The organism is Enterococcus sp. AZ197, from assembly GCF_050556405.1.
Lineage (GTDB): Bacteria > Bacillota > Bacilli > Lactobacillales > Enterococcaceae > Enterococcus > Enterococcus faecalis.
The window spans coordinates 892,501-1,353,873 of sequence record NZ_CP187873.1; the positions used below are offsets into that span (position 1 = coordinate 892,501).

The 461,373-nt window shown below is 37.5% G+C and carries 431 protein-coding genes, 3 tRNA genes, 2 other RNA genes, 2 pseudogenes, 4 riboswitches and 2 other annotated features (1 of these 444 only partly in view); of the genes and pseudogenes, 352 read left to right on the forward strand and 86 right to left on the reverse strand.

Annotated elements, in window-relative coordinates:
- Together IGK82_RS04425 and IGK82_RS04430 are read right to left on the reverse strand one after the other, a co-directional pair.
- Positions 1-91: the beginning of an ABC transporter ATP-binding protein gene (locus tag IGK82_RS04425; protein ID WP_002360638.1), read on the reverse strand. It extends 689 nt beyond the left edge of the window; only the first 91 of its 780 coding nucleotides appear in the window; it begins with the start codon at positions 89-91; the stop codon falls past the left edge of the window.
- Positions 92-179: 88 nt separating this feature from the next.
- Complete coding sequence (locus tag IGK82_RS04430) at positions 180-1,952, reverse strand: ABC transporter permease subunit (RefSeq protein WP_002384764.1); 1,773 nt, start codon at positions 1,950-1,952, stop codon at positions 180-182.
- Between the two features lie 41 nt (positions 1,953-1,993).
- Positions 1,994-2,161: riboswitch (M-box (ykoK) riboswitch) on the reverse strand.
- A 314-nt stretch (positions 2,162-2,475) separates the two neighbouring features.
- Between IGK82_RS04430 and IGK82_RS04435 the strand changes: the two genes are divergently transcribed.
- The 3 genes from IGK82_RS04435 (at position 2,476) to IGK82_RS04445 (ending at position 5,283) form a co-directional block, all read left to right on the forward strand.
- Entirely contained in the window at positions 2,476-2,991 is a 516-nt protein-coding gene (locus tag IGK82_RS04435; RefSeq protein WP_016622692.1) for an AAA family ATPase, read from the forward strand.
- Between the two features lie 268 nt (positions 2,992-3,259).
- Positions 3,260-4,858: an Nramp family divalent metal transporter gene (locus tag IGK82_RS04440; protein WP_430605155.1), complete on the forward strand. Its 1,599-nt coding sequence runs from the start codon at positions 3,260-3,262 to the stop codon at positions 4,856-4,858.
- Positions 4,858-5,283 (forward strand): universal stress protein, encoded by a 426-nt coding sequence (locus IGK82_RS04445; protein ID WP_002358161.1) that lies wholly within the window; start codon positions 4,858-4,860, stop codon positions 5,281-5,283. Before IGK82_RS04440 ends, IGK82_RS04445 begins: the two co-directional genes overlap by 1 nt.
- Before the next feature lie 54 nt (positions 5,284-5,337).
- Here the strand turns inward: IGK82_RS04445 and IGK82_RS04450 are convergent, their stop codons facing one another.
- Positions 5,338-7,008, reverse strand: a complete 1,671-nt coding sequence (locus IGK82_RS04450; protein WP_002358159.1) for a PucR family transcriptional regulator — start codon at positions 7,006-7,008, stop codon at positions 5,338-5,340.
- Positions 7,009-7,388: 380 nt separating this feature from the next.
- Between IGK82_RS04450 and IGK82_RS04455 the strand changes: the two genes are divergently transcribed.
- From IGK82_RS04455 to IGK82_RS04475, 5 genes are all read left to right on the forward strand, one after another.
- Positions 7,389-9,050, forward strand: coding sequence for a peptide ABC transporter substrate-binding protein (locus tag IGK82_RS04455; RefSeq protein ID WP_010815948.1), 1,662 nt, complete (start codon positions 7,389-7,391; stop codon positions 9,048-9,050).
- Positions 9,051-10,301: an amidohydrolase family protein gene (locus IGK82_RS04460; protein ID WP_430605156.1), complete on the forward strand. Its 1,251-nt coding sequence runs from the start codon at positions 9,051-9,053 to the stop codon at positions 10,299-10,301. It begins immediately after the preceding gene.
- Complete coding sequence (locus IGK82_RS04465) at positions 10,298-11,515, forward strand: amidohydrolase (RefSeq protein ID WP_016622693.1); 1,218 nt, start codon at positions 10,298-10,300, stop codon at positions 11,513-11,515. The genes IGK82_RS04460 and IGK82_RS04465 overlap by 4 nt, the downstream gene beginning before the upstream one ends.
- A 234-nt stretch (positions 11,516-11,749) precedes the next feature.
- Positions 11,750-12,229 carry a GAF domain-containing protein gene (locus IGK82_RS04470; RefSeq protein ID WP_002365470.1) on the forward strand — a complete coding sequence of 160 codons (480 nt, stop codon included), beginning with the start codon at positions 11,750-11,752 and terminating at the stop codon, positions 12,227-12,229.
- Positions 12,230-12,295: 66 nt separating this feature from the next.
- Complete coding sequence (locus IGK82_RS04475) at positions 12,296-12,727, forward strand: VOC family protein (RefSeq protein ID WP_002399473.1); 432 nt, start codon at positions 12,296-12,298, stop codon at positions 12,725-12,727.
- A 45-nt stretch (positions 12,728-12,772) separates the two neighbouring features.
- Here IGK82_RS04475 and IGK82_RS04480 read toward each other — a convergent pair whose 3' ends face one another.
- The 3 genes from IGK82_RS04480 to galM form a co-directional block, all read right to left on the reverse strand.
- Positions 12,773-13,411 carry a sugar O-acetyltransferase gene (locus IGK82_RS04480; RefSeq protein WP_002379300.1) on the reverse strand — a complete coding sequence of 213 codons (639 nt, stop codon included), beginning with the start codon at positions 13,409-13,411 and terminating at the stop codon, positions 12,773-12,775.
- A 120-nt stretch (positions 13,412-13,531) separates the two neighbouring features.
- On the reverse strand, positions 13,532-13,678 hold the full coding sequence (locus IGK82_RS04485) for a hypothetical protein (RefSeq protein ID WP_002384758.1): 147 nt from the start codon (positions 13,676-13,678) through the stop codon (positions 13,532-13,534).
- A gap of 130 nt (positions 13,679-13,808) precedes the next feature.
- A complete protein-coding gene (gene galM, locus IGK82_RS04490; protein ID WP_016622695.1) occupies positions 13,809-14,813 on the reverse strand; it encodes a galactose-1-epimerase in 1,005 nt (334 codons plus the stop codon).
- A gap of 252 nt (positions 14,814-15,065) precedes the next feature.
- Here galM and IGK82_RS04495 point away from each other — a divergent pair, with 252 nt between their 5' ends.
- From IGK82_RS04495 to IGK82_RS04585, 19 genes are all read left to right on the forward strand, one after another.
- Entirely contained in the window at positions 15,066-16,229 is a 1,164-nt protein-coding gene (locus IGK82_RS04495) for a galactokinase (protein WP_002382071.1), read from the forward strand.
- A gap of 15 nt (positions 16,230-16,244) precedes the next feature.
- Positions 16,245-17,234: a UDP-glucose 4-epimerase GalE gene (gene galE, locus IGK82_RS04500; protein WP_002363665.1), complete on the forward strand. Its 990-nt coding sequence runs from the start codon at positions 16,245-16,247 to the stop codon at positions 17,232-17,234.
- 14 nt (positions 17,235-17,248) lie between these two features.
- Positions 17,249-18,739, forward strand: coding sequence for a UDP-glucose--hexose-1-phosphate uridylyltransferase (gene galT / locus IGK82_RS04505; protein WP_002411158.1), 1,491 nt, complete (start codon positions 17,249-17,251; stop codon positions 18,737-18,739).
- A gap of 6 nt (positions 18,740-18,745) precedes the next feature.
- Positions 18,746-19,750, forward strand: a complete 1,005-nt coding sequence (locus IGK82_RS04510; RefSeq protein ID WP_002419835.1) for a LacI family DNA-binding transcriptional regulator — start codon at positions 18,746-18,748, stop codon at positions 19,748-19,750.
- Positions 19,751-19,759: 9 nt separating this feature from the next.
- Entirely contained in the window at positions 19,760-20,326 is a 567-nt protein-coding gene (locus IGK82_RS04515) for a kinase (RefSeq protein ID WP_016622137.1), read from the forward strand.
- A gap of 27 nt (positions 20,327-20,353) precedes the next feature.
- Complete coding sequence (locus tag IGK82_RS04520; RefSeq protein ID WP_016622136.1) at positions 20,354-20,653, forward strand: hypothetical protein; 300 nt, start codon at positions 20,354-20,356, stop codon at positions 20,651-20,653.
- Between the two features lie 66 nt (positions 20,654-20,719).
- A complete protein-coding gene (locus IGK82_RS04525) occupies positions 20,720-21,232 on the forward strand; it encodes a GNAT family N-acetyltransferase (protein ID WP_002386019.1) in 513 nt (170 codons plus the stop codon).
- Between the two features lie 30 nt (positions 21,233-21,262).
- Positions 21,263-22,021: an aminoglycoside adenylyltransferase domain-containing protein gene (locus tag IGK82_RS04530; protein ID WP_002386017.1), complete on the forward strand. Its 759-nt coding sequence runs from the start codon at positions 21,263-21,265 to the stop codon at positions 22,019-22,021.
- Between the two features lie 23 nt (positions 22,022-22,044).
- Positions 22,045-22,485: a GNAT family N-acetyltransferase gene (locus tag IGK82_RS04535; protein ID WP_002378167.1), complete on the forward strand. Its 441-nt coding sequence runs from the start codon at positions 22,045-22,047 to the stop codon at positions 22,483-22,485.
- Between the two features lie 192 nt (positions 22,486-22,677).
- On the forward strand, positions 22,678-23,832 hold the full coding sequence (gene emeA / locus IGK82_RS04540) for a multidrug efflux MFS transporter EmeA (RefSeq protein ID WP_010709290.1): 1,155 nt from the start codon (positions 22,678-22,680) through the stop codon (positions 23,830-23,832).
- A gap of 145 nt (positions 23,833-23,977) precedes the next feature.
- Positions 23,978-25,300 (forward strand): Y-family DNA polymerase, encoded by a 1,323-nt coding sequence (locus IGK82_RS04545; protein WP_002382081.1) that lies wholly within the window; start codon positions 23,978-23,980, stop codon positions 25,298-25,300.
- Positions 25,301-25,304: 4 nt separating this feature from the next.
- Positions 25,305-25,694: a hypothetical protein gene (locus tag IGK82_RS04550; protein WP_002407077.1), complete on the forward strand. Its 390-nt coding sequence runs from the start codon at positions 25,305-25,307 to the stop codon at positions 25,692-25,694.
- Between the two features lie 71 nt (positions 25,695-25,765).
- A complete protein-coding gene (locus IGK82_RS04555; RefSeq protein WP_002363671.1) occupies positions 25,766-25,963 on the forward strand; it encodes a hypothetical protein in 198 nt (65 codons plus the stop codon).
- 17 nt (positions 25,964-25,980) lie between these two features.
- Positions 25,981-26,286, forward strand: coding sequence for a hypothetical protein (locus tag IGK82_RS04560; protein WP_002358136.1), 306 nt, complete (start codon positions 25,981-25,983; stop codon positions 26,284-26,286).
- Positions 26,287-26,338: 52 nt separating this feature from the next.
- On the forward strand, positions 26,339-26,770 hold the full coding sequence (locus tag IGK82_RS04565; RefSeq protein WP_010706572.1) for a universal stress protein: 432 nt from the start codon (positions 26,339-26,341) through the stop codon (positions 26,768-26,770).
- Positions 26,771-26,840: 70 nt separating this feature from the next.
- Positions 26,841-27,083 (forward strand): hypothetical protein, encoded by a 243-nt coding sequence (locus tag IGK82_RS04570; protein WP_010709291.1) that lies wholly within the window; start codon positions 26,841-26,843, stop codon positions 27,081-27,083.
- Positions 27,084-27,452: 369 nt separating this feature from the next.
- A complete protein-coding gene (locus tag IGK82_RS04575; RefSeq protein WP_002396414.1) occupies positions 27,453-27,899 on the forward strand; it encodes a GNAT family N-acetyltransferase in 447 nt (148 codons plus the stop codon).
- Positions 27,900-28,038: 139 nt separating this feature from the next.
- Complete coding sequence (locus IGK82_RS04580; RefSeq protein WP_002410340.1) at positions 28,039-28,752, forward strand: DsbA family oxidoreductase; 714 nt, start codon at positions 28,039-28,041, stop codon at positions 28,750-28,752.
- A gap of 70 nt (positions 28,753-28,822) precedes the next feature.
- Positions 28,823-29,218 (forward strand): DUF805 domain-containing protein, encoded by a 396-nt coding sequence (locus IGK82_RS04585; protein WP_002358131.1) that lies wholly within the window; start codon positions 28,823-28,825, stop codon positions 29,216-29,218.
- A 185-nt stretch (positions 29,219-29,403) separates the two neighbouring features.
- On the opposite strand, the gene IGK82_RS04590 is transcribed toward IGK82_RS04585, so the two are convergent.
- Positions 29,404-30,825 carry a helix-turn-helix domain-containing protein gene (locus IGK82_RS04590; RefSeq protein ID WP_016622134.1) on the reverse strand — a complete coding sequence of 474 codons (1,422 nt, stop codon included), beginning with the start codon at positions 30,823-30,825 and terminating at the stop codon, positions 29,404-29,406.
- A gap of 174 nt (positions 30,826-30,999) precedes the next feature.
- Here IGK82_RS04590 and ebpA point away from each other — a divergent pair, with 174 nt between their 5' ends.
- The 4 genes from ebpA to srtC all read left to right on the forward strand — a co-directional run bounded on the left by ebpA (position 31,000) and on the right by srtC (position 38,726).
- The gene (gene ebpA / locus IGK82_RS04595; RefSeq protein ID WP_430605169.1) at positions 31,000-34,464 is read left to right on the forward strand and encodes an endocarditis and biofilm-associated pilus tip protein EbpA; all 3,465 of its coding nucleotides are present in this window, start codon (positions 31,000-31,002) and stop codon (positions 34,462-34,464) included.
- Positions 34,465-34,467: 3 nt separating this feature from the next.
- Positions 34,468-35,898 (forward strand): endocarditis and biofilm-associated pilus minor subunit EbpB, encoded by a 1,431-nt coding sequence (gene ebpB / locus IGK82_RS04600; RefSeq protein WP_250652922.1) that lies wholly within the window; start codon positions 34,468-34,470, stop codon positions 35,896-35,898.
- Complete coding sequence (gene ebpC / locus IGK82_RS04605) at positions 35,895-37,778, forward strand: endocarditis and biofilm-associated pilus major subunit EbpC (protein ID WP_016622131.1); 1,884 nt, start codon at positions 35,895-35,897, stop codon at positions 37,776-37,778. The genes ebpB and ebpC overlap by 4 nt, the downstream gene beginning before the upstream one ends.
- Before the next feature lie 93 nt (positions 37,779-37,871).
- Positions 37,872-38,726, forward strand: a complete 855-nt coding sequence (gene srtC, locus IGK82_RS04610) for an Ebp pilus assembly class C sortase (protein ID WP_002369656.1) — start codon at positions 37,872-37,874, stop codon at positions 38,724-38,726.
- A gap of 67 nt (positions 38,727-38,793) precedes the next feature.
- Here srtC and IGK82_RS04615 read toward each other — a convergent pair whose 3' ends face one another.
- Entirely contained in the window at positions 38,794-39,087 is a 294-nt protein-coding gene (locus tag IGK82_RS04615) for a hypothetical protein (protein ID WP_002358125.1), read from the reverse strand.
- Between the two features lie 195 nt (positions 39,088-39,282).
- Between IGK82_RS04615 and IGK82_RS04620 the strand changes: the two genes are divergently transcribed.
- The 3 genes from IGK82_RS04620 to IGK82_RS04630 all read left to right on the forward strand — a co-directional run bounded on the left by IGK82_RS04620 (position 39,283) and on the right by IGK82_RS04630 (position 40,527).
- Entirely contained in the window at positions 39,283-39,486 is a 204-nt protein-coding gene (locus IGK82_RS04620; RefSeq protein ID WP_002381996.1) for a DUF378 domain-containing protein, read from the forward strand.
- A gap of 358 nt (positions 39,487-39,844) precedes the next feature.
- On the forward strand, positions 39,845-40,357 hold the full coding sequence (gene entV, locus IGK82_RS04625; protein ID WP_002358120.1) for an enterococcin EntV: 513 nt from the start codon (positions 39,845-39,847) through the stop codon (positions 40,355-40,357).
- A complete protein-coding gene (locus IGK82_RS04630) occupies positions 40,342-40,527 on the forward strand; it encodes a hypothetical protein (RefSeq protein WP_002384733.1) in 186 nt (61 codons plus the stop codon). The genes entV and IGK82_RS04630 overlap by 16 nt, the downstream gene beginning before the upstream one ends.
- 134 nt (positions 40,528-40,661) lie before the next feature.
- Here the strand turns inward: IGK82_RS04630 and ssrA are convergent.
- Both ssrA and IGK82_RS04640 read right to left on the reverse strand, forming a co-directional pair.
- Positions 40,662-41,028: a transfer-messenger RNA gene (gene ssrA / locus IGK82_RS04635) on the reverse strand.
- Positions 41,029-41,166: 138 nt separating this feature from the next.
- Complete coding sequence (locus tag IGK82_RS04640) at positions 41,167-41,472, reverse strand: DUF898 family protein (RefSeq protein WP_002360604.1); 306 nt, start codon at positions 41,470-41,472, stop codon at positions 41,167-41,169.
- Between the two features lie 333 nt (positions 41,473-41,805).
- Between IGK82_RS04640 and ace the strand changes: the two genes are divergently transcribed.
- The 3 genes from ace (at position 41,806) to IGK82_RS04655 (ending at position 46,354) form a co-directional block, all read left to right on the forward strand.
- On the forward strand, positions 41,806-43,830 hold the full coding sequence (gene ace, locus IGK82_RS04645; protein ID WP_123836432.1) for a collagen-binding MSCRAMM adhesin Ace: 2,025 nt from the start codon (positions 41,806-41,808) through the stop codon (positions 43,828-43,830).
- A 124-nt stretch (positions 43,831-43,954) separates the two neighbouring features.
- Complete coding sequence (locus tag IGK82_RS04650) at positions 43,955-45,550, forward strand: ATP-binding cassette domain-containing protein (protein WP_010709326.1); 1,596 nt, start codon at positions 43,955-43,957, stop codon at positions 45,548-45,550.
- Between the two features lie 69 nt (positions 45,551-45,619).
- Positions 45,620-46,354: a class I SAM-dependent methyltransferase gene (locus tag IGK82_RS04655; protein ID WP_010709327.1), complete on the forward strand. Its 735-nt coding sequence runs from the start codon at positions 45,620-45,622 to the stop codon at positions 46,352-46,354.
- Here the strand turns inward: IGK82_RS04655 and IGK82_RS04660 are convergent.
- The 4 genes from IGK82_RS04660 to IGK82_RS04675 form a co-directional block, all read right to left on the reverse strand.
- Positions 46,351-46,752: a YxeA family protein gene (locus tag IGK82_RS04660; protein ID WP_002358048.1), complete on the reverse strand. Its 402-nt coding sequence runs from the start codon at positions 46,750-46,752 to the stop codon at positions 46,351-46,353. The two genes, IGK82_RS04655 and IGK82_RS04660, sit on opposite strands and share 4 nt — an antisense overlap.
- 109 nt (positions 46,753-46,861) lie before the next feature.
- A complete protein-coding gene (locus IGK82_RS04665) occupies positions 46,862-48,214 on the reverse strand; it encodes an amino acid permease (RefSeq protein ID WP_002382100.1) in 1,353 nt (450 codons plus the stop codon).
- A gap of 171 nt (positions 48,215-48,385) precedes the next feature.
- Positions 48,386-48,571, reverse strand: a complete 186-nt coding sequence (locus tag IGK82_RS04670) for a hypothetical protein (RefSeq protein WP_002358046.1) — start codon at positions 48,569-48,571, stop codon at positions 48,386-48,388.
- Positions 48,572-49,056: 485 nt separating this feature from the next.
- Positions 49,057-49,344 carry a hypothetical protein gene (locus tag IGK82_RS04675; RefSeq protein ID WP_002386008.1) on the reverse strand — a complete coding sequence of 96 codons (288 nt, stop codon included), beginning with the start codon at positions 49,342-49,344 and terminating at the stop codon, positions 49,057-49,059.
- A gap of 369 nt (positions 49,345-49,713) precedes the next feature.
- Here IGK82_RS04675 and IGK82_RS04680 point away from each other — a divergent pair, with 369 nt between their 5' ends.
- The 9 genes from IGK82_RS04680 (at position 49,714) to pheT (ending at position 65,139) form a co-directional block, all read left to right on the forward strand.
- Positions 49,714-50,475: a (Fe-S)-binding protein gene (locus IGK82_RS04680; RefSeq protein WP_002360596.1), complete on the forward strand. Its 762-nt coding sequence runs from the start codon at positions 49,714-49,716 to the stop codon at positions 50,473-50,475.
- 12 nt (positions 50,476-50,487) lie between these two features.
- Positions 50,488-51,960, forward strand: a complete 1,473-nt coding sequence (locus IGK82_RS04685; RefSeq protein ID WP_010709328.1) for a LutB/LldF family L-lactate oxidation iron-sulfur protein — start codon at positions 50,488-50,490, stop codon at positions 51,958-51,960.
- Complete coding sequence (locus IGK82_RS04690; protein WP_002361597.1) at positions 51,953-52,672, forward strand: LutC/YkgG family protein; 720 nt, start codon at positions 51,953-51,955, stop codon at positions 52,670-52,672. Before IGK82_RS04685 ends, IGK82_RS04690 begins: the two co-directional genes overlap by 8 nt.
- Before the next feature lie 220 nt (positions 52,673-52,892).
- The gene (gene lepB, locus IGK82_RS04695; protein ID WP_002358039.1) at positions 52,893-53,441 is read left to right on the forward strand and encodes a signal peptidase I; all 549 of its coding nucleotides are present in this window, start codon (positions 52,893-52,895) and stop codon (positions 53,439-53,441) included.
- A 110-nt stretch (positions 53,442-53,551) separates the two neighbouring features.
- Positions 53,552-57,142, forward strand: a complete 3,591-nt coding sequence (locus tag IGK82_RS04700) for a PD-(D/E)XK nuclease family protein (protein WP_010709329.1) — start codon at positions 53,552-53,554, stop codon at positions 57,140-57,142.
- Complete coding sequence (gene addA, locus IGK82_RS04705; RefSeq protein WP_010709330.1) at positions 57,135-60,929, forward strand: helicase-exonuclease AddAB subunit AddA; 3,795 nt, start codon at positions 57,135-57,137, stop codon at positions 60,927-60,929. Before IGK82_RS04700 ends, addA begins: the two co-directional genes overlap by 8 nt.
- Before the next feature lie 69 nt (positions 60,930-60,998).
- The gene (locus IGK82_RS04710) at positions 60,999-61,343 is read left to right on the forward strand and encodes a winged helix-turn-helix transcriptional regulator (protein ID WP_002358035.1); all 345 of its coding nucleotides are present in this window, start codon (positions 60,999-61,001) and stop codon (positions 61,341-61,343) included.
- A 43-nt stretch (positions 61,344-61,386) separates the two neighbouring features.
- Positions 61,387-61,605: a binding site (T-box leader), on the forward strand.
- 56 nt (positions 61,606-61,661) lie between these two features.
- Positions 61,662-62,708: a phenylalanine--tRNA ligase subunit alpha gene (pheS, locus tag IGK82_RS04715; RefSeq protein WP_002360588.1), complete on the forward strand. Its 1,047-nt coding sequence runs from the start codon at positions 61,662-61,664 to the stop codon at positions 62,706-62,708.
- A gap of 7 nt (positions 62,709-62,715) precedes the next feature.
- Positions 62,716-65,139 (forward strand): phenylalanine--tRNA ligase subunit beta, encoded by a 2,424-nt coding sequence (pheT, locus tag IGK82_RS04720; RefSeq protein ID WP_430605157.1) that lies wholly within the window; start codon positions 62,716-62,718, stop codon positions 65,137-65,139.
- 195 nt (positions 65,140-65,334) lie between these two features.
- Here pheT and IGK82_RS04725 read toward each other — a convergent pair whose 3' ends face one another.
- The 4 genes from IGK82_RS04725 to IGK82_RS04740 are packed head-to-tail and all read right to left on the reverse strand — an operon-like array spanning position 65,335 to position 68,364.
- Positions 65,335-66,000 carry an amino acid ABC transporter permease gene (locus tag IGK82_RS04725; protein ID WP_002384721.1) on the reverse strand — a complete coding sequence of 222 codons (666 nt, stop codon included), beginning with the start codon at positions 65,998-66,000 and terminating at the stop codon, positions 65,335-65,337.
- Positions 66,001-66,011: 11 nt separating this feature from the next.
- Positions 66,012-66,725, reverse strand: a complete 714-nt coding sequence (locus IGK82_RS04730; RefSeq protein ID WP_002366455.1) for an amino acid ABC transporter permease — start codon at positions 66,723-66,725, stop codon at positions 66,012-66,014.
- Positions 66,726-66,770: 45 nt separating this feature from the next.
- Positions 66,771-67,598 carry a transporter substrate-binding domain-containing protein gene (locus IGK82_RS04735; RefSeq protein ID WP_002360586.1) on the reverse strand — a complete coding sequence of 276 codons (828 nt, stop codon included), beginning with the start codon at positions 67,596-67,598 and terminating at the stop codon, positions 66,771-66,773.
- A gap of 34 nt (positions 67,599-67,632) precedes the next feature.
- Positions 67,633-68,364, reverse strand: a complete 732-nt coding sequence (locus IGK82_RS04740; protein ID WP_002360585.1) for an amino acid ABC transporter ATP-binding protein — start codon at positions 68,362-68,364, stop codon at positions 67,633-67,635.
- Positions 68,365-68,628: 264 nt separating this feature from the next.
- On the opposite strand from IGK82_RS04740, the gene racE reads away from it, so the two are divergent.
- Genes racE through IGK82_RS04755 form a run of 3 tightly spaced genes read left to right on the forward strand, consistent with a single transcriptional unit; the run spans position 68,629 to position 71,329 of the window.
- On the forward strand, positions 68,629-69,456 hold the full coding sequence (racE, locus tag IGK82_RS04745; RefSeq protein WP_002358027.1) for a glutamate racemase: 828 nt from the start codon (positions 68,629-68,631) through the stop codon (positions 69,454-69,456).
- On the forward strand, positions 69,449-70,804 hold the full coding sequence (gene rph / locus IGK82_RS04750; protein WP_002358026.1) for a ribonuclease PH: 1,356 nt from the start codon (positions 69,449-69,451) through the stop codon (positions 70,802-70,804). The genes racE and rph overlap by 8 nt, the downstream gene beginning before the upstream one ends.
- A 12-nt stretch (positions 70,805-70,816) precedes the next feature.
- On the forward strand, positions 70,817-71,329 hold the full coding sequence (locus IGK82_RS04755; protein WP_002386618.1) for a metallophosphoesterase: 513 nt from the start codon (positions 70,817-70,819) through the stop codon (positions 71,327-71,329).
- Positions 71,330-71,422: 93 nt separating this feature from the next.
- On the opposite strand, the gene IGK82_RS04760 is transcribed toward IGK82_RS04755, so the two are convergent.
- Positions 71,423-72,187: a DeoR/GlpR family DNA-binding transcription regulator gene (locus IGK82_RS04760; protein ID WP_016622270.1), complete on the reverse strand. Its 765-nt coding sequence runs from the start codon at positions 72,185-72,187 to the stop codon at positions 71,423-71,425.
- A 193-nt stretch (positions 72,188-72,380) separates the two neighbouring features.
- On the opposite strand from IGK82_RS04760, the gene ulaG reads away from it, so the two are divergent.
- The 10 genes from ulaG to IGK82_RS04810 all read left to right on the forward strand — a co-directional run bounded on the left by ulaG (position 72,381) and on the right by IGK82_RS04810 (position 80,688).
- Complete coding sequence (ulaG, locus tag IGK82_RS04765) at positions 72,381-73,448, forward strand: L-ascorbate 6-phosphate lactonase (protein ID WP_002360582.1); 1,068 nt, start codon at positions 72,381-72,383, stop codon at positions 73,446-73,448.
- Between the two features lie 17 nt (positions 73,449-73,465).
- Entirely contained in the window at positions 73,466-73,924 is a 459-nt protein-coding gene (locus tag IGK82_RS04770) for a PTS sugar transporter subunit IIA (protein ID WP_002365501.1), read from the forward strand.
- 12 nt (positions 73,925-73,936) lie between these two features.
- Complete coding sequence (locus IGK82_RS04775) at positions 73,937-75,424, forward strand: PTS ascorbate transporter subunit IIC (RefSeq protein WP_430605158.1); 1,488 nt, start codon at positions 73,937-73,939, stop codon at positions 75,422-75,424.
- A gap of 14 nt (positions 75,425-75,438) precedes the next feature.
- The gene (locus IGK82_RS04780) at positions 75,439-75,738 is read left to right on the forward strand and encodes a PTS sugar transporter subunit IIB (protein WP_002358018.1); all 300 of its coding nucleotides are present in this window, start codon (positions 75,439-75,441) and stop codon (positions 75,736-75,738) included.
- Between the two features lie 13 nt (positions 75,739-75,751).
- On the forward strand, positions 75,752-76,390 hold the full coding sequence (locus IGK82_RS04785; RefSeq protein ID WP_002381985.1) for a 3-keto-L-gulonate-6-phosphate decarboxylase UlaD: 639 nt from the start codon (positions 75,752-75,754) through the stop codon (positions 76,388-76,390).
- A gap of 4 nt (positions 76,391-76,394) precedes the next feature.
- Complete coding sequence (locus IGK82_RS04790; RefSeq protein ID WP_002358016.1) at positions 76,395-77,255, forward strand: L-ribulose-5-phosphate 3-epimerase; 861 nt, start codon at positions 76,395-76,397, stop codon at positions 77,253-77,255.
- Complete coding sequence (locus IGK82_RS04795) at positions 77,245-77,955, forward strand: L-ribulose-5-phosphate 4-epimerase (protein ID WP_002358015.1); 711 nt, start codon at positions 77,245-77,247, stop codon at positions 77,953-77,955. Before IGK82_RS04790 ends, IGK82_RS04795 begins: the two co-directional genes overlap by 11 nt.
- Before the next feature lie 256 nt (positions 77,956-78,211).
- On the forward strand, positions 78,212-78,700 hold the full coding sequence (gene cbpB, locus IGK82_RS04800) for a cyclic-di-AMP-binding protein CbpB (protein WP_002358013.1): 489 nt from the start codon (positions 78,212-78,214) through the stop codon (positions 78,698-78,700).
- 80 nt (positions 78,701-78,780) lie between these two features.
- Complete coding sequence (gene dapD, locus IGK82_RS04805) at positions 78,781-79,482, forward strand: 2,3,4,5-tetrahydropyridine-2,6-dicarboxylate N-acetyltransferase (RefSeq protein ID WP_002358012.1); 702 nt, start codon at positions 78,781-78,783, stop codon at positions 79,480-79,482.
- Between the two features lie 36 nt (positions 79,483-79,518).
- Positions 79,519-80,688 (forward strand): N-acetyldiaminopimelate deacetylase, encoded by a 1,170-nt coding sequence (locus IGK82_RS04810; RefSeq protein WP_002394176.1) that lies wholly within the window; start codon positions 79,519-79,521, stop codon positions 80,686-80,688.
- 44 nt (positions 80,689-80,732) lie between these two features.
- Here IGK82_RS04810 and IGK82_RS04815 read toward each other — a convergent pair whose 3' ends face one another.
- A complete protein-coding gene (locus IGK82_RS04815) occupies positions 80,733-81,653 on the reverse strand; it encodes a mechanosensitive ion channel family protein (RefSeq protein WP_002382128.1) in 921 nt (306 codons plus the stop codon).
- Positions 81,654-81,822: 169 nt separating this feature from the next.
- Between IGK82_RS04815 and IGK82_RS04820 the strand changes: the two genes are divergently transcribed.
- Positions 81,823-82,185, forward strand: coding sequence for a hypothetical protein (locus tag IGK82_RS04820; protein ID WP_002358008.1), 363 nt, complete (start codon positions 81,823-81,825; stop codon positions 82,183-82,185).
- A gap of 28 nt (positions 82,186-82,213) precedes the next feature.
- A complete protein-coding gene (locus IGK82_RS04825) occupies positions 82,214-83,086 on the forward strand; it encodes an aldo/keto reductase (protein WP_002384710.1) in 873 nt (290 codons plus the stop codon).
- Positions 83,087-83,136: 50 nt separating this feature from the next.
- Here the strand turns inward: IGK82_RS04825 and IGK82_RS04830 are convergent, their stop codons facing one another.
- Together IGK82_RS04830 and gloA are read right to left on the reverse strand one after the other, a co-directional pair.
- Positions 83,137-83,859 carry a gamma-glutamyl-gamma-aminobutyrate hydrolase family protein gene (locus tag IGK82_RS04830; RefSeq protein ID WP_002358005.1) on the reverse strand — a complete coding sequence of 241 codons (723 nt, stop codon included), beginning with the start codon at positions 83,857-83,859 and terminating at the stop codon, positions 83,137-83,139.
- A 142-nt stretch (positions 83,860-84,001) separates the two neighbouring features.
- Positions 84,002-84,376: a lactoylglutathione lyase gene (gloA, locus tag IGK82_RS04835; RefSeq protein ID WP_002358003.1), complete on the reverse strand. Its 375-nt coding sequence runs from the start codon at positions 84,374-84,376 to the stop codon at positions 84,002-84,004.
- A 148-nt stretch (positions 84,377-84,524) separates the two neighbouring features.
- Here gloA and IGK82_RS04840 point away from each other — a divergent pair, with 148 nt between their 5' ends.
- Positions 84,525-84,971: an NUDIX hydrolase gene (locus IGK82_RS04840; RefSeq protein ID WP_002363716.1), complete on the forward strand. Its 447-nt coding sequence runs from the start codon at positions 84,525-84,527 to the stop codon at positions 84,969-84,971.
- 63 nt (positions 84,972-85,034) lie between these two features.
- Here the strand turns inward: IGK82_RS04840 and yidA are convergent, their stop codons facing one another.
- Genes yidA through IGK82_RS04855 form a run of 3 tightly spaced genes read right to left on the reverse strand, consistent with a single transcriptional unit; the run spans position 85,035 to position 88,048 of the window.
- Positions 85,035-85,847, reverse strand: a complete 813-nt coding sequence (gene yidA, locus IGK82_RS04845) for a sugar-phosphatase (protein WP_002360571.1) — start codon at positions 85,845-85,847, stop codon at positions 85,035-85,037.
- Between the two features lie 18 nt (positions 85,848-85,865).
- Complete coding sequence (locus tag IGK82_RS04850) at positions 85,866-87,236, reverse strand: dNTPase (protein WP_002407097.1); 1,371 nt, start codon at positions 87,234-87,236, stop codon at positions 85,866-85,868.
- The gene (locus IGK82_RS04855) at positions 87,233-88,048 is read right to left on the reverse strand and encodes a lipoate--protein ligase family protein (RefSeq protein ID WP_002404441.1); all 816 of its coding nucleotides are present in this window, start codon (positions 88,046-88,048) and stop codon (positions 87,233-87,235) included. The genes IGK82_RS04850 and IGK82_RS04855 overlap by 4 nt, the downstream gene beginning before the upstream one ends.
- A 331-nt stretch (positions 88,049-88,379) precedes the next feature.
- Between IGK82_RS04855 and IGK82_RS04860 the strand changes: the two genes are divergently transcribed.
- The 3 genes from IGK82_RS04860 (at position 88,380) to IGK82_RS04870 (ending at position 91,429) form a co-directional block, all read left to right on the forward strand.
- On the forward strand, positions 88,380-88,817 hold the full coding sequence (locus tag IGK82_RS04860) for a DUF1934 domain-containing protein (protein ID WP_002382132.1): 438 nt from the start codon (positions 88,380-88,382) through the stop codon (positions 88,815-88,817).
- 76 nt (positions 88,818-88,893) lie between these two features.
- Positions 88,894-89,511, forward strand: a complete 618-nt coding sequence (gene rpoE / locus IGK82_RS04865; RefSeq protein WP_002357996.1) for a DNA-directed RNA polymerase subunit delta — start codon at positions 88,894-88,896, stop codon at positions 89,509-89,511.
- Positions 89,512-89,818: 307 nt separating this feature from the next.
- Positions 89,819-91,429 carry a CTP synthase gene (locus IGK82_RS04870; RefSeq protein WP_002357995.1) on the forward strand — a complete coding sequence of 537 codons (1,611 nt, stop codon included), beginning with the start codon at positions 89,819-89,821 and terminating at the stop codon, positions 91,427-91,429.
- Positions 91,430-91,512: 83 nt separating this feature from the next.
- On the opposite strand, the gene IGK82_RS04875 is transcribed toward IGK82_RS04870, so the two are convergent.
- Positions 91,513-93,849, reverse strand: a complete 2,337-nt coding sequence (locus IGK82_RS04875) for a PBP1A family penicillin-binding protein (RefSeq protein ID WP_002360569.1) — start codon at positions 93,847-93,849, stop codon at positions 91,513-91,515.
- A gap of 41 nt (positions 93,850-93,890) precedes the next feature.
- A complete protein-coding gene (gene recU / locus IGK82_RS04880; RefSeq protein ID WP_002388848.1) occupies positions 93,891-94,508 on the reverse strand; it encodes a Holliday junction resolvase RecU in 618 nt (205 codons plus the stop codon).
- Positions 94,509-94,570: 62 nt separating this feature from the next.
- On the opposite strand from recU, the gene IGK82_RS04885 reads away from it, so the two are divergent.
- From IGK82_RS04885 to IGK82_RS04960, 16 genes and pseudogenes are all read left to right on the forward strand, one after another.
- Positions 94,571-95,113 (forward strand): DUF1273 domain-containing protein, encoded by a 543-nt coding sequence (locus IGK82_RS04885; protein WP_002360568.1) that lies wholly within the window; start codon positions 94,571-94,573, stop codon positions 95,111-95,113.
- A 93-nt stretch (positions 95,114-95,206) separates the two neighbouring features.
- The gene (gene gpsB, locus IGK82_RS04890) at positions 95,207-95,617 is read left to right on the forward strand and encodes a cell division regulator GpsB (protein WP_002363721.1); all 411 of its coding nucleotides are present in this window, start codon (positions 95,207-95,209) and stop codon (positions 95,615-95,617) included.
- A 107-nt stretch (positions 95,618-95,724) separates the two neighbouring features.
- Positions 95,725-96,093, forward strand: an RNA gene (gene rnpB, locus IGK82_RS04895) — RNase P RNA component class B.
- A 237-nt stretch (positions 96,094-96,330) separates the two neighbouring features.
- Positions 96,331-97,494, forward strand: a complete 1,164-nt coding sequence (locus IGK82_RS04900; protein WP_002357989.1) for a THUMP domain-containing class I SAM-dependent RNA methyltransferase — start codon at positions 96,331-96,333, stop codon at positions 97,492-97,494.
- 18 nt (positions 97,495-97,512) lie between these two features.
- Positions 97,513-99,009, forward strand: a complete 1,497-nt coding sequence (locus tag IGK82_RS04905) for a carboxypeptidase M32 (RefSeq protein WP_002357988.1) — start codon at positions 97,513-97,515, stop codon at positions 99,007-99,009.
- A gap of 32 nt (positions 99,010-99,041) precedes the next feature.
- Positions 99,042-99,758, forward strand: coding sequence for a DnaD domain protein (locus IGK82_RS04910; RefSeq protein ID WP_002357986.1), 717 nt, complete (start codon positions 99,042-99,044; stop codon positions 99,756-99,758).
- 14 nt (positions 99,759-99,772) lie between these two features.
- The gene (nth, locus tag IGK82_RS04915) at positions 99,773-100,420 is read left to right on the forward strand and encodes an endonuclease III (protein WP_002407099.1); all 648 of its coding nucleotides are present in this window, start codon (positions 99,773-99,775) and stop codon (positions 100,418-100,420) included.
- Positions 100,421-100,593: 173 nt separating this feature from the next.
- On the forward strand, positions 100,594-101,358 hold the full coding sequence (locus tag IGK82_RS04920; RefSeq protein ID WP_002357984.1) for a GntR family transcriptional regulator, LSA1692 subfamily: 765 nt from the start codon (positions 100,594-100,596) through the stop codon (positions 101,356-101,358).
- Entirely contained in the window at positions 101,355-102,653 is a 1,299-nt protein-coding gene (locus IGK82_RS04925; RefSeq protein WP_010709336.1) for a Sapep family Mn(2+)-dependent dipeptidase, read from the forward strand. The genes IGK82_RS04920 and IGK82_RS04925 overlap by 4 nt, the downstream gene beginning before the upstream one ends.
- A gap of 169 nt (positions 102,654-102,822) precedes the next feature.
- A complete protein-coding gene (locus IGK82_RS04930) occupies positions 102,823-103,776 on the forward strand; it encodes a N(4)-(beta-N-acetylglucosaminyl)-L-asparaginase (protein ID WP_002380170.1) in 954 nt (317 codons plus the stop codon).
- Between the two features lie 19 nt (positions 103,777-103,795).
- Entirely contained in the window at positions 103,796-104,125 is a 330-nt protein-coding gene (locus IGK82_RS04935) for a PTS sugar transporter subunit IIB (protein WP_002357981.1), read from the forward strand.
- 18 nt (positions 104,126-104,143) lie between these two features.
- A complete protein-coding gene (celB, locus tag IGK82_RS04940) occupies positions 104,144-105,499 on the forward strand; it encodes a PTS cellobiose transporter subunit IIC (protein ID WP_016622269.1) in 1,356 nt (451 codons plus the stop codon).
- A gap of 17 nt (positions 105,500-105,516) precedes the next feature.
- A pseudogene (locus IGK82_RS04945) lies at positions 105,517-106,035 on the forward strand (GrdB-related putative oxidoreductase).
- A 36-nt stretch (positions 106,036-106,071) separates the two neighbouring features.
- Complete coding sequence (locus IGK82_RS04950) at positions 106,072-108,534, forward strand: helicase C-terminal domain-containing protein (protein ID WP_002386632.1); 2,463 nt, start codon at positions 106,072-106,074, stop codon at positions 108,532-108,534.
- Positions 108,531-109,496, forward strand: a complete 966-nt coding sequence (locus IGK82_RS04955; RefSeq protein WP_002357976.1) for an asparaginase — start codon at positions 108,531-108,533, stop codon at positions 109,494-109,496. Before IGK82_RS04950 ends, IGK82_RS04955 begins: the two co-directional genes overlap by 4 nt.
- A gap of 21 nt (positions 109,497-109,517) precedes the next feature.
- A complete protein-coding gene (locus IGK82_RS04960) occupies positions 109,518-110,201 on the forward strand; it encodes an HD domain-containing protein (protein WP_002403307.1) in 684 nt (227 codons plus the stop codon).
- Between the two features lie 16 nt (positions 110,202-110,217).
- Here the strand turns inward: IGK82_RS04960 and IGK82_RS04965 are convergent, their stop codons facing one another.
- Positions 110,218-110,712: a YajQ family cyclic di-GMP-binding protein gene (locus tag IGK82_RS04965; protein WP_002357974.1), complete on the reverse strand. Its 495-nt coding sequence runs from the start codon at positions 110,710-110,712 to the stop codon at positions 110,218-110,220.
- A gap of 234 nt (positions 110,713-110,946) precedes the next feature.
- Between IGK82_RS04965 and IGK82_RS04970 the strand changes: the two genes are divergently transcribed.
- From IGK82_RS04970 to IGK82_RS05030, 13 genes are all read left to right on the forward strand, one after another.
- Positions 110,947-111,903, forward strand: a complete 957-nt coding sequence (locus IGK82_RS04970) for a YitT family protein (RefSeq protein WP_002381974.1) — start codon at positions 110,947-110,949, stop codon at positions 111,901-111,903.
- 202 nt (positions 111,904-112,105) lie between these two features.
- Positions 112,106-112,975 carry a class II fructose-bisphosphate aldolase gene (locus IGK82_RS04975; RefSeq protein ID WP_002357972.1) on the forward strand — a complete coding sequence of 290 codons (870 nt, stop codon included), beginning with the start codon at positions 112,106-112,108 and terminating at the stop codon, positions 112,973-112,975.
- Positions 112,976-113,148: 173 nt separating this feature from the next.
- Positions 113,149-114,441, forward strand: coding sequence for a UDP-N-acetylglucosamine 1-carboxyvinyltransferase (locus IGK82_RS04980; protein WP_002357969.1), 1,293 nt, complete (start codon positions 113,149-113,151; stop codon positions 114,439-114,441).
- Positions 114,438-115,730 (forward strand): transcription termination factor Rho, encoded by a 1,293-nt coding sequence (gene rho / locus IGK82_RS04985; protein WP_002357968.1) that lies wholly within the window; start codon positions 114,438-114,440, stop codon positions 115,728-115,730. The genes IGK82_RS04980 and rho overlap by 4 nt, the downstream gene beginning before the upstream one ends.
- A gap of 99 nt (positions 115,731-115,829) precedes the next feature.
- Positions 115,830-116,099 carry a type B 50S ribosomal protein L31 gene (locus tag IGK82_RS04990; RefSeq protein WP_002357967.1) on the forward strand — a complete coding sequence of 90 codons (270 nt, stop codon included), beginning with the start codon at positions 115,830-115,832 and terminating at the stop codon, positions 116,097-116,099.
- A gap of 316 nt (positions 116,100-116,415) precedes the next feature.
- Positions 116,416-117,528, forward strand: a complete 1,113-nt coding sequence (tagB, locus tag IGK82_RS04995) for a teichoic acid biosynthesis protein TagB (protein ID WP_002378198.1) — start codon at positions 116,416-116,418, stop codon at positions 117,526-117,528.
- Entirely contained in the window at positions 117,518-118,264 is a 747-nt protein-coding gene (locus IGK82_RS05000; RefSeq protein ID WP_002360559.1) for a WecB/TagA/CpsF family glycosyltransferase, read from the forward strand. Before tagB ends, IGK82_RS05000 begins: the two co-directional genes overlap by 11 nt.
- Complete coding sequence (locus tag IGK82_RS05005; RefSeq protein WP_002360557.1) at positions 118,265-118,858, forward strand: hypothetical protein; 594 nt, start codon at positions 118,265-118,267, stop codon at positions 118,856-118,858.
- A gap of 52 nt (positions 118,859-118,910) precedes the next feature.
- Entirely contained in the window at positions 118,911-119,321 is a 411-nt protein-coding gene (gene tagD, locus IGK82_RS05010) for a glycerol-3-phosphate cytidylyltransferase (RefSeq protein ID WP_002384695.1), read from the forward strand.
- A gap of 138 nt (positions 119,322-119,459) precedes the next feature.
- Positions 119,460-120,524 (forward strand): DUF916 and DUF3324 domain-containing protein, encoded by a 1,065-nt coding sequence (locus tag IGK82_RS05015; RefSeq protein WP_016622268.1) that lies wholly within the window; start codon positions 119,460-119,462, stop codon positions 120,522-120,524.
- On the forward strand, positions 120,517-120,729 hold the full coding sequence (locus IGK82_RS05020; RefSeq protein WP_002357965.1) for a hypothetical protein: 213 nt from the start codon (positions 120,517-120,519) through the stop codon (positions 120,727-120,729). The genes IGK82_RS05015 and IGK82_RS05020 overlap by 8 nt, the downstream gene beginning before the upstream one ends.
- 226 nt (positions 120,730-120,955) lie before the next feature.
- Positions 120,956-121,834 carry a fructokinase ScrK gene (gene scrK / locus IGK82_RS05025; RefSeq protein ID WP_002363736.1) on the forward strand — a complete coding sequence of 293 codons (879 nt, stop codon included), beginning with the start codon at positions 120,956-120,958 and terminating at the stop codon, positions 121,832-121,834.
- 90 nt (positions 121,835-121,924) lie between these two features.
- Entirely contained in the window at positions 121,925-122,173 is a 249-nt protein-coding gene (locus IGK82_RS05030; protein ID WP_002357962.1) for a YtxH domain-containing protein, read from the forward strand.
- A gap of 57 nt (positions 122,174-122,230) precedes the next feature.
- On the opposite strand, the gene nfsA is transcribed toward IGK82_RS05030, so the two are convergent.
- Both nfsA and IGK82_RS05040 read right to left on the reverse strand, forming a co-directional pair.
- Positions 122,231-122,965, reverse strand: a complete 735-nt coding sequence (nfsA, locus tag IGK82_RS05035) for an oxygen-insensitive NADPH nitroreductase (protein WP_002363738.1) — start codon at positions 122,963-122,965, stop codon at positions 122,231-122,233.
- Positions 122,966-123,048: 83 nt separating this feature from the next.
- Positions 123,049-123,507 (reverse strand): S-ribosylhomocysteine lyase, encoded by a 459-nt coding sequence (locus IGK82_RS05040; RefSeq protein WP_002357960.1) that lies wholly within the window; start codon positions 123,505-123,507, stop codon positions 123,049-123,051.
- Positions 123,508-123,713: 206 nt separating this feature from the next.
- Here IGK82_RS05040 and IGK82_RS05045 point away from each other — a divergent pair, with 206 nt between their 5' ends.
- From IGK82_RS05045 to IGK82_RS05125, 17 genes are all read left to right on the forward strand, one after another.
- Positions 123,714-124,781: an aspartate-semialdehyde dehydrogenase gene (locus IGK82_RS05045; RefSeq protein ID WP_002397179.1), complete on the forward strand. Its 1,068-nt coding sequence runs from the start codon at positions 123,714-123,716 to the stop codon at positions 124,779-124,781.
- A 33-nt stretch (positions 124,782-124,814) separates the two neighbouring features.
- A complete protein-coding gene (gene dapA, locus IGK82_RS05050) occupies positions 124,815-125,687 on the forward strand; it encodes a 4-hydroxy-tetrahydrodipicolinate synthase (protein WP_010709346.1) in 873 nt (290 codons plus the stop codon).
- Positions 125,688-125,717: 30 nt separating this feature from the next.
- Positions 125,718-127,406 (forward strand): ribonuclease J, encoded by a 1,689-nt coding sequence (locus IGK82_RS05055; RefSeq protein ID WP_002375145.1) that lies wholly within the window; start codon positions 125,718-125,720, stop codon positions 127,404-127,406.
- A 124-nt stretch (positions 127,407-127,530) separates the two neighbouring features.
- Positions 127,531-128,913, forward strand: a complete 1,383-nt coding sequence (locus IGK82_RS05060) for a bifunctional metallophosphatase/5'-nucleotidase (protein ID WP_010709347.1) — start codon at positions 127,531-127,533, stop codon at positions 128,911-128,913.
- Positions 128,914-128,947: 34 nt separating this feature from the next.
- Entirely contained in the window at positions 128,948-129,583 is a 636-nt protein-coding gene (locus IGK82_RS05065; RefSeq protein WP_002369593.1) for a YutD family protein, read from the forward strand.
- 5 nt (positions 129,584-129,588) lie between these two features.
- The gene (locus IGK82_RS05070) at positions 129,589-130,359 is read left to right on the forward strand and encodes a TIGR01457 family HAD-type hydrolase (protein WP_002409402.1); all 771 of its coding nucleotides are present in this window, start codon (positions 129,589-129,591) and stop codon (positions 130,357-130,359) included.
- On the forward strand, positions 130,347-131,000 hold the full coding sequence (locus IGK82_RS05075; RefSeq protein WP_002381967.1) for a TIGR01906 family membrane protein: 654 nt from the start codon (positions 130,347-130,349) through the stop codon (positions 130,998-131,000). Before IGK82_RS05070 ends, IGK82_RS05075 begins: the two co-directional genes overlap by 13 nt.
- A 126-nt stretch (positions 131,001-131,126) precedes the next feature.
- Positions 131,127-131,696: a DUF1836 domain-containing protein gene (locus IGK82_RS05080; RefSeq protein WP_002357951.1), complete on the forward strand. Its 570-nt coding sequence runs from the start codon at positions 131,127-131,129 to the stop codon at positions 131,694-131,696.
- Positions 131,689-132,549 (forward strand): DegV family protein, encoded by an 861-nt coding sequence (locus tag IGK82_RS05085; RefSeq protein WP_002357950.1) that lies wholly within the window; start codon positions 131,689-131,691, stop codon positions 132,547-132,549. Before IGK82_RS05080 ends, IGK82_RS05085 begins: the two co-directional genes overlap by 8 nt.
- A gap of 117 nt (positions 132,550-132,666) precedes the next feature.
- Positions 132,667-133,368, forward strand: a complete 702-nt coding sequence (locus IGK82_RS05090; RefSeq protein WP_016622267.1) for an MIP/aquaporin family protein — start codon at positions 132,667-132,669, stop codon at positions 133,366-133,368.
- A gap of 173 nt (positions 133,369-133,541) precedes the next feature.
- Complete coding sequence (gene yycF, locus IGK82_RS05095) at positions 133,542-134,246, forward strand: response regulator YycF (protein ID WP_002357947.1); 705 nt, start codon at positions 133,542-133,544, stop codon at positions 134,244-134,246.
- Positions 134,247-134,252: 6 nt separating this feature from the next.
- The gene (walK, locus tag IGK82_RS05100) at positions 134,253-136,082 is read left to right on the forward strand and encodes a cell wall metabolism sensor histidine kinase WalK (RefSeq protein WP_002357946.1); all 1,830 of its coding nucleotides are present in this window, start codon (positions 134,253-134,255) and stop codon (positions 136,080-136,082) included.
- Positions 136,079-137,389 carry a YycH family regulatory protein gene (locus tag IGK82_RS05105; RefSeq protein WP_002385989.1) on the forward strand — a complete coding sequence of 437 codons (1,311 nt, stop codon included), beginning with the start codon at positions 136,079-136,081 and terminating at the stop codon, positions 137,387-137,389. The genes walK and IGK82_RS05105 overlap by 4 nt, the downstream gene beginning before the upstream one ends.
- Complete coding sequence (locus IGK82_RS05110; protein WP_002365516.1) at positions 137,389-138,243, forward strand: two-component system regulatory protein YycI; 855 nt, start codon at positions 137,389-137,391, stop codon at positions 138,241-138,243. Before IGK82_RS05105 ends, IGK82_RS05110 begins: the two co-directional genes overlap by 1 nt.
- Positions 138,244-138,299: 56 nt before the next feature.
- Positions 138,300-139,106, forward strand: a complete 807-nt coding sequence (locus IGK82_RS05115) for an MBL fold metallo-hydrolase (protein ID WP_002357943.1) — start codon at positions 138,300-138,302, stop codon at positions 139,104-139,106.
- 210 nt (positions 139,107-139,316) lie between these two features.
- The gene (locus tag IGK82_RS05120; RefSeq protein WP_002357942.1) at positions 139,317-140,231 is read left to right on the forward strand and encodes a permease; all 915 of its coding nucleotides are present in this window, start codon (positions 139,317-139,319) and stop codon (positions 140,229-140,231) included.
- A gap of 18 nt (positions 140,232-140,249) precedes the next feature.
- Positions 140,250-141,116, forward strand: coding sequence for a TIGR03943 family putative permease subunit (locus IGK82_RS05125; RefSeq protein ID WP_002357940.1), 867 nt, complete (start codon positions 140,250-140,252; stop codon positions 141,114-141,116).
- 52 nt (positions 141,117-141,168) lie between these two features.
- Here the strand turns inward: IGK82_RS05125 and IGK82_RS05130 are convergent, their stop codons facing one another.
- The gene (locus IGK82_RS05130; RefSeq protein WP_016622266.1) at positions 141,169-141,669 is read right to left on the reverse strand and encodes a threonine/serine exporter family protein; all 501 of its coding nucleotides are present in this window, start codon (positions 141,667-141,669) and stop codon (positions 141,169-141,171) included.
- Positions 141,670-141,674: 5 nt separating this feature from the next.
- Positions 141,675-142,427 (reverse strand): threonine/serine exporter family protein, encoded by a 753-nt coding sequence (locus tag IGK82_RS05135; protein WP_016622265.1) that lies wholly within the window; start codon positions 142,425-142,427, stop codon positions 141,675-141,677.
- Between the two features lie 435 nt (positions 142,428-142,862).
- Between IGK82_RS05135 and ireB the strand changes: the two genes are divergently transcribed.
- From ireB to IGK82_RS05155, 4 genes are all read left to right on the forward strand, one after another.
- Positions 142,863-143,132, forward strand: a complete 270-nt coding sequence (gene ireB / locus IGK82_RS05140) for a regulatory phosphoprotein IreB (protein ID WP_002357937.1) — start codon at positions 142,863-142,865, stop codon at positions 143,130-143,132.
- Positions 143,129-143,551, forward strand: coding sequence for a Holliday junction resolvase RuvX (gene ruvX / locus IGK82_RS05145; protein ID WP_002357936.1), 423 nt, complete (start codon positions 143,129-143,131; stop codon positions 143,549-143,551). The genes ireB and ruvX overlap by 4 nt, the downstream gene beginning before the upstream one ends.
- Before the next feature lie 37 nt (positions 143,552-143,588).
- Positions 143,589-143,894: a DUF1292 domain-containing protein gene (locus IGK82_RS05150; protein ID WP_002357933.1), complete on the forward strand. Its 306-nt coding sequence runs from the start codon at positions 143,589-143,591 to the stop codon at positions 143,892-143,894.
- A gap of 500 nt (positions 143,895-144,394) precedes the next feature.
- Entirely contained in the window at positions 144,395-145,243 is an 849-nt protein-coding gene (locus IGK82_RS05155; protein ID WP_002385984.1) for a helix-turn-helix domain-containing protein, read from the forward strand.
- A 71-nt stretch (positions 145,244-145,314) separates the two neighbouring features.
- On the opposite strand, the gene IGK82_RS05160 is transcribed toward IGK82_RS05155, so the two are convergent.
- A complete protein-coding gene (locus tag IGK82_RS05160; protein WP_016622264.1) occupies positions 145,315-146,484 on the reverse strand; it encodes an NAD(P)-dependent malic enzyme in 1,170 nt (389 codons plus the stop codon).
- Positions 146,485-146,515: 31 nt separating this feature from the next.
- Positions 146,516-147,841, reverse strand: a complete 1,326-nt coding sequence (locus IGK82_RS05165) for a 2-hydroxycarboxylate transporter family protein (protein WP_002357930.1) — start codon at positions 147,839-147,841, stop codon at positions 146,516-146,518.
- 147 nt (positions 147,842-147,988) lie between these two features.
- On the opposite strand from IGK82_RS05165, the gene IGK82_RS05170 reads away from it, so the two are divergent.
- The 3 genes from IGK82_RS05170 to IGK82_RS05180 all read left to right on the forward strand — a co-directional run bounded on the left by IGK82_RS05170 (position 147,989) and on the right by IGK82_RS05180 (position 151,741).
- On the forward strand, positions 147,989-149,539 hold the full coding sequence (locus IGK82_RS05170; protein ID WP_002378211.1) for a Spo0B domain-containing protein: 1,551 nt from the start codon (positions 147,989-147,991) through the stop codon (positions 149,537-149,539).
- Complete coding sequence (locus IGK82_RS05175) at positions 149,520-150,212, forward strand: response regulator (RefSeq protein WP_002378212.1); 693 nt, start codon at positions 149,520-149,522, stop codon at positions 150,210-150,212. The genes IGK82_RS05170 and IGK82_RS05175 overlap by 20 nt, the downstream gene beginning before the upstream one ends.
- A 185-nt stretch (positions 150,213-150,397) precedes the next feature.
- Positions 150,398-151,741, forward strand: a complete 1,344-nt coding sequence (locus IGK82_RS05180; RefSeq protein WP_010818344.1) for an NADH peroxidase — start codon at positions 150,398-150,400, stop codon at positions 151,739-151,741.
- Between the two features lie 52 nt (positions 151,742-151,793).
- On the opposite strand, the gene IGK82_RS05185 is transcribed toward IGK82_RS05180, so the two are convergent.
- Positions 151,794-152,705 carry an LCP family protein gene (locus IGK82_RS05185; RefSeq protein ID WP_002397190.1) on the reverse strand — a complete coding sequence of 304 codons (912 nt, stop codon included), beginning with the start codon at positions 152,703-152,705 and terminating at the stop codon, positions 151,794-151,796.
- Between the two features lie 277 nt (positions 152,706-152,982).
- Here IGK82_RS05185 and alsS point away from each other — a divergent pair, with 277 nt between their 5' ends.
- The 3 genes from alsS (at position 152,983) to IGK82_RS05200 (ending at position 156,591) form a co-directional block, all read left to right on the forward strand.
- Complete coding sequence (alsS, locus tag IGK82_RS05190) at positions 152,983-154,635, forward strand: acetolactate synthase AlsS (protein WP_002357923.1); 1,653 nt, start codon at positions 152,983-152,985, stop codon at positions 154,633-154,635.
- 11 nt (positions 154,636-154,646) lie between these two features.
- Entirely contained in the window at positions 154,647-155,351 is a 705-nt protein-coding gene (gene budA / locus IGK82_RS05195) for an acetolactate decarboxylase (protein WP_430605159.1), read from the forward strand.
- Positions 155,352-155,508: 157 nt separating this feature from the next.
- Positions 155,509-156,591, forward strand: coding sequence for a PA2928 family protein (locus IGK82_RS05200; RefSeq protein WP_002357921.1), 1,083 nt, complete (start codon positions 155,509-155,511; stop codon positions 156,589-156,591).
- Between the two features lie 113 nt (positions 156,592-156,704).
- Here IGK82_RS05200 and IGK82_RS05205 read toward each other — a convergent pair whose 3' ends face one another.
- The gene (locus tag IGK82_RS05205) at positions 156,705-157,466 is read right to left on the reverse strand and encodes a WxL domain-containing protein (protein ID WP_002357920.1); all 762 of its coding nucleotides are present in this window, start codon (positions 157,464-157,466) and stop codon (positions 156,705-156,707) included.
- 230 nt (positions 157,467-157,696) lie between these two features.
- Here IGK82_RS05205 and IGK82_RS05210 point away from each other — a divergent pair, with 230 nt between their 5' ends.
- The 23 genes from IGK82_RS05210 to IGK82_RS05320 all read left to right on the forward strand — a co-directional run bounded on the left by IGK82_RS05210 (position 157,697) and on the right by IGK82_RS05320 (position 185,396).
- Positions 157,697-158,077 carry a hypothetical protein gene (locus tag IGK82_RS05210; RefSeq protein WP_002392180.1) on the forward strand — a complete coding sequence of 127 codons (381 nt, stop codon included), beginning with the start codon at positions 157,697-157,699 and terminating at the stop codon, positions 158,075-158,077.
- Positions 158,078-158,284: 207 nt separating this feature from the next.
- Complete coding sequence (locus tag IGK82_RS05215) at positions 158,285-159,121, forward strand: ABC transporter permease (protein WP_002382189.1); 837 nt, start codon at positions 158,285-158,287, stop codon at positions 159,119-159,121.
- Positions 159,114-159,893, forward strand: a complete 780-nt coding sequence (locus IGK82_RS05220; protein WP_002357916.1) for an ABC transporter permease — start codon at positions 159,114-159,116, stop codon at positions 159,891-159,893. The genes IGK82_RS05215 and IGK82_RS05220 overlap by 8 nt, the downstream gene beginning before the upstream one ends.
- 38 nt (positions 159,894-159,931) lie before the next feature.
- Positions 159,932-160,972, forward strand: coding sequence for an ABC transporter ATP-binding protein (locus tag IGK82_RS05225; RefSeq protein ID WP_002413403.1), 1,041 nt, complete (start codon positions 159,932-159,934; stop codon positions 160,970-160,972).
- 26 nt (positions 160,973-160,998) lie between these two features.
- The gene (locus IGK82_RS05230; RefSeq protein WP_010819336.1) at positions 160,999-162,063 is read left to right on the forward strand and encodes an ABC transporter substrate-binding protein; all 1,065 of its coding nucleotides are present in this window, start codon (positions 160,999-161,001) and stop codon (positions 162,061-162,063) included.
- The gene (locus IGK82_RS05235) at positions 162,039-163,823 is read left to right on the forward strand and encodes an adenine deaminase (RefSeq protein ID WP_002384673.1); all 1,785 of its coding nucleotides are present in this window, start codon (positions 162,039-162,041) and stop codon (positions 163,821-163,823) included. The genes IGK82_RS05230 and IGK82_RS05235 overlap by 25 nt, the downstream gene beginning before the upstream one ends.
- Positions 163,807-165,135: an amidohydrolase gene (locus IGK82_RS05240; RefSeq protein ID WP_016622263.1), complete on the forward strand. Its 1,329-nt coding sequence runs from the start codon at positions 163,807-163,809 to the stop codon at positions 165,133-165,135. The genes IGK82_RS05235 and IGK82_RS05240 overlap by 17 nt, the downstream gene beginning before the upstream one ends.
- A 184-nt stretch (positions 165,136-165,319) precedes the next feature.
- Positions 165,320-166,210, forward strand: a complete 891-nt coding sequence (locus tag IGK82_RS05245) for a helix-turn-helix domain-containing protein (RefSeq protein ID WP_002385979.1) — start codon at positions 165,320-165,322, stop codon at positions 166,208-166,210.
- A gap of 219 nt (positions 166,211-166,429) precedes the next feature.
- Complete coding sequence (locus tag IGK82_RS05250) at positions 166,430-167,365, forward strand: FAD:protein FMN transferase (RefSeq protein ID WP_010710168.1); 936 nt, start codon at positions 166,430-166,432, stop codon at positions 167,363-167,365.
- 26 nt (positions 167,366-167,391) lie between these two features.
- Positions 167,392-168,000: an NADPH-dependent FMN reductase gene (locus IGK82_RS05255; protein WP_002357907.1), complete on the forward strand. Its 609-nt coding sequence runs from the start codon at positions 167,392-167,394 to the stop codon at positions 167,998-168,000.
- A gap of 18 nt (positions 168,001-168,018) precedes the next feature.
- Positions 168,019-169,275, forward strand: a complete 1,257-nt coding sequence (locus IGK82_RS05260) for an NADPH-dependent oxidoreductase (RefSeq protein ID WP_002360528.1) — start codon at positions 168,019-168,021, stop codon at positions 169,273-169,275.
- 411 nt (positions 169,276-169,686) lie between these two features.
- Positions 169,687-171,177 carry a helix-turn-helix domain-containing protein gene (locus tag IGK82_RS05265; RefSeq protein ID WP_002380194.1) on the forward strand — a complete coding sequence of 497 codons (1,491 nt, stop codon included), beginning with the start codon at positions 169,687-169,689 and terminating at the stop codon, positions 171,175-171,177.
- Positions 171,128-171,802 (forward strand): AP2 domain-containing protein, encoded by a 675-nt coding sequence (locus tag IGK82_RS05270; RefSeq protein ID WP_029660011.1) that lies wholly within the window; start codon positions 171,128-171,130, stop codon positions 171,800-171,802. Before IGK82_RS05265 ends, IGK82_RS05270 begins: the two co-directional genes overlap by 50 nt.
- A 257-nt stretch (positions 171,803-172,059) precedes the next feature.
- Entirely contained in the window at positions 172,060-172,950 is an 891-nt protein-coding gene (locus IGK82_RS05275) for a metallophosphoesterase (protein ID WP_002384670.1), read from the forward strand.
- A 291-nt stretch (positions 172,951-173,241) separates the two neighbouring features.
- Complete coding sequence (locus IGK82_RS05280) at positions 173,242-174,153, forward strand: ABC transporter permease (protein WP_002382199.1); 912 nt, start codon at positions 173,242-173,244, stop codon at positions 174,151-174,153.
- A gap of 14 nt (positions 174,154-174,167) precedes the next feature.
- On the forward strand, positions 174,168-175,049 hold the full coding sequence (locus IGK82_RS05285; RefSeq protein WP_002357901.1) for a carbohydrate ABC transporter permease: 882 nt from the start codon (positions 174,168-174,170) through the stop codon (positions 175,047-175,049).
- Positions 175,050-175,066: 17 nt separating this feature from the next.
- Positions 175,067-176,662, forward strand: coding sequence for an ABC transporter substrate-binding protein (locus tag IGK82_RS05290; RefSeq protein ID WP_010709358.1), 1,596 nt, complete (start codon positions 175,067-175,069; stop codon positions 176,660-176,662).
- Positions 176,663-176,718: 56 nt separating this feature from the next.
- Positions 176,719-177,312, forward strand: coding sequence for a DUF624 domain-containing protein (locus IGK82_RS05295; protein WP_002357898.1), 594 nt, complete (start codon positions 176,719-176,721; stop codon positions 177,310-177,312).
- Positions 177,305-178,222, forward strand: coding sequence for an acetylxylan esterase (locus IGK82_RS05300; protein ID WP_016622261.1), 918 nt, complete (start codon positions 177,305-177,307; stop codon positions 178,220-178,222). Before IGK82_RS05295 ends, IGK82_RS05300 begins: the two co-directional genes overlap by 8 nt.
- Positions 178,203-178,967, forward strand: coding sequence for an endonuclease/exonuclease/phosphatase family protein (locus tag IGK82_RS05305; RefSeq protein WP_016622260.1), 765 nt, complete (start codon positions 178,203-178,205; stop codon positions 178,965-178,967). Before IGK82_RS05300 ends, IGK82_RS05305 begins: the two co-directional genes overlap by 20 nt.
- Positions 178,968-178,971: 4 nt before the next feature.
- Entirely contained in the window at positions 178,972-181,122 is a 2,151-nt protein-coding gene (locus tag IGK82_RS05310; protein ID WP_002391620.1) for a glycoside hydrolase family 3 N-terminal domain-containing protein, read from the forward strand.
- 17 nt (positions 181,123-181,139) lie between these two features.
- The gene (locus IGK82_RS05315; protein WP_016622259.1) at positions 181,140-184,415 is read left to right on the forward strand and encodes a GH36-type glycosyl hydrolase domain-containing protein; all 3,276 of its coding nucleotides are present in this window, start codon (positions 181,140-181,142) and stop codon (positions 184,413-184,415) included.
- A 15-nt stretch (positions 184,416-184,430) separates the two neighbouring features.
- Positions 184,431-185,396: a LacI family DNA-binding transcriptional regulator gene (locus tag IGK82_RS05320; protein ID WP_002363772.1), complete on the forward strand. Its 966-nt coding sequence runs from the start codon at positions 184,431-184,433 to the stop codon at positions 185,394-185,396.
- Positions 185,397-185,428: 32 nt separating this feature from the next.
- On the opposite strand, the gene IGK82_RS05325 is transcribed toward IGK82_RS05320, so the two are convergent.
- Together IGK82_RS05325 and IGK82_RS05330 are read right to left on the reverse strand one after the other, a co-directional pair.
- Complete coding sequence (locus tag IGK82_RS05325; RefSeq protein WP_002384665.1) at positions 185,429-185,959, reverse strand: DUF5067 domain-containing protein; 531 nt, start codon at positions 185,957-185,959, stop codon at positions 185,429-185,431.
- Positions 185,960-186,229: 270 nt separating this feature from the next.
- Positions 186,230-186,943, reverse strand: a complete 714-nt coding sequence (locus IGK82_RS05330) for a GntR family transcriptional regulator (protein ID WP_002363775.1) — start codon at positions 186,941-186,943, stop codon at positions 186,230-186,232.
- A 242-nt stretch (positions 186,944-187,185) separates the two neighbouring features.
- On the opposite strand from IGK82_RS05330, the gene IGK82_RS05335 reads away from it, so the two are divergent.
- From IGK82_RS05335 to IGK82_RS05345, 3 genes are all read left to right on the forward strand, one after another.
- On the forward strand, positions 187,186-188,619 hold the full coding sequence (locus tag IGK82_RS05335) for a glycoside hydrolase family 1 protein (RefSeq protein ID WP_002357890.1): 1,434 nt from the start codon (positions 187,186-187,188) through the stop codon (positions 188,617-188,619).
- A gap of 24 nt (positions 188,620-188,643) precedes the next feature.
- Positions 188,644-189,693, forward strand: coding sequence for an oxidoreductase (locus tag IGK82_RS05340; protein WP_002391621.1), 1,050 nt, complete (start codon positions 188,644-188,646; stop codon positions 189,691-189,693).
- 473 nt (positions 189,694-190,166) lie between these two features.
- Entirely contained in the window at positions 190,167-190,625 is a 459-nt protein-coding gene (locus IGK82_RS05345) for a DUF441 domain-containing protein (protein WP_002357887.1), read from the forward strand.
- Positions 190,626-190,663: 38 nt separating this feature from the next.
- On the opposite strand, the gene IGK82_RS05350 is transcribed toward IGK82_RS05345, so the two are convergent.
- The 3 genes from IGK82_RS05350 to efbA all read right to left on the reverse strand — a co-directional run bounded on the left by IGK82_RS05350 (position 190,664) and on the right by efbA (position 193,210).
- Positions 190,664-191,005 carry an iron-sulfur cluster biosynthesis family protein gene (locus IGK82_RS05350; protein ID WP_002391631.1) on the reverse strand — a complete coding sequence of 114 codons (342 nt, stop codon included), beginning with the start codon at positions 191,003-191,005 and terminating at the stop codon, positions 190,664-190,666.
- 73 nt (positions 191,006-191,078) lie between these two features.
- Positions 191,079-191,342, reverse strand: a complete 264-nt coding sequence (locus tag IGK82_RS05355; protein ID WP_002381957.1) for a hypothetical protein — start codon at positions 191,340-191,342, stop codon at positions 191,079-191,081.
- Positions 191,343-191,497: 155 nt separating this feature from the next.
- Positions 191,498-193,210, reverse strand: a complete 1,713-nt coding sequence (efbA, locus tag IGK82_RS05360) for a fibronectin-binding protein EfbA (RefSeq protein ID WP_002391630.1) — start codon at positions 193,208-193,210, stop codon at positions 191,498-191,500.
- A gap of 219 nt (positions 193,211-193,429) precedes the next feature.
- Here efbA and IGK82_RS05365 point away from each other — a divergent pair, with 219 nt between their 5' ends.
- The gene (locus IGK82_RS05365) at positions 193,430-194,089 is read left to right on the forward strand and encodes a hypothetical protein (RefSeq protein ID WP_002386659.1); all 660 of its coding nucleotides are present in this window, start codon (positions 193,430-193,432) and stop codon (positions 194,087-194,089) included.
- A 433-nt stretch (positions 194,090-194,522) separates the two neighbouring features.
- On the opposite strand, the pseudogene IGK82_RS05370 reads toward IGK82_RS05365, so the two are convergent.
- Positions 194,523-194,901 (reverse strand): annotated as a pseudogene (locus IGK82_RS05370) (hypothetical protein).
- Positions 194,902-194,989: 88 nt separating this feature from the next.
- Between IGK82_RS05370 and trpX the strand changes: the two are divergent.
- From trpX to IGK82_RS05385, 3 genes are read left to right on the forward strand one after another with little or no spacing between them, the layout of a single operon-like run.
- The gene (trpX, locus tag IGK82_RS05375) at positions 194,990-195,979 is read left to right on the forward strand and encodes a tryptophan ABC transporter substrate-binding protein (RefSeq protein WP_080005624.1); all 990 of its coding nucleotides are present in this window, start codon (positions 194,990-194,992) and stop codon (positions 195,977-195,979) included.
- A 24-nt stretch (positions 195,980-196,003) separates the two neighbouring features.
- Complete coding sequence (locus IGK82_RS05380) at positions 196,004-196,891, forward strand: ABC transporter permease (RefSeq protein WP_002408120.1); 888 nt, start codon at positions 196,004-196,006, stop codon at positions 196,889-196,891.
- Entirely contained in the window at positions 196,888-197,655 is a 768-nt protein-coding gene (locus IGK82_RS05385) for an ABC transporter ATP-binding protein (protein ID WP_002357878.1), read from the forward strand. The genes IGK82_RS05380 and IGK82_RS05385 overlap by 4 nt, the downstream gene beginning before the upstream one ends.
- A 30-nt stretch (positions 197,656-197,685) precedes the next feature.
- Here the strand turns inward: IGK82_RS05385 and IGK82_RS05390 are convergent, their stop codons facing one another.
- Together IGK82_RS05390 and IGK82_RS05395 are read right to left on the reverse strand one after the other, a co-directional pair.
- Positions 197,686-198,147 carry a threonine/serine exporter family protein gene (locus IGK82_RS05390; protein ID WP_002357877.1) on the reverse strand — a complete coding sequence of 154 codons (462 nt, stop codon included), beginning with the start codon at positions 198,145-198,147 and terminating at the stop codon, positions 197,686-197,688.
- 11 nt (positions 198,148-198,158) lie between these two features.
- Positions 198,159-198,935 (reverse strand): threonine/serine exporter family protein, encoded by a 777-nt coding sequence (locus tag IGK82_RS05395; RefSeq protein WP_002378231.1) that lies wholly within the window; start codon positions 198,933-198,935, stop codon positions 198,159-198,161.
- A gap of 231 nt (positions 198,936-199,166) precedes the next feature.
- Between IGK82_RS05395 and IGK82_RS05400 the strand changes: the two genes are divergently transcribed.
- On the forward strand, positions 199,167-199,373 hold the full coding sequence (locus IGK82_RS05400; protein WP_002357875.1) for a hypothetical protein: 207 nt from the start codon (positions 199,167-199,169) through the stop codon (positions 199,371-199,373).
- Between the two features lie 17 nt (positions 199,374-199,390).
- On the opposite strand, the gene IGK82_RS05405 is transcribed toward IGK82_RS05400, so the two are convergent.
- On the reverse strand, positions 199,391-200,170 hold the full coding sequence (locus tag IGK82_RS05405; RefSeq protein ID WP_002363786.1) for a Cof-type HAD-IIB family hydrolase: 780 nt from the start codon (positions 200,168-200,170) through the stop codon (positions 199,391-199,393).
- A gap of 214 nt (positions 200,171-200,384) precedes the next feature.
- On the opposite strand from IGK82_RS05405, the gene IGK82_RS05410 reads away from it, so the two are divergent.
- On the forward strand, positions 200,385-201,104 hold the full coding sequence (locus IGK82_RS05410) for a response regulator transcription factor (protein ID WP_010709366.1): 720 nt from the start codon (positions 200,385-200,387) through the stop codon (positions 201,102-201,104).
- Positions 201,104-202,573, forward strand: a complete 1,470-nt coding sequence (locus IGK82_RS05415) for a sensor histidine kinase (RefSeq protein WP_002357872.1) — start codon at positions 201,104-201,106, stop codon at positions 202,571-202,573. The genes IGK82_RS05410 and IGK82_RS05415 overlap by 1 nt, the downstream gene beginning before the upstream one ends.
- A 37-nt stretch (positions 202,574-202,610) precedes the next feature.
- Here the strand turns inward: IGK82_RS05415 and IGK82_RS05420 are convergent, their stop codons facing one another.
- From IGK82_RS05420 to IGK82_RS05430, 3 genes are all read right to left on the reverse strand, one after another.
- Positions 202,611-203,162, reverse strand: a complete 552-nt coding sequence (locus IGK82_RS05420) for a hypothetical protein (RefSeq protein WP_002357871.1) — start codon at positions 203,160-203,162, stop codon at positions 202,611-202,613.
- Positions 203,163-203,176: 14 nt separating this feature from the next.
- The gene (locus IGK82_RS05425) at positions 203,177-203,878 is read right to left on the reverse strand and encodes a hypothetical protein (RefSeq protein ID WP_002357870.1); all 702 of its coding nucleotides are present in this window, start codon (positions 203,876-203,878) and stop codon (positions 203,177-203,179) included.
- Between the two features lie 105 nt (positions 203,879-203,983).
- On the reverse strand, positions 203,984-206,092 hold the full coding sequence (locus tag IGK82_RS05430; protein ID WP_002357869.1) for an LTA synthase family protein: 2,109 nt from the start codon (positions 206,090-206,092) through the stop codon (positions 203,984-203,986).
- Between the two features lie 257 nt (positions 206,093-206,349).
- Here IGK82_RS05430 and IGK82_RS05435 point away from each other — a divergent pair, with 257 nt between their 5' ends.
- Complete coding sequence (locus IGK82_RS05435) at positions 206,350-207,522, forward strand: class I SAM-dependent rRNA methyltransferase (protein WP_010710445.1); 1,173 nt, start codon at positions 206,350-206,352, stop codon at positions 207,520-207,522.
- Positions 207,523-207,588: 66 nt separating this feature from the next.
- On the opposite strand, the gene rnhC is transcribed toward IGK82_RS05435, so the two are convergent.
- On the reverse strand, positions 207,589-208,506 hold the full coding sequence (rnhC, locus tag IGK82_RS05440) for a ribonuclease HIII (protein ID WP_002393198.1): 918 nt from the start codon (positions 208,504-208,506) through the stop codon (positions 207,589-207,591).
- Positions 208,507-208,724: 218 nt separating this feature from the next.
- Between rnhC and IGK82_RS05445 the strand changes: the two genes are divergently transcribed.
- From IGK82_RS05445 to rbfA, 8 genes are all read left to right on the forward strand, one after another.
- Positions 208,725-211,145 carry a cation-translocating P-type ATPase gene (locus tag IGK82_RS05445; RefSeq protein ID WP_002393199.1) on the forward strand — a complete coding sequence of 807 codons (2,421 nt, stop codon included), beginning with the start codon at positions 208,725-208,727 and terminating at the stop codon, positions 211,143-211,145.
- 141 nt (positions 211,146-211,286) lie between these two features.
- Positions 211,287-213,173, forward strand: coding sequence for an Ig-like domain-containing protein (locus IGK82_RS05450; RefSeq protein WP_002365545.1), 1,887 nt, complete (start codon positions 211,287-211,289; stop codon positions 213,171-213,173).
- Positions 213,174-213,378: 205 nt separating this feature from the next.
- Positions 213,379-213,852: a ribosome maturation factor RimP gene (rimP, locus tag IGK82_RS05455; RefSeq protein WP_002357863.1), complete on the forward strand. Its 474-nt coding sequence runs from the start codon at positions 213,379-213,381 to the stop codon at positions 213,850-213,852.
- 143 nt (positions 213,853-213,995) lie between these two features.
- Positions 213,996-215,195 carry a transcription termination factor NusA gene (nusA, locus tag IGK82_RS05460; protein WP_430605160.1) on the forward strand — a complete coding sequence of 400 codons (1,200 nt, stop codon included), beginning with the start codon at positions 213,996-213,998 and terminating at the stop codon, positions 215,193-215,195.
- A 19-nt stretch (positions 215,196-215,214) separates the two neighbouring features.
- Entirely contained in the window at positions 215,215-215,514 is a 300-nt protein-coding gene (gene rnpM, locus IGK82_RS05465) for an RNase P modulator RnpM (RefSeq protein ID WP_002363794.1), read from the forward strand.
- Complete coding sequence (locus IGK82_RS05470) at positions 215,504-215,809, forward strand: YlxQ-related RNA-binding protein (protein ID WP_002357860.1); 306 nt, start codon at positions 215,504-215,506, stop codon at positions 215,807-215,809. Before rnpM ends, IGK82_RS05470 begins: the two co-directional genes overlap by 11 nt.
- A gap of 12 nt (positions 215,810-215,821) precedes the next feature.
- Positions 215,822-218,218, forward strand: coding sequence for a translation initiation factor IF-2 (gene infB / locus IGK82_RS05475; RefSeq protein WP_002357859.1), 2,397 nt, complete (start codon positions 215,822-215,824; stop codon positions 218,216-218,218).
- A 24-nt stretch (positions 218,219-218,242) separates the two neighbouring features.
- On the forward strand, positions 218,243-218,593 hold the full coding sequence (rbfA, locus tag IGK82_RS05480) for a 30S ribosome-binding factor RbfA (protein ID WP_002360497.1): 351 nt from the start codon (positions 218,243-218,245) through the stop codon (positions 218,591-218,593).
- 372 nt (positions 218,594-218,965) lie between these two features.
- Here rbfA and IGK82_RS05485 read toward each other — a convergent pair whose 3' ends face one another.
- Positions 218,966-219,451 (reverse strand): toxin, encoded by a 486-nt coding sequence (locus tag IGK82_RS05485; RefSeq protein ID WP_002382232.1) that lies wholly within the window; start codon positions 219,449-219,451, stop codon positions 218,966-218,968.
- A gap of 34 nt (positions 219,452-219,485) precedes the next feature.
- Positions 219,486-219,968 (reverse strand): helix-turn-helix domain-containing protein, encoded by a 483-nt coding sequence (locus IGK82_RS05490; RefSeq protein WP_002360496.1) that lies wholly within the window; start codon positions 219,966-219,968, stop codon positions 219,486-219,488.
- 168 nt (positions 219,969-220,136) lie between these two features.
- Here IGK82_RS05490 and IGK82_RS05495 point away from each other — a divergent pair, with 168 nt between their 5' ends.
- The 23 genes from IGK82_RS05495 (at position 220,137) to IGK82_RS05605 (ending at position 239,788) form a co-directional block, all read left to right on the forward strand.
- Positions 220,137-220,319, forward strand: a complete 183-nt coding sequence (locus IGK82_RS05495) for a hypothetical protein (protein WP_002371822.1) — start codon at positions 220,137-220,139, stop codon at positions 220,317-220,319.
- Between the two features lie 45 nt (positions 220,320-220,364).
- Positions 220,365-221,120, forward strand: coding sequence for a DnaD domain protein (locus IGK82_RS05500; RefSeq protein ID WP_002393201.1), 756 nt, complete (start codon positions 220,365-220,367; stop codon positions 221,118-221,120).
- Between the two features lie 18 nt (positions 221,121-221,138).
- Positions 221,139-221,981, forward strand: a complete 843-nt coding sequence (locus tag IGK82_RS05505; RefSeq protein ID WP_002365547.1) for an ATP-binding protein — start codon at positions 221,139-221,141, stop codon at positions 221,979-221,981.
- A gap of 66 nt (positions 221,982-222,047) precedes the next feature.
- Positions 222,048-222,440 (forward strand): hypothetical protein, encoded by a 393-nt coding sequence (locus IGK82_RS05510; RefSeq protein ID WP_002363798.1) that lies wholly within the window; start codon positions 222,048-222,050, stop codon positions 222,438-222,440.
- Positions 222,441-222,459: 19 nt separating this feature from the next.
- Positions 222,460-222,867, forward strand: coding sequence for a RinA family phage transcriptional activator (locus tag IGK82_RS05515; protein WP_002360491.1), 408 nt, complete (start codon positions 222,460-222,462; stop codon positions 222,865-222,867).
- A gap of 220 nt (positions 222,868-223,087) precedes the next feature.
- Positions 223,088-223,504, forward strand: a complete 417-nt coding sequence (locus tag IGK82_RS05520) for a hypothetical protein (protein WP_002382237.1) — start codon at positions 223,088-223,090, stop codon at positions 223,502-223,504.
- A gap of 12 nt (positions 223,505-223,516) precedes the next feature.
- A complete protein-coding gene (locus IGK82_RS05525; protein WP_002397214.1) occupies positions 223,517-224,029 on the forward strand; it encodes a phage major tail protein, TP901-1 family in 513 nt (170 codons plus the stop codon).
- 32 nt (positions 224,030-224,061) lie between these two features.
- Complete coding sequence (locus IGK82_RS05530; RefSeq protein ID WP_002357848.1) at positions 224,062-224,421, forward strand: tail assembly chaperone; 360 nt, start codon at positions 224,062-224,064, stop codon at positions 224,419-224,421.
- A 17-nt stretch (positions 224,422-224,438) separates the two neighbouring features.
- Entirely contained in the window at positions 224,439-224,807 is a 369-nt protein-coding gene (locus IGK82_RS05535) for a hypothetical protein (RefSeq protein ID WP_002365551.1), read from the forward strand.
- Complete coding sequence (locus IGK82_RS05540) at positions 224,797-227,730, forward strand: phage tail protein (protein ID WP_010709374.1); 2,934 nt, start codon at positions 224,797-224,799, stop codon at positions 227,728-227,730. Before IGK82_RS05535 ends, IGK82_RS05540 begins: the two co-directional genes overlap by 11 nt.
- Position 227,731: 1 nt before the next feature.
- The gene (locus IGK82_RS05545; protein WP_002365553.1) at positions 227,732-228,658 is read left to right on the forward strand and encodes a distal tail protein Dit; all 927 of its coding nucleotides are present in this window, start codon (positions 227,732-227,734) and stop codon (positions 228,656-228,658) included.
- A 12-nt stretch (positions 228,659-228,670) separates the two neighbouring features.
- The gene (locus IGK82_RS05550) at positions 228,671-230,128 is read left to right on the forward strand and encodes a phage tail protein (protein ID WP_016622257.1); all 1,458 of its coding nucleotides are present in this window, start codon (positions 228,671-228,673) and stop codon (positions 230,126-230,128) included.
- Between the two features lie 32 nt (positions 230,129-230,160).
- Positions 230,161-231,930, forward strand: coding sequence for a hypothetical protein (locus IGK82_RS05555; RefSeq protein WP_010709376.1), 1,770 nt, complete (start codon positions 230,161-230,163; stop codon positions 231,928-231,930).
- A gap of 23 nt (positions 231,931-231,953) precedes the next feature.
- Positions 231,954-232,349 carry a phage holin family protein gene (locus tag IGK82_RS05560; RefSeq protein WP_002357842.1) on the forward strand — a complete coding sequence of 132 codons (396 nt, stop codon included), beginning with the start codon at positions 231,954-231,956 and terminating at the stop codon, positions 232,347-232,349.
- A gap of 144 nt (positions 232,350-232,493) precedes the next feature.
- Positions 232,494-233,591 (forward strand): SH3 domain-containing protein, encoded by a 1,098-nt coding sequence (locus IGK82_RS05565; RefSeq protein WP_016622256.1) that lies wholly within the window; start codon positions 232,494-232,496, stop codon positions 233,589-233,591.
- A gap of 153 nt (positions 233,592-233,744) precedes the next feature.
- The gene (gene truB / locus IGK82_RS05570; RefSeq protein WP_002407034.1) at positions 233,745-234,665 is read left to right on the forward strand and encodes a tRNA pseudouridine(55) synthase TruB; all 921 of its coding nucleotides are present in this window, start codon (positions 233,745-233,747) and stop codon (positions 234,663-234,665) included.
- A gap of 25 nt (positions 234,666-234,690) precedes the next feature.
- Positions 234,691-235,641, forward strand: coding sequence for a riboflavin biosynthesis protein RibF (gene ribF / locus IGK82_RS05575; protein WP_002363808.1), 951 nt, complete (start codon positions 234,691-234,693; stop codon positions 235,639-235,641).
- Positions 235,641-236,237 (forward strand): GNAT family N-acetyltransferase, encoded by a 597-nt coding sequence (locus IGK82_RS05580; RefSeq protein WP_002394392.1) that lies wholly within the window; start codon positions 235,641-235,643, stop codon positions 236,235-236,237. Before ribF ends, IGK82_RS05580 begins: the two co-directional genes overlap by 1 nt.
- A gap of 149 nt (positions 236,238-236,386) precedes the next feature.
- Positions 236,387-236,710 (forward strand): PadR family transcriptional regulator, encoded by a 324-nt coding sequence (locus IGK82_RS05585; protein ID WP_002357837.1) that lies wholly within the window; start codon positions 236,387-236,389, stop codon positions 236,708-236,710.
- A gap of 3 nt (positions 236,711-236,713) precedes the next feature.
- Complete coding sequence (locus IGK82_RS05590) at positions 236,714-237,055, forward strand: DUF1048 domain-containing protein (protein ID WP_002361700.1); 342 nt, start codon at positions 236,714-236,716, stop codon at positions 237,053-237,055.
- A gap of 24 nt (positions 237,056-237,079) precedes the next feature.
- A complete protein-coding gene (locus IGK82_RS05595) occupies positions 237,080-237,340 on the forward strand; it encodes a DUF2087 domain-containing protein (RefSeq protein ID WP_002360471.1) in 261 nt (86 codons plus the stop codon).
- 158 nt (positions 237,341-237,498) lie between these two features.
- A complete protein-coding gene (locus IGK82_RS05600; RefSeq protein ID WP_002377695.1) occupies positions 237,499-238,674 on the forward strand; it encodes an FtsW/RodA/SpoVE family cell cycle protein in 1,176 nt (391 codons plus the stop codon).
- Positions 238,640-239,788, forward strand: coding sequence for an FtsW/RodA/SpoVE family cell cycle protein (locus IGK82_RS05605; protein WP_002363815.1), 1,149 nt, complete (start codon positions 238,640-238,642; stop codon positions 239,786-239,788). The genes IGK82_RS05600 and IGK82_RS05605 overlap by 35 nt, the downstream gene beginning before the upstream one ends.
- 61 nt (positions 239,789-239,849) lie before the next feature.
- Here IGK82_RS05605 and IGK82_RS05610 read toward each other — a convergent pair whose 3' ends face one another.
- Together IGK82_RS05610 and IGK82_RS05615 are read right to left on the reverse strand one after the other, a co-directional pair.
- Positions 239,850-240,737 carry a LysR family transcriptional regulator gene (locus IGK82_RS05610; RefSeq protein ID WP_002357832.1) on the reverse strand — a complete coding sequence of 296 codons (888 nt, stop codon included), beginning with the start codon at positions 240,735-240,737 and terminating at the stop codon, positions 239,850-239,852.
- 23 nt (positions 240,738-240,760) lie between these two features.
- Positions 240,761-241,657 carry a LysR family transcriptional regulator gene (locus tag IGK82_RS05615; RefSeq protein WP_267579543.1) on the reverse strand — a complete coding sequence of 299 codons (897 nt, stop codon included), beginning with the start codon at positions 241,655-241,657 and terminating at the stop codon, positions 240,761-240,763.
- Between the two features lie 252 nt (positions 241,658-241,909).
- Positions 241,910-242,080: riboswitch (M-box (ykoK) riboswitch) on the forward strand.
- A 113-nt stretch (positions 242,081-242,193) separates the two neighbouring features.
- Here IGK82_RS05615 and mgtA (IGK82_RS05620) point away from each other — a divergent pair.
- The 12 genes from mgtA (IGK82_RS05620) (at position 242,194) to IGK82_RS05675 (ending at position 256,826) form a co-directional block, all read left to right on the forward strand.
- Positions 242,194-244,854: a magnesium-translocating P-type ATPase gene (gene mgtA / locus IGK82_RS05620; RefSeq protein ID WP_002384633.1), complete on the forward strand. Its 2,661-nt coding sequence runs from the start codon at positions 242,194-242,196 to the stop codon at positions 244,852-244,854.
- A 243-nt stretch (positions 244,855-245,097) separates the two neighbouring features.
- Positions 245,098-246,246, forward strand: coding sequence for a radical SAM family heme chaperone HemW (hemW, locus tag IGK82_RS05625; protein ID WP_002360468.1), 1,149 nt, complete (start codon positions 245,098-245,100; stop codon positions 246,244-246,246).
- A gap of 225 nt (positions 246,247-246,471) precedes the next feature.
- Positions 246,472-247,515, forward strand: coding sequence for a heat-inducible transcriptional repressor HrcA (gene hrcA / locus IGK82_RS05630; protein ID WP_002357828.1), 1,044 nt, complete (start codon positions 246,472-246,474; stop codon positions 247,513-247,515).
- 54 nt (positions 247,516-247,569) lie between these two features.
- Positions 247,570-248,109: a nucleotide exchange factor GrpE gene (gene grpE, locus IGK82_RS05635; RefSeq protein ID WP_002357827.1), complete on the forward strand. Its 540-nt coding sequence runs from the start codon at positions 247,570-247,572 to the stop codon at positions 248,107-248,109.
- 59 nt (positions 248,110-248,168) lie between these two features.
- A complete protein-coding gene (dnaK, locus tag IGK82_RS05640) occupies positions 248,169-249,998 on the forward strand; it encodes a molecular chaperone DnaK (RefSeq protein WP_002357825.1) in 1,830 nt (609 codons plus the stop codon).
- Positions 249,999-250,112: 114 nt separating this feature from the next.
- A complete protein-coding gene (locus tag IGK82_RS05645; protein WP_002357824.1) occupies positions 250,113-250,235 on the forward strand; it encodes a hypothetical protein in 123 nt (40 codons plus the stop codon).
- A 54-nt stretch (positions 250,236-250,289) separates the two neighbouring features.
- Entirely contained in the window at positions 250,290-251,459 is a 1,170-nt protein-coding gene (dnaJ, locus tag IGK82_RS05650) for a molecular chaperone DnaJ (RefSeq protein ID WP_002357822.1), read from the forward strand.
- Between the two features lie 238 nt (positions 251,460-251,697).
- Positions 251,698-252,432: a metallophosphoesterase family protein gene (locus tag IGK82_RS05655; RefSeq protein ID WP_002361705.1), complete on the forward strand. Its 735-nt coding sequence runs from the start codon at positions 251,698-251,700 to the stop codon at positions 252,430-252,432.
- A 97-nt stretch (positions 252,433-252,529) separates the two neighbouring features.
- Positions 252,530-254,722 carry a Tex family protein gene (locus tag IGK82_RS05660; RefSeq protein WP_002360465.1) on the forward strand — a complete coding sequence of 731 codons (2,193 nt, stop codon included), beginning with the start codon at positions 252,530-252,532 and terminating at the stop codon, positions 254,720-254,722.
- Positions 254,723-254,748: 26 nt separating this feature from the next.
- A complete protein-coding gene (locus IGK82_RS05665) occupies positions 254,749-255,210 on the forward strand; it encodes a SprT family protein (protein WP_002365561.1) in 462 nt (153 codons plus the stop codon).
- Positions 255,211-255,278: 68 nt separating this feature from the next.
- Positions 255,279-255,362, forward strand: a tRNA-Leu gene (locus tag IGK82_RS05670).
- A gap of 246 nt (positions 255,363-255,608) precedes the next feature.
- Positions 255,609-256,826 carry a pyridoxal phosphate-dependent aminotransferase gene (locus IGK82_RS05675; protein WP_002357817.1) on the forward strand — a complete coding sequence of 406 codons (1,218 nt, stop codon included), beginning with the start codon at positions 255,609-255,611 and terminating at the stop codon, positions 256,824-256,826.
- A gap of 65 nt (positions 256,827-256,891) precedes the next feature.
- On the opposite strand, the gene IGK82_RS05680 is transcribed toward IGK82_RS05675, so the two are convergent.
- Positions 256,892-257,068, reverse strand: coding sequence for a hypothetical protein (locus IGK82_RS05680; protein ID WP_002357816.1), 177 nt, complete (start codon positions 257,066-257,068; stop codon positions 256,892-256,894).
- Between the two features lie 177 nt (positions 257,069-257,245).
- Between IGK82_RS05680 and IGK82_RS05685 the strand changes: the two genes are divergently transcribed.
- Together IGK82_RS05685 and nagA are read left to right on the forward strand one after the other, a co-directional pair.
- The gene (locus tag IGK82_RS05685; RefSeq protein WP_002381942.1) at positions 257,246-258,073 is read left to right on the forward strand and encodes a helix-turn-helix domain-containing protein; all 828 of its coding nucleotides are present in this window, start codon (positions 257,246-257,248) and stop codon (positions 258,071-258,073) included.
- A 100-nt stretch (positions 258,074-258,173) separates the two neighbouring features.
- Positions 258,174-259,322 (forward strand): N-acetylglucosamine-6-phosphate deacetylase, encoded by a 1,149-nt coding sequence (nagA, locus tag IGK82_RS05690; protein ID WP_002357814.1) that lies wholly within the window; start codon positions 258,174-258,176, stop codon positions 259,320-259,322.
- Positions 259,323-259,364: 42 nt separating this feature from the next.
- Here nagA and IGK82_RS05695 read toward each other — a convergent pair whose 3' ends face one another.
- Both IGK82_RS05695 and IGK82_RS05700 read right to left on the reverse strand, forming a co-directional pair.
- The gene (locus tag IGK82_RS05695) at positions 259,365-259,751 is read right to left on the reverse strand and encodes a hypothetical protein (protein WP_002357813.1); all 387 of its coding nucleotides are present in this window, start codon (positions 259,749-259,751) and stop codon (positions 259,365-259,367) included.
- A gap of 13 nt (positions 259,752-259,764) precedes the next feature.
- On the reverse strand, positions 259,765-260,424 hold the full coding sequence (locus tag IGK82_RS05700) for a DNA/RNA non-specific endonuclease (RefSeq protein WP_002357812.1): 660 nt from the start codon (positions 260,422-260,424) through the stop codon (positions 259,765-259,767).
- A 160-nt stretch (positions 260,425-260,584) separates the two neighbouring features.
- On the opposite strand from IGK82_RS05700, the gene IGK82_RS05705 reads away from it, so the two are divergent.
- The 8 genes from IGK82_RS05705 to IGK82_RS05740 all read left to right on the forward strand — a co-directional run bounded on the left by IGK82_RS05705 (position 260,585) and on the right by IGK82_RS05740 (position 267,107).
- Entirely contained in the window at positions 260,585-261,286 is a 702-nt protein-coding gene (locus IGK82_RS05705; protein ID WP_002360463.1) for an ABC transporter ATP-binding protein, read from the forward strand.
- Between the two features lie 9 nt (positions 261,287-261,295).
- Complete coding sequence (locus IGK82_RS05710) at positions 261,296-263,932, forward strand: FtsX-like permease family protein (RefSeq protein ID WP_430605161.1); 2,637 nt, start codon at positions 261,296-261,298, stop codon at positions 263,930-263,932.
- A gap of 183 nt (positions 263,933-264,115) precedes the next feature.
- The gene (locus tag IGK82_RS05715; RefSeq protein WP_002357809.1) at positions 264,116-264,649 is read left to right on the forward strand and encodes a hypothetical protein; all 534 of its coding nucleotides are present in this window, start codon (positions 264,116-264,118) and stop codon (positions 264,647-264,649) included.
- A 16-nt stretch (positions 264,650-264,665) separates the two neighbouring features.
- Positions 264,666-266,135, forward strand: coding sequence for a flotillin family protein (locus IGK82_RS05720; RefSeq protein WP_002357808.1), 1,470 nt, complete (start codon positions 264,666-264,668; stop codon positions 266,133-266,135).
- A gap of 146 nt (positions 266,136-266,281) precedes the next feature.
- Positions 266,282-266,515, forward strand: a complete 234-nt coding sequence (locus tag IGK82_RS05725) for a DUF2969 domain-containing protein (RefSeq protein WP_002357806.1) — start codon at positions 266,282-266,284, stop codon at positions 266,513-266,515.
- 96 nt (positions 266,516-266,611) lie between these two features.
- Positions 266,612-266,692, forward strand: a tRNA-Tyr gene (locus IGK82_RS05730).
- 9 nt (positions 266,693-266,701) lie between these two features.
- A tRNA-Gln gene (locus tag IGK82_RS05735) sits at positions 266,702-266,773 on the forward strand.
- A gap of 154 nt (positions 266,774-266,927) precedes the next feature.
- Complete coding sequence (locus tag IGK82_RS05740; RefSeq protein WP_002357804.1) at positions 266,928-267,107, forward strand: hypothetical protein; 180 nt, start codon at positions 266,928-266,930, stop codon at positions 267,105-267,107.
- Between the two features lie 55 nt (positions 267,108-267,162).
- Here the strand turns inward: IGK82_RS05740 and IGK82_RS05745 are convergent, their stop codons facing one another.
- Positions 267,163-267,774 carry a TetR/AcrR family transcriptional regulator gene (locus IGK82_RS05745; RefSeq protein ID WP_002357803.1) on the reverse strand — a complete coding sequence of 204 codons (612 nt, stop codon included), beginning with the start codon at positions 267,772-267,774 and terminating at the stop codon, positions 267,163-267,165.
- A 175-nt stretch (positions 267,775-267,949) separates the two neighbouring features.
- Between IGK82_RS05745 and IGK82_RS05750 the strand changes: the two genes are divergently transcribed.
- The 4 genes from IGK82_RS05750 to trxB all read left to right on the forward strand — a co-directional run bounded on the left by IGK82_RS05750 (position 267,950) and on the right by trxB (position 275,444).
- On the forward strand, positions 267,950-272,197 hold the full coding sequence (locus IGK82_RS05750) for a 2-hydroxyacyl-CoA dehydratase (protein WP_010710032.1): 4,248 nt from the start codon (positions 267,950-267,952) through the stop codon (positions 272,195-272,197).
- 206 nt (positions 272,198-272,403) lie between these two features.
- Positions 272,404-273,111 carry a GntR family transcriptional regulator gene (locus tag IGK82_RS05755; RefSeq protein ID WP_002357800.1) on the forward strand — a complete coding sequence of 236 codons (708 nt, stop codon included), beginning with the start codon at positions 272,404-272,406 and terminating at the stop codon, positions 273,109-273,111.
- An 818-nt stretch (positions 273,112-273,929) separates the two neighbouring features.
- Positions 273,930-274,361 carry a cupin domain-containing protein gene (locus tag IGK82_RS05760; protein ID WP_002379393.1) on the forward strand — a complete coding sequence of 144 codons (432 nt, stop codon included), beginning with the start codon at positions 273,930-273,932 and terminating at the stop codon, positions 274,359-274,361.
- A gap of 168 nt (positions 274,362-274,529) precedes the next feature.
- Positions 274,530-275,444 (forward strand): thioredoxin-disulfide reductase, encoded by a 915-nt coding sequence (gene trxB / locus IGK82_RS05765; RefSeq protein WP_002357780.1) that lies wholly within the window; start codon positions 274,530-274,532, stop codon positions 275,442-275,444.
- A gap of 42 nt (positions 275,445-275,486) precedes the next feature.
- Here the strand turns inward: trxB and IGK82_RS05770 are convergent, their stop codons facing one another.
- The 3 genes from IGK82_RS05770 to IGK82_RS05780 all read right to left on the reverse strand — a co-directional run bounded on the left by IGK82_RS05770 (position 275,487) and on the right by IGK82_RS05780 (position 279,103).
- Positions 275,487-275,948: a hypothetical protein gene (locus IGK82_RS05770; protein WP_002355960.1), complete on the reverse strand. Its 462-nt coding sequence runs from the start codon at positions 275,946-275,948 to the stop codon at positions 275,487-275,489.
- A gap of 196 nt (positions 275,949-276,144) precedes the next feature.
- Positions 276,145-276,645 (reverse strand): plasmid sex pheromone cAM373 precursor, encoded by a 501-nt coding sequence (gene camE / locus IGK82_RS05775; protein ID WP_002358931.1) that lies wholly within the window; start codon positions 276,643-276,645, stop codon positions 276,145-276,147.
- 118 nt (positions 276,646-276,763) lie between these two features.
- Positions 276,764-279,103, reverse strand: coding sequence for an ATP-binding cassette domain-containing protein (locus IGK82_RS05780; protein WP_002371231.1), 2,340 nt, complete (start codon positions 279,101-279,103; stop codon positions 276,764-276,766).
- A 124-nt stretch (positions 279,104-279,227) separates the two neighbouring features.
- Between IGK82_RS05780 and IGK82_RS05785 the strand changes: the two genes are divergently transcribed.
- A complete protein-coding gene (locus IGK82_RS05785) occupies positions 279,228-279,737 on the forward strand; it encodes a MarR family winged helix-turn-helix transcriptional regulator (RefSeq protein ID WP_002365578.1) in 510 nt (169 codons plus the stop codon).
- 37 nt (positions 279,738-279,774) lie between these two features.
- On the opposite strand, the gene IGK82_RS05790 is transcribed toward IGK82_RS05785, so the two are convergent.
- The 3 genes from IGK82_RS05790 to IGK82_RS05800 form a co-directional block, all read right to left on the reverse strand.
- Positions 279,775-280,638: a sugar ABC transporter permease gene (locus IGK82_RS05790; protein ID WP_002360454.1), complete on the reverse strand. Its 864-nt coding sequence runs from the start codon at positions 280,636-280,638 to the stop codon at positions 279,775-279,777.
- A gap of 3 nt (positions 280,639-280,641) precedes the next feature.
- Positions 280,642-281,985 carry a carbohydrate ABC transporter permease gene (locus IGK82_RS05795; RefSeq protein WP_002357775.1) on the reverse strand — a complete coding sequence of 448 codons (1,344 nt, stop codon included), beginning with the start codon at positions 281,983-281,985 and terminating at the stop codon, positions 280,642-280,644.
- 85 nt (positions 281,986-282,070) lie between these two features.
- The gene (locus tag IGK82_RS05800) at positions 282,071-283,321 is read right to left on the reverse strand and encodes an extracellular solute-binding protein (protein ID WP_002382263.1); all 1,251 of its coding nucleotides are present in this window, start codon (positions 283,319-283,321) and stop codon (positions 282,071-282,073) included.
- Positions 283,322-283,580: 259 nt separating this feature from the next.
- Here IGK82_RS05800 and IGK82_RS05805 point away from each other — a divergent pair, with 259 nt between their 5' ends.
- From IGK82_RS05805 to lpdA, 9 genes are all read left to right on the forward strand, one after another.
- Entirely contained in the window at positions 283,581-285,347 is a 1,767-nt protein-coding gene (locus IGK82_RS05805) for a glycoside hydrolase family 13 protein (RefSeq protein WP_002379398.1), read from the forward strand.
- Positions 285,348-285,374: 27 nt separating this feature from the next.
- Entirely contained in the window at positions 285,375-287,000 is a 1,626-nt protein-coding gene (locus IGK82_RS05810; protein WP_016622253.1) for a glycoside hydrolase family 13 protein, read from the forward strand.
- A 1-nt stretch (position 287,001) separates the two neighbouring features.
- Positions 287,002-288,615, forward strand: coding sequence for a glycoside hydrolase family 13 protein (locus IGK82_RS05815; protein WP_010709384.1), 1,614 nt, complete (start codon positions 287,002-287,004; stop codon positions 288,613-288,615).
- A gap of 170 nt (positions 288,616-288,785) precedes the next feature.
- Positions 288,786-289,367 (forward strand): TMEM175 family protein, encoded by a 582-nt coding sequence (locus IGK82_RS05820; RefSeq protein ID WP_002392546.1) that lies wholly within the window; start codon positions 288,786-288,788, stop codon positions 289,365-289,367.
- A gap of 81 nt (positions 289,368-289,448) precedes the next feature.
- A riboswitch (M-box (ykoK) riboswitch) is annotated at positions 289,449-289,616 on the forward strand.
- 223 nt (positions 289,617-289,839) lie between these two features.
- On the forward strand, positions 289,840-292,452 hold the full coding sequence (gene mgtA / locus IGK82_RS05825; RefSeq protein WP_002413922.1) for a magnesium-translocating P-type ATPase: 2,613 nt from the start codon (positions 289,840-289,842) through the stop codon (positions 292,450-292,452).
- Between the two features lie 598 nt (positions 292,453-293,050).
- Positions 293,051-294,166 (forward strand): pyruvate dehydrogenase (acetyl-transferring) E1 component subunit alpha, encoded by a 1,116-nt coding sequence (gene pdhA, locus IGK82_RS05830; RefSeq protein ID WP_002357768.1) that lies wholly within the window; start codon positions 293,051-293,053, stop codon positions 294,164-294,166.
- Between the two features lie 2 nt (positions 294,167-294,168).
- On the forward strand, positions 294,169-295,146 hold the full coding sequence (locus IGK82_RS05835) for an alpha-ketoacid dehydrogenase subunit beta (RefSeq protein WP_002357767.1): 978 nt from the start codon (positions 294,169-294,171) through the stop codon (positions 295,144-295,146).
- A 142-nt stretch (positions 295,147-295,288) separates the two neighbouring features.
- Entirely contained in the window at positions 295,289-296,908 is a 1,620-nt protein-coding gene (locus tag IGK82_RS05840) for a dihydrolipoyllysine-residue acetyltransferase (RefSeq protein WP_002357766.1), read from the forward strand.
- Between the two features lie 7 nt (positions 296,909-296,915).
- Complete coding sequence (gene lpdA, locus IGK82_RS05845; RefSeq protein WP_002357765.1) at positions 296,916-298,322, forward strand: dihydrolipoyl dehydrogenase; 1,407 nt, start codon at positions 296,916-296,918, stop codon at positions 298,320-298,322.
- A 113-nt stretch (positions 298,323-298,435) separates the two neighbouring features.
- On the opposite strand, the gene IGK82_RS05850 is transcribed toward lpdA, so the two are convergent.
- Positions 298,436-299,422: a PocR ligand-binding domain-containing protein gene (locus tag IGK82_RS05850; RefSeq protein WP_002382271.1), complete on the reverse strand. Its 987-nt coding sequence runs from the start codon at positions 299,420-299,422 to the stop codon at positions 298,436-298,438.
- 160 nt (positions 299,423-299,582) lie between these two features.
- Between IGK82_RS05850 and IGK82_RS05855 the strand changes: the two genes are divergently transcribed.
- The 5 genes from IGK82_RS05855 to IGK82_RS05875 all read left to right on the forward strand — a co-directional run bounded on the left by IGK82_RS05855 (position 299,583) and on the right by IGK82_RS05875 (position 303,638).
- A complete protein-coding gene (locus tag IGK82_RS05855) occupies positions 299,583-300,722 on the forward strand; it encodes a glycerol dehydrogenase (RefSeq protein WP_002363858.1) in 1,140 nt (379 codons plus the stop codon).
- Between the two features lie 12 nt (positions 300,723-300,734).
- Positions 300,735-301,133 (forward strand): dihydroxyacetone kinase phosphoryl donor subunit DhaM, encoded by a 399-nt coding sequence (gene dhaM, locus IGK82_RS05860; RefSeq protein WP_002357762.1) that lies wholly within the window; start codon positions 300,735-300,737, stop codon positions 301,131-301,133.
- Positions 301,134-302,117, forward strand: a complete 984-nt coding sequence (dhaK, locus tag IGK82_RS05865) for a dihydroxyacetone kinase subunit DhaK (protein ID WP_002357760.1) — start codon at positions 301,134-301,136, stop codon at positions 302,115-302,117.
- Positions 302,118-302,129: 12 nt separating this feature from the next.
- Positions 302,130-302,732 (forward strand): dihydroxyacetone kinase subunit DhaL, encoded by a 603-nt coding sequence (gene dhaL, locus IGK82_RS05870; RefSeq protein ID WP_002360441.1) that lies wholly within the window; start codon positions 302,130-302,132, stop codon positions 302,730-302,732.
- Between the two features lie 123 nt (positions 302,733-302,855).
- The gene (locus IGK82_RS05875) at positions 302,856-303,638 is read left to right on the forward strand and encodes a hypothetical protein (protein ID WP_002394413.1); all 783 of its coding nucleotides are present in this window, start codon (positions 302,856-302,858) and stop codon (positions 303,636-303,638) included.
- Between the two features lie 72 nt (positions 303,639-303,710).
- Here the strand turns inward: IGK82_RS05875 and IGK82_RS05880 are convergent, their stop codons facing one another.
- Positions 303,711-304,862 carry a hydroxymethylglutaryl-CoA synthase gene (locus tag IGK82_RS05880; protein WP_002357756.1) on the reverse strand — a complete coding sequence of 384 codons (1,152 nt, stop codon included), beginning with the start codon at positions 304,860-304,862 and terminating at the stop codon, positions 303,711-303,713.
- A gap of 185 nt (positions 304,863-305,047) precedes the next feature.
- Here IGK82_RS05880 and IGK82_RS05885 point away from each other — a divergent pair, with 185 nt between their 5' ends.
- Positions 305,048-307,459 carry a hydroxymethylglutaryl-CoA reductase, degradative gene (locus tag IGK82_RS05885; RefSeq protein WP_430605162.1) on the forward strand — a complete coding sequence of 804 codons (2,412 nt, stop codon included), beginning with the start codon at positions 305,048-305,050 and terminating at the stop codon, positions 307,457-307,459.
- A gap of 18 nt (positions 307,460-307,477) precedes the next feature.
- Here IGK82_RS05885 and IGK82_RS05890 read toward each other — a convergent pair whose 3' ends face one another.
- The 5 genes from IGK82_RS05890 to IGK82_RS05910 all read right to left on the reverse strand — a co-directional run bounded on the left by IGK82_RS05890 (position 307,478) and on the right by IGK82_RS05910 (position 312,215).
- Positions 307,478-308,530, reverse strand: a complete 1,053-nt coding sequence (locus tag IGK82_RS05890; RefSeq protein ID WP_002357754.1) for an AI-2E family transporter — start codon at positions 308,528-308,530, stop codon at positions 307,478-307,480.
- Positions 308,531-308,546: 16 nt separating this feature from the next.
- The gene (locus IGK82_RS05895) at positions 308,547-309,752 is read right to left on the reverse strand and encodes a YdcF family protein (RefSeq protein ID WP_002382277.1); all 1,206 of its coding nucleotides are present in this window, start codon (positions 309,750-309,752) and stop codon (positions 308,547-308,549) included.
- 156 nt (positions 309,753-309,908) lie between these two features.
- Positions 309,909-310,109 (reverse strand): cold-shock protein, encoded by a 201-nt coding sequence (locus IGK82_RS05900; protein ID WP_002357750.1) that lies wholly within the window; start codon positions 310,107-310,109, stop codon positions 309,909-309,911.
- 297 nt (positions 310,110-310,406) lie between these two features.
- Complete coding sequence (locus tag IGK82_RS05905) at positions 310,407-311,528, reverse strand: hypothetical protein (protein ID WP_002357749.1); 1,122 nt, start codon at positions 311,526-311,528, stop codon at positions 310,407-310,409.
- 336 nt (positions 311,529-311,864) lie between these two features.
- Positions 311,865-312,215, reverse strand: a complete 351-nt coding sequence (locus IGK82_RS05910; RefSeq protein ID WP_002379404.1) for a helix-turn-helix domain-containing protein — start codon at positions 312,213-312,215, stop codon at positions 311,865-311,867.
- Between the two features lie 191 nt (positions 312,216-312,406).
- Here IGK82_RS05910 and IGK82_RS05915 point away from each other — a divergent pair, with 191 nt between their 5' ends.
- The 5 genes from IGK82_RS05915 (at position 312,407) to IGK82_RS05935 (ending at position 317,467) form a co-directional block, all read left to right on the forward strand.
- Complete coding sequence (locus IGK82_RS05915) at positions 312,407-313,840, forward strand: MFS transporter (RefSeq protein ID WP_002357746.1); 1,434 nt, start codon at positions 312,407-312,409, stop codon at positions 313,838-313,840.
- A 204-nt stretch (positions 313,841-314,044) separates the two neighbouring features.
- A complete protein-coding gene (locus IGK82_RS05920) occupies positions 314,045-314,719 on the forward strand; it encodes a metal-dependent hydrolase (protein WP_430605164.1) in 675 nt (224 codons plus the stop codon).
- 9 nt (positions 314,720-314,728) lie between these two features.
- Positions 314,729-316,048 (forward strand): DRTGG domain-containing protein, encoded by a 1,320-nt coding sequence (locus IGK82_RS05925; RefSeq protein WP_002357743.1) that lies wholly within the window; start codon positions 314,729-314,731, stop codon positions 316,046-316,048.
- A 13-nt stretch (positions 316,049-316,061) separates the two neighbouring features.
- Positions 316,062-317,015, forward strand: a complete 954-nt coding sequence (locus tag IGK82_RS05930) for a DHH family phosphoesterase (RefSeq protein ID WP_002389219.1) — start codon at positions 316,062-316,064, stop codon at positions 317,013-317,015.
- A gap of 113 nt (positions 317,016-317,128) precedes the next feature.
- Positions 317,129-317,467, forward strand: a complete 339-nt coding sequence (locus tag IGK82_RS05935; RefSeq protein WP_002357741.1) for a zinc ribbon domain-containing protein YjdM — start codon at positions 317,129-317,131, stop codon at positions 317,465-317,467.
- Positions 317,468-317,527: 60 nt separating this feature from the next.
- Here the strand turns inward: IGK82_RS05935 and IGK82_RS05940 are convergent, their stop codons facing one another.
- A complete protein-coding gene (locus tag IGK82_RS05940; protein WP_002382283.1) occupies positions 317,528-317,926 on the reverse strand; it encodes a hypothetical protein in 399 nt (132 codons plus the stop codon).
- Positions 317,927-317,981: 55 nt separating this feature from the next.
- Here IGK82_RS05940 and IGK82_RS05945 point away from each other — a divergent pair, with 55 nt between their 5' ends.
- From IGK82_RS05945 to IGK82_RS06105, 33 genes are all read left to right on the forward strand, one after another.
- Positions 317,982-319,163 (forward strand): VanZ family protein, encoded by a 1,182-nt coding sequence (locus IGK82_RS05945; protein WP_025194184.1) that lies wholly within the window; start codon positions 317,982-317,984, stop codon positions 319,161-319,163.
- 53 nt (positions 319,164-319,216) lie between these two features.
- The gene (locus IGK82_RS05950; RefSeq protein ID WP_016622251.1) at positions 319,217-320,575 is read left to right on the forward strand and encodes a DEAD/DEAH box helicase; all 1,359 of its coding nucleotides are present in this window, start codon (positions 319,217-319,219) and stop codon (positions 320,573-320,575) included.
- Positions 320,576-321,121: 546 nt separating this feature from the next.
- Positions 321,122-321,805: a helix-turn-helix domain-containing protein gene (locus tag IGK82_RS05955; protein WP_002381934.1), complete on the forward strand. Its 684-nt coding sequence runs from the start codon at positions 321,122-321,124 to the stop codon at positions 321,803-321,805.
- A 345-nt stretch (positions 321,806-322,150) separates the two neighbouring features.
- The gene (alaS, locus tag IGK82_RS05960; RefSeq protein ID WP_002363875.1) at positions 322,151-324,793 is read left to right on the forward strand and encodes an alanine--tRNA ligase; all 2,643 of its coding nucleotides are present in this window, start codon (positions 322,151-322,153) and stop codon (positions 324,791-324,793) included.
- A gap of 202 nt (positions 324,794-324,995) precedes the next feature.
- On the forward strand, positions 324,996-325,712 hold the full coding sequence (locus IGK82_RS05965) for a tRNA (adenine(22)-N(1))-methyltransferase (RefSeq protein WP_002357733.1): 717 nt from the start codon (positions 324,996-324,998) through the stop codon (positions 325,710-325,712).
- Positions 325,696-326,814 (forward strand): Nif3-like dinuclear metal center hexameric protein, encoded by a 1,119-nt coding sequence (locus IGK82_RS05970; RefSeq protein WP_002357732.1) that lies wholly within the window; start codon positions 325,696-325,698, stop codon positions 326,812-326,814. The genes IGK82_RS05965 and IGK82_RS05970 overlap by 17 nt, the downstream gene beginning before the upstream one ends.
- Positions 326,815-326,843: 29 nt before the next feature.
- Complete coding sequence (gene pepT / locus IGK82_RS05975) at positions 326,844-328,073, forward strand: peptidase T (RefSeq protein WP_002360428.1); 1,230 nt, start codon at positions 326,844-326,846, stop codon at positions 328,071-328,073.
- 145 nt (positions 328,074-328,218) lie between these two features.
- Complete coding sequence (locus IGK82_RS05980) at positions 328,219-328,485, forward strand: DUF1294 domain-containing protein (RefSeq protein ID WP_002360427.1); 267 nt, start codon at positions 328,219-328,221, stop codon at positions 328,483-328,485.
- 19 nt (positions 328,486-328,504) lie between these two features.
- Positions 328,505-329,533 (forward strand): lysylphosphatidylglycerol synthase transmembrane domain-containing protein, encoded by a 1,029-nt coding sequence (locus IGK82_RS05985; protein ID WP_002360426.1) that lies wholly within the window; start codon positions 328,505-328,507, stop codon positions 329,531-329,533.
- Positions 329,534-329,673: 140 nt separating this feature from the next.
- On the forward strand, positions 329,674-330,249 hold the full coding sequence (gene mobA, locus IGK82_RS05990) for a molybdenum cofactor guanylyltransferase (RefSeq protein WP_002357726.1): 576 nt from the start codon (positions 329,674-329,676) through the stop codon (positions 330,247-330,249).
- Between the two features lie 15 nt (positions 330,250-330,264).
- Positions 330,265-331,089: a formate/nitrite transporter family protein gene (locus IGK82_RS05995; protein ID WP_002360424.1), complete on the forward strand. Its 825-nt coding sequence runs from the start codon at positions 330,265-330,267 to the stop codon at positions 331,087-331,089.
- A complete protein-coding gene (locus IGK82_RS06000; RefSeq protein ID WP_002357724.1) occupies positions 331,079-331,660 on the forward strand; it encodes a hypothetical protein in 582 nt (193 codons plus the stop codon). The genes IGK82_RS05995 and IGK82_RS06000 overlap by 11 nt, the downstream gene beginning before the upstream one ends.
- Complete coding sequence (locus IGK82_RS06005) at positions 331,648-332,136, forward strand: NAD(P)H-dependent oxidoreductase subunit E (RefSeq protein WP_002357722.1); 489 nt, start codon at positions 331,648-331,650, stop codon at positions 332,134-332,136. The genes IGK82_RS06000 and IGK82_RS06005 overlap by 13 nt, the downstream gene beginning before the upstream one ends.
- 11 nt (positions 332,137-332,147) lie before the next feature.
- Positions 332,148-333,446, forward strand: coding sequence for a complex I 51 kDa subunit family protein (locus IGK82_RS06010; protein ID WP_010709392.1), 1,299 nt, complete (start codon positions 332,148-332,150; stop codon positions 333,444-333,446).
- Positions 333,447-333,448: 2 nt separating this feature from the next.
- Positions 333,449-336,169: a formate dehydrogenase subunit alpha gene (gene fdhF, locus IGK82_RS06015; protein ID WP_010709393.1), complete on the forward strand. Its 2,721-nt coding sequence runs from the start codon at positions 333,449-333,451 to the stop codon at positions 336,167-336,169.
- Between the two features lie 17 nt (positions 336,170-336,186).
- Entirely contained in the window at positions 336,187-337,389 is a 1,203-nt protein-coding gene (locus IGK82_RS06020) for a molybdopterin molybdotransferase MoeA (protein WP_002384572.1), read from the forward strand.
- 262 nt (positions 337,390-337,651) lie between these two features.
- Positions 337,652-338,161, forward strand: coding sequence for a cyclic pyranopterin monophosphate synthase MoaC (gene moaC, locus IGK82_RS06025; RefSeq protein ID WP_002369470.1), 510 nt, complete (start codon positions 337,652-337,654; stop codon positions 338,159-338,161).
- Entirely contained in the window at positions 338,158-339,132 is a 975-nt protein-coding gene (gene moaA / locus IGK82_RS06030; protein WP_080113704.1) for a GTP 3',8-cyclase MoaA, read from the forward strand. The genes moaC and moaA overlap by 4 nt, the downstream gene beginning before the upstream one ends.
- 2 nt (positions 339,133-339,134) lie before the next feature.
- Positions 339,135-339,569 carry an MOSC domain-containing protein gene (locus tag IGK82_RS06035; RefSeq protein WP_002357714.1) on the forward strand — a complete coding sequence of 145 codons (435 nt, stop codon included), beginning with the start codon at positions 339,135-339,137 and terminating at the stop codon, positions 339,567-339,569.
- Positions 339,562-340,044: a MogA/MoaB family molybdenum cofactor biosynthesis protein gene (locus tag IGK82_RS06040; protein ID WP_002361756.1), complete on the forward strand. Its 483-nt coding sequence runs from the start codon at positions 339,562-339,564 to the stop codon at positions 340,042-340,044. The genes IGK82_RS06035 and IGK82_RS06040 overlap by 8 nt, the downstream gene beginning before the upstream one ends.
- A gap of 3 nt (positions 340,045-340,047) precedes the next feature.
- Positions 340,048-341,019, forward strand: a complete 972-nt coding sequence (locus tag IGK82_RS06045) for a molybdopterin-binding protein (protein WP_002379413.1) — start codon at positions 340,048-340,050, stop codon at positions 341,017-341,019.
- 18 nt (positions 341,020-341,037) lie between these two features.
- Positions 341,038-341,838 (forward strand): molybdate ABC transporter substrate-binding protein, encoded by an 801-nt coding sequence (modA, locus tag IGK82_RS06050; protein ID WP_002360416.1) that lies wholly within the window; start codon positions 341,038-341,040, stop codon positions 341,836-341,838.
- Positions 341,839-341,846: 8 nt separating this feature from the next.
- Positions 341,847-342,518, forward strand: a complete 672-nt coding sequence (modB, locus tag IGK82_RS06055; RefSeq protein ID WP_010709396.1) for a molybdate ABC transporter permease subunit — start codon at positions 341,847-341,849, stop codon at positions 342,516-342,518.
- Positions 342,515-343,519: an ATP-binding cassette domain-containing protein gene (locus tag IGK82_RS06060; protein WP_016622248.1), complete on the forward strand. Its 1,005-nt coding sequence runs from the start codon at positions 342,515-342,517 to the stop codon at positions 343,517-343,519. The genes modB and IGK82_RS06060 overlap by 4 nt, the downstream gene beginning before the upstream one ends.
- 121 nt (positions 343,520-343,640) lie before the next feature.
- Positions 343,641-345,743: a heavy metal translocating P-type ATPase gene (locus tag IGK82_RS06065; RefSeq protein WP_430605165.1), complete on the forward strand. Its 2,103-nt coding sequence runs from the start codon at positions 343,641-343,643 to the stop codon at positions 345,741-345,743.
- A 268-nt stretch (positions 345,744-346,011) separates the two neighbouring features.
- Positions 346,012-346,455: a cell division protein ZapA gene (gene zapA / locus IGK82_RS06070; RefSeq protein WP_002357706.1), complete on the forward strand. Its 444-nt coding sequence runs from the start codon at positions 346,012-346,014 to the stop codon at positions 346,453-346,455.
- Positions 346,456-346,474: 19 nt separating this feature from the next.
- Positions 346,475-347,023 (forward strand): CvpA family protein, encoded by a 549-nt coding sequence (locus IGK82_RS06075; RefSeq protein ID WP_002357705.1) that lies wholly within the window; start codon positions 346,475-346,477, stop codon positions 347,021-347,023.
- 110 nt (positions 347,024-347,133) lie between these two features.
- Positions 347,134-349,500, forward strand: a complete 2,367-nt coding sequence (locus IGK82_RS06080; RefSeq protein ID WP_002369462.1) for an endonuclease MutS2 — start codon at positions 347,134-347,136, stop codon at positions 349,498-349,500.
- 97 nt (positions 349,501-349,597) lie between these two features.
- A complete protein-coding gene (trxA, locus tag IGK82_RS06085; protein WP_002357703.1) occupies positions 349,598-349,912 on the forward strand; it encodes a thioredoxin in 315 nt (104 codons plus the stop codon).
- Between the two features lie 164 nt (positions 349,913-350,076).
- The gene (uvrC, locus tag IGK82_RS06090) at positions 350,077-351,873 is read left to right on the forward strand and encodes an excinuclease ABC subunit UvrC (RefSeq protein ID WP_002357701.1); all 1,797 of its coding nucleotides are present in this window, start codon (positions 350,077-350,079) and stop codon (positions 351,871-351,873) included.
- A 659-nt stretch (positions 351,874-352,532) separates the two neighbouring features.
- The gene (locus IGK82_RS06095) at positions 352,533-352,790 is read left to right on the forward strand and encodes a DUF3884 family protein (protein ID WP_010709398.1); all 258 of its coding nucleotides are present in this window, start codon (positions 352,533-352,535) and stop codon (positions 352,788-352,790) included.
- A 104-nt stretch (positions 352,791-352,894) separates the two neighbouring features.
- Positions 352,895-353,794, forward strand: coding sequence for an ABC transporter ATP-binding protein (locus IGK82_RS06100; RefSeq protein ID WP_010709399.1), 900 nt, complete (start codon positions 352,895-352,897; stop codon positions 353,792-353,794).
- Entirely contained in the window at positions 353,787-355,049 is a 1,263-nt protein-coding gene (locus IGK82_RS06105) for an ABC transporter permease (protein ID WP_002357698.1), read from the forward strand. Before IGK82_RS06100 ends, IGK82_RS06105 begins: the two co-directional genes overlap by 8 nt.
- Positions 355,050-355,084: 35 nt before the next feature.
- On the opposite strand, the gene IGK82_RS06110 is transcribed toward IGK82_RS06105, so the two are convergent.
- Positions 355,085-356,083, reverse strand: coding sequence for a LacI family DNA-binding transcriptional regulator (locus IGK82_RS06110; protein WP_002363900.1), 999 nt, complete (start codon positions 356,081-356,083; stop codon positions 355,085-355,087).
- Positions 356,084-356,224: 141 nt separating this feature from the next.
- Here IGK82_RS06110 and IGK82_RS06115 point away from each other — a divergent pair, with 141 nt between their 5' ends.
- The gene (locus tag IGK82_RS06115) at positions 356,225-357,619 is read left to right on the forward strand and encodes a 6-phospho-beta-glucosidase (RefSeq protein WP_002357694.1); all 1,395 of its coding nucleotides are present in this window, start codon (positions 356,225-356,227) and stop codon (positions 357,617-357,619) included.
- A gap of 25 nt (positions 357,620-357,644) precedes the next feature.
- Here IGK82_RS06115 and IGK82_RS06120 read toward each other — a convergent pair whose 3' ends face one another.
- Positions 357,645-358,151 (reverse strand): hypothetical protein, encoded by a 507-nt coding sequence (locus IGK82_RS06120; protein ID WP_002357693.1) that lies wholly within the window; start codon positions 358,149-358,151, stop codon positions 357,645-357,647.
- A 245-nt stretch (positions 358,152-358,396) separates the two neighbouring features.
- On the opposite strand from IGK82_RS06120, the gene abc-f reads away from it, so the two are divergent.
- Positions 358,397-359,863 carry a ribosomal protection-like ABC-F family protein gene (gene abc-f, locus IGK82_RS06125; RefSeq protein ID WP_025191731.1) on the forward strand — a complete coding sequence of 489 codons (1,467 nt, stop codon included), beginning with the start codon at positions 358,397-358,399 and terminating at the stop codon, positions 359,861-359,863.
- Between the two features lie 40 nt (positions 359,864-359,903).
- Here abc-f and IGK82_RS06130 read toward each other — a convergent pair whose 3' ends face one another.
- Positions 359,904-361,190, reverse strand: a complete 1,287-nt coding sequence (locus tag IGK82_RS06130; protein WP_002361770.1) for an NAD(P)/FAD-dependent oxidoreductase — start codon at positions 361,188-361,190, stop codon at positions 359,904-359,906.
- Between the two features lie 137 nt (positions 361,191-361,327).
- Between IGK82_RS06130 and gdhA the strand changes: the two genes are divergently transcribed.
- Entirely contained in the window at positions 361,328-362,674 is a 1,347-nt protein-coding gene (gene gdhA, locus IGK82_RS06135; protein WP_010709402.1) for an NADP-specific glutamate dehydrogenase, read from the forward strand.
- Between the two features lie 181 nt (positions 362,675-362,855).
- Complete coding sequence (locus IGK82_RS06140) at positions 362,856-364,205, forward strand: glucose-6-phosphate isomerase (protein WP_010709403.1); 1,350 nt, start codon at positions 362,856-362,858, stop codon at positions 364,203-364,205.
- 65 nt (positions 364,206-364,270) lie between these two features.
- Here IGK82_RS06140 and IGK82_RS06145 read toward each other — a convergent pair whose 3' ends face one another.
- Positions 364,271-364,450, reverse strand: a complete 180-nt coding sequence (locus tag IGK82_RS06145) for a hypothetical protein (protein ID WP_002357684.1) — start codon at positions 364,448-364,450, stop codon at positions 364,271-364,273.
- Positions 364,451-364,508: 58 nt separating this feature from the next.
- Complete coding sequence (gene nrdI, locus IGK82_RS06150) at positions 364,509-364,952, reverse strand: class Ib ribonucleoside-diphosphate reductase assembly flavoprotein NrdI (RefSeq protein WP_002389303.1); 444 nt, start codon at positions 364,950-364,952, stop codon at positions 364,509-364,511.
- Positions 364,953-365,160: 208 nt separating this feature from the next.
- Positions 365,161-365,208 (forward strand) — a sequence feature (sodium ion sensor (DUF1646 type); this cis-regulatory element may regulate processes involved in with the transportation of sodium ions).
- A 116-nt stretch (positions 365,209-365,324) separates the two neighbouring features.
- On the opposite strand from nrdI, the gene IGK82_RS06155 reads away from it, so the two are divergent.
- From IGK82_RS06155 to IGK82_RS06210, 12 genes are all read left to right on the forward strand, one after another.
- A complete protein-coding gene (locus IGK82_RS06155) occupies positions 365,325-365,648 on the forward strand; it encodes a V-type ATPase subunit F (protein WP_002404376.1) in 324 nt (107 codons plus the stop codon).
- Positions 365,638-367,617 (forward strand): V-type ATP synthase subunit I, encoded by a 1,980-nt coding sequence (locus IGK82_RS06160; protein WP_002363904.1) that lies wholly within the window; start codon positions 365,638-365,640, stop codon positions 367,615-367,617. The genes IGK82_RS06155 and IGK82_RS06160 overlap by 11 nt, the downstream gene beginning before the upstream one ends.
- 27 nt (positions 367,618-367,644) lie before the next feature.
- A complete protein-coding gene (locus IGK82_RS06165) occupies positions 367,645-368,118 on the forward strand; it encodes a V-type ATP synthase subunit K (protein WP_002363905.1) in 474 nt (157 codons plus the stop codon).
- A 16-nt stretch (positions 368,119-368,134) separates the two neighbouring features.
- On the forward strand, positions 368,135-368,716 hold the full coding sequence (locus tag IGK82_RS06170) for a V-type ATP synthase subunit E (RefSeq protein ID WP_002394430.1): 582 nt from the start codon (positions 368,135-368,137) through the stop codon (positions 368,714-368,716).
- 16 nt (positions 368,717-368,732) lie between these two features.
- A complete protein-coding gene (locus IGK82_RS06175; RefSeq protein WP_002363908.1) occupies positions 368,733-369,734 on the forward strand; it encodes a V-type ATPase subunit in 1,002 nt (333 codons plus the stop codon).
- Entirely contained in the window at positions 369,724-370,035 is a 312-nt protein-coding gene (locus tag IGK82_RS06180) for a V-type ATP synthase subunit F (protein WP_002357676.1), read from the forward strand. Before IGK82_RS06175 ends, IGK82_RS06180 begins: the two co-directional genes overlap by 11 nt.
- Positions 370,036-370,052: 17 nt before the next feature.
- On the forward strand, positions 370,053-371,834 hold the full coding sequence (locus IGK82_RS06185) for a V-type ATP synthase subunit A (RefSeq protein WP_002371187.1): 1,782 nt from the start codon (positions 370,053-370,055) through the stop codon (positions 371,832-371,834).
- Positions 371,827-373,203: a V-type ATP synthase subunit B gene (locus IGK82_RS06190; protein ID WP_002394432.1), complete on the forward strand. Its 1,377-nt coding sequence runs from the start codon at positions 371,827-371,829 to the stop codon at positions 373,201-373,203. Before IGK82_RS06185 ends, IGK82_RS06190 begins: the two co-directional genes overlap by 8 nt.
- A 4-nt stretch (positions 373,204-373,207) precedes the next feature.
- A complete protein-coding gene (locus IGK82_RS06195) occupies positions 373,208-373,843 on the forward strand; it encodes a V-type ATP synthase subunit D (RefSeq protein ID WP_002357673.1) in 636 nt (211 codons plus the stop codon).
- Between the two features lie 74 nt (positions 373,844-373,917).
- On the forward strand, positions 373,918-374,307 hold the full coding sequence (locus IGK82_RS06200) for a hypothetical protein (protein ID WP_002357671.1): 390 nt from the start codon (positions 373,918-373,920) through the stop codon (positions 374,305-374,307).
- Between the two features lie 138 nt (positions 374,308-374,445).
- A complete protein-coding gene (locus IGK82_RS06205; RefSeq protein WP_002394433.1) occupies positions 374,446-374,955 on the forward strand; it encodes an RNA polymerase sigma factor in 510 nt (169 codons plus the stop codon).
- The gene (locus IGK82_RS06210) at positions 374,956-376,053 is read left to right on the forward strand and encodes a hypothetical protein (protein WP_002357669.1); all 1,098 of its coding nucleotides are present in this window, start codon (positions 374,956-374,958) and stop codon (positions 376,051-376,053) included. It begins immediately after the preceding gene.
- Positions 376,054-376,163: 110 nt separating this feature from the next.
- Here IGK82_RS06210 and IGK82_RS06215 read toward each other — a convergent pair whose 3' ends face one another.
- Positions 376,164-377,051, reverse strand: coding sequence for a serine hydrolase (locus IGK82_RS06215; RefSeq protein ID WP_002357668.1), 888 nt, complete (start codon positions 377,049-377,051; stop codon positions 376,164-376,166).
- A gap of 154 nt (positions 377,052-377,205) precedes the next feature.
- Positions 377,206-379,086 (reverse strand): fructose-bisphosphatase class III, encoded by a 1,881-nt coding sequence (locus IGK82_RS06220; protein ID WP_002394434.1) that lies wholly within the window; start codon positions 379,084-379,086, stop codon positions 377,206-377,208.
- A gap of 197 nt (positions 379,087-379,283) precedes the next feature.
- Between IGK82_RS06220 and lysA the strand changes: the two genes are divergently transcribed.
- Positions 379,284-380,594 (forward strand): diaminopimelate decarboxylase, encoded by a 1,311-nt coding sequence (lysA, locus tag IGK82_RS06225; protein WP_002360386.1) that lies wholly within the window; start codon positions 379,284-379,286, stop codon positions 380,592-380,594.
- A 146-nt stretch (positions 380,595-380,740) separates the two neighbouring features.
- The gene (locus tag IGK82_RS06230) at positions 380,741-381,733 is read left to right on the forward strand and encodes an alpha/beta hydrolase (protein WP_002388090.1); all 993 of its coding nucleotides are present in this window, start codon (positions 380,741-380,743) and stop codon (positions 381,731-381,733) included.
- 15 nt (positions 381,734-381,748) lie between these two features.
- On the opposite strand, the gene IGK82_RS06235 is transcribed toward IGK82_RS06230, so the two are convergent.
- Positions 381,749-382,282 (reverse strand): hypothetical protein, encoded by a 534-nt coding sequence (locus IGK82_RS06235; RefSeq protein WP_002360384.1) that lies wholly within the window; start codon positions 382,280-382,282, stop codon positions 381,749-381,751.
- A gap of 286 nt (positions 382,283-382,568) precedes the next feature.
- Between IGK82_RS06235 and IGK82_RS06240 the strand changes: the two genes are divergently transcribed.
- A complete protein-coding gene (locus IGK82_RS06240) occupies positions 382,569-383,423 on the forward strand; it encodes a hypothetical protein (RefSeq protein WP_016622275.1) in 855 nt (284 codons plus the stop codon).
- 212 nt (positions 383,424-383,635) lie between these two features.
- A complete protein-coding gene (locus IGK82_RS06245; RefSeq protein WP_010709407.1) occupies positions 383,636-384,175 on the forward strand; it encodes a GNAT family N-acetyltransferase in 540 nt (179 codons plus the stop codon).
- A gap of 97 nt (positions 384,176-384,272) precedes the next feature.
- Here IGK82_RS06245 and IGK82_RS06250 read toward each other — a convergent pair whose 3' ends face one another.
- Entirely contained in the window at positions 384,273-384,617 is a 345-nt protein-coding gene (locus IGK82_RS06250) for a metal-sulfur cluster assembly factor (protein WP_002357660.1), read from the reverse strand.
- A 275-nt stretch (positions 384,618-384,892) separates the two neighbouring features.
- On the opposite strand from IGK82_RS06250, the gene IGK82_RS06255 reads away from it, so the two are divergent.
- From IGK82_RS06255 to IGK82_RS06340, 18 genes are all read left to right on the forward strand, one after another.
- A complete protein-coding gene (locus tag IGK82_RS06255) occupies positions 384,893-385,957 on the forward strand; it encodes a dipeptide epimerase (RefSeq protein ID WP_002360381.1) in 1,065 nt (354 codons plus the stop codon).
- A gap of 16 nt (positions 385,958-385,973) precedes the next feature.
- Complete coding sequence (locus IGK82_RS06260; protein WP_010709408.1) at positions 385,974-387,350, forward strand: transglutaminase-like domain-containing protein; 1,377 nt, start codon at positions 385,974-385,976, stop codon at positions 387,348-387,350.
- A gap of 17 nt (positions 387,351-387,367) precedes the next feature.
- On the forward strand, positions 387,368-389,020 hold the full coding sequence (locus IGK82_RS06265) for a peptide ABC transporter substrate-binding protein (protein ID WP_010709409.1): 1,653 nt from the start codon (positions 387,368-387,370) through the stop codon (positions 389,018-389,020).
- A gap of 762 nt (positions 389,021-389,782) precedes the next feature.
- Positions 389,783-390,616: a PRD domain-containing protein gene (locus IGK82_RS06270; RefSeq protein ID WP_002357655.1), complete on the forward strand. Its 834-nt coding sequence runs from the start codon at positions 389,783-389,785 to the stop codon at positions 390,614-390,616.
- Positions 390,617-390,652: 36 nt separating this feature from the next.
- The gene (gene nagE / locus IGK82_RS06275) at positions 390,653-392,650 is read left to right on the forward strand and encodes an N-acetylglucosamine-specific PTS transporter subunit IIBC (RefSeq protein WP_002404382.1); all 1,998 of its coding nucleotides are present in this window, start codon (positions 390,653-390,655) and stop codon (positions 392,648-392,650) included.
- 240 nt (positions 392,651-392,890) lie between these two features.
- Positions 392,891-394,372 (forward strand): BglG family transcription antiterminator, encoded by a 1,482-nt coding sequence (locus tag IGK82_RS06280; protein ID WP_002389096.1) that lies wholly within the window; start codon positions 392,891-392,893, stop codon positions 394,370-394,372.
- Complete coding sequence (locus IGK82_RS06285; protein WP_010709411.1) at positions 394,362-394,814, forward strand: PTS sugar transporter subunit IIA; 453 nt, start codon at positions 394,362-394,364, stop codon at positions 394,812-394,814. The genes IGK82_RS06280 and IGK82_RS06285 overlap by 11 nt, the downstream gene beginning before the upstream one ends.
- Positions 394,814-395,131: a PTS fructose transporter subunit IIB gene (locus IGK82_RS06290; protein WP_002357651.1), complete on the forward strand. Its 318-nt coding sequence runs from the start codon at positions 394,814-394,816 to the stop codon at positions 395,129-395,131. Before IGK82_RS06285 ends, IGK82_RS06290 begins: the two co-directional genes overlap by 1 nt.
- A gap of 19 nt (positions 395,132-395,150) precedes the next feature.
- Positions 395,151-395,600 (forward strand): PTS sugar transporter subunit IIA, encoded by a 450-nt coding sequence (locus IGK82_RS06295; protein ID WP_002365638.1) that lies wholly within the window; start codon positions 395,151-395,153, stop codon positions 395,598-395,600.
- Between the two features lie 109 nt (positions 395,601-395,709).
- Entirely contained in the window at positions 395,710-396,810 is a 1,101-nt protein-coding gene (locus IGK82_RS06300; protein ID WP_010709413.1) for a PTS fructose transporter subunit IIC, read from the forward strand.
- A 137-nt stretch (positions 396,811-396,947) separates the two neighbouring features.
- The gene (gene alsE, locus IGK82_RS06305; RefSeq protein WP_002396372.1) at positions 396,948-397,637 is read left to right on the forward strand and encodes a D-allulose 6-phosphate 3-epimerase; all 690 of its coding nucleotides are present in this window, start codon (positions 396,948-396,950) and stop codon (positions 397,635-397,637) included.
- A gap of 290 nt (positions 397,638-397,927) precedes the next feature.
- Positions 397,928-398,545 (forward strand): lysozyme family protein, encoded by a 618-nt coding sequence (locus tag IGK82_RS06310; protein WP_002380274.1) that lies wholly within the window; start codon positions 397,928-397,930, stop codon positions 398,543-398,545.
- 128 nt (positions 398,546-398,673) lie between these two features.
- Positions 398,674-401,010, forward strand: a complete 2,337-nt coding sequence (locus IGK82_RS06315; protein ID WP_002357645.1) for a cation-translocating P-type ATPase — start codon at positions 398,674-398,676, stop codon at positions 401,008-401,010.
- Between the two features lie 316 nt (positions 401,011-401,326).
- Positions 401,327-403,213 carry a DNA primase gene (gene dnaG / locus IGK82_RS06320; RefSeq protein ID WP_010709414.1) on the forward strand — a complete coding sequence of 629 codons (1,887 nt, stop codon included), beginning with the start codon at positions 401,327-401,329 and terminating at the stop codon, positions 403,211-403,213.
- Between the two features lie 108 nt (positions 403,214-403,321).
- Entirely contained in the window at positions 403,322-404,428 is a 1,107-nt protein-coding gene (rpoD, locus tag IGK82_RS06325; protein ID WP_002360364.1) for an RNA polymerase sigma factor RpoD, read from the forward strand.
- Between the two features lie 151 nt (positions 404,429-404,579).
- Entirely contained in the window at positions 404,580-406,643 is a 2,064-nt protein-coding gene (locus IGK82_RS06330) for a cell division site-positioning protein MapZ family protein (protein WP_010709415.1), read from the forward strand.
- 73 nt (positions 406,644-406,716) lie between these two features.
- Positions 406,717-407,598: a CvfB family protein gene (locus tag IGK82_RS06335; protein WP_002361792.1), complete on the forward strand. Its 882-nt coding sequence runs from the start codon at positions 406,717-406,719 to the stop codon at positions 407,596-407,598.
- Positions 407,599-407,713: 115 nt separating this feature from the next.
- Complete coding sequence (locus IGK82_RS06340) at positions 407,714-408,163, forward strand: Fur family transcriptional regulator (protein WP_002357640.1); 450 nt, start codon at positions 407,714-407,716, stop codon at positions 408,161-408,163.
- 50 nt (positions 408,164-408,213) lie between these two features.
- On the opposite strand, the gene gap is transcribed toward IGK82_RS06340, so the two are convergent.
- Entirely contained in the window at positions 408,214-409,224 is a 1,011-nt protein-coding gene (gap, locus tag IGK82_RS06345) for a type I glyceraldehyde-3-phosphate dehydrogenase (protein WP_016622414.1), read from the reverse strand.
- Positions 409,225-409,511: 287 nt separating this feature from the next.
- Here gap and obgE point away from each other — a divergent pair, with 287 nt between their 5' ends.
- The 5 genes from obgE to IGK82_RS06370 all read left to right on the forward strand — a co-directional run bounded on the left by obgE (position 409,512) and on the right by IGK82_RS06370 (position 413,875).
- Positions 409,512-410,828, forward strand: coding sequence for a GTPase ObgE (gene obgE, locus IGK82_RS06350; RefSeq protein WP_002384537.1), 1,317 nt, complete (start codon positions 409,512-409,514; stop codon positions 410,826-410,828).
- A 138-nt stretch (positions 410,829-410,966) separates the two neighbouring features.
- On the forward strand, positions 410,967-411,269 hold the full coding sequence (locus IGK82_RS06355; protein ID WP_002363933.1) for a hypothetical protein: 303 nt from the start codon (positions 410,967-410,969) through the stop codon (positions 411,267-411,269).
- 26 nt (positions 411,270-411,295) lie between these two features.
- The gene (locus tag IGK82_RS06360; RefSeq protein WP_002363934.1) at positions 411,296-412,594 is read left to right on the forward strand and encodes a PTS sugar transporter subunit IIC; all 1,299 of its coding nucleotides are present in this window, start codon (positions 411,296-411,298) and stop codon (positions 412,592-412,594) included.
- Positions 412,595-412,812: 218 nt separating this feature from the next.
- Entirely contained in the window at positions 412,813-413,358 is a 546-nt protein-coding gene (locus IGK82_RS06365) for a TetR/AcrR family transcriptional regulator (protein ID WP_002380280.1), read from the forward strand.
- Between the two features lie 142 nt (positions 413,359-413,500).
- Positions 413,501-413,875, forward strand: a complete 375-nt coding sequence (locus IGK82_RS06370; RefSeq protein WP_002357632.1) for a YxeA family protein — start codon at positions 413,501-413,503, stop codon at positions 413,873-413,875.
- 43 nt (positions 413,876-413,918) lie between these two features.
- Here the strand turns inward: IGK82_RS06370 and IGK82_RS06375 are convergent, their stop codons facing one another.
- The gene (locus IGK82_RS06375) at positions 413,919-414,668 is read right to left on the reverse strand and encodes a peptidylprolyl isomerase (RefSeq protein ID WP_002374887.1); all 750 of its coding nucleotides are present in this window, start codon (positions 414,666-414,668) and stop codon (positions 413,919-413,921) included.
- Between the two features lie 181 nt (positions 414,669-414,849).
- Between IGK82_RS06375 and IGK82_RS06380 the strand changes: the two genes are divergently transcribed.
- From IGK82_RS06380 to IGK82_RS06415, 8 genes are all read left to right on the forward strand, one after another.
- Positions 414,850-415,941: a DUF871 domain-containing protein gene (locus tag IGK82_RS06380; protein ID WP_002357630.1), complete on the forward strand. Its 1,092-nt coding sequence runs from the start codon at positions 414,850-414,852 to the stop codon at positions 415,939-415,941.
- Between the two features lie 194 nt (positions 415,942-416,135).
- A complete protein-coding gene (locus IGK82_RS06385; protein WP_002357629.1) occupies positions 416,136-417,065 on the forward strand; it encodes an alpha/beta hydrolase in 930 nt (309 codons plus the stop codon).
- Between the two features lie 169 nt (positions 417,066-417,234).
- Positions 417,235-418,125: a site-specific tyrosine recombinase XerD gene (gene xerD, locus IGK82_RS06390; RefSeq protein ID WP_002360354.1), complete on the forward strand. Its 891-nt coding sequence runs from the start codon at positions 417,235-417,237 to the stop codon at positions 418,123-418,125.
- A gap of 64 nt (positions 418,126-418,189) precedes the next feature.
- A complete protein-coding gene (locus IGK82_RS06395; protein WP_002390627.1) occupies positions 418,190-418,984 on the forward strand; it encodes a segregation/condensation protein A in 795 nt (264 codons plus the stop codon).
- On the forward strand, positions 418,981-419,586 hold the full coding sequence (gene scpB, locus IGK82_RS06400; RefSeq protein WP_002357625.1) for an SMC-Scp complex subunit ScpB: 606 nt from the start codon (positions 418,981-418,983) through the stop codon (positions 419,584-419,586). The genes IGK82_RS06395 and scpB overlap by 4 nt, the downstream gene beginning before the upstream one ends.
- A gap of 3 nt (positions 419,587-419,589) precedes the next feature.
- The gene (locus IGK82_RS06405; protein WP_002357624.1) at positions 419,590-420,306 is read left to right on the forward strand and encodes a pseudouridine synthase; all 717 of its coding nucleotides are present in this window, start codon (positions 419,590-419,592) and stop codon (positions 420,304-420,306) included.
- A gap of 153 nt (positions 420,307-420,459) precedes the next feature.
- Positions 420,460-420,579, forward strand: a riboswitch (FMN riboswitch).
- A gap of 71 nt (positions 420,580-420,650) precedes the next feature.
- Positions 420,651-421,316 (forward strand): ECF transporter S component, encoded by a 666-nt coding sequence (locus IGK82_RS06410; protein ID WP_002382314.1) that lies wholly within the window; start codon positions 420,651-420,653, stop codon positions 421,314-421,316.
- 255 nt (positions 421,317-421,571) lie between these two features.
- On the forward strand, positions 421,572-422,903 hold the full coding sequence (locus IGK82_RS06415) for a zinc ribbon domain-containing protein (RefSeq protein WP_016622413.1): 1,332 nt from the start codon (positions 421,572-421,574) through the stop codon (positions 422,901-422,903).
- A gap of 22 nt (positions 422,904-422,925) precedes the next feature.
- On the opposite strand, the gene IGK82_RS06420 is transcribed toward IGK82_RS06415, so the two are convergent.
- Positions 422,926-423,144: a ferredoxin gene (locus IGK82_RS06420; protein ID WP_002357617.1), complete on the reverse strand. Its 219-nt coding sequence runs from the start codon at positions 423,142-423,144 to the stop codon at positions 422,926-422,928.
- Between the two features lie 35 nt (positions 423,145-423,179).
- Between IGK82_RS06420 and IGK82_RS06425 the strand changes: the two genes are divergently transcribed.
- From IGK82_RS06425 to IGK82_RS06470, 10 genes are all read left to right on the forward strand, one after another.
- Positions 423,180-424,214 (forward strand): helix-turn-helix domain-containing protein, encoded by a 1,035-nt coding sequence (locus IGK82_RS06425; protein ID WP_016622412.1) that lies wholly within the window; start codon positions 423,180-423,182, stop codon positions 424,212-424,214.
- Positions 424,215-425,657 (forward strand): RecQ family ATP-dependent DNA helicase, encoded by a 1,443-nt coding sequence (locus tag IGK82_RS06430; RefSeq protein ID WP_016618860.1) that lies wholly within the window; start codon positions 424,215-424,217, stop codon positions 425,655-425,657.
- A 75-nt stretch (positions 425,658-425,732) separates the two neighbouring features.
- Positions 425,733-426,356: a LysM peptidoglycan-binding domain-containing protein gene (locus tag IGK82_RS06435; RefSeq protein ID WP_002371160.1), complete on the forward strand. Its 624-nt coding sequence runs from the start codon at positions 425,733-425,735 to the stop codon at positions 426,354-426,356.
- 235 nt (positions 426,357-426,591) lie between these two features.
- Complete coding sequence (cmk, locus tag IGK82_RS06440) at positions 426,592-427,272, forward strand: (d)CMP kinase (protein WP_002357612.1); 681 nt, start codon at positions 426,592-426,594, stop codon at positions 427,270-427,272.
- A gap of 113 nt (positions 427,273-427,385) precedes the next feature.
- On the forward strand, positions 427,386-428,597 hold the full coding sequence (gene rpsA / locus IGK82_RS06445) for a 30S ribosomal protein S1 (RefSeq protein ID WP_002360341.1): 1,212 nt from the start codon (positions 427,386-427,388) through the stop codon (positions 428,595-428,597).
- Between the two features lie 173 nt (positions 428,598-428,770).
- Positions 428,771-430,081, forward strand: a complete 1,311-nt coding sequence (gene der / locus IGK82_RS06450) for a ribosome biogenesis GTPase Der (RefSeq protein ID WP_002357608.1) — start codon at positions 428,771-428,773, stop codon at positions 430,079-430,081.
- Between the two features lie 247 nt (positions 430,082-430,328).
- A complete protein-coding gene (locus tag IGK82_RS06455) occupies positions 430,329-430,604 on the forward strand; it encodes an HU family DNA-binding protein (RefSeq protein WP_002357604.1) in 276 nt (91 codons plus the stop codon).
- A 306-nt stretch (positions 430,605-430,910) separates the two neighbouring features.
- Positions 430,911-431,951, forward strand: a complete 1,041-nt coding sequence (locus IGK82_RS06460; RefSeq protein ID WP_010709420.1) for a hypothetical protein — start codon at positions 430,911-430,913, stop codon at positions 431,949-431,951.
- A 9-nt stretch (positions 431,952-431,960) separates the two neighbouring features.
- Entirely contained in the window at positions 431,961-433,217 is a 1,257-nt protein-coding gene (locus IGK82_RS06465) for a tetratricopeptide repeat protein (protein ID WP_002361801.1), read from the forward strand.
- A 9-nt stretch (positions 433,218-433,226) separates the two neighbouring features.
- Complete coding sequence (locus tag IGK82_RS06470) at positions 433,227-433,766, forward strand: ReoY family proteolytic degradation factor (RefSeq protein ID WP_002361802.1); 540 nt, start codon at positions 433,227-433,229, stop codon at positions 433,764-433,766.
- Between the two features lie 37 nt (positions 433,767-433,803).
- Here IGK82_RS06470 and IGK82_RS06475 read toward each other — a convergent pair whose 3' ends face one another.
- The gene (locus tag IGK82_RS06475) at positions 433,804-434,688 is read right to left on the reverse strand and encodes a YitT family protein (protein WP_002357595.1); all 885 of its coding nucleotides are present in this window, start codon (positions 434,686-434,688) and stop codon (positions 433,804-433,806) included.
- Between the two features lie 123 nt (positions 434,689-434,811).
- On the opposite strand from IGK82_RS06475, the gene IGK82_RS06480 reads away from it, so the two are divergent.
- The 23 genes from IGK82_RS06480 to queG all read left to right on the forward strand — a co-directional run bounded on the left by IGK82_RS06480 (position 434,812) and on the right by queG (position 456,843).
- Positions 434,812-435,162: a nucleotide pyrophosphohydrolase gene (locus tag IGK82_RS06480; RefSeq protein ID WP_002363944.1), complete on the forward strand. Its 351-nt coding sequence runs from the start codon at positions 434,812-434,814 to the stop codon at positions 435,160-435,162.
- Positions 435,155-435,934: a 4-hydroxy-tetrahydrodipicolinate reductase gene (gene dapB / locus IGK82_RS06485; RefSeq protein ID WP_002357591.1), complete on the forward strand. Its 780-nt coding sequence runs from the start codon at positions 435,155-435,157 to the stop codon at positions 435,932-435,934. Before IGK82_RS06480 ends, dapB begins: the two co-directional genes overlap by 8 nt.
- Positions 435,931-437,151, forward strand: coding sequence for a CCA tRNA nucleotidyltransferase (locus IGK82_RS06490; protein WP_002365655.1), 1,221 nt, complete (start codon positions 435,931-435,933; stop codon positions 437,149-437,151). Before dapB ends, IGK82_RS06490 begins: the two co-directional genes overlap by 4 nt.
- The gene (locus tag IGK82_RS06495) at positions 437,151-437,525 is read left to right on the forward strand and encodes a thioesterase family protein (RefSeq protein WP_002357588.1); all 375 of its coding nucleotides are present in this window, start codon (positions 437,151-437,153) and stop codon (positions 437,523-437,525) included. The genes IGK82_RS06490 and IGK82_RS06495 overlap by 1 nt, the downstream gene beginning before the upstream one ends.
- An 89-nt stretch (positions 437,526-437,614) precedes the next feature.
- The gene (locus IGK82_RS06500; protein WP_002357586.1) at positions 437,615-438,070 is read left to right on the forward strand and encodes a hypothetical protein; all 456 of its coding nucleotides are present in this window, start codon (positions 437,615-437,617) and stop codon (positions 438,068-438,070) included.
- A 488-nt stretch (positions 438,071-438,558) separates the two neighbouring features.
- Complete coding sequence (gene aroE, locus IGK82_RS06505; protein ID WP_002363947.1) at positions 438,559-439,425, forward strand: shikimate dehydrogenase; 867 nt, start codon at positions 438,559-438,561, stop codon at positions 439,423-439,425.
- 36 nt (positions 439,426-439,461) lie between these two features.
- Positions 439,462-440,487 (forward strand): 3-deoxy-7-phosphoheptulonate synthase, encoded by a 1,026-nt coding sequence (gene aroF, locus IGK82_RS06510; RefSeq protein WP_002363948.1) that lies wholly within the window; start codon positions 439,462-439,464, stop codon positions 440,485-440,487.
- 22 nt (positions 440,488-440,509) lie between these two features.
- Complete coding sequence (gene aroB / locus IGK82_RS06515) at positions 440,510-441,586, forward strand: 3-dehydroquinate synthase (RefSeq protein WP_002382321.1); 1,077 nt, start codon at positions 440,510-440,512, stop codon at positions 441,584-441,586.
- 1 nt (position 441,587) lies between these two features.
- Positions 441,588-442,754, forward strand: a complete 1,167-nt coding sequence (gene aroC / locus IGK82_RS06520) for a chorismate synthase (RefSeq protein ID WP_002357582.1) — start codon at positions 441,588-441,590, stop codon at positions 442,752-442,754.
- Positions 442,755-442,787: 33 nt separating this feature from the next.
- On the forward strand, positions 442,788-443,882 hold the full coding sequence (locus IGK82_RS06525) for a prephenate dehydrogenase (protein WP_430605166.1): 1,095 nt from the start codon (positions 442,788-442,790) through the stop codon (positions 443,880-443,882).
- Positions 443,883-443,888: 6 nt separating this feature from the next.
- Positions 443,889-445,175, forward strand: a complete 1,287-nt coding sequence (gene aroA, locus IGK82_RS06530) for a 3-phosphoshikimate 1-carboxyvinyltransferase (RefSeq protein ID WP_002379447.1) — start codon at positions 443,889-443,891, stop codon at positions 445,173-445,175.
- A gap of 19 nt (positions 445,176-445,194) precedes the next feature.
- A complete protein-coding gene (locus IGK82_RS06535) occupies positions 445,195-445,701 on the forward strand; it encodes a shikimate kinase (protein ID WP_002357579.1) in 507 nt (168 codons plus the stop codon).
- A 7-nt stretch (positions 445,702-445,708) separates the two neighbouring features.
- Positions 445,709-446,557: a prephenate dehydratase gene (gene pheA / locus IGK82_RS06540; protein WP_010708183.1), complete on the forward strand. Its 849-nt coding sequence runs from the start codon at positions 445,709-445,711 to the stop codon at positions 446,555-446,557.
- Positions 446,558-446,700: 143 nt separating this feature from the next.
- Positions 446,701-447,873 carry an LCP family protein gene (locus tag IGK82_RS06545; RefSeq protein ID WP_002365661.1) on the forward strand — a complete coding sequence of 391 codons (1,173 nt, stop codon included), beginning with the start codon at positions 446,701-446,703 and terminating at the stop codon, positions 447,871-447,873.
- 75 nt (positions 447,874-447,948) lie between these two features.
- A complete protein-coding gene (locus IGK82_RS06550) occupies positions 447,949-448,797 on the forward strand; it encodes a DegV family protein (RefSeq protein WP_002382324.1) in 849 nt (282 codons plus the stop codon).
- Between the two features lie 193 nt (positions 448,798-448,990).
- Positions 448,991-449,185, forward strand: coding sequence for a hypothetical protein (locus IGK82_RS06555; protein ID WP_002357574.1), 195 nt, complete (start codon positions 448,991-448,993; stop codon positions 449,183-449,185).
- A gap of 11 nt (positions 449,186-449,196) precedes the next feature.
- A complete protein-coding gene (locus IGK82_RS06560; protein WP_002369392.1) occupies positions 449,197-449,673 on the forward strand; it encodes a hypothetical protein in 477 nt (158 codons plus the stop codon).
- Between the two features lie 77 nt (positions 449,674-449,750).
- Complete coding sequence (locus tag IGK82_RS06565; RefSeq protein ID WP_002357572.1) at positions 449,751-450,083, forward strand: ACP phosphodiesterase; 333 nt, start codon at positions 449,751-449,753, stop codon at positions 450,081-450,083.
- A gap of 35 nt (positions 450,084-450,118) precedes the next feature.
- Positions 450,119-452,173, forward strand: a complete 2,055-nt coding sequence (locus IGK82_RS06570; protein WP_002371149.1) for a cation:proton antiporter — start codon at positions 450,119-450,121, stop codon at positions 452,171-452,173.
- 110 nt (positions 452,174-452,283) lie between these two features.
- Positions 452,284-454,173 carry an ABC-F family ATP-binding cassette domain-containing protein gene (locus tag IGK82_RS06575; RefSeq protein WP_002365663.1) on the forward strand — a complete coding sequence of 630 codons (1,890 nt, stop codon included), beginning with the start codon at positions 452,284-452,286 and terminating at the stop codon, positions 454,171-454,173.
- A 17-nt stretch (positions 454,174-454,190) separates the two neighbouring features.
- On the forward strand, positions 454,191-455,138 hold the full coding sequence (locus IGK82_RS06580; RefSeq protein ID WP_002357569.1) for a thymidylate synthase: 948 nt from the start codon (positions 454,191-454,193) through the stop codon (positions 455,136-455,138).
- Positions 455,139-455,155: 17 nt separating this feature from the next.
- Positions 455,156-455,650, forward strand: a complete 495-nt coding sequence (dfr, locus tag IGK82_RS06585) for a trimethoprim-sensitive dihydrofolate reductase (protein WP_002357568.1) — start codon at positions 455,156-455,158, stop codon at positions 455,648-455,650.
- Positions 455,651-455,673: 23 nt separating this feature from the next.
- A complete protein-coding gene (queG, locus tag IGK82_RS06590; protein ID WP_002394454.1) occupies positions 455,674-456,843 on the forward strand; it encodes a tRNA epoxyqueuosine(34) reductase QueG in 1,170 nt (389 codons plus the stop codon).
- Positions 456,844-456,856: 13 nt separating this feature from the next.
- Here the strand turns inward: queG and lexA are convergent, their stop codons facing one another.
- Positions 456,857-457,477, reverse strand: a complete 621-nt coding sequence (lexA, locus tag IGK82_RS06595) for a transcriptional repressor LexA (RefSeq protein ID WP_002357566.1) — start codon at positions 457,475-457,477, stop codon at positions 456,857-456,859.
- A 150-nt stretch (positions 457,478-457,627) separates the two neighbouring features.
- Between lexA and IGK82_RS06600 the strand changes: the two genes are divergently transcribed.
- Positions 457,628-457,870 carry a DUF896 family protein gene (locus IGK82_RS06600; RefSeq protein WP_002382327.1) on the forward strand — a complete coding sequence of 81 codons (243 nt, stop codon included), beginning with the start codon at positions 457,628-457,630 and terminating at the stop codon, positions 457,868-457,870.
- A gap of 71 nt (positions 457,871-457,941) precedes the next feature.
- The gene (gene tkt / locus IGK82_RS06605; RefSeq protein ID WP_010708181.1) at positions 457,942-459,936 is read left to right on the forward strand and encodes a transketolase; all 1,995 of its coding nucleotides are present in this window, start codon (positions 457,942-457,944) and stop codon (positions 459,934-459,936) included.
- A gap of 50 nt (positions 459,937-459,986) precedes the next feature.
- On the opposite strand, the gene IGK82_RS06610 is transcribed toward tkt, so the two are convergent.
- Positions 459,987-461,177, reverse strand: coding sequence for an MFS transporter (locus IGK82_RS06610; protein WP_002357563.1), 1,191 nt, complete (start codon positions 461,175-461,177; stop codon positions 459,987-459,989).
- Positions 461,178-461,373 lie beyond the last annotated feature (196 nt).

Sequence of the window (461,373 nt, forward strand, 5' to 3'; positions counted from 1 at the left end):
TATTTTCAAGGACTTTTAAATGTTCTGAATGTCCTTCAATTTCAAATTCTTTATATACTGATTTTATGCTTAATAATTCTTTATTTTCCATCGTCTTATTAGATAGGTAAAGGGAAATCACCTATCGTTCTCCTCTCTAGTTTATCTTAAAAATTTAGTCGAGTTGAGTCGTCCAGCTATTAATAGTGAAATTTTTGTTTTGCTGCTCGATATAAAGGTTGCCAAACAAAGGCAATACATAAACCAACAACGAAACACATCGCTAAGGTTCCTAAGGCAGATTTATCTTTTACGCCATCGTTTGCCGCAATATATTGTCCTAGGCCAGTAACATCTATTGATTTTTTGCCCCATTGAATGCTTTCTGCTGCGATATCAGCGTTCCAAGCAGCACCAGCAGCGTTAATAATTGCTGTAATGAGGTAAGGTAAAATAGAAGGGATCAAAAATTTTGTCCACCATTGCCATTTAGATAATTTAAAAAGTTTGGTTACGTCACGAATATCATCAGGGATGGCTAAGTAGCCAGCAATTACATTAAAGAAAAAATACCATTGGCAACCAACCATGATGAGTGGTAAAATCCACCATTCTAATTTGTTGAAGCCCATACTAATAATCAACACAATGAATGGAGTATAAACATTTGACGGAATGGAGCCTAAAATTTGTCCAATCGGTTGAACGATACTTAAGCGCCGATTATCATTCGCAACCCAGATTGCTAAGGGAGTAAAGATAATGCCAGCAACGACCATAGCCAAGGTAACCCGTAGCGTAGTATAAAGGGTTAATCTAGGAATCATGCTGAAATCTTGATGGGGCAAGAAATGATAGAGCTTAATAGAACAATAAACCCCAATAATGGTTAAGCTGACATACCATAATGTTTTGAAGAAATGGCGTAATTTTGCTAGTAATCGATAGAGATAGTCTAGCTTGAAAAAGTACCAAACTTTTGGTAAATCGTAAATCCAAAAATGACTGAATTTCACAAAAGCTTTTGAAAAGTATTTCGTTAAAGTTGCTTTTTTTAATAAATGATAAATGATGGATTTAGGTGGCGTCGTACTTTCGACATCTGTTTCATATTTAAAATAATAAGTGGCTCGAACTAAAGGTTGAAAAACTAAAAAGTTTAAAATCACCACATTGATTAATAAGGCAAAAACAGCCCATAAACAGGATTTAAAGTCGGCTCGATTTAATGCTACTTGGATATAAGAACCAATTCCTGGTAAATAAAGGTTGGTTTCTTTAGGAAAGGCAACAGAAGCTTGCTCGCTGGCCACCAAGGCAAACCAAGCCGCAGTTTGAGAAATAATAACGTTCCAAAGTAAGCCAGGAATTGAGTAAACAAATTCAAGCCGCCAAAATTTTTCCCAAGCATTGTACTTGAACTGATCGGTCACATTGACTAGATCTGAAGGAATAACTTCCATTATTTGATAAAGAGTCAACATGATGTTCCAAGCTTGACCTGTGAAGATGGCAAAAATAGCAACCGCTTCTGCGCCCATCACATTTCCTGGAAATAAACCAAGTAACCAAGCAGTTGTAAAGGTCAAAAAACCTAGCAATGGAACAGATTCAAGGAAATTAACTAATGGTAAAATGACTCTTCGTGCCGTTTTATATTTTACGGCTAAAATACCAAAAACAAAGGAAAACAGGAAGGACCAAGCCATCCCCACAATCATTCGAAACATGGTTCGAATTGAAAAGTAAAAAAGATTTGATGGAGATAAGAAATCATCTGTTTTACTTGGTGTTGCGAGGAATTCTTCTGAGGGAAGGGTGTGGAGAGGGCGATTCATTTTTAGCCAAGAGAAGACGATGATAAAAATGAAAATGCCTAAAATGATGAGCAAGGTAAGATTCCCGATACTTTTAGCAAGTAGGGTATTTTTCTTAGATGATGCAGTGACAGCTTTCAATTTAAAAACCTCCAATTAATCATATTAAAGAGGTCGCCGAATAAAAGAAGATTATAGGGTAATCACAATAATTGAGCTTTGGCTTTCTGAGACGTAAGAAAAAAATTCTAGTTATCTTAGGAAAGCCTTAATTCGACAATCCCTGCTTTACTCGTTACTGTCTCTCGACATTTCCGAGCGATAACCTGTGTTCTTCAGAGTAACCTCACCTAATATGATTCTATTTGATTTACATGCTTATCATACTCGTGACTAAAAATAAAACAATTTCTAGCTGGTTATACCTGAATTACTGTTTGTTGTTATTCTATTCAATGATTCTTAAAAAGATTGCCCACATTCTGTTTTTTTAGGGAGAAATTATCAGATGAGTATGTTATATAACCCGAGGTTAATAGCGTAGGATGTTGTATTTTTAGTTTGTCTCGTTTACTGTTAAAGATGTAAGTAGTAACTATAAGTGAATGGCTAAAAAAATTAAAAGTAATCTAGCACCTAAATTAAACAACAAAGAAATTTGTTCAGAAGAAAGGAAATTATGATGATTATTTGGTTAAACAGTGCGTTTGGAGCCGGAAAAACGACCATTGCACATGAGTTACAACAAAAACTTCCCAATGCAATCATTTATGATCCAGAAATTATTGGTAGTGCATTGATGGAGTTAGTTCCCGAAGAAATGAAAGAAAATGATTTTCAAGAGTATCAGGAATGGCGTTGCTGGAATGCTCATTTATTAAAACGAATGTCCAAAGAGTCTGGACGGCCGATTATTGTTCCAATGACCCTTTATAAAAATGAATATGAAGAAGAGCTGATTGGATATCTGAGACGAGCAGGCATTGACGTTTATCATTTTTTGTTAGCGGTCGAGAAAGAAGAAATTTTACAGAGATTATTGAAAAGAAATGATGGAACTTTTGAATGGGGAAAAAATAAGTTGCCCGAAGTACTTGAAGGTTTTCGTCAGATTCAGTTTACCGAGATTTTTAGAAATCATTCAGCTGACACGACAGAAATTGTAGCATCCATTCTTAATAGAATAACCGAATAAAAATAAAATAAGGGACCTAAGCCGAAATGACTTAGGTCCTTTATTTTCTACTTCTTAAGATAATCAACTACCAGCTACCCTGATTTCTTCAAACTTTAAGATCGCACATTTACGACAATCTATTTTTACACTGTCAAAATTTTCTTTCAAGTCTTGCATTTTGTTATTTTTAGCAGTATATTTTAGGTGTACCTAAAATATATTAGAGGTTAACCTTCTAACGGGAAGGGCCTTTTAAAATTATTGCAAAACGAAAGAAGGAATTGAATTGAAAAATTCAGAAGAACATGAACCAAAGCAAAGACATCATTTGATTGAATATGCAAATGGTCCTTCGCTTGAAGAAATTAATGGCACCATCGACGTGCCTAAAAATATGAGTTTTTGGAAAACGTTATTTGCTTACTCAGGTCCAGGGGCATTGGTAGCAGTGGGGTATATGGATCCAGGAAACTGGTCTACTTCAATTACTGGGGGACAAAATTTTCAATATTTATTGATGTCGATTATTTTAATTTCCAGTTTGATTGCAATGTTGCTCCAATATATGGCTGCTAAATTAGGCATTGTTTCACAGATGGATTTAGCACAAGCGATTCGTGCTAGAACTAGTAAGACGTTAGGTATTGTATTATGGATTTTAACAGAGTTAGCAATTATGGCTACAGATATCGCTGAAGTTATCGGGGGCGCAATTGCCTTATATTTATTATTTCATATTCCTTTAGGTCTGGCTGTCTTCATTACGGTATTTGATGTTTTACTTTTGTTGTTATTGACAAAAATTGGTTTTAGAAAAATTGAAGCTATTGTTGTTGCTTTAATTGTTGTTATTTTTGTGATTTTTGCTTATCAAGTGGCATTGTCAAATCCAGTATGGGGAGATGTAATTAAAGGGCTGGTTCCTAGCGCAGAAGCTTTTTCTACATCACATGCGGTGAATGGGCAAACGCCACTGACAGGTGCATTGGGGATTATTGGTGCAACAGTGATGCCTCATAATTTGTATTTACATTCTTCTGTTGTGCAAAGTCGTAAAATTGATCGTAAAGATAAAACCGATATTCAACGCGCTTTACGCTTTTCAACTTGGGATTCTAATATTCAATTAACGATGGCATTTTTTGTTAACTCTTTATTATTGATTATGGGTGTGGCCGTTTTTAAATCCGGCAGTGTCAAAGATCCTTCATTCTTTGGTTTGTTTGATGCTTTATCAAATCCAGCGGTTATGAGTAATTCTATTTTAGCGCATATTGCAGGTTCTGGAATTTTATCAATTTTATTTGCGGTAGCCTTATTGGCATCAGGACAAAATTCAACAATTACAGGAACGTTAACTGGTCAAATCATTATGGAAGGGTTTATTCATATGCGCGTACCAATTTGGTTACGTCGGATGGTCACACGTTTGTTATCTGTTATTCCTGTCTTAATTTGTGTTTTAATGACCAGCGGAAAAAGTACAGTGGAGGAGCATATTGCGATTAATAATTTAATGAACAATTCACAAGTTTTTCTAGCATTTGCTTTGCCATTTTCGATGTTGCCTTTACTGATGTTTACAGATAGCCGTGTTGAAATGGGTGAACATTTTAAAAACTCGTGGTTAATTAAATTGTTAGGCTGGGTTTCTGTCATTGGCTTAATTTACCTCAATATGAAAGGCTTACCTGATCAAATTGAAGGATTTTTCGGTGATAATTCGACAGCGAGTCAAATTACGTTAGCCGATAATATTGCCTATGTCATCATAGCACTCGTCATCCTCTTGTTAGTTTGGACGGTTGTGGAATTATATAAAGGCGATAAACGATACGCACAGCAGCTTGCAGCTATGGAGCAACAAGTAGAGGAGGTTAAATAATGAAATTTTCAAAAATTATGGTTGGTGTTGAAGAGTCGCCAGATGCGTTAAAAGCATTTCATTATGCTATCCAAAAAGCAAAAGAAGAACAAGCTGAATTGGTTATTGTTTCGATTTTAGAAGAGAAAGAGATTAATGTTTACCAATCGTTAGATAAAAATTATTGGCAAGAACAGTTGGCGAAATTAGAGAAACAAACGGAAAAATATCAACAAGAAGCGTTAGCGAATGGCATCGATAAAGTAAGTGTAATTGTCAATGAAGGAAATCCAGGGGAATTAATTATTAATAAGCTTATTCCTTTGAATAAACCAGATTTGTTAATTATTGGCTCCAAGTCAACTAGCAAATTAAAAAGCTTTTTTGGTAGCCAAGCAGCTTATATGGCTCGATATGCCCCAATTTCTGTAATGATTATTCGCTAACAAAATTGAAACAGTTAAAAAAGCCGCCACGATTTACTATTCGTGGTGGCCTTTTTATAGTAATTTTTGTTTATATAAATAAACAGCCAAACTTAGTTGTAGCGAACTATCAGGAAATTCTAAAGTTAAGTGAAGAATCTCTTCTATTTTTTTTAAGCGGTAAATAATTGTATTACGATGTACATACATATTTGTGGCAGTCAACGAAATATTTTTATTCGACTGAAAGTAGGTATTGATGGTTTCTAGTAGGGAACTTTCATGTTTTTGATCTTCTTTTTCTAATGGTTCAATCAATCGTTGATATATTTTTTGTTTGGCTTGTTTGGTCAGGGTTTCGATCATTAAACGATAAAAAAAGAGGTCGTCATAATTCAAAATAGTTCGTTGTTGTAATTCTTGACTTGCTTGTGCTAAGTGGAATGTTTCTTGTGCTAATTTATAAGAATCACACAGATTGGTGATTTTTTTGACAGTTGGCCCAATCGCTAATTTAAATGATAATTTTGGATTCAGTTTCATTAGTTGCTCTAGTAAATTCTTGGCAAGATGAGTGGTTTGTGCAAGGTAGGTGGCTTCCTCTTGCGCTGGATTTTCTAGTAATAAAATAAAGCCAGTTTGTGTAGGAAAGGCAGTAATTTTTTGTCGATATCCTTCTAAAATATGATTCAATTGATGGCCAATGCTATTCATTTGAATAGTCGGATTAAACAGTTGTTCCAATTGTTCAATGGCTACAAGCAAGAGACTAAATGTATCTTTTTCATTTAATTGCAGATAATTACTAAATTCTTGCCAAGCTTGAGGATTGGTATTTTTCTCTTGGATAAGGTCTTGAAACAGCGCCCCGATCTTTTGCCTCGTTGTTAAATTTTCCGAAGATTCTAATTGAAGTTGTGGTAAAAGGTAGTGAGCACAGACCTCCACAGATAATAAATCAATCGTCTGTAATTTTTTGGTAGTTTGCCAAATCACTAAGTAAGATAAGCTGAGATTTTTCTTTTTGATGGGTAAAATTCGCAAAGATAACTGATGGTTCGCTAAGGAAAATTCAACAGTCAATGGTTCTTTATAAAATAATAGGAGCTCATTGTTCTGGGCTTTTAAAGCTGTCTCAAACTGTTTTTTGAGAGTCGCGTTATTTAAAATACTGGTGATTCTTGTTGGCGCATCAGGTAAATCAAAATGATTCATAATCTGAAAACGCTCGTCTAAAAGCATTACAGGCGCTTGAATCGCGGCACTTAATACTTCCAGTAATTGGGTACTTTTTCCGCCAGCTTTGATAATTGTATAAAATTTATTATGCATATGAACAGAATGTTGGCTAATCGTTTCGTCAGGTTGATTGACTCGGCGATTGACCAATGAAATAATTTGAGAAAAGTTGTAATTATAAGGGATTGAGAGAATTGGTAATCCGACGTCATTCGCTAATTGGATCATCTCTTGTGGAACTTCATTGAAATAACGTTGGACTTTAAAACCTAGAGCAGCGCAGTTCATATTTGCTAGTTCTTGAATAAGACGTTTTTGCAAGCAAGGCTGATCTTTGAAAATATAGCCGGTAGTTAATAAAATTTCTCCTGGCGTTAACCAGTCAAAAGCATCAGGATTTTCTAAAATATTAGCTTGTAGAATTGGCGCATCTAAATTGGTCTCGTGCGTCAATAAGGTTAAACCAGGTAGTTCTTCTGCATGGAGTAGATCATTGACCGTCATCATTAGCAAGGCCTCCTTTTGTATGAATTATCTAAAAATTAAGTGTATTTATTGTAAGATGTTACAAAACTATTTTAGGGAAAATAAGGTATCCTTATACTAATAGAAAAAAGTTCCAAGTCATCACGTGATTGGTAGTCACAAGTGACCAAATAAGAACAATCAGCGCTTACAACCTATAGAAACGCATCGTTTAAAGATATAGCAATAGTATACTTAATTTTTAATGCTTTTACTATTGTTTCAGCTACTTTAAATTTCTCAAGTATTTCTATAATCTGTAAGTTTTTTGAGACTCTTATCAGATATGCTTCTTTTTCTATATTTTATCAGAAAATTCTGGTAACTTTGAAGGTTATAGTTTGTAAAATGGAGGGATCGGTATGAAAAAATTAAAAATGTTAGGATGCGTCGGTTTGCTTTTAGCTTTAACGGCTTGTCAGGCGGGAACGGGAAACTCGGCTGATAGTAACAAAGCAGCGGAACAAAAAATTGCAATTAGTTCTGAAGCGGCTATTTCGACAATGGAACCACACACAGCGGGGGATACGACCTCGACTTTAGTCATGAATCAAGTTTATGAAGGACTCTATGTTTTAGGTAAAGAAGATGAATTAGAGTTGGGGGTCGCTGCCGAAGAACCAGCGATTTCTGAAGATGAAACCGTTTATACATTTAAGATTAGAGAAGATGCCAAATGGTCGAATGATGATCCAGTAACAGCAAACGACTTTGTTTATGCATGGCAACAAGTTGCTTCCCCTAAATCAGGATCGATTCATCAAGCTTTATTTTTTGATGTCATTAAAAATGCTAAGGAAATTGCTTTAGAAGGCGCAGATGTGAATACTCTTGGGGTTAAGGCGCTAGATGATAAAACGTTAGAAATAACTTTAGAACGGCCCACCCCTTATTTGAAATCTTTGCTTTCGTTTCCTGTTTTGTTTCCGCAAAATGAAAAATATATCAAAGAACAAGGGGATAAATATGCCACTGATGCAGAACATTTGATTTATAATGGTCCTTTTAAATTGAAAGAATGGGATAATGCCTCTTCCGATGACTGGACCTACGAAAAAAATGATACGTATTGGGATGCTGAAAAAGTTAAATTAACAGAAGCGAAAGTTTCAGTAATTAAGAGCCCAACGACAGCGGTGAATTTGTTTGACTCGAATGAATTGGATGTAGTGAATAAGCTAAGTGGTGAATTTATTCCTGGTTATGTTGATAATCCAGACTTTCTTTCAATTCCTCAATTCGTCACATACTTTTTAAAAATGAACAGCGTTCGTGATGGAAAAGAAAATCCGGCTTTAGCGAACAACAATATTCGTAAAGCGTTGGCACAAGCTTTTGATAAAGAAAGTTTTGTAAAAGAAGTCTTGCAAGATCAATCAACGGCTACAGATCAAGTAATTCCTCCGGGACAAACGATTGCGCCAGATGGAACAGATTTCACAAAACTAGCTGCTAAGAAAAATAACTACTTAACCTACGATACAGCGAAAGCAAAAGAATTCTGGGAAAAAGGGAAAAAAGAAATTGGGCTGGATAAAATCAAATTAGAATTTTTAACAGATGATACAGACAGCGCCAAAAAAGCTGCTGAGTTTTTCCAATTTCAATTGGAAGAAAATCTAGATGGATTAGAAGTGAATGTTACTCAAGTTCCTTTTACTATTCGTGTTGATCGTGATCAAACGAGAGACTATGATTTAGAATTATCTGGTTGGGGAACCGATTATCGTGATCCATTAACAGTTATGCGCATCTTTACTTCGGATAGTACCTTGGGCGGCGTAACGTTCAAGAGTGATACGTATGATCAATTAATTCAAGAAACTAGAACAACACATGCGGCTGATCAAGAGGCTCGTTTAAATGACTTTGCTCAAGCACAAGATATTTTGGTGAATCAGGAAACGGTTTTAGCACCAATCTACAATCGAAGCATTTCTGTATTAGCTAATCAAAAAATCAAGGATCTGTATTGGCATTCATTTGGACCTACGTACAGTTTAAAATGGGCTTATGTTAACTAATTGAATGAAGGTAGGAAGGGGTTTGTCATGCTTTTAAAAAACTGTAAATTAGAAACAGGATTTTCTACTGTGAATCAGCGAATTGTTGCGACAGAAACAGCTAGCTATGATATTCGAATTGAAAACGAGGTCTGTACCGCGGTCGCACCGCAGTTAAGGCCTTTAGAGAACGAAACAGTTATCGATGTGAATCAGCAACTCGTTTTACCTGCTCTAAGAGAAATGCATATTCATATTGATAAAACGTATTTTGGGGGACTTTGGAAGGCCTGTCGTCCACTAACGAAAGGAATTTTAACACGTATTGAAGAAGAAACTTGGCTGTTACCTGAACAATTACCAACTAGTTTAGAACGTGCTTGCCAAGTTATTGAGCAGTATATTCAACAAGGCCATTATCATATTCGCAGTCATTGTAATGTAGATCCATCTATTGGAACGAAACATATTGAAATCACTAAAGAAGCATTTAGTCGATATGAACAATACATTACTCATGAAATTGTGGCTTTTCCTCAACACGGATTACTCCGCTCACAAGTCGAACCTTTGATGCGCGAAGCCTTACGCATGGGGGCAACTCATGTCGGCGGCGTTGATCCAGCCCTTGTGGATCGTCATGTGGATCATTCAATCGCAAAAATATTTGAATTAGCTACCACATTTAATAAAAAAATTGATGTTCATTTACACGCCCGTGATACTTTGGGACTTTATGAATTTAATAAATTTGTTGATTATACAGAACAAGCAAAGATGTTTGGCAAAGTCACTTTAAGTCATGCTTTAGCTTTGGGGAGCTTAGAAGAAGCAGCAATTAGAGATGTTGCGCAAAAATTCATCGAAACAGGTATTGATTTGACTTCGACTGTACCGATTGGAATGCCCACCATGCCGATTCCAACCTTGGTTGAACAAGGTGTTAAGATCTCCGTGGCTCATGACAGTTTGACGGATCATTGGTCGCCTTTTGGCAGTGGCAATACAATAGAAAAATTAAATACAGCCGCTCAAAGATTTAAAATTAGCGATGAGTATCGCTTGAATCGTTTATGGGGCTTAGCGAGTAATTTTGTAACGCCTCTTGATCCTAACGGGCAGCAAGTTTGGCCTAACGTCGGCGATTCTGCAGATTTCCTACTATTTAATGCTGAGAGCACTGCTCACGTGATTGCACGCCAACAGCCAATCCAACAACTGATACTAAAAGGACAACTGGTTGAAGCCGTTCAAAAGGGGGAAAAAGAATGACAGCATCCATTGTTTATTTGAATAATGTTCGTTTAGAAACTGGTTTTGCTAAAGACCACCACGAATTAACGTATACTAAAACCGCACGCTATACTTTAGCGATTCAAGAAGGCAAAATCCAAGCGATTATTCCGCAAAATCAAGTCACTGAAAAGCAACAAGGCACTGATTTAAACGGACAACTGGCTATTCCCGCTTTTCAAGAGAGCCATAATCACTTAGATAAAACCTACCTTTCATTAGGCTGGCGTGCTAGCCAACCTGTTAAAAATTTAAAAGAGCGTTTAGCAGACGAAGCCAGTGAACTTAAATTGTTAGCTCCGTCAACAGAACAACGAGCGACGGCCATGATTGAAAAATTGATTGGTTATGGAGCCTCTTATATTCGGACACATGTCAACATTGATCCTTATGTAGAACTAGAAAACTTCTGGGGCGTCAAAAGAGCCTTAGAAAAATATGCGCATGTGATTGATTATGATATTGTTGTCTTTCCACAGCATGGATTATTAAAAAATCCCCAAACGGTTTTACTCATGAGAGAAGCCCTAAAAAATGGTGGAACAATGGTTGGCGGTTTAGATCCTGCAGGCATTGATTATGCAATTGAAGAATCTTTAGAAACCATTTTCGATCTGGCAGAAGAATTTCAAGTAGGAATCGATATTCACTTGCATGATACGGGGGAAGTGGGTGTTTATACAATTGATAGATTTTTAGACATTTTGGAAGAACGAAAATTTACTCAGCGAACCGCTATCAGTCACGCCTTTGCGCTGCTAGATGTACGACCAGCAGAAAAAGAAAAACTATACCAACGCTTGGCAACGCATCAAACGGCGATTATGTCTACAATTCCCTATGATCCTCGTTATTTATTGCCACCAATTGATGTGTTACGCCAAACTGGTGTATCGGTTCATTTAGGTAGTGATGGCTTTTTTGACTCTTGGAGTTCTAATGTTTCAGGTGATTTATTTGAAAAATTACGTAATTTTTGTGAAATGACAGGAAAGATTACAGAAGAGCAACTTACTCAAGCTTACGTCCATGGCTGCGGCAAAGAAGCACCTTTTTCATTTGAAGAAGAACGTCTTTGGTTTACAGAAGGCGACGAAGCAAACTTTATCTTTACAGAAGCAGCTTCTACAGCAGAAGTGATTGCTAGAAAACCGCAGAAACGCAAGATTATGTTGAAAGGACAATGGGTTTAACTTGCTTTAAAATTAGGTAGAAATAGAATGCTAAAAAGCCAAACAGAGGAAACAGGGTTCAGCTCTGAGCAACGCATAGTGTCAGTCCTGCGGTTACTCGTCACAGTTTAATCCTTATAAAGTGCTTCTGCTCACAACGTGGATCAGCGTTTCAAGTTTGTTTGTCTCACTTTAACATAGCACTTTTGCGTGTCTTCCTTTATAATAAGACAAAATGAAGGAGATGAACCAAGCATGACTGAACAAACGAGAGAAAACAAAAAAGCAGCCTACGAATTGTGCTTACAACAATTGAGCGGTTTGTTAGAAATAGAAACGGATGCTATTGCAAATTTAGCAAACTCGTCTGCGTTACTTGCGCAAACGTTACCAGACACTGTTTTTGCTGGGTATTATTTATATAAAAATGAAGAATTAGTTTTGGGTCCTTTTCAAGGGAAAGTCTCTTGTACCAGAATTAAAATGGGCAAAGGTGTTTGTGGTGAGTCCGCGGAAAAACAAGCTACATTGATTGTTGATAACGTGAAGACACACGCCAATTATATTTCTTGTGACTCAGCTGCGATGTCTGAAATCGTTGTACCGATGGTAAAAAATCATCAATTGGTCGGTGTTTTAGATATTGATAGTGGTGTAACAAATAGCTATGATGCGGTTGACCAACTGTATTTGGAAAAATTTGTTACCTTGTTACTAGAAAAATCAGATTTTTAAGCAGACTATTTTTGCTTTCTGACAAATCATGAGAAAATAAAGTATAAAATTTGATCATGAAAGAAGGTGAGTCATTTGTTAGAGCTGTATATAAATTTTAAAGGTGAAGCAAAAGAAGCAATTGCGTTCTATGAAGATGTTTTTGATACAAAATGTCAAAATTTAATGACTTTTGGCGAAGCACCTGAGGATCCTGAGCATCCTATAAACGACGAGATAAAGGATTTAGTGATGAACGCAAGTATCATTATTGAAGGAACCTATGTAATGATTTCAGATGTTCCTGATATGTTTGGTTTTGAAGTTACGGAAGGAAATAACCTTTCGCTCGTGGTTAGCACAGATGATGATGAAAAAATTGATCGCTTATTTAAACGATTATCTGAAGGTGGCACTGTTACAATGCCATTATCTGAAACTTTTTGGTCCAAAAAGTATGGTTCCCTAAAAGATCAGTTTGGCATCCATTGGATGTTTAATTATTATGAAGAAAATTAAAATAAAAAATCCCCAATCCGTTATTTTCATTGGATTGGGGATTTTTTATTCATGAAAGAATTGCTTCTTAGCGATTTGATACTGCCGTTGCTTTTCTGTCCAAAATTGCTGATCGTTTTCATCAATTTTGCGAATGACTTTTGCTGGATTACCTCCAACAATCGTGTTGGCAGGAACGTCTTTTGTAACCACAGCACCAGCAGCGACAATAGCATTTTTTCCAATTGTAACGCCAGGTAAAATGGTGGCACTTCCGCCAATCCACACGTTATCTTCAACAATAATTGGCGTCCCGAATTCTAATTCTGCAGTTCGAATCGTTGGATCAATTGGATGGCCGGCAGTATAAAAACTAGCACGAGGGCCAACCATGACATTATCACCGAAGATGATTTTGTTTACATCTAAAAAAATGCAATCCATATTTGCATAAAAATTTTCTCCTACCTCAATATGGCGACCGTAATCTACATGGAGGGGTGGGGTGATATATAACTCATTGCCAGTTTTTCCTAATAATTCTTTTTCTAGGGCCACAATTTCTTTCACATTATCGATAGGAAGTTGATTGATTTTTTGAGCTAACACCTTGCCTTTTGTTGATTTGTTTTCGGGTAAAATGGTAGGGGCGTAATATAATTCACCTTTTAACATTTGCATATAATCAAAGTCATTTTGTTTCATGTAAGCGCTCCTTTAGGCTTTTTCTCTATTGTATCAAATCAATACAATAAGTCGAGGAATATGTAAAATAAAAAAGGATAGATAGCAAAATAGCCTTGCTTATCTATCCTTTACCTAAGGTTATCCAATTTTTTTAACTCTCCCGCCAATTTTATCTGCTAATTTTTGTGCTTCTTTTTCAGAGTGGTAAACTAAACAACCTGATTTATCTCGCGTACGTTTACCATCTGCAGTTAAATAGCCATGAAAAAATTTGATTGCATACATAGACATCACCGCCTTTCTAATTGAAAATAGTGTAAATGGAGCGATTAAAAATGTCAAATAATAGAAGTGCTCTTAACCATTCTTATCTTTTTTAGTTCGAAGATAAGCTTGGTTAAGAGCACCATTTCACTTAATAAATTAGTTTGAAACGGGTCGTTGAGTGAAATTCCTGTTCAGGTGAGAGGGTGATAGAACCGAACAACGGAAATCTTTCAGCACCAGGACAGACTTGGGTTTCAAATGTGAGCGCTCCGTGATTGACTAATTTTTGCCCTTGAATATCGGGACCGTTATCAGCAAAATTTGCTGAAAAAATAACAACTGAAGGTTGATCAGTGAACATCTCTAAGGTGATATCTTTAGTAGGACTTTTTAAGATAACATCTGGGTTAATTAAATCATGATTGGTTAAGATGAAAGGGTGATCGAAGCCGTTCATCTTTTGAATTTGTTCATCGGTACTTGAAAAAACCTCAGCTAATTTTTTAGGTTTTTGTAAATCAAAAGCTGTCTGGTCGACGGAAGCTAATTCTCCAAGCGGTAAAACTCTTTCATCAAGCGGGACAAACTTTTGGGCATTTATTTGTAACTCATGCGCATCAATGGGGATTGCAGGATTTCCAGTTAAATTAAAGTAGACATGATTGGTTGGATTAAAAAGTGTTTGTTCATCTGTAGTTGCCTGATACTCAATTTGCCATTCATTTTCTTCAGTCAATGTATACGTGACTGAAACAGTGAGATTTCCAGGAAAACCATTTTCACCAGCAGGACTCTCTAGCCAAAATTTCACAGAAGGATTCGCTTGTGCCTCTTGGATTTCGCTGTGCCATTTTTTACTTTCAAACCCAGGTGTGCCACCGTGAAGTGTTGTTTGAGTAGGAGTATTAATCATCGTTTGATACTTTTTACCCGCTAGTTCAAAGGAGCCATCGGCAATTCGGCCAGCTGTTCGACCAATTGTTGCACCAAAATATAAGTCTTTAGACAAATATTCATCTGCTGAGGGAAAGCCTAGCACGAGTGATCGGGATTCATTTTTTGTAAGAGGAACGTCGAGCGCAACAATTCGCGCACCAAAATCTGTTGCTTTTAAAGTCACACCATTTTTATTCGTCAGTGTGTAAAGAAGCATTCCTTGTCCAAATGATTCAGTTGAAATAGTCAAAATAATCAATCCTTCCTTTAAGTAAATATTTAGTAAATTTAATTTTGTTTTTTAGATTATTTAAATAGTCGAAAAGAAACACTAAGAAAATAAATCTTTATTTAATTGTATTGTACACGTTTTCAACCGAAATGACAATTAAGGAAATGTTAAGTAAATATTTGCAAAAGTTTAGTAAATATTATACAATTTGTTTACTAGTGAAAGGAGCGATTAGTGATGGAAGAACTGTTAATGAATCGATTTGTAGAAATATTTGGTGAGAAAGGGACAGCCTGTTATTTTGCCCCTGGAAGAATTAATTTGATTGGTGAACATACAGATTACAATGGCGGTCATGTTTTCCCAGCGGCTATTACGTTAGGGACATTTGGTGTGGCAAGAAAAAGAGACGACCAAAAAATTCGGATGTTTTCTGATAATTTTAAAGAGGTTGGTCTCATCGAATTTTCATTAGAAGATTTAACCTATTCAGATTCGGATGATTGGGCAAATTATCCGAAAGGCGTTTTAAATTACTTGATTGAAAGCGGACACAATATTGATTCTGGCTTAGATGTACTCTTCTACGGTACGATTCCTAATGGTGCTGGCTTGTCTTCTTCTGCTTCTATTGAACTTTTAATGGGAACGATCTGTAATGATTTATATGCTTTACACTGTCCAATGCTTGAATTGGTGCAAATCGGTAAAAAAGTGGAGAATGAATTTATTGGCGTTAATTCAGGAATTATGGACCAATTTGCCGTAGGGATGGGAGAAAAAGATCAAGCTATTCTACTAGATACCAATAATATGCACTATGAAATGGTTCCCGCCAAATTAGGTGAGTATACGATTGTCATTATGAATACTAACAAACGCCGTGAATTAGCAGATTCAAAATATAATGAACGCCGTGCAGAATGCGAAGAAGCCGTTCGTTTGCTTCAAAAAGAGTTATCTATTGAATTTTTAGGTGAATTAGACAGCGAGACATTTGAACAATATCAAGCATTGATTGGAGATCCAACGTTGATTAAACGAGCGCGTCATGCCGTCACAGAAAATGAACGAACTTTATTGGCAAAACAAGCGCTAACTGAAGGGGATTTGGAAGAATTTGGCTTATTATTAAATGCCTCACATCGTTCGCTAAAAGAAGATTACGAAGTAACTGGCATTGAGTTGGATACCTTAGTGGCTTGTGCGCAAGAACAACCAGGCGTTTTGGGCGCACGGATGACTGGTGCAGGGTTTGGCGGTTGTAGTATTGCTTTGGTACCAAAGCAAAATATAGATGCATTTATTGAAGCTGTTGGCCAGAGTTATCAAGATAAAATTGGCTATGCTGCTGATTTTTATCCTGCATCAATTGATGATGGTGCCAGAAAGTTATTTTAGAAAGGAAGGCTTTAAATGTCTATTTTAGTATTAGGTGGCGCAGGCTACATCGGCTCACATGCCGTCGATCAATTAATTTCAAAAGGCTATGCCGTTGTTGTTGTTGATAATTTATTAACGGGGCATCCTTCAGCAGTTCATGAACAAGCGACTTTCTATGAAGGCGATATTCGTGATAAAGCTTTTTTACGTAGCGTCTTTGAAAAAGAATCAATTGAAGGTGTGTTGCACTTTGCGGCCAATTCTTTAGTAGGAGAATCCGTGGAGAAACCGTTAATGTATTTCAATAACAATGTTCACGGCACTCAAATTGCCTTGGAAGTCATGCAAGAATTCGGAGTGAAACATATTGTTTTTTCTTCCACAGCGGCCACTTATGGCGAACCAAAAGCAATGCCTATTACAGAAGAAACCCCAACGAATCCTAAAAATCCGTATGGGGAAAGTAAATTAATGATGGAAAAAATCATGAAATGGTGCGACAACGCTTATGGAATGAAATATGTTGCTTTGCGTTATTTTAATGTTGCAGGAGCAAAAAAAGATGCCTCAATTGGTGAGGATCACACGCCAGAAACGCATATTGTGCCAATTATTTTACAAGTGGCATTGGGCCAACGAGCAGAGCTAAGCATTTTTGGGGATGATTATGATACACCAGATGGCACGTGCATTCGAGATTATGTTTACATTGAAGACTTGATTGCAGCACATATTTTGGCTTTAGAATACTTGAAAAATGGCGGCGAAAGTGACGTCTTTAACCTGGGTAGCAACAACGGCTATTCTGTTAAAGAAATGTTAGATGCTGCTCGCGAAGTGACAGGTCAAGAAATTCCTGCGACAATCGCGCCACGCCGAGCAGGGGATCCTAGTACGTTAATTGCTTCTAGTGAAAAAGCCAAACGAGTTTTAGGCTGGCAACCAGAAGTAACTGAGGTCAAGGATATTATCGCCACCGCTTGGCAATGGCATGTGAAACATCCTCAAGGCTATAATGAATAGGAGAACATCAGATGATGAAAGAAAGTAGTAAATGGATTGCTGCATTTGTAGAGATAATCATAGAAAATGGCGATTGGACGGAAACAGACCGTTATTATTTGACGAATCGGATTGCCAAACTAGTTGGCTGTGATTTTTTTGAACAACCAGAAGCGGTTGCTTGTGAGCAAGAACCGTTGCGTGTGGTGGAACATCTTTTAAACATTGCACAAGCCAATCACCAAATCGATGACTCAATTACGGAAGCAGAACAACTAGAAGCGGAGTTAATGGATTTTATTACGCCGACCCCAACCATCATTAATCAGAAGTTTATGGATTATTATCAAGAGTCTCCACGAAAAGCAACGGATTATTTTTATCAGTTATGTAAAACGAATAACTACATTAAAACGAAAGCAATCGCCAAAAACATTATTTTCCCAATGGACTCACCCTATGGTAAACTAGAAATTACCATTAACTTATCGAAGCCAGAAAAGGATGCTCGAAAAATTTTGGCTGAAAAGAAAATGAGTCAAAAAAAATATCCAGCGTGTATGTTATGTATGGAGAATGAAGGCTATTATGGCCGTGTAAATTATCCAGCACGTACAAACCATCGGATTATCCGACTAAATTTAGAGGACGAAGCTTGGGGCTTTCAATATTCGCCATATGCTTACTATAATGAGCATGCGATTTTCTTGGACCAACAACATCGAGAAATGAAAATCGAGAAAAAAACGTTCCAGCGGCTCCTTAAAATTACGGAGTTATTCCCTGAATATTTTGTGGGCTCTAATGCAGATTTGCCAATTGTTGGTGGTTCTATTTTATCTCATGATCATTACCAAGCAGGACGTCATACATTTCCAATGGATTTAGCACCAATGGAAAAAAGATTTTCTTTGAAAAAATATCCTGAGATAACTGCTGGTATTTTAAAATGGCCGATGTCTGTGATTCGTCTTCAAAGTGATCGTCAAGAGGAACTAGTTGAGGCGGCCGAATTAATTTTGACCAAATGGCGCAATTATTCTGATGAACGTGTCTCAGTTCGGGCCTATTCAGAAGATGGCACACCGCATCATACGATTACGCCAATTGCCCGACGCAAAGGGTCATTATTTGAATTGGATTTAGTTTTACGAGATAATAATGTTTCGGAGGAATTTCCAGATGGCATTTTTCATCCACATCCAGAAGTACAACATATTAAGCAAGAAAATATTGGCTTAATTGAAGTAATGGGACTAGCTATTTTGCCACCAAGGCTGGCACAAGAATTAAGAGAAGTCGAAAAGTATTTATTAAAGCAACCCAATCAAATTGCTGAAAGTCATCGAGCTTGGGCGGATGAACTCAGTCAGCAAACCATCACTGAAGCCAATGTCAAAGAAGTGATCCAACAAGGAATTGGGACAATTTTTGTTCAAATTTTAACAGATGCCGGCGTCTTTAAACGTGATGAAGAAGGCCGTCGTGCTTTTGAACGATTTATTCAATGTATTGAAAATGATTAATTTGAGGTGAGGAACATCGTAACCATTAAAGATATAGCAGAGCAAGTCGGTGTTTCTTCAGCGACAGTTTCGAGAGTTTTGAACTATGATGAAACATTATCAGTTAGTGATGAAACGAAGAAGAAAATATTTGAAACAGCAGAAACGTTAAATTATAAAAAGCGAGCCAGAAAAAAACAAGCAGGCAAAAAGAAAATTCGGTTTGTCCAATGGTTCAGCGATCCAGAAGAACTGGATGATATTTACTATTTATCGATTCGTTTAGGTGTTGAAAAGCGGGCAGAGGAATTGGGTTTTCTTTTAGTCAAAGAATCTCTGACAAACCTGTCTCAAAAAAGATTTGATGGGACAATTGCCCTAGGAAAATTTGATGAAAAGCAAGTGGCGGCCTTAGCCGCCTTAGGCGCACCTCTTCTATTTGTAGACTTTGATGCAATGGCTTTTGGCCAAAACTCCATTGTTGTTGATTTTACTGGAAGTGTTAAAACAATTGTGCAAGAATTTTTGGCGCAAGGGCATCAGAAAATTGGTATGCTTTCTGGGCAAGAATATACGAAAGAGTCCCACGTGGCATTGGTTGATCCACGTTTTGTCGCTTTTAAAGAAACCTTAAAAGATCTGGACCTTTATCATCAAGAATGGGTTGTCGAAGCAGCTTTTTCTGTTGAAGAAGGCTATCAAGCGATGAAAGACTTTATTGAAAAAGCGGACACTCGTCCAACCGCTTTTTTCGCTGCAAGTGATACGTTGGCAATTGGTGCGATGCGGGCGTTACAAGAAGCAGCAATTCGTGTGCCAGAAGATATTTCTATCATTGGTTTTAATGATATTAGTGTCGCAAAATATGTTTCACCCACATTAACAACAGTCAAAGTTCATACTGAATGGATGGGTGAGCTAGCCGTTGAGACAATGAAAGAGTTATGCTTGAATACCCCACCAGTTCCTAGAAAAATTATTGTCGGAACGGAATTCATTCAGCGAGATTCAACGAAACATTCATCAAAATAACAGCAAAACTTGGAGAGTTTTTTCCAAGTTTTTTGCTCTTTTCTGCTGGTTTTCAACAATCAAGAAAATGGAGGGAAACAGATGCAACCGAAATTAATTATTTTACGTGGTAATTCTGGTAGTGGTAAAACAACGATAGCTAAAGCGCTTCATCAGTGTCTTAAAGAACAATCGTTATTGATTTCTCAAGATGTGGTGCGCAGAGAAATGCTTCGTGTTAAAGATGAAACAGGTAATCTAAGTATTGCTTTGTTAAAACAGTTGGTAGCTTTTGGGTATCAAGAATGCCAGTATGTGATTGTTGAAGGGATTTTTCAAAAAGCCATTTATCATTCCTTTTTTCAGGAAATGAATCATCTCTTTGAAGGAAACGTTCAGGTTTATTATTTTGATATTTCTTTTGAAGAAACGCTGAAAAGACATAGCCAGAGAAACAAGAATCAAGAATTTGGTGTCGTGGAAATGAAACGTTGGTGGCTACCAGAAGATTATTTAGGGTTTCCGGGAGAACAGCGGTTATCTGAACAACTGTCTGAAAAGCAGATTATCAGGCAAATTTTAGCAGATATTCAGTAGTAAGTGCTGCGCTTTTTAGAGAAATGGATGTTGTGGTATGATAAAAAAGAAGGAGTGATTTCAATGGATTACCAAGAACGATTAAAAAATTTACCACCTGAAGTCATGACAGCTTTTTCAGAATCATTTATTTTTTTAATCAGTAACGATAAAGTTCAACATTTTCCTGCACGAGACTTAACGCAAGCTGAAATGATTCAACGAGTGAAAGAGAAATTAGGTGAAGCGGTGACGTGGTCCTTATGGCAAGGGTTCGTTATTGCTGTTAATTCAGAAGAAACATGTGTTGCTGTTTTGCCCAAATATCATCAACTCGATGGTTTTTGAAAATGAATAAGGGAGCGAAGAATTATTCGCTTCGTTGTATAAAATGAAAACGCTTTTCGGGAGGAAATGCTGATGTCTGAGCTAGTGGTTATTAGAGAAATGCAAGAGAAAGATATCTTAGCGCTGGATACTCAATTTGTCCAACAAGGTTGGCCAAGTCGCCAAGAGATTTTAATGAACTATTTAGAAGAACAATTAGTCAAGCAACGAACGGTTTTTGTAGCGGAGAAAAAGGCAACGCTGTTAGGTTATGTGACGTTACTGCCATTAGCTAAGGAAGGACCTTTTAAAAATTTATATCCTGAAATAGCTGATTTCAATGTATTCTTGCCATTTCAAAAACAAGGAGTGGGGCGGTTATTATTAAATCGTGCAGAAAATGTTGCCAAAAGTTATGCAGATACTGTTTCCTTGGGAGTAGGCCTGCATCCTGGTTATGGTGCAGCGCAAAGATTATATATCAAACAAGGATATGTGCCAGATGGTTCAGGAGTTTGGTTTCAAAATAAGCAGCTGAAACCAAACGATCGGTGTGTTAATGATGATGCGTTAGTTCTTTATTTATCGAAAAAACTATAGCAATTGTCAATCAATAATGGAGGAATAATCGTGGTTCATCAATTATTAGCTCAAATGGAAAATGGATATATGAAAATAATAAAAGAAAATTTAGTTGGAATATATCTTCATGGTTCTTATGCTTTTGGAACCTATTGTCATTCAGTAAGTGATTTGGATGTACTGATTGTGGTTTATGAAAAGCTTACTATTGATGAGAAGAAACAATTATTAGATTATACAATTAATATTTTAGATAAGTGGGCACCAAAAAAAGGGATAGAATTCCATGTGCTACAATTAAAAGATACAATAAATTTGAGTTATCCGATTCCCTTCGATTTACATTTTTCTCCGATACATCGTTCCAGATATCTGACTAATAAAAATAAATATATTGAAGATATGATGGGATACGATGAGGATCTAGTGGCACATCTTATGATTACAAAATTATATGGAAAAGTACTCGTAGGAAAACCGATTGATTCCGTTTTTGGCTGGATAGATCAAAAGAAATATTTTGAAAGCATTGTAGCTGATGTGAAAGAGGCAAAAAAAGAAATTGTTCAACAACCTATGTACGTTATTTTAAATCTGTGTAGAGTAATGGCGTTTAAGCAAGAGAATAAAATTTTATCAAAAAGGGCTGGCGGGGAATGGGGCCTAGTACATTTTCCTACTAATTATCATTCGCTGATACAACTAGCTTTAAAAGAGTATCGAGGCGAAACAGTTTTGTTAGAGCAATACAATGATTCAGAATTAAATGATTTTGCGGATATTACGCTTTCGTTATTATTTAAGTAAGAATGTAAAGGAGGGTGTTACCCTTGATTAGAAAAATGAAGCCAACAGATGCAGCGGCGTTAACTATCATTAATAAAGAACAATTGGGCTATGAAGTTCCCGTTGACGTGACCTGTAAACAGATTGAGAAATTACTACTAGCCAGTGACAGAGAGTTTTTATATGTTTATGAAGAAACGAAGACAGGCAAGATTTTAGGCTATGTGCATGCGCAACTGTATGAAACAATTTATTCCCAAACGTTATTGAACGTTCTGGGGTTAGCAGTGGCAAAAGAAGCAGAAGGCCGTGGAATTGGCAAACAATTAATGACGAAACTAGAAACGGAAGCTAAAAAGTATAACTTGTCTGCGATTCGCTTAAATTCAGGGGAACAGCGTACAGCAGCACATCAATTTTATGAACACATTGGCTATGTTTCTGATAAAAAACAAAAGCGATTCATTAAATACTTGGATACTTAAGTTATGTCTTTAAAAAATAACAATTTCCTTTAAAAAAATAAGTAAAAACTAGTGAAATTTTCAGCGAATTAGTGTAAAATGTATCTCAATGACTCAACGAGTGTTTCAGCCGAAACACTGTCAAAGAAAGTACATACAAAGAAACAGAAATAGCCATTTTTGATGGCTGTTTTTTTATGGAGGAGGCAAATTATGACGAAAAAAAATAGTATGATGTACTTAGCAATTTCTAACTTATTTCTTGTTTTTCTAGGCGTAGGCCTAGTCATTCCCGTAATTCCCCAATTAAAAGAAGAAATGCATTTTTCTGGTACCACAATGGGAATGATGATTTCTATTTTTGCGATTGCCCAATTAATCACATCGCCAATCGCAGGTGTCCTTTCGGATAAAATTGGTCGGAAAAAAATGATTGCGACGGGCATGTTGGTTTTTTCAATTTCTGAGTTATTATTTGGTTTAGCCCAAGCGAAAAGCGGTTTTTATATTTCTCGTGGTTTAGGTGGGATTGCCGCCGCGTTATTAATGCCGTCAGTGACAGCCTTTGTGGCAGATATGACCACGATTTCTGAACGTCCGAAAGCGATGGGGCTTGTGTCAGCTGCAATTAGTGGTGGTTTTATTATCGGACCAGGAGTTGGTGGTTTTATTGCTTATTTAGGTATTCGCGCTCCATTTTTTGCGGCCGCATTTTTAGCGTTTATTGGTTTTATTTTGACATTAACTGTTTTGAAGGAGCCAGAGAAACGAATTTTAGCCGCTGTTGAAGCGAAAAAAGGTTCATTTATGGATATTTTAAGAAATCCAATGTTTACCTCATTATTTGTGATTATCTTAATTTCCTCTTTTGGCCTGCAAGCGTTCGAATCTATTTATAGTATTATGGCGACTATTAATTTTGGCTTTACCACAAGTGAAATAGCAATCGTGATTACGGTTAGTGGTATTTTAGCGTTGATTTGTCAGTTGTTTTTCTTTGATGCAATCGTCCAAAAAATAGGTGAAATGGGTTTAATCCAATTAACCTTTTTTGCAAGTGCCATTTTTATTGCCGTGATTGCCTTTACAAAAAATAATTTAGTTGTTGTATTTTCAACGTTTATTGTCTTTTTAGCGTTTGACTTGTTTAGACCAGCAGTAACTACTTATTTATCCAAACATGCTGGAGATCAACAAGGAACCATCAACGGATTAAATTCGACATTTACAAGTTTTGGTAATATTTTAGGACCAATGGCAGCAGGAGCTTTATTTGATATCAATCACTTTTTCCCTTATTATGTTTCAGCAGCAATTCTGTTAGGAACGGGCTTTTTATCGTTATTTTTAAATCGAAATAAGATGTAAAAGAAAAAATAAGTATTTGGAATATAAAAATTCCGAATACTTATTTTTTTTGATCACCGACCGTTCTTGAAAAAAACAAAAAAATAAACAGTGTTCGCTTGATTAATCGAACGTTTGTTCGTATAATGGTTTTGCAAGTGAGGTGATGTTTGTGAAATTTGATTATGAAAAAGAACCTAGTCGCGATATTCTTTGTATTGATTGCAAAAGTTTTTACGCTAGTGTAGAATGCGCAGAACGTGGGTTAGATCCGTTGAAAACGATGTTAGTAGTGATGAGTAATGCCGAAAATGCGGGGGGATTAGTTTTATCAGCATCGCCAATGGCAAAAAAAGTTTTAGGTGTTTCAAATGTTACGCGTAAAAATCAAGTGCCCGCTCATCCTGATTTATATGTGGTTCCGCCACGAATGAATTTGTACATGAAAAAAAATCAAGAAATTAATAATTTATATAAAAAGTTTGTCGCAGATGAAGATCACTCTGTGTTTAGTGTAGATGAATCATTTCTTGATGTAACGGCTTCTTTAAGTTATTTTCATTGTGAAACTGCCTATAAAATGGCTCGGATTATCCAAAGAGTCGTTTATAATCATGTGGGTATTTATGTGACCGTTGGGATAGGGGACAATCCGTTACTGGCTAAATTGGCGTTGGACAATGGCGCCAAACATTCGCCAGATTTTATTGCAGAATGGCGGTATGATCGTGTACCAGATACTGTCTGGCAGTTGCCTTCTTTGACAGATTTTTGTGGGATTGGTCGCAGAATGGCTAAACGACTGAATCGTTTAGGAATTGATTCTGTATATGAGTTAGCGCAAGCGAATCCGCATCTTTTACAAGAAACATTTGGCGTGATGGGGCTTCAATTGTATGCTCATTCATGGGGGATTGATCGTACCTTTTTAGGGAAAAAAGCGCAACATAAAGCTGAAAAATCATTTGGAAATAGTCAGATTTTACCGAGAGATTATGCGCGAAGAGATCAGATTGAACTAGTCTTAAAGGAACTGACAGAACAAGTGGCTGCTCGTTTAAGAAAAGCGCATTGTCAAACGGAATGTATCACAGTCTACGTTGGTTATTCCAAAGGCCAAATTGACCGTGAAGGACGAACTGGTTGGCGAAAACAACAAACGATTCCTGCAACAAACAATACAAAAGTTTTGATTACCTATGTATTAGCCCTTTTTAGAGAACATTATCTAGCGGGAACCGATGTCCGGCAATTAGGGCTTTCTTATGGGAAATTAGTTTGGAATGAATCTTTACAATTAGATTTATTTTCGGAACCAGAAGAGCAAATTAGTGAAATGGAGTTAAACTATCTGATTGATAAAATCCGACAAAAATTTGGCTTTCAAGCTTTAATCCACGCCTCTTCTTTGTTGGAAGGCGCGACGGCAATTCATCGTTCAGGATTAGTCGGTGGACATGCTGGAGGAAATGTCGGTTTAGGAGGATAACATCATGAAACGAACAAAAAAAGAATTTACACCTTATAATGAGTACCATGATCGGCCCTTTGAACTGAAATGGGCGACCGCTTTTGCATTGGGGGAGTTACAAGAAGGAATCGAAGCTTCTGACGAATATTCTAAGAGAGCGTTTGAACGCTTACCGCAACAGACAACAGAAGAAATTGAAGAATACTTAGAGCAGTCTTTAAAAAATAACCAGGTTTTAGAAATCCAATTGAATACATTGGATGATTATGGCCGTGTTCAACCGCCAATTGTTGGTGTTTTTGAAGGGATGAGTTCAATGGAGTATGCAAAAGTTGGACATACACATATTTTATTTGAAGAGATTCGGCATATTAAAAGTCATGAGTTTACAAAGTGGTCGAGCCTTGATTAAAAAACTATTGTTATACGTGCGTTTTGTGAAAACATATGAGATAATGTTCATAGGTAATAGAAATAAAAATTATGGAGGTGGCTAGGATGGGACATCATTTAAAAGGACACCATGGCAAAAAAACAAACGCAAATGGCGGTTTTTTAACAAAGTTATTGGCAGGCGGCGCCTTAGTGGGCGTAGGAAAAAAGTTATACGATAATCGTGAAAAAATTAAAGAGCTGTTAAGTGACGACAAAGAAAAAGGCAACGACACTGAAAACAAATAAAGGACTGGATTGACGGAATGGTAAAAGATGCAGCGTATATTATTGAAGAGATTACCACGATTTTAGAAGGAACCTATTTTGTGATAACCAAGAAAGCGAATAAGCGCCGCATGTGTTTACATGTTTCAGATACCGCGAAAGAATTTTTACGTTGTCGACTGGAGTATGAAACATTCTTAGAGCAACAGTTTGATTATGCCACAATGTTTTTAGAAACATGTACGGAAGATGTTTCTGTTGAAATTCAAACGGGACTACTTGAAGAAACAAATTATCAAGCATTAACCGTGGAAAAATTACAACAGATAGCCACTAAAATGTAACACAGCTGTTGTGTTAGTTTTGATTCTTAATTTGGTTAAGGAGGCGGATAAAATGTCAGTATATCAACATATTTTGGTTGCTCTTGATGGCTCAGATCAATCTGAAAAAGCTTTTCATGAAGCTGTCAGGATTGCCAAAGAGGAACAAGCCACTCTTTATTTAGCTACAATTATTAATGATGCTGAATTTACGACGAGTCCATTTTCTTTTGAAGAATTGTATGATTTAGAAAAACACAAGTCAGAAGAGATGCTCACTGGAAAGGCAAAACAAGCGAGTGAAATTGGTGTAAAAACAGTCAAAAAAATTGTTGAACTTGGGAGCCCAAAACGTTATCTTGCCAACACGATTTCTGAAAATTATGCCATAGATTTAATTGTGCTAGGTGCCACGGGAAGAGGTGCTATTCAACGAACCTTGATTGGTTCTACTACAGATTATGTGGTTAACCATGCTTTGTGCAATGTCTTAGTCGTTCGCTAATTGTGAGTAAATAATCAAGGGAACAATGTTTTATCGGGACGTTTTTTTAAATTAAACGAGAGGTGAGTTTATGAAAACAAAAATCGGAAAAACAGTTATCTTGTCAGCATTTTTATTCACAAGTTTCCTTTTACTGAGTGGTTGTACCTCGGCTGGCAAAGAGATGGAAAAAACAATTGATCGACAGAAAGAAAAAGTCGATAAAACGGTCGATAAGCAGAAACATAAAAATGAAAATTCCATGGAAAGTTACGACGAAAAAGTTGACCGTTCTTTAGATAGTCAAGAAGACAAAATCGATACTACTGAGTAACGGGAAAGCTTTCAACTATCGGCTAGTAAATAAATAATATACAAAAGGGAGCATCCACTGCAGTTATTTCTCACAGCGGATCCTCTCTTTTGTGGTTAAAAAGAAAAAGTTAACTGCTCCCCAACAGTTAACTTTTAATCATGTTGCACATAGTTAAAACACTCTATATATCATTTATATCATTTGAAACGGGTAGTGTAAAAAGAAATCTCTTGAAAAGAGTCTCCATTTATAGGGAAGATTTCCCATAAAAAAGAGAAACGTATAATCACAGAGAGTTAGAGAAAGCAAAGGGAAATAAGTATGTTAAAATAAGAAGCAAGAAAGAATACAAGTATGCTGAAAATAACAACTAATTAGGTGAAAACAATGGAAATACATTTTGAAAAAGTAACAAGCGATAATCGTAAAGCAGTGGAAAACCTACAAGTTTTCGCTGAACAACAAACCTTCATTGAATCAATGGCAGAAAATCTAAAAGAATCGGACCAATTTCCAGAATGGGAATCGGCAGGTATTTATGACGGCAATCAATTAATCGGCTATGCCATGTATGGACGTTGGCAAGATGGGCGCGTTTGGCTAGACCGCTTTTTAATTGATCAACGGTTCCAAGGACAAGGTTATGGGAAAGCAGCCTGTCGACTTTTAATGTTAATGCTAATAGAAAAATACCAAACAAACAAGCTATACTTGAGTGTTTATGATACGAACAGCTCAGCAATTCGGTTGTATCAACAACTTGGTTTTGTATTTAATGGTGAATTAGATACGAATGGTGAGCGGGTAATGGAATGGACACATCAGAATAAGTAGATAGAACAGGTGAAACAAAAGCCATAGCGCATTTTGTTTCACCTTTTTCTTTTAATTGGCTCCATTTGTTTACTTTTAGTAAGTAAAATGGTAAATTTAGTTCAATCTGTTTTGAAAAAAGAGTTACTGGAGGGTAAGGATGAAAATAGAATTTTTCCATGATGTTATTTGTAGTTTTTGTTTTCCAATGTCTGACCGCATGCATGAGATTCAACAAGAATTTCCTGAAATTGAATTGATTCATCGGTCGTTTGCGTTGGGATGGTCAGCAAACGATTTTGAAACAATGTTTGGCTCACGAGCAGCAGTAAAAGAAGAAGTTTTGACGCATTGGGTGCATGCCAATCAAAACGATTCAAAGCATCGTTTTAATATTGAAGGGATGAGGAAGCAACGATTTGATTTTCCAACATCAAAGAATGCATTATTAGCAGCAAAAGCAGCTGGATACATTGGCAACCAAGACACCTATTGGTTACTGTTTGATAAGTTACAAGAAGGTTTATTTATGAGAAGTTTAAATATTGAAGAGCCAGAAGTAATTGAGGAGCTAGTAAAAGAGACAACGATTGATTTTGCTTTATGGAAAGAAGCTGTTGCTTCCGAGGCTGTTTGGACGGCGGTTCAAGAAGATTTCGCGCTAGCTTCTGCTTATGGTCTACAAGGAGTTCCCGCACTAATCATTAATCAAAAATATTTAATTAATGGTGCAGTACCGAAACAGCAAATCAGCCAAACTATTCAAAAAATTCTCGCAGAAGAAAAACAACAGCAACTGTTAGTTTCATTAACTCCTTCTTCTGAAGAGTCCGCTTCGTGTGAGTTTAAGGAAGGCACATGGACGTGTCATTAAACAGCTTAAAATAACGTTATTCTTTGACAAAACGAAAGACTTCTGTAATAGTTAATGCGGGGGTGATAATATGTTTAACGCGTATAGAGAATACTGGAATAATATTACAACAATGAATGCGTCAGCAACACGAGCACAATATTGGTGGCCACAATTAATTAATTATTTGGTGTTAGGGATTTATTCAGCAATTACGGGCGTTTACAGATATATTGAAGTAACACCCAATGATGGAACAATTATTAAAGAATGGAATACTGTGACCATTATCTTTTTCTTGCTGACTGCTTTAATTTGGTTGGCAAACTTTACTGTTCGAGCAAGAAGATTGCATGATCGCGACCACAGTAACTGGTGGATTTTATTCTATTTACTTCCTTTTATCGGTACTTTAGTGATCTTCATTACATTAATTTTGCCAAGTAAAAGTCACACAAGATGGCCAGTGAATCAATCAGAAATTTAATTTGCTGGTTTCGTTTAGCTGATTATCTTAAGAGTGAAAATAGGACATAAGTCATTTCGACTTATGTCCTATTTTCTTTTTTATTTCAGAAAAATAAAAATATCTTCTGTATGATGGCACCTCACATTACGCGGTTCTTGCTAAAAGGGCTATCTTTTTGGTAGATAGGGAAAACCATTAAGACGTTAAAAGTTTAATAAATCGAGCAATTCTCTTTTGTTAGAAAATAAGATAGCATCATTAATTAAAATACTTGGAACACTGGTTTCAATAATTGGTTGATTGGTAATAATCAAGTCAAATTCTTCGAGTCGATGGTCACCTAATTGTTCTTCCGTAATTGCTAACGTATTTGAACGAATCCGATGCAAAGCTAAAATATCGTGGACATAGTTTCCAATATATTGACTATGATTCAGGCCCATGTCGCTAATAATCAAAATCTTTTTTGAGTCGAAACTCTGGTTAATTTCTGGAAAAGTATTAAGCAACAAAAAAATATAAGAAGATGAATAGTTTAATAGATTTGTTTCTAAAAGAGCGGAAAAGAAATGCAATTCTGCTTTTAATCGTGCATATAAGTGAAGCTGAGTAAAATGAATTTGTCGAGTGAAAAAGGTGGCCCTTTGTGTCAATTCGGAGGTGTCAAAAGGCACTAATTGAGAAAACAAATAAAGACAGGTTAACAAGTGAACAGCGAAGTCGACGACTTCTTCTGTTAATTGTTCAATCTGTGAAAAAGCATTAAATTTTAAATTTTCACGTATTCTTTGACTGATGACTTCTTGGTCTTCGGAGTAGTATTGCTGAAAAGCGCCTCTTTGAAAATATCGGAGAACTTCCCGATAGGTTTCACGGCTGAGCCCAGTAAAATGACGACTGAGTAAAAGATAATCTTCCATTTTAATCGGACTCTTTTTATCTGTTTTTTTCTGGAAACGTTGTTGAAATCCTTGATGCTCTCTTAATAAATCAACAATAAAATACATAATAAAGAAATCGTGTTCATAACTGTTATCCATACTAATAATATTTAATTGGCATTGATTACGACGCATTAATTGTTTGATTTCCTGCTTATCTAATTGATAAGGCAATTCATAATGACCATAATACATTAAAAAGAAAAAGGTTGTAAAAATACGTAAAGGCAATTCTTCTGTTTGGCTAGTTAATTGATAGCCTTGATCAACGATAACGCGAAGAGAGTAAGTTTCCAAGACCTGATTACACTGCTTCAATTTTCGAGCAAAAGAAGAGCGACTAATATTGATGGTATCGCAATAATATTCGATGGTTTTGCCAGGATTTTGGATAAACTCATGGAGCAATTGGGTGGTCGTTGACGTTTTTGCCATATCCGTCAGCACGTTTAAATATAAGGACACATTAAAGTTTTCTAAACGATAGCCTAATTTATGCGATGTTTTAATGGTTAAACTTTCGCCCCAACGCTGTTTAATCTCCTCAATATAACGAATAAAAGTAGACTCAGAACTACCAATATATTTTGCAAGTTCTTTTTTAGTCATCCATTTATCAGAAATGGATAAGACACGAATGATTTCTTCCATTTTCCGATAATTTTTTTCTAAAAACCTAATCATATTGTTTCCTCCCAAGTCCTTTACTTTAATGAAACAATCATCGAAACAATAACGCAATTTCAGAAATGAAACCGCTTGGTATGAAAGCTGGTGTGATTTAATGAGCTCCTTCTCTGTATAATAATTATCAGATTAGAATAATGAAATTTTACGTGCTAGGCAATTCTAATTTAACTGTTAATTCATAAAAGAAAGGAGAGAACAGACATTAAATTACTAAAGAAATTTGGGGTTTTCGGCGTAGTCTTTTTACTTGTCTCATCCTATTTCATACCGCTCATTGGCTATGCAGAAACAGCCAAAGAAGTTGAAATTACATCCGCTCAAATGATAACAGATGAGAATGATAAAACGAATATTAATATCGAGTTAAATCTTCTCAACCAAACAGAGCAGCCATTACAACGAGAAATTCAATTGAAAAATGCACAGTTCATGGATACTGCTGTAATTGAAAAAGACGGATATTCTTACCAAGTGACTAATGGTACGCTTTATCTGACTTTGGACGCACAAGTAAAAAAGCCGGTACAGCTTTCGTTAGCTGTTGAGCAAAGTTCGCTTCAAACAGCTCAGCCACCTAAGTTATTGTATGAAAACAACGAATATGATGTTTCAGTTACTTCTGAAAAAATAACAGTAGAGGATTCTGCTAAAGAATCAACTGAACCAGAAAAAATAACTGTACCAGAAAATACGAAAGAAACTAACAAAAATGATTCGGCTCCAGAAAAAACAGAACAGCCGACCGCAACAGAAGAGGTAACCAATCCATTTGCAGAAGCAAGAATGGCGCCAGCTACTTTGAGAGCGAATCTGGCACTGCCTTTAATTGCACCACAATACACGACGGATAATTCTGGGACTTATCCGACAGCTAATTGGCAGCCCACAGGCAATCAAAATGTGTTAAACCATCAAGGGAATAAAGATGGTGGTGCCCAATGGGATGGCCAAACGAGTTGGAATGGGGACCCTACTAATCGCACAAATTCTTATATTGAGTATGGCGGTACAGGAGACCAAGCCGATTATGCCATCCGAAAATATGCTAGAGAAACAACAACACCAGGGCTTTTTGATGTATATCTTAATGTGCGTGGAAATGTTCAAAAAGAAATCACGCCATTGGATTTGGTCTTAGTCGTTGACTGGTCCGGAAGTATGAATGAAAACAATCGGATTGGTGAAGTTCAAAAAGGAGTGAACCGTTTTGTTGATACATTGGCAGATAGCGGTATTACCAATAACATCAACATGGGCTATGTTGGCTACTCAAGTGACGGTTATAATAACAACGCCATTCAAATGGGGCCGTTTGATACAGTCAAAAATCCAATTAAAAATATTACGCCAAGTAGCACTAGAGGAGGAACTTTCACTCAAAAAGCATTAAGAGATGCTGGTGATATGTTAGCAACGCCAGATGGACATAAGAAAGTCATTGTACTTTTAACGGATGGCGTCCCAACCTTCTCTTATAAAGTGAGTCGAGTTCAAACAGAGGCGGATGGTCGCTTTTACGGGACACAATTTACGAATCGACAAGATCAACCAGGTAGCACTTCTTATATCTCTGGTAGCTATAATGCGCCAGATCAAAACAATATCAATAAACGAATTAACAGTACGTTTATCGCCACGATAGGTGAGGCAATGGCCTTAAAACAACGTGGGATTGAAATACATGGATTGGGCATTCAATTGCAAAGCGATCCACGAGCTAATTTATCTAAACAACAAGTTGAAGATAAAATGCGTGAGATGGTGTCAGCCGATGAAAATGGAGACCTTTATTATGAATCCGCGGATTATGCACCAGACATTTCTGATTATTTAGCGAAAAAAGCCGTTCAGATTTCAGGAACGGTTGTAAACGGAAAAGTAGTTGATCCAATTGCTGAACCTTTTAAATACGAGCCAAATACATTATCAATGAAAAGTGTGGGTCCTGTTCAGGTTCAAACATTACCAGAAGTGTCGCTAACAGGCGCTACAATTAATAGTAATGAGATTTATTTGGGTAAAGGGCAAGAAATTCAAATTCATTATCAAGTACGTATTCAAACAGAGTCAGAAAACTTCAAACCTGATTTTTGGTATCAAATGAATGGTCAGACAACGTTTCAGCCATTAGCCACGGCCCCTGAAAAAGTTGATTTTGGGGTTCCTTCGGGAAAAGCACCTGGCGTGAAGTTAAACGTGAAAAAAATCTGGGAAGAGTATGATCAAGACCCAACAAGTCGGCCAGATAATGTGATTTATGAAATTAGTAGAAAGCAAGTAACTGACACAGCCAACTGGCAAACTGGGTATATTAAATTATCAAAACCAGAAAATGATACCAGCAATAGTTGGGAGCGCAAAAATGTAACCCAACTTTCCAAAACCGCGGATGAAAGCTATCAAGAAGTTCTTGGACTTCCCCAATACAATAATCAAGGACAAGCTTTCAATTACCAAACAACCCGTGAATTAGCAGTTCCTGGTTACAGTCAAGAAAAAATCGACGATACTACTTGGAAAAACACGAAGCAGTTCAAGCCATTAGATTTAAAAGTAATCAAAAATTCTTCCTCAGGTGAGAAAAACTTAGCGGGAGCCGTCTTTGAATTGAGTGGTAAAAATGTTCAGACAACATTAGTGGACAATAAAGATGGGAGCTACTCCTTGCCAAAAGATGTGCGCCTACAAAAAGGGGAACGCTATACATTAACTGAAGTAAAAGCACCTGCAGGACATGAGTTAGGTAAGAAAACGACTTGGCAAATTGAGGTGAGTGAGCAAGGCAAAGTAAGCATCGATGGACAAGAAGTGACCACCACAAATCAAGTTATTCCATTGGAAATTGAAAATAAATTTTCTTCTTTGCCAATCAGAATTAGAAAATACACCATGCAAAACGGCAAACAAGTGAACTTAGCAGAGGCGACTTTTGCGTTGCAAAGAAAAAATGCTCAAGGAAGTTACCAAACTGTGGCAACTCAAAAAACAGATACTGCAGGATTGAGCTATTTTAAAATTAGTGAACCTGGTGAGTATCGAATGGTGGAACAATCAGGACCATTAGGATACGACACTCTTGCTGGAAATTATGAATTTACTGTTGATAAATATGGGGAAATTCACTATGCAGGCAAAAATATTGAAGAAAATGCGCCAGAATGGACACTGACACATCAAAATCATTTGAAACCTTTTGACTTAACGGTTCATAAAAAAGCCGATAATCAGACGCCACTTAAAGGAGCGAAATTCCGTTTAACAGGACCAGATACGGATATTGAATTACCAAAAGATGGCAAAGAAACGGATACTTTTGTTTTTGAAAACTTAAAACCAGGGAAATATGTCCTAACAGAAACCTTTACGCCAGAAGGATATCAGGGGTTAAAAGAACCAATCGAATTAATAATTCGCGAAGATGGTTCAGTCACGATAGATGGGGAAAAAGTAGCAGATGTTTTAATTTCTGGAGAGAAGAATAATCAAATTACTTTAGATGTTACTAACCAAGCAAAGGTTCCTTTACCTGAAACTGGTGGCATAGGACGCTTTTGGTTTTACTTGATAGCGATTAGTACATTCGTGATAGCGGGTGTTTATCTCTTTATTAGACAACCAGAAGGGAGTGTGTAATCAATGAAAAACGCACGTTGGTTAAGTATTTGCGTCATGCTACTCGCTCTTTTCGGGTTTTCACAGCAAGCATTAGCAGAGGCATCGCAAGCAAGCGTTCAAGTTACGTTGCACAAATTATTGTTCCCTGATGGTCAATTACCAGAACAGCAGCAAAACACAGGGGAAGAGGGAACGCTGCTTCAAAATTATCGGGGCTTAAATGACGTCATTTATCAAGTCTATGATGTGACGGATCCGTTTTATCAGCTTCGTTCTGAAGGAAAAACGGTCCAAGAGGCACAGCGTCAATTAGCAGAAACCGGTGCAATGAATAGAAAACCGATCGCAGAAGATAAAACACAGACAATAAATGGAGAAGATGGAGTGGTTTCTTTTTCATTAGCTAGCAAAGATTCGCAGCAACGAGATAAAGCCTATTTATTTGTTGAAGCGGAAGCACCGGAAGTGGTAAAGGAAAAAGCTAGCAACCTAGTAGTGATTTTGCCTGTTCAAGATCCACAATGGCAATCGTTAACGCATATTCATTTATATCCAAAAAATGAAGAAAATGCCTATGACTTACCACCACTTGAAAAAACGGTACTCGATAAGCAACAAGGCTTTAATCAAGGAGAGCACATTAACTATCAGTTAACGACTCAGATTCCAGCGAATATTTTAGGATATCAGGAATTCCGTTTGTCAGATAAGGCGGATACAACGTTGACACTTTTACCAGAATCAATTGTGGTAAAAGTGGCTGGAAAAACAGTTACTACAGGTTACACACTGACGACGCAAAAGCATGGATTTACGCTTGATTTTTCAATTAAAGACTTGCAAAACTTTGCAAATCAAACAATGACTGTGTCGTATCAAATGCGTTTAGAAAAGACCGCTGAACCTGACACTGCGATTAACAACGAAGGACAATTAGTCACGGACAAACATACCTTGACTAAAAGAGCCACAGTTCGTACAGGTGGCAAGTCTTTTGTCAAAGTTGATAGTGAAAATGCGAAAATCACCTTGCCAGAGGCTGTTTTTATCGTCAAAAATCAAGCGGGGGAATACCTCAATGAAACAGCAAACGGGTATCGTTGGCAAAAAGAAAAAGCATTAGCTAAAAAGATCACATCTAATCAAGCCGGCGAATTTTCAGTTAAAGGCTTAAAAGATGGCCAGTACTTCTTAGAAGAAATCTCTGCACCAAAAGGTTATCTTCTGAATCAAACAGAAATTCCTTTTACGGTGGAAAAAAATTCTTACGCAACGAACGGACAACGAACAGCACCGTTACATGTAATCAATAAAAAAGTAAAAGAGTCAGGCTTCTTACCAAAAACAAATGAAGAACGTTCTATTTGGTTGACGATTGCAGGCCTGCTAATCATTGGTATGGTAGTCATTTGGCTATTTTATCAAAAACAAAAAAGAGGAGAGAGAAAATGAAGCAATTAAAAAAAGTTTGGTACACCGTTAGTACCTTGTTACTAATTTTGCCACTTTTCACGAGTGTATTAGGGACAACAACTGCATTTGCAGAAGAAAATGGGGAGAGCGCACAGCTCGTGATTCACAAAAAGAAAATGACGGATTTACCAGATCCGCTTATTCAAAATAGCGGGAAAGAAATGAGCGAGTTTGATAAATATCAAGGACTGGCAGATGTGACGTTTAGTATTTATAACGTGACGAACGAATTTTACGAGCAACGAGCGGCAGGCGCAAGCGTTGATGCAGCTAAACAAGCTGTCCAAAGTTTAACTCCTGGGAAACCTGTTGCTCAAGGAACCACCGATGCAAATGGGAATGTCACTGTTCAGTTACCTAAAAAACAAAATGGTAAAGATGCAGTGTATACCATTAAAGAAGAACCAAAAGAGGGTGTAGTTGCTGCTACGAATATGGTGGTGGCGTTCCCAGTTTACGAAATGATCAAGCAAGCAGATGGTTCCTATAAATATGGAACAGAAGAATTAGCGATTGTTCATATTTATCCTAAAAATGTGGTAGCCAATGATGGTAGTTTACATGTGAAAAAAGTAGGAACTGCTGAAAATGAAGGATTAAATGGTGCAGAATTTGTTATTTCCAAAAGCGAAGGCTCACCAGGCACAGTAAAATATATCCAAGGAGTCAAAGATGGATTATATACATGGACAACGGATAAAGAACAAGCAAAACGCTTTATTACTGGGAAAAGTTATGAAATTGGCGAAAATGATTTTACAGAAGCAGAGAATGGAACGGGAGAATTAACAGTTAAAAATCTTGAGGTTGGTTCGTATATTTTAGAAGAAGTAAAAGCTCCAAATAATGCAGAATTAATTGAAAATCAAACAAAAACACCATTTACAATTGAAGCAAACAATCAAACACCTGTTGAAAAAACAGTCAAAAATGATACCTCTAAAGTTGATAAAACAACACCAAACTTAGATGGTAAAGATGTGGCAATTGGCGAAAAAATTAAATATCAAATTTCTGTAAATATTCCATTGGGGATTGCAGACAAAGAAGGCGACGCTAATAAATACGTCAAATTCAATTTAGTTGATAAACATGATGCAGCCTTAACTTTTGATAACGTGACTTCTGGAGAGTATGCCTATGCGTTATATGATGGGGATACAATGATCGCTCCTGAAAATTATCAAGTGACTGAACAAGCAAATGGCTTCACTGTCGCCGTTAATCCAGCGTATATTCCTACGCTAACACCAGGCGGCACACTAAAATTCGTTTACTTTATGCATTTAAATGAAAAAGCAGATCCTACGAAAGGCTTTAAAAATGAGGCGAATGTTGATAACGGCCATACCGACGACCAAACACCACCAACTGTTGAAGTTGTGACAGGTGGGAAACGTTTCATTAAAGTCGATGGCGATGTGACAGCGACACAAGCCTTGGCGGGAGCTTCCTTTGTCGTCCGTGATCAAAACAGCGACACAGCAAATTATTTGAAAATCGATGAAACAACGAAAGCAGCAACTTGGGTGAAAACAAAAGCTGAAGCAACTACTTTTACAACAACGGCTGATGGATTAGTTGATATCACAGGGCTTAAATACGGTACCTATTATTTAGAAGAAACTGTAGCTCCTGATGATTATGTCTTGTTAACAAATCGGATTGAATTTGTGGTCAATGAACAATCATATGGCACAACAGAAAACCTAGTTTCACCAGAAAAAGTACCAAACAAACACAAAGGTACCTTACCTTCAACAGGTGGCAAAGGAATCTACGTTTACTTAGGAAGTGGCGCAGTCTTGCTACTTATTGCAGGAGTCTACTTTGCTAGACGTAGAAAAGAAAATGCTTAATTTCTAGCATCACCGAAGAAATTTTTAGAAAAACAAAGAGCCTGGGCCAATCACTGTCCCAGGCTCTCATGCTTTATTTTTAAGGAGGAAGCAATGAAGTCAAAAAAGAAACGTCGTATCATTGATGGTTTTATGATTCTTTTACTGATTATTGGAATAGGTGCATTTGCGTATCCTTTTGTTAGCGATGCATTAAATAACTATCTGGATCAACAAATTATCGCTCATTATCAAGCAAAAGCAAGCCAAGAAAACACCAAAGAAATGGCTGAACTTCAAGAAAAAATGGAAAAGAAAAACCAAGAATTAGCGAAAAAAGGCAGCAATCCTGGATTAGATCCTTTTTCTGAAACGCAAAAAACAACGAAAAAACCAGACAAATCCTATTTTGAAAGTCATACGATTGGTGTTTTAACCATTCCAAAAATAAATGTCCGTTTACCAATTTTTGATAAAACGAATGCATTACTATTGGAAAAAGGAAGCTCCTTGTTAGAAGGAACCTCCTATCCTACAGGTGGTGCGAATACACATGCGGTCATTTCAGGACATCGTGGTCTCCCTCAAGCCAAATTATTTACAGATTTGCCAGAATTAAAAAAAGGCGATGAATTTTATATCGAAGTCAATGGGAAGACGCTCGCTTATCAAGTGGATCAAATAAAAACCGTTGAACCAACTGATACAAAAGATTTACACATTGAGTCTGGCCAAGATCTCGTCACTTTATTAACTTGCACACCGTATATGATAAACAGTCATCGGTTATTAGTTCGAGGACATCGTATCCCATATCAACCAGAAAAAGCAGCAGCGGGGATGAAAAAAGTGGTACAACAACAAAATTTACTATTATGGACATTACTTTTAATTGCCTGTGCGTTAATTATTAGCGGCTTCATTATCTGGTACAAGCGGCGGAAAAAGACGACCAGAAAACCAAAGTAGTATGACGAAAAGGCTAAACATACTAAAAAAAAGAGTAAAAAAATAGCTTTTCAATTTTTAATCCTCCTTATCGTGCATAATTGAACCAGAGAAACAGAAGTATTAACGAAATAACTAAAAGAGCAAGCCCTGAATAAAAAGCGACAAAGGGCCAATCAATCGACTGTTTAAATTCCTGCCAAGTTTGGATTTTTCTGTTTTTTTTCGCGCTATCCTCAAGCGTGAGTAAATAATTCAATAGTAAGAGGAGTAGCAACACCGTGAAATCATTTGTGGTAAAAAGCACATGTAAAAATAGAATGACAAAGACAACACGGGATAACACTCGATTCCGCAAAATTAAAAATAACTTAGCACGCATAATAAACCACCATTTCTTATCAGAGATAATGAATCTGTTTTTGTCTACTCTTTAGTTATATCATAAAATTCTTAATAATGAAAAAATGATTCGAGAAAATAATTGAAAAAAAGTTTTTTTCCTGAATCATTATTTTCGTAAATAAAGAATAAACGTGTTACTCTTGGCTTATCAAATTTGGAAGGAGTGTTAAAAATGAAATATCTGGATATTATTGCTTTAATTTTATTGATTGTCGGAGGTTTAAACTGGTTATTAGTTGGTGCATTTAATTTTGATTTAGTTGCAACAATTAGTGGCGGTGCAACCACACCATTAGCAAAAATTATCTATATTATTGTCGGAATTTGTGCGATTTATTCTATTAAGTTTTTAGCTCCTTTGTTCCGCGAACCATAGGATTGATTTAAAAGATTTAGATAACGTGAAGTTATTTTGACTTAGCAATTGAGAGTTTCCTTGAGAAAGGGGACTCTTTTTTTATTTTCTATATTCGTTTCAGAAGGTTTAGACAAGCTCAAAAAATATTTCAAGAGAGCTGCGTTGTTTTCAAAATAGAACCTAGCATTACCTCGAACGTACCTCAAATAACCTGTGTCTTTTTTTGAATCATTAGTTCAAATTGATGTGATCACTAGTGAGAAAAATCAGCTCTAGGATATATAGGAAAATATAAGCATCAAATAGGGATTTTGATGATAAATTATCTTTTTCCTTGTTATGATCATAACAAGGAAAAGAAAGTAGGGATTTATTTATGGAATTACAGGTGACAAAAAAGGCTAAATTTTTTTGTTTGGCGATGGCATTACTAATGACATTAGGTATTTTTATCAGCGCTGGAACAAGTGTTTATGCATCTGACCAGCTAGAGGATTCAGAAGTTGAGGCTGTAGCAAAAGGACTGGAAGAAATGTATGCGAATGGAGTGACGGAAGATAACTTTAAAAACTATGTCAAAAATAATTTTGCTCAGCAAGAGATTTCTTCAGTTGAGGAAGAGTTAAATGTAAATATTTCTGATGCTTCAACAGTAGTTCAAGCACGTTTTAATTGGAATGCATTAGGAAGTTGCGTTGCTAACAAAATCAAAGATGAGTTTTTTGCAATGATTAGTATCAGCGCAATTGTAAAAGCTGCACAAAAGAAAGCCTGGAAAGAATTAGCAGTGACTGTATTACGCTTCGCTAAAGCCAATGGGTTAAAGACGAATGCTATTATTGTAGCTGGACAACTAGCTTTATGGGCAGTTCAATGTGGGCTAAGCTAATGAATTTAAAAGATCATGTTACGGAAATAGTAATTACTTTTATCATCGCTTTTGTGTATACTTGGATAGATTCAGGAGAAATTGAAATCTTAAAAACTCTTTTGATAACAATAATATTTTTAGCCATGTTCTATGCAATACCCAAAATCACCAATAGAAAAAGAAAATGAAGTGGTTTTAGAAAGATAATGTGATAGGAAGTGTAAGGGGAGGTAACGAGCCTTCTCTTGCTTATAGAAAAAAAGAGCTAAAACCTTATAAAATAAAGGTTTTAGCTCTTTTTTGTTTTTCTCTACTTTTCTAAAAATGGAGACGGCGGGAGTCGAACCCGCGTCCAAACATATTGCCACTTAAATCTCTACGTTCATAGACACTCATTTAAAGGTTCGCTTTACAGCGTGCCGAGTGACAGGCATTCTGTATTGCTAGTCTGGTAAGCTCTTCTAAATTTTACAGACGGAAAAATTTAGCGTATCCCACTTCGATTAGGACCCTGACCCGAGCACATGGGCGATGCCGGGAGGATCTTCGCTAGCTGGTTTTTAGGCAGCTAAAGCGAAAGAATTGTTTTCGTTTTTAGCAGTTATATTTAACTGTAACGTTTTAACGTAGCCGTAACCTACGAAACGCAATTCAAGCTCAACTATGCCTGTCGAATCCGTAACGCCCCCGAAATAACATAAGTATCCCTTGATACTTATCAAAGTATAGCATAAATTCCTTGTTTTTTCAAAGAGTAGGATAACACTCTGTTAGATATTCATAAAAAGAGGAAGGAGGGACCGTAACTCAGTTCATCCTTCCTCTTTTTATGAAAGTGTGTGGGTATGTTTTGTAATCCATTGTTGCAAACGGATATTCAACCAAAAACCATAAATTCCTAAAGTAATTATAGTTAATAAAAGCCATTTAATCCAATGACCGAATAATTGCATAGCTGTACCGTCAAAATAAAGGCGTTTACCATCAATAACGGTATGCTTGATTTTCCAGTTGTACATCATACAAATTCCCCAAGGTGCGCAAATGCCTAATGTAAAGACAGTAATCAAGGTTGCTAAAATTGAAGTCCCGATATACGTTGCTAAACCACCGTCAAAATATGAATTTTTCATTCTTTTCCTCCTTATCTCATAAACTTTATTATAACAAGAATAAATGGCCTGGGAAACAAAATGAGGATGAAATAAGTATTTTTATTCATTATTGATGTGAAATATGTTATTTATGCAACTCAAACTTGGCAGCATTAGATATTTTGTAACAAATGTTATCTAATGTAACTACCATAATAAAACGTTTTCCTTAGGAAGTGAATTAGAAATTTAAAAAAAGGCTACTTAAATGAGCATTAATATTGTGCGAGACATATCTTTTTGCTATTGTCAACTTCTGAAAAAGACCACTAAGTGGAAAAAATAAGAGAAAAGAAGGGTGAATAATTTTTTATGACAAAAAGTGTAAAATTTTTAGTGTTACTGTTGGTAATGATTCTACCAATTGCGGGGGCGTTATTGATTGGTCCAATTTCGTTTGGCGCCGAATTGAGCAAAAGTTCAATCGTTGACAAAGTAGAATTAGATCACACTACTTTATATCAAGGAGAGATGACCTCAATTAAAGTATCTTTTAGTGACAAAGAAAATCAGAAAATAAAACCTGGCGATACTATTACTTTAACTTTACCAGACGCACTAGTTGGAATGACCGAGAACGATGGTTCACCACGAAAAATCAATTTAAATGGTTTAGGGGAAGTTTTTATCTATAAAGATCATGTTGTAGCAACATTTAACGAAAAAGTTGAATCTTTACATAATGTGAACGGGCATTTTTCTTTCGGGATTAAAACGCTTATCACCAATAGTTCGCAACCGAATGTGATAGAAACGGATTTCGGAACAGCAACGGCGACTCAACGTTTGACGATTGAAGGAGTGACTAACACAGAGACTGGCCAAATTGAGCGAGACTATCCGTTTTTTTATAAAGTAGGCGATTTGGCTGGAGAGTCAAATCAAGTACGTTGGTTTTTAAATGTGAACCTCAATAAATCCGATGTCACAGAAGATATTTCAATTGCGGATCGACAAGGAAGTGGTCAACAATTAAATAAAGAGAGTTTTACATTTGATATTGTGAATGACAAAGAAACTAAATATATTTCACTTGCCGAGTTTGAGCAACAAGGTTATGGCAAAATTGACTTTGTGACAGATAACGACTTTAATTTACGTTTTTATCAGGATAAAGCACGCTTTACTTCCTTTATCGTCCGTTACACTTCGACAATCACAGAAGCAGGCCAACATCAAGCAACATTTGAAAATAGTTATGACATCAATTATCAACTAAACAATCAAGACGCAACGAATGAAAAAAATACATCACAGGTTAAAAATGTTTTTGTAGAAGGCGAAGCAAGCGGCAATCAAAATGTGGAAATGCCAACAGAAGAAAGTCTAGACATTCCTTTAGAGACAATAGAAGAATGGGAACCAAAGACACCTACTTCGGAACAGGCAACAGAAACAAGTGAAAAGACAGACACAACAGAAACCGCAGAAAGCAGCCAACCAGAAGTTCATGTTTCACCAACAGAAGAAGAAAATCCAGATGAAGGTGAAACACTAGGCACGATTGAGCCAATCATACCTGAAAAACCAAGTGTGACAACTGAAGAGAATGGCACAACGGAAACTGCAGAAAGCAGCCAACCAGAAGTTCATGTCTCTCCAACAGAAGAAGAGAATCCAGATGAAAGTGAAACGTTAGGTACAATTGAACCAATCCTACCTGAAAAACCAAGTGTGACAACTGAAGAGAATGGCACAACGGAAACGGCAGAAAGCAGCCAACCAGAAGTCCATGTGTCGCCAACGGAAGAAGAAAATCCAGATGAAAGTGAAACGTTAGGTACCATTTCACCAATCATACCTGAAAAACCAAGTGTGACAACTGAAGAGAATGGCGTAACAGAAACGGCAGAAAGCAGCCAACCAGAAGTTCATGTCTCTCCAACAGAAGAAGAAAATCTAGATGAAAGTGAAACACTAGGCACGATTGAGCCAATCATACCTGAAAAACCAAGTGTGACAACTGAAGAGAATGGCGCAACAGAAACGGCAGAAAGCAGCCAACCAGAAGTTCATGTCTCACCAACAAAAGAAATTACTACAACTGAGAAAAAACAGCCATCCACAGAAACAACTGTGGAGACAAATAAAACTATTACATCAAAAAATCAACCACAAATACTAAACGCTCCATTAAATACATTGAAAAATGAAGGAAGCCCACAGTTGGCTCCCCAACTGCTTAGTGAACCAATTCAAAAATTAAATGAAGCAAACGGGCAACGAGAACTTCCCAAAACAGGCACAACAAAAACACCGTTTATGTTAATAGCAGGAATACTGGCAAGTACATTTGCCGTTTTAGGTGTAAGTTATCTACAAATCAGAAAGAATTAACAATAGAAAAGCCATCCAGCTTTCGCTGGGGGGCTTTTCTATTATCTGGAGATAAATTGCTGATAGGCGCCAATCAAAAACTATGCTACAGTAAGGTATGTACTGCTCGAAAAGGAGGGAGTAAATGACTAAAAAAATATGGTCGCACTTTCAGAAAAGCTTCACTTGGTACATTTTGATTGGTGTGATTGTTTCATTATGTAGTGCTTTAGCAATTTATTTTTTTCAACAGTTGTTAGATCATTATCAAAAAAGTTTCCAACTAGGGTTGTTAGTAGCGTATGGAACGACAATTATTTTAATTCCGCTATTGTCTTACTGTGAACAGAAACCGAAAGCTTACTTAACTAATGGCATCTATTTCTATTTGAAGAAATTAAGTTTAATAAAAATGAGCAAGATTTCCTATGAAGAATATCTAAAACTGGGAGCGGGAGCTTTACTACAAAAAGTAGAAGTTGGTGCAGCAGCTGGGAGAAATATCCACTTGAATTTTTATGGACGCTTATTTCGAGAGCTAATTCCAGAGACGTTATTTAATTTGTTTTTCATAGCATTGATTGATAAAAAATTACTGCCAGCAATTCTAATTGGTTATGTGATTGTATTTATTTTAACCAAAATGCTTTTGAAAACGCTACAAAAAATGAAAGAAAAAACACTTATTTCTGAAGAAGCAATGAATGCTACTTTGATACGAGGGATGACAGAACTAGTAACTTTTAGAATTAATCGAAAATATAAAAAAGAGATTGAAAATTACGCGTTAATGGCAGAGGAAAATAGTCAAAATATAACAAAAATGACTATGATCCATGAATTTTTCTTTGGCTTTTTTGCCTTGTTAGTAGCACTAATCAAAGTAAGTATTGTCGTACTTAGTTTTACTAACGTCGTGACGCTAAGTTTAGGTGGACTTGTAGCGATAGTGATGTATATCGATCGAATTTATACGCCGATAGCCATATTTAATGTTTTATTTGTTCAATATAATTTGGATAAAGTAGCCTATCAGCGCTTGGAAGATTTTTATAAAAAAGAAGATGATCCTGACTTAGCGGTTTCTGGCAAAGCGTTACCTGAAATTCAAACAATTTCATTAAAAGATGTGTGTTTTAGCGTAGATAGTCAAACGATTATGTCCCAACAAAATCGACAATTTTCAATGAATAAAACCTATGGCTTGATTGGAAAAAGTGGGACAGGTAAATCTACCCTGATTAAATTGATTTTAGGATTATTGAAGCCGACAGAGGGGACAGTTTATGTGAATCAATTTCCTCTAACACAATTCAATTTGGAAGATTATTATGAAAAAGTTTTTTATTTATCTCAAGATGTGCCAATATTTCAAGGAACGTTGAAAGAAAATATTGTATTGAATCAAGAAATTTCTGATGAACAAGTAATTGAAGCTATGTATCGTTTTCAGTTGGGGGAACTTTATGAACGGTTACCGGAAGGTTTAAACACTATTGTGAGTGAAAAAGGAATGAATTTTTCTGGTGGCGAGAAACAACGGATTGCTTTCACACGCTTAGCATTTACACAAGCAGAGATCCTTATTTTAGATGAGGCGACTTCTGCATTGGACGAAAAGACCGAAGAAAAAGTGTTACAAGAAGTACAAAAATTTACCCACAATAAGTTGACTATTTTGGTTACTCATCGACCTAAAACTCTGCGATTTGTAGATGAAATTATTGATTTAAATGAGTGAACTTGTTAGCTCTTTGGCGCTTCTTTTGCTACACTTTTTATAAGAATTGAGAGAAAGGGGCAACTGTTGATGAATAATAATGAGCAAGAATTAGCGGAATTTTGGGATGAATTTGCAGAAGAATATGAAGAAATTCAACAAGAATCGCCATTTCCAATTGCCCGAGAATTACGTGATTTCTTGGTCCAAGAAGATCTTTTTCCGTGTCAGACATTTCTGGATATCGCAGGTGGGACGGGACGATATTTACCTTTTTTTCAAGAGCAAGTCACGGAGTATACGCTAGCCGATATTTCTCAGAGAATGTTGGAGATTGCGGAAGCAAAAGCACAAAGCAACGTTGTTTTTCTTCACCAAAGCCAAGAAAGACTGATTGAGACTGGGAAAAAATTTCAAGTCGTTTTTTCAGCGATGAACCCTGCTTTGGATACGCCGGAAAAAGTTAATGCATTGTGCCAATTAAGTGAAGAATGGTGTCTTATATTTCGGCTAGTGGAAGAGCAAGATTCGTTGTTTTCTCCTTTTGAGCAAGAGAGCAACCCGCAGTTAAAATGGATGGCAAAATACAAAGCATTTCTAAAAAAAGAACAGCGACCTTTTTTCACAAAAAAATTTTTCTTTGAAGCATCAGAAGCTATTTCAAAAGACTTTTTCCGCAACTATTTTGAAGAACAATGGTCAGTTCCAATTTTAGAACAACGCATACAAGAAATTTTTGGTTCTCATGAAATTAAGCAAAATCAGCGTACCATTATTTATGAATTAATTACGATTCCATGTAAAAAAACAACCAGCGATGACTAATTATCGCTGGTTGTTTTTCGGTTATTTAATTGTGCGAAAGCTTTTTCTGGAATCTCTTTTTTATCAATTTTGACAGGAGATTGGATGATTCTTTTTTTACTAATGGTTGCTTCTATGTAAGCATTTGGTTCCAAAGGTTGAGGATTTTTGTCTGTCCGTTCGTAATCCATGACTTGTGTTTTTCCATTACTTTTAACAAAAGTTAGTCGATAGTGTAAAGAATATTGGCCATCTATGCTTTTTTGATTGTCATCTACTGTTTGTTTTCGTTCAGGAATTTCTAGAGGAACTTGTGCATAGGCTTTTTCACCCTTATATGTATCTGCATAATAACGATAGCCTGTATAACCACCAACAATAAATAAGCCAATAAATAAAATAGCGCCGATTTTTTTCATTTTTTCTCCTCCTAACAATTTACAAAAATAGCATAGCAAAAGAAGAAGGAGATGGAACATCGAAAAAACGAACAGTTATCTTACAAAACTGTTCGTTTTTTTGGTCTATTTAGCTTTCATCAGAGAGTAGAAAGGAATCATTTTTCTTACGATAACTAAAGAAAATAACAAAGTACAATAGGCCTGTTAAAAGAGTGACGCCTAACGAATTTGTAAATAAGATGCCAATAAAGATGAGACCTAAAATGATTAAAGCAAGGAGATTAATACTTTTTTCAAAGAGAGACCCTCGTTTTAAAGACAGAACAAACGCCGCAGCGCTAATTAAAATCCAAATTAGCAAGACAGTGTAAGAGAGAGAACCGGCTAAGTAACCAAATAATTCATCGCCAACAAAATAAGAAAGAATAACGCCCAGATATAAAACACTGGCGCAGAAGAAAACTGAACGTTGAGGTACTTGGTGCTTGTTTAAAACCGCTAGTTTACTCATGGGTCCTTTTTTATCTTTTAAGCGAAAATATAAAAGGCGAGAAGAGGCGTATACCCCAGAATTAATAGAAGAAAACAAGGCTAAAATAATCACAAAATTTACGATGTCAGCAGCAAAAGGAATATTCATTTTTTCAAAAACCATAACAAATGGACTCACCGTTGTGCCTGCTAATGTATTCCAAGGGAAAATAATCAAAAGTAAGAATAATGGAATGATATAGAAGGAAATAATCCGTCCCATCACACCACGAATCGCTTTAGGAATGGCTTTTTTAGGATCATCTGCTTCACTGACAGTAATCGCGATTAATTCTGAACCGCCATAAGAATAAATAACTACTAATAAAGAATTAACTATACCTTTCATGCCATGTGGGGCGAAGCCACCATGATCGGTGATACTTTGTAAAGTAGGGAAGACACCACTGCCTAGCATTTGTTGTCCCACCAGATAAACACCAAAAATAATTAACAAAATGATGACACTAATTTTAGCAAACGCCAACCAATATTCTGTTTCTGCAAATAAACGAACCGAGTAAAGATTAATGAGCGTCGTTAAAATAGCTAAAATAAAAACAAAAAACCAAGCAGGAATATTAGGAAACCAAAGTTGTAAAAAGGAAGCTGCGGCAACCGCTTCTGCGATAATATTAATTGTCCACATGGAATAATAAACCCAATCAATAAAATCAGCAGAATGTGCACCTAAAAATGGTCGAACCAAGCCAGACAAACCATGATGTGTGTCTCCGCCATCTAAAACAAGTTTTCCTAAACCACTCATGACGATGAAGAGAACAGCACCGCCAATTAGAAAGGCGATTAAAACAGAAGGACCAGCAATACCAATTGCTTCGCCACTTCCTTTAAAAAGACCTGCGCCAATCGCTCCCCCTAAGGCTAACATCGTAATGTGGCGCGAGCTTAATTGTTTTTTTAAGGTTGTTTGTTGTGTTTCACTCATAGGATTCTCCTTTAATTGAAAAAAAATAATATGAAAATAACTTTCTTTATTATATACAATTTTCTGACAATTACAACTATTCTGTCAATGAAAATGAAAAAATAAGTGAAAAATATTATGAAAATAAAAAAATCGAGCAATTTAAGTGATTAAAATCGCTCAATTTTTTTATTAATTTTTATTTTTTAATAGAGTCATAATTGTTAATGGAACAGTAATGACTACATAGCCGATGATACTAGCCACTACTAAATAAGCTATAGGACTCGAGAAATTAAATAAGTCCGTTAAAAGTATTGCGACAATCATTGAAATAGCATAACAAATGAATAATTGAATAAACCGCTTTGCAGACAAAAAATCACCTCTTCCTAATTAGTTAAAGTCTCTTTTCAATCATTTAGTATACACCTGAAAAGAAGAATAAACTATCATTAATTAAAAGAAAAAGTGAAACAACTAGCGGATTTTTTGTTCAGCTGATTATCTTAAGAATTAGAAAATGAGGTCGGGACAGAAGTGTTTAACTCCTAGAACCAAGTAGGTACTGTTTAACATCTATTTGCTTTGCAAATAGTGTTTCTCAGCAATAAGAAGGGATTTCTGAAAATTGTTCTATAATTTTTGGAGACCAAGTAGGTATTGTTCATCATCGAATCACTACGTTCTTCGTGATTTTCAACAATTTCGGCTTATTTCCGAAGGACCTTCAACTCTTAGAGGTTTAGCTCTTAGAAGTTGTTGAGAACGAAGCAACGCGTAGTGTTGCTTCTGTTCCCGCCGTTTATCAGTTTTTGAGCGTGAAGTAAAAATCCAAAGTGATTTTTATCCCACGCCCATTTTCATTTATGACGTTGGCTTCGTGTAAATTGAGAAGTCTCGTCCTCTCTAGTGGTTGGTTGTTGTGTTCGTTGTACGGCTTGCTTTTCCGGCTCGCTCTTTTTGGCAACATCAGTCACAACATTTGGCTTCTGAGAAGGGGGGACAGTTGTTTTTTTGTTTAAAGTTGGCGTAGTTCTTTTTGTTTCTTTCTTTTGTTTCTTTTTATTATTTTTATCATTTCCAGTGACTGTCAAATAGATAATCAGAAAAATCATTAGGATCGTTGCAACAATTAATAGAATAAACATGTTAAATGAAATGAACATGCATGGACCTCGTTTCTCGTTTTTTCTTAGTTTACCAAAATTTCAAAATTTCGTCACTCTTTTCTTCAGAAAAAACGAATTTCAAAGGGGTTAAAAGAAACTTTTATAAAAAAGCCTCCTTTTTTGTGTGAAAATGCACAAAATTTCTGGAATCGTTTGCTGTTAAAACCAGATACTGGTAAAATAATTATTGTATAAGAATCATTTTAAAAAACGATTTTTGTTACAAATAACGTATTTGTTGAAAAGGCACTGTGAAGTAGTTAGAGACGACAGCCAAGTGACTTTTAATGACAGCCGCCCAATTAATTTCATGGAGCCTTTTCGTAGAAAACGAGGAGGTTATTTTGCGTGAAAGTGAGTATATTTTCGACATGCGTGGTGGATCTACTTTTTCCAAATGTAGGGCAAGCAATGGTAGAGGTTTTGGAACGTTATGGCTGTGAAACGGTTTTACCAACAAGCCAAACGTGTTGTGGTCAGCCAACGTACAATAGTGGCTATGTGACAGAGAGCACGACAACGCTTAAGAATCAAATTGATAGTTTTGACGGTGCCGATTATGTGGTGGGACCTGCGGGGTCTTGTGTCGGCATGATGAAAGAATACCACAAATTTTTAGCAGATGATCCTATTTATGGACCAAAAGCACAACGTTTAGCTGAGCGAACTTATGAGTTTAGTCAGTTTCTTTATCGTGTCTTAGGGGTCAAAGATGTTGGCGCAACGCTATATGGGAAAGCCACTTATCATCGTTCTTGTCATATGACGAGAATTTTAAATGAACGAGAATCGCCCTTTGTTTTGTTGGATCATGTGAAAGGATTAGAAATGATTCCTTTAGGACATCTTGAAAATTGTTGCGGATTTGGCGGAACGTTTTCAGTGAAAATGCCAGCTATTTCTGAACAAATGGTGACGGAAAAAATGAACGATGTGATTGATACAGGCGCAGAAATTTTAATTAGTGCGGATATGGGTTGCCTGATGAATATCGGGGGTAAATTCAATCGTGATGGGAAAAAGATTAAGATTATGCATATTGCAGAAGTCCTTAATCACGAAGTGGATGAAGCACGCATGGATCAACCGCAAATCATATCGGTAGGGTAAGGGGGAAGAACTGTGGGATTATCAACGAGCAATAAGCCGTTAAGTGAACGAATTGAAGAAAGTAAAAAAGATGTGTTTATGCAAAAGGCTGTCGCCAAAGCACAAGATGCCCAATGGGAGAAACGAGAAGGTGCGCGGGAAGCTTTAGGCAATTGGCCACAATGGCGTGAACTGGGAGAACAAATTCGCCAACATACAATTCAATATCTGCCTGACTATTTAGAAGAGTTCAGTGATAACGTCGCCAAACGAGGTGGCAAAGTCTTTTTTGCTCAAACCGCCGAAGAGGCCAATGAATATGTGAAACAAGTGGTTCTAGAAAAAAAGGCGAAAAAAATTGTGAAATCTAAATCAATGGTGACGACCGAAGTCGATATTGATCCAATGTTATTGGGATTAGACGATGTCAGTGTAATGGAAACAGACTTGGCGGAATTCATTTTACAAATGGATGACTGGGATGAGCCGTCACATATTGTTTTCCCAAGTATTCATAAAAATCGCGAACAGATTCGTCAGGTTTTTGCGAAAAAATTAGGGTATCAAGGGGATAATGACCCGGTAAATTTGGCACGCTGTGCACGAGAAGTGATGCGCAAATTCTTTTTGGAAGCGGAGATTGGCATTACAGGTTGTAATTTCGCTATTGCGGATAGCGGCTTAATTAACTTAAATACAAATGAAGGAAATGCTGATTTGACCATCAGTATTCCTAAGACACAAATCGTGTTAATGGGGATGGAAAGAATCGTACCAACAATGCGTGAAGCAGAGGTTTTAGATAACCTTTTAGCCAGAAGTGCTGTTGGTCAAAATTTAACAACGTATGTGACGTTTGCCGGGCAAAAAAATGCGGATGAATCCGATGGTCCAGAAGAATTTCACGTGGTCATTTTGGATAACGGACGTTCAAAAGCGTTAGGAACAGCCTTTCAGCCAGTCTTACAGTGTATTCGTTGTGGGTCTTGTCTGAATGTTTGTCCGGTCTATCGCCATATTGGAGGGCACGGTTATGGCTCTATTTATCCAGGACCAATTGGTGCTGTGCTTTCTCCAATTTTAGGTGGATATAAACAGTTTGGGGAATTGCCTTATGCGTCTAGTCTTTGTGGGGCATGTACGGAAACGTGTCCTGTGAAAATTCCATTGCACGAATTATTAATTGAACATCGTAAAGTGATGACCGATGATCTGAAAATGAAACATGGATTTGAAGATTTCCAAATGCGTATGGTAGGTAAAGCCACTGGTTCACCAGCAATGTTTAAAGCAGCCATGAAAGTCGATCATGCTGCAGCGGGCATTTTAAGTAAACAAAAAGACATTACTGTTGAAAACATGTACAATAATGGGGGCTACCTTGATAAAGGACCAGGGTTAGTAAAAGGTTGGACCGATGTTCGTGATTTGCCAAGACCACCAAAATCTTCAGAAAACTTCAGAAGTTGGTTCAAAAAACATCAAGAAGGTGAAAAAAATGACTAATGAAGCGATTCAAAATCGAGAACCTTTTTTACAAAATCTACGAGAAAAATTAGGCGTAGAAAAACAGCCTGTTTCGGCCCATCCATTTGAGCCAGTTAATCATTTACCAGAAGAACAGTTGGCAGATAAAACACCAGCAGAGCTATTAACGATTGTGAAAGAACGTGTGGAAACGATTCACACGAACTTAGTGGAAACCACACAAGAAAATTTACTGACGACGATTCAGCAAATTGTTGCTGAGTTTGGTGGGGGCAATCTTTTATTGCCAACAGATGCACGTTTTGAAGCCTATGGATTAGCTGATTTAGCTAAGTCATTAGAGGCTGTTTCTGTTAAGCAATGGCAACCTGGAAGTGAGCAACGAGAAGCGAATATTCAAACAGCTGCTCAGGCAAATATCGCGATTGCCTTTGCTGAGTTTTTACTAGCTGAATCAGGAACGATTGTGGTGGAGTCCAATGCGGGGCAAGGCAGAGCTTTACACTTTTTACCGAAGCATTACATTTCAATTATACCGTTTAGCAAACTCGTTCCACGTTCGACTCAGCCAGCAGCTTTTTATACAGAAAAAATAGAAAAAGGTGAAAAAATCGGCTCAGCGATTCACTTTATTTCAGGGCCTTCTAATTCAGGAGATATTGAAATGCAACTGGTTGTCGGGTTGCATGGTCCTTTAGAAGTTTGTTACGTGGTTGTGATGGATCGCTAAAACGCTAGAAGCATAATCAATTCAGCCCTTTTTAGAATTGATTATGCTTTTTTTATGAGCAGGATCAAAAAAGTAAGAATCAAATTTGAAAGAAATACGTTTTTTTTCTGACCATTTTGTAAAAAAAGCGTACATAAAAATTAATTGGGTGTTAAGCACTATAGGATTGATTTACTTTGTGGTAGAATATGAGACATAAGATAATAAGGTTTTTGGAGGAATGAGTTTGAAATCAAAAGAATTAATTAAAACAGTCGTCTTTTTTGCCTGTTTAGCTTTGGGTCTGTTTTTACTGAGACAATTTGTATTTACGCCTGTCGTAGTGAGAGGTCATTCAATGGATCCAACGTTAGCAGATGGTGAACGGGTAATTACGTTAAAAAACACAGAAATTAATCGTTTCGATATTATTACTTTCCCAGCGCCAGATGAACCAGATAAAAATTATATTAAACGTGTGATTGGTTTACCTGGAGATACAATTGCGTACAAGGATGATACGTTGTACATCAATGGAAAAGAAGTTGACGAACCCTATTTAGATGAATTTAAAAAAGCCTTAACAGATGGTCAACCTTTGACAGGCGATTTTTCATTAAAAGAAAAAGTACCAGCAGATAGCTACTTTGTTTTAGGTGATAATCGACGGAATTCAAAAGACGGTCGTGTCATTGGTTTTATTCATAAAAAAGATATTTTGGGTGAAGTGAAATTTGTGATGTGGCCATTCTCACGGTTTGGTCCAATACCAGAAGTGTCAAAACAATAAAAGAGACAATGAGTAAAAGAGAAGGACGGAAATGTGTAAAAACAAACACATGTTTCCGTCCTTCTTTTGTGGTAAAATAAAGGCAGTGCAAAGGAAAAGGATGTGAAACCATGAGTGTGCAGTTTATTAGAGGAACCGCCGTGGCAGACTTAGAAGCGCCACTTATACAGGCGACAAAACAATGGCTAGAGGAAGACGCACAGCATGAAGTATTCTATTTAGTCCCGAACCATATTAAGTTTGAGCAAGAAATTCAAGTCTTGCAAAAGTTACGTCAATTACAGACAACTACGTCTGATTCAATAACCAGTACCCGTCTGCAGGTTTTTAGTTTTTATCGTTTGGCTTGGTACTATTTACAACATACACCTTTTTACTCGGCAGATGTTTTATCTGATGCAGGCGCTGCGATGATTTTCCGCAAAATTTTAGTAGAAGCAGAAGAAGAGTTACAAATTTTTAGAGGTGAAATTAACAAGCCCGGCTTTATTCAGCAACTATTTCAGCTTTATCAAGAAATGCGCGAAGGCAATATTGAGATTGCGGAGCTTTATCCATTTTTAGAAAAACAAACGGAGAACCCTAAAGGACAAGATTTACAACTTAAGTTTCAAGATTTAACGTTAATTTTTACGCGATTCCAATTACAAATGAGTCAGTATGGCTATGAATCAGCGGAGATTATTCAACATTTAAGCGAGTATTTACAAACGGTTGATTTGTCGAATGTTCAATTCGTTATTTCAGGCTATCAGCAGTTTACTGCCAGAGAATTAAAGTTGATTGAAGTGCTAATGGCGCAAGCAGGTTCTGTGAAAGTAGCCCTCGTATTGGACAAACAATATCCGCATGACTTACCTGATCCGCGGTCGTTATTTTATGAAGCGGGACAAACCTATCATCAGCTTTATCAACTAGCAAGACAGAAGCAAATCCCGATTCTTTCAGATTATGTGGAAAAGAAAGAGGTATTAATTACAAATCCAGACTTGCAAGGATTAAACGATTATTGGATTCAATCGCAAGAACACCTGCCTCCATTAAGCACAACTGACTGGAGGGGCGATGGCTTATTTCTGTGGCGTGCTGAAAACGTTAAAGAAGAATTAACACATGTTGCAACCGAAATTCGCCGTTTAGTAGTGGAAGAAGGGTATCGGTACAAAGAAATTCAGGTGTTGACTCGTGATTTAGATTGTTATGAAAATTTATTAGAACCGATTTTTGCGGAACACGAGATTCCTGTTTATGTCGACCGAGATATGGCTATGGATCGTCATCCTTTAGTCGAATGGATTGAATCTTTATTTGCTATTCATTCGTACAATTATCGTTATCGCGATGTGCTCCGTTTTTTGAGAACGGAATTATTTATGCCAATGAATCAACTCGCTACTTCTGAAGAAAGCTTGACTGATTGGTTAAACCAACGGAACGCTTGGCGCAGAAAAGTTGATATTACCGAAAATGTAGTCCTGGCATACGGCTATGAAGGTTATTATTGGTCACAAGAAAAAGATTGGGAATTTATTCGGTATGATTTTGAAGCGGAAGAGCAAGAAGATGTCGCTACGATGGAAGAAGAGTCAAATGCGATTCGTCAATCGCTTCAACGGCTGTTACCTAGTTACTTTCAAGCAATGATAAGTGCCAAAACTGGTTTGGAAGCAGCGACCGTCTTCTATCACTTTTTACTGCAAAGTGGTGTGGCAACACAATTAAAAATGTGGCGCTTACAAGCTATCGAAGCCGGTCAACTAGAAACAGCTCGTAACCATGAACAGACTTGGGATGCATTGATGTCGTTACTAGATGAATACGTCACTGTTTACGGAGAAAGTTCGTTTGATTTTACAACGTTTCAAGAAATATTTGTTAGTGGCTTGGAAGGTTTGCACTATAGTAAAGTGCCGACAGCGATTGACCAAGTACAAGTTCGCGCAATGGATTTAACTCGACCTGGCGCTGCCAAGGTTACTTTTGCTATTGGGATGACGGAAGAAATTTTTCCACAAAAGATTGAAAATAAAACACTATTGTCTGATGAAGAACGTCAGACAATCAATGATACTTTAACGGAAAACCAATATTTACGTGGGACAACTGGGCGCAAAATTGCGCAAGAACCGTTTGTTGCGTATCTCGTCTTTTCTTCAGCGCGAGAACGGTTATATTTAACCTATCCAAGTGTTAAAGACACCGCTCAAGAAGTCAAACCGTCTCCTTATTTTAAAAATATCCAAAAAGATTTAAATTTGCCCGTTTTTGAAAAAAATGAAACAACCATTTTCGATGATGAAACGACCAGTTTAGCCCATATTAGTACGTATCGGACGTTAATCGGTGAATTAACGCGTTTGAAAAGACAACGGAAAGAAACACAAGAAGCATTGTTGCCTTTCTGGTTAAATATGGAAAAAGCGCTAATGAACCAATCAATTGCGCCGCTAGCCAAGCAAGTTTTCGAAAGTTTAACGCATCAAAATATTCCTGAAAAGATTGATGAGGTCTTAGCAGAACCTTTATATGGTAAAGATATTTATACGTCCGTTTCTCGGATGGAGAGTTTTTATCGCTGTCAATATCAATACTTTTCTCGCTATGGCTTACGTTTGAAAGAAAGAGATGTCTTTGGGCTTTCGCCAGCAGCTACAGGGGAATTTTTCCATGAAGCATTGGATCAGTTCTTTAAATTATTGATTATGAATCAACGGAACTTATCTGAATTAACCGATCAGGAAGTCAATTTATTGGCGGAGGAAGTACTAAATAGTATTTTAGGGGATGCACGTTTTTCTGTATTAACGACCTCTAGTCGCATGAACTATATTCGCTATCAATTGAGTCAAACAATTAAAAAAGTCAGTTGGGCGCTGAAACGTCAAAGCCAACGAAGTGGCATGACGACTGTTCAAACAGAAGTGTTATTTGGCCAAATTGCCGCTAAAAAAGGAATTTCTGGTTTGGAATTACCATTAAAAAATCAAGGGAAAATTCATGTTCGGGGAAAAATCGACCGGATTGATCAATTGGTTACCCCCGAATCAACCTATTTAGGTGTGATTGATTATAAATCGAGTCACCGTAAATTTAATATGACAGAAGCGTATTACGGCTTAGCCATGCAAATGCTGACGTACTTGGATGTGGCTTTAATGGATGCTGTGCAATTAGTTGGTCAAGAAGCTAAACCTGCTGGCTCACTTTATCTGCATGTACACAATCCTACGTTATCTTATGAAGGCAAAGACGACATTGAACAACAAATGCTTAAAAAATATCAGTTTGATGGTCTTTTGATGAAAGACCCAGATTTATTGGATCATTTAGATACGAGTCTGCAAGCTAAACAAAGTTCGTTGCTGTTTCCGATTGAAGAATCCGCCAAAGAACAAATTAAACCTGGTCGTCGCCAAGAAGATAAATTTGTGACAGAACCAGAACTAGGCGCGTTGCTTTCCCATAACCGAAATAAATTTATTGAAGCGGGGAATCAAATTATTGGCGGCGAAGTTCAACTTAATCCCGCTTATCAAGGCAAGGAACGGATTGCTTGTCGCTATTGTCCGTTTCGAAGTGTCTGTGATTTTGATGTGATGCTAAAAGAAAATAATTATCATCGTATTGAGAATTTATCCAAAGAGGAAATTATGGCGCGCTTGTTAAACAAAGATGAGGAAGGAGCAACCGAAGATGAGTAAAACAATTCCACTACGTCCAGCCAATGAGCAATTCACCGACAGTCAATGGCAAGCGGTGTTTGATGGCGATGAAAATATCTTAGTTTCTGCTTCGGCTGGCTCAGGAAAAACCACCGTTTTAGTCCGCCGTGTCATTGAAAAAGTCAAAAGCGGCGTCGATATCGATCGTCTCTTGATTGTGACGTACACTGAAGCCGCCGCCCGTGAGATGAAAGAACGTATCCAAGTGGCTTTACAAAAGGCAATGAATGAAGAACAAGATCCAGAAAGAAGACGGCATTTTTCTCGTCAAATTGCTCTTTTGCCAACAGCCAATATCAGCACGTTACATGCCTTTTGTTTAACTGTTATTCGTCGTTTTTATTATTTAATTGACATAGATCCAGTTTTTCGGATGTTAACAGATGAAACAGAAACATTGTTATTAAAAGAAGATGTTTGGGATGCATTACGTGAACAATTTTATGCGGAAAATCAAGAAGCGTTTTACCAATTAACAGCGAATTTTTCCAATGACCGTAGTGATGACGGACTCACTAACTTAATTTTTTCTTTTTATGAATTTGCCAAAGCCAATCCTGATCCAGAGGCGTGGATTAATGGCTTAACACAAGCCTACGAAGTAGGGGATCAGCTAGGCGAATCAAAGTTATTTCAGACGTATTTAAAACCGCTAGCCGTTGAGACGTTACAACGAACTCTTCAGCGTTACGAAGAAATGGTGACCTTAACAGAGGGCGAAGAGAAACTTCAAAAGATTTGGTATTTAGCTCAAAATGAAAAGGAACAAACAAAACAATTTTTACAATTTTTAGAGAGAAATGATTTAGAGAGCGCCTATAATTTGACTGAATTGTTGAGCTTTGACCGCTACCCAACGGTTCGTGCCGAAGAGTTGAAACCAACCGCGGAACAAGCCAAACAGTTACGAGAACAAAATAAAAAAGCGTTAAATGATTTGAAAAAGCAACTGTTTACACTTTCTCCAGATGCCATGAAACAAGTCTTGAAAGAGGCCACGCCCATTGTTCAAGAAATGGCTCACGTGGGGAAACAATTTATGGAGGCCTATGGCGCAGAAAAACGGCTTAAAAATTTAGTGGATTTTAACGATTTAGAACATTATACGTTAGCTATTTTAGCGAAAAATCAGGCAGATGGCTGGCATGCATCAGAAGCCTCGGTTTACTATCGCGAAAAATTTGATGAAGTGTTAGTCGATGAATACCAAGATATCAATCAATTACAAGAATCTATTTTGTATTGGTTGCGCCGCCCGCTTAGCGCAGAAGGAAACCTTTTTATGGTAGGAGATGTGAAACAGTCTATTTATTCTTTCCGCTTGGCAGATCCTACATTGTTTATTGAAAAATACAATCAGTATGGGCAAGGCAAAGAGGGTAAACGAATCATTCTAGCTGAAAATTTTCGTTCTCGCAAAGACGTTTTAGACTTTACGAATTTAGTATTTAGTCAATTAATGGATGAGCGAGTGGGCCAAATTGCTTACGATGAGTCAGCTGCTTTGGTTCATGGTTTTGATCAATTTTCGGAGGCGGCTGATTATTCAACTGAATTGCTAATTTATGAAAAAAAAGCAACAGAATCAGTTGAATTTCCAGAATTACAATCCCCTGAGTTGTTGATTGAAGATAAGACAGAAGGGGAACTTTACGTTACTGCTTTGAAAATTCGTGAATTAATTGACCAAAATTTCTTAATTTATGATAAAAAGCTGAAAACGGATCGACCGATTACTTATCAAGATATTGTCTTATTAACGCCTACGAAGAAAAATAATTTAACTATTTTAGATGTTTTTAAATCATTAGAAATTCCAGTTCAAGTCAATGATGCTCAAAATTATTTCCAAGCAACGGAAATTCGTACAATGATTGCCTTGCTTCAATTGATTGATAATCCCTATCAAGACATTCCTTTGGCAGCTGTGTTACGTTCACCAATTGTTGGATTAAAAGAAAACGAATTAGTGCTTATTCGTTTGGCTAATAAGGAAACCAGTTACTACGAAGCATTTTTAACGTTTAATCAAAAGATGGAACCAACCATGGAGGAAGCAGTTGTTCAGGAAAAAACTATACGTTTTGCTGAATCATTAGAAAAATGGCGGGAACAGGCTCGACGCAACCAGATTAGCAACTTGCTGTGGACGATTTATCGTGAAACGGCCTATCTTGATTATGTTGGCGGGTTGCCTGTTGGCAAACAACGTCAAGCCAATTTATATGCGTTGGTCGATCGGGCCGCGGCGTATGAAAAAACAACCTTCCGCGGATTATTTCAATTTGTTCGCTTCATCGAAAAAATGCAAGAAAAAGACAAAGATTTAGCGGAACCAGTCGTTTTAAGTGAAGAGAATGCCGTACGCGTCATGACGATTCACGCTAGTAAAGGGTTAGAATTTCCGGTGGTATTCGTTTTAGATATGACCAAAGAATTTAATGTCAGTGATTTGAATGAACGCTATATCTTTGAAGAAAATTTAGGGGTAGGCATTCGTTATTTACAACCTGAAGAACGAGTTATGTACGATACTTTACCATTTTTGGCGATTAAACAAGTACGATTGAGAAAATTACTATCTGAAGAAATGCGGAAGTTATATGTGGCGTTGACACGTGCAGAACAGAAACTTTTTCTGGTGGGCTCCTATAAAGACCAAGCGGCGATGTGGAAAGAGTGGCTGAAAGTTGGCGATGTAGAAACACTGGTGCTACCAGCTGAAAATCGCTTGCAAAGTAAAAGTAGTTTAATGAATTGGGTTGGGATGACATTGGTACGCCATCAAAAAGCCGATGAATATCAGCAAGAAGTAGTAGTAAGTAACGTTCCGCAAGTCAAAAAGCACCCAGCTAACTTTCATATTCAGTGGTTCAACGAAGAACAACTACGAGCAGCCATTCAGCAATTACAATTGCCAGAAAGACAAGCAGAGGATTTAGCCGAAAAAGCGCAATTATCTGCTGACAAAATCAATCGTGGTCTTGCACGGTTAAGTTTCAATTATCCGTTTGAAGTGGCTACTCGGACTACCAGTTATCAGTCTGTTTCTGAAATCAAGCGAGTATTTGATGACCCCGATAACAAAGAAATTGGTAAAATTGAGGTTCGGGAAGACAATACTATTCAAGCGCAACCGTTGATTGTCAATCGAATGATTGAAGGAGATTTAAGTAAGCCTAAATTTTTAGATACGGTTCAAGCGCCCTCAGCAGCTGAAATTGGGACAGCAACCCATTATTTATTACAACTAATTGATTTAAGTAAGCAACCTTCTTACGAGGAAGTGCGAGCTGTTCAAGAACGCTTAGTGGAAAATAAATTGATTTTACCAGCAATTGCTGAAAAAATGAATCTGGAACAAATCGTGGCCTTCTTTGACACCGCCCTAGGAAAACAATTGATTCAACACCATCAAACCGTTAGAAGGGAACAACCTTTTTCTATGCTGATTGAAGCAGAAGAGCTCATTCAAAATTATCCAGAAACGTCACAAGATGATTTATTAATTCATGGGATTATTGATGGCTATATCGAATTAGACAATCAATGCATTTTGTATGACTATAAAACCGATCATGTAAAAAGCACCTCTCCCCAAGCGATTTCTGAAATTGTCGAACGGTATCGCGGACAGATGAATCTTTATCGTAGAGCACTACAAGAGGCAACGCATAAAGAGGTGTCGCACGTCTATTTAATTTTATTAAATGGAGGAGTAATTATTGACATGCAGACAGGAAATGTTGTAGATTTTATAAAGTAGAAAAAATTAGAAGCAGAAACACTTACATTTTGTAAGGAATGTGCTATACTCATTGAAGAGGTGAGGAAGATGGAAAAAGTAAAAACAGAATCGTTTGTACTTTGTCCCAAATTTGAAAAATCATTTTCAATACTTGGTAAAAAATGGAATGGTTTAATTATTGATGTTTTATTAGAACGAGGTCCTCAACGTTTTGGCGAATTAAAAGAAAAAATTCCAATGTTAAGTGATCGTGTCTTAGTAGAGCGATTGAAGGAACTAGAAGCTGAAGGAATTATCACCAAAGCTGTTCGTTGCGGTGAAGGAAATCGCTTAGAATATTTCCTAACCGAAAAAGGCGAAGACTTGCAATTAGCAATGGAACAAATTCAACATTGGGCAGAAAAATGGGTAAAAGACGAAGAATGCAGTTGACCGCAAGCAAAACTTCTTGTAAACTAAACGTAATTAAATAACTAAAAAAACAGTGATGGAAACAAGTAGTTTGAATTGACGTGTTTTAGGGAGAGTCAGCCAGAGACTGGAAGCTGATTTACACAGTCACCAAGCGAAATTCACTTCCTGAGTTTGTTTGTTTTCAAGAAGAAAGCAAACCGGTAATTGCCGTTAAATGAAATGAGTGCATGACAACAATTTGTTATGAATTAGGATGGTAACACGATAGCTCGTTCCTTTGAAAGGAATGGGTTATCGTTTTTTTTAGTTTAAATAAAAGATAGAGGGGAACGCATAATGACATTACAAGCGCAATTAGAAGCTCTTAGAGACAATACGCTCAAAGAAATCGCACAAGTTGCTACTTTAAAAGAATTAAACCAAATTCGCGTAGAAACATTAGGAAAAAAAGGACCAATCACCGAAGTATTAAGAGACATGAAAAACCTTTCACCAGAAGAACGACCAGTGGTGGGGGGCTTTGCAAATGAAATTCGTGATTTATTAACAGAAGCAATTGAAGCGCGCAAAGTTGTTTTAGAAAACGAAGCGTTAAATGCGGCACTAAAAGAAGAAAGTTTAGATGTAACTTTACCTGGAAAACAAATGCCTCAAGGCACACGTCATATTTTGACACAAGTTATGGAAGAGATTGAAGATATTTTCTTAGGCATGGGTTATCAAGTAGTGGAAGGATACGAAGTAGAATCCGATCATTATAATTTCGAACGCATGAATCTACCAAAAGATCATCCGGCACGCGACATGCAAGATACGTTTTATATTTCAGATGAGATGTTAATTCGTACGCATACTTCACCAGTTCAAGCTCGAACAATGGAAAAACACGATTTTTCAAAAGGTGCATTACGAATGATTTCTCCTGGGAAAGTATTCCGTCGTGATACAGATGATGCGACACATAGTCACCAATTCCATCAGATTGAAGGCCTTGTTGTCGATAAAAATGTCACAATGGGTGATTTAAAAGGGACGTTAGAAGTCATGATGAAAAAAATGTTTGGTGAAGATCGTAAAATTCGTTTACGTCCTAGCTATTTCCCTTTTACAGAACCTTCAGTCGAAGTAGATGTTAGCTGTTTTAAATGTGGCGGCGCAGGTTGTAACGTCTGCAAACATACAGGTTGGATTGAAATTTTAGGTGCGGGGATGGTTCATCCAGATGTGTTACAAATGTCAGGGATTGATCCAACAGAGTACTCAGGCTTTGCCTTTGGCTTAGGACCAGATCGCGTTGCTATGTTACGTTACGGTGTAAATGATATCCGTAATTTTTATCAAAATGATTTACGTTTCTTAAATCAATTCAAGGTAAAGGAGTAGTTGAAAAATGTTAGTTTCTTATAAATGGTTAAATGAATATGTTAATCTTTCAAACGTTACTCCGCAAGAATTAGCGGACAAAATGTCTGTGACAGGTATCGAAGTTGAGGGCGTTGCTGTACCTGAAGAAGGATTAAAGAAAATTGTTGTCGGTGAAGTAAAAGAATGTGTTCCTCATCCAAACTCTGACCACTTATCAATTTGCCAAGTAGACATCGGTGAAGAAGAATTGTCACAAATTGTTTGTGGAGCACCAAATGTAAAAGCCGGAATTAAAGTCATCGTAGCATTACCTGGTTCAAGAATTGCAGGAAATCAAAAAATTAAAAAAGGTAAAATGCGTGGCGAAGTCTCTAACGGAATGATTTGTTCGTTAGAAGAGCTAGGGTATTCAGATAATGTCGTACCAAAAGCCTACGCTGAAGGGATTTATTATTTACCTCAAGAAGCAGTGAATGGGACACCTGTTTTCCCTTATTTAGACATGGATGATGCGATTATTGAATTATCAATTACACCAAACCGTGCAGATGCACTAAGTATGAGAGGGGTAGCCTATGAAGTTGGCGCAATTTATCGTCAAACACCTCAGTTTAATGATCCCGAACTCAAAGAAGATGCTTCAGATAACGTGGAAAATTACGTAACAGTGACTGTTGAAGATTCACAAGATGCGCCAGCGTATCAAATTCGTGTCATTAAAGATGTGACGATTGCAGAAAGTCCTCAGTGGTTGCAAAATCGATTGATGAATGAAGGAATCCGTCCGATTAACAATGTGGTGGACGTGACAAATTATATTTTATTATTATTTGGTCAACCATTGCATGCATTTGACTACCAAAAATTAGATAGCAAAGAAATCTTGGTTCGTCGAGCAACAGCAGCAGAAGAACTAATTACATTAGATGGTGAAACACGTCAATTAACAGAAGAAAATATCGTCATTACGAATGGAAAAACGCCTGTCGGCTTAGCCGGTGTAATGGGTGGGGCTAATTCTGAAATCAGTCAAGAAACAACAACTGTGGCTTTAGAAGCGGCATTGTTCAATCCATTGTCTATTCGCAAAACGTCTAAACAATTCAATTTACGGAGTGAATCTTCAAGTAGATTTGAAAAAGGCATCAACCAAGCGACAGTTGGGCTAGCTTGTGATGTGGCAGCCGCGATGATTGCAGAGTTAGCCAACGGAACAGTGGTCTCAGGCACTGCAATTGGTTCTGAAGTGGACGTTAAAGAAGCGCAGGTAGCTGTGACTTTAGAACGAATCAACCAATATTTAGGTACTTCATTAGATGAAGCAACGGTGAATGAAATTTTTGAAGCACTCGGTTTTGCTTATGAAGTAAATCAAGGCGCATATGAAATTACGATTCCACCAAGACGTTGGGATATTGCGATTGAAGCAGATATTATTGAAGAAGTGGCGCGCATTTATGGATATGATCATTTACCTTCAACATTGCCAAGTGGAGAAACAGTTGCTGGAAGTCTAACCAAAGCACAACGTGTTACGCGCCAATTAAAGAGCTTACTGGAAGGTCATGGTACGAGTGAAGCCATCAGCTATGCATTGACAACAGAAGAAAAATCCCGTCAATTTATGATGAAAGAAAGTCAAACAACACGTTTGCAATGGCCAATGAGTGAAGAGCGTTCTGTGTTACGTATGAACTTAATTTCTGGTTTATTAGATGATGTCGCATACAATGTGGCACGTAAAAATAATAATATCGCCTTCTACGAAGTAGGACGCGTTTTCTACCAAACAGAAGATCCAACAAAAAATTTACCTACAGAAGAAAATCACTTAGCACTTGCTTTAACTGGTAATACAATGGTTAAAGATTGGCAAACAAAAGCAACAGCCGTTGATTTTTATACAGTAAAAGGCTTAGTGGAAAGTATTGTAGCTGTTTTAGGATTAACAGAAAAAATCAGTTATCAAGCGACAACGGCGATTCCAGAAATGCATCCAGGCCGGACAGCATGGATTTATTTAGAAGGTGAAGTGGTTGGTTTTGTCGGACAAGTTCACCCAACGACAGCGAAAGCGTACGATATTCCAGAAACATATGTTGCTGAATTAAACTTGCAACAATTAGTAGCCATAGAAGCAGGCGGGGTTAATTATGAAGCAGTTTCTAAATTCCCAGCAGTTTCTCGAGACATTGCTTTATTAGTCGATGAAACAGTTACCAATCAAGAACTAGTTAAAACTATTTCAGATAACGCAGGTAAATATTTGAAAGAGATTCATTTATTTGATGTATATCAAGGTGAAAAACTAGGCGCTGGCAAAAAATCAATGGCGTATAGTTTAACTTTCGTTAATGCAGAAGCGACATTAGTGGATGAAGAAATTAACCGTTCAATGGAAAAAGTTGAAAAAGCGCTAATTGAAAAACATCAAGTAGAAGTAAGATAAAATAAAAACAGGAAAGTGGGGCATAAGTCGAAATGACTTATGCCCCACTTTCTAAATCTTAAGATAATCAGCTGAACAAAAGCAGCTCCAAGAAATAAGCCGAAATTCTCCAAAAATTAAAGAACAATTTTCGGAAATTCCTTCTTATTTCTTGGAGCTAAACACTTTTGTCTCAGCCTCCTATTTTTAACTACATTAATAACTTTTCGCCCAATTTCGTGAAAGCCAACGTGAAAATTGTGAGATACTAAAGTTAATAATGAAATAAATTAGGGCGACGATTCCGTAAATAGTGAATACTTGTCCTGTTTGTGCGTAGCGCCCCATTAAGATATAAGATTTGCCAAAGAGTTCTTGCAAAGCAATCACGGAATACAAGAAACTTGTATCCTTGATGACAGTAACAAACTGAGAAACGATCGCTGGTAAAACATTGCGAATGGCTTGAGGCAAAACAATATGATAAAGAATTTGCCAATTTGAAAAACCTTGAGAACGCGCCGCTTCAATTTGGCCTTTATCGACCCCATTTAAACCACCACGAATAATTTCCGCTAAAGCAGCGGTAGTAAACACAGTAAAACTCACAATTCCAGCAGGTGTGGATTTGATTTTGAAAATCAAAAAAATAACATAAATCCACAATAAGTTTGGAATATTACGCACTACTTCTACATAAATACTGGCAAGTAACTTCAGTGGTCCATTGGTTTGATTTCGCAAAACGGCTAGAATGGTGCCAAAAATCGTACTCAAAATAATTGAGACGAAGGAAATATAGAGCGTCAATTTTAAGCCGTTAAATAGAAATTGAAAATTATTTGCTGTCAGTAATTGACGCATTTCTTCTGAAAAAGGCATCTGTTTTCCTCCTATCTACTATATGCTTTCTTATTTTTTTCTTCCATTTTTCTAGCCAAATTCGCTAATGGGAAGCAAAGAATGAAATATAAGAAGCCAGCGAGCGCAAAGGCGGGAATGTAGTTCAAGTTGACAGACGACCAACTATTGGCAGCAAACATTACGTCAGCGCCAGAAATAATGGCAACTGTTGACGTATTTTTAATTAGATTCACGACTTGATTAGTTAAAGGCGGTAACATAATCCGCCATGCTTGTGGTAAAATCACATACCGCATCGTTTGACCATACGTTAATCCTTGGGAGTAAGCCGCTTCAAATTGCCCTCTTGGGACAGCTCCGATTCCTGAGCGAACCACTTCAGAAATGTAGGCGCCGTGATAGAAGCCTACACACAGAATGGCAATCGTAGTAATAGAAAATGAAAGCAGCGGGCTTAGCAGAGGAAAGCCATAATAGACTACGATAAATTGAATCAACAAAGGTGTGTTTTGAAAAAATTCTACATAGACACGACTAATTGCGTGTAAAAGTTTACTTTTGGTCGCTGATAAACTGCCAAAGAAAATGCCTAAAGCAAAGGCAACTAAGATCGCTCCTAAAGAAAGCAGAATAGTATAGAGAAATGCCTGACCAAAAATTCGCCAATCTTGAAATAAAGCTTCCCAACGATATAAGGCAAATGGCCCTTCTTCAAGCCAGGAAATATTGGCTAACAAAAACATAAAAATCCCTCCTAAAATTTTTGATTCTTCAAGTCTTAGGAATGATTAATTTTTTAAGCCCCAGTCTTGATAAATTTTTTCTAGTGTGCCGTCTTTCTCCCATTTTTCAATTAAACCATTTAGATAATCATTTAATTCAGTATTTGCTTTCTTTGTAGTAATTCCATATTCTTGTGGCGAAAAACCATCTTTTAAAATTTCTGTCTTGCCATCCACATAGCCAGATAGGATTGATTTATCCACTGAAAATGCATCAATTCGTTTAGAAGTTAACGCTGTTTTTAATTCTGGATAGGAACCTAATTCTTGATAAGTAAATTTGATTCCTTCCTCTTGCGCTTTTTTCTCTAAGTTTTCTTTTGTCGTAGCAGATTGTGCAACGCCGATTGTTTTTCCGTCTAAATCTTTCATGCTGGAGAAGTTATCCTCTTTGCGCACAAGGAAACCAATCTCATCTGTATAATAAGGAGTTGTAAAATTATAAGTCTTTTTACGTTCATCAGTAATTGTAAATGTAGCAATTACCATATCTAGTTCACCATTGTCTAAAAGGGGACCGCGCGTTTTCGCTGTCACGCCCACAAATTCCACATTCTCTTCGCTGCCGGTAATTTCTTTCGCAATCAAGCGTGCAATATCTGGTTCCATTCCTTCATTTTTGTTTGTATCAGGATTCATATAGCCAAAATTAGGAATGTCTTCTTTGACACCTACTTTAATTTTCCCTGCTTTTTTTAATTGTTCTACTGTGACCGTTTTGTTTGATGAAGCACTTTTTGAAGTTGAGTCATTGTTGCCGCTACCACAGCCCACAATGATGCCTGCTAATACAAGTAAGGAGAGTCCAGCCAGCCATTTATTTTGTTTTTTCATTCCTTCATTCCTCCAATTTTTTGTTTTTTATTCATTACCCGTTATGAATAATTTTACTTAGAAATTCTTTTGCACGAGGGTTTTCAGTGCTTGTAAAGAAATGTTCAGGCGTTCCTTGTTCAATAATCTGTCCTTGGTCCATGAAGATTACACGGTCAGCCACTTGACGAGCAAAGCCCATCTCATGTGTGACACAAACCATGGTAATATTTTGTTTGGAAAGATCGACCATTACATCTAAAACTTCTTGAATCATTTCTGGATCAAGTGCCGAAGTCGGTTCATCAAAAAGGATAATCTCAGGATGCATATTTAAGGCACGAGCAATAGCGACCCGTTGTTGCTGCCCGCCAGAAAGCTGCGAAGGATAAGCAGAAGCTTTATCAGCCAAACCGACTCGTTCTAAATACTCCATGCCAGTACGAACCGCTTCGTCTTTGGAAACGCCCATCACTTTAATCGGTGCTAACGTTAAATTATCAATAATCGTTTTGTGAGCATATAAGTTAAAATTTTGAAAGACCATGGCAACTTTCTGGCGAACCTTTTGAATCGGTGCTTTCGGTTTGGTGATGTCAATGTTATCAATTACGACGGAACCATCATTGACTTTTTCCAATTGGTTCATACACCGAATTAATGTACTTTTGCCAGAGCCAGAGGGTCCGATAATGACAATTTTTTCTCCTTGTTCTACATTTAAAGTAATATCTTTTAAAACGTGATGCTCCCCAAAATACTTATTTACATGTTCTAAAGAAATCATAGGCAGTCTCCTTTGCAATCATTTGGCAGAAAAGATAACAGAGGATTCGGTGAGAAACATGTTATTTAAATTAAATTAACCAAATGTATTTCTAATTGTATTCTCAATGTTAGGAATTATAACATACAAAAAAATGAATTACTAGTTTTTTAATCGAAAAAGATTTCCTTCAAAAAAAGAAATAAATGAGAGCAAAACAGGAAAAATTGACAATAGTCCTTAAAAAGTAGAAAATAAAGGCAGTGAATAAAAGGCAAAGGTAGGATGAGAATGAGCAATCAAGAAGCCATTGGATTAATTGATTCTGGCGTTGGTGGATTAACTGTTTTAAAGGAAGCGCTAAAACAATTACCAAATGAACGATTAATTTATTTAGGAGATACAGCCCGTTGCCCATATGGTCCACGACCAGCCGAACAAGTCGTTCAGTTTACTTGGGAAATGGCCGATTTTTTATTGAAAAAACGAATAAAAATGCTAGTAATCGCATGTAATACCGCGACGGCTGTCGCATTAGAAGAAATTAAAGCTGCCTTGCCAATTCCAGTTGTCGGTGTTATTTTACCTGGCGCACGAGCAGCCGTTAAAGTCACAAAAAATAACAAAATTGGTGTCATAGGTACCTTAGGGACAATCAAAAGTGCTTCCTATGAAATCGCCATTAAAAGTAAGGCACCAGCAATTGAGGTGACTAGTTTAGCTTGCCCTAAATTTGTCCCCATTGTTGAAAGTAATCAATATCGTTCTTCCGTAGCAAAAAAAATTGTGGCAGAAACACTTCAAGCACTACAATTAAAAGGACTTGATACGTTGATTTTAGGTTGTACCCATTACCCGTTGTTACGTCCGGTGATTCAAAATGTGATGGGGAGTCATGTGACATTAATTGACTCAGGAGCCGAAACAGTTGGCGAAGTCAGCATGCTTCTCGATTATTTTGACATTGCCCACACGCCTGAAGCGCCTACACAGCCCCATGAATTTTATACAACTGGTTCTGCAAAAATGTTTGAAGAGATTGCAAGCAGTTGGCTTGGTATAGAGAACTTAAAAGCACAACAGATTCACTTAGGAGGAAACGAAAATGATTAGACATGATAGTCGTGCACCAAAAGAATTGCGAAAGATCACTATTGAAACCAATGTTTTTAAACATCCAGAAGGTTCGGTGGTTATTTCGTTTGGCGATACCAAAGTAATTTGCTCAGCCACTGTCGAAGAAAAGGTTCCCCCATTTTTACGAGGCGCGGGAACAGGTTGGGTAGCAGCTGAATATAGCATGCTCCCTCGCGCGACGAACACAAGAAATATTCGGGAAAGTGCGAAAGGAAAATTAACAGGGCGAACAATGGAGATTCAACGTTTGATTGGGCGGTCATTGCGAGCTGTTGTTGACTTAGAAAAGTTAGGGGAACGGAGCATTGTTGTCGATTGTGATGTGATTCAAGCAGATGGGGGAACCCGTACTGCTAGTATTACAGGCGCTTTTGTTGCTCTACGCTTAGCAGTTAATCATTTATTGATGACTGGTGCGCTAGCGGAAGACCCAATTAAAGAGCATTTAGCTGCTGTCAGCGTGGGTATTTTACCCGATGGTTATTGTGTGCTGGACTTAGATTACGCAGAGGACTCGAATGCTGCAGTGGATATGAACATCGTGATGACCGAGTCTGGTGAATTTGTGGAAATTCAAGGAACGGGTGAAGAAGCTACCTTCTCAGGAGATGAGTTAAATGCCATGCTCTTTTATGGAAAAACAGGGATCGAGGAATTAATTGCGTATCAGAAAGAAGCGCTTTATGCTTTAGCCTCTGAAGAAGTCCCTTCGCAAGATTCAGAAGAGAAAGTGATTGTCATTGCAACTAGAAATCCTGGTAAAGCGAAAGAGTTTAGTTCAATTTTTGGTGAAAAAGGATATACGGTTAAGACGTTATTAGATTATCCGAATTTGCCAGATGTAGAAGAAACTGGTCGAACATTTGAAGAAAATGCTCGTCTAAAAGCTGAAACAATTGCAGAAATTTTACAGAAACCAGTATTAGCAGATGATTCAGGATTAATTGTTGATGCGTTAGGGGGAATGCCAGGAATCTATTCTGCTCGTTTTGCTGGTGAACCAACTAACGATGCTTCAAATAATGCGAAACTATTGCACGAGTTAACGGGCGTGCCAAAAGAAAAAAGACAAGCGCGTTTCCATTGTACATTGGTTTTTGCTGAACCAAAGAAAGAAAGTCTGGTGGTCGAAGCTGAATGGCCAGGAGAAGTCGGCACGATTCCTCGTGGTGAAGGAGGCTTTGGGTACGATTCACTTTTCTATGTTCCAGAGCTTGGTAAGACAGCAGCTGAATTGTCTGGAGAAGAGAAAAATAAAGTCAGTCATCGTGGACAAGCAGTGGCAAAATTAAAAGAACAATGGGAAGAATGGCTAAAAAAATAGGAGTTGAAACGTATGAAAATCTTGGTAGTAAGCGATAACCATGGCGATCGCGACTGTTTGGTTGACTTAGTGAATCATTATGAAGGACAAGTCGATGCACTCTTTCACTGTGGTGATTCTGAATTAGAACCGACAGATGAACTTTGGCAAAAATTCATTGTAGTCCAAGGAAATTGTGATTTTTATGATGAATTTCCCAAAACTGTGACTAAAAAAGTGGGGGATCAAGTTATTTATATGACACATGGTCATTTGGCCAATGTTAGAATGGGGCTCACGACACTTGCTTTACAGGCGGAAGAAGCAGGAGCGACAATTGCCTTATTTGGTCACACTCATGTACTCGGTGCAGAGCGACACAATAACATTCTCTTTGTTAATCCGGGAAGTATTCGTTTACCTCGTGGACCAGTTCAAGAGAAAACATATGCCATAATTGAAAGTACACCTGAACAATATCTCGTTCAGTACTATAACAAAGAGCACCAACCATTGGAACGATTAAAGGCAACGTTTACGAAGTAAGTGAATGTTAAGAAATAAGTGCTACTTTTTTATTTATCAGATTTTGAGCGTAGGACAAAAATCTCTTTTTGATTTTTGTCCTACGCTCTTTTTTTAGTCGACTTGGATAACCTTTAAGCCGGTCTTACGAAGTTCTGTAATTAAAGTTGATGAGCAATGTTTGTCTGTAATCAAACAATCAAAAGCGGTAATATCAGCAATTTTAAATTTAGATGTCAAGCCGATTTTTCGATGGTCCGCGACCAAAATTTTTACTTTTGTTGTTTGTTTTATCATAAGCTCATTAATTTTTGCTTCATTGAAAATTTTTGTAGTGACGCCATGTTCTAAACTGACCCCGCTACAGCCAATTACGCAAACATCGGCATGCGTTGCGGTGATTGTGTTAATGGCAACATCTCCTACCAGAACTTCTTTGGGAAAACGTAATTCGCCTCCGGTCAAAATATAATTGTATTGAGAAACATGAGGCTTGGTGGCAATTTTTAAATTATTCGTTACGATGGTCAGATGATCGGCCTTTAAATAATGGAGAATATTCAAAGCAGTGGAACTTGAATTAATGAAAACGGTATCATAATCACTTAGATAGCTACAAGCAACACGAGCAATGGCTTGTTTTAATAATTCCGGTCCTGATTGATCAAAGTCTTTCTGATTTTGGTCGTTGTAAATACAATACCCATATTTTCGAATGATGTCATTCTTAGTTTCTAAGACATTTAAATCACGACGAATTGTGCTTAAGGAAACATTTAAAGCATCTGCTAATTTATAGGTAGTCATTTGTTTGTTTTTTTGCAGCAGCGCGAGAATGTTTTGTTGCCTTTTTTCAATGGTTTCTAATGAACTTTTCAAGTAATACAACCTCCTTTAGTTATTTTTTTGGACACGGTCCCCCATGAAATAGTATAACTCATAGGAAAACAAAACACGTAAAAGAATCATTAAAAGTGCAAACAATCATATAAAAGGGTTTTCATTGTGATTTTTTGCGGCTATGATTTTCTTATAAAGCATAACACAATCATTTGAGAAGAGGAGTGGTAGCATGAGCAAATCGATTCATGAAATTACAAAAGAAAGTTGGTTGAAGGCGACATTTCCGGAATGGGGCACTTATTTAAACGAAGAAATTAATCAGACAAATGTGCTTCAAGGAACGGTTGCACTTTGGTGGCTTGGTTGTACAGGCATTTGGCTGAAAACGCATGAGAACACGAATATTTTATGTGATTTATGGTGTGGAACAGGAAAACAAACGCACGGGAACGGCTTAATGAAAAATGGCCATCAAATGATGCGCATGAGTGGTTGCCAAAAAATGCAACCTAATTTAAGAACACAACCTTTTGTGATTGATCCTTTTGAAATAAAAGAGGTAGATGCTTTAGTTGTCACACATATTCATTCAGACCATTTGGATATTCACACAGCTGCTGCTGTTCATCAAAACTGTCCTAAGGCTCTATTTATTGGTCCAAAAGAAGTAGTGAAAACATGGCAGCGTTGGGGTGTTCCGGCAGAAAAAACACGGGTTATAGAACCTGGTCAAGAAATAAAAGTGAATGATGTGAATGTAGTGGCCTTGGAAGCTTTTGATCGAACCGCGCTAATTACTTCTGATGATCCTGAAAATACATTTAAAGGTAAAATGCCTCAGGACATGAATGAACTAGCTGTCAATTATCTATTTGAAACCTCAGGTGGTACGGTATATCACGCCGGAGACTCTCATTATTCTAACTTGTTTGCGAAACATGGTAATCAATATGCAATTGATGTTTGCTTAGGAGCATATGGCGAAAATCCTCGCGGTATCACAGATAAAATAACTTCTGTTGATATGTTGAGAATGGCAGAATCTTTAAATGCGAAAGTAGTCATTCCTGTTCATTATGATATTTGGTCTAATTTTATGGCGGATCCAAAAGAAATCATGGAAATTTGGAAATTTAAAAAAGATCGTTTACATTATCAATTTAAACCATATATTTGGCAAGTGGGTGGCAAATTTGTTTATCCAGATGACAAAGACAACTTAGAATTTAACTTTGATCGTGGCTTTGATGATGTTTTTGTTAAAGAAAATGATACACCATTTCCTTCATTCTTGTAAGAAAGGCTGGATGTACAATGTTAACTTATTTTTGGGAGCAAGAGCTTATTCATTACTCTGATAAAGAACCGGTTAGTTGGCAAGAGGCGATTCAGGAAAGTTGTTTGATTTTACTCCAAAAACACATTATCGATCAGAGTTACGTCGATGAGATTATCCAGTGTGTCGAAACGTTTGGACCTTATATCATCATTGCTCCTGAAGTAGCCATGCCACATTCATCAGAGGAAAGCGCAGGCGTTTTTGGAACGGCCATTTCTTTTACAAAATTTAAGCAAGCAGTCACTTTTGCTGGCGATCAAGAAGCAAAAACAGCAACCTTATTTTTTACATTGGCAGCCCAAAATCCCGCCGAACATCTGGAAAATATCCAGCAATTGATGGATTTATTGATGACGGATGGCGTGATTGCTGACTTGTTAGAAACAAACACGCCAATGGATTTTAAAGAAGTTATGGAGAAATATCAATTATAGGGGGAAAAATCAATGGGGGAGTTCTTGTTAAATAGTTGGACTTATTTTGCTACAAACGTTTTAACACAGCCAGCATATTTGATTGGTTTCATCGTGTTATTAGGTTATCTCTTGTTACGGAGGCCCTTTTATGAATGTTTAGCAGGTTTTCTGAAAGCGACAGTTGGTTATTTTATTTTGAGTGTTGGTTCTGGTGGTTTGGTTAATAATTTTCGCCCTATTCTAGTAGGCTTGAAAGAGCGATTTAATTTACAGGCAATGGTTACCGATCCATATTTCGGGCAAAATGCAGTCGATGCCGGATTGATGAAAACCTTTGGACGAACCTTTGGTGATGTGATGATTTTGTTATTAATCGCATTTATTATGAATATTTTGTTGGTTCGTTTTCAAAAATATACAAAATTGAGAGCCGTTTTTACAACAGGGAATGTTCAGATTCAACAAGCAGCTACCGCTTTCTGGATTTTACTCTTTTGTTTTCCTAACTTAGGTAGAATCGAAGTACTAATTTTTATGGGCTTAATTCTTGGGTGTTATTGGGCAGTTGCTTCAAATTTAACGGTAGGGATTACGCAGGAATTAACAGAAGGTGCTGGTTTTGCGGTAGCCCATCAACAAATGTTTGGCATATTTATTTTTGCAAAATTAGCAGAATGGTTGAAAAAACGTGATCAAAAGAAACATCGTTCAGAGAAGGTCGATAAAAAATTGGAAGATATCGAATTACCAGGATTTCTATCCATTTTTAATGAAAATATGGTTGCTACGTCCATTTTGATGCTCTTTTTCTTTGGCATTATCTTGCTTGTTTTGGGACAAGATTATTTAATTCAAGCTAAATTTATGCAAGAAGGGCAGAGTTTCTTCTTTTATATCATGACCACTTCATTAAATTTTGCTGTCTATTTAGCTATCTTACAATTAGGCGTTAGAACCTTTGTCGACGAGTTGACGCAGTCATTCCAAGGGATTTCAAATACCATTTTACCAGGCGCTGTTCCTGGGATTGATGTAGCAGCGACTTTCGGGTTTGGCTCGCCCAACGCAGTAACAATTGGGTTTCTCTTTGGCGCATTAGGCCAGTTTTTAATGATTGGCTTACTGATTCTATTAAAGTCTCCGACAATCGTTATTGCGGGTTTTATCCCATTGTTTTTTGATAACGCTGTCATAGCTGTTTATGCAAATAATCGTGGTGGAGTAAAAGCTGCTTGTTTATTCCCCTTCCTTTCAGGTTTAATCCAAGTAGGTGGCTCAGCTTTATTTGCTACATGGATTGGATTATCTCAATATGGCGGTTATTTGGGCATGTTCGATTGGGCAACAGCTTGGCCGTTATTTACAATCATTATGAAAGTTCTAGGCTATGTTGGCGTAGCAGTGGTGGTGATTGGGTTACTAATAATTTCGCAACTTCAGTATCGTAGAAATCCAGAAGGTTACTTTATGATTGTCAATGATTATGAACAATATGCTAAAAAATTTCAAGAGAATTAAAGGAGGAATTTAAAATGAGAATACTTGTTTCCTGTGCCAATGGTTCTGGCACGAGTCTAATGATGATGCGGAGTGTTGAAAAAGCAATGAAAGAACTAGGCGTACCGATTACAAAAATTCATCATTGCGCCATTTCAGAAGGAAAAAGCTCTGCTAGCCAATACGACGTTGTTTTTACTCCAGTCAATTTTTTACAAATGTTTCAGCAAGCAGAAAAACGTGGAGTCACAGTGATTGGCATTAAAAATGTAATGTCTGCAAAAGAAATTCAAGAAAAATATATGGCTTCAGATCGTTATCAAAAATCTGAATAAAAGGGTGGGAAAGATGAAAAGACCAAACTTACAAATCGCTTTAGATCATAATAGCTTAGAAGACGCTTTAGCAGATTGTATGAAAGTTGGAGAAATTGTCGATATTATCGAAGTTGGCACTATTTTGTGTTTACAAGAAGGCCAAAAAGCAATTCGTTGTTTAAAACGCATGTTTCCTAATAAAACGATTGTTGCTGATACAAAATGTGCTGATGCGGGTGGTACAGTTGCTCGTAATGTCGCACAAGCAGGCGCTGATTTCATGACGGTCATTTGTTGCGCCACCTTACCAACGATGGCTGCAGCTCAAAAAGAAGTCCGAGAATTACAAGTAGAACTATATGGAAATTGGACAATGCAACAAGCTCGACAATGGCGAGAATTAGGGATTAATCAGGTGATTTATCATCAAAGTAGAGATGCTCTTTTAGCTGGCGGCAGCTGGGGAGAAAAAGATTTGAATAAAGTTCAAGAACTAATTGACTTAGGCTTTGAAGTGTCCGTCACAGGTGGTTTAACTGTCGAAACGCTTGAATTGTTTCAAACAATGGCAGTTGCAACATTTATTGCGGGCCGTGGGATTACTGAATCAAAAAATCCTGAACAAGCAGCCAAAGATTTTCAAAAAAAAATCGATCAGATTTGGAAGTGATAAAATGGCACGAATTGGACTGTATGAAAAAGCACTCCCGCAAAATTTAACTTGGGCAGAACGATTAACATGGGCCAAAAAGTTAGGGTTTGATTTTTTAGAAATGTCAATTGATGAATCCGATGAACGTTTAGCACGATTGGCTTGGACACCAAGCCAGTTACAAGAACTTTCTCAATTAATGGTGAAAGAAGATTTTTTTATCCATTCTTTGTGTTTAAGTGGTCATCGGCGGTTCCCTTTAGGCTCTTTAAATAAAGAAACACGTGAAAAAGGACGGAAAATTTTATCTCAAGCGATTCGTTTGGCTCATCAATTAAACATACGGGTAATTCAAATAGCTGGCTATGACGTCTTTTACGAAGAAAAAACTGCCGAAACAAGGGAATTTTTTCTTCAAGGTCTGAAAAAGGGCGTTGAGGAAGCTGCACAATACGGTGTCATTCTGGCTGTTGAGATTATGGATGACCCTTTTATGAATAGCATACAAAAATTTCTAGAAATTAAGGAACAAATTCCGTCTCCTTTTTTGCATGTCTATCCTGATTTAGGTAATTTGTCTGCTTGGCCGGAAAATAATCCGGCGGTTGAGCTTGAAAAGGGAATTGCTGAAATCGCTGCTATTCACTTAAAAGATACCTTCGCTGTAACAGACACATTTGAAGGGAAGTTTCGGGAAGTTACTTTTGGAGAAGGCTGTGTTGATTTTACAGGCTTATTGAAAACACTCAAGCGTTTAAACTATAGTGGTCCTTTTTTAATTGAAATGTGGAATGAAACGGATTTGAATTTTCAAGAAAAAATTCAAGCCGCGCAGCAGTATCTCTATCCCAAATTAGCAGAGGTGGGTTATTATGAACAATAAAGCGATCATCCAAGCAATGAAACAACGTGTTTATGAAGCGAATCTGGCTTTGCCAAAACTGGGCTTAGTCAAATTAACGTGGGGCAATGTTAGTGAAATCAATCGGTCATTAGGGATTATCGTAATTAAACCAAGCGGCGTCAAGTATCAAGAAATGTCCAAGGAACAGATGGTAGTGACTGATTTAAACGGACAACTATTGGAAACCAATGCATTAAAGCCGTCTTCTGATTTACCCACGCATCTTTATCTTTATCAAAAAATGCCAGAAATTGGAGCGATTGCGCACACGCACTCCCTGAATAGTGTTACGTGGGCTCAAGCAGGGCGAGCCTTACCTCCTTACGGTACCACCCATGCGGATGCTTTTTATGGCGCTGTACCTTGCACAAGAGCGCTCTCTGAAAGTGAAATTAAAGAAAACTATGAAGAAGAGACTGGCAAAGTCATTGTTGAAACATTTCATGAACAAGAACTAGATCCTTTAGCAGTTCCAGGAGTGCTAGTTTATGGACATGGCCCATTTACTTGGGGAATGACTCCGGAAAAAGCAGTTGAAAACAGCTTGATTTTAGATGAAATCTGTTCAATGGCACGTTTGACGGAAATAATTAATCCAGCTGTTGAACCAATTGATCATTTTTTATTGGATAAACACTATCTTAGAAAACATGGGATTTCCGCTTATTATGGTCAGTGATGGCTGTGATGAAACGTGTGAAAAAGAAGGATAATTGACTGATTAATTGGTCTTTTATAAAAACTTAGTTGTCTGTTATGGGACAACTAAGTTTTTATTTTTTTAAGAAAGCGTTCTCTTTTTTTGGGGAGAATAGAACAAAACGTTAATTTTCGTTTGTTAAGTTATGAAGAATTTGCGAATTCCAAGACTTTTTCCGCAGAATTAGGTACAATAAGTTACGTGTTAAAGAATTAGAAATGGAGGCAACCCAATCATGATAGGGACTGCTGTAAAAGAATTATTATTAGAAAAACAAGAAACGTTTTTAGTACCCGCCGAAAATGTCGCCAATGTAATGTGTTTAAATCCGTTAAGTCACGCGGCATTAGTCTTATCGCAAGTTCGCTATTCCAAGATTCCTGTGTTAGATAAGGGAGATCGCTTTGTTGGCTTAATCGGCTTGACAGACGTTGTAGATAAAATGTTTGATTTGACTTCAGTGGATTTTGAAAAATTGAATGAATTTACTGTGGCCGATGTAATGGAAGTCAATGTTCCTGTAATTGGTGAATCGTGGGATTTAGAAGAAGTGTTACATTTATTAGTAGATGCTTCTTTTTTACCAGTGGTTGATGATAATCAACGCTTTAAAGGTATCATTACACGCAAAGAAATTTTAAAAGCGGTCAATCATATGGCGCATGAATTAGAAAAACATCATCTTGTTCTGCCTAAATCAGAAGAAGAAATGAAAGTAATTTAAATAAAACGCAAGAAACTCTTTACTTTTTTCTCATAAATGCGTTATTCTGTATGATAACACGAAGTAAAGGAGTGCTGTGATTGGACGCATATGAGATTATTCAGTATATTGGCGATGCCAAAAAGCAAACGCCTGTTAAAGTAACACTGAAAGGGCAATTAAAAGAAGTCACGTTTCCGGAAACAATTAAGGTCTTTAATAATTGTAAAACTGGGACATTGTTTGGCGATTGGGCTGACGTAAAACCTTTTTTAGAAGCAAACAAAGAAAAAATTGAGGATTATGTTGTAGAAAACGATGCACGTAACTCAGCAATTCCTTTTCTTGATCTGAAAGACATTAATGCTCGGATTGAACCAGGTGCTTTGATTCGCGAAAAAGTTGAAATTGGCGATCAAGCGGTGATTATGATGGGGGCTATTCTAAATATTGGCGCCGTCGTTGGTGCAGGGACTATGATTGATATGGGCGCTGTTTTGGGCGGTCGTGCAACTGTAGGGAAGCATTGTCATATTGGCGCAGGAACGGTTTTAGCTGGTGTCATTGAACCACCAAGTGCCGCACCTGTGGTTATTGAAAACGAGGTTGTCATTGGAGCGAATGCGGTCGTACTAGAAGGGGTTCGTGTTGGTGAAGGTGCCGTTGTGGCTGCTGGGGCAGTAGTTGTGGAAGACGTTCCAGCGCATACCGTTGTTGCAGGCGTGCCAGCAAAAGTAATTAAACAAATTGATGATAAAACCAAGAGTAAAACAGAGATTTTAGAAGAATTACGTAAACTCTAAAAATAAATTAGTCAGTCGCGATGAAGAAACTTCTTCATGGCGGCTTTCGATTACCCAAAAAATGAAGGAGTGGCTTTTGTGGAGCAAGAAGAATTAATTGCGATTAGACGGCAACTACATCAAATACCTGAAATCGGTTTAGAAGAAAAGGAAACACAAGCCTTTTTACTTAATGAAATTGATAAAATGAAGCAACCTTATCTGCAAGTTCGAACATGGCAAACGGGGATTTTAGTCTTCATAGAAGGCAAAAATCCTCAGAAAACCATCGGCTGGCGTGCTGATATTGATGGTTTACCTATTCAAGAGGAAGTGATTTCTGCTTTTCAATCAAAACGACCAGGGTTTATGCATGCCTGTGGGCACGATTTTCACATGACAATCGGTTTAGGGGTTTTGAAAGAATTAAGTCAACAGCAACCAGACAATAACTTTTTATTTTTATTTCAACCTGCTGAAGAAAATGAAGCAGGGGGGATGTTGATGTATGAAGACCATGCGTTTGGTGAGTGGTTACCTGATGAATTTTATGCGCTTCATGTTAATCCTGATTTGCCAGTCGGAACTATTAGTACCAGAGTAGGGACATTGTTTGCTGCCACTTGTGAAGTGAACATTACCTTAAAAGGAAAAGGTGGACATGCGGCTTTTCCGCATCAAGCGAATGATATGGTCTTAGCGGCCACCAATTTAATTCAGCAAGCGCAAACGATCGTTAGTCGAAATGTTGATCCTGTGGTTGGGGCAGTCGTTACTTTTGGGACTTTTCATGCAGGGACTGCCTGCAATGTGATTGCCGAAGAAGCAACTTTATCTGGTACAATTCGCACATTGACAGCAGAAACTAATGAACAAACGCAGCGAAGAATTCGCGAAATTAGTGAAGGTATTGCGCAATCTTTTCAATGTGAAGTAACTGTTCATCTTGATCAGAAAGGGTATTTACCTGTAGTGAATGAGCCCGCATGTACCACGAATTTTATTGAATATATAAGCAAACAAGCAACAGTTCAATTTCAACAAGCACCGGTTGCAATGACAGGTGAAGATTTTGGCTATCTATTGTCTAAAGTCCCAGGCACGATGTTTTGGTTAGGCGTGGCAAGTCCCTACAGCCTTCATTCTGCTAAGTTTGAACCGAACGAAGAGGCGTTATTGTTTGGAGTGGAGGCAGTTAGTGGGTTTTTAAAATCATTGGACAATTAGAAAAACAGCCACCAGATAACTAATAAATATCTGGGGGCTGTTTTTTATTTTGCAATAATGGGCGTATTGGGAATCGTAAAGCCGGCCTCTGTTAATGCTTTGATATATTGGGCTAGAAATTCTTCTTTGACCGCAAATTGTTTGCCGTTTAGTACATACATGGTCGTTCGCACCGCAAAGTTGCCATTGCCTAAATCGACCATACCAAAAATATCTGGCCCAGTTTGAATACTTTCGATATACTTTTCTTTTAATGTTTCATTGACTTCTGTAATCACTTCACAAATTTTTTCATAACCTTCTTCAGGATTGATGCGGACATCAATTAACACTTGCATATTGGCACGAGACAGGTTACTGATTGTGGTGATGTTTCGGTTTGGAATAAAATGAACAGTTCCATCAACCGCTTTAATTTGAGTGGTTCGTAATCCGACAGAAGTAACAGTTCCTTCAATATTTAACGCCAATAAGCGAATATAATCGCCTACATCCATTTGTTGTTCTAAAATAATGAAAAATCCGGTAATTAAGTCATTCATGAATCCTTGGGCCCCTAAACCAATGGCAACACCGGCAATTCCCGCTCCGGCTAATAATGAGCCAACAGGCACACCGACAATGGTCAAAAGAGAATAGATGAAGAAAAAGAACAGCGTATATTGAAATGCATTAATGATTAAAGTGTGTAATGTTTTTAAACGGCTTTCACTAAAATGTTGCTTTTTACTATAATTTGCATAGGTGCGATCAATTAAATATTTCCCGATTCGCTGAATAATAAAAAATAGAAAAATTAAAAATAAAATTGATAAACTTTTTTCAATTAAGGTAGCGACAATGGCATCCCAATTAATATTGTTCCAAAAGCGTTGTAGCGCGCTCACTTTTTTTACGGTCGCTTCTGCTAAATCAGGAGCAGAAGAATCGACTGTTTCAGTACTGGCTAAACCAAGTATCAACATAAAAATCCAACTTTCTCTAAAATTTCTTCTTTTAGTATACTAAATCTCTCGGCGAAAGGGGAAGAAAATAGAAAGTTTTTTTAAAGACTTAACATGTTTTTTTAGGAATGTTATAATTTTGTAAATAAATAATATATTTTATAATTTTGTTAAAGGTTGTGAGTGCTGCGTGAAAGTTTCAATTGAATGGGCAAAAAATGATTTACTTTCTAAATTACCTGTAACAATTTTTATTGATGAGCGATGTGCTACTCGCTTGACGGCTGACAAGCGACGAACATTTATCTTCCATAATCCAGTCGCTTTACGATTAGGGAGTCGTTTTTTTAGTAGTCAGATAATCGAAATTGCGGAATCATGTACATTGAAAGTTTCCTTTAATTGGTCCTGTGTTTATCTCTTTTGTATCTGGTTACTTGCAGTTAAACTGTGGATTGGAAGCGTTAGCGGTCGAACAATTGTAGTTGTGGCACTAATCGGAGTGCTGACCTATTGGCGTCGTTATTTATTGAAAATAAAGAAAATGACCTGACGAGTCGTGATTGTTTCGTGAAAGAAGAATGCGTAGTATACTAAAAGTAATGAAAATGAAGGGACTGAAGAAACACATGACTTTGGATAAAACAAAAAAATTAGCAAACGGCAATGAAATGCCACGCCTAGGTTTAGGTGTTTGGCGTGTAGAAGATGGCTCAGAAGCAACAAATTCAGTAAAATGGGCTTTAAAAGCGGGTTATCGCTTGATTGATACGGCAGCCGTTTATAAAAACGAAGTAGGGGTGGGCGAAGGTATTCGTCAATCGGGTATTCCCCGCGAAGAAATTTTCGTGACGACGAAATTATGGAATGAAGATCAAGGCTATGAAAATGCGATTAAAGCATTTGATAAAAGCTTAGAAAAATTAGGGTTAGACTATGTTGATTTATATTTAATTCACTGGCCTGTTGCTGGTAAATATAAAGAATCATGGAAAGCATTAGAAGAAATTTACGCAAGTGGTCGTGCCAAAGCAATTGGCGTTTCCAATTTTCATCAACATCATTTGGAAGATTTATTAACAGAAGCAAATGTTGTGCCAATGGTGGATCAAATTGAATTACATCCTACGTTAACACAAGAACCGCTACGAAAATATTTAGCCGAAAATAAGATTGCCGTGGAGGCTTGGTCTCCTCTAGGACAAGGTAATTTATTATCTGAACCAGTACTAGTGAAAATTGGTGAAAAATATGGTAAATCAGCGGCCCAAGTGATTATTCGTTGGCACTTACAAAATGATATTATCGTGATTCCTAAATCTGTTCACGAAAAAAGAATTCAGGAAAATTTTGCTGTCTTTGATTTTGAATTAACACCAGAAGAAATAACCGCAATTAATCAGTTAAATAAGGATCATCGTTTTGGTGCAGATCCAGATAATTTTGATTTTTAAGTATGATAGCAAGTAAAAACGGAGGGGCGAAAGACGTCCCTCCGTTTTTACTATAATTTTTGAACAAAGTAGTTAAAGAGTGCTTGGGATTTAGCATCACGTGCGTACATTAGTTCAGGATGCCATTGAACAGCTAATAAAGGCTGCTGTTCATTTGTTGATTCCACTGCTTCTGCAAGGCCATCAGAGGACCAAGCAGTAACGCGTAAATCTTTTCCTAAAGTATGTAGTGCTTGGTGATGGTACGAGTTGACTTGACCAGTTGTACCATATATGTTTGATAATTGACTGTCTGGTTCAACATCAATACGATGCGTCGCAAAGATTGGTTGAGTGGGTTGTTGTCCGTGCTTAACTGACCATTGAGGATACATCGATAAATCTTGATATAATGTGCCACCTAAAGCAACATTGACTAATTGCATTCCACGGCAAACCGCAAAAATAGGTTTGTTTTGTTTTAAGGCTTCTTCAATTAGGGCTAACTCAAACTCGTCACGATCACGATTCGTTTCTTCTAATTTTATATGGGGTTCTTGTCCGTAAAATTCAGGGGCAACATCTTGACCGCCTGCTAAAAGTAGTTTATCAATTTGTTGTATATACGTAGCGGCTAATTCTTTGGGGCCAATTGGCAAAACGAGAGGAACGCCACCTGCGGCTTGAACAGCGCTAACAAAACCTTGTGGGGTGTAAGTCACTTGGTTACCGTGAAACACTTCAGCTGCCTGCAAAAGTTGATTGCCAGCGATTCCAATAATTTTTTTTGTCATAATAACATCACATCCTCAATAAATTCATACGTTCTATTGTAGCACTTTTTTTGAAAAAAGTGTTTGAGAAGAAGTCGAGACAAGTTTTGTCTCGGACAGCTCTCAAACACAAAAAGCTCAGTAAGTGAACAAGTGAAACTTTTTAACGTTCACGAATGACTTCGATTTTATAACCATCTGGGTCGACAACAAAGTAATAAGATGGTGCAGTTCCAGGTAAGCCTTTTAAGTCAGTAACAGTTAAGCCAGCCGCTTGATGTTTTTCGTGTAATCCTTCTAAATCATCTGTACTGATGGCGATATGACCATAACCGTTTCCTAAATCGTATGCTTCATGATCATAATTATAAGTTAGTTCTAGTTCGTAGTCGTCTCCTGGTAAAGTTAGATAAACCAAAGTAAATTTATTTTCTGGAAAATCACGACGGCGACTTTCTTCAAAATTGAAGGCTTTTTGATAGAAATCTAATGATGCCTCTAAATCTTTTACACGCACACATGTATGAGCCATTTTCATAGTTAAAAACTCCCTTTCAAACTTAATTATATTTCCAACGTTAATAGTAGCATAGATAAACGTGAAATGTAGAGAAAAACGCTTGGTTTCTGACTTGTTCTAAAGGAATTTCTCAGGTAAAATAGATGAAAAGAGAAGAGGTGCGCCAATGAAAACGCCAACGTTTGGAAAAAGAGAAGAGACATTGACCTATCAAACAAGATATGCTGCATACATTATTGTTTCAAAGCCAGAAAATAACACAATGGTTCTGGTACAAGCGCCAAATGGAGCTTATTTTTTACCAGGAGGCGAAATTGAAGGCACCGAAACGAAAGAAGAAGCGATCCATCGAGAAGTGCTAGAAGAATTAGGAATTAGTGTAGAAATTGGCCGTTATTTAGGGGAAGCTGATGAATATTTTTATTCGAACCATCGCCAAACTGCCTATTATAATCCTGGCTATTTTTATGTAGCGAATACTTGGCGGCAACTTAGCGAACCCTTAGAAAGGACCAATACTTTACACTGGGTTGCACCAGAAGAAGCAGTCCGTTTATTAAAAAGAGGAAGCCACCGCTGGGCCGTTGAAAAATGGCTAGCGGCAGCATCATAAAATAACGAATAACCCTCAATCTATGTTGATTAGATTGAGGGTTATTGTTATTGAAAAGAATGTTTAAATTAAAACCATTTTTTCAATAATTTGAGCGACACCATCTTCGTCATTACTAGTGGTATGCACATCGGCAATTGTTTTAACATTTTCTGTCGCATTGCCCATCGCAACACCAATCCCAGCGTAATCAATCATGGATAAGTCATTTTCATTGTCACCAATGGCCATCACTTCGTCTTTATTTAAGCCTAAATGGTCTGCCAATTTTGCTAGAGCATTGCCTTTGCTAGCATTTTTATTCATGATTTCATAGTAAAAAGGCGTACTTTTAACAGTCGTATATTTTTCGGTAAAATGTAATGGTAATTTTGCAATGGCAGGATCTAAAACTTCTGGCTCATCAATCATCATCATTTTAATAATGTTCATCTCTGGTGTCATTTCATCCACCGTACGATATTTCAAAGGCATGTTCACTAAAGATGCTTCGTGAATCGTATATTTACCAATATTGCGATTGGCAGTGTAAATAGCGGAATCATCAATTGTGTGCAAGTGAGCGCCGACTTTACGAGAATACATTTCAATTTCTAAAAAATCCTCATAACTCAAGGTATAGCGTGAAATAATCGCATTATCTTTGGTTGCTTGGACAAGCGAACCGTTGTAGGTAATCACGAAATCATTTTCACCATATAAGGCTAATTCATCCAATTGTTCTTTCACGCCTGGCAAAGGACGGCCTGTACATAAAACAATACGAACGCCTTGATCATTTGCTTTTTGGAGCGCTTCTTTGACCCGTGGGGTAATCTTGTGTTGTGAATTTAGCAATGTTCCGTCGATATCAATAGCAACTAACTTAATTGACATAGAATCCTCCTAGAAAACCTATTTTTTTAAAACTAACGCACCATTATGAATGTAACTTGAAAACTCACGATACGTCTCATCAAATAAATCGTAATGTTTTTTATTTACTTGGTCAAGCATTTCTTTAGGGAAATAGAAACGTTCATCTCCTTGACTCTGACCAGCAAGTGCTGCAACTAGGGGACTGACCGTTGCCAATTCCACTAATGAGCCATCTTTTTGCATCAATTCAATTTGTGTACGATGACGGTCTTTATTTGGACGATAAAAATCGTAAGGTAAATCATAGCTTGAATTAATGGCAGTATAATATTTAGGGTTGAAACCAACTTTTTCAATCAATTCCCTTAAATAAGCAATCGTTGCTGCGCTCTCTTTTTCGTTCGTAAAGGTGGCTGACTTCAGAGGCTTACGCATAAGGAAACGTTTGGCTAAATCACCTAGAATTGAATCAGGCACATCCATCCATTGTGTAAAGTACGTAGAGAGGACGCCATCATCCAATTTTAAATATTCTTGTAAGGTGAAGTCCCCTTTAAAGAATGGTACAAGCAGAGAGGCTTGTAAATCATAGTCAAATTCAGGGTTTTCAAATAATTCTTTCGCCCGATGCAATAAATGATCAAGAATCACTTCCATCCCTCGAGAAACAGGGTGGAAATAGACTTGGACATACATTTGGTAACGACTAACGATATAGTCTTCCACAGCATGCATCCCATTCATAGCAAAGGCAATGCCTCCTTTGTAGGGTCGAATCACACGTAAGATTCTAGTTAAATCGAAAGTTCCGTATTCCGTCCCTGTAAAGTAAGCATCACGTAACAGATAGTCCATGCGATCGGCATCAATTTGACTAGAAATCATTTGCACCACTTGAGGATTTGGGTATTGTTTAGTAATAACGCTGGCGACTTTTTCAGGAAAATCTGCCGAAACACGGTTTAAAATTTGATAGACTTCCGTTTCTGGTGAGGTGATGATTTGGACCGTGATTGCTTCATGGTTTGTATCAAAAATATGCTCGAATGTATGTGAATAAGGACCATGACCGACATCATGTAATAAAGCTGCGCAAAGTGTAATCAGGCGCTCGTCGTCATTCCAGCCGTTTTCACCTAATCGTTCCACAGAGTAGTTACGTTGGAAAATTTCACAAATCCGACGTGTAATTTCGTAAACACCCAAAGAATGGGAAAAACGACTATGTTCGGCACCGTGAAACGTAAAAGAAGAAGTACCTAGTTGCTTAATGCGACGTAATCGTTGCACTTCAGCAGAATTAATAAGGTCTAAAATCACTTGGTGTTGGACATGAATATAATTATGGACGGGATCACGAAAAACTTTTTCGATTGGTAATCGTTGCTCTTTATACGGAATCGTCATACGATCTCTCCTTTAATTAAGGCGTTTCGTTGCGCCATTTTTTCCAGCTGGACAGTTAAATTTGTTTGGAACCATTCTGAGGTTATAATTGGTTCGGTTAAGTTTGGATCAATAGATTTTTCAAATTGTTGAGGTAATGCTTCGATTAAACGGGTTTTTACGGCGTCTATTGTTAATGGAGTCTCAATCAGGGTTTCTAAATTTGCCATCACTGCTGGATCAACGGGTGGATAGCCATTTTCACCAAATTGTTGTTGTAAGCCAGCAAGGTAAAAGTCTCGCACCACTTCTCCACGAGCAAGTTGATTGCCGTTAACGCTGATGTAAATCATGACAGCAATACCGTCTTTGACGCGTCGTTGGGCAATCCCAGCAAACTTTTGACCGCCAATACTTAAATCATAAGTACCGGGACAATAGGATGTAGTAATTTCAAAGGCGTCAATCTCTTTCTCCGGAAAACTCTGACGGAGCCAAGCCCACATTAATTCATAAGCCGCATCGATACTTAATTTGTGTTCAGAATTATTTGGTAAAATAAGTGAAACATTTAAAATACCCGAATCGGCAATCACCCCTAAACCGCCGGCATTGCGAACGACTACAGAATAATCGTTTTCTTGCAGAGAAGTGATGCCTTCTTTTAGATGTGGTACACGGGTATCTTTCATGCCAAGAATCATTGCTTGATCCAATTGCCAGAAATGAATGATTGGTTGGTGCTGCATTCCTGAAAAAGTAGTTAAAACATCGGTCAAGGCAAAAGGTAAAAAATAGTCACTGTTTGTTAAACAACCTGAATCAAGGAGCATAAATGATTCGGTGTGAAGGGGAAAAGTTGTGCTCATAAAAAACGTCCTGTCTATTTATAATTACGTCATTTAATACGTTTATTTTCTTACTCTCTCTTATATTATATACAAAAAACGCAAAAAAGCATGTTATATAAACGAATTCTGAAGGAATTCTCTAAAATAGTAAACGGTTTTCTTATTAAATAGATGAAACAAATGCTTGCAACCCGTGAAAAGAGCTTATACAATAAGAAAAGGTACATAAGCAAGGGAAAATTGACTTTAGTTGACAAATACATTGAAAAAGTCAACAATAAGAAAGTTATATTTTGGAAAAGGAGTGACCATTATGGATTTATCAACAGGCGTTCCTGTATCGATTCAACTAAAAACGATTGTCCAACAAGGCAACGAACAAAAAGATTTTTTCTTTGACTTAGAAGGTCAATTAGTAAAAATGGGTGATACATTATACATTCGTTACAAAGAAGAATTATTAGAGGATACAGAACCAACCCCCGTAACCATTAAAATTGAACCAGACGGGCATGTTCAGCTGATTCGTGCCGGCGAATTACGGATGCGTTTAAGATTTGGCTATCAGGAAAAATTAGATACAAGTTATCGAACCCCTTATGGCTTGCTACAGATTAGTACGTTTACACATAATTTGCGTGTTAGTTTAAAAGATCAACCAATGTCTGGTAAGATTTTAGTTGATTATGATTTATACTCTCAAACAGAGCGAATCGGAGAATATCATTTAGAATTAGAATTTACTGCATAAATATTGCAGAATAGAATTGATTTTTTTTCAATGTTTTTGTATGATAAGGAGTAGACTGTGAAAGGACGTGTACCTCTTGGAAATTAATGTATTTGAAGGGTTAAACAAAAAAGAATTATCCATGATTGAAGTAGCACACGCTATTTTAGAACAACATGCAGATGTAATGGATTTTTCTGATTTAGTTAACCAAATCCAAAATTATCTTGGCAAGTCTGATAGTGAAATTCGTGACCAATTAGCACAATTTTATACAGATTTAAACATCGACGGTAGCTTTATCTCATTGGGAGACAATCGTTGGGGCTTACGTTCATGGTATCCAATCGATTCAATCGATGAAGAAGTTACACATGGCTTGGAAGAAGACGAAGAAGATGCACCACGTCGTAGAAAACGTAAAAAAGTAAATGCCTTCATCACTAATCCAAACGATGAAGATGTAATTGACTATAACGATGACGATCCAGAAGATGCTGAATTAACAAATGATGATGAAGAAGACATCTTGTACGATGATGAAGAAGATGAAGATGAAGAAATCAAAGCATACAACTCTGACTTACAAGAGATTGGTGCAGATTCAGACGATGATGAAGAAGATATTCCGCAAATCGAAGAAGATTTAACGATCATTGATGACGATGATGTTGAAGATGAAGACGATTTTGATGACGAATATTCTGAAGAGTAAGAAACAAAAAAGCTTGATTCCTAAGAAGGAGTCAAGCTTTTTAGTTGAATGCCCAAGAAAAATGAGAAAATAGAAAAAATTATTTTCTTGAATAGAAGTACTTGACCTGATGTCCGTTTGCTTGTATTATACTACTTGGGCACCTTTAAGAAGGTCAGAAGTTTGAACGAACTTACAAGCTCCCTATTCGTAATGGATAGGGAGCTTTTCTATTTTTGTTTCTTTTTTATTTGGAGAAACGTAAGAGTCTCAAAGTTGTTTTACTTCTCTCTACAAAATATTATCAAAGAAAGGGTTTTTAACTATTATGACAAAATACATCTTTGTTACAGGTGGCGTGGTTTCTTCTATCGGAAAAGGGATTGTCGCAGCATCTTTAGGACGATTATTAAAAAATCGTGGATTAAAAGTAACGATTCAAAAATTCGATCCATATATTAATGTGGATCCGGGGACAATGAGTCCTTACCAACATGGAGAGGTTTTTGTCACAGATGATGGTGCCGAAACAGATTTGGACTTAGGTCACTATGAACGTTTTATTGATATTAACTTAAATAAATACTCAAACGTAACCACTGGAAAAATTTATTCAGAAGTCTTACGTAAAGAACGTAAAGGGGAATACTTAGGTGCAACAGTGCAAGTTATTCCACACATTACCAATGAAATCAAAGAAAAAATCATGCGTGCAGCGAAAATGACGGATGCCGATGTGATTATCACAGAAGTAGGTGGTACTGTCGGCGACATCGAATCATTACCTTTCCTAGAAGCATTGCGTCAAATGAAAGCTGATATGGGTAGTGACAATGTAATGTACATCCATACAACCTTGATTCCTTACTTAAAAGCGGCTGGCGAAATGAAAACTAAACCAACACAACATAGTGTCAAAGAATTAAGAAGTTTAGGGATTCAACCAAATATTTTAGTGGTCCGTACGGAATTACCTGTTTCTCAAAACACTAAAAACAAATTAGCACAATTCTGTGATGTTAATCCGGAAGCGGTAATTGAATCTCGTGATGTTGAAACGTTATACTCCATTCCATTAGCACTTCAAGCACAAAACATGGATCAAATTGTTTGTGATCATTTAAAATTGGATGCACCGGCTGCAGACATGACTGAGTGGCGTGCATTAGAAGAAAAAGTTCTTAACTTGAAAAAGAAAACAAAAATTGCGCTGGTTGGTAAATATGTTGAATTACCAGATGCCTATATTTCTGTTGTAGAAGCATTAAAACATGCTGGGTTTGATTTTGATTCAGATATCGAAATTGATTGGGTTGATTCACAAGAATTAACTGCTGAAAATGTCGCTGAAAGAATTGGCTCAGCAGATGGTATTTTGGTTCCTGGTGGTTTTGGTGATCGTGGAATTGAAGGAAAAATTGAAGCGATTCGTTTTGCTCGCGAAAATGACGTACCATTCCTTGGTATTTGTTTAGGTATGCAAATGGCCTGTGTAGAATTTGGTCGTAACGTTGTGGGCTTAGAAGATGCTGGTTCTGCAGAAACTAATCCTGACGTGACAAATAACATTATTGATTTAATGGCAGATCAAGAAAACATCGAGAATTTAGGTGGCACACTACGTTTAGGTTTATATCCATGTAAATTGAAAAAAGGAACGAAAACTGCGGCAGCATACGGAAATGAAGATGTTGTCCAAGAACGTCACCGTCATCGTTATGAATTTAACAACAAATATCGTCAATTATTTGAAGAAAATGGCTTAGTTTTCTCTGGAGTTTCACCAGATAATCGTTTAGTTGAGATTGTTGAAATTCCTGAAAAACAATTCTTTGTGGCTTGTCAATTCCACCCAGAATTAATTTCTCGTCCAAATCGCCCACAACGCTTAATCAAAGGATTTGTTGGTGCAGCTTTGGCAAATAAAGAAAGTAAATAAGCAAAAATGGACGAAGTGATTCAGTTCACTTCGTCCATTTTTAATCTAAAAAAGTACGGGGCTCATGGTGAGCCCCGTACTTTTTATGCTGCTTTATTTTCATCTGGTTTAGAACTACTTTCAGGTGGTTGCGGCGGTTCTTGTGAACTAGAACTTGATGGTTCAGGTGGTTGTTCCGATGTTGCCGGTTGCTCTGCTGAGGAAGAGCTTGCCGGTTGTTCGGTTGATGGTGGCGCTTCAGAGGAAGAAGGCGCACTTTCTGAACTAGAACTTGATGAACTTTCCGCTTCTTTTGTGGAAGAGGATTCCACCGTACTGCTAGATTCCGGCTGTGGTGCTGAAGAGGTAGTACTTGGTAAAACTTGTACATTTGGTACCTCATAGGCATCTTTCACGTATAATTCATTACCTACCCGCACAACACTGTCTGGCTGCACCCAGTCATCGTTTGAAACATTTTGAGACAAGTAACTCATTATTTCACGATAAACATCCGAGGCAATCCCATAGTATTCTTGATAGATTGGTGTATTTCGATCATTGTATCCAGTCCAAACAGAAACGGCATAGTGTGTTGTATAACCAACAAAGGTACTATCCGGGGCAATTCCTTTTTCTGTTGTGCCCATTCGCGCTAAATCTTCATCAGTATAGTTAGAAGTCCCTGTTTTGGCCGCTTGGATTAAGCCTGGAATGGCGCCGTTAAATCCTGTTCCGCCGTTTAAAACATCTTTTAACATATCCGTCATCATATAGGCGGTAGAGTCTTTCATCGCACGTTTACCATCAGGTTGATAATCAACGCTAGTTCCATCATTGAAAACGACTTTGTTTACGTAATACGGTTTGTTATAAATCCCGTTATTGGCGAAAGCCGCATAAGCTGCTGCTAACTTCAATGAGGAAATTCCATATTTATCGCCATCTACATCGCTTGTGTTACTTGAAATGGCATTCGAGGCTTCTAAGTTTTTATAGTCAATTCCTAGTCCTTTAATGAAAGGCATGATGTTTTCTTTACCAACTTCATCAAACGTCTGGACCGCGGTGGTGTTACGAGAACCCATAATCGCACGGCGCATAGTAATGACGCCTTGATATGTTAAATCAGAGTTGAAGACATCAATGTCGGTACCAGGATATTTCGTTGGTTTATCCACCATGAGGCGACCTGTCGAATAATTTAAATTCTCAATTGCGGGACCATAATCCATGATTGGTTTCACGGTTGAACCAACATCACGTTGGGTGTTAACAGCTAAATTGTTTCCTAATTGTACATCATCAGGAATGTGACGACCACCAATCTGTGCTCGGACTTGTCCAGAGGCAACATCAATAACGGTTGAAGCCACTTGCATTTTATCATCTGGAAACGCAACGTATTGATCACTGTTGACAATATCGTAAAGTTGTTTTTGGGCATTCATATCTAAGTTTGTGTAGATATCTAGTCCGTCTGTGTAAACATTTTTACCAGTTTTTGCTTTCACTTCATTGATTACTTCTTTGACATAATTATCTACGACTTTTCGATTGTCATCACTGGCTTTTAATGGCACTAAGCCTTCATCGATTGGGGTCGCTTTAGCTTTTTCGTACTCTGCTTTCGAGATTTTTTTATTGTCGTACATTGTGTAGAGTACGACATCTCGGCGTTCTTTAGCAGTATCTGGTTTTGTATAGGGATCATATGAGTTTGGCGCTTGTGGCATTCCTGCCAGTAGGGCCGTTTGTGGTAAATCAAGTTCAGATAAATGTTTACCATAATAATTTTCAGCCGCTGTTTCCATTCCATAAAAACCATTCGCCATGTAGACTTTGTTAATGTAGTAAGTTAAAATTTCTTCTTTTGATTTTTCACGTTCTAAACGAACAGCCATCCATGCTTCTTGTGCTTTCCGTTTCAAGGTTTGGTCAGATTCTTTTGTAGAGAAGTAGGACAATTTAATTAATTGTTGGGTTAAGGTACTTCCGCCTTGTAATCCACCATTTTTGACATTTGAAAGGGCAGAACCGATAATCCGAATCGGATCCACACCAATGTGTTTATAGAAACGACGGTCCTCGACAGAAACAATGGCATCTTTTAATAATTGAGGCACATCATTTGGTTGAATTAATTCACGCTTTTCTGCGCCTAAATCCTCAAAAATTTCATTATTAATATCGTAAAGCTTCGATGAAACTGTCGCATTCAGTTTGTCATCTTCTAATTTTGGGGCTTGTCGTGCATAGAACCAAAAAAGACCAACGCCTGCTAAAAAAGCGACCATCCCAGCGATAAGTAAGCCAAGAAAGATTTTTAAAACAAGCCGTTTTTTCTTTTTCGGCGGTTGTGTCTTTTTCTTGTAACTCGACTTCGATGAGGTGTTGGATGCATGTCTAGCAGCTCGCGAGCCTGAATTTGCGGTTGGCATAAATAGCAACTCCTTTGTTATACTTTCAAAACTTTATGAATCTAGTGTGTCTGAATATATTGTTCCACTGCGTCGAGATAAGGGATTCGCGGTGCGATTCCAAAAGATAATTCAATTCCTTCTTTCTCGATGAGTGCAAGCGGCATAGATTTTTTTCCAGTAACTGCTTGGTTTTTCCAATGCGTTATTAGATTTTCACCACTAAAAAAGAAGCAGCGTTTTAAGCTTGAAAACCATAATAGCACAAAACAAATCCCTTGTTGTGCTATACATTGTTCCATATGATCAATTTGATGTTGATGAAAATTTTTAAAGGGAAAGGACGTGGTATTTTTCGTTTCTTTCGCTTCAAAATCTATGTAACGGCCTTGATATACACCGTTATAATCAGTCGTTGAAGCTTGTCTAAAGTAGGCCTCCTTAATAACAGCCGCACTTCGTTTGGGATAATCTACTTTAACAATTTGAACAGGAGTGGGTTTCTTATGAACGACTGCTTGCTTATTCAATAGATAATATTGATTGCTTTGATTGATCGCTTCTTCGAAATCCATCCCGCGATTACCAAATTCAACGGGGCGTTTCTTTTTTACTTGTTTTTTTGGTGATTGTGCTTCATGATGATTATAAGGTATTCCGTTAGGATAATGGAACGTCACGTTTATCACACTCCTAGCCTGTATTATACCAAAAAAAAGACCTGAAAGAAAAGGGATGACTTATGGAAATGATAAAAACCCTCTATGTCACCGGTTATCGCAGCTTTGAATTGGGGATATTTCAAGGAAAAGACCCGAAAATCACAGTTATTAAAAATGTCTTAAAAAAAGAGTTAGCCAGTTATATTGAAGCGGGAGTAGAATGGATTTTGATTTCTGGCAATTTAGGTGTTGAACTTTGGACAGCTGAAGTAGTTGGGGAATTAAAAACGGAATATCCAGAAGTCCAGCTAGGTTTGCTTTATCCATTTAAAGACTTTGGCAATAATTGGAATGAACAAAATCGAGAACTGTTAACGAAAGCGGAAAGTTTGGCTGATTATATCAACTCAGTAAGTCACCAGCCCTATCAATCGCCAGCACAATTAAAAATGCATACAAAATTTCTTTTGGAACATTCTGGGGGCAGCTTACTTATTTATGACAAAGAGTACCCTGGCAAAACGGAGTATTTTTTAAAGGACGCACAACATTTTTCGGAACGAGAACCCTATGATATTCGCTTAATTACAATGGATGATTTACAAAACTCGGTGATTGATTAGAGAATCTGTTTGATTTTCTAGCTATTTTTCGTTACAATAGTATTTGTGGAACTATGAAATTTTCTATCGTAAATAAACAAATGAGGTGTAAACATGGCAAATTTAGTATATAGTCCTAAAGACATTTTACAAAAAGAATTTAAAACGAAAATGATGAACGGGTATGACCCAATTGAAGTAGACGAATTTTTAGACAATGTCATTAAAGACTACGAAGCTTATAATAAAGAATTATTAAGCTTGCAAGAAGAAAACAGCCGCTTAATGGCAAAATTAGACCAATTATCAAAAGCCCAACCAACGCCTCGTGTTGCTCAAGAAGTACCAAAAAGTGCAGCAGTGACCAACTTTGATATTTTAAAACGTTTATCAAACTTAGAGCGTGAAGTTTTTGGTAAAAAGTTAGATGAAACACCTTCAACACCTGTAACGCCTTCTGCACCGTCAATGCCTGCAGAACCAGCGAATCATGATGTTGATAATGCACAAACACGTCAATTTTAACAAGACAATTTAAGTCAAGTTTTCACGAGGAACAGAAAGCATTTGTTAGAATAGCGGACACTTGTTTTAGTGTATAAATTTTTGCTGTTCGTTTAAACAGATTTGTAATTTTCGGGTGATCGCGGTTTGCTTTTGCAAGCTGAGGAAAGTCCATGCTCGCACAAGCTGAGATGCTTGTAGTGTTCGTGCTTAGCGAAATCATAAGCTAAGGTACTCTTTTAGAGTAACGGCAGGAAAAATGACTAAGGTTTCGACTATGTCAAAGTATCCTTGAAAGTGCCACAGTGACGAAGCGATGTGGGAAACTCCATCGGTGGAACGCGGTAAACCCCTCGAGCGAGCAACCCAAACAATGGTAGGGGCGCTCTTCTAAAGGAAATGAACGAGTAGAAGAGGCAGAGTTTACTCTGCAGATAGATGATGACCGTCACCAATTTTTCCTGAAGAATTGGTGATACAGAACATGGCTTATAGAAAATTACAAGTAATTCAGGAAGACCTTCCAACGTAGTTGTGAAGGCTTTTTTTACGAAAAGAATAAAAAAATGTTAAAATAAAGAAACTGAGATAAAAGTAGTAAGCTGTCTGTTCTAAAGAGGCCGGGACAGGACCGTTTAGTTCAGAGAAAGCGGACAATTATAAAAAACAAGCGGAGCAGTAGTCGGCAGGACTGTTAGCTCCAGACAATAAAAAAGAGTCAAGAAGGAGTTTTTATGACGAAAGAAAAAACATTCAAACTTGTTGCAACGGCTGCTAGTGGCTTAGAAGCATTAGTTGGAAAAGAATTGCGTGATTTAGGGATTCCCTGTGAAGTAGAAAATGGCCGGGCCGTCTTTGAAGGCACTGTTGAAACAATTGCTACTGCCAATTTATGGCTACGGACAGCAGATCGGATTAAAATCGTCGTTGGCGAATTTAACGCCTATAGTTTTGATGAATTATTTGAAAAAGTTAAAGCACTTCCTTGGGAAGATTATTTGCCTTTAGATGCAGAATTTCCAGTTGCAGGTAAATCAATTAAGTCAAAATTGTATAGTGTTCCTGATTGCCAAGCCATCACCAAAAAAGCCATTGTTAACCGTTTAAGAGAAGTTTACCATCGTCCAGCGACGGTGCCCTTAACTGAAACAGGAGCTTTGTTTAAATTAGAAGTGGCTCTGCTAAAAGATAAAGTGACGTTGACGTTGGACACGACTGGGCCAAGTTTATTTAAACGAGGCTATCGCATTGAAAAGGGGGGCGCACCTCTTAAGGAAAACATGGCAGCTGCTTTAGTGATGTTGACCAATTGGCGCAAAGATCGTCCTTTTTATGATCCAGTTTGTGGTTCTGGAACAATTTGTATTGAAGCAGCATTAATTGGCCATAACATTGCCCCTGGCTTTAATCGTAGTTTCACTTGTGAAACATGGGATTGGGTTGATCCAGCAATTTTTGAAAAAGTACGTAACGAAGCCGAGGCAAAGGCAGACTACGATGTTGAATTAGATATCTGTGGCTCAGATGTTGATGGTCGAATGATTGAAGTCGCACGAGCGAATGCTGAGGAAGTTGGTTTAGGTGATTCAATTACCTTTAAACAATTGGCATTAAAAGATTTTACAACCGAGAAGGAATATGGTGTAATGGTAGCTAACCCGCCTTATGGTGAGCGTTTAGGAGAAGAGGAAAGTGTTCGTCGTTTGTATAAAGAAATGGGCCATGTTTTCCGTCCGTTAACTACTTGGAGCAAGTATATACTGACGAGTGATCTTGCTTTTGAAGAATATTATGGTGCCAAAGCTACTAAAAAACGGAAGCTTTACAACGGAGCCTTACGAACAGATTTATTCCAATACTGGGGAACACGTCCACCAAGAAAACCACGGGAAGACTAAGAAAGCTGGTGTAAAAAAATGAAGGAAGCTGTATTTTTACAAGAAGTGAAAGAAATTCAATTACTAAAAAATGCCTTGACATTATTAGACTGGGATTCATCAACTGGGATGCCAGAAAAAAGTAGTCCTTTTCGAGGAGAAGTAGAAGGGTATTTAACCGGATTATATTTTGAACGAAGTATTGGCCCAGTTATTCAAGAAGCATTGGCCTATTTTGAGACACGCCCTGAAGAATTATCTGAATTAGGGAAACTGGTTTTTGAAAAAGTAAAAGAAGAATATGCTTTGAATAAAAATGTTCCAGCTGAACGTATGCAAGAATATGTTAAAGTATTAAACCAAGCACATACAGATTGGTTAAAAGCACGCGCTGCACAAGATTTCGGCTTGTTAGAAGAAACCTTAACGAAGGTCGTTGCGTTCCAAAAAGAGTTCATTCCTTATTGGCAAAAAGAAGAAAAAACTCCGTATGATGTGTTATTAAATCAATTTGAACCAGGGATGACGGTTGAGAAACTAGACCAAGTATTCGACCAAGTAAAACAAGGGATTCAAGAGATTCGGACCGTTTTGGCAGAAAAAGGTACGCCGCCTAGAACTGACTTTTTATCTAGAAAAATGACCAAAGAACAACAACGCCGTTTTGTGATTGGTGTGGTTGAGCAATTAGGCTATGATTTTTCAAAAGGACGATTAGATGATACAGTTCATCCATTTATGACAGCTCTAAATCGAAATGATGCGCGGATTACTACGCGCTGGGAAGAAAATAATTTCTCAATGGCAACATTTGGTGTGATTCATGAAGCGGGTCATGGGATGTATGAACAAAATTTTGATCCTAAATTTGACTTTACGCCGCTAAGCGAAGGTGCCTCTATGGGGATTCACGAATCACAATCGCTCTTTAATGAAATTATCATTGGTAGCAACCGGGCTTTTTGGCAAAAACAATACCCGTTTTTCCAAGACTGCGCAGAAGGTACTTTTGATGATATTGCTTTTGAAGATTTCTATGCTTCTTTAAAAGAAACGAAAGCAAGTTTGATTCGGATTGATTCCGATAGTCTCACCTATCCTTTGCATATCATTATTCGTTATGAAATTGAAAAAATGTTATTTAATGGTTCTTTGGAAGTCGCTGATTTGCCAAAAGTGTGGAACGAAAAATACCAAGAGTACTTAGGCGTATCACCTGAAAATGATTTAGAAGGTGTCCTTCAAGATGTTCATTGGTCTGGAGGTAGCTTTGGTTATTTCCCATCTTATGCCTTGGGTTATATGTACGCCGCGCAACTATTTCACGCAATGAAACAAGAATTATCTGTTGATGAAATTTTAGCTTCGGAGGATTATTCTGATATCCGTAAATGGTTAACACAACATATTCATCAGTACGGCGCTTCACGTAAACCAAATCAATTAATTTATGATGCAACGGGAGAAGAATTGAATCCTAGTTATTTAATTGATTATATGAAAGCTATTTATTTTGATGTTTATCAAGTGCAATAAGTGAAACAAGCAAGGGGAAGTGGACAACAACAATGTTATCAATTCGTGAATATTTAGAAGCTGGTGAAACAACAATCTCAAACTTACTATTTGATCATTACCAAAAAATTGGTTTGAAAGATGATGAATTTCTCTTTTTACTGCAACTTTTTCGTTCGCAAAATGCAGGCGATTTATTTCCAGACTTAATGGCGATTGCAGAGACGATGGGTAAAACGCCAGATACGATTTATAAGTTGTTAAATCAATTGGTTTCTCGCGGATTTATTCGAATTGAAACACAACAAAACCAAAAAGGTCAAATGATGGATACGTATGATTTACTGCCTGTTTTTCAAAAGATTCAATTATTTTTACAAACGAGCAAAGAAAAACAAGTTGTCGCAAACCACGAAGATGAAATTAAACAGCTTTACCAAGGCTTTGAAAAAGAATTCGGACGTCCACTTTCACCAATTGAATTAGAAATGATTGGTCAGTGGTTGAACACGGACCATTATTCCCCTGAATTAATCCGGTTAGCGTTGCGAGAAGCTGTTTTAAATCAGGCGTATAGTTTGAAATATATTGATCGTATTTTACTTGCGTGGGAGCGTAAAAATATTACCACCAAAGAACAAGTTGCTGCTGATCAGAAAAAACGAAAAGATTCTATGATTCAAAATGAGATTGAACAACAAGGTCAGACACAAGAATCGTTGCCAAAGGTTACATTACACAATTGGTTAAATCCAGAAGACAGTGAATAAAAAGGAGGTGGGCCATGCTATCAAAAGAGAAAACAATGGAAGCTATTGAAATTATGTATGAGATGTTTCCAAATGCAGAATGTGAATTAAAACATAAGAATCCTTTTGAATTATTAATTGCTGTGATTTTAAGTGCGCAAGCAACCGATGTATCGGTAAATAAAGCGACTCCTGGTTTATTCGCAGCTTTTCCAACACCAGAAGCTTTAGCAGCTGCGCCGGTGGAGGAGATTATTGATAAAATAAAAACCATTGGCTTATATCGCAATAAAGCAAAAAATATTAAAGCGTGCGCACAACAACTTTTAGAACGTTTCAATGGAGAAGTTCCGCAAACCAGAGATGAACTGGTCAGTTTACCTGGCGTGGGGAGAAAAACAGCCAATGTAGTAATGGGAGATGCTTTCGGCGAACCGGCTTTTGCAGTAGATACACACGTGGAACGAGTGTCCAAGCGCCTTAGAATTTGTAAGCTAAATGCGAATGTTACTGAAGTTGAGCAGACATTAATGCGTAAAGTTCCGAAAGAACTCTGGGTGAAAACGCACCATACCATGATTTTCTTTGGGCGTTATCACTGCCTAGCAAGAGCGCCTAAATGTGAAGCCTGTCCGCTACTCTATATGTGTCAAGAAGGCAAAGAACGGATGAAAGGGAAATAACACATTTTTTCCTAAAAAAGCGAGCCACAAGTCCAACCGACTTGTGGCTCGCTTTCTTTTTTTGATTTTTAAGAAACGCAACAAATGATTGCGGTTTCTTAAAAATTGATTTAGTATAGACAGTGTGGTATATACTAGAAAATTTATTTTTTTGAAGAAAGATAGGCGATGAAATGACAGAAAATGCACCCAAATTTAAGCAAATTTCTGCAGAAATTGAAAAGAAGATTCGAGACGGTCTGTATGTAAGTGCACAAAAATTACCTTCAGAATATGATTTAGCTAAAGAATATAACTGCAGTCGCTTGACCATCCGTAAAGCGATTGATGATTTGATCCGCAAAAATATTTTGGTAAAACGACATGGTAAAGGTAGTTATGTGATGTCGCAAGCGAAAATTCAAAGTGGTCGCGCTGGCTTACAAGGTTTTACTGAGGCAGCCAAAGCTTACGGGAAAAAAAGCCAGACAGAAGTCATTTCCTTTGAAGAAGTAGTACATCCCGCTGAGAAAATTCGGGAGGCGCTCCAAGTAGGCAAAAATGAGGCAATTTATGAACTGATTCGCCGCCGAATGTTAGACGGCGAACCAATGACAGTTGAAAAAATTTATTTGCCACAGGCATACGTACAAGGCCATACGAAGCAAGACTTCGAGGGCTCTCTTTTCTGCTTAATCGAGAAGAACGTCGAGATTGCTTATTCGCATCAAGAAATTGAAGCAATCTTAGTTGAAGCGGAAATTTCAGAATTATTGAATGTTCCTGTGGGCCAACCACTTTTACAAGTCCACTCTATCACCTATGCGCTTGATGCAACTCCTATTTTATATGATGTCTCTTTATATCGAGCAGATCGGTACACGTTTAAAAACACACTGACCCGCTATAGCCCGTCTGAAAACAACCAAGTGGAGCTAGGAGGTTCTTGGAACGAATGAAGATAAAAGAAGAAATAGCCGCTCAAAAAGATTTATTTTATGAAGACTTAAACAAAATTATCGCGATTCGAAGTGTGAAAGGGTCGCCTAAAAAAGAGGCACCTTTTGGTGAAGGACCGAAAAGAGCCTTGGAAGAAACGCTGAAACTGGCAGAGCGTTATGGCTTTCAAACTGGGATTGTCAATGACGCAGTTGGCTATGCGCAATGGGGAACAGCGGAAGAATATCTGGGAATTATTGGTCATTTAGATGTAGTACCAGAAGGTTCTGGTTGGTCAGTGCCGCCCTTTCAATTAACGAAAAAAAATCAACGTTTGTATGGTAGAGGAATTCTAGATAATAAAGGTCCTATCTTGGCTTGCCTGTATGGAATGAAATTACTGAAAGAACTTGGTTACCAACCAAAGAAAACCATTCGCTTAATGTTTGGCACGGATGAAGAAAGTGGGAGTGGAGATATCCCCTTATATTTAGAGGAGGAAAACGCACCCGTTTTTGGATTTACTCCAGATTGTAAATATCCAGTAGTTTATGGGGAGCGAGGGATTGTTAATTATGAAATCACAACGACCATCCCAGATGATTCAAGTGAACAAATTGGTCAGATTATAGGTGATCAAGCAAAAGACCATGTGCCTGATCAATTAAGTGTGGTGATTGCAGGAAAAACAACAGCAATCACGGGAAAACGTGCTCCTTCCAATGCGCCAGAACTAGGCAAGAACGCGATTACTTTATTGGCACAGAAAATTAGCGAGGAACAGTTAGTCAAAGGAAATTTATTACAGTATTTCGACTGGTTAACCGCTAGTTTTCACGAAAAGCACTATGGCGAAGGAGTAGCTCTAGACTTTAAGGATCAGGATAGTGGGCAATTGATTTTAACGCCCTATGCGTTGGAAAAACGAGGACAGCAGTTGGTGTTATCATTGGCCGTGCGTTATCCTGTTTCTATTACAGAAAACGAAGTAACCACGCAGCTAACGAAGGCACTATTTCCAGAAAGTGAAGTGACCGTCATCCGCCGCCTCCCTAGTACGCTGTTTCCAAAAGATGAGCGCAATGTTCAAAAATTAACCAAGGTTTATGAACAAATTACTGGCTTAGATGGGACGCCAGTCACAACTACAGGTGCTACGTATGCTCGTTTTATGCCGAATATCGTTGCTTTTGGTCCATCATTTCCTGGTCAAAAAGGCATTGCGCATAACCAAGATGAATATATGGATGAAAAAGATTTACTGCTTAATCTGGAAATCTATATGCAAGCGATGATTGCATTAACAGAAGCATAAAACCAATAGAAGATACACGTATGAGAAGAAGCCAATGTGTTTCGTAGAGGTCGCATACGTGTATCTTCTATTTTTCTGTATAAAATTTCATTTTCAGTATATACAAAACAGTATATACTAGTTTATAATGGTGGAGAAATGTAAGCGTTAACGAAAGGGCGGATGGAAAATGACTTGGGGTGCAATTGCGACATGGCGGATGGCACATGATGGGTTACTAAAAGCTACAGAAGAATTACAACAAGGAGGTGCTGCAGGCACGGCCGTGGAACAATTAATTAAAGAAGTAGAAGACTATCCTTTTTATAAGTCAGTGGGCTACGGCGGTTTACCTAATGAGGAAGGGATTTTAGAAATGGATGCTGCTTATATGGATGGAGACACATTTGCAATTGGTGCTGTGGCAGGAATTACAGATGTTAAAAATCCGATTTCAGTGGCTAAAGCATTAAGTAAAGAGAAGTTTAATAGTTTTCGTGTTGGCGCAGGTGCAACGAAATATTCAATGTTGCACGGTTTTGAAAGAAAGAATATGTTGACAGAACGCGCTAATCAATGGTGGCAAAAGCGTTTAAAAGAAATTCAGGAAAATCAGTTGAACCCCTATGATGGGCATGATACTGTCGGCGCTATTACGTTAGACCAAACAGGATCAATGGCAGCTGGCACTTCCAGTTCGGGACTCTTCATGAAAAAAGCAGGACGTGTTGGTGATTCACCACTGTCAGGTTCTGGTTTTTATGTTGATAGCGAAATTGGTGGTGCTGCGGCTACAGGATTAGGTGAAGATTTAATGAAAGGCTGTCTTTCTTATGAAATCGTCCGTTTAATGGGGGAAGGGTGCTCGCCACAACAAGCATGTGATCAAGCCGTCTATGCTTTTCATGAAAAATTGACCCAACGTTATGGGAAAGCAGGAGCTTTTTCACTAGTGGCCATGAACAAACAGGGAGACTGGGGCGTAGCTACGAATGTGGAATTTACTTTTACGGTTGGTACTGATATGCAGCAACCAGAAATCTATATTGCAAATCCAGGCAAGAATCATACCACAGAGATTCAGCCGATTTCACAAGAATGGTTAGCGGCCTATGAAAAAAGAATCAAAGCACCAATTGAATAAATGAGGAGAGTGAAGGAACATGAGTAAAAAACAAATTTATCTTTTTTGTGATGCAGGAATGTCTACAAGTATTATGGTGAATAAAATGATGGAAGTGGTGGAAAAACATCAAATGCCTTTAATGATTACTGCTTTTCCTATTGCAAGAGCACAAGAAGTGGTTGAAGCAGAGAAGCCTGTTGCTATTTTATTAGGACCACAAGTCCGTTTTTTATTAGAAAAAACAAAAGAACAATTTGCTCCTCAAGGGATTCCTGTCGCTGCAATTGCGCCAGAAATTTATGGCATGATGGATGGCGAAAAAGCATTGAAAGAAGCGCTGCGGTTAATTAAGCAAAATAAAAAATAATAGATAGGAGTGACGACCGTGCAAAAATTTTTGGATTGGTTAGAGCGCGTATTGACCCCTTTGGCAAAAGTGATAGGAGAAAATAAGTATTTAGTAGCGATTCGTGATGGCTTCCTTTTATCAACGCCCTTGTTGATTGTTGGTTCGGTCTTCTTATTAATTGCTAATTTTCCTTTGCCGCAATGGGATACTTGGATGTCTCATTTGCTTGGTAAAGACTGGGCGACAATGATGTCTGTTCCAGCTAGTGCTAGTTTTGATGTAATGACCATTCTGGCCGTTGTCGGTATTGCCTATAGTTTAGGGAAACAATTCAATGTGGATGCAATGCAAGCAGGAATTATCGCATTGGTTTCATTTTTTATTGTAACGCCTTATCAAACATTATTTATACCGGAAAATAGTTCAAAGGTTTATGAAGTTACTAGTTTACCTTTAAAATGGATGGGTTCCAGTGGCTTGTTTTTAGGAATGATTGTCGCATTAATTGCGACTCGTTTATTTGTGGCCATTGTTCGTAAAGGGTGGACAATAAAAATGCCAGAAGGAGTGCCACCAACAGTGGTTAAGTCTTTTGAGGCCCTGATTCCGAGTTTTTTAGTTGTTACTCTCATGTTTTTAGTCAATTGGCTGGCTGCTTTAACTCCTTATGGTAATTTACAAGATGTTATTTTTGAATTTCTACAAACGCCCTTATTGAGTCTTGGTAATACCTTAGGTGCAATGAGCATTGCTTATTTATTTTTACACTTCTTTTGGTTCTTTGGCATTAACGGAGGTAGCGTGGTTGGCGCAGTCTTTAATCCTGTTTTGCGGGCATTGTCTGTTGAAAATTTACAAGCATTTAAAGACGGTCATGAAATTCCCAACATCATCACTGGACAATTTCAAGATATGTTTGCAACATTTGGTGGCGCCGGTTCCACACTCTCATTAATCATTGTGATGGTCTTATTCTGTAAAAGTCAACGAATTAAAAAGCTTTCGCAACTTTCACTAATTCCTGGTGTTTTTGGGATTAACGAACCAATCATTTTTGGGTTACCAATTGTTTTAAATCCAATCCTTTTAATTCCATTTGTATTAGTACCTGCGATTAATATTATTATTGCCTATTTTGCTATGGATTGGGGCTTAGTTCCATTGACGAATGGTATTCAATTGCCGTGGACGACCCCGCCAATTATCTCAGGATTTTTAGTCAGCGGTTGGCAAGGATCAATTCTGCAAGCTCTCTTATTGGTACTAGGAATGTTCATTTATTATCCTTTTATTCGAGTTATGGATGACCAATATTTACGTGAAGAATGGAAAGCACAAGAAGAAGAGAGTGAAGAAATTGATTTTGATTCCTTTGACTTCGATGATTTATAAAAAAGGAGGAAATAGGCGTGAAAAAAATCCTTTTAGTCTTAAACCACAGTTTAGCAGGATTTGGCAGTGATGAACAAGCTCAGCTGAAACCAAGTGGTAAAAAAGCTCCCTTAGGTCCAGGGGTAACATTGCTACCATTTTTACAGAAGCAAGGAGCGGAAATTGTTGCGACACTTTATTGTGGTGACCAATATTATTTGGAAAACGAGGAAGAGGTAGCAAAGAAATTTATTGGCTTTGCAAAAAAGTTTCATGCCAATGCGGTTCTTTGCGGACCTGCCATGCATTATCCTAATTTTGGATAAATGGCCGCTCATCTAGCTTGTAAGTTTAATGCTGCAGGCATTCCTGCAATTGCAGCGATGGCAGAAGAAAATCCAGCAGTTAGTCACTATTATCAGCAAGTACCGATTGTGAAGATGCCCAAAAAGGGCGGCATTGGTTTAAATAATTCGTTTAAACAAATGGCGCAATTGGTCGTGGCAAAAGCAAATGGAAAAGAAACCAAACAGTTAGAAGAAACAAGTTGTTTTTAATTGTTGATAATCTAAAGAGAAATCCAGAATGAACGCATGATTGTGTTCGTTTTGGATTTTTTGCTTTTGTTTAGCGAATGTATGTTCTATAATAGGGAGGCAGATAGGTGGGATTACGTGAAATCAACGAGAAAAATTGCGGTGCGTCAAGTGGTCGAATTTATTTTAAGGCGGGGAAGTATCGATTCTCGCCATGTGAGTGAACATACACCACAAGAAGGTAGTCGCCTTCATCGAATGTTGCAAAAGGAAGCGGGGAGCCTTTATCAAAAGGAAGTATCTTTAAAAATTGAGGTGCCTTTAAATGGCCATAATTATTGTGTAGAAGGTCGTGCAGACGGCATTTTTGTGAAAGAAACTGGGCAAGTGGTCATTGATGAAATTAAAACATCCGAGCCAGCGTTTGAAGAATTGCCGCCAGAAAAGGTCGAATTGTTTTGGTATCAAGCGATGTGTTATGGTCACATGTATTGCCAACAAGAACAACTTTCTGAAATAACGCTTCAACTCACTTATTATCAGACCACCACAAAACAAATCACACGACAAGAACGCCATTTTACAGAAGCTGCATTAGCGGAGTTTTTTACTGATTTGATGAAGCGCTATGAACAGTGGGTAATTTTTAAAGAAGAGTGGCGTATTTTGAGAAATAAATCATTAAAAAATCTTAGTTTTCCTTACGGGGAGTATCGCAAAGGGCAACGAGAATTGGCGGTAGCCGTTTATAAAACAATTCTTAGTAAACAGCGGCTCTTCGTGGAAGCACCAACTGGAACAGGCAAGACAATGTCCACTCTTTTTCCAGCGATGAAAGCAATTGGTGAAGAAGAAGGCGAACGGATTTTTTATTTAACAGCTAAGACCATCACGCGGCAAGTGGCTGAAGATGCCGTCAAAGCGCTGTCCGAAAAACAAGCGCAAACTAAGAGTATTACGTTAACAGCAAAAGATAAAATTTGTTTTTTAACTGAACGAAATTGTACACCAGAACATTGCCCGTTTGCTGACGGCTATTATGATCGTTTAAATGAGGGACTGTGGGATTTATTGCAACATGAAAATCATTTAACGAGAGAGGTTATTGAACGGTATGCACAAAAGCACCAATTGTGTCCATTCGAGTTGTCGCTAGATGCAAGTCTTTGGTGTGATTTAATTATTGGCGATTACAATTATCTATTTGATCCAACGGTTTATTTACGGCGCTTCTTTGAAGAACCCCAAAGTGCAGAAGAGAATATTTTTTTAGTGGATGAAACCCATAATTTGGTTAATCGTTCACGGGAGATGTATTCGGCCGCTATTTCTAGGAATGCGGTTTTGCAAATTCAAAAAAGATTGCAAAAAGAATCTGTTCAATTAAAAAGAGCTTGTCAAAAAGTCTTAACTACGTTTGATGATATTGAAGCAATCTGTGAAGAAAAAGACACGGATTTTTTTGCCCAACGTGCGCCAATTGATTCATTAGTTAAACAGATACATCGATTAACAGAAGTAATTGCAGAATGGTTGCCAGAAAATCAACACATTGAGGAATTGGCGTCGATTCTCAGTTTTTATTTTGATTGTTTAAGTTATCTTCGAATCAGCGAGTATTACGACAACGGCTTTTATACGTCTATTTCTTTGCGAAACTATGACTGCGTTGTGAAACAATTTTGTGTCGATCCGGCTTATTTATTGTCACAACGATTAGATAAAGGGAAAGCGAGTATCTTATTTTCGGCAAGTTTAACACCTCTGAATTATTATCAAGAAGTGCTTGGTGGAGGTGAAGAAAGCCTACGTTATCGGATTCCGTATCCTTTTCCAGAAGAAAATCAATTGTTGATGATTGGTAGTCATCTTCAAACAACCTATAAAAACCGTGAAAAAAGTTATCCACAGATTAGTGAACTTTTAGGGAAGTTAAGTGAAACAAAAACAGGTAATTATTTAATTTTCTTTCCTTCCTACGCCTATATGGATGATGTCTATCAAGTATTTAGCCAACGTTACCCGCAAGTAAAAACTCAAATTCAGGGAACGGACTTAAACGAAAAAGAGCGAGAAGCATTTTTAGCTGAATTTAAAGAGAATCCTCAAGAAACTTTCATCGGTTTTTGTGTTTTAGGTGGTATATTTTCAGAAGGAATTGACTTGAAAGGTACCCGATTGATTGGTACGATAATTGTTAGTGTCGGGCTACCACAAATGAACCCAGAGCAAGAACTGATTCGCACTTTTTATCAAGAAGAGCGAGGGCAAGGGTTTCAATTTGCGTATCAAATTCCTGGCATGAATAAAGTCTTGCAAGCGGCTGGACGTGTCATTCGAGATGCGCAAGATAAAGGCTTTGTGTTGTTATTAGACGAACGATTTGAATTACCAAGTGTACAGCGTTTCTTTCCGCCGCATTGGTTGGCGCATCGAAAGGCAAACACCAATGAACAACTCATTCAACAAGTGAAACAATTTTGGTTAAAAAATAAAGAAAACAAAGGAGGAAACAAATGAAGACCATTTTAGTCCTTCATACAGGTGGGACCATTTCCATGTCGAAAGTAGCAGGAGGAAGTGTTGCCCCGAATGAAAAAAATCCGTTGATGGAACAAGAAGCATTATTTTCTGGCAAGGTTCATTTAGTTGTTGAAGATATTTTTAATATTCCCTCACCACACATGACCTTAGAACGGATGTTTCAATTAAAAGAACGGATTCAAAAAGCTTATTCTGAACCAATTGATGGCGTGGTTATTACGCATGGAACAGATACATTAGAAGAAACTGCTTATTTTTTAGATATAACCTTAGAGAAAAAAATCCCCATTGTTTTAACAGGAGCAATGCGGTCAAGTAACGAAATCGGTAGTGATGGCTTGTATAATTTCATCAGTGCTATTTGGACTGCTTGTTCAGACGAATCGTACGATAAAGGTGTTTTAGTCGTGATGAATGATGAAATTCATACGGCGCGTTATGTGACAAAAACACATACAACGAACGTAGCGACGTTTCGGACGCCAACTTTTGGACCAATAGGAACCATTGCGAAAGAACGTGCTTTTTTTGCGAAAGAGGTCTTACCGCAAGAAGTCTGCGATGTTTCTTCTGTGAAAGGAAATGTTCACGTAGTGAAGGCCTATGCGGGGATGGGTGAACGGATGTTTGAATTATTAAACACCCCAGAAACGGATGGGTTAGTAATTGAAGCGCTAGGTGCGGGGAATTTACCGCCAGAAACGCTCCCAGCATTACAAAAAATGCTAGATAACGGGATTCCAGTCGTTTTAGTTTCTCGTTGTTCCAATGGCATTGCTGAAGATATCTATGATTATGCTGGTGGTGGCGTTGGCTTGAAAAAAATGGGGGTCGTTTTTGCCCGTGGTTTAAACGGACCGAAAGCGCGGATTCGTTTAATTGTTGGTTTAAACAGCGAAAAAAATCCTGCAGAGTTAAAAGAATTTTTGGAACAGTAACTAATTTTAAGGAGAAAATAAATGAAGCTGTTTGAACGCATTCATCAAGATACTGAAATTCGACAAATTTATGATGCAATTGGTCAAATGGAAGATGAAGAAGCTGGGTGGGCATACCATAATTGGTTTCATGTAAACAATGTCGTAGCCATGACGGAAATGATTTTGAAACAACTTGCTGTTTCAGAGGAGTATTTAGAGGCGGCAAAAATTGCGGCACTGCTCCATGATGTGGGTGCGCTACAAGGAAAAGCAGGACATGCACTTCGTGGAAAACAATTTGCAGAAGCATATTTTCGTAAGCAAAAGATTTGTTTGCCTTATCAAGAAGAAATTTTATCTTCTATAGAAAATCATAGTAATGGCTTTGATTCGGAAGAGTTAATGACACTAGCGCTAATCATTAGTGATAAATTAGATATTACAACCTCTCGTGTTGCAAAGGCTGGTTATTTCGTGCCAGGAATGCGGCAATTTCAATTTTTAAAGAAAATTGAAATTATGCTTTCAGAACAAGAGGTTTGTGTCTCATTTACGGCAGAAGAAGAGCTGGATTTAGAAGAATTAAATGCGTTTTATTTTATGCCAAAGGTTTTCAAAGCAATTGCCGCTTTTTCAGGAAAAATCCAACGCCGACCAATCGTTTTATTGAATAATCAAGAATGGCCGGTACCAAAACAAAAAAATCCTTCAACTGTTCATTAACAGTTGAAGGATTTTTTTAGCGATAATTATTAAACTCAAGAGCCATTGGTAAATCTAATTCTCGTAAAAGAGCCATGACTTTTTGTAAATCATCCCGACTTTTTCCAGTTACCCGAATTTTGTCTTCTTGGATTTGTGACTTAACTTTAATCCCAGAGTTTTTGATAGCTGTGTTGATTTTTTTCGCATTTTCTTTATCAATACCACTGATTAAATCACCATATTGGCGAGCGGTACCCCCTAAGGCTTTTTCACTTTCTGAGAAATGAATATTTTTAATCGGAACATTGCGTTTGACTAATTTTCCAAATAAAATATCCTTCACTTGCTCGACTTTATAATCATCTTCAGCTACGACTACTAATTTATCGTTTTCCAATTTAATATCAGCAATTGACCCTTTAAAGTCAAAACGATTTTTCAATTCTTTCAAGGCAATTTGAATTGCGTTTTTGACTTCCTCCATATTGACCTCTGAAACTACATCAAAACTTGCTTCTTTTGCAGCCATGTAAAAACCTCCTAAAATATTCTTTGCTTCATCATATCATGAAATAGTAAAAAAGGTTAGGCTAGAATCATTTTGAATAGAGAAATAAGAAGATCAATTTTTAGGGATATCTTCCCGCATTCTTTCATGGAAACGTTGCAAAAAAATTTTTTTCAATGTTCGCTTTTAGCCCCTTTTCTTTTAGGATAGAACCTGTTATTCTAAGTCAGAAGAATAGCGAAGGAGCGAAGAAAAATGAGTCGATTGGTTAGTACTTACCAAAGGAATGAATCGATAAAAAAAATAGCAGTGATGGCGATAACCGCTTTGACTTCTGCGGTCGGTTTGAATTTCTTTTTGATTCCGGCAAAAGTTTTTTCGGCAGGGATGAACGGAATTGCGCAAATCATTGCTACATTATTATATACAAATTTAGGAATCCATATTAATACAGGGATTTTCATTTTATTTTTAAACATTCCCGTCTTCATTCTAGGGTTTGTAAAATTAGGGAAACAATCAACGATTCTTAGTTTCATCAATGTTATTGGTATTTCCGTTGTCACTATGTTTGTGCCAATCGTAACAGTCACAACGAATCCTTTGATGAACGCAATTATGGGTGGTGTCTTAGTCGGCGTTGGCGCAGGGCTTTCATTGAAAATGGGCTTTAACACTGGCGGCATGGACATTATTTCACTGATTCTTTCAAAAACAACAGGGAAAACAGTTGGTAATTTTATGTTCTTATTAAATGGTATTATTGTGCTGTTGGCTGGTTTTGTATTTAACTGGGAAAGTGCGTTGTATACTATTATTTCTATTTACTGTTTGAGTCAGGTGGTCGACATGATTCATACCAGTCACCAAAAAGTCACAGCAATGATTGTCACCACGAGACCAGAAGCCGTTGCCTTAGAAGTTTCTCAACAAATCGCTCGTGGCATGACCTTGTTGCCTTCAATCGGCGGCTATTCAGGTGCAGAAGGTCGGATGATTATGATGGTCATTACTCGCTACGAACTCTATGATTTAGAACAAGCAGTTTACAGTATCGATGAGAATGCTTTTGTAAATATTTTACCAACACAATCGGTTTTAGGGCGTTTTGCCAATGAAGATGAACAACGGATTTTTCATAGTACTGGAACATTTCCTGAGCTTCAATCCTACAAGGTGAAACGTTATCCGCCAAAGAAAAAATTAAAATAGCAAGTCGGCCTTCAGATCCCAAAGTGATAACGGGAAAACTGGAGGTTTTTTTATAAAAATGAAGGTTATGTGAAAGAATAGACAAAAATTTTCTGAAAAAGGGAATTTTACTAGAAAAGTGTCAGGAATTCTGCTAAAATAGAACCGTTGGTTAGGGAACACCTAACAAATAAAGTTTTTAAAAACTTAGGAGGAATTTTTTATGCCAGTAGTATCAGGAGCAGAATTCTTAAAAGCAGCACGTAAAGGCGGCTATGCAGTAGGTGGCTATAACACAAATAACTTAGAATGGACACAAGCGATTTTAGAAGCAGCAGAAGCTAAAAAAGCACCAGTTCTAATCCAAACATCAATGGGCGCTGCTAAATACATGGGCGGCTACAAAGTAGCTAAAGACATGATTACTAATTTAGTAGACTCAATGAATATCACAGTTCCAGTAGCAATTCACTTAGACCACGGTGACTACGAAGCTGCTTTAGAATGTATCGAAGTTGGCTATACTTCAATCATGTTTGATGGTTCTCACTTACCATTCGAAGAAAACTTAAAATTAGCGAAAGATGTAGTTGAAAAAGCTCACGCTAAAGGTATTTCTGTCGAATGTGAAGTTGGTTCAATCGGTGGTGAAGAAGACGGAATCATCGGTACTGGCGAATTAGCTGATATCGAAGAATGTAAACAAATGGTTGCTACAGGTATTGACTACTTAGCATGTGGTATCGGTAACATCCATGGTCAATATCCAGAAAACTGGAAAGGTTTAGCATTTGATCACTTACAAGCAATTGCTGAAGCTGTCGGTTCTGATGTACCTCTAGTATTACACGGAGGTTCTGGTATTCCTCAAGAACAAATTGAAAAAGCAATTTCAATGGGTATCTCAAAAGTTAACGTAAATACAGAATTCCAATTATCATTCGCTAAAGCAACGCGCGAATATATTGAAGCTGGTAAAGATTTAGAAGGTAAAGGATTTGACCCTCGTAAATTATTAGCACCAGGTAAAGCTGCAATTATCAAAGATGCAGAAGAACACATTGATTGGTTCGGTTCAGCTAACAAAGCTTAATCAACTAGTTACGTTAAAGACAGCCACAGCACGTGGCTGTCTTTTTTATTTTTTGTTATTTTTTCATTCTATTAAAATACCTGAGAAGTTTTCTTTTTTCTTAAGCTTGATTATGATAGAATGATTGGGTAGTTTATTTAGAAAACGTATATTACAGATAGGTGAGAATATAAATGAAAAAAATCGTAATCAATGGGAATCGTCCATTAAAGGGCGAAGTAACCATTAGCGGCGCCAAAAATAGTGTGGTCGCTTTAATTCCAGCTGCTATTTTAGCAGATTCGCCCGTGACTTTAGATGGCGTTCCTGACATTCAGGATGTTCACTCATTAATTGAAATTTTAGAAATTATGGGTGCTAAAATTACTTTTGAAAATAATACATTAATTATTGACCCAACAGAAGTTGTTTCTGTGCCTATGCCAAAAGGAAAAATCAATAGCTTACGTGCGTCCTATTATTTTATGGGCTCACTTCTTGGTCGATTTGGGGAAGGCGTTGTCGGCTTACCTGGCGGTTGTTACTTAGGACCTCGTCCAATTGATTTACATATCAAAGGATTTGAAGCATTAGGCGCTCATGTAACCAACGAACATGGGGCGATGTACTTGAGAACAGACGAAGCTGGCTTACAAGGAACCCGAATTTTTATGGATATGGTATCTATTGGCGCTACAATCAATGTCATGTTAGCCGCAGTTAAAGCCAAAGGCAAAACGATTATTGAAAATGCTGCGCGTGAGCCAGAAATTATTGATATTGCTACATTATTAAATAACATGGGTGCAAAAGTTCGAGGAGCTGGAACGGATGTTATTCGGATTGAAGGTGTCGAAGAATTACATGGCTGTCGTCACTCGATTATTCCAGATCGAATTGAAGCTGGGACTTATTTAGCTATGGCAGCAGCTATGGGTGAAGGAATCAAGGTTCGAAATGTTATTTATGAGCATTTAGAAAGCTTCATTGCGAAATTGCAAGAAATGGGCGTTAAGATGACAATTGAAGAAGACATGATTGAAGTTCATCCGTCACATGATCTGAAAATGACGACGGTGAAAACCTATCCGTATCCTGGTTTTGCCACAGACTTGCAACAACCGTTAACGCCATTACTTTTAAAAGCACAAGGAACTGGTGAAATTATTGATACGATTTATGCTCAACGAAATAAGCATATCCCTGAGTTGGTGCGGATGGGGGCTGATGCTTCGGTTGAAGGCAATATGATTATCTTAAATGGCCCAAATCAATTGCACGGTGCAGAAGTAGTCGCCTCTGATTTACGGGCAGGCGCTTGCCTAGTCACTGCCGGCTTGATGGCTGAAGGTACGACCACGATTTATAATGTAGAATATATTTTACGTGGGTACGACCACATTATCGAAAAGTTAACTGCTTTGGGTGCTGATATTCAAATGCTAGAAACCGAAGAACAAGAAGGTCCGTTTGAGGTGGATCAATGAGCGACTATTTAACAATGGCTGAATTGGAAAACAGTACGTTAAAAGATATTTATGCGTACGCGAAAGAGTTTAAAATTCCTTATTATAGCCAAATGAACAAAAAAGAATTGTCTTTAGCTGTGATTCGTGCACAAGCTGAGAAGCAAGGGTTTTTCTTCATGGAAGGAATTTTAGATATTGTTTCTCAGGATGGTTATGGTTTTTTGCGGCCAATTAATTATGGACCAAGTGCAGAAGACATTTATATTTCTTCTTCTCAAATTCGTCGTTTCGGATTGAGAAATGGGGACAAAGTAGCTGGCAAGGCGCGTCCGCCAAAGGAATCAGAACGTTACTATGGACTCATGCATGTTGAAAGTGTCAATGGGAAAGATCCTGAAGAAGCGAAAGAGCGGCCACATTTTCCAGCGCTAACACCGTTGTATCCTGAAAAACAATTAACGTTAGAAACAACGGCTGGCAGATTATCAACACGAATGATTGATGTATTTGCCCCAATTGGTTTTGGGCAACGTGGTTTAATTGTAGCGCCGCCAAAAGCCGGGAAAACAAGTGTTTTAAAGGAAATTGCTAATGGGATTACAGAAAATCATCCTGATGTGGAATTGATTCTGTTGTTAATTGACGAGCGTCCTGAAGAAGTGACTGATTTAGAGCGAAGCGTTAAAGGCGATGTGGTTTCTTCAACTTTTGATCAACAACCACAAAATCATACGCGAGTTGCTGAATTGGTTCTGGATCGAGCAATGCGCTTAGTTGAAGACAAACGGGACGTAGTTATTTTAATGGACAGCATCACTCGTTTAGCAAGGGCCTATAATTTAGTGGTCCCGCCTAGTGGTCGAACCTTAAGTGGCGGAATAGATCCAGCTGCGTTTTTCAAACCTAAACGATTTTTTGGTGCTGCCAGAAATATCGAAGAAGGGGGCAGTCTGACTATTTTAGCCACGGCATTGGTGGATACAGGTAGCCGAATGGATGATGTCATCTATGAAGAATTCAAAGGCACAGGCAACATGGAGCTCCATTTATCTCGTGAATTAGCAGAGCGCCGTATTTTCCCAGCAATTGATATTAAAAAATCAAGTACACGAAAAGAAGAGTTGCTAATGACACCAGAACAACTAGAAGAAACGTGGAAATTGAGAAATAATATGTCAGGAGACTCGCTGGAATATACGGATCAATTCATAAAAATGTTGAAACGGACCCAAAATAATCAACAATTATTTGAAGTTTTCCATGATGTTTCGTTTGGCAAACAAATTAAAAGAAATCCAAAAAGATAATTGCATACCAACTGAAAACATGGTAAGATAGCATTGTTGTATACCGACAAAATAACTCTGATACAGCAAATGGATCAGGGCAAAGGAGCGAAAAAACGTATGAAACAAGATATCCATCCAAATTACCAACCAGTAGTATTCATGGATTCAACAACAGGTTTCAAATTCCTTTCAGGTTCAACTAAAGGATCTTCAGAAACTGTTGAATGGGAAGATGGCAATACTTATCCATTATTACGTGTTGAGGTTACTTCAGACTCACACCCATTCTACACTGGTCGTCAAAAATTCACACAAGCCGACGGACGTGTGGACCGTTTCAACAAAAAATACGGTCTCAAAGACGAAAACGCAAATCCAGACGCATAGTCTTTCAAAACATTGTTATGACAAGGTTTATAGAGGTTTTCCACTGTGGTGGGAAACCTCTATTTTTGTTGGATAGGCAGTTTTAAATTCAGAGAAATTATTTAAATATTATTTTATTTAACTGAAAGTATAGCTAGTCCGTATACCGTATAATTTAAATTATTTGGATAGTATACATATTGTAAAGTGCAATTGTCTTTTTAGAATCTTTAAGGTATAATTTGTTTTAATGAGTTTATATGTAAGCTTTTTCTTTTTAAAGACTTTGATCATATCTTTTTTATAAGAAAACTATTGTTTGTGAAAGGATATAAAAGTGCTAAAACAATTGTACTTAACAGTATTAAGATGGAGACCGTACAAGCATAAAAAAGTAAAAATTGTGTACATAATGAGTTTCCCAAGAAATGATGGACATTTAATTGAACAATTAGAACAACAATATCACGGAATGATAATAGTACTTTATACAAAAAATTGTCAATCATACGCAGCATCCTTAAATCAAAAAGGCATAAAGACGATACTTTTTGATAAGAAAACTTTGTTGATTACAACGGCGATTTCATACTTGAAGTCAGCGCCGTTAATTTTTGTAGATAATTATTTTCCAGAATTGGCAATTTTAAAAAAAAAGCAAGTAGTTATCCAATTATGGCATGCTAATGGGGCTTTAAAACAGTTTGGCTGGGGTGCTTATCACACGAAACATAGAAGTAGCAAGGATCAAATCAGGTTTCAAAAAGTTTACGATAAAATGAATTATTTTATCGTTAATTCACTAAAAATGGAAGCAATTTTTAGAAACAATTATCGTCTCGAGAATGCTCAATTTTGTCATTTTGGTTCGCCGCGTCTTGCTTATCTTGAAAAATTAGAGGTAGGAGAAACAAATCAGAATAATAAAGTTTTATATGCACCAACTTACCGAGAGGGAATGAATGAAATGATGCTTGTGATAAATCAAGCAATAAAGGCTTTTTCTGCTATGCCAAATTTTCATTTTTATATGAAATTACATCCATCAATCCAGTTAGATGCCATTGAACTACCGAGAAATGTTTCTATTTGGGAAAAGCATATTTTTGAAAGCTTTAGTGAAATAGGCTACTTGATTACTGATTATTCGAGTGTGGTCTTTGAATACATGCATGTTAAAGAGCAACCGAATATTTTATTTTTTTGTCCAGATTTAGAAAAATATGCATTAAATCCTGGAATTGAGCCTGATTTTTTTGAATATTTACCAGGACCGTTAGTTGAAAATGAAAAACAGTTGATTGTGGCATTGTCAAATTTTTCAATAAATAGTTATAAAGATAATATTACTAGAATTAACGAAGAATGGAATCAATATCAGTCAAAAGAGACCATTAATAAAATAGTAGAGTTGGTAGAGAGAATCTTGGGGGGATTTTGTGAAAAGTAAGGTACGCACTGAATATATTGGGGGATTACCAGTTGACGTATTAACACATCAAGAAATTATGGATGACTTAGAAAGTTATCTCAAAGCTAAAGAGAAAATGATTGTAACTAGCGTTAATCCGCAGATTTCATTGTTAGCATTTGAACATCCAGAAGTTAAGTTATATTTGAAAAGAGCAACTCATCGGATTGCAGATGGGATAGGTGTGGTCAAGGCATCGAAGCTAATGGGTGGGTCTATTCGTGAAAGAGTTACAGGAATTGATGTCATGGATAATTTTTTAGAGTATGCAAATCAACATAAGGAACGAATCTTCTTGTATGGTGCAAAGCAAGAAGTAGTTGAAGCAGCAGCTAAAAATATTCAACGACAATATCCAGGGATTGTTATTAGCGGTATTTTACATGGCTATACAAAGAAAAAACAGCAAGAAATTGTGGAACAAATTAACAAAGCTGAACCAAGGTTTGTCTTTGTAGCATTAGGTTCACCGAAACAAGAGATTTTTTTGGAACAAACAATTGATCACCTGACAGCTAATGTATTTTTAGACGTAGGCGGTACTTTTGACGTATTAGCTGGATCAGTAAAAAGAGCGCCAGAATTTTATATAAATCACAATTTGGAATGGTTATATCGTTGTTTGACAATGAAGAGATACGATCGGTTAATGCAAATTCCTAAATATATTTATTTGACTATTAAGTATCGGAACAACAAGTCTAGGGGGCAGTAAATGATTATTTTGTTTATTTGGGAAAATGACGTAGACACAACTTTTTATATCGTGAAAATAGAGAAAGATGAGAAGTTCATTTTACGAGTACCACCTATTCACAAACTAAGTAAATTTGTTCAAAATAATCAATGGAATAGTTTGATAGAAGAATTAAGAAAATTGTCTTCATATGAAGTAACTGAGTACATAATTATAAAAAAAGCAATGCTTTTTTCGTATCTTTTTGAAGACGATAAAGAAATTGTTATTTCAAATCAAAGTGAGCGGCATCTAATAGATCAAAATGGCAAAGAATGGTTTTTACCAAAAGGAAAAGTTGCTGTAAATCAAGAGGTGCTTTCAGAATATCTTCGTTTTAATCATTCAGATGCTGAACGTTCATTTGAGCATCAGGAACACATTTTTCGTTTAACGAAAATTAAATTATTAAAAGATAAAAATCCGTTAAAATTGCAAAAGCAGTTAAAGCAATTAAAAAAAGCTACAACAACGTCTTTCTCTATAAAATCTCTGAGTAAGTTATTACTAATTTATACTGCTACAGAAAATAAAAAATTTGATCGAAAAACCATCAAAGTCAATCAAGAGTAGCCTTTTTTCTATTCACAAAAATTGATAATTAACGAAGAAATATCAAAGTACAATGGAGGTTTTTATGAAAAAAATACTTACTTACGGCACATTTGACCTCCTGCACTATGGTCATATTAATTTGTTGAAAAAAGCGAAACAACAAGGGGACTACCTGATTGTTGGACTTTCAACAGATGCTTTTAATTTAGAAAAAAAGAAACAAAGTTATTTTTCATATGAAAAACGTAAACAATTATTAGAGGCAATTCGTTATGTTGATTTAGTTATTCCTGAAACTAGTTGGAAACAAAAAGTTTCCGATATTGCTGAATTTAAAATTGATACTTTAGTCATGGGCGATGATTGGCAAGGGGCTTTTGATTTTCTAGAAGTTGAAACAACCGCAAAGGTTCTTTATTTGCCACGAACGCCAGAAGTATCAACCACACAGATAAAAAAAGAATTATATTATAGTGAATAATAAAAAGTCTCCTTGGTATTTTTCAAGGAGACTTTTTTCAAGATTATCCTTCCCAAAAGTCAAAGATTGATCAGCATTGTTTCGCTGATTTGTTAGACTAGTAGGTACATTCAGCTTTATAAAGGAGATCTTGAAGAAATGAGTAGAAAAAAAGTCGGTGTTTTCTGTCTATTTCTGTTTTTCACATTTTTTATTATTGTTCCAAAAGTAGAAGCTACAGAAGAAATGAAGACTAAATTTACAGTAACGCCTGTTTTACCAGAAAATCAAGTGTCAGGAACATCTAGTTATTATGATTTAATTCTGGCACCAAAGCAATCTTCCACTATTGTCTTAGACATAAAAAATAAGACAGACGAAAAATTGTCCATCGTATTGACTCTAGCAAATGCATCAACAAATGATAATGGTTTGATTGTGTACAATGATTTTGATAAACCACTTGATTCATCGTTAAAGGTTCCGCTGACAGACTTGGTTACTTTAGAAAATGAGGAAGTGAGTGTGCCGCCTCATCAAACAGTATCAGCAAAGATGAAGGTGAAGGGACTTGATCAGCCTATCAAAGGAGTTGTTTTGGGCGGGGTTTATGCGCATCTCAAAGATGAAAAAACAGAGGAAGAGAACCAAACAACGGGATTAACCAGTCGCTACGGGTTTAATGTTGCGATTGCCATGAGGAGTGCTGCGAATGTTCCTTTAACAGAGGTGAACCAACTGAAATTAGCGAAAGTAACACCTACAATTGCTTTAGGAGCCAAATCGCTAAAGGCGGTCATTCAAAATCCATATGCTGCTATTTTTCCAGAAGTTCGTTTAGAAGGTCAAGTGATAAAAAAAGGATCCTCTAAAAAAATTGCACCACGGACACTAAAAAATGTTCGCTTTGCCCCAAATAGTTCCATGAATTTTCATCTTGATTTGGGTAAACAACCGCTAGATGCTGGGACTTATATATTTACAGGACGTGCTATTTTACAACAAGATGAACAACAGTCTTGGCCTTTTCAACAAGAATTTACGATTAACACTCGTGAAGCAAAAAAATTGAATCAAGAGGCTACGGTCAAATGGGTCCTACCTACATGGTGGTTACCGACTTTCTACACGTTGTTAGTAATCACAATTGGGGCAATTTATAGTGTCATTTGGCGCAATAATTATCAAAAAACAAGCGAAAAGGAGAGTGAGAATAATGGCTAGTTGGTTTTGGTTGTCTGGCGGTTTAGCGGTCATTTGTTTTATGTTTTTCCTCTTTTCTTTGCTGACTAGTATGAGTTTTATTCAGCATGCAAAAGAACCCAGAAGTATTCTAAAAGAAACGCTTTTAAGTTGGTTAATGCTTTTACTTAGTGGTGGGTGGATTACAATCGGACTATTGTTATATTTTTCGCTAAAGAATCAATAAACAAAAAACGAGCATTCATTGTTAGATAACCGTGAATGCTCGTTTTTTTGTTTTAGGAAAATGCTCTTTAGCAACTTGCCAGATTTCATTGGGCAACCTGACTGAAATTGTTAAATTGTTCTGTCGAAACGACAAAAAAGTGGTAAACTAAACGTGTATGTTAGTTATTTAATCAAAAGTAATGTATCCGCTTACTTATAAAATGGAAACGAAGGAGCATATTGCAATGACAGAAAAACTTTTAGGAAGTATCGAAGCCGGTGGCACAAAATTTGTATGTGGCGTTGGGACAGATGATTTGACCATCGTAGAACGTGTCAGTTTTCCCACAACAACCCCAGAAGAAACAATGAAAAAAGTAATAGAATTTTTCCAACAATATCCTTTAAAAGCGATTGGGATTGGTTCGTTTGGTCCGATTGATATTCACGTTGATTCTCCTACGTATGGTTATATCACTTCTACACCAAAATTAGCTTGGCGTAACTTTGACTTGTTAGGGACTATGAAACAACATTTTGATGTGCCAATGGCTTGGACAACGGATGTGAATGCTGCGGCATATGGTGAGTATGTTGCTGGAAATGGGCAACATACATCTAGTTGTGTATATTATACAATTGGAACTGGTGTTGGCGCTGGAGCGATTCAAAACGGTGAGTTTATTGAAGGCTTTAGCCACCCAGAAATGGGGCATGCGTTAGTCCGTCGTCATCCTGAAGATACGTATGCAGGAAATTGTCCTTATCATGGAGATTGTTTAGAAGGGATTGCAGCAGGACCAGCAGTTGAAGGTCGTTCTGGTAAAAAAGGTCATTTATTGGAAGAGGATCATAAAACTTGGGAACTAGAAGCTTATTATTTAGCACAAGCAGCGTACAATACTACTTTATTATTAGCGCCAGAAGTGATCATTTTAGGTGGCGGCGTCATGAAACAACGCCATTTGATGCCGAAAGTTCGTGAAAAATTTGCTGAATTAGTCAATGGATATGTGGAAACACCGCCTTTAGAAAAATACTTGGTGACGCCTCTTTTAGAAGATAATCCAGGAACAATTGGTTGCTTTGCCTTGGCAAAAAAAGCTTTAATGACTCAAAAATAACCATTTATTCGCAGTTCATGCATTATATTTGAAGGAAATGGCTAAGAATGATACTCTTATTATGTAATTAATTATTTAGGAGGGATTAGCATGGCAGATTTAAAAGGACGTTTTGACGATGCAAAAGATAAAGTAGAAGGTACTGCAAAAGAAGCGCAAGGCAAAGTTACGGATGATAAAGGCAAAGAACTTGAAGGAAAAGCTCAATCAACCTTTGCTGACGTAAAAGACAAAGCACGTGATGCCGGCGACGACCTTAAAGAAGGCGCTGAAAAATTAACTGATAAAGTTAAAGAAGGCTTTGAAGACTTAAAAGACAAATTTAGTAAAGATAAATAAAAATTAACAAAAGAGCGTGGGCTTACGTTGAAATAACGTAAGCCCACGCTCTTTTGTTTAGACATCAAATCCTTGTTTTTGCAAGAAAATTTTTACTTCTGGGCGACGATTAAAAGAAAAATAGGACAAAGACTTCTGTGACCAATCCGCTGTTTGGGCGTTACTTGAGCGGCTGGCATAATAATCTTTTAATAATTCATCATATGTGTGTATATCTGTCAATTTGTCTGATTGGTAGTGATTTTCGCTTAAAATATTTTCAAAAGGCATCCGTGGTTTTACACCATTTAACGTTTCTGGTACACCGATTGTTAATCCGAAAAGTGGTACAGTTAATTCAGGCAAAGATAAGCGTTTGGCTACTGTGTCTAAGTCATTTCGAATGCCGCCAATATAACAAATCCCTAAATCCATAGATTCAGCCGCAATGGCCATGTTTTGCGCAGCAATCGTTGTATCAACGGCAGCTACTAATAATGATTCTGGTGTCTTTAAGGGTTCTAATGATTGCCCCTCTTTTGACAAAATCGTTGCATGACGATACAAATCAGCAACAAAAACATAGAACACACCAGTGTTAACGACATAGTCTTCACAATTCGCTAAACGTCCCAATTCTCTGCGTAGCTCAGGATCTTTGATTTCTATAATTGTATAAGCTTGTAAAAAATTGGAGCTTGATCCTGCTTGAGCTGCAGTAATTAACTGTTGTTTCTGCTTGTCCGTTAACGCTTGCTTTTTAAAATGACGAACGGAACGGTGACTTAGTAATTGTTCGATTGTTTGATTCATAAAAAACCTCCGTTTAAATTAAGAAAGAGAACAGAAAAACCCACAGCTTAATAGTGGGTTTCTCTGTCGTTAATTGCTAAAGATTACAGAATACGTTCAAATGGATCTAAACTAATTCCTTGGTCTAAGACGATTTTTGCGTATTCTTTCGCTGCAAATAAAGAATGATCTTTGTAGTTTCCGCACTCTTTTGCAGAGACTGCTGGAACAACTTCTGTATTGATTACTTTGTTTAAAACGTTGACTAATGCATCACGGATTTCTTGTGGTGAATGTTGATCCCACATAATCATATAAAAACCAGTGCGGCAACCCATTGGCGAAATGTCAATGATTCCTTTTAATTCATCACGCATGTTAACTGCTAATAAATGTTCCAACGTGTGTAATGCGCCTGTTGGTAGGGCATCTTTGTTTGGTTGTAAGAAACGTAAGTCATATTTTTCGACTAACGCATCACCATTTTGTTCTGTGCCAGCAAGGCGAACATATGGTGCTTTTACTGTGTTGTGATCTAATTCAAAACTTTCTACGCGTGCCATGAAATTTCGCTCCCTTTATAATTAAATTCGTTTTAACTATAACAAATTTAAGTCAAAAGTCAATGGATAGTCCTTTGATGGGTAATAGTTTTAAAATATCATGGGAAAATAAAAAAATCATTTTTTTGACTATGTAGGTTTTTTCAATACTATGGTAAAATAGGACAAGTAGCTTTTACAAGAAGGTAAGAGGGGAGTATGAAAATATGGGAAAAGAATATCATGTTGCCGTGGTAGGAGCAACAGGTGCTGTCGGGACAAGAATGATTGAATTGTTAGCAGAGACAAGTTTGCCAATTGCCAGTGTGAGGTTATTGGCGTCTAAGCGTTCTGCTGGACAAGAGATTCAGTTTAAAGGACAACCTCTTATCGTGGAAGAATTAGTCCCGGAATCATTTGAAGGAATCGATTTAGCATTATTTAGTGCTGGTGGGAGTATTTCCGAAAAGTTTGCACCAGAAGCAGTTAAGCGCGGAGCTGTCGTTGTTGACAACACTAGCCATTTTAGAATGGCAAAAGATGTTCCTTTAGTTGTTCCAGAAGTGAACCCGGAAGCCTTGAAAAATCATCAGGGAATCATCGCAAATCCCAATTGTTCTACGATTCAAATGATGGTGGCCTTAGAACCAATTCGGCAAGCGTTTGGCTTAGAACGAATCATCGTTTCAACGTATCAAGCTGTGAGTGGCGCAGGTATCCGTGCAATTAATGAGCTAAAAGAACAAGCCGAAGATTTTTTAGAGGGAAAATCTGTCAGTGAATGGTCAGCTGAAATTTTACCAGCTGGCAGTGACGAAAAACATTATCCAATTGCTTTTAATGCGTTGCCTCAAATTGATGTTTTTTCAGAAGCAGGGTATACCTACGAAGAATGGAAAATGATGAATGAAACAAAAAAAATCATGGGAGACAACAAGCTAAAAGTTGTTGCCACCTGTGTCCGTATTCCGGTAATTTCAGGACATTCTGAATCTGTTTATATAGAAGTGAAACAAGCAGATGCATCGGTCTCAGCCATCCAAGAATTAATGGCGCAAGCTCCAGGTGTAATTTTGCAAGATGAGCCAAGTGAACAACTATATCCACAAGCGCTAAATAGCGTCAACCAGAAAGAAACATTTGTCGGCCGTATTCGTCAAGACGTTGACGTGAAGAACGGTTTCCATTTATGGATTGTGTCAGACAACCTATTAAAAGGAGCTGCTTGGAACTCGGTCCAAATTGCTGAAACGCTACACGAAATGAATTTGCTTCGTGTACCTGAAAACGACTAGAAGGTTTGTATTGTATACTCGGGAGGGAATAGGATGGATTTAACGAATGCAAAAATTATTACGGCAATGGTTACGCCGTTTCAAGAATCGGGAGAAATAGATTTTGATAAACTACCGCAATTGGTAGACTATTTATTGGCCAATCATACAGAAGGCGTTATTTTAGCAGGAACAACTGGTGAATCACCCACGTTAACTCATGAAGAAGAATTACAATTATTCCAGCGAATGATTGAACTGATTGATGGACGTATTCCGATTATTTGTGGTGTGGGTACGAATGATACACGTGACTCAGTCGCTTTTGTGAAAGAGTTAGCGACAATCGCTGGTATCGATGCTGTTTTGGCGGTTGTTCCTTATTATAATAAACCAAATCAAGAAGGTATGTATCAACATTTTAAAACCATCGCAGAAGCAAGTGAACTACCAATTATTTTGTACAATGTTCCTGGTAGAACGGCTGCATGTCTAGAAGTGGAAACTACTTTGCGCTTAGCACAATTGGAAAAAATTGTGGCGATTAAAGAATGTGCAGGGTTAGATGCAATTACTGAGTTGATTGAAAGAGCGCCAAAAGACTTTCTAGTGTATACTGGAGAAGACGGGTTGGCTTTTGCCACCAAGGCACTTGGCGGACAAGGGGTTATTTCGGTAGCCAGTCATGTCTTCGGTTCGTCAATGTATGAGATGTATCAAGCGCTGGAGCAGGGGAACTTGCCGGAAGCGGCTAAAATTCAACGACAGTTATTACCAAAAATGAACGCATTGTTTTCAGTGCCTTCGCCGGCACCCGTGAAAGCGGCCTTAAATCATTTAGGTATTCCTGTTGGAAATTTACGTTTACCTCTAGTTGCTTGTACACCAGAAGAAGAGCAAAGAATTATTCGCACGTTAGAGATTTAAAGAACGTGTAATCATAGAGAGGTGAAAAGAGTGAGTACAATAAAAATCGTTCCATTAGGCGGCGTTCGTGAAAATGGAAAAAATATGTACGTTGCTGAAGTGGAAGATGAAATTTTTGTACTGGATTGTGGATTACAATATCCAGAGAACGAACTTTTAGGAATTGACGTCGTCATTCCGGATTTTACGTATTTAGAAGAAAATAGTGAACGAATTGCAGGGGTCTTTTTAACACATGGCCATGCAGATGCAATTGGGGCCTTACCGTATTTGCTTTCAAAAATTCAAGTGCCTGTTTTTGGGACAGAATTAACGATTGAACTAGCAAAACTAAGTGTCAACAGTCATGCGGAAACGAAGAAATTTAAAGATTTCCATGTGATTGACCCGCATACAGAAATTGATTTTGGTCAAGCAACGGTGAGCTTCTTTAAAACAACTCACACCATTCCAGATTCGATTGGCGTTAGCATCAAAACAAAAGAAGGTAACATTGTTTATACTGGTGATTTTAAATTTGATCAAAGTGCGATTGAGATGTATCAGACCGATTATGGCCGCTTGGCTGAAATTGGGAAAGAAGGCGTCTTGGCGTTACTTAGTGATTCATCAAATGCTGAAAACCCAGTCCAAGTTGCTTCCGAAGCCCAAATCGCTGATGAAGTGTTCGACACGATTCGCTATTGGGAAGGACGAATCATCGTGGCATGTGTGGCAAGTAATTTGCAACGGGTCCAACAAGTATTGAATGCAGCGGATCGTTCTGGTCGTAAAGTCGTTTTGACAGGCCAAGATTTTGAACGGATTATTCGGACGGCGATGAAATTAGAAAAATTACAATTGCCAAGCGAAGATCTATTAGTGAAACCAAAAGAAATGAAAAAATATGCACCTGAACAGTTATTAATTTTAGAAACAGGCCGGATGGGAGAACCGATTAAGTCACTTCAAAAAATGGCTAATAATACACATGGTGTCGTTCGAATTGAAGAAGGCGATTTAGTTTATATTACGACAACGCCGACAACGGCCATGGAAACAACGGTTGCCAAAACAGAGGATATTGTCTATCGGGCCGGTGCTACGGTGAAGCAAATTTCCGACAATTTACGTGTGTCTGGTCACGCTAATCCGAATGACTTGCAATTGATGCTGAACTTAATGAAACCAAAATATTTCATTCCTGTCCAAGGTGAATACCGCCAGTTAGCTGCGCATGCGGACTTAGCACACGAAATTGGCATGCCTTATAAAGATATCTTTATTACAGGTCGTGGGGACATTCTAGAGTATACAAAAGGTAGAATGTCGGTAGCTGGCAGCACAACGGCCGAAAATATTATGATTGACGGGATTGGTGTCGGCGATATTGGTAATATCGTTTTACGGGATCGTCGTATTCTTTCCGAAGATGGTATTTTTGTGGCTGTTGTGACAATTAATCGCCGAGAAAAACGAATTGTTTCACCAGCTAAAATTACTTCTAGAGGTTTTGTTTACGTTAAAACAAGTAAAGACCTAATGAAAGAAAGTAGCAATATTGTTACAGAAATTGTTGAAAAGCATTTAGAAAGTGACGATTTCGAATGGAGCAAACTGAAACAAGAAATCCGCGAAAACTTAAGCCGTTATTTATTTGAACAAACCAAACGTCGTCCTGTGATCTTACCAGTTATCATGGAAGCGACGCAACGCAAGCGTCCCAAAAATAACGCATAGTTCGTCCTGATAAAAGCAGGTGATTTTAGGAGAAATTCTTCTAAAGTCATCTGTTCTTTTTTGTAACTTTCTTCTATAAATATGGTACTATTAATCAGAGCGCTGAATAAAGGAGGCGATTTTAGTGGAAGAGATTGTGTTGTTCCATACCAATGATCTTCATTCTCACTTTGAAAATTGGCCCAAAATACGGCGTCTGGTTAAAGCCAAACGTTCGCTGTACCAAAAAGAGGGCAAAACAGTCGTAACCATTGATTTAGGTGACTTTTCAGATCGGTGTCATCCTTTGACCGAAGCAACAGATGGTCGAGCAAATGTAGCTATAATGAATACATTAACGTATGACCTGGTTACAATTGGAAATAATGAAGGAATCGGCAATTCAAAGAAACAATTAGAGCATTTATATGATCAGGCAACATTTGAAGTGGTCTTAGCTAATTTAGAAGAACCAAAAACCCAAACGTTACCAGATTTTTGTCAAGCATATAAAATTATGACAACTAAAGAAGGCACAAAGTTAGGGTTTATTGGCTTAACCGCACCATTTCCTTTAACGTATAATCCCAATGGCTGGACAATCAAACAAGTGGAAGCAGTCCTTCCTCAACTGATTACAGAAGTTGCGCCTCAATGTGATGTTCTCATTTTGCTTAGTCACTTGGGGATAGATACTGATTTTATGATTGCGGCGAATTATCCTGAAATTCAAGTGATCTTAGGTTCCCATACACATCATTTATTTAAAGATGGTGAAAAAATTAATCATGTGCAACTAGCAGCTGCTGGCAAATATGGACAGTATATTGGTGAAGTGCATCTGTTTGTGGATGCCGACACGAAGCAAGTCACAAGTTATGCAAAAACGATTGAAACAGCAAGTTTAGAAGAGCAAGCAACGGATGCCAAGGAAATTGCGGGTTACTTAACGGAAGGTCATCGACTATTGCAAGCGCAGCAAATTGCACAAATCCCTGAAACTTTGTCAACGGACTTACGGCAACCGCATGCCTTTATAACTGTTGCCTTGAAGGCGTTAAAAGAAGCGGGGCAGACCGAAGCGGCTGTGTTAAACAACGGGTTATTTTTAGCAGATTTACCAGAAGGAATAATCAATGCAGACCAATTACATGAGGCCTTGCCTCATCCAATGCATTTAATCAAGGTTACCTTGAAAGGGTCAGACATGAGCCGTTTGATTCGTGAAATGGAAAAAAGTCGTCAATTTCTGCGGAAATTTCCGATTCGCGGGATGGGCTTCCGCGGGAAAATTTTTGGCGAATTATGTTATGATGGGATTCGTTTTGAGCGAAATAGCCAGACCGTTTTTTGGCAAGGGAAACCTATTCAGCCAGAGCAGAAGTATACGCTGACAACAGTGGATCACTTTCAATTTGTTCCGTTTTTCCCAACGATTGAGTTAGTTGGAGAAGTCGAATTTTTATTTCCAGACGTTTTAAGAACTGTCGTGGCGAACTATCTGCATGCCCACTATCCAATCAAATAAAAACAAGGTATAATAAAAACTAGGTGGTGAAAAAATGACAGACAAAAAGACAACCGAAAAAAAAGAAAAAGAAACAGAAACTGCTGCAACCTTTACAGAAGAACTAACAGCAGTTCTTGAAGAAATAAAAGAAGAACCTGTAAAAGAAAAGAAAAAAGGGGAAATTGTCACCATTGTGAATGAAACAGATATTCAAATTGGTGAAAGAGAGTACCGAATTGTTAAAAATCATCGTGATGCCTTTGATCCTGAACGCTTAGGTGAACGGTTTAGTGAAGTATTAGCGCGTTATGATTATATCGTAGGAGACTGGGGCTATGAACAGTTACGCTTGCGTGGCTTTTTTGATACTTCTAATCGTCGGGCAGCGCCGGATCAACGCATTGATACACTAGAAGACTATTTGTATGAATATTGTAATTTTGGCTGTGCCTATTTTGTAATTGAACGAACAGGGGAACGTAAAGAAAAAACAACGCATCGTCGTCGTCGCCATAAAAAGAATAATCGTTCTAACGCGTTTGTCGAGGAAAAGAGTGCGCCCGCTAATAAAAATAGCAAGCCAGTGATTCGTACGCGAAAAGAAGAAAATAAAAAAACGACTACACCCAAACAGCCTAGTTCCAAAAAATCTGGCAAAGGCTTTACGATTCGTCAACGTGAGGAGTAAACAGAGTGAAAAAAGACTATCAAGGATATTTAATTGATTTAGATGGAACGATTTATTTAGGAAAAGAACCAATTCCAGCCGGAAAACGTTTTGTCGAGCAGTTACAGGAAAAAGATTTGCCTTTTTTATTTGTAACGAATAATACCACTAAATCTCCTGAAACAGTGGCACAACGTTTAGCAAATGAATTTGATATTCATGTCCCAGCATCCCTTGTTTATACAGCGACTTTAGCGACGATTGATTACATGAAAGAAACCAATCGAGGCAAGAAAGTCTTTGTCATCGGCGAGGCTGGTTTAATTGACTTAATTTTAGAAGCAGGTTTTGAATGGGATGAAACAAATCCTGATTATGTTGTCGTGGGACTTGATACAGAATTATCTTACGAAAAAGTGGTTTTAGCTACCTTAGCCATTCAAAAAGGGGCGTTGTTTATTGGGACCAATCCAGATAAGAACATTCCGACAGAAAGAGGCTTATTACCTGGTGCAGGTTCAGTTGTGACGTTTGTGGAGACAGCTACTCAAACAAAACCAGTTTATATTGGCAAACCAAAAGCGATTATCATGGAACGAGCGATTGCGCATTTAGGCGTGGAAAAAGAGCAAGTAATTATGGTTGGAGATAATTATGAAACCGATATTCAATCAGGGATTCAAAATGGTATTGATAGCTTGTTAGTTATATCAGGTTTTACCCCTAAGTCAGCTGTTCCAACTTTGCCAACGCCACCAACCTATGTTGTTGATTCCTTAGATGAATGGACTTTTTGAGTATGATGAGGTCGAAATTGCGTTTAAGGGAAACACTTGGACTCATTTGTTTGTTTTTAACGATTGTGGCTTTAAGTATCACGATCACGATTAATTTTCGTCCATTGTATCTTTTTGATATCCAACACTTAAATATTTTAAAAGACGTAGAGGTTGATCGTGTGACCTTGATTAAAAATTACGATCATTTAATGATGTACTTAAACAATCCTTTTGAAAAAACATTAGTATTTCCTGATTTTCCAATGTCTGATAGCGCGGCTTTTCATTTTTATGAAGTGAAAAAATTATTTTTATTGTGCTATGGCGTATTACTAGTTACGTTGATGCCTAGTGTCCTTTATTTAAAATATTTGGTAAAAAATCAGCGTTTATGGACATTGATACGGCCATTTCAGTGGGGAATGTTTTTGCCTGTGCTTTTTGGCTTTTTCATGCTGATTGGCTTTGATCAATTTTTTATTGCGTTTCATGGATTATTTTTTAACAACGATGCTTGGTTATTTAATCCGCTGACTGATCCGATTATCAATGCCTTACCTGAAGCCTACTTTATGCATTGTTTTATCTTGTTTTTTGTTTTATTAGAAGGCCTGTTTTTGATAGGTGTTTTAATCGGAAAACGTTCTTTAAAAAAATAAAGAGAGAAAAGTGAACAATTCCAAAATTGCTCGCTTTTCTTTTTTATTCAATCTAGTTTTAAAAACTAGATTGAATAATTGTCAAAAGTATGATATTCTTTTTTAGAAATGGTTAGGAGGGTTTTTATGGATGAGATAGAAAAATCACTACAAAATTGGGGCCAACAATTGGAAAATGTTCATTTGCCAAGATGGCATGAGTTACCAGACATTGAATTATATATGGATCAAGTGATTACTCTGATAGAAAAATACTTATCCCCATTGATTACACTGGAAAAACATACTTTGTTAACGTCCTCAATGGTTAATAATTATGTCAAACACGGGTTAATCCCGGCCCCAGTGAAAAAGCGCTACAATCAAAAGCATTTAGCGTTTTTAATTGCGATTACGTTGTTGAAACAAGTGTTAACATTGCCAGAAATTAAGCAAGGCATTTTATTCCAAGGAGCCACGGTTGGTATTCGTGAAGCGTACAATTTATTTTGTCAAGAACAGGAACGAGCGATTTATGTGATTGCTGCTCAAGCGCAAGAAAAAGAAGTTCAGGCCAAATCACAAGAACCTATGGGGATTGAATATTTGGCTGTAAAAGCAGCGACAATGTCTTTTGCTACTAAAATGTTTAGTGAAAAAGTGATTGAATTGGAACAAGAATACTTAAAAGAAATGGATGAGATGACACATGAATAAAGAAAAGATCGCACTACTGGTTGATTCTGGGACAGATGTTCCAGAGGCATTAGTCAAACAATACGGCATGTATGTCTTGCCTTTACAGATTATTTATCCTGAAAAAACCTATACAGATAAGGTAGATATTACACCAGAAGAAGTGTATCAACGTTTAGAGAAAGAAATACCTAGTACTTCATTACCTGATGGTGCAACAATCCAAGCTATTTTTGACAAAATTAAAGAAGCGGGTTACGAAAAAGTCTTAGCGGTGACCATTTCTAGTGGTTTAAGTGGAACGTATAATGTGGTTCGCTTGCTCGGAGAACAAACCGAAGGACTAGATGTATTTGTTTTAGATACAAAGAACATTGGTATCGGGGCTGGCATTCAGGCGATACGAGCAGCAGAATTAATTGAAACAGGATTAGGATGGCAAGAATTACAACAAAAATTAACAGAAGAAGTAGCCAACGCAAAAGTATTTTTTAATGTAGCCACTTTAGAATATTTACAAAAAGGTGGACGAATTGGTTTAGTCACTTCTATTTTAGGGAATGCGCTAAAATTAAACCCCATTATTTCTTGTAATGAAGAAGGCATTTACTATACGGTGGCTAAGTCTCGCGGCCGTAAAAAAAGTCTTGATAAAACGTTTGAGTTGGTGACGAACTTTATAGGTGAGGCACCCCGTTTCCGTTTGGCAGTCGCTCACGGTGCGGCAGAGGAAGAAGCAAAAGCAATGATGGAACGCTTGAAAGCGGCTTTTCCACAAGCAGAAGAAATTTACTTTGGAACGATTAGTCCGGCATTAGTTGTTCATACAGGACCAGGACTTTTAGGTGTTGGTATACAGTTATTAAATGATTAATTAAATGAAAAATCTCCTCAAATTTTTTTGAGGGGATTTTTCATTTAAGATTTCTCTTTTTCATAGAAATATCATTTTGATGAAAAAACAACGAAAATTATATTGAAAATTTCACGAATGTGTTACAATTTGTCTACAAAGGGGGAATTTTTTGTGAAAAAAGCAATAGCAGAATGTTTAGGAACATTTATTCTTGTCTTTTTTGGGACAGGAACAGCCGTTCTAGGAAATGGTATGGAAGGGATTGGAACAACGGGGATTGCCTTAGCATTTGGCTTAACAATCGTTGCTGCTGCCTATAGTATTGGCACAATTTCAGGTGCACATCTAAATCCAGCTGTTTCTCTAGGAATGTGGCTTAATAAACGAATGACAACAATGGAATTAATCTACTATGTAGTGGGACAAATTGTTGGTGGCTTGATTGCCTCATTTGCATTATTAAGCATTCTAAAAGGTGCTGGTAAAAGTATTGAGAACTTAGGTCAAAATGGCGTAGGGGAATTAAGTGTTGCTGGTGCATTGACAGTCGAAATTATTTTAACATTTATTTTTGTTTTAGTTGTCATGACAGTTACAAGTGCTAAGAAAGGCAATGCTTCATTAGCAGGAATCGTAATTGGGTTAACACTAACAATGATTCACTTAGTCGGCATTCCTTTGACAGGAACTTCTGTCAACCCAGCTCGTAGCATCGCGCCAGCCGTTTTTGCGGGTGGTTCAGCGTTATCTGAGTTGTGGATTTTTATCGTTGCGCCATTAATTGGTGGATTATTAGCCGCTCTTGTAGCAAAATTCGTCTTAGATACGGAAGAATAGATTAGCGAAAGAAGAATCTTTGATAACAAGCGTCAATTGTTGTCAGAGATTCTTTTTTTGTTATACTAGGAGAACCTAAAGGCGCATTTTTAACCAAAGATGAAAACATCATCAAAATAAGGTATAATAGGAAAGTATCAAATAAGATTAGAAGGAAAAAGAGGTGTCTCTTTGTGAAGAAAATTTTAGTAGTTGATGACGAGAAGCCAATTTCAGAGATCGTTAAATATAATTTGGTTAAAGAAGGATATGAAGTATTTACTGCTTACGATGGAGAAGAAGCACTTGAAAAAGTGGAAGAAGTGGAACCAGACTTAATTATTTTAGACTTAATGCTCCCTAAAATGGATGGCTTAGAAGTCGCGCGAGAAGTGCGCAAAACACATGATATGCCAATCATTATGGTGACTGCCAAAGATTCTGAAATTGATAAGGTTTTAGGATTAGAATTAGGAGCCGATGACTATGTAACGAAACCATTTTCAAATCGTGAATTAGTTGCTCGTGTAAAAGCCAATTTACGGCGAGGTGCAACCAATGCGAAAGAAGCCGAGGTGACAACACAATCTGAATTAACGATTGGTGATTTAACCATTCATCCTGATGCATACATGGTCTCAAAACGGGGTGAAAAAATTGAATTAACCCACCGTGAATTTGAGTTACTTTATTACTTAGCAAAACATATCGGACAAGTGATGACTCGTGAACATTTGTTACAAACCGTTTGGGGTTATGATTATTTTGGTGATGTGCGGACAGTGGACGTAACCGTGCGTCGTTTAAGAGAAAAAATTGAAGATAGTCCAAGTCATCCAACGTATTTGGTTACTCGTCGTGGGGTTGGTTATTATCTAAGAAATCCTGAACAGGAGTAATCAGGTATGAAGAAAAAAGTTCACTTTTTTCAATCTGTTAATTTTAAGATTGCGTTATCATTTATTCTGCTGTTACTGATTGCGATTCAAATCATTGGTGGCTATTTCATTCGTGAATTGGAAGCCACTACAATTTCCGATTTTAAAAAGAATATGGATTCCCAAGTTGTCCAATTGTCAAATACGTTAAGCACGCAGATGAGCAACAAAGATCTCGAACGTAGTGACGTTGATGCAAATTTAAAAAAAGCGTTATCTGATTTTTCAAATGCAGATATTTCTGAAGCGAGAATTGTCGATGATAAAGGGATTATTCGGGCAACCAATGATTTAAATCAACAAAATATTATTGGGAAAAAGAATGATTATCGTGATTTAAATGACTTTACGAGTAAAAAATATCAAGCTTTAGATAATGATAAACGCGTGTATGTGAATGTTCAGCCGATTCAATCGCCTACTGGAGAAACAGTGATTGGTGTCCTTTATGTGAAAAGTAATTTAGAAAATAAATACCAAGAAATTACCAACACAGCAAGTATCTTTTTCACTGCTTCTATTATTGCCGCAGCAATCTCGATTATTGTGACCTTACTGATTGCACGATCAATCACGAAGCCGATTGGTGAAATGCGCGAGCAAGCCATTCGAATCGCTCGTGGTGATTACGCTGGAAAAGTAGAAGTCCATGGAAAAGATGAATTAGGCCAATTAGCAGAAACATTTAATCAATTATCAGAACGGATTGAAGAAGCACAAGAAACAATGGAAGCAGAAAGAAATCGTTTAGATAGTGTCTTAACGCATATGACAGATGGTGTCATTGCGACGGATCGCCGCGGAAAGGTGATTACGATTAATGAGATGGCCCTTTCATTATTAAATGTAAAAAATGAAAATGTGATTGGGACCTCGTTATTAGAGTTGTTAGATATTGAAGAAGATTACACATTGCGGAAGCTGTTAGAAGAGCCAGATGAACTGCTGATTGATCGCTCAACGTCTGATCGTGAAGAAGACCAAATGATTATCCGGGTAGACTTTACAATGATTCGTCGGGAATCAGGATTTATTACTGGCTTAGTTTGCGTACTTCATGACGTCACAGAACAGGAAAAAAACGAACGGGAAAGACGGGAATTTGTTTCCAATGTTTCTCATGAGTTGCGAACGCCTTTGACAAGTATGCGTAGTTATATAGAGGCTTTGAGTGAAGGAGCTTGGGAAAACCCTGAGATTGCGCCGAACTTCTTAAAAGTCACGTTAGAAGAAACCGACCGGATGATTCGTATGATTAATGATTTGTTAAATTTATCTCGGATGGACTCTGGGAATACACATCTTCAATTAGAGTATGTGAATTTTAACGAATTGATTAATTTTGTCTTGGATCGCTTTGATATGATGATTGAAAATGAGCAAAAAAATTACAAAATTCGCCGTGAATTTACTAAACGCGATTTATGGGTAGAGTTAGATACAGACAAAGTAATTCAGGTTTTAGACAACATTTTGAACAATGCGATTAAGTATTCGCCAGATGGCGGCGTCATTACCTGCCGACTAGTTGAAACACATAATAATGTCGTCTTTAGTATCTCGGACCAAGGTTTGGGCATCCCTAAAAAAGATCTCGGGAAAGTCTTCGAGCGTTTTTATCGTGTGGATAAAGCCCGTGCACGAGCACAAGGTGGGACTGGTTTAGGTTTAGCAATTTCTAAAGAAGTAATTCGGGCCCATAACGGGAGTATTTGGGTGGAAAGTACAGAAGGTGAAGGATCGACTTTCTATATTTCACTACCATATGAACCTTATGAAGAGGATTGGTGGGAATGATGAAATTATCAGAATGGATTACAAGAATTGGCTTGATTTTAATGGTCATTTTAAGTATATATTTTTCAGTCAATATCTGGCTGAATTCTGCCAAAAAAATACCAGAAATGAAGTCGGGAAGCCAAGTCACAACAGCTGTCAATGAAAAAGCCATTGGCGATGTCTATTTACCTTTGCAATTGATTCGAATAACTGATGGAAAAGCGATGCAAAGTAATCGTGAAACATTAATTAGTAATGTTCAAAATGATATTAAAATGGCTACGTTTGGTAAATTGACACAAGTTGTGACAAAAAATGCAGAGCAACTTAAGCGCTACAACCAAATGGAACAAGGCATTGAACTTCTTTATCAAGGTCCCTTTTTAATCTCGGACTATGCTTCGATTTATAATCTATCCATTAATTTTACTAACTTTAATGAGTTGACGGACCAGTATTTTACGAAAATTCAATTGGATTTTAACGAAAATAAGATACGTTTTTTAGATTATGACCAAGCCAACGTCTATGAAGCGCCCATGACTGTCAATAAGGCGCGCTTAATGGGAATTATCAATAAAGAGGGATTACAATATCAAGACGTTTCCGAAAATACGCTAACCAAACAAGGGCAATGTTATTTAACCAATGATATGAAGTTGAAAAAGTACAGTTATATCTTAGCTTCGCAACCAGTTACTCGTTTTAGGAATGCTTTTTTCAATGAAACGGAAGATATCCAAACCAATGAAGACAGTCAAGACTTAACCTACACGAGTAAAGAAGAACGATTGTTTGCAGAAGAAAAACTGGGAAAAATCGATTTTAAAGGGACCTTGCCAGAAGAGAATAAACGGGATTCAATCTATAATCAAAGCTTTTCTTATGTAAAACGTTTAGGAACCAATATGGGGAATTTGCGTTACTTTGATCGAACGAAAGATAGTGTCAATTATCGGACTTTTGTGGAAGGTTTCCCAGTGTTCAGTAATGATTTAAAAGGCCAAGTGGATATCCGTATCACGAACAACGATGGTGCTGCGCCAAGCGTAACCATTAACACAAGTGTGAATACAATCCAAGTACCGATTCCTTCAGAAGAAGAAGTGACGCTGGAAAGCACGGAAAAATTGATTAAGCGTTTAGAAACGGCTGGTGCTAAAAAGGAAAAAATCCAATCGGCTGTTATCGGTTATACGTGGCAGACAATTGAAGAAGTCAAACAAGTCGTTGATTTAAGTCCGGAATGGTATGTCCTTTATAACAACAATTGGTATACTGCAACGGACTTGGTAAAACAATTACCAAGCTTGGAGGTGGGCTAATGGATTTTAAACGAATTGAGTGGATTTTCTTCTTAGCATTTTTAGGATTAAATATCTTTTTATTTGGAATTTATCGGGAAGGTCAACAAGAGGAGAGCAACGTCTCTTCTTCCAGCCAAACAGAATCGATTGAAAGTCGGTTGGAAAAAGATAATATCTCGTATAAAGGGACACTTTCTTCAGAACGATTGGAAGGCTATTATTTAAGTGGCGAACAAACCAATTTTTCTGCTGCTTTAAAAATCCAACGTGAAAAGAATAAAAATTTTTTGAGAAATGGGCTGCAAATTGCGGATAATACTTTAACGAGTGTACCTAGTAAAAACTATTTTATTGATCCTAAGAAAATTGATAAAGATTTAAGTACCTTTTTAAATGAAAAAAATGCTTTATTATTCGGAGACGAATATCAATACTTACCAGAATTTTCTCATTTAAAAGAGCCGACGGCAGAAATTGTGGCTGCACAATCGTATAAAGGAATTCCTTTTAGAGACGACACGGCAAAATTAAGTATTTTAGCAGATACGTCAGGTGAATTATGGAAAATTAGTAAATATTCGCAAACGCACATTGAAAATATTGAAGAGTTACGGGACAAAACGGATTTATATTCCAATCGTGATGCGATAGACACGCTCTATATGAATAACCGGATTCCTAGTAATTCCAAAATAACATTCATTAAATTGGCCTATTCAAGAATTTATAAAATTCGTGAGAAAAATGTATACGTTCCAGTCTGGTTTGTAGGAATTTCTACTGGTGAAGATTCAGTTGAAATTGAACAGGTGAATGCCGTAAGTAATACCATCATCACAAATAATACTGTGCCAAAGGTGGAAAAACATTAAGGTCCGTTGTATAATGAAACACGTTAATGTTGTAATGTAGAAGGGAAGAGTTTTAAATGGATTCAGAGTTTGCTTTTAATATCAGTGTTCTTGCCAGTGGCAGTACAGGCAATTCCCTTTTTATTGAAACCAACCAAAAGAAAGTATTAGTAGATGCGGGTTTAAGTGGCAAAAAAATCACTTCACTGTTAGCAGAAGTCAATCGCAAACCAGAAGATTTAGATGCGATTTTAGTTACACATGAACATCGGGATCACATTCACGGCGTTGGCGTGTTAGCGCGAAAATATAAGTTAGATGTCTATGCCAATGAAAAAACGTGGCAAGCGATGGATCCCATGATTGGCAAAGTCGATGTCGCTCAAAAACATATTTTTGAAATGGGCAAAGTTTTGACCTTGGGAGATATGGACATTGAAAGTTTTGGTGTCTCACATGATGCGATTGCGCCTCAATTTTATCGTTTTCATCGCAATAATCGTTCCTTTGTTGTTCTAACGGATACAGGTTATTGTAGCGATCATATTCGTGGTACGATTGAAAATGCGGATGCTTATTTAGTCGAAAGCAATCATGAAATTGAAATTTTGCGAGCAGGACCTTATCCATGGAGTCTTAAACAACGGATTTTAGGAGATAAAGGCCATTTATCCAATGATGATGGTGCTCTTGTGATGGCGGATGTGTTAGGTGATAAAACAAAACGCATTTATTTAGGTCATCTTAGCAAAGAAAATAATACAAAACTTCATGCGCGAATGGCAATGGAGTCTACTTTGAAGCAAAAGGATTTAGGCGTCGGTGAAGCATTTAAGGTATATGATACAGACCCCGATTCAGCCTCAGAGTTATTTCAAATTTAGAATAATGGTGGTTTATCAGTTTTTGAGCGTGGAGCAAAAATCCAAAGTGATTTTTGTCCCATGCTCATTTTTTGTTCTTTTATCCAGCTGGTTTGACAGAGACATCGGTGATAATACTTTTAAACTCTTAGTTAATTTTTTGACAAATACTTGTGTTTGTCTGGTGTTAGGAGTATAGTTAACTAGATTTTTACTAGTGGGAGGTCTATAATGTTTCAATTTTTACCAAACTCTGTTTTACAGATGAGCACTATTTTTCTTTCGATTATTATCGAAGCATTGCCTTTTGTCATGTTAGGTTGCTTGATTTCAGGCGCTTTACATGTTTTTTTAACACCAGAACGAGTAAAAAAAGTGTTACCTAAAAATAAATTTTTATCAATTTGTGTAGGTAGTTTCCTAGGGTTTTTCTTTCCTTCTTGTGAATGTGGGATCGTACCCATTGTGCACCAATTTGTTAAAAAAGATGTACCAACACATACCGCTTTTGCTTTTATGTTAACGGCACCAATCATTAATCCAATTGTGCTATTCTCAACATACGTAGCTTTTAGTGGCGCAACAAAATTTGTGATTTGGCGAGTTTTAGGTAGTATGATTGTCGCGTGGGTTATCGGCATTTGGTTAGCTTATTTTCGAAAAGAATCAATTTTAACAGAAAAAGAGTTGGCGCAGATTAAAGAAGAGCAGGTTGCTCATACGCATGAACACGTTGATGAAGCTCGTTCATTTTGGAAAAACGGCTGGTCAGCGTTAACCCATAGTATTGATGAATTTTTTGATACGGGTCGTTATTTAATTTTTGGTTCTTTGTTAGCAGCAATCATGCAAACCTATATCCCAACTGGTGCGCTTATGCAATTGGGCCATTCAAAGATTTTAGCGATTCTAGTCATGTTAGTCATCGCTGCCACTCTATCACTTTGTTCAGAAGCAGATGCATTTATTGGTTCTTCTCTTTTGAGTTTATTTGGCACAGGACCAATTGTCGCCTTCTTAGTTTTTGGTCCAATGGTAGATATTAAAAATTTATTGATGATGAAACGTTATTTTAAGATGTCATTCATTGTACAATTTGTTTTGATAGTGGCGCTTGTCGTAACTATTTATGCGGCAGTAGTTTAGAAAGGAGGCCTACAATCGATGATACGATTTATTATTTTAATTGGATATATGGGGTTGATGATGTATCTTCAAATTTCAGGTGAACTGAACCAATATATCAATATTCATTATAATTACTTAGCTGTTTTATCAATGGTTTTAGCTTTTATTATGGCGATTGTCCAATTGATTTTGTGGAACCAAGCAGATCCATCAATGCAAAAAAAACATGAAGACATGCACCAACATGGGGGACATGAACATCATGGCCATCAGCATAATTTGGAAAAACCCAGCCAAAGAGGGCTTGCCTATTTACTACTTTCTTTACCGTTGATTGTTGGCTTATTATTTCCGACAGTTAGTTTAGACACAACAATTGTTGAAGCAAAAGGCTTTAACTTTCCAGTAAGTAAAGAATCAGTAGGGGATCCTGATATGCAAACGCAATATTTGAAACCTGATACAAGTATGTATTTCAATAAGACGGATTATGACAAGCAGATGGCAAAAGCCATGAAACAATATGATGGCCAATCTGTGATTTCAATTACGGATGAAAACTATTTGGAAATTATGGAACTAATCTATAATTATCCAAGTCAATTTGCAGGGAAAAGGATTTCTTATAAAGGCTTTGTCTATAATTCAAAACGAGAAGAAAGTGTTGACCAGTTTGTCTTCCGTTTTGGGATTATTCATTGTGTCGCTGATTCTGGCGTTTTTGGCTTGTTGGTTCATTTTCCTGAACATACTCAATTTCAAAACAATGATTGGGTAACGATTACCGGAACCGTTGAGTTGTCCTATTATCCACCGTTTAAACGACAAATACCAACTGTGCAAGTGGAGAAAGTCAAAGCAGATCAAGCACCTAAAAATCAATATGTCTATCGTTCCTTTTAAAAAAAAGTTGGTTGCTTCCTTATCAAATGGAAGCAACCAACTTTTTTGCTGTCTATTTTTTAATTTTGTTGCGCTTACGACGAATAAAACCCAAAGATTCTCTTTTTTCTCGAAAGCTGCGGATATTCTGATTGAAAACCTCAGAAGCGACTAAGCCTAACGCAATTGCCCCAGCGATCATTACAGCTTGCACGGTAAAATAGGCACCTTTTTCATAATTGCCAATTACGATATTCCGAACAGCTTGATAAGCTAAGCCACCAGGTACCAATGGAACAATACCAGGAATATTAAAAATCGTGACAGGCATTTTCAATATTTTTGAGAATAGGTAGCTTACTGCCGCAACACCGACAGCACCGATGAGGGAACCTAATGCCGCATTCCCACTAAAAACTTCAACGATTACCCAATAAAGCATCCAGCTCACACTACCAGTTAGACCACAAGCCACCAGTGATCGTCGAGGAACATTAATAATAATCGCAAACGCCGCAGAAGCTAAAAAACTAAAGATAAATTGTACCAAAACGATTCCTAGCAAGTAAATCACTCCTTTTAATAGAAAAGTTGAAAGACAAAAGCAATGCCAAAACCAATCATTCCTGAAGTCATTAATGCTTCAGTCCCACGAGAAACACCCGATAAGTAGTGTCCAGCTAGCAAATCGCGAAGAGCATTGGTAATTTGCACACCAGGCACTAAAGGCATGACACAACCAATGATGATTAAATCTTGCGATTGTCCGAGTCCAAATTTGACTGAAAGAATAGCGGCTGCACCAATGAACAGCGAAGCTAAAAATTCAGATAAAAATTTAATCTTGAGAAACTTTAAACTAAAATAATAAAGACTATAGCCGCAACCACCAATCAGAAAAGTCAAGAACAAATCGGACCAGACGCCACCAAAAAGAATCATAATTGTAGCGCTGACAACGGCCGCACTAACAATGCGTGCGCTAATTGGAAAATGTCGGTGTTCACTATCAATCACTTTTAGTTTATTCAGTAATTCCTCTAAAGAAAAATCACCAGCCACATAAGCACGAGACAGCTGATTCACACGAGAGATTTTTTCTAAATCAATGCCACGTTTCATTACTTGAACCATACGAATCGTGGAGGTTCCATCTATGCCAACAAATAACCCGGTTTGTGTCACATAGCTAACCATTCGATAGTTGCCAGAAGCAAGCGCAATTCGGCTCATTGTATCTTCAACACGGTACATTTCTGCATCGCTTTCTATCATAATTTTACCAGCTAACAAACAGGTTTCTAAAAGTAAATCCAAATGAGCAGGAGTCATTGAGCAAGCCTCACTTTATGTATTTTCTTCTAGTGTACTACAAACGAACCAAAAAGAGGAAATAAATAACAGCTGCAATCGAAAATTTACATCGTAAACAGATTGTTAGCGAATTGTAACATTAAAAGGCTGATATTATTTAATCATAGATATTTAAAAGTTTTCAAAAGAAAAACGTCGATTTTTTCGCAAAATGAATTGAAGGGAAAGGTGATATTCTGGCGATTTAGCAGACCTTTATTCTTGTTTTATAAAGTTGTGTATTTGTTTTTATAATTTTAAAATTATCGATGGCTGTCATTTTTTTACGAAGCCTTTATTAATAAAAGACTAAGAAATAACAAAAAAGAGAGAAGGAGAAGAAATTTTGTTTGTAGTTTCGGTTCTTTTCTAGTAAAATGAAATTGTATAAAAGTAGAAGTGAGGTGTAGTAAAATGGGTTTTACAGACGAAACAGTACGCTTTGATTTTGATGATAATCGAAAAAAAGCAATCAGTGAAACGTTAGAAACCGTATATCGGGCATTAGAAGAAAAGGGATACAATCCTATTAACCAAATAGTAGGGTATTTACTTTCTGGGGACCCGGCTTACATTCCTCGTTATCAAGATGCTCGAAACTTAATTCGTCGTCATGAACGTGATGAAATCATGGAAGAATTAACCAAATATTACTTAGCGAACCACGGAATCGATATCAAATGAGGATCATGGGGCTAGATGTAGGTTCACGGACAGTCGGTGTGGCTGTTAGTGATTTATTAGGTTGGACAGCACAAGGCATCGAAATTATTCGCATCAATGAAGAGGAAGAGAACTTCGGTTTTGAGCGATTAGGTGAATTGGTGAAAGAATACGAAGTCACGAAATTTGTCGTAGGTTTACCGAAAAACATGAATAATTCCATCGGTCCTAGAGCTGAAGCATCCATGGCATATGGTGATAAGATTCAAGAATTATTTCAATTACCTGTTGACTATCAAGATGAACGATTAACAACTGTCCAAGCAGAGCGTTTCTTGGTGGAGCAAGCAGATGCTTCAAGAGCCAAAAGAAAGAAAGTCATTGATAAACTAGCGGCAGTAATGATTCTACAAAATTATTTAGATGCACATAGCCGATAATTATCGAGCTTTGAATACATCAAGGGAGAGAAGAAGAATGACAGAACATAACCACGATCATGATCACGAAGGACATGAACACATTACTTTAGTAGACGAACAAGGAAATGAAACATTATACGAGATCTTACTAACTGTTGACGGTCAAGAAGAATTCGGTAAAAATTATGTTTTATTATATCCAGCAGGAATTCCTGAGGATGAAGATGTTGAATTGCAAGCTTACTCATATGTGGAAAACGCAGAAGGTACAGAAGGCGATTTACAGCAAATCGAAACAGACGCTGAATGGGATATGATTGAAGAAGTTTTCAATACATTCATGGCTGAAGAAGAAGAGTAAAACTGTAACGAGAGAAGCGCTACTTCTCCTATTGAGAAGTAGCTTTCTTAATAATAATTGTTATAATGTGCATGTTGTTTCTATCATAAGATACTATCGCTATCATTGAGTGTGGTGAATAAAGAAGAACAGTAATGTCTAGTTTTACAAGATGTTGTAAAAACGTAACATCCTTGTAATGACGTTAATTTGGTAACTATCTAGCATAATTTATAATTTGTGTTATACTAAGTATGAGGTTTTGGAAATACTGTTAATTTTATAATATTAAATAAAAAAATGGCTCCACCTACTGGCATAGGTAGAGCCGTCAGAAATTCAGTTAAACAAACACGTAATTATTGGTGTGGTGCATTGCCACGAACTGAAATTCCAGTTAATAAAGCAAGTAAATCAAACATATATTTCACCTCCTTTATTATGATAGCTTCATTATAACATTATCTGTAAAATGATGGTATGTTTAATACAAAAAAAATAGAAAGATTGGAGTTTTGACTGTGAGAGTAGCGGGAGAAAAAATCAAAACAGCGCGTAAAAAGAAAAAATTATCGCAAGCTGAATTGGCAAAAGGAATTTGTACACAAGCAACAATTAGTAACATTGAAAACAAAAATGTGTGTGACAGTTTAGACATTTTCTCATCTGTATGTCTACGTTTAGACTTACAAGTAGAAGAATGTATCGAAGGTTCTAGTGAGAAAAAACTCGAAAGCTTATTAAATAAAGTAGAAGAATTATGCTTTTACTTTAAGCACGATGAAGCCTATGATTTGTTGAAAGACTATCCAGATGATATCGAAAGTTCAAACAGAATTTTAGAAACAAAATTTTTCTATTATAAAGGAATTACGAGTTTATTAGGTAAGAAAAATAATAGCGAAGCATTGTTCTATTTACATCGTGGTTCTGAAATTAGTCGTGATATTAATATTTATAATATTTTGAGCATGAATGCGATTGGTATTTTATATGAATTAGAAGATGATATTGAAAAAGCAAAAGTTTATTACGATAAATCTTTACAATTGCTAAGCGAATTCAAATTAGATTATCCATTAGAGCAATGCCGTATTTATTATAATACCGCAAAATTCTATTCATTAATTAAAGACTATGCAAAGAGTATTGAATTAAGTGATAAAGGAATCGAAATTAATCGGACACACAGTTCTATTTACTCTTTAGATTGCTTATTATACGAAAAAGCGTTTAATAAACAAATGCTAGGACTAGATGCTGTTGAAGATTATCGTATTGCGTACTACTTTACACGTTTCTTTGAAAATAAAAAATTACTTACTTATATTGAAAAAGATATGCAAGAGTTTAACATCAGTTTTAAATAATGAATTATCGTTTCAGATTTTAAAAAGAACAACCTAACTCAAGAGGAGTTAGGTTGTTCTTTTTTCTCTTTTTAATTTGTTTCTTTGACAGCGTTACGGACGCTTTCGGCGACGACTTTTGCGACTCCTTCTTGGAATGGATCGGGAATAATATTGGTCGGCGTGAGTTCATTATCGGGAATCAATTTTGCAATACCTTTGGCAGCGGCAATTTGCATTTCAATCGTAATCTTTTTCGCCCGAGCATCTAAGGCACCGCGGAAGATACCAGGGAAGGCTAACACATTATTAATTTGATTCGGAAAGTCACTACGACCAGTTCCGACAATATAAGCGCCTGCCGCTAAAGCTTCATCAGGAAAAATTTCAGGAACTGGGTTAGCCATTGCAAAAATAACTGGCTGCTCATTCATCTGTTGAATCCACTTAGGTTTTAAAACACCTGGTGCCGAAACACCAACAAAGACATCAGCGCCTTCAAGAGCAGTAGCTAAATCACCGGTACGGTGTTCCCGATTGGTTAGCTTCGCAATTTCTGCGTGGTGTGGTGGCAGAGCTGTATCTGTTTCGCTCAGAATCCCTGCACGGTCAACAATGATAATATGTTTTACACCAGCAGCTAAAAATTTTCTTGTGATCGAAAGACCAGCGGAGCCACCGCCGTTGATTACCACATGAATGTCCTCTATTTTCTTGTTGATTAATTTTAAGCTGTTGTACAAAGCCGCTAGAACAACAATCGCTGTCCCGTGTTGATCATCATGGAAAACGGGAATATCTAGTTCATCGATTAAACGCTGTTCAATTTCAAAACAACGAGGAGCGCTGATATCTTCCAAGTTAATTCCCCCAAAGGTTGGAGCCAAAAATTTCACCGTTTGAATAATTTCTTCGGTATCTTGTGTATCTAAAACAAGGGGAATCGAATCCACACCAGCAAAGCGTTTAAACAATGCAGCTTTTCCTTCCATGACAGGCATCGCTGCTTCAGGACCAATGTTACCTAAACCTAAAACTGCTGAACCATCACTAATAACGGCGACGGTGTTTTTCTTTGTCGTTAATTCGTAAGCGCGTTCTTTTTTTTCATGTATGGCAGAAGAAACAGCCGCAACACCTGGTGTGTAGGCAATTCCTAAATCTGCTTTTGTTTCAATCGGAACTTTAGGGCAGACTTCTAATTTCCCCCCAAATTTTTTTGCTTGCTCAATCGCTAATTCTTTTACATCTTTTGTTGACATATCATTTTCCTCCTAAATAATTCACTTATAGTTAAAAAAGCATTCTAAAAATAGCAGTCATTGTTATTACTGTAATGGCACCGCCTAAACGTGTCGCAACTTGTGCAAACGGCATTAAGTTCATTCGATTGGCTGTACTTAAAATAGCCACATCGCCAGTCCCACCCATACCACTCTGGCAAGCGGAGACAATGGCAGCCTCAACGGGATTCATATTCATGAAGCGTGAAACGAAAAATCCTGTAGCAATAACAGTGAAAACGACACTAATTACCACAACAAAATATTGCCAGCTAAGCATTCCTACGACATCTTTTAAAGGAATATATAACATACCTAAGCCGACCATTAACGGGAACGTAAAATTGCCAGAGATAAATTTATAAAGCTGTTTTGATCCGCGTTGGGTTTCTTTCGGTACTACGTTTAAGTATTTTAAAAAGGCTGCGACAACAATCATCAAAACAGGACCAGGAAAGCCTGTTAAGTGTTGTAATAAACCGCCTGTAATAAATAAGGTACACGCAATTAAAACACCAGCACCCATTAATTTTACATCAATTGGTGCTTTGTCTTCTTCTAAAGCATCACTTAAATCATCTGAATTAGTAATTTTGATCAACTGACCTTGTCCAGAAAGTTCAGGGCGTTTTTCTCCTAAACGACTAAGTAAACCAGAACACATAATAGCAAAAAAATTACCAATAATGGTTGCGGGAATTAATTGCCCCACTAATTGTTCACTTGGCAATCCAGTAATGGCACTATAACCAAGGGATAAAGGAAGAATGCCTTCACCAATTCCACCAGCTAAAACAGGAGTGACAATATAGAAAAGGCTATGTTTCCAACCGAGACCTAACAGTGTTCCAACAAGGGTCCCAACGCCCATTGCTAAAATCATTCCTAATGCCATCGGGACAATCATGCGCATTAAACCTTGGACTAAAATTTTGCGGTTCATTCCAAGGATACTTCCACAAACTAAACAAGCAATATAGAAATAGAGAAAGTTTGCTTGTTTCATTAAAATATCTGTTGAGTCTAAGACATTTTGGTTGAGTAAATTGAAAAAGACCATAATTGATGGTACTAATAAAGATAAAATTGCGGGACCGCCAAAATGTTTCAAAATAGGAATATTTCCACCAATTGTTCCAAGTAACCAACCCATTGTTAAAATTACGGCAAAACCACCTAACATATTGACTGGTAGTTGTTCTAATAGAGCCGTAACAAGAATAATGCTAGCTGTTACAAGATAAACAGGTAACGTAACCGAACCAATCCTCGTTTTGGTTAATTTGTTGCGCCAATCTGTTTCATTAGCAGCTGTTGCGTGCAATTTCTTTTCCATGCTATTTCCTCCTATAACTTTAATCTATATTCATCATAATGTAAACGTTTTCTCTGGAGTAGATTATTTAATTAATTTAACTAAAGAAAAGTTTTTTAACCAAATCTTCCTATGCTATACTTTATTTGAAGAGAAAAGAGGGATGGAATGAAGCGTGGCGGGAAATTATGGTGCTTCTTATCAGTGATTTTTATTGCAACATTAATTATTATGATTACTTTCTTTTACGGAGTAACGACGGTTCAAACAATTAAAGAAGTTCGTAAAAACCAAGAGCAAGCACTTTTAGCCGTCGGGGAACAGTTGGCTATTGAACCGAATGTTATTGAAGCCTTAAAGAATGATCACTATTCAGATGAATTGGAAGCGTATACGGTTCGTTTAGGTGAAATCCATCAGTTGGATTTTATCGTGATTATGAATATGCAGGGGATTCGTTTAACACATCCTGATCGCCAAAAAATAGGTAAGCATTTTGAAGGTGGCGATGAAGTGCGAGCATTAAAAGGGGAGGAACATTTGTCTGTTAGTCAAGGGAGTTTAGGAGAATCATTACGAGGTTTTGTCCCAGTCTATGATCAAGGAAAACAAATTGGGGTTGTGGCAATGGGCATTAAAATGACCTCGCTTTCACAATTGATTGAACGAACAAAAAATGATTACACAGTGAGTGTCCTTTTAAGTGTTGGTTTTGGCTTTATATTAGCCATCGTAGTTTCTTATTATTTAAAAAAACAACTTCACGATTTAGAGCCAAGAGAAATTGCTCGTCTATTAGAAGAGCGAAACGCCATGCTTGAGGAAACGAAAGACGCAATCCTTGTGATTGATACCGATCAAAATATTTTATTAGCAAATATTGAAGCAACTAAAATGTATCATAATATAACAAATAGTGAAGAAAATTTACTAGGAAAGAAACTTTCAGCATTGGTTTTATCTCCTGAAAAATTAATCGTACATTCAAAAACAGAGCAATTCTATCGCCAAAATGGCCAGGATTATTTCGTCTCAATCGCCCCGATTAATGTCCGTAAAAAAACAATTGGGCATGTTATCTTTCTGAAAAATGCGACGGAAACGTTTATTGTCGCAGAACAGCTTGTCAGCACAACAACATATGCTTCGGCATTACAAAGTCAATCACACGAATTTATGAATAAGATGCATGTCATTTATGGCTTAGTCGATTTAGAAGATTATGAGGCGCTAAAACATTATCTAGCCGATTTATTGAAACCAGAAAAGGAATTTGCACAGCGCTTAGCTATTTTGGTCAGAAATCCTATTCTAGCAGGTTTTTTAAGTGGGGAAAGAATCAAGTTTGCAGAAATTAAAACACAATTAGCTATTGAAATTTATCCAGAAATTCCACCAAATAAACGAGATGAAGATACGCAAAATTTGATTGCTATCTACCGTTATATTCATCGTTTCCTGATGGAGCAAACGTTGCCAGAAGAGATCATTGAAACCATTGATTATCAGCCAGGAAGTTTGACGACGACTTATTCGTTTGCTTATCCAAAAGAACAACTGGAACGCTTTGAGCAAGAGTTTTTCACTTCTTATTTGGCAAGATTATTAGAGAATGCGGAAGCGACATTGACTTGGGAAAACCAACAAAACAATTGGCTTGTCCTTCGCATAAATGTTCATTACGAAGGAGCAGAGGAAAATGAACCTATTGATTATTGAAGACGATCCTATGGTTGCATATATACATCAAAAATATCTTGAAAAATTAATTCACCAACCGACTATTTTTACGGTTGCAACAATTGCTGAAGGTCTACAATTAACGAAAGAAAAACAACCAGTACTTGTTTTATTAGACGTTCATTTAAAAGATGGCAACGGCTTGACCTATCTGGCAACAATTAGAGATGAAAAAATTGATACAGAAGTTATCCTGATTACGGCTGCCAACGAGTTGGAAAATGTTAAACGAAGCTTACATTTAGGCGTTTTAGACTATTTAGTTAAACCCTTTTCTTTTGAGCGATTTCAACAAAGTATCGAAAACTATCAGAAAAAAGCTGCTCAATTCACGCTGGAAACGAAGGAGCTTTCGCAAACAAAAGTGGACCAATTGTTTCATTCTTCACAGACAAACGCACGTAAAAATGAACAAGCTCTTCAAAACATGTCCTTAGAAAAAGGACTAACACAAGCAACATTACAATTATTGTTAAAAAAAATAGACGAATTTACCGACTATTTTACGATTCAAGAATTATCAGAAGCGAGTCAGCTTTCACATGTTTCTGTTCGCAAATATGTGTTGTTTCTAGAAAAAAATAACCTTTTAGAAAGTAAAAATAGCTATTTAAAAGTGGGGCGTCCCTATCAATCGTATCGGAGAATTTAGTATTTTTTATTTTTTAGTAAATAAAAAAAGTAATTGAAAAGTGGCGAAATACAGAGGATACTCCTTTTTATTCTCATTTAAAGAACTTAATTGAGAATGGAAAAGAGGATATTATTTGTTATTTTTTGAGAATATATGATATTCTTTATTATGTAAGAAATAATATTATATGGGAGGAACGAGCGATGAAAGTTATTGTTTTAGGATCATCACATGGAGGTTATGAAGCGGTAGAGGAATTACTAAATCTTCATCCTGATGCAGAAATTCAATGGTATGAGAAAGGTGATTTTATCTCATTCTTGTCTTGTGGCATGCAGTTGTACCTAGAAGGAAAAGTGAAAGATGTTAATTCTGTTCGCTATATGACTGGTGAAAAAATGGAGAGCCGTGGTGTAAATGTCTTTTCTAATACTGAAATTACAGCGATTCAACCAAAAGAACATCAAGTGACAGTGAAAGATTTAGTGTCAGGTGAAGAACGTGTTGAAAATTATGATAAATTAATCATCAGTCCCGGAGCTGTCCCATTTGAATTAGATATTCCAGGTAAAGATTTGGATAATATTTACTTGATGCGTGGTCGTCAATGGGCCATTAAATTAAAACAAAAAACAGTAGATCCAGAAGTCAATAATGTGGTTGTGATTGGTAGTGGTTATATTGGGATTGAAGCTGCCGAAGCATTTGCAAAAGCCGGCAAAAAGGTTACTGTTATTGATATTTTAGATCGTCCATTAGGGGTATATCTAGATAAAGAATTTACAGATGTTTTAACAGAAGAGATGGAAGCTAATAATATTGCCATTGCAACTGGTGAAACAGTTGAACGTTACGAAGGCGACGGTCGTGTGCAAAAAGTCGTTACAGATAAAAATGCGTACGATGCTGATTTGGTCGTTGTAGCGGTTGGTGTCCGTCCAAACACTGCTTGGTTAAAAGGTACCTTGGAATTACATCCGAATGGCCTAATCAAGACGGATGAATACATGCGGACAAGTGAGCCGGATGTATTTGCAGTAGGGGATGCTACGTTAATTAAATACAATCCTGCAGACACAGAAGTAAATATTGCCTTAGCAACGAATGCTCGTAAACAAGGTCGCTTTGCTGTGAAAAACCTAGAGGAACCAGTTAAACCTTTCCCTGGTGTTCAAGGATCTTCTGGCTTGGCCGTCTTTGATTATAAATTTGCTTCAACAGGGATTAACGAAGTCATGGCTCAAAAATTAGGAAAAGAAACAAAAGCGGTGACAGTAGTAGAAGACTACTTGATGGACTTTAATCCAGACAAACAAAAAGCTTGGTTTAAATTAGTGTATGATCCTGAAACAACACAAATTTTAGGCGCTCAATTAATGTCGAAAGCAGATTTAACTGCAAACATTAATGCTATTTCATTAGCGATTCAAGCCAAAATGACGATTGAAGACTTAGCCTATGCGGACTTCTTCTTCCAACCAGCGTTTGACAAACCTTGGAATATTATTAATACAGCGGCTTTAGAAGCGGTGAAACAAGAACGTTAATAGAAGAGAAAATAAAACCCATGAGTATTTATAGTACTCGTGAGTTTTATTTTTATTTTGTATTCAATTGATTTTTCAACTCTTGTTGGACACGAGTTAATTCTTGTTCATCCACACGTTGATAGGAAACACCATCTTGCATAAAACCAGTACCTTGAAGTTGGTCTTGTTTCACTTTACCAAAGGCACTGCGATAATCTAAGGCAATTTTTTTCATGTCATCAAAACTTAAATCTGTCTTCATATTATCAGAAACAGCTGTTAAAATTTGTTGATAGTTGCTCACGCTATTAAGACTTAAGACTTTTTGGACGATGCCTTCAATCACTTTTCTTTGACGTTCTTGGCGGCCGTAGTCACCATTAGGATCTTCGTAACGCATTCTTGAATAGGAGAGTGCTTGTTCACCATCCAATGAAATTTTACCAATCGTAAAATCATATCCGTCTTGAGAAAAAGTCAGATTATTGTTCACTTCGATTCCGCCAACCGCGTTGACTAATTCTTTTAAACCAGCCATATTAATTGAAACATAATGATTAATAGGTATGTTTAAATAGTTTTCAACTGTGTCCATTGCTAAAGATGCCCCGCCAAAAGCATAGGCGTGATTCAATTTATCTTGTTTTCCTTGACCTGGAATATCTACATAGGTATCGCGAGCAAGACTGACTAAGGTTGTTTGCTTGTCACGAGGATTAACTGTTGCAACAATTGTTGTATCCGAACGACCTTGCTCGACACGCCCATCATCGCCTGTATCGATCCCTAATAATAAAACAGAAAAAGGCTCCTTATTGTTTAAATTGACCTGACTTTTTTTAGATCGTTCTACTGTTTCATAGGTTTTATCCATTGATTTAGAAACATCCCAATAAAGTTTTGCTCCCATTCCAACAACTGCAAGAAATAGAACCAAGATAATTCCAAAGATAATGGCAAAAATTTTCTTCCCTTTTGACATATTTTTCCTCCAATAATTTATCACAGGTTGTGATTTTTTTCTTATAGGTTAATCTTACTAATTTTTAGTGAAGAAGTATATAATAATTGTTGAAAGACTATAAAACTTTAAGGTATTTTGCATTATTTTTGCTTAATCTTTTGAAATATCTCAATTCTATTAAAATATGCGAATTAGTATATTACACGTTTTCAAGGTGTTTCATTGTTGATTAATTAGAATTTTAGTGGTATTTTTGTATTTGTAATTAGTACAGATTTTAATCGGAGGTATAACAGTGAGTAAAAAAGGATCAGATATCATAGTAGAAAGTTTAATCAATCACGAAGTGCCCTATATTTTTGGGATTCCCGGTGCAAAAATTGATGGAGTTTTTGATGCATTAGTTGACAAAGGTCCAGAATTAATTTTAGCTCGACATGAACAAAATGCAGCCTTTATGGCACAAGGGATTGGTCGTTTGACGGGAGAGCCTGGCTTAGTTATTGCAACTAGTGGACCTGGTGCCAGCAATTTAGCAACTGGGTTAGTAACTGCGACTGCAGAAGGGGACCCTGTTTTAGCATTGGCTGGACAGGTGAAACGGTCCGATTTGTCAAAATTAACTCACCAAAGCATGAATAATGCTGCATTATTTAGTCCAATAACAAAATTCAGTACAGAAATTCAAGATCCAGAAACATTATCTGAAAATATTGCCAATGCTTACCGTATCGCCAAAACAGCGAAAAAAGGCGCAACATTCTTATCGATCCCACAAGATGTCACAGATAGTCCGGTGACAGGCGAAGCGATTAAGCCTTTGTCGGCTCCGAAACTGGGCCATGCATCAGCAGAAACAATCGCAGCTTTAGCTGAACGAATCAAGCAAGCGAAATTACCTGTTTTACTTTTAGGAATGCGGGCCTCTGCACGAAAAGTTACCGCAGCCATTCGTGAATTGGTTGCTATAACTGGTTTGCCAGTCGTGGAAACGTTCCAAGGAGCAGGCATTATTTCAAAAGAATTAGAAGAACATTTCTTTGGGCGTGTTGGTTTATTTCGAAACCAACCTGGGGACCGTTTGTTAAAAAGAAGTGATTTAGTGATTGCGATTGGTTATGACCCAATTGAATATGAGGCACGTAATTGGAACGCAGAAAAAGATGCGCGCGTTATTGTTATTGATGAAGTTCAAATGGAAATTGATCAATATATGCAACCGGAAGAAGAGCTAATTGGTGATATGTCTAAAAATATTTTGAAATTATCAGAAGCATTTAGTGAACCAATATTAACAGAAGATGCGCAAGATTATTTAGAAACGCTTCAAGAAAAATTAACGATTAAAGAAGTAAAAACAAGTACAATTGAAAATCGATTACATCCATTAGAAATTGTTCAAACGCTTCAAGAAAAAACTACGAATGAAATGACAGTTACTGTTGATGTAGGGAGCCACTACATTTGGATGGCTCGCCACTTTAGAAGTTATGAACCGCGTCATTTATTATTTAGTAACGGTATGCAAACATTAGGTGTCGCTTTGCCTTGGGCAATCTCAGCTGCACTAGTTCGTCCAAATACACAAATTATCTCTGTTTCTGGGGACGGCGGTTTCCTATTTTCAGCGCAAGAATTAGAAACCGCGGTTCGGTTAAAGCAAAATATCGTGCATATTATTTGGAATGATGGTAGTTATGATATGGTTAAATTCCAAGAAGAAATGAAATATAATCGATCCTCTGGCGTAGATTTTGGTCCAGTTGATTTTGTGAAATATGCTGAAGCTTTTGGAGCCAAAGGGGTTCGAGTACATTCACAAGCAGAATTTGCCGCAGCTTTAGAAGAAGGAATGCAAACAGAAGGCCCAGTGATTATTGATGTTCCTGTGGATTATTCAGATAATCAAGAATTAGGTAAAACATTGTTACCAGATCAACTTTATTAGGAGATGGAAAAATGAGCGAACAATATGTTTATCAACATGGTACGCTAGGCGGTTTAATGGAAAGTTTGATGGCAGGAACGGCAGAAATTGGTGCGTTACTCACGCAAGGTGATTTTGGAATTGGGACATTAGAAGGCTCAAATGGCGAAATTATTTTATTGGACGGTACATTGTATCATGCAAATCAAACTGGCGAAATTACTATTCTAGAAGGCGAAGAATTAACGCCATATGCCGCAGTTACTCGTTTTCAAGAAGATGGCGCATTCCCTGTATCAACGGAAACCGATGAAAATATTAAAGCACAAATTTTAGAAAAAATTAGTCCTAATTTTTTTGCGGCAATTAAAATTAGCGGTCTTTTTGCGAAGATGCATGTCCGTGTGGCACCTAAACAAGAAAAACCGTATCCACCATTTGTAGAAGCAGCACGCAATCAACCTGAATTTACAGCGGAGAATATTCAGGGAACAGTTGTAGGGTTCTTTACACCTAAATTATTTCATGGTGCCTCTGCCGCAGGGTTTCATTTGCACTTTATCAGTGAGGATCACCAATTTGGTGGGCACATTCTTGATTTTGGCATTAAACAAGGGACTGTTTCGTGGATGGAAACAGCAGAATTGCGACAGCATTTTCCAGTTCATGATGCTGATTATCGGAATAAAGAAATTGATATTGCAAAAGCTTTGTCCGCAATTGAAGAAGCGGAATAACTGAATAACAAGGTACATTTCTCTACGCCCATTCAAGTTGACCTAGTTAGTCAACTTGAATGGGCTTATTGCTGTTCGTCGCTTTTTGTTGTTATTTTTCAAAAAAAAATAGTATCCTTTTTATAATAAGCAAATAACAATTGGAAAGGATGGCGTAATGGACACACTTTATAGAAGTTGGCAATTATCTGGTTGGCTCTATCATGATATTTTTGTTATCATTGTAGCAATTATTTTTATAGTAATTAGTGGTATTTTGGTTATTTCCTTAATAAGAAGGCGGAGTACAAGGAGACTGGTTCCCTATGCGTTAATTTTATTGGTTTATCTTGCAGTGGTACATTTTGCTGGTTTAATCTTTTTCGGAATGTTTCGTTCAGTAACGATTGAAGAGAAAAGTGCGACGTTTTATTCTGAAAAAACGAAAGGCTTAACTTCTATAGAGCGAATGATTATTCCAAATGGACGAACGAATGGCATTAGCACCAGTAACTCATTGTTCCAAGTGATTTCTGTTAATAGTCAGACGGGCGAACGAATGTGGAGTAAACGTTTGGGTTGGCGTGATTATTTAATTGGTCAAACAGATCAATATGTGGTTTTGAATAATGCTGATAACGAGGCCATTTACTTACTCGATACAAAAACAGGGAAAAAACAGTTTTCTGAAGCAGATTTAGTGAAGAAATTCCCTGAATTAAAAGACTATTTAAGCTCTGATTTCGTTGATTATCGTTTTATGGATAATCGCTATCTCTATATTTATGGATTAAACAATCGATATTATCAATTAGATTTGAAAAATTGGCAGTTAAAACAAGACCCAACTTTCAAAGAAGTCTTTCAAACACAAGAAGCGCCTAAATGGACGGTAGATTCAAATGAGAGTCAAATTGGTCAAGAGCTGTCATCGGAAGAGCGTACAACAGTGCAAGGAAAACTAGAAGAGCAACTAATAGCACCAGTTTTATTAGGCAAGAAAGATGAAGCAAATTATTATGTTCTGTCATACAAGAAAAGACAAAGTAATCAAGCGATAGTTGGCTTATACAATTGGCAGAAAAAAACATACGAGTGGCAAACACCGTTGCTTTTAACTAAAGAAAATGTACCTATTGAAGCTTTTCAAGTAGAGGATGCGTTATTCATTAAAGTCCCGCGTTATTTATACAAAATTAACCTGAATAATGGTAATCAAGAGTATCAGTTTGATTACCGTTGGGGCCAAGTGATTCGTTAAACGAAAAGTGGTAAAGCATGCTTAGACAAATAGAAGGAGCAAATAGTCCTTATGATATAAAAAAACGCTTAGAAGAGTAGTGATTCCGCTAGTTTTCTAAGCGTTTCTTTATTTTATGCAGGTCCAGAGATTAAATTCCAGATAATCGAACCTGTATATGCGCCAGGAAATAATTGTGAAACAGGGGTTTGGATTGCAAGAGAAATATCGGTCATGCGGCCGCTCCACATGCCTTGTCCTTTTCTATCACCAGCGTTACTCATTAAAGTCGCACCGTTACCGATAATAATTGGGTTGGTCGGGAAGTCAGGTGCAGCAGGATCTTCTGAAAAATCCAGTCCATACATTGTATTTGTCATAAAGAAACGCCTTAACGTTTTGTCATAGCGAGCATAGCCGCCTGTTAATTGAAACGTAATGATGCCTAGTAAAGAATGAGCTTCGTTTCGCATGTGTGGGATTTCAGCAGTGACATGCCAACCAGTTAAGGCTCCGCGAACATCCCCCATCCCGAAGTGTCTCATTGTATGAGTATTGCCTTCAGAAGGTCGTATAGGAACTGCCGTTAAATCACCAGAAATCGCTTGGGTTTCAAAAGTAAATTCTTTCGGAATAAAGAGCAAGTCAAAACTAGTGTTAGGATTTTCTAAATCAGGATCAATGGCATCGTCAACCGATTCATCACCAGGCAGCCCTCCAAGTTCTAGTTCAACTGAAACAGGCGTTTTTCCAGAACGGGTGGCAAAAGAAACCGATGGGTCAAAACTAAAGAGACTGAATACTAGCAACAAGGCTGCAAGTGATTGATAAGTGAGTAGATTTTTTTGCTTCAAGAAAGTTCCTCCTTTAGGTGCTGATAATATAAGTATACGCAAAAGGAGCTGTTTTTATTTATCAGTAATTTACAGGGAATTCGAAAATATTGAGACAAATAGTTTTTAATATTAGTTGAGAAAGGTGAGTCGACAATTTTTACTTGTTGATTCTGTCTTTTTTGAGCACCATTCGTTATATCAAGCATGCTAAAATATAAAAGAAATCATCAAGTATTACTAATCAAAATGGAGAGGAGGAGAAAACTTTGAGTAAGTGTTTGGGGTTGTTGATGATTTTATTTGTATTATCTGGCTGTTCAGGAAGTAGGAATTCGCAACAGGAAGTCGTTATAGAAAAGTCTGCTAATAATGACAAAGCAAGACAATTTGTTGATCAAAAAAATCCGCATTTAGGAACGCAATTAGAAGCAGAATCTTATACTAAACAGGAAGCGATTGAATTTTTACAAAATGGTTTAGGGATACCGACGAATGACTCGGCGTTTCATTATACGTTTAAGCAGTCAAATAAAGGAAGTTATGTTGTTCAAATTATATCTGAAAAGAATAGTGTCTCAAAAGAGAATGAATTGTTCGGATATTATCAGGTGTATCAAGATGGTATTATAGTGAAAATGATGGAAAAGGATCAAACATTCCAAGAAAATTAAGTGATAAATAAAAAAGTTGACAAAAAACACAAACAGTCTTGTTTGTGTTTTTTTGTTTAATGTTCGTGTTTTATTTTTTAATAACCTTTTTCGAAAAAATATACGAACGTTCGGGTTTAAAAACGAACAAAAAGATGAAAATGTGTTGAAATATACGTTTTCCTTGCGTATACTGATGAAGTGAAAAAACGAACGAGGAGTGTACGAATGAACAAGAAAGTTCCTTATTTAATTGTGGCACCGGGGCTAGTACTATTATTATTTTTCTTAATGATTCCATTAATTACTAGCATTTTGCCAACCATTTTTACTGATCATGGCTTGACACTAAATCAGTATGTTACTTTTTTTAAAGATGACTATAATGTTTCAATTTTCTGGCGAACGATAAGAGTTTCGTTAATTGTGACGGGTATTTCAATCGTGTTGGGCATTCCAACGGCATACTTTATTGCTGGAGTTTCCAAAAAATGGCGTGGCTTTTTAATGGCTATGACCTTGTTTCCATTATTAACCAATTCAGTTATTCGAAGTTTTGCTTGGATTAACATTTTAGGAAAAAACGGTGTAGTGAATACGTTGTTATTAAAAACAGGCTTAATTGAGCAACCGCTGAATTTATTGTATACAGAATTTGCAATTATTATCGGTTCAGTGTATTTATTTTTACCAACAATGATTATGACCTTAGTTGGGGTTATGGAAAACATTGAAGGAGAAATGCTAGAAGCGGCTGAGACGCTAGGCGCCAATCCAATGACGGCTTTTCGGAAAATTGTTTTACCTTTATCAATTCCAGGCACCATTGTAGGAAGTATATTAGTGTTTACAGGAACTTTAACGGCTTATACGACGCCACAGCTGTTAGGTGGTAACCAAAAAATGATGATGTCGACCTTCTTATATCAAAAGGCTAATACTTTAGGTGATTGGCAATCGGCGAGTGTTCTTGCATTTATTATGATTTTAACAACATTAATTGTGATGAAAGGCCTAGACATGGTCGCTAAGAAAGTAGATCGGAGAGAAGCAAATCATGCGTAAGCAAAAAGGACTATCTGTTATTGCAATTCTAGTTTTTCTGTTTTTATTTTTACCATTATGTTTGATTGTGGTGACTTCTTTTGGAACAGCCGCAGCGATTCAATTTCCGATTAAAGGATTTACTTTAGATTGGTATGCCAAAGCATTACAATCGGAAACGTTTATGGACAGTTTTAAGTTAAGCTTGTTGATTGGGGTATTAGCGACTGTTTTAGCATTAATAGTAGGGATTCCGGCTTCCTATGCGCTGGCACGTTATTCCGTTCGCGGGCGCAACTTTATTAAAAGCTTTTTCTTATCCCCAACTGTGATTCCAGGAATTGTGGTCGGGTATACGTTATTTCAATATATTGTTATTAAATTAGGTTTGCCTGTCTTTCAAGGATTATTAATGGGGCATTTTTTAATTAGTTTGCCTTATATTATTCGAGTGGTTGGGTCAAGTATGGAACAACTAGATTATTCAATGGAAGAAGTAGCTTGGACATTAGGTTGTACAAGATTGCGAGCTTTTATTCAAATTGTTTTACCCAATGTGTCTTCAGGAATTTTTGCAGCCTTTATGTTAGCATTTGTCAATTCGTTTAACAATGTTCCTGTATCGATGTTTTTATCAGGTCCCGGTGTGACGATGCTGCCTACTTCTTTATTAAGTTATATGGAATACAATTATGATCCAACTGTTTCAGCAATTTCTGTATTGTTGATGCTACTAACAATGGGCTTAATGTTTTTAATTGAAAAAACGTTGGGACTAGCTTCCATTGCCTAAAACATGGAAGAAGCACGAGATAGAAAGAGGAGAAAATTTTGACTTTTGTGGATTTAAAAGATATTCGCGTCAGCTATGACGGAAAACAAGATATTTTAAAAGATTTAAATATTTCAATGGAAAAAGGAGAATTAGTTTCTTTATTAGGACCGAGTGGTTGTGGTAAAACGACTACGCTAAGAGTGATTGCTGGATTAATTAAGCCAAACGACGGACAGTTTTTCGTTGACCAAGAAGAACTAACAAAGGTTCCTGTCCATAAAAGAAACTTCGGGATGGTTTTTCAAAGCTATGCGTTATTTCCCCATTTAACGATTGCAGAAAATGTCGCTTTTGGGCTGAAATTACGCAAAGAAAACAAACAAACCATGGACCAAAAAGTCACGGAAATGCTAAAAGTATGTGGTTTAGAAAGCTTGGGCGACCGTTATCCAAAACAATTATCTGGTGGTCAAAGACAGCGGGTTGCGCTAGCACGTGCTCTGATTATCGAACCTAAACTATTACTACTAGATGAACCGTTGAGTAATTTAGATGCAAAATTGCGAGTGGCAATGCGGATTGAAATCAAACGGATTCAACAACAATTAGGCATTACGACAGTTTTTGTCACACATGACCAAGAAGAATGTTTTTCTATTTCAGATAAAGTGGCCATTATGAATAATGGCGTGATTGAACAATATGATTCACCAGAAACGATTTATCGTTTGCCTCGTACTAAGTTTGTTGCAGAATTTATCGGTTTTGAAAACTTTTTCTCTGTCGAAAAAATGGAAGCCGGTCATTATCGGACACAAACAAATCAAATAGTGAAAACGACTAATCCTGAACCAAATGTTACAACGACGGTGGCAACGATTCGTCCAGAGGACATTGAGATTGTTTCAGAAGCTGCTACTAATACTGTCGCAGGTACTGTCGCTGTCCGAACATTTTTAGGGAAAAGCTATCAATATGAAGTGGAAACAGCGTTAGGTACATTGCTGGTTAATGGAACAAGTGAACAGTTATATGAAACAAACGAAACCATTCACTTGGCTTTTCCAGCTGAGAAATTAGTTATTTTAGAAAAATAAAAACCATTTTGGAGGAAGATTTAAAAATGAAAAAACGCGTAATTTTAGGGACATTAGTCGCTGCAACGTTATTAATGACTGCTTGTGGAAACAGCGAAGCAACTACGAAAAGCGAGAGCAAAGGTGGAAGTAATGCTTTAGTCGTTTCAACTTTCGGATTAAGTGAAGATATTGTCAAAAAAGACATTATCGCTCCGTTTGAAAAAGAGAATGAAGCGAAAGTTACCTTAGAAGTAGGCAATAGCGCAGACCGCTTTACGAAATTAAAAAATAATCCCAATGCGGGAATTGATGTCATTGAATTAGCACAAGCAAATGCAGCACAAGGTGGAAAAGAAGGGTTATTTGAAAAAATTACAGAAAAAGAAGTACCTAATTTAAGTCAGTTAACGCCGGGAGCAAAAGAGGTTTTTGAAAGTGGTGCTGGCGTACCAATCGCTGTAAACAGTATCGGGATTGTTTACAACAAAGAAAAATTAGGCAAAGAAATTAAAAACTGGGATGACTTATGGTCAGCTGATTTGAAAGGTAAAATTTCTGTTCCAGACGTTGCCACGACGGCAGGTCCTTTAATGTTATACGTTGCTAGTGAACATGCTGGTCAAGATATTACAAAAGATAACGGGAAGGCCGCTTTTGAAGCGATGAAAGAATTAAAACCAAACGTTGTTAAAACGTATTCAAAATCGTCAGACTTAGCTAATATGTTCCAATCTGGTGAAATTGAAGCAGCTGTGGTTGCTGATTTTGCGGTTGATATTATTCAAGGCGCAGCAGAAAACGTGACGTATATCGTTCCAGAAAGCGGCACGTATGCCAACTATAATACAGTCAATATTCCTAAAAAAGCACAAAACAAAGAAACCGCCTTTAAATTTGTTAACGCACGGATTAGTGAAGAATCACAAAAGGCCAAAGCGATTTCGTTAAATGAAGGACCTACAAATCAACAAGTAACGTTAAGCGAAAAAGAAGCGAAAAATAAAACATATGGTGCCATTGCCGAACGTGCCAAAACAGTCGATTTTAATTTTATTAATAGTCAACTAGCGGATTGGATTGATCAATGGAATCGGACGATGAATCAATAGTTTTAGAAAAGAGGGACAAAATGAACGTCGATGTATTACTAAAAAATGTGTGGCTGTATCAAACAGTCACTCAAACATTCGTTCAACGAAATGTTGCGATTAAAAATGATAAATTTTATTACATTTATGAAGAAGAGAACGTCAATTTGCAGCCCAAAAAAACAATTAATGCCGAGAATCAATGGATGATTCCCGGCTTAATTGATGCACACATGCATATTGAAAGTTCCATGACGACACCTACTATTTTTTCCAAAGCAGTAGTGCGTTACGGTGTGACAACGGTGATTGCCGATGCCCATGAAATGGCTAACGTATTTGGCTTAGAAGGCTTAAAAGCTTTTATGGCCGCTGAAACAGAACTAGATATCTTTCACGCAATTCCTTCCTCGGTTCCTTCGACCACTCCCGAATTAGAAACAACTGGTGGGATTATCGGCTTAGCAGAAGTAGCAGAATTACTCAAAGAGCCAAAAGTGATTTGTTTAGGGGAAGCCATGAATTTTAAAGGGATTTCCTATGAGCCAGATTCTTTAATTCGTCAAATTATCGATTTGTGTCAAAAACAACGACCAACCATGCCTTTAGAAGGCCACTGTCCTAAAATCGAAGATCAAGAGTTAGCAGATTTTCTATATAGTGGTATCACTTCAGATCATACCCATCAATTTCCTAAAACGTTAAAAGAAAAAATTGAAGCGGGCGTCTTTATTCAATTTCAAAATAAATCAATCACTCCTGAAAACATTCAGGTGATAGTAGACAATGACTTCTACAATTATGCAAGTATTATCACGGATGACGTGATGGCTGATGATTTGCTAAAAGGTCATCTAAATGAAAATGTCAAAAAAGCCGTTCATGCAGGATTGCCTATCGAAAAAGCCATTTATATGGCAACTTATACGCCGGCCAAACGAATGGGTCTCCATGATCGTGGCGAAATTGCACCTGGTAAAAAAGCTGACTTTTTGTTATTAAATGACTTAGAAAGTTTTGATATTACTACGGTTTATAAATCTGGAAAGGTTGTTTTTGAAAAAGGCGAGCCCTTCCATTACCCAGAAAAAATCGAAGAGTTTCCAGCCACTTATCAACAAACCATCCAATGTAAAAAGTTAACAGAAGAAGATTTACTTTTAAAGGTGGCTACAACAAAAGAAACAGTTCGTTGTAATGTGATTCAAAAACAAGAAATTGGCACATTTACAGAGCGAATTACAAAAGAAATTCCTGTTGAAAATGGATTGTTACAATGGCAAAAAGCCAACTGTGCCTTGTTAATTGTGATGGAACGTTACGGAAAAAATGGTAATATTTCTTTTTCTTTAATGGATCAACCCCTTTCCGAGAAAGGAGCCATTGCGACAACCTGGGCCCATGATCATCATAATTTAATGGTGATGGGTAATACGATTGAGGATATTCTGTTAGCGCAGAATGAATTATTAGCGATGCAAGGCGGCTATTTGGTTGCTTCGGATCAGCAAGTGATGGCAACTTGTCCTTTACCAATTGGTGGGATTTTATCGCAAGCACCGATTGAACAATTAGGCGCTTCTTTACAAAAAGTTCGACAAGCTATGCAAGCGTTAGGCTATCAAAATATGAATGAAATCATGTCCTTTTCCACACTATCATTGCCTGTCTCGCCAGCCATTAAAGTGACAGATTTTGGGATGATGGATACGAAGTCACAACGTTTCTATCCATTAGTTTTTCCAGAGGATGGAGTTCTTTTGCATGAAAACACTCATTAAAAATGTGCATATACTAACAATGGATGAGCAATTTTCAGAAATCAAAGCCGGCTATTTAGTGATTGAAGAAGACACAATTGTGGAATTAGCATCAATGACCACACTTGATGAAAAGCGAGTGGCTGCAAATCAAGTAATCGATGGTCAAAATGGAATTTTAATGCCTGGGATGATTAACACGCATACCCATGTAGGCATGATTCCGTTTCGTTCGTTAGGAGACGATGTGCCAGATCGACTCCGGCGTTTTCTTTTTCCATTAGAACAATTCATGACAAAAGAATTAGTAGGATGCAGTAGTGATTATGCAATTGCTGAAATGTTACTGAGTGGTATTACGAGCTTTTGTGATATGTATTATTTTGAAGATGAAATTGCTAAAAGTTGTGAAAAAATGAGTGTTCGTGCTTTGCTCGGAGAGACGATTATTGATATGCCCACTTGTGATAGTCCGGAACCTTCAGGCGGTCTTTTTTACGCGGAAACCTTTATTCGCAAGTGGCAAGGACATCCGTTGATTACGCCTATGCTTGCGCCGCATGCACCGAATACCAATTCACCAGAAGTGTTAGCAAAAATTATTGAACTTAGTCGGCGATACCAAGTTCCTGTGACCATGCACGTTGCTGAAATGACTTATGAAATGGCTGAGTTTGAAAAAGCCTATCAAAAAACACCAATTGCTTTCTTAGAAGAACTGGGTTATTTGAGCGAGCCGTTTATTTTAGCGCATTGTATTTTGGCAACAGATGAAGATCTTGCGAGTTTAGCTGCTACTAATGGAAAAGCGCGTGTCGCTCATTGTATCGGTGCGAATACTAAATCAGCCAAAGGCGTAGCGCCAATTAAGCAAATGCTTGATCAAGGGATTATTGTCGGTTTAGGCACGGATGGACCTAGTAGTGGGAATACATTAGATTTATTCACCCAAATGCGCATGGTTGCGAATTTTCATAAGACAGCACACCAAGATCGCTCCTTGTTTCCTGCGAAAGAAATTGTTTATCTGGCAACGATGGGGGGCGCTAAAACATTAGGTTTGGCGGAGCAAGTCGGCTCATTGGAAGTGGGCAAAAAAGCGGATATAACATTAATTGAAACGCAATCAGTTAATATGTTTCCGATTTTTGATGCCTATTCAGCGTTGGTTTATTCAGCAAATGCTAGCAATGTTGAAGCCGTTTGGGTGAACGGTCAACAGTTAGTTGCCAATAAAGAATTACAACAAGCTAATCTCAAAGAAATCAAGGAAAAATTATATCAGGCCATGAATACGTTTGTGAAAGAAGCTAAAAAAAGAGCTGCTCTCTAAACAAAGCAAGTATGACGTATCGGATTGATTAAATAACGCTGAATTGACGTTTAGTGATTCAGGTTCTAATAGAGCTCAGACAAACTTTTAATGAAAGAGTTGTCTGTGTTCTTTTTTGTTATAAACATTTTTCTTTTTCTATATATATTTTTAAGGTAAGTTGTATTATAGTAAGTTTGAGAAGATGAGAATGAGAGGAAAAGCAATGAATATACAACGGTTTATAGAAAAACGCAAAGCACGTGGTTTGTCGCAAAGTGAATTGGCTAAAGGGATTTGTACGCAAGTTACGGTTAGTCGCTTTGAAAAGAATGGTCAAGTCCCAACTTTAAAAATATTGATCCAACTATGTAATCGTTTAGAGCTACCTTTGGGGGAACTCTTCCCGCGCGTAGGGATTAAACAACCTGAAATTCTTGAAAAAATGGAAGAAGCAGAATTCTTCTTGATTACCAGCGAACATGACCAATTGCAAACAATTTTAAAAAATATTCCTTTTGATGAAATCAAAGATTCCCAACTGTTATTAGAATATTATTATTTACAAGGCTTTGTCATGATTTTTCAAAATGCTTCGTTGATGGATTGCTTATTTACCTTTGAAAAACTTCTGTTTGAAGAGCAAAAATACACGAGCGATATTTACCGTTTGTTAGCTTTTACTGGAATTGGCATGGCCTATGCCAAAGAAGGCGAAATTGAGAAAGCCGAATTTTATTTCAATAAGGTCTTCAAGGAAATTTATCTCTATACTATTCAATCAATGGAAGATACTTGGCGAGTATTAAATGTTGTCTTTCACTGTGGTGTTTTTTATGCAGAAAAAGGCGATTTAGAAACAAGTGATGCTTTGTTAGAGTATGCGATTTCCATCTGTTCTGATAATCACGTCACGTATTACTTGGCAAGAGCAGCTTTCCAACTTGCGAAAAATGCCTTAGCTGAAGAAAAGCCGCAAGAGCAAATTTTAGAACTACTACAAGATGCCCGCGCGTATGCAAAAATCAATAAAAACCGCATCTTGTTGGAAGCAATTCAAACATTGAAAGAAACAATTTTATCTAAGGAGAATTAGTTTATATAGAAAATTATATATTTATTTTAAAAATATAATAAAAAAAGCGTTTTTTAAAAGAGTTAAAGACACGTTACGACCTTAAATGAAAATTTTAAGGTCGTTATTTTATATAAAAAAATATATAAATGACTTGACTGGCATCAAATAAAGGCGTATGATTCATTTGTAAATAAATGTGAAATAAAACACAATCTTTCGTGGAGAGGAAGTCTTGAGGTGCAACAAAGTCAAACTATTTATTTGATGGGCACAGTAATAGATGTATTTGTAGACCATGAAGAACCCGAAAAAATTCTAGAAGAAGTGCATCAACGATTGATCACTTATGAACAACGTTTTAGTGCAAATGATTCAACTTCGGAACTGATGGCTGTCAATCAACAAGCTGGGCAAAAACCAGTCAGCGTTCATCCAGAGTTGTATCAATTAATTGCATTAGGGAAAAAACATAGTTGTGATCCAGCTAGTCATTTGAATGTTACCATTGGCCCGTTAGTTCAAACATGGCGAATCGGTTTTAAAGATGCCCGTGTCCCGTCAGAAAAGGAGATTAAAGCCTGTTTGAAAAAAATTAATCCAGAAAAGATTCACTTAAATCCATTAAAACAAACGGTTTTTTTGGAAGAAGAAGGAATGAAATTAGATCTGGGGGCTTTAGCAAAAGGCTATATCGCTGATTTACTAATTGCCTATTTGAAAGAAGTCCATGTGACGTCTGCTTTGATTAATCTGGGCGGCAATATTGTGACATTGGGGCCCTCTACGCATCAAAACAAAAAATGGCGAATTGGTATTCGCAATCCGCAAAAATCCAGAGAAACAATCAGCTTACTTGTCGAAGTGGCTAATCAATCGGTTGTGACGTCGGGCATTTATGAAAGAAGTTTAACCGAAGCTGGGCGAGTCTATCACCATTTGTTGGATCCGACAACCGGATACCCATTGGAAACTGAAATGGCCAGCATCACAATTATCTCGGATGCTTCAGTGGATGGTGAGATTTGGACAACGCGTTTATTTGGTTATCCAATTCCAGAAGCGCTTGAAATCCTCAATCAACTAGATGGGATTGAAGGAGTCATCATTACACAAGACCAGCAAATTTTATATAGCAGCGGGTTAGCAGATACTCTTCACATTATCCATTCATAGAACCGAAAAAGAAAGGACAGCTCATTATGAAAAAAATTATCGGCTTAGTAGGAACGAACTCAGAGCAATCAACCAATCGTCAACTTTTGCAATTTATGCAACACTATTTTGCGCAGGAGGCTGACATTGAACTAGTTGAAATTGTTGACTTTCCTATGTTTAACAAGCCAGAAGACAAAGTTTTGCCAGAAATAGTTAAAACGGTTGCTGAAAAAATTGAAGCAGCAGATGGCGTCATTATCAGTACGCCTGAATATGACCATGCGGTGCCGGCTTCTTTGATGAATGCCCTAAGTTGGTTATCTTACGGGATTTTTCCGTTTGTTGATAAACCAGTTATGATTACTGGTGCATCCTATGGCACGTTAGGTTCCTCTAGAGCACAAGCGCATCTGCGTCAAATTTTAGATGCTCCTGAATTGAAAGCACGAATTATGCCAAGCTCTGAATTTCTATTAGCGCATTCCTTACAAGCTTTTGATGAAAACAATGCGTTAAAAGATTCAGAACAAATAGATAAACTAGCTGGTTTGTTTGCAGATTTTTGTGTATTTATTGAAATTACAGAACAGCTGAAACATGCGCATGCGCAAAATAAAAAAGAAGCAGAAAATTTCTCATGGGAAACGATTTAACGAAATGGAGTGAATAAAATGAAATTAATTGGGATCGTCGGATCAAATGCTGATTCTTCTTATAATCGGTTACTACTGCAATATATTGGCAAAGAGTTTTATAAAATGTTCGACTTGGAAATTTTAGAAATTAAAGATATTCCAATGTTTAATCAAAGTAAGGATCAAACGAACAGTGTCTTGATTCAGAATATGAATCGCAAAATTTTACAAGCAGACGGCGTAATTATTGCGACGCCCGAACATAACCATACCATTCCTGCCGGTTTGAAAAGTGTGTTAGAATGGTTATCTTTCAAAATTCATCCGCTGGAAAATAAACCAGTAATGATTGTTGGTTGCTCTTATTATGATCAAGGAACCTCGCGTGCGCAATTACATCTCCGTCAAATTCTTGATGCACCTGGTGTCAATGCAATCGTGATGCCTGGAAACGAGTTTTTATTAGGAAAAGCGAAAGAAGCATTTGATGAAAACGGCAACTTAATTGCGGAGGGAACACGTCAATTTTTAGAAAGCACATTACAAAAATTCGTGGAATTCATTGATGTGATTTCAAAATTAGAAGGGGCTAAGCCAAAAGACTTACCTGAGGATTTACATGCAAAAGGAACCATTGAAACAACGATCGAAGGGGTTGATATGGCAGCAGATGATTGGGTAGAACAAGCAGCAGAAGCGGTTCAGGCTGTGGAAGGCGACACATACGTAAAATTAGATCGAGGCATTTTAACCGTAGATCAGCTAAATTATTTCTTAAAATCAATGCCAATGGAATTGACTTACGCAGACAGTAATAATCAATTTTTATATTACAATAAAAAAATGGCTGCTGAAGAAATGTTTGCTAAACGGCAACCAGGACAAGTTGGTAATCCATTAGCGAATTGCCATCCGCCAAAAGCATTGAAAAATGTAGAATGGGTGATTCAACAATTACGGTCAGGAAAAACAGATGCTATTCGCGTTCATGTTCCAATGCACGGACCAGATACCTATGTAGTGCATAACTATCAAGCGATGTATGATGATAATGGAAATTACGCGGGAATTAATGAGTATATTTTAGACTTTAAACCAATTGTTGATTGGTATTTAAAACAAACAGGGCAAGAATTAGTCGGTGGAAAAAACGTCGATGCAGTCAGTGGTGCCTCCAAAAAAGAAGCACCAGAAACGGCAGATAGTGTCTCAAGTGCATCAGTCCATGAAGAAGAGTCAGCGACCGAAAAGCCAACAGTTGACAGCGTTTCTAGCGCTTCAATTAAAGAGTAAAATAACAGCAAAAAATAGCGGCAACAAGTAGTCATACTGTATTCAGATTAGCAATGCCAAATGAGGACTTTTATTGACAGAAGCTGATACTTAAAAGAGTAAGAACTTTATAGGAAGATAGTATAGAAGACGAACCAAAAGTTTCAATCATTTTTGACGAATAGGCTAGAAAAGAAACAGAAAATTAGTCAAACAAATCAGCTTTTCTTTAAATTTAAAGTAAAAAAATAACAAAAAAAGCCTCCTTGGTGACGCAAGGGGGCTTTTTTTGGTTAAAATAATACTTTTCTATGAAGATTCCTAAATATTGAAAGAATCATTTTTAAATTTGTGGAAAAAATAAGCAAGATTGACACTCACGTCTTGTCAAAAAAATAGATACTTAAGGCGTGATAGTTTGGAGTTGAAAATGTGACTACTTTGTTAGATGAATTATTAGACCAAGAATTCCGAGATAAATTACTTATTTATCAAACTTTTATGAATAGTGAAGGTCCATTATTAAAAGAAGAATTTTATGGATATTTTGATTTATCCACTCAAAAGTTAGAATCGTTGTGCCGTCAAATAAATTATGAATGTACACAGATTTCTTCAAGGAGTCAAATTCTTTTTCCAGCTAAAGGACTGATTAGTGCGCAAAAATTATCGCAAATTGATTATCAAGCCTTAAGAAAATATTATTTTGATCAATCACTAATGGCCAAGTTGCTTCTTGATGTGGGCCTCTATCAAAAGCACACGATTCAAGAATTTTCTCAAATTCATTTTATGAGCAAAAGCAAAATTTATGCCTTCTCGTATAAACTAAATCTGATTTTAGCTAATTGGCATATTAAATTAAAGTCAACAGGCTTGGTTGGAGAAGAGAAAAATATCCGAAGTTTTTGTTTTCAATGCTTGTATTATTTTTATGGAAGTAATCAAGAAAGGCTGCCTAACATTTTGCTGGAAAATAGTCCTGGCATTAAACGATTTATAAACGATTTACAACTGATGTATCAAAGAACGTTTAGTCTTAATCAAAGCGCACAACTATTTATTCTTTTAACGATCCAACGTTTTCGTGTATTTTCTGATCATGTAGTGGACTCTTTTACGGAAGTTCATGTGCCTAGCTGTTTACAGCACGCGTTTGAAAAAATCTATACAAGCGAAACACCTCTTTTTAAAGAGGATTTTGGCAAAGAGACTTCATATATTTTTCTTTTTTTAAGTTTAAATGAATACATTGATAGTCCGATTGTTTTTCCAGATAAGTTAACCATGTTAGACGAATTTATTGATCATATGAATAGTGTTATTCCTTTCTTTGAAAAGCGAATTACGGTGGAAACAAAAGAAAAATTAAAGTTGATTTGTTATCGCTGGGACCGCCTATACTTTTCGGTGGCTGCATTTATTCCCGCCAAGCAGAGCAGTTTCTTTGAAGAGAGGTTTCCTCAAATTCATCGTGCCTTAGATGGTTTTATACAAAAGACAGAGTCGCTGCATCAAAAACGATTTTTAATGTATGAACGCGTGCATCTATATTATGATTTTATGTTTTGTTTGTTAAATGACCGGTCTTTTTGCGCAATTGAAAAAACGATTCATGTATTTGTTGATTTTTCTGGTGGGGAGGATTATAACCGCTTTATTGCAAAAATTATTGCTTCTTTCAATTATATGGATGTCATGATTGATCACAAATTAACCTTAGAAACCGATTTGTATTTGTCCGATTTTTATAGTTCGAAAGTACGGTGTCGTCAATTGACATGGCGTCATTTGCCGGAAACAAAAGATTGGCAAGTATTTGCTGAGGTGGTCAGAGAACTAAGAAAGGGAGAGACTCAGAAAAATGAGCACTATGAGAGAGACCCAATCGAGATGTGGCGAGAACAAGAATACGAAGGATAGTCAATTGAGACAAGCAGTTAACTATAATGACTTAACTGGTCAAAAGTTTGGTGAGTTGACAGTAGTAGCACCAACAGCAAAAAGAAAAGAAGGGCTGATTGTTTGGGCCTGTCGCTGTTCTTGTGGGAGCTATGCAGAAGCTTCAAGAAGACAACTAATTCGTGGGTATCGAACCAAATGTGCGCACCATCGCTATCAAACAATGTTGAAAAAAAACTATCATGAATTAGTCGTGGTACGGATCGAAAGTATTCAACAGACAATGAAAGCGTATTGTCTGTGTTCGTGCGGACAATCTTGCTGGGTTCGCTGTGAAAATTTGTTGAATGGCCATACCAAAAGTTGCGGTCATCGTAAAAAGAAGGATTACCGACAAAGAGTTGCTGGCGTAATTCCAGGGAAGTTACAAAGTAAACGCCCCAAAAATAATAGCAGTGGACACAAAGGAGTGAGCCAGACCGCTTCTGGGAAATGGCTGGCTTATATCTCTTTGAAAGGCAAGCGCCATAACTTAGGTATCTTTACGAAAAAAAGTGAAGCAATTTTAGCAAGAAAATTAGCAGAACGTCGTCTATTTCAACCAATTTTACAACAAGAAATAGTGGCTACAAATAAGGAAGTTTAGCAACAGAGAGGATGCGAAAGATGTTAGCAGGCTTATTTTCAGTAACTGGAATGATTTTATTGGGGATTTTATTTTGCTTAATTGGTTATCAAACGTTTCGAAAACATCATCATTAAGAGAAGAATGTTCTAGCTAGATAATTTCATCGACAGATGAAATTATCTAGCTTTTTTTATAAAAAAGCTAAGAAAAGGATAAGAGATTGTGGAAATTCTTTAGGTTGTTTAACAAAGCCTTAATTTCCTTTGTTTTAGATTGTGGTTAAGAAGATTTTTCTCTATACTAAGTCTTCGGAAATCAAAGAAAAGAAAGGAGCGAGTGATGTGGTTAAAAAAATTGGTTTAAGTATAATGCTCTTATTTTTTTTCTTAATTATCGCACTCCCAATCTATGCGTGGAAGATTGAGCCGAATTTAGTTCACGTTAATCAGGTGACTTTGGGAAAGAAAAATCAACGAGAACCATTGAATGTTGTGCAACTTTCGGATATACAAGTTTCAGAATTTTATGAGACGAAGCGGTTAGATAAAGTCATAAAAAAAGTCAATCGTGAAAAACCAGATATTATCGTTTTTACAGGTGATTTATTTGACAATTATGCCAAAAATCCGCAACAAAAAGAACCGATGATTGAAAAGTTAAAACAGTTACAAGCGACAATTGGAAAATATGCAGTTTGGGGAAATCATGATTATGGTGGCGGTGCTTCTGCGGTGTATGATGAAGTCATGGAGGCCAGTGGCTTTACCGTTATGAAAAACCAAGGAGAAACAGTAACCTTAGCAGATGGACGCCGTCTTTTTATTGGTGGTTTAGATGACTCGTTATTAGGAAATCCTTCCGTTTCAGAAACATTATCCTATCGAGAAACGTATGACTATGCGTTATTAATGACCCATGAACCAGATGTCGCGGATGCATTTGTTGGTACGGGTACACAGTTAGTTTTAGCAGGACATAGCCATGGCGGACAAATTTGGATTCCTTTTTATCCAATCACAAATGTTTTAGCAGAAAAGTATACCAGAGGATTGTATCAGTTGGACCAAGAAACGCAACTATATGTTAATACAGGCTTAGGAACGACCGCCATTCATGCCCGTTTTGGGGTGATCCCTGAAATTACACATTTTACTATCTATATTTAAAAAGTCTGGTCAATCCGACCAGACTTTTTTCTGTTATTTAACAGAATTATTTTTAAGAAAAAGATGTTCATATTTTGGTGAAACGTTTCTATAAAATGCTTTAAAATATCTAGAAAAGAGTATTTTTATGGAAAAAGAAGCAGGGGAAATAATTTCTTTATAAATGGTCTATAGCGCTTTTTAATGCTGTTATTTTTAAATAAAACCATAATGTAAGGGTTTACAACCGTTTGAAGTGAATGTATAATCTGTTTGTAGAAACGTTTCACTAAAAAGAAAGGAACCCTGCTTATGAAAAAACTAAAAAAGTTTTATGATCAGCGGCAATTGCATTGGATGGTACTTCCGGGTGTAGCATTCATGATTGTCTTTAACTACATTCCAATTTATGGAATTATCATTGCTTTTAAAAATTATACGATTGTTGATACGGTTTCTTCTGCACCATGGGTTGGACTTGAAAATTTTCGAATCATTATGGAAGATAGTTTTTTTTGGGAAGCAGTTCGTAATACCTTAGCGATTAGTTTAATGAAACTTTTTTTAGGATTCGCTATTCCGATTATCTTAGCGGTAATGATTTTTGAAATGAGAGATGGACATTTAAAAAAAGTGATTCAGACAATTTCTTATATTCCGCACTTTTTTTCTTGGATCGTTTTAGGCGGGATGTTGATTTCGTGGCTTTCAACAAATGGCTTTATCAACCAAGTCATGATGTCGTTAGGCTTAATGAATCAGGGCGTCAATCATTTGTTAGATCCTGATAAGTATTGGTGGATTGCTGTTCTTTCTGATTTGTGGAAAGAAGTAGGTTGGGGCACGATTCTCTATCTTGCTGGTATGTCTCGCATTGATCCAACGTTTTATGAAGCCGCGAGAATTGATGGTGCTTCAAAATTAACACAAATCCGAACGATTACTTTGCCCTTATTAGCGCCGATTATTTCGTTGAACTTAATTCTAAATGTTAGCGGTTTATTGGGATCGAACTTAGATCAAACGTTGGTTTTAATGAATGCTCAAAACCAAAACAAATCAGAAGTAATTAATTCATTTGTTTATCGTATGGGGCTAACGCAAGGGGACTTTTCTTATGCGACGGCAGTTGGTTTAGGGATTTCTGTTATTTCAATTGTTTTATTAGTCATTACAGATCGCATTACTAGAAAAATGAACAATGGTCGGTCGGTTATTTTATAAAGGAGGCAACAGCTGTGATTAAAAGAAAATCAAAAGAAAACAAATGGTTTTACTTTTTCAATACGTTAATTCTTGTGTTGTTTTCTTTATTAATTATCGTGCCAATTTGGAATATTTTAGTTTCCTCAGTTTCGTCAAGTTCGGGTTTAGCCGGTAAAGGCTTGGTTTTATGGCCGAAAGGATTTACGCTAGAAAATTATCGGAAAGTTTTTTCGGATAGTAGCATTCCGCGAGCGTTTTTGATTTCTGTTTTAAAAACAGTCATCGGTGCGTCGACGCATACGCTGTTCTGTGCAATTGTTGCTTATGGACTTAGTAAATCTAGACTAGTCGGGCGTAATATTTATACAACGATGGGTGTCATTACAATGTACTTTGGTGGGGGCATGATTCCCACGTATCTTTTGATTAAGTCATTAGGACTCTTAGATACCTTCTGGGTATATATCATTCCAGCTTTATTTAGCTATTATGATGTAGTTATCTTAATGAACTTTTTCCGAGAAATTCCACCATCTTTAGAAGAATCCGCCAAAATAGACGGCGCCAGTGAGTTTCAAATTTTTTATAAAATCTTTTTACCTTTAACAAAACCGGCATTAGCCACCATTATTTTATTTAATGGGGTAGGTCAATGGAATGACTTTATGACCACGAAATTATATATTACCAAAGAATATCTGTATCCATTGCAGATGAAAATTTATGAAATTATTGTTCAATCAAACTTGAGTACCATGACAGAGAGCGGCAGTACAGATATGGTGGTGCAGGCAACGACACGTGGTGTTCAGCTGGCAACAATTGTCATTACAACGATACCAATTTTAATCATTTATCCATTACTACAAAAACACTTTATCGGCGGTATGATGGCCGGTGCAGTAAAAGAATAAAGAAAGTAGGGAACAATATGAAAAAAGTTTTAGGCGGTTTATTGGTGGCAACGGCGGTCGTTAGTTTAGCGGCATGTAGCGGTGGGGAAAAGAAAGCCTCAGATGTCTCAATTAAGGATCGGTATGAATTAGATGAAAAGACGCCTGCTTGGAAGTTAGATAAGAAGAAAGAACCGACCAAGATTAAATGGTATATTAACTCAGATTGGACGGCGCTACCTTTTGGGAAAGATGTGACCACTGCGCAGATTAAAAAAGACTTAAATGTGGATATTGAATTTATTTCCGGCGATGATTCAAAATTAAATGCCATGATTTCAAGTGGAGATATGCCTGATATCGTGACATTAACTGAAAAAACTGGACAAGCAGCATTGAAAGCAGATTCTTGGGCCTATTCTTTAAACGATTTAGCTAAAAAATATGACCCCTATTTAATGAAAGTTGTTAACCAAGATACGTTTAAATGGTATGCCTTAGAGGATGGAAAAACATATGGTTACCCTAATTACTCTAATACAAAAGCGGATTATGAAAGTGGAAATATCCCAGTAAATGATAATTTTGTTATTCGTGAAGATGTCTATAATGCATTAGGCAAGCCAGACGTTTCAACACCAGAAAATTTTGAAAAAGTCATGCAACAGATTAAAGAAAAATATCCTGAGATGACCCCAATGGGCTTCACCACAGTGGGCGATGGTGCAGGACCATTTTTAGACAAATTACAAGACTTCTTAGGTGTTCCTTTAGAGGATAAAAATGGTAAATACTATGATCGAAATTTAGATAAAGAATACTTAGAATGGTTAAAAACATTTAATGATGTTTACCGAGCAGGAAATATTAGTGATGATAGCTTCACAGATGATGGGGCGACGTTTGATGAAAAAGTGAAACAAGGAAATTATGCAACCATGCTCGTTGCTGGAACCAGCGGTCAAGGTGGGAACTTTACAGAATTTATGAAAAAATCTGGCACACGTTATATAGCCATTGATGGACCAAGTAGCACTTCTGGCCGAAAACCAACATTAAATCAAACCGGCATTTCAGGTTGGTTAAGTAATTACATTACGAAAGATGCGAAAGATCCAGCGAAAGTCACTCAACTATTCACATATTTAATTGATGAACCAGGACAAATTTTAACAAAATATGGCGTTGAAGGAGTTACTTATGCGTACAATGATCAAGGAAAAATTGATTATTTACCAGAAGTGAAAAAATTAGAACAAACAGACAATGATGCCTATAACAAAAAATATGGCATTAGTCGTTTCCTATACTTTAACAATGATCGTGTTAATAAACTAAAAGTGCCAATGGAAAGTGCTTTAACGCAAATGCAAGAATGGGGCAAAGGAAAATTAGTCCCACATTTCGTAATTGAAAATATTAATCCAGATGCGGGAACGCCGGAAGCTCGGGCGAATGAAGCGATTGAAACCAAACTAAATACAACCGTTATTTCAATGATTCGTGCGAAAGATGATAAAGCCTTTGACAAATCTTTAGAAGACTACAAAGCATTCTTAAAATCAAATAAATGGGATGCAATTGAAAAAATAAAATCTGAGAAAATGGCGGAAAACAGAGACAAACTTAAGTAAGAGAGGAGGAGAGAAAAGCGGATAAAGCAACGAGAAATCCGCTTTTCTCTTTTAATATGAATAAGCTATTTGCATATGAAGGTTGGTATTATCGGATTTTTTCTTTTATTGCCAACTTGATCATTATTAATTTTCTCTTTTTAATTACCTGTATAACAGGCATCTTTAGCGGTGTCGGCTTAATTGCGTTGTATCGAACGATCTATCGTTTGTATCGTGAAAAAGATATTCCTGTTTTGCGAACGTTTTGGACAGCATTAAAAAATAACATCATGCGAGGTTTTATTTTAACAGGTGTCTTGTTCGTTGCTTTTTTACTGGGCGGTATTGTCGTAACAAGTTTATTTAAAATAGCCACTAGTTTAGGTTTCTTAGCTATTTTTCTATTAAGTTTTGTTGCATTATTTTTGACGAGTTTTCTTTTTCTCTTTTCCGTTTTTAATTGGTCCGTTAAAAAGACACTAGGTGAGACGGTTTATGTGGTCTTAAGTAATAGTGCAAATGCGATTATTTTGTTTATTTTACCTCTTTTAACGTTTGTTTTTTTCTATAAGCTTAATTTGTTTTTATATATTGCGTTAGGATTCGGGACAACGGCTTTTCTTCAAGTTGCGTTTTTTCAGAAAGTGTTAGGTGTGGAACATGAATGAGTATTTTGAGTTTTGGGAAAAGACAAAGGAAGAACTTCAAAAAATACCGCTAGATATCCATCGGCGGGTCATTGACTATCCATTGGAAAATGTTCAAGTGGAACAGGTCGACTTTTTAAGTTTCCTAGGTGAGCGCATCTTTGGCTATTTGTTACTTCCTAAAACGGCGGGGAAACAGCCAATAGTGATTGACTGTTTAGGCTATATGAATCATATTCAAGAACCTTGGCAATTTGCTCATTGGACACAAATTGGTTGTGCTTGTTTTGTCATTGATAATCGAGGTCAAGGGGGATTAACCAAAGATCGCGTGCCATATCAAACAATTTGGCATGAAGCACCAATGGGACGAGGATTTCTAGACAAAGAAGATTGGTACCAACGCCGCTTGTTTGCCGACCATTTACGTAGCGTAGAAGTGGTGCGGACCTTTACTGAAATTAATCAGGACCAAATCATTCTTCGTGGTGGTTCCCAAGGGGGTGGCGTAGTGTTAATGGTGAACAGTTTAGTCGACTTCCCGATTTTAGCTACTTTTGCAGATGTTCCAAGTCATTCTTGTTTAGAAAATAGAGTAGCAGAAGGAACGGGTTCGTATCAAATTATTCATCAGTACTTACAAGAGCATCCTCAAGCGCATGAAAAAATTGCCGCAGTCCTTCCTTATTTTGATAGTCGTCACTTTGTTTCGCAAATTAAAAATCCAGTCTTTGCTTCTGTTGGGAGTCACGATCCGATATGTCCAATGAAAGATTTTTTCCCTTCTTATCATCAGATAAAGGCAAGAAAAGCAGTCAGAGTGTATTGGAAAAAAGGCCATGGCGGCGGTGAAACAACCCAGATCCGTCGTGAGATGCGTAAAATTCAACAACTATTGCAGGAGGTTAAAAATGAAAATAGCTACGTATAATGTCCGGGTAGATACAGAGTATGACCAAGATTGGCAATGGTTTTTTCGTAAAGAGGCTGTTTGTCAGTTAATTAATTTTCATGATTGGAGCCTTTGTTGTATTCAAGAAGTACGACCGAATCAAGTCAGGGATTTAAAGGCGTATACAACATTCACCTGTCTTTCTGCGGAAAGAGAAGGGGATGGTCAAGGAGAAGGACTAGCGATTCTCTATAACGAACAAAAAGTTAAGGCTATTGATACAGGGTATTTTTGGTTATCTGAAACACCTCAGCAGCCAAGTATCCATCCTGAAGCTGGCTGTCCAAGAATTGCTTTGTGGGGACTATTTAAGGAAACGACTCAAAATACGCCTTTTTTAGTCATCAATGTTCATTTGGATCATATTTCAGCTCATGCTCGTTTAGCAGGAATGACCGTTATCTTAGAGGAGTTACATGACAAAATTGCACAGTATCCAACTTTATTAATGGGCGATTTTAATGCAGAGTCGGGGGAAGAGGTTCATCAACTTGTTCAAAAAAAATTTCAAGATAGCAAAAATTTAGCTACTCATTATGGCCCAAGAGGAACATTTCAAAATTTTACTTACACAAAGCCTTGGGCGGAATTAGAAGAAATTGATTATATTTATGTAAAAGGTTGGCAAGTACAGCAAACCGCAAGTTTAACAGATAGTATCGATGGACGTTTTCCCTCCGACCATTTTCCTTTAGAAGCAGAAGTATGTATTGAAGAAAGGTGAGAGTATGAAAGAAAATCAACTGATTCAATTAGTCGAAGAAATGACAATTGATGAGAAAATTAATCAATTATTACAATTAGCAGCAGCGTTTTATTCAGATAAAGCAGAAGAAAAGACCGGCCCTATGTCAGAGCTAGGACTAAGTCAAGAAACGATTGATACGGCGGGGACAACACTAGGTGTTTCCGGTGCAAACGAAGCAAAACGTGTTCAAAAAGAATATATGCAAAATCATCGATTAAATATTCCAACACTTTTAATGGCGGATATTATTCATGGTTTCAGAACCATCTTTCCGATTCCTTTGGCTTTAGGAAGCACTTGGGATGAAGCAGCGGTTGAAAAAATGGCGGAGATTTCAGCAAAAGAAGCTGCTGTTTCAGGATTACATGTAACCTTTTCACCAATGGTTGATTTAGTGCGCGATCCACGTTGGGGACGTGTCATGGAGTCAACAGGTGAAGATCCATTACTCAACAGCCGCTTAGCTGCTGCAATGGTTAGAGGTTACCAAGGAGAAAATTTAAAAGAGGACAATTGGCGAGTAGCCGCGTGCGTGAAGCACTTTGCGGCATATGGTGGTGCCTTAGCTGGTCGGGATTATAATACGGTAGATATGTCTGAACGGCAGCTAAGAGAAATGTATTTACCTGGCTATAAAGCTGGATTAGATGCGGGTGCAAAACTTGTCATGACGTCCTTCAATACAGTGGATGGGATTCCTGCTACAGGCAACCAATGGCTGTTTAGAGACGTATTACGAAATGAATTTGGCTTTGAAGGGGTTGTGATTTCAGACTGGGGAGCGATTAAAGAATTAATTCCTCATGGCGTTGCCAAAGATGAAAAACAGGCAGCAGAATTGGCTATCAAAGCTGGTGTAGATATTGAAATGATGACCACGTGTTATCCAGATTATTTAAAAGAATTACTTGAAGAAGGCCGGATTGCTGAAACACTTATTGATGAAGCAGTTATGCGAATTTTAAAACTAAAAAATGAGCTAGGCTTATTTGAAAATCCCTATCGTGGTGCGGATGAACAAGCGGAAGCAGAAGTGATTTTAAGCAAAGAACATCGAGAAATAGCTAAAAAGATTGCTCAAAAATCAATGGTTCTTTTAAAAAATGAAAATATTTTGCCTTTTACACCGCAAGAAAAAATCGCGCTTGTCGGCCCAGGGGCCCAATCACAAGATATTTTAGGGGCTTGGTCATGGCAAGGAAAGAAAGAAGAAGCCATTTCCCTCGTGGCTGGGGCCCAAAAATTAACCACAAATCTTCTAGTTGCCCAAGAACCCTTTGATTACTTTGAACCGACCGCGGCGGCCATTGAAGAGGCTTTAACGTTAGCTAGTCAAGCAGATAAAGTAGTAGTGGCACTAGGCGAAACAGATTGGATGAGTGGGGAAGCTGCCAGTCGCAGTGATATTCGTCTACCCGAAAAACAATTAGCGGTAGTTGCACAAATTATTGAGAAAAATCCCAATGTTGTTGTCACGGTCTACAGTGGCCGGCCCTTAGATTTGCAAGGGATAGATGTTGCAAAAGGAATTGTGCAAGCTTGGCAACCTGGAACAGAAGGGGGCAATGCGCTAGCAGAAATTTTGTGGGGACAGTACAATCCAAGTGGTCGTTTAAGTATGTCGTTTCCAGAAACGGTTGGTCAAGTGCCAATTTTTTACAATGTCGACAATACTGGGCGTCCTTATGAGTCAGCACCAGAAGAAAAATATGTTTCTAAATATTTAGATGTCTCTAATTACGCTAAATATCCCTTTGGATTTGGCTTAAGTTATAGTCATTTCTCTTATCAACCAATTCAACTAAGTGCATTAACATTTACCAAAGAACAACCAGTCACGGTCTCTGTTTTAGTAAGAAATAACAGTCCAATCGCTGGAGAGGAAACCGTGCAATTTTATGTACGTGATTTGGTGGGACAAGTGGTTCGCCCAATTAAAGAGTTAAAAGATTTCCAAAAAGTTTGGCTGGAACCAAAGGAAGAAAAAGAAGTTCAGTTTCTTCTTTCAGAGGATATGGTGCGCTATGTTCATTCAGACAATCAGGTAACCAGTGATGCAGGTGAATTTATCGTAATGATTGGTGGAAATAGTCGCGATGTACAAACCGCAACAGTCACGTTAAATGAATAAGATGGGAAGGATAAGTTATGCAGATAAAGAAGCTTAAGCAAGCAGACACAGTTGCTACATTTCTAGAGACAGGTGATTTAAAAGAATTGAATAGCTGTGGCATGATGATTAATCAATTAGAAGGTAATCCTTTAGACGGCAGTATGAACCAACTCTATTTGCGGATAATTACAGGGGACACAATTAATTATCGACCAATGATTGGTTCCAACAGTCAAAGTGATTTTTATCTTTCAGATAACCAATTGACATGGCGGGGCGAATTTGAAGCGGTTCGTTACCAAGTTGACTTTCGTTTGGGGCCAAGCAATCAATGGTTCTGGCGGGTTAATGTCACTGGAACTGGCTTAGTAGATATTGTTTATGGTCAAGATATTGGCTTAGCGACCAAAGGAGCCGTTCAGTCAAATGAAGCGTATGTGTCGCAGTATCTTGATCATCACATTTGGCAAGAGGGCGAAGAGCTTGTTGTTTTATCGAGACAAAATCAACCGCAAAATGAGAAGTTTCCAGCCCTTATTCAAGGGAGTTTTCAAAAATTAGTAGGCTACTCAACGGACGGCTATCAATTTTTCGGACGTTCATTTAAACAAACAAACACACCAGAAGCATTGGGGAAAAGATATTTAGCAAATGAAGTCTATCAATATGAATTTGCTTACACCGCTTTACAAACGGAAGCCGTCCAATTAACGAATGAAAGTAAGGAATTTGTTTTTTATGGTGCGGTAACAGAAACACATCCGCAAGCATTAGCTGAACCTTTTTTATCGAAAGAAGCCTTCCAAGCTATTTATGAAACTGTGACATTCGATTCATTAGAAGAAACACAGGACTCTCCTACGAAACTTTTAGGAGAACCTATCACAGGAAATCCATTAACAGAAGAAGAGTTGGCCGCACTTTATCCCCTTCAGACACAAATTGAAAAAGTAGCAGGTCAGACGTATTCCTTTTTCACGGAAAATTACCATCATGTTGTTCTTCAAGAAAAAGAAATTGCCATGGAAAGAGCGCATGGCCACATTTTATTAAGTGGTAAAGGCTTAACGGTTGACGAACCTTTGCTTAGTACGACAGTGTATATGTATGGCATTTTCAATTCACAAGTAGTTTTAGGAAATACGACCATGAACAAATTAATGAGTAATAGCCGAAACGCTTTAAACGTTATGAAACGCTCTGGTCAACGAATCTACATTTTAGAGAATGGCTTATGGCGCTTACTAACAATGCCTTCTGCTTTTGAAATGGGGTTGAACTCTGCTACGTGGTATTATAAGTTGCCAAAGGACACAATTCGTGTACGCACCTTCACTTCGCCTGATTCAAGAGTGATTCAATTGGAAGTGACCAGTCAAAAGGATGCATATATGTGGGCTGTTTCTAACCATTTGTTATTAGGACCGGAAGAAGTACCAACCTATCAATTAGAACAAACTGGCAAAACGCTTCGAGTGACGGGAAATCATTCTGCTACAGAAAATTATTACCCAGAACTAACCTATACATTGACAGTTGATAAATCATTTCAAGTAACCGATAGCACATTATTTGGTGGAGCTGAAGCGGACTTATTAGTCTTGGCAATCGAAAAGACCCAAAAATTTTCACTACTTATTACGGGCAGTATAGAGGACCAAGCATTAGTTAATACACCATTAGATTTTGAAAAAGCAGAAAGTCAATATTTGGCATTCATTAATGGCTTGTTGCATCATTTTGAGTTAACACACACAGACTCAAGTGTGCAGCAAATGAATCAATTAACTCGTTGGTATACTCATAATATGCTCGTTCATTATTTGTCGCCACATGGCTTAGAACAATATGGTGGAGCAGCTTGGGGCACACGAGATGTGTCGCAAGGACCGACAGAATTTTTCTTTGCGACGCAACAGCCTAAGATCGTGGCCTCCATTATTCAGCATCTATTTGAAAATCAATTTGAGGACGATGGCAACTGGCCGCAATGGTTTATGTTTGACCGATACGAAGAACAAAAAGCCAGTGAAAGCCATGGCGATATTATCGTCTGGCCGTTGAAAGTAGTGACTGATTATTTGGAACAAACCGCAGATTATTCAATCTTAGCTACGGAAATCCCTTATACAAGTCGCAAAGATAATCACAAAACAAAAGAAACAGCATCTTTATTTGAACATTTGAAAAAAGAAATAAATTATATTGAACAACATTTTTTACCAGAAACTTTTCTATCCTGTTACGGTGACGGCGATTGGGATGACACGTTACAACCTTATGATAATCGTCTTAAAGAGCAAATGGCTAGTAGTTGGACCGTTGCCTTAACGTATCAAGTATTGAAAAAATTTGCGGCTTTAATTACGGAAATCGATGCTACTTATAGTCAGCACTTAGCAATTTTAGTCGCAGGAATAAAGAACGATTTTCAAAAATATATGTTGGCGGATGAAACGATTCCAGGGTTTATTTATATGGAAACACCAGAAACTTTTGAACAAATGATTCACCCAAATGACCAAAAAACAGGGATTCAATATCGATTATTGCCAATGACTCGTAGTATGTTAGCTGAATTATTAACACCGGAACAAGTAAGTCATCATTTAGAAATTATTGAAAAAGAATTAACGTTTCCTGATGGCGTGCGTTTAATGAACAAACCAGCGAACTATCGAGGCGGTGTGAGCACTAATTTTAAACGAGCAGAACAGGCGGCTAATTTTGGTCGCGAAATTGGCTTACAGTATGTTCATGCGCACATTCGCTATACAGAAGCGATGGCGAAAATTGGTCAGCGAGACAAAACCTGGCAAGCATTAATGCAAATCAATCCAGTTCAATTAAAAGAAGTGGTTCACAATGCAGAGTTACGTCAAGCCAATGCCTATTTTAGTAGTTCCGATGGCGATTTTAAAACAAGGTATGAATCACAAGAAAATTTTGGTAAACTAAAAGATGGAAGTATTGGGGTAAAAGGTGGCTGGCGAATTTATTCAAGCGGGCCGGGAATTTATTTAAATCAATTAATTACAGCTGTTTTAGGGATTCGGCAAAAGGCACAAAGCGTGGTTTTTGATCCCATGTTACCAGAAAAATTGTCTGGTTTAACACTAACTTACCAATTGTTTGATAAACCTGTCACATATAAATTTTATCCAAATCAGTCAGCGAAAATAGTTATCGATGGTCAAGAAGTTCCGTTTAAGTTTGAAGAAAACCCTTATCGAGAAGGGGGAATGGAAGTTCAAAAAGACGAGGTGCTTTCATTATTAAATGAAGCAAGTGTTATTGAAATTTACCATTAGAAAGGAGAGTAGTCCATGGTAGGAATTAAAGATATTGCAAAAAAAGCAGGCGTATCAATCTCGACCGTTTCTTACGCATTGAATGGTAGTTCAAAGGTAACTGAAGAAACACGAACGCGCATCCAAGCAATTGCTGAAGAGCTAAACTATGTTCCTAACATGGCCGCTCGCACATTAAAACGTCGTCAAACTAATATTATTGGTGTCTATTTGGCCGATTATGGCGGTAGTTTTTATGGTGAATTGTTGGAGGGGATTAAGAAAGGCTTAGCACTGTTTGATTATGAGATGATTGTCTGCAGCGGTAAAAAGTCACATCTTTTCATTCCTGAAAAAATGGTGGATGGGGCAATTATTTTAGATTGGACATTTCCAACAAAAGAAATTGAAAAGTTTGCTGAACGTGGCCATTCGATCGTTGTCCTTGATCGAACCACTGAACATAGGAATATTCGGCAAGTTCTCTTGGATAATCGTGGCGGTGCCACGCAGGCAATTGAGCAATTTGTCAATGTGGGTTCAAAAAAAGTTCTTCTGCTTTCTGGACCAGAAAAAGGTTATGATAGCCAAGAACGATTGGCTGTTAGTACACGAGAATTAACTCGTTTTGGGATACCTTATGAAATTATCCAAGGCGATTTTACCGAACCTTCTGGCTATGCGGCTGCTAAAAAAATTTTGAGTCAACCACAGACAGAACCAGTCGATGTTTTTGCTTTTAATGATGAAATGGCGATTGGTGTCTATAAATATGTTGCAGAAACAAATTACCAAATGGGGAAAGACATTCGGATTATTGGTTTTGATAATTCTGAACTAGGTGCGTTTGTGCAACCGCGATTAGCAACAATTGCCTATTCTAAACATCGATGGGGCATGGTGGCTGCAGAGAAAATTATTCATTTAATGCGGGGAGAAGCTGCTGAGAGCGAACACATTTACACACGTTTTATAGAAGGAGAATCTTTTCCGTCTGAATAATAAATAAAAAGTTTGGTCCAATGCTAGCTAAGCTAGCGGACCAAACTTTTTTCTGTAATGGTAATTTCTTCTGATGCAATGGGTTCATCCAGACTGAGAAGGCGATCTCTAAATTTAAAATGGACCGGCTTGTTCTCATTAATAAATTCATACGGGTAAGCGCCTTGGATTGTTTCACCAGGATTGATTTCATCTGCTAAACGATCTAATTTGTCTTGGAAAGGTGAATCTGTTAAGACTGCATATTGTAAATTTTGGGCTTTTCCGTGGACAGTTTGACTAACTTCCATAAAACTTTGAATCATTAGCTGAATATTTTGTGTTTTTTCGGTTGTATTGGTTAATTCAAACAGGACATAAAACATTGGTTTGCCTTGATAATCTTTTCCTTTATGCAAGGCAGTTAAGGCTAAACGCCCATCTGGAACCAACAATGTTCGATTTTCATACGTCCCAATACTTGTCGCCAACACTTCATCAGGTGCGGGCGCACTTTGACTTGCTGGGCTGCCACTTACAGTTGAACAAGCACTTAATAAGGTACTTAGAACGAGTAAGCTCATTAAAATGTAGGGTTTCCTCATATAAAGTCCTCACTTTGGTTAATTGACTATGTAAAAAACAAATTGCTTGTATCTATATTAAAAAGAGTGCTACAAGCAATATTTTAATCGTAGTTCTAGTAAATAGCAATACTTTTATCAAAATTCATGTTTGGAAATATAATTTGAAAAATATTTTTAACTAGCAGAAAAACATTTCTAACAAAAAGTATTGGCTCAAAGTAAAGAGATCGTTTTGTTAGAAATGAGAAATGGCAACATAAAAGTTTTCTATTTTTCTGCAATTAAGACAGTTTCAAAAGTGAATTCACTAGGAATATGATTCGCAATTGAGTATTCAAAAATATGCCCATTGCCTAGGTAAGCAATTTGTTCTGCACGCATCAGGAAATCATTATCGGTTAAGTTTAAATATTTTTTTTCCAACGGAGAAGGACGAATCCCAGAAATGCTGACCCGCGCACTTTGAATTTTTTGATGCAATTGTTCCGAAATATATTGATAAATGGAGACTTTCAATTCTTTCATTGTCAAGTTCGGAATTAAAGCAACGGGCATCCAAGTGTATTCAATAATTGAGGGCACATCTTCGATAATCCGTAAACGAATAATTTTGTAGACTAACTCTTCTTCTGTAATACTTAATTTTTCAGTCACCCAAGGCTCAGGTACTTCTGTTGCAAAGCCTAAAACCACGGATTCAACTTTTCCATCGTAGGTTGAGTAAGTGCCGGTTAACGGAGAAAATTTAGTAATGGTTCGATTTTGAAAGTCTTGAACAAAGCTGCCCGAGCCACGTCGTCTGACAACATAACCTTCTTGCACAAGCAAATGTAAGGCTTTTGTAATGGTTAGTTCGCTGACTTGATATTTTTCTGCAAGAAGACGACCTTGGGGTAACTTTTGATTAATTGGATAAACACCTGCTTCAATATCCTGTTTTATAGCTGCATAAATTTCTTTATAACGTGTATTTGTCCGCATCAGAGTCCTCCTTTATCACCAGTATTTCTCTCATTATACCATGAATTTAACATGTTAAAACTATATATTTATTTTTAACGTAACCACTTAATAATCAAGTACTTAAATAAAAGTAGTTGACTTATTCTTTTTAAAACTATATAGTTTTAAAAGTAAACAGAAGAACTTATTGATCTGATTGGTACTTTTTGTGAAAACCTTTTACAATAAAAGGGTAGCACAGAAAAGAGGGAGGTATGACAATGGAACATCATCAACTAAAAGCATTTCCGCAAGATTTTTTATGGGGCTCTGCTTCGGCAGCTTATCAAGTAGAAGGTGCTTGGAATGAAGACGGCAAAGGCGCATCTGTTTGGGATGAATTTGTTCGGCTACCAGGAAAAACGTTCAAAGAGACAACTGGTGATTTAGCCGTCGATCATTATCATCGTTTCAAAGAAGATGTGGCTTTAATGAAACAACAAGGTTTAAAAGCATATCGTTTCTCGATTGCATGGACACGAATTTTACCTGAAGGGCGTGGTCAAGTAAATCAAGCGGGACTGAAATTTTATTCAGATTTAATTGATGAGTTATTAGCGGCAGGAATTGAACCAATGGTAACTTTGTATCATTGGGATTTGCCAGCTGTTTTGCAAAAAGAATATGGTGGCTGGGAATCAAGAAAAATTATTGCTGATTTTGTGGCCTATGCGAAAATTTTATTTGACGCTTTCCGTGGCAAAGTTCGCTATTGGATTAGTTTAAACGAACAAAATGTGTTTACTTCGTTAGGTTATCAATTAGCCGTGCATCCTCCCGGCGTAACAGACAATAAACGGATGTATGAGGCCAATCATATTGCTAATTTAGCCAATGCAGCAGTGATTAATGCGTTTCATGAATTAGAAATGCCTGGCAAAATTGGCCCTAGCTTTGCTTATACGCCTGTTTATGCCGTTGATGCGCATCCTGCCAATGTTTTAGCGGCTGAAAATGCAGAAGATTTGCTGTCGCATTTTTGGTTAGATGTCTATCTTTGGGGAGAATACCCAATTGCCGCATTAAATTACTTAAAGGAGCAAGGTGTGGCCCCAACGATAAAAGAGGGCGATTTAGCGTTACTACGTTCAGCCAAACCTGATTTTCTAGGTATTAATTATTATCGGACGGATACGGTTGCTGCTAATCCATTAGATGGCGTTGGAATAGGGAAGATGAATACAACGGGTGAAAAGGGGTCTGAAACGGAATCTGGGGTACCGGGTTTATTTAAAAAAGTAAATAATCCATATGTTGAACGAACGAACTGGGATTGGGCCATTGACCCGCAAGGTTTGAGAATTGCCTTACGACGATTAGCTAGTCGCTATCAAGTCCCTATTTTAATTACTGAAAATGGGTTAGGCGAATATGATACCTTAACAGAAGATAAACAAATTCATGATACGTATCGCATTGATTATTTGCGAAGCCATATCCAAGCGATTCAAGAGGCGATTACGGATGGCGTTTCAGTTATTGGTTATTGTACATGGAGTTACACCGATTTACTGTCGTGGCTCAACGGCTATCAAAAGCGTTATGGTTTTGTCTATGTGGATCAAGATGAAACACAAAAAGGTTCCTTAGAAAGAATCCCGAAAGACAGTTATTATTGGTATCAAAAAGTCATTGAAACAAATGGACTTATCTAATTATAAGAAAAGAGTGTGGAAAATATGACAGTAAAAATGGGGTTTATTGGATTTGGTAAAAGTGCCAACCGCTACCATTTACCTTACGTAATGATTCGAGAAACACTAGAAGTGAAAACGATTTTCGATTTACATGTTAATGAAAAAGCAGCAGCGCCCTTTAAAGAAAAAGGCGTAAATTTTACCACTGACCTTAATGAATTATTGACGGATCCAGAAATTGAATTGGTCACAATCTGTACGCCTGCGCATACACATTATGATTTAGCCAAACAAGCCATTTTAGCTGGTAAATCAGTGATTGTGGAAAAACCATTCTGTGATACGTTAGAACATGCAGAGGAATTATTTGCTTTAGGGCAAGAAAAAGGGGTAGTAGTGATGCCTTATCAAAATCGACGTTTCGACGGCGATTACCTAGCGATGAAGCAAGTAGTAGAGCAAGGCTTTTTAGGAGAAATCAATGAAGTGGAAACGCATATTGATTATTATCGACCAGGAAGTATCACGGAACAAGGACCTAAAGAAAATGGTTCGTTTTACGGACTAGGCATTCATTTAATGGATCGCATGATTGCTCTTTTCGGGCGTCCAGATCAAGTCACTTATGATATTCGTAATAATGAAGTGAGCGAGGCAGTCGATAATTATTTTGACGTTGATTTACATTATGGTTCAAAATTAAAAGTAAAAGTTAAAACGAATCATTCTGTCGCTAGTCCGTATCCACGTTTTATTGTTCATGGCAGCAATGGCTCGTTCATCAAATATGGCGAAGATCAACAAGAAAATGATTTAAAAGCCGGAATCATGCCGGATGCACCAGGCTTTGGAGAAGATTCACCAATGTATTATGGAGAAGTGACCTACCGTAATGGCAATGGCGACTGGATTAAAAAACAAATTAAAACGCCTGTAGGTGATTACGGTCGTTATTATGATGCCGTCTATGAAACGTTGAAAAATGGTGCACCGCAACTAGTAACTAAAGAGCAAGCATTAACTAACATCGAAATTTTAGAAGCAGGTTTTCTTAACCCAAGTCCAAGTGTTTATCATTTGAAAGAAAACTAAAGCGTATTTAAATGACTTGAAAAGCGCCTGCCCTACAGTCCAGACAACTGTGGGGCAGGCGCTTTTATTTATAAAGAGTTGTGAATTTTAATATAAGAAACGTATATTGTTAGTAAAAATAAAAAAAGGAAAGACATCTTAGTAGCACTACTTCCCCAAGAATTGCTACTAAAATGTCTTTTGTGATGCTCGCTCAATTGAAGAGCCTTAAATAGGATATCGAATATCCAGTATAAATGCAAGTAAACTACTTTATAGTTAATATTAGTATACTTCATAAAATAATTTTTCAAAGAGAAAAAGGCTTGTTATGAGAAAAAATTAATTTTTAACTCGTTTTTTCTAAGCAAGATTCAGGTGAAAAAGACAATAATTACTGAAGCTGAATGGTAATTAAAGAGGTTCTTTGCTAAAATAGGAAAGACAAGAAAGTTTGGTTAACGAAAGAACCAAATCAGAAAGGAGGACAACCAGTGGAAAGTTGGCTTTTTTTACTACTGATTGCCTTGATTGCGTTTGTTGCAAAAAATCAAAGTTTATTAATTGCGTCAGTTGTTGTGCTTGCTTTAAAAGCTTTACCAAATAGTGCGAAAATCATGTCGTGGTTGTCAGATAAAGGCATTAATTTAGGCGTCACAATTATTTCAATTACCATTTTAGTCCCGATTGCTACAGGACAAATTGGCTTAAAGGATTTAATCCAATCATTCAAAACACCGATGGGATGGCTGGGGATACTTTGTGGAATTCTGGTGGCTGTTTTATCCTCAAAAGGAGTAGGTTTAATTAATCAATCGCCTGAGATTACGGTGGCCTTAGTTTTTGGAACGATTCTTGGCGTCGTTTTTTTAAAAGGAATTGCAGCTGGTCCGATTATTGCATCGGGGATGATGTACGTAATCATTACTACCTTTCAAGCCTTTCAACACTAAAAAAGCAAACAAAACGCGTAAACGTTTTGTTTGCTTTTTTAGTGTTGATAAATGTCCACATTACTATCTAATATGCCACTTTCATTTTTTAAAGTAATGGTTCCCGCATTCGGATGAATCACTAGCTGTAAATGCCCTGTTAAAAACATTTGGTCATACGTCGAAGTATAGACGTGAAAAGAATCATTAGCAATTGTTTCGGTATAAGGCGCTTCTGCTTGATCAACAGGAACGATAATGAAACGATCGCCAATCATACAACAACCTTCTGCGGAAGAATAAGGATTAGAGCCGTCATTTGCTACCAACAAGAAGGTGTTCGTTTCAGTTAAGAAAGGGGCTAAACGTTGTTTTACTTCTTCAGAAATAGTCAGAGACATTTGCCTCACTCCTTTAAATAGTATGTAAAAGGAAGAGGGTAGCTTGTCGCTATGCCGCTCTTCAAAGGTTTTGTTATTTGCTTGTTTCTTTACTGCTTTTTTTGAAAAGAGCAATAGAAAAGGCGACAACTAAGACAACTGTTGCAGCTAAAACAAATGGATTTTTTGTTGCTGATGTGAACCCTAGGACTGTTGAACCAATCGCACCTACGTAAGATAAAATAATCGCTGCTTTCTTTGGTGTTGAAAGTTCTGTAAAGCTATCGCGGAAGGCGACACCTAAACCTAAAGCGCCAATAAAGGCAAACATCCCAAAAATAATGTGTAAAAAGACCATGAATTTCACCTCCAACAGTCAGTATAGAGAGAAATAGCTAGTTTGTAAACTAATTGAGCTTACTTGTGTTATTTATCACTTGATAAATGTCTTTGCCAATGCAAAAAAACAACGTACGATCAATCGGCAGTACGTTGTTTTTTAGTTTAATATAATTAGGAAGCAGAAGCCTTATTTTGCTGGATTTTTTTGATCGATTCTTCTGTTGGCGTCACATATAACGTTCGTTGGTTTTCATAAATCACATAACCTGGTTTTGCTCCATTGGGTTTATGCACATGTTTTACTTGGACATAGTCAACAGGCACTTGTGAAGAAAGTCGATATTTTGAAAAATAAGCTGCTAGAAGTGCGGCTTCAGTAAGGGTTTCTTCGCTAGGATGTGCGTCACGAATAATTACATGAGATCCAGGAATATCTTTGGCATGGAGCCAATAATCAGTTTTTTTAGCGGTTCGTAAAGTCAATTGATCATTTTGCAAATTGTTTTTTCCAACGAGAATAGGTGTGCCATCTGTGGCATAAAAAAGATCGGGTTGGCTTTTTTTCGGCTGTTTTTGTTTTTTATTTTTTTTTCGTTTTAAATAGCCTTGCTCAATCAGTTCTTCACGAATCACTTCAATGTCCATTGGTGTCGCAATTTCAAGTTGTGCCACAACTGACTCTAAATAAGAAATTTCTTGTTGCGTTTGCTGAATTTGTGTCTTAACAACTCGAACAGCATTTTTCAATTTTTGGTATTTTTGAAAATATTTTTGTGCATTTTGATTAGGTGAAAGTGCAGGATTTAGCGAGATACGCAACGGTGCATTTTCTTCATAATAATTTGGTAATTCCACCTCGGTGGCTCCTTTTGGGACTTGTGCCATGAAGGTTGTTAATAGTTCTCCGTCGCGACGGTAATTTTCAGCGTTTTCTGTATCGGCTAAGGTTTGTTGTAATTTTTTAAGTTTCTTTTGATTTCTTTTTAGTTCATTTTCAATTTTGCGAATTAGTTCGCCGCCTTGTTGTTTGACACGGTCTTTCTCTGCTTTACCAGAATAAAAGGCATCTAGTAATTCACTGAGTGTCGGATACGTTGTTTGTTCACCAACTAATGATTGATAAGGAATGGGCGTAAAATATTCTTTTTTTTCAGTGACGGTTAATGTCGGTACAACAGCTTCAGTGACTGAGGACCAAAATTCTGTCCAGATGGCCATTTTTTCATTTGGTTGTGCAAGTAAACGGGCACTTAATTCGTCTGCTGTATCTTTGCCTAGACCTTGGAAATGTTGTTGTAAATAGCGTCCGTTTAATTCAGGAGCTGTAGAAAGAAGCGCAAAGACTTCTTCTTTTGCGGCCGTGAGCGGATTAAGCCCCATTGGTTTTGGCGGTTCAATATAAGTTGCTCCAGGAAGCAACGAACGATAACTATTTTGGCTCATTCCAATGTGTTTTATCGCATCTAAGATTTTTCCAGAAGATTGGTTAACTAAAACGATTGTACTGTGACGTCCCATTAATTCAACAATCAAAACAATATTTTGTAAGTCACCTAGTTCATCTCTTTTTGAAAAGGTGAAGTGAATCACGCGATCATTTTCTATTTGTTGAATCGTTTCTAAAATGGCACCGTCCAGAAATTTTCGTAACATCATCACAAAATTAGGAGGTGTTTCCGGATTGCTATAGGTAATTGTAGATAGTTGTATGCGCGCATAACTAGGATGTGCTGATAATAATAATTTATGGTTTTTACCTTTCGCACGAATGACTAAAACGACTTCGTTTTCATAAGGCTGATGGATTTTTGAAATCCGGCCACTTACGAGTGTTTCTGTCAACTCATGAACCATGCTATGAGTAAATACGCCATCAAATGACATAATAAATCCCTCGTTTCTTTCCGACTAATAGCTTTATTATAGCGGAGTTTTTGAATTTAAGAAAGAAGCTTGTTAAAAAGGAGTTGGGTTTTCCTTAGAAAGCTGGGGAAGTTTGCTGGTTTTTTTAGTAATTAAAGCGCAAGGGTAGGCAAGAAAGAAAATGATTAGTATAATAGATAAGAACTAAAAGCGAGGAGCGATTAGAAGTTGAATAATTTTATGGAAGAACTAAAAGAGGCACTTTATGAATTAAGACAAAGAAAACTGTTAATGATTACCGCTATTGTAGCATTAGTATTAATAATTGGCTCAATCATTTTTATTCCAACGATGCAAAAAAATATTCGAGCTGCTCAAGTTGAATCGTTAGTCGCAGGACCCATCAAATCAGAGAAAGTCAGTGTCTTAGATTACAAAACAGCAGACAAGAAAATCCAAGAAACAGGAGCCATGTCAGTCATGTTTGCTAAACCATCTGGCAAGCAATACGATCAAATGGTGAAGCTGTTTAATTCAGATAAAATGAATGAATTTCATCGTTCGCTGTATATCTATCCGTTAATTTATAATGCTGGCAAAGCACAAGAGCAATACAATGTTAGCGGCGATGAGATCACGCTTGTTTTCTTTGAAAACGGCAAAGAAAAGACACGGACGGTTGTCGAAAAATCTATGGATTTAAAAACACAATTAATACCAGAATTAAATCGATTACCAATGGCTGGCGTTTTGAAAGACCAGCAAAAAGCGGCGCAAGAAGCTGAAAAAGAAGCAGCAAAGACCGCTGAAACACAGACGACGACCAGCACGACTGGCGTTGCTCAATCTACTGAAACGACGACAGAAAGTACTGATACAGTACCAGAAACTGGTGAATAATAGTTAGCTATGTTAAACTTAGATTGTAGAAAGTTTTAAGGAACTAGAAAGAGGGGATTTTCGATGGCATTAGTAATTTCAATGACGATTTTAGTAAGTTTATGGCTGATTCAATCGCAAAAACAAGCAGTTAAAGTTCCCGTGAAAATTGAAAGAAACCGAAACAATTAAGTGGTAAATATGCTAAAATAAAGAAAAACGAGCCTCTCATAAGAGTGGCTCGTTTTTTAGAAGTAAAAGAAATGCAAGAAAATAAAAACTTTTTCTTGACGAACAAAATCAATATAGTGTAGACTACCTTTAACAACATAACTAGGAGGGAAAATACATGACACAATTATCTAACGTAAAAGAAATGCACCAATCATGGCAAAACTGGCGTAGATAGTTGTATGTATGATTCTTTCATAGATACAACTTTAGAAGACTTATTCTAAAAAGTGTATCTATGCTGGTTATATTCAAGAAGAAAAAACGACCACATAGAGGACCCATCTATGTGGTTTTTGTTTTGCATAAAAACAACGACCACTCCTAAACACTTAGGATAAGTCGTTGTTTTTTTGCTACGAATCACTACGATTGGCACGAAGTGACAGAGTAGATGCAGGCTGCGCATACTCGCCGCAGTTTGGCCTTCAAGAGTGATGAGTAGTACAAGGTGAACGAAGAGAACGTTGTCCCATTCGTAGAAAAAGTACTCCTGCGATTCTCACCAAAATTGCGATCCTCGTCGCAGCTAAATCCTGACATTTGTAAAAAAGTGTTCCTAGGATTTTGACTAAGCAGAGGATTACGAATCTCAGTTTCACTTTCAACGGAAGAAACGCCCTATAGATAATGGTTTTATTATTAAAAAGAAAAAGTTGCCAAACAAAAGGGCAGTTAGGAGAATGCAAAATGAAAAATAAACGTTTAACGTTTGTCGTGTCTTTATTAGCTATTTATTTAATTGGTGCTTTTTTTGTGAATCAAAAAGTGACGAATTCAAAGAAAGAAACAGTTACTGTAGGGGTTCTGCAGTTTGTCAGTCACCCCGCATTGGATGAAATTTATAAAGGTGTTGAGGAAGGGTTAAAGGAAAATGGCTATGACAAAGACAAAAACTTAGAAATTATTTTTCAAAATGGTCAAGCCGACCAGAGTAAGTTAGCAATCATGAGTCAACAATTAGTACAAAAAAAGGCAGACGTTTTAATTGGTATCGCCACGCCAGCTGCGCAAGCGTTAGCCAACACTACCCAAGAAATCCCAATCATTTTAGGCGCCATTACGGACCCTGTTAGTGCAGGATTGGTGAAAGACAATCAAAAGCCAGGCGGTAACATCACGGGTGTTAGTGATCAATCACCTTTGTCAGCCCAGATGGATTTACTAAAAGAATTGATACCAGCTGCCAAAAAAATAGGTATTCTCTATGCTTCCTCAGAAGAAAACTCTCGATACCAAGTAGCTGAAGCGCAGAAAGCAGCTGAAGCCAAAGGATTGACAGTGAAAACATATGCTGTGCCATCAAGTAATGAAATTGCACAAACGGTTCAAGTGATGACTAAGGAAACAGATGTGATTTATATACCAACTGATAATACGATTGCTAATGCCATGCAAACGGTAGTCGGAGAAGCAAATCGAACCAAGACGCCGATTATTCCTTCGGTGGATACAATGGTAGAACAAGGCGGTTTAGCAACTGTAGGGATTAATCAATATGCATTGGGGGTACAAGCCGGCAAAATGGCAGCAGAGGTTCTGTCTGGAAAAAGTCAACCAGCAACTACACCCATTTATACCTTTAATACAGGCGACACAATTATCAATGAAAAACAAGCTCAAAAGTTAGGAATTACGATTCCCGCAGAGTTAGCAAAAAAATCGAAATTGATTAACTAATTATCAAAGAAAGTAGGAGAAGCGATGATTGTTTCAGCAATTGGACAAGGAATGTTATGGGCCTTGTTAGGACTAGGTATTTTTATGACTTATCGTATTTTAAATTTTCCAGATATGACCACAGAAGGTTCATTTCCGTTAGGAGGGGCGGTTTGTGTAACTGCCATTACAACAGGGGTTTCACCATTTGTAGCGACTCTTTTAGGGGTCGGAGCAGGAATGCTTGCCGGTTTAGTGACTGGTTTACTATTTACAAAAGGAAAAATTCCAATTATTTTAGCAGGAATTTTAGTGATGTCTGGTTTAAATTCCGTGATTTTATTTGTGATGAAATCGCCAAATAAGTCTTTATTAAATCAACCGAAGATTCAAGATGTTTTTCAAAAAATGGCCTTACCAGATTATTATGATACTATTTTTTTAGGGATTAGTGTTTTGGCTGTGGTAATGATTTTACTGTTATTTTTCTTTAACACTAGTTTAGGACAAGCCTATATTGCGACAGGTGACAATGAAGAAATGGCTCGCTCGATAGGCATTCAAACGGATCGCATGAAAATTTTAGGATTGGTTTTATCGAATGGCTTGATTGGCTTATCTGGCGCTTTGATTGCTCAAAATGATGGATATGCGGATGTAAGTAAAGGAACAGGTGTCATTGTGATTGGCTTGGCTTCACTCATTATTGGTGAAGTACTGTTTGGAGAATTAACGTTTGGTGAACGGCTGATGGCGATTGTTGTAGGGAGTATTATTTATCAACTATTGATTTTATTAGTGATTAAATTAGGCTTTGATACGACGTATTTGAAAATCTTCTCAGCAGTGATTTTAGCAATCTGTTTAATGATCCCACAATTGAAAAAAGCATTACGACTACACGGCTTTTCTGATAAGGAGGGAACGAAATGAAACCAGTTGTTGAATTAAAAAATGCGACAAAAATCATTGATAATGGGATGAATGAAAAAAAAGTGATTTTGGATCATGTGAACTTAGCCATTTATCCTGGGGACTTCATTACTGTTTTAGGTGGAAATGGCGCAGGTAAGAGTACGCTATTCAATAGTTTAGCAGGAACTTTGACACTAACAGAAGGACAATTTTTAATTGAAGGAGTCAATCGCACCAATCTTTCTGAAGTCAAACGGGCTAAATCTCTAGCGCGTGTTTTTCAAGATCCTAAAATGGGGACAGCACCAAGAATGACCGTGGCAGAAAATTTATTGCTTGCCATGAAACGCGGACAAAAACGTCCCTTAACATTACGGAAGATAAATGAGCAACGCGCCTTGTTTACAAAAATCTGTCAAGAAGTTGGCAATGGCTTGGAAAATCATCTGGATACACCGACAGGTAACCTTTCTGGCGGTCAACGCCAAGCCTTAAGTTTATTAATGGCCACTATCACAAAACCAGAATTATTACTTTTAGATGAACATACTGCTGCCTTAGATCCCAAAACATCCAAGCAGTTGATGCACTTAACGGAACAACGGATTGAAGAAGGGAACTTAACTTGTTTGATGATTACCCATCGAATGGAAGATGCTTTACGATATGGCAATCGTTTAATTGTTTTACAAAAAGGTAAAATTGTTCAAGATTTAAACGCTGCTGAAAAAGCACAATTAACGCTACAAGATTTATTGCTGTTCTTTGAAGAAGTAGAATAAAAAACAAGCTCGTTTTCTGAGCTTGTTTTTTTATTTTTTGACCAATCGGAAGAGTCGCTTGGGGAAAAAACGTTTGACAATTCGTTCCAGTAGCGAGGTCACCATAAAGCCCGCTGCGATAGCTGCAGCAGTAAAGACAACTTTTAAAATCAACTGCAAACCGTCATCAATATTTCCTAACAAAATGCTCCGAACTGCTTGATAGGCAGGGCCTCCTGGCACTAAAGGAACCAAACTCGGAATATAAAAAATAATCATCGGCATTTTTTTGTAACGGGAAAAAAAGATACTAGCGATTCCTAACCCGACCGTTCCTAAAAAGTTTGCAAAGGTTTGACTAGCATCAAAAGTTTGCGTTAAGACATAATAAATCATCCAGCCTGTCATGCCAGTAATGCCACAAGCCACCAGTGCTTTACGAGGAATGTTCGTAATAATACCAAACGTCACAGTCGCTAAAAAACTAAAGAGAAGATGAAAAATTAGTTCCATTTGAACACTCCTTACATAAATAATTTAAAAATCAAGGCAATTCCCAGGCCAACAGACCCAGCAATAAAAATAGCTTCTGTCCCTCGCGCCGTCCCGCTGATGAGGTGGCCCGCTAAAATGTCGCGAAAAGAGTTCGTAATCGCCACACCTGGAACTAACGGCATTACCGCACCAATAATAATATTATCGATGTTGACCGCTAAGTGAAAATGCACAGCCAAATAGGCCAACAAACCAATGACAAAAGCGGCTGCGAATGAATCGAGGTAAGGAACTTGGAATAACTTTTGGGTAAAAAGATAACTGGCATACCCAATCACGCCAACAAAAAAAGTTGCAATAAAATCTTGCCAAGTGCCACCAAAAATGTACATTAACGTACAACTAACAATCCCGGCTGCTAACAAGCGTAACGAAATTGAAAAAGTGGGGGTATCTGTTTCTAATAGAGTTAAGCGCTGATAAAGCTCTGGCAAAGTAATCTCTTTTTGCGCAAATTCTCTTGATAATTGATTGACAAGGCTAACTTTTTCCAAATTAATCGAGCGCTGGGGGATGTTTTCTAATTGCGTATAATTACTGGAACGAAAGCCCACGAAAATCCCTGTAGCCGTCGTGTAACAAACGCTCTCTGGCTCGCCAGCATTTGCAGCAATCCGAGTAATTGTATCTTCGGTTCTATATACTTCAGATCCGCTTTCCAGCATAATTTTTCCAGCTAAAATGCATGTATCAATAATTAATTGTTTTCTTTTTTCGCTATTAACCAAAGGAATGGCTCCTTTCATTTCGAGTTCACTTTTAGTGTATCATTTTTTTTAAGAACTGTACGCAATTTAAAACAGAGATAGAAAAAAAGTGTGATTTTTTACAAAAATGAAACGAATCTTAAGAATAAATGAAAACAAATAAGGAATTAGTAAAAATTATGGCTTAGTTGTAAGAATCTAGGATCTTTCCTTGCATTTTAGTAGGAAACATCCTATCCTAAACATAGAAAAACAAAGGGGTCAATAAAAATGGACAACCAATGGTTACTCTACGGAATTAGCAGTGTCGTATTAATTATTTTAATCAGAAGAACAATCCTATCAGGAAACATCGTATTAAGTTGTTTGTTGGGAGCGATTTTGCTGATTCAAGTAGTGGGAGTAGCTCTCTGTGCACAGCAGAAAAAGAAAAATGAACATACAAAAGAACTACCTTCTTCTAAAGTACATCAATAGAAGAAGGTAGTTTTCTCTTATAGTAAATCAAATTTTTTCAAGCCATTAACAATGCCATTCTCAGTATTTTTAGTTGAAATAAAGGTGGCTTTTTCTTTTAGTTCTTCTCGCGCATTACCCATGGCAATTCCATAATCACAGGCCTCAAACAGCGCCAAATCATTGATGCCATCACCAAAGGCATAAGTCGGAATGCCGTTTAATCCCAAGGTGTTAAAAAGATTTTTGACACCAGAGCCTTTAGAAACCCCTTTACGAACAATATCTATTGAAAAAGGACCATTGCGATAAAAGGTCAATTCAGGAAACCGCTCATAGTAATATTCATCATCATCGCCATGTTGACTTAAGACTAACATCATGTTGACGGCATCATTCTCATAACCTGTGGGATCAATTTCTGGAACAGCTGAATGAATATAATCATAGGCTTGTTTCACTGTGCCAGTATGCCCTGTACAAAAAATACGGCGCTCATTGTAAAAAGCCAATTCATGACCACGCTGTTTGACATGTTCATGCAGTGAAACACATTCCTCTGTTGTAAATTCATCTGAATAAATCGTCTTTCCTTCATAATGAATAAATTGCCCGTTCATTACAATCGCTGAGTCAATACCACTGGCTTTCATGATTGGCTGAATCTCACACAAGGTCCGTCCTGTCGCAATTAAAGGTAAAATTTGATTGTCTTTCAAGGCCGCCACTGCTGCGGTAATCTCAGGAGTTATTTGCGATGTTCCATCTAACAAAGTTCCATCTAAATCAAAAAAAGTAATAGCTTTCATTTTATCCATACCCTAACATCCTCTCTACGCTTGTTATTTTAACAAACTTTTCTGAAAAGACAATGGGTTCCTTTCGTTTTCTTTAAAAGAGCAGGAAAAAAAGTGATTTTTGATGGTTCTGTAAAGGATTTTTGAAGAAATATAGAATCGGTTGGTACAAATTCAATTTTAGAGTATACTACAATAGAGCAGTTTTATGAAAAGTGAATAAGGAGTGAATGAAATGAATATATTAATGATTGAAGACAATGAATCCGTCTCAGAAATGATGCAAATGTTTTTCTTAAATGAAGGGTGGGAAGCTACCTTTAAAGATGATGGCAAAGAAGGATTGACGACTTTTCTTGCTTCGCCAGAAAAATGGGACATGATTACGTTAGACTTAAACTTACCTAGTATGGATGGGATGGCTGTTTGTCGTGAAATTCGCAAAGTTTCAGCCAATGTTCCCATTATTATGTTGACCGCTCGTGATTCTGAAAGTGACCAAGTAATTGGCCTTGAAATGGGTGCGGATGATTATGTGACAAAACCATTTAGTCCATTAACTTTGATTGCACGGATGAAAGCTCTACATCGTCGTGCCGAGGTGGCAGAGGCTGCGCATGATACGTCTGAGAATACAGATGAAACGTTTGATGTGATTACGGATCATTTTAAAATGAATACGAAAACACGAGAAACATATTTAGATAATCAATTAATTGAAGGCTTAACACCTAAAGAATTTGATTTGCTATACACTTTAGCAAAAAAACCACGCCAAGTCTTTTCACGCGAACAATTACTAGAATTGGTTTGGGACTATCAATACTTTGGCGATGAACGGACAGTTGATGCCCATATCAAAAAATTACGACAAAAAATTGAAAAAGTAGGTCCTCAAGTCATCCAAACGGTTTGGGGCGTAGGGTATAAATTCGACGATTCAGGTGTTGCTTAATGAAGTATTTGTATCAACAATTACTTGCTTTTATAGGTGTGATCGCTCTGATTATTCTCATTGTCGGAACGTCTTTCACACAATTGACCAAGCGCACAATGCAAGAAAATAACTATGAACAGCTATATGGTTATGCAGAATCGGCTTTAGAAACACGTGACTTTTTTATTAATGTCGCAGGCGTTTCGGATCGAGATGTTTTATCCTATTCATTTCAGTTGACTGAACGTGTACTCCAGAAGCAAGATGTGCAATTTGTGTTTATTAACAAGGACCGCGAAGTGCAGTACCCACCAGTTGATAGCACAAAAAAATTAGACTTTTCCTTAATCGATAAAAATTGGGATCAAATCATGAAAGGCAATCGTGTTTATGCAACAGAAAACATTGATATTTATGGGGCCCGAAATACTTCGTCCTATGTAATGTTACCGGTGTATGCATCAAATCAGTCTTCTGATAAAAAAGTGATTATTGGTTCACTCGTTATTACACAACCTGCCAAAAACGTTGACCGAAGTGTTCAGTCCGTGACACAAAACTTGATTAAAGGCTTTATTTTTTCTGGTGTGATTGCCTTGTTACTAAGTTATCTATTTGCGACTTTCCAAGTGAAACGAATTAATCGGATGCGTAAAGCCACCAAAGAAATCACTAGTGGAAATTTTGATATTCAATTACCGGTTCATGACAAAGATGAATTTGATGACCTAGCAGAAGATTTTAATAAAATGGCCGCGTCTTTAAAAGAATCACAAGAAGAAATCAATCGGCAAGAAGAGCGCCGTCGTCAATTTATGGCGGATGCCTCTCATGAAATGCGGACGCCTTTAACAACTATTAATGGCTTGTTAGAGGGATTGCAGTATAATGCTATTCCTGAAAATCAAAAAGAGAATGCGATTAAACTGATGCAAAATGAGACCGCTCGCTTGATTCGCTTAGTCAATGAAAATCTTGATTATGAAAAAATTCGGACCAACCAGATTCAAATTGTTGTGAAGAAGTTCAACGGAACAGAAGCTTTAGAAAATATTGTGACTCAACTAACGGCCAAAGCTGAAGCCGCCGGTAATCAATTGTATTTAGACACCACCGAACCAATTGATGTGTATGCCGATTATGATCGTTTCGTGCAAGTGGTTGTCAATATTGTTCAAAATGCCATCCAATTTACTGAAAATGGCGAAATTCATATTGCTTTAGAAAAAGGCTATTTAGAAACCATTGTCCGTATTTCTGATACAGGAATTGGCATGACGGAAGAACAAATTCTGAATATCTGGGATCGTTATTACAAAGTAGATCCATCCCGTAAAAATACGAAATATGGAGAATCAGGATTAGGCTTACCAATCGTTCAACAATTGGTCCGCTTGCATAAAGGAAAAATCAATGTTGAGAGTGAACTTGGTAAAGGCACCACGTTTATTATTTCATTTCCTGATGTTGAAATCACTGAAAACTAAAGAAAACGTCTGGTCACAATCAGTGCCAGACGTTTTTTTAGTTTAATAACGCATGTAGAGACAGGGGGTGCACATAGGGACTATCAATAATTTGTGGATCCTTTGTCAGAAATAGCAAGCGCTTGTTTCTTTTTTGAACTGCTATTTTTAATTGAGGTAAAATTTCTTGACGTTGTCCAATCGTTAATGAAGAAAAGATGTCATCAATCACTAACGTACTTGTTTTTGAAAGCAAAAGTTGTATTATGCGCATTTTAATTTTTTCAAAAGTCGTAAAAGAAGTAAATGAACGACCAAGTAAGGCAGGTTCTAATTGGAACACCTGGAAAGCTTCGGCTAGAACTACTTTTCGATCCCGTTCTTTGATCGTACTAGCGATAAATAAATTTTCTTCTAATGGCAAGTAGGGCAGAAAGGTTTCACTAGAAGAAAGCCTAGTAATGGTTAGTTGGTTTGTTTGGAAAACATCGGCCAATGCGAGTTCTTGTTCTGGAGCAGAATAAATGATTCCATAAACTTCTCGCAAAGCTAACGCGTCGAATGAGGATTTTTTTTCGGTTGTTTTTTTGAATGATGGTGTGACATTCATAGAAAATCCCTCCCTTATTTCTGATGTGTGCGTAAATAAATCAATGTAAAAGGAGTCCCGCAAACAAGAGGAATACCAAGCAAGATTAAGCAGTTAACAAAGCAATTACGGATTGTATAAAGTGACTGCATACTTTTAAAATCAAAAGAAAACGCTTGGATCGTTTGAATCCCTAAATGCTGGATATTTGTAATCGTGACATCCTGGTCGGTACTTTTAGCTAAAAATGCTGGAGTTTCCAAATGAGACCACTGTAAAATAGCATCACGAGCAGCCCAAAGAACAGTATTATACGTTTCTTGAAACATTAAAGTGAAAAGTAAAAAACTGAAAATTCCTAATAGAGCCGGTAAACATAACTCTAGTAAGAGCTGTTTGGTGACATACATATTTGAAAAGTGCATGTGATACCATGTATGTATTTCTTCCTTTTTTATGCGTAATGTCACATACATCAACAGAAGAAAAGTAACACCAAAGAAAATGACACTACCTAGATAGAGGTGCCAATAGTATTGGATCAGTTGGTAATGGTAACTAGTTTGTTTTTCAATATCGACAAAGTCTGGCATCGTTCGTAAAAACTCTTTTTCAAAATCAATTAAGTTAAACAGCCCAGTCAATAAGAAAGAGAACAGGAAGAAGAAGAGTGCGGTGATTAACGTGATTTTTTTATGATAAAAACTACTAGCTGTAGCGTAACGGACACTTCTCATCAACTTTCACCTCTCTAAACTATCTTTAGTATAGTGAAATAATATGAATTAATTATGAAAAAGTAGCAAAAAAGCTTGAGCAAATTGCTCAAGCTTTTTGAAGATTTATTTACCAGTTTTTTGATAGCCTTGATAACTGTCAGTGTGATATTCATCAACGGTTGATTTATTATTGTTTTTACTGTAAACACTCGTTGATTTTTCACCTTTTTCTTTTTCAATTGCTTCCAGTTGTTGCAATTGGTTCTTGTAATCATAGTCTTCTGGGTTAACTGGTTTTAAGCCGCTATTGGTATAGAAACGAAGCAAGTCACCGTTAGTAATTTGGTCAGACGTTTCTAATTGTTTCGTCGCTTTGGCTTTTAAATCAGCGACTTCTTTCTTAACTTCTTCGGTTGGTTCTGTAATTAAAGTGCCTGTTTTAGTATCGTAAATGCTAGAACCTAAAATAGTATATTTAGGTGTTACAACATTGCCGTTGCGGAAAGCAACGATTTGATTGTGTTGTTTAGAGAATAAATCTTGGCCTAGCTGAATGTAGTTTTTCGTATCGACACCAAGCAAGTGTAGAAGGGTTGGTAAGGCATCAACTTGGCCGCCATACGTATGGTTCACACCGCCATTTTCTTGACCAGGAACGTGAATCATATAAGGAACACGTTGCATATTGGCGTTGTCAAAATCGTTCCAATCTGCTTTGGTTTTACCTACTAATTCTGCTAAGTTTTGGTTTCTTGAATTAGAAACCCCATAGTGATCGCCATAAAGAACAATGACTGAGTTTTCATAGAGACCTGAAGATTTCAAGTAGTTAAAGAATTCTTCGACCGCTTTATCTAAATAATTCGCTGTTGCGAAATAACCATTAATTGTTTCGTCAGAGGTTTTTGCAATTGGGAATCCTGCTTCATCGTTTGTAAATTGAGAATAAGGATAATGATTGGATACAGCAATAAATTTAGAATAGAACGGTTGTTGTAAATGCTCTAAATATTGAACGGATTGATTAAAGAATGGTTTATCGTGTAACCCATATTGGAATGAGTTATCTGAATTAACATCATAATAACTAGCATCAAAGAAATAGTCATAGCCTAAACGTTTATAGGTTTCATTCCGATTCCAGAAGTTACCGGCATTTCCGTGGAAAGCAGCGCTAGTGTATCCTTGCGTTTGTTTTAAAATATCGGGTGCTGCTTCAAACGTATTTTTCCCACCAACTTGTGTAAAGAGTGAACCTTGATCTAAACCAAATAGTGAATTTTCAAGTAACGTTTCGGCATCACTTGTTTTTCCTTGACCAACTTGGTGGAAGAAGTTATCAAAGCTAAAGGTACTTTTACTATTGTAAAGACTATTGATAAATGGTGTGACTTCGTGTTCTACGCCATTTTCATCTTTTAATTTGTAATTAACTAAAAATTGTTGGAAACTTTCTAAATGGATATAAATTACATTTTTGCCTTTTGCAATACCAAACTTACTATCATCGGGTGCCGCATATTGTTGTTTCACGTAATCTTCAACTTGTTTCATATCGTTAGCACTGGCTTCGGCACGGACTTGGTTTGTTTGGTAAGTTGTAATGCCATCGTATACGGTAAAGGCATTTAAGCCTAAGAATTTCACGATATAGTCACGAGAGAATTGACGTCCTAATAATTGGGGACGTTCTGTTTCAGCCATAAATAGATTGAATAAGAAAAAGACAACAGAAAGGAGTGTGACAGAGACTGCTACACGTGCGCGGACTGGACGCGCATCTGTTTTAATTTTTTTCGTTAATAATAATACGCCAATAATAATGAAGTCTAAGAAATAAATGACGTCATAAGGTCTAAAGAGACGTAAGGCACTTTCGCCAAGACCGCTAGCTACTTTGCCAGCACCAAGCATCGTATTAACTGTGATGAAGTCAGTAAATTCTCGATAATACACGACATTTGAGAAGAGCAGTAAACTCATCAAGAAGTAAATAATCATCATTGTAATATAAGAAGCTTTTTTACGGCGAACATACAAAGCGATGGCTAATAAAAAGACCGTTGTGGCAATTGGATTAATTAAGAGTATGAAATACTCGTTAATATTTTCCAAACGTAAATGGAAATCAACGGCGTACGCAAAGAGGTTTTTTAGCCACAGTAAGATGGCGATTAGCGAGAATAACCCCAGTCGCGTGTTCAAAATATTTGTTTTAAATAATTTTTTCAAAATAAACGTCCTTTCTATACGATGATTCTATAAAAGTAAAATTAGGTAAATTTCGTATTTTACAATATCGCTTTAATTTTACTCTTTCACAAATTTTATGTCAATTCTTACCGAAGTGAGGAATGGGGATGTTAAAGAAAACTTACTATTTCCTTAAACTTTTTAGTTCGTTAAATGACGTGAAGCTTGAATCCTTTAAAGACAGATGGGCCTTTTTTTGCTATACTAGATAGGACTTTGAAAAGTAGGTGTACAGAATGAAACTTCAAGTAACTAAAAAAGCAGAACATAAATTTAAAAAAGGATATCCTTTAATTCAGAAAGAAGATTTGCAACAAGTGCCGGCGCCGTTGCCAACAGATTGGCTTACTTTGATTGATAGTAAAGGCCAGCGTTTAGCCGAAGGATATTTAGGCGAACAAAATAAAGGAATTGGTTGGTTGCTGTCATGGCATGGACCAATTAATCAATCTTTTTTTCAACAACTCTTTGAAATAAGTCGTGAGAAGCGGACGTCTTTTGAAAAGGATTCGCTAACAACCGCGTATCGATTATTTAATGGAGAAGGGGATGGCATTGGGGGAGTGATCATCGATCGCTATGCAGATTACGCCGTTTTTTCATGGTATAATGAAACCCTTTATCAGAAAAAAGCCGAACTTTTGACGGCGTTTCGCACAGTTTACCCTGACATTATTGGTGCCTACGAAAAGATTCGCTTTTCCACAAAAAATTTACCCGAATCACAGTTTTTGTATGGCGAACAAGCACCCGAGCCATTACTTGTCACTGAAAATGGCGTTCAATTTGCTACCTATTTAAACGAAGGATTAATGACAGGCATCTTTTTAGATCAAAAAGAAGTTCGTGGTCGATTAGTAGATGGTTTTGCAGTAGGTAAAACAGTCTTAAATATGTTTAGTTATACAGGTGCTTTTTCAGTAGCTGCCGCTATGGGAGGTGCCGTGGCCACCACTAGTGTGGATTTAGCTAAACGAAGCTTACCGAAAACGACTGAGCAATTTGAAGTCAATCATTTAAATCTTGCCCCGCAAAAGATTATTGTCATGGATGTTTTTGACTACTTTAAATATGCTTCACGTAAAGGCTTGAGTTATGACATGATCATTTTGGATCCGCCGAGTTTTGCTCGCAACAAAAAGAAAGTTTTTTCCGTTGCTAAAAATTATGGGGAGCTAGTGAAAGATTCTATTGATATTTTAACGGATAAGGGAACGCTTATTGCCTCAACCAATGCGGCAAATTTATCCTTAGCCAAATATCAAAAAATGGTGATTACTGCCTTGCAAGAGAAAAATGTCCGTTACAAGATTACGGACACGTATCAATTACCGGCAGACTTTCAAGTGAATCCTAATTTTCCAGAAGGTAATTACTTAAAAGTCCTGTTTATCGAAATTGAAAAATAATTTTTTACACCAAGCAAAAGTCCCAGCGCCGCTAATCGGCATTGGGACTTTTGCTTGGTGTTTATTTTATAGTAACTTTTGGGCTTTTTGGGTGTTTGCAAAATGCAGCTTCGCGTAATTCGCTAATAAGTCTAGGCCGCCTTTTTTCAAAATACGGGCGGCTACTTGGTCTGATTTGCTGCCGGCACCAGAGGGCACAGAGAAACCCAATTCTGCAGATTCTTTGTCTAACTCTTCTAAAAAAGCAGCGCGGCTAATAATAGAGGCGGCAGCAACAGCAACATGATACTGCTCTCCTTTAGTGACGAAGAACAATTTTTCAGTGACTTGATTTTTTTCATTACGAACATATTTCCGATAATTATTTTCAGGGGTGAATTGGTCAATCAAAATCCCTTCTGGCTTTGTGGGAGCCAACTCTTGTAGCAACAGATAAATCGCTTGGTTATGCAAAGCGACTTTCATGTGTACAGCATTGTAGTTTGGTTGGATCTCATTGTATTTTTTTGGTTCAACGATTAATAACTTGTAAGGAATCAGTTCTTTAATGACATGTGACAATTGAATAATTTGTGGGTCGGTTAATTCTTTGGAATCACGAACACCTAATGCTTTTAGTTTGCTAATCATGCTTTTGTCAACATAGGCAGCACAGACAGTTACTGGACCAAAATAGCTACCATTACCGACTTCATCGGAACCTATCACAGACCAGTTGCCAAAATCAGCAGGCAGTGTAGTAGTCTGGGGAGAAATTTTTTTCTTTGGTGTGGTACTCGTTCCTTCCCAACGAGCGGCCTCTTTTTCAGCTTGAGGTCCCTGAAACATGACTTTACCTGATTGATAAGCAGTGATGGTAGTGGTACCAACCTTGGCCACAAAGACAGTATAAGGGACCGTTTTATTTAAACGATTGGGTTGATAAACAGTGGTCATCTCTGCTAATGTTTTTTTACTAACTTTAATTACGTGATTCTGTGCCATCAATTGTTCCTCATTTCTTGATATTTCTTCTTTACTATAGTAAAGGAAAAACAAGTAAATGAAAAGGTTTTGCGTTAGCTTGTTCCTGAAAATGACAATGTTTAGGAAATGTATAATTTTTTTCTATAGTTGGACGCTAGTTGTTATCTAAATTTTTATTCAGTGCTATACTGTGGGAGAGAAGGAGACGATGAAAGAGTCGACTAGAACAAGGGGTGATGTGTTTGAGAAGAAAAAAAGAAATGCAAGAAAATGAACCAATAGCAGTGACTGCTAACGCAGAACGCTATTATCCAGAAGATAAACAAGGCTTGACGGCCGCACAAGTTGAAGAAAGACAGCGAAAAGGCTTAGTCAATGCCGCCGTCGATACAGAGTTTATCACAACGAAACAGATTGTTATTAATAACGTATTTACGTATTTCAACTTAATTTTTGTGGTACTAGGTGTGTTATTAATGCTGGTACAATCTTATAAAAATATGACCTTTTTGCCAGTAGTAATCATTAATACGGTCATTGGAATTTACCAAGAAATTAAGTCGAAGAAAGTATTAGATAGCTTAAATATTCTAAATGCTACAAAAGTAACCGTTGTGAGGGATGGCCAAGAACAAGAAATTTCGCCAGATGAACTGGTTTTGGACGATGTGGTGCTCTTTAAATCGGGTGAACAGATTTCTGGGGATGCAATTGTCTTATCTGGTGAAGTCCGTGTGAATGAATCCTTGTTAACTGGGGAATCTGATGAGATTACCAAAGTAGCAGATAGCCAACTTTTGTCAGGTAGCTTTATTGTGTCAGGTTCTTGTTATGCAAGAATTGATAAAATTGGCGCTGAGGCCTATGTTCATCAATTAACGCTTGAAGCGAAATCAATTAAAAAAGGGGAACAATCAGAGATGGTCGGTTCCATTAACCGTTTGGTGAAATGGGTAGGGATTATTATTATTCCAATCGGCTGTGTTCTATTTTTCCAAAGTTATTTCATCAACCATCAAGGGCTTCATGACAGCATTGTCTCCATGGAAGCTGCCTTGATTGGGATGATTCCGGAAGGGTTGTACCTTTTAACAACCGTTGCATTAGCTGCCAGCACAATGCGCTTAGCGAAGCGCGGCGTTTTATTGCACAACATGAAAAGTATCGAATCCTTAGCACGTGTCGATGTGTTATGTGTAGATAAAACAGGAACAATTACTGAAAACACGATGGAAGTCCAAGAGTTGGTTCCTGTGGTGAGTATCGAAAATGATGGTACAGACTTAACCAATGTCGAAAAATTAATTGGCGATTTTTGCCGAACAATGTCAGCTGACAACGATACGATGAAAGCGATGAAAGAATTTTTTGTTACTAATAATCAGAGGGAAGCCGTTAGCTATACCTCGTTTTCGTCTGTCGAAAAATTTAGTAGCGTGACTTTCCCAGAAGCGACGTATATTCTTGGAGCGCCAGAGATGATTTTGAGAGACAATTATGAAATGTATCAATCTGAAGTGGAACATTATACAAGTCAAGGCTATCGCTTATTGGTGTTCGGAAAGTATTTAGGAGAATTTCAGGAAACGTTGACAGCAGAGGTACAACCTCTAGGCTACATTCTTCTTTGGAATCCGATTCGTAAAGAAGCCAAAGCAACTTTTGAATATTTCGCTGAACAAAATGTGGCTATTAAGGTCATTTCTGGCGATAATCCTTTAACAGTATCCAATGTAGCACAAGCGGCAGGCATTATTGGTGCTGAAAATTATGTGGACGCGCGAACATTAACTACAATGGAAGCCCAGACAGAAGCGTTAGAAAAATACACCGTTTTTGGTCGTGTCACGCCAGAACAAAAGAAACAATTTGTACTATTGTTGAAAAAATTAGATCATACAGTGGCGATGACAGGGGATGGAGTCAATGATATTTTAGCCATGAAAGAAGCAGATTGTAGTATTGCCATGGCTTCAGGAAATCAAGCTACAGCACAAGCCTCGCAAGTTGTGTTGTTGGATTCTGATTTTTCAACGATGCCGGAGGTTGTCTTTGAAGGCCGCCAAGTAGTTAATAACATTGAACGCTCTTCAAGTTTATTCCTTGTAAAAAATATTTTCTCCTTGCTGATGTCTGTCTTTGCTATGATTTTTGCCGTGACATATCCTTTACAACCGACACAAGTCACATTGATTAGTTTATTTACAATTGGGATTCCTTCGACATTTCTAGCTTTGGAACCAAATCATCGTCGCATTGAAGGGAAATTTCTTTTCAATGTGTTATCAAAAGCAATTCCTGGTGGGTTAACGGATATGTTAGTAGTCGGTGCCTTACTAATTTGTGGTGATATTCTTGCACTTCAAAAAACGGACATTTCAACGACTGCAACATTGTTGCTAGTTTCAGTCGGCTTTATGGTTCTTTATAAAATTAGTTCACCAATGAATCGTTACCGCAAGCGCGTAATGATTGGCTGTTTAATCGGAATGGTTATTACAAGTATTTCCATGAAAAACTTGTTCTCGTTAACTTCGGTATCGCCAACAGCCTTGTTACTTTTAGCCATTCTTTTCTTTGCAGCAGACTCAACTTTCCAACATTTATCAACCATTTCTGAAAAAGTTCAATTATGGTTTTATAAGAAAAGACATTAGGAGCAAAACACCGAGCCAAAATTATTTTGGTTCGGTGTTTTTTGTTTTTTATCGTTGGGAAAAATAAAAACACTTGCACCTAGTTAATCCTTGATAGTATAAACCTAACCAATTATTTTAGATAGGAAGGATTGAATAAAAATGAAAAAAAGAAGTTTTGTCTATTGGGGAATGTTTTTCATTCTTTTGTCGACGCTGATAACGCCTTTTCTGAAACTTGAAACAGGATATGCGCAAACGGAACCAACTAGTACCAGTGAAACCAATCAAATTTCTGCTACGCCAAATGTAGTGCCGCGTAAACAAGTGGGCAACATTGTGACAGCGATTCAACTAACGGACAAAGAGGGAAACCCACTTGGGACCATTAATCAATATACAGACATCTACCTCCGAATTGAGTTCAACTTACCGGATAATACCGTTAATAGTGGGGATACGAGTGTGATTACTTTACCCGAAGAGCTACGTCTCGAGAAAAATATGACCTTTAATGTAGTAGATGATACAGGTGCTGTGGTTGCAATCGCACAGACCGATGTAGCAAATAAAACGGTCACGTTAACGTATACAGATTACGTAGAAAACCATGCCAATATTAGTGGGTCTTTATATTTTACAAGTTTGATTGATTTCGAAAATGTCGAAAATGAATCCAAGATTCCTATTTACGTCACGGTTGAAGGGGAAAAAATATTTGCTGGCGATCTTGATTACCAAGGTGAAGGCGATGATGTTAACGAAAAATTTAGCAAGTATTCGTGGTTTATCGAAGACGATCCAACCGAAATTTACAATGTACTACGGATTAATCCAACAGGGCAAACGTATACTGATTTAGAAGTGGAAGATGTGCTAAAAACAGAAAGTTTAAGTTATATGAAAGACACTATGAAAATTGAACGAGGACAATGGACACTGGATGGAAATGCTATTTGGCAATTCACGCCAGAGGAAGATATAACTGGTCAGTTGGCTGTCCAGTATGGTCCTGATGACCGTAATTTTTCGGTGCATTTTGGCAATATTGGGACTAACGAATATCGTATCACCTATAAAACCAAAATCGATCATCTTCCCGAAAAAGGTGAAACCTTCACAAATTATGCAAAGTTAACAGAAAATCAAACGGTGGTGGAAGAAGTCGAAGTGAGTCGTGTCTCACAAACAGGTGGTGGAGAAGCTAATGGTGAACAATATGTTGTTGAAATTCATAAAGAAGATGAAGCAGGCCAGCGTTTAGCAGGTGCAGAATTTGAACTCATTCGAAACTCAACCAATCAAACAGTGGCTAAAATCACAACAGATCAAAACGGAACAGCGATTGTTAAAGGCTTGTTAAAAGATAACTATACTTTAGTAGAAACCAAAGCACCTACCGGTTACCAACTTTCGCAAAACAAGATTCCAATAACACCTGAAGACTTTGGTAAAAACTTAGTTGCACTGAAAACTGTTGTGAATCATAAGATTTCATATCAACCAGTCGCTGCTTCATTTTTAGCTGGAAAAGTTCTTTTAGGAAAACCACTGAAGGATGCTGAATTTCAATTTGAATTGTTAGATGAGAAAGGCACAGTACTAGAAACGGTTAGTAACGATACTTTAGGGAAAATTCAATTTTCACCATTAACCTTTGAAACTCCTGGAAACTATCAATACACCATTCGGGAAGTAAACACGCAACAGACAGGTGTTTCCTACGATACGCACAACCTTCAAGTTCAAGTAACCGTCGAGGCGCTTTTAGGAAATCTTGTAGCAACTACTCAGTATGATGGAGGTCAAGTATTTACTAATCACTATACGCCAGAAAAACCTATAGAAAGTACCACACCACCAACGAGTGGGACAACAGATACTACCACGAATTCAACCACAGAAACTACTTCAATAACCATTGAAAAACAGGCGATTCGTAATAAGGAATTGCCAAAAACAGGAGAAAAAAAAGAAAACGCGTTTCTTTTCTTAGGTAGCCTTCTTTTGATTCAAGGATTATTTATCTATTTTAAAACGAAAAAATAATCGCTTAGATAGTTTCAGTAATCGAGACAAAATGTGCAAATTTCGAGAGATTTAGCTTGTTCATTTGAGTTTGGAGTGGTTCTGTGCTATACTATCTTTAGCGTAATGATACTAGTTGGGAGTGAGCGGATTTCTGCTCACTCTTTTTGATGGAAAAGTCATCAGGACACGGTTCGTTACATCAATCTCGAAGGAGGCGAAAATTTTGAGTAGTGCTGTGGAAACTGTAACAAAGTTAGTCACACCAATCTTAGAAGAACAAAATTTTGAACTTGTGGAAGTAGAGTTTGTTAAGGAAGGAAAAAATTGGTTTTTACGAGTATTTATCGATAAAGAAGGTGGCATTGATATTGAGGAATGTGCCTTTGTCAGCGAAAAATTAAGTGAAAAACTAGATGCAATGGATCCAGATCCAATTCCGCAAGCGTACTTTCTGGAAGTTTCTTCTCCGGGAGCAGAACGTCCGTTAAAGAAAGAAAGCGATTATGAACAAGCGGTAGGTAAGTACATTCATATTTCTCTTTATCAAGCAGTTGATGGAGAAAAACAGATTGAGGGTACCTTAGTCCATCTTGATTCAGAACAATTAACATTAAGTGTAAAAATTAAAACCAGAGTGAAGGAAATGACTTTTGAACGTAAAAATATCGCAAAAGCTCGTTTAGCCATTCAATTTTAATCAACAGACTCGAATGTAAAAAAGGGTCCACTAAAAGTTTTACTTTTAGCTGGGCCTGTGACAAGTTTTAACGAGAAGTTTTTCCCTTGGAAGAAGAACCACTCGTTCAGCTTTAACGAATCCATAGGAGGAAAAGAAAAACAATGAGCAAAGAAATGTTAAATGCATTAGACGTATTAGAAGCTGAAAAAGGGATTCCTAAAGATACGGTGATTGAAGCGTTACAAGCAGCTTTAGTTTCTGCATATAAAAGACATTATGGACAAGCAAGCAACGTCGAAGTTGAATTTGAACCAAAAAAAGGCAATATTCATGTGTATGCTGTCAAAGAAGTAACAGAAGAAGTATTTGATTCACAATTGGAAGTTTCATTAAAAGATGCCGTTGCATTAAATGGGGCATATGAAATCGGCGACAAAATTCGTTTTGAAGTTACGCCAAAAGACTTTGGACGCATTGCTGCCCAAACAGCAAAGCAAGTAATTTTACAACGTGTCCGTGAAGCAGAAAGAACAATTATTTATAATGAATTTAGCGAATACGAAAATGACATCATGCAAGGAATTGTTGAACGTCAAGATCGTCGTTATATCTATGTAAACTTAGGTAAAATCGAAGCAGTCTTATCAAAACAAGATCAAATGCCAAATGAATTTTACCAACCGCATGATCGGATTAAAGTTTACGTATCACGTGTTGAAAACACATCAAAAGGCCCACAAGTTTTTGTAAGCCGTAGTCATCCAGATTTACTAAAACGTCTTTTTGAACAAGAAATTCCAGAAGTTTATGATGGAATTGTTGAAATCGTAAGCGTCGCTCGTGAAGCTGGCGATCGTTCAAAAGTAGCCGTTCGTTCAACAGATCCTAATATTGACCCAGTGGGTACCTGTGTTGGTCCAAAAGGCCAACGTGTCCAAGCGATTGTGAATGAATTAAAAGGCGAAAATATGGATATTGTGGAATGGAACGAAGATCCAGCTATTTATATTAGTAATGCCTTGAATCCAGCTCAAGTATTAGATGTTATTTTTGATCCAGAAAATAGCAAAGCATGTACAGTTGTTGTACCTGATTATCAATTGTCATTAGCAATTGGTAAACGTGGTCAAAATGCGCGCTTAGCTGCTAAATTAACGGGCCATAAAATTGATATCAAATCAGAATCTGATATGGCTGAATTTTATGAACAACAAGCCAATCAAGAAGTTGCCGAAGTGGCAGAAGAAATGGATGAAGCAATTATCCATTCAGATATGACGGCAAATGATTACGAAAACTTGGCTACTGAAGAAGCAGTTGTTGAAGCAGAAATTACAGAAGAATTACCTGAACAAGAATAACGTTTTTGGAGGGTGAAAAATGAAAAAGAGAAAAATTCCAATGCGTAAATCGGTTGTTTCAGGCGAAATGAAACCGAAAAAAGAATTAGTCAGAATCACTCGCTCCAAAGAAGGCGAAGTGGCCTTAGATCCAACTGGTAAATTACCTGGACGTGGCGCTTACGTTGATTTGGATCCTGCGGAAGTCCAAAAAGCTTGGGATAAAAAAATTCTTGATCGTGTCTTAGAAACAAAATTAAGTGATGAATTTTATCAAGAACTATTGGATTATGTAACACATCAAAAAGCCCGCAAAGAGTTGTTTGGCGATGGAAAATAAAACCAAAATTTTGAACCTTTTAGGTTTAGCAATGCGCGCCGGTAAATTAGTCACAGGCGAGGAATTAACCCTTAAAGATATTCGTGCAAACAAAGCGAAATTTGTGTTTGTTGCGCAAGATGCCAGTGAGAATACTAGAAAGAAAATCAAGGACAAAAGTTCTTATTATAATGTTCCTGTTAGCGAACTGTTCAGTCAATTCGAGCTCAGCCAAGCGATTGGGCGACCACGAATGGTTATCGGAGTAACTGATGCAGGATTTGCCACCAAAATCAAGGAATTACTAAAAGGTTAGGAAGGTGATTGCATGGGAAAAAAAAGAATTTATGAACTAGCAAAAGAAATGAATAAAGCAAGCAAAGACGTTGTCGATAAAGCGCATCAATTAGGTATGGATGTTAAAAACCATATGGGCGCAATTAGTTCCGAGCAAGAAACAAAGCTTCGTCAAGCATTCGGAGGAGGAAGTACCGTAAATACTCAATCAAAAGCAACAAACAACCAAAAGCAACAAACAACACAAAATAAACCAGCCAATAAGAAACCAATGAACAATAAACCTGGTGAACAAAGAAATAACCAAAATCGTCCAAACAATCAATCAACGAATGGACAACAAAGAAACAACAACAACCAAAATCGTCACGGCCAAAGCAACACACAAAACCGTAGCAATCAAACAAATACAAACAATCAAAACCGCAATACCCAAAACAATAACGGTTCTACAACGAATCAAAATCGGACCAGCCAAAATAACAATGGCGGGAACAACCAAAACCGTGGCGGCCAAAACCGTAACAACAATTTTGGTGGCGGTCAAAATCGTAATAACCGGAATAACTTTAATAACCAAAACCGCAATCGTTTCAACAAAAAAGGGAAAAAAGGCAAACATCAACAAGAATCAGCGAAGCCAGCAGTACCAGCACGTAAATTCCGTGAATTACCAGATGTTTTAGAATATACAGAAGGTATGAACGTGGCGGATATTGCGAAAAAAATCCACCGCGAACCAGCGGAAATCATCAAAAAATTATTTATGATGGGTGTCATGGTTAACCAAAACCAAGCCCTAGATAAAGATACAATTGAATTATTAGCTGTGGACTATGGCATGGAACCGCAAGAAAAAGTCCAAGTTGATATTGCGGACATTGATAAATTCTTCGAACCAGAAGCAGTTGTTGAAGAAAACTTAACTACACGTCCCCCTGTTGTCACAATCATGGGACACGTAGACCACGGGAAAACAACATTATTAGATACATTGCGCCATTCTCGTGTGACTTCAGGTGAAGCAGGCGGTATCACGCAGCATATTGGTGCCTATCAGTTAGATATTGATGGCAAACCAATTACGTTCTTAGATACACCAGGACATGCGGCCTTTACAAGTATGCGCGCGCGTGGTGCCAGCATCACTGATATTACCATCTTAGTTGTTGCAGCGGACGATGGAGTAATGCCACAAACAATCGAGGCGATTAACCATGCCAAAGCGGCAAAAGTGCCGATTATTGTAGCAGTTAACAAAATTGATAAGCCTGGTGCGAACCCTGATCATGTGAAACAAGAATTAAGTGAACATGAATTAATTCCTGAAGAATGGGGTGGAGATACGATTTTCGTCAATATTTCAGCGAAATTCAATCAAAACATTGATGAGCTATTGGAAAATATTTTATTGATTGCTGAAGTAGAAGACTTAAAAGCTGATCCAACGCAAAAAGCAATTGGAACAGTGATTGAAGCGCGCTTAGATAAAGGTAAAGGTCCGGTTGCGACATTACTCGTTCAACAAGGAACTTTACATGTTGGTGATCCAATCGTTGTTGGTAATACTTACGGACGTGTTCGTGTGATGACCAATGACATGGGCCGCCGTGATAAAGAAGCAGGACCCGCAACTCCTGTAGAAATTACCGGATTAAATGATGTTCCTCAAGCGGGTGATCGTTTTGTGGTCTTTGAAGATGAAAAAACAGCACGTCAAGCAGGGGAAGAACGGGCTAAACGTGCGTTGCTTGAACAACGTTCAGCAAGTAGCCGTGTGACATTGGATAACTTATTTGAAAGTCTAAAAGAAGGCGAATTAAAAGAAGTTAATATCATTGTCAAAGCAGACGTACAAGGATCTGCCGAAGCCGTTTCAGCAAGTTTACAAAAAATTGATGTAGAAGGCGTTCGTGTGAAAATTGTTCACGCGGCAGTTGGGGCCATCAATGAAAGCGACGTAACTTTAGCCGCAGCAAGTAATGCGATTATTATCGGCTTTAACGTTCGCCCAACACCACAAGCGAAACAACAAGCAGAACAAGAAGAAGTTGATATTCGTTTACACCGTATTATCTATAAAGCCCTAGAAGAAATCGAAACAGCGATGAAAGGGTTATTAGATCCAGAATTTGAAGAAAAAATTACGGGTCAAATGACGGTTCGTGAATTGTACAAAGTATCTAAAGTTGGCACAATCGCTGGCTGTTATGTTACAGAAGGCTTTATTCGCCGCGATAGTGGCGTGCGTGTCATTCGTGATGGTATTGTTATTTATGAAGGTAAATTAGCAAGCTTGAAACGCTTTAAAGATGACGTGAAAGAAGTCAAACTTGGTTTTGAATGTGGCGCTATGATTGAAAACTTCAATGATTTACGTGTAGATGATGCGATTGAAGGCTTCATTATGGAAGAAATCAAACAATAATTTTAGTAATTGGAGGAAGACACTATGGCAAATTATCGTGACCGTCGTGTAGGTCAAGAAATCATGCGTGAAGTGAATGATATCTTGAACAAACGCATCAGAGATCCACGCGTCCAAGGCATCACTATTACAGATGTTCGTGTGACCGGTGATTTACAACAAGCAACGATTTATTACAGCTTGTTATCTGATTTAGCTTCCGAACAACAAAAAGCTCAACAAGGCTTAGACAAAGCCAAAGGACTGATTCGTAAAGAATTAGGACAACGGTTAACCTTGTATAAAACACCAGAGTTGATTTTTGAAAGAGACGAATCTGTCCAATACGGAAATCACATTGATGAGTTGATTCGTAAGTTGAATCAAGGTGAATAATTAAAAAGAAAAAGCACACCAGACGAATGGTGTGCTTTTTCTTTTCATGATTTCTTGATAAAATAGTCATGGAGGTGCAAAGATGAAAAGAATTGTTGTTTTCTATAAAAATGGAGATCGTTATTTAAAAGAAATGGGTTCAGGCAAGAGTTCCCTGTACTTTTTTCTTTTCTTCTTTGTACTACATAGTATGCGGGAACATATTATTCAGTTCATCGGATTTTGGCCGTCATTTATATTCGTCCTCATACTTGTCCCAAATCTTATGCTTGGCGTCGGACATATTAACCATTGGTACAAAAACCGCTCTTGAATTTTCCAGAATACTTTTAAGCATGGAACAAAATCCTTATTGATTTTGTTCCATGCTTTTTAAGTTAACCCAGTATTTAATACCATCACAGAATAATCCCTAAATTCAAAAATCCGTCCTTTATAAAGATAAGTGGCGCCATACTTTTGTCGATAGTACGTAATCACATTTTTTAATGTTTCAACATCGATTTCCAAAAATTCAGCACAAGAATAATGGTTGCTTAAGCCAGCTTCAGAGCAACGAATTAAATCGTCTAATGTAACTAATTGCTCTAAGGCCACATTGCGGGCTTTCAACTCTTGCTTCCGATTTTCTGTACAATTTTGATTTAAAATAGTGCCAACGGATGTTTGATAATGCCCGTATTCCTCGGCTAAAATATTCTTCTTTTGACGGGTACTCAATGTTTTTTCAATATAAATTTTGCCATTTCGATACAACCCATAACAACCTGTTTGATTGTATAAATCAATTTCTAAAACCGTCACATCCTTTTGAATGGAACTGACGAGTTTTTCATAATCATTCACTTTACCATTCACCTGCCATTACTTAATAAAAAGAGTAGATGGGAAGTTAATCCTCTTTTTTGTCAGAAGAAATCGATTGTTGATATTTGGCATCAATTTCATCCAAGTAATCGTGAATTTTCTCGATTTCTTCTTTTGAAAATATCTTTTCTGGATCCCCAGCGTGGGCAGCCAGTGTCATTTCGTCACGGCGAGGGAATGAGAGAATTTCTGCTTGCGTTTGTTGTTCGTGTAATTGTTGTTCGGCAAATTGATAAACGATGGCTTGTCGTTGGGGTTCTAATTTTTTATAAATGCGGTCGATAGTTGAGGCATTTTTTTCCATGGGAACTTCTTGTCCCATCAACCAGGCCTCATTAATGTCTAATGCATCTGCAATGCGATAAACTTTGTCTTGTTTTGCTTCGTAACGACCAGCTAGCCAATCGCTGATTGAAGATTTACCGATGCCAGTTTTTTTCGCTAAATCACTAGGTTTGATGTTCTTGGCTGTTAAAGCCTCTTTTAAACGGACAGCAAAAATGTTCATATTTCCGAACCTCCTATTGCCTCAAAGTATACTATACCTGTTTAGAGAAGGCAAGTAACAATCGCAATTAAAATCACCGGTTCATAAAACCGAACTTATGAGTTGACAGTGAAAATATTTGATGCTAAGATAGAGCCATTCGAATGTTCGGTTAACTGAACTATTTTTTTGAACACTTTGTTCGGAAAACCGTATTTTTGTAGAAAGGGTGAAGAAATGAGTCGGAATTATAAAAAAACGTTGTCGGATATGTTACTTTTAGCAATTATTTTATTAATAAGCAGTGTCTCAATAAAAATTGGAGCCATCGTGATTGGTATGATTGGCCTCATGGAATTACTAACAGAATAACAATAATTTAGTCCAAAGGAGAGAAGCGGATTGGCAGAACGACGCATGTTTGCAAAAACGATTATTGATAGTGATGCGTTTTTAGATATGCCCTTATCAAGTCAGGCCCTGTATTTTCATTTAGCGATGCGTGCCGATGATGATGGATTTATCAATAATCCCAAAAAATTGCAGCGAATGGTCGGTTGTGGGGAAGACGATCTAAAATTGTTGATGGTTAAAAAATTTATTCTAGTATTTGAAAGTGGTGTGATCGTTATCAAACATTGGAAAATTCATAATTATATTCGCAGTGATCGTTACAAACCAACCTTGTATCAAGAAGAGAAAAATCAGATTGTTGAAAAAAATAGCAAAGCTTATACGTTTAAAGTAGAATCGTCTGTCAGTGGTCAACCAGCTGACTACCAACGGTTACCACAGGAAAGCATAGTCCAGTCTAAGTTAGGTCAGAGTCAAGGTAGTAGTTCAGAAAACGATTGTTTAAAGATGATTTATCATTTTTATGAGGAAAACGGCTTTGGTACACTGGCCTCAAAAACAAGCCAAGATTTTAAGTATTGGTTGCAAGATTTTATACAAAAAGGGGCTAGCCAAGAGGAAGCATGCCAATTAATCTTGCATGCTTTAGGAATTGCCGTCGATCGAAATAAACGGAATTACGGCTATGTAAATGCTATTTTGAAAAGTTGGGAGCAACAAAATTATTTATCCGTACATGAAGTTCTGGTAAATGATAAAAAACAAGTGTCGGAGCATGCGCCGCAAATGACAGAAGAATATCAAGAGTTAGGTTTTTAAAGAAAGGAGGAAATCAGTATGCATGCGACAGATCAAACTTTTCAAATACTATTGAGTCAATTGTTAGAAAAAGTTGAAGACCGTTGTCCTGAATGTGGCAGTGAACAATATGTTTGGCAACAAAAAAATAAAGATGGCACAGAACGTTGTGCCCCAACTTGTTGGTCGTGTGGGTATAAAATGCTAAAAAAACATGAACAAGAAGCCACTCAACAACGTTCTCAAGAGAGTTTTATGGCACGTACACAAAAATTTTTTCATCAAGGGTCCTTAATTGCTGATGATGCGCTACGGCAATGTCGTTTAACCAATTACCAAACCACTGAATTAGAAACAAGACAAGCAAAAGAACGGGCCTTAGCAGCAGTTTCAGCGATTGTTGAAGAAAAGCCAATTCACGTTATTTTTTCAGGGAAACCTGGTGTCGGTAAAAGTCATTTGGCTATCAGTATTTTAGTTGAAGTCTTAGAACGCTCTGCATATCAAAAGTATTGTTTATTTGTCAGCTACTCTGAGTTATTAGAAAAACTAAAAATGTCCATGAATGAATCGGCCAAAAGCCAAGCAAAGGCTCAAGCGTATATTACTAGAATGAAAAAAGCAGACGTTTTGGTCTTAGATGATTTAGGTGCTGAATTAGGAATTAAAAATAAAGTTAGTACGGATTTTAACAATGACATCTTAAACCGAATTTTAGAAGCTAGACAGAATAAAGCAACTATTTTTACTACTAATTTTTCTGGAAAACAACTGGTGGAGGCCTATGGAACACGCATTATTTCTCGTCTAATGAAGCACGCCAGTGGCTATGTTTTCCAATATAAAGACACAACAGACAAGCGAATGAGGAGTGTGAAATAAATATGTTAACAATTATTATTGGGTTTATCTTTTGGACAATGACACTGATGTTAGGTTATCTAATTGGTGAAAGAGAAGGCCGTAAACATGAGTAATTTAACAAAATGTAAAAAAGATTTATTTGAAATGAAAAGCGTTGTATTTAAAGATATTTCAAAGCAACAAAGCGAAAAAGCACAAAAAAGAAAACGACTCTTACAACTAATGAATCAATATCCCGATTGGGCAAGTCAAAAAAATAAACTTATTATGCAGGAAATTCAAGAATTAGGACAAGCAATCGGTAATTGGTCGATGGATCAATCAAGACCCATCCAATCCATCAAGGCCGCATCGTTTACAAAAAGCGAGTATCTCTATTTAATTTGGCTCGGTTATTCAGATGAAGCGATTCGTCACGGCTTAGACATGTCGAAAGAGTGTTATTTTATTTATCGATTAACACTTTTAAATGAATAAAAGTAAAGGAGATTAACCAATGCGTACGTCAACATTTAATTATATCAAAGATATTTTAGCAGACTTTTATAAAACAGATGAGTATATCCGGCAACGGGAAGAAGAATTACGGCACCCTTATCAAGAAGCAGATTTAAATGCTGGTATTAGAGGACAAGGACTTCACTCTGTAGTGACCGAACGAATGGCGATTACGATAGCTATGGATCGTCGTCTGTGGAACTTAGAGAGAAATCGAGACATTATCAAAAATTGTTTAGCTGAAGCGGATGAACAAACGCGCGTGATTATTGAAGAACTATATATGAAAAAACGGCCCTCTTTAACATTAATTGGACTTGCCCAGCAATTATTTATTAGTAAAAGCCAAGCCTATAAATTAAGAAATCATTTCTTTGAAGCGGTGGCGGATGAACTAGGGATGTAAACATGGAAAAAGCGTGGAATTTTTTCAGGTGTCAACATGGTAAATTAATAGTGTCGAAAGAGATAGATAAACGTGAGGCAACCAAAAAATGAAGACACGGAATTCTATAATTTTGACTGCTTTCTTGTGTCAGCTATGAAGGAGCAGAAAATGCCGGCTACTTTCAAAATCCTTCATTTTGACTAGAAGAGAGCCAATTTGTTAACCAATCCTGAATTTTTTGAATGGAAAGGTGGCGCTAAAAATGAATGAAGCGGAACAAGAGTTATATGAAGCCCTTGTTGCAATATGCCAGACGTCAGGATTTTTGTTGCTAGAGGAACTGCCGACAGATTTACCAGATCAGCCATTTGTTTACTTAGGTGATAGTAAAGAATTACCTAAGCCAACTAAATCAGCTATTTTGGGTGAAATTGAATTAATAATGCATGTTTATGGTGCGTTATCTGAACGACAACAAATTTCTACAATTAAAGGAACGATTTTACGGCAGGCAACCAGTAACTTAAAACGAACGGCTCATTTTAATTGGGGTATCAAACATCAAGAAGTCAAAGCACAAATGGTAAAAGATACCAAACAAATGAAAAAAACAATTTGGCATGCTGTACTACCATTACACATGCAATTTTACTAGGAGGAATTATCAATGGGAGAAGTTATGCAAGGAAAAGACCGTATTTTATTAGTTCGTCGCTTGGATGAAGCAGCGACAAAGAAAGCAATGAAACCCTTATTTCAAATTGAACATGAATGGGAATTCTCACGTGAATCGAGCGGTACGCAAACAAAAGATGGCGTTGCGAATGCTGTATCTGGTTTAGAAGTTACGTTATCGTTAAGCGGTTTAGCCTCTCGAGATGATGAAAATTTATACATGAAAGACGCAGTTGAAGATGGCATCTTAATGGAATTTTGGGATGTTGATTTAAAAGGTGAAAAAAATGCGGAAGGTAAATATCCAGCAATTTATGCCCAAGGTTATGTAAATTCATGGAGTTTACCAGCCAATGTAGAAGAATTAGTAGAAATCGAAACAGAAGCCTCTATTAATGGCAAGCCACAAGATGGCTTTGCAACAATAGAAGCAGATATTATTGCGGAAGCACAATATGCGTTCCAAGATACCGTTCCAGAGAAAGCACCACAACCTGGCGAATAATCAAAAAGTGTTGAATTTTAGGAGGATAAAAAATGAATTTAGAGATTAACGGAAAAACAATTGAAGTGAAATTTACGATTGGCGCGATTCGCGAATTAGATAAACGTTACCAAATTGAAAATGGCGCTGCCAAATTCGGCATGGGCATCAGTTCAGCAATGATTTATTTACGCCAATACAATCCAGTAATCTTAGTTGACATCATGGAAGCTTTACAAAGTGGGCAATTAAAAATAGGTAAGTCGGAAATTGAAGCATGGTTAATGACCCAAGATGTCAAAAAACTTTCAGATGATTTGCTTAAAGAAATGGGAAAGCAACCTCTTACAAAACCAATGATCGATCAGTTCAGCAAAGAAGCGAAGAAAGCAGAAGCGCAAGCGACCAACTAATTAAAACGAGCGATGACGTGTATCACGACATCGCTCTTTCTGCTTTTCGCTACTTAGGCTGTCATTCATTTGAAGAAGTGGATCGGATGACCATGTCTGAATTTGAATTACGAATGATTGCTTTTAATTTAGCAGAAGTAGATGAAGAGCGGAAAAGGCACGAGCTTGCCTACTTAAATGTTAAAGCGCAAGCGACAAACAAAAAAGGAAAACCCGTTTTTGAAAGCTTTAAAAGTTTTTATGATTATGAAAAACGAGTTGCTGAAGTTCTGGCAGCTAACCAGCCACAACGAACGAAATTAAATGAGCGGAAAAAAACGCAACTTGCCACTGTGGCAGAGCGTCTACGCCGCTATCGAGAAGGGAGGAGAGTAGATGGAGAATGACAAAGAAAAAACGCCGTTATCGGAGGCAAAGAAAAGCCTTGCAGGCGTCCAACAAGCATTAAAAAGTATGAGCGGTGAGTATGCCTTATTAAGTGGATATTTAGGGAAAATTAGTGCGGGTGTCAATCAGTCAGCCACGGTCATGAACACATTTAAAACCGTCATGCAACAATCTGGAGAAACAGTGAAAAAAACAGGAGACGAAACAGCAAAGGCAGCAGATCAAATGAACACAGCGTTAACAGATTCTGCTGAACAAGCCGGTGAAGCAGCTAAAAAAGCGGGGAAAGAAACCTCTGATGGCTTTACTAATGCACAAAATAATATGCTGAGCTTTGGGACGGCCATGACTAGTGCCGTTTCCTTACCTATGCTGAACGTTTTAAAAACAGCTATGGGCGTCGGTGCTGGGGTCAGTGGCGAATTTCAAGGAATGCAAGGACTGATTATGGCCAGTGCAGGAGGGATTTCTGATTCATTGCAAGGCGAGTTGCAAGGGGCATTGACTCAGATGAATCAATCATTTGAAGCGGCGGCACAAGTGATTCAAAGCGTGATGGCTCCAGGAATGGAAATTTTGGTTCAAGTGGTTATCACAGTCGTCAAAGGCATTACAGCTTTGGTGAATTTATTTATCAAATTACCAAAACCCGTCCAAGTTTTTATTGTTGCCATTATGGGCATTTTAGCCGCCATTGGGCCCATGTTGATTATGGTAACGATGGCTCAGCAAAAATTTCAACAGTTTAGTGCTGGTTTGGCTCTTGTACAAGGAAACATTGGGAAGTTAGGTGGTGGCTTATCAAAACTAAGTGCTAGTTTTAGTGCCTTAGGTGGAGGACCATTAATTTTAATTGTAGCAGCCGTTTTAGCAGCGGTAGCAGCATTTATTTATTTCTATAAAACCAATGAAACATTTAGAAATAGTATCAATAGCTTAGCTAGTGCCATTCAAGGAGCTGTTTCAGCGGCGTTTGGCAAATTGGTAGGACTGCTACAACAGATCCAGCCGGCCTTTCAGCAAGTAATGGCAGTTTTTAAACAATTTTTTGCAGTAGGCTTAGAGAAAATGGCGACTATTTTTTCAACAATTGGTCGTGTGCTAGCAGGCGTTTTTGCCAGCGGTTTGCAATTAGGTAGTAACTTATTAGGGCAATTTGGTGGCACCTTTGACAAAGCTGGTTTAGCGGTTGGTCTTTTGGTAAAAGTTCTGACAAAGGTTGCACTGGCTGCATTAGGAATTTCTGGGCCGTTTGGTCTAATTATTTCCTTGATTGTTTCATTCGTGACGGCCTGGATGAAAACCGGTGATTTGAGTGCGGGTGGTATTACCCAAGTCTTTGATAATTTAGGTAACACGATTACATCTGTTACAACAATGCTTGCGGCTAATCTACCGAAAGTTATACAACTTTTTACAACAGTCTTAACCAGTATTCTCGGGAAAATAACAGAAGCTATTCCAAGCATCGTCACCGCGTTATCTAGTTTAATTACGTTAATTGTTGGTGCGATCGTTGCCAATTTGCCAGTCTTAATTGAAGCGGCAACACAAATTATTACTACGTTGATTCAGGGGATTACAACAGTCTTACCAATGTTGATAGAAGTTGGTTTGAGCTTATTAATGACTTTAGTTAATGCGATTGTCACCGCCTTGCCAACAATTACAACTGCAGCGATTAATATCATCACTACATTAGTGACAGCTTTTGTCACAGCGTTACCAATGCTAGTTACAGCAGGTGTTTCAATTATCACAGCCTTAGTCAATGCATTTGTTACTATGTTACCGTTGATTTTGACTGCTGGTTTACAAATTTTGATGGCATTAATCACTGGGATTATGACGATTTTACCTCAGTTAATTCAATCAGCGCTGACGATTATTCTAGCGTTAGTGACTGCGTTGGTAGGTGCCTTACCACAGATTATCAGCGCAGGTGTCAAATTGTTAATGGCGTTAATTCAAGGGATTATTTCGATTTTACCAACCTTAGTTGCGGCAGCTATTACCTTAATTTTGACATTGGTAAATGCCTTAATTGGTGCCTTGCCACAAATCATCAGCGCAGGCGTCAAATTGCTAATAGCTTTGATCCAAGGGATTATTTCAATTTTACCGCAACTGGTTACTGCAGCAATTACGCTAATTACCGCTTTAATGGGTGCGTTTATCAATGCGTTGCCACAGTTGTTAAGTGCTGGGATTCAACTGATTCAAGCCTTAATTAATGGTGTACTCAGTCTATTGGGTACCTTGCTGTCCGCAGCAGGAACATTAATCTCACAAATGATCACGAAGATTGGTTCTTATTTTGGTCAACTGTTAGCTTCGGGCGGACAGTTAGTTGAAAATATCAAAAATGGGGTTACCAATGCAGCCGATCAGGTAAAAAATGCCATTGGTTCTGTAATTGAAGGTGCTTGGCAAGCAATCCAAGGTTGGTTTTCAAAATTCACCGATGCCGGTGCGAATATTGTCGGCATGATTGCTGATGGAATTACAGGCGCAATAGGAAAAGCCAAAGAAGCAATCGATGGGGTCGTCAGTAAAATTCGTAACTTTTTACCATTTTCACCAGCAAAAGAAGGTCCCTTATCTGATTTGCATAAATTGAATTTCGGCGGCACGATTGCCACGGGGATTTATGCAGGCGAAACAGCCGTTAGTAGAGCAATGGCTTCTATTTTAGACTTACCGCTGTTAAATGATTTTGCCTTGGACTTAGCTGGTCGAGGAAACTTCACAGCAACGATTGACCATCGTTTAGAAAATGATGCATACAATCGACCATTATTTGTGACAGTAGAGTCAACGTTAGATGGGAAAGTTGTCGCAGCAACTACGGCGCCTTATTTAGCAACAGAGTTACAACGACAACAAGTGAAACAAAATAACCGCTTAGGAAGGAGAGGATAACATGTATAAATTTGTTGATACCAATCAAGCAACTCATTCAACGCCTCTTCCTTCAGAAGCGTTGAATTTTAACGGCCAATTTTTAGAAAAAGTCATCCCTGGTTATCAAACATTATCAGTTTCAGGACGAGAATTAGTTCCAAGCGAAATTGAAAGCTATCAATTAGGGATTCGTGATGGTAAACGTCACGTTTATGCGCGAATTCCAGAACGAGAATTAACAGTCAAATATCGGCTCTCAGCTGTGAATAATGAAGCGTTTCGAGATGCATTTAATCATTTAAACGTTGCTTTGTTTACGGAAAAAGACGTTTCTATTTGGTTTAACGATGAACCGGAAATGCTGTGGTTTGGCAGTAAGTCTTCAGTGAGTGATGTACCCGAAGGTGTTAACCAAGTAACAGGCACCTTTACTTTATTGCTTTCTGATCCGTATAAATACACACGGAGTGATGCGACTAGTGTGATGTGGGGTTCGCCAACCATTACATTTCAAGCAAATTACTTAATGGGGAATACAGGCTCAGGTGCAGTTGATTTTCCAATTTTAATTGAAGGCGGGGCTTATTGGGGATCAACCATGATTACCTTTCAAAATCGGGCTTACACGATGGGGGATTTAGGCAAAGAAGTTCGGCCAATTGAAATTTATCCTACGGTTGAAGGATTAAAAGTCAAACCGACCATTATTTTAACAGGAACCGGACGTGGTGTTTGGATTAAAACACGGAACGATACAATTAACTTAGGAGACTTTGATCGTTCGGAAATTATTATCGATACTGAAAATTTTTATCTGACAAAAAATGGTGCACCGATGATTCGACCAATGAACGATTTTTATCTATATCCCAATGAACCGCTGTATATTCAAGCCAAAGATAGCGACTTCCGCTTGACGATTCGCTATCCTAACCGATTTGTGTAGGAGGGTGATTAAATGTTAATGGCGCTGGATTTGAAAAGAACATATACGGCAATCTTGGATAATGCCTATCAAGTCAGTTATGAAAAAATAGAGAACAAAATTGGCAGTTTAGATTTTACCATGCCGCTAGATGATCCTAAAAATGAATTTATTGCAGAAATGCAATGGGTGGAACTGACCGACAATGAGAATGAATATATTGGTTTATATCGCGTGATGCCAACCACAATTAAGAAAGATGCGAACAATAATCAAATTCACTACTCTGCCACAGAAGCATTATGTACCTTAGGCGATACTGTCCTATTTGGTTGTCACGAAATTAAAAACAAAACAACGAAAGAGGCCATTCAATTTCTATTGAATAAACAAAAAACAAAGCATTGGGTCCTAAAAAAATGTGATTTTTCAAGGAAATTAACCTATAAATGGGAGAATGAAAATGGGCTAGTCGAGCCTTTGTTTAGCATCCCAGCCGATTTCGAAGAGGAATATCTTTGGCAATGGAATACAGAGGTCTATCCTTTTGAACTTTCATTAGTCAAACCGCCAACAGAACCAGTTGCGCGAATTCAAGAAGGTTACAACATGCAAGGATTTGAAATAGAACGTAATCCCAAGATGCTAATCAATCGGATTTATCCATTAGGTTCAGGCGAAGGTGTTAACAAAGTCAATATTCGCTCGGTCAATCAAGGGGTTCCGTATTTAGAGAACAAGGCCGCAATTGACCGCTATGGTTTATTAGAGTCAATTTGGGTGGAACAGCGTTTTTCTGATCCCAAGGCATTAAAGGAAAATGCTTTGCGAATGTTAGAAGAATGGACCAAGCCACAAGTTTCTTGGGTAGTGACTGCAGCTGATTTAATTAAATTAACAGATCAACCTTTGGCAATCGATCGTTTGCGGTTGGGCACGGTTATCATGATTAATACGAATGAATTTGGGAGTGTCAACCTTCGTATTAAAAAAGAAAGCAAAAAAGATGTCTTTGGTGCCCCCCAAGACATTCAGCTAGAGTTGGGAAACCTGCAAGAAACAATTCATAGTACCATGACAGCTTTCAGTCGGAAACAAGAGATTAACGAAACTTACGCACAAGGGGCGACGACACTTTTAAATCGTTCAATACAAGTAGAACTTAACAAGATACAGCCAGTGGAGCTAAATTTATACTTTGACGAGGACATTCTTTATGTAAACACCGCAGAATTAACGTTCAAGGCAACTGCTAAAGGACCTTCGCATTCTGTAACGAACATTGATTTGGTAGTGGATGGTAAAAAATTACCCCAACTATCATTGCAACAACAACGGCTAAACATTTTGAGTTATTTACGAAAAACAACAGATGGAAAAATCGAACGCGGCAATCACACGCTTCAATTTTTCTCTCATCAGCCACTATGGTTGGATGCTTCGGTCATCTGTCGTGTGTATATTCAATCCCAATTGGGTGGCCAGTTTTAATAAAATAATGAAAACTAGAGGAGTGTGACGAAATGTCAGTAGAACATATTGAAGAATTAGATACCCTGAATCAAGGTCGCCTTAAAATCAATGCAATCTTGGATCAGTCGAATGCATCAGCTGAGAAAGTAGATGCTTACCAAGTCCAGTTAACGAATGGAATTTCTGAAGCGAAAAACATCGCAGATGAAGCTGGCAAAGAAGCCGTACAAATTGCCACTGATGCAGGCAATCAAGCAAATGAAACAGCTAACCAAGCGATGAACAATGCCAAAACAGCCATCACGATTGCAGGAAACGCAGTTTCAACGGCAAATAATAATAAACAAGAATTTGATACTTTACGAAATGATTTCGATCAATTAGTAGCAGAAGCGGGTGATAGTAATCCAGAAATTGTCCAAGCACGCACAGATACACAAGGCATCAAACAAGCTACCTTAGCGAATCGTCTTCAAATTGATTTGAATGACCGCATGACAAAAGCAGATGGCATTTCTTTATTGGCTAAGCCAACTACTGTCAAAATGAAGTTAGACTTTAACGGTAAAACGGCCGGCAATACAGCCACCAATGCAAACAGTTATTCCACTGATTTTACGGCTAAAATTCTTAAGAAGCCAACAGACGTTTGGGAGGAAGTTTCCCAAGCGGACTACAATAAAATGGCCAGCCGTGATGATGAGGGTGTGAAAACAGGTTCCACCCAAAGCGGTGTGATTCCGCAACAATTAGCGGCCTTCAATCTCGTTGAAGCCGCTAAAAAATTAATTCCACAAATGTTTGAAACAGTCACAACTGACGAGGCGGTGGCATTTATTCGCCAGAACGTTCAATTTTTTACGATTAATCAACGTGTGAAAGCCGCTGCGCCGAATAATCAAACGATTAAAATCGCTGCGTATTTACCAACTACGGATAATTGGGTAACTCAAATTCAAGAATCAGCAAAAGAGTTCAGCGATTTTTCAATTCAAATCAATGATCAGAATTTTATCACAGATGAAGGTTTCATTTATTTAATGAGCTATACAGATTCATCGAATGGGGTGACGCCAGCCAGCGTAGAAGTTGATTACGTGGGGCTTCATATTGGTCTGTCTGTTGATGCCCAAGCGGTTTTAGCGAAGAGTGGTTTTGTTCAAGTAGAGCAATTCAATACCCATGTGGAAAATCAGGATAATCCGCACCAAGTAACCGCTGAACAAGTGGGGCTGGGCAATGTAGAAAATTATGGCTTCGCATCAGACAGCGAAGCAGTCGCGGGAACTTTAACGAGTAAATATATGCACCCGAAAAACGTTGCGGAAGCGATTAAAGGTCAAGCTGTGACACAAACAGGTGATCAAGAGATTGCTGGGGTGAAGAATTTTGTAACTATGCCAACCGTCAATGGTGTGCCTTTGGAATCTTCTAAAATGGCCATTTATGAAGCTAGTGGAGTCGGTGAAGTCGAGGCAAAATATCAGGCGGCCTTTAATAAGGATAATATGAAATTTGTATTAATTAGGGTGGGAAATCGTGTCGATGCATTTGTAAGATGTAATTTGAGTGATCCAACGAAATTGAATACCCACATGCCTAAAATATTTAATATACCAACTGGGTACAAAATGTCCTCAAAAATAAGTGCTAGTGTCTGGAATATTCCGCTGTCAGTTGCACCTGCCGCTTTTCCGTATCCTAATTGTAATGCACTATATGAAATCGGGAATCAAGGGATAATTTTTGCCTCAAGCAGAGCTGGAAATATTTACCTACAAGGAAGTTGGTACACGGACGATCCGTTTCCAACAAAATAACAAGCTAGTTTAGGAGTCTTTTTATGGAACGTTATCTCAACACAATAACAATGCTTTTAAGCATTTTCGGTGGGATTGTCGTACGTTTATTAGGTGGATTAGACCAATTGTTGGATGTCTTCCTCTTTTTAATTATTGTCGATTTCATCACAGGTTGGATTAAGGCAATCGCCACAAAAGAATTGTCCAGTCGGATTGGTATGCTCGGAATTGCGAAAAAAGTGACGATGTTATTTGTGGTTGCCGTAGCGGTTCGTGTTGAAAAAGTTGTGGGGAACAATTTGCCAATTCGGGAAATGGTTCTGATTTTTTACATTGCGAACGAAGGACTTTCTTTTTTTGAAAATATTGCGACCTTTATTCCTATGCCGAAAAAGTTAAAAGAGTTATTTATTCAGTTAAAAAATAAAGATGATTAAGTAGAAGTGGTCGGGACAAACGTAGAACTTTCGGCTGATTGCCGAAGAAATTACTTCTGTCCCGCCATTTATCTGCAGGTTTAAGCCGTGGAAGGGAAGTTATTTTGACTTTCTTTTCATGGCTTTTTTAGAAAGGAGCATGCTATGTTTAAAAAATTAATGATTCAACTTGCTTTAGTGATTGGCTTAAGTTTAACGATTCCGATGACGGCTTGCGCTTACACTATCGAAGCGGATCCAATCAACTTTACTTATTTTCCAGGCTCTGCAAGCAATGAATTAATTGTTTTACATGAATCTGGAAACGAGCGGAACCTAGGACCATACAGTTTAGACAATGAAGTGGCCTATATGAAACGAAATTGGTCAAATGCTTATGTCTCATATTTTGTCGGATCTGGTGGACGAGTGAAACAATTAGCTCCTGCTGGCCAAATTCAATATGGCGCAGGTTCTTTAGCTAATCAAAAAGCCTATGCGCAAATCGAATTGGCTCGAACGAATAATGCGGCGACGTTTAAAAAAGATTATGCTGCCTATGTTAATTTGGCCCGTGATTTGGCTCAGAACATTGGTGCTGATTTTTCGCTAGACGATGGAACAGGTTATGGAATAGTCACTCATGATTGGATTACAAAAAATTGGTGGGGAGATCATACAGATCCTTATGGTTATTTAGCGCGTTGGGGGATTAGTAAAGCGCAGTTGGCACAAGATTTACAAACGGGCGTTTCTGAAACAGGTGAGACTGTCATTATTCAGCCAGGTAAACCTAATGCGCCAAAATATCAAGTAGGACAAGCAATTCGTTTCACTTCAATCTATCCAACACCAGATGCTTTAATCAATGAACATCTATCAGCAGAGGCACTTTGGACACAAGTAGGAACAATTACAGCGAAATTACCCGACCGACAAAACCTTTACCGTATTGAAAATAGCGGACATTTGTTAGGCTATGTGAACGACGGCGACATTGCTGAACTTTGGCGCCCGCAAACGAAGAAATCATTTCTAATTGGTGTGGACGAAGGCATTGTTTTAAGAGCGCGCCAACCTAGTCTGTCAGCACCCATTTATGGTATCTGGCCCAAAAATACTCGCTTTTATTACGATGCGTTTTATATTGCAGATGGGTATGTTTTTATTGGTGGGACAGATACGTCAGGCGCGAGAATTTATTTGCCAATCGGACCAAACGATGGCAACGCACAGAATACATGGGGATCATTTACTAGCTAAAAAAAGCCACAAACTCTGCTTTTATCAGAGTTTGTGGCTTTTTTTGCATTTAGCAGAGATTTTGCCAAAGGGAATAAGCAACGGAGACTGCGAAGCTAGGTACTTTTATGCTATAATGACAAAGTTAGTATTATCGGAACTGGAGGAACTATAATGGACGGCATTTTACCGTTATGGAAAGAACGTGGCATGACAAGTCATGACTGCGTATTTAAATTGAGAAAAATTTTACATACCAAAAAAATTGGTCATGGTGGTACGCTAGATCCAGATGTCGAAGGGGTCTTACCCATCTGCGTTGGCAAAGGAACGAAAGTGATCGAATACATGGTAGATTCTGGCAAAACCTATGAAGGTGAAATTACACTTGGATTTGCTACGACAACCGAAGATGTTAGTGGCGAGATTGTTGAAAAAAAACCAGTTACAGCACCTTTGTCAACTGAACAAATTGATCAAGCAATGGCCGAAATGACAGGTGAAATCACACAAATCCCACCGATGTTTTCTGCGGTGAAAGTCAATGGTAAACGTTTATATGAATATGCGCGGAATGGGGAAGAAGTTGAACGGCCCCAACGAAAAGCTACGATTTATTCATTTGAACGTACTAGTGAACCAATTTTTAACGAATCCGCTCAAACACAAAGTTGGCGGTTTAAAGTGGTCTGTGGCAAAGGAACCTATGTGCGGACACTATCCGTGGATACTGGCAAAAAATTAGGTTATCCTGCCCATATGTCGGATTTAACGAGAACGGCAAGTGGCGGTTTGCAAGCTGCGCAATGCTTAACGTTAGAAGAAGTAGCCAAACAAATGGCTGCTGAAACAATCGATCAATGCCTGTTGCCCATTGAGACAGCAGTAGAACAATTCCCACGAATTGATTTATCAGATGAATTGTATCAAAAAGTAAAAAATGGCATGCGTTTGCACAAAAAAGAATTAGGAATAAAGGCAATGCCAGAATCCTTAGTTGCCTTATTTTACCAAAATCAAGTGGTTAGTTTATACATGCCACACCCAACGCATGATAAATTATTGAAACCAAGTAAAGTTCTACGGAACAATTAAATAAAAAAGAAGGAAGTTTTTGCACATGCAAGTTATTCAACTACATCATCCCTATGAACCCAATCAAATTCCTAATGAAGAAGTCGTGATGGTCCTAGGCTTTTTTGACGGTGTCCACAAAGGCCACCAAAAAGTAATTGAAACAGGCAAAAAGATTGCTGAGGAAAAAGGCTTGAAGTTAGCTGTGATGACCTTCAACCAACACCCATCAATCGTTTTTCAAAAAGTTTTACCAGAAAATATGAAATATTTAACTAGCTTGGAACAAAAAGAACGCCTAATGGCCAACTTGGGCGTTGATATTTTATATATTGTCGAATTTACTTCAGCGTTTGCTCAATTAAAACCGCAAGATTTTGTCGATCAGTATATCGTTAATTTAAATAGTGCAGTGGCAGTCTCTGGGTTTGATTATACGTATGGTCCTAAAGAAATCGCTGGAGTCAAACAGTTACCAACTTATGCGCAAGGCCGTTTTGAAGTGGTGACAGTACCAAAAGAAGAAATGACTGGTGCCAAAATTAGCTCAACAAGAATTCGCGAAAAAATGGAAGCCGGCGAAATGGAGGAGGTCACGGAGTTGTTAGGATATATTTATGAAACAGAAGGAACAGTTGTCCATGGCGATGCTCGTGGCCGTTTATTGGGTTTCCCGACCGCTAATGTCAAAGTGAAAAGCACCGTGCGCTTACCAAGAATTGGCGTCTATGCTGTGCAAATCGAAGTTGGTGGCAAATGGTATGTCGGCATGGGCTCAATTGGTCATAATGACACCTTTGGAGAAGGACGCGATTTAACCGTAGAAGTCTATATTTTGGACTTCCATCAAGACATCTATGGCGAACAAGTGGTGGTTCGTTGGAATCATTATTTACGTGACCAAGTGAAATTCAATGGGGCTGAAGCCTTGATCGACCAATTAAAACAAGATGAACGAGATACGGCTGACTATTTCCAACAATCTGAGGACAAATAATGAAGATTCGTCAAGAAAAACCTGCAGAGTATCAAGCTGTAGAACGTTTAACGTATCAAGCGTTTAAGGAATTAAACTTGACCGAAAACTGGCGTCCCACAGAGCATTTTATCGTGCATTTATTAAGAGAAAGTGCCGACTTTATTCCGGAGTTGTCCTTAGTTTCAGAAACTGATCAAGGAAAATTAACGGGTCATATTATGTCTTCAAAAGCCAAACTACGATTACCTGATCATACAGAAAAGGCTGTTTTGACCGTTGGGCCGCTAAGTGTCCATCCAGAAGCACAGAACACGGGCGTAGGCTCAGCGTTAATTAAGCATTCTGTGCAGAAGGCCAAAGAATTAGGCATCGGCGGATTGATTATCCTGGGCCATCCAACTTACTATACGAAGTTCGGTTTTGTTCCAGCGACTACTTTTCAGATTACGTTACCGGAAAAAGAAACATCAGAAGCATTATTGGCTTTGGAATTACTGCCAGGTTATTTTGGTACAAGTGGTGGGGAGTGGCATTTTTCAACATGCTTTGCTTATCCAGAAACACACCTTGTAGAATTAGAAGCCTTTGAAGCAGAACTCGGAATAAATGAATAAAGAATAATAAGACGCGACAACTACTAGTTAAGTACTGGTGGTTGTCGCGTCTTTACTACTTTTTATTACAAAGTAGTTGACAGAACCGGTACTCAGTATTATTATGTAGTGGTACATAGTACTAAAGAGTAGTTTAGGGAGGAAAAGCAGTGAAGCAGACAGAGTTGCTAAAAGGCATTTTAGAAGGTTTAGTTTTAGCCATCATCCAAAGGAAAGAAACATATGGTTATGAAATTACAAAAATTTTAAATGACCAAGGGTTTACTGAAATTGTTGAAGGAACCGTTTATACGATTTTACTGCGTTTAGAAAAAAATCAATGGGTTATAGCTGAAAAAAAGCCTTCAGAAAAAGGACCAATGCGGAAGTTCTATCGCTTAACCTCATCAGGAGAAGCAGAACTCGCTGATTTTTGGCAGCGGTGGACGTTGCTTTCAAAACAAGTAAACAAGATGAAAAAAATGGAGGGATAGAGCATGTCAGATTTTAAAGCGTTGATCAAAAAAGTTGTGGGGGATAAAAAAGAGTACAAAGAATATAAACGACGAATTGCAGCATTACCAGCAGAGTATCGACAAGTATTTCAAGAAATTGAAAAATATGCATGGCATTTTTCAGATCATAGCGGAGCCAATATGTTCAATGCGTTGACTGATTTACTTGATTTGTTTGAAGAAGGAGCTGCTAACGGAACACCTATCAAAAATATTACGGGAGAAAAAGTAGGCGATTTTGCTGAAACAATTGTCAATGAAGTCGCTGGCAAATGGACTGATAAACAGAAAGAAAAACTGAATCATCAATTTTCTAAACAATAGTCAAAACAAAAAAGGAGAATGAACATGGTTGAAAATTTTTTTAAAGAAGGAAAGTTGCTGGTTATTCCCAAGAAAAATGCGAAAAAAGTCCAAGTGTTTCAACGTGTGGCCAACCAATTTGAATTTGGGAAAGAATATACGGAAAAAGAAGTCAATCAGCGACTTAGAGAAATCTATGAAGATTATGCACTTTTGAGACGGTATTTAGTAGATTATCAGTATTTAGAAAGAGATAAGTTTGGAAAAATTTATCAGAAATGTGAGCAACACACAAAAATTATATAAATGTCTTTTTTTAAAAGTAGCGAAACTAGGTGAAATGAACCAAGTCTAGCTACTTTTTGTTATGTAAGCTTAGTAATAGTTCTATAAAAAACTCTCTATTTGTTTTCTAACTCAGACTGGTAAGATTGATTTAATTAGAAAAAGATAGAGGTGAGAGAATGAATCTACGTACTTTAGGTCTAACAAAAATTCTTTTGACCTTTATTATATTAAGTATTATTGGCGCGTTAATGATTTATAGCGCCAGTAGCTATGACTTGCTGATGCAAGGTGTGAAGCCCACTGCTGTGTTTATTAAACAAGGCATTATTATGTGTCTCAGCTGGGTGCTAATGTTCGTGATCTACAAAGTTCGACTAGAAGTGTTATTTAATAAGAAAATTGCGATTGGACTGCTTTTAGTTTCGGTACTATTACTGCTAATGGTTCGACTACCTTTTTTTGGTGTAGCAGCGAATGGCGCACAACGTTGGATTTCTCTCTTTGGAATCCAATTTCAGCCATCAGAACTTTGTAATTTTGCGATTATTTATTACTTGAGCTGTTATTTAGGTGAAAAAGAAAATGGCTTGACAACGAAGCAGTTAAGGAAACAATGGCTGTTTGTTTTGGTCGTTGCATTTTTAGTTTTGATTCAACCCAAAGTTGGCGGGGCTATTCTTATTTTAGTTATTGGCAGTGTCTTGATTTTCTCAGCAAGTATTCATGCAAAATTTAGTGTAATTGCTGCGGGGATTGTCGTTGCTAGCGCGGCGCTTCTTTCTAAAATAATTATTTTTCTAGGCGATCACCAGTACTTACCACATTTTTTTGCGCATGTGTATGACCGCTTAGTTGTTTTGAAAAATCCGTTTTTATCCTTTCATGATCGAGGATTTCAGCCTTCAATGGCCTATTTAGCAATGTATAACGGTGGGTTTTGGGGCACTGGACTAGCCAATGGTATGGTAAAAAAAGGTGGCTTGCCAGAAGGTCAAACCGATTTTATCTTTGCGGTGATTGTGGAAGAACTTGGTTTGATTGGCGGCTTACTATTACTATTTCTTTTGTTATTTTTAGCGGCCTCGATTTTGCGGAGTAGTTGTGTAATAAAAAATCATTGTTACGGCTTGTTTTTGTTAGGAGTCGGGACCTTGATTTTAGCTCAAACGGCGATTAACATTGGTGGCGTTTTGGGTTTGATTCCAATGACAGGAATTCCTTTACCGTTTGTTAGTTACGGTGGGACAAGCTATTTAATCTTTTCAGTGGCATTAGGAATCGTCATTAAAATTATTGCAAACGAAAGGCGGCAGTTAAATGGTCAATACAAAAAAATTCAACTTACATCTTAATTATGATTTATTATTGCCCATTTTTTTACTCACACTTTTATCTTCTGGTGTGCAATATTGGATTGCCGTTAATGAAGGAAAAGATGGAACTGTGCCAGCATTAAAACAACTTTTCTTTATTTTTGTTGGCTATGCAGGCATGTTTTTAGCTAGTCGGCTGTCACAGAAGTTTATTTGGAAAGTAGCTCCTTTTTTCTATGGGTTTTCATTAATCTTGATGAGCGCTTTGTATTTTTCCTATGACAAAGGAATGTATTTATTGACGGGCACAAAGCGCTGGTTAGATTTAGGGTTTATTAAATTTCAGCCATCAGAAATTGCGAAAATTGCGTTTATTTTAATGTTGGCAAAAATTATTGTCCAACATGAGCAACAAGACTGGTCTGATAAATGGCGTTCAGACAAGCAACTTCTAAAAAAAATCGTTGCGGTTAGTCTCCCTGTTTTTTTCTTGATGGCTGTACAAAAAGATTTTGGGACATCCCTTGTTTTCGTAACGATTATTTTATCTCTTTTAGTTATTTCAGGAATTGATCGCAAAATTTTAATTATTATTTTCAGTGCTTTAGCAACGTTAGGCGTGGTCTTGATTCTGTTAGTTTTTACAGAGTGGGGGCACAAAGTACTCTTCTTTTTACATTTTAAACAATATCAATTGGATCGAATTTTAGCATGGATTCATCCCTATGATTATGTCGATAAAATCTCCTATCAACAAGTGCAAGGCTTATTGGCAATTGGTTCGGGTGGTTTATTTGGCAAAGGTGTACATGGGATTGAAGTGTATGTTCCTGTTCGTGAGTCTGATATGGTTTTTACTTTTATCGGGGAAGCCTGGGGCTTTGTGGGCAGTGCCACTGTTGTTTTTCTCTATTTTTACTTGTTTTATCAAGTTTTAGTAGCTGGCTTGCGGAGCAATTCGCGTTTCTGTATGTACATCTGTGTCGCCCTCATTTTTTCGCTGGTTTTTCAAACGGTGGAGAATATCGGTGCGGTGATTGGACTGTTGCCGTTAAAAGGTATTCCGCTTCCGTTTTTAAGTCAAGGAGGCACTTCGTTAGTGATGGCTATCACTTCTTTAGGATTTGTCAAAGGAAGAGAAGCCGCTACCTGAAAACACAAATAAAAACCAAGACTGGAACTCGCTTGCCGACAAGCTCTAGTCTTGGTTTTTACTATTGAAATTGTTTTTGGCATTCAGCCAAAAGTTGTTGAAGTTGTCGACTCATGTAACGTTCTTTTAAATAATAAACTGCCATGTTTCGTTTAGGTAGTTCTTGGTAAGTTAGTGTATGGATCGAATTGTCTAAAAGTTGAATATTTGTGTATTCGGGGACAATAGCGAAACTATCGGAATGAGACACCAAATGAGTAATAAGTGAAAGAGTATCCACTTGAATGACTTTCTCTGGAGAAAAATTAGAGAACGTAGTATCTAGCCAATTGGTTAATTTGTTTTGCTCGGAAAATTCGGTATTTAAACGGACGAAGGGGTACATTGTTAGTTCTTTTAAAATTTCTTCCGTCGTGGCTTTTGCCAAAGCTGGATGATCGTTTCTTAAAATGAATTGATAATTTGCTGTAAATAAATCAATTTTACCAATATGTTCAGGTAATGGTAAGTCAGCAAAGGAAATACCAAAATCTGCATCCATTGTTTCCAAGGATTGAAGAATATTTTCTGTAATAATAGTATGGACTTGTAAGTTGGATGAACGATCCGTTAATGTTGTCATTAGTAAGTCATTCAATTTATATTCTAAATCACAGAGATAAGTGGCCACATAAATATGGTTGGAAGAATGATTAATTTCTTTTAGCTCTTCTTCAATTGAGACCAACTCATTGGTGATGCGCCAACAATATTTTTCTAAAATTAATCCAGCTGGCGTTAAGGTGGTAGTTTGGCCTTGGCGATTAAAAAGTTCAGCGCCTAACGTTGCTTCAAGAATTTTTATTTGCTTACTTAATGCAGCTTGAGAAATTGCTAAATTTTCGGCTGCTTTAGTAAATTGTTTCACTTTGCATAACTCTAAAAAATAATGTAAACGAAATAGTTCCATGGGAATTCCTCCTTTTTCTATTCCTAGAATAAATAACGTAATTGTTCAAATAAATAACGTAATTGTTCAAATAAATAACGGTGTGCTTCACAATGTCCGTGATGATTATTCTGAACTAAATAGATGGCTCGTTCTGGACTATCTTCCAGAGGAATACCAACTAAGTTACGTCTGTTTAGTTCATCAGTGAGTGAATAGGGAAGGATGCTACAGGCTTTTTCTCGTTGGACCATGTCTAAGACTAAATGAAGAGAAGGAAGTTCGATGACGATTTGCCGATTTTCCCAATTGATTTTACGTTCCCAACGTTTAAACACTTTTTTTTCATATACTTGATCGGAATATGCAGCAAAAGGTAAAGAACGAATTTCGTCAATCGTCACGCTATCGGCATGGGCTAAAGGATGATTTTTATTGACACAAAGGAGATAGCTTTCTGTATAAATTAATTCTTTCTCTAATGGAATCGAGGTATCCAAAAATATCCCAATCCCAATGTCAATTAAATCTGTTTCCAAGGCTGTTTCAAGATCGTAATAATACTTAAAATCAATACTTACATACGGATAGGATTGATTAAATAACAACAAGACTTCTCCAAATGCTTTATCTATATCAATTAAGTTTGTTCCAATCCGAATGGTCGTTGTCGATCCTTGGGTCACTAATTCATTAATCTCTTCTTGCGCTTCCTTAATGAGTGCAAAAATCATTTCTGTTCGCTTGGCGACGACTTCGCCTGCTGGAGAAAGCCGACAATGTTTCTTGTCTCTTAAAATTAATGAAGCACCTAATTCACGTTCCAACTCCTTGAGCTGGGTACTTAAATAAGGTTGACTCGTATGGAGCTTTTGAGAAGCTAAAGTAAAACTCGCATACTTTGAAACTGCCATAAAATATTCTAGTTGTTGTAATTTCATTTTCCTCACCGCCGTTTCTTTAACTATACAAAAAATAGCAGAAGAAAAGCTTCTCGACAAGGCTATCTGACGGTCTTTAGATTAATTTAACCAGTTATGATTCTATGAATAAATACGAATCATACCAGAAAACCATAGTAAATAAGCGGATTATTTTTCTTTTTGTTACTGAATGGACAAAAAGTTATCTACTAAAAACTTTTTCTATATCGTTATTTTTTCAAGGAAGAATTATACTTGCTGTTGTAATTAAATAAGATTTGTTAGGTGAGGCTCCTATACAAACATAGGCTACTGCCCAAAAATGTCGAGAGACGCCAATGGGTAGAACAGGAACTGTCGAATGAAGGCTTTTCTTAAGGTAGCTAAAAGCAATCGCTTTTTACGTTGTATAGTGCTAAAGCTCAACGATAAGAACGATTATTCTTTGACACGTTGAGTTTTCAGCGTGTCTTTTTTTGTGGAAAGGGTGAGGAAAATGGAAGATGAACCGATCGTCAATTCAAGTCAACAACAGATAAATGAGGTGAAAGAAAATGGAAAAGAAAATGCGTCACTTGGGCCATGACTATAGTTACAAAAAGTTTGCCCACTCAGAAGCAGAAAAAGTTTTACAACGTTTCGGCTCAACTTGGGATGGCATTAAACACCAAGATATTGAAGAATTACAAGAACGTTATGGCCGCAACAAAATTATGAATGAAAAAAAAGCTTCACGGCTGCGACTTTTTATAAAATCGTATATCACGCCGTTTACTTTGGTGTTATTAGCACTAGCCACGATTTCATTTTTTACAGAATATGTCTATGCTGCGCCAGAGGAAAAAGATGTTACTGGCGTGTTAATTATGTTAGCGATGGTCATCTTAAGCGGCACGATGAGTTTTGTACAATCAGTCAAATCAAGCAATGCAGTTGAAAAATTACAAAATATGATTAAAGTTACAGCGACAGTCATTCGTGACAAGAAGCAAATGGAAATTCCTATTGAGGAAGTTGTGTGTGGCGACTTAGTCCAACTATCCGCTGGCGATATGATTCCAGCCGATTTACGTTTAATCCAATCTAAGGACTTATTTGTTTCCCAATCATCCTTGACTGGAGAGAGTTTTCCCATTGAAAAACACGCGACTCATCAAAAAGATAGTGATCAAATTGATACAGAATATGACAATCTTTTGTTTTTAGGAACAAATGTCATTAGTGGCACTGGTTTGGGCATTGTCATTAAAGTTGGTAATCAAACTTTATTCGGACGGATGGCTTCTGATAACGGAGAAGAGCAGCAGCAGACGAGTTTTGAAACAGGAATTAATAAAACAACGTGGGTGCTGATTCGCTTTATGTTGGTCATTACGCCAACTGTTTTTCTAATTAATGGGTTAACAAAAGGTGATTGGGTGGAAGCGTTAATGTTTGCGATTGCCACAGCTGTCGGCTTGACACCAGAAATGTTACCTATGATTGTAACAACCAATTTAGTCAAAGGTTCTCGAGAAATGGCTAAAGAAGGCACGATTATGAAAAATGTCAATGCCATTCAAAATTTTGGCGGGATGGATGTACTTTGTACGGATAAAACAGGTACCTTAACACAAGATAAAGTAATTTTAGAATACCACTATAATATTGGGTGCCAAGAAGATCAAAAAGTCTTGGATTTAGCATTTCTAAACAGTTATTTTCAAACAGGTTTGCGTAATTTAATGGATAACGCCGTTATTCAAGCGGCGACACAAGAAAGTGATATACAATCAGATGATTTTTATAAAGTAGATGAAATTCCTTTCGATTTCAATCGACGTCGAATGAGCGTGATTATCAAAGAGTTTAAAACGCGAGAAACACGCTTAATTACCAAAGGTGCGGTTGAAGAAATGCTCTTGGTCTGCACACAGGTACTTTTAGATGGCGAAATTGTGCCCTTAACAGAGACGCTGCGTCAAAAAATTACCAAAGACGTTGAAGCTTTAAATCGAGATGGTTTGCGCGTTCTAGCAATTGCCGATAAAAAAGTCGAAGCGGCTGAATGGGAGTATACAACTAAAGATGAATCAGAGTTGATTTTACAAGGTTATCTTGCCTTCTTGGATCCGCCAAAAGAAACAGCAGCGGCAGCTATTCACGCCTTGCATCAACATAATGTAGCTGTGAAAGTATTAACGGGGGACAATCAGTATGTGACGCATTCTGTTTGTAAAGAAGTTGGTCTGGCTGGCGAAAAAATTATTACAGGAAATGAACTTCAACAATTAAACCAAGAAGAATTAAGAAAAACCGTTCAAGCGTATAATATTTTCGCCAAAATTACGCCTGACCAAAAAGTTCGTATTGTAAATGCGTTAACTGAAAATGGTCAAACTGTTGGCTTTTTAGGTGATGGAATAAATGATGCTGGAGCAATGCGTGCTGCTGATGTAGGAATCTCTGTTGATACAGCTGTCGATGTGGCGAAAGAATCGGCGGATGTAATTTTATTGAGAAAAGATTTAATGGTTTTGGAAAAAGGAATTTTATCTGGACGGCGCGTGTTTACGAACACGATGAAGTACGTCAAATTAACAGCAAGTTCTAATTTTGGCAATGTTTTTTCCGTGATCCCAGCAAGTATCTTTTTACCATTTTTACCGATTGCTCCGATTCAATCGCTATTATTAAATCTAATTTACGATACTTCGTGTATGTCAGTTCCTTGGGACAAAGTAGATGAAGAATACGTAGAAAAACCAAAAAAATGGGAACCAAAATCAATTGGTAATTTTATGCGTTGGTTTGGTCCAACGAGTTCTATTTTTGATATTGTTACCTATTTATTTATGTATTTCATTGTGTGTCCGGCTATCCTAGGTGGCTCATTCTTTGAATTAAATGGAGCAGATCAATTGCTCTTTATCGGTATTTTCCATGCAGGATGGTTCATTGAGTCCTTATGGTCCCAAATGCTCGTCTTGCATTTCCTACGAACAGAAAAAATGCCTTTCCTTCAAAGTAGTGCTTCTGGAATTATGACGTTAGTCACTACAGCAGGGATTGTTCTCGGAACTGTTTTACCCTTTACCGCTTTCGGTGCAGAACTAGGATTTGTCGGTTTATCACCAAGCTATTTCTTGTATTTAATCCCGACAATTGTTGCTTATTTAGCACTGGTTGCGTTCATTAAAGTTTTATACGTCAAACGTTACGGTCAATTACTGTAACTGATTTGTACTATTATATATAGAAAAATTTTTTTACTTTTCTTTCAAGGTTGAGGAGGTGTCGGTTTTTATGACAGCTCCTCGTTGTTGTTTTAAGTGACTGTGCGAATTTTTTTATGGATTTATTTGTCATTTACAGTTAGTATGGCTAGTAGAGACTTTCCAAAAAGAACGAGCTTTTTGGTAATAAGGAGATAAAACGAGCTAATGACCAAAACAAACCAACTTTCAACTTCAACGCCGATGTTCGATCGGTCGGCCTATATTCATATTCCATTTTGTGAGCATATTTGTTATTATTGCGATTTTAACAAGGTCTTTTTAGAAGGACAACCAGTTGATGAATATATTCAGAGTTTATTAAAAGAAATTCAACTTACGCAAGCATTGTATCCAGAACAAGAAATGAAAACCATCTATATTGGCGGAGGCACGCCAACTTCATTATCAGCGAAACAGTTAGATGTGCTACTAAAAGGGGTTCGCGAACAGCTAACGTTTGATGACCGAAATGAATTTACGGTGGAAGCAAACCCTGGTGATTTAACCCAAGAAAAATTACAAGTCATGAAAAACTATGGCGTCAATCGTCTTTCGATGGGCGTTCAGACATTTGATGATCGCTTGCTCAAAAAAATCGGTCGCAAGCACACCGCCGCAGATGTTTATGAAACAATGAAATTTTTAGAGAAAGAAAATTTTACCAATGTCAGTATTGACTTAATCTATGCTTTACCTGGACAAACATTGGAAAGTTTTCGCGATACTTTGACAAGAGCCTTAGCATTGGACTTGCCGCACTATTCGCTTTATTCATTAATTCTTGAAAATAAAACAATGTTCATGAACTGGGTTCGTCAAGGACGGTTACAGCTGCCTGAAGAAGAAATCGAAGCACAAATGTTTGACGAAACGATTGAAGCAATGGAGAAAAAAGGACGTCACCAATATGAAGTCAGTAATTTTGCTTTAACAGGAAAAGAAAGCCAGCATAATCTGGCTTATTGGAATAATGACCACTACTATGGATTTGGCGCAGGTGCCAGCGGCTATCTTGGGCAAACTCGTTACAAAAATCACGGTCCAATCCAACATTATTTGAAACCCTTGCGAGAAAATCAATTGCCAATTGTGGAGACTGAAGAATTAACTCGTCTAAATCAAATAGAAGAAGAGCTATTTTTAGGCTTACGTAAAAAAGTAGGCATTTCTAAACAAAAATTCCAACAAAAATTTCAGGAACCAATTGAAGCAATTTATGGAGAGGTCATTCAACGCTTAATCAAAGAAGAATTATTAATTGAAGAAGCAGATATCTTACGTTTAACGAAAAAAGGACTATTTGTGGGGAATAATGTTTTTGAAGCATTTTTGTTAAGTGAAAAAGAGTAAAAAAATAAAAAAATCATCGAAGTGTGACAAAGCATTTCGATGATTTTTTTATTACAAAAGTTGGTATTGATGGTTTTTGGAGGTGGTTTGCAGCGATTAGCACTCTTGCGTGAAGAGTGCTAAAAAGTTGCGTATTTCCCTTGACAAAAAGGTAAGGACTTGTTATATTAGTATATGTAGTTAGCACTTAGATGTTAAGAGTGCTAATGAAGGGTGGTAATAACGATGATTACAGAAAGACAACAAAATATCTTGAGACTTATCATCCAAAATTACACGAACACGGGCTTACCTGTCGGTTCTAAGAAATTGATGGAGGATGGCATTGCCTCTAGTTCTGCCACAATTCGTAATGATATGAAAGCATTAGAAGAATACGGCTTATTAGCTAAGACCCATTCTTCTTCAGGGCGAATCCCCTCAATGGCTGGTTATCGTTACTACGTGGATCATCTTTTACAACCAACACAAGTAGAAGAGAACGAACTTAGAAGGATCCGTCAATCTTTTGGAAAAGAATTTCATGAGATTAATGATATTATTCGACAATCAGCTGAAATTCTATCAGAATTGACAAGTTATACTGCTTTTTCATTAGGACCTGAAGTGAAAGAACGGAAATTAACCGGCTTTCGAATGGTTCCTTTGAATGATCGGCAAGTCCTTGCTATTATAGTGACAGATAAAGGCAATGTTGAAAACCAAGTATTTGCCATTCCTGCCGCTGTTTCTAGCCAAGATCTTGAAAAAATGACACAAATCATCAATGATAAGTTGGTTGGACAACCTTTGTTGACCGTTTATCATCGTTTGCGGACGGAGATTCCGATGATTTTACATCGCTATTTCCAAACACCAGAAGGAATGATGAACTTATTCGATGAGATGTTAGGACATGCCTTTGAAGAAAAAGTCTTTGTCGGTGGTCGCATGAATTTGTTAGATTTTGGCATCAAACAAGATATTGAACAATTGAAATCTGTCTATTCCTTTATGCAAAATTCTGATGAGCTGACGCATTTATTAAATGGTTCTGCAACAACAGAAAATCCAATTGTTTTTCGTATCGGCTCAGAAATTGGCAACAATCTCTTAGAAGATATGAGCATGATCACTGCTACGTATGAAGTATCAGGACATGGCAAAGGAACAATTGCCCTGCTAGGACCAACCAGTATGCCGTATTCAAAAATATTCGGTTTGGTAGACACGTTTCGACATGAGCTAGCTTCACAACTAGGTGACTATTACCGTTTTTTAGGTAATTAAGCAAACCTTGTTAGGATAAGAAGTAGATGCATAAAGAGAAAGGAAGTTGCTGAAGTGAGTAAAAAAGAAGAGAAGCAAGAAGAATTACAAGAAGAAATGGAAGCTGTTGATGCTGCTGGCGTTTCTGAAGTAGAAGTTGAAGCAACAGAGATTGAAAATCTTAAAGCAGAGCTTTCCGAAATGGAAGACAAGTTCTTGCGGGCAAGAGCCGAAATTGCTAATATGAGCAATCGAAATAAAAACGAACGAGAATTATTAGTTCGTTACCGCTCACAAGATTTAGGTAAAAAGATTTTACCATCCATTGATAATTTAGAACGAGCAATGGCCATTGAAGTATCAGATGAACAAGGCGAAAGCTTGAAAAAAGGTATTTCGATGGTGCTAGAAAGTATTACTGTGGCTTTAAAAGAAGAAGGAATAGAAGAAATCCCAGCAATGGGTGAAACCTTTGATCCAAATTTACATCAAGCCGTTCAAACAGTCCCTGCTTCTGAAGAAACCCCAGCAGATACCATTGTTGAAGTTCTACAAAAAGGGTACAAATTACAAGATCGTGTGTTACGACCATCAATGGTCATTGTTGCACAATAACAAACGTTAATTAAAAATATATTATTATAGAAAACTAATACAGATTGGAGATATTCACTATGAGTAAAATTATTGGTATTGACTTAGGAACAACAAACTCAGCTGTCGCAGTGCTAGAAGGCGGCGAAGCGAAAATTATTGCAAACCCAGAAGGTAACCGCACAACTCCTTCGGTCGTTTCATTCAAAAACGGTGAAATTCAAGTGGGCGAAGTAGCAAAACGTCAAGCTGTTACAAATCCTAACACGATTTCATCTATTAAACGTCACATGGGTGAAGCTGGCTACAAAGTTGATGTTGAAGGAAAATCATATACACCACAAGAAGTTTCTGCAATGATCTTACAATATTTAAAAGGTTTTGCTGAAGACTATTTAGGTGAAAAAGTTGAAAAAGCAGTTATTACAGTTCCTGCATATTTCAACGATGCGCAACGTCAAGCAACAAAAGATGCTGGTAAAATTGCTGGTTTAGAAGTAGAACGGATCGTTAACGAACCAACAGCAGCAGCTTTAGCTTATGGCTTAGATAAAACAGACAAAGATGAAAAAATTCTTGTCTTTGACCTTGGTGGTGGTACATTCGACGTGTCAATCCTTGAATTAGGCGATGGCGTTTTCGATGTATTATCAACAGCCGGTGATAACAACCTAGGTGGGGATGACTTTGATAATAAAATCATTGACTACATGGTTGCAGAATTTAAAAAAGAAAATGGCATTGACTTAGCTAACGATAAAATGGCATTACAACGTTTGAAAGATGCTGCTGAAAAAGCGAAAAAAGACTTATCAGGTGTAACAAGCACACAAATCAGCTTGCCATTTATTACTGCTGGCGAAGCAGGACCATTGCACTTAGAAATGAACTTAACTCGTGCAAAATTTGATGAATTAACAAGTGATTTAGTTGAACGTACAAAAGTACCAGTACGTCAAGCCTTGAAAGATGCTGGATTAAATCCTTCTGAAATCGACGAAGTTATCCTAGTTGGTGGTTCAACACGTATTCCAGCTGTAGTTGAAGCTGTTCGCAAAGAAACAAACAAAGAACCAAACAAATCAGTTAACCCTGACGAAGTAGTAGCAATGGGTGCTGCAATCCAAGGTGGCGTAATCACTGGTGATGTTAAAGACGTTGTCTTATTAGACGTAACACCGTTGTCATTAGGGATTGAAACAATGGGTGGCGTATTTACAAAATTAATTGATCGTAACACTACGATTCCAACAAGTAAATCACAAGTATTCTCAACTGCTGCTGACAATCAACCAGCTGTTGATATTCACGTTTTACAAGGTGAACGTCCAATGGCCGCTGATAATAAAACATTAGGTCGTTTCCAATTAACAGATATTCCTGCGGCTCCTCGTGGTGTGCCACAAATTGAAGTAAGCTTTGACATTGATAAAAACGGGATTGTAAATGTTCGTGCGAAAGACTTAGGCACTCAAAAGGAACAAACAATCACGATTAAATCTTCTTCAGGTTTATCTGATGATGAAATCGAACGTATGGTGAAAGATGCTGAAGCAAACGCTGAAGCAGATAAACAACGTAAAGAAGAAGTTGACTTACGTAACGATGCAGATGCTTTATTATTCACTGTTGATAAAACATTGAAAGAATTAGAAGGCAAAGTAGATGCTGAAGAAGTGAAAAAAGCAGAAGATGCGCGTGATGAATTAAAAGCAGCCATCGAAGCAAACGATATCGAACAAATGAAAGCAAAACGTGATTCATTGAATGAAATCGTCCAAAACTTAACAGTAAAACTTTACGAACAAGCTGCGCAACAACAAGCACAAGAAAATCCTGAAGCTGCCCAAGGTGGCGCTGATGATGTTGTTGATGCTGATTTTGAAGAAGTAAATGGTGATGACAAATAATCAATAACAATTGATTTTAGGGACTGGATCATTAGTACAATGACTAATGTCCCAGTCCCTTGTCTTTTGTGAGAAAATCAACCACAATCAAGTTAGCAAGAAACTATTTAGGTTTTGAAAGAACTGTGGTATGATTACAACGATGTTAAACAAGCTGAAAATACCTATTCACAGCTAGTAACACTGATTCAAGGTGTGACAGATAATCCAACCAGAGAGACCGAAAGCAATCGATGAATTTGGCTGGTTCTAAACACATTGTAAAGTTTGAAGAAAGTTGGAGGGAAGTCAATGGCGACGAAACGAGATTATTATGAAGTGCTAGGATTAGCAAAAGGTGCTTCAGATGATGAAATTAAAAAAGCATACCGCAAACTTTCCAAAAAGTACCATCCAGATATTAACAAAGAAGCCGATGCGGAAGAAAAATTTAAAGAAGTTTCTGAAGCGTATGAAGTATTAAGTGATCCACAGAAAAAAGCGGCCTATGACCAATATGGCCATGCAGGAACTGATCCTAATTACGGTGGCGGCGCTGGTGGCTTTGGCGGTTTCGGTGGCGGCGGATTTAGCAGTAGTGGTTTTGGTGGATTCGAAGATATTTTCGATTCATTCTTTGGTGGCGGCGGTGGCCGTTCTGTTGATCCAAATGCACCAAGACAAGGCGCCGATTTACAATATACAATTCAATTGAAATTTGAAGAAGCTATTTTCGGTGTCGAAAAAGAGATTAAGTACAATCGAGAAGATACTTGTGCAACCTGTGGCGGTAATGGCGCCAAACCAGGCACACACCCAGAAACTTGTCATAAATGTCATGGCTCTGGAACAATCAATGTTGAACGTCAAACGCCATTAGGTCGTATGATGAGTCGTCAAACTTGTGATGTGTGTCATGGCACAGGGAAAGAAATTAAAGAACCATGTCCAACTTGTCATGGCACAGGTCATGAGAAAAAAGCACATACTGTCAAAGTAAATGTGCCTGCTGGAGTAGAAGACGGTCAACAAATGCGCTTAGCTAACCAAGGAGAAGCGGGTACCAATGGTGGACCATATGGTGATTTATATGTAGTCTTTCGTGTTGAAGATAGTGATATTTTCGATCGAGATGGCGCAGAAATCTACTATGATTTACCAGTAAGTTTCGTCCAAGCGGCTCTAGGGGACGAAGTAACTGTCCCAACTGTTCATGGTGACGTGAAATTAAAAATTCCGGCTGGAACACAAACTGGCACAAACTTCCGCTTAAGAGGCAAAGGTGCGCCACGTTTACGTGGTGGGGGCAATGGTGATCAACACGTGAAAGTGAAATTAATAACACCAAAAAATCTTAATGAAGAACAAAAGGATGCCCTACGAGCTTTTGCAAAAGCTGGCGGACAAAATGTAACTGAACAACAAGAAGAAGGCTTCTTTGATAAAATGAAAGATGCGTTTGGCGGTAAGAAGAAAAAATAAACCAAACGAGTCAGAGACAAAAGCAGTTAGCTCCAAGTGTTCATCACTCTCGAAGGCTAAATTGCAACGAGTAATTGTAGGTGCTGCTTTTGTTCAACTGATTATTTTAAGATTTAGAGAGTGGGACATAAGTCGTTTTGACTTATGTCCTATTTTCGTTTTTTATTTCCAAACATTTTACGAGAATATTTTAAAATTTAGCGTATACTTAATATAAGCAAGTTAGGAGGGCTTATTTATGAAACCATATGTTTATGTAATCAGTGATATTCATGGACAAGCAGATTTGTTTGATGCCTTACTCACAGACTATGACCCAGTCGAGCATCAGCTAGTTTTAATTGGTGATTTAAACGACCGTGGTCCGCATTCTAAAGCCTGTTTTCTCAAAGGAAAAGAACTTGTCGAGCAACACGACGCTGTTTATTTACGAGGCAATCATGAAGAATATTTTTTGCAGTTTCTTCAAAATCCAGAGGACTGGTTTGCAGGATATGTTCGCAATGGTGGCAAGGAAACAATTGAAAGTCTCTTGCATCCAGGAGCTACTGCAGAATACTCACCAACAGAAATGGCCTTAATGATCCGTAGTCGCTATCCAGAGTTAGTTGATTTTTTAACAAAACGACCGCTTTATTTTGAATGGCAGCATTACTTATTTGTGCATGCTGGGGTTGATTTAACGATGGAAGATTGGCGACAAACAGCACCTAAGGATTTTTTGTGGATTCGCGAACCCTTTCATCAAGGGAAAAATAATACAGGCAAGACCATTGTTTTTGGTCATACCATTACTCCGATGTTACATGGTGATATGCAGACCACGGACCTTTGGCAAAGTGATGGAAAAATTGGGATAGATGGTGGTGCTATTTTTGGTGGCTCTGTGCATGGTGTGATTTTTAATGAAAAAGGCATTGTCCAAGATATCGAATATCAAAAACGCACCCCTGCATGGCAACCAGAATTTTGATTCCTTAATCGCACGAATCAGTTACCTCACTTCTATATTTAGAAGCAAAAATATGCTAAAATAGATAAGTATGCATAAGAAAAGAGGTATCTAGTTAATGGCAGAAGCTTATAACGAAGAAGTAGTAGCGCTACTTCAAAAAGAATTGACAACGTATCGTTCAAAACAAATAACAACGGTTTTAACTTTATTAAATGAAGGAAATACAGTTCCTTTTATTGCCCGTTACCGGAAAGAAATGACTGGAAGTTTAGATGAAGTCCAAATCCGTGAAATAGAAGAACGTTATCATTATTTACAAAACTTGAAAAAGCGGAAAGAAGAAGTTCTCCGTTTAATTGAAGAGCAAGGAAAACTAACAAAAGAACTCAAAACAGATATTCAAAAAGCAGTAAAAATGCAACAAGTGGAAGATTTATATCGACCATATAAACAAAAACGTCGGACTAAAGCGACTATCGCGAAAGAAAAAGGGTTGGAACCATTAGCAGATTGGTTGCTCTCTTTACCTGAAAACGCGGATATCTTAGCTAAAGCGGCTACTTTTATTAATGAAGAAAAAGAAGTTGCAACCGCCGAGATAGCCTTGCAAGGTGCTCATGAAATTTTAGCAGAACGTATTAGCGATGAACCAAAATACCGAACATGGTTACGTGATTATATGGTTAAACATGCGCAATACGTTAGCGTAGTTAAGGACGAAGAAAAAGACGAAAAGCGGACCTATGAAATGTATTACGATTTTGCAGAACCAGTTAGCAAAATGGTGCCGCACCGTGTCTTAGCAACGAATCGTGGTGAAAAAGAAGACATTTTAAAGGTTTCCCTTGTCGCTGATGAAACAAAAATTAATGATTATTTCCAACGTCAACTAATCGGCAAACAAGCAACAAGTTTTGCTGCTCCATACATTGAGGCTGCTTATTTAGATAGCTATAAACGATTTATTGGACCAGCGATTGAACGGGAGATCCGCAATGAATTAACAGAAAAAGCTGATGAACAAGCGATTGCAATTTTCGGTGAAAATTTACGTAATTTATTATTACAGTCACCACTTAAAGGAAAAGTTGTTCTAGGATTTGACCCGGCTTATCGGACAGGTTGTAAATTAGCAGTTGTCGATGAAACGGGTAAAGTTTTAGCAATTCAAGTGATTTATCCACATAAACCAGCGACTGCTGCGAAACGTGAAGCCGCTGGTCCAGCCTTTAAAAAGATCATTGAAGACTATCAAGTGGACATGGTAGCTATTGGAAACGGAACGGCAAGTCGTGAATCTGAATTGTTTGTGGCAGAGCAATTAAAAGCGGTGAAACGGGACGTCTTTTACGTGATTGTTAATGAAGCAGGGGCTTCCGTTTACTCTGCGAGTGAAGTGGCTCGTAAAGAGTTTCCTGATTTACAAGTCGAAGAACGAAGTGCGGTCAGCATTGCACGTCGTTTGCAAGATCCGTTGGCAGAATTAGTAAAAATTGATCCCAAAGCAGTCGGGGTCGGTCAATATCAGCATGACGTATCGCAAAAACGTCTTGCCGAGCAATTGGATTTTGTTGTAGAAACTGCGGTAAACCAAGTTGGTGTTGATGTGAATACAGCGAGTGCTCAACTTTTACAACATATTTCTGGCTTAAATAAAACAACGGCGCAAAACTTAGTCACTTATCGTGATGAAAATGGTGTCTTTACAGCACGAAATCAAGTCAAAAAAGTACCTCGTTTAGGACCAAAAGCATTTGAACAAGCAATTGGCTTTTTACGAATTCCTAATGGCAAAAATGTGTTAGATAACACTGGCATTCACCCAGAAAGTTATCCAGTAGCACAAGCAATTTTAGAAAAAGCAGAGATTGCTTCTAAAGAATTAGGGACAGCAGAAGCTATCGAAAAATTGAAACAGTTACCAGTGAATCAATTAGCTACTGAGTTAGAAGTAGGTTCAGAAACACTCACAGATATTATTGCTAGTTTAATCCAACCAGGTCGTGATATGCGCGATGAGATGTCAGCGCCACTTTTACGTAAAGACGTGTTGACGATGGAAGATTTGAAACCAGGAATGGAAATGCAAGGGACTGTTCGAAACGTAATTGACTTTGGCGCGTTTGTCGATATTGGTGTGAAGCAAGATGGCTTAGTCCACATTTCTAAGTTAAGTACTAAATTTGTTAAGCACCCAACGGATGTTGTTGCGGTGGGGGATGTAGTCACAGTTTGGGTAGAAGATGTTGACTTGAAAAAGGGGCGTATTAGTTTAACCATGTTGCCTCGGGCTGATAGAAAAGAGTAACAATGAAAGAGTCTCAACCAGTCTTGATGACAGATCAAGCGCTTCAAACGCTAGTGGAAAAAATTTCAATCGTATTTTTTCAGAAACCTTTTCTGCATCAAGCTACATTTAATCGGCGGTTAAAAACTACGGGCGGTCGCTATCATTTAGCTTCGCATCACCTGGATTTTAATCCAACTGTCTTTTTAAAGTATGGACAAGAGGAACTGGAAAAAGTCATTAAGCATGAGTTATGTCACTATCATTTACATTTAGCTGGCAAAGGCTATCAGCATAAAGATAAGGACTTTAAAGAGTTATTGGCTAAGACTGGCGGTGCCCGTTACGCACCGCCTCTAGTAGAACGGAAAAAAGCAGTTTTCCATCAGTACCAATGTCAGTCTTGTGGAGAAGTCATCCTCAGAAAACGACGAATTGATACGACACGATATGTCTGCGGAAAATGTCATGGGCGTTTGTCCTGGCAAGCGAAAAAAGAACAAATCTAACGATTCTGGTCTTTGTTATCTTGACAAAGACCAGTAATTATTTTAGGATAAATAAGTGCTCTTAAAATGCAGATGTGTTGGAATTGGCAGACAAGCATGATTGAGGGTCATGTGGACAGATGTCCGTGTGGGTTCGAGTCCCATCATCTGCATCAGCTAGTATAACAAGAGGTCGGGACAGAAGTGTTTAACTCCGAGAAATAATAAGGAGTTGCTTCTGTTCCCGCCGTTTATCAGTTTTTGAGCGTGGAGCAAAAATCCAAAGTGATTTTTGTCCCACGCTCTTGTTTATTACGGAAAAACCATCAATTTTTTATTAAATTCTGATATTTATTATTGCTTTTTCATTATAGTTGGCGTAACTTTAGAGTATAAATTTGTGAAGCGAGGGAGTCCGTGTGAGAAATTTTAAAAAATCTGATAAATTAAATAACGTAAGTTACGATGTCCGTGGTCCTGTTTTAGAAGAAGCAGAACGCATGCAAGAAGAGGGCATACGTATTTTGAAATTAAATACAGGGAATCCAGCGCCATTTGGTTTTGATGCCCCAAATGAAATTGTGCGCGACATGATTGTAAATGTTCGCGATTCAGAAGGTTATTCCGATTCAAAAGGTATTTTTTCTGCAAGAAAAGCGATTGAACAATATTGCCAATTAAAAAAATTTCCTAATGTAACGATTAATGATATTTACACTGGTAATGGCGTGAGTGAACTAATTACCATGTGTATGCAAGGCTTGTTAAATAACGGCGATGAAGTACTTGTGCCAATGCCAGACTATCCTTTATGGACTGCATCTGTTTCTTTGGCGGGCGGTACGCCCGTTCATTATATTTGTGATGAGCAAGCAGAATGGTATCCAGACATTGATGATATAAAATCAAAAATAACTTCGAATACAAAAGCAATCGTTATTATAAATCCAAATAATCCGACTGGTGCTTTATATCCGAAAGAGTTATTACTAGAAATTGTCGAAGTGGCACGTCAAAATGATTTAATTATTTACTCCGATGAAATTTATGATCGTTTGGTCATGGACGGTTTGGTTCATGTACCGATTGCTACATTAGCACCTGATTTATTTGTCGTAACATTGAATGGTTTGTCAAAATCACATCGAGTGGCAGGCTTCCGATGCGGTTGGATGGTGTTAAGTGGAGATAAATCACGAGTAAAAGGGTATATCGAAGGGCTAAATATGCTTGCTTCCATGCGGTTATGCTCGAATGTGTTGTCACAACAAATCATTCAAACCGCATTAGGCGGCTATCAAAGTGTCGATGATTTACTTTTACCAGGTGGCAGAATTTACGAACAACGAGAATTTATTTACAATGCGATAAATGATATTCCTGGTTTATCAGCCGTGAAGCCTAAAGCAGCTTTCTATATTTTCCCGAAAATTGATACGGCCAAATTTGACATTTATGATGATGAAAAATTTGTTTTAGATTTCTTACACAAACATCATATTTTATTAGTCCATGGTGGTGGGTTCAACTGGCAACAACCAGATCACTTCCGTATTGTTTATTTACCGAAGATGGAAGACTTAAAAACTACAGCAGATAAAATGCGTGAATTTTTAAGTACCTACAAACAAAAATAAAAGAACTACCAAAAAATAGCCTCTAACGAAGCTATTTTTTGGTAGTTCTTGTTTTATCAACAATACTATTCTGCGGTTTCACATGCTTTTTTACTAATAATCATTCGGTTGGTATATTTTTCTTCCATATCAGGACTAGGATTTGCTACTACGATGAGATAAGAATTTTCATACTCCTTCTCCACAAAGCCTGAATAATTTGTTTTTTCCCAAATGAAGTGAACCTTTTTCTCTTCGGCCATACAATAACACTCCTTTTTAATAAAAATGAACCTATTTATTTTCTAAGAAAACCTTAGATAATGTTCTTGCAGTATATTATGCAATAAAGTACAATAAAAGCATAATGCGAATTCGCATATTTTGACAAAATCCCCATTTTGCAAGGAAAATGGCCGATATAAATAGGAGCTATTGTGATGAATTCTTTAGGTGCAGTTATTAAAGAAATTAGAAAAAATAGAAAATTGACACAGAAAATGTTATCAGAAGACATCTGTTCGCAAAGTGTTTTAAGTCGCATTGAAAACAATGAAGAGTTGCCAAACGTTCTCGTAATGCAACAACTTTGTGATCGTTTAGGTGTGACTGTTGACCAGATTATGCGTTATAAATCTGGTGATGTGCACGTTGTTACGTATTCATTTGAAAAAATGGCTGAATATTTTCGCCATAAAAAATATCAATTATTATTAAATTATTTAAAGGAAAATCGTATTGAAGAACAATTGTATTTAGATACGGACTGGCAAAAATATTATTATTATTTAGGTAGTTGTGAATTGTTTGTTCTAAATGATTATGAAAAAGCTATTGCTAGCTTGCGTAAAGGGTTATCTTTCACCTATAAAGCTGATAAGTTAAATGTTTCTGATTTAGAGATTCAATTAATTAGTTGTCTAGGTGCCACTTATGGTTACATGGGCAATCGAGTAGAAGCAGAACGATTTTTAAGTTTGAGTATTCATTATTTTAATCAATTGCCAAATGAACGCAGTAATGCAGAATTAACGAAAATATTTTTTAATTATGCTGATTTCTTATTTAAAAATTATACAGAAAAAGATGCCGAAATTTATGTGGATCAAGGAATTACTTGGGCCCGCAAAAAAAATAGTTATTATTATTTAAGTGAATTATTAAATCTAAAATATTTAGTTTTAATGAGAAAGAATAAACACGAAGAAGCAGAACGTTATTTAAACTTAGCACAACAAATGAAAAATGTGGAAAGTGGCAATCTTTAAAAAATCCTCAGAATTGCTTAAAAGGTCTACACCATTTCTTGACTTTTGTACTGATTAAGAGTACTTTTGAAGTAAGTAAAATAAAGAAAGAAGGATGAAGATGAAAACATTTATCTTTGCAGACAAGTTCTTTTTAAAAAGCGATGTTAAAGGACCTGGTTATTTAGAAATCACGGATGGTATCTTTGGTAATTATACAAAAGATGAACCGCAAGGGGACGTAAAAATTATTCGTGAGGAAGGCAAATGGATTGCCCCAGGTTTAGTCGATACTCATATTCATGGTTACATGAATCATGACGTAATGGATAACGATGCAGAAGGCATTAAAGTGATGTCTGAAGGCTTATTATCTTGTGGTGTAACTTCATTTTTACCAACAACGTTAACTTCAAGTAAAGAACGTTTAACAGACGTTGCACGTACGATTGGTCAAGTCTACCAAGAAGTACCTGGTGCAAAAATTCAAGGGATTTACTTTGAAGGACCTTTCTTTACTGAAGAACATAAAGGCGCACAAAATCCAAGTTATTTTGGAGATCCAGACCTTGATACATTCCACGAATGGCAAGAAGCTTCAGGCGGAATTATTAAGAAAATTGCGTTGGCACCAGAACGTAATGGTGTGAAAGAATTTGTTGAAACCGTTACAGATGAAGGTGTCGTTGTTGCTTTAGGCCATAGTAATGCGACCTTAGAAGAAGCTGATGTGGCAGTTGAAGCAGGCGCTAGCGTTTTTGTTCATGCATATAATGGGATGCGTGGCTTAAATCACCGTGAACCAGGGATGGTTGGTGCATTGTTAACGTTACAACACGTTTTCTCTGAATTAATTTGTGATGGACACCATGTACATCCGCAAGCGGCTGAAGTATTGATGGAAAAAGCGGGCCATGATCACGTTGCGTTAATTACAGACTGCATGATGGCTGGCGGTATGCCAGATGGCAACTACAATTTAGGTGAATTTCCTGTTGTGGTAGCAGAAGGAACGGCTCGTTTGGATACTGGGAACTTAGCAGGAAGTATTTTAAAACTAAAAGAAGCAATTAAAAATGTAGTTGATTGGGGTATTGCAACACCTGCACAAGCAATTATGATGGCTTCATTAGTTCCTGCGATCAGCTGTAAAATTGATGATCAATGTGGCATGATTGCAAATGGTCGCGATGCTGACTTTATCGTATTAGAACCAACCATGGAATTAGCAGCCACTTATTTAGATGGCGTAGAACGTTATCGAGCATAAGACACAAGAAAAAGCTTGCGGAAATTTATCCGCAAGCTTTTTTTATAATTCTTTTGGTAAAATCGCAGAAGTGATTTCTTTGTTTTCATAGGCAATAAAAAAATCGATTAATTGCTTGTCAAATTGCTCAATATCCTCTTTGTAAAGGGAGCTAGGAATCACAAAGGTTTGCTCTAGGGTGCCTGCTAGATAATCGCCATCTAAACTTTGGGCGACAACTAAAAATTCTTGTTCGCGCCAATGTTCCACATCTGTTTCAGAAATGGTTTCCGGAGAGGCTAAAAATTTACAATTTTCGACAAACTGTTCATCAATTTCTTCACTGAAAGTTAATTCAGCATCCTCTTCTTGAGGTTGAGAGAGGATTGCTTGCAAAAATGTTTGTGGTTTTGCATCGGGTAATGTTTCTTTTAGCTGTTCAAAATCCAATGAAAGTTCCTCCTTATTGTTTGTTTAAAATAGTTACTGAAAAATCAATGGGTGAATTTGTTTTAAGGCTTTTGGCTTCTAAGATGATTTTTTCAGCCAACAAATCGTTTCCGTTATATACAGGTGTCACGCGATAGCGAACGGTTTCGCCGCGATCAAGAGCTGCCCGAATCTGATTTTCATATTTCGTCATATAAGGAGTGTTGACAGGATTCTGATACAAGGTGGTTAAGTTACGTGGATCATCACCACTGCCTCCCATTTGACGGCCGATTAGGTGGCCACGCGAATGATTAGCTTTTCCTGAAATGAAACCAGCTGGTCGAATATCTTTATTAGCGGAAGTTCCTGTATTGACCATTGCGGGTTTTAATAGCGCATCAGCGCCTGTCGCTCGTTTTAGACGATCTAGAGAATGATAAGTAATCCAGCCGTTTGAGTTATCCTTTAATTCCTCTGCTGAAAATGTGGCTTTACCATTTTCAATGGGTCCAGGATTATCTCCTTTTGGTGCTGGTGTGCTTGAGGGGGTGGTTGTTTGTGGTTGAACATTAAATAAATCTTGTAAAGCATCAGGAACTTTAACGCCAACCGCGCCTAAAATTAAAATGATTAATGCGCCAATCAGCATGATGGTTGAATTAAATGGTGGTTTCTTCTTTCTGTTTGCCATAACGTGCTCCTCTAATTTTATACTTGCAATAGTCCAAATTTAAGTGGACCATCTTTTCTATTATACGTAAATTTGCTAAAAAATCAAAAAAGGCTTTTCTTTGAAAGACTTGTTTTCTCAGATATGTTACTATTTTAATGTAGAAGGGAAGGGATAGTGGATGGCCTATATTGAAGTCAAAAATGAATACAAGCGTTACCAAATGGGAGAGACAACTATTACTGCGAATGACGGCATTTCTTTTGAAGTGGAAAAAGGAGAAGTAGCGGTTATTTTAGGCCCCAGCGGTGCTGGAAAATCAACTGTTTTAAATATTCTTGGTGGAATGGACAGCTGTGATGAAGGGGAAATTATTATTGATGGCACAGATATCGCTCAGTTTTCAGAGAAACAATTAACCACTTATCGACGAAATGATGTCGGGTTTGTTTTCCAATTTTACAATTTAGTCCCAAATTTAACGGCAAAAGAAAATGTCGAATTGGCTTCGCAAATCGTTGCGGATGCGTTGGATTCGACCACTGTTTTACAATCGGTGGGTTTAGGGGAACGTTTAGATAATTTTCCAGCGCAACTTTCTGGTGGTGAACAACAACGAGTAACCATCGCCCGTGCGATTGCTAAAAAGCCCAAGTTACTTTTATGTGATGAACCGACAGGAGCACTGGATTATGAAACAGGGAAACAAATTTTAACTATTTTGCAAAATACTGCTCGTGAAACTGGAACGACCGTCTTAATTATTACCCACAATTCAGCCATTGCAGAAATGGCCGATCGGGTAATTCGAATTAATGATGCGAAAGTTCGCGAAATGACTGTGAATGATCAGCCTAAATTGGTTGCTGAAATTGAATGGTAGGTGCCTAAAATGAAGAAAACAGCGCTAATTAAAACAAGCTTACGTGAAATTAGACAATCTACTACACGATTTTTATCGATTATGGGGATTATTTTCCTTGGTGTAATGGTTTTTGTTGGTTTGAAAGCTACTGGACCAGATATGATTAAAACCGCGAATAATTATTACCAGAAAGAGCAGCTTCCAGATGCGCGAATAATTTCTACAATGGGACTGGAAAAGAAAGATTTAACAACATTACAGTCTTTAAAAGATGTCGAAACAGTTGTGCCGCGGTATACAATAGATGCCACGATTGGGCCGCAAAATAATGCAGTAAAATTGTTTGGCTATCGAAAAAATCAAGCAGGATCGGTTAACTATCAAGTAGTTGACGGTCGGTTACCTAAACAAACAAATGAAATTGCATTAGATACATTAGCGAAAACTAGATATGACTATAAAATGGGTGATAAAATCACTTTAAACGATGTAGCGATTAAAGAAAAAGGACTGACGCAAACTCATTTTACTGTTGTTGGATTTATCAATTCAGCAGAATATATTGATAATACATCCAGGGGAACCACAACGGTCGGTTCTGGAACGTTAAACTTTTTTGGCGTGGTTTCGGAAAAAGCCTTTGACAGTCAACGATATCCAGAATTGCTAATCTCATTTCGTTCATTAAAACATCAAAATACGTATTTCTCTGATTATGAAAAGAAAAGAGAGCAGGCCTTAAATCAGGTAAAAGAGGCACTGAAAAATCGGCCAGAAGAACAGATTGCGGCTCTGCGTGATTCGGCTCAGCCGGACATTAACCAAGGTCGGCAAGCGCTGGAAACGGGAAAACAAGCGCTTGCGCAGTTGGAGCAACAACCAGGAATTCCAGCTGAGATGCTTGAAAAGCAAAAAGACGAATTGGCTAAACAAGAACAACTGTTGGCTGAAAAAGAAACAGAGCTAGCCAATTTGAAAGCCCCAACGTATTATTATTTTACTAGGGAAGACAATCCAGGATTTCCTGAATATCAAGATAACGCTGATCGGATTTCTTCTTTAGCCACGCTGTTCCCGTTGTTCTTTTTCCTAATTGCGGCATTAGTCAGCTTAACTACCATGACACGTATGGTTGAAGAAAAAAGAATGGAAATTGGTAGTTTGAAAGCTTTAGGTTATCGTAATCGTGAAATTGCTTCGATTTTTATTACCTATGCAACGGTTGCCAGCTTAACAGGTGCATTATTAGGATTGGCAGTTGGCTATTATCTATTCCCTAAAATAATTTTTGATGCCTACGGTCAAATGTACAATATTCCTGATTTAGTTACACCGTGGTACTTAAATTACAGTTTATGGGGCATCATTGTAGCCTTAGCTTGTACTGTGGGAGCGGCCTTAGTGACATTAAGAATCGATTTATTAAGTACCCCAGCTACCTTGCTAAGACCCAAAGCGCCGAAAGCAGGCCAACGGATTTTATTAGAACGAATCCGCCCTTTATGGCAACGCATGAGCTTTATTCAAAAAGTGACCGCTAGAAATCTGTTCCGCTATAAACGACGGATGCTGATGACTGTTATCGGAATAGCTGGTTGTATGGGGCTGTTAATTGTTGGTTTTGGTTTACGCGATTCAATTGTGGATGTCGCTACAATTCAATTTAATAAAATCTGGCATTACCAAGCAGTCGTGACTTTTAAAGAGCAAACAACAGCTGAAGAGACAAAAGAGTATCAAGAAACGTTGCGCAAACTGGATGGTTTGAATAAAACAATTCCGTTATATTCAGAAATCTTTAAAACGAAGGGCAAAGGCGCACCAACTCAAAATATTACTCTTTATGTGCCACAAGATCCTTCGAAAATGGCTGAGTTTCAATTATTTAATGATCGAGTCACTGGAGAAAAATATTCCCTCAACGATGATGGTGTAATCATTAATGAAAAATTAGCTAAATTATTTGGCTATAAAGTCGGAGATCAATTAAATTTAGAAAATAGTGATAATCAAACCTATCACGTGAAAATTGCCGCGATTGCAGAGAACTACACGGGTCATTTTGTCTATATGACGCCGAAACTCTACCAGACGATGACGAAACAGAAGCCGGAGTATAATACAGAATTCCTACTTTTTGACAAAAAGTTATCCTCAAAACAAGAAACCTCAATCGGAGAGGCGTTGACAAAACAGCCGAAAGTGTTGAACATTACGTTTTTAACTGCGATGAAAGGTTCGTTTGATGATATGCTGAAAAGCCTTGATATTGTCATTTGGGTACTAATTGCTGTTTCTGGTTCTTTAGCGTTAATTGTGTTATATAATTTAACCAACATTAATGTTTCTGAACGGATTCGAGAACTTTCCACGATTAAGGTTTTAGGGTTTTACGATCGTGAAGTCACCACCTATGTTTACCGTGAAAACATTATTTTAACGTTCATTGGTATTATTGTTGGCTGCTTCTTTGGGAAAATTTTGCATCAGTATATTTTAGCAACCGTTGAAGTTGATTTAATTATGTTTTCGCCAATTATTCATTGGCCAAGTTATCTATATTCCGCAGTCATCACCATGTGTTTCACGTTGTTTGTGATGGTCATTATGCATCGGAAATTGAAGAAAATCAATATGATTGAAGCGTTAAAATCAAATGAATAGCACATTTTAAAAAACGAGGAGTCCGTAGAAGTTCGATAATTCTAGGGCTGCTCGTTTATTGTTGCTTCTTTTATTAAGAAAAAATAGGTCTTAAGATGTATCTTTTGAGATTTATTTGGAAATTGCTACTCTTTTTATTTAAAAATTGGTACACTATTACTAGGTTATAGCACAGAAAGGAGTGTGGGAAAAGTGTTAGAAGGTCTACCATTGGAAACGGTTTATTTTTATGCATTAGTGGGGAGCGCGGTCCTCGCTTTTTTACTAATTATTTTTGGGGATGTTTTTAATTTTGATGGACCGGTGGACCCAATGCTGATTATTCCATGGATTGCTTTTACCTCGCTGTTTGGGTACCTTGGGGAAGAATTAACAGCGGTGAATAGTTGGCTTATTTTAATTGTCAGTGGTATTCTTTCAACCATTATTGTTTTCTTCCTAAATTTTTATGTGTTGGTCCCTTTGAAAAATTCGGAGGCCACAATTTCTATTTCGGAAAAAGACATGGAGGGTCGTGTTGCTACTGTGATTACCCCAATTCCTGTCCGGGGAATGGGCGAGATTCAATTGAAGAGTGTCACAGGTTCGTTAAGTCGACCAGCAGCATTTTATGTGCCACAAGAAGTGGCTGCGCCAAGAGGTAGTGAGGTATTGATTATTGAATTGAAAGAACGGGTTTGTTATGTCATTCCTTACGAAGGCAGTCTAAAAATATAGAGTAGGAGAGAAGAAAATGGGGATTTTGTTACCGATTATTATTGCAGTTTTAGTATTATTAATGTTATTAATTGTGTTTGTTTCTAAATATCAGACAGCCAAACCTGATGAAGCGTTAATTATCAGCGGGAGCTATCTAGGGTCTAAAAATGTTCATGTAGACGAAGGTGGCAACAAAATTAAAATCGTCCGTGGCGGTGGTGCGTTTGTCTTACCAGTGTTCCAACGTTCAAATCGAATTAGTTTGCTTTCAAGTAAATTAGATGTTTCTACACCAGAAGTGTACACAGAACAAGGGGTTCCTGTGATGTGTGATGGGACATCAATTATTAAAATTGGTTCGTCAGTTGAAGAAATTGCGACAGCAGCGGAACAATTTTTAGGAAAAACAACGGAAGAATTAGAAAATGAAGCACGTGAAGTATTAGAAGGACATTTACGTTCGATTTTAGGTTCAATGACAGTGGAAGAAATTTACCAAAATCGTGATAAATTTAGCCAAAGTGTACAAGAAGTTGCCAGTGTTGACTTAGCTAAAATGGGCTTAGTTATTGTGTCGTTCACAATTAAAGAAGTTCGTGATAAAAATGGATACTTGGATTCATTAGGGAAACCAAGAATCGCTCAAGTTAAACGTGATGCAGATATTGCTGAAGCAGAAGCCTTGAAAGAAACTCGCATCAAAAAAGCGGAAGCAGAAAAAGAATCACAACAAGCGGAATTGCAACGTCAAACAGAAATTGCAGAAGCTTCAAAAGAAAAAGAATTGAAATTAGCGTTATACAAACAAGAACAAGATATTGCCAAAGCCAAAGCAGACCAAGCCTATAACTTGGAAAGCGCGCGTGCACAACAACACGTAGTGGAACAAGAAATGGAAGTCAAAGTCGTTGAACGTCAAAAACAAATTGAGTTAGAAGAAAAAGAAATTACGCGTCGTGAAAAACAATACGACTCAGAAGTGAAGAAAAAAGCCGATGCAGATCGTTACGCACGCGAACAAGAAGCTCTTGCTCAAAAAGCACGCGAAGTAGCAGAAGCTGAAGCAGAACGCTTCAAAGTTGAAGCATTAGCCGAAGCGGAAGCCAATAAAACGCGTTTAACAGGTCAAGCGCAAGCCGAAGCTATTTTAGCTCGTGGTGCAGCGGAAGCCGAAGCCAAACAAAAGATTGCTGATGCCTTCAAAGAATATGGTGAAGCAGCTGTGTTAAGTATGGTGATGGAAATGTTGCCACAATTAATGAAAGAAGCAGCACAACCACTGGGCAACATCGACAAGATTTCAGTGGTAGATACAGGCGCAGGTGGCGAAAATTCTGGCGCCAACCGTATTACCAATTATGCAACAAATTTGTTGGCTGGTACACAAGAAACACTAAAAGAAACAACGGGCCTCGACGTGAAAGAGCTAATTGAAAACTTTTCTAAAAAAGGTACCTCAAATAGCGTGAACTATCATGCAACAGAAGGTTCAGAAAAAGAATAGAAATCAGTCTTTGAGGAGTAGCGAATCGCATTTCGTTACTCCTTAATGCTGCATTGAAACGATAAACGAGCAATCTGACAGAGAAATAGCGAGTGCTTGTTTTGTTTCAAAGATTCTGATAACATAGAGTTCTTGGAGGGATAGAGATGTCAAAAAAGAATAAAGATATTGAAGTACGTGTCGAAGAAGAAAAAGCCCAATACAATGGAGCAAATGTTTTAATGAACAAATTATTTATTGGTAAAAAAGAAATCGGTCGTGTCATTCCGCAAAATGATAAAAAATTCATCATTGAAATTGATGGCAAGCAAGAAGGTACAGCAAAAAATCTGGACGAAGCCTTTGAAACAATTATTCGTCAATGGAATTTAAGTGAATAAAAAATAAATAACAATTTTTTAAAAAAAAGGGTTGCTTTTTTCTGGAAAAGATTGTATTATAACTAAGTCAGGTCGTTACAGCGACAATGACTTTTTGGAGGAATAGCGAAGTGGCTAAACGCGACGGACTGTAAATCCGTTCCTTAGGGTTCAGTGGTTCGAATCCACTTTCCTCCATTTTCTTTTTGGGGTATAGCCAAGCGGTAAGGCAACGGACTTTGACTCCGTCATGCGTTGGTTCGAATCCAGCTACCCCAGTTTTCAGAACATTTCTGGTAGAGAGATGTTCTTTTTTTGTATAATTATATAACAAAAATGAGGTAAGATTTTCCTCATGTACAGGCTAGAAAAGTTTTCATTTATATAAGAATATGCTAAAGTATTAAGAAAGAATAGTCTGGAGTTGATAAGAATGAACTTTAAAGAAAAAATTACAGAAATGGTTGAAAATGTTTACGATTTAGCACGCGATGGTAAGTATGATGTCAAAGTTGACTTAATTCCTCGTAAAAAAGGCAACATCAAAAGTGGTGTTAAAGTCACTTCTTCAAGAAATACAGCCCACAATATCAAATGGCGTTCAAAAAACTAATTCGTCTTTAACAGAAACACCGGAGCAGACAAAATTATTGTCTACTCCGGTGTTTTTATTTTTCTAATTCGATGCCTAAGACAGTTAAATGCCCATTACCAACTAATTTGATAACTAATTGGGCTAAGTGGTTGGGTGTCATATCCGTTTCGCTAGTAATCCACCAATGAAGGGTACCGATGAAGATAGAGGTCATATATTCAATAACAAAATCTATCGGTACATCAATATCATTTTCGGTAATACGCAACTGCGAAAAAATCGTCGCATATTTTTCTTCGATAATTTCAGCTAAGCGTTTTCGAAAGTGTTCGTTGAAATTATTGTCCATGATAGTTAAGAAGAAAGATTTGTTCTCTTGAATATTAATATAGAGTTGCGTCAGAAGTTCTTCAATGTGCTTCACGCGGACACGGTTGCCATTAACCAGTTGTTGCGAATCAAGAATAGCGGTAAAAGCACTAAGCGTAAAGGTGAAGATTGCATCATATAAATGCTGTTTGTCTTTAAAATGAGCATAAAAAGTCGCACGATTAATCATAGCTTCATCAGCAATATCCTGAATCGTCACCGCTTCGTAGCCTTTCGTTTCTACAAGTTTAAAAAAAGCTTCAATAATCATTTTTCTGGTTCGTTGTACTCTAAGGTCTGTTTTCTTTGCCATCATAAATTCCTTTCGAGATAGTCAACATTCGCGGAAACTTTGTTGTTTATCTCACAAAATAGGGTAAATTGCTTGTTGCAAATCATTTAGAACCTTTCTAAAATAGGTATATCTATTATAACAAACAGTTTGTATAATAATCAACAAACTGTTGAAAAATGAAGGGGTATTTTAATTGATGGTTATGAGAGCAGGGATTGATGTTGGGTCAACGACAGTAAAATTAGTATTTTTAAATAAGCAAAATCAGCCTATTTTTACAAAATATGAACGCCATTTTTCAGATGTCAAAGCAGCAACGGAACGCATTTTAAAAGAAGGGCTAGCAAGGATCGGTGCAGACCAACCTGTGACAATGAGCATAACTGGCTCTGGTGGTATGGGGCTGGCTGAGGTATTAGGGATTCCCTTTGTTCAAGAGGTTATCGCGTGTACACGAACTGTTGAAACAATAATACCAGAAACGGATGTTGCTATTGAACTTGGCGGAGAAGATGCAAAAATCACTTTTTTTGATGGTGCTTTAGAGCAACGAATGAATGGTAGTTGTGCAGGTGGGACAGGCGCCTTCATCGATCAAATGGCTGTTTTACTTAAAACGGATGCCAATGGAGTAAATGAATTGGCGAAGAATTATCAAACTATTTATCCGATTGCTTCCCGCTGTGGGGTTTTTGCCAAAACGGATGTTCAACCTTTAATCAATGAAGGAGCAGCGAAAGAAGATATTGCGGCGAGTATTTTTCAAGCGGTAGTTAATCAAACAATCGCCGGGTTAGCTGCTGGTCGCAAAATTAAAGGTAAAGTAGCGTTTTTAGGGGGACCTTTATTTTTCATGTCAGAATTGAGAAAACGGTTTGTTGAAACCTTAGCAATTCAGCCAGAAGATGTTATTTTTCCAGAACAACCGCAACTGTTTGTAGCAATGGGAGCAGCACTTTATTCAGAAGATGCAGCCGAATGTACATTGGAAGAATTAATTCAGCGCTTAGTGAACAGCCAGGCTACTGATTTACAGCCGAGCGACACGTTACCACCGTTATTTAACAGCGCAGAAGATTTGGCAGATTTTCGAGAAAGACACGCGCAAGCTCAAGCAACGGAGAAACCTTTATCTCAACATACTGGCGTGACCTTTTTAGGGATTGATGCAGGCTCTACAACGACAAAAGTCACATTGATTGATGAAGATGGTCATTTGTTGTTTTCTTTTTATGGTAATAACCAAGGGCAACCTTTAGAAACCACCATGACAGTACTGAAATCACTTTATCAACAACTGCCTGAAGAAGTTTTTATCGGAAAAGCGGCTGTTACAGGATATGGAGAACAGCTAATAAAAAATGCGTTAAAAGTCGATATTGGTGAAGTTGAAACGATGGCCCATTACAAAGCAGCCAACCATTTTCAGCCAGGTGTGGATTTTATTTTGGATATCGGAGGACAAGATATGAAAGCGATGACCATTAAAAATGGCGTGCTTTCCTCGATACAATTAAATGAAGCTTGTTCTTCTGGGTGCGGTTCCTTTATCGAAACCTTTGCGCAATCTTTAAAATATAATGTGAAGGATTTTGCTTTGGCGGCTTTAGAATCGCAAGCGCCTGTTGATTTAGGTTCTCGGTGTACTGTTTTTATGAACTCAAAAGTGAAACAAGTTCAAAAAGAAGGGGCCTCTGTCGGCGATATTTCTGCTGGACTATCTTATTCAGTCATCAAAAATGCCATTTATAAAGTCATTAAGGTTCGCCGACCTGAAGAGTTGGGAGAAAAGATTGTCTGCCAGGGAGGAACATTTTACAATGAAGCGGTCTTGAGAGCTTTTGAAAAAATTAGCGGTCGTGAAGTGGTTCGTCCTTCTATTGCTGGTTTGATGGGGGCTTATGGGGCAGCGCTGATTGCTTTGGACGCTTATGAAATTGGGGAAGAAACCACGCTTCTTTCTTTAGGAGAGTTAGCGGCATTTACCTCTGAAAAGGAATTTACTCATTGCGGCTTGTGTGAAAACAATTGTCAATTAACGGTCACAGTGTTTTCAGATGGGCGCCAATTTATTACGGGAAATCGCTGTGAACGTGGTGCACGAATTAAAATTAAACGAGAAGAACGCAAAGTAAATTTGGTTGATTATAAGTACCGCAAGTTATTTAAGTACCGACCTTTGCGGGAAAATAAAGCGTTTCGTGGGCGCTTGGGTATCCCTAGAGTCCTAAACATGTATGAAAATTATCCTTTGTGGCATACATTTTTTACTGACTTGGGCTTTCGGGTCGAATTATCGCCACGTTCTAATAAGCAAATCTATGAACAAGGCCTTGAAACGATTCCCAGTGATACGGTTTGTTACCCAGCGAAAATGGCGCATGGACATATTCAAGCATTAATTGATGCGCAAGTGCCAATTATCTTTTATCCTGGTGTCGTTTTTGAACAGCAAGAAACAGTGGAAGCGGATAATCATTTTAATTGTCCAATTGTGCAAAGCTACCCAGATGTCATTCGAAATAATGTGGATGCCATCAGAGAGGGCCAAGTAGATTATCGAAATCCCTATCTTAATTTAGCGAATGAAGCAGCAGTTGCCAAAGTTTTAGCTGAAAATTTTGCTGATTTAGGGATTTCCTTAGAAGAAATTCAAACAGCGCTGCATCATGGTTATCAAGAATTAGCAGCTTTTAAAAAAGAAATTCAAGAAAAAGGCGAAGAAACGTTAGCCATGTTAACTGAAAAAGGCCAGAGAGGGATTGTCTTATCGGGGCGACCGTATCACTTGGATCCAGAGATTAATCACGGCATTGCCGAAGTCATTACACAGGAAGGATTCCATGTCTTGACAGAAGACAGTATCTCGCATCTTGGAGACGTGCAGAATTTACGTGTGGTGAATCAATGGGTCTATCATTCTCGCTTATATGCGGCGGCTAAAGTAGTGGCTAAGACGAAAAATTTAGAACTTGTCCAACTGAATTCCTTTGGTTGCGGCTTAGATGCTGTGACAACCGATCAAGTAGAAGAAATCATGGATCGGTCTGGCAAAATTTATACAGTCCTCAAAATCGATGAAGGCGCGAATTTGGGCGCAATTCGTATTCGGTTGCGCTCCTTGAAGGCGGCTGTCAATGAGCGGGAGAAGCAACAGTTTGTTCCGCATATGCAAATGGAAGAGCCAGAGAAAATTGTGTTTACAAAACAAATGAAAAAAACACATACCTTACTGTTACCAATGCTTAGCCCGATTCATCAATCTGGATTAGTCGATGTAGCATTACAAGCTTCTGGCTATCATGTCGTCTGTTTGCCTGCGCAAGACAAAGAAGCTGTGAATGTCGGGTTAAAATATGTCAATAATGATGCGTGTTACCCAGCAATTATTTCCATCGGACAACTAGTTGAAGCTTTGGAAAGTGGTCAATATGATTTGGATAATGTCAGTGTCTTAATGACGCAAACAGGGGGCGGTTGTCGCGCAACGAATTACATTCCCTTATTACGAAAAGCCTTAAATGATGCTGGTTTTTCTCAAGTTCCTGTAGTTTCAGTTTCGATGGGCAATAAAGGAGTCGAATCCAATCCAGGATTTAAATTTACGTTGCCAATGATCAAGCGCTTAGTAGTTGCCTTTTTATATGGTGACTTATTCGAACGAGTAGTTTATCGAACAAGACCTTATGAAACAGAAAAAGGAATGGTGGATCAACTGCACCAAGATTGGCTAAAAAGAGTGGAAGCCAATGTCCGGAATGGTTCGCTGACACAATTTAATCACTTCATGAAAAAAATTATTCGGACGTTTGATGAAATTCCTTTACAAGAGATAAAAAAACCAAAAGTCGGTGTGGTCGGGGAAATTTTAGTGAAATATTCGCCGACAGCGAATAATGATATTGTGCGTTTGCTAGAAGAAGAAGGTGCTGAAGCAGTTGTGCCAGATATTGTTGGCTTTATGAACTATTCTTTGTACAATCAAATTTGGAAATACGAAAATATGGGCATGTCAAAACAAAGCAAACGTTTAGCAGAATTTGCGATAAAAATCATTGAATTGGTAGAAAAACCAATGGATAAGGCATTGAGAAAATCTGTCCGTTTTGATGGTATTCATTCCATTTATGATATGGTAGCAGATGCAAGTAAAATTTTATCAATTGGCAATCATACGGGTGAAGGTTGGTTTTTAACAGCTGAAATGATTGAGCTCTTAAAACACGAGGTGAATAACATCGTTTGTATGCAGCCGTTTGGATGTTTACCAAACCATATTGTTGGAAAAGGGGTCGTGAAAGAGCTACGACGTCAATATCCGCAAGCAAACATTGCGGCGGTGGATTATGATCCAGGGGTATCCTTGGTCAATCAGTTGAACCGAATCCGTTTGATGATGGCCACAGCGAACAAGTTGTTGAAAGAAGAAAATGTAAAAAGATAATAACTAATAGCAATTCGTTTAAAAACATTTGGCTTGATCACTTTTTACTGACTAAGCCAAATGTTTTTGTTATAAAAAGAAAGCATACAACTAGACCAACTTTGATAAAAATTCCAATTCCTCTTTTATTTATCATTTTTTGGTTGTTTACACGGTCTATACCAGTTATAATAGAAGAGGAGATGAACGAAGAGGAGGAAGCGTAAATGGTTCAAAATATACCAATTTATATTCAAATTCACGATAAAATCAAAGAAGATATTGAAAAAGGTGTCTGGAGTATCGGGGATCGTTTGCCCTCTGAGCGAGAATTAGCCTTGAAATTTGATGTTAGTCGAATGACCTTACGCCAAGCCATTCAGACTTTAGCAGACGAAGGGATTTTAGAACGAAAAATTGGTTCAGGAACATATGTAGCACGTAAGAAAGTTCAAGAAACAATGACAGGTACCACTAGTTTTACAGAAATTACCTTGTCTCAAAATCGCGTTCCTTCTAGTCGGACGGTGTCTTATTTTGTAGCGAAACCTAGTTCTAGTGAGATGGAAAAATTACAACTAGGTCCAGAAGATTCAATTTTACGAATGGAAAGAATTCGTTTTGCGGATGACATTCCGATTTGTTTTGAGGTGGCGAGCATTCCTTATTCATTGGTCTCGCAATATGGCAAATCTGAAATCACGAACTCTTTTTATAAAACACTTGAAGCCAAATCTGGCCACAAAATTGGCCACTCTAACCAAACAATCTCTGCTGTTCAAGCATCGGAGCAGATCGCAGAATATTTAGAGATTAAACGAGGCGATGCAATTCTGCGTGTGCGCCAAGTATCCTATTTTGAAAACGGACTACCTTTTGAATATGTTCGTACGCAGTATGCAGGAAGTCGATTTGAGTTTTATTTAGAGAAGTAGAGAAATGATAAGTATGGAAAAATGCCAAGAAATAGGCTGAGGTAAGATATTTTAACCTCCAAAAGTTGTATCTGAAAAATACAATTTTTGGAGGTTATTTTTTATGAACTTATCAGGTAGAATTCAAATTAAAATTAGTGAAAGCATCTCAATTCAAATAAATATTGAATAGAGTAGCAAGTCTGAATACCAAAAAAGTGAGATGGTTTGTCCCGCTATAAATATTGTTAAAAAATAAACTTATAATAGCTGCTAGTTTATTTGATTTATTCTTTTTTTGGCTGTAGTTCATTTTTGTCCATTTTTTACATTTCTTTTTTAAACTGATAAACCGACATAAGTAATCTGGATAAAAATATCAAAAATTCAGGTTACTGACAAACATTTAATTAGCATCTAAAAAATAATCATGTAAATTAAATGAGCAACGAAAACATCTGTTAGGGTGCTATCAATTTTTTAAAATCTACATATGATTAAAACTTGATGCTATAATGTTACTAGTAAGGTCAATGTATACCATAGCAGTACTTGAGAAAAGTAGAAGTGTTTCTGATGTTAGATATGTGGGCTGTATGTTGACTGATTTTCCTTTGAAGTTGAATAATAAGTTCGTGAATAATCGGAAATACTATATTTTTTCTGGTGAACAGATGGATTAGTGAAGATTGATACTGAACAGTCAATTGTTTTAAAAAAAGTGATTTTCAAATGGTAATAAAAGTATATTTAAAGGAACTCGAATTTTCAGAAAGTAGCTTCAAACTTAGTTTGAAAGAATAGCTTTCGGCTATAAAAAAAGTTAAAAGGAGCCTGCCATGTTACAGAAATATATAGAAATTTTAACAAGAGACGAGGTCATCTTTCGTAAAAAGCCAGATGGAACAGAAGTAAATTATTTTCTATTTCCAGAGTTTGAAATACATATAAATAGCTTGCCAGGAAAAACTGTGCAAGGTTGGCATAAGCATCACGAAATCGAAGAAGTTTTACTTGTGCAGTCGGGAAAAGTGAAAATAGAAGAGCTAGAAAATCAGCAAATTATTTCAAGAATTTGTGCAGAAGGAGAACTTATTCGGATGCATAAAAGTCTTCATCGGATTAGTAATCCTGATACGTTATCTGCATCATTTACAGTATTTCGTTTTGTTCCACAAGGGCAAAATCAACAAGAATGCATAAAAAATGATAAAGAAGAATTCTCTGATGCGGCAGTACAACGGCTTCTAAAAATCAATGATTCGTTGTGATCGTTATTTTTAAACTTTTCTTTTCCCCCTCCTAGAAAACACAAAACCGTGGTACAATAACTTACGTAATAGACACACCTACTCCGAATGTCAAAAAAGGGCAGAAAAGTAGACAAGAAATTGTTTAAGGAGTAAAGTAAACTTACTTAAAATTTTGGGGGAAATAAAATGTATGATGTAATTATCATTGGTGCCGGTCCTGCTGGGATGACGGCAGCACTTTATGCATCACGGTCCAATCTTTCTGTATTAATGATTGAACGCGGTGCGCCTGGTGGGCAAATGAACAACACTGCTGAGGTAGAGAATTACCCAGGCTTTGATTCTATTATGGGTCCAGAATTGGCCTATAAAATGTATGAAAATGTAGAAAAATTTGGTACGGAAAATGCGTATGGTATTGTGATGGGCATTGAAGACCACGGATCCTATAAAGAAGTGATTTGTGATGACAAATCTTATGAAGCTAAAGCGGTAATTATTGCAACAGGCTGTGAACACCGAAAATTGGGTGTAAAAGGCGAAGAAGAATTTGCTGGCCGTGGTGTTTCTTATTGTGCTGTTTGTGACGGTGCTTTCTTTAAAAATAAACGCTTAGTAGTCGTTGGCGGCGGCGATTCTGCAGTTGAAGAAGCAATCTATTTAACGCAATTTGCTTCTGAAGTAGTGATTGTTCACCGTCGTGATGAATTGCGTGCGCAAAAAATCATTCAAGATCGTGCCTTTGCAAATGAAAAGATTTCCTTTGTTTGGGATACAGTTGTCGAAGAAATTGTTGGCAATGAAATGGTCGTGACAGGTGTGAAAGCACGGAATGTCAAAACAGATGAAGTTTCTGAAATTGAAGCAAACGGCGTGTTCATTTACGTGGGGCTAGATCCATTAACAGAACCATTTAAAAAAGCTGGTATTACGAATGAGGCTGGTTGGATTGAAACAGACCAAGAAATGAGAACAAAAATTCCTGGTGTTTATGCCATTGGTGATGTCCGTGAAAAAACATTGCGTCAAATCACGACAGCGGTCGGTGAAGGCGGTATTGCTGGACAACAAGTATTTAACTATATTGAAGAATTAAAATAAAAAAATGCTTTTGCCTTTAATAATAAGGGCAAAAGCATTTTTTTAATAGGTTCCTTTAATGACAAAATAAGAGCCGCGAATGGTTCCAGCTAATTTTGATTTTTGACGAGCAAATTTGAATTTTCCTTCAAATTCTGCAGGGATTGCCATACCATCTGAAAGTTTAAACCCAACGGCGCGTTTGCCTTCCTCAGCTAATGTGTACATCACGTTAACTGCTAAGCCGTTTTCATAAAATACATAGGCCATTTTTATGCCATCTAAAGTGAAAGAAGAAATTTCAAGTGGCTTGTAAGGGAAATGTAATTCTCGTTCTAATAAAATTTTTTCAATCCAGGCCAATGTTTCTGGAGCTTCAGAGGCAGGGACGGTCGTAAAGCGATGTTTGTATTTATTCCAAAAATAGCGAGCTTCATTCGCTCTTAGTCCAGCAAGGGCAGGTGCCACTGGTGAACTTTCTAAACCAATAGTGGCTACTTCTTTAAAATCAACTGTATAAACCATGAATTGATACTCCCATCTTTTCTTTTAAACTAAGTATAACGGTAGCAGGGGTAACGAACAATTATTATTACTTAAAAGAATGAAATTGGGACAGAACGATCGGCTTCGGAAAATGTTAAGGTTTCCTAATGCGTAGTTTCTGTCCCAAAGAGTATTTTAAGATTTGGTTATTTCGTGATAAGTTATACGCTTGTGCTTATTTATTGGCATCTAAGGTAACTTTTTCATCTGCCGTAGTCGTTTTAACATCTACTGTATAAACAAGTTTATTGTTATTTTTGGTTAACTTCCAAGTCAAAATACGTGGAGAAAGTCCTCCAACTTCTTTTTTTGCTTTGGCTAAAACGTCGTTAACAGCGCCTAATTCTTTGACTTCAGCAGCTGAAAAGGCTGTCTCGTTTTCTCCAAGTTGATTTGCTTCAGTATTTTTGGTGACTTTTCCTGTTTCAGGATTCACGTAAAGTGTTTCTGTATCGTTAGTAAAGATATAGCTGTAGTCACTTGCTGGTTCTGTATCAAATTGGACATTTACTAATGGTTTGCTGTTGCCAGCTTCTTTTTCATAGATTTCAGCAGCTTGCTGCAAACTAACTTTGTACTTAGTATCAGTGACAGCATCTTTTCCTATGCCACAACTAGCTAAAATAAAAATAGCTCCTAAAAGTGAAAAAAATAGTAAAAATGGTTTTTTTAACATGAAATTACCTCGTTTCTTTTTATTAAGCATTCACAATCATTTAGTATACGGTGGTTTTATAAAAATTACAAACAAAAAATAATCCTTTAAGAGAAATTAAAGGATTATTTTTTGTTATTTATTCTGCACGTAAAGCAACTGCCGCATCTTTTTTCGCTGCCATTCGGGCAGGAATATGGCCACCAATCATGGTTAAGATTGTGCTAATTACAATCAAAATAATCCCGTGAATTGGATTTAAGGTGGCAACATTTTCTAAATCAGTCAGGTTATAGAGCACTGCATTGATCGGAAATGTTGCGAGAAAGGCAATCACAACACCAAGAATACCAGAGGCAACGCCTAAAATAGCAGTTTCGGCATCGAACACCCGGGTAATATCTTTTTTACGAGCTCCTAACGCTTTCAGGATACCGATTTCTTTGGTCCGCTCAATGACAGAAGTATAGGTGATAATCCCAATCATAATCATACTTGTAACAAGGGAAATCCCAGCAAATGCAATCAGCACATAAGTGATGGCATCCATTAAACCACCTGTTAAGCGGGTCATTGTTCCAGCTAAATCAGAATAGATGATTTGGTCTTTTTTATCTTTTCCTTTGTTATAAGCATCTAAATAATCAAGAATTTTATCTTTTGATTTGAAGTCGTTTGGATAAATCATAATACTTGAAGGGATTTCATTCGCTCCTAAATAAGACAACAGGTTTTCTTTCGCGGAAGCATCTAATGTTTCGTTAGTCATAACGTTAGTGTTGCTGGCTTCTTGCGCTTTAACAATATCAGAGGTTTTGTTTTTGGCAATCATATTAGTTGAAAGTGCATCGCTATAAGCAATTCCAGGTGCTAATAGATTCATTGTTGAAGAATCTTTAATTCGCAAAATCCCTGAAATTGTTAATTCAGTATTTTCTGGGTTATCGTAAACAGCTTGCAAATCTTGGTTAGGAATGAAGTTGCCTGTCGGTAATTTGGTGTAAAATGCATTATTATTGGCTAACTTCATTTTTGTGCCGACAATGTCTGAAAAGGCAATCTTTTGATTATCTTTCGCGTCAAAGCCAAGATTTTTTAAAGCATTAATATTGGTGGTATTGTTACTATCAACGATTAAAACGACATCGGTTTCTTTTTCTGGATAATTTCCTTCAAGCAACGAGTAATTGTCTTTTAAGAAATTGTTTTTTCCATTTTCTAGTTGTTTAGGAAAAGCAGAAACGCCGACGCCAGTTTGGGCAGCCATCATAGAAGCCATCGCGTTTGATTGGCCGTCGGGTGCATCGTTTGAAAATTTGACAGCTTGTGCTTTCCCGTTGATTTCTCTTAATAAGTTCATATTAACTAGACGAGTATAGCCGATATTATTACTTAATTCAGGATCAATGTGATTGACATAGTCAATAAACTTTTGATCAATTAAATTCGTGTGTTGCGCACGGTCCGCATCGCTAATTTTAGCAGTCACTTCTTTTTCTTTCGGGAAGGTGCCTTTTTTGTCCTGATTATTGAAACTTTCTGGATCTTGATCGGTCGCTATTTTAGAAATGGTAATCGGAAATTGCGCTAACGTTTCCGACTGAGTTTTATCAATTTGTTTCTGGAATCCTGTTGAAAGAGAAAGGACAATCGCAATACTGATAATTCCGATACTTGAAGCAAAGGCGGTTAAAAAAGTTCGCCCTTTTTTAGTGCGGATATTATTAAAAGATAAACGCAGCGCAGTCGTGAATTTCATTTTGGTGCGTTTCAATTCGAAAGGTTCTTTTTTTTCATGTTCAATATGAGGACGCGAGTCATGACGAATTTGGCCATCTGAAAATTCAATAATTCGATCAGCGTATTCGTGAGCTAATTCAGGATTGTGGGTCACCATAATAACTAATTTTTCTTTCGAAAGTTCTTGGATAAGTGCCATAATTTGCAGACTGGTTTCTGAATCCAATGCACCAGTTGGTTCATCACAAAGTAAAATATCGGGATCATTAGCTAAAGCGCGAGCAATGGCAACCCGTTGCATTTGACCGCCAGATAATTGGGAAGGTTTTTTATGGATATGGTCCTTCAAACCGACACGGATGAGTGCATCTTCGGCTTTTTGGCGTCTTTCTGCTTTTGAAATACCACTCAGTGTCATACCAAGCTCAACATTATCCAAAATCCCCTGATGACTAATTAAGTTGTAACTTTGAAAAATAAAACCAATTGAGTTATTCCGATAAGCATCCCAGTCGGCTTCTTTAAAATTTTTTGTTGATTTGCCGTTAATGATTAAGTCACCAGAATCGTAATTGTCCAATCCGCCAATCACATTCAACATCGTCGTTTTACCAGAGCCGCTGGGACCCAGAATGGCTACAAATTCTTGTTTTCGAAAAGCGACAGAGACGCCATCTAAAGCTTTAGTGGTCGTTCCGCCGACAGTATAATATTTTTTTATCTCTTTGAGTTCTAGCATATTTTTCGCATCCTTCTTCCAATTTATCAACAATACAACCTTAAGTTAGTGTATAACGTAACATAATAGTTAACAAAAATCAATCATTACCATTTGATAATCAAGTGAATTTAGTATACACTAGGTGGGAAACGAGGGAGAACATATGGATAAAGAGAAGCATTCATCAAATTTAGATATTAGTGTCTTTACTGAAATTTTTTCATATATGAGCCAATTGCTTTTTAAAGACCTAGACTTGGAGGATCTAAAATTAACCAAGTTAGACATGTTAATTTTATTAATTGTGGCAACAAATGAAGGAATTAGTATGACGGAGTTAGCCAACCAAGTAGGAACGTCGAAAGTTCAAGTGAGTCGCTCTATTGCGGGGTTAGAAGAACGAGCGATTGTTCAACGTCGCCATAATCAAGAAAATCGCCGCGTGGTTAATGTTTATACGACAAAAGAAGGCGAGAAGCTCTTTAAGCAAAAAGAAAATCAAGTAAAACAGCAACTATCTGAAACGCTTAGTGTTCTTTCCTTAGAGGATTATCAAGAGGTCAATCAACACTTTTTGGCGGTCATGAAAATTTTGTCCAATTATCAAGCGCTACGAAGAAAAACGTGTAAGGAAAACAACGCCAAAAAATAAAAAACATCGTTTGGCTATAAACCAAACGATGTTTTTTCTAGCCTTTGACAGAGCCAGAAGTCACGCCTTCTACATAGAAACGTTGCATTAATATAAATAAAATAGTAATTGGAATGGCAATCAGCACACATCCTGCTGTAAAAGCCATGAATAGTGAATTGGCTGTTGATTTGGTCATCATCGAAAAGAGACCAATCGCAACGGTGTAATTTTCAACTTTATCACCCATAATAACTTTTGCGAAAATAAAATCCATCCAAGGGCCCATGAAGGCGGTTAAAGAAGTATAGACAATAATTGGTTTCGACAATGGCAACGTAATTTTTGTGAAAATTTGCCACTTGTTGGCACCGTCAATCATAGCCGATTCGTCTAAAGCCATCGGAATGGTGTCGAAGAAACCTTTGGCGATGTAAAAACCTAGCGCCGAGCCTGCAGAGTAAACCAGAATTAAAGCGAATAAACTTTCAGTTAAATTTAAGGCTTTTAAAATATAGTAAACGGCAATCATACTCATAAAACCAGGGAACATATTTAAAACGAGCGCCACTTTTAAAAATGGTTTTCTTAAGCGGAAACGCAACCGTGACAGCGCATAAGCCATTGCGATTGTAATGAAAGTTGATAACAGACAGCTTGCGATGGAAACGAACAAGGTGTTCAAAAACCAACGGACAAAGGGGAAGTTGCCAGTCTGATTTGTTAATAATACTTTATAATTTTCTAAAGTGAATGTTTTGGGAATGATATAGGGAACAAATGCACCGCCTTCGCCACGAAAACTTGTTAAGATAATCCACACAATGGGGAACATCCAAAAAACTGCTAAAATGGTTAGAATGATGTAAACGCTGGTAAGTGCAGTGCGTTGTTTTTTCTGGTAACTTTTTGCTTTAGCCATAAGTTACGCCTCCTTAAATGAATTCGTACGTGTATAGGCAATTAAACTGAAGACTGCGGAGAGAATGAAGATTAAAATACCAATCACAGAGGCTAAATTGTAATCCATTGTATCGACAGTCAATTTGTATAGCCAGGTAACTAAAAGGTCAGTTGAGCCTGCACCGTAGAAGTTAGAATTGGCTGGCCCACCACCTGTTAATAGATAAATGACATTGAAGTTATTGATGTTGCCAATAAACTGTTGAATCAGCGCTGGGGTCATCACAAATAGAATTTGTGGAAACGTAATACTTTTAAAAATTTGCCATTTATTGGCACCGTCAATTCTAGCTGCTTCGATTTGATCTTCAGGAAGGTTTTGGATAATCCCTGTAGAGATTAACATCGTAGCAGGAATACCAATCCACATATTGACAACAATAATGGTTAATTTTGCCCAATTCGGATCTGTTAAGAAGGGGATAGAAGAATCGATTAAGCCCCAATTTAACAACAGAGCATTGATAGGTCCAGAACCATTTAAGAGGTTTCGCATAATTAAAAGTGAAACAAACGGAGGTACGGCCATCGTGATAACAAAAATAGTCCGCCAAAATGCTTTATATTTTAAGCCTTTTGTATTGATAAGCAAGGCTAAAATGATTCCAAAAAAGAAACAAGTTGCGGTTGCGAAAACAGCCCAAATCAAGGTCCAGCCAAGTACTGGAAAGAACGTTGAAGCCATATCGCCTGTGATTACATTACCTAGATTTGCCAATCCAACCCAAGTAAAAAGGTTTTTCGGTGGCAGATGGTTATGGTCGTAGTTGGTAAAGGCAATTGAAATCATATACAACAACGGCAAGATGGTAAAGAAAAGAACGCCTAGTAAGGGGATCGTCATTAAAGTTGCATGGAAACGTTCGTTTAACAAGCTACGTAAATCATCCATAGTTGTTGGAATTTTTTTGCCGGCTGTCTTTAATTCATATAGGTGACGGGCGCTTTTTAAATTGATTACATATAAAATGATTAGCGATAAACAGACTAAAATTGCTGCAATTCCGAATAATAATAAGAGCATTGAATTATCGCCTTCTTTTAGAACTTCAATCCCTAAAGAATCATCATATACTAATCCTTGCTGTTGGGTCCCTAGTGTTCCTAGCATCATTAATGCGTGGAAACCATTACGGATTAACCAATAGATAAAGCCAATTTCAGCTGTTAAAAAGATGATTCCCTTTAACCACTGCTTGTTGGCGAAGTTTGCAGCACCCATAACTAAAAAAGATAGTTTTGTAGCGAAGTCGCCTTTTTTAAAGACCTCTCGAAATGACGTCTGGGCTTTCTTTTTCTTGAACATCTTCGTTCACTCACTTTCTACTTAAATAAAAAAGATAGAGGAAATGGGACAGCAGATTGAAGCTCGTCCCATTTCTTTACTCTTTTTATTCTTTTGCTTCTTTTGATGTGTCTTGGACTAATTTATCTAATTTTGCTTGATAATCCGCAGGTTTGATATTGCCTTTGTACGTATCATTGATCACTGCATCCATCGCAGGCCAGAATGAAACGATTTCTGGGATTTTTGGCATTACCACAGAGTGGGTTGGTTGCGCCATTTCTAAGATAGCTTTTGCAACAGTATCTTGTGTAATTTCTTCGTTTGTTTGTAATTTTTTGTTTGAGGGGACAAAACCGATTTCTTTGAAGTAAGTCATTTGTGCTTTTTCACTTGTTAAATAGTTTGCTAATGTCATTGCGGCCAATGGTGCTTGTGTTTGTTGGTTGACAGCAAAACTACGAACGCCCAAGAAAGCTTTCATTTGTTTTTCTCCATTGCCAAAATCAATGGTTGGGTAGGCAGCGGCCCCCATTTTGTCGCCAAGAGCTTTTTCTACATCGTTTTTAGACCAAGGACCAGAAAGGAAGGCATCCGTTTTGCCAGAACCTAGATTAGACAATGCTTCTGTATTTGATTGGATCACACCAGGATTATTTTTTTGATCGGCAATCCATTGTAATACTTCTATACCTTGTTGGTTGTTAAAGTTGGTACCTTTCGGATCTTCGCCATTTTCACCATATAAGTAATCGCCGTTACTCATAAATAGAGGACCGAAGATATAATTTGCGCCATCTTCGCCAAAATTGGTACCGATTTTGCCTTTTTCAGTTAAAGACTTCCAAGTTTTAATTTCCTCTGGAGAATACGTATCTTTGTTATAATAAAGAACTTGTGACTCTACGGCATAAGGGTAGGCATAGACTTTGTCTTTCCAAGTGACTCCTGCGACTGCCGAGTCGATATTGTTTTCTTTGACTTCTTTTTCATATTTTGTGTTAGGGTAAATCAGACCAGCTTCTGCCATTTGACCAATTTGATCATGTGGCATCATGAAAACATCTGCGGCAGCTTTAGGATCTTTTGCAATGTCTTTTTTAGCATCTGCCGAATTTCCAGCAGTTAAGTTAACTTTAATATCGGGGTTTTCTTTTTCAAAATCGGCGACAACTTTTTTAAAGACGCCCATATATTCAGTATCAACCCATAATTTTACGTCACCAGCTGCTTTATTTGCTGAACCGCTTTCATTTTCAGCTTTCGTTTTTTCTGCGCCACCACAGGCAGTAAGTAAAACCGCGGAAGCACTTAAAAGGATACCGCCCATTAAAATCTTTTTCCAATTCGCTTTCATTTTTGAACCCTCCAAAAATTATTTTTTACAAGTCTTATTATGCAACCGATTGCGGAAATAATCAAGTGTTTTTCATCGAGAAAGTTAAAAAAGTTTTTTTGTTATAAATAACATACTGTTTATTTAAAGTGGTGTATACCACTAATTGAGCATTTTAAATAAAAAAATAAAAAAGGGTATACAAATGCAATCGTTTGCGCTAAAATGTGTTCGAGTATTAGAAAATACACGAAAAGCGACAATTAAAGGAGAGAATTAAATGAACACTGCTGCAATCTACCATCGTCCAGAAAGTGAATTTGCTTATCTTTATACAGAAGAAACCATGCATATTCGTTTGCGTACGGCAAAAGGCGACATTGCCTCTGTCCAATTAGTGCAAGGAGATCCTTATCTTTTAGGGAAAGAAAAGTGGTACCAACAGTCGTTAACCATGGAGAAGTTAGTATCTACGGAGTTATATGATTACTGGTTTATTGCATTAAGTGCAAAATTTAAACGCCTTTCATATGCTTTTACTTTAGTAGGGGCGGATGGTTTGAGGGCGTTTTATGGCGAACACGGCATTTATCCTTTAGAAGAAAAGTATTTAGAGATGGCGAATAATTATTTTCGGATGCCGTATTTTCATGAAATCGATCGTTTTAAAGCACCTGAATGGGTAAAAGAAACGGTTTGGTATCAAATATTTCCAGAGCGTTTTGCAAATGGTGATCTCGCCAATGATCCTGAAGGGACGTTGCCGTGGGGATCTAAAAGACCAGATCGACAAGATTTTTTTGGTGGGGATTTGCAAGGGGTGCTAGATCATCTTGATTACATTGAAGATTTAGGTGTTAACGGCTTATATTTTTGCCCAATTTTTGAAGCGTTTTCTAATCACAAATATGATACGATTGATTATTTAAAAATTGACCCAGCTTTTGGTGATGGTGCTACCTTTAAGCGTTTAGTCGAAGAGTGTCATCGACGGGGCATCAAGATTATGTTGGACGCCGTTTTTAACCATATGGGGGACACTTCGCCTCAATGGCAAGATGTGTTAAAAAATGGCCAGGACTCAATTTATGCCGATTGGTTCCACGTAAATGAGTTTCCAGCTAGCTATGAAGAAAGTGCTGATTTTGAAGAAGCAAGCAACATTACCTATGATACTTTTGCATTCACTCCGCATATGCCTAAATTAAATACAGCAAATCCAGAAGTGCAAGCCTATCTTTTAGAAATTGCTCGTTATTGGATTGAGGAATATGATATTGACGCCTGGCGTTTAGATGTGGCAAACGAAGTGGATCATGCGTTCTGGAAAAAATTCCGGCAAACATGTGATGACGCAAAAGAAGATTTTTATATTTTAGGAGAAATTTGGCACTCGTCGCAAAGCTGGCTCCAAGGAGACGAATTTCATGCAGTGATGAATTATGCATACACAGATGCGATTATGGGCTACTTTGTCAAGCAAGAACTGTCCTTGGAAAAGATGCTTTCTGAAATGAACAACCAGTTAATGCTCTATCGACAACAAACGAATCAAATGCAGTTTAATGTTTTAGATTCCCACGATACACCACGCTTATTGCATGAAACGAAAGAGGATAAAGAGCTGATGCGCCAAGTATTAGCGTTTACGTATATTCAACCAGGTGTCCCTTGTCTTTACTATGGTGATGAAATTGGTATGACAGGTGATATGGATCCTGATTGTCGTCGTTGTATGGTTTGGGAGGAAAATCAGCAAGATTTGGATTTGAAGGAATTTGTAAAATCATTGATTGCCCTTCGCAAAAAGTATGCGGCTGTTTTTTCTGGTGGAACAATCGATTGGACAGGAACTTCTTTTGAAACGGGGTTGATTAGACTCGCTTGTCGTTTGGAGGAACAGACGATTTATGGGATTTTTAATACTGGCCAAGAGACACAATTTGTCGATAGAACTGATCGAGAAGTTTTGCTAAGTTCTTCTATCGAAATTGCTTCAGAACAGATAATGGTTTTACCAAAAGGTTTTCTTTTATATCAAGCATAATAATTAAGCAAAGGAATGTGAAGAAGAATGGAAAAACATTGGTGGCAAGAAGTCGTGGTTTATCAGATTTATCCTCGCAGTTTTAAGGATAGCAATGGAGATGGCATTGGAGATTTACCAGGAATTATTGAAAAATTGGATTATTTGGAAACGTTAGGCATTGGGGCTATTTGGTTATCACCAGTTTATCAATCACCCAATGATGACAATGGTTATGACATTTCTGATTATGAAGCGATTATGACAGAGTTTGGGACGATGGCGGATATGGATCGTCTAATTGAGGAAGCGAAAAAGCGAAAGATTGAAATTATTATGGACTTAGTGGTTAACCATACGTCAGATGAACATCGTTGGTTTATTGAAGCGAAAAAAAGCAAGGAGAACCCCTACCGAGACTATTATGTATGGGCTGATCCTGCTTCAGATGGCGGTGCGCCTAACCGATTGAAATCTGCCTTTTCGGGTTCGGCGTGGACGTTTGATGAAGCGAGTGGGCAATACTATTTGCATTTGTTTAGTAAAAAACAACCAGATTTAAATTGGGAAAACCAACAAATGCGTCAGTCGGTTTACGAGATGATGAATTTTTGGATTGATAAAGGAATTGGCGGTTTCCGTTTAGATGTAATTGACTTAGTGGGTAAAATTCCAGGAGAAGAGATCACCGCGAATGGGCCTCATTTACATCGTTATTTACAAGAAATGAACGCCGCGACATTTGGCGGCAAAGAGCTGTTAACTGTAGGTGAAACATGGGGGGCCACACCTGAGATTGCAAAAATGTACTCTAGTCCAGAGCGTCATGAATTATCTATGATTTTTCAGTTTGAACATATGAGCTTGGATCAACAACCAGGTAAAGAAAAATGGGACCTTCAGCCAATGGAAGTTGCCAAGTTGAAACAGGTTTTTGCAAAATGGCAAACAGAATTAGGAAATGATGGCTGGAATTCTTTATTTTGGAATAACCATGATTTACCGAGAATGATTTCACGTTGGGGAAATGATCAGGAATATTGGTTGGAAAGTAGTAAGTTATTCGCTATTTTACTGCACATGATGAAAGGCACACCTTATATTTATCAAGGGGAAGAAATTGGTATGACCAATACGCCGATTACAGATATTCGTGAAGCGCGGGACATCGAAACGATTAACATGTACCATGAGTATCTAGAAAAAGGATATTCTAAAGAAGAAATTTTGCTGAAAATTAATACTAAAGGTCGTGATAATGCACGCCGGCCTATGCAGTGGACCGCTGAAAAAAATGCGGGCTTTACGACTGGTACACCTTGGATTGATGTTAATCCCAATTATCAAACGATTAACGTCGCTGCTGCTTTGGCAGATAAAAATTCACTATTCTATACGTACCAAGAAATGATTCGTTTGAGAAAAGAACATCCTTTAATTGTTTGGGGCGACTTTGAATTGCTGGAAACAGTGGACGAAGTGATTAGTTTTTATCGTACCTATGGTGAGGAACGCTGGCTTGTTGTAACAAACTTTTCTGACAAAGTTCAGCCATTTTCTGCAGACGTTCATGTAGAACAAGTAATGATTGAAAATATGCCGACAGATGTCACTGCTTTAGCAGACTATTCGTTAGCGCCTTGGCAAGCATTTGTTGTGAAAGTGAGTCAATAAGATGGAACAATGGTGGAAAAATGCTGTCGGTTATCAAATTTATCCTCGGAGTTTTAAAGATAGCAACGGGGATGGCATTGGTGATTTGCAGGGAATTATTGAGAAATTACCGTATTTAAAAGAACTAGGGGTCGATTTTTTATGGTTAAATCCGATTTACACTTCGCCAAACGTTGACAATGGTTATGATATTGCGGATTATCAAGGGATTCAGCCAGAATTTGGTACGATGGAAGATTTTCAAGAACTTTTGGACCAAGCGCATCAATTAGGTTTGAAGATTATTCTTGATCTGGTAGTCAATCATACCAGTGATCAACATCCGTGGTTTGTTGAAGCGAAAAAAAGTTTAGATAATCCGTATCGTGAGTATTATTTATGGGCCGATGCGACACCAGATCGTATGCCGAATGAATGGCAAAGCTTTTTTGGTGGCTCGACTTGGACGTATGACGCGGGTACAAAGCAAGCATATTTTCATGTGTTTGCAAAAGAGCAACCTGATTTGAACTGGAAAAATCCTAAAGTTCGTGAAGAGATTTATGCGATGATTCGCTGGTGGTTAGATTTGGGAATTGATGGTTTCCGATTGGATGCGATTAGTCATATCCAAAAAGAACCTTGGGATTTTAAAATTACCACGAATCCGTGGGCTCCATTTATGAATGTAAAAGGCATTGAAGACTATATGCTGGATTTGAAAGCTATTTTTGCTGAGTATGACATCATGACAGTGGGGGAAGCTAGTGGCGTTTCAAGTAAAAAAGCGGTGGGATGGACCAATGATGCGGGCTATCTGAATATGATTTTTGAATTAGAGCACAATGTTCGAGAAGGAAAGCCAGGAGAAGAACGGTTAAATATTTTAGGCTATAAAAAAGTAATGGCTCGCTGGCAAAAGCATTTAGGGACAGAAGGCTGGAATGCATTATATGTAGAAAATCATGATAATCCCAGAATCAATTCAATTTTAGGCAATGAAACCTCTCATTCTGCTAAGGCGATTGGAACAATCGCCTTGCTCTTGCGAGGAACGCCGTTTATTTATCAAGGACAGGAAATCGGCATGGTTAATTATCCGTTTCAACAGATTGACGAGTTAGATGCTAAAGATTCCCATAACCATTATCGTTTGCTTATAGAAAATGGCTACGATGCGAAACAAGCATTAAAAGAAGTGGCGCATTGGACGCGGGACCATTCGCGTACGCCTATGCAGTGGACGAGTCAAGAGGCAAGTTCATTCACCTCGGGGCATCCGTGGTTAGCAATTCATCCCAATTTCAAAGAAATAAATGTGGCTGACCAAGAAACGGATGCACAATCCGTGTTGAATTATTATAAAAAGTTAATTGCGCTGCGGAAAGAAAATCCAGTCTTTACAGATGGACAGTTTGAACTATTAGCGCCCAATCATCCGTCTGTTTTTGCTTTTTTAAGAAAAACAACTGAGGCAACAGCGTTAGTGATTGTCAATTTAAGTGGAGAAAAGTGCCAATTTGACTTGCCGAATAAATTACTAGGCAGAAAGTGGCAACAATTATTAGGGAATCAAGATTTTACGGTGAAGAAACGGATGCAGTTAGCACCTTATCAGGCAGGCGTATTCCAATAACTGATTTGTTCTATAACGAGTGCAAGAGGCTTACTTTTAAGTGGGGCTCTTGCACTCGTTTTTAGGAACTTCAACAACCGAGAGACTTCGTAAATAATTGAATTTTTACAGAAATGCGTTATACTTACTTTGAGTAAGTTATTTAATTTTTATGAAAGTAGGGGGAAATGATGCCGAAAACACGTGTAGAAGCATTTACAGATGCAGTCATTGCGATTATTTTAACGTTATTAATTTTAGAATTAAAAATTCCTGAAAAAGCAGATTGGTCTGCTCTGACTCAATCTGGACACAAAATCATTATTTATTTAATTAGTTTTGTTACTTTATTGATTTATTGGAACAATCATCATCATTTATTTCAAAGTGTCCGTAAAATTGATGGACGTGTCCTTTGGATGAATAATTTATTAATTTTGACGTTGACGTTTTTCCCGTTTGTTACTGGTTGGGTGGGTGAACATCCGTTTTCTTGGCCGCCACAAGCTTTGTATGGCTTAGTAGTATTAGGAGCTGATGTTGCTTATTATCTAGTGGTGCGGGCATTGATTCAGGCAAATGGGCCCAAATCCGAAGTACAACGTTTGTTTGGCCACTATCCAAAATTAACGCTTTCGATTGTGTTGAATATTATTGCGTTGATTGTGGGCAAACTGGTAGCGCCAATCGCTGTCCTGATTATTGATACGATTGTTTTAGTCATGTGGTTTATTCCTGAGCGAAAAGCAGAAATAAAGGAAATTTTAAAGTAGTTATTTTTTATTTATAACAAAAAAGTCATAAATCTTTTGACAAGAATGTCAAACTCCTCTATTATAAGAAGTGGATAAAAACTGAATAATTGTTAGGTGAGGCTCCTATTTGGACAAATGCTGCTGCCGCGAAAGGATCGAGAGACCCTTAGTTGGTTGAACAGGAATAATCGTGAAGGTTATTCATAATGTAGCTGATACATGTTATCTACGCCCTATAGTGCTAAAGCTCAACGATAGAGAATCTTATTTAAAGATGGTATTTTGGGACGTACTCTATTGTTGAGTAGGTCCTTTTTTGTGTGTTTGGCAAAAAAGCAATTATTCACTGGAAGTATAAATAAGAAAAAGAAAGGATGACTGTCATGGAAGACCCTGGAAGTGAACAGAGAAACAAAATACAGTCACCAACGAAAGGAGAAGATTTTAGCGCTCTTTTCGGCAGGTGACCACAACCTTGGAGGAAAAGAAAATGATGAACAAAAAAACAATGGATATGAGAAAAGCAACCAAAGATCAAGAATTACGTAAATTGGCTTTGCTTTCTGAACGGGAATTAATGATGGAATTACGGACATCTGAAAAAGGACTCTCGAATGAAGATGCCGAAAAAAGATTAGAGGAATTTGGACCAAACGAAGTTTCTGCACAAAAGCCAACCCCAGCAATTATTTTATTTTTAAGTGCATTCAAAGATCCGTTTGTCTATGTCTTAGCCTTATTGATGGTCGTTTCAACTTTAACGAAAGATTTCGAAGCCGCTATCGTGATGGGCGTGATGATTTTAGCCAGTGTCTTGATTGCTTTTATACAAGAGTATCGTTCTCAAAAAGCGAGTTTGGATTTAAAAGAATTAATTGAAAATACCGCTGCAGTGACACGGGAAGGGATTACGAAAGAAATTCCAATGGACGAAATTGTTCCAGGAGACATTGTAACTTTAGCTACAGGAGACATGATTCCTGCAGATGCCGTGTTGATTTGGACCAAAGATTTATTCGTTAATCAATCGTCGCTAACAGGCGAATCCATGCCTGTCGAAAAATTTGTGGATGCAGGTGTGGATCGTCAACAAACAGAGGTTTCTGCATTAGATATGCAAGACCTAGTGTTTATGGGCACAGATGTCTTGAGTGGACAAGGAAAAGCGATTATTTTAAAAACTGGGCAACATACATTTTTTGGTGATATTGCTAAAAATGCTACAACACAACGAGGAAAAACTAGTTTTGACTTAGGCTTAGCAAAAGTCAGTAAGTTTTTATTACGAATGGTAATGATTTTGTTTCCAATCGTTTTCTTGATTAATGGTTTAACTAAAGGTGCTTGGGGCGAAGCGTTTTTCTTCGCGATTGCCGTTGCAGTTGGTTTGACACCAGAAATGTTGCCAATGATTGTTACGAGTAACTTAGCCAAGGGTGCATTATCCTTATCGAAACATAAAGTCATTGTTAAAGAATTAGCGGCTATCCAAAATTTAGGTGGTATGGATGTGCTCTGTACAGATAAGACTGGAACGATTACCGAAGATCGTGTAGTTTTGGTTCAACATTTGAATCCATTAGGTGATTTGAGTGACGAGGTTCTAAATTTAGCCTACTTAAATTCTTCTTATCAAACAGGTTGGAAAAATTTAATGGATATTGCCGTTATTAATTTTTATGAAGAGCATCAATGGAAAACGCCGTTTAAAAATGTCACTAAAATTGATGAAATTCCTTTTGATTTTTCCAGACGCCGCTTAACGGTTGTCGTGAATGCAGATGATCATCAATTGATGATTACGAAAGGCGCCGTGGAAGAAATGGAAGAAGTGTGCACGCATGCGCAAATTAATGGCGAAATTGTACCATTAAGCAGTGCTGTACGAGAAGAACTACGCCGAGTAAATGTTCAAATGAACAAACAAGGGATGCGTGTGTTAGCGGTAGCTGTAAAAAAAGATGTCCATAAAGAAGCAGTTTATTCAGTTGAAGATGAAAAAGAGATGACATTGATTGGGTTTATGGGGTTTCTTGATCCAGCAAAAGAGTCAGCCGTCAGCGCTATCCGCTCCTTACATGAACATGGTGTCAACGTGAAAGTGCTAACGGGCGATAATGACATTGTCGCCAAAAAAGTCTGTAAAGATGTAGGCATTGAAGTTTCCCATGTGTTATTAGGTTCTCAAATTGAAGCAATGACAGATGAAGAGTTGCGGGCGCAAGTAGAAGAAACTAATTTATTTGCCAAATTAAATCCGATGCAAAAATCTAAAATTATTGAATTGCTACAAGCAAAAGGTCATACGGTTGGTTTTATGGGGGATGGCATTAATGATGCACCGGCATTACGAAAAGCTGATGTGGGCATTTCAGTAGATACTGCAGCTGATATTACTAAAGATGCTAGCTCGATTATTTTACTGGAAAAAAGTTTAAATGTACTGGAATCTGGTGTGATTGAAGGACGAAAAGTATTTAGCAATATGATGAAATATATTAAAATTACCATCAGTTCTAATTTTGGGAATGTCTTTTCAATTTTAGTAGCCAGTGCCTTTTTACCATTTCTACCAATGCTTTCCTTACAACTCTTGATTCAAAATTTGATTTATGATGTGGCTCAGTTGACAATTCCTTGGGATAATGTCGATGAAGAAGAGTTATTAAGCCCTGTTCGTTGGGAAACGAACGGCCTAGCGAAATTTACAGTATGTATTGGCCCGGTAAGTAGTATTTTCGATATTCTAACGTATCTTGTCATGTGGTTTGTGTTTAGCGCCAATAGTTTGGCAACTCAACATTTATTCCAAACAGGTTGGTTTATGGTGGGACTTGTTAGTCAAACGTTAGTTGTTCATATGGTCCGGACGCGGAAAATACCATTCATTCAAAGTCGTGCGTCAATGCCTGTGATGTTAAGTAGTTTAGGCGCAATTTTACTCGGTTTCCTGATTGTAGCAACGCCTATAAGAGAGGTTTTTGACTTTGTGAAACTTCCGGCTAACTACTGGCCATGGTTCTTTGGAATCATCATTGCGTACATGTTAACTGTTGAAGTAGCTAAACGTTTATATATTAAAATTACTAAGGAATGGATTTAGTAAAATCTACTGAAAGAGAAAAGAAATTGCTAAGCTGTATTACTCGTTTTGCGAAAATTTGGTGATTTTAAGCAATGAATGTTCGTGATAAAACCTAAGGCAAAGTATTTGGCAAAAAAACGAGCCAAAAAAAATAAAAATTAACGAAAAAAACTTTGTTCTCTAAAAAATAAAAAACCGCATGCTGAGTAGGTTACTCGGCTGACGGTTTTTATTTTTTGGTTTTTTCAAGATAATTTTCATGAAAACGCAAAGTTCGGAAATCAGATTACTAGCCAGCTCGGGGATGAGGGGGCTCGAATTAATAGAACTGTTATATAATATTTTCAAAATAGAATATAACAGTTAGGAGAAAAATAGTACAGAAGAAGTGTGGAACAGAAACCGTTTTCTTGTTTGTGAAAATTATCACTAAACCGCAAAAACATGCGGTTTTGCTCTTTTGTGAAAAAATGAAGAAATTAGAGTTTTTTTCTTGCGCTTTTTCGAATTTAGTGATAATTTGTTAAGTGTAGTCGATAAAAAGTAATACAGTTTCGCACTCTGTTTTACTTTTATCGAAATTAAAGAAACGTAATAGAGAGGATTGTGTGACAAAATGGCAAAGGCTAAGAAACAAAAACCTATTGACTTTAAAGAGCTAATGGCTAAAGTCGACGCTGATTTCCCAACTTTCCAAATCTTGGATCAAGATGGAAAAATTGTGAATGAAGATTTAGTACCTGATTTATCGGATGAGGAATTAGTTGAATTAATGACACGCATGGTTTGGTCTCGTGTGTTAGACCAACGTTCTACTGCATTAAACCGTCAAGGACGCTTAGGATTCTTCGCGCCAACAGCTGGACAAGAAGCAAGCCAATTGGCAAGCCAATTTGCAATGGAAAAAGAAGACTACTTACTACCAGGTTACCGTGATGTACCTCAATTAGTACAACATGGTTTACCATTAAGAGAAGCTTTCTTATGGTCTCGTGGTCACGTAGCAGGGAACTACTACGCGGAAGATTTAAATGCATTACCACCACAAATTATCATTGGTGCTCAATACATCCAAGCAGCTGGTGTTGCTTTAGGATTGAAAAAACGTGGAAAAGAAAATGTTGTCTTCACTTATACTGGTGACGGCGGTTCTTCACAAGGGGACTTCTATGAAGCAATTAACTTTGCTGGTGCTTACCAAGCAAACGGTGTCTTCATTATCCAAAACAATGGTTTTGCGATTTCTACACCTCGTGAAAAACAAACAGCGGCTAAAACTTTAGCTCAAAAAGCTGTTGCAGCAGGAATTCCTGGTATTCAAGTTGATGGTATGGATCCATTAGCAGTTTACGCAATTGCAAAAGAAGCGCGCGATTGGTCAGCTGCAGGAAACGGTCCAGTTTTAATTGAAACATTAACCTATCGTTATGGTCCACATACTTTATCTGGAGACGATCCAACACGTTACCGTTCAAAAGAAATGGATGACGAATGGGTACAAAAAGATCCATTGACTCGTTTCCGTAAATATCTAACAGATAAAGGCTTATGGTCTGAAGCAAAAGAAGAAGAAATTATTGAAAAAACAAAAGAAGAAATCAAAGTAGCGATTGCAGAAGCGGATAAAGCGCCAAAACAAAAAGTTTCTGATTTCTTGAAAAATATGTTTGAAGTTCAACCTCAAACAATTAAAGAACAAATTGCATTTTATGAAGCGAAGGAGTCGAAATAAAAATGGCACAAAAAACTATGATCCAAGCAATTACAGATGCCTTAGCTCTTGAATTAGAGAAAGACGAAAATGTCTTAATCTTCGGTGAAGACGTTGGTAACAACGGTGGGGTTTTCCGTGCAACTGAAGGTTTACAAGAAAAATTTGGTGAAGACCGCGTCTTCGATACACCTTTAGCTGAATCTGGTATCGGTGGATTGGCTTTCGGTCTTGCCTTGCAAGGTTACCGTCCAGTTCCTGAAATCCAATTCTTTGGTTTCGTTTTTGAAGTATTTGACGAAATCGTTGGTCAAATGGCTCGTACGCGTTACCGTATGGGTGGAACTCGTAATATGCCAATTACTGTTCGTGCCCCATTTGGTGGTGGTGTTCATACACCAGAACTTCACTCAGATAACTTAGAAGGATTAATCGCACAATCACCAGGTGTTCGTGTTGTTATTCCATCAAACCCTTACGATGCAAAAGGACTATTAATTTCATCTATTCGTAGCAACGATCCAGTTGTTTACTTAGAGCACATGAAATTATACCGTTCATTCCGTGAGGAAGTGCCAGACGAAGCTTATGAAGTGCCTTTAGATAAAGCGGCTGTAACTCGTGAAGGAACAGACGTATCAATCATCACTTACGGCGCTATGGTTCGTGAAGCGATTAAAGCAGCTGATAGCTTAGCGAAAGACAATATTTCAGCAGAAATCATTGACTTACGTACAGTGGCTCCTTTAGATGTGGAAACAATTATTAACTCTGTTGAAAAAACTGGCCGTGTGGTTGTCGTTCAAGAAGCACAAAAACAAGCTGGCGTTGGCGCTATGGTTGTTTCTGAAATTTCTGAACGTGCCGTATTATCATTAGAAGCACCAATCGGACGTGTATCTGCTCCAGATACAATCTTCCCATTCGGACAAGCAGAAAATATCTGGTTACCAAATGCGAAAGATATCGAAGCAAAAGCTAGAGAAATCGTCGAATTTTAATAGTTATTCGAAGTAGATAAACGAAGAATTAAACAGGTGGAATACGGCTATAGGCATGAAATGTTCAGCTACTATAGTCGTTTCCCCGCGTTTTGCTCCTAAGAAAATAGACAGATCCAACGAAGAAGGGAAGACTTAAAAAATGGCTTATCAGTTTAAATTACCGGATATCGGTGAAGGGATTGCCGAAGGCGAAATCGTTAAATGGTTTGTAAAACCTGGCGATACAATCAACGAAGACGATACGTTATTAGAAGTACAAAATGACAAATCAGTGGAAGAAATTCCATCACCAGTAACAGGTACTGTAAAAAATATCGTTGTACCAGAAGGAACAGTTGCAAACGTTGGTGACGTGTTAATCGAAATCGACGCACCTGGTCACGAAGATAACGATGCAGCACCAGCAGCTCCTGCACAAGAACAAACACCAGCACAACCTGCTGCTGTACCAACAACCGAAGCAGCTGGCGGATTTTTCCAATTCAAATTACCAGACATCGGTGAAGGAATTGCCGAAGGCGAAATCGTTAAATGGTTCGTTAAAGCGGGCGACACAATTAATGAAGATGATTCATTATTAGAAGTACAAAATGACAAATCAGTAGAAGAAATTCCATCACCAGTAACAGGTACTGTAAAAAATATCGTTGTACCAGAAGGAACAGTTGCCAATGTGGGTGACGTGTTAGTTGAAATTGACGCACCTGGTCATAATTCAGCAGCACCGGCAGCCGCAGCACCAGCTACTGACGCTCCTAAAGCGGAAGCATCAGCTCCAGCCGCTTCAACAGGCGTAGTTGCAGCCGCTGATCCAAACAAACGCGTTTTAGCAATGCCATCTGTTCGTCAGTATGCGCGTGAAAAAGACGTTGATATTACACAAGTAACTGCAACTGGTAAAGGTGGCCGTGTCATTAAAGCGGATATTGATGCCTTTGTTTCTGGTGGCTCTCAAGCAGCACCAGCTACTGAAGCTGCCGCAACAGAAGCAGCACCTAAAGCGGAAGCAGCTGCACCTAAAGCAGCGCCAAAAGCCTTTACTTCTGATTTAGGTGAAATGGAAACACGTGAAAAAATGACACCAACACGTAAAGCAATTGCTAAAGCAATGGTTAACAGCAAACACACTGCTCCTCACGTAACATTACATGATGAAGTAGAAGTTTCTAAATTATGGGATCACCGTAAGAAATTTAAAGATGTTGCTGCTGCAAATGGTACAAAATTAACATTCTTACCATACGTTGTAAAAGCATTGACTTCAACTGTTCAAAAATTCCCAATCTTGAATGCATCAATCGATGATGCAGCACAAGAAATTGTTTACAAAAATTACTTTAACATTGGTATCGCTACTGATACAGATCATGGCTTATATGTACCAAATGTTAAAAATGCTAATACGAAGAGTATGTTTGCTATTGCTGATGAAATCAACGAAAAAGCAGCATTGGCTATCGAAGGCAAATTAACTGCACAAGATATGCGTGATGGTACAATCACAATTAGTAACATTGGTTCAGTCGGTGGCGGCTGGTTTACACCAGTAATCAACTACCCTGAAGTTGCTATTTTAGGCGTTGGTACAATTGCACAAGAACCAGTTGTTAATGCAGACGGCGAAATCGTTGTGGGACGCATGATGAAATTATCATTAAGCTTTGACCACCGTATCGTTGACGGCGCAACTGCTCAAAAAGCAATGAACAACATTAAACGCTTATTAGCTGATCCAGAATTACTATTAATGGAAGGATGATTAACAAATGGTAGTAGGAGATTTCGCCATTGAACTAGATACAGTCGTAATCGGAGCTGGACCTGGAGGATACGTTGCTGCAATTCGTGCCGCAGAAATGGGTCAAAAAGTTGCGATTATCGAACGTGAATACATCGGAGGCGTTTGTTTAAACGTTGGATGTATTCCTTCAAAAGCTTTAATTGCTGCTGGACATCATTACCAAGAAGCACAAGATTCTTCAACTTTTGGTGTAACAGCTAAAGGAGTCGAATTAGACTTTGCAAAAACACAAGACTGGAAAGATAACACAGTTGTTAAATCATTAACAGGCGGCGTTGGCATGTTATTGAAAAAACACAAAGTAGAAATTATTGAAGGCGAAGCATTCTTCGTTGACGAAAATACATTGCGTGTTATTCACCCAGACTCAGCACAAACTTACTCATTCAATAATGCTATTGTAGCAACAGGTTCTCGTCCAATTGAAATCCCAGGATTCAAATTTGGCGGACGCGTGTTAGATTCTACAGGCGGTTTAAACTTAAAAGAAGTTCCTAAAAAATTCGTTATTATCGGTGGCGGTGTCATCGGTGCTGAATTAGGTGGCGCTTATGCTAACTTAGGTTCAGAAGTAACAATTTTAGAAGGTAGCCCATCAATTTTACCAACTTATGAAAAAGATATGGTTAAAGTTGTCACAGACGACTTCAAGAAGAAAAACGTAACAATCGTGACTTCAGCAATGGCTAAAGAAGCTGTTGACAATGGCGATAGCGTCACTGTTAAATATGAAGTTAACGGAAAAGAAGAAAGTGTTGAAGCAGATTACGTAATGGTCACTGTTGGACGTCGTCCAAACACAGACGACTTAGGCTTAGAACAAGCGGGCGTTGAAATTGGCGAACGTGGTTTAATCCCAGTTGACAACCAAGGACGTACTAACGTGAAAAACATCTTCGCAATCGGCGACATCGTACCAGGTGCTGCGTTAGCGCATAAAGCAAGCTACGAAGCAAAAATTGCTGCTGAAGCAATTTCTGGTAAGAAAGTTGCAGTTGATTACAAAGCAATGCCAGCTGTTGCCTTTACTGATCCAGAATTGGCAAGCGTTGGTATGACTGTTGCAGAAGCAAAAGAAGCGGGAATCGAAGCAAAAGGCTATAAATTCCCATTTGCTGGTAACGGCCGTGCAATCTCTTTAGATAAAACTGAAGGATTCATGCGTTTAGTTACAACTGTAGAAGACAATGTCATCATCGGTGCACAAATTGCCGGTGTCGGTGCAAGTGACATGATTTCTGAATTAGCTTTAGCTATTGAATCTGGCATGAATGCAGAAGACATTGCTTTAACAATCCACCCACACCCATCATTGGGCGAAATCACTATGGATACAGCTGAATTGGCTTTAGGTTTACCAATTCATATTTAATAGTATCACTTTGTCGCACGACAGATATAATGCGCCTTTTGCACTTGTTGCATTAGCCACAGCAAGAGCAAAAGGTGTAAAAAAAACAACGACTTTTAGGAGTCGTTGTTTTTTTATGCTCTGTTCTTTCTTTTACGGTATTTAAGAGGTGTTTCACCCGTTTCTTGTTTAAAGATACGGACAAAATAGCTATCTTCAACAAACCCTAAATCTTCACTGATTTGGGCAATTGTTTTATCTGTCTCCAAAAGAAGCTGTTTAGCCCATGTGATTTTTAATTGTCGATAAAATTGACTAAAGGGAATACCAAACTCCTCTTTTAATAAACGACTTAAATACGTCGGTGTCAAATGAACAAGGTCTGCCAGTTCTTGTAAATTTAAACGCAGCGATTTGTTTTCCCAAAGGGCATCTAAAACCGGTTGTAATTGCTTATTTTTAGTTTGATAGGCACTTGAAGGAGTTAATTGAGCAGTTAATAAAGTTTGTTGAATATCTTTTTGGATCATATTCAATGGCTCCAGCTCTTCTTTTCGCGAACTAATCTGTAAGGACTGTTTGTACGTATTGATTAAATAATCTTTTTTGATGGCTTCAGAAATAATATATTGGCTTAGATCAGCGATTAATGTCGCGCTCTTTTCTAAGTCTGCTAGTTCTAAAACAGGGTATTGTTGATACAGCTCTTGGTGTGTTACTAAAAATTCTTGAATGAAGGCATCATTCATGGTTAAAACCTGTTCTAACTCTTCTTGGTGATCTTCGAGCAAAACTTCACCAGCCATAATGGCTCCTACATACTGGTCATCAACAATAATGGGGATGGCCATATCAACGATGTTAAAGTGACAACGGTAGATAAAAGGCTGACCAGTGCGAACAGCTTCCAAGCCACCACGAGCATCACATTTTTCACAAAGTTTCGAGAGCTCAGGGGAGTGACGTACCAGTTGGCAAAAGGGTTGAACTTGACTATGTTTCGTCACAGGACGACCTTTATAATCGACTAAAATAATGGCTAAACGAGTGCTTAAGGCCAATGATTCTTGCAATTTTTCCCACTTTTCTAAATCTAAAATATTTTTTAATTCTACAGTCATAAGGCAATCCTTCAATCTAAAGTTTAAAAATCATAATATTTTATTATTTCACAAAATAATTCTATCATTTTTTGCAAGAAAACGATACCAAAAGTTCAATGCTTTTTGAATGAAAGCGTTTTATACTATGTGTGTAAACAAAATATAGGAGGCTATCAACATGAGAAAAGCATTGATTTTACCAACGAAATATGTTCAAGGGGAAGATGAATTACTAAACTTAGGTTACTTCGTTTCAACTTTTGGAAAAAAAGCGTTACTAATTGCAAATCCTGCTGACGTTGATCGTGTACGTCCACAATTGGAAGAAACAGCGAAAAAGTTTGACATTACCTTCGTAGAGGGTGGCTTTAGTGGAGAAGTAACGCGTGAAGAAACAAAGCGCTTGCAAAACGTTGGACAAAAAGAACAAGCAGACTGTATCATTGGTTTAGGTGGCGGTAAAGCAATCGATGCTTCAAAAGTCGTAGCAGAAGGTGAAAACTTAATTATTGTACCAACGATTGCGGCTCAAGATGCACCAACTTCGCATTCAGCTGTACTATATCATGAAGATGGCTCATTTGATGATTATGCTTACTTTAAACAAAGTCCAAGCGTCGTGATGGTTGATACAAAAGTGGTTGCCAAAGCGCCAACTAGATTTTTAGTTGCTGGAATGGGGGATGCCTTATCCACATATTTTGAAGCACGCGCAACACACAATTCATATTCTCGGGTTAATGCTAGTTTGCCAATGGGTTCAAGAGAAGGCTTAACGCCCGCTGCTAGCGGCACATATGCAGCTTTGGCCATGGCAAAACTTTGCTGGGAAAACCTACAGGAAGATGGGTTAAAAGCGAAATTAGCTTGTGATGCAAATGTGGTTACTGAATCATTGAATAAGATTATCGAAACAAATATCTTACTTTCAGGCTTAGGTTTTGAAAGTGGCGGTTTAGCTGCAGCGCATGCGATTCATAACGGTATGACAGTCTTACCTGGTGCGCACAGTTATTTACATGGTGAAAAAGTAGCCTTTGCAACGATTGCACAACTTGTATTAGAAGATGCAGCAAAAGACGAATTAGAAGCTGTTTTAGACTTTAGTGCTTCTGTAGGTTTACCATTAACGCTTTCAGACATTGGTGTCGATGAAATCACTTATGAAGAAGCATTGGAAGTAGCCAAAATTGCTTGCATTCCAGAAGAATCAATTCATTCAATGCCATTCCCAATTGTCGTTGAAGAAGTAGCGAATGCAATCATTGTTGCAGATAAAGTCGGACAAGAATATAAAACAAGACATAAATTAGATTAAGGAAGTGTCCACATGAAAGCAGATATTTTACTCGTTTCACATAGCAAAATGATTACAGATGGTATTAAAGAGATGATTGAACAGATGAACGCCAGTGAAGAAATTACAATTCATTCACTTGGTGGTACATCAGATGGTTCATTAGGTTCAGATCCAATGAAAATCATTGACACGATTAACGAAGCGGACTCTGACCGAGAATTTTTAATTTTTGCCGATTTAGGCAGTGCCGTTTTAAGTTCAGAATTAGCTTTTGATATGCTAGAAGAAGACCAACAGAAACATTATCATTTAGTCGATGCACCATTGGTTGAAGGTGCCTTTGCGGCAGCAATTACTGCAGGTGTCTCAGATGATTTGACGCAAATTTTAGCAGAAGCTCAAAATGCTGGTAAGAAAGGGTGGAACTAAATGAAAAAAATTATTAATGAACCTGGTAAAATTGTCGAAGAAATGCTCCAAGGAATTGTGAAAAGCTATGGAAACCTTGTTCATCAAGTCGAAGATTCTCGCGTGATTGCTCGCAACGACTCAAACAAACAAGTTGGGTTAGTATCTGGTGGCGGAAGTGGTCATGAGCCTGCACATGCTGGGTTTGTTGGTGATGGAATGTTAAATGCCGCAGTTTTAGGTGATGTCTTTACTTCACCAACACCAGATCAAATTTTAACAGGGATCCAAGCGGCAGACCAAGGGGCCGGTGTTCTGTTAATCGTAAAAAATTATACAGGCGATATTTTGAACTTTGAAATGGCCAAAGATATGGCTGATATGGAAGACATTCATGTAGAAATGGTCGTTGTCGATGACGATATTGCTGTCGAAGATAGCACCTATACCGCTGGAAAACGAGGCGTTGCCGGGACTGTTCTTGTCCATAAAATTTTAGGGCATCATGCCCGCCAAGGTGCTTCTTTAGAAGAGCTCGTTTCTTTAGGAGAAAAGATTGTAGCAGCCACGAAAACAATTGGAGTGGCTTTAAAAGCAGCCACTGTGCCTGAAGTTGGCAAACCAGGTTTTACTTTACCAGAAGATGAAATTGAATTTGGCGTAGGGATTCACGGAGAACCAGGCTATCGTCGTGAAAAAATCCAACCATCGAAAGAGTTAGCGAAAGAATTAGTTGAAAAAACATTAAGTAGCTATGAACAACAACCACAAACAGTGGGGGTACTTGTCAATGGCATGGGCGGCACGCCATTAATGGAACAATTTGTATTTATGAACGACGTGCTAACATTATTAGAAGATAAAGGTGTTCAAGTTACCTTCCATAAAGTGGGTAACTATATGACGTCTATTGACATGCAAGGATTATCTTTAACGATGATTGACTTGGCGACAAAAGACTGGCAAACAGCGCTAGAAAGCAATGTAACAACAATTTCTTGGTAAGGGTGATAAAAGATGGAATTAACAGTAAAAGATATTCAAACATGGTTAGACAATTATTCAAAAGTTATTGAAGAAAAAAAAGACTATTTAAGTGAATTAGACACGCCGATTGGTGATGGGGATCACGGTAACAACATGGCTCGTGGTATGGCTGAATACAAAATTGCGTTTGACAAAAAAGTACCAACAACAATCACGGAGACATTTAAAGTCCTATCCATGGCTTTGATTTCAAAAGTTGGCGGAGCTTCTGGTCCTTTATATGGTACTGCGTTTATGAATATGACTAAAGCGACAAAAGATTTGGAAACCATCAGTTCGCCAGAGCAATTAAAAGAAATTGTTCAGCAAGGTCTAGCTGGGATTCAGATGCGTGGCAAAGCTGAACCAGGAGATAAAACGATGGTTGATGTCTGGGCACCTGTTGCTGAAGTAATTGGAACGGAACAATTTAATGAAGAAAAAATTGAACAATTTGCTGAAGCAACAAAAGATTGGGTGGCGAAAAAAGGACGTGCCTCTTATTTAGGGGAACGAGCAATTGGTCATATTGATCCAGGAGCAGCATCTAGTGCATTATTATTTGAAGAACTAGTCAAAGTAATCAATCAATAACAGTGAGAAAAAAGTTTAGCAAGTGCCTCTCTTGAAGCGCTTGCTAAACTTTTTTATAAATAATGGTTTCTTTTGTTCATCTATGGGATAATTTAAGTAACAAAAAATAACAAAGATAGACCAATGGGGGATTTAAAGATGAAAAAGCATGTGATTGTGGGATGTTTATTAATCGTTAGCTCAATGTTTGTAAGTGCTTGTGGAAATTCGTCAGACGTGACCACGGAAAAAACCAGTGTCACAAAACAAGTCGAAGCTACGGGACAAAGCACATCCTCTTCTGTAGACCAAACCAAGTATGATGCCATTATTACAGAAGCTAAAAAGTTAACGGCAGAGGGGCAATATAAAGAATCAGAAGAAAAATTAGCTACGATCCCTGTTAGCGATTTAGGGAAACCACACTATTCGATCGTTAAAGAAACGGTTGAGAAACTAAATAATCAAAATAATGAAGGCTTAAAAAGACAAGAAGAAGTCGCGGTTGAAAAGCAAACGAAGTCGAGTCCGGCACCAACGGAATCACTTAAACCAATTCCAGATGAATTTGCTAAATGGGCAACCACGTATCTTTTTTATTATCCACGAGGAGATCAAAAGCAAGCGGGTTTAATCATTGAAGCGAATGGAGCGGTCACGCAGACGAATACGAATGGCGAAATTTACACAGGAAAAGCCGAAATAAGTGGAGCTTCGGGCACTATTTTAAGTTATGATACGACTAGTTATCGCCCGACGACCCAACCAGCTACAAAATCGATTACTCCAAATGTTAAAATCACTGTTACTTGGAACAATGGCGGCGGTGTTGATGTTTATTATGGCTACGTTTCTTATTCACAACGTTTAGCTTTGACAGATGGTATCGCCGTGACAGACGGGGTCAAAGAAGTTTGGCTTTCATAAAAAGAGCTAGACATTCAAGTTTTTGCTTGAATGTCTAGCTCTTTTGTTGATTGAATCGGGGGATTTAAATACTTAGTTTCGATAAGAACGAACGGTATTATTAATAGCAGAAATACTATATTTTAATTCATCTTCTAACGTTTGATCAATGTCTGTGTCTAAAGTTTCTGCAAACATGGCTTCATATTCAGCGATAGAAAGTTCTGTCCGATTATCCAGCAGTGCTAAATGAGTTTCTTTTTGTAAATGATTTTGATAACCAGCTACTAATTCACCAGTGAAAAATTCAGCGACAGCACCAGAACCATAACTGAATAAACCAATTTGATTGCCTGCGGTTAAAGTCGTTGCATTTTCTAAAAGGGAAATGAGTCCCAGATAAAGTGAACCCGTATACAAGTTTCCTACGCGACGACTATAGATGATGCTTTCTTCATAACGAGCTAAAATTCGTTCCTGTTCTGCTTCAGTTTGGTCGGAGATTTTTGCTAATAAGGCTTTTTTGCCCATTTTTGTGTAAGGAATATGGAACGCTAAAGCATCATAATCTGCAAAATCAAGACCGGTTCGTTTTTTATGTTCATCCCAGACTTGGGCAAAAGATTGGATGTAGGTTTCGTTTGACAAAGGACCATCGACCATAGGATACGGGTGGCCTGTTGGACGCCAAAAGTCATAGATATCTTGCGTCAGCATCACATTATCCTCTTTTAAAGCCAAAATGCGCGGTTCACTAGCAACTAACATTGCAACCGCCCCAGCTCCTTGTGTAGGCTCACCGCCAGAATTTAAGCCATATTTTGCAATATCTGCCGCTACGACCAAGACTTTTTTATCTGGATGTAAGGCTACGTGATTCTTAGCTAACTGTAAGCCTGCTGTTGCTCCGTAACAAGCTTCCTTGATTTCGAAAGAGCGAGCGAAAGGTTGAATCCCCATTAAACGATGTAAGACAACTGCGGCCGCTTTTGACTCATCGATACTGGACTCAGTCCCGACAATCACCATATCAATGGCCTCTTTATCTTCTTTGGTCAAGATCGCTTCTGCGGCATTGGCTGCAAATGTCACAATATCTTGGCTGATTGGGTTCACCGCCATTTGGTCTTGCCCAATACCAATATGAAATTTTCCAGGGTCTACATTTCTGGCTTCAGCCAGTGCCGTCATATCAATATAATAAGGGGGCACAAAAAAACTAATTTTATCAATCCCAATTGTCATTTCTTTAACTCCTTTACGATAAATAGATTCATTATATAAAATAGCACGAAATGAACCAAAATGGGGAATTTTTGTATTAACTTCATAGATTATTAAAAAATATCTTATAAGTCTGTTAACATTCAGTAATTGGCACTTGTGATTCTGGGATTTTATGATATATTTCAAGATGGAGGTGCATTTAGTTGAAAACAGTAGTTATTATTGATGCATTACGAACACCAATTGGAAAATATAAAGGCAGCTTAAGTCAAGTAAGTGCCGTAGACTTAGGAACACATGTTACAACACAACTTTTAAAAAGACATTCCACTATTTCTGAAGAAATTGATCAAGTAATCTTTGGAAATGTTTTACAAGCTGGAAATGGGCAAAATCCCGCACGACAAATAGCAATAAACAGCGGTTTGTCTCATGAAATTCCCGCAATGACGGTTAATGAGGTCTGCGGATCAGGAATGAAGGCCGTTATTTTGGCGAAACAATTGATTCAATTAGGAGAAGCGGAAGTTTTAATTGCTGGCGGGATTGAGAATATGTCCCAAGCACCTAAATTACAACGATTTAATTACGAAACAGAAAGCTATGATGCGCCTTTTTCTAGTATGATGTATGATGGATTAACGGATGCCTTTAGTGGTCAGGCAATGGGCTTAACTGCTGAAAATGTGGCCGAAAAGTATCATGTAACTAGAGAAGAGCAAGATCAATTTTCTGTACATTCACAATTAAAAGCAGCTCAAGCACAAGCAGAAGGGATATTCGCTGACGAAATAGCCCCCTTAGAAGTATCAGGAACGCTTGTGGAAAAAGATGAAGGGATTCGCCCTAATTCGAGCGTTGAGAAGCTAGGAACGCTTAAAACAGTTTTTAAAGAAGACGGTACTGTAACAGCAGGGAATGCATCAACCATTAATGATGGGGCTTCTGCTTTGATTATTGCTTCACAAGAATATGCCGAAGCACACGGTCTTCCTTATTTAGCTATTATTCGAGACAGTGTGGAAGTCGGTATTGATCCAGCCTATATGGGAATTTCGCCGATTAAAGCCATTCAAAAACTGTTAGCGCGCAATCAACTTACTACGGAAGAAATTGATCTGTATGAAATCAACGAAGCATTTGCAGCAACTTCAATCGTGGTCCAAAGAGAACTGGCTTTACCAGAGGAAAAGGTTAACATTTATGGTGGCGGTATTTCGTTAGGTCATGCGATTGGTGCCACAGGTGCTCGTTTATTAACGAGTTTAAGTTATCAATTAAATCAAAAAGAAAAGAAATATGGAGTGGCTTCTTTATGTATCGGCGGTGGCTTAGGACTCGCTATGCTACTAGAGAGACCTCAGCAAAAAAAAAACAGCCGATTTTATCAAATGAGTCCTGAGGAACGCCTGGCTTCTCTTCTTAATGAAGGCCAGATTTCTGCTGATACAAAAAAAGAATTTGAAAATACGGCTTTATCTTCGCAGATTGCTAATCATATGATTGAAAATCAAATCAGTGAAACAGAAGTGCCGATGGGCGTTGGCTTACATTTAACAGTGGACGAAACTGATTATTTGGTACCAATGGCGACAGAAGAGCCCTCAGTGATTGCGGCTTTGAGTAATGGTGCAAAAATAGCACAAGGATTTAAAACAGTGAATCAACAACGCTTAATGCGTGGACAAATCGTTTTTTACGATGTTGCAGATCCCGAGTCATTGATTGATAAACTACAAGTAAGAGAAGCGGAAATTTTTCAACAAGCAGAGTTAAGTTATCCATCTATCGTAAAACGGGGCGGCGGCTTAAGAGATTTGCAGTATCGTGCTTTTGATGAATCATTTATATCTGTCGACTTTTTAGTAGATGTTAAGGATGCAATGGGGGCAAATATCGTTAACGCTATGTTGGAAGGTGTGACCGAGTTGTTCCGTGAATGGTTTGCGGAGCAAAAGATTTTATTCAGTATTTTAAGCAATTACGCAACGGAGTCGGTTGTTACGATGAAAACGGCTATTCCAGTTTCGCGTTTAAGTAAGGGGAGCAATGGCCGGGAAATTGCTGAAAAAATTGTTTTAGCTTCACGCTATGCTTCATTAGATCCTTATCGGGCAGTCACGCATAACAAAGGAATCATGAATGGCATTGAAGCTGTAGTTTTAGCTACAGGAAATGATACACGCGCTGTTAGCGCTTCTTGTCATGCTTTTGCGGTGAAGGAAGGTCGCTACCAAGGCTTGACTAGTTGGACGCTAGATGGCGAACAACTAATTGGTGAAATTTCAGTTCCGCTTGCGTTAGCCACGGTTGGCGGTGCCACAAAAGTCTTACCTAAATCTCAAGCAGCCGCTGATTTGTTAGCAGTGACGGATGCAAAAGAACTAAGTCGAGTAGTAGCGGCTGTTGGTTTGGCACAAAATTTAGCGGCGTTACGGGCCTTAGTCTCTGAAGGAATTCAAAAAGGACACATGGCTCTACAAGCACGTTCTTTAGCGATGACGGTCGGAGCTACTGGTAAAGAAGTTGAGGCAGTCGCTCAACAATTAAAACGTCAAAAAACGATGAACCAAGACCGAGCCTTGGCTATTTTAAATGATTTAAGAAAACAATAAAAAATAGTTCAGCAGAAATTATTCTGCTGAACTATTTTTTTTCACATTAGGTAGCCGTTTCAGGCCACGAATCGGTTTTACTTTTAAGACATCTAAGAAGAAAGTGAAAACAGGGATTCCTACAATAAGTCCCCATACACCAAAAAGACGCTCACTAACTAATAAAATGACAAACGTATAAAAGATTGGTAACTCTGTTTTACTAGACATGAATTTAGGATTTAGCACGTAAGATTCAAATAAATGGACGATTGTAATTAAAGCTAAGATATAAATCACATCGTTCAAGCCACCTTGGGAATAAGCGATGAAACTTAGCGGAATGCAGGAAATAATCACACCAGCAACTGGGACTAAGCTCAAAATGAAGATCATAATGGCTAAACTAGGTAGCTGAGTAAAGCCGATTATCGCCAAGGCCAAGGTAGTAATGACTGTATTCACCACAGCAATGAAAAACTGAGCTTCCATTACGACACCAAATGTGTTGACGAACTTGTTGGCAAAATAATAGATATCCTGAAAAAACCAATCAAAATCACTTTTTAAAAATAACTTAGAAAAATCAGCCATTTGCTTCTTCTCAATCATAAAGAAGAAACTTAAAATAAAGGACATGACAAATGATAAGCCGACAGCGCCAATATCTTGAATGTAGCGTAAAATCATTGAAGCGCCATTCTGGAGTTGAGAGAGTAAGTTAGATTTTTCCAAGTATTGATCAATAAATTGCAATACTTGATTTGTATCTGTATGTGGACTTTGATAAAAATCAACTACAGAATTAATCATTTGAGTCGTTTGGTTAACTAGAACGGGAACATATTTAGTAATCGCTAAATAGATTAGAAAAACAACCAATGCATAGGTTAAGAGAACGATGACAATCGTCGGGATTTTCATATAGCGTTGAACAAAATGGACCAAACGAACAGCTAAATAGGTAAAGATAAATGTTAAAAGAATTGTTGTAATCATGCTTCTGGATAAATAAAGCACAAAAATAATCAAAGCAAGGACGCAAAAACGTCGCAAACGTTCATTTTGAATAAATTTTTGATACAAACTCATAGGGGAAACTCCTTCTTTACTGAATAATCAATCCTGTTAAGAATAACATAACCATACCGATGGCAGCTAGGCCGCAAACAATAATATGGCGACGTTTGTACATCACTACAATGGCGATGAACTCTCGAATAAACGCGTTAGGTAAAAAATAAAAAGCGGTTTTTGCACCAATGCCATCAGCTTTTAAGCCAGCCATTCGAGCGAAAAGGCCCGCTCGGAAAAGGTGATAATTGTTTGTAGTAAAAATGGCTTGGAAATTAGCATTTCCAAAATCCTCAATCATTGTTTCTTTGGAAAAACGCATATTTTCTAGTGTGTTTTTTGAATGAGCTTCTACTAAAATATCATCATCAGGAATACCTTGTGTCAAAGCATACATTTTCATCGCGACACTTTCAGGAAGTAATTCATCAGGGCCTTGGCCACCAGACATGACGATTTTTGGTGGGTTTAACGTTGCGCGATTTTGAGCCTTGTAAAATTGAATGGCTTTGTTGATGCGGGCTTGCAATAACGGCGGCACAATCTCACCATTGATTAACCCCGAACCTAACACAACAATATAATCCTGTGTATATTTTGGCTGATTAAATTGATACAACGTAGAAACAGTTAAAAAATTATAAAAAACAAACGCGAAATAAGTCAAAATAAATGGCGCAATAGTTAATGGTAAGGAGAGCCACGTTGGTAACAACGATTGAAAAAAGAAATTATAAATTAATAGTAATGTTAAGCCAATTGCCAGCAACAACGTCAACAAGTTCCCTAGAGACCGACCTTCTTTTCTCATAACAACGACCGCATTCCAATAGAGGAAAATAATTAAGGCATAGAGTCCTAAAGCCAAAGCGATAAAAATTGCCAGCAGGGCAATAATTGCTAAGGTGATTAGAAAGTAGTTGTTTGTACGAATCGCAGTAATCCCTAAATAAGTCGCTAGAACCACAAGAAAAATATTAAATAATGTTCCATTCAGTAAACGCCTTTTTTCTTTGAAGTAGAAGAGCGCAAACAAGCCAAAAAAAGCAATGGGAATTAAAAAGAAGGCTGTGCCACGAATGATTTCTAAATATAAAACATATGAGAAGAACATAAAGACGGTCCAGCCAAACATCCACGGCAACCAATCGTGTTCTTTTTTCTTTTTCCGCCACGAGGGAATGAAAAAGAGACCCAATAAATAAACACCTAAAAAGGTTAAATCACCATAAAATTGCATAAATAAACTCCTTTAAAACATTTTTCCTCTTCAGTATAACGAAAACTCTTCAAAAAAAATAGAGGAAGCACTTAGTTTCAGAAAGTTTTCTTGTTCTTTTTTTTTATAAAAAAAACCTGACGATTAACGTCAGGTTTTTAAGTCAGTATTGTTTAATTAAGCTTTAGTAACGTTAGTTGCTTGAGGGCCACGTTGACCTTCTTCGATTTCGAAAGTTACTGCTTGACCTTCTTCTAAAGTTTTGAAGCCGTCACCTTGGATAGCTGAGAAATGTACGAATACATCGTTTCCGTTTTCTGCAGTGATGAAGCCAAAGCCTTTGTCTGAGTTAAACCATTTTACTGTACCTGTTTCCATAATAAATATCCTCCTAGATGTGTGTTATAACACATTCATATTTTGCAATTACTTGAAAGGTGAAAAATGTGGAAGATGTTTATTTGAAACAGCTACCCATATTACCGAACAAAAACTACATCTATTACTATAGCATACTAACTGGTTTTTGTATAGCGATAACCTTATTTTCTTTTTTATCGGATGTTTTTTAAAAACTAGAAAGTGAAGATAAGGCTGTTATAGTGCTGTTTCAATAAGTCTCAGAAAAAAAGCCCATTGTAAGGCGCTTTCTTACAATGGGCTTTTTGCCTGTTTTTAATAACGGAGGATAGCCGCTAAAGATTTTTCATCTGGTGCAGCTTTTTGGTCTAATACAAAAACTTGACCGCCGTTTTGAATAACTTGGTAAGCAATGGTGTTTAAAAGTTTGCGACGATCATACTCTTCAGATGACATTTCATTGTTTTCAGTAACAAAGAGTGACGTTGCAATAAAAAGATGGGAAATTTTGCCGTCAGCTGCCGCTGGCGAAATATCTGTAAATTGATCTAAGAATTTACGATCTAGTAATTTGTTATAAGAAGCTGTTTCTTTTTCTGTTAACTCTGCAGCTATTTTTTCACTAGCGCTGCGGATATCTTGAATGGTTGCTTGTGCAGGTGAAGCAGCAACTGAAATTGAGCAATCATAATAAGGGTTTTTAGCAATCTTTTTAAAGAGTGTTTGGTTTTCTGGTAAAGCATAAAGATAAAGCGGTAATTTTTCAGGATTATCCAGTTGATCTTTTAAGAAAGTATCGACTGCTTGATAGTAGTTCACCCAATCAATTTCAACTTCTTTATCTTTAGTATTGATGCTATGATAAGCGACACCTTCTTTAGAACCGTTAGAACTACCTTGAGTGGAAAAGTTTAAATTACCACCCGTTAATTCATCACCTAAAGCTGTGACCACGTCTGTTGGTGCATCTTTAGGCAATTCAACAGGAGTCACAGTCGTATGATCGACCTTGTAAAGTTTCATTGAATCGCGATTTAGAGCAAGCAGGTAATAATGGTAGTTAAATTGTTTGTCTTTGACTAGTCCAAGTAAATAAGGAATCGTGTCCACGTAATATTGATCGTCAACGGGCACATCTAATCGTTGAACAAAGGTGTTTTCTGGAGATAAGATGATTGAAACACTTGCTGTGCCGTTGCGCCAGAAGGAAGCATCAGCTAGAAGTGCGTCAATTTTTTCTTGGAAAACAGCCCATTTTTCCTCAGGAAATTTTTTTTCAAAGCGTGTTTTTGCCGCTTTTGCAAAATTTTTCAAAACAAGCGAATCTTTTTCTACGTTTTGATGAGCGACATGGGTGTTAAACAAGAAAGTAACAAACGGTCCATGAACTTCTTCAGAAAATAATGTTGATAAGCTATCTTTTTTTTGATTTGCCATAATAAAATCCCCCTTCTAAAAGTAAGTGTAGCACAGGAAATCGAATGTTTAAAACAATATGTTCAATAAAAGAAAACGCTTTAAAGAATTTAAATAAAGGACTGTTAATGGTGTTCTAATAAAAGTTTTATAAAAAATATAGCTGAAACTCATGATAAAAAAGGCACAAACTACTATACTTACGTTATGCCAATTATCCCGAATTGGTTTTTTCATACTTACTCCTACCAAGAGTAAATAACAACCTTCATTTCCACCACAGACGACGGTCGTGGTGGTTTTTTTTGTTTAGGTTCTAGTTTTTGCTATCAATTGACTAGGAGAAGTGAACGTTCTTTAAGAATTTGTCATTTCAAATTTACGGAACCGCAAGAAACGATTTGCTTCTTCCTCTAACTGAGTAATTTCTTCTTCTGTTAACTCTTCCGTAGTAATGTGAATATGTAACTCTTTTTGTGTGCTTTTCATAGGTGCCTGATGATTAATCTCTGTTTGTTGGGTGCGGCCCATTAAATAGTCCAAGGAAACAGAAAAATAGTCTGCTATTTTTAAAAGATTCTCTACTTTAGGCGAAGAGGTATCCCAACGACGAATTTGTCCATTGGAAATGCCGACGTTTCTTTCTAATTGGGCGAGGGTTAATTGCTTTGACTGAGCTAGTTGTTTAATGCGAGAAATTAAGGTCATTTCAAGTCCTCCTTGCGTTTTCCGTTTGCTAATTTTAAATTAGCGTAAAAGCGAATGGTTGTCAATTGCGAGCGTGTAATAAGAAGGTGAACATCTCATGAGTGATTTTTTAGAAAATTTCCGATGAAAAAAAGAAGAAATAGAGTTATTATTAGTAAGTAAACTGTTTTGGAGCGAGAGGGGATGAATCAATGGAGAAAATTAAAAGTTACCAAGAGGATTCTGAAGTGCAGAAAAATCGTTGGTGGATCTTAGTTTCTGTGGCTATGTTTACCTTCATGTCTACATTAGATTCCAGCATTGTAAATATTGCTTTACCGACTATTTCAAAAGAAATGTCCGTACCCATGAATCAAGCGGAATGGGTCGTATCTATTTATTTAATGGTTGTCTGTGCTTGTTTATTATTATTTGGAAAAATTGGCGACAGTTTTGGAAAAATAAAAGTTTATCGAATTGGCACGGTTATTTTTACGATTGGTTCGTTACTTTGTGGCTTTAATCAATCGCTGAGCTTTCTATTATTTGCGCGAGTCGTTCAAAGTATTGGTGCTAGCATGACCATGGCGACCAATTCAGGAATTATTACGGAAGTATTCCCTTTAAATGAAAGAGGGCGGGCGCTTGGTGCAGTAGGAGCCTTTGTCTCTTTAGGCGCGATTGCTGGTCCTGGGATTGGTGGATTGATCTTATCAAACTTTTCTTGGTCGTATATTTTTTGGATTAATGTTCCTGTGGGGCTAGTTACAATTTTAATTGGTGAAAAGTTTCTACCAAAAGATATTACAAAAACAAAAGAAAAAATCGATTTTTCAGGATTCGCTTGTATTGCCATTGCGATTATGACGTTCTTCGGCGGGATTTTCCTCGGACAAGAGAGCGGGTTTGGCTCGTTACAATCCTATTTATTGTTCATTATTGCAGTAATCGCACTAGGATTATTTATAATGGTTGAACGGAAAAGAAAAAGCCCACTTATCAAGTTTGCAATTTTTAAAAACAAAATTTTTACGTTAAGTTTATTGTCCGCCGTTTTAATTTTTGCCTCAAACTTTTTTGTAAATGTTGTCATTCCATTTTATTTGCAGGATGCACGCAAACTAAGTGCTAGTTATGCTGGTCTATTAATGATGGTATTTCCGTTATTAATGGTGGTTGGGGCTCCTCTGAGTGGCTATTTGACGGATAAAATTGGCCCAGGTATTTTAACATTTGGCGGATTGTTGCTCTTGTGCTGTACGTCGTTAATGTATATGTTTTTAGATATGAATTCGCCTATCTGGTATTATGTGATTGCAACAGCCATTATGGGCTTGGGAAATGCACTTTTCCAGTCTCCAAACAATACAATGGTTATGAGCAGTGTTGAAAAGCAAGATTTAGGTGTAGCAGGAAGTATGAATTCTTTTGCTAGAAACTTAGGAATGGTCATTGGGATTGCGTTGTCAACGACCATTTTATATCGTGGTATGAGCGAAGCCTATGGTGAACGAGTAACCACGTATCTGGCTAATCGCCCAGATATATTTATTGTGGGAATGCGTGAAACCTTTTTTGTCGCCTTTCTATTATGTGTGGCGGCCTTTATATTAACGATTTTACGTTTTCGGAAAACAACCAAATAAGTAAAAAGAAACAGACGAGAAAGATTCATGATTTTTCTCGTCTGTTTCTTTACTAGCTAAGAAAATAAGCAAATGCGATTGTATATTTCTAATTCTCTGTTACAATAAAGAAAGTAAACTGTACTAAACTGTACTACTTTTAAAAATGAATTTGACGATTAATTATCATAAGATTGTGTAGAAAATACCGTAGGAGGAATACAAATGGAACTGATAGGACATGGACATTCATGTATTGAAATTCGTCTAAACGACGGCACGAACCTTTTATTTGATCCTTTTATTAATGGCAACCCTTTAGCGGACGTTTCACTTGAAGATTTACACCCTGATTACATCTTAATCACCCACGGACACAGCGATCATATTGGCGATATGCTAGCAATTGCTCAAGCCAACAAGGCAACGATTATTGCGATAGCTGAAGTGGCTACGTATGCACAGTCGCAAGGGGTAAAAGCGCATGGAATGAATCTAGGTGGGCGTTATGTCTTTCCTTTTGGTTCGGTTAAATTTGTGCCAGCTTTGCATAGTTCCGGTTATGAAATAGACGGCGTAATGACCTACATGGGCGAAGCAAGTGGGATTATTTTAGAAGCAGAAGATAAAAAAATTTATCACGCTGGTGATACGGCGTTGTTTTCAGATATGCGCCTTTTTGCAAAAGACAAATCCATTGATGTAGCGTTCTTACCAATTGGTGATAATTACACGATGGGACCAGAGGATGCGCTAGAAGCAGTCTCTTACTTAAATCCCAAAATAACCATTCCAATTCATTACAATACCTTTCCTGTTATCCAACAAAATCCAGCAATATTCGTAGAGCAAGTAGTTGGCGGGAAAGTATTAAAACCAGGAGAGACGATCCTAGTTTAGGAGGAAATTATGGCGACGAAACATGATCAAATTTTAAAACATATTGAAGAATTACCAATTGGCGATCGAATCTCTGTTCGAAGCATTGCCAAAAGTTTAAGTGTTAGTGAAGGAACAGCGTATCGGGCCATCAAAGATGCAGAAAATATTGGGCTTGTTTCCACCATTCAACGTGTTGGTACGATACGAATTGAGCGGAAGTTAAAAAAACATATTGAAAAATTAACATTTGGTGAAGTGGTCCGGATTATTGAAGGGGATGTGTTAGGCGGTAGCTCTGGTCTAGACAAAGTCCTTAATAAATTTGTAATTGGTGCGATGACAGAAACCGCGATGACGCGATATATTACTCCCGGATCCTTAATGATTGTTGGTAACCGCCAAGGCGTGCAAAAGCTTGCTTTAGAAAATGGGGCAGCCGTTTTAATTACAGGTGGATTTGAAACATCTGAAGAGATTGCGCAGTTAGCAGATCGTCTGGGTATGCCTGTCTTGAGAACCACATATGATACATTTACTGTGGCTACTATGATTAACCGTGCTTTAAGTGATCAGCTGATTAAAAAAGACATTTTACTCGTCAGTGATATTTATACAGCGCTTGAAAAAACCAATTATTTATTGACAACTCAGACGATTGCAGATTATCAGGCATTATCTGAAAGTACCCATCATTCTCGTTTCCCAGTAGTAAATAAGAAATTACGTTTAGTGGGGATTGTCACAGCCAAAGATGTCATTGGTAAAAGTGAACATTTAACCGTGGATAAAGTCATGACAAAGGATCCCAATGTTGTGAAAAAGATGATGAGTGTAGCGAGTGTCAGTCATCAAATGATTTGGGATGGTCTAGAAGTCATGCCGGTGGTGGAAGATGATTTAGCGCTTGTTGGGATTGTTTCTCGCCAAGATGTGATGAAAGCTATGCAATTGGTGCAACGACAACCACAAATTGCAGATACAATTTCAGATCAAATTTCCGGGGAAGTGATGCCTGTTGAAGAAAATGGCAAAGAAACAACCCGTTTTCGTTTTTCGGTTGCGCCCCAAATGGTTAACAGTGTTGGTACCATCTCGTTTGGTGTCCTAAGTGAAATTATTTCTAACGTGACACAACGAACAATGTTGATGAATCAAAAAAGAAATGTATTAATTGAACAAGTGAATCTACATTATTTGCGGCTAATCCAGTTGGAAAGTGAATTGGACATTCGTCCACGGATTTTAGAAATTGGCCGTCGCTCTGCAAAATTAGATATTGAAGTTTATTTAGAAAATGTCATTGTGGCAAAAGCAATTGTTGTTTGCCAAGTGATGGAGAGAACGTAGGAGGCTACAAAGAATGGACGTAGTAAAAGAAATTATGGCAGCAATTAAACAATATGAAACAATTATTATTCATAGACATCAAAGGCCCGATCCAGATGCAATTGGCTCACAGGTTGGGTTAGCAGAACTCTTAAGAGCGAGCTTTCCTGAAAAAAATATTTATCAAGTAGGCGGACCAGTGGAAGGCTTAGAGTTTTTAGCTGAAATGGACGTTATTACTGACGATGTCTATCGAGGTGCATTAGTCATTGTAACAGATACTGCAAATGCTCCACGAATTAGTGATGCGCGTTTTTCTTTAGGCGATCAATTAATTAAAATCGATCATCATCCGAATGATGAACCTTATGGAGATTTAGTTTGGGTGAATACAAATGCAAGTAGTTGTAGTGAAATTATTGTTGATTTTTGGCAACAGCATTTAGCAGAATTAACGATGACAGATAATGCAGCTCGTTTATTGTATGCTGGGATTGTGGGGGATACAGGACGTTTTCTTTATCCTTCCACTTCGGCGCATACACTCGCTGTCGCTGCGCAATTGCGTACGTTTAACTTTAATGCCGCAGACTTAAATCGTGAGTTAGACCAAATGCCTTTAAAGGTTGCTAAATTAGCGGGTTATATTTATCAAAATTTAGAAATCGACGCAAATGGCGCTGCTCGTGTCGTTTTACCACAAAGTATTTTAAACAGTTATGATATTGTCGATTCTGAAACGGCAGCCATTGTTTCAATGCCAGGAAAAATTGAAGATGTTCTCTCATGGGCAATCTTTGTTGAACAGCCAGAAGGTTATTATCGCGTTCGATTACGTTCCAAAGGACCAATCATTAATACAATTGCTAAAAAACATCATGGCGGCGGCCATCCTTTGGCAAGTGGCGCTAATGCACGTGATGCGGCTGAAATTGAAGTGATTTACCAAGAAATCCAAGCAGCTTGCCAAAAGTGGGCTCAAAAATAAATAAGTAATTAGAAAGTAGTTATCGGACGTTGATAAATCATTAGGACTACTTTTCATTCACTAGAAAATAAGGTAAAATGAAAAAGAATTATTTTTTACAAAGGAGAACGTTAATGACAGAGCAATTACCAAACTGCCCTGAATGTGGGTCGGCATATGCCTATGAAGATCGCGGATTATTTATTTGTCCAGAATGCGGTCATGAATGGTCACCAACAGAAGAAGTTGCAGAAGAAGGCTTAGTAGTTAAGGATTCAAATGGCAATCTTTTAGCGGATGGTGACAGTGTTACTGTAATCAAAGATTTGAAAGTTAAAGGTGCCAGTGGCGCAATTAAACAAGGCACAAAAGTGAAAAACATTCGTTTAGTGGAAGGTGATCATAACATCGATTGTAAGGTAGATGGTTTTGGTCCAATGAAGTTAAAATCAGAGTTTGTTAAGAAAAATTAAATTTCATTTGAATGATGAGACAGTAAGAGTCTAGGACACAACCATCGTCCTAGACTCTTACTAATGTTTATCGGTCTTGTATTTTATCATTGTACGAAGGCCGTGCCAAGCGTTGTAAAGTGTGAGGATTAACCCGATACCTAAAGGAATCCATAACCATTGCGGAGAATAAGCGGCATCTTTTAACGTTTCAGGGTTGATGGTCCATGATTCTTGCAATACTTGGAAACTAAAAACCATGAGAAATGTTGAAATAAGTAACAAAATAAACCGTAAATAATGAATCGTTGTTTGACGGTGAATCAGTGCAAAGAGTAAGTAGAGCACAAGTAAAAATAGCGGCACTCCAAACGCAAAATATGGCTGTAACATGAGAACGTCCTCCTTTTTCTTAATGATACTGCAAAGGAGAGGATTTGCAAAATAAAATTTATTGTTGGTACATTTTTTTAGAAACAAGTATAGTGTTATTGAGGCATTCATACTTGAAATTGTTTATCTTGGAGGAATTTTTATGGCAGTATATAGCGAACCAATTAAATGGGCAATCATTATTTTCCCGTTTCTAGCATTTTTTATTTCTGGGGCATTATTAATCTATGAATACCGCAAATATGGTTCATTTGTTTGGACACGAGCAATGATTTTGTATTCATTTGTTTTTTATTTATTATGTGCCTATTTCTTGGTAATTTTACCGTTGCCATCTCGGGCAGAAGTGGCTCAATACACAGGACCAACAATGGAACTGCGGCCTTTTCATTTTATTTCAGGGATTTTAAACGAAACTGTTTTTTCGCTCAAAGATCCTAGTACGTATTTGCCAGCATTAAAACAGCATGCCGTTTTAGAACCACTGTTTAATGTTTTATTAGTTTTACCTTTTGGTGTGTATTTACGGTATTATTTCAAATATTCATTTTTAAAAACAGTTCTTGCGAGTTTTTTATTGTCATTATTTTTTGAATTAACACAGTTATCTGGCCTTTATTTTATTTATCCACGTTCGTATCGCTTGGCGGATGTCAATGATTTAATTAATAATACCGTCGGAGGCATAGTTGGTTATTGGTTGACGCCGCTCTTTACCTTTTTATTGCCAACAAGAGAAGAAATTGATGCCACCTCTTATGAAAAAGGGCAGACAGTTAGCCTGTTAAGACGTTTCTTTGCATGGGGAATTGATTGGTTGGTGATTGGCTTTGTGCAAGGCCTGCTCGTTTTTGGACTAAATTTCATTCCAGCTTATAAAAATTGGGCAACCAATTATCCGATTTTTTCAGATCGGATGTGGTTCTTTATCATGGTGTTTGCGGTCTTTATTGTCATGATGAAACTGACAAATGGTCAAACGTTAGGGAAAAAAGTTGTTCGCATTCGGGTGGTTGAAACAGGACATGAAAAAATTCGTTTAAAAGCTTTGTTTGTTCGCTACGGTTATTTGTATTTTGTGTATGGTTTAATTAGTATTTATCTAGCTAATGCCACTGATTTATTGAATTCTTCTAATCGGATGTTGCAAATGGTGTCGTTGCTTCTGTATTTGTTCTGTTTAATTTTATATTTACTATTTTTGATCAACGTTTTGTTAACCTTGATTCGTAAAAAACGGCGTTTGTTTTATGAAAAAGCCAGCCACACTTATACAGTCAGTACATTAGAAGTTGCGAAAACAAAGGAATCAGCAGGTGAGTAAAAGTTGTTTTTGTGTTATAATGCCAAAGTGCATAAAGAATTTAACGAGAAGAGGTGAGGCAAGTGCCTTCATTTAAACAATTTCAATTTCAACCTTTTATCAACGAAGCACTCGCAGAAAAAGGGTTTGAAGAACCAACAGAAGTCCAAGAAAAATTAATCCCAATCATTAAGAAAGGGAAAAGTGTCATTGGACAATCGCAAACAGGAAGTGGAAAGACGCATACTTTTTTACTTCCGTTAATGGATAAAGTTAAGCCAACTATCGACGAAGTACAAATTGTGATTACTGCGCCTAGTCGTGAATTAGCCAATCAAATTTATCAAGAAGCGCAGCAACTGGCTCGTTTCAGTCAACCAGAAATTCGAGTGTCAAATTTTGTTGGCGGAACAGATAAACAACGTCAATTAAATAAATTAAAGCATCAGCAACCTCATGTGGTGATTGGTACACCAGGGCGGATTTTAGATATGATGAATGAACAAGCCTTGAAAGTGCATACGGCTTTTGCCTTTGTTGTCGATGAAGCAGACATGACATTAGATATGGGCTTTTTAGCAGAAGTCGATCAAATTGCTGGTCGTTTGCCAGAAAAATTACAAATGCTCGTTTTTTCTGCAACCATTCCAGAAAAATTACGACCATTTTTAAAAAAATATTTAGAAAATCCAGTGATTGAACATATCAAACCAAAAGCAGTTATTTCAGAAACAATTGACAATTGGTTGATTTCCACCAAAGGAAAAAACAGCAATCAAATAATTTATCAATTATTGACTATCGGGCATCCTTATTTAGCGATTGTTTTTGCAAATACTAAACAAAGAGTTGATGAAATCACCGATTACTTAAAAGATCAGGGCCTAAAAGTTGCCAAAATTCATGGAGACATCACACCACGCGAAAGAAAACGTGTGATGCGTCAAGTTCAAAATCTTGACTACCAATATGTGGTAGCTACTGATTTAGCCGCACGTGGGATTGATATTGAAGGGGTTTCACATGTCATCAATGCAGAAGTTCCACATGAATTGGACTTCTTTATCCATCGGGTTGGCCGCACAGGACGTAATGGATTGAATGGGACTGCCATAACATTATATTCACCAGCGGATGATGATGCGATTACTCAGATTGAGCAGTTAGGTGTTTCTTTCAAACCAAAAGAAATTAAAAATGGTGAGATTGTAGAGACGTATGATCGCAACCGTCGAACAAAACGAGAAAAATCTCGAGAAGAATTAGACCCAACGTTAATTGGTTTAGTGAAAAAGAAAAAGAAAAAAATTAAACCAGGATACAAGAAAAAAATTAATTGGGCAATTGAAGACAGCAATAAGAAAAAACGTAAAATTGAACGTCGTCAAAAAGATCGTTCTGCTAGAAAAGCAAAAAAGAATTCTTCTAACTAAAAACGTTGTGGATTATAAAAAGTAAGGGACTAGAATCGTAAAGATTTTAGTCCCTTACTTTTTATATGATAAATATTTAAGTCACTTTTAAAATAACTCTTTTTTAAAAGTAGTTATCGTTAAAAGTAGAGAAAATTACCGATTAATTGTAAAGATTTTTGTCGAAAACATCAAAATGTTAGTATTAAACATCAACATTTTGATGTTTTCTCAAGAAAAAAATAATAAAATTACAGAATTTTTGGCGTGTTTTAGCAAAAAGTAGGAAGTTTCGGCACTTTTTTTGTTAAAAAATCAGCTTTATTAGTAGATATTAAAGGAAATTCATTTTTTTTTACGGAGGATAAAAAAATTTTACACACAAAAAAAATCATTTTCTAATATAATATAAATAACCACCAAAATAAAGAATAAAGGAGCGAAGAGAGATGAAGATAAAAAGGTGTTTATTAACCAATCGATGGAGAAAACACGCGATTTGGTAACGTATTTTGATTGGTGCGTTTAGTTATTGGTAGCAGAAAGAGTTCTAGGAGGAAAGAAGAAATGAGAAGGATTTTGGTATTAACAAAGAACATTTTAGTTGAGCAAACATTTCAGCAGCAATTACAACATTTAAATTATGAAGTCTTTTGTACGAACTGCTGTGAAGAAACTATAGAACATGAGTTAACTTTTTTTAATTATTTTGATGCAATTGTATTAAGCGAAACACTTTCTCAGAACGATTGCTTGAGATTATTAGGAAGTCTTTCATCGTTAGAGAAGCCGATTTATCGACGTTCACAATCGATGTGTAATAAACGTGAAGCAGAGATTTGGCAGGAAAGAGGTATTATCCGGTGGTTAGGCCTCAAAGATTCATTGGAAGATATTCGTGAAAAAATTGACACGGTCGATCAAAGTTTTGCCGAAGTCACAGCCGAGCTACTTGATGACCAAGTAAAAAAGATTCGCTTTACAAAAAACGAACAACGCTTTTTAAAAATCTTGTATCAGCATGCCCACGAAGGGTTGGATCGTGATCAAATTTGTCGCTTGCTTTGGCAGAAAGAACCAGATGCTTCTACAAAATCGCAGCTGTCTTTCGTATGTAAACGAGTGAAACAAAAATTTAGTGATGCAGGTATGAACGAAGAGATTATTACAACCTCTTGGGGAAAAGGGTATCAAATAAATGAACAAATTTTGCCTTATTTAGAGCAAACGTTATTTGAAACAGCTCAGTAAGGAAAGATTCCTACGAAAACAATTGACTTTTTAGCAGATCTTTCTTATACTTTTGACTATAAGCTAAAGGATATGAGGAATCTTATTTTGATCACAGAAAGCCGTTCATTGCTGAGAGAAGGGCATCAGATAAATTTACTTGCTCCCTTTAGATGGACTTGATAGAAATATCAACGCGACTCTGCGTTATAGAGCTTAAGAGGTAATGATCCAACATCATTGCAATCAAGGTGGTACCGCGAGCAATCGTCCTTGACTGCAATGGTGTTTTTTGTGTTCACAATCTGCCGCTTAAGAGGGTACAAAACATAAATAGTTAATTATTAATAGAAAGTAGGAAAATCAATGAAAGAATTAACAAGTAGTCAAGTTCGTCAAATGTATTTAGACTTCTTTAAGTCTAAAGGACATTCAGTAGAACCAAGCGCTTCTTTAGTACCAGTAAACGATCCAACATTATTATGGATTAACTCTGGTGTTGCGACCTTGAAAAAATATTTTGATGGCTCTGTTGTGCCAGAAAATCCAAGAATTACGAATGCTCAAAAATCTATTCGTACAAATGATATTGAGAATGTTGGGAAAACGGCTCGTCATCATACAATGTTTGAAATGTTAGGGAACTTCTCAATTGGAGATTATTTTAAAAATGAAGCGATTCACTGGGCCTGGGAATTTTTAACTGGTGCTGAATGGCTTGCTTTTGACCCAGAAAAATTATATGTGACTGTTTATCCGAAAGATACAGAAGCAAAACGCATTTGGCGTGATGAAGTTGGTTTATCTGAAGATCATATTATTGATGTAGAAGATAACTTCTGGGATATCGGTGCTGGTCCAAGTGGTCCGGATACGGAAATCTTTTATGATCGCGGCGAAGAATTTTTAGATATTCCAGAAGATGATCCAGAAAATTATCCTGGTGGCGAAAATGAACGCTATTTAGAAATTTGGAACTTAGTGTTCTCTGAATTTAACCATACACCAGAAGATACGTATGAACCATTACCACATAAAAACATTGATACGGGCATGGGCTTGGAACGTGTTGTATCTATCATTCAAGATGCACCAACAAATTTTGAAACTGATTTATTTATGCCAATCATTCATGCGGTAGAAGCTTTAGGAACCAACGTGAAATATGGAGATGCACCACAAACGGATGTTTCCTTTAAAGTGATTGCTGACCATATTCGTGCCTTATCCTTTGCAATTGGTGATGGTGCGCTTCCTTCAAATGAAGGTCGTGGCTATGTGTTACGTCGTTTATTACGTCGTGCGGTAATGCACGGGAAAAAATTAGGCATTAATGAAGCCTTTTTATACAAATTAGTGCCTGTTGTTGGCGAAATCATGGTAAGCTACTATCCAGAAGTATTACAACAAAAAGACTTCATCGAAAAAGTGGTTCGGACAGAGGAAGAACGTTTCCATGAAACCATCAATGAAGGTTTAAGCATGTTAAATGAGGTTATTAAAGAAGTTAAAGATGCAAAAGGCGATACATTAGATGGAAAAATTATCTTCAAACTTTATGATACTTTTGGCTTCCCAGTAGAATTAACGGAAGAAGTTGCAGAAGATGAAGGCTTGAAAGTCGACCATGCTGGGTTTGAAACAGAAATGGAAGCACAGCGTGAACGCGCTCGTTCTGCCCGCAGTAAAGAAACTTCAATGGGTGTTCAATCTGCTTTATTAACAGATATTAAAGTAGAAAGTAAATTTGTTGGCTATACAGAATTAACACATGATAGTGAATTATTTGTTATTATTCAAGGTGACGCACTAGTAAATGAAGCATCTGCAGGAACAGCCGAATTAATTTTTGCTGAAACACCATTTTATGCTGAAATGGGTGGACAAATTGCTGACCGCGGCTATGTAAAAAATACCGCAGGGGAAGTCGTTGCCAACGTGGTGGATGTGAAAAAAGCACCAAATGGTCAATTTTTACACAAAGTAGAAGTTTTGGCGCCATTAGCAGAAGGTCAAATTTATCAATTGCAAGTGGACGAACGGATGCGGACACGTATTTTGAAAAATCATACGGCAACCCATTTATTGCATCGTGCTTTAAAAGATGTGTTAGGGGAGCATGCCAACCAAGCAGGCTCATTAGTTGCACCAGGACATCTACGTTTTGACTTTACTCATTTTGGGCAAGTTACATCAGAAGAACTAGCGCGGATGGAAGCCATCGTTAACGAAAAAATCTGGGAAGCTATTCCTGTTGTCACAATTGAAACAGATATTGATACAGCGAAAAACATGGGCGCAATGGCGTTATTTGGCGAAAAATATGGTAAAGAAGTCCGTGTAGTTAATATTGGGGATTACTCTATCGAATTATGTGGTGGAACACACGTTGCTAATACAGAAGATATCGGGATTTTCAAAATTGTTTCTGAATCTGGGATTGGTGCAGGAGTACGCCGTATTGAAGCAGTAACGAGTAAAGAAGCGTATCAACTTTTACAAGAAGAAGAACGTCAATTGAAAGAGATTGCTACGTTAGTTAAATCACCTCAATTAAAAGAAGTGGTTACGAAAACAGAGCAATTGCAACAACAATTACGTGATCTACAAAAAGAAAACGAACAATTGGCTGGCAAATTAGCGAACCAACAAGCTGGTGACATTTTTAAAGATATCAAAGAAGTCAACGGTGTTCGTTATATTGCTGCTCAAGTCAATGTTAAAGACATGAATCAATTACGCCAATTGGCCGACCAATGGAAACAAAAAGAATTGTCTGATGTACTAGTTCTGGCAACTGCACAAGATGAAAAAGTAAGCTTGTTAGCGGCTATGACAAAAGACATGAACGGAAAAGGCTTAAAAGCCGGTGACTTAATCAAAGCAATTGCGCCAAAAGTTGGCGGTGGCGGCGGTGGTCGTCCTGATATGGCTCAAGCTGGTGGGAAAAATCCAGCAGGTATTGCGGATGCCTTAGCAGAAGTTGAAAACTGGTTGGCAAATGCCTAATTAAAAATGTTTTCCCTATTATTAATATAAGGAGAATGCTCTTTATAGCAATAATGACAGCCCTCTTCAAAGTTATGAAATTGATTTTGAAGGGGGTTCTTTTTTATAAGTGATTAAGGAGAGAAAACAGTAGTTTGCACGAATGTGTAAGTTTTCATCTTCAATTGACAATGGTATAATAAGCAACGGAGGAATCAAAAATATGAATGAAAATCAATTATCAAAACGTCTCGCAACGGTTGGTGATTTAATCCCTAGAGGAAGTCGCTTAGCAGACATTGGTTCAGACCATGCTTATTTACCAGTTGCTTTAATGTTAGAAAATAAACTGTCTTTTGCTGTGGCTGGGGAAGTGGTAGAAGGACCTTATCAATCTGCCAAAACCCAAGTCAGTAAATCCAATTTGACGGATAAAATTATCGTACGTTTAGCGAACGGGCTAGATGCAATTGAACCTGAAGATCAAATAGACGTCATTAGTATTTGTGGAATGGGCGGCACATTAATCCGAGATATTTTAGAAGCTGGACGCAAAAAAAATCGTTTAACAGGGAAGGAACGCCTTGTTTTACAACCGAATATTGGTGAACCAACTTTACGCCGCTGGTTAATGGCAAATGACTACAGTATTATTGATGAAACAATCGTGGAAGAAAACCGTAAATTGTATGAAATTATCGTAGCCGAAAAAACAGAGCAATCCGTTTCTTATACGGACCAAGAATTACTATTTGGGCCAGTTTTAATTAAAAAACAAGGACCGGTTTTTACTAAAAAATGGCAACGAGAATTAAAACAGCGCAAAACTGTTCTTGCACAACTAGCAAAAGCAAGTGGAGAACATATTGAAAAACAAGCGAAACTACAGCAAGACCAACAATTAATTGAGGAGGTGCTGGCCAATGGCTGTGAACGGTAAGACATTGATTCGACGTTTCAATGACTATTGTCCCGAGTGGCTAGCTGAAACGGGAGATCCTGTGGGCTTGCACATTGGTACGTTAGATAAACCAATTGAAAATGTGATGGTTACCTTAGATGTTCGTCCTGAGGTCGTTGCAGAAGCAATTGAGAAGCAGGTTGATTTAATTATTGCGAAACACCCACCTATTTTCCGCCCAGTTAAGCGATTAACCACAGATAATTTTCAAGAAAAAATGTACGCTGATTTATTAAAACACGATATTGCTGTTTACGCAGCGCATACTAATATGGATATTATTGACAATGGGCTAAATGATTGGTTTTGTGAATTATTGGGAATTAAACAGACCACCTTTTTAACTAAAACACATACTGTTCCTTATAAAAAATTAGCCGTTTTTGTGCCAATTGATGAAGCTCCGCAAATGAGAGAAGCTTTAGGTCTAGCTGGCGCTGGAGCTCAAGGTGATTATTCTAAAACAAGTTACTCTTTAATTGGAACAGGACGTTTTACACCAACACAAGGAGCAAATCCCACGATTGGCGAAATTGGTCAAGAAAGTGTCGTCCAAGAAGCAAAAATCGAAGTGATTTTCCCTGAAACTAAACAAGAACAAGTTCTTGCAGCTATGTTACAGGCGCATCCTTATGAAGAACCGGCGTATGATGTTTATACCATTGAAAATCAATCAAAAGAATTTGGTTTAGGTCGGGTTGGAGTATTAGACAAGCCTGTGAGACTCTCTGATTTTGTACAGCAAGTCAAGGAAGCTTTCCAATTGGATGGCTTGCGGGTCATTGCAAAAGATGATACTAAAATGATTCAACGGGTAGCCATTTGTGGTGGAAGTGGTGAAAAGTTCTATCATGATGCATTACGTAAACAAGCCGATGTCTATATTACTGGTGATGTGTATTATCATACGGCACATGACATGATTGCTGAAGATTTACCAGTTATCGATCCTGGTCATTACATTGAAGCGCTTTGTAAGCCAAAACTTGTGGAATTAATGAATCAATGGAAACAAGAAAATGAGTGGGCTGTATCCATTTTTGAATCAGAAGCGAATACCAACCCATTTCGTTTTAAATAAAAAAATGAAGATTAAAGGAGTGTTCTTTTATGTATGAAAATTTATTACCTCGTTTTTTACGCTATGTGAAAACAGAAACACGCTCAGATGCAACTAGCACAACGACACCATCAACACAAACACAAGTAGCCTTTGCACAAACCTTAAAAAAAGAATTAGAAGAATTAGGGATGAGCGATGTTATTTATAACGAAACAAATGGTTTTGTGATTGCTACGTTACCTAGTAACGTGGAGAAAGACGTTCGTTCAATCGGCTTTATTGCCCATATGGATACGGCTGATTTTAATGCAGTGAATGTTTCTCCGCAAATTGTTGAGAACTATGACGGAGAATCAACGATTCCTTTAGATAAAGAAGGCAAATTCACTTTAAACACGAAAGACTTTCCTAACTTAAAAAATTATCGTGGTGAAACACTTATCACAACCGATGGTACCACTTTATTAGGAGCTGATGATAAATCAGGTATTGCGGAAATAATGACAGCCATGGAATATTTAATTAATCACCCAGAAATTAAACATGGCACCATTCGTGTGGCTTTCGGTCCCGACGAAGAAATTGGTGTAGGTGCCGACAAATTTGATGTCGCTCAATTTAACGTGGATTTTGCTTATACAATGGATGGCGGACCAGTAGGTGAATTACAATTTGAAACGTTTAATGCGGCGCAAGCAGAAATTACAATTCAAGGGAAAAACGTTCATCCAGGAACAGCAAAAAATACAATGATTAATGCGTTACAATTAGGAATTGATTTCCATAATGCCTTACCTGCTGACGAAGTTCCAGAAAAAACAGCAGGTGAAGAAGGCTTTTATCATTTAGCAGCGTTTGCTGGAACGCCAGAAGAAGCTACAATGACGTATATTATTCGCGATCACAATCGCGAGATTTTTGAAGCACGTAAAGCTAAAATTAAAGAAATTCAGCAAACATTGAATGCACCATTTGATGAAGAACGAATCAAAGTTGATTTATTTGATCAATACTATAATATGCGAGAAGTGATTGAAAAAGATATGTCCATTGTCGAAATTGCTAAACAAGCAATGGAAGAATTGTCAATTCAACCAATTATTGAACCTGTTCGCGGTGGAACGGATGGCTCAAAAATTTCTTATTTAGGGATTCCAACACCAAATATCTTTGCTGGTGGCGAAAATATGCATGGCCGTTTTGAATTTGTTTCATTACAAGCCATGGAAAAAGCGACCAATGTGATTATTAAAATTGCTGAATTAAATGCAAAATAAATGAGGCACTCAATAGGAAAGTAAGAAAACGGGCAACCGAGAACTTACTTTCCTGTTGTAGTTTCATGAGTCATTGAAAAATTTTTTGCAATTAGAATCAGAACAAGGTATCCTAGTACAGTAACTAGTTAGGAGGCCAGAAAGAATGCTTCAGTGGATAGTAATCATTTATTTCCTCGTCATTAATTTAGTATTGTTTAGTATGATGGGTTATGATAAAAAACAAGCAAAACGTGGGAACTGGCGTATTCCAGAACGCCGCTTATTGACGATAGGACTTGTCGGTGGCGGTCTAGGTGGGCTAATGGGACAAAAGAAATTTCATCATAAAACCCAAAAACCAGTTTTTGCATTGTGTTATTCAATTGGCGTAATCGCGATGATTAGTTGCATCTATCTAACGTTTAAGTAAGAACAAAAAAGGAGAAGCGATGAAAGGAAAAGTAAAAATTGGCTTAAATATGTTGTTAATGATTATCGTTTTAGGCGTAATCTTTTATGTCATGGATAATTCATTAAGTGATATTTTTGCTCAACTGATGGAAACGAGTTGGCTGGTGCTGATTGCTGTTATTTTTTTTGGAGTAGTTTATCAATTTGCAGAAGGGCGCTCAATCAAGGAAATAGCTCGTTATTTTAACAAAGACTTTACAACAGTGGATGGTTTTTTTACTTCTTGTTATGTAGCATTTTATCGAATTATTTCATTTGGCACGGGAACCTTGCTTTCAGAAATTTATTTTTATAAGAAAAAGGGAATTCCTGTTTCTAAAAGTGTGGGGATAACGGCATTACATATGATTATGTACAAAGCAGCCGTGATTTTTTTAGCAATTATTGGTTTGATTATTCAATTTTCCCTGTTTTATGAAAATGCGCCTAAGATGATTCCATTCATTTTAGCAGGTGTTATTTTAACATTAGTAATAATTGCAGCATTACTTATTTTATCTAGTAGCTTAAAGTTGCAAGTTTTATTGGTTAAGTTTGCCAATCGTTGGTTTAAACGACCAAAACTAAGAGATTGGGTGGATAATTGTAATTTACAAATCTATTCCTTGCGGGCAGCTGTCCAAACAATTACACAAGATCGCTCAGCGTTGCTTCGAATCTTTTCATGGAATGTATTTAAATTATTATTTTGGTACATTATTCCTTACATTGTTTTAGTAGAAAATCACCCGAATATTGATTTATTATTAGTGATGTCCTTTACCAGTTTTGCTGTTATTCTTTCAGGAGTTATTCCGACACCTGCTGGCATTGGTCCATTTGAATTTGTTTACTTATTGTTGTTTAAACCATTGGTCGGCAATGTTGATGCTGTAGCATCTGTTTTACTGTATCGATTTGGTAGCTTTGTGTTACCCTTTTTGATTGGCTTGGTTTATGTCGCCATTGAGAAACGAAAATCATTACGCATTGAGATTGAAGAAATAAAACGTCAAACAGATGAATAAGATAGAACGAGAAAAAGAGCGACTCTTTTTCTCGTTCTTTTTTTTTAAAAGGAATTGACTTGTACGAGGGATGTCTTATAATAGACTTAATACATGACTAAAAAATATTTTTTTGAACTAATAAAAATTATGGTAAAGGGGTGGCGAAAATTATTGCTGATTGTACAGCAGTGCTGTTATGCGGCGGGAAAAGTTCACGGATGGGATTTGATAAAGCATTATTGAAAATTCAAGGCCAATACGTGATCTTGCAAACAGCTGAAAAGTTAATGGAACTGTTCGAAGAGGTTATTTTAGTAACGAATGATAGTCAAAAATTTCCTAAAGCGTTTAGAAAATGCACAATCATTCAAGATATGTATCTTGGAAAGGGGCCATTAGGTGGGATTGTGACAGCAATGAACTATACTCAGAAAGCTGAAGTGTTTGTAATTGCCTGTGATATACCAACTTTTTCTCCTAAACTTGTGTATCAGTTAGCCTCTAAGCGTGGACAAAATCAAGTAACAATCTTTGACTTTGAAGGTCGTCAAGAACCATTATTTGGCTTTTATCGATGTTCTTGTTTACCAACATTTCAAAAACAGCTTGCGCAAAATAACTATCAGGTTCGCCAAGAATTTGAGCGTCTATCTGTAAAAACGGTGCAACTATCAAAAGAGAATCAACTTAAAAATGTCAATCGAAAAGAAGAATTGTCTCAGTGGTATCGATAAAAAGGAGGAATCGTAATGGATTTTTTCAGTAGTGAAGAAATAGTTGCAAGCTTAGGTGATAAGGCAGAAATGAAAGGGAAATTATCGTTTGTTCGACTCTGTATTTTAGGCATCATGGCTGGTTTTTGTATTGCACTGGGTTACTTGGCGTTTATTCGTATCACTGGAACCGCCCCCACAGAATGGGGAAGTTTTAACAACTTTCTGGGTGGAGCTTTATTTCCAGTTGGATTGATAGCGCTTACTTTTGTTGGTGGTGAGTTAGCAACAGGCAATATGATGGTAATGACATTAGGCGTATTACAGAAAAAGGTTCGAGTGGGCGCTCTTTGTTATAACTGGCTAGTTGTTTTATTGACCAATTGTCTAGGCGGATTTCTTGTGGCGTATTTATTTGGCCATATTGTTGGGTTAACTGAAGGTGCGTTTCTGGATAAAACAGTCGCAGTTGCTCAGGCGAAAATTGCTGATCCACCGATAGTTGCTTTTGTTTCAGGGATTGGCTGTAATATTTTTGTTTGTTTAGCGGTTTATCTCGGAGCGTTGGCAAAATCATATTTAGGTAAAATGTTTGGCTTGTGGTTTCCTGTCATGGTTTTCGTTGTTTGTGGGTTTCAACACGTGGTCGCCAATGCATTTATTATTCCAGCGGCAATTTTTTCACAAAGTACCACAATCAGTTGGTGGGATTATTTGCAGAATACATTATGGGTATTTTTAGGCAATGCAGTAGGGGGCAGTCTTTTTATGGCCGTACCATTGATCTTTATGACAAAACCAGCAACTGTCAAACCAAGAGTTGAGAAAACGATTCAGACGGAGGAGCTCTATGGCAATTGAGATACCAAACATGATTCAAATTGGTTCTACTGGTCGGAATAGTGGCAAAACGACATTAGCCGAAGCTCTTATTAAACAGTACCAAGAAGTCTATCCAATTTATGGCTTGAAGATTATTACGATTAGTGGTCAACGAGGGGTGTGTCAACGAGGCACAAAAGGATGCGGAATTTGTACCAGTATTACAGCTGGTTATGAATTAGTAGAAGAGCAAGAGACGATTGGCAATAAAGATACCATGAAATTATTAGCTGCAGGCTGTCAAAAAGTTTTTCTATTGAAAGTTTTTCAAGAAAATTTGGCGGAAGCCATTCAGCAATTTCTGAAAGCTGTGCCGGCCCAAGCATTAATCATTTGTGAATCAAATTCATTACGTAATGTTGTGCAGCCAGGACTATTTCTTATGATGAATAACCAGAATCGCCAAAAAGAATCAGCAAAAAAAGTTATAGATAAAGCCGATTTTTGTTTACTATCTGCTGAAATACCAAAAGAATTGCGTATCTATTATCAAGGAGAACAACTTCAAGTTTCACTAAAAAGGGGGAATAAAAAGGAATGTGTGCATTAAGCTTAATTGAAAAAGAAGCGATTATTCTAGAAAACGATGCTGATCCACAACGAATTTTAAATATTTTAATTGAATTACAATTTGCTTCAGAAGAAGGGTATATCGATCAGGAGACAGCTCAATTAGTTGCAGAGCATCTACATTTAACGGAAGCGCGAGTCTATGAAATCGTCAGTTTTTATGCCATTTTAAAGACGGAACCGCAAGCGAAGTATGTCTTGAAGATTTGTAACAGCACACCGTGTCATTATACTGGTGGGGCGATGGTTGCCGAAGTTTTAGAAACCATTTTAGAAGTGCCAGAGAATCAGCCGACCCCAGATGGCTTATTTATGTATCACAGTATTCCTTGTATCGGGGCTTGTGATTTGGGTCCAGTAATTAAAATTAAGGACACCGTTTTTAGTCAACTAACAGAAGAGAAAATTTATCAATTAATTCAACATTTACAAAATGATTGCTATGAAGGATTGTAGGAGGTGAGTCAATGCTTAAGAGAAACCAACCAATGTTATTAGAGAGAATGGGAAAAATGCAATCTGCGACCGATGTTGCTGAATATTGTAAATACGATGGATTTGATGGTTTAAAAAGAGCAATTTCACTATCGGATGAAGAAATTTTAAACGAACTGGATGTTGCTCACTTAAGAGGTCGCGGTGGAGCAGCCTATCCTTTAGGAAAAAAATGGCGCCATCTTTATCATGCAAAAGGAACCACAAAGTACATTGTTTGTAATGCTGATGAAGGAGAACCAGGGACCTTTAAGGATAAAGTACTTTTGTCTGAAGATCCATTGAGTGTGATTGAAGGAATGATCATTGCTGGCTATTTATTTTCAGCAAAAGCTGGTTATATTTATATGCGAGGAGAATATCGCAGAATCCAAAAAACATTTCAAGAAGCACTGGATAATGTACGACAAGCTGGCTTTTTAGGGGAAAACATTTTAGGAATTGAAGGATTCAATTATGATATTACGATTATTTCTGGTGCTGGCGCCTATATTTGTGGGGAAAATTCAGCACTTTTAAATTCAATTGAAGGAAAAACGGGGCGGCCGCGTGTCAAACCACCACACTTAGCAGATGTTGGTTTATATTTGCAACCAACATTAGTAAATAATGTTGAATCATTTGCAAGTGTTCCTGTAATTTTAAGAGAAGGTGGACAAGCCTTTTTAGAGATGGGTACTGCCGATGGTGGCGGAACAAAGCTAATTTGTTTGTCTGGACATATTAAAAATCGGGGCTTATACGAGGTCAACCTTGGAACACCATTAGAAGAAATAATTTATGGCGAGCAATACGGCGGAGGCTCTGCAACTGGTCGATCATTAAAATTTATTCACTTCGGTGGACAATCCGGTCCAATTGGTGCTGTCGCAACGTTAAGGGATTGTTTGTATTCCTACGAAGATTTATGGGCCCATGACTTATCTGTCGGCTCTGGTGCAATTGTAGTAATGGATGATTCAGTCAATGTTGTGGACTATTTAGTACACGTGGCGGCCTTTTTTGCTCATGAGTCCTGTGGTAAATGCACCCCTTGTCGATTGGGAACAACTAGGATTTTGGAATTATTGAGTAAATTCAATCGGAACGAGGCAACAGCTAGTGATTTGCCACGATTGGAAAAGATGCTCACGCATGTCACGCGATTATCAGCTTGTGGTTTGGGCCAATCCGTCGCAAATCCAATGAAGAGTGCATTGGATTTGTTTCCAGAAGAATTTGAAACGACTGCTGAAACAGAAATCTATGCCACCAGCAAAGGAGGTTGGTAAAAATGAAAACAAAGTTGCATACGCAAACAGTTACATTGTCTATTGATAACCAAGAAGTAACTGTGCCTAAAGGGACTACCATTCTCGAAGCAGCGAAAGGGCTAGGTGTTGAAATCCCAACGCTCTGTCATTTAAAGGAATTAGCACCTGATGGTTCTTGTCGGATGTGCGTGGTTGAGGTGGAAGGCGGCCGACGTGGTGGCTTAACAACTGCTTGTACGGCACATTGTCAAGAGGACATGGTTGTGGCAACACATTCTGAAAAAGTTGCTGATTCCAGACGTTTTATTCTTGATTTATTATTGAGTAATCATAAATTAGAATGTTTTTCTTGTGGAAAAAACGGGGATTGTCAATTACAACAGTATGCGCTAGATTATGGGATTGATGCCACTAGCTTTACCGAGGGAAAAAGAATGCCTTGCCATCAAGAAGATACCAGTAATCCATTTTTCTCTTATGATCCAGAAAAGTGTATCATGTGTCGTCGTTGTGCCCGTGTCTGTCAATTGCGGCAGGGAAGAGATGTACTTAGTATTGCTAATCGTGGCTTTGAAACAAAAATGATGCCAAGTTATGGGCAGGCGTTTGATCAATCTATCTGTGAATCATGTGGCAATTGTGTCTCTTCCTGTCCTACAGGTGCGTTAACAGCAAAAGATACGAAAGAGTACCGCAAATGGGAAACCCAGAAAATTCCTACAACTTGTCCGCATTGTGGGACAGGCTGTCAGATGAATTTACTCGTTAAAAATAATCGTTTGGTGGGTGTTGAACCCCTGGATGGACCAGCTAATAAAAATTTACTTTGTGTGAAAGGAAAATTTGCTTCATATAAATTTGTTGGGTCAGGAGATCGCTTAACGGAGCCATTAATTAAACGGAATGGCATTTTTGAACCTGCTTCTTGGGAAGAAGCCTTAACGCTTGTTTCGTCAAAATTTAACGAAATTAAAGCAGAAAACGGCGCGGATGCTCTTGCTGGTTTTTCGTGCTCTAGAGCAACAAATGAAGATAATTATGTCTTTCAAAAAATGGTGCGTGCTGCTTTTGGTACCAATAATGTTGATAACTGTGCCCGTGTTTGTCATTCGGCTTCGGTCCATGGTTTAGCCCAAACCTTAGGCTCTGGTGCGATGACCAATCCTATTGCTGATATCACTGAAGATGTCGACATGATTTTATTAGTAGGTTCCAATCCAGAAGAAGCTCATCCAGTTATTGGTGCGCAAATTCGCCAAGCCATCCAAAGAGGAACACAAGTTGTTGTTGTTGATCCGCGGAAAATTAACTTAGTGAAGGATAGTGCACTGCATTTACAAGTTCAGGCGGGAACGAATGTCGCATTTGCTAATGGCATGATGCATGTGATTTTGAAAGAAGGTTTAGCAGATCGCCACTTTATTGAAGAACGGACAGAAGGATTTTCAGATTTAGAAAAAATGGTGGCTGATTATACGCCGGAAAAAGTCGCAGAAATTTGTCATATTCATCCAGAAGATCTAATTCAAGCAGCACGCATGTATGCAAAAGCAGAGAAAGCACCAATCATTTATTGTTTAGGCGTAACGGAACACTCGACAGGAACTGAGGGTGTTATGAGTATGTCTAATTTGGCAATGTTGGTTGGTAAAGTTGGAAAACCAGGCTGTGGTGTCAATCCTTTGCGAGGTCAAAATAATGTTCAAGGTGCTTGCGATATGGGCTGTATGCCTTATGATTTCCCAGGCTATCAAAAAGTCAATAATCCAGAAGTAATCGACAAATTTGAAAAAGCTTGGCATGTGCCGTTAAATCGAAACACAGGTTTAACTTCTACTAAAGTCTTGCCAGCAGCAACGGCAGGAAATGTCAAAGGCCTTTATATTTTTGGAGAAGATCCAATTGTTACGGATCCAGACACAGGACATGTTCGTCAAGCTTTAGAAAGTTTAGACTTTTTAGTTGTTCAAGAATTATTTATGACAGAAACGGCTGCTTATGCAGATGTCGTTTTACCAGGCATCAGTTATGCAGAAAAAGACGGGACATTTACAAATACAGAACGGCGCGTGCAAAGAGTCCGTAAAGCTGTTGAACCAAGAGGACAAGCGCGAGAAGACTATGAAATTTTTTGTGAAGTCATGACACGAATGGGCTATCCTTGTGCGTATGAATCTGCAAAAGAAATTATGGAAGAAATTTCAGCTGTGACGCCTTCGTTTGGTGGAATTAATTATGAACGATTAGAGAAGGAGAGCTTACAATGGCCTTGTCGGAGCTTGACAGATCCAGGTACGCCGATTATGCATGTGGGCAGTTTTGCTCGTGGGAAAGGTTTATTTAAAGCAATTCCGTATAAGCAAGCACAAGAATTACCAGATGAAGAGTACCCGTATTTAATGTCGACAGGCCGAATGCTTTACCATTACAATACCCGAGCAATGACAGGACGAACGGAAGGGATTAACCAAATAGCGAATCACTCTTATATTGAGATAAATGCAGTCGATGCACAAGCTCTGGGAATCCAAGAAGGTGACAAAGTGGAAGTTCATTCTCGCCGTGGCAAAATTGAAACCTATGCGGCTGTCGGAAATCGAGTATTTCCGCAAGAAGTCTTTATGACATTCCACTTTCCAGATGGGAATGTTAACGAAATCACCAATGCTGTATTTGATGATATCGCCACAATTCCTGAATATAAAGTTTGTGCCGTTGCGATTAAACCAGTGAATAAATAAAAAAGGATGGTTAAAACATGATCGAGTTGGAAGAAGCACGAGAGAAAATGACCCAACATATGAAGAGTCAATGTGAAACAGAAGAAGTGGCGCTGCTTGATTCCTTGGGACGGATTAGCGGAGAAACCATTTTTGCAGAGACAGCGATTCCTCATTTTCCTCGTGCCGGGATGGATGGGTATGCCGTTCGTGCAGTAGAAACACGAGGTGCGACTGCTGAAAGCCCAAGTTGTTTAAAAGTCGTCGGTTCTTTAGTGGCAGGGGATTCCATGTTTTATTGTAATCAGACGAATAACTGTGCGATTAAAATAACAACAGGTGCTTTTATTCCAACCGATTTTGATGCTGTAGTGCCACAAGAATGGACGGATTTTGGGCAAGACCATGTTAAAATTTTTCGCTCTGTCACTGCGGGCCAAAACTATGCGGAAATTGGAGAAGATATTGCTTTTCAGCAAAAAATTTTAGCAAAACATCAACAGATTAATAGTCGCATGATTGGTTTGTTGGCAATGCAAGGGATTGATAAAGTTGTTGTTTTGAAGCGCATGAAAGTGGGGATTTTAGCGACGGGTAGTGAGTTAGTTTCTTTGGAAGAACCACTGTCAGTTGGGAAAATTTATAATAGTAATCTCTACATGTTAGCAGCTTTTGTCAAAGCGAGTGGCAATGAAGTAATCCACCTAGACCATTGTTCAGATGACCCTGAAGAATTAGCGAAGAGGCTGATTGAGATTTCACCAAAACTTGATTTATTAATTACTTGTGGTGGTGTTTCGGTAGGTGAAAAGGACAATTTACCTTTAGCGATTAAACGTATCGGAGGAACAGAGTTGTTTCATTTTGTAAATATGAAACCTGGAACCCCAGTTATGGGAAGTCAATTTCAAGAAACACTCATTTTAAGCGTTTCAGGCAATCCGTTTGCGGCAATGGTTAATTTACATCTTTTTTACTGGACATTATTAGCTACTTTTTTTAATTGTGTCGAGTTAAATCTAAAGGAACGAACAGTAATTTTAGCGCATGAATTAGCCCCCAGTAGACTACGTCGATTTTACCGAGCGAAAGAAATAGATGGCACAGTAAATTTAGTGACAAAAAGTCATCTTTCATCCAATTTATCAAATACTTTAGAAACAAATTGCCTGCTAGAACAACCAGCTGGTGTACTACTCAAAAAAGGCGCGCTTGTAAAAGTCTATTATTGGCAAACTTGATGACAACCTGACCTAAGATTAGTATGAAAGTAAGCCATCAGTCGAGTCGACTGGTGGCTTATTGCTTATCAAGTTTTAAGACTTAGACAAAAGTCTGGTCAGGCTAAGCGAAGCACGTAATTTTTGTCGCTTAACTTTTTTAACTTCGATTTCTCGCTAAAAAAAATTATGGATGCCAGATTGTTTTTTTGATGCAAGAGTGATACACTTGAAAAAGAAGTATTGTGTAAACGTTAACAAATGTCAAATGTGAGGTGGAGAAATGGTTCAAAGTAAGGAATTTACGCACTTGAATACACAAGGAGAAGTGCATATGGTTGATATTTCGGAAAAAAATGACACTCAAAGAACAGCCCTCGCTTATGGAGAAATTCACATGTTGGAAGCGACAGCAGAAGCGATCCAGACCCAAATGATTAAAAAAGGTGAAGTATTACAGGTAGCAAGAGTCGCTGGGATTACCGCCGCAAAACGAACGTTTGAATGGATTCCTTTGTGTCATTTGGTTGCTTTGACAAAGTGTGAAATTCAGTTTGATTGGCGCAATCAAACTTGTTTAGAAGTACGTTGCTTTACAAAAACAGTGGGTTCAACTGGCGTTGAAATGGAAGCGCTAACAGGTGTGCAGGCAGCACTCTTAACAATTTATGACATGTGTAAAGCAATTGATCGCGGAATGACAATGACAAACATTGGTTTATTAGAGAAAAATGGTGGACGCAGTGGTCATTTCATTCGTTCTTCAATTAAATCAAAGGAAAGTGATGAGTGAACAGCATGAAAGATGCATTTAACCGTGAAATTGATTATGTTCGTTTGTCTTTAACAGATCGTTGTGACTTACGTTGCACGTATTGCATGCCAGCAACAGGTCTTTGCTTTTTAAAAAAAGAGCAGCTTCTAACAGATGATGAGATTATTTTTTTATTGAGGATATTAGCGAAAGAAGGCATCAAAAAAGTTAAATTAACAGGTGGTGAACCGCTTGTTAGACCGAATTTACTCTCTTTAATTAAAAGGATAAAGCAAATCTCAGGCATCGAAAAAGTAACCTTAACGACTAATGGCATGAAGTTAGCTCGTGAGGCTCAAGGATTAAAAGAGGCGGGCTTGGACGGCATTAATATTAGCTTAGACACTTTGGATCCAGAAGAATTTCGTGAAATAACAAGAGTTGGTCAGTTAAGGAATGTTCTGGCGGGCTTAGAACAAGCGATTGATGTGGGACTACCTAATATCAAAATTAATACTGTAGCTAGGAAAGAGCTAAGTGAAGCAACAATTGTAGAACTGGCTGAAATCGCTAAGAAAGAGACTGTGCATCTTCGTTTCATTGAAATGATGCCAATTGGATTAGGGAAGGAGCATCCAGGTAAGCAACAAGAAGAAGTAGAAGCCATTTTAACCAAATATTATGGAACGTTACAACCATACCAAAAACCATTGGGCAATGGCCCTGCTAGTTATTACGCCTTAAAAGATTTTAAAGGGAAAATAGGTTTTATTAGTGCATTAGGGCATTGTTTTTGCGAGACGTGCAATCGAATCCGAATTACTGCAGACGGCCATTTAAAAACGTGCCTGCATTCTGCAGACGGCTACTCGTTAAAGGAAGCTTTAGCTATGGAACAAACAGCAGAATTGTTAGGGATTATCAAGAGTGGCATTGCCTGTAAGCCTGAAAAACATCTTTTCTTGGAACAACAAGGAGAACAACGATTTATGTCACAAATAGGAGGGTAAGTATGAAAACAGGAGAAATTATTGCAATAAATATTAGCCCGCGAAGAGGCACACAGAAAAAGGAAATTCCTGAAGTCAACTTAATTAAAGGTTTCGGATTAGAAAATGATGCGCACGGCGGTAATTGGCATCGACAAGTCAGTTTGTTATCTTTTGAAGAAATAACGGCTTTCAATGAAAAAGGAGCTCGGGTTGGCAATGGTGCTTTTGGGGAAAACATAATCGTCTCAGGGATTGATTTACGTCAATTACCTGTTGGAACGAAAATGAAAATAGGCGATTCCGAATTGGTGGTTACTCAAATTGGGAAAGAGTGCCATAAACACTGTCAGATTTACGCGCGAGTGGGCGATTGCATCATGCCTAGAGAAGGAATCTTTGCAGTTGTTGTGACAGAAGGTCATATTAAAAAAGGAGACCAGTTAGACGTTGTTTAAAGTTGGCATTGTAACATTAAGTGATCGTTGCTTTCAAGGACTTGCTGTCGACCAATCGGGGCCCTTGATTCGTGAACAGTTACCTGCGCTCTACCAGGTAACCAAACAAACCATTTTACCAGATGAAGAAAATCAATTAGTAGAGCTATTGCAAGAGTGGTCTAAGACCTGTGATTTGATTTTAACGACAGGCGGCACAGGGTTGAGTGAACGGGATCGGACCCCAGAAGCTACCTTACGTGTAGCAGAGCGAATCATTCCTGGGATCAGTGAGGGCTTGCGTCAACTTAGCTTGGAAAAAACACCATTTGCTATGTTAAGTCGAGGCGTTTCTGTTCAAAGAGGACGCACGCTCATTGTTAATTTGCCTGGTAGCCCGAAAAGTGTAACAGAACATTTGCATTTTTTGTTGCCTGTTTTGCCCCACGCTTTGGATTTAATCACAAATAAAAAAATCATACATGATGAGGAATAAACCATGAAAACAATTCGAACAGAAGAGGCAGTTGGCCTTCCATTGAGTCATGATATTACGCGAATTGACTATGGGAAGACCAAGGAAGTGTGTTTTAAAAAAGGACATATAGTTGTTCAAGAAGATATTCCAATTCTTTTATCATTAGGGAAAAAACATCTGTTTGTTTCCTTGGATCCAGCAGAAATACATGAAGAAGAGGCAGCGACATTTTTGTATAACCTGTTAACAGATGACTCATGTCAGCCGAGTGAAGTCCATGAAGGAAAAATTGTTGCTAAAGCTAGTACGAGAGGTCTTTTAAAAGTCAATCGAGAAAAATTAATTGCTTTAAATGAAATTGAAGGTCTCGCCTTGTCAACTAAAGTTACCAATATAGAAGTTCAGAAAGATGAAAAAGTTGCAGCCTTTCGAGTGATTCCACTAACAATTTCTAAAAGCCAATTAGAAAAGGCACGCCAGCTCAGCACGTCTGAGCCACTAATCTCTGTGAAACCTTTCAAAAAAATACGGGTCGGGATTGTAACTACTGGCAGTGAAGTTTACACAGGATTGGTTGAGGATGCTTTTTACCCTGTGTTAAAAGCCAAGTTCTCCGCGTATCCTTTAGTTACGATTGTCAAGCAAGAAATTGTCGATGATCAGCCGCAAAAAATTACTGTTGCGATCAAAAAGATGTTAGCACAAGGGGTTGATCTGATTGTTTGTACAGGTGGTATGAGTGTAGATCCTGATGATTTGACACCGTTAGCAATTAAGCAGACAGGTGCTGAAATCGTAACCCATGGGACACCAGTCTTACCAGGCTCAATGTTTTTGCTGGCTTATAAAGGAGAGCAGACGATCATTGGCTTACCAGGTGGTGTTTTATTTTCAGAAAAAACGGTTTTTGATTTGTTGTTACCAAGATTAATGGCCAAAGAAGTGATTAAAAAATCTGAAATTATTGACTTGAGTTATGGCGGGTATTTATAAAAGAAAAGAGGCGTTCAAATGTCTAAACAAAAAAAGGCTGTGTTCCTGCTTAGTTTATTCAGTTTAGTTGCCCTAATTGCTGCATGTACAAATCAGCCGCAAAAAGAAACAGTTTCAACAAAAAAAGAAGAAATAACCCTTGCGGCAGCAGCTAGCTTAGAATCAGTCATGGAGAAGAAAATTATTCCAGCCTTTGAAAAAGAGCATCCAGATATTCAGGTAACTGGAACCTATGATAGTTCTGGAAAATTACAGATGCAAATTGAAAAAGGCCTAAAAGCCGATGTATTTTTCTCAGCTTCGACAAAACAAATGAATGCATTGGTTGCAGAAAAACTAATTAATAAAAAAAGTGTCGTTCCTTTATTGGAAAACCAGCTCGTTCTTATTGTGCCTAACCAAGATCAAGCAAAGTGGCATGATTTTTCTGATTTAAAAAAAGCCCAAATGATAGCAATTGGTGATCCTGCAAGTGTTCCAGCTGGTCAATATGCCGAAGAAGGCTTAAAAGCTTTAGGCGCTTGGTCTTATGTAGAAAAACACGCAAGCTTTGGCACGAATGTAACAGAAGTCCTTGAATGGGTAGCTAATGCAAGTGCAGAAGCTGGCTTAGTTTATGCGACAGATGCAGCAACCAATTCAAAAGTAGCGATTGTTGCGGCCATGCCTGAAGCTGCTTTGAAGAAGCCAATCATCTATCCAGTTGGTAAAGTTGCCGCCTCTAAGAAACAAAAATCAGCGGATGCTTTTTTAAATTTTTTACAGAGTCAACAATGCAGAAAATATTTTGAAAATATTGGCTTTAAGTTAACAAAGTAGGTGGGAAAATGGATGTTCGACCAATTCTTTTATCTTTTCAGACAGCAATAATCGCCATTTTATTTACTTTTATTTTAGGAACAGGCGTTGCGTATATTGTTTTTCGTTTGAAAAATCGTAAATTAAAAATTCTTTTGAATAGTTTATTTACGTTGCCATTAGTTTTACCGCCGACTGTTTTTGGTTTTTTTCTCTTAACTATTTTTGGTGTTCAGCAACCAGTGGGCCAGTTTTTACTTGATTTTTTTGCCATTCAAGTTGTTTTTTCGTGGCCAGCTACGGTTATTGCTGCCGTTGCTGTTTCATTTCCTTTAATGTATCGTTCAGCCTTAACGGCGTTTGAACAAATGGATAGTGAATTGTTGGCGGTGGCCCAGACACTCGGATTTTCGGAAAGTCGATATTTTAGAAAAATTGCGTTACCTTTGTCGATGAACGGTCTCTTGGCCGGTGGCGTGTTAGCCTTTGCCCGTGGGTTAGGCGAATTTGGAGCGACGACAATGTTAGCAGGGAATATTGCTAGCAAAACAAGAACGCTTCCTTTAGCTATCTACTCTGCTGTAGCAAGTGGGGATTGGCGCTTAGCCAATCAATATGTTGTGATTATGTTATTACTTTGCCTGATTATTTTATTTTTTACGGAATTTTTTAGTCAGCGCGCTTGGAGAAGATCGGAATGAGATTAATTGTTGATATTCAAAAAGAATTGAAAAGTCATACTTTGCAAATTCAGTTTGAAACAAAGACGCAAACAACAGGAATTTTAGGTGCTTCTGGTTGTGGCAAGAGTATGTTATTAAAATGTATTGCGGGTGTTGAGACTGCGGATAAAGGTCAGATTGTTTTAAATGATCAAGTCTTATTCGATGCTGAACAAAAGATCAATTTGTCGCCGCAACAACGAAAAATTGGTCTTTTGTTTCAACAGTATGCGTTGTTTCCTCATTTGTCGGTAGTAGAAAATCTGACGTGCGTGACAAAAGATTTACAATTGGTCACTCAATTGCTTGCATCTTTTCACTTAACTAAAGTCCAACAACAATATCCTAGTCAACTTTCTGGAGGACAAAGACAGCGAGTGGCTTTTGCGCGAATGCTAGCGGCTCAGCCGGCTTACCTGTTATTAGATGAGCCATTTTCCGCATTAGATGCACCCTTAAAGGAAGAGCTGCAAATTGAACTTCAACAGCGATTAAGTAATTTAAATCAACATGCCTTAATTGTGAGTCATAGTTTAGATGAACTGTATAAGTTATGTCAGAGTTTAGTGATAATCACAAAAAACCAAACACTTTTTGGTGCAACAAATCAATTATTTAACCAACCTCAAACGATTGAAGCAGCTAAACTCACTGGTTGTAAAAATATTTGGCCTGTCAAACGCATAGATGCGCACAGAGTCCAAGTGATTGGCTGGCAACAAACACTAAAGGTTACACAAGAAGTTCCTATTTCTTGTCATTCTATAGGTATTCGGGCCCATGATTTCACAACAGAACCGCAGGCAACCAATCAAATCGAAGTGCATCACTTACAAACATTGTCAGCACCTTTTGAACAAAGTGCTTGGTTTCAACACCAACAAACCAAAATTTGGTGGAAAGGCAGCAATAGACTCAATCCGAAAGTTATTACTCAGTTATCCATTCCACCTACAGCAATTATGCCATTATGTCTATAAAATAGAAAAAGATTACGTGAAGCGGTTGACATATGATTGCATCTTCATTTATAATAGATTCATGAAAGGTTATTCATGTAAACGGAATAATCGCTATTATATAGGGAGTGAAGGTGTTTAAATGCAAAAGAGTTATAAACTAGAAGGACTTGATTGTGCAAGTTGTGCAGATAAAATTGAAAAATCTGTCCAAAAAATTCACGGAGTAGAAAAAGCGCGTGTGGACTTCATGGCTGAAAAGATGACACTGGAAGTTGAATCAGGACATGATTTAGAAGTCGAAAATGAAGCGCGTGCAGTGATCGGTAAGTTAGAACCAGATGTCAAAGTTATTTCTTTAAAAGATGTCAAAGAAGAAGAGGGACGTAATCCAAATAAGAATCGCTTAATTCGTATCATTATTGCATTTGTTTTATTTTTAGTACTTATTATCATTAAACCAAGTAATAATTGGGTTGCTTTGGCGTCTTATTTAGTCGTTTATGTCTTAATTGGTGGCGACATTGTCAAACGAGCGGTAACGAATATTTTTCGTGGGGAAGTGTTTGATGAAAATTTCTTAATGTCTGTGGCAACGATCGGGGCATTCTTTATTGGGGAATATCCCGAAGCTGTGGCAGTAATGTTGTTCTACCAAGTCGGCGAATGGTTCCAAAGTGCTGCGGTTGATCAATCCAGAAAATCAATTGCCAAATTAATGGATATTCGTCCAGATTCAGCAAATCTTTTAGTAAATGGACAAATAAAAGCGGTCGCTCCAGATACAATTGAAATTGGGCAACAAATATTAGTGAAACCAGGTGAAAAAGTTCCATTAGATGGTCAAATTATTGATGGATCAAGCATGGTAGATACCTCTGCGTTAACTGGTGAATCCGTTCCAAGAACGGTCAAAGTCGGCGATGAAATCTTAGGTGGTTTTATCAATAAAAATGGGGCCTTGACCATTAATGTTACGAAAAAATTTGGGGATTCAACAGTTAGCAAAATTTTAGATTTAGTTGAAAATGCTAGCAGTAAAAAAGCCCCTGCAGAAAACTTTATTTCTAAATTTGCTCGTTACTATACACCAGTTGTCGTTGTTTTAGCTATCCTATTGGCAGTGATTCCACCATTTATTTTCCCTGATACTTCTATTAATGAATGGGTTTATCGGGCATTAACGTTCTTGGTTATTTCTTGTCCATGTGCCTTAGTCATTTCTGTTCCTTTAAGTTTCTTCGGTGGAATTGGCGGAGCCAGCAAGCTAGGTGTTTTAATTAAAGGGAGCAACTATTTAGAAATTTTAGCGAATACGGAAACGATTGTTTTTGATAAAACTGGTACGCTAACAAAAGGAAATTTTGTGGTTCAAAACATAACTAGTGTTGTTTTACCTGAAGAAGAGTTGTTGCGTTTAACAGCAACAGCAGAACAATTATCCACTCATCCTATTGCTATTTCTATTAAAGAAAGCTATGGCAAAGAAACTGTTCCAGCAACAGCAATTGAAGAGGTTGCCGGACACGGTATCAAAGCCACAATTGAAGGCAAAACAGTTTTAGTCGGTAATGCGAAGTTAATGAAACAATTTGGTATCGAAGCACCAGAAGTGAAGGAAGCGGGAACTTTAATTTTTGTCGCTATTGATAATCAATTTGCAGGCTATTTAGTGATTGCGGATCAATTGAAACCAGACGCCATTTCAGCAATAAAAGAATTAAAGGCTGAAGGGGTCAAACAAACTGTTATGCTGACTGGAGACAATCAACAAGTTGCAGAAGCTATTGCAAAAGAAGTTGGTGTTGACAAAGTTTATGCAGAACTTTTACCAGATGGCAAAGTGGATCGTTTAGAAGAGTTGTTAAAAGCATCCTCACCTAAAAACAAAGTTGCCTTTGTTGGTGACGGTATGAATGATGCACCTGTTTTAGCCCGGGCTGATGTTGGGATTGCCATGGGTGGTTTAGGAAGTGACGCGGCAATTGAAGCTGCTGATGTGGTGATTATGAATGATGAACCAAGTCGTATCGCCTCTGCGATTAAATTATCAAGAAAAACATTGAGAATTGTTAAACAAAACATTATCTTTGCGATTGCTGTTAAAATCATTGTTTTGGTACTAGGTGCATTAGGCTTGGCTTCAATGCAAGCAGCAGTGTTTGCTGATGTTGGTGTAACTATTATCGCTGTTTTAAATGCTATGCGTTGTTTACGTGTAGAAAAGATGAAAGATAATAACTAAGCCTTAAAAAGTACAGCTGAAACAAACATTTTTAGCTGATTATCAGAGTTTGAGCGTGGGACAAAAATCACTTTGACTTTTTGTTCCACGCTTTTTCTCCTACACAATTTCTATTCGTTCTTAAATTGCCAGAGTTCTTGTAAAGAAATCTTTAAATTTTTCGCTTTGTGGCATATAATAAGAAAGAATTTGTACGAAAATTGCGCTTCGCTTTTTTTTCATGGTACAATAAGCAAGAATGGATTGATTTACAGGAGGGAACCTCAACATGGCATCAAATGAAAAAACACGATATAAAGCAATCATTGCAGACCATACGTATACAATTATTGGCCAAGAGTCAAAACAACATATGGATTTAGTCACAAAAATTGTCAACGAACAACTGGCGGAAATTAAACATCTTTCTCCGCAAACTGATACGGAACAAGCTTCTGTTTTATTAGCAATTAATGCAATTTCAGATCAACTAAAAAAACAAGAATATGCTTTAAAATTGGAAAAACAAGTAGCAGATTTAAAACAGAAAACCATTCGTTTGGCTGAATTAGAGAATCGTGTGCGCCGAATGGAAATTATCGAAGAAGAAGCACGGGATGTTTTGAAAAAGAATGGACAAGAAGATGTAGAAATTCATAATCATGTGGAAGCCCAACAAATTTTGAATGAAAATCGAAAACAGCAGATTCAAAATAAAGGTGTTTCGGAGTAGTTCCTGAAAGGATGACAAGATGTTAACAATACTTATTTTATTACTTTTAGCCTTTGGATTTTATACAGGAGCTAAACGAGGCTTGATTTTACAAGTGCTCTATTCGGTAGGTTACTTAATTTCATATTTTGTTGCTCGAACCTATTACAAAGAGGTCGCTTCTCATTTAGAATTGTATATTCCATATCCATCGGTTACGCCAACGTCAAAGCTTGTCTTTTTTAATCAAGAGATTTCTTTAGACTTGGACAAAGCCTTTTATTCAGCGGTTGCGTTTCTATTATTGCTGTTTGCAGGCTGGTTGGTCGTTCGTTTTTTAGCGATCTTTTTACATGGATTAACATTTATTCCAGTTTTGAAACAGGTAAATGGACTATTAGGTGGCGTATTAAGTGTTCTTGTGTTATACGTGGGTCTTTTTCTAGTGTTAGCTACGGCGTCAATGATTCCGTCAGATATTGTCCAAAATCAGTTTCGGTCAAGTGGCTTGGCACGAGGCATTGTAAAAAATACCCCAATTCTAACAAAACAAGCATATGAATTATGGGTTGAACCAATTACGAAATAAAGCTGAATGGGACTGAGATAGAGATAAGAAGTAAGTGAGCAAAGCGAAACTTCTTATGTTATGTCTCAGTCTTTTCAACAAATGAAAAAGTTAGAAAAGTAGGTGGAAAAATGAATCAGCGTATTCTATCAACATTAGGGTTTGATAAAGTAAAACAACAGTTGTTGCAATTTATTGTGACAGCTCAGGGGACAAACGAAGTTTCGGAATTATTACCGATTGCTGATGAAAATAAAATTCAATCATGGCTAAATGAAACACAGGATGGTTTAAAAGTTCAACGATTACGTGGTGGAATCCCCATTCCTAAATTAGAAAATATCCAACCACACATGAAACGGATTGAAATTGGTGCGGATTTAAATGGCATAGAATTAGCACAAGTAGGCCGTGTCTTGTCGACTACTTCAGAACTGACTCGTTTTTTTGATGAGTTAAGTGAAAATGAAGTTGATTTTGAACGTTTATATATGTGGCGAGAGCAACTAGAAGTTTTGCCTGAATTAAATCGCCAACTCAAACAAGCCATTGATGATGATGGCTACGTCACAGATGAAGCTTCGCCAGCCTTAAAGGCAATTCGGCAAAATATTCGACGTAGTGAGCAGACCATTCGAGAAGAACTAGATAGTATTATTCGTGGGAAAAACGCACGTTACCTTAGTGATGCCCTTGTTACTATGCGAAATGAACGCTACGTGATTCCAGTCAAACAAGAATATAAAAATATTTTTGGTGGCGTGGTTCACGACCAAAGTGCTTCAGGACAAACCTTATTTATTGAACCTAAACAAATTTTAGAAATGAATAATCGCTTGCGACAACAACAAATTGCCGAAAGAAATGAGATTACTCGCATCTTGGCAGAACTGTCGGCCGAGTTGGTCCCTTATCGCCGTGAAATTACGCATAATGCCTATGTCATCGGTAAACTTGATTTTATTAATGCTAAGGCACGACTAGGAAAAGAACTAAAAGCAGTTGTTCCAGAAATTAGTCAAGCAAATCATGTAGTTTTTAAACAAGCCCGGCACCCGCTATTGGATCCAGAAAAAGCTGTAGCCAATGACATTGTGATTGGAGAAGAATATCAAGCAATTGTGATTACAGGGCCTAATACCGGCGGGAAAACCATTACTCTGAAAACGTTAGGTCTTTTACAATTAATGGGTCAAGCTGGATTACCTATTCCAGTTGAAGAAGAGAGTAAAATGGGGATTTTTACAGAAGTATTTGCGGATATCGGGGATGAACAATCGATTGAACAAAGTTTAAGTACTTTCTCTTCACATATGACGAATATCGTGTCTGTCTTAAAGAAAGTCGATCATCAAAGTTTAGTACTATTTGATGAATTAGGTGCTGGGACAGATCCGCAAGAAGGGGCCGCTTTAGCTATTGCCATTTTAGATTCATTGGGTGCTAAAGGAGCCTATGTGATGGCAACAACCCATTATCCTGAATTAAAAGTGTATGGCTATAATCGAGCTGGAACAATCAATGCCAGTATGGAATTTGATGTAGATACCTTGAGTCCAACCTATCGTTTATTAATTGGCGTGCCTGGCCGAAGTAATGCTTTTGAAATTTCGAAACGTCTTGGATTAGACAACAGTATTATTGAAGCTGCAAAACAAATAATGGACGGTGAAAGTCAAGATTTAAACGAAATGATTGAAGACCTGGAAAACCGTCGCAAAATGGCCGAAACTGAATATTTAGAAGCTCGCCACTATGTCGATGAATCGGCCGCTTTGCATAAAGAACTGAAAGAAGCCTATCAAGTATTTTTTGAAGAACGAGAAAAAGAATTACAAAAAGCGCGGAAAGAAGCGAATAAAATTATTGCAGAAGCGGAAGAAAATGCGGAAACCATTATTTCTGATATTCGCAAAATGCAATTGGAAAGTGGCCAACAAGGTGGTGTCAAAGAACATCAGTTAATTGATGCGAAAACACAACTTTCTCAATTACACCATGAAGAAACCAAGCTTGCTAAAAACAAAGTGCTGAAGAAGGCGAAAGAACAGAAAAAATTAAAAGCTGGCGATGAAGTAATTGTCAATACTTACGGCCAACGAGGGACCTTATTAAAAGACAACGGCAAAGGACAATGGCAAGTCCAATTAGGCATTTTAAAAATGAACGTATCTGAAGAGGATATGACGCCTGTCGCTCCACAAAAAGAAGCGAAACCAAGAGTTACAACGGTTCGTTCTGCAGAAAGCAGTCATGTTGGCACACAACTAGACTTACGTGGCAAACGCTACGAAGAAGCATTGGCAGAAGTTGACCAATACATTGATGCTGCGATTCTAGCGGGCTATCCACAAGTAACCATTGTTCACGGCAAAGGAACAGGTGCATTAAGAACCGGAATAACGGAATTTTTAAAAAATCACCGCAGTGTGAAAAGCTATGAATTTGCGCCACAAAACCAAGGTGGTAATGGTGCGACTGTCGTAAAATTCCAATAAACAAGGACTTACAATAAGTAAGCAGAACACTCGCTATCTTAGAGATGACGTGTTATACTAAGCATGTAATAAGAGTAAAGAGTAGGAGGTTTGTGAAATGACACAAGCAATTACCGATAAAGATTTTGCAACAGAAACAGATGAAGGATTAGTCTTAATCGACTTTTGGGCAACTTGGTGTGGCCCTTGTCGTATGCAAGCACCCATCTTAGAACAATTATCTGAAGAATATGATGAAGACGAAGTGAAAATCGTCAAAATGGATGTGGATGAAAATCCTGCAACACCAGCAAGTTTTGGAATCATGAGCATCCCAACATTGCTATTGAAAAAAGATGGCGAAGTTGTTGAAAAAGCAGTCGGTGTTCATACAAAAGACCAATTGCAAGCAATGATTGCCAAACACTTATAAACGTTGATTAGTCATTACGAATAGTCTGATTCAGTCTGAAGGGAAATCTTTAACGATTGTCTTTTCAGGCTGTTTCTTTCGTACATAAAGTAGCGGCTTTTTTTGTTTAATTACAAAAAGAGGTGTATAATAGATGAAGCATTTTGTTAGAAAGGAAGTATCGTATGAACGAACGAATAAAAAATAAATTAGCACTGCTTCCTGATCAACCTGGTTGTTATTTAATGAAAGATAAAAACGGCACGATTATCTATGTTGGGAAAGCCAAAATTTTGAAAAACCGTGTCCGGTCTTATTTTCGTGGTAGCCATGATACTAAGACAGAACGATTAGTCAGTGAAATCGATGATTTTGAATATATTGTGACAGAATCGAATATTGAAGCACTTTTATTAGAAATTAATTTAATCCATAAAAATAATCCCAAATATAACATCATGTTAAAAGACGATAAAACCTATCCTTTTATCAAAATCACAAACGAAAAATATCCTCGTTTAATGATTACTCGAAAGGTTTTAAAAGACAAAGCGTTATATTTTGGCCCATATCCAGATGTAAATGCAGCGAATGAAACAAAGAAACTGTTAGATCGGCTTTTTCCTTTGCGAAAATGTAATCCGTCGCAAAAAACGCCTTGTTTGTATTATCATTTAGGACAATGTCTGTGTCCCTATGCTTTTGATGTGGATCCGCAAGTCTACAAAGATATGGTGGAAGAGATTAAAGGGTTTCTTTCTGGTGGACATACAGAAATTCAGGACCGCTTACAAGAAAAAATGGCTTATGCAGCTGCACATATGGAATTTGAAAAAGCTGCAGAATTTCGCGATCAAATTAAAGCGATTGAAACAGTTATGACCCGCCAAAAAATGACGAATGTAGATTTAATTGATCGTGATGTGTTTGGTTATGCTGTTGATAAAGGCTGGATGTGTGTCCAAGTATTCTTTGTCAGACAAGGAAAATTAATCGAACGTGATGTATCGATTTTTCCATTTTATGATGATGCCAGTGAAGCATTTTTAACTTTTATTGGACAATTTTATCAAGAGAATGAGCATTTTGTGCCAAAAGAAGTCTTGATTCCTGATGACATTGATAAAGAAAGCGTCGAAGCTTTATTAGCTACGAAAGTCTTGCAGCCGCAACGGGGAGAAAAGAAAAAACTGGTTAAATTAGCCAGTAAAAATGCTGCAGTTGCTTTAAATGAAAAATTCGATTTGATTGTACGGAAACAAGAACGAACAATTGGCGCAGTTGAAAAATTAGGCAATGCGATGAACATACCTGCGCCCATTCGAATTGAAGCATTTGATAATTCAAATATTATGGGAACAAACCCTGTTTCTGCGATGGTTGTGTTTATTGACGGACGACCAGCTAAAAATGAGTATCGAAAATATAAAATAAAAACTGTGCAAGGTCCTGATGATTACGCTTCTATGAGAGAAGTCATTTATCGCAGATATTCACGAGTTTTAAAAGAAGGCTTGCCTTTTCCTGATTTAATTTTAATCGATGGTGGTAAAGGTCAAGTCGATGTTGCCAAAGATGTGTTAGCCAATCAACTAGGAGTCGATATTCCTGTAGCTGGATTAGCCAAGAACGACAAGCACAAAACGAGTGAACTTTTATTTGGTCCAAACTTAGAAGTTGTACCATTGGAAAGAAACTCACAAGAATTTTTCTTGTTGCAACGAATCCAAGATGAAGTCCATCGTTTCGCCATCACATTCCATCGTCAATTACGTAGTAAAAATAGTTTTGCTTCCAAATTAGATAACATTGAAGGCTTGGGACCGAAACGCAAAAAAAATCTTTTAAAAGAATTTAAATCGCTTAAAAATATTACGGCAGCCAGTGTTGAAGAATTAAGAAAAGCTGGGTTACCTGAAACTGTCGCGAAGAATGTGTATCGTCATTTGCACCAAGAAACAACCTCTGAGATAGAAAAATAAATGAAAACAAGCCAGAGGTCGGGACAGAAACGTTTAGCTCCGAGAACCAAGTAGGTACTGTTCAACATCTATTTGCTTTGCAAATAGTGTTTCTCAGCAATAAGAAGGAATTTCCGAAAATTGTCATAAAACACAACGAGGAACGAGTTGATGTTGCATGATACACTACACTCCGTTTCGTTCGCATCAATTTCTAAGCATGGAACATGCTAGAATTGAAGGACCCGGTGCTCTTTAATTTTTGGAGACTAAGTAGGTATTGTTCATCATCGAATCACTACGTTCTTCGTGATTCTCAACAATTTCGGCTTATTTCCGAAGGACCTTCACCAAGTAGGTACGATGATTTCATCTGTTCATGCTTCACAGTGAAACATCGCAACTCTTAGAGCTGGAGCTCTTTTGAAGGCTGTACTGTGACGAGACGCATGTCGAGAAAACACCTTAGAAGTTGTTGAGATCGGAGCAACGCGTAGTGTTGGTTCTGTTCCCGCCGTTTATAAGGTTTGAAGCCTGGGACAAAAATCCAAAGTGATTTTTGTCCCAGGCTCTGTTTTTTTTATTCAATTTTTTCATGAAAAGTTGAACTCTCAAGAAAATATGATAACGATTTCTTTCGTGATATACTAAAACTAACTTAAAAGAGAGGACGTCTGATCATGAAAATACTAACACCCGTTTATCGAATAAAATTTAAAAAAGTACCAAATCAATTACTGATTGATGAGCGTTTAATGAATGAATTGGGTACGTGGTTGAATCGTACAGGTCGAATTTGGGCCTGTCAATCATCAAAATCGGCAAAGGAATTTAAAAATAAATTTTATGAAAGCACAGGCTTGACCGCAAATGAAGTGCATATTTCTGCCGAGACGGATGGCCTTTTTCGCTTAGCAGAAAATAAAGCGTCTGATTAAAGTGCAACATCTTTCCATAACAATTGTCATTGACAAGCCAACACAGGAAAGATACGATATGAGTAACTAAACAGCGGTTTAGAAAAAGTGAAGGGGGCGTTTATGTGTTAGAGGTAAAAGAGTTAGTCAAAACCTTTGGGGATTTTAAAGCAGTTGATCATGTATCCTTTACGATATCGGACGGGAAAATTTTAGGATTAATTGGCCAAAATGGTGCCGGGAAAACAACTACGTTTCGCTTGATTTTAAATTTTTTAACACAAGATAGCGGGTCGGTTTTATGGAATGGTCAACCATTAAATGAAAAAGAGTACAATATTATTGGTTATTTACCAGAAGAACGGGGTTTATATCCTAAAATTACGATTGAAGACCAACTAATTTATTTCGCTTCATTGCGGGGAAAAACTAAAAAAGAAATTGAACCTAAAATTGACTTTTGGATGGAAAAATTTCAAGTTAAAGGCAAAAAAACAGATAAAGTTAAATCTTTATCAAAAGGAAATCAACAAAAAGTTCAATTGATTGCGACACTTATTCATGAACCGAAGTTAATTATTTTAGACGAACCATTCAGTGGCTTGGATCCAGTTAATGCAGAATTATTAAAAGACGGCATTATTGAATTGAAAAATCAAGGTTCTTGTGTCATTTTTTCCAGTCATAATATGGACAATGTGGAGAAAATCTGTGACCATTTAGTCATGTTAAAAAATGGACGCATGGTTTTAGATGGTCAGGTTCATGAAATTCGACAACAATTTGGTCGAACAAAATTATTTTTAGAATCACCGTTATCTGTTGAGGAAGTTGCTGCTACAGCAGGTGTGAAAGAAGCACACTTGCGACAAGATGGCGTCTTAGAAGCGACATTAGAAAACGCTGAAGTGGGCAAAGTGTTGTTTGATAAAGCGACAGCCAACGGCTACATTCCAATGTTTAATCAACAACCACCAACATTGGAAGAAATTTTCAAAATGAAAGTAGGTGGGCAAGATGAGTAAATTTTGGATTATTGCGACTGATGTCTATAAGAAAAATGTGAAGTCGCTGTCTTTCTTAATCATGATTTTAGCGCCATTTCTTCTTGTAGGAATTGTTTACTTAGCGGGCTCTCTAGCTAGCGGTTTTTCAGGAGATACTACCATTGGTCTGGTTTCGGAAAATCAAGCGCTCGTTAAAGAGTTGACAAAGAATAAAACAGAGGACTTTTCTTTCAAAGCTGTTTCTTCTGAGAAAAAGGCCCAAGAACAATTAAAAGACGAGAAAATTGATGCCTATTTACTTTTGGACACTACAGATAATCAGATTTCTGGTCAGCTTTACTCTGAACGCTCTTTAGGAAATGCAACCGAGATGCTAATTCCTCAAATGTTAAACCAATTACAAACAATGGCGAATGCCAATCGTTTAAACCTAACAGCTGAGCAAGTTGCCATGTTGAATCAACAAGCAACATTTAAAAAAGCCAAAATTAGTTTTGATGAAAATGGCAAAATAAAAACAGGAGAAGATAACACAGGGATTCAAATGGCGTTAGCAATGGGGATAACAATTTTGTTATTTGTCTTCATCAGCAGTTATTCTTCAATTATTGCCCAAGAGATTGCTTCTGAAAAAGGCACTAGAATCATGGAAGTTATTCTCTCTAGTACAAAAGCGCAAACCCATTTTTATGGCAAATTAACTGGGGTTATTCTAGTAGCTTTAACACAAATTTTCATTTACGGAGTGGCGTTTGTTCTCGGCTATTCTCAATTGAAAAATCTTGATTTTATGAAAAGTCTATTAAGTGGGATTTCACCACAAAGTATTTTTTCATCAACCTTTATTTTTACATTAGGCTTTTTCATTATTGGTATTCTCGTTTTTGCTGTTTTGGCAGCACTTTGTGGTTCTCTTGTTTCCAAACCAGAGGATACAGCAAAAGCAGTTCAGCCCATCATGTATATTGGTTTAATCGGTTATATGATTGGCATTACGTTTGGGACGAATGATCCACAAAATATCGTGGTGAAAGTGACTTCCTTTATTCCGCTGATTTCGTCATACATTATGCCAGTACGCTTGGCGACCGAAACGGCATCAACAATGGAAGCAATTGTCTCATTAGTGATTTTGGCAGTTTTTGGAATTATTTTAACAATCTTCTCTGCTCGTTTATACAAATCAAACGTTCTTGTATACAGTGAAGGCGGCATGATTCAATCTTTAAAACAGTCAATTTCTATTTTAAAAAATGAACAAAAGCATAAATAATCCTTGTTTAACTCTAAAAGGACCCGGTAAATCAGTCAAAGTGACTGATCTGCCGGGTCTTTTTTAGGCACTGTTCGTCGTTCAACTAGACGAACGGTTAATTTTTTTTCAGGAATGTTCGTCTGATTTAATTGGTTGTATAGGTAAATAAATGAGTTTTCGGCTTGATACTGAATGGCATAATCAACAGTCGTAATATGCATCAACTCACTGACATAACTATTATCAAAGCCAATGACAGCGACATCTCGAGGAACGGCATAATTTAGATTTTCAAGTTCTGAAATAAACTCAGCTGCTACGTGATCATTATAAAAGGCCAAAGCTTCTGGCTTGTCGGTTAATTGTTGCCAGTAATGGGCAATTTTGCGACCAGAATGGTTAGTATACTGATCATTAATCAGCCACTCAGCTTGCCAAGGTGCCTGAGTGTTTTCATAAAAATCTTTCATTGCACGTTTTCGTGCGTGCGTGTTTAAGTTTTCGGGATTACCGAGGACATGACCAATTTTTTGGTATCCTTGTTGTTGTAAATATTCTAAGGAACGATAATAACCAGAGTAATGATCAATGTAGGAAGAGTATATATTAGGTGAATCGATACGATGCCAGGTTGCTAAAGGACCATACGCGCTGTAAGGCTCAATCACCGACCATTCATTTGTTCGTGTCAATAAAAACAAGCCATCTAATTGTTTGTATTTTAATTGGTTCAAGGCATCAATTTCTTTCTGCTGATCGCCATCTGTAAAAAATAAGGTTACGGAATAATTGTATTTTTTGGCAATTGAAATAAAGCGATTCAAGAAAATACCTAAGGAACCTAAATAGCTAGGGGCTAAAAAGCCAATGGTTTTTGTGGCACCTGCTCGTAAATTCCGCGCCACATAATTCGGGGTATAATTTAATTCTTTCATTGCTTTGAGAATTTTTTCTTGACTATCGGCACTCACATATCCTTTTCCAGAAATTAAGCGAGAAACAGTCGATTTCGAGACACCGGCAACTTTTGCTACATCAATGATAGACGTCATTTTTTACCTCCAAAGTGGAATGTATTCTTATAAGAAGTATAGCATACATTTTTTTGAAAATAGTGCTTGACATGGGAACATTCCCATAATTTATCCTAAAGATGTAAACGATAACAATTTAATCAAGGAGGAAGAAGACGGATGACAAGAGGAGCATTAAAAATTGCAACAATTGGTGGCGGTTCTAGTTATACACCTGAATTAATTGAAGGATACATTAAAAGAAAAGATGAACTGCCAATTAAGGAAATTTGGTTAGTCGATATTGAAGCTGGTAAAGAAAAATTGGAAATCGTTGGGGCAATGGCGAAGCGCATGATTAAAGCTGCTGGTTTAGATTGGGAAGTTCATTTAACATTGGACCGTGAAGCAGCCTTAAAAGGGGCGGATTTTGTTTCAACACAGTTTCGTGTAGGATTATTAGATGCCCGCATTAAAGATGAACGGATTCCTTTGTCCCATGGGGTATTAGGCCAAGAAACAAATGGCGCGGGAGGAATGTTTAAAGCATTTCGAACAATTCCTGTCATTTTAGCTATTATTGACGATATGAAACGTCTTTGCCCAGATGCTTGGTTAGTGAATTTTACTAATCCAGCTGGAATGGTTACGGAAGCTGCAATTAAACATGGCGGTTGGAAAAAAACAGTTGGCTTATGTAATGTGCCGATTGGTCATAGAAAACAAGCGGCCGAAATGCTGGGAATTCCAGAAGAAGACTTATTCTTTAAATTTGCTGGAATTAATCATTTCCATTGGCACCGTGTTTGGGACAAAGAAGGACAAGAGCGAACACAAGAACTCATTGATTTAATTTACGGACCTAAGCAAGAGCAAGAAAGTCATTTGAAAAATATTTTTGATGCGCCGTTCCATTATGAACAGTTAAAAGATTTAGGAATGTTACCATGTGGTTATCATCGCTATTATTATATTGAAGATGAGATGTTGAAGCATTCCATCGAAGAGTATGAACGGGGCGAAACAAGAGCACAAGTGGTTAAAGAAACGGAAGGTCGTCTGTTTGAATTGTATAAAGATCCCAAACTAGATTACAAACCAAAAGAATTAGAAGAACGGGGCGGCACACACTATAGCGATGCAGCTTGTGAAATGATTGCATCAATTTATAATGATAAACGAACGGATATGGTTGTTTCTACTGAAAATAATGGGACAATTACTGATTTACCGTATGATTGTGTTGTAGAAGTATCTGGACCTGTGACAGCTCATGGCCATGAACCTTACAACTGGGGGGCCTTTCCGCCAGCAGCACGAGGAATTATTCAAAATATGAAAGCTATGGAAGAAACGGTTATTCGAGCAGCCATCAATGGTGATTACGGCGCAGCATTGCATGCTTTCACTATTAATCCATTAGTTCCTGGCGGCGTCATGGCGAAGACCTTGTTGGACGAATTATTAATTGCCCACAAAGCGCATTTACCGAATTTTGCAGATGCGATTAATAAAATTGAAGAAACACAACCAGAAACAGTCACATATGTGGCCGAATTAATGAAAAGTAATTAAAAAATATCGCACGCTAAAGATTCGTTTAGTGTGCGATACTTTTTTTAGAATAGGAAGCAAAGGATTCCGTTTTTTTCTTGACAGTAAAATGATAGGTTTGTTGCCGGAACAGCCACTGAATACCAGAGTAAATTAAAATTTCAGCAATAATAAACGTCGAAAGTTTCTGTGCGGAAAGGAATAATAGCGTTAAAATTAAAAATAAGACGACACAGGTATAAAAAACATGTTGCAATTTTTTAGAATTGATAATCGTGATTTCTTTGGTATCTTCAGTAACTTCAATGCGCCGATAAAATTGGAACCAGCCTTCATAGAACGTTAAAACATCCCCAGGATCAGCCTCAATTTCAATAGGTACATTAGTAAAAAGTTTCCCTTGATGCACGCCATTTTTATAAAATGTAAAATAGCGTAACGCGCCCCAAGCTGATGTTTTTCGTGTCAATGTAATCTTCATGGTTTTCACCTCCGTCTTTATTTTGCCATAGTTTCGGTAAAATTGTATCCTACTAAAGTCCGATTCTCTCATTTTAGGGTCAGAATTGACAAAAGAAAGCAGAGGTGTTAATGTGGGAGTAATTAAACGAGGAGGTATAATTGTATGTTGGCATCTATCAGAATTTGGATTGACTTTTTGACAAAATAAATTGAATAAATCTTATCAAAAAGTCTGAAATTAAAATTCATGGGTGGCGTGTGTACTTTTATACGAAACTACAAGGATAGCGATTAGGCTGTCCTTTTTTGCGTACCCAAGATTCTTTCGTTTCAGAAATGAAAGAAGAAGGCAAAATGAAAAAATTAAGTATTCATCTGAAAGACGTAAGTATTCACTTTTCGGGAAAACCAATTCTAGAAATTGATGAATTATTTGTATATGAAAATGAAAAAATTGGGATTATTGGTAAAAACGGCGCAGGAAAATCAACACTGCTCAATTTAATTATGGGTAAGATTCAATCAGACAAAGGAAAAGTTCAAAGATTGAACGACTTTCATTACTTGGCACAAGTAGCTGAAGAAATAACGAATGAACCAGAGAAAACTGACAAAAACTGTTTGCTAAATCAGAAAAATCAAAAACTAAGTGGTGGCGAAAAAGTCCAAAAACGCTTAGCAACATTATTTTCAGAGTATCCAACCGGGGTTATTTTAGATGAACCAACCACACATTTAGATAAAGAACATCGTCAGTTGTTAGTGGCAGATTTAACGTATTATTATGGGACCGTTTTGTTTGTTAGTCATGATCGCTTTTTCTTGAATCAATTAGCAGAGAAAATTTGGGAAGTTTCGGATGGACATGTCAAAGAATATTTAGGAAACTACGATGCGTATTGTCGTCAAAAAGAATTGGAACAGCAAACACAATATAATGTCTATCATCAGTATCAAAAGGAAAAGAAAAAATTACAGGAATCTTACGCAAAGAAACAAGCACAAGCGCAAAAATCTAGTCATGTTTCAAAAAAACAAAAACAAAAGCAAATTAAACCTAGTCGTTTAGCTGGTTCTAAACAAAAAGATACCGTACAAAAAGCACTCCAAAAACAAGCGAAAGCGATTAATGCCAGAATTGACAGATTACCCGATGTTGCGCAAGCAAAACAAGAGGGAAAAATTATTTTTCCTACTAATAATCAGTTCTCTTTATACAATCCATATCCAATTAGAATTGAAAATTTAACTTTCGCTTATGAGAATCGAACAATTCTTAACCAAGTGAACGTTCAAATTCCTTTAAACGAAAAAATAGCACTTTGTGGAAAAAATGGTGCTGGGAAGAGTACCTTCCTTCAACAAATTGAAGCCCGTCACCCGGCCATTTACTTTTCTCCCAAAGTCCGGTTAGGAACGTATCATCAATTAGATTATCGATTAAAAAATGATGAACCACTGTTGACTTATTTATTGAAGCGGACAAATTATTCTGAAAAGATTGTGCGTTCACTTTTATATCGAGTAGGTTTTCAACAAGAAAATTTACAGACAAAGATATCTTCTCTAAGTGGTGGCGAAGCCATAAAAATTACTTTGGCGCAATTATTTATAGAACCAAATAATATCATCTTATTGGATGAACCCACCAATTTTCTTGATTTAGACACAATCCAAGCACTTGAAGAATTTATAAGTGCCTATCAAGGAACAGTAATTTTCACTTCGCATGATGAAACGTTTGTGGAAAAAGTAGCCACCCGCACTATTTATTTAGAAAACGGGAAAATTATTGATAAATAAAAAAAGTAAACAAAAAGTCGCTATTTTAGCGACTTTTTGTTTAGACTTCTTCAATTGGTAAATAGGTGTATTCTGCAATTTCTGCGGCATGGGAGCCAGCAACATGTCCAGTGACAAATGCAGCTGTAACATTGTAGCCTCCAGTATAGCCATTAATATCTAAAAGTTCACCAGCAAAAAATAAACCATTGACTAATTTGCTCTCCATTGTTTTAGGGGTCACTTCTTTGAGGGAAATCCCACCGCCTGTGACAAAAGATTTTTCCAAAGGCAATGTTTTCGTAACAGTGAACTGAAAGTCTTTCAGTAGTTCCACAAAGGAAAGACGTTGCTTTTCTGTTAGTTGTTTGGCAGGCACTTCTTCAATTGCTAGTTTCTCTAGATAAAAAGTAAGCAGACGTTCTGGTATTAAAGAATGAAAGGCATTTTTTGCCACTTTATTTGGCTGTTCCTCAATCATGTAATCAACATTTTTCAGCACTTCTTCAAAAGATTTTGTCGGAAACACATCCAAGGCTACCGTGACAGGTTGATTGCCGTTGCGAGTTAACTCTTGGTTAATAAAACTAGAACAGCGGAGCGCGGCAGGTCCTGAAATGCCAAAATGTGTAAACAGCATATCCATTTGATGATTAACTAAAGGTTTTCCTTTTTGGTTCAAAACAGTTAAATTAATATCTTGTAAAGAGAGACCTTGCAACGTTTTATCAAGGATAAAAGGTTCTTCAGAAATAATAGGCGATTCGGTAGGGTAGAGCGGGCTGATGGTATGCCCCATTTTTTTGGCTAGTTTATAGCCATCACCAGTTGCTCCTGTGGAAGGATAAGTGCGGCCGCCAGTTGTTAATACAACACACGGTGCATAAATTTTTTCCAGTTCGGTTTCAACGCCAATTATTTGATCGTCTTTTCGTAGTAATTTTGTGACCTGTGTTTTTGTAAAAACAGTGACTCCTAATTCGTTAATGCGGTTAAATAGCGCATCAACAATTGACTTCGATTTATCTGTAACAGGGAACATGCGTCCGTGATCTTCTTCTTTTAAGTGAATACCATTGGATTCAAAAAAGTTCATGATATCATAGTTATCAAATTGTGAAAATGCGCTGTATAAAAATTTTCCATTCCCAGGAATAAATGAAATGATTTCTTCTGCGGGCCGATTATTGGTTACATTACAGCGGCCGCCACCAGTCATTAATAATTTTTTCCCAACACGGCGATTTTTTTCAATCAATAATACTTGAGCGCCTGCTTCGGCGGCCGCAATCGTGGCCATCATACCGCTCGTCCCAGCACCGACAATAATTACATCAAATTTCTTCATAGTTCTCCTCCAATTCAATAGGTAGTGTACCATAATTACGGGATTTTTTCTGGATTTAAGGAAAAAATAAACGTTTGACTATGGTAATTTTTGAATTTTCAGTTAAAATAAACCTATAACAATGAGAGGATGATTAAATGGACGCAAAACAATATGTTAAAAATATTCAAGAAAAAATTCACCAATTAGACCAAGGTCAAACAGAATATTTACAAGCAGTCGATGAGTTTTTACCAACCGTAGAAGGTTTTTTAGAAAAAAATCCTCAATACATTGAAGCAAATGTTTTAGGTGTCTTGATTGAACCTGAACGTATTTTTCAATTTCGTGTGCCGTGGCAAGATGACCAGGGCAATTGGCATGTGAACAGAGGCTATCGTGTCCAATATAATTCAGCGATTGGACCATACAAAGGTGGTTTGCGGTTTCATCCAAGTGTGAATTTAAGTGTGATGAAGTTTTTGGCCTTTGAACAAATTTTTAAAAATAGTTTAACTGGTTTGCCAATCGGTGGCGGCAAAGGCGGTAGTGATTTTGATCCAAAAGGTAAGTCAGATGCTGAAGTGATGCGCTTTTGTCAAAGTTTCATGACCGAACTTCAAAAACATATTGGTCCAAGCACAGATGTTCCAGCAGGCGATATTGGCGTAGGCGCTCGTGAAATTGGTTATTTGTTTGGCATGTATAAACGCTTGCGCAACTATGATGCAGGAGTGTTGACTGGCAAACCTTTAGGATACTGGGGAAGCCAAGCAAGAACAGAAGCGACGGGTTATGGAACGGTTTATTTTGTTAAACATTTATTAGCAGATAAAAACGATACGTTTGAAGGCAAAAAAGTCGCTGTTTCTGGTAGTGGGAATGTCGCAATTTATGCCATGGAAAAAGCAACTGAGCTAGGCGCCACAGTAATCACATGTTCCGATTCGTCTGGTTTTGTCTATGATCCAGAAGGAATTGATGTGGCGTTAGTAAAAGAACTAAAAGAAAAAAATCGTGAGCGCATTTCAAAATATGTTGAAACACGTAAAGGCGCAACTTATTATGATAAAGAATCTGTTTGGAATTTCGAAACAGCGTATGACATTGCGTTACCATGTGCAACACAAAATGAAATCAACGAAAAGCAAGCCGCTATTTTAGTGAAAAACGGAGTGAAAGTCGTGGCAGAAGGCGCAAATATGCCTTGTACACTAGAAGCAGGCGCCGTTTTTGCTAAATCAGCTGTAATTTATTGTCCAGGCAAAGCCGCTAATGCAGGTGGTGTTGCGGTTTCTGCATTAGAGATGAGCCAAAATGCTGAACGTTTAGCTTGGTCCTTTGAAAAAGTTGACGGTATGCTAGATCAAATTATGCAAAACATTTATGAGACTTGTCGTGATACAGCTAACGAATATCAGGCACGAGATAACTTTGTTTTAGGTGCGAATATTGCTGGCTTCGAAAAAGTAGCGGCAGCGATGCTAAGTCAAGGACTCGTTTAATAACAAAAAATGCTAGGATTTCCTAGCATTTTTTATTGGTTTGTTTGATTAAGAGAATAAATATCTCTAATTAAATAGTTAAAATTAAACAATTGGTCTATCCAAAAGAATTTGCTTGAAAAAATGTCTAAAAACACGTAAAGTATACATGTAGTAAGTTTACTTTCGAGGAGGAAAAGGAATGTCACACATTCAATTAGATTATTCCAAATTAGCACCATTTGTTGCTGACCATGAATTGGAATACATGCAAACACAAGTCACTGCAGTGGACAAAGCATTACGTGAAGGTACAGGAGCTGGTAATGATTTTACTGGCTGGATTGATTTACCAGAAAACTATGACAAAGAAGAATTCGCGCGCATTAAAAAAGCAGCAGCAAAAATTCAATCTGACTCTGAGGTATTAGTAGTCATTGGTATCGGTGGTTCATATTTAGGTGCCCGTGCAGCAATTGAATTTTTGACACATTCATTTAATAATCTATTATCAAAAGAAGAACGGAAAGCGCCACAAATCTTCTTTGCTGGAAATAGCATCAGCTCAACTTATTTAGCTGATTTAATCAATGTGATTGGTGATCGTGATTTTTCTGTCAACGTTATTTCAAAATCTGGAACGACGACAGAACCAGCGATTGCTTTCCGCGTCTTTAAAGAGTTATTAATTAATAAATATGGCAAAGAAGAAGCCAATAAACGTATTTATGCGACAACTGACCGTGCTAAAGGAGCAGTAAAAGTTGAAGCTGATGCGGAAGGTTGGGAAACATTTGTGATTCCTGATGATGTGGGCGGACGTTTCACTGTTTTAACGCCAGTAGGTCTTTTACCAATCGCTGTTAGCGGTGCAAATATTGATCGTTTAATGGAAGGTGCAAATGATGCACGTAAAGAATACGGCGCAACGAGCGACTTAAAAGAAAACCAAGCCTATCAATATGCTGCGTTACGTAACATTTTATATCGTAAAGGTAAAACAACTGAAATGTTAATTAACTATGAGCCTGGCATGCACTATTTCTCTGAATGGTGGAAACAATTATACGGTGAATCAGAAGGAAAAGATGGCAAAGGTATTTTCCCAGCAGCCGCAGACTTTTCAACTGACTTACATTCCATGGGTCAATATGTTCAAGAAGGTATGCGTAACTTATTTGAAACAGTGGTTAAAATTGAAAATCCACGCCATAGCATTTCAATTCCGGAACAAAATGAAGATCTAGATGGCCTAGGCTATTTACAAGGAAAAGAAATTGACTTCGTCAATACAAAAGCGTTCGAAGGTACGTTGCTTGCTCACACAGATGGTGGTGTGCCAAACATGATCGTTAAAGTGCCAACAATGGATGCTTATTCATTAGGTTATGTTATGTACTTCTTCGAAATTGCGGTGGGCATCTCAGGTTACTTAAATGGGGTTAATCCATTTGACCAACCAGGTGTTGAAGCTTACAAACGCAACATGTTCGCTTTATTAGGTAAACCAGGTTTTGAAGAATTAGCAAAAGATTTAAATGCACGCCTATAATTTGTAAATAACAGAAGAAAAGAGCCAGAAACGTAAGTGTTTCTGGCTCTTTTCTTCTGTTTAAATTATTTTTCCAATGGTTCGTTCCATTTTTTAGGACTCCAAATAGTTCCTTCCAATGCAACTTGAAGACTTTCATTATCATCTTCTAATTGTTCAATATATTTGATGGTTTCCTCGATAATAAAAGAATTGGGCTCTTCGCTGATTGACTGAAGTTGTTCTGCTAACCATGTATTTCTCATTTTTCTTCACCTCAAAATGTAGTCTATCATAGGTGAGCTTTTTAGTAATGAAACTTGCTTATTGGTTTTCTTTTAAAATAGCATAAATTCGTTCAATATCCGCTTGGGTACCTCTTAATTCATAGTCAGCTAAGAAGGGGAAGTTAAATTGTTCCGCATACTGTTTAGCTGTCAGGCAGTATTGGTGGTTAAAGTTTTTATTGCCGCTGCCCACCACGCCAGAGCAATAACGATAATTATTTTCAAAAGCAAGATATTCTCGCATGACTTCTGTTAAAATTTCGGTATTGCCATTGTTGATGCCATCGCCACCATCTAAATAGGTAGGCACAAAGGTAAAAAATGGTTCTGTTTCTACTTCTAACGGAGAATTTTCCGAAATTTCTTTGAAAGTAATCGTAGGATTTTTTTCGTTTTGCTGATGTTGCTCTTCAGCATAAGTTGTTAAACGTTGAACAAATGAGCGTGTATTACCAGAGATTGAAATATATCGTATATTCATCAGAGATCCCTCCAAATAAATTTAATTGTTTACGTAAGTATAGCACATCTATGTGAAAAAAATTCAAGATCAATAATTATAAAGCGAAAAAAATAATGCCTTTTTATTACCTATTATAAAAGTGAAAATTTGTTATTTTAATTCATTTGGGTAAGTATTGAATTTTGCGAAAAACTTTGCTAAGATGGTAGAGTATTGAATAAAGAATGGTTGGGCGAAAGCTTCAAGGATTCAGTTCTTCAAGGGGTGAGAAGAACAATTTTTGAGTTTGCGCCTTTTTGCATACCTAAAACAAAAGGGCTGAGCGTATCTCTATTTCGCTAGTCCTTTTTCTTATATGCTAAAGGTGTAAAAACTAAGGAGGTGGAGACAATGGTACAAGAAGTACTAGAGCAAATCAAGGCAGCGGAAGATGCGGTGGAAGAGCATCGGCAACAAGCTAAGATGAATTGTCGTTTATATGAAGAACAGAAGCAAGAACGTTTAGCTGAACTACGTCAAGAGAGTGAAGAAGCTGTTGAAAAAGTGCTGACGGATTCACTAGCAACGCAAGAAAAGATGTTACAACTTGAAAAAGAACAACTTTTAGATGAAACAAAGCGCACTGAACAAGCGCTTCACGAACGTTACGAAACGAACAAAGAACAAGTCATTGATTCAATTATTGAGAGGGTGAAAGACGTTTATGGCAGTTAGTAAAATGGAAAAAATGACAATAATTGCCGCTGCCGAAAAAGAAGCAGCAATTCTACAAGCCATTCAAGGCTTGCAAATTGTCGAAGTAAAACGGATTTTTCATTCGCCTGAGGAAGAACAAGCCTTAAAGAGTCAATATTCTTTTTTACAAGCAGAACAGTCAACTGAACAGCTACGTAAATATGAAACGATGCTACAACAATTGCAAGAGCTTCTTTTATTTTTGACACGCTCTTCAGGAAAAGGGTTAAAGATAAAAAGAAAAGTCTATACTTTGGAAGAGTTGGAACAAACCTTTGATGAAAAAACATTACAAAGCTATTTGACGGAATTAAAGAATATTCAAGAATCTTTGAAACAAATTCAAACGGATCGTCAAGGATTAGAAGCCGAAGAAGAATTATTAGGCCGCTGGCAATATCTGGATATTTTACCGCATAAACAACAGTTAAAAAGTAGTTATGTCGTTCATGGTTCGATAAATCTAGCCAATAAAGCCAGTTTTTTGAGCGCTTTGTCTCAATGGCCAACGGTTTATTTTGAAGAAATTTATCAAAGTATGCATCATAGTTACTTTACACTCGTTTACCTGAAGGAACATCAGCAGAGTGTAACCGAGTTATTAAACCAATATAGTTTTGAACCACTCCAATACCGTTATGATGTTCCGCCTAAAGAGGCATATCAACAAGTCAAAGAACGATATGAAATTTTACAAAAAGAAGAAAAAGCCTTAAAGCAACAACTGGCTTCTTATCATGATTTTTATGAAACGTTTTGCTTGGCTGAAGAAGTCTTATTGGCGGTTATCCAAAGAGAACAAGCACGTCAACATTTGTTAAATGCTTCATCATTTTTCATCTTGCAAACGTGGATTCCAGTCGAAGAAAAAGCCGATATTTTGACAGCGATTGAAGAAAAAGTTCCTAAGGACGAAATAGCTCTTACTTTTGAAAATCCTACGAAGGCGGAAATTGAGACGGATATACCAGTTAAACTAGCGAATAATAAATTGGTGCAGCCGTTTGAAATGTTAACAGAGATGTATAGCTTACCAAAATATGAAGAAGTTGATCCGACACCTGCGATGATGCCGTTTTATCTAGTCTTTTTTGGCATGATGGTAGCGGATATTGGCTATGGCTTACTGATGCTACTCTTGTCTATTATTGCTTTGAAAGCATTTGTTTTACCGAGAGGCATGAAACGTTTTGCCGACTTTTTCTTGATTTTATCATTTCCAACAATTATTTGGGGCTTCATTTACGGTTCGTTTTTTGGTGCAGCATTACCGCCAACAATGTTTGGAATCAAATCACCATTTCCGATTTTATCAACGACCGAAGATGTAAATACGATTCTTATTTTATCGGTTATTTTTGGGTTTATCCAATTGGTTGTCGGTTTAATGATTAATGGGATTCAGTTATCAAAACAAAAGCGCTATTTAGATAGTATTAACGAAAGTTACGCTTGGTTAGGGATTTTGTTTGGTTTAGCATTGTTAGTCGTTGGTAAATTAGTGGTTAAAAATGAAGGCTTATTTACAGCAGGTGCGATTTTAGCTAGCCTTTCTGCCATTGCAATTATTGTGATTCCAATGATTCAATCGAAGGCCAAATTAAAAGGCTTAGCCAAAGGACTGTATGGACTATACGGTGTGACAGGTTATGTCGGTGATTTAGTTAGTTATACACGTTTGATGGCGTTAGGAATTGCTGGGGGAAGTATTGCTTCAGCGTTTAATATGCTCGTAGAGTTCATGCCGCCAGTTGCCCGTTTTAGCGTGGGCATCTTGCTGTTAATTGTTTTACATGCGTTAAACATATTCTTATCGTTATTAGGTGCTTATGTTCATGGCGCACGTTTGCAATATGTTGAGTTCTTTGGAAAATTTTACACAGGCGGTGGCCGGGCGTTTAATCCGCTAAAAACAAAAGAAAAGTATGTCAATGTTGAGAAAAAATAGAAAATTATTTATTGGAGGAAAATAGAGATGATGGATTACTTAATTAATAATAATGGTGGAATTGTTTTTGCAGTATTAGGAATGGCGATGGCGACAATTTTTGCTGGGATTGGATCAGCCAAAGGGGTTGGCTTTACTGGGGAAGCAGCAGCAGCTTTAACGACGGAGCAGCCAGAAAAATTTGGTCAAGCGTTGATTTTACAGTTATTACCAGGTACACAAGGACTATACGGTTTCGTTATTGCTTTCTTAATTTATATTAACTTAGGAAACGATATGAGTATGGTTCAAGGATTGAACTATTTTGTAGCAGCTTTACCAATTGCCTTTGCTGGATTGTTCTCTGGGATTGCCCAAGGTCGTGTAGCCGCTGCGGGGATCCAAATTTTAGCGAAGAAACCAGAACATGCAACAAAAGGAATTATCTATGCTGCCATGGTTGAAACTTATGCCATCTTAGGGTTCGTAATTTCCTTCTTACTTGTATTGAACGTCAAATAATTGAGGAGGCAGATGGATGGATGCCATTGAAAAAATCATCAGTGAAATTAAGCAGCAAGGAAAGCAAGAAATCGAAGCCTATGTCACCAGTGAACAAACGCGCATCGATCAAGAATTCCAAGCAGCACAACAAGAAATTTTGCTGAAGCAAGAACATGAAATAGAAAAACGACAACAACAATTATTAAAAGAATTTAAACAACGCCAACAACGGCAAACACTAGAAATTCGTCAAGATGCATTAAATAAAAAACAAGCATATCTTAACCAATTATTTGACGAAGTGGTCTTAAAGATGAGTGAATGGTCAGCGGAAGAATTTCAACAATTTATGAAAGCACAATTAGGCTCACTTGAATTAACAGGAAAAGCAACCATTCTTTTAGGCGAGTATTCTCAAACGAAAGTGACGCAAGAATGGCTGACCGCCCTTTCTGATGCTACTGTTCAATGGGAGCTTTCAGAGGAAGTTGTTCCAAAAGAAAGTGGCTTTATCGTTGCAAAAGACGGTTTGGATTATAATTTTCTCTTTTCAGCATTAGTTGAAGAGATTCAAAAAACAGAAGGATTTAAAGTAGCAGAAAAACTTTTCAGTTAAGAAGGGAGGACGTAGAATGAGAAAACCAACGTATCATCAAATTAATCCGCTGATTCGTTTAAAAGAAACGGAGCTGCTTTCTGAGCAACAGTTTCAACAACTTTTAGAAGCGGAAACAGTTGAAGACGTTAAAAATATGTTAAAAAGTACGGTTTATCAACCTTATTTAACCGAAACTTTTGAAGAAAAATTTGACTACCATTCTTCTGAAGCGCTGGGAAGTCTTTATCGCTGGTTATATGAAATGGCTCCAGAACCAGCTGTAGTAACGTTGTATACGATGCGTTTTACCTTCCATAACTTGAAAATTTTGACGAAAGCTGAGCGAACAGGTAAAGATTTTGATTATCTTTATTTAGAAGATGGTCGTTATTCTCTAAACACAGTCAAAAGTGCCATTCATACAAAAAACTCTTCCGAACTTGAACCAGCATTATTAGAAGTGATCCGTGATGTTTTTGCCTATCTGGAAGAAGGCGGTTTGCCGCAAGCAATTGATATCCTTTATGATCGAGCATTTTTACAGCAACAGCGAAAATTAGCGGATGAATTGGGGTATGAAGAGTTAACGAAGGAAGTCATCGCTTTTATTGATTTAACTAATCTATCAACGATGGCTAGAGGGATTGTTCAACATCAAAACAGTAACTTTTTATCAACCGTGCTTTCTAGCGCTGGCAGTCTCTCAAAGAAAGAGCTGTTGACCTATGCGGAAAAGTCACTTGTAGAATTTACAGCATTTGTCAGAACAACGAATTACGGACAACTATTAGAAAAGATTATCAATAAAGAAACCAATGAATTAAATTTATTGGCTTTTGAAAAACTCAAAGATGATTACCTGACCTCAATGTATGAAAACGGTCGGACGGTTGCTTTTGGGCCGCTCCCATTACTAGCCTTTTTGAATGCGAAAGAGGTTGAATGGAAAAATCTACGTTTAATTTTGGTCGGAAAACATAGTGGGTTTTCAAATGAAAAAATTCGAGAAAGGATGCGAAAAGTCAATGGGGTATAAAATTGGTGTCATTGGAGACAAAAATTCAATCTTACCATTTAAACTGTTTGGCTTTGAGGTCCATCATGCCATTTCAGAAATGCAAGTTAGAGAAGCCATTGAAACTATGGCAAAAAATAAGTTTGGGGTCATTTTCATAACGGAAGAAGCCTCTACTTTAGCAGAAGAAACGATTGAACGATACAAAGAACAAGTGACACCAGCGATTATTTTAATCCCAAGTCATAATGGTACAATCGGAATCGGTTTAAGTGAGATTGAAAAAAATGTTGAAAAAGCAATTGGACAAAATATTTTATAATGCAAAGGAGAATGAGCGTGCAAATTGGAAAAATTGTCAAAGTTTCAGGTCCTTTGATTTTAGCTGAAAACATGTCAGATGCTAGTATCCAAGACATTTGTCATGTAGGAGATTTAGGCGTTATCGGAGAGATTATTGAAATGCGAGGCGACGTCGCTTCGATTCAAGTATATGAAGAAACAACAGGCATTGGACCAGGAGAACCAGTTATTTCAACAGGAGAACCATTATCTGTTGAATTAGCCCCAGGTTTAATTGCCGAAATGTTTGATGGTATTCAACGACCATTGGATACATTTCAAGAAGTAACCCACAGTAACTTTTTAGGCCGTGGCGTTAAAATTGATGCGTTAGATCGTGAGAAAAAATGGACGTTTGAACCAACTGTGGCAGTTGGTGAAGAAGTGTCGGCAGGTGACATCGTCGGTGTGGTTCAAGAAACACCGATTATTCAACATAAAATTATGGTGCCTTTCGGCGTTTCAGGAACGATTGCCGAAATTAAAGCAGGTGACTTTGCCATTGATGAAACAGTTTACTCAGTGGAAACGGCTAAAGGAACGGAAAGTTTTAGCATGATGCAAAAATGGCCCGTTCGGCGGGGACGTCCCATTTTAGAAAAACTAAGTCCCAAAGTACCGATGGTGACCGGACAACGCGTAATTGATACCTTTTTCCCAATTACGAAAGGCGGAGCGGCAGCAGTTCCAGGACCATTTGGCGCTGGAAAAACAGTCGTTCAGCACCAAATTGCTAAGTGGGCCGATGTCGACTTAGTCGTTTACGTTGGTTGTGGGGAACGCGGGAATGAAATGACAGATGTTTTAAATGAATTTCCAGAATTAATTGACCCAACAACTGGTGAGTCTTTGATGAATCGGACGATTTTAATTGCGAATACGTCAAATATGCCGGTAGCGGCACGGGAAGCCTCGATTTATACAGGGATTACCATTGCAGAATATTTCCGTGATATGGGTTACTCAGTCGCAATTATGGCGGATTCTACTTCTCGTTGGGCAGAAGCGTTACGAGAAATGAGTGGTCGGTTAGAAGAAATGCCTGGTGATGAAGGCTATCCAGCCTATTTAGGTAGTCGCTTAGCTGAATATTATGAACGAGCAGGACAAGTCATCGCGTTAGGAAAAGATCATCGTGAAGGAAGCATTACAGCGATTAGTGCGGTTTCGCCATCTGGTGGGGACATATCAGAACCTGTCACACAAAATACGTTACGCGTTGTTAAAGTATTCTGGGGCTTAGATTCTCAATTAGCACAAAAACGTCATTTTCCTTCTATTAACTGGTTGCAAAGTTATTCTCTTTACTCCACAGAAGTAGGGCAATATTTAGACTTGGAATTGCAAGGAAACTGGGCCGCTATGGTAGCTGAAGGGATGCGGATTTTACAAGAGGAATCTCAACTGGAAGAAATTGTTCGTTTGGTTGGGATTGATTCCTTGTCGGATAAAGACCGTTTAACGTTGGAAACAGCCAAATCATTACGGGAAGACTATTTGCAACAAAATGCTTTTGATGACGTGGATACGTTCACTTCTCGAACCAAACAAGCGAAAATGTTGCAATTGATTCTAACTTTTGGTGAAGAAGGTCAAAAAGCCTTAAGTTTAGGCACTTATTTCTCTGAGTTAATGGCGGGAACAGTTGAAATCCGTGATCGCATTGCTCGTAGCAAGTATTTACCAGAAGAAGAATTAGAAAAATTGGATCGTTTACAAGCAGAAATTAAAACAACGATAAAAGAAATCATTGCTGAAGGAGGAATGACGAATGATTAAAGAATATCGCACAATCAATGAAGTCGTTGGTCCTCTGATGATTGTTGAAAAAGTGGCAGGCGTAAAGTACGAAGAATTAATTGAAGTACGCATGCAAAATGGCGAAATTCGCCAAGGGCAAGTTTTAGAAATCAATGGAGATAAAGCGATGGTCCAAATTTTTGAAGGAACGAGTAACATCAATATTCGTGATTCAAAAGTTCGCTTTCTGGGACATCCTTTAGAATTAGGGGTTTCGCCAGATATGATGGGGCGCGTTTTTGACGGCTTAGGTCGCTTAAAAGATAATGGACCAGAATTATTACCTGAGAAAAAATTAGATATTAACGGCGAAGTTATCAATCCAGTTGCTCGTGATTATCCCGATGAGTTCATCCAAACAGGGATTTCAGCGATTGACCATTTAAATACCTTAGTTCGTGGTCAAAAATTACCTGTTTTTTCAGCATCTGGCTTACCTCATAAAGAATTAGCGGCACAAATTGCCAGACAAGCCAACGTGTTAAATAGTGAAGAAGAATTTGCCGTAGTTTTTGCGGCCATTGGGATTACCTTTGAAGAAGCGGAATATTTTATGGAAGATTTCCGTCAAACAGGCGCAATTGATCGTTCAGTCTTGTTTATGAACTTAGCGAATGATCCAGCCATTGAACGGATTGCAACACCTAGAATGGCTTTGACAGCCGCTGAATATTTAGCTTATGAAAAGGGCATGCATGTCTTAGTTATCATGACGGATATGACAAATTATTGCGAAGCGTTGCGAGAAATTTCAGCAGCACGCCGTGAAGTTCCAGGACGTCGTGGTTACCCAGGTTATCTTTACACGAACTTAGCAACGTTGTATGAACGAGCAGGCCGAATTCGTGGCTCAAAAGGTTCCGTAACACAGATTCCTATTTTAACAATGCCAGAGGAGGATAAAACACATCCAATTCCCGATTTAACTGGCTATATTACAGAAGGGCAAATTATCTTGTCCCGGGAACTATATAAGAGCGGTATCCAACCACCAATTGATGTATTGCCATCACTTTCCCGTCTTAAAGACAAAGGAACTGGCGAAGGCAAAACGCGCAGGGATCACGCAGCGACGATGAATCAATTGTTCTCAGCCTATGCACAAGGGAAACAAGCCAAAGAATTAGCTGTCATTTTAGGAGAATCAGCTCTTTCCGATGTCGATAAAATTTACGCAGCCTTTGCCCAACGTTTTGAAGAAGAATATGTCAACCAAGGATTCGATACAAACCGTTCGATTGAAGAAACGTTAGATCTTGGGTGGGAACTATTAAGTATGCTACCGAGAACAGAACTAAAACGAATTAAAGAGGATATGCTCGATCAATATTTAACTGAAGGGAAGTAGAAAAATGGCTCGATTAAATGTTAATCCAACCCGCATGGAACTTTCCCGATTGAAAAAACAGTTAACTACGGCCACGAGAGGTCATAAGTTGCTGAAAGACAAACAAGATGAATTGATGCGACGGTTTATTGCGCTAGTCAAAGAAAACAATGAGTTACGTATTCAGGTTGAACAAGAAGTGACGGATGCGTTATCAAATTTTGTATTGGCAAACGCAACGTTGAACGAAGCCTTTATTGAAGAGTTAGTGGCAATTCCAGCCGAAAAAGTTGAATTAGAAATTATTGAACAGAACATCTTAAGTGTGCCAGTTCCTAAAATGATTTTTGATTACGATGAATCTGTTCAAGAAGCACCCTTAGATTATGGCTATGTGAATTCAAACAGCGAGCTTGATCAAGCTTTTGCTAAAATTTCAAGCATTTTACCGAAATTATTAGCACTTGCAAATGTTGAAAAGACGTGCCAATTATTATCAAAAGAAATTGAAAAAACGCGTCGTCGTGTCAACGCCTTAGAGTATATGACGATTCCACAATTAGAAGAAACAATTTACTACATTCAAATGAAATTAGAAGAAAATGAACGTGGCGAAATTACACGTTTAATTAAAATTAAAAGCATGAACAAAGAAAATTAGTGGTTAGAAAGAACGAGTGCGAAGCCAGTTGGTAGCTTTCGGGCTCGTTTTTAATAAAAAAGGGAGTGGAAAAAATGAAAAATGAAGAACGCCGCAAAGCGATTGCACTGAATTGTCAAAAGTACGAAAGTGACTATGCTCGCTTGGTGGAACCAATCAATGAGCTACTGTTAAACTTGGGAGCGGCTATTTCAGAAGAAGCCGCGAAGCAAATCATTCTGAATGTAAAACGATATCATCACGGCGTGAAATATCTTCCTGAGTGTCATTTAGATGAAAGTAACCAATTTATCGAAGATGGGCTTGAAGCTCTTAAAAAGGGAGATTTAGGCAACGGTGCGTTACAACTATTTGGGGCTGGCTTAAACTTTGCTAGTTTTGCAGCAAAAGCACAAGGAACCAAAAAAATTGATGCCCACCAAATGTTGGCAGAACGTTTTACGAAGTTGTTGTCTGTAAAGTAGCCAGCTACTCATTGTGAATTTTAGTATCTGGGACAGTAGTCAAAATGACTTTTGTCCCAGATATTTTTTTTATAAAAATATGAAACCTTTTACAGATACTTAACGTCTAATAGTTAGTTAAATGAAAAGAGGTGTTTTATGGATAAAATTTCAACAAAAAAATTAGTTCAGAAAGCAAAAAAAGGAGATGGGCAAGCATTTGTTCACCTTTGTCAAAAATATGAAACAGTTTTATACAATGCTGCATATAAAATGCTATTAAACGAAGTCGACGTTGCTGATTGTTTACAAGAAACTGAACTATGTGCATGGGAAAAAATAACAACATTAAAAAATGAACATGCGTTTAATTCATGGATTTTTAAAATAATGTTAAACCAAGTTCAAAATATTTTTAGAGAAAAGCAGAAAACAACTCACTGGATGGATACTTATTCTCCTGTTCCTGCTTTTGATGATTTATATGATTTGGATAAAGGATTACATAAATTACCTGATAATTATCGCGTTCCGCTAGTTATGTACTATTATGTTGGATTTAGTATAAAAGAAATCGCTCAGCAACTTGATGTTTCAACAAATACCATCAAAATTCGCCTTTCTCGTGGTCGAAAAAAATTAAGGACATATTTAAAGGAGACATGGTAAATGGATAGAAAACGAAGTGATATATTAAAATATGAAAAAAAGATGCCTTTAGAAACAGTGGAACGTTTAAACACACAAAGAACTAAGATATTAATGGGAGAAATAAAACAATACAGACAGCCAAAGAAAAAAATATCGCGTAAACATTTAATTATAGGGCTAATTAGTATTGCTACCACTTTTACTTTGATAGTAAAAACACCCATTGGACGTGCCATAGAAGAGGTGTTGGGGATTAGTCAAGATACAGGTGTTCAAACAGTAGAATCTTCTGGTGTTCCAACAAAACTAGAATTGCGGAGTGTACAAAATGAGCGAGAAATCGTATTAACAAAATTTGTATCGACAAAAAATAAAATGGCGTTTGATTATCAATTTAAGATTAAAGATCAAAAATTAAAAGAGTTATTACAGAAAAAAATCGCTAGAAATAATTATTCTCAAGATATTCAACTAGGGTTATTTAGAGAAGGAAGCAAAGAAGATTTATTTGGGGGTGTAAGTTCAACATCGTTATATAGAATCGAGAAGGATGTTTTTTATGGTTCAGTGATTTCAACTTTCAATAAGCAAAAACTTGTTAGTCAAGATCAATTAACGCTCCATATCTACCGATTAGCTTGGGAAGATCAAGAACAGCATGATAATGAATTAAAAGAAGCAATCAAAGCAAGTAGCCGATCTTTTAGTGTTGAGAATGCATTAGAGTATCAAGGCGATTGGACGTTTAAAATTCCTTACCAACCCATTATGAAAGAAACGATACCTAGCATTAAAAACGTGAAAAAAATTAAAAATATCAAGGCCCAAAGTGATGCGCTTCAAACTACGCTGATTATGGACATTCCAAATCCAGAAAAAAATAAAAAAAGTCGTGATATTCTAATTTCAGTTTATAAAAACGGTCTTGAGATACCTATTGCACGTCAAATTGGTAGTGGCTTTAATAAAGGGGAAGATGCTACAATTAACATTTCTTTTGACTTAAGTAGTTTGGATCATAAGTCATTATATAAAGTAATCGTTAGAAATTCTTATGAAGATGATGCAGCAGGAAAAGAATTAGGTTCGTTGGAGTTAAAAAATACTCAGAAATAATTGCTAAAAAGGTTATGGAAAATACAAATATTTTAATTAATATAACTACTAATAAAAGCATCTTTTTTATTGAGCGTTGTCATTAAAAAAAGATGCTTTTATTTTCATTATCAATGGTTATCATTAGGATATTCAGACACCTGTAATTGCCATAACTTATCTGTCACTGAAGCAATAAACGCAGCACTCTTAGCATTATCAGGCCCTTTAGTAAAAATTGCTAAAGCAAAGGGGTGAGGTGTTTCTAAAATCCCCATATCATGAATAAATTCATCATAGGAACCAATTTTATGAGCAACTTTTCCTTGAGTTGTGGGAGTTTCCATTCTTTCATGGAAAACACTTTGTTTCATAGAGTCATAAATCGCTTGGTAATCTGGTTTTGTTGCTTTTTCAGTATATAATTTTTGTAGAATAACAAGCGCATCTTCAGAAGAAAATTGTGGCTCTTCAATCGAAGGTGTCTTGTGCAAATAACGCTGATACATTTCTCGTTTTGCTTTTGCATCACCACCCAATGTGTCATAGAGCATATTTTTAGCGATATTATCAGAATAGGTGATGGCATATTCTTGTAACGTTTTTAATGGATATTCTGGTTGGATATTATAGGCAATGATCCCAGTTCCTTCTTCATAATCTTCTTCGGCGTTATAGGGAATCAGGTCTGTCCATTTTTTTTGACCAGAAGCAACCGTGTCGGCGACTAACATCGTCAGTGGCACTTTAATAGTACTAGCTGTATAAAATTCATGTTGGCCATTCACGGAACGTTGTTCGCCAGTTTCTAAATCTAAATAACTAATCCCGACCGTTCCTTCAAATTCTTTGACAGAAGCGACGAGCAGGTCATTTATTTTATCAAAAAATACTGTATTTGCTGAATTATTTTCTTCCTTGTCTTTCGTATGCTTCTCATGTTTGGCGGAATCAATTGTAACTTTTTGTTCAGATTCTTTGGCATAATCTTCGCCACGACTTGAGAAGAAGAAGCCCACAATTAGGAAAAAGCAAAGAAAGAAAATGGTGCCGTATAGTGAGAGTTGCTGTTTCTTCAATGTAAAACCCTTTCCGTTTCTCTAATAGATATTTTTCTCAACTCCTCCATTTAATCATTTTTCGGATAAGAGCGCAAGCGTCTTTTTAACGGCACTACTGGTTTTGTTTCATTTGTTTTTGGAGTGCTTGCGATTGCTTTAATAGCTCTTTGCCGATAGTGGTATCTTTCACCAATAACCGCTGTAAGGGACGATCGATGACTTGTTTGATGGAATGAATGTCTTGATTATTTAAAATGGCTGTTTCTTTACTAGAAAAAGATTTATGCGCGGTCAGTTGTAAACCAAACGAGTTGTACAACAATGTATAACCAGCAATTCCAGTAATTGTCTGATAAGATTTTGAAAAGCCGCCGTCAATTACGAGAAGCGTGCCATTTGCTTTGATTGGCGATTCGCCTTTTGTTCGTTTAACTGGTGTATGGCCATTAATGATATGTCGATTTTCACCAGTCACTTCAAATTCATCTAGGATTCTTTCACAAACTTCAACCGTATCACGCAAAGAGTAGTAAGGATTCTTTTCTTCGTAATGTGTTTCTTTTTCAGCGAGAAAATAACGCTCAAAGGTTTTCATAGCTCGTTTGCCAAATAATGAGGAACCTTCGCCACACCAAAGATACCATAAACAATCTGTCGCATAGTCATCTGTAATAGCAGGCTGAGCGTATGCTTCTTCTAACATTTTCTGAAAGAAGTCAACTAAAGCTTTTCCTGAATAGGAGTGGCCTTTAAATGTATAAGCTTGAAAAGTACCGTCCGCATTCAGAGGCAGACAGCCATGAATCAATAAATTTTGATTATACACAAGGTAAAGAGAGGCTTTTTCCATTAGAAAGCGCATGTGTTTTGTTAACCGCGGCGAAGACTGAAATTGCGTTAATAAATCATCAATTATCTGTTTTTCCTCACGTGTTAATTGGTAAGGCTGCTCTTCAGAAACGGTTTGGAAACAGCTGTTAATTAATGTATAACGACATTCGTCAAAAGTAATAGTTTCCCCTTGAATCTTATCTAAGCGTAGCCGATGTGCCAAGTTAAAATCAGGACGTCGACCAATAATTTGGCCTTCTAGTTTTTCTTGAATAATGGCAATGGCTTGTTGCACACGCATCGCTACTTGTTTTTCAGCTTCAGTTAACGCACGATAGGGATTTTTCTTGGGTGCAAAAGCAGGATTTTCTTTATACGTTTCTAAACTAAATTTTTTTAAGGCGGTTAAATCGATAGTATAACGTTCTTCTAACAAATCTAAATTTCCATAGCGAGCACAAATACGTACTACATTGGCTAAACAAGCCAGTGAACCACTATAAGCAGCCAGCCAAATCATATCGTGATTGCCTAGTTGAATATCCAAGGAGTGATAGGACATTAGTCGGTCCATAATTTTATCTGGTGCTGGCCCCCGGTCATAGATATCCCCAATAACATGTAGGTGATCGATAATCAGACGTTGGATTAGATAAGCTAATTCTGTCACGAAACGTTTGGCTTCACCTAGTAAAATAATTTTTTCAATAATTTGTTGATAGTAACCGTTTTTGGTTGTTGTTTCATCATATTGATAAATCAATTCTTCGAGAATATACCCATAGGTTTCAGGAAGGGCTTTGCGAACTTTAGAACGTGTGTACTTCATCGAAGAAGAACGGACGATTTCAACCAGACGGCGAATCGTTAATAGCCACCATTCATAAGAGAGGGCGCTTTCATTTTCTAAAAGTGTTAATTTTTCTTCTGGATAGTAGATAATAAAACAAAGCTCATCCATCTGATGGGCATTTAATTCTTGTTTAAATAAAAATTGAACTTTTTCTCGGATTCGCCCAGAACCATTTCTTAAAATATGGTCAAAAGCTTCAAATTCACCATGTAAATCACTGACGAAATGTTCTGTTCCTTTCGGTAAATTCAAAATTGCTTCTAAATTAATAATTTCTTCAATTTGTTGATCGCGGTTCAGTGTAGCCAAGTCATCTGCCTTCTTTCTTTTTCGTATATACCAATTTTGATTTAAAAGATTAAAGTCTTGATAATAAAGGTTTTTTATTCGTATGCCAATTATTGTAGGCTATTTGGCGAAAAAAAGCAACAGGAGAAAGTCAGAGAAGAATGTGGAAAATTATAGGAAGCTACTGGGTTTTATGCTATGATTTTTAATAAAACAAAATGAAGGGGCGGGAAAACATGTTATTTGGTACAGCAAAAATGAATCGGGAAAATCATTTAGAAATCGGTGGTTGTGACACCGTAAAGTTGGCGCAAAAATTCGGGACGCCGTTATTTGTTTATGATGTCGCTCATATTCGCGCACAAGCACGTGGTTTTAAACAAACGTTAAATCAATTAGGTATCAAAAATAAAGTGGTTTATGCAAGTAAAGCATTTAGTTGTTTAGCTATTTATCAAGTGTTAAAGGAAGAAGATATTGCTTGCGATGTTGTCTCTGGTGGAGAACTATTCACAGCTTTAAAAGGGGGCATGGAGCCAGCGGAAATTGAATTCCATGGAAATAACAAAACCCCTGAAGAATTACGTTACGCCTTGGATAACAAAATAGGTACAATTGTCATTGATAATTTTTACGAAATTGACTTGTTGGAAGAATTATTAGCTACACGAAACCAAACACAAAAAGTTCTTTTTCGGGTGAGTCCTGGTGTGGATGCAGAAACACATGATTACATTTTGACAGGCCAAGAAGATTCAAAATTTGGTTTTGATGTTGCAAGTGGCCAGGCAACAGAAGCGCTTGTTCGTCTTTTATCAAACCCCTCTTTTGATGTGCAAGGGGTCCATTGCCATATTGGCTCGCAAATTTTTGCTGTGGAAGGCTTTTTAGCTGCTGTTGAAAAAATGTTCACTATTTTAGAAGACTGGCGGCAAGTCCATCAATTTACAGCACGTGTTTTAAATATGGGTGGTGGTTTTGGTGTGCAGTACACGCAGCAAGATGAGCCATTAGCACCAGCAACATTTGTTGAAAAAATTGTTTATTCCTTGAAAGGTCATTGTGAACAATTAGGGTATCCACTGCCTGAGCTTTGGATTGAACCAGGCCGCAGTTTAATTGCCGAAGCGGGCACAACGATATATACAGTTGGCGCGCAAAAAGAGGTTCCTGGTGTTCGTCATTTTGTTTCCGTAGATGGTGGCATGGGTGATAATATACGGCCTGCTTTGTATCAAGCGGTTTATGATGGATTTCTAGCGAATCGTGAGGGGCATGATTCAGTCAAGAAAGTCACAGTAGTTGGTAAATATTGCGAATCAGGCGATGTCTTACTTCGAGATATTTTATTGCCAGAAGTTAAAGCAGGGGATTTATTGGCCATCAGTAGTACGGGGGCTTACGGTTATTCAATGGCAAGTAATTACAACCGAAATCCTCGACCAGCGGTGGTTTTTGTCGAAGATGGACAAGCAAAATTAGTTGCTCGCCGTGAGACATATGAAGATATGACAACGTTGGATTGTTGATAGATTAAAAGTAGCCGCCTCTTTTTGAGACGGCTGTTTTTTTTTCAAAAAATAACAAAATGTAAGGGTGATTTCTTTCAGAAATGAAAAATCCATAGTATATTAAATGAAGAAGGAAATACTTTAGAAGAGGGTGTGATTTGCAGATGAAATGGCTCCTCGGGTTACTGATCATTTTTGCAATAATTGGCGTTGTTTTTTCTTTTTACATTGCCAATTATTTTTTGAAAATTGCGTTGCTTAAAGACAACCCTTGGTATCATAAAAAAGGGCATCGGTTATTAAATCCTGATAATTTTCAAGAACGTGAAACAAGATATACAAAAATAGAAGAACAACAAAAACAAGAAGGCGAAGCTTTTTGGACAGAGTCTTTTGCTGAAGATCGTTGGTTGAAAATTAAAGATGAAACATTGTATGCACGGTGCTTTATTCCTTATCCAGATAACCATCGTTGGGCGATTTGTGTGCATGGTTATCGTTCAAACGGAAAACGCGATATGGCATATACTGCATTACGTTTTGCAGAAGAAGGCTACAATGTTTTAGTTCCCGATTTGCGTGCGCACGGGAAAAGTTCAGGGGATAAAATTGGGATGGGATGGCTGGATCGGTTAGATTTATTAAGTTGGCTTAGTGAAGTTCTTGCCATTGATATGGAAGCAGAAATTATTTTAGTGGGCGGTTCCATGGGAGCGGCTACTGTCATGATGGCAAGTGGTGAAAAGTTACCAACGAATGTCCGCGGATTAATAGTGGATTGTGGCTACACTTCTGTTTATGATGAATTTAAATATGTCCTACATGAATCTTTTCATTTACCCGCTTTTCCTATTTTAACAATTGCTAATCAATTAGCATTAAATAACTATGGCTTTCAATTGAAAACCGCTTCTTCCGTGAGACAATTACACAAAAATACGTTGCCCACATTCTTTATTCACGGTACAGGTGATCGTTTTGTTCCAATGACAATGTTTGAAGAAAATTTAGCGGCAACTCAGGGGATAAAAAAAGGTCTCATTGTTGCTAAAGCACCACATTTATCTTCAAGTGTCTACGAACCTGAAAATTATTACAGTAGTATTTTTGAATTTTTGGAAGAAAACTGTCCTGCAGTAAAAACAATATCCGACTAAAAAAGACATGGATTTTCATGATTCCATGTCTTTTTTTTGTCTGACTCGTTTAGTTAAATTTAAAGTGCTTAAAAAGAAAAATAACGGCGCCAAACTACCAAGGCAAAGAAACCATTTCATTGAATAAGTTAACTCTTGCTGTAAAAGAGATTCTCGTATATAGCTGAAACCTTCGCCATGGACCCGCAAATAAATATAAATGTAAGCAAAAAGAATCACTAAAGGCAAAATACAGACTTCTAATATTTCCAAAAGATAAGGAAATGTTTTATTTAATAATTTGAGGCGTGTCTTATTCAATAGATAAGCAAAAATGAAAATTGACCATAAAAAACCAAAAAAACTAATCAAATAAAAAATCAGATTCGCACTTCCTGCATTCATAAAAGCTTTCGGGAAAAGTAGTCTGCCGATGAATGTATTTTTAATTGTAAAAGGCACATCAAAAATGGAAATATAAAGACAAAAAAGTACTAATGTTAACAAGGCATGCCAAATCTTTTTCTCCATTTCATTTAAAAAATATCTAATTACTTGGTACATTTCCATAAACTGTCGCTCCGTGTTTGAAATAATCGTAGTTTTGACTATACCATAGCTGTTCTCAATTTTCTTGAAAAAAATACACGCAACCAGCCTCGACTATACGAAACACACAGAGTGTCTAAAAAATAAGTTGCCGATCGCATTTTTTCGCATGCTAGTGTTGCACTTCTGTTTCGTTGGTGTTTTCTAATTGCTGATTTGTTGATTAAAAAAGGGAAGGAGGGAGCGCTTTTCTAGTATAATAATATAAAAGAATATAGAGAAAATCGTAGGATGGGAGTTATTCAAAGTGGCGGAAATTACAGTTAAGACAATTTCAGAGAAAGATGATTTAAAGAAGTTGTTTTTGGGTCAAGAGTATGACCAACAGCAGCCAGTTAAAAATATTTTAAAAGCTAGAACATCGAATGTCCATATTGAAAAGTACGAGGTTGTGGAGGATGTTTTTTTAAAGTTAACTGGGAAGGCGACCGCGCACAAAGATATTATGAACTCATTTTGGACAACGTATAAAATTATGTTACAACTTGTTTATCCCGATTTCTTTAGACCAGCGGAGGTAATTGGGGAAAATCAAGAAAGCTATTTAGAAAAACCTTCTGAACAGAATTTTCTTGCAGTAAATAGCAAGTATCCGCCTCATGATTCCGGGGCATCGGCTGTGATTTCGGACCGATATTTAACTTATTTTGACCAAGTTTTTCCTGACTATTTACCAAATCCTGTACCAAAAAAATATACATGGAATGAATTTCTTCTCGACAATTTTACTAAATTTGAGCGAGTTCATCAGGACCCACAATTAAAGCGTTTTGCCGAACTTACCCATTCAATTGGAAACATTACAGTAGTTCCACTAGGATTTAACAGCGGAAGAAGTTTATCGTTTAAAGATTATTGGGATTATTCTTTAGAACAACTTTCGATATTTTTAGCTTCATTTCATTCATGGGAAAGCTACGTTCATACGTATGAGATGCAACCATTTTTAAATGAACAGTATCAACCAGTAGCGCTATGGAAAAATCATTTGAAAAAAGACTCGTTTATCTTACCTCAGAATATAGAGGAGATAAATGAATATTTAGTTCAAGTAAATCAACGAATAGAAAAAAGAGGGCAGCGAATAGTGAATCGGTTGTAATGAAATAAGAATCGCCTTTTCGCTAAATGTTGAAAGACTCGAATCTTGTGCTCTTTTATTGACTCAGAAACAGAGAACAATTAAACTACTAGATTAGTATCAAAAAATAATTGCGTATAGGAATAACCAGTCGCATGTTTAAATAACTTTTAGGTCTTATGTAAGTAACAAAAGTTATTAGTACGAAGCAATCATTTTAGAAAGGAGCTTTTATGCAATTCACATTATTAAATCAAGAAAATCAAGCCTATTGGGAAGCAACCTACATAGAAGCTTTTCCAGAAGAAGAGAGACTGCCGTTTGATCAATTATTGATGTCTTCTCAAGCAGGAAAATTTCATTTGTTTGTTATTCAAGAGGCGGATGAGAACGTGGGGATTTTGTTAAATAGTCCAATTGCACCTGAAGCAACCTATGTCTTTTTCTTTGCAATTGATCAGCACCACCGAAACAAACGATTAGGCTCAACCGTGTTAGCGTTATTGAAGACACGTTATCCTAAGGGGGTTCTTTTAGAGAGTGAAGAAATTGGCAAAAATGCAGCGAATGAAGCCCAAAGAGAAAAACGTTATCAGTTTTATGAAAGAAATGGCGTGCTGGATACGGGGTATCTGATTATGGATAGAGGGCTCACTTTTCATATCATGTTTGCTGGAGCGTCAGGCTTCGGTGGAACGCAGCTAAAGTTTTTATTAGACTTCCATCCAGTAGCAAAAATTTGGAAAAAGCCAAGTATTGATGGCATCAGGTAGTTTTTTTCAAATAAGTAAATTAAACAAACAAAAAAACATATGAAAGAACGGACCAATCGGTTCTTTCATATGTTTTTTATCATTAGCCTCGAAATAACTAGCGAATACCCAAAGCAATTCGTGCGTAACGGCTCATTTTATCCGTTGTCCAAGCAGGGTACCAGACTAATTTTACTTCGATATTATTCACTTCAGGAATATCTTTTAAAACACCATGGATTTGTTCTGTTAAAACATCTGCTAACGGACAACCCATTGTGGTTAAGGTCATTTTGATGACAGTATCACCAGTTTCTTCTGCAAATTCAACTTCATAAATTAGTCCTAAATTAACAATATCGATGCCTAATTCAGGGTCAATCACTGTTTCTAATGCAGTTAAAATATCTTCTTTAATTGCTTCAACTTCTTCGGTTGAACGTTGTTGAGGTTGTTCACTCATTCGTCTTCTACTCCTTTGCAAGTTGCCTCTTTACTATCATACCTTTTTTAAGAATGTTTGTAAATGAGAAGTATCTCACATGTCATGGAATTTACTGATTTATTAAAAAAGCTCATAAAATTTTAAATTCATTTTATTTTAATCTAAATCTCATTATTTTATTGACATTAGAAAACAATGAGTTTAGAATGATCGATAACAATCTAAATTTAATTTTTGGATATTTTTAAAAAACTGAATTTTCAGTCAATTGAAAATATCAAAGGGAGGATTTTATGAAAATTAAGCAGGTACATGTTAGGGCATCGAAAATTAAACTGAAAGAAACATTTACGATCGCTTTGGGGACGATAGAATCAGCGGATAGTGCAATTGTGGAAATTGAAACAGAAGAGGGATTAGTTGGATATGGAGAAGGAGGGCCAGGCATTTTTATTACCGGTGAAACGTTGGCTGGCACGATTGAAACGATCGAATTATTTGGCCAAGCAATCATTGGCTTAAACCCCTTTAATATTGAGAAAATTCATGAAGTGATGGATAAAATATCTGCTTTCGCTCCAGCGGCAAAAGCAGCAATTGATATTGCTTGTTATGATTTGATGGGTCAAAAAGCCCAACTGCCTCTTTATCAATTGTTAGGCGGCTATGATAACCAAGTAATAACGGATATTACACTAGGTATTGATGAACCAAATGTGATGGCACAAAAAGCCGTCGAAAAAGTCAAACTAGGTTTTGATACATTAAAAATTAAAGTCGGAACAGGAATTGAAGCTGATATCGCAAGAGTAAAAGCGATTCGTGAAGCAGTTGGCTTTGATATCAAGCTCCGCTTAGATGCGAATCAGGCTTGGACGCCCAAAGATGCAGTTAAAGCGATTCAAGAATTAGCAGATTATCAAATTGAATTAGTGGAACAGCCAGTTAAAAGACGCGATTTAGAAGGTCTAAAATACGTTACTTCACAAGTTAATACGACAATTATGGCTGATGAAAGCTGTTTTGATGCTCAAGATGCGTTGGAATTAGTTAAAAAAGGCACAGTCGATGTTATCAATATAAAATTAATGAAGTGTGGCGGCATTCATGAAGCGCTGAAAATTAATCAGATTTGTGAAACAGCAGGCATCGAATGCATGATTGGTTGCATGGCGGAAGAAACAACCATTGGCATCACGGCTGCTGCCCATTTAGCTGCTGCTCAAAAGAATATCACACGAGCAGATTTAGATGCGACATTCGGTTTAGAAACTGCGCCCGTAACTGGGGGCGTATCCTTAGAAGCAAAACCATTATTGGAATTAGGAGAAGCAGCTGGATTAGGCATTTCTCATTAAAAAAGGAGTAAAGCAAATGAAGTATGATTTAAAGTATCTTAGTGTTCCTTTGCCTGAGGAAATTCAAAGGGTGAAAGAATTTGGCGATTTTGCAAGTGCGGATATTGCCATTGATTTTTGGTTGACAAAAGAACTTCCGCAGGCATTAAAAGAACGTTTGATAATTGAAAAAGATGTCATTAAAATGATGCGTATGAATGAGTATCCTCATAGCTTTGCAAAAGCTGATCAAATGATGAGAGACACTTTTCAGGATTATCAAACAGAGGAATTAATTCGTTTAAAAGAAACGGGATTAGTGGACTGGGTTTATATTGACGGTGAACCGTATTTCCAACTTCGATTTTTGGCCAATTTAATTAAAACAAATGCGGCATATGTTGCACGTTTGCGGGAAGCAGAAAGCAATCAATTAGAAATTCTCCGCAAAAAAGAACTAAAAGAGAACATCGAACAAATGCAAAAAAACGGTGGTAGAAAAGTGAGAACAACAATTAAAGCCACCATTCAGGTGAAAAAAGAATTTGAGCGTCCAGGTGAGCGTGTTCGTGTCCATTTGCCGCTACCCAAAGCGTGTCAACAACAATCAGAAATTGAAATCCTAGCTACGTCACCTGAGGCAACCTATATTGCGGCAGAAGATGCGCCTCAACGAACACTGTGTTTTGAAACAATCTTAAAAGAAAATCAAACGTTTACAGTTGAATATTGTTATGTTAATCGGATGGTTTACCAACAGTTAGAAGAAAGTAACGTAGACAAAATGCAACCAAGCTTTGATTTAGAGGAACAGTTACCGCATATTCGATTCACGCCTTATTTAAGAAATTTAGCAGATGAGATTGTGGGCGATGAAAGTAATCCCTTAAAAAAGGCACGCTTGATTTATGACTTTGTGACGACAAAGATTCATTATTCATTCATGCGTGAATATTTTACAATTTCCAATATTTCAGAGTATGCTGCAACTAATTTAAAAGGTGACTGCGGCGTGCAAGCGATTTTGTTTATCACGCTTTGTCGGATTGCAGGGATACCAGCCAAATGGCAATCGGGATTATATATTTCTACACATTATACAGGCTGTCATGATTGGGCACAATTTTATATAGAACCGTACGGCTGGCTCTTTGCGGATTTATCTTTTGGCGGAGGTGCTTACCGAGATGGGGATAGGCAGCGGTGGAATCATTATTTCGGCAATTTAGATGTTTTTAGAATGGTCGCAAATAGTGAGATCCAGGCAGACTTTCAGCCGGCAAAAATGCAATTGCGTGCAGACCCAATTGACAACCAGCGGGGAGAATTTGAGTACGAAAATGAGGGCTTGCCCTACGCATGCTTGATAGTTTCGCAAGAACGGCTTTCCATGGAAGAGTTGCCGTTTGATTGACACATAGGGGGAATAGTATGAAAAAGTTAAAAATGATGGGGATTATGTTATTTGTTAGTACGGTCTTGGTAGGTTGTGGCACAACAGCAGAAACAAAAAGAGACGAGAAAGCAACTGAGAAAACCAGTGTCTCGAAAAAAGTTTTAAATTTAATGGAGAACTCGGAAATCGGTTCAATGGATTCTATTTTTACACAAGATGAAGCCAGTATTAACGCACAGTCCAATGTCTATGAAGGGTTATATCAATTGGATGAGAAGGATCAACTAATACCAGCTGCTGCTAAAGAGATGCCTGAAATTTCTGAAGATGGCAAACGATATACCATTAAACTAAGAGAAGATGGCAAGTGGTCCAATGGTGATGCTGTAACAGCCAATGATTTCGTTTTTGCTTGGCGTAAATTAGCGAATCCCAAAAACCAAGCCAATTACTTTTTCTTGTTAGAAGGAACGATTCTGAACGGAACAGCTATTACAAAAGAGGAAAAAGCACCAGAGGAATTGGGTGTCAAAGCGCTTGATGATTATACTTTGGAGGTTACTTTAGAAAAGCCTGTACCGTATTTTACGTCGTTATTGGCATTTTCTCCATTTTTCCCACAAAACGAAGCATTCGTGAAAGAAAAAGGACAAGCCTATGGCACTTCTAGTGAAATGATTGTATCTAATGGTCCATTTTTAATGAAAAATTGGGATCAGTCAGCGATGTCATGGGACTTTGTGCGTAATCCCGACTATTACGATAAAGAAAAAGTAAAATCAGAAACGATTCATTTTGAAGTTCTTAAAGAAACCAATACCGTTTATAATTTGTACGAATCAGGTGAATTAGATGTGGCTGTCTTAACAGGAGATTTTGCTAAACAAAATCGAGACAACCCAGACTATGAAGCAATCGAACGGTCAAAAGTCTATTCCTTACGTTTAAACCAAAAAAGAAACGAAAAACCATCCATTTTTGCAAATGAGAATGTCCGCAAAGCTTTAGCTTATGCTTTGGATAAAAAAAGTTTAGTCGATAATATTTTAGCAGATGGTTCAAAAGAAATTTATGGGTACATTCCAGAAAAATTTGTATATAACCCAGAAACGAATGAAGATTTTCGTCAAGAAGCAGGCGCCCTTGTCAAAACAGACGCCAAAAAAGCCAAAGAGTATTTAGATAAAGCAAAAGCAGAGCTAAACGGAGATGTAGCCATTGAACTTCTTTCAAGAGATGGTGATAGTGACCGAAAAGTGGCTGAATTTATCCAAGGCCAGTTACAAGAAACGTTGCCAGGTCTCACTATTAATGTCAAAACAGTTCCTTTAAATAATGCGATTGAATTAATGAGAAAAGGGGATTATGAATTGTCTGTTGGCATGTGGGGACCCGATTATCAGGATCCAATGACTTTTTTAGAAAGCTCAGTTAGTGGTAACCGTATGAACTATTCTAGCCCAACGTTTGATCAACTAATTGAAGAAGCAACAACTAAATACGCAAATGATCCTGAAACTCGTTGGCAAACATTAATTAAAGCTGAAAAAGTATTGGTGGAAGAAGATGCCGCTTTAATTCCTTTATACCAAGAGGCCCGTAGTCAGCTTATACGACCAGGTGTCAAAGGTATTCAGTATCATAACTTCGGTGCAACGAGCACATATAAGTATGCCTATAAAGAATAAATTAGTGAACGAGCGTGGGACAAAAATCACTTTGGATTTTTGCTCCACGCTCAAAAACTGATAAACGGCGGGAACAGAAGCAACACTATGCGTTGCTCCGATCTCAACAACTTCTAAGGTGTTTTCTCGACATGCGTCTCGTCACAGTACAGCCTTCAAAAGAGCTACAGCTCTAAGAGTTGCGATGTTTCACTGTGAAGCATGAACAGATGAAATCATCGTACCTACTTGGTGAAGGTCCTTCGGAAATAAGCCGAAATTGTTGAGAATCACGAAGAACGTAGTGATTCGATGATGAACAATACCTACTTGGTCTCCAAAAATTAAAGAACACCGGGTAGGTATCATGCAACATCAACTCGTTCCTCGTTGTGTTTTATGACAATTTTCGGAAATTCCTTCTTATTGCTGAGAAACACTATTTGCAAAGCAAATAGATGTTGAACAGTACCTACTTGGTTCTCGGAATTAAACACTTCTGTCCCGACCTCTTCCCGATAAGAGCTTCTTTTTTGTTAATAGTCAACAATTAATAAAAAAATAATTGAAAAAGGTTGACAAAAATAATGATACTCGTTAGAATAAGCACTGTTAACAAATGAATAGCGTTTTCATGTGACTAGATAATACTAGGCATGGAAGAATTTCGTAATACAATGTGGTGTACAATGGTTACGCAACATGTTTAACGGGATTGTTCTATGCTTTTTTTGTTGTTTTCACTGAAAATGTTAGAATTACTTCTGCAGAAGAGGGTCATTTATGAAAATTAAAAAGGTGCTAAATCAAAATGCTGTACTTGTTCTTGACGAAGGACAGGAGAAAGTAGCTGTCGGTAAAGGCGTCGGGTTTAATAAGACTAAAAATGATGTCTTATCTCGACAATTGGTGGAGCGGATGTTTGTGATGGAGCCAGAAGGACTGAAAAAACTTCAAGTACTGCTATCACAAATTGAAGACAAATACTTTTTAGCGAGTGAAGAAATTATCCAACATGCTGAAACGGTATTGGGTGAAAAGTTGAATGAACATATTAATATTGGGTTGAGTGATCACATTGCTTTTGCAGCTGAAAATATTCAAAATAATATTATTGTTCGGAACAAGCTTTTAAGTGAAATTGAGATTTTATATAGTGAAGAATTTGCTATTGCTCAATGGGCTGTAGAATATTTAACACAAACCTTAGAGATTCCATTTAGTTATGATGAAGCGGGGTATATTGCAATTCATATCCATAGTGCTCGCAGCGGGCGTACTGATAATAGTAAAAGTATCCGTGAAGTTACAATCGTTTCTGAAATTATTCATTTAATCGAGCAGGAATTGGCTATTGATATTCATGATGATAAAAATAGTCTCAGTTATTCACGTTTGGTGAATCATTTACGTTTGTTTATTCATCGCTTCCAACAAAATCAATATGCTGTTTTAGATGAAGAAATTTTGGAAGTCGTAAAGAAAAAGTATGCTGAAAGCTATGAAATCTCAAAAAAAGTACAAGTCTTATTAATGAGAAATTTTCATTATCAAGTACCAAATGAAGAACTTGGTTATTTATCGATTCACATTGAACGATTAAGAATGACCAAATAATAAAAATTAAATAGTTTATGTGAGGAGTTACGTATAATGAAAGCGTATATGCAAAGAATGGGACGTTCGTTAATGTTACCAGTTGCTGTATTACCAGCGGCTTCTTTATTAGTCGGTATTGCCAACTGGATCGTGGGAACAATCGGCGCTAGTCCAGCCACAACTTTTCTAATGAATGGTGGTTTGGCTATCTTAAACAACTTAGCATTATTATTTGCGGTTGGTTTAGCGTTAGGAATGTCAAAAGATAAAGATGGATCGGCAGCATTAGCTGGTTTAGTCGCTTATTTAGTGCCAAAAACTGTTTTAGCGCCTGCTTCTATCCAAGCCATTAAAGGCTTCAAGGATATTGCTGAAGTAAACCCAGCCTTCAACAGCATGGACAACAATGTCTTTGTCGGGATTGTCGCTGGTTTAGTTGCCGCGGCAATGTATAATCGTTTCTCTGGTGTGAAATTGCCAATGGCTTTATCATTCTTTAGTGGAAAACGTTTAGTTCCTATTATGTCAGCTATTTCGATGTTAGCAATCTCAGCTGTCTTATTCTTCTTCTGGCCAGTTGTTTATAACGGATTAGTTGCTTTTGGTAAAGGAATCTCTAGCTTAGGTTTCGTAGGAGCTGGCTTGTATGGTTTCTTTAACCGACTATTAATTCCAACAGGATTACACCATGCCTTGAATTCTGTTTTCTGGTTTGATGTTGCTGGTATCAATGATATTGGGAACTTTTTAGCTGGTCAACAAGCGTTAGATACTGGTAAAGCAATTGTAGGACAAACAGGGATGTACCAAGCTGGTTTCTTCCCAGTAATGATGTTCGGTTTACCAGCAGGTGCTTTTGCTATTTATCAATGTGCACGTCCTGAGAAGAAAAAAGTTACAGCTTCATTAATGTTAGCTGCTGGTTTTGCGGCTTTCTTTACAGGCGTTACTGAACCTTTAGAATTCTCATTTATGTTCGTTGCTTGGCCTTTATATGTTTTACATGCAGTCTTTACAGGTATTTCTTTAGCATTCGCTGCGTTTATGCATTGGACAGCTGGCTTTGCCTTTAGTGCAGGTTTTGTAGACTTCTTCTTAAGTTTGAAAAATCCAGTCGCGAATCATCCAATGATGTTGGTGGTTCAAGGACTTGTCTTTGCAGCAATTTACTACTTCGGTTTCCGTTTTGCAATCACTAAGTTTAACTTAATGACACCAGGACGTGAAGAAGGCGATGGCGAAGAAACGCCAGATGTTGCAGAAGGTGACAACAAATTTGCTTCTCTAGCTCGTCGTATTTATGATGGTTTAGGCGCTGATGCTAATGTAACTTCTATTGATAACTGTACAACTCGTTTACGCTTAACAGTGAAAGATACAGGCAAAGTGGATCAAGCAAAAATTAAAGCAACTGGGGTTCCTGGTGTGAAAGTCATTGATGACACCAATATCCAAGTGATTGTTGGTACGGAAGTACAATTTGTTGCTGACGAAATGCAACGATTATATAACCACCAAGCGCCAGCAACACCAGTCAAAGAAACACCTGTTTCTCAACCAGTTGTTGAAAAAAAAGCACCAGTTTCAACAAAAGAAACTGAATTATATTCTGTAGCGAATGGGAAAGTTATTCCTATTTCTGAAGTACCAGATGATGTTTTCTCAGCAAAAATGATGGGTGACGGTTTTGCTGTCGTACCAACAGACGGCGAAGTTTCAACACCCGTTGCTGGTAAAATTACTAGCATTTTCCCAACAAAACATGCGTTAGGTATCCAAACAGATTCAGGCATTGAAGTATTATTACACATGGGTCTAGATACTGTTGAGTTACAAGGTGGACCATTTACATTACATGTTGAAGAAGGCCAAGTTGTAAAACAAGGCGATAAAATTGCAACCATTGATTTAGCGGCATTAGAACAAGCTGGCAAAAAATCAGATTTAATTGTTGTTTTCACAAATCAAGATATCGTTGCTCAATACGATTTACAAAAAGCAGGTCAAACGACTTCAATGAATGATGTAATCGGAAATGTTACCGTAAAATAAAAGTAAAAAAGGGCTAGCCGTAAGGCAGCCCTTTTTTGTATTCTTTGAAAGTATTAGTGTCTGTAGAGCCAGTAATTCAAAATCGCTTGCTCTACAGATTTTTATTTATAAATAGCCTTAGAAAGTTTCGCATAATTGAACACTTTAACCACTCACAAAAATGGCCAATGTAACGGACAGAAAACAAGGAAGCGTTTTCTTTTATATGGATTATAATAAATATATCAAGGAGGGGTTGCTATGAGTTCGAAAAAAGAACGTGGACAAAAATTGTTGTTACTTCTCTCAAAAAAACAAGATTATATGACTGCAGAAGAATTGGCAAACTGCCTAAGTACTTCTCCTAAGACAGTTTATCGTTTGATAAAAAAAATTAACGATGAATTTTCAGAAGGTTCACTCATATTATCTGAGAAAGGACGAGGATACAAGCTAGACTATGAACGATTTATGGAACAGAATCGACATTTAGTCGAAAAAGAAAGTGATTTTTCGCCAAGGGAAAGACGCAATCGAATTCTGGAGGAATTGTTGTTAGCTTCTCCACAAGCTAAAAATGTTTATGAATTATTTGCAAGATATTATGTTGGCGATTCTGTGATATTTAGCGATGAACAACAATTATCCGAAGATTTAAAGAAATATGATTTAACACTCAAACGGAAAAATCGAACGTTGGCAATTATCGGTGAGGAAAGAGCTATCAGGAAAGCCATTTCCGATAGAATACAACTGTTGAACATTATCGATATTGAGGATCTTCGAAACAACAAAGCATTAAATTTTAATAATTATGATGTCCTTTTTACGTTAGATCAAGTCAGGAACATTGAAAAAAAACTGGATATTACTATTCCACATCCATATAACGTAAACATCTTTTCGCATCTTTATATCTTAATTAGTCGTTCACGAAAAGTAGCTATTTCTGAAAAATACCAATTATCTAACGAAGAAGAACAAGAATTAACAAAGGACTTAGTACTCAAAAAGGTCGCGCAAACAACGATTCAACAGATTGAAACTTATTTAAATAAGAGACTGCCTAACGTTGAAATTTATTACTTATATCAATATTTGGTTTCTTCTAGGATGCAAGGTTCGTTTAGTAAAGTAACTAATTTTTCTTTCAAAGTAATGCAAGTTACTCAATTTTATTTAGAGGAAATGAGTGCACAACTAAAAATTTTAACTGATAATGATCAGCTACTTCTTGAATTGGCTAGTCATATAAAACCAATGATAAATCGTCTTGAAAACGGCATACATGTTAAGAATAGTTTATTGGATCAAATAAAAATGACGTATGAAACAATTTTCGGAAAAATTGCGCAAGTTTCTAAGCAAGTAAGTAAAAACTATCAACTGCCGGCTATAAACGAAGATGAGAATGGGTTTATTACATTGTATTTTGCGCGAATGATTGAAACCAATCAGTTACCTATTCGTACTTTGATTATGTGTACCACTGGAATTGGAACTTCAGAACTATTGAGAGTAAAAGTTGAAAAGAAATTCCCTGAATTACAAATTGTTGAAATTATTGCCACACGAAATATAAAGAAATCATTAAAAGATTATTCTGATATTGAATTGATTCTTACAACGATTCATTTACAGGAAAAGGTCCCCATTAAATCATTGTTGGTAAGTGCCATGTTTACAATGGATGATCAGTATCGATTACAAAGAAAAGTTGAGGAAATCTATCATGAACGTTAATCCTTTATACCAAGTTTTCCTAAACCAAGAACTTCTTTCAAAACAGCAAGTATATCAATTCATTGCAGAAACAGCAGCACCTTTGTTAACGCTCGAAGAAAAAAAGCAGATTGAGGAATCTTTGGTAAATCGTGAGAAGATGGGAAGTAATCAGATTGCAGAGCAAGTTGTCTTGCCACATTTAGAGAATGCACTCTTGAAAAAAAGTGAAATATATCTGATTGGCTTAAAAACAGAAATCCAAGAATGGACGGCAGACATTAAGCAAGTGAAATTAATTATTGTCATTTTACTAAAAGAAAATGAACAGTTAAAAGTAAAAAAAGAAATCAGTCGATTTACTAGAAAATTAGCAAATGAAGACTTCTTAGAAAAGTTGTTGCGTTTAAAAACAGAAACAGATTTTTATAAAATTATAGAAAAATTTGAGGAGGAAAAATAATGAAGATAGTCGGCGTAGCAGCCTGCACAGTAGGAATTGCTCACACATATATCGCACAAGAAAAATTGGAGAACGCTGCAAAAAAAGCAGGAGTTGAGATCCATGTAGAAACACAAGGGACCATTGGGATTGAAAACAAACTAACGGATGAACAAATTAAGGAAGCGGACATTGTTATATTAGCCATTGATGTAAAAATTTCTGGAAGAGAGCGTTTTGATGGGAAACGAATCATTCAAGTACCTACAGAAGTTGCTGTAAAATCACCCACTAAACTAATTGAAAAAGCAGAAGAAGTTATGACACAAGAAAAGTAATCTTCTAGGAGGAATTGTAATGGAAGTAAAGGATATCATTGACTTAAAAACCGTTAAAACGAATATGAATGTAAATACAAAAGAGGAAGCGTTAAAAGAATTAGCCAATCTTTTGCTTGAAAATGGCAATATTTCAGAGGAAAAAGGTTTTATAAAAGATATCTATGATAGAGAGGCGGAAGGCCAAACAGGCATCGGAAACTATCTAGCCATTCCACATGGCAAAAGTGCGTATGTAAAAAAAATAGGCGTGGCCATTGGTATTAATAGTACAGAAATTCCTTGGGAATCTTTAGATGATAATGGCGTAAAAGGAATCATTCTTTTTGCTGTGGGTAATGATCATAAAGAAACAACTAGCCATCTTAAACTATTATCATTGTTTGCCAGAAAACTCGGAAATGATGAAGTAGTGAGAGAATTCCTTCAATCAAAATCGCCAGAGGATGTAGTGAAGGCATTCTCTTAATGAAATTACTGAGACAGCATATTGTGGATATTTTCTACAGAAGAATCCACAACAGTAATTTTTTTAAATAGAAAATAAAATGAAAAGAACAATGTTTAGGAGGATAAAAATGAAAAAACTAAAAGAGTTAAATCTTAAAGGTCATTTATTAACAGCAATCTCATATTTAATTCCAATTGTCTGTGGCGCTGGCTTTTTAATTGCAATTGGTATGGGGGTTGGTGGCTCAAGTCAAGGAACCTTGGTGCCAGGTGAATTTTCGCTTTGGGATGCTTTAGCTACTATGGGTGGCGCTGGCTTAGGCTTACTGCCGGTTGTTATATCTACTGGCATTTCCTTTTCAATCGCTGGTAAACCTGGAATTGCTCCGGGCTTTATTATTGGTTTAACTGCGAATGCAGTTGGCGCTGGCTTTATTGGTGGTATCTTAGGTGGTTACTTGGCAGGATATCTTGTATTAGCTATTTTAAAATATGTGAAATTACCAAACTGGGCGAGAGGGTTAATGCCAACATTAATTATTCCATTTTTAACCTCAATTACTGGTGGATTAATCATGGTATATATTATCGGGACCCCAATAACGGCATTTACTTCATTATTAACGAACTTTTTAGATAGCTTAGGTAACTCGTCATTATTAATTTTTGGTGGTGTAATTGGTTTATTAAGTGGTATAGACTATGGCGGACCCATTAACAAAACTGTTTTTGCCTTTGTTTTGACAATGCAAGCGGAAGGACTTAATGGACCAATTACAGCATTGCAATTAGTAAATACAGCAACGCCAATAGGCTTTGGATTAGCTTTCTTCTTTGCTAAATTATTTAGAAAAAATATTTATACAAAACTAGAAGTTGAAACGTTAAAGTCTGCCGTACCAATGGGCGTGATTAACATTGTTGAAGGTGTTATTCCTTTAGTTATGAATGATATTGTCCGAGGAGTCATTGCTACAGCGATTGGCGGCTTCGTGGGTGGCGCAACAACAATGATCTTAGGGGCGGATGCGACTGTTCCATTTGGCGGTGTTTTAATGATTCCAACAATGAGTAAACCGCTGGCTGGTGTTATTGCAATTGTTGTAAACGCTGTGGTTACCGGTTTAGTTTTAGCTATTATTAAGAAAGATATAACTGAGAAAGATATGGAAGCTTTAGTAGAAAAAGAAGAAGAGGAGATAAACTTGGAAGATATTCAGATTTTCTAAACAAAATGAAAAAGCGCAACAAAATTAATGCAATTTATATTGCCTGTCAGAGATGTGTCAACGTCTGAATATAACGAGTTAGAAAAATTTTCAAAAACATCAACCAAATAATCAGATAGAAAGAGTTGAAAATTAGAATGAACAAAGTTGAATTTTCTCCGTCACTAATGACGATGGATTTGGACAAGTTTAAACAACAAATCACCTTTTTGAATGATCATGTTGCTTCGTATCACATAGACATTATGGATGGTCACTATGTGCCAAACATTACATTATCTCCGTGGTTTATTGAGGAGTTAAGAAAAATTTCGAAGCTCCCAGTATCTGCCCATTTAATGGTTACGAATCCAAGCTTTTGGGTACAACAACTAGTAGATATCAAATGTGAATGGATTTGTATGCATGCAGAGGTTTTAGATGGTCTAGCATTTCGCCTAATTGACCAAATTCACAATGCTAATCTTAAAACAGGGATCGTCCTTAATCCCGAAACGCCTATTGAATCAATCTTTCCATATATTGAATTGTTGGATAAAATCACAATCATGACCGTTGATCCAGGCTTTGCTGGCCAGCGATTTATTGAAGGAACACTTGATAAAATTGTTGCTCTTCGTAATTTACGTGAAGAAAAAGGGTATCGTTATGTAATTGAAATGGACGGCTCATCGAATAGAAATTCATTTAAGCGAATTGATGCTGCAGGACCTGATATTTATATTGTTGGTAGAAGCGGATTGTTTGGATTGAATGAAGATATTGAAAAAGCTTGGAGAATGATGAGTAGAGACTATGAAGAAATGACTGGGAAAAAAATTCCATAAAACATTTGACTGTTTGTTAAAAGAATAGATAAGTTGTATAAAGTCAAGCCTAGAAAAGAATTTTGTTCATTCTTATCTGGGCTTTTTTGATGCAATAAATAAGCGCCAATAGAACAAAATTACTTGTTATTCTATTCTAGATGAAAACGTTCAATCTTGCGAAGTTACGGTTTGTTCACAAAAAAGTTACTTTTATTAAATAAAACTAAAGAAGTAACAAAAACTTCGCTTTTTTCAGTTATTTCAAGTAACATAGAACGTATCTTAAAAGAAAAAGTTTGGATGATTCGATGCGTAGAGTAAGAAAAATAATTTATAAAATCATGCTACTTTTGTTTGTTGGTTTAGTTGCTGGTCTTGGCTATCTTGGCTATAAAATACATCAAAATGTTGAAACGGTAATGACCTTTGAAAAACAAGTAGAAGCAGAAGTCAAAAAAAATAAAATACCTGAATACAAAACATTAGCTTTAGCGATTATCTATACAGAATCTAAAGGGAAATCTGGCGATATTATGCAGAGCAGTGAAAGTGTTTATGGACAACAAGAAGTGATTGAAACACCAGAGGAAAGTATCGCACATGGCGTCAAATTTCTCGCGGAAGCGTTAGCGAAAGCAAAAGAAGCTGGCTGTGATGAGTGGACAGGCGTACAAGCATATAATTATGGACTGGATTATATTCAATTTGTTAAAGAACGCGGTGGGAAACACACGACAGAGTTAGCAGAAGAATATTCAAGAGAAGTCCTTTCACCGTTGCTAGGGAATGACCAAAATACGAGATATCGTTATTATCGTTGGCAAGCGTTAGTTTACAATGGTGGTTACCTTTATCAAAATGGTGGCAATATGTTCTATGCGGAAATTGTCAAAATGAATCGTTGGTTTATTGAAAAGTTAAATTAAAACGAGAAAAGTCTAAAGAATTCTTTCAACTTACAGGAATTTTTTAGGCTTTTCTTGCAGTTTCATGAAAATGCAAGTAAACTAGAAGGGATGTAACTGATTAATTGAAAAGGTAGGGAAAGAGCTGGATGTTGAATAAAGTCGACCTGAAAAAAGGGTTAAGTACAGAAGAAGTTGCCAAGCAGAAAGAGTTAGGCCTTCAAAATAATTATGAGGAAAATGTAGCAAAATCTACAAAAGATATTATTTTTGATAACGTCATGACGTTATTCAACTTTTTAAACTTTGCAATCGCTGTTTGTTTACTATTTGTCGGAGCGTATTCTAATCTGGCTTTCTTAGCGATTATTATTGTGAACATGTCAATCGGGATTTTCCAAGAAATTCATGCCCGTAATTTAGTTCAAAAATTATCTATTGTGGCAAAAGAAAATGTTCATGTTGTTCGAAATGGCGTACAACAAGAAATTGATACAAAAGAACTAGTTATGGAAGATATTGTTATTATCTCTGCAGGGGAACAAGTTCCTTCTGATATGGAAGTTATTGACGGTAAAGTCGAAGCGAATGAAGCGTTGTTAACAGGTGAATCAGATTTAATTGAAAAGGAAATCGGCGATACCTTGCTTTCTGGAAGTTTCATTGTTAGCGGACAAGCCTATGCCCGTGTTATCCACGTTGGTGCCGAAAACTATGCTGTGAAAATCACCCAAGAAGCCAAAGTGCATAAACCAATTCAATCAGAGTTAGTCAATTCGATTCGTAAAGTCTCTAAATTTACAAGTTGGGTGATTATTCCTCTGGGGATTATTTTATTTGTTGAAGCTTTTTGGTTAAGAGATGCTGGCATTAAAACATCTGTTGTTGCTTCTGCAGCTGCTTTGTTAGGGATGTTACCAAAAGGATTAGTACTATTAATTAGTATTGCGCTGACAACAGGTGTCATTAAGTTAGCCAAAAAACGTATTCTAGTACAAGATATGTACTCAATTGAAACATTGGCCCATGTGGACACTTTGTGTTTAGATAAAACTGGAACGATTACAGAAGGTAAAATGAAAGTGCAAAAGGCGATTATTTTGCATGACAAATATGAAGAACTTTTCCCGCAGATTATCGGAAGCTACCTATCTGAAAGTACGGATAATAATATTACAATGCAAGCAATTCGTGATCATTATGAAGTATCCAATCGATTTGGCGCAAAAGAAGTCTTGGCTTTTTCTTCTGAACGAAAATGGGGAGCTATTGAATTTCCAGAAATTGGGACGGTTTATTTAGGGGCTCCTGAGCGTTTGGTAGACGATAGTCGGTTGCCGGAAGCTGTTTTTACAGCACAAGAGAATGGGTATCGCGTCTTGATGTTAGCTATTGCGGAGCAACAACCGTTAAACGAAACCAAAATGCCTTATTTAGAGCCATTAGCGATTCTAGAAATTGATGATCCAATTCGCCAAAATGCCAAAGAAACACTGGCTTATCTAAAAGAAGAAGGAATCGACTTAAAAGTAATTTCTGGTGATAATCCGGTAACTGTTTCAAATATTGCTCGTCGTGCTGGGCTACCCGGTTATGAGTCTTATATTGATTTGTCGACCAAAACGACAGAAGCAGAAGTGCGAGAAGCGGTTCAGCAATACACAGTGTTCGGACGTGTATCGCCTCAGCAAAAACGAACCATTGTGCGTGAGTTGAAAGACACAGAGCATGTGGTGGCGATGACCGGCGATGGCGTCAACGATGTTTTAGCGTTACGAGAAGCGGATTGTAGTATCGCCATGGCAGAGGGAGATGGCGCTACTCGGCAAATTTCTAATCTAGTTTTGCTAGATTCTGATTTTACAACGTTACCAGATGTCTTGTTTGAAGGACGACGTGTGGTAAATAATGTAACCCGAGTTTCCAGCGTTTTCTTCATTAAAACGATTTATTCGTTTATTCTCTCAATCATTTGTGCCTTAACGGCCATTGCGTTCCCGTTCATTCCGATTCAAGTGACCTTGATTGATTTAGCAATTGAAGGATATCCAGCCTTCTTCTTATCTTTCGAAGGGGACAAACGAAAAGTTGTCGGGAAGTTTTTACCAACGGCTTTGAAAAATGCGTCTGTTAATGCGCTTTTAGTTGTAGCGAATATCATTGCTGTTTATCTGATTGGACAAAATCAAGGATTTTCTTCTTTAGACACCACGACGTTAATGTATTATTTATTAGTTGGAATTAGCTGTATGGCTGTTGTTCGAGCATGTCTGCCTTTAAATCCACTACGCATTTTCTTGGTTTTCAGTACCATTATTGGTATTTATGTAGCAGCTATGTTATTCCACAACATTTTAGAAATTGGTTTCTTAACTTCGCAAACAATGGGTCTCTTCTTTATTATGATGGCCATTAATATTGTAGTGCGTGTAACAATTGGTTTCGTACAAATGAAACGTGCTGGAAAAACAATTAAAGATTTATAAAAAGCAGAGGTTGAGCTAAAAGCATTCGTCTCCAGAAATGCAGTTCTTCTTTAAATCTTGAAGGAAGTCGGAGCAAGCTTGATGTTTAACTGATTATTTTAAGAGTTAGTGTCTGGGGCAGGAGTCAGGATGACTTTTGTCCTAGATACTTTCTTTTTTTGTTGAGTTGAAACAAGATACTTGAAAAACAGCGATTATGTGATACAATAAATCATGTGTAAATGTGTCCATTGGAATTCGCACTGAAATGACAGTGCGTTTTTTAAACGGTCAATCACATGAGTTAGCACAATGCTATTCTTAGGAGGTGAGGACAATGGCACAACGCATTCCTCAGGAAGTCATTGAGGAAGTTCGTCACCGAACGAATATAGTAGATATTATTGGGCAGTATGTCCAGTTAAAAAAATCCGGTAAAAATTATATGGGTTTATGTCCGTTTCACGAAGAACGTTCCCCTTCATTTTCAGTAGCAGAAGACAAACAAATTTTTCACTGTTTTGGCTGCGGGAAAGGTGGAACTGTTTTTAATTTCTTGCAAGAAATTGAAGGCATTAGTTTTCCAGAATCCGTGAAACGTGTTGCAGATTTGGAACATTTATCTGTGGACTTTGATTGGTCAGAGCCGCGTGAAGTAGCGGATACCCCAGAAAACCAACAAAGACGGAGTTTGTTACAACTGCATAGTAAAGCCGCAGAACTTTACCATCATATTTTAGTGAATACTAAAATTGGCGAACCCGCATTAAACTATTTATTAGAGCGGGGGTTAACACAAGAACTAATTGAGACCTTTCAAATTGGATTTGCGCCGCAAAAACGTGATTTCTTAAGTCAAGTTTTTAAAAACGAACAACTGGATGAAACGCTTTTTGAGCCTTCTGGGCTGTTTGTCCAAAGAGATAACGGTACGTTTTTGGATCGTTTCTATCAACGAATCATGTTTCCAATTAATGATCCCCAAGGCAATGTCATCGCCTTTTCTGGTCGCTTGTTAAAAACAGCTGATTTTCCAGGGGATGAGATGCCTAAATACTTGAATAGTCCTGAAACAACACTTTTTAATAAGCGAGAAACGCTGTTTAACTTTGATAGAGCCAGAAAAGAAATTCGTAAAGAAAATACGGTCTTGCTTTTTGAAGGATTCATGGATGTTATCGCTGCTTGGCAATCAGGCGTAAAAAGTGGGGTGGCTTCAATGGGGACTAGCTTGACCAATGAACAAATTCGGCGTTTGGAACGGGTCGCTAAGGAAGTAGTTATTTGTTACGATGGCGATAATGCCGGTGTTCAAGCCACAAACCGTGCGATTCAATTATTGCAAGAAAACAGTCATTTTGACTTGAGTATTGTCAGCATCCCTGAAAAGCTGGATCCTGATGAATATGTGCGGAAATATGGCGCAGAAGCTTTTCAAAATTTAGCCAATCATGGCCGAGAAACAGTTTTTAGTTTTAAAATGAATTATCATCGGTTAACTAGAAACATGAATAACGAAAAAGAACAATTGGATTATGTGAACGAATTGTTACGGGAGTTAACCAATGTTCAATCTCCCTTGGAACGTGATCGTTATTTAAACCAAATTGCTCAGGAATTTAAACTTTCTGTTCATAGTTTGGAAGAGCAATTCAATCAATTGAAGCAAGAGCAACGTTCAGTCCAACGGCAAGAAAGGCAACAATTTTATCAAGATGAAATGATGCCACCACCAATGGAAGAACCTGTTTTTGAAGAGAATCACGTCCAGAACAAGTTACCGTTAACACAAGTTCAAAAAGCAGAACGTTCTTTATTATTTCGTTTAATGAATGAACAAGGAGTACGGCAAACCATTCAACAATTGCCAGATTTTTCATTCGCTCATGATGAATACCAAGAATTATATTTCTTGCTAGAAAGTTATGCGACACTGCATCAAAGTTTCGACATTGCCGATTTTATTAATTTCTTGCAAGATAATCAAACCAAACAATTAGCAATTGAAATTGCGTATCAGAATTTATCGGAAGAAAGCTCTGAGCGAGAAGTTGCCGATTTATTACATGTAATTGCCTTATCAAGTATTGCAGAGGCAATTGAGCAGAAAAAGATTCAACAGCAAGAAGCAAAACGAGTGGGCAACCAACAGCTTGAAGCCGAATTAACAATGGAGATTATCCAATTGGCTCGACAGCTTAAAGCTCAACGAACATTTACTTAAGCAATATAATGAATAGAACTAAGCGTTTTGTTCATTTTATTTTGATAAGTCCCAGTGATTTATCAGTTATTTCAAGCGTGAACCGAAAAATGAAGGGGGCCTTCTTTCATGGAAAAAGAAACAAGTAAAAAATATGAAGCTGCAGTGGCAGCATTTATCAAAGAAAACAAGCCTAAAGGAACAGTGGTTTATGATGATTTAGCGAATCAATTAGCCACACCGTATACTTTGGATGCAGAAGCTATGGAAAAATTGATCCAAAAAGTTGAAGATGCTGGTATCAGCGTGGTCGATGAAAATGGAGACCCAAGTGAACATAGCTTGAAAAAAGATGAAAAAGAAGCGGAAAAGGCCCAAGCAGAAGACTTATCTGCGCCAACAGGTGTTAAAATTAATGATCCCGTGCGTATGTACCTAAAAGAAATTGGGCGCGTTCAATTATTAACTGCCGCAGAAGAAGTTGAATTGGCACTTAAAATTGAAGAAGGCGATCAAGAAGCAAAACAACGTTTAGCAGAAGCTAACTTACGTTTGGTTGTTTCAATTGCCAAACGATATGTAGGTCGTGGTATGCAATTCTTGGATTTAATTCAAGAAGGTAATATGGGCTTAATGAAAGCTGTTGAAAAATTTGACTACCGTAAAGGGTTCAAATTCTCTACGTATGCTACTTGGTGGATTCGTCAAGCGATTACGCGGGCAATTGCGGACCAAGCTAGAACGATTCGAATTCCTGTTCATATGGTTGAAACAATCAATAAATTGATTCGGATTCAACGCCAACTATTGCAAGATTTAGGTAGAGAACCAACGCCAGAAGAAATTGGTGCGGAAATGGATTTACCAACAGAAAAAGTTCGTGAAATCTTAAAAATCGCACAAGAGCCAGTCTCTTTAGAAACACCAATTGGTGAAGAAGATGATTCACATTTAGGTGATTTCATTGAAGACCAAGATGCTACCAGTCCTGCTGAACATGCTGCTTACGAATTGTTAAAAGAACAACTAGAAGATGTTCTGGATACTTTAACAGATCGTGAAGAAAATGTTTTACGTTTACGTTTTGGTTTAGATGATGGTCGGACACGTACGCTAGAAGAAGTCGGAAAAGTTTTCGGTGTCACTCGCGAACGTATTCGTCAAATTGAAGCAAAAGCGTTAAGAAAACTAAGACATCCTTCTCGTTCAAAACAATTAAAAGACTTTTTAGAATAAACATACCGTTTAGCGGCTCTTTTCGTGCATGCGAGAAGAGCCGCTTTTGATTTTTAAAAAGTCTCTAAATGTCATTGCTAGTTATTGGAAGAAGGCGCAAGTTGTGGTAAATTAGAAGTAATGGAATATTAGCAGAATGTGAGGCGGAAGAATGACAAAAAAATGTCCGAAGTGCGGGAACGAATTCGATGCAGAATTAACGACCTGCCCAACATGTGGCTATTCACTAACTGACACAACAGTTGATAAAGAAGAAGTGGAAACGACTTCAACAAATATAGATTTTGAAACACAGGAAAATGAACAACACGAAGATCAATTAAATGAGAATATTGAATGGTCTGAGTTAAAAGATATGAGCTTAGGCCATGTGATGGAACTGTTTGGCGAATCACCTGAAGAAGAAAGTAATGATGACAAAAAAGAAGAGTCGATAGAAGATAACTTAATAGTCTCTGATTCAGAGGATGTTTCTGATTCAGAAGCAGTGCTTCAAGAAGGGGCTAGTGAGGAGACTCATGATTCGGTTGAGGAAACGATACCAGCGACAGAAGCGATGCCTACTCATTCAACAGAAGAAAAACTAGCAACGGACGAAGCAGTTAATTTAGAGGAAACAACAGAAGAAACAACTACTGTTGAAGCAGAAACAGCTGAGGTATCTGAGACAGTGAAGTCAGAAGAGGAAGCTTTAACAGAGATTTCAGGAACTGAAGTTATCTCTACCACTTCTGAAGAAGAAATTTTTTCACAACCACCGATAGAAGATCAAGATGTAACACCAAACGAAACTTTGCAAGCTTATATTCAAGCGCATCGAGCAGATACAGAAATGTCTGAAAATCCATCAGAAGAAACAGCAGAGACCCAAGAGTTAGAAAACAGCGGTGAGGCAGTATTAACCCAAGCCGAAACACCAACTGAATCCATTTCAGATTCTGAAGAAGGGTTAACAAGTGCAGCGTCGCTAGAGGAACCGAGCGAAGCTGATACAACCGAGGAAAAAGTTTCAGATTCAGGTGTGATACCACCGATGAATGAAACTGGGAATGCTCAACCAGCGCCTGCTCCAAAGAAACCATCAAAAAAAGTGGCTTTCGTTGCGCTTGCGGTTGTTTTATTAGCTGGAGGTAGTGCTTGGGCGTATCATGATCAAACGCAAAAAGCTGCCGCGCAAGAGGCGGCGGCACTATCCAAGAAAACAGATACGCTGAAAGATGAACTAGCAGCTTTTTATACCACAAAGGAGCAAGTTTTTATTAAACCCGATATGGTGACTGTTAGTCCAGAAAAACTCTCAAAACAAGTCGCGGAAATTAAAGATTCAGAAGAGTATTCTCAATTAAATAAACAAATTCAAACATTGAAAGAGAAACAACAAACCATTCAACAAATCAACCAATTATTTGAGGCCCCGATTGTCAATGGCAATGAGTTGAAACCGGCGATTCTAGCTGCTGATCAACCAATTTCCGTAAAGAAATTAACAGGAAATGATCCGTTTGACCAATTGATGAACCAAGCAATCGATCAAGCGAACCAACAATACAACCAATTACAAAAAGCTAAAAAAGCGGTTGAGGTCATTTATAAAGATGGAAAAACTACCAATCAGCTGAATCGAGACACGTATCAAGCTGCTAAGGCAGAAGTAGATAAAGTAACAAGTGATAAGCTGAAAAAAGAACTGATCAAACAAGTCACGACAGCTGACCAAGCGTTAACCAAGGTTGAAGAAGAACAGAAAAGAATTGCAGAAGAACAAGCTGCCGCAGAGCAAGCAAAACAAGCAGAAGAACAAGCGAAACAAGCTGCTGCCGCGAAAAAAGAGAACGCTAAGAAGGAAGAAACAGCAAAAACAGAAGCGAATGGCTACACGGCACCGAACAGTGACGGGGTGTACACTAGTCCGCTTTATGCGCCAGATGCTACCGATATCGCTGATAGTAGCAATCCAGCGTGGACATGGGCACCAGGTGTGAAAGAAAAAGTCTTAGACACAGTGATTGCTCGTGGCTATGTTGTTCCTGGTGGATATTCTTTAGAACCTGCCAAAATTGTGAATGGCGAAGGTTACTACAATCTTTATGCAACCAACAATCAATCAAAATTATTAGAAGGCACTACAGAGAAAAATGTTCACATGTATTTAGTTACAATCAATGCTAAAACAGGTTGGTTCAAAGGGAACGCTTCTCGTAATGCAGGGCAATAAAAGAAAATAGAAACAATCGAACAAAAGCGGAAATCTTTTGTTCGATTGATTTTCCTTGAGGAGTTAATGATAAATGAGAGAATTACTAGCAACAACATTTACCGGCATTGTGGTCGATGAAAATGAACAATTTTATTTTGTTCAAAAAAATGGCATCACATTCCGTTTAAAAAAAGAAGAAGGTACGCATGCTATAGGGGAGGCTGTAGAAGGGTTTGGTTATTTAAATCAAAAACAAGAGCCAGCACTGACAACTACAATTCCTACTGTGCGCATTGGTAGCTATGGCTTTGGTACTGTCACAGGAACGAGACGTGATTTAGGTGTCTTTGTGGATGTTGGCTTACCAGATAAAGATGTCGTTATTTCGTTGGATGAATTACCAACCATGCGGGAACTTTGGCCTAAAAAAGAAGACCGAGTAATGGTTACTTTAAAAGTGGACAGTAAAGACCGCATTTGGGGCGAATTAGCAGATGAAAAAGTCTTTAAAGCCATGGCAAAACGCGGGAATGCTGAAATGCAAAACCAAAACTTAACTGGGCATGTGTATCGTCTGAAACTTGCAGGAACGTATATTTTAACTGATGATTTATACATTGGATTTATCCATCCTTCTGAACGTTTCCAAGAACCACGTTTAGGTGAAAAAGTAGTGGGACGTGTGATTGGCGTGCGGCCGGACGGCGTATTGAATCTTTCATTAAAACCAAGAAGTCATGAAGTAATCAGCGATGATGCGTTAATGATTCTAACTTTCTTAGAAAGAGCAAACGATCACCAAATTCCTTTCACCGATAAATCAAGCCCTGATGAAATTAAACAAACCTTTGGCATTAGTAAAGCTCAATTTAAACGCGCCTTAGGTCATTTAATGAAACAAAAATTAATTAAACAAGAAGATGGTAAAACAATTCTAATTGGCTCGTTGGAACAATCAAAAGAAAAAAATTAAGGTAGCTAATTGAGAATATCTTGCAAATTACAGTTATTTCTTTTATAATTATTTTAATTTGATTGATAAATTAAGTTTCTTAATTTGTAATCATTCTAAACAAGGAGCTGTAATAATGGATTCGACTGCTGCTTTAAAAAAGACAAAAAAACAATTACATGAATCAGGCTTTAAATTAACACCACAACGGGAAGCAACCGTACTTGTATTATTGGAAAATGAAAAAGATCATTTATCAGCAGAAGAAATTTACTTCTTGGTAAAACAAAAAAGTCCGGAAATTGGTCTAGCAACAGTCTATCGAACGCTAGAAATTTTAACAGACTTAAAAGTCGTTGATAAAGTGAGCTTTAACGATGGTTTAGCTCGCTATGATTTAAGAAAAGAAGGCGCCAAACACTTTCACCACCATTTGTTATGCTTAGAATGTGGCACAATTGAGGAAGTGGAAGAAGACTTGCTTGGTGAAGTAGAGCAAATTGTTGAAAGTCGGTATCATTTTTTAGTCAAAGATCATCGCTTAACTTTTCATGGTATTTGTCAAAGTTGTCAAAGTAAACATTAAAAAAACTGCCTTGCATTAATTTATGCAAGGCAGTTTTTTATTCATTGGAATTATAAATTAGCGAATTTTTCCAATAAGCGAATCATTTGGCAAGTAAAACCATATTCATTGTCATACCAAGCCACAGTTTTCACTAATTGGAAATCGCCAGCTGTCGTTACTTCTGTTTGCGTTGGGTCAAAAATCGAACCTTCTGTCGTGCCGATTATGTCTCCAGAAACAATTTCACGATCATCATAACCGAAAGAAGGGTTATCAATGGTGTGTTTTTTCATTGCTTCATTTACTTGATCAGCTGTTACTTTTGTTTTTAAAATGCTAACTAATTCTGTTAAGGATCCATCCACAACGGGAACACGTTGGGCATGGCCTTGTAATTTTCCATTAAGTTCTGGAATAACTAAGCCAATTGCTTTAGCAGCACCAGTTGAATGGGGAATAGTATTGTCTGCAGCAGAGCGTGCCGCACGAAGATTTCCGCCACGAACAGGGCCATCTAATAGCATTTGTGTTGATGTGTAGGCATGGACAGTTGTCATGGTACCAACTTCAATACCGAATTCATTATTTAAGAAGTAAGCCATCGGTGCTAGACAGTTTGTCGTACATGAACCAGCAGAAATGATTTTATCGTTGTCATCAAGTGTATCATCATTGACGTTGTAAACGATTGTTTTCATTGCGCCTGCAGGAGCAGAGATAACCACACGTTTCACACCTGCATCTAAATGAGCTTGTGCTTTTTCTTCAGAGGTATAAAAACCTGTACATTCAAGCACAATGTCTACTCCGTTTTCTTTAACCCAAGGGATTTTACTTGCATCTGGTTCTGCGTAGACACGGGTTTCTTCGCCGTCAACCACAATGCCATTTTCAGTGGCTGTCACGGTGCCAGGATAGGTGCCATGCGTAGAGTCAAATTGTAATAAGTGAGCCAACATTGTTGGGCTAGTCAAATCATTGATAGCCACAACTTCAATATCATCAGAAACTTCTTTTATTCGGCGAAAGGCTAAACGACCAATTCTTCCAAAACCGTTAATTCCTACTTTGACTGTCATAACAAAAATTCCTCCTTTAGATGTTTGTGTTTCTTTGGACCCTTGCTGAAAAAGTGATTTTCTTCAACTATCTATAGTATGAACCTCTAAAATTTTTTTGTCAAAAGACTGATAGCGAAGCGACAAAAAGAAAGCGAAAGATTCATGAGAAATTTTGCTTTTTCCAACGATAACTAACTAGAATTGCTAGACAAACGGTTGTTTTCCCGATACAATAATAAAGACTTTCGAATCACGCTTTTTGAGGTGATTAAAGATAGTAGAAGTAGAATAGGAGGACAAATTATATGTCCATGTTTTTAGATCAAGTGACGATTGATGTCAAAGCTGGTAAAGGCGGCGACGGAATGGTTGCTTTCCGTAGAGAAAAATATGTACCAGACGGGGGTCCCGCTGGTGGTGATGGCGGTCGCGGTGGCGACGTTGTTTTAGTTGTTGAAGAAGGATTACGCACATTAATGGATTTCCGGTTTAATCGTCATTTTAAGGCGACACCTGGAGAAAATGGTATGAGTAAAGGAATGCACGGTCGTGGTTCAGAAGATTTACTTGTCAAAGTTCCACCAGGTACAACAGTTCGTGATGCAGAAACTGGAGCCTTAATTGGGGATTTAATTGAGAATGGTCAGACCTTAGTAGTAGCAAAAGGTGGACGCGGTGGTCGTGGGAATATTCGCTTTGCTTCCCCAAGAAACCCTGCACCAGAAATTGCCGAAAACGGCGAACCAGGCCAAGAACGTAAAATTGAATTAGAATTAAAAGTTTTAGCAGATGTTGGCTTAGTTGGGTTTCCTTCTGTAGGGAAATCAACGTTACTCTCTGTTATCTCGTCCGCTCGTCCGAAAATTGGTGCCTATCATTTTACGACGTTAGTTCCAAACTTAGGGATGGTGACTACTAGTGACGGTCGAAGCTTCGCTGCAGCAGATTTGCCAGGCTTAATTGAAGGAGCTTCTCAAGGTGTCGGCTTAGGAACACAGTTCTTACGCCACATTGAACGGACGCGTGTTATTTTACATGTCATTGATATGAGTGGCATGGAAGGACGCGATCCTTACGAAGATTATTTGGCAATCAATAAAGAATTGGCTTCACACAATTTACGTTTGATGGAGCGACCTCAAATTATTGTTGCCAATAAAATGGACATGCCTGAAGCAGAAGAGAATTTAGCAAAATTTAAAGAGCAACTTGCGAAGGAACGCACCGATGAGTATGCTGATGAGCTACCTATTTTCCCAATCTCTGGGGTTACTCGTAAAGGTATTGAACCTTTATTAAATGCAACAGCTGACTTGTTGGAAGTAACGCCTGAATTCCCATTATATGAAGATGAAGTGGTAGAGGAAGAAACCGTTCGTTATGGCTTCCAACCAGAAGGTCCAGAATTTACGATTGATCGTGAACCAGATGCTTCATGGGTTTTATCTGGTGAAAAATTAGAAAAATTATTTGAAATGACGAATTTCGATCATGATGAAACAGTAATGCGTTTTGCACGTCAATTACGTGGTATGGGTGTCGATGAGGCATTACGAGCACGTGGCGCGAAAGATGGCGACATTGTTCGGATTGGTAATTTTGAATTTGAATTTGTCGAATAAGCATAAAACCAGTTCACTCAGTGAACTGGTTTTTTATTTTAAAATTAGTATTAAATTAGCGAATAGATTGAAATAATATTTTTAATAGCTTATAATTTTAAATGTAACAAAATAACAAACGAAAGGAGCGAAATTGAAATGGAAAACAATCAAGCAATGGTTCCTAAGTTTTCAGTTAAAAGTGCCGGTTTTCTTTTTAGTATGGGGCTCTTATGTGGTGTCCTGTTGCCGAGTGTTTTATTATGGACTTTCAGTCTGCCGTTTAATATTGGTGCCATGATTTTTTTGCCTGTTGGGATTGCTTTTGCGTTAGCGTATAGTCATTATTTTATTGAAACGAAAACAGGTTTTTGTAAGCGTTTTATTTGGTTGTTTTTAATTTCTCTTATTTTATTAGAGCTTATCTCTTATTTATGGCTGATTAAAGGAGTTATTTTTTAAGAGAAAAACAGAGGAGAGTGTTATTTATGTTAGATAAACTGACTGTTTGGATTGAAAATCATCTAGCTGGACCAATGGCTAAAATTGCCAATCAGCGCCATTTACGTGCGGTGCGGGATGGGATTATTGCGACATTACCTTTAATTATTGTCGGTTCTTTTTTTCTAATTATTGCGTTTCCGCCGTTACCAGAATCTTGGGGCATTACTCAATTTTTAACAAGTAATGCTGCTACAATCTTATTGCCTTACCGAATGACAATGTACATTATGGCGTTATATGCGACTTTTGGCATTGGCGCTAGTTTAGCGAAATCATATAATCTTGATCAAGTCTCTGGAGGGATTTTGGCTACGATTGCTTTTTTATTAACATTAGTACCTGTAGCGATTCCTGAAGAAGCCAGTAAAGCAGCTGGCGTTTCTGGGTTTGTTTTACCAATGGCTAATTTGGGTGGTGCAGGGATGTTTGTCGGGATTGTGACGTCAATTATTGCTGTCGAAATCTATCGAGTGACAGATAAGTCTAAGTTCAAAATTACAATGCCTGATAACGTTCCACCTGCTGTTGCTCGTTCATTTGAATCGTTGACTCCGACGTTAATTGTCATGTTATTGATTGGTTCAATCACTTATTATTTAGGCTTTGATTGGCACACATTTGTAGGGAACTTAGTAGGACCACTAGTTCAAGCAGCGGACTCTTTATTGAGTGTCTTGCTGTTGGTCTTTTTAACCACATTTTTCTGGTTCTTTGGGATTCACGGCGCTTCAATCGTAGGATCGTTGGCGCGTCCTCTATGGCTACAACTATTAGAGGAAAACACGACTGCTAAAGCAGCTGGCGAAGCATTACCTCGGATTGCGGCAGAACCTTTTTACCAATGGTTTATTTGGATTGGTGGTGCTGGAGCCACAATTGGTTTAGCTATATTATTAGCCTTCCGGGCAAAATCAGAATATGGTTCAAAACTAGGAAAAGCTATTTTAGCACCGTCTATTTTTAATATTAATGAGCCAGTTATTTTCGGTGTACCGATTGTCTTAAATCCGATTTTAATGATTCCTTTTATCTTTGCACCAATGGTTTTAGCAACGATTGCTTGGTTTGCCACAAAATTAGGTTTAGTAAGTGAAGTTGTCTTTACCGCTCCTTGGACCTTACCAGGACCAATTGGCGCCTTTATGGCGACAGGCGGCGATTGGCGTGCTGCTGTTTTGAATATTGTTTTAATTCTAGTGGCCATCTTGATTTACTATCCGTTCTTTGTAGCTTATGATAAAAATGAGCTTGCCAAAGAACAAGGCAAACAAATAGAAGAATAAAGAGTGCAGCCGTTTAGTGTCCAGAACAAAAGGTGATGACCTTTTGTTCTGGACCTATTTGTTTATAGGTGATGAAAATTCTCAATTTTTTTGAAATGTATAGAAAATTTTGAGAAAAGAAACGCATAAAAAAGTGTAAAATATTATATATATAATGAAAATGGTTTTCTTTTGTGTGAACATAATAAAGTTATTGTTAACTAAAAGAGAAAAGGGGTATGAAAATGGTTAGAACGAAGGTATATACAAAGGAAAAAATCTTAAACGTAGCTGAAAAAATTTTAGTAGATAAAGGTTTTTCTAATTTAACTGCTAGAAATATTGCAGATACTATGGGGATTTCTACGCAGCCAATTTATTTAGAATTTGTCAACATGGACGATTTAAAACGAACCTTAATTAAATCGTTATTTCATCGTATGCAATTATTTTATAAAGCAGACGTTGGTGCCTCAGACCCAGTGATTGCATTGGGTCTGAACTTTATATTATTTGCCCAAAAACATCAAAAAATCTATACGGCGTTATTTATGAAAGCACATGGTTATGAAGAAGAATTGCAGCAAATGCTTCAAGCTTTTTTTGAAGAGCGTTTATTATTGGATAAAAAATATGTACAAATGGACAAAGGAAAATTTGTCGAATTATTTCCTAAAATGGTGGTAATCTATTTAGGTTTAGCCACAGCGGTTACAATGAAAACAATTGACTTAACTAAGAATCAAGAAATTCAATTATTAAGTCAATTATTGATAGAAGAGTAGTGTTTTGTTATTTATTCAAAATAACAAAAATACGACATAAGTCTGAGAAAAAACTGGTCGTTGCGCCCGAGGAAGGATTGTTTAAAACTTGCTATACTTTGGAAGAAGTAACAGAGAATAATTACTCGGGAGGATTTATGTGATGAAATTTATTAAATTTTTAGTGGTGACAGCAATTGTTATTGGTGGTGGTTTATTTGGGGCCAAGTTTTACGCAGAGAAGAACTCTGGCGAATTAGCTGGTGTGTTAGATCAATTAAATCCATTGGTTAAAGAAGGAAATGTGTATGTTAAAACAAAGAAAGCCGATAGCGTTAATGGCTATGGAATTGCTAGTTATACGCAAGTAGCCGCAGATGAGGAAGGCAAAACGCGAGAAATAACTTTCACAGCGGACCATGAATTAAAAACAGATCATTATCTAAAAGTCTCAAATAAAGGGGCCCACATCAATACGTATGAAGAGGTCAATCAAGACCAAGTACCAGAAAAGGCATTACAAGCGATTCAAAAATAACAAAAAGTCAGAACGTACGCTGAAGATACGTTCTGACTTTTTGTTATTTTTTTGCTTCTTGAAGAATATTGATTTTTTCAATTTTAACATCAGTTTTTGGTTTATCGTTGGCACCAACTTCGACTTTGGCAATTTTATCGACAATATCCATTCCTTTGGTAACTTGACCGAAAACAGTATGTTTTTTATCAAGAGAAGGATAGCCGCCTTTTTTGTAAGCATCAATGATTGCTTTTGGATAATCATCATATAAAAGACCATCAGATTGATCATCTGTATTTTGGACAATAAAGAACTGACTGCCGTTAGTATTAGGTCCTGCATTCGCCATTGATAATGCGCCACGAATGTTATATAACTGGTTTGAAAATTCATCTTCAAATGGTTTATTCCAGATGCTGTTTCCGCCAGTTCCATCACCGCTAGGATCGCCACCTTGGATCATAAAGTTATTGATGACACGGTGGAAAGTCAAGCCATCATAATAGCCATCTTTGGCATGTTTCATAAAGTTCTCGACAGTTTTTGGAGCCTGTTTAGGAAATAGTTTGATTTCAATATTTCCCATTGAAGTAACCATTTGGACTAAGTCTTGATCTTCGGCAACTTTGTCATCTAGTTGTGGTAAATCTAGTGAATTTAAGTCGACCGAATCCTTTGTTTTACTTTCACTGGATTTAGCGACAGAATCACTCGTTGCGGTCGTGCCTTTATTATTGGTTGTGTTACAGCCTGCTAAAAGCAAGGTGAATGCTGCAACTGAAGCAACAGCAAGCATTTTCTTATGTTTCATCTGTTTTCCTCTTCCTTTCACACTGACAATTAGGTTCTTTTTTATCATAACAAAAGAGAAGATAACAAACCAGTGGAATTTTTATAAGATTTCCTATAGGAAAGGTGTAGACCACTTTTGTTTTTTTTGTTACAATGTAAGCAGATACATTATTATGTTTTACAATTTAGGAGGCAATCACATGGGAAAATTAGGTATTTCAATTTATCCAGAACGTTCAACATTTGAAAAGGACAAAGCATATTTGGATTTGGCTCATAAATACGGCTTTAAGCGTGTCTTTACTAGTTTATTGCAAATCAATGATGATCGGGAAAAGGTATTAGCAGAGTTTAAAAAAGTCGTAGATTACGCCAACCAATTAGGTATGGAAGTGATGGTCGATATTAATCCTGCATTGTTCGAACAATTAGGCATCTCTTATGATGATTTATCATTTTTCCATGATATGGGCGCTTACGGTATTCGTTTAGATCTTGGTTTTACTGGGCAAGAAGAGGCGAATATGACAAGAAACCCTTATGGCATTAAAATTGAAATTAATATGAGTTCAGGGACAAGTTATGTAGATAATATTATGGCCTACTCACCAAACACAGAAAATTTACTAGGCTCACATAATTTCTATCCACATCGTTATACAGGCTTAGGCTATGATCATTTTGTTTATTGTTCAGAAAAATTTAGAAAATATAATTTAAATACGATGGCATTTGTGAACTCACACGATGCTACATTTGGACCATGGCCGACACAAGATGGGTTATGTTCTTTGGAAGACCACCGCGATTTAGAAATTGCAACGCAAGTTAAGCATTTAGTTTTAACAGGATTAATCGATGATATTTCTGTCGGAAATGCTTATGCCTCAGAAGCAGAATTAGCAGCAATGGCAGAAGCCTTTCATGCACCGTATCCTTCGATCAAAGTGGATACAGAACCAGAAATCACAGAAGATGAAAGAATTGCATTGTTCGATAACTTACACAGTTATCGTGGAGATCGTTCTGATTACGTTTTGCGTTCAACAATGACACGTGTTTACTATAAAGATCGTCCTTTCCCAGCTCATACAACGAGAGATATTGTTCGAGGCGATGTCTTGATTGACAACGTTGGCTATGGACAATACAAAGGGGAAACACAAATTGCTTTAAAAGAAATGAAAAATGATGGCCGTGTAAATGTGGTTGGTCGTATTTCTGATGACGAACGTTTCTTATTAGAATTTTTGAAACCATGGTCAAGTTTTAAACTTATTGAAAATAAATAATTTTTAGTTTCCTATAAATAGATAAGTGGAGCATAGCGCAAGAGGTAATATTTTTGTGCTATGCTTTTTTTGTCGCAACAAAATTGTCTCATTGTAGTGGTAAAGAAAGATGGCTGAATCTTTGAATGGTAGTTGTCAAAAAAAGGGCGACAACTTATAATGAATCATACAGTTTAAATAAAAGGAGTACGTAGATGAATCGATGGTTAAAAATTTTGATTGCGCTTATTGTAGTAATTGCAATTGGTTTAATTGCGGCAGGCTTATATTTTTATAATTATGCAGTAGTTCCAGGAAAGAAAGACTTTATAAATGAGAATACCCCAGGGTCAAAAGTGGTCCAGACACCTGAAGGCGCGTGGTTTAAAGATGACAAAAATCGACAAGAATGGTCAATTACTTCGGAAGATGGGCTACGTCTAAAGGCCATTTATTTACCAGCCGACAAGAAAAGTAATCGTACCGTTATTATGGCGCATGGTTATATGGGTTCGGCAGAAACGATGTCTGTCTTTGCGAAAATGTATCATGATTGGGGCTACAATGTGTTAGCGCCAGATGCGCGTGGTCACGGAAAAAGTCAAGGAGATTATATTGGGTTCGGCTGGCCCGATCGTAAAGATTATGTCCAATGGATTGAGAAAGTTTTAACCGAAAATGGTCAGCAAGAACAAATCACTTTATACGGTGTCAGTATGGGTGCTGCTACAGTCATGATGACGAGCGGGGAAAAATTACCAGATAACGTGAAAGCCATTGTGGAAGATTGTGGCTATTCTACAGTCAATCAGGAGTTGCAATATCAATTGAAAGAGCTTTTCAATTTACCAAGTTTCCCATTAGTTAATGTTACTAGCGGGATTACGAAACTTAGAGCTGGCTATTTCTTTGGGGAAGCAAGCGCTGTTAAACAATTGCAAAAGAATCATTTACCAATGCTCTTTATTCATGGTGAAAATGATACGTTTGTGCCGTTTAGTATGTTAGACGAAGTTTATAATGCAACCCAAGGACCTAAAGAGAAATATGTCGTGCCTGGAGCAGAGCATGCGAAAGCTTATAATAAAAACCCAGAAAAATATAAGGAAACAGTAGCTGCTTTTCTAGATAAATATATAAAATAACAAATTTATTCTTTACTAATAGTAGCAACAACAAAAGACTTGTTCTTAAGTTAACGACTTAGTGAACAAGTCTTTTGTTGTCAGTTGATTTTTTTTTAATAAGTTGGAATTTACCCATGCAATCTAGGGCATAATCTGATAGGATAGTACTAGAAATGAGGGAAGGATAATGGAAGAACAATTAGTCGATTATTTACACTATTTACAAATAGAGCGGGGCTTATCAAATAACACACGACGGAGTTACGAACGAGATTTAAAAAAATACGTAGCCTTTTTACAAGAACAAGGCCTGCATTCTTGGGACGAAGTTGACCGTTACATGATTACAGAATTTTTGCAATCCCTTCACGAAGAACAGCAAGCTTCAGCAAGTGTGATTCGGATGATTTCTAGTTTGAGAGGATTTCATCAATTTTTACGTCAAGAACGCTTAAGCGAACATAATCCGATGCAACATATTGACTCCCCCAAGAAAGTTCAAAAATTGCCAAGTACATTATCTGTTGACGAAGTGACTCGATTAATTGAAACGCCTGATACAAGTAAACCACTAGGTATGCGGAATCGTGCTATTTTAGAAGTGATGTATGCAACGGGCCTGCGAGTTAGTGAACTAATTGAAATAAAATTAGGGGATCTGCATTTATCCATTGGTTTATTGCAAACAATCGGAAAAGGGGACAAAGAACGAATTATCCCTTTAGGCGATTATGCGATTCAATGGATTGAGCGCTATATGAACGAAGCCAGACCTCAATTGATTAAAAATCATCCGAATGAAACACACCTGTTCGTTAATCATCATGGCGAACCGTTATCTAGACAGGGCATTTGGAAAAATTTAAAACAGATTGTCCGAGAAGCCCAGATAGAGAAAAATATTACGCCGCATACATTACGGCATAGTTTTGCGACACATTTGTTGGAAAATGGCGCAGACCTTAGAATCGTTCAAGAATTATTAGGACATGCAGATATCTCCACGACACAAATTTATACACATATTACCAAACAACGAATGGCAGATGTTTATAAGGAACATTTTCCTCGGGCTTAATTTGCGAGAATGCCCACAAACGAATAAATTTATGGTAAACTAGGAAGTCGAGAAAAGAAAGTAGGTGTCGTTTTTGCAAGAAATTAATTTAAAACTAGATGTCTTTGAAGGACCACTGGATCTTCTACTACATTTAATTCAAAAATTAGAAATCGATATCTATGACATTCCCATTACAGCAGTAACTGAACAATACATGTCTTATATTCATGCGATGCAAACCTTAGAGTTAGAAGTCGCTGGAGAATATCTAGTCATGGCTGCCACCTTAATGGCTATTAAAAGTCAGATGTTGCTTCCAAAACAAGAGCTTGAAATCATTGATGATGAAGATTTTTTTGAAGAGGAAGACCCACGGGAAGCTTTAGTAGCTCAGTTATTGGAGTATCGGAAATTTAAATATGCAGCGACTGTTTTACATGAAAAAGAAGAAGAACGTAAACTCTATTATACAAAAGAACCAATGGATATGGATGATTATAAAGAGGAAGATACAACACTACCGCCTAATCAAATTAATACAATTGATTTATTTCTAGCCTTTCATGCCATGTTAGAAAAGAAAAAAAATCGCCAGCCTGTTGAAACAACTGTTGCTAGTGACGATGTTTCCATCGAAGAAAAAATCACCGCTATTTCAGAACGTATGCGTCAAGTACAGAAAGGGAAGGCAGTGTCGTTTGATTCTTTCTTCGATTCTTATTCCAAACAAGAAATTGTGACAACGTTCATGGCTCTTTTAGAATTAATGAAAACGGGCGTGATTTATGCTGAACAAGAAAATAATTATAGTGAAATTTTGTTATTTAATACAGAAACCCAGCAGGAAGATACAACAGAGGTGGAGGAAACACAGTGACATTAGTTAGTCAAATTGAAGCAATTTTATTTGTGGTTGGCGAAGAAGGAATTGGCTTGGAAGAGCTTGCGTACTTATTAGAGAAGTCAACAGCAAAAACCTATGAAGAATTAACGAAATTGAAAGAACATTATGCTTCTGACAATAAATCGGCGTTAAATATTTTAGAAGTCGGCAATCATTTTGTCTTAACAACGAAGAAAAAATATGCCTCATTACTAAAAAAATATGCGCAATCGCCTATGTCAAACGCCTTATCACAAGCGGCGCTAGAAACATTATCCATTATTGCTTATAAGCAACCAATTTCGCGTATTGAAATTGATGAAATTCGTGGCGTACAGACTTCTGGCTCTATCCAAAAGTTAGTTGCCCGTCAGTTGATAGAAGAAAAAGGCCGCGTCGATGGTCCTGGTAGAGCAATTTTGTATGGCACAACGAAGTATTTTATGGATTACTTTGGGTTGAAAAGTTTAGATGAATTACCAGATATCCAACAAATGGAAGATGAATTAGAAGAAGAACTACCAATGGATCTATTTTTTGATCGTTATCAAGAAACGAACCCAATGTCTGAAACAACAGAAGGCGAGGAAGCTTAAACAATGGAAAGATTACAAAAAGCAATTGCTCATGCTGGGGTGACTTCGCGTCGCAAAGCAGAGGAATTAATTGTCAAAGGTCGCGTAAAAGTCAACGGCCAAGTGGTCAAAGAATTAGGAACACAAGTAAGTAAACAAGATACCGTTGAAGTTGATGGTGTACCAATTTATCAAGAAGAATATGGTTATTATTTATTCTATAAACCAAGAGGGGTTATTTCTGCGGTGTCTGACGATAAAGGCCGTAAAGTAGTAACGGATTATTTTACAGATGTTACTGAGCGAATTTATCCAGTCGGTCGTCTGGATTATGATACTTCTGGGTTGTTACTTTTAACGAATGATGGAAGTTTTTCACAAAAATTAACCCATCCTAAACATGAAGTAGATAAAGTCTACGTAGCAAAAATTAAAGGTGTACCTACTAAACGGGATCTATTGCCATTAGCCAAAGGCATTCGCATTGATGGCAAACGCACAGCACCAGCCAATTTTCAAATTCTTTCAGCGGATATTAAAACAGGTAGCAGTGTCGTGGAATTAACGATTCATGAAGGACGTAATCATCAAGTGAAGAAAATGTTTCAAGCTGTTGGTTTCCCTGTTCAAAAATTAAAACGTGAACGTTACGGTGAGTTGACCTTACAAGGTTTGCGACCAGGACAATATCGTGATTTAACTAAAAAAGAAATCAGTCAATTATTAAATCAAGCTAAATAAGATAAAATGACTCGATCTCTTCGCGCTTATGGCGAAGGGATTGTTTTTTTTTTGAGAAATGAAACAATCAATGAAATTTAATAAAAAAGCTTAGTTAGTTGCATTCATTGTTCAAATCGGTTACACTAAGTAAGTAAAAAAATATAATACAAGGTTCGTCTTCAGGGGCAGGGTGTAATTCCCGACCGGTGGTTATAGTCCACGACTCGTTTTTAACGATTGAATTGGTGTAATTCCAATACCGACAGTATAGTCTGGATAAAGAAGATAGGGCTTATTTGAGACGCTTTTTCATCAGATAATCCTACTCTATTTTTCCCTGCAGAAAAATAGGGTTTTTTTGTATGACAAAGAAGCGAATCAAAAAGTTCGTTGAAGATGGGTCCTTAATTGGAGGATTTCAGATGAACAACAAGGTACAAAAAATGGTCAGCATTGCAATGTTGGCTGCAATTGGTACAGTATTACAATTTGTGGCATTTCCGATTATGCCGGCGTTTAGTTTTTTGAAAATCGATTTTAGTGATATTCCGATTCTACTCGGAATGTTCTTGTACGGACCGTTAGCAGGAGTAATTACTGCTTTTGTTCGTTCGTTGCTACACCTGTTCTTAACCGGACTAGCACCGCAAAATATGGTGGGAGATTTCGCTAGCTTTTTAGCAAGTAGTATCTTCACCTTGCCAATTTTTTATTTCTTTGGTAAAAAGAAAAATATCCGTACAAATCGGATAGTGGGCTTAGTAAGTGGGATCTTAGCCTTGACAATTTTCATGAGTATTGCGAATTATTTTGTCATTACACCCATTTACTTACAATTATATGGTGTGACCACACAACAATTTTTAGGAACATCTTTAGCAAGCTATGTGGCGATTGGTATTGTGCCATTCAACCTTATTAAAGGCCTCTTAGTCAGTGGTGTTTTTCTAGTACTACATGCGAAGTTATTGCCATGGCTATCAAAAAAACAACATACTATTCAGAAAAAAACACCGTTAACAAAATAAATGATAAAAAACCTGCTGTTGAACAATGTTTGACAGTGGGTTTTTAAAATTTACGCCTAAAAGAAAAGAGGTTGTCATAATCTGTCATCATTCTGTTAAAAAATACTAAACCATCTGCATTGTAATTTTAACTTTCCCTTGGTATGATAGAAATCATCAAAGAAAGAGGAGTTTTCCTGAGTGAAAAAGTGTAAAAATTGTCGTCACGTGAATCGTGATACGGAGTCCTTTTGTGAAGAATGCGGCGCTCCGCTAATGAATGAATCAATGCATCAAGAGGAAAACCAAGCACAACCATCAATGAATAAAGGGAACGAATCTACTCCTCTCAGATCAAAAAGAAGCTGGATCTGGGTGTTTCTTTTTGTAGTCATCGTTCTTGGAGCGGGTAGCTATTTTCTCGGGACGCATTATTTTTCTAAGGAACAACAAATTTCTCATTTTATTGAAGCGATTGAGAATGGTGATGCCCAAGAATTAAGTAAAAAAATGAGGACGAACGAGTCTGAATTTCAAGTGAATCCGCAAAGCATTAAGCCTTTAATCACTTATTATCAAAAAAATCCAACTGAGCTAAAAAAATTAGAAAAAGCGCTATTAAAGGATAAAAAGCTACATGGTTTAACTATTCGTGAAACAAGTCAAACAGCATTTTTCTTTCACCGTTATCAATTCATTTTAACGCCTGTTTCTGTTCAGTTAACGACGAATCAGCGCGGTGTGACGCTGGCAATGAACGGGCGGGAAGTGGGCACTTCCGACTCAACCACTTATCAAAAGGAATTGGGACCCTTAGCGCCAGGACAATATACCTTTACAGCCACAGTGAAAGATAGCACCGGTGAACCTGTTATCACAGAAGAGTATCGTTTATTAGAAGAGGAAAATTATATTTCTAGTATTCCTTTAGATTTTAAACGAATGAATTTTGTTGTGGAGAGCAATCTGCCAGACGCAGATATTTATATTAATGATCGGAAAGTTGGTACGCTATCGAATGGAAGCAAAACGATTGGCCCTTTGTTCTGGTCCAAAGGGATGACGATTCAACTTAAAAAGACGATTAATGGAGAAGAAATTCAAACATCAAAAGAAACGATTGGTGAAAATGATTTTGTCGAAGCGCTCTCCGATAATCCAACGCTACAATTGAATTTTCCGTTAGCTAGCGACTATGATGCCCGCAAAGCGCTAGAAACCTTTTATCAAGCATTTGCCAAACAAGTGAAAAGTCATACGGATAGTACAGAATTTGCTAAAAAATATCTCGTTGGTGGGGAAAATAATCCTCAATTTCCTTCTTTTATAGAAGCACTTGAACGATTACGTGAAAAGAAATCGACCGATGTTTCACCAGATTTTGAAGTAACCATTAATACACTACAATTGGATGGTAAAGAAAATTACCATGTCAATTATTATTTAGAAGCCAAAAATTCTAAAGCAAAAGAAAATGGTCTTCGTTATGAATGGATCAATGGCCTAAATGATCAAATTCATTTAGTCAAAGAACCGCTAAAAGAAGGACAATTACAGTTTGTTTCGATAGATGAGCAAACACTTGCTTGGCTCGAAAAAATACTCTAAGCAAAAATGAGTGCTAAATTATTTAGCACTCATTTTTGCTTATTTCTATTGCACGCGTGGGACATTTGCGGTACGCTTTTAACACATTCTCGCGTTCGTTTTCTGGAATAAATTGTTGTCGAGCATGCGGCTCGTCTTTAAAAAGGACAATCCCATGATCATCATAATCAAATATATTGGGCGCATAAACTTGACAAAGTCCACAAGCAATACATTTTTCAGGAACTAAACGTGATTGCATAAACAGTGACACATCCTATCTAAAAGAGGTTTACTATGGAAGCAACTTTTATTTTAGCGTTATTATCTCACGGATACAAGGTACGTGCATCAACTTTGTATCATCTTTTAAAAGGCAAACGGACTAGCTCTGTTTTGATTTATGGTTTTTTATATGATTGTTTACGATTCATTGGCTGGTGGCCAACGATTTCCGAACAAGCCTATTTTCAATTTCTTGAAAAACTTTCGAAGGCGAAACAAATTCAGTATCACAAAGAGACAAATGAAATTCAACTAACAAAAGAAGGGCAACTATTTTTAAAGGAGCACCATTTTTCGTTGCTGGATTATCCTGCAATTGATCTTTATCGTTTTGGCAGAAGTGATCGAGAAAGTTGGCAACTCATTCAATTTGCCGTGCAAGTGACTTCGTATTTATCATTTGAGGAAAAACAGTATATTCCACTTTTATCAACACCGATTCCGCAACTATATTTGAAACGATGGTTACAAAAAGACAAGAAAGAGCAGCGCATTCAATCAATCAAAGAAGAACTGTTGCGAGGGTTTGAGTTACTACCTGAAGCAGAAAGCGACTATTTGGTTGCGCAACTTTCTGGTTATCAGCAAACTGGCAAAGTTCCTCAGCAATTAACAAGCCATAAGACAGCTCTTGAACAGCGTTTGTGGCACACGCAAGCGGTTCATCATTTACTGCAGTTGATAATGTACGGAGGAAACTATCCTGCTTTACAAACGCTTGTATGGCCGTATCTAGAAAAAAATCTAAACCAAAGTATGCAAGAAACCCAACGATTGTTAACGGAAGGCAAGACGCTTCAAGAAATTGCTGAGCAGCGAAAAATAAAACCGAGTACCATTCATGACCATCTATTAGAGTTGGCTATTCAAGGGCAGCTGCAGGCGTCTGTTTATCTTGAAAAGGAGGCAATGCTCCAAAAATTGGCTCAAATAGAACAAGATCCGCGGTTGTGGGTGTATCGGGATTGGCGAGCGCAAGAAGCGACGCTTTCTTATTTAGATTTCCGCTTATATCAAATCCAACAAATTTGGCAAGAAAAGGAGTGAGTGTTGTTGACATTAGAACAAGAATTATTCACTCGATTTGGTTATGCAGCGTTTAAGCCTGGTCAAAAAGAAGTGATTACAAACTTACTTGACGGTATGAATACATTGGCTGTTTTGCCAACAGGCACCGGTAAATCATTGTGTTATCAATTTGTGGGCCAAAAGTTAGAGGGACTAACGGTAATTGTTTCTCCCTTACTTTCGTTAATGGAAGATCAGGTGCGTCAATTACAAAGACAAGGAATTAAAGGTGCGGTTGCCTTAAACAGTACGTTACAATATTCAGAAAAGCGTTATATTTTAGCGAAAATGTTCCAATACGATTATCTGTTTTTAAGCCCAGAAATGCTTTTGCAGCAAGAAGTACTTAGTGTGTTACAACGCCAAAAAATTGCATTATTTGTGGTGGATGAAGCCCATTGTGTTTATCAGTGGGGCGTCGATTTTCGCCCTGAATATAGTAAATTAGATCTGGTCCAAAAACAGCTAGACTTTCCTTTGACCTTGGCGTTAACTGCCACAGCGACACCCGTTGTACAGCACGCAATTATAAAACAATTATTTTCTCATGGTAGCTATCAAGAAGTTCTTTCTTCAGTGAATCGAAAAAATATTGGCTTGTTCGTGAAGGAAACGTCAGAAAAAGAAGAAGTATTACTAGATTACTTATCTAAAACGGCTGGTAAAATCATTATCTATTGCGCCACGCGCAACAAAACAGAACAAATCAGTCAACTTATTCAGGCGAAAACCAGTTTTAAGGTAGCCTATTATCATGGGGGCTTGGAGGCTAGTGAACGTAGTCGCTTGCAAGAACAATTTATTGATAATCAAATCGATATTCTTTGTGCAACGAATGCTTTTGGGATGGGAATCGACAAACCTGATGTTCGTGGAGTGATTCATTTTGATTTGCCTGATAGCTTAGAAAATTACCTGCAAGAAATCGGGCGAGCTGGACGTGATGGTCAAAAAAGTTGGGCGCTATTATTATATAAAAAAGGGGATGAATTTATTCATCGGTTTTTCTTAGAAGAGACAAGAGCGAATCGAGCGACCTTAAAATCGCTGATTGAAGGAGAAGAACAAGCAGGTTTGTTAGAAAATGCCACCGAGTTACAACAAAAATGGGTCCAAGGCTATTTAGCCAAGGATTATTCTTTTGAAGAGCTAGAGCATCGTTTAGAGGAGAAAGAAAAAGATCGCCAAGCACAATTAAGAGGGATGCTGACGTATATTGAAACCACAACCTGTCGAAGAACGTTGATTCAAACTTATTTTCAAGAACCGATTGTAAAACAATCACCGGAAACTTGTTGTGATAATTGTGCGTTATTCTTTGACATTTACCAAGATTCAATAGTAAAATCGAACAAGACCAGCAATCAAAATGAAGAAGATTGGCGTTCTAAATTTCTAAAATTATTTAAAGAACGTGATTAATTCATTTTTTTAGTCGGCAGTTGGCAAAAGCTATGATATAATAACAAGCGAGAGAAGTTTAGGAGGAAATTAGCAGTGAGTAAAAAGGACAAAAAGAAAAACCAAGCTCGTGAGCCATGGGAACAATCAATTTATGAACCTGATCAAAATGGTGGTGGTTCTCGTTTAGCAAAACGCCAACAGCAACGAGGAAATTCATTATTTCTAACTGTTTTAGTTATTTTGCTATTATTAATTATTGCCATTCCAATTGGGACTTTCTTATGGATGATGCAAGACAAGAAACCGAACGAAAGTGCTAGCAAAAATAGCCAGCCATCTTCTTCATTAGTCCAATCATCATCAAAAGAGAAGAAAAAAGAAAGTACGTCAAAATCAGTGGAAAGCTCAGAACCAGCAAGCAGCCAACCAGCTGAAAATACAACACCTTCAAGTTCAGATGCTGCTGCACAGCAACAACAGGACCAACAAGCACAACAGCAACAGCAACAACAAGAGCAGCAACAACAACAAGAAGCTCAAAATCAACAACAGCAACAAGCGCAGAACCAACAACCTGTTTATGATACCGTTCAAAGTGGCGAAGGGGCACGTCAAGTTGCCGAACGTAACGGAATGACATTAGAACAAATTTTAGCGTTAAATCCTGGGATTGATACATCTGTGTTTTATCCAGGACAACCATTACGTATTAAATAATCCAGAAAAAGAGGTTTGGACAGCACTTTCAAGGCTAAACCGCGACGAATGATTACATGAGAATGCCAATAAGCAGAAATTTCCGAAAGATGGTTTGCGTCTTTCGAGGGATTTCGGCTTATTGCTTTTTCGTTAGAAACTCGTCATCAGTTTAAATCCAAGTTCTTTTCTTCTGATTTTAATATAAAAGAAGAAGCGCATTTTAAAGGATGCATATCAGTTAAGGAGTTTTTTCATGGGGAAAATCAGTATTGCTATTGACGGACCAGCTTCGTCAGGCAAAAGTACAGTTGCAAAAATTTTAGCAAAACAATTGAATTATGTGTATTGTGACACGGGTGCCATGTACCGAGCGATTACGTATCTGGCCTTGCAAAATCAAATCGACATTCAAGCGGAAGAACCATTAGTAGCGCTTTGTGTCAACCACACTATTTCTTTTCAGCAAGCAGAGAATGGCCAACGTGTTTTTATCGACGGTCATGAAGTGACCGAAGCGATTCGCCAGCCAGATGTAACGAATGCTGTTTCAGCTGTTTCAAAACATGCAAAAGTTAGAGAAGAAATGGTGGCGTTACAACAGAAAATTGGTCAAGCCGGCGGAGTTGTCATGGATGGTCGAGATATTGGTACTGCAGTTTTACCAAAGGCCGAAGTAAAGATATTCTTGGTGGCTAGCGTTGAAGAACGTGCAGAACGTCGTTTTAAAGAAAATCAAGAAAAAGGGATTGAGACGGATTTTGAAACCTTGAAGGCGGAGATTGAACGTCGGGATTATTTAGATTCAACCAGAGAAGTATCACCCCTTGTCCAAGCAAGTGATGCTGTGAAAATCGATACAACAGGGTTGACGATTGAAGAAGTCGTCGCCGCCATACAAAATGTGATTAAACAAAAAGGTTTTGAACTTTTTTAAAGAATTTTAAGAAAAATAGAAGAAATCGCTTTATTTTTTTACAAAAATCTCGTACTATGTAAGTATATATAGCTAAGTTTTGGAATTTTTGTTGGCATAGGAGGATAAGAGGCATGACAGATTTTGAAGACAAACAAGTAGCAAACAACGAAACAATGGAAGATGCAATGAACAGCGTTCAAGAAGTCAGTGTTGGCGATATTGTTAAAGGCGAAGTTTTAGCCATTGAAGACAAACAAGTTGTTGTCGGCATTGAAGGAGCGGGCGTTGAAGGCGTTGTTCCTGCAAAGGAATTATCGACTTTACCAGTTGAAGATGTACACGAACTTGTGAAAGTCGGTGATGTGTTAGATTTAGTTGTTATCACATCAATTGGCAAAGATAAAGAAAACGGCAGTTATTTACTGTCAAAACGCCGTTTAGATGCTAAAAAAGTTTGGGAAGAAATTGAACAAGATTTCCAAGCGGGCAAAGTAATCGAAGCACCTGTTACAAATGTTGTTAAAGGTGGTTTGGTTGTTGATGTCGGTGTTCGCGGATTTGTTCCTGCCTCAATGGTTGAAGATCATTTTGTTGCAGATTTTTCTGAATATAAAGGTCAAACACTAGCATTTAAAATTATTGAAATCGAACCTTCAGAAAACCGCTTAATTCTTTCACATAAAGCAGTTGTTGAAGCTGAAAAAGAATCGAAAAAAGAAGAATTACTTTCTTCTTTACATGACGGAGACGTTGTTGAAGGGAAAGTAGCTCGTTTAACAGATTTCGGCGCATTCATTGATTTAGGTGGCGTGGATGGTTTAGTTCATGTTTCTGAAATTGCTCATCAGCATGTGGGCAAACCAAGTGATGCGTTAACTGTTGGCGAAGACGTTCAAGTAAAAATTCTTTCAATTAATCCAGAAGAAGGACGTATTTCTTTATCTATTAAAGAAACATTGCCTGGACCATGGACAGATATCGAAACAAAAGCAGCCGCTGGGACTGTTTTAGATGGCACAGTAAAACGCCTAACAAGCTTCGGTGCCTTTGTGGAAGTTTTCCCTGGTGTGGAAGGATTAGTGCATATTTCTCAAATTTCTCACAAGCACATTGCAACGCCTCATGAAGTCCTTCATGAAGGGGATCAAGTACAAGTGAAAGTTTTAGAAGTTAATCCAGAGGAACATCGTATTGCTTTAAGTATCAAAGCGTTAGAACCAAAACCTGAGTCTCAAGAAGAACCAAAAGAAGAACAGGAATATGAATTGCCTGAAGAAAATACTGGTTTTACCATGGGCGATATTTTAGGTGACGCTTTATCTGATGCGAAAGAAGAGGAATAACACGTTACTTTCTTGAAATTTATGAGTTTGACATAGCCGTAAACAGATCGGCTATGTCAAACTCATTTTTTCTTGAATTGGTTAGAAAATCAGCAGAAACTAAAACTTTTCTTGCACTTTAAGGTTTGATTAGGTAAACTAGTAAGGATTGAAATTCTCAAGGAGGGAATCAAATGGCAAATCCAACTATTGCGATTGTCGGTAGACCGAATGTCGGTAAATCGACTATTTTTAACCGCATTGCCGGTGAGCGTATCTCGATTGTAGAAGATACTCCTGGCGTAACACGCGACCGTATTTATACAACTGGAGAATGGTTAGGGCGTGAATTTAGTATTATTGATACCGGTGGGATTGATTTAGGTGACGAACCATTTATGGACCAAATCAAACACCAAGCAGAAATTGCGATTGATGAAGCAGATGTGATTATCTTTGTTGCTAGTGGCCGTGAAGGAATTACTGATGCAGATGAGTTAGTAGCAAAAATTTTATATCGTAGTAATAAACCAGTGATCTTAGCTGTTAATAAAGTTGACAATCCTGAAATGCGTAATGATATTTATGAATTTTATGCTTTAGGACTAGGGGATCCTTTCCCAGTTTCTGGTAGTCATGGTTTAGGCATTGGCGATGTGTTAGACGAAGCAGTTAAACATTTTCCTAACACTTCAGAAGAAGAGGACGAAGATACAATTAAATTCAGTTTAATCGGGCGTCCAAATGTCGGTAAATCATCATTGATTAATGCTATTCTTGGTGAGGATCGCGTGATTGTTTCAGATATTGAAGGAACAACGCGAGATGCAATCGATACGTATTTTGAATCTGAAGAAGGTCAAAAGTTCTTAATGATTGATACAGCTGGTATGCGTAAACGTGGAAAAGTATACGAATCAACTGAAAAATATAGCGTCATGCGCGCAATGCGGGCGATTGAACGCTCAGACATTGTTTTAATGGTCTTGAATGCAGAAGAAGGTATTCGTGAGCAAGACAAGCGTGTGGCGGGCTATGCCCATGAAGCAGGTCGCGGTATTATTATCGTGGTCAACAAATGGGATACAGTCAAAAAAGATACAAATACAATGCGTGATTTTGAAGCGGAAATTCGTGATGAATTCCAATATTTAGATTATGCACCCATTATTTTTGTGTCTGCATTAACCAAACAACGTTTAAACAAACTGCCTGAACTAATTGAAACGGTAAGTATGAATCAAAACTTACGGATTCCTTCAGCGTTGTTAAATGACGTTGTAATGGATGCTGTAGCAATTAATCCGACACCAACCGATAAAGGAAAACGTTTGAAGATTTTTTATGCAACACAAGTGGCAGTCAAACCACCTACATTTGTTATTTTTGTCAACGAAGAAGAACTAATGCACTTTTCTTATGCCCGGTTTTTAGAAAATCAAATCAGAAAAGCATTTACGTTTGAGGGCACGCCAATTAAAATCATTCCGCGACGCCGAAAATAGTGCATTCTACCATACTTTTTTTAGATATTCAAATAAATTTATCAACTTTGAGAAAAAATGATTATTTTTTGAAAAAACTGGTTAAAATACACTAAAAACCTTGCTATTACAACTTTCTTATGCTATCTTGTTAACAGAATATTGAACCAGATCAATATTTGCTGTCTGTTTTTGGACCACTCAAAAATAGACGGAACTTTAGGTGTGTAAAAACATCGTATCTCTTATAGAGGAGGTGAAATGATCCATGGCAAATAAAGCAGAATTAATCGAAAACGTTGCATCTTCAACTGGTTTAACTAAAAAAGATGCTACTGCAGCAGTAGACGCTGTCTTTTCAACAATTCAAGAAACTCTTGCTAAAGGTGAAAAAGTTCAATTAATCGGTTTTGGTAACTTTGAAGTTCGCGAACGCGCAGCTCGTAAAGGACGTAACCCACAAACTGGACAAGAAATTCAAATCGCTGCAAGCAAAGTACCTGCATTCAAACCAGGTAAAGCATTGAAAGATGCAGTGAAATAAGACAGACAATTAGAACCCTTGGTTTCCAAGGGTTCTTTTTTGAATCATACATAAAAAATGTTATTTTAAGAGGTGGTCGAAACAGTACGCTAAAAGGCTAAATTGTAACGAGCCTTGGGTGAGAAAAACGTGCTTCGCTCCGAGAATCAAGCGGGAACGGTTCGACACTCGCTCCTTGCTTTTTTGATAAAAAGAGAAAGATTTATGAATGAAGGACAAAAATAAGTTGTTGCCAGTAGCTGTTTTTTAGTGGTTATGCTAGACTTGGGGTGAAGGAAGAGGAAACAGTCTTAAGGTGGTGAATCAATGAAATACAACTATTCTAGAGGGGAAAACAAGGTCGCTATTATTTATGGAGAAACATTTGCTTCCGTCCTAAAAAAACGACCAGTAACGACGGAGTCAATCGTTGTTTTGGCGAATCAGCGTTACTATGATCTTTTTTCGGAGAAGATTAATTATGCCTTTGGGGAACAGTTGGGATTAAACTGGTATATTTGTCGCAATGATGTTCATTGCAATGACTTATCAGAATTAGAAAGTGTGTTACGTTTCTTAGCTGATTGGCCAGAAAATCAGGATGTTTTATTGATTGGTTTAGGTAATGAAGGGGTACTACAATTGACCGCATTTTTGCACCAAGTAAGTAAGTGTTCCTCCAAATGTTGGCTGATGCCTGTGTCTGTTCAAGCGTTACGGCAAGGACTTTTACCAAGTGTCACAATTCAGCAAGCACAGCATGCAACTATGCATATAGAAAATCATTCAGAAGAAATTTTGTTTGATAGTACCTTGACCAATAAAAAAGGTGCCGCTCCTTTAATTGATTTGCTCGTTTTTATTCGAGCGGGTCTTGTCTGTGATTATACTTATTTACAAATGTTATACCAAACGTATCCAGATAAAAAACGGTTGAATCAAACGTCATTTAATGGTATTTTAGACGAGTTGTTATCTTTGTATGAACAAGCAGGGGAAAAAGTGGATCAATTTGGCCGAGTTTTTGAAGCGGCCTTTGCTACAACCGAAAATGGCCATTTGTTATCAGGTCCCATGAAACGATTATTGGGATTATTGTTACAAGTTTTATGGAGCCAGCAAGTCAATCACTTTGACTTTCAATTTAAAAATTTTATCGTTTGGTTTATTCGCTTAGGTTTTCCGGTGGCGTTTCCAAAAGAAATTTTAAGTGCTGATTACGCAGAACAAGTTTTGCTTCACACAGAAACACTAGGTCCTCCTATGGTGTTGGAAAAAATCGGTCAACTAGGAGCAGCTTTAAAGCCAACGCCCGATCAACTGTTAACAACGATTGAAAGATACCAAGAAATTTTAAAAGAGATTTGAGGGGAAATTATGTCATATAGTGAAAAAATGGTTCAAGCATTACAAGCTGAAAATTTAGCAGAAGCACAGTTAATGTTTGAAGAAGCATTAAAGAAAGATGATGAAAATACCTTAGCTGATTTAGGGGAAACGTTATTATCTTTAGGTTTTCTAGAAGAAGCCAAACAAATTTTCCAACAATTGTTGGAACAATTTCCCGATGCAGATGGCTTAAACATTCCATTAGCAGAAATCGCCATTGAAAATAATGAAATAGATGACGCATTCATCTATTTAGAAAAAATTCCAGAAACTAGTGACAGTTATATCCAAAGTCTCTTAGTCACTGCGGATTTGTACCAAGTTTTAGGGATTCCAGAAGTCAGTGAAGCGAAATTAAAAGAAGCAGCCAATCTTATGCCAGAAGAGCCGTTAATTCAATTTGCTTTGGGAGAACTATATTTTACAAATGGTCAATTTGTTGAGGCTATTACTCGTTATCAAAGCATTGTAGAAAGTGGGACAGCGCAAATCTCTGCTATTTCCTTGAATGAACGCTTAGGAAGTAGTTACAGCATGTTAGGTGATTTTGAAGAAGCAGTTCCTTATTTGGAAGCCGCGGTCAAAGAAGAACAAACAGACGATCGTTTATTCCAGTTAGCTTTCACTTATTTACAGTTACATGAGAATCAAAAAGCCATTGCGTTGTTCCAGCAATTAAAAACACTAAACCCACATTATCAATCACTTTATCTATATTTAGCGGAAGCGCTCCAAGAAGAAGAGCAATTAGAGGAAGCAAAAGCGGTGATCGAAGAAGGAATTGCGGAAAACCCCTTCCAAGTAGAGTTATACCAATTTGCCTCTGAAAATGCCTATCGCTTACACGATATTGCTGGTGCTGAAAACTGGTTGTTAAAAGCTTTGGAATTAGGTGAGAAAACAGATGAAAGTCGTTTGACCTTAAGTAATCTCTACATCACGGAAGAGCGTTTTGAGGAAGTAATTACTATCTTAAATGATTTAGAGGAAACGGATCATCCTTATGCTGAATGGAACTTAGCAAAAGCGTACAACGAATTAGAAGACTTTGCCGTCGCTAAAGTTCATTATGAACAAGCAGCGCAAGAATTGTCTCACGAACCAGAATTTCTAAAAGAATACGCATTGTTCTTACGAGAAGAAGGCGAACTTGAAAAAGCAAAACACTTGTTATACCACTATTTGGAACATGAACCTGGTGATGTCGACATGCAATCTGTGCTAGCAGATATGGAAGAAAGATAGGAAACGACGATGTTTGTTAGTTTATCAGAAAAGAAAAAATTTTTAACTTGGTTAGTGAATACCGTGCCTTTTGGAAGAAGAGAAGTACTGTGGATTTTAAATTACTTATTAACGCACGATGCGATTTTAAATAATGTTCATTTTGTTGAGAACGTAGAAAAAACCGATCGGGGGATTCGTGTGGTAGCGGATGGTTTAGGTAAGGAGCCGTTATTGCTTTTTATCCAAGCACAAGAATTTACAGATCCGGAACAAATTTTTCACGAGATTCGGATGAATTGGCGGAAAGCTCTTTATTTAGAATGTGTATTTCCAGAGGCTTGGCAAACGAGCCAGTATTTATCTGTTTTAGAAGATAATCCGTTTGCGCCATGGAATGAACAAGTGGATCAGGAAGTTGCCAGAGCGATTGATCAATACTTTAAGCAAGAAGAACAAACGCAGCGAATGGCATTAATTAAAGCTCAAATTGATGATGCTTTAGAAACAGGCAACAAAGAAGCGTTTTTAGAATTATCCGATGAATTAAATCGTTTGAAGCAACAATAAATAAAACCCAGCATTTATTGAAAATGCTGGGTTTTATTTATTGTTTTAATTTAAAGCGCCGTTGTTTGCTGGGTTTTGCATAAGTAAAGCCTTCGCCAATTGCTTCATGTACGTTAATGATGGACACAAAGGCTTTTTCATCTATTTCATTAGCAATCCGTTTGACTTCCATTATTTCTCGAGGACTGACTACCGTGTAGAGAACCCGTTTTTCCACTTGTGAATAAGCACCTTCACCATTTAAATATGTTACCCCGCGTTCTAAAGAAGCCATTAAACTTTGACCGATTTCTTCGGAATGATTGGAAACAATTAAAATTCCTTTCGCAGCATAGGCTCCATCGAGTACAGAATCAACAACACGACTGAAAACAAAGGACACAATTAAAGTATACATCATTCGTTTGACATCAATATAGGTCAACGAGAGGAGTAAGACTGCAACATCAAAAAGTAACAACGAGCGTCCCATGCTAATCCCAAAGTATTTTTCGAAAATGCGGGCAATGACGTCGGTCCCGCCAGTGGTTCCGCCTACGCGGTAAACAAGGCCACTCCCGAATCCTGCGGCCAAACCAGCTAGGAGAGCAGCAATCAATAAATCATGATCTAAATTAATTTCAACAGGAAATTTTTGCCAAAACCACAAAAATACCGATAACGACACGGTACCAATTAGCGTATAATAGAGGGAACGTTTGCCTAAAATTTTACCACCAATTAATAAGAGCGGAATATTGATTAATAATGTCGTATATGCTGGGTTAAAATGAAATAAGGCTCTTAAAATCAAAGTAATCCCCGTGACACCACCTTCGGCCAGGTCATTGGCAATATTGAAAGTAACCAAACCAAAGGCATAGATACAGCTTCCTAATACAATAAATAACACATCTTTAAAATAAAATCTTTGTTCTTCCATTTAATCACGTCCTTTTACAGTATAAACTGTATCATTCTCCATATAAAACAACAAGTAGAACCTTTCCAGATAGCCAAGTTTTTGATAAGATGTAGGAGGTAGAGTAAGAAAGGTTGGGGTAAAATGTCAGAATCAGAACAACGTAGTTTGCAATCGATGCAAACAGAAGTTGATGATTATATTCAACAGTTTAAAACAGGCTATTTTTCACCATTAGGACAAATGGCTCGTTTGACGGAAGAGGTCGGAGAATTAGCCCGTGAAGTCAATCATTATTATGGTGAAAAACAGAAAAAAGCAGACGAAAAACCAAAGACAGTATCAGAGGAACTTGGAGATGTCTTTTTTGTATTGATTAGCATGGCAAATTCTTTAGAGATTGATTTAACCGAAGTTTTTGAAGAAAATATGGCCAAATTTAACAAGCGGGATCGCTATCGCTTTGAAAGAAAGGATGGGAAAACACATGATTAAAATAATTGTCGCTGGGTTTAAAGGACGGATGGGCAGTACTGCTACACAAATGGTCTTAGAAACCGCAGACTTTGAATTAGTAGGTGTGTATGATCCTCATGAAGCACAAGAAACTGTTTCTTTCAATGATGAAACAGCAATTCCCGTTTTTCAGCGCTTAGAAGAAGTCCTAGCTGTCAAACCAGATGTTTGGATTGATTTTACGGTTCCTGAAGCTGCCTATCCAAATACGCGTTTTGCGTTGGAACACGGTATGGCGCCAGTTGTTGGGACGACAGGCTTTACGGAAGAACAAATCAACGAATTGACAAACCTATCTCGAGAAAAAGCCATCGGCGGCTTAATTGCGCCAAATTTTGCAATTGGGGCAGTTTTAATGATGCAATTTGCCCAAAAAGCGGCACAGTATTTTCCAGATGTGGAAATCATTGAATTACATCATGATAACAAATTGGATGCACCGAGCGGAACGGCTATAAAAACTGCAGAAATGATTCAAGAAGTTCGGCCAGCAAAAAAACAAGGGAATCCGCAAGAGGTAGAATCAATACCAGGGGCACGCGGGGCTGATTTCGAGGGTCTGCGAATCCATAGTGTCCGCTTACCTGGTTTAGTGGCACACCAACAAGTCCAATTTGGCAGTGTAGGTGAAGGGCTCACTATTCGGCATGATTCTTATGATCGGCGTTCATTCATGACAGGAGTAGCGTTAGCTTGTCGGCAAGTGGTACAGAGAACAGAACTACTTTACGGATTGGAACAGATGCTATGAAATTGACAACTATTCCAAACGAATTTAAAGAAGCCGCTCCCGTTATTCGTGAAATCAATGCACAGGGCTTTGAAGCGTATTTTGTCGGGGGCAGTGTCCGTGATGCTTTATTAAATAAACCAATCCATGATGTCGATATTGCGACAAGTGCCTATCCAGAAGAAATTAAGCAAATTTTTAAACGAACCGTTGATGTGGGCATCGAACATGGTACAGTCCTTGTATTGATGGAAGACCAACAGTATGAAGTAACAACCTTTCGTACCGAGTCAACTTATCAAGACTTTCGCCGACCAGATGAAGTCACCTTTGTTCGCTCCTTGAAAGAAGATTTAAAACGGCGAGATTTTACGATTAATGCCTTGGCGCTCGACAGCACAGGCGAAATCATTGATTTATTTGATGGTATCGAAGATTTAACTAATCAAACCATTCGTGCAGTCGGTAATCCCCATGAGCGGTTTCATGAAGATGCTCTGCGAATGATGCGGGGCTTACGCTTTGCTAGCCAATTAGATTTTAAAATTGAAGAAAAAACCTTAGCCGCTATCGCTGAATTTCATCCTTTATTGGAAAAAATTTCAGTAGAACGCATTACAATTGAATTTGTAAAAATGCTTTTAGGGGTTAATCGACAAGGTGGCTTAGCTCCGTTTATTGAAACAGAATGCTATCAATACTGTCCCAAATTACGAGAACAAGGGGCTGGACTTTTTCGTTTAATGGACTTGCCTGCTCGTCAAATTGAAACAGAAGCAGAAGCGTGGACGTTACTTATCCAATCATTGAATTTACCAGAAGCAGAAATTCGCTCCTTCTTAAAGGCTTGGAAACTTTCAAATCAATTAATTCAAAACGTTTCACAATTAGTACGCGGTTTGCGTTTTCGCTTGAGTAACGACTGGCAGCCAATGATGCTTTATGAATTAGGCGAAGAATCAGCAGTACTTGTTGAAAGGCTTTTATATTATTACCAACAAGAGAGTCAAGTACAAGTAACAAAAGAGTTAGTTAAGGCATTACCCATCCATCAAAGACATGAATTGGCCATAACAGGAAAAGACCTTTTAGCCGTCTTAGAAGAAACACCAGGCAAATGGTTAGGGGAACTGATTGCTGAAATCGAGCAACACGTTGTTGAAGGTAGCTTAGAGAATAAACAAGAAGTTCTGCTTTCGTTTGCCAAAAAACAACGTTCAAAAGGAGAGAAAGCATAATGCCAACAGAAATGTTTACAAAAGAATTTTTGGTGAAAGAATCACAAACGGCTAAAATGCTCGGTTCTGGTGACTTAGAAGTTTTAGGAACCCCTGCTTTAGCTGCCATGATTGAACAAACAGCCAAAGAAGCTGTGAAGGACCAATTATCAGTTGGGGAAACAACTGTCGGAACGGTGTTAGAATTGCGCCACTTATTTCCATCCGCGGTAGGGGCGACAATCGTTGTTACGATGACCAGCATTGAACAGACTGCACACAAAATACGCTATGAATTTGTTGCTTATGAAGGAGAACGACAAATTGCCAAAGGTTCTCACCAACGTGCAGTAGTTGAGATTGATTCTTTTTTAAAAAGAATAACAAAAGATTAAGAATCTACAGCGAAAGTTTGTGACCGTTTATCAAAAGTATGGTAAACTAATAATGTAAGAAATTATTTTTAAGTAAGGAGATTTGTGCTATGGCTAGAGAAATGACAGGACTTAAATTTTATTTCAGAAATGGTGAAACTTGGACGATTGATCGTCGTTTTATTGGTGATTTATGGATCAAACATATTACAACAAGTTTTGGCCGTATCCATGGTAGTGAATTTGTTGAAATTCATCCATGTGAAGGGTTCAAAATTGAAATTTTCCAAGAAGGAGATCATGTTCAAACCCACGATATTAACTTAGGTGGCTTAGAATTAGGGATGTTCTCTCGTGCTTTAAAATATGAAGATATCGAACGTATGGAAATTCTTTACAAAAATGGCACACCAGATTTAGTTTATTTCCCTTACAAAGATAAAACAGATGAGGGCTTGGATAACATCTATCAATCTACAAAAGTCAGCGAAAAAACTAAAAACTTATACATTGTTATCGATCCAACACAAACAGTTGATGATGTATACGCTGAAGAATTAAAATAATTTTTGCTCCACAGGAATCAGTGAAATGACTGGTTCCTGTGGCTTTTTTCAGTCTTTTTACGAATAAAATAACATTGGTTTTAATGGAATAGTCAAAAAAATAAGCGAATAAGTGTTGACACATGTTTTTTCTAGCGGTATACTGTTAACAATTCTTAATTAAATCAGTTTTGGAGTGATTCTTATGACAACAACGAAGAAAAACCATACACAACTGAATAACTTTTACTTTAGCTATTTTAGATAGGTTTGTATTCATAACATTATGGGTACAGACAACAAACGTTTGTATCTATAATGGCTAGGGAAATTTAAGATGACTTTCAGCCATGTAGATTTAAGAAAATCTATAGTGGCTTTTATATTGCTTTTTTGTAGGGTATTCACTGTAGATTTTTCTTAAAATTTACTGTGAATATCCTTTTTGTTTGGCCAAAAATTAGGATTTCAGAAACTTACTAAAAAAATTTCGTAAAGGAGCACACAGGATGAAAGAAATAACTGGAGCTACTCGTTTAGCTGGGTTATTCGCGAAACCCAGCCGACACAGTATTTCACCGTTGATTCATAATACAGCATTTCAAAATTTAGGAGTTGATGCTCGGTATCTGGCGTTTGACGTTGGACAAGAGACATTGCCACAAGCAATTGAAGCGATTCGAACGTTTCACATGTTAGGGGCCAACTTATCAATGCCCAATAAAGTGGCGGCTGTAAGTTATATGGATGAACTAAGTCCTACCGCCCAACTGGTTGGCGCGATTAATACGATTGTCAACAAAGATGGAAAACTTTACGGAGACAGCACGGATGGTACTGGTTTTATGTGGAGTTTGAAAGAGAAAAAGGTTGACGTTTTTCAGAATAAAATGACCATCTTAGGAACAGGTGGTGCAGCCTTATCAATCATTGCCCAAGCTGCTTTAGATGGCGTGAAAGAAATCGCCGTTTACAACAGGAAAAGCGCGGGGTTTAACGACAGTCAAAAAAAACTGGCAAATTTCACTGAACGAACCAACTGTGTAATCCATTTAAATGATTTAGCGGATACTGAAAAACTAGCAAAAGATGTTGCTGAAAGCGTCTTGTTAGTTAATGCAACGAGTGTGGGTATGCATCCACATGCGCATAGTAGTCCTATAGAAAATTATGCAATGATTCAACCAAAGTTATTTGTGTATGATGCTATTTATAATCCCAGAGAAACACAGTTATTAAAAGAAGCCCGTTTACGTGGCGCAGAAACAAGCAACGGCTTGGACATGCTACTTTATCAAGGAGCTGCTGCTTTTGAACAATGGACAGGACAAAAAATGCCTGTATCAGTCGTAAAACGTAAAATTGAAAATAGATAAAAAGAGCGCCGTTTAAAGGCATGAGGAGAGAATATAATGATCGTAATTATGAAAGAAAATGCAACCGAAAAGCAAATGAAACAAGTCATTGATTTAGTAACAGGTGCAGGCTTAACTACTCAAACAAGTCAAGATAATGGAAAAACAGTGATAGGCTTGATTGGTGATACAGAAAAATTAGTTGAAGCAGAGTTAACAGCATTAGAAGGCGTGGAAAAAAGTGTTCGCATTTCGTTGTCTTACAAACTAACGAGTCGTTTATTTCATCCAGAGAATACAGTGGTTGATGTGAACGGTGTTAAAATCGGTGACGGCAGTATGACCATGATGGCGGGCCCTTGTTCAATCGAAAGCTTAGATCAGATTCGTGAATGTGCGCGAATTGCTAAAGCTGGCGGTGCAACAATTTTACGAGGTGGTGCATTCAAACCTAGAACGTCGCCATACGCTTTCCAAGGACTAGAAGAAGAAGGACTAAAATACATTCGCCAAGCGGCTGATGAATTAGATATGCAAGTCATTACAGAAGTGATGGATGAAGCGAATTTAGAACTTGTCGCAAAATACAGTGACATTTTACAAATCGGTGCGCGCAACATGCAAAATTTCAAGTTATTACAAGCGGTTGGTAAAACTGGAAAACCTATCGGCTTAAAACGCGGGATTGCTGGTACGATTGATGAATGGCTAAACGCAGCTGAATACATTGCTGCGCAAGGAAATTTCAATGTGATCTTCATTGAACGTGGGATTCGTACGTACGAAACCGCTACGCGCAATACACTTGATTTAAGTGCGGTGCCTTTAATTAAAAAATTAAGTCATTTTCCAATTATTGTTGATCCGAGTCATGGTGTTGGTATCTGGGATTTAGTACCGCCAATGGCCCGAGCAGGTGTTGCTTCAGGTGCGGACGGCTTGATTGTAGAAATTCACCCAGACCCAGCGAATGCGTGGTCAGATGGGCCACAATCCTTGAATGAAAAAACTTACCTACGTATGATGAAAGAAGTTCATATCATCGAAAAAGCAATGAAAGAAATTAATGCTTTAGAAGATTAGTAAAGACAGAGGAGTAGAGGACATGAAATTAACCGTAACGTTACCTACACATTCATATGATTTAACCATCGAAACAGGTGCCTTAGATAAAATTGGCACCTGGGTACGTAGCCTGTGGCAGCCACAACGGGTAGCGATTATTACCGATGAAACGGTGAATAAATTATATGGCGCAGCTGTTGAGAAAGAATTGCAAGCTGCTGGTTTTGAAACATCATTGATTGCTGTAGCGGCAGGTGAACAAAGTAAGAGCCTCGAAATAGCTCAACTGCTTTATGATTTTTTAGCGGAACAGCAATTGACTCGAAGTGATGGTCTAATTGCTTTAGGTGGAGGCGTTGTGGGAGATCTAGCTGGATTTGTCGCTTCAACCTATATGCGCGGTATTCACTTTTTGCAAGTACCAACAACCTTACTGGCACAAGTAGATAGTAGCATTGGAGGTAAAACAGCGGTTAATACTAAAAAAGCCAAAAATCTTGTCGGTACTTTTGCCCAACCAGATGGGGTTTTAATTGATCCTAATACACTTAAAACATTAGAACCTAGACGTGTGCGTGAAGGAATTGCAGAAATTGTAAAATCAGCAGCTATCGCTGATGTTGAATTGTGGCACCGTTTATCCTCTTTGGAAAATGAACAAGATTTAGTGGCACATGCAGAAGAAATTATCACGGCCTGTTGCAAGATTAAACGTGATGTCGTCGAAGAAGATGAATTAGATTTGGGCTTACGTTTGATTCTGAATTTTGGGCATACGATCGGCCACGCATTAGAAAATACAGCTGGTTACGGGGTGATTGCTCACGGTGAAGGCGTTTCTTTAGGAATGATTCAAATAACTCAAGTCGCAGAACAACAAGGGCTTTCCCCACTTGGGACTACCCAAGAGTTGGTCACCATGCTAGAAAAGTTCCATTTACCAGTAACCACAGATCGTTGGTCAGAAGAACGTCTCTATCAAGCAATTACACATGATAAAAAAACACGTGGGGGACAGATTAAAATCATTGTCTTAGAAAAAATTGGTCAAGCGAAAATTGTCTCTTTACCAACGGAAGAAATTCGAGCATTTTTAAACAGAGAAGGAGGAATTTAAGATGCGCTTTATTACAGCAGGCGAATCACATGGACCTGAATTAACTGCTATTATTGAAGGCTTACCAGCCGGCTTGCCTTTAAGTAGCGAAGAGATTAACCGAGAATTAGCAAGACGTCAAGGCGGTTACGGTCGTGGGGGACGGATGAAAATTGAAAAAGACCAAGTACGTATTACTTCGGGTATTCGGCATGGTAAAACACTTGGCTCACCAGTAACGTTGATTGTCGAAAACAAAGACTGGAAAAATTGGACCTCCGTGATGTCAGTAGAGCCAGTTCCTGAAAAACAAAAGAAAATCCGCCGCGTCAGCAAACCACGTCCAGGACATGCTGATTTAGTCGGTGGCATGAAATATCAACATGATGATTTACGGAATGTTTTAGAACGGTCTTCGGCACGAGAAACAACGATGCGTGTGGCGATTGGTGCGGTTGCTAAAAAACTCTTAGCTGAACTGGATATCCAAGTCGCTGGGCATGTCGCGGTATTAGGTGGGATTGAAGCTACGATCCCTGAAAATTTAACGATTCGTGAAATTCAAGAACGATCTGAACAATCTGCCGTTCGCGTATTAGATCCTTCCGTAGAAGAAAAAATGAAAGAACTAATTGACCAAACCAAGAAAAATGGCGATACAATTGGTGGGGTAGTAGAAGTACTTGTGGGTGGCGTTCCAGCTGGCTTAGGTAGCTATGTCCAATGGGATCGTAAACTAGATGCCAAAATTGCGCAAGCAGTTGTAAGCATCAACGCTTTTAAAGGTGCTGAGTTTGGCATTGGATTTGAAATGGCACAACGCCCTGGTAGTCAAGTGATGGACGAGATTGTTTGGGACGAAAGTACTGGTTATACCAGAACTTCCAACAATTTAGGCGGTTTTGAAGGAGGAATGACCAACGGAATGCCAATCATCGTTCGTGGTGTCATGAAACCTATTCCAACCCTTTATAAACCATTACAAAGCGTGAATATTGATACAAAAGAGCCTTATAAGGCCAGTGTTGAGCGCTCTGATAGCACGGCGGTACCGGCCGCTAGCGTTGTTTGTGAAGCCGTTGTTGCAACGGAAGTAGCAAAGGCTATGCTCGAAAAATTTGATAGTGACTCATTTGAACAAATGAAAGAAGCAGTGAAACGTTATCGTCTATATACTCAAAACTTTTAATGGAAGAAAGTCGCAAGTATATGGAGGGAAAAAATGAAGAAACGTATTTTAATCGTAGGATTAGGGCTAATCGGGAGTTCACTGGCTTTGTGTATCAAAAAAGGGCATCCAAACAGTGAGATTATCGGTTTCGATAATCAAGCGGAGGCAACTGAATTTGCTAAGAAAACGGGTCTAATTGATGAGATAGCTGAATCTTTAACAAGTGGGGCAAGACGAGCAGAGATTATTTTTCTTTGTTCCCCAGTTAAAGCAACTTTAGTACAACTAGAAGAATTAAACCAATTATCACTAGAAACTGCTCTGATCACAGATGTGGGTAGTACCAAGGTGGAAATTAATCAGTTAGCAACAAAGCTTAACATGAAAAATTTTATTGGTGGTCATCCAATGGCTGGTTCACATAAATCCGGCGTAACAGCCGCTGATGAACGTTTGTTTGAAAATGCCTACTATATTTTTACCGATGACCATGGCGAAAAAAACAAACAGATTCAGGAGTTACAAACGTTACTAAAAGGAACGCATGCGAAGTTTATTACGATGCCTGCACAGGAACATGATGAAATTACTGGTGCTCTAAGTCACTTGCCACATATTGTTGCCGCAGCGTTAGTGAACGAAAGTCAGCAACTGAATACCACTTACCCTAGAGCGCAGCAGCTAGCGGCTGGAGGATTCAGAGATATTACTCGAATTGCTTCCTCTGATGCAACGATGTGGACGGATATTTTATTAAGCAATCGCTTAGTATTATTGGACTTACTAGAAAATTGGCAAAAAGAGATGACTACTGTTTGCCAATGGTTAACAGAAAAAAATGCCCCAGCTATTCGTAATTTTTTTGATAAGGCCAAAGAAACACGTGCTCAATTGCCTATTCATAAAGAAGGCGCAATCCCAGCTTTCTATGATCTGTTTGTTAATGTACCAGATCAACCAGGAATCATTGCTGAAATTACGCAAATTTTAGGCGAAGCGGACCTTTCTCTTACAAATATTAAAATTTTAGAAACGAGAGAAGAAATCTATGGGATTCTTCAATTGTCTTTTAAAAATCAACCAGACTGCCAAGCTGCAAAACAAATTTTATCTAAAAAAACGAACTATACGTGTTACGAAAAATAAGAGGTGATGAGGGTGCAACTACGTACAAATGTGAAACATTTACAAGGGACTCTGATGGTTCCTAGCGACAAATCGATTTCCCATAGAAGTATTATGTTTGGAGCGATTTCTTCTGGAAAAACGACGATTACAAATTTTCTAAGAGGCGAAGATTGTTTAAGTACCTTAGCGGCGTTTCGTTCTTTAGGTGTGAACATTGAAGATGACGGGACGACAATCACCGTTGAGGGGCGAGGATTTGCAGGCTTAAAAAAGGCGAAGAATACAATTGATGTTGGAAATTCAGGGACAACAATTCGTCTGATGCTGGGCATTTTAGCTGGCTGTCCCTTTGAAACGCGCCTAGCTGGTGATGCGTCTATTGCCAAACGACCAATGAATCGTGTAATGCTTCCTTTAAACCAAATGGGAGCGGAATGTCAAGGGGTTCAGCAAACGGAGTTTCCGCCAATTTCTATTCGCGGGACTCAAAATTTGCAACCGATTGACTACACAATGCCTGTTGCAAGTGCTCAAGTTAAATCGGCTATTTTATTCGCCGCTTTGCAAGCCGAGGGCACTTCTGTAGTGGTTGAGAAAGAAAAGACACGTGATCATACAGAAGAGATGATTCGACAATTTGGTGGGACACTTGAAGTAGACGGTAAAAAAATTATGTTAACTGGACCGCAACAATTAACAGGTCAAAATGTGGTAGTTCCTGGTGATATCTCTTCTGCAGCTTTCTTTTTAGTTGCGGGTTTAGTAGTCCCAGATAGCGAGATACTTCTGAAAAATGTTGGCTTAAATCAAACGCGGACAGGTATTTTAGATGTGATTAAAAACATGGGCGGTTCCGTCACTATTTTAAATGAAGATGAGGCCAATCATTCTGGCGATTTACTTGTAAAAACGAGTCAATTAACAGCTACAGAGATTGGTGGCGCTATTATCCCACGTTTAATTGATGAGTTACCGATTATTGCTTTGTTAGCTACTCAGGCTACTGGCACGACAATCATTCGAGATGCAGAAGAATTGAAAGTCAAAGAAACCAATCGGATTGATGCAGTAGCGAAAGAATTAACAATTTTAGGCGCCGACATCACGCCTACTGATGATGGCTTAATTATACATGGACCAACTTCTTTACATGGTGGAAGAGTTACCAGTTATGGGGATCATCGTATCGGGATGATGTTACAAATTGCTGCATTACTTGTAAAAGAAGGCACTGTTGAATTAGATAAGGCTGAAGCAGTTTCAGTTTCTTATCCAGCATTTTTTGACGACTTAGAACGTTTAAGTTGTTAACGAAGGAGGATAACGAACCATGGAAAGCATTGTTTTAATTGGTTTCATGGGTGCGGGTAAAACAACTATCGGCCAAAGTTTGGCCAATAAACTGAAGATGCCTCATCTTGATTTAGATACAGCGTTAATTGAAAAAATAGGACGCTCAATTCCTGACTATTTCGAAAAATATGGTGAAGCAGCTTTCCGAGAACAGGAAACCCAACTTTTAAAGGAGCTGTCAAAAAATACAGCCGTCCTTTCAACTGGGGGCGGGATTGTTGTCGGACCAGAAAATCGTAGCTTATTAAAATCTTTTCAGCAAGTGATTTATTTACATGCGACACCAGAAGAGCTGTTAAAAAGAATCACAGAAGATACTGAAAACCAACGGCCCTTAGCTATAGAACGTTCTTCAAAAGAAATCATTACTTTGTTTGAGTCTCGTAAAAATTTTTATGAAGAATGTGCGAAGATGACAATTGATACGACCAATCGCTCGCCAGAAGAAATTATCAATGAAATTCTGCAACAATTAAAGGAGTAGAGAAACGATGAAAGTTGGTTATTTAGGTCCGATTGGTTCCTTTACGTACAGTGCAACGTTGGCTGCTTTTCCTGAAGCTACGTTGATGCCGTACGCATCGATTCCAGCTTGCTTGAAAGCAATTGAACAGCAAGAAGTGGCATGGAGCATTATCCCAATAGAAAACACGATTGAAGGAACTGTTAACGCATCGATAGATTATTTGTATCATCAAGCGCAGTTACCTGTCCAAGCAGAGTTAGTTTTACCGATTCAACAACAATTAATGGTGGCAAAAGAGAATCAAGCGATCTGGCAACAAAGTCAGAAAATTTTATCACATCCGCAAGCATTAGCTCAATCGCAGATGTTTCTAGAGAAAAACTTTCCAGAAGCGATTTTAGAAGCAACACCTTCAACAGCTTACGCCGCCAAATACATTGCAGAACATCCAGAATTACCTTTTGCAGCTATTGCACCAAAACTTTCTGCGGAAATGTATGATTTGACCATTGTTGAAAAAAATATACAAGATTTATCGGTAAATCAAACCCGATTTTGGGTTCTTGGTTCTGAAAATTTAGCGATTTCTTTCCCGCTATCTGAGAAAAAAATAACACTGGCGATTACGATGCCAAGTAATGTTCCTGGCTCTTTACACAAAGCATTAAGCGTGTTTAGTTGGCGAGGGATTAATCTTAGCAAAATAGAATCGCGGCCGTTGAAAACAAAGCTAGGAGAGTACTTCTTTTTAATGGACTTAGTGAAAGATCAACCAGAAAAATTAATTGAAGCAGCCTTAACAGAACTGGAACTCATTGGTGCAGAAATAAAAATTTTAGGGGATTACCCGATCTATGTTTTGTCCACACTTTAAAGAGTTAAAAATGAAAATGAAGCTTACTTATTAGATAAAGTGAGTTTCATTTTTTATTAAATTACATATTTGTAATAGGAATTTCCTGTGAAATGAGGTATCCTAAGAAAGGTGATAAAACACAGAGGTAAAGGAGTGACACGATGAGTCGTGTAGATCGTTATAAACATATTCATGAAAAATCGAGACCAGCAGAGCATAAAAAGACCTTTAATCCCCGAAAATCAATGGGTGAACATAGAGAAGAAGAACCAGAAGAACTAGCTGAAAGCCTTCAAGAGCCAGTTTACGAAGACAGCTATACTGAGGACAGTCGCAGAAGTGAGAGGCGACATCAAACAGATTCAGGTGGTGGCAACGGTTCTGACCAACCACCCCGCGGAAAAAAAGACAAGAAACCAAAAAAGAAACGTAAAAAATCAAAAACAAAACGCTTTTTCAAATGGCTAGTGATCCTATTGATTCTGTTATTTGCCTATAGTACAGTCATGTTTTTAAAAGGAAAATCTGCAGCAGAACATGATGACTCGTTGCCTCAAGAAAAAGTAGAAACATTTAATGGTGTCAAAAGTAGCAACGGGGCTAAGAATATTTTAATTCTTGGCAGCGATACACGTGGGGAAGATGCTGGACGAGCCGACACAATAATGGTTCTCCAACTAAATGGACCATCAAAAAAACCGAAATTAATTTCATTTATGCGTGATACATTCGTGGACATTCCTGGTGTCGGGCCGAATAAAATTAATGCCGCATACGCTTATGGCGGTGCTGAATTGGTTCGTGAAACGTTAAAACAAAACTTTAATTTAGATACGAAATATTATGCTAAGGTAGATTTCCAATCATTTGAAAAAATTGTTGACTCTATGTTTCCAAAAGGTGTCAAAATCGATGCAGAAAAATCACTGAATTTAGATGGTGTTGATATTGAAAAAGGGCAACAGGTCATGGATGGACATGTCTTACTTCAATACGCTCGCTTTAGGATGGATGAAGAAGGCGACTTTGGTCGGGTTCGTCGCCAACAACAAGTTATGTCAGCTGTAATGAGCCAAATGAAAAACCCAATGACTTTATTAAGAACCCCAGAATCACTTGGGAAATTAGTCGGCTATATGTCGACAGATGTGCCTGTTAGTTTCATGTTAACGAATGGACCATCATTGTTGATTAAAGGAAAAGCAGGGGTTGAGTCATTATCGGTTCCGGTACCAGATTCTTGGAATTTTGGTGAATCCTCTTATGCAGGCAGTATTTTAGAAGTAGATGAACAAAAAAATGCTGACGCCATCGAAAAATTCCTGAACGAATAAGGAAAGCATTTTAAAATATCCTTTTTTATGCTATATTAGAAACAACGTGGAAAATTAGTGAAACGAGGTTACAAAATGAAAATTGCTATTGTGACAGATAGTACAGCTTATTTACCCGAGCGCATTAAAGATCATCCGAATCTTTTTGTAATTCCCATCCCAGTCATTTTAGATGGAAAAATATACAACGAAGGCATTGACATTGAAGCAGATGAATATTATGCATTGCTAAATAATAGTAAAGAATTTCCGACGACTTCACAACCTGCTTTAGGAGAAGTGTTAGAGCTTTACAAATCAATCGCTGAACAAGGGTACGACACCATCATCAGCATTCATCTTTCTTCAGGAATCTCTGGTTTTGTTCATACATTGCACGGACTTACCGATGAAATCCCAGGCGTTGCTTTGTATCCATATGACTCAAAAATTACAAGTATGCCAATGGGACACATGGTAGAAGCTGCTTTAGATTTAACAGAAGAAAAAGCCAGCTTAGAAGAAATTTTTGCCAAATTAGATTTAATTCGTGACAATACGTATGCATATCTAATTGTAGAAGATCTGAACAACTTAGTTCGTGGCGGTCGCTTAACGAATGGCGCAGCCTTGATCGCTGGACTATTGAAGATTAAACCTATCTTGACTTTTGAAGATGGAAAGATTGTATTATTTGAAAAAATCCGTTCAACAAAGAAAGCTTTTGCTCGTGCAGAAAAGATTATTGGTGAACGAAACGCAGGGATTGAAGCACCAGTTAAACTGTATGTGATTCATGCCAATAACCGCATCGTTGCTGAAAAAGAACAAGCAAAATTACAAAAGCTATACCCAAATGCAGAAATTGAAATTGGTCATTTTGGTCCAGTTATCGGGACCCACCTAGGGGAAAAAGCAATTGGTTTAGCGATTTCAGCTCAATAATAAAAGATGAGACAAAAGTAAACTACTTCTGTCTCATCTTTTATTCTATTATTTTATCGTTCGCTGGTGTTACTCAGCCGAACACTTTTTGTTTATAAGAAAATGTAAAATTACTCCTTTTTATTAGAAAATATCTTGCAAATTAAGCAATTCCTTACAAAGTAATGTATACTAAGGAAGAGGAGGCGGTTAAATGAAAAGAAATATAGCCTTGTTGCAAAGCGAAAAAATGAAAAAAGTTCAAGCTTTAGCAAACTACTACCAAGAATCAATTGACTTACCGCCTGGAAAAAACCGTGAGGCGGTTATCAAAAAGATTAACGAATCAAAAAAAGAAATTAAAGAAATAAATGATATATTAACAGATATTCAAAAGAAAAAGAAATAAAGGAGTCGTTTGTGATTATCGATGGATTTACGTTATTGCTATTTTTATTTGTCGTCGTTATGTATGGTTACTTTTACTTCGTACGTAAAAGTATTGTAATTCCGGCTGCAAAACATCCTACAACAAAATATTTAGTTGCTTTTTTTAGTTTAATGATTCTGGCCAATGCATTTTCGGCAGGAGATAAAATTGAAATGATTCGAAGTGTGTTATATATTTTGATTATCTTCAGTTTTCTTTACGATGCAAGAGGTTTTGCGGAGGACTGTATTATTACGCATCCTTTTGACAATCGGGGCACGGCCTTTAAAGATATCGAAAAGATTGTCCTTGTTCAAAAGCCGAACGGTATTCGTTTAGGGTATTTAAAAAAAGGCAGAAGAGGGGTGGTTTTACGCTTTTCTGCGCCACTAGAAGAAATGGTTCTTTTTCTTTCAACACGGATGAATGAAGAGGCAGAAATTGATATTATTGTTAATGAAGATTAACCATGTTCAGCTCCTATAAATCAGCTTTTCCCGCGTTAAGTTTTGTCTGAATTTCTTTTGAAAAAAAGAAAGCAATTTTGCTTGTACTTTTGGTAAAATTTGTTATAATTAGTCAGATTAAATTTTGGAAGGAAGTTGTTTCGGTGAGTGAAGAATTTGAAAAGTGTGTCGCTGACTTGAAAAAGAAATATCAAGCAATCCCTGAAGAAAAACGACAACACTTTGCAGAACGTATGCAAAAGAAAAATTTCTTACGCTACAAAAAAATTGAATTAATTAAAGGAGAACTTCTTCGTTTAGAAGCACGACGCGCTCAATTGGAACTTTGCGAACGCAGTTCTGAGTTAGAAGAAGTTGAAAAGAAAATTATTCTTAAAAAGAAAAAATTACTTAAATGTTTTGATCGGTAAGTCAATAAAAATTTAATATAGAAGGGAATGATAGGATGGAATTTACCTTTCTAATCATTGTTTTTGCACTGTCTATTACCTTCTCAAACATATTCAACCGGATTGTTCCCGTCATTCCGCTGCCAATTGTGCAAATTATTGTAGGCGTTCTAATTGGTTTAACTAAAATGGGGCAGGAAATTGAATTTGAGCCTGAAGTGTTTTTAGTAATGATTATTGCACCGCTTTTATTTAGAGAAGGGGAGCTAATCAATCTGAAAGCAATGATGAAAAATTTCGGGATGATTCTTTTCTTGGCCTTTTTTGGTGTGTTAATTACCTTAGTTGGAGTCGGCTGGACCCTGCATATGATTTTGCCTACTTTACCATTAGCTGCTTGCTTCGCTTTTGGAGCGGCTTTAGGGCCAACGGATGCGGTGGCGGTAGGTTCGTTATCAGGTCGAATTGACATTCCTGAACGTTCGATGAACATTTTATCTGGTGAAGGACTCATTAATGATGCATCAGGCGTTACAGCCTTTCAATTTGCATTAGCGGCTTTATTAACGGGGTCATTTTCGCCGGTGGAAGCGGCAGGGACCTTGGTTATTTCCAGCATTGGTGGAGCGGTAGTCGGAATCGTGTTAGTTCTATTAAAACAGCAAATTGTTCATTTACTTGAAACTGCAGTGGCAAAAGATGTTACAGGCTACTTGTTGATTGAATTACTCTTGCCATTTATTGCTTATTTAATTTCAGAGTTGATTGGCGTTTCTGGAATTATTGCTGCTGTGATTGCTGGAATTATGCAAGCGTCTAGTTTGAAAAAAGTTTCGCTTTTTGAAGCTGAGCTGTCAAATGTTGGCGAAAGTATTTGGAGTATGATTGAGTTCACTTTAAATGCCTTAGTTTTCTTATTCTTAGGAATTGAACTTTCTCAAGTGTTTTCGCCAATTTGGATTGACCAACAATATTCAAACTGGTTCCTACTACTGGTTGTTCTAATTATTAGCGCCGTTGTCTTTTTGATTCGTTTCTTAGCCATTTTCAGTGTTTACACGCTTCAACATGGACTTAAGAAAGTTAAAAACGCAATGAATGAAATGCTGATTTTAACTTTTGGCGGTGTTAAAGGAACAGTGAGTTTAGCCACCATCTTTATTTTGCCAACAGCGATTAACGGCGAGCATTTTAAAGAACGACCGTTATTACTATTTATTACGGCTTGTGTTATTTTGGTGACTCTGATTGGCGGGATTCTAGTTTTACCATTTTTAACTGATTCAGAGACGGAAGTGGAAAATGAAGAGTCAGTCGAAATTGATTTATTACGTGATGTCATTGATGTCTTAAAACAGCAAAATGAAGAGAATCCTCGTGGTGAAATGAATGCGGTCATTGAAAATTATCAAGATCGTTTAAAAGAATTGTATACCGAGCAGCTAAGTGCAGAACGAAAACAAGAAGTGCAAGAGTTGCGGACGTTAATTGTGTCCATTGAACGAGACGGCTTAGAAGAAAGTCTGAAACAAGGAGAAATTAGTGTCAGAAGTTATCGTATGTATCAACGCTTGATTACACGGATGCAACGGTCGATTGCCAAACAATTATTATCGATTGTAGGCTTTTGGTTATTATTTGCTCGACAAATCATTTCGATTCTTTTACATCCTAAGCTATTTTTCAATCGTGGTGAAGCTTCTGAAGAAGAAAAAGAATTACGAAATGAAGAACTAGAAAATATTCGCCAAGTTTTTCTAAGAAATTCTCAAGTTATTCTGAAGAGTTTAGATAATTTGCGCGGTGTCTATGATGATGATTTAATTGATTTCTTCATTGACGGACGCTTGGATTTAGCCCATAAGTTTGAAAAAGGCGAATTTATTGATTCGTATATTGTTCATACGGAGACAGACTATGTCAAAGACCTATTATTAGGCTTCCAAGAAGAACGACGGATGATTGATCATTACGAACAATCTGAACGCATTTCAATTATCGAAGCGAACGAGTTACGAAAAAATGTCAATTTATTAGAGAGTTATTCGATTAGCGGCGAAGTGAATAATGTTCCGCTGAAACGATTTGTTAAAAATTTTAATAAAGAATAAGTAATAGTGTATGAGATGAAACCAAGACGATTTTTATCTCATGCACTTTTTTTATAATCCAATTTTTGATACAATAAGCAAGACCAAAATAGAAGGAGTTGGTAGTGTCGGTGAAAGAATTAAAAGTAACAGATTTAACCAAAACATATGGGGAAAAAACACTATTTGATCATCTTTCTTTTTTGATTCATGAAAAAGATCGCATTGGTTTAATTGGGATTAACGGCACAGGGAAAACCAGTTTATTAAATATTATTGCTGGCGTAGATAGCGGTGATGGTGATCTTGCTGCGATTCAGCAGCCAAGTGATTATCAAATTGGGTACCTTTCCCAGAATCAAACATTTGACGAGAATATTACGATTGCAGAAGCCGTGTTTCAGGGAGACAGCCCGATCATAAAAGCGGTCAAAAATTATGAATTAGCGTTAGCTGCTTTAAGTGAGAATGGTTTAGACGAAGGGGTTCAAAGACGTTACACGCAAGCAGAAGAAGCCATGAATAAACAAGATGCTTGGACAGCAGATACCAATGCAAAAATTATTTTACAAAAATTAGGCATTCCCACATTGGAAAAGAAAATAGGTGAGCTTTCTGGTGGACAGTTAAAACGAGTAAGCTTGGCGCAAGTCTTAATTGAAGCGCCTGATTTACTGTTATTGGATGAACCAACGAACCATCTGGATTATGAAACGATTGAATGGCTGGAAAACTTTTTAAATAACTATCGTGGTGCGGTTTTAATGGTGACCCATGACCGCTACTTTTTAGATCGAGTAACCAATCGGATTTTCGAACTTTCTTTTGGAAAACTGTATGAATACAAAGGAAACTATGAAACGTATGTGATGGAAAAAGCCGAACGTGAACGTGTCGCTGTAGAACAAGAAGAAAAAAGAAAACGCCTCTTCAAACAAGAACTTGCGTGGATGCGAGCAGGCGTTCAAGCACGAGGAACGAAACAGCAAGCAAGAATTGATCGGTTTCAGGATTTAAAAGAAAACTTGCATCAGGTACAAACCAATGGCACCTTAGAAGCAGACTTTGCCACGCAGCGTTTAGGGAAAAAAGTTCTGGAAATCAAGGAAGGAAATTATGCCATTGATCATAAACAGCTTTTGAAAGACTTTAATTTACTCATTCAAGCAAACGATCGAATTGGCATTACTGGTAAAAATGGTGCAGGCAAATCCACGTTATTAAATATTTTAGCTGGCCGCATTCCTTTAGAGAGTGGTCTATATAGTATCGGTGAAACCGTCCGAATTGGCTATTATACCCAGCAAAACGAAGAAATGGATCCTAATCAACGGATGATTGCTTATTTGCAAGAAGCAGCAGAAGAAGTGAAACGCAGTGATGGAAGCAGCGTTGGGGTCGCTGAAATGTTAGAGCGCTTTTTATTTCCTCGTTTTATGCATGGCACACTGATTGGCAAACTGTCTGGTGGAGAAAAACGCCGGTTATATCTCTTAAAATTATTAATTAGTCAGCCTAACGTGTTATTATTGGATGAGCCAACCAACGATTTGGACATTGATACGTTGACCATTTTAGAAGATTATATCCAAACGTTTAAAGGAGCGGTAATTGCGGTTTCTCATGACCGTTATTTCTTGGATAAAACAATGGATAAATTGTTAGTTTTTCAAGGAAATGGTCAGATCCTATCATTTTATGGCACGATGAGTGAATATTTGGCGAACCAAAAAGAACAAGAAAAGGTCAAAGAAAAACCGCTCAATAAACCAGTAAAAGAAGCATCGACAGAAAAGAAAGAAAAAACAAAGCTGACTTATATGGAACAAAAAGAGTGGGCAACAATTGAAGAAGACATCACACAATTAGAAACGAAATTAGAAACATTAACTGAAGAAATGAACCATCAGGGTGATGATTTTGTTCGTTTACAAGAACTACAAGAAGCGGTAACAGCAACGGAACAATTGTTAGAAGAAAAAATGAATCGTTGGGAATACTTGAGTGAATACGCGGATTAAGAGACGGAGGGAATAAGATGGAAGAAGCATACTTAGCGCTAGGAAAAAAGATTTTAGAAGAAGGTCATTTTAAAGAAGACCGTACAGGAACTGGGACGTATAGTTTATTTGGCTATCAAATGCGTTTTGATTTGGCCAAAGGATTTCCCTTACTAACAACCAAACGAGTACCGTTTGGCTTGATTAAAAGTGAGTTATTGTGGTTTTTAAAAGGCGACACGAATATTCGCTATTTGTTAGAGCGAAATAATCATATTTGGGATGAATGGGCGTTCGAACGTTACGTAAAAAGCGCAGATTATCAAGGACCAGACATGACGGATTTTGGGCATCGTGTCTTACAAGATCCAGCGTTTGCAGAACAATACAAAGAAGAACATCAAAAATTCTGTGACGCCATTTTAAATGATGCAGAGTTTGCAGAAAAATATGGTGAATTAGGGAATATTTATGGTGCGCAATGGCGTCACTGGGAAACCAAAGATGGTAGCTTTATTGATCAATTAGCTAATGTGATTGAAATGATTAAAACCAATCCTGATTCTCGCCGTTTAATTGTTTCCGCTTGGAATCCAGAAGATGTGCCTTCAATGGCGTTGCCGCCTTGTCACACTATGTTTCAATTTTATGTAAATGAAGGAAAATTAAGCTGTCAACTTTATCAGCGCAGTGCCGATGTTTTTTTAGGTGTTCCTTTTAACATTGCAAGCTATGCTTTATTGACACATCTGATTGCACATGAAACAGGTTTAGAAGTGGGGGAGTTTGTACACACGCTAGGAGATGCCCACTTATATCAAAATCATGTGGAGCAAATGCAAGAACAATTATCACGAGAAGTTCGTTCTTTCCCAACGCTCGTTTTGAATCCAGACAAGGCTTCTGTTTTTGATTTTGATATGGAAGATATTAAAGTAGAAGGCTATGACCCACATCCAACGATTAAAGCGCCGATTGCCGTATAAAAAAGGAGAGAGAAGCTATGTTAGCAGCCATTTGGGCCCAAGATGAACAAGGAGTGATTGGTAAAGAAGGCAAATTGCCTTGGCATTTACCCAACGACTTGAAATTTTTCAAGGAAAAAACAATTCATAATACATTGGTCTTAGGACGTGCAACTTTCGAAGGCATGGGATGTCGTCCGTTACCAAATCGAACAACGATTGTTCTTACCAGTAATCCGGATTACCAAGCTGAAGGCGTTTTGGTTATGCATTCCGTAGAGGAGATTCTTGCGTATGCTGACAACTATGAAGGCGTGACCGTTATTGGTGGAGGTTCTGTCGTTTTTAAAGAACTGATTCCCGCATGTGATGTCTTATATCGGACGATGATTCATGAAACATTTGAAGGCGACACCTTCTTTCCAGAAATCGACTGGTCTGTTTGGGAAAAAGTTGCCACTGTTCCCGGCGTCGTGGACGAGAAAAATCTCTATGCACATGACTATGAAACGTATCATCGAAACGATAAATAATAAAATGAAGGGAGGCATGAGCAATGCCGACATTGAAAGAAAAAATTATTCAAGAGAGTCAACGTTTAGGCATCGATAAAATCGGCTTTACTCATGCTGAACCATTTATTGAATTAGAAGATTCTCTGCATGAACAACGAGAGCGAGGATATAACTCGGGATTTGAACATCAAAATGTGGAAGAACGAATTTACCCAGAAAAAACGTTTAAGCATCCTAAAAGTATTATCTCCATTGCTTTAGCTTATCCCACCAAAGCTCAGGAAAAAATGCCTAGAGATGAAAAGCGTGGACAATTTGCGCGAGCCTCTTGGGGAATTGATTATCATCACATTTTGCAGGATCGGTTGCAAAAATTAATTGCTTTTATTGAAGAGCAAGCTGCCACTGAAGCAGAAAAAGAACACTGGCGCTTTCGGCCGCAAGTAGATACTGGCGAATATGTTGACACCGCTGTTGCTCAGCGGGCGGGTTTAGGATTCATTGGTAAAAATGGTCTACTGATTACCGAAGAATTTGGTTCCTTTGTATATTTAGGTGAGGTGACCACCAACATTCAATTTGAACCAGATGAACCTGTTCCAAATGGTTGCGGTGATTGTACTCGTTGTATCACAGGGTGTCCTACAGGGGCTTTGTTAGGGGACGGTCGAATGAATGCTCAAAAATGTTTGTCTTATCAAACGCAAACAAAAGGCATGATGCCTGAAGAGTATCGAAAAAAAATGCGTAACGTCATTTATGGTTGCGACATTTGTCAGCTGGTTTGCCCTTATAATAAAGGAAAAGATTTTCATTTTCATGAAGAGATGGAACCAAAGATTGAAGAAGTTTATCCCAAATTAGCACCGTTATTAACTATTTCCAATAAAGAGTTTAAACAGCAATTCGGACACTTAGCAGGCTCTTGGCGTGGTAAAAAACCATTGCAACGGAATGCTTTAATTGCGTTAGCGAATTTGGGCGGCCGTGAAGCTATCCCACAAATTATTCTCTGTTTAAATGATCAGCGTCCTGTCATTCGCGGAACAGCTGCTTGGTCGTTAGGTCAGCTCGCAAAAAGAGAACCCGAGCAAAGTTTAGAAGCTTTAAATTATCTACTTTCTGTAGAAACTGAAGAAGAGGTTATCGAGGAAGCCCAAAAGGCTATTCACTTGTTAACAAGCAAAAAAGGAAGCCGCTCAACGGAGTGACTTCCTTTTTTTATTAAATATGATTGCGATATAAACCAACAACTTTACCTAAAATTGTAACGTTATCTAAAAGAATAGGCGCTAATGCATCATTTTCAGGCTGCAAGCGGATATGATCTACTTCTCGGAAGAATCGTTTACAGGTTGCTTCATCTTCATCGGTCATTGCGATTACGATGTCGCCATTATTGGCATTCGATTGCTTACGAACAATCACTTGGTCGCCATCTAGAATACCTGCGTTAATCATACTTTCTCCTCGAATCGTCAACATAAATAAAGCATTTTCTTCTGTACGTAAATCAGGAGGTAACGGGAAGAAATCTGATGCTTCTTCCACCGCTAAAATTGGTTCACCAGCAGTTACGACACCTAACATCGGAATAGTTGTCGGCTGAATTCCGATCTTTTCCAAGCCTTCTGGTGTTAATTCGATTGCTCGCGGTTTTGTTGGGTCACGTAAGATTAGACCCTTTTTTTCAAGACGAGCTAAATGTCCGTGAACGGTAGAAGTTGAGGATAAATCAACAGCCTTCCCAATTTCGCGAACGGTTGGCGGATAGCCCTTTAATTCGACTTGTTCGTATATATATTTAAGTACTTCTAATTGTCTTGTTTCTGTACGTTTCGCCAAAACCCGCACCTTCTTTCAATTGATAAAATTAGTGTACCATAAAATGCGAACGAAATCAAACAAGCGTTCGTGTTTTATAAATATCAGAATATAGTTGTTTTTTTAAGGCAGTTCTTATAATATAGACAGTGAGAGTAAGGAGGGATTTTGATGTTATCGAAAGAAAAAATTGCCCGTATAAATGAATTAGCGAATAAAGCAAAAGTGGAAGAACTTAGTGCGAAAGAAAAAGTCGAACAACAAGAATTACGTAAAGAGTATTTAGAAGCATTTCGTGGAGGGATGCGTCACCATATCGAAGGAATGAAGGTCGTGGATCAAGAAGGGACCGATGTGACTCCTGAAAAACTAAAAAAAATTCAGCGTGAAAAAGGACTTCACAACAGAAAGTAATTGCTTTCATTGTCGAAATAAGCTACACTATGAATAAAGGTAAAAAAAACCTAAATTAGGAGATGATTTTTTTGTTTGACAAGACAGATCAATTGGGCGTTAATACAATCCGGACATTAAGTATTGAAGCCGTACAAAAAGCGAACTCAGGACATCCTGGTTTACCAATGGGTGCTGCCCCAATGGCGTATGCACTTTGGACAAAACATTTAAAGGTGAACCCAACAACTTCTAGAAACTGGGTTGATCGTGATCGTTTTGTACTTTCAGCAGGCCACGGCTCTGCAATGTTGTACAGCTTATTACATCTATCAGGATACAACGTAACAATTGACGATTTGAAAAATTTCCGTCAATGGGATAGTAAAACACCAGGGCATCCAGAAGTGCACCACACAGATGGTGTTGAAGCAACAACAGGACCTCTAGGACAAGGGATTGCTATGGCTGTTGGTATGGCAATGGCTGAAGCGCATTTAGCTGCAACTTATAATCGTGATAGTTTCCCTATTATGGATCATTATACGTACGCAATTTGTGGTGATGGCGATTTAATGGAAGGTGTTTCTCAAGAAGCAAGTTCAATGGCTGGTCATATGAAATTAGGTAAATTAATTGTCTTGTACGATTCAAATGACATCTCATTAGATGGACCAACTTCTAAAGCCTTTACTGAAAATGTTGGGGCTCGTTATGAAGCATACGGATGGCAACATATTTTAGTTAAAGATGGCAATGATTTAGATGAAATAGAGGCTGCGATTGAAGCGGCTAAAGCTGAAACGGATAAACCAACATTGATTGAAGTTAAAACAGTCATCGGTTACGGAGCACCAAAAGAAGGAACATCTTCCGTTCACGGCGCGCCAATTGGTGAAGAGGGCATTACAGCGGCTAAAGCTGTTTATGGTTGGGAATACCCTGACTTTACTGTGCCAGAGGAAGTCGCTGCTCGTTTTAAAGAAACGATGATTGACGAAGGCCAAAAAGCTGAAGAGGCTTGGAATGAGATGTTTAAGAACTATGAACATGCGCATCCAGAATTAGCCAAACAATTTAAAGAAGCTTTTGCCAATCAATTACCTGAAGGTTGGGAACAAGAATTACCTAAATATGAACTAGGAACAAGTGCCGCAAGTCGTGTAACAAGTAAAGAAACGATTCAAGCTATTTCAAAAGTTGTTCCAAGTTTCTGGGGCGGTTCAGCTGATTTATCAGCCTCAAATAATACAATGGTTGCTGCAGAAAAAGATTTCGAACCTGGTCAATACGAAGGCCGTAATATTTGGTTTGGTGTTCGCGAATTTGCAATGGCTGCAGCAATGAACGGGATTCAATTACACGGTGGTAGCCATGTTTATGGCGGGACATTCTTCGTCTTTACTGACTACTTACGTCCAGCAATCCGTTTAGCCGCTTTACAAAAAGTTCCTGTAACTTACGTCTTAACGCATGACTCTGTTGCGGTGGGTGAAGATGGGCCAACACACGAACCAATTGAGCAATTAGCAAGTGTTCGTTGCATTCCAAATGTTCATGTGATTCGTCCAGCTGACGGCAATGAAACTGTTGCTGCTTGGAAAATTGCTATGACTTCTACGGAAACACCAACTATTTTAGTTCTAAGTCGTCAAAACTTACCTGTTTTAGAAGGAACGTTAGAACACGCTTCTGATTCTGTTCAAAAAGGTGCTTATGTATTGTCACCACAAAAAGGTAAACAACCAGCAGGGATTTTAATTGCGACTGGTTCTGAAGTAAATCTAGCGGTGGAAGCACAAGCGAAATTAGCGGAAGAAGGCATCGATGTATCTGTCGTGTCAATGCCAAGTTTTGATTTATTTGAAAAACAATCTGCTGAATATAAAGAAAGTGTGTTACCTAAAGCTGTGACAAAACGTGTGGCGATTGAAGCTGCAGCAAGCTTTGGTTGGGAACGCTATGTAGGAACAGAAGGCAAAACAATCACAATTGATCACTTCGGCGCTTCTGCACCTGGCGGTCTAGTTCTTGAAAAATTCGGCTTTACTCCTGAAAATGTGGTTAATACCTATAAATCACTATAAATAAACATTAAAAAACCTGAATGCTTGTGATAGCATTCAGGTTTTTTGCTTCATTTCTTTTTGGGAGCAAAGAGCATAAAGTGAAAAAATAATGCGAACAATTGGAACCCAATACCAGTTAAAGTAACACCAGACCAACCATAGTTTTGCCACATTAATGTACCAATCAATGAACCCAGTGAACCGCCGATGAAATAGAAAAACATAAAGACGGTATTGTTACGATTGCTGGCTTCTTCTCCCAAATTTTGGACGCGTGTTTGATTGGCTACTTGCCCAAATTGAGTACCGATATCTAAAACAATAATTGCTAAGATTAGTAAGACCACATGTGTTCCACCTAGAAAAAGTAAGATAAAACTACCGAACTGCATCAGCAGGCCAATCAAAACAATCTTCCGCTCTGGATAATAATCGGATAGACGACCAATGATGGGTGCTACGAAAGCCCCTGATAACCCAAAAATTGCTAAAATACCGACTTCTTTCGGTCCCCAATAATAAGCTGGACTACTAACAAAGAAAATTAATGTAGACCAAAAGATTGAAAAGGTTGCAAACATAAAAAAGCCATTGACAGTTGCTTCTCTTAACAAAGGTTGCGATTTGATTAGCTTAGGAAGACTTTTCAAAGAACCTAAATAAGTTAATCGATTTGAAGTTTGAGTATGTATCACTGTTTTGGGCAATTTTAATTGAAGTAGAACGACCAATGCTAACACGAATATTACGGCGATTAAGTAGACTGTTCGCCAAGAAGCTGCACTAGCAATGAAACCCGAGATCGTTCGAGACAATAAAATTCCTGTCAATAGTCCGCCCAGCATTCGACCTGTTACTTTACCACGGTTCGCTGGCCCCGCCATGACCGCTGCATAAGGAATAATAATTTGGGCGACAATAGAGAGCAACCCAATAAAAAAAGAAGAGAGTGCAAACAGGAGAAAACTTGGGGCAAAAAATGCAGCACTTAGAGACAGTGAGGAGAGCGCGGCTACTCGAATGATTAATTTGCGACGATCAACGACATCGCCTAATGGAACAAGAAAAAGTAAGCCTAGCGCATAGCCTAATTGGGTCAGCATAGTAACAAAACCAATAGAACCAATACTGACTTGAAAGGCCTGAGCAATTTGGGTGCCAATTGGTTGAATATAATACATATTGGCGACCACGACCCCGCAAGTTAACGCTAATAAAAACGTCACTTGATTTGTTAAACCCGATTGTTGTTTCTTCATCTAACCACCTACATTTCTATGTAATTCATTTTGTAATACAACAACTACTCGGCAATAGTTGTTTTGATTACAAAAACAGACTTCTCTTATAAAGTTTGTTCAAAAAGTGACAAGTCCATTAAAAAGTTTATCACAATAAATAAAGAAAAGTAAGAGGATAAATAACAAAAATCTCATCAAATTGAAAAGAAGAAGT

Coding starts and splice junctions, on each gene's coding strand:
- truB (WP_002407034.1), top strand. CDS start 233,745: ATGGACGGCATTTTACCGTTATGGAAAGAACGTGGCATGACAAGTCAT.
- IGK82_RS04495 (WP_002382071.1), top strand. CDS start 15,066: ATGGAAGAACTGTTAATGAATCGATTTGTAGAAATATTTGGTGAGAAA.
- IGK82_RS05800 (WP_002382263.1), bottom strand. CDS start 283,321: ATGAAAGCGAATTGGAAAAAGATTTTAATGGGCGGTATCCTTTTAAGT.
- IGK82_RS04630 (WP_002384733.1), top strand. CDS start 40,342: ATGTGGGCTAAGCTAATGAATTTAAAAGATCATGTTACGGAAATAGTA.
- IGK82_RS04640 (WP_002360604.1), bottom strand. CDS start 41,472: ATGAAAAATTCATATTTTGACGGTGGTTTAGCAACGTATATCGGGACT.
- IGK82_RS04795 (WP_002358015.1), top strand. CDS start 77,245: ATGAACAATAAAGCGATCATCCAAGCAATGAAACAACGTGTTTATGAA.
- IGK82_RS04735 (WP_002360586.1), bottom strand. CDS start 67,598: ATGAAAAAACAAAATAAATGGCTGGCTGGACTCTCCTTACTTGTATTA.
- IGK82_RS05290 (WP_010709358.1), top strand. CDS start 175,067: ATGAAAAAAGTTTTAGGCGGTTTATTGGTGGCAACGGCGGTCGTTAGT.
- cmk (WP_002357612.1), top strand. CDS start 426,592: ATGGGGAAAATCAGTATTGCTATTGACGGACCAGCTTCGTCAGGCAAA.
- nusA (WP_430605160.1), top strand. CDS start 213,996: ATGAGCAAAGAAATGTTAAATGCATTAGACGTATTAGAAGCTGAAAAA.
- IGK82_RS05150 (WP_002357933.1), top strand. CDS start 143,589: ATGACAGAACATAACCACGATCATGATCACGAAGGACATGAACACATT.
- IGK82_RS05270 (WP_029660011.1), top strand. CDS start 171,128: ATGAGAGAGACCCAATCGAGATGTGGCGAGAACAAGAATACGAAGGAT.
- IGK82_RS05660 (WP_002360465.1), top strand. CDS start 252,530: ATGGCAGAAGCTTATAACGAAGAAGTAGTAGCGCTACTTCAAAAAGAA.
- IGK82_RS04545 (WP_002382081.1), top strand. CDS start 23,978: ATGTTTGTGAAATTTGATTATGAAAAAGAACCTAGTCGCGATATTCTT.
- IGK82_RS04560 (WP_002358136.1), top strand. CDS start 25,981: ATGGTAAAAGATGCAGCGTATATTATTGAAGAGATTACCACGATTTTA.
- obgE (WP_002384537.1), top strand. CDS start 409,512: ATGTCCATGTTTTTAGATCAAGTGACGATTGATGTCAAAGCTGGTAAA.
- dnaK (WP_002357825.1), top strand. CDS start 248,169: ATGAGTAAAATTATTGGTATTGACTTAGGAACAACAAACTCAGCTGTC.
- IGK82_RS05985 (WP_002360426.1), top strand. CDS start 328,505: ATGAAAGGAAAAGTAAAAATTGGCTTAAATATGTTGTTAATGATTATC.
- IGK82_RS04860 (WP_002382132.1), top strand. CDS start 88,380: ATGGATTTATCAACAGGCGTTCCTGTATCGATTCAACTAAAAACGATT.
- IGK82_RS06300 (WP_010709413.1), top strand. CDS start 395,710: ATGAAAAAACTAAAAGAGTTAAATCTTAAAGGTCATTTATTAACAGCA.
- IGK82_RS05470 (WP_002357860.1), top strand. CDS start 215,504: ATGGAAAATAAAACCAAAATTTTGAACCTTTTAGGTTTAGCAATGCGC.
- rbfA (WP_002360497.1), top strand. CDS start 218,243: ATGGCAAATTATCGTGACCGTCGTGTAGGTCAAGAAATCATGCGTGAA.
- tagD (WP_002384695.1), top strand. CDS start 118,911: ATGGAGGTTTTTATGAAAAAAATACTTACTTACGGCACATTTGACCTC.
- IGK82_RS05790 (WP_002360454.1), bottom strand. CDS start 280,638: ATGGCTAAAGCAAAAAGTTACCAGAAAAAACAACGCACTGCACTTACC.
- dapA (WP_010709346.1), top strand. CDS start 124,815: ATGGATTTAACGAATGCAAAAATTATTACGGCAATGGTTACGCCGTTT.
- IGK82_RS04930 (WP_002380170.1), top strand. CDS start 102,823: ATGACTTGGGGTGCAATTGCGACATGGCGGATGGCACATGATGGGTTA.
- IGK82_RS04525 (WP_002386019.1), top strand. CDS start 20,720: ATGCTGATGTCTGAGCTAGTGGTTATTAGAGAAATGCAAGAGAAAGAT.
- IGK82_RS06235 (WP_002360384.1), bottom strand. CDS start 382,282: ATGGAAATGTACCAAGTAATTAGATATTTTTTAAATGAAATGGAGAAA.
- IGK82_RS06415 (WP_016622413.1), top strand. CDS start 421,572: ATGAATGAATCAATGCATCAAGAGGAAAACCAAGCACAACCATCAATG.
- queG (WP_002394454.1), top strand. CDS start 455,674: ATGCCGACATTGAAAGAAAAAATTATTCAAGAGAGTCAACGTTTAGGC.
- IGK82_RS05420 (WP_002357871.1), bottom strand. CDS start 203,162: ATGAATGTCACACCATCATTCAAAAAAACAACCGAAAAAAAATCCTCA.
- IGK82_RS05505 (WP_002365547.1), top strand. CDS start 221,139: ATGCATGCGACAGATCAAACTTTTCAAATACTATTGAGTCAATTGTTA.
- IGK82_RS06160 (WP_002363904.1), top strand. CDS start 365,638: ATGGCAGTTAGTAAAATGGAAAAAATGACAATAATTGCCGCTGCCGAA.
- IGK82_RS05030 (WP_002357962.1), top strand. CDS start 121,925: ATGGCAGATTTAAAAGGACGTTTTGACGATGCAAAAGATAAAGTAGAA.
- uvrC (WP_002357701.1), top strand. CDS start 350,077: ATGAACGAACGAATAAAAAATAAATTAGCACTGCTTCCTGATCAACCT.
- rho (WP_002357968.1), top strand. CDS start 114,438: ATGAGCGACTATTTAACAATGGCTGAATTGGAAAACAGTACGTTAAAA.
- IGK82_RS05590 (WP_002361700.1), top strand. CDS start 236,714: ATGTCAGATTTTAAAGCGTTGATCAAAAAAGTTGTGGGGGATAAAAAA.
- IGK82_RS04465 (WP_016622693.1), top strand. CDS start 10,298: ATGACAGCATCCATTGTTTATTTGAATAATGTTCGTTTAGAAACTGGT.
- IGK82_RS04830 (WP_002358005.1), bottom strand. CDS start 83,859: ATGACAAAAAAAATTATTGGAATCGCTGGCAATCAACTTTTGCAGGCA.
- IGK82_RS04710 (WP_002358035.1), top strand. CDS start 60,999: ATGGAAAAAGTAAAAACAGAATCGTTTGTACTTTGTCCCAAATTTGAA.
- pepT (WP_002360428.1), top strand. CDS start 326,844: ATGTATGAAAATTTATTACCTCGTTTTTTACGCTATGTGAAAACAGAA.
- IGK82_RS04590 (WP_016622134.1), bottom strand. CDS start 30,825: ATGATTAGGTTTTTAGAAAAAAATTATCGGAAAATGGAAGAAATCATT.
- IGK82_RS05080 (WP_002357951.1), top strand. CDS start 131,127: ATGGATGAGATAGAAAAATCACTACAAAATTGGGGCCAACAATTGGAA.
- IGK82_RS06405 (WP_002357624.1), top strand. CDS start 419,590: ATGGAAAGATTACAAAAAGCAATTGCTCATGCTGGGGTGACTTCGCGT.
- trpX (WP_080005624.1), top strand. CDS start 194,990: ATGAAAAATAAACGTTTAACGTTTGTCGTGTCTTTATTAGCTATTTAT.
- IGK82_RS04775 (WP_430605158.1), top strand. CDS start 73,937: ATGGGGGAGTTCTTGTTAAATAGTTGGACTTATTTTGCTACAAACGTT.
- IGK82_RS06045 (WP_002379413.1), top strand. CDS start 340,048: ATGAAAACAATTCGAACAGAAGAGGCAGTTGGCCTTCCATTGAGTCAT.
- dfr (WP_002357568.1), top strand. CDS start 455,156: ATGTTAGCAGCCATTTGGGCCCAAGATGAACAAGGAGTGATTGGTAAA.
- IGK82_RS04730 (WP_002366455.1), bottom strand. CDS start 66,725: ATGTTTTTGTTAGCCAATATTTCCTGGCTTGAAGAAGGGCCATTTGCC.
- IGK82_RS05355 (WP_002381957.1), bottom strand. CDS start 191,342: ATGGTCTTTTTACACATTATTTTTGGGATGTTTGCCTTTATTGGCGCT.
- gap (WP_016622414.1), bottom strand. CDS start 409,224: ATGACAGTCAAAGTAGGAATTAACGGTTTTGGAAGAATTGGTCGTTTA.
- IGK82_RS05245 (WP_002385979.1), top strand. CDS start 165,320: ATGAGAATGAGAGGAAAAGCAATGAATATACAACGGTTTATAGAAAAA.
- IGK82_RS04780 (WP_002358018.1), top strand. CDS start 75,439: ATGAGAATACTTGTTTCCTGTGCCAATGGTTCTGGCACGAGTCTAATG.
- IGK82_RS04935 (WP_002357981.1), top strand. CDS start 103,796: ATGAGTAAAAAACAAATTTATCTTTTTTGTGATGCAGGAATGTCTACA.
- IGK82_RS06490 (WP_002365655.1), top strand. CDS start 435,931: ATGAAATTGACAACTATTCCAAACGAATTTAAAGAAGCCGCTCCCGTT.
- IGK82_RS05680 (WP_002357816.1), bottom strand. CDS start 257,068: ATGGCCGAAGAGAAAAAGGTTCACTTCATTTGGGAAAAAACAAATTAT.
- rph (WP_002358026.1), top strand. CDS start 69,449: ATGATTAGACATGATAGTCGTGCACCAAAAGAATTGCGAAAGATCACT.
- IGK82_RS06425 (WP_016622412.1), top strand. CDS start 423,180: ATGGAAGCAACTTTTATTTTAGCGTTATTATCTCACGGATACAAGGTA.
- IGK82_RS05330 (WP_002363775.1), bottom strand. CDS start 186,943: ATGCGGACAAATACACGTTATAAAGAAATTTATGCAGCTATAAAACAG.
- IGK82_RS05795 (WP_002357775.1), bottom strand. CDS start 281,985: ATGTTCAAGAAAAAGAAAGCCCAGACGTCATTTCGAGAGGTCTTTAAA.
- IGK82_RS06285 (WP_010709411.1), top strand. CDS start 394,362: ATGAACGTTAATCCTTTATACCAAGTTTTCCTAAACCAAGAACTTCTT.
- ulaG (WP_002360582.1), top strand. CDS start 72,381: ATGAGCAAATCGATTCATGAAATTACAAAAGAAAGTTGGTTGAAGGCG.
- IGK82_RS05165 (WP_002357930.1), bottom strand. CDS start 147,841: ATGGAAAAGAAATTGCACGCAACAGCTGCTAATGAAACAGATTGGCGC.
- modB (WP_010709396.1), top strand. CDS start 341,847: ATGGATGTTCGACCAATTCTTTTATCTTTTCAGACAGCAATAATCGCC.
- IGK82_RS06375 (WP_002374887.1), bottom strand. CDS start 414,668: ATGAAACATAAGAAAATGCTTGCTGTTGCTTCAGTTGCAGCATTCACC.
- aroF (WP_002363948.1), top strand. CDS start 439,462: ATGATCGTAATTATGAAAGAAAATGCAACCGAAAAGCAAATGAAACAA.
- IGK82_RS05770 (WP_002355960.1), bottom strand. CDS start 275,948: ATGGTTTATACAGTTGATTTTAAAGAAGTAGCCACTATTGGTTTAGAA.
- IGK82_RS05385 (WP_002357878.1), top strand. CDS start 196,888: ATGAAACCAGTTGTTGAATTAAAAAATGCGACAAAAATCATTGATAAT.
- IGK82_RS05555 (WP_010709376.1), top strand. CDS start 230,161: ATGTCAGTAGAACATATTGAAGAATTAGATACCCTGAATCAAGGTCGC.
- IGK82_RS06535 (WP_002357579.1), top strand. CDS start 445,195: ATGGAAAGCATTGTTTTAATTGGTTTCATGGGTGCGGGTAAAACAACT.
- dhaK (WP_002357760.1), top strand. CDS start 301,134: ATGAAAAAAATTATTAATGAACCTGGTAAAATTGTCGAAGAAATGCTC.
- IGK82_RS06340 (WP_002357640.1), top strand. CDS start 407,714: ATGGATTCGACTGCTGCTTTAAAAAAGACAAAAAAACAATTACATGAA.
- IGK82_RS05710 (WP_430605161.1), top strand. CDS start 261,296: ATGAAGAAAACAGCGCTAATTAAAACAAGCTTACGTGAAATTAGACAA.
- IGK82_RS05415 (WP_002357872.1), top strand. CDS start 201,104: ATGAAGTATTTGTATCAACAATTACTTGCTTTTATAGGTGTGATCGCT.
- efbA (WP_002391630.1), bottom strand. CDS start 193,210: ATGTCATTTGATGGCGTATTTACTCATAGCATGGTTCATGAGTTGACA.
- gdhA (WP_010709402.1), top strand. CDS start 361,328: ATGGACGCAAAACAATATGTTAAAAATATTCAAGAAAAAATTCACCAA.
- IGK82_RS05875 (WP_002394413.1), top strand. CDS start 302,856: ATGGGGGATTTAAAGATGAAAAAGCATGTGATTGTGGGATGTTTATTA.
- IGK82_RS05915 (WP_002357746.1), top strand. CDS start 312,407: ATGGAGAAAATTAAAAGTTACCAAGAGGATTCTGAAGTGCAGAAAAAT.
- IGK82_RS05235 (WP_002384673.1), top strand. CDS start 162,039: ATGGAATCGGACGATGAATCAATAGTTTTAGAAAAGAGGGACAAAATG.
- IGK82_RS06570 (WP_002371149.1), top strand. CDS start 450,119: ATGGAATTTACCTTTCTAATCATTGTTTTTGCACTGTCTATTACCTTC.
- IGK82_RS05755 (WP_002357800.1), top strand. CDS start 272,404: ATGGTTCAAAATATACCAATTTATATTCAAATTCACGATAAAATCAAA.
- IGK82_RS05230 (WP_010819336.1), top strand. CDS start 160,999: ATGAAAAAACGCGTAATTTTAGGGACATTAGTCGCTGCAACGTTATTA.
- IGK82_RS06195 (WP_002357673.1), top strand. CDS start 373,208: ATGGCTCGATTAAATGTTAATCCAACCCGCATGGAACTTTCCCGATTG.
- cbpB (WP_002358013.1), top strand. CDS start 78,212: ATGATAGGGACTGCTGTAAAAGAATTATTATTAGAAAAACAAGAAACG.
- IGK82_RS05305 (WP_016622260.1), top strand. CDS start 178,203: ATGAAAATAGCTACGTATAATGTCCGGGTAGATACAGAGTATGACCAA.
- IGK82_RS04925 (WP_010709336.1), top strand. CDS start 101,355: ATGAAGATAAAAGAAGAAATAGCCGCTCAAAAAGATTTATTTTATGAA.
- IGK82_RS05655 (WP_002361705.1), top strand. CDS start 251,698: ATGAAACCATATGTTTATGTAATCAGTGATATTCATGGACAAGCAGAT.
- IGK82_RS04620 (WP_002381996.1), top strand. CDS start 39,283: ATGAAATATCTGGATATTATTGCTTTAATTTTATTGATTGTCGGAGGT.
- IGK82_RS04790 (WP_002358016.1), top strand. CDS start 76,395: ATGGCACGAATTGGACTGTATGAAAAAGCACTCCCGCAAAATTTAACT.
- IGK82_RS06075 (WP_002357705.1), top strand. CDS start 346,475: ATGTTAACAATACTTATTTTATTACTTTTAGCCTTTGGATTTTATACA.
- IGK82_RS04740 (WP_002360585.1), bottom strand. CDS start 68,364: ATGATTTCTTTAGAACATGTAAATAAGTATTTTGGGGAGCATCACGTT.
- IGK82_RS05550 (WP_016622257.1), top strand. CDS start 228,671: ATGTTAATGGCGCTGGATTTGAAAAGAACATATACGGCAATCTTGGAT.
- IGK82_RS06265 (WP_010709409.1), top strand. CDS start 387,368: ATGAAAAAGTTAAAAATGATGGGGATTATGTTATTTGTTAGTACGGTC.
- lepB (WP_002358039.1), top strand. CDS start 52,893: ATGAGTTTGAAATCAAAAGAATTAATTAAAACAGTCGTCTTTTTTGCC.
- budA (WP_430605159.1), top strand. CDS start 154,647: ATGAGCGAACAATATGTTTATCAACATGGTACGCTAGGCGGTTTAATG.
- IGK82_RS05490 (WP_002360496.1), bottom strand. CDS start 219,968: ATGAACATTTTTGCTGTCCGTTTAAAAGAGGCTTTAACAGCCAAGAAC.
- IGK82_RS06335 (WP_002361792.1), top strand. CDS start 406,717: ATGAGAGAATTACTAGCAACAACATTTACCGGCATTGTGGTCGATGAA.
- emeA (WP_010709290.1), top strand. CDS start 22,678: ATGACGAAAAAAAATAGTATGATGTACTTAGCAATTTCTAACTTATTT.
- IGK82_RS04855 (WP_002404441.1), bottom strand. CDS start 88,048: ATGCTCCTTGATTCAGGTTGTTTAACAAACAGTGACTATTTTTTACCT.
- IGK82_RS05540 (WP_010709374.1), top strand. CDS start 224,797: ATGGAGAATGACAAAGAAAAAACGCCGTTATCGGAGGCAAAGAAAAGC.
- IGK82_RS06060 (WP_016622248.1), top strand. CDS start 342,515: ATGAGATTAATTGTTGATATTCAAAAAGAATTGAAAAGTCATACTTTG.
- IGK82_RS05945 (WP_025194184.1), top strand. CDS start 317,982: ATGGCAGTATATAGCGAACCAATTAAATGGGCAATCATTATTTTCCCG.
- IGK82_RS05180 (WP_010818344.1), top strand. CDS start 150,398: ATGAAAGTTATTGTTTTAGGATCATCACATGGAGGTTATGAAGCGGTA.
- IGK82_RS05075 (WP_002381967.1), top strand. CDS start 130,347: ATGGACTTTTTGAGTATGATGAGGTCGAAATTGCGTTTAAGGGAAACA.
- IGK82_RS05325 (WP_002384665.1), bottom strand. CDS start 185,959: ATGAGCTTACTCGTTCTAAGTACCTTATTAAGTGCTTGTTCAACTGTA.
- IGK82_RS05045 (WP_002397179.1), top strand. CDS start 123,714: ATGGGAAAAGAATATCATGTTGCCGTGGTAGGAGCAACAGGTGCTGTC.
- IGK82_RS06270 (WP_002357655.1), top strand. CDS start 389,783: ATGAAAATTAAAAAGGTGCTAAATCAAAATGCTGTACTTGTTCTTGAC.
- IGK82_RS05880 (WP_002357756.1), bottom strand. CDS start 304,862: ATGACAATTGGGATTGATAAAATTAGTTTTTTTGTGCCCCCTTATTAT.
- walK (WP_002357946.1), top strand. CDS start 134,253: ATGAAGAAAAAAGTTCACTTTTTTCAATCTGTTAATTTTAAGATTGCG.
- IGK82_RS05740 (WP_002357804.1), top strand. CDS start 266,928: ATGAACTTTAAAGAAAAAATTACAGAAATGGTTGAAAATGTTTACGAT.
- IGK82_RS04655 (WP_010709327.1), top strand. CDS start 45,620: ATGAATAATAATGAGCAAGAATTAGCGGAATTTTGGGATGAATTTGCA.
- srtC (WP_002369656.1), top strand. CDS start 37,872: ATGAAGTCAAAAAAGAAACGTCGTATCATTGATGGTTTTATGATTCTT.
- IGK82_RS04755 (WP_002386618.1), top strand. CDS start 70,817: ATGAAAATCTTGGTAGTAAGCGATAACCATGGCGATCGCGACTGTTTG.
- IGK82_RS05445 (WP_002393199.1), top strand. CDS start 208,725: ATGTGTTTGAGAAGAAAAAAAGAAATGCAAGAAAATGAACCAATAGCA.
- IGK82_RS06480 (WP_002363944.1), top strand. CDS start 434,812: ATGTCAGAATCAGAACAACGTAGTTTGCAATCGATGCAAACAGAAGTT.
- IGK82_RS05930 (WP_002389219.1), top strand. CDS start 316,062: ATGGACGTAGTAAAAGAAATTATGGCAGCAATTAAACAATATGAAACA.
- IGK82_RS06000 (WP_002357724.1), top strand. CDS start 331,079: ATGGCAATTGAGATACCAAACATGATTCAAATTGGTTCTACTGGTCGG.
- nagE (WP_002404382.1), top strand. CDS start 390,653: ATGAAAGCGTATATGCAAAGAATGGGACGTTCGTTAATGTTACCAGTT.
- IGK82_RS05065 (WP_002369593.1), top strand. CDS start 128,948: ATGACAGACAAAAAGACAACCGAAAAAAAAGAAAAAGAAACAGAAACT.
- IGK82_RS04470 (WP_002365470.1), top strand. CDS start 11,750: ATGACTGAACAAACGAGAGAAAACAAAAAAGCAGCCTACGAATTGTGC.
- aroB (WP_002382321.1), top strand. CDS start 440,510: ATGAAATTAACCGTAACGTTACCTACACATTCATATGATTTAACCATC.
- IGK82_RS06080 (WP_002369462.1), top strand. CDS start 347,134: ATGAATCAGCGTATTCTATCAACATTAGGGTTTGATAAAGTAAAACAA.
- IGK82_RS06255 (WP_002360381.1), top strand. CDS start 384,893: ATGAAAATTAAGCAGGTACATGTTAGGGCATCGAAAATTAAACTGAAA.
- IGK82_RS04840 (WP_002363716.1), top strand. CDS start 84,525: ATGAAAACGCCAACGTTTGGAAAAAGAGAAGAGACATTGACCTATCAA.
- IGK82_RS04665 (WP_002382100.1), bottom strand. CDS start 48,214: ATGAGTGAAACACAACAAACAACCTTAAAAAAACAATTAAGCTCGCGC.
- IGK82_RS05805 (WP_002379398.1), top strand. CDS start 283,581: ATGAACACTGCTGCAATCTACCATCGTCCAGAAAGTGAATTTGCTTAT.
- IGK82_RS06165 (WP_002363905.1), top strand. CDS start 367,645: ATGATGGATTACTTAATTAATAATAATGGTGGAATTGTTTTTGCAGTA.
- gloA (WP_002358003.1), bottom strand. CDS start 84,376: ATGAAAATGGCTCATACATGTGTGCGTGTAAAAGATTTAGAGGCATCA.
- lysA (WP_002360386.1), top strand. CDS start 379,284: ATGAAGGGGCGGGAAAACATGTTATTTGGTACAGCAAAAATGAATCGG.
- IGK82_RS05760 (WP_002379393.1), top strand. CDS start 273,930: ATGTTACAGAAATATATAGAAATTTTAACAAGAGACGAGGTCATCTTT.
- IGK82_RS04950 (WP_002386632.1), top strand. CDS start 106,072: ATGATTGTGTTCGTTTTGGATTTTTTGCTTTTGTTTAGCGAATGTATG.
- pdhA (WP_002357768.1), top strand. CDS start 293,051: ATGGCAAAGGCTAAGAAACAAAAACCTATTGACTTTAAAGAGCTAATG.
- dhaM (WP_002357762.1), top strand. CDS start 300,735: ATGAAAGCAGATATTTTACTCGTTTCACATAGCAAAATGATTACAGAT.
- IGK82_RS05725 (WP_002357806.1), top strand. CDS start 266,282: ATGTCAAAAAAGAATAAAGATATTGAAGTACGTGTCGAAGAAGAAAAA.
- rpsA (WP_002360341.1), top strand. CDS start 427,386: ATGACAGATTTTGAAGACAAACAAGTAGCAAACAACGAAACAATGGAA.
- IGK82_RS04770 (WP_002365501.1), top strand. CDS start 73,466: ATGTTAACTTATTTTTGGGAGCAAGAGCTTATTCATTACTCTGATAAA.
- IGK82_RS05335 (WP_002357890.1), top strand. CDS start 187,186: ATGGAACATCATCAACTAAAAGCATTTCCGCAAGATTTTTTATGGGGC.
- IGK82_RS06410 (WP_002382314.1), top strand. CDS start 420,651: ATGACAAAGAAGCGAATCAAAAAGTTCGTTGAAGATGGGTCCTTAATT.
- IGK82_RS05815 (WP_010709384.1), top strand. CDS start 287,002: ATGGAACAATGGTGGAAAAATGCTGTCGGTTATCAAATTTATCCTCGG.
- IGK82_RS06105 (WP_002357698.1), top strand. CDS start 353,787: ATGAGTAAATTTTGGATTATTGCGACTGATGTCTATAAGAAAAATGTG.
- IGK82_RS06210 (WP_002357669.1), top strand. CDS start 374,956: ATGGATAGAAAACGAAGTGATATATTAAAATATGAAAAAAAGATGCCT.
- ribF (WP_002363808.1), top strand. CDS start 234,691: ATGCAAGTTATTCAACTACATCATCCCTATGAACCCAATCAAATTCCT.
- IGK82_RS04435 (WP_016622692.1), top strand. CDS start 2,476: ATGATGATTATTTGGTTAAACAGTGCGTTTGGAGCCGGAAAAACGACC.
- IGK82_RS06365 (WP_002380280.1), top strand. CDS start 412,813: ATGAAAATGGTTAGAACGAAGGTATATACAAAGGAAAAAATCTTAAAC.
- IGK82_RS05965 (WP_002357733.1), top strand. CDS start 324,996: ATGAATGAAAATCAATTATCAAAACGTCTCGCAACGGTTGGTGATTTA.
- IGK82_RS06580 (WP_002357569.1), top strand. CDS start 454,191: ATGGAAGAAGCATACTTAGCGCTAGGAAAAAAGATTTTAGAAGAAGGT.
- trxA (WP_002357703.1), top strand. CDS start 349,598: ATGACACAAGCAATTACCGATAAAGATTTTGCAACAGAAACAGATGAA.
- ebpB (WP_250652922.1), top strand. CDS start 34,468: ATGAAAAACGCACGTTGGTTAAGTATTTGCGTCATGCTACTCGCTCTT.
- IGK82_RS04580 (WP_002410340.1), top strand. CDS start 28,039: ATGAAAATAGAATTTTTCCATGATGTTATTTGTAGTTTTTGTTTTCCA.
- IGK82_RS05665 (WP_002365561.1), top strand. CDS start 254,749: ATGACAGATCAAGCGCTTCAAACGCTAGTGGAAAAAATTTCAATCGTA.
- IGK82_RS06525 (WP_430605166.1), top strand. CDS start 442,788: ATGAAGAAACGTATTTTAATCGTAGGATTAGGGCTAATCGGGAGTTCA.
- IGK82_RS05895 (WP_002382277.1), bottom strand. CDS start 309,752: ATGCAATTTTATGGTGATTTAACCTTTTTAGGTGTTTATTTATTGGGT.
- IGK82_RS05365 (WP_002386659.1), top strand. CDS start 193,430: ATGGAAGAACTAAAAGAGGCACTTTATGAATTAAGACAAAGAAAACTG.
- racE (WP_002358027.1), top strand. CDS start 68,629: ATGAGAATGAGCAATCAAGAAGCCATTGGATTAATTGATTCTGGCGTT.
- IGK82_RS05850 (WP_002382271.1), bottom strand. CDS start 299,422: ATGACTGTAGAATTAAAAAATATTTTAGATTTAGAAAAGTGGGAAAAA.
- galT (WP_002411158.1), top strand. CDS start 17,249: ATGAAAGAAAGTAGTAAATGGATTGCTGCATTTGTAGAGATAATCATA.
- alsE (WP_002396372.1), top strand. CDS start 396,948: ATGAACAAAGTTGAATTTTCTCCGTCACTAATGACGATGGATTTGGAC.
- IGK82_RS05105 (WP_002385989.1), top strand. CDS start 136,079: ATGATGAAATTATCAGAATGGATTACAAGAATTGGCTTGATTTTAATG.
- IGK82_RS06140 (WP_010709403.1), top strand. CDS start 362,856: ATGTCACACATTCAATTAGATTATTCCAAATTAGCACCATTTGTTGCT.
- der (WP_002357608.1), top strand. CDS start 428,771: ATGGCAAATCCAACTATTGCGATTGTCGGTAGACCGAATGTCGGTAAA.
- nagA (WP_002357814.1), top strand. CDS start 258,174: ATGAAAACATTTATCTTTGCAGACAAGTTCTTTTTAAAAAGCGATGTT.
- IGK82_RS06155 (WP_002404376.1), top strand. CDS start 365,325: ATGGTACAAGAAGTACTAGAGCAAATCAAGGCAGCGGAAGATGCGGTG.
- dhaL (WP_002360441.1), top strand. CDS start 302,130: ATGGAATTAACAGTAAAAGATATTCAAACATGGTTAGACAATTATTCA.
- IGK82_RS04905 (WP_002357988.1), top strand. CDS start 97,513: ATGAAGGAAGCTGTATTTTTACAAGAAGTGAAAGAAATTCAATTACTA.
- galM (WP_016622695.1), bottom strand. CDS start 14,813: ATGCTTCTTTACACACTGACGAATAAAAATGGTGTGACTTTAAAAGCA.
- mgtA (WP_002413922.1), top strand. CDS start 289,840: ATGATGAACAAAAAAACAATGGATATGAGAAAAGCAACCAAAGATCAA.
- IGK82_RS05435 (WP_010710445.1), top strand. CDS start 206,350: ATGAAACTTCAAGTAACTAAAAAAGCAGAACATAAATTTAAAAAAGGA.
- IGK82_RS04450 (WP_002358159.1), bottom strand. CDS start 7,008: ATGATGACGGTCAATGATCTACTCCATGCAGAAGAACTACCTGGTTTA.
- IGK82_RS04455 (WP_010815948.1), top strand. CDS start 7,389: ATGAAAAAATTAAAAATGTTAGGATGCGTCGGTTTGCTTTTAGCTTTA.
- IGK82_RS05260 (WP_002360528.1), top strand. CDS start 168,019: ATGAAATTAATTGGGATCGTCGGATCAAATGCTGATTCTTCTTATAAT.
- IGK82_RS05450 (WP_002365545.1), top strand. CDS start 211,287: ATGAAAAAAAGAAGTTTTGTCTATTGGGGAATGTTTTTCATTCTTTTG.
- IGK82_RS05955 (WP_002381934.1), top strand. CDS start 321,122: ATGAGAAGGATTTTGGTATTAACAAAGAACATTTTAGTTGAGCAAACA.
- IGK82_RS04815 (WP_002382128.1), bottom strand. CDS start 81,653: ATGTTGATACTTGGTTTAGCCAGTACTGAAACAGTCGATTCTTCTGCT.
- IGK82_RS04575 (WP_002396414.1), top strand. CDS start 27,453: ATGGAAATACATTTTGAAAAAGTAACAAGCGATAATCGTAAAGCAGTG.
- ireB (WP_002357937.1), top strand. CDS start 142,863: ATGGGTTTTACAGACGAAACAGTACGCTTTGATTTTGATGATAATCGA.
- IGK82_RS04615 (WP_002358125.1), bottom strand. CDS start 39,087: ATGCGTGCTAAGTTATTTTTAATTTTGCGGAATCGAGTGTTATCCCGT.
- IGK82_RS05700 (WP_002357812.1), bottom strand. CDS start 260,424: ATGGCAAACAGAAAGAAGAAACCACCATTTAATTCAACCATCATGCTG.
- IGK82_RS06295 (WP_002365638.1), top strand. CDS start 395,151: ATGGAAGTAAAGGATATCATTGACTTAAAAACCGTTAAAACGAATATG.
- IGK82_RS05615 (WP_267579543.1), bottom strand. CDS start 241,657: ATGAAATTACAACAACTAGAATATTTTATGGCAGTTTCAAAGTATGCG.
- IGK82_RS05595 (WP_002360471.1), top strand. CDS start 237,080: ATGGTTGAAAATTTTTTTAAAGAAGGAAAGTTGCTGGTTATTCCCAAG.
- IGK82_RS05500 (WP_002393201.1), top strand. CDS start 220,365: ATGTTTGCAAAAACGATTATTGATAGTGATGCGTTTTTAGATATGCCC.
- IGK82_RS05905 (WP_002357749.1), bottom strand. CDS start 311,528: ATGGCAAATCAAAAAAAAGATAGCTTATCAACATTATTTTCTGAAGAA.
- zapA (WP_002357706.1), top strand. CDS start 346,012: ATGGCATCAAATGAAAAAACACGATATAAAGCAATCATTGCAGACCAT.
- gpsB (WP_002363721.1), top strand. CDS start 95,207: ATGGCAAATTTAGTATATAGTCCTAAAGACATTTTACAAAAAGAATTT.
- IGK82_RS06465 (WP_002361801.1), top strand. CDS start 431,961: ATGTCATATAGTGAAAAAATGGTTCAAGCATTACAAGCTGAAAATTTA.
- IGK82_RS05410 (WP_010709366.1), top strand. CDS start 200,385: ATGAATATATTAATGATTGAAGACAATGAATCCGTCTCAGAAATGATG.
- IGK82_RS05780 (WP_002371231.1), bottom strand. CDS start 279,103: ATGCTAGAACTCAAAGAGATAAAAAAATATTATACTGTCGGCGGAACG.
- IGK82_RS05350 (WP_002391631.1), bottom strand. CDS start 191,005: ATGTCTCTGACTATTTCTGAAGAAGTAAAACAACGTTTAGCCCCTTTC.
- IGK82_RS05300 (WP_016622261.1), top strand. CDS start 177,305: ATGAATGAGTATTTTGAGTTTTGGGAAAAGACAAAGGAAGAACTTCAA.
- IGK82_RS06035 (WP_002357714.1), top strand. CDS start 339,135: ATGAAAACAGGAGAAATTATTGCAATAAATATTAGCCCGCGAAGAGGC.
- IGK82_RS04700 (WP_010709329.1), top strand. CDS start 53,552: ATGAGTGTGCAGTTTATTAGAGGAACCGCCGTGGCAGACTTAGAAGCG.
- IGK82_RS05605 (WP_002363815.1), top strand. CDS start 238,640: ATGGTCAATACAAAAAAATTCAACTTACATCTTAATTATGATTTATTA.
- nfsA (WP_002363738.1), bottom strand. CDS start 122,965: ATGAATCAAACAATCGAACAATTACTAAGTCACCGTTCCGTTCGTCAT.
- IGK82_RS06495 (WP_002357588.1), top strand. CDS start 437,151: ATGCCAACAGAAATGTTTACAAAAGAATTTTTGGTGAAAGAATCACAA.
- IGK82_RS04445 (WP_002358161.1), top strand. CDS start 4,858: ATGAAATTTTCAAAAATTATGGTTGGTGTTGAAGAGTCGCCAGATGCG.
- IGK82_RS05400 (WP_002357875.1), top strand. CDS start 199,167: ATGGACAACCAATGGTTACTCTACGGAATTAGCAGTGTCGTATTAATT.
- IGK82_RS04570 (WP_010709291.1), top strand. CDS start 26,841: ATGAAAACAAAAATCGGAAAAACAGTTATCTTGTCAGCATTTTTATTC.
- IGK82_RS06095 (WP_010709398.1), top strand. CDS start 352,533: ATGAAAATACTAACACCCGTTTATCGAATAAAATTTAAAAAAGTACCA.
- IGK82_RS05565 (WP_016622256.1), top strand. CDS start 232,494: ATGTTTAAAAAATTAATGATTCAACTTGCTTTAGTGATTGGCTTAAGT.
- IGK82_RS04885 (WP_002360568.1), top strand. CDS start 94,571: ATGGAAATGATAAAAACCCTCTATGTCACCGGTTATCGCAGCTTTGAA.
- abc-f (WP_025191731.1), top strand. CDS start 358,397: ATGAAAGAAGAAGGCAAAATGAAAAAATTAAGTATTCATCTGAAAGAC.
- IGK82_RS05980 (WP_002360427.1), top strand. CDS start 328,219: ATGCTTCAGTGGATAGTAATCATTTATTTCCTCGTCATTAATTTAGTA.
- IGK82_RS04910 (WP_002357986.1), top strand. CDS start 99,042: ATGTTATCAATTCGTGAATATTTAGAAGCTGGTGAAACAACAATCTCA.
- IGK82_RS06500 (WP_002357586.1), top strand. CDS start 437,615: ATGGCTAGAGAAATGACAGGACTTAAATTTTATTTCAGAAATGGTGAA.
- IGK82_RS05745 (WP_002357803.1), bottom strand. CDS start 267,774: ATGATGGCAAAGAAAACAGACCTTAGAGTACAACGAACCAGAAAAATG.
- xerD (WP_002360354.1), top strand. CDS start 417,235: ATGGAAGAACAATTAGTCGATTATTTACACTATTTACAAATAGAGCGG.
- IGK82_RS06475 (WP_002357595.1), bottom strand. CDS start 434,688: ATGGAAGAACAAAGATTTTATTTTAAAGATGTGTTATTTATTGTATTA.
- IGK82_RS06600 (WP_002382327.1), top strand. CDS start 457,628: ATGTTATCGAAAGAAAAAATTGCCCGTATAAATGAATTAGCGAATAAA.
- IGK82_RS04920 (WP_002357984.1), top strand. CDS start 100,594: ATGACAGAAAATGCACCCAAATTTAAGCAAATTTCTGCAGAAATTGAA.
- IGK82_RS05005 (WP_002360557.1), top strand. CDS start 118,265: ATGATTATTTTGTTTATTTGGGAAAATGACGTAGACACAACTTTTTAT.
- IGK82_RS05900 (WP_002357750.1), bottom strand. CDS start 310,109: ATGGAAACAGGTACAGTAAAATGGTTTAACTCAGACAAAGGCTTTGGC.
- IGK82_RS05890 (WP_002357754.1), bottom strand. CDS start 308,530: ATGAGTTTGTATCAAAAATTTATTCAAAATGAACGTTTGCGACGTTTT.
- IGK82_RS05820 (WP_002392546.1), top strand. CDS start 288,786: ATGCCGAAAACACGTGTAGAAGCATTTACAGATGCAGTCATTGCGATT.
- IGK82_RS04975 (WP_002357972.1), top strand. CDS start 112,106: ATGCCAGTAGTATCAGGAGCAGAATTCTTAAAAGCAGCACGTAAAGGC.
- IGK82_RS06380 (WP_002357630.1), top strand. CDS start 414,850: ATGGGAAAATTAGGTATTTCAATTTATCCAGAACGTTCAACATTTGAA.
- IGK82_RS05705 (WP_002360463.1), top strand. CDS start 260,585: ATGGCCTATATTGAAGTCAAAAATGAATACAAGCGTTACCAAATGGGA.
- IGK82_RS04660 (WP_002358048.1), bottom strand. CDS start 46,752: ATGAAAAAAATCGGCGCTATTTTATTTATTGGCTTATTTATTGTTGGT.
- IGK82_RS04810 (WP_002394176.1), top strand. CDS start 79,519: ATGGCGGCTTTCGATTACCCAAAAAATGAAGGAGTGGCTTTTGTGGAG.
- ruvX (WP_002357936.1), top strand. CDS start 143,129: ATGAGGATCATGGGGCTAGATGTAGGTTCACGGACAGTCGGTGTGGCT.
- IGK82_RS06310 (WP_002380274.1), top strand. CDS start 397,928: ATGCGTAGAGTAAGAAAAATAATTTATAAAATCATGCTACTTTTGTTT.
- IGK82_RS05395 (WP_002378231.1), bottom strand. CDS start 198,935: ATGAAAGGAGCCATTCCTTTGGTTAATAGCGAAAAAAGAAAACAATTA.
- hemW (WP_002360468.1), top strand. CDS start 245,098: ATGTTCGATCGGTCGGCCTATATTCATATTCCATTTTGTGAGCATATT.
- infB (WP_002357859.1), top strand. CDS start 215,822: ATGGGAAAAAAAAGAATTTATGAACTAGCAAAAGAAATGAATAAAGCA.
- IGK82_RS05240 (WP_016622263.1), top strand. CDS start 163,807: ATGAAAACACTCATTAAAAATGTGCATATACTAACAATGGATGAGCAA.
- IGK82_RS05015 (WP_016622268.1), top strand. CDS start 119,460: ATGAGTAGAAAAAAAGTCGGTGTTTTCTGTCTATTTCTGTTTTTCACA.
- IGK82_RS05515 (WP_002360491.1), top strand. CDS start 222,460: ATGCGTACGTCAACATTTAATTATATCAAAGATATTTTAGCAGACTTT.
- dnaG (WP_010709414.1), top strand. CDS start 401,327: ATGGCACAACGCATTCCTCAGGAAGTCATTGAGGAAGTTCGTCACCGA.
- IGK82_RS06280 (WP_002389096.1), top strand. CDS start 392,891: ATGAGTTCGAAAAAAGAACGTGGACAAAAATTGTTGTTACTTCTCTCA.
- IGK82_RS06010 (WP_010709392.1), top strand. CDS start 332,148: ATGCTTAAGAGAAACCAACCAATGTTATTAGAGAGAATGGGAAAAATG.
- IGK82_RS06420 (WP_002357617.1), bottom strand. CDS start 423,144: ATGCAATCACGTTTAGTTCCTGAAAAATGTATTGCTTGTGGACTTTGT.
- IGK82_RS06230 (WP_002388090.1), top strand. CDS start 380,741: ATGAAATGGCTCCTCGGGTTACTGATCATTTTTGCAATAATTGGCGTT.
- rpoD (WP_002360364.1), top strand. CDS start 403,322: ATGGAAAAAGAAACAAGTAAAAAATATGAAGCTGCAGTGGCAGCATTT.
- lpdA (WP_002357765.1), top strand. CDS start 296,916: ATGGTAGTAGGAGATTTCGCCATTGAACTAGATACAGTCGTAATCGGA.
- rnpM (WP_002363794.1), top strand. CDS start 215,215: ATGAAAAAGAGAAAAATTCCAATGCGTAAATCGGTTGTTTCAGGCGAA.
- IGK82_RS05170 (WP_002378211.1), top strand. CDS start 147,989: ATGAAGCGTGGCGGGAAATTATGGTGCTTCTTATCAGTGATTTTTATT.
- IGK82_RS06065 (WP_430605165.1), top strand. CDS start 343,641: ATGCAAAAGAGTTATAAACTAGAAGGACTTGATTGTGCAAGTTGTGCA.
- IGK82_RS04875 (WP_002360569.1), bottom strand. CDS start 93,849: ATGCCAACCGCAAATTCAGGCTCGCGAGCTGCTAGACATGCATCCAAC.
- IGK82_RS05750 (WP_010710032.1), top strand. CDS start 267,950: ATGGTTATGAGAGCAGGGATTGATGTTGGGTCAACGACAGTAAAATTA.
- IGK82_RS04850 (WP_002407097.1), bottom strand. CDS start 87,236: ATGACGATTCCGTATAAAGAGCAACGATTACCAATCGAAAAAGTTTTT.
- IGK82_RS06205 (WP_002394433.1), top strand. CDS start 374,446: ATGGATAAAATTTCAACAAAAAAATTAGTTCAGAAAGCAAAAAAAGGA.
- IGK82_RS05185 (WP_002397190.1), bottom strand. CDS start 152,705: ATGTCAAAAGGGAAGAAAATTTTTGCCATTATCTTTGGAATTATCTTG.
- ebpC (WP_016622131.1), top strand. CDS start 35,895: ATGAAGCAATTAAAAAAAGTTTGGTACACCGTTAGTACCTTGTTACTA.
- scrK (WP_002363736.1), top strand. CDS start 120,956: ATGACAGAAAAACTTTTAGGAAGTATCGAAGCCGGTGGCACAAAATTT.
- trxB (WP_002357780.1), top strand. CDS start 274,530: ATGTATGATGTAATTATCATTGGTGCCGGTCCTGCTGGGATGACGGCA.
- IGK82_RS05110 (WP_002365516.1), top strand. CDS start 137,389: ATGGATTTTAAACGAATTGAGTGGATTTTCTTCTTAGCATTTTTAGGA.
- IGK82_RS06120 (WP_002357693.1), bottom strand. CDS start 358,151: ATGAGAGAATCGGACTTTAGTAGGATACAATTTTACCGAAACTATGGC.
- IGK82_RS05125 (WP_002357940.1), top strand. CDS start 140,250: ATGATACGATTTATTATTTTAATTGGATATATGGGGTTGATGATGTAT.
- IGK82_RS04650 (WP_010709326.1), top strand. CDS start 43,955: ATGACTAAAAAAATATGGTCGCACTTTCAGAAAAGCTTCACTTGGTAC.
- IGK82_RS06110 (WP_002363900.1), bottom strand. CDS start 356,083: ATGACGTCTATCATTGATGTAGCAAAAGTTGCCGGTGTCTCGAAATCG.
- IGK82_RS06555 (WP_002357574.1), top strand. CDS start 448,991: ATGAAAAGAAATATAGCCTTGTTGCAAAGCGAAAAAATGAAAAAAGTT.
- IGK82_RS04960 (WP_002403307.1), top strand. CDS start 109,518: ATGAAGCTGTTTGAACGCATTCATCAAGATACTGAAATTCGACAAATT.
- pheA (WP_010708183.1), top strand. CDS start 445,709: ATGAAAGTTGGTTATTTAGGTCCGATTGGTTCCTTTACGTACAGTGCA.
- IGK82_RS06190 (WP_002394432.1), top strand. CDS start 371,827: ATGATTAAAGAATATCGCACAATCAATGAAGTCGTTGGTCCTCTGATG.
- IGK82_RS06290 (WP_002357651.1), top strand. CDS start 394,814: ATGAAGATAGTCGGCGTAGCAGCCTGCACAGTAGGAATTGCTCACACA.
- IGK82_RS06385 (WP_002357629.1), top strand. CDS start 416,136: ATGAATCGATGGTTAAAAATTTTGATTGCGCTTATTGTAGTAATTGCA.
- rnhC (WP_002393198.1), bottom strand. CDS start 208,506: ATGGCACAGAATCACGTAATTAAAGTTAGTAAAAAAACATTAGCAGAG.
- IGK82_RS06330 (WP_010709415.1), top strand. CDS start 404,580: ATGACAAAAAAATGTCCGAAGTGCGGGAACGAATTCGATGCAGAATTA.
- fdhF (WP_010709393.1), top strand. CDS start 333,449: ATGAAAACAAAGTTGCATACGCAAACAGTTACATTGTCTATTGATAAC.
- IGK82_RS06245 (WP_010709407.1), top strand. CDS start 383,636: ATGCAATTCACATTATTAAATCAAGAAAATCAAGCCTATTGGGAAGCA.
- IGK82_RS04725 (WP_002384721.1), bottom strand. CDS start 66,000: ATGCCTTTTTCAGAAGAAATGCGTCAATTACTGACAGCAAATAATTTT.
- IGK82_RS05340 (WP_002391621.1), top strand. CDS start 188,644: ATGACAGTAAAAATGGGGTTTATTGGATTTGGTAAAAGTGCCAACCGC.
- IGK82_RS05855 (WP_002363858.1), top strand. CDS start 299,583: ATGAGAAAAGCATTGATTTTACCAACGAAATATGTTCAAGGGGAAGAT.
- IGK82_RS05135 (WP_016622265.1), bottom strand. CDS start 142,427: ATGACTCCTGCTCATTTGGATTTACTTTTAGAAACCTGTTTGTTAGCT.
- IGK82_RS05840 (WP_002357766.1), top strand. CDS start 295,289: ATGGCTTATCAGTTTAAATTACCGGATATCGGTGAAGGGATTGCCGAA.
- IGK82_RS04690 (WP_002361597.1), top strand. CDS start 51,953: ATGACTAATGAAGCGATTCAAAATCGAGAACCTTTTTTACAAAATCTA.
- IGK82_RS05040 (WP_002357960.1), bottom strand. CDS start 123,507: ATGGCACGCGTAGAAAGTTTTGAATTAGATCACAACACAGTAAAAGCA.
- IGK82_RS05720 (WP_002357808.1), top strand. CDS start 264,666: ATGGGGATTTTGTTACCGATTATTATTGCAGTTTTAGTATTATTAATG.
- ace (WP_123836432.1), top strand. CDS start 41,806: ATGACAAAAAGTGTAAAATTTTTAGTGTTACTGTTGGTAATGATTCTA.
- IGK82_RS05090 (WP_016622267.1), top strand. CDS start 132,667: ATGTGTTACAATTTGTCTACAAAGGGGGAATTTTTTGTGAAAAAAGCA.
- IGK82_RS04555 (WP_002363671.1), top strand. CDS start 25,766: ATGGAGGTGGCTAGGATGGGACATCATTTAAAAGGACACCATGGCAAA.
- IGK82_RS05530 (WP_002357848.1), top strand. CDS start 224,062: ATGAATTTAGAGATTAACGGAAAAACAATTGAAGTGAAATTTACGATT.
- IGK82_RS05610 (WP_002357832.1), bottom strand. CDS start 240,737: ATGGAACTATTTCGTTTACATTATTTTTTAGAGTTATGCAAAGTGAAA.
- IGK82_RS05160 (WP_016622264.1), bottom strand. CDS start 146,484: ATGTCAACAAAAGATGTAAAAGAATTAGCGATTGAGCAAGCAAAAAAA.
- galE (WP_002363665.1), top strand. CDS start 16,245: ATGTCTATTTTAGTATTAGGTGGCGCAGGCTACATCGGCTCACATGCC.
- IGK82_RS05320 (WP_002363772.1), top strand. CDS start 184,431: ATGGTAGGAATTAAAGATATTGCAAAAAAAGCAGGCGTATCAATCTCG.
- IGK82_RS05525 (WP_002397214.1), top strand. CDS start 223,517: ATGGGAGAAGTTATGCAAGGAAAAGACCGTATTTTATTAGTTCGTCGC.
- IGK82_RS06170 (WP_002394430.1), top strand. CDS start 368,135: ATGGATGCCATTGAAAAAATCATCAGTGAAATTAAGCAGCAAGGAAAG.
- IGK82_RS06250 (WP_002357660.1), bottom strand. CDS start 384,617: ATGAGTGAACAACCTCAACAACGTTCAACCGAAGAAGTTGAAGCAATT.
- IGK82_RS05380 (WP_002408120.1), top strand. CDS start 196,004: ATGATTGTTTCAGCAATTGGACAAGGAATGTTATGGGCCTTGTTAGGA.
- entV (WP_002358120.1), top strand. CDS start 39,845: ATGGAATTACAGGTGACAAAAAAGGCTAAATTTTTTTGTTTGGCGATG.
- IGK82_RS04900 (WP_002357989.1), top strand. CDS start 96,331: ATGACGAAAGAAAAAACATTCAAACTTGTTGCAACGGCTGCTAGTGGC.
- IGK82_RS04480 (WP_002379300.1), bottom strand. CDS start 13,411: ATGAAACAAAATGACTTTGATTATATGCAAATGTTAAAAGGTGAATTA.
- IGK82_RS06180 (WP_002357676.1), top strand. CDS start 369,724: ATGGGGTATAAAATTGGTGTCATTGGAGACAAAAATTCAATCTTACCA.
- IGK82_RS04955 (WP_002357976.1), top strand. CDS start 108,531: ATGAAGACCATTTTAGTCCTTCATACAGGTGGGACCATTTCCATGTCG.
- dnaJ (WP_002357822.1), top strand. CDS start 250,290: ATGGCGACGAAACGAGATTATTATGAAGTGCTAGGATTAGCAAAAGGT.
- IGK82_RS05215 (WP_002382189.1), top strand. CDS start 158,285: ATGAACAAGAAAGTTCCTTATTTAATTGTGGCACCGGGGCTAGTACTA.
- aroA (WP_002379447.1), top strand. CDS start 443,889: ATGAGGGTGCAACTACGTACAAATGTGAAACATTTACAAGGGACTCTG.
- IGK82_RS06460 (WP_010709420.1), top strand. CDS start 430,911: ATGAAATACAACTATTCTAGAGGGGAAAACAAGGTCGCTATTATTTAT.
- IGK82_RS05425 (WP_002357870.1), bottom strand. CDS start 203,878: ATGAGAAGTGTCCGTTACGCTACAGCTAGTAGTTTTTATCATAAAAAA.
- IGK82_RS05995 (WP_002360424.1), top strand. CDS start 330,265: ATGGATTTTTTCAGTAGTGAAGAAATAGTTGCAAGCTTAGGTGATAAG.
- IGK82_RS06455 (WP_002357604.1), top strand. CDS start 430,329: ATGGCAAATAAAGCAGAATTAATCGAAAACGTTGCATCTTCAACTGGT.
- IGK82_RS06200 (WP_002357671.1), top strand. CDS start 373,918: ATGAAAAATGAAGAACGCCGCAAAGCGATTGCACTGAATTGTCAAAAG.
- IGK82_RS04870 (WP_002357995.1), top strand. CDS start 89,819: ATGACAAAATACATCTTTGTTACAGGTGGCGTGGTTTCTTCTATCGGA.
- IGK82_RS06115 (WP_002357694.1), top strand. CDS start 356,225: ATGACAAGAGGAGCATTAAAAATTGCAACAATTGGTGGCGGTTCTAGT.
- IGK82_RS05920 (WP_430605164.1), top strand. CDS start 314,045: ATGGAACTGATAGGACATGGACATTCATGTATTGAAATTCGTCTAAAC.
- IGK82_RS05220 (WP_002357916.1), top strand. CDS start 159,114: ATGCGTAAGCAAAAAGGACTATCTGTTATTGCAATTCTAGTTTTTCTG.
- IGK82_RS05835 (WP_002357767.1), top strand. CDS start 294,169: ATGGCACAAAAAACTATGATCCAAGCAATTACAGATGCCTTAGCTCTT.
- camE (WP_002358931.1), bottom strand. CDS start 276,645: ATGTTAAAAAAACCATTTTTACTATTTTTTTCACTTTTAGGAGCTATT.
- IGK82_RS05545 (WP_002365553.1), top strand. CDS start 227,732: ATGTATAAATTTGTTGATACCAATCAAGCAACTCATTCAACGCCTCTT.
- IGK82_RS05310 (WP_002391620.1), top strand. CDS start 178,972: ATGAAAGAAAATCAACTGATTCAATTAGTCGAAGAAATGACAATTGAT.
- IGK82_RS06175 (WP_002363908.1), top strand. CDS start 368,733: ATGAGAAAACCAACGTATCATCAAATTAATCCGCTGATTCGTTTAAAA.
- IGK82_RS05925 (WP_002357743.1), top strand. CDS start 314,729: ATGGCGACGAAACATGATCAAATTTTAAAACATATTGAAGAATTACCA.
- pheT (WP_430605157.1), top strand. CDS start 62,716: ATGTTAGTTTCTTATAAATGGTTAAATGAATATGTTAATCTTTCAAAC.
- IGK82_RS04970 (WP_002381974.1), top strand. CDS start 110,947: ATGAGTCGATTGGTTAGTACTTACCAAAGGAATGAATCGATAAAAAAA.
- IGK82_RS06260 (WP_010709408.1), top strand. CDS start 385,974: ATGAAGTATGATTTAAAGTATCTTAGTGTTCCTTTGCCTGAGGAAATT.
- pheS (WP_002360588.1), top strand. CDS start 61,662: ATGACATTACAAGCGCAATTAGAAGCTCTTAGAGACAATACGCTCAAA.
- IGK82_RS04990 (WP_002357967.1), top strand. CDS start 115,830: ATGAAACAAGATATCCATCCAAATTACCAACCAGTAGTATTCATGGAT.
- IGK82_RS05085 (WP_002357950.1), top strand. CDS start 131,689: ATGAATAAAGAAAAGATCGCACTACTGGTTGATTCTGGGACAGATGTT.
- IGK82_RS04550 (WP_002407077.1), top strand. CDS start 25,305: ATGAAACGAACAAAAAAAGAATTTACACCTTATAATGAGTACCATGAT.
- mgtA (WP_002384633.1), top strand. CDS start 242,194: ATGGAAAAGAAAATGCGTCACTTGGGCCATGACTATAGTTACAAAAAG.
- modA (WP_002360416.1), top strand. CDS start 341,038: ATGTCTAAACAAAAAAAGGCTGTGTTCCTGCTTAGTTTATTCAGTTTA.
- hrcA (WP_002357828.1), top strand. CDS start 246,472: ATGATTACAGAAAGACAACAAAATATCTTGAGACTTATCATCCAAAAT.
- IGK82_RS05685 (WP_002381942.1), top strand. CDS start 257,246: ATGAATTCTTTAGGTGCAGTTATTAAAGAAATTAGAAAAAATAGAAAA.
- IGK82_RS05210 (WP_002392180.1), top strand. CDS start 157,697: ATGATTTTATTTGTATTATCTGGCTGTTCAGGAAGTAGGAATTCGCAA.
- IGK82_RS06005 (WP_002357722.1), top strand. CDS start 331,648: ATGTGTGCATTAAGCTTAATTGAAAAAGAAGCGATTATTCTAGAAAAC.
- IGK82_RS05600 (WP_002377695.1), top strand. CDS start 237,499: ATGAATCTACGTACTTTAGGTCTAACAAAAATTCTTTTGACCTTTATT.
- IGK82_RS04485 (WP_002384758.1), bottom strand. CDS start 13,678: ATGTATGCAATCAAATTTTTTCATGGCTATTTAACTGCAGATGGTAAA.
- IGK82_RS05390 (WP_002357877.1), bottom strand. CDS start 198,147: ATGGAACTAATTTTTCATCTTCTCTTTAGTTTTTTAGCGACTGTGACG.
- IGK82_RS06315 (WP_002357645.1), top strand. CDS start 398,674: ATGTTGAATAAAGTCGACCTGAAAAAAGGGTTAAGTACAGAAGAAGTT.
- IGK82_RS05405 (WP_002363786.1), bottom strand. CDS start 200,170: ATGGATAAAATGAAAGCTATTACTTTTTTTGATTTAGATGGAACTTTG.
- IGK82_RS06610 (WP_002357563.1), bottom strand. CDS start 461,177: ATGAAGAAACAACAATCGGGTTTAACAAATCAAGTGACGTTTTTATTA.
- IGK82_RS05315 (WP_016622259.1), top strand. CDS start 181,140: ATGCAGATAAAGAAGCTTAAGCAAGCAGACACAGTTGCTACATTTCTA.
- IGK82_RS05120 (WP_002357942.1), top strand. CDS start 139,317: ATGTTTCAATTTTTACCAAACTCTGTTTTACAGATGAGCACTATTTTT.
- nth (WP_002407099.1), top strand. CDS start 99,773: ATGCTATCAAAAGAGAAAACAATGGAAGCTATTGAAATTATGTATGAG.
- IGK82_RS05020 (WP_002357965.1), top strand. CDS start 120,517: ATGGCTAGTTGGTTTTGGTTGTCTGGCGGTTTAGCGGTCATTTGTTTT.
- yidA (WP_002360571.1), bottom strand. CDS start 85,847: ATGTCAATTAAGTTAGTTGCTATTGATATCGACGGAACATTGCTAAAT.
- IGK82_RS04825 (WP_002384710.1), top strand. CDS start 82,214: ATGCGTAGTATACTAAAAGTAATGAAAATGAAGGGACTGAAGAAACAC.
- IGK82_RS05280 (WP_002382199.1), top strand. CDS start 173,242: ATGAAAAAACTAAAAAAGTTTTATGATCAGCGGCAATTGCATTGGATG.
- IGK82_RS06545 (WP_002365661.1), top strand. CDS start 446,701: ATGAGTCGTGTAGATCGTTATAAACATATTCATGAAAAATCGAGACCA.
- IGK82_RS05970 (WP_002357732.1), top strand. CDS start 325,696: ATGGCTGTGAACGGTAAGACATTGATTCGACGTTTCAATGACTATTGT.
- IGK82_RS06020 (WP_002384572.1), top strand. CDS start 336,187: ATGATCGAGTTGGAAGAAGCACGAGAGAAAATGACCCAACATATGAAG.
- aroC (WP_002357582.1), top strand. CDS start 441,588: ATGCGCTTTATTACAGCAGGCGAATCACATGGACCTGAATTAACTGCT.
- IGK82_RS06550 (WP_002382324.1), top strand. CDS start 447,949: ATGAAAATTGCTATTGTGACAGATAGTACAGCTTATTTACCCGAGCGC.
- IGK82_RS05295 (WP_002357898.1), top strand. CDS start 176,719: ATGAATAAGCTATTTGCATATGAAGGTTGGTATTATCGGATTTTTTCT.
- IGK82_RS04520 (WP_016622136.1), top strand. CDS start 20,354: ATGTTGTGGTATGATAAAAAAGAAGGAGTGATTTCAATGGATTACCAA.
- IGK82_RS06130 (WP_002361770.1), bottom strand. CDS start 361,190: ATGAAGAAATTTGATGTAATTATTGTCGGTGCTGGGACGAGCGGTATG.
- IGK82_RS06145 (WP_002357684.1), bottom strand. CDS start 364,450: ATGAGAAATACATGGTTAGCAGAACAACTTCAGTCAATCAGCGAAGAG.
- moaC (WP_002369470.1), top strand. CDS start 337,652: ATGGTTCAAAGTAAGGAATTTACGCACTTGAATACACAAGGAGAAGTG.
- IGK82_RS06470 (WP_002361802.1), top strand. CDS start 433,227: ATGTTTGTTAGTTTATCAGAAAAGAAAAAATTTTTAACTTGGTTAGTG.
- IGK82_RS04785 (WP_002381985.1), top strand. CDS start 75,752: ATGAAAAGACCAAACTTACAAATCGCTTTAGATCATAATAGCTTAGAA.
- dapB (WP_002357591.1), top strand. CDS start 435,155: ATGATTAAAATAATTGTCGCTGGGTTTAAAGGACGGATGGGCAGTACT.
- alaS (WP_002363875.1), top strand. CDS start 322,151: ATGAAAGAATTAACAAGTAGTCAAGTTCGTCAAATGTATTTAGACTTC.
- nrdI (WP_002389303.1), bottom strand. CDS start 364,952: ATGAATATACGATATATTTCAATCTCTGGTAATACACGCTCATTTGTT.
- IGK82_RS05200 (WP_002357921.1), top strand. CDS start 155,509: ATGGACACACTTTATAGAAGTTGGCAATTATCTGGTTGGCTCTATCAT.
- aroE (WP_002363947.1), top strand. CDS start 438,559: ATGAAAGAAATAACTGGAGCTACTCGTTTAGCTGGGTTATTCGCGAAA.
- IGK82_RS05115 (WP_002357943.1), top strand. CDS start 138,300: ATGGATTCAGAGTTTGCTTTTAATATCAGTGTTCTTGCCAGTGGCAGT.
- addA (WP_010709330.1), top strand. CDS start 57,135: ATGAGTAAAACAATTCCACTACGTCCAGCCAATGAGCAATTCACCGAC.
- IGK82_RS04965 (WP_002357974.1), bottom strand. CDS start 110,712: ATGGCTGCAAAAGAAGCAAGTTTTGATGTAGTTTCAGAGGTCAATATG.
- IGK82_RS05935 (WP_002357741.1), top strand. CDS start 317,129: ATGACAGAGCAATTACCAAACTGCCCTGAATGTGGGTCGGCATATGCC.
- IGK82_RS05175 (WP_002378212.1), top strand. CDS start 149,520: ATGAACCTATTGATTATTGAAGACGATCCTATGGTTGCATATATACAT.
- IGK82_RS05910 (WP_002379404.1), bottom strand. CDS start 312,215: ATGACCTTAATTTCTCGCATTAAACAACTAGCTCAGTCAAAGCAATTA.
- IGK82_RS06370 (WP_002357632.1), top strand. CDS start 413,501: ATGAAATTTATTAAATTTTTAGTGGTGACAGCAATTGTTATTGGTGGT.
- IGK82_RS05560 (WP_002357842.1), top strand. CDS start 231,954: ATGGAACGTTATCTCAACACAATAACAATGCTTTTAAGCATTTTCGGT.
- IGK82_RS04980 (WP_002357969.1), top strand. CDS start 113,149: ATGAAAAAAATCGTAATCAATGGGAATCGTCCATTAAAGGGCGAAGTA.
- IGK82_RS06360 (WP_002363934.1), top strand. CDS start 411,296: ATGTTAGATAAACTGACTGTTTGGATTGAAAATCATCTAGCTGGACCA.
- IGK82_RS05255 (WP_002357907.1), top strand. CDS start 167,392: ATGAAAAAAATTATCGGCTTAGTAGGAACGAACTCAGAGCAATCAACC.
- IGK82_RS04565 (WP_010706572.1), top strand. CDS start 26,339: ATGTCAGTATATCAACATATTTTGGTTGCTCTTGATGGCTCAGATCAA.
- IGK82_RS05810 (WP_016622253.1), top strand. CDS start 285,375: ATGGAAAAACATTGGTGGCAAGAAGTCGTGGTTTATCAGATTTATCCT.
- IGK82_RS05580 (WP_002394392.1), top strand. CDS start 235,641: ATGAAGATTCGTCAAGAAAAACCTGCAGAGTATCAAGCTGTAGAACGT.
- IGK82_RS06355 (WP_002363933.1), top strand. CDS start 410,967: ATGGAAAACAATCAAGCAATGGTTCCTAAGTTTTCAGTTAAAAGTGCC.
- IGK82_RS04675 (WP_002386008.1), bottom strand. CDS start 49,344: ATGTTTATTCTATTAATTGTTGCAACGATCCTAATGATTTTTCTGATT.
- IGK82_RS04585 (WP_002358131.1), top strand. CDS start 28,823: ATGTTTAACGCGTATAGAGAATACTGGAATAATATTACAACAATGAAT.